This is a genomic window from Mesorhizobium sp. B2-3-6 (genome assembly GCF_006442305.1).
In the GTDB taxonomy this organism is placed as follows: domain Bacteria; phylum Pseudomonadota; class Alphaproteobacteria; order Rhizobiales; family Rhizobiaceae; genus Mesorhizobium.
Window position 1 is genome coordinate 334076 of sequence record NZ_VFVW01000003.1, and the last position, 351919, is coordinate 685994.

Sequence of the window (351919 nt, forward strand, 5' to 3'; positions counted from 1 at the left end):
GGTAAGGGCCGGGCTTGCGGTGGCGCAGTGCCTTGTCGACCAGCGCCAGCCCCTCGTCGATCATCTTGCGGCTCCACAGGCTGCGGTCCTGATCCTCGAGCAGCACGACCTCGCCGTCCGCATCGAAACGAGCCGGTGCGCGTGCATGCTGGAGCAGCAGCAGCGCCGTCAGCCCCATGATCTCCGGCTCGGTCTGGAACAGCCTGAGCAGCAGCCGGGCCAGCCGGATCGCCTCCTCGCACAGCGGCGCGCGGGCCGGCGCCTCGCCGCTGTTGGTCGAATAGCCCTCGTTGAAGATCAGGTAGACCATGGCCGCGACCGCGGCGAGCCGCTCCGAGCGCTCCACCGCGCCCGGCGTCTCGAACGGCACGCCTGCGTCGGCGATACGTGCCTTGGCGCGGGTGATGCGCTGCTCCATGGCGCTTTCGCCGACCAGGAAGGCGCGCGCGATCTGCTTGACCGTAAGGCCGGAGACGATGCGCAGCGCCACCGCGATCTGCTGCGTTGCCGGCAGGTCGGGATGGCAGCAGATGAACAGCAGCCGCAATATGTCGTCGCGGTAGTGCGCGCCATCGAGCCGCTCGGCGATGTCGCTCTCTGCGTCCTCGAGATCAGATATCTGGTCCTCTTCCGGCATCGGCGCCTGCTTGGCGCGCTTGCGCACCGCGTCGATGCCGCTGTTGCGTCCGACGAAGATCAGCCAGGCCGCCGGATCGCGCGGCGGACCGTTCTGCGGCCAGTTCTTCAGCGCCCTGAGGCAAGCGTCCTGGAAAGCTTCCTCCGCCGTATCGAGGTCGCGGAAATAGCGCAGCAGCGCACCCATCGCCTGCGGGCGAGCGGCGCTGATCGCTGAGCTGATCCAGGCAAGTTCGGTCATACGGCGACCCTAGTGGGATTGAAGATGGATACCGGCCGGATTTCGTAGGAGCCGCCGCTCGGATTGACCTCGGAAAGTTCGCGCGCGAACTCCACCGCCTCGTCGAGATCGGCGCATTCGAGCGTGTAGAAGCCGAGGAACTGTTCCTTGGTCTCGGCGAACGGCCCGTCGATGACGATCGATTCGCCCTTGACCTTCCTCAGCGTCGTCGCCGCCGTCGTCGGCAAAAGCCGCGCCACCGGGCCAAGCCGGCCGGCGTCCGCGTATTTCTGCTGGACATCGAGGATGTTGGCCATGACCTTGTCATCCTGCTCCTTGCTCCAGGAGCAGACGACGTCTTCGGAAGCATAGCACAAGATCGCGTAGAGCATGGTTTGTCCTCTTCTGTGTCAAAGGACGAAACACTAGGACCGATCCCGACACGGCGTCGATAAAAAAATCGAGGAGCCACGGATTCAGCGGCCGGTGGTTGCCGCGGGTCCGCTTTCGTGCGTCTTCAGCCATCGCAGCACGAGCGCTTCCTCGTCATCGAGACCGTCTATCGACCGTTTGCGCTTGTTGGCTTCCGCCATTTCGGCAAGCAGCCGTCCCTGCAGCCATGCTTCGAAGACTTGCGGATGGATATAGCATTGGCGGCAGACGGCGCGCGTGTTGCCCAGCCGCTCGGCGACCCTGTCGATGACGCTGTTCATCGCCCGTTTCTGCTGTGCCTGGCTGTCGGGCAGCACCGTTTGCGCGAACAGCGACGCGGCGTGAATGGTGCCGCCCCATGTACGGAAATGTTTCGAGCTGAATGCATCGCCGATGGCCTCGCGGATGTAGCGGTTGACGTCCTCGGAGCGCACCGGGTGTCTGTTGCCGTCCTCATCGAGATACTGGAACAGCTTTTGGCCCGGCAGGTCCTGCGCGCCCCGCACGATTCGCGCGATGCGGCGATCGACCAGCTTCAATTTCCATTCCTTGCCCGATTTGCCCTTGAAGGCGAACCGCAGGCTCGATCCCTTGATGTCGACATGGCGGTCCCGCAGCGTCGTCAGGCCGAAGCTCTTGTTGTCGCGGGCGTAAGCGGCGTTGCCGACTCGGATCATGGTGTTGTCGAGCAGCCAGACGATCGCGGCGACGACGCGTTCGAGCGGCAGGCCATGGCGGCGCAGGTCGCTGTCGATCCTGTGCCGAAGCTCCGGCAGGCTTTCGGCGAAAGCGACAAGGCTCGAATATTTGGCGCTGTCGCGTTCCTCGGCCCAACGCGGATGGTAGCGATATTGCTTGCGCCCGCGCTGATCCCTGCCGGTTGCCTGGATATGGCCGTCCGCCTCGGGCGAGATCCACACATCCGTCCAGGCCGGCGGGATAACGATCGCCTCGATGCGCGCTCGGGTGGCATCCGAGACCGGCCTTCCGTCAGGTCCCCTGTAGGAAAATCCCTTGCCCGCTTTCAGTCGGCGGATACCGGGCTCGGTATCGCTGACATAGTTCAGTGCGGCATCCTCGGCAGAGATCTGAGCGCCGTTCTTTGGTGCGGCCTCGCCGTCGATAGTCAATCCGGATTTCTGCAGCATGCTGGCCCCACGGAAACACCCGTAGATAAGCCTCTGGGCCGAGCACTGGTTCCATTCCTGTCCGAAAAGTCGGCGGCCACCCACGCCGGGGCGGAACCCTGCAAGGCGCTTTGCGCAAGCAGGCCTGACGTCAGGTCTTCTCCAGCACCACCGGAATAACGTCGACGGCTTGCTCTCCGACCTGTCCGCCGGTGGTCTTGAGAACGCCGACGATCGGCGCGACATCCGAATAGTCACGGCCATAGCCGACGGTGATGTGATCGTTGGAGGCCCGCATGCCGTTGGTCGGGTCGAACTCCTGCCAGCCGGCATCGCGCCCGCACCACACCTTGACCCATGCATGCATGGCGTCGGCGCCCTCCAGCCTGGCCTTGCCCTTGGGCGGAATGGTGCGCAGGAAGCCGCTGACATAGCCGGCCGGTATGCCAAGCCCGCGCAGGCCGGCGATCATGATATGCGAGAAATCCTGGCACACCCCGCGCTTCAGCCGGAATGCGTCGCCAGCCAGGGTCCGCACGGTTGTCGCCTCGCCATCATAGGTGAAATCGCGGTGGATGCGATTGCAGAGGTTCATCGCCGTACCGGCGGCCGAGCCGCCGACGCTATCGCGCGCATAGGCGGTGATCGCCGCATCGATGCAGGCGTGACCGCTGGGGGCCAGGAAATGGTGCGGTGTATCCGGTGCCAGCGAGCGCACGGCGGCGAGCTCCCGGCGCAGCCGGCTAAGGTCGGGCGACACGTCGAGCCCGGGTTCCGGTCGCGACACCGCCACGCGCGCGCTCATCCTGATGTCGAGCGCGTCATGCGCGTCGCGGAAGGCGATCGAGGTGATGTTGTTGCCGAAGAAATCGGAAAAATCCGAGCGTTCGTTTGGCGCCGGCGCGAAGGATAGCGACGCTGCGACGACGCGCTGCACGCCGTCGATGGTCGGCGGCAACACGCGCACCTGGTGACGGCCGCCGCCGGCGACGGCGGCGTAGTCATAGTGAAGGTGAAGCCTGATGTCGTAGAGCATGCCGGAGCGCCGCCTTATCCGAAATAGGCCTTGGCTAGGCTGCTGTAGAGCCCGCCTATCTCGCCGGCGAGATCGTTCAGCGCCTTCACCGTCATGTCCGCTGGCTCCTTGATGGCGATGGCTGTGTTGAGCTGCAGGATTTCCTTGGCAGCAGGCGACATGTGCCCCTCGCCACCGATCGCCGGCAGCAGTCCGATCTCAGCCTTCAGCCGTTCGAGCTGGAACAGGATGGAACGCGGGTTGAGCGGATCGAGCGCAAGAAGGTCGATCACCGTGCGGCGGCCGGCTTGCACAGGGTACTGCCGCCGGTGCGTCATGACGCTGTCGCCGATCTCCAGCATCATGTCGAGCGAGCCGTCCGGCGCCTTGTCACTGGTCAGCCGGGCGAGCGTGCTGGCGATCTGTATGCCGCGCTCCAGCCGCCGGCCGATCTCAAGGAAGCGCCAGCCCGCAAAGCGGTACATGTTCTCGTGCAGCAGGCCGGAAAAACCGGCGAGCTTGCGCAGGATGACGGTCATGGCCCGTGTCGCATCATCCCCCGGCGCCACCGTCGTCGCGAACTGATGGATGGTCTTCGACAGGTCCTTGAGGGCCAGCCAGCCATCCGGCGAGAAACGGTCGCGGATCTGGCCGGCGCTGTAGACGGCGCTGTCCAGCGTGCCGATCAGCCCCGATGGGATCGCTGTTTCGACATCGATGCCGAACGGTTCGAGATGATCCCTGATGTCGGCCAGCAACGGCATATCCGGGTCGGAGGTTTCGGCGAGCCGCACATGATAGGCGCGCAGGATGCGCACCGTGTCTTCCGAGCGTTCGATGTAGCGGCCCAGCCAGGTCAGGTTTTCCGCTGCGCGGCTGGGCAGGCTGCCCGGCCTGGTGCGGCTGAAGCTGTCACCCTCTTGTGGCAGCAGCGTCTCGCGCTCCACCGGCCGGTCGCTGACCACCCATACGTCGGCCGCCTGGCCGCCGCGCTGCATGGCGATCGCGGTCGGATCGAGCGACAGGCCGACGCGGGCGAACCCGCCCGGCATCACCGTCCAGCCCTCGGGCGTGCGCGCCAGGTAGACACGCAGGCTTGCCGGCCGCGGCTCCAGCCAGCCGCCGACATAGACGGGCGTCGTCGAAAGCGTCACCGCTTCCTGGCCGACGAAAGCGTCGCCGTCGCGTTCGATGCGCGCCACCAGGTCCGCCCGCTCCCCGGCCGACAGCGCGGAGCCAAGCCTAGTCTGGTCGTCGTCCTCGAAGGCCAGCCTCGTCGACAGCGCCGGCCCGATCACCATGCGGTCGATATTGGCGAGCACATGCGCTCGGTCGGATGCCTGACCGCACCACCATGTCGCGACGGTGGGCAGCTTGAGTTCCTCGCCCCGCAATTCGCGCGCGATCTTGGGCAGGAAGGCAAGCAGCGCGCGCGTTTCCATCAGGCCCGAGCCGAGCGCATTGACGGTGGAGACGCTGCCTTGCCGGATCGCCTCGACCAGGCCCGGCGTACCGATTTGCGACTCCGAGCGCAGTTCCAACGGATCGGCGAACGCCGCGTCCAGCCGTCGCCACAGCACGCTGATCGGCATCAGCCCGGAAACGGTGCGCACCATCAGCCTGCCCCCGGAAACGGTCAGGTCCTCGCCTTCGAGCAGCATGATGCCGAGATAGCGGGCGATATAGGCGTGTTCGTAATAGGTTTCGTTGAGCGGTCCAGGCGTCAGAATGGCGACGCGGCCGTCGGCTTCCCTGGCCATGCCGATCAGCGCATCGCGAAAGCGCCGGAAGAAGCCGGCGAGGCGATGCACATGCATCTCGCCATAGATGTCCGACAGCGCGCGGGTCGTGGCGACGCGGTTCTCCAGAGCGAAACCGGCGCCGGATGGTGCCTGAGTACGGTCGCCCAACACCCACCAGCGGCCGTCCGGCCCGCGGCCGAGTTCGAAGGCGCAGAAATGCAGGAAATGGCCGTCGGCCGGCCTGGTGCCGACCACCGGCCGCAAATATTCGGGGCTTGCCGCGATCAGACCGGCCGGCAGGATGCCCTTTTCGACCAGCCGGTTCGGCCCGTATATATCGGCGATGATCTCCTCGAACAGCTCGGCGCGCTGCACCAGGCCGGCGCTGATCGCTGCCCACTCGGCGTCCTCGATGAGCACCGGGACATGCGCCAGCGGCCATTCGCGCTCGTTGGCGCCGGCCTTGTCGTAGACGCGATAATAGACGCCGGCGTCGCGCAGATACTGGTCGGCACGGGCAAAACGCTGGGCGAGTTCTTCGGCGCCGAGATCGTCGAGCGCCTCGATGAAATGCTTCCAGGCCGGACGGGGATTGCCCGAAGCGTCGACCATCTCGTCGACGACGCCGTCGATCGGCTGGTAGTGCTCCAGCAGGCAATGGATCTGCGCCTTGCCGCGTACCCGCTTGTGATTCCCCTTTGCCATGTCAGATCAGAATCTTGGTGGACGCCGAAGGTCAAGCGTCATGGGGAAATCTTCCGTGGGTTGTTCCTCGCGCAACACATAGGCCGACGGCGTGTGGCCGCGCGCTTCGAAGCGGGCGAGCCGGCGCGCTTCCGCCTCGTTGCCGTTGACCGGAAAAGTGTCGTAGCTGCGCCCGCCCGGATGCGCGACATGATAGACGCAGCCGCCAACCGCCCGACCCGACCAACGGTCGTAGATATCGAACACCAGCGGCGTATTGACCGGCAGTGCCGGATGCAGGCCCGAAGCGGGCTGCCACGCCTTGAAGCGCACGCCCGCCACCGCGACTTCCCTGTTGTCGGTAACCTTCATCGGCACGATGCGGCCGTTGCAGACGACGGCATGGCGCTCCGGATTGAGACCTTCGGTCTTGACCTGCAACCTTTCGACCGAGGAATCGACGAAGCGCACGGTGCCGCCGATGGCCCCCTGCTCGCCCATAACATGCCACGGCTCCAGGGCCTGCCGCAGTTCCAGCTTGACGCCCGCATATTGGACCTCGCCGCAGAAGGGAAAGCGGAACTCGAGCTGCGCGTCGAACCATTCGGGGCGGAACGTGAAACCGTTGAGCTTGAGGTCGTCGAGAACGTCGAGAAAATCTGCCCAGACATGATGCGGCAGCATGAAGCGGTCGTGCAGCGACGTGCCCCAGCGCACGAAACGGCCGTAGAGCGGGTTCTTCCAGGCGCGAGCGATGATCGCCCTGACCAGCAGTTGCTGCGCCAAGCTCATGCGCGCATTGGGCGGCATCTCGAAGCCGCGGAATTCCACCAGCCCCAGCCGTCCCGTCGGTCCGTCAGGCGAAAACAGCTTGTCGATGCAGATTTCCGAGCGGTGCGTATTCCCGGTGACGTCGGTCAAAAGGTTGCGGAACAGCCGGTCGACCAGCCATGGCAAAGGCGCGTTGCCGTGGTGCGGATGCGGCATCTGCGCCATGGCGATTTCCAGCTCGTAGAGCGAATCGTGGCGCGCCTCGTCGAAGCGCGGCGCCTGGCTGGTCGGGCCGATGAACAGGCCGGAGAAGAGATAAGACAGCGAGGGATGCCGCTGCCATTTCAGCACCAGGCTCTTCAAAAGATCGGGGCGGCGCAGAAACGGGCTGTCATTGGGCGTCGCGCCGCCGACCACAACATGGTTGCCGCCGCCGGTGCCGGTGTGGCGGCCGTCGATCATGAATTTATCCGCGCCAAGCCGCGTTTGCCGCGCCTCCTCGTAGATCGCCGTGGTCGTCGCCACGCAGTCCTGCCAGTTGGCAGCCGGGTGGATGTTGACCTCGATGACGCCAGGGTCCGGCGCGACGCGGATGACGTTGAGGCGCGGATCATGCGGCGGGCCGTAGCCCTCGATATGCACTGGCAACCTGATCGCCTTGGCCGCGTTCTCGGCTGCCGCCACCAACTCAAGATAATCCTCCAGCGCCTCGACCGGCGGCATGAACACGCAGAGCCGTCCCTCGCGCGGCTCGACCGAAAGCGCGGTACGCACCGCGCCGCCGATCTCGGTGATCTCCTGCTCGACCCGGTCCTGCTGGGCGGTCGCGGCCGTGAACGATGCCGCCTGCTGGCGGCGTGCCATTTCATCGGCGCCCTGAGGTTCGGCCGGAGCCGCCATGGGCAAGATCGCCTCCCGCACGGGCAGCGCACCGCGCGGCTGCGAAGGATCGACCGGAACGATATAGGGAAACTGCTCCGGCGGCACGTGAGGCAGCGTGCCGAGCGGCAGGCGGTAGCCGACCGGTGAATCGCCCGGCACCAGGAACAGCCGCCCGCGCCGCGTCGTCCATTTTTCCGAGCGCCAGCGCTGGCCCGACGCCTGGCTGTTCCAGCGCTGCACCGGCAGCACATAGCCCGACGGCTTGGTCAGCCCGCGTTCGAACACCGTCGCCATGCGGCTGCGCTCTTCGGGATCCTCCAGCTTCGAATTGGACGGATCGACATTCTCCGGCAGCTTGCCTTCCTTGAGCAGCCACTCGGCCGGATCCTCATAGGCTTCGCTGACCATGGACGTTTCGATGCCGAGCTCGCCGGCGATCGCGGTCAGCAGGCTCTCGGCCTGCTTCGGACCGATATCGGCTTCGCTTTTCTCCCGCGCGATCAGCGACGGGTCGCTCCACACCGGCTGGCCGTCGGTGCGCCAGTAGAGCGAAAAGGTCCAGCGCGGTAAGCTTTCGCCGGGGTACCATTTGCCTTGGCCATAATGGAGGAAGCCGCCAGGCGCGAAGCGCTCGCGCAGCCTCCGGATCAGCGCATCGGCCTTTTCGCGTTTTGTCGGGCCGACGGCGGCGGTGTTCCACTCGGCGGACTCGAAATCGTCGATCGACACGAAGGTCGGCTCGCCGCCCATGGTCAGCCGTACATCCCCGTCCGCCAGCGCCGCATCGACCTTGTTGCCGAGCGCATCAAGCGCATGCCAGCTTTCATCCGAGAACGGCTTGGTGATGCGCGGATGCTCCGCGATGCGGTCGACCCGCATGTCGAAGCCGAACTCGACATTGGCAAAGCTCGCCATGCCGGAAATGGGCGCTGCATTGCGAAAATGCGGGGTGGCGGCAAGCGGTACATGGCTCTCGCCGGTAAGCAGGCCCGAAGTCGGGTCGAAACCGATCCAGCCAGCGCCGGGAAGATAGACCTCGCACCAGGCGTGCAGGTCAGTGAAATCCACTGATGTACCGGCCGGCCCATCGAGCGCGACGAGGTCGGGCTTGAGCTGGATCAGATAGCCCGAGACAAAGCGCGCGGCGATGCCTAGATTGCGCAGGATCTGCACCAGCAGCCAGCTTGAATCGCGGCACGACCCTTTGGCGGCCGCCAGCGTTTCCTCCGGCGAGAACACGCCGGTCTCCATGCGCACGATATAGGCGATTTCGCGCTGCAGCCGGGCATTGAGGTCGACGAGAAAATTGACCGTGTTTTTCGGGCTGGTATCGATGGTTTTCAGGAACGCCGACAGCAGCGGGCCTGCCGGTTCCGGTGTGCGATAGATGGCGAGGTCGTTGCGTGTCTCTTCCGGATACTCGAACGGGAAATTTTCCGCCGTCTCCTCCACGAAGAAATCGAACGGGTTGTAGACCGTCATGTCGGCGACGAGGTCGACCTCGATCTTGAGTTCGCTCACCGGGTCGGGAAAGACGAAACGGGCGAGGAAATTGCCGTAGGGGTCCTGCTGGAGATTGACGAAGTGGTTCGCCGGCTCGACCTTCAACGAATGGCTGAGCACTTTGGTGCGCGAATGTGGCGCCGGCTGGAGCCTGATCACCTGGGGACCAAGAACCACCGGCCGGTCGTATTTGTAATGGGTCAGGTGATAGACGGCGGCCAGAATTGCCATGGAGCCCCGGAAGATCGGCGTTTAGCTGGCCGAACCCTGACACATCTGGCCGTCATTCTCCAAGCGGATGTTGCGCTGCACCTAACTTAAACGGCTACCGAACCTCAGAAAAACGCTTGGATCCCCGTCTGCGCCCGTCCCAGGATCAGCGCGTGCACGTCATGCGTGCCCTCATAGGTGTTGACCGTCTCCAGATTCTGCGCATGGCGCATCACGTGATAGCCGATCTGGATGCCGTTGCCGCCATGCATGTCGCGCGCCTGGCGGGCGATGTCGAGCGCCTTGCCGCAATTGTTGCGCTTGACGATCGAGATCATCTCCGGCGCCATCTTGCCTTCGTCGAGCAGCCGCCCGACGCGCAACGAGGCCTGCAGCCCGAGCGCGATCTCGGTCTGCATGTCGGCGAGCTTCTTCTGGTAGAGCTGCGTGCTGGCCAGCGGCTTGCCGAACTGCTTGCGGTCGAGGCCATACTGGCGCGCGCGATGCCAACAATCTTCGGCCGCGCCCATCGAGCCCCAGGAAATGCCGTAGCGAGCCCGGTTGAGGCAGCCGAACGGCCCCTTCAGCCCCGACACGTTGGGCAGCAGAGCATCCTCGCCGACCTCGACGCCTTCCATAACCACCTCGCCGGTGATCGACGCCCGCAGCGACAGCTTGCCGCCGATCTTCGGCGCCGAAAGCCCCTTCATGCCCTTTTCCAGGACGAAGCCACGGATCTCATCCTTGCCGTTCTCGCCCTTCAGCTTCGCCCAGACGACGAACACGTCGGCGACGGGCGCATTGGAGATCCACATCTTGGAGCCGGTAAGCTTGTAACCATTGGCGGTCTTCTCGGCGCGCGTCTTCATGCCGCCGGGGTCGGAGCCGGCATCCGGTTCGGTCAGGCCGAAACAGCCTATCCACTCGCCGCTGGCGAGCTTGGGTAGATACTTCCTGCGCTGTTCGTCCGAGCCATAGGCATAAATGGGATACATCACCAGCGACGACTGCACCGACATCATCGAACGATAGCCGGAATCGACGCGCTCCACTTCGCGGGCGACCAGGCCGTAGGTGACATAGTTGGCGCCGAGGCCGCCGAATTCTTCCGGAATGTTGATGCCGAGCAGGCCGGCCTCGCCCATCTCGCGAAAAATCGCCGTGTCGAAGGTTTCGTTGAGATAGGCCTCCTCGATGCGCGGCGCGAGCTTGTCGGCGGCGAAGGCCGCCGCCCCATCCCGCACCATGCGCTCGTCTTCCGAAAGCTGGTCCTCGATCAGGAACGGGTCTTCCCAGACGAATGCATTCTTGTCGGCAGCCATGGCGTCTCGATCCTTAAAAACGGGTGAAGTCCGGCTTATCGGCCCACGGCCTGAAAAAATCAAACGAAATTGCTTCACCGATCAATGAGCGTTAGGAATAGATCATGAGCGTCCAACGTCGTCTTTTGCCTAACATCAACGCGCTTGCCGCCTTCGAAGCGGTGGCCCGGCTTGGCAGTTTCACCGCTGCAGCCCAGGAGCTGGATTTAACCCAGGGCGCCGTCAGTCGGCAGATCAGGCTGATCGAGGACCAGTTTGGCCGCCGGCTGTTCGAGCGCGACAGCCGCAATGTCCGGCTGTCGGCGGCGGGCGAAACCTACGCCGAAGTGGTCCGTTCGGCACTTGGCCAATTGCGCGACGCAGCGCTTGGATTGATGAGTAATCGGCATAGCGGCATCCTGAACCTCGCAATCCTGCCGACCTTCGGCACGCGCTGGCTGATGCCGATGATCCCAGACTTCGTCGACAACAATCCCGACATCACCATCAACTTCGTCACCCGCGTCGGCCGCTTCGACTTCGCCAGAGAGCGGCTGGACGCCGCCATCCATTATGGCCTGCCGGACTGGCCCGAGGCAGACTCGACGCTGCTGGTGCGGGAGGTGGTGGCCCCGGTGGTGTCGCCCGAATTTCTCGCCGAGCGCTCCATCGCCACGCCGGCCGACATCGGCCGTCTGCCGCTGCTGCACATGGCGACGCGGTCTGGCGCCTGGACAGAATGGTTTGAGCATCAGGGCCTGAGCGCGCCGACCGGACCGGGTATGCAGTTCGAACAGTTCGGCACCGCCGCCCAGGCCTGCATGGCGGGTCTGGGCGTGGCTCTGCTGCCGCAAATCCTCATCTCAGGCGAGTTGCAGCGCGGCCAGCTGGTGCCCGCGCCCGGCCAGCCTATGCACAGCCGCAGCGCCTATTATCTAGTCGTCCCGCACGACAAGCGCGGCCATCCGCCGGTCGCGAGTTTTCGAGATTGGCTGACGAGCCAGGTTGAAAAGGACCCGGCTGTTCTGGCGTGGTAGCTACTTCCGCTTCAACGCATCCGCCAACGCCGCGCCGAACGCACCTTGCTGTGGCGGCCGCTCCGGCTGGCGCTGCGGCGCGGGCGAGCGTGGCGCCGGCCTGCCGCCGCCATTGTCTCGCGGGCCGCGCGATGCGCTGCCCTCGCCACCATCCCTGCGCATGGAAAGCGCGATTCGCTTGCGCTTGATGTCGACGTCGACGACCCGCACCTTGACCACGTCGCCGGCCTTGACCACCTCATGCGCGTCCTTGATGAAACGGTCGGCCAGTTGCGAAACGTGCACCAGCCCGTCCTGGTGGACGCCGATGTCGACGAAGGCGCCGAAGGCGGCGACATTGGTGACGGTGCCTTCCAGCAGCATGCCGGGCTTCAGATCCTTGATGTCGTCGATGCCATCGGCGAAGGTTGCCGTCTTGAAGCCGGGGCGCGGATCGCGGCCGGGCTTTTCCAGCTCAGCCAAAATGTCGCGCACCGTCGGCAGGCCGAACCGCTCGTCCACGAAAACGCGCGGATCGAGCGCCTTCAGCGCCGCACTGTCGCCCATCAGCGAACGCACATCGCGCCCGCAGGCGGCGACGATCTTTTTGGCCACGCCGTAGGCTTCCGGATGCACGGCCGAGGCGTCGAGCGGCTCGGAGCCGTTCGGGATGCGCAGGAAGCCGGCGCATTGCTCGAACGCACGCGGCCCGAGGCGGGAGACCTTGAGCAAATCCTTGCGGCTGGCGAACGGGCCGGTGGCATCGCGATGCGCGACGATGGCGTCTGCGAGCGACGCCCCGAGCCCTGAAACCCGCGCCAGAAGCGGCGCCGAAGCCGTGTTGAGATCGACGCCAACCGCGTTGACGGCGTCCTCGACCACCGCCTCCAGCGAGCGGCCAAGCCGGTACTGGTCGACATCGTGCTGATACTGGCCGACGCCGATCGATTTCGGCTCGATCTTGACCAGTTCGGCCAGCGGATCCTGCAAGCGGCGCGCGATCGACACCGCACCGCGCAATGATACGTCGAGACCGGGGAATTCCGCCGCCGCCGTCGCCGAAGCCGAATAGACCGAAGCGCCGGCCTCGCTGACGATCACCTTGAGCGGCTTCGGCCCGCCGTCGGAAGGCATGTCGGACAGCATGTCGGCCACCAGCTTCTCGGTTTCGCGGCTGCCGGTGCCATTGCCGATCGAGATCAGCTCGACCTTGTGCAGGCGAACGAGCTTGGCGAGCTCCGCCTGCGTGCCACGCACATCGTTCCTGGGCGGGAACGGATAGACCGTTGTCGTCGCCACCAGCTTGCCGGTGCCGTCGACCACCGCGACCTTGACGCCGGTGCGGATGCCAGGGTCGAGCCCCATCGTCGGCCGCGATCCGGCGGGGGCGGCGAGCAGCAGATCCTTCAAATTGCGGGCGAAGACGTGGATCGCCTCTTCCTCGGCCCGTTCGCGCAGGTCGCGCATCAGATCGAGCGTCAGGTGCAGGGATAGTTTTATGCGCCAGGTCCAGCCTGCGACCTCCATCAGCCAGCGATCGCCCGGCAGGCTGCCGCCGATGGCGTAGGCATTGGCGATCATCCGCTCTACCGGCTTCACCGGCGAAGAGTCGTCGGCATCGACCTCGATGTCGAGCGACAGCACCTCCTCGTTGCGGCCGCGCAGCATCGCCAGCGCGCGGTGGCTCGGCACGGTGGCCCAGCGCTCGACATGGTCGAAATAATCGGAGAATTTCGCACCCGCCTCCTGCTTGCCGTCGACCACCCTGGCGCGCATGAAGGCGCGTTCCTTCATGTAGCTTCGCAGCTTGCCGACCAGGTCGGCATTCTCGGCGAACTGCTCCGACACTATGTCGCGCGCACCCTCAAGTGCCGCCTTGGCGTCGGCCACGTCCTCGGTCAGATAGGCCAGTGCGAGTTCCGCCGGCACCAGCGAGCGGTCGGCCAGGATGGCTTCCGCCAGCGGCCCCAGCCCACGCTCCCGGGCGATCTCCGCCCTGGTGCGGCGCTTGGGCTTGTAGGGCAGGTAGATGTCTTCGAGCTCGGCCTTGGTGACGGCGGAGGCGAGCTTGGATTCAAGCTCGTCGGTCAGCTTGCCTTGCTCCCGGATCGAGCCAAGGATGGTGTCACGCCGCGCGTCGAGCTCGCGCAGATAGGCAAGACGCTCCGACAGCAGGCGCAGTTGCGTGTCGTCGAGCCCGCCCGTCACCTCTTTGCGGTAGCGCGCCACGAACGGCACGGTCGCGCCTTCGTCGAGCAGCCCGATGGCAGCGGCAGCCTGTTCGGGCCGCGCTGTAATCTCGGTCGCGATAATGGCTGCGATGCGCTTGATGTCGGATGCCATGCCGTTCCTGCTCTTCTCGAAAAGAGCGGCGACCATAGGCGCAGATATCCTGCCCGCCAACCTTCGCGGTTTCGCCGGCGACAGAGGTCCACAGGAAAGCGCGCCCTAATGTTGCGGCCGCTCAGACCATCCGGCTCAGCGCTTCGAAGAATGCGACGATCTCGAGATCGAGCGGATCGTCGACCGGCTCGGGCTGCGACGACATCTTGGCGATCACCACTTCCGTCCGGGGGTCGACATAGAGCCACTGGCCATGGATCCCGATGCCGCAATAGGCCCCGTTCTCATGTCCTGTCTGGTACCATTTGTTGCGGTAGCGGCCCTTGGGAAACAGCGGCAGCATGGCGCCACGCTGCCAGGCTTCAGAACTGCCGCCGGTTACCGTGGTGTCGCGCACCCAGGCCTCGGGCACGATGCGGCGGCCATTCGCAGTGCCTCCTTGCCGCATCATCTCGCCGACGCGCGCCAGATCGCGCGGCGTCACCGAGATGCCGCCGGCAGTGCGCGCCGTGCCCTCCATGTCGACCGCCACCGAAGCTTCGCTGGCGGCGCCCAGCGGCAGCCACAGTTTCTCGCACATCAGGTCGGCGAAGCGCTGGCCGGACGCCCGTTCGAGCAGCAGGCCAAGCAGGTCGGAATTGGGCGACCGGTAGCGGAAGGTCTGGCCATGCGGCTCGGCGAGACGCTGCAGCGTCAGGAGGAATTCACGCAGGCTTTCCGTGCCGCCGCCGGGGTTCCACAAGGTGGCGCGCCGGTAGCGGGCAAAGGCGCTTTCGGGATCGAGATAGGCTTCTTCGAAATCGAGGCTGACACTCATATCGAGCACATGCCGCACGGTAGCCTCGCCATAGGCCGAACCGCCGGCTTCCGGCATGTAGGCCGTCACCGGCGCTTCCGGATCGAACACGCCCTCGCCTTCCAATATGCCGGCCATGATCGCGGTCACCGACTTGCTGATCGAAAAGATGATGTGGCGGGCGCCGAAATCCATATGCGGCGCAAACCAGTCGCCGACGATCCTGCCGCCTCTCATGACGGTCAGCGCATCCGTGTGCGAGCGGCTGAGAAAAGCCGCGACGGTTTCCGGCGTGCTCGCCACCGCGATCTTTTCGTCGAGCAATCCGCCGAAATCCTCGGCCGGCGCCTCGTTGACCGGCAGGGCGGCGACACGCGCGCTCGGCACCAGCTCGCCGACGTTCTGGAATGACCATCGGTTGAACGGATTTTCCCGCCAGTTGGCGAGCAGCACCTGGTTGCGGCGGAAGCCGTAACGGGTCTCGAACGCGGTCTTGCCGGTCATGGCATTTCCTTCCAGGTCGTGTCTTGTGGGGGTTCAGCTCAGCGCGGCGGCGATGGCATGCACGGCCTTCAGCGTCGCCATGGAATAGGCGACGTTGCTGAAATCCGGCCAGCTCGAAAGCTTGACCACGACCATCCGCGTATTCCAGTCGATGTGGATCATCTGCCCGAACACGCCCCGGCACATCAGCGCCCGCGAATGCGGATTCTCGATCCAGAACTGGTTGCGATAGCTGCCCTCTGGCAGGCTCGGACTAAAGCCCGGCCCGTGGCTGCCGCTGCGCGTCGCCTCGATCCAATCGGCAGGCACGATGCCACCGCCATTGTCGAGGATCAGCTGGCCGAAGCGGGCATAATCGCGCAGCGTCGCGTTGAAGCCGCCATCGGCCAGTGCGTAGCCCGCGCTGTCGACGGTGAAGCAGGCGCTTTCATCGGCGCCGAGCTTTTGCCAGAGTTCTTCCGAAACCAGCTGTGCCAGTCGCTTGCCGGTGACGCGCTCCAGGATGAAGGCGAGCACATCGGTTTCGACCGAGCGGTACTCGAATGCCGCCCCATGTGGCCGAACAATGTCCTTCAAGCCCAGGATCAGCTCGAACATGTGCGCGGGCCAGCGAAAGTCCGGGTCGCTGCCCGGCGGCACCGGCTTCCAGCCGGTGGCGACATCGACCTGGCCGATATCGGAATAGCGATCGGTATATTCCTCGGAAAAGCGCACTCCGCTCGTCATGTCGAGCACGTGCTGGACGCTGGCGCCGGCCCACCCGGTTGCCTTCAGCTCCGGCAGGTAGTCGGTAAGCGGTTTTGTCGGATCGACCAGCCCGCGCCCGGCCAGTATGCCGAACACCGAGCCGGTGACCGATTTGGCCATGGACTGCGACAGATGCAGCGTGCGCTCGTCCATGCCGTTGAAGTAACGCTCATAGGCTATCTTGCGGTCCTTGAGCACCAGGAAGCCATCCGTATAGGTCTCGTCCAGCAGGCCCGCGAGCGTCGTCTTCCGTCCCGTGCTGTCCTCGACCGGCAGCCCGTCGAGATCGACCTCGGCGCGTTCGAGGCGGTGACGGTGGCCGTTGCCGCGCCAGACTTCGACGGTCGGCAGAATTTCCCTGATGTGCTGGAAAGCCCAGCGGTTCCAGGGCGGCCTGTCCCAGTCGAGCCTTGGTGGCACCATGGCGGGCGGCGAGCCCTGCATGATCGGCGGCCGCGGATCGCTGTTGCGATAGGAGTCCATGAAAGCTATTCCCGGAAACGGAAAAGACCCGGCGGCATGTGCCGCCGGGTCCGTCATGCGGCGATTACTTCTGCAGTTCGGTCCAGATCTTGGTGTAGAGTTCCTGCGTCTCTGGCGCGCACATCTGCTGCAGTTCGCCAAGCGGCTTGGCGTCGGCTGGAATGACGACTTCCGGCGCGTCCTTCATGTCGGCCGGCATGTACTTGTCCGAACCGGCGATGGCATTGGCGTAACGATGGAAGGCCGAGAGGCCGGCCGCGTTTTCCGGATCCATGATGAAGTTCTGGAACAGCTTGGCGTTCTCGACATTCTTGGCCTCTTTCAGGACGACGACGTTGTCGCTCCACAGGCCATAGCCTTCCTTCGGGTAGTTGAAGTGGATGGCCGGGTTGGCGAGGCGCTGACGCAAAGCCGAGCCATTCCAGTCGCTGGTTGCCTTGAAGTCGCCGGCGCCCATCTTCTCAATAGTGTTGTATTCCATGGCGATCCAGTTCGGCTTGGCCGCCACCAGCAGGTCACGTACTTTCTTCAGCACCGTCTTGTCGTTGGTGCATTGCTGGCCGCCGACATACTTGATCGCGGCGAACATCACGTCGCCCATCTCCGGTACGACGTTGACCTTACCCTTCAACTCGTCGGGCGTGTTGAAGATGATGCCCCACGTGTTGGCCGGGCCCTTGTAGGCGTCGGTATTGACGACGACGCCGATCGTGCCCCAGGCCCACGGAACCGTGTATTTGCGGCCCGGATCGAACTCAGGATTGGCCCATTCCGGCGCCACGTTTTTGAAGTTCTCCATCTTGCCCGGATCGGTTTCCTGAACGAGGCCTTCCTTGATCCAGATCGGTACATAGGTCTGCGAAGGCACGGCAATGTCGAAACCGGTGCCGCCCTGGCGCACCTTGGCAAGCGCGGTATCGTTGGAATCGTAGTCGGTGATGGTCACCTTGACGTTGTATTTGGCTTCGAACTTCTTGATCACGTCGGGGCTGGTGTAATTGCCCCAATTGTAGATGTTGAGCACGCCGTCGGCGCGGGCAAGGCCCGTCGAAGCGAGCAACGCCAACCCCATGGCGGACGCCGTTGTCTTCCAGTTCATCGTTTTAACTCCCATTATCGGTTTCAGTCTCGTTTCCTGCTGACAAAGAAAAACAACGTGACGATCGCGACCGAAAGCAGCAGGAAGGCGGTCGATATCGCGTTGATCTCGGGTGTGATGCCGCGGCGGATCTGGCCGAGCATGTAGGTGGGCAGCGTGTCCTGGCCGCCCGACTTGACGAATTCGGTGATGACGACGTCATCGAGCGAGATGACGAAAGCCAGCATCAGGCCGGCGAGGATGCCGGGCCACAAAAGCGGCAGCGTGATGCGGCGGAAGGTCTTCCACGGCGTCGCATAGAGGTCGGCGGCGGCGCGTTCCAGCGTCAGGTCCATATTCTCCAGCCGCGCCCGGATCGGCAGGTAGGCAAACGGGATGCAGAACGCCGTATGCGCGGCGATCAGGTAGCCAAGGCCGGAATAGCCGGTGAAGATCTTGATGCGCGAGAAGAAGATCAGCAGCGCCACGCCGGTGACGATTTCGGGCACCATCAGCGGCTGGTTGATGGCCGCGTATTTGAAGGTCAGCCCGGGATAGGGCGGTGTGCGCGTGGTGGCGAGCGCGGCCATGGTGGCGAAGATGGTGGCAAGGGCCGCCGCTATGGCGCCGATCTGGAAGGAACGCATCGTCGCATCGATGACCTGCGTGTTCTGCCAGGCCGACTGGAACCATTTGAGCGAAAACCCGCCCCATTCCGAGGTCGAGCTCGCCGCGTTGAAGGCGTAGATGACCAGCACGATGATCGGCAAATAGAGCACGACGAAACAGGTTGCCGCGATGGCGGTGAAGCCAGGCTGGTGCTTGATGGAGAAATTGCTAGCCATGACGCACCCCCGACTTGCCGGCGTTGCGCACATAGGCCAGCAGCGCCACCATGACGATGATCATGACCGTGATCGACAGCGCCGAGCCAAGCGGCCAGTTGCGGCCCTGTCCGAACTGCAATTCGATCAGGTTGGACAGCATCATGTTCTTGCCGCCGCCAAGCACGCTCGGCGTCACATAGGCGCCAAGGGCCGGAATGAAGACCAGGATGGAGCCGGCGATGACCCCGGGTTTGACCAGCGGGAAAATGATCTTGCGCAGCACCTTGAAGCGCGTCGCGTAGAGATCGTAGCCAGCCTCGACCAGCCGGAAATCGAGTTTTTCCATGCTTGCATAGATCGGCAGCACCATCAGCGGCAGGTAGACATAGGCCATGCCGATCAGGATCGCCGTGTCGGTGTAGAGGATCTGCACCGGCGCCGAGACGATGCCGAGCTTCAGAAGGATGGTATTGACGATGCCTTCGTTGCGGATGATCTGCAGCACCGCGAAGGTACGGATAAGGAGGTTGGTCCAGAACGGAATGGTGATCAGGAATAGCCAGAGATCCCTGGTCTTTTCACTGCGCGTCGCCATGAAATAGGCGGTCGGGAAGCCGAGCGCCAAAGTCGCCAGCGTCGTCACCACCGCGAGCTTGATCGAGCGCAGGAAGATGGTGACGTGGGCGGCCGCGAGCGACAGCGTGTCGTCGAAAATGTCGCGTTCCATGAACACCGACACCCAGGCTTCCGGCGAAAATTGCCACTTCACGTCGCCATAGGCGCCGGGCGTCAGGAACGAATAGACGAGCACGATTAGCAACGGGCCGGTCGCGGCGAGCAGAATGACCAGCAGCGCCGGCGCTGACAGCAACCAGCGGTCGCGGACGTCGCGCCGCTCCGCTGCCTTGGCGACTTCTTCGGCGGTGGCCATCAGTCCCTCAGCACTTGCGCGGCGTCGTTGCCGATCAGGATGCCGACCTTGTCGCCGCGCTCGAAACCGCAGCCGGCGCTGCGCGTGTTCTGCTGGCGCACGGTGAAGGCTTCGCCGCTGTCGAGCTGGACATGGATATGCGTGTCGGTGCCGAAATAGACGATGTTGTCGACCGTGCCCGCCAGGTCGCCCTTGCTCTTGGTCAGCTTGGCATGCTCCGGCCTCACCACCACGGTGGCGTTGTCCTTCGGCTGGAAACCTTCGGCGACGGTCGCCTCGATGGTGGTGCCGGATTTGAGCGTCGCGCGCGCCTTGCCGTTGCCGGTGCCCGATATGGCCGCGGTGAGAAAGTTGGTCTCGCCGATGAAGTCGGCGACGAAGCGTTCGGCAGGCTTGTCGTAGATATCCCAGGGCGAGCCGACCTGCAGGATCTTGCCCGACGACATCACGGCGATGCGGTCCGACATCGTCAGCGCTTCTTCCTGGTCATGGGTGACGAAGATGAAGGTTATGCCGGTCTCGTGCTGCAGCCGCTTCAACTCGATTTGCATCTCCTTGCGCAGCTTGTAGTCGAGGGCGGAGAGCGGTTCGTCGAGCAGCAGCACCTTCGGTTGCGGCGCGAGCGCCCGGGCCAGCGCCACGCGCTGCTGCTGGCCGCCGGAAATCTGGCCGGTGCGCCGGCCCGCCAGCGCCTCCATCTTGACCAGCTTCAGCATCTCGGCAACGCGCGCCTTGATCTGCGCCTTGGGCTTGCCCAGCATCTCCAGGCCGAAGCCGATATTGTCTGCCACCGTCATGTGCGGGAACAGCGCATAGGACTGGAAGACGGTGTTGACCGGCCGCTTGAAGGGCGGCAATGGCGCGATGTCCTGGCCGTAAAGCAGGATTTCGCCGGCGGTTGGAAAGTCGAAGCCGGCGATCAGCCGCAGCAAGGTGGTCTTGCCGCAGCCGGATGGTCCCAGCAGTGTGAAGAATTCGTTCTCGCGGATGGATACCGAGACTGTGTCGAGGGCAGCGACCTGCCCCTCACCCGATCCGAAAATTTTGCTGACGTTTACTACTTCAATCGCATTCCGATCCGGTTTGTCCGGCACGATTACGCCTCACTGTTGACCCCGCTCTTGCTGGCGGAGCTTTTCCCCTATTGGATGTGACCACACGGCCGGTGGGTTGGCAAGTCCGGCATTGAATCACAGTTCAGTCGGTCATTTCAGTCCGCCATTTCAGCAGGCAGGCCGCATGCCATGTCAGGCCTGGTAGGTGACTTTGCCGCCGCAGATCGTCGTTACCGGGCGCACCTTGTGCAGGTCGGCCGGTGCCGTTTTTTCGATGTCGGCCGACAAAACCACCAGATCGGCCATATAGCCTGGCTTCAGCGTGCCCTTGCGGTGCTCGGCGAATTCGGCATAGGCGCCCTCGACCGTGTAGGCGGCAAGCGATTCACGCAGCGAGAAGCTCTGGTCCGGATCGCTTGATGCCCATGGTTTGCGCATTACTGCCGCCTGGATGCCCAGGATCGGATCGATCGGCGACACCGGCCAGTCCGACGCGAACACGACATGCGCGCCGGCATTCTTCAGGGTGCGCCAGGCATAGCTCAGCGGCCAGCGCGCCGGCCCGATGCGCGAGACGGTCGGCTCCAGCGGAAAATCCATGGCGCCGGGCGGATGCGGCGGCTGCATGGAGGCGATGACGCCGAGTTCGGCGAAACGCGGCACATCAGATGCAGCGATGACCTCTATATGTTCGACACGATGCCGGCTGTCGCGCTTGCCATTGGCCTTTTGCGCCGCCTCGTAGCCGTCGAGCACGGCGCGCACCGCGCCGTCGCCGATCGAATGCACGGCGATCTGCAGGCCGCGCCTGTCGACGGCGACGGCGAGATCGATGAATTGCTGGGGCGTGAACAGTGGTTCACCCACCCAGTCGGGACGGTCGGCATAGGGCTCGATCATGACGGCCGTCCAGGAATCGAGCACGCCGTCGTAGAACACCTTGACCATGCCTGACGACAGCCACTCGCCATTGTAGCGCTCGGCCATCGCCGAGGCCTTGTCGAGTATGTCGAGCGTCATGAAATTCTTGTAGTGGAAGGGTATCTGCACCCGGCAGGACAGACCCTCCTCGGCCTCGATCTCGGCCAGCAATTCGAGCTGGTAGAGATTGCCGTCCATGTTCTGGATCGAGGTGATGCCGTGGCGCGCGCACCAGGCGAGCCCGCGCCGCATGATGTCGCGGTCGGCGGCGCGCTCTTCCGCCGATGGCATCGGGTCCGGTTCGCCGCCTGTCGCCAGCCCGAGCCGCACCCGGCTCTCACCGGCAAGATCGAGAACCGGGCCGAAAGCCTCGCCCTCGCGCAGTTCGCCATTGGCCAGGCCGTCGTCGCCCATGACGATCTCATTGCCGGGGCCAAGCGCGCGCCCATTCAGGATGCCGGCCATGTCCAGCGCCCTGCTGTTGGCCCACATCGTATGGTGATCGGGCGCGGCCATGACGAAGGGCCGGTCCGGCAGGATCGCATCGAGATGATGGCGCGTCACTCGCTCGTCATCGAGCACGGTGTAGTCGACGCCCTGTCCGACCAGCATCTTGGCATCGGGGTGCGTCGACGCGTAGTCGCGGATCGCCTTTTGCAGCGCCTCGAAACCGTGGACGCCCGACAGCTGCAGATGCGCAAGCTCGGCCGCGCCTGAAAACAGATGCATGTGGGCTTCGATGAAACCCGGGATCACCGAACCGCCCCTGGCGTCGATGACCCTGGTGGCCGGGCCCTTGAACTCTTCGATGGAGGCTTGGCTGCCGAGAGCGACGATGGCGCCATCCTTGACGGCAACGGCTTCGGCGGTCGGATTGTCATCGTCCATGGTCAACACACGACCATTGATGACGATCAGATCCGCCTTGTGACCCGCACCCATGACAGACATCGCGACTCCGCGCTTTTGACTGAGACCGACAACCACTGCCCACGAGCTGCCGCTCCGCGGGAGGGGCGATGGGAAAAGATGATGCCGGCGCGCTGTCTTCGAAATTCCCCTTGTTATCCCCAAGGCAGCGTGGATAAAAGAATGCGACTAATCATTCGCGTTTGTCAACATGCGGAATTTGCAATGTATTGTGGATAACCCCGCCCCGATGTTGGGACCGGGCGGGGAACGAGGACATCAAGCCGTGAAGCGCAATCTCGATCGCAAAACCAGGATAGCGCTCGAACCGCGCAAGCAGCCGCGGCAACAACGGTCGAGCAAGGTGGTGGACCGGATTCTCGACGCGGCGCTGATCCTGACCCGCGAGCAAGGGACAAGGACGCCGACGACGCTCGCCATAGCGCAGCGCGCGGGCCTGTCGGTCGGTTCGGTCTACCAATACTTTCCCAACAAGGAAGCCATTCTCCTGGACCTCGCCCGGCGCTGGCTGTCATCCTTTCCCGAAGTGATCGCGAGGCGCATCAGGGTCGATCCGCCCACCAACCGCGAGGAGTTTCGGCGGGAGGTGCGCAGGCTCTTCACCGATACCTCCAGGCTTTATCTCGACAATGCCAGCCTGATGCCGGTGATCGAGGCGATTTCAGGCAACGCCGACCTGAGACCGATCCAGAACGAGTATGACGACCAGATCATCGCCCTCTATGCGGCGTGGCTGCGGCACGTGAACCCGGCTCTCGAAGACAAGGTCGCCAACCGGCTCGGCGTGCTGATGATGGAGGTCGGACACGCCTGCCGTCTTGTCGGCCTGAAAAGGGATCGCCGGACATACGACCTCATCGAGGACGATGTCGAAACCATGTGGCTCGCTCTGGTGACCCCCTACCTCAACCTTGACTGATTTCGCATTTCGAGAGGAATTTTATGAAGACTGTCTATTCGCCGCTTCACGCCGGCCACGCCGGCCAGATGGAACTGGTCACATCGGCGATCGTGCCGGGTTTCGAAAAACCCTCGCGCGCCGAGTTCATCAAGGCGCGGGTCGACAGCGAGAAACTCGGGCCGATCATCGCGCCGGCCGAGCATGATCTTGCCGCCGCCAAGCGCATCCACAGGGCCGACTACGTCGATTTCCTGCCGACGGTCTGGCCGCAATGGATCGCCGAGGGCCACACAGGCACAGCCATGCCCTTCACCTGGCCGACACGCGGCCTGCGCGGCGACGTGCCGCCCAAGCGCGTCGACGCCCTGCTCGGCTATTATTCCTTCGACGGCGGCGCCACCTTCGTCGAAGGAACATGGGATGCGATCAAGTCCTCCTACGACGTCGCGCTGACCGCCGCGGGCCTGGTCAAGGCCGGCGAAGCCTCCGCCTTCGCGCTCTGCCGTCCGCCCGGCCACCATGCCGGAGCCGGCTTCATGGGCGGCTATTGCTACATCAACAACGCGGCCGTTGCCGCGCAGTGGTTCCGCGACCAGGGGGCCAGCCGCATCTCGATCCTCGATGTCGACTATCATCACGGCAACGGCACACAGGAGATCTTCTACGACCGCGCCGACGTGCAGGTCCTCAATTTGCACGGCGACCCGATGGTCGAATATCCGTTCTTCCTCGGCCATGCCGACGAGCGTGGCGCCGGCGCGGGCGAAGGTTTCAACATCAACTATCCCATGCCGTTCGGCACCGGCTGGGACGCCTGGAGCGCCTCGCTGGAAGACGCCTGCGCCAGGCTCGCCGCCTACGCTCCAGACGTCGTCATCGTCTCGCTCGGCGTCGACACGTTCGAGAAGGATCCTATCAGCCAGTTCAAGCTGAAGTCGTCGGACTATCCCATGATCGGCCGCCGCATCGCCAGGCTCGGCCTGCCGACGCTGTTCGTCATGGAAGGCGGCTACGCCGTCGAGGAAATCGGCATCAATGCCGTCGGCGTGCTGACCGGCTTCGAGGGCCGGTGACACCGGCTGCCCGAAGCGCGGCAGCTCTCAGGGAAACCACGAAAAAGGGCGGCGTCAGCCGCTCTTTGACATCCTCTAGCCCCTTGGTGGGCGCGACTGAAACAGCCCCGGCCGAGAAGACTGGCTTGCACGGCTCGAACATTTTCACGCACCGAAACGCGCGAAAATCGGCGCCTGAGTCGCAGCTTGAGTCCACTCGATTCGATTTTGTCAAATCGCGTTTGATGTCAGATTCATCTACGGGTAAATTAGACCCGAATCAGCCGGTCCTCGGGGGGCGCGGCGACCACCCAAAGTCTCAAGTGCCGGAATTTTCTGGCGCCAGACGCGGACGGCTTCGCGTTCCCTGAATGGATTCCGTCTGATCGGGCGCGACCCCGCGCTTGTGTGTGTCTCGTAAATGTAACGCGTTTTCAGGTTCGGCGGCTGGCTCTCCAGCATCCGGACATCAGCATCGATTCCGGCCAAAAACAGCAATGAGCAGTCCCGCCGCGCTTCTTCAATCCGACACATTGGGCTCGCGCCTGACGTCGCGCGGCGATCTCACCAGCTTTTTCATGGAGTTGACCGCCGAGATCGGTGCCGACAGCTATATGCTGGTCGCCATCGTCCACGATCAGGACCGCAACGACGCGCGCATCGTCTCGTCCAATTGGATTTTCGACGCCATCGAACTGATCGGCAAGCGGCTGATCGCTGGCCTTGCCCAGGGCGCGCTCACCGTTGCGCCGGGCATGCGTCCAAGGCCGCTGGTGTCGGCGCAGGCACCACAGGCCGAGGGGCTGGTCTCCGGCGAAGAGGCACGTCTGCTCGACGTGCTCGGCCACGCCGAGATCTATTCGCTCAGGCTGAATGTCGGCCGCCAACGCCTGTTCGCGCTGTTCTCGGCGGCAGCCGCCGGCCGGATCGACCAGCCAGCGCTGATGAAGGCGCAGCTGAAGTGCTGCTACGCGCTCTCGCATATTCCGCAACTGATCGCCGCCGCCGCCATGCAGGATCCGCTGTCGGACCGCGAGCGCGAATGCCTGTTCTGGGTCTCGGAAGGCAAGACCACGGACGAGGTTGCCGTCATCCTTGGCGTGTCCTCCAACACCGTCAACAGCTACATCACCCACGCCATCCAGAAATTCGCGGCCAGCAACCGCGCGATGGCCATCGCCACGGCGATCAGGAGCGGCATCATTTGAAACAGGCCGACGTCAAGCAGGCCGCCGAGGCCCTTTTCAACGACCAGCGCAATCCGTTCGGTGCCTTCTCGCTCGGCTCCGAAACGCATCACGCCGTGACCATTCCCGATGCTGTGCGGCGCTGCCGTTGGATCGCCGTCGACATCAATGCCTCGGCCTTCGGCCTGTTCTTCGTCAGCCCGTCGCTCGAGCGGGCGCGGCTGGTGCCGTGCTTCGATTCCGACTATCCCGGCATATCGGTGGCGACCAAGTTCATCTCGGGCGCCAATGGCGAGGAGATCGTGCGCCATAGCAGGATCTCGACCGAACCGCGCTGGTGGACGGATGACGGTGTGGCGGCCATGAGCGAGATGTTCGGCGGCCTTGCTTGGACCGAGCAGATGGCGCCGCTGGCGCCCGGCAGCAGCGGCATCGCCTTTCCCGTCCACGCCGATCGCGGCCAGTGCGGCCTCGTCGTCTTCCTCGGCTCGGAGATCGCCCTGCCGCAGGACGCGCTCTATGAAATCCACGCCCGTTGCTTTTCGCTGTTCGCCGCTGTCGCCCGCATGCGGCCGGGCGATGTCGGCAAGACGCGCGCGATCTCCAAACGCGAGCTCGAATGCCTGAAGCTGACCGCCAACGGCAATACCAGCGAGGAGATAGCGCGGCTGCTGAAACTGTCGGTGCATACTGCCAACCAGTATCTCACCCAGTCGACCCAGAAGCTCAACGCCGTCAACCGCAACCAAGCGGTCGCCAAGGCGCTGCGGCTCGGCCTGATCGAATAGTTAGAACGCCAGCGGCTCGACCTTGCGGATACGCGCCTGTTCGACCACCGCCTCGAGCAGGGCGGTGTTGTGCTCGGGGTCCTCGCCGGGCTTTTCGAACGACACGTAGTTGACCGCGACCGAGGCGCCTTTTTCGCTCAGCGTCAGCTGGAAATAGACGGCGACGCCGGGCGGCCGAAGCTCGAGATCGAGCACGATGCGCGGGCTACCGCTCCAGTCGACATGCGCCTCGCCGCCATGGCCGAGCCTCAGCGTGCCCGGCTTGAAGAACAGTTCCGCCGCGGAATCGACCAGGTCCGACAGGCAGGCGAAATGCTCCAGCCGGATGAAGGCGATATAATCGGCGACATCGATCAGCCTGAGCTCCGCCACGACTTGCTCGATGGCGCTGGCGACGATGATCTCGCGGGAGTTGGCGTGCGGTTGGCGGTTCATGAAATCTGTCTGCGCTCAGCCTTTTTCGAGTAGACGATCCGCACCAGTTCGGCGACGGCCTGGTAGAATTGCGACGGGATCACACTATCGACCGAAACTTGCTTGTACATGGAGCGGGCGAGCGCCACGTCCTCGAAGATCGGGATGTTGTGCTCGCGCGCGATTTCGCGGATCTTGAGCGCCACCAGATCCTGCCCCTTGGCCAGCACCAGCGGTGCCGAATCCTCGTCGCGCACATATTTAAGCGCGATCGAGAAGTGCGTCGGGTTGGCGATGATCAACGTCGCGCGCGGCACCGCCGTCATCATCCGCTTGCGAGCGCGGTCGCGCGCCAGCGAGCGCAGCCGCGACTTAACGATCGGGTCACCCTCGGACTGCTTGAACTCGTCCTTGACCTCCTGCTTGCTCATGCGCAGGTCCTGCTTCCAGTGGAAGCGCGACCAGACGATGTCGATCGCCGCGATCAGGCCCATGACGAAGACGATCGCCACCAGTATGTCGACCGCGATGCCGCGGATGACGAGGCCGAAGGCGACGGGATTGGTGATCATGCCGGCGAGCAGCTTGCGGTGATCCTCGGACAGCGTGAAGGCGAGCACGACGATGGCGAAGCCCACCTTGCCGAGCGCCTTCAGGAACTCGACCCAGCCCTGCACCCCGAACAGCCTGTTCCAGCCCTTGACGATCGAGATGCGCGACAGCTGCGGCCTGATGCGGTCGCCGACGAATTGCGGTATGTTCTGGAACACCGAGGCACCGACGCCGGCGATGGTCAGGAGCACCAGCAGGCTGAGGATGGCACGGCCCACCTCCAGCATGACGATCTTGTAGAGCGCGATGACGTCGGTCTCGGTGTCCATCGGCCAGGCTTCCGGCTTCTCCAGGAACATCGACAGGAACATGCCGAGATCGACAATGGCATCCTTGGCGTAGAAGACGGTGAACACCAGTATGGCGACGAAGGAGGCCAGCAGCGCGGTCTCCCTCGAATGGGGCAGCTTGCCCTGTTCGATGGTGTCGCGGATCTTCTTTTCCGTCGCTTCTTCGGTTTTGGAATCCTTGTCGACCGCCTCTGCCATGATCCGGCCTTAGGCGGCGGCGTTCTGGGTCGCGGGAAGCTCGAACGCGCCTTCGCGCGCCAGCCGGATTGTCGTCGTCACGATCGTCTTGCGCGCCGCCATGATGTCGGCGAGGGGAACCCCTTCGGATCCTTGTCCGAGTTCGGCTTCGATCATGCGCCGCGAGCGTGCGCCGATCGCCGACAGCGCCGCTTCGGCAAGGATCGCCGAAGTGCCGCGCAGCGCCAGCGTGACCAGTTCGGTCGACAGCCCGTCGAATAGAAGCACGCGCGCTTTCTGGGTAAGCAGCGGCAAATCGTCGAAGGAGAACAGCCGAGCCCGGACGCCGTCGAGATCGGGCGTGCCGGCGGCCTCCAGGTCCTGCATGACCTCCTCGAGCAGCGGCTTGTCCAATTCGTTGAGAACGCTGGCGACGCGCGCCTGTCCGGCCGATGTATCCTTGGTCGCGGTTTCCGCCAGCACGCTGGTGCGCAGCCGATTTTCGACGATCCTGCTGGCGGCGTCGGGAACATTGGCCATCGTCACCATGCGCTTGATGATCTCGCCGCGCGTCGGCTTGCTCAACGTCAACAGCACGCTCGCCGCCGCCTGCGGCGCCAGCTTCGACAGCACCATGGCCGCAGTCTGCGGATGTTCACCGGCCAGGAAAGTACCAAGCCGCACCGGCTCGAGCTTCTCGAGCTCGGGCCAGATCGGCGGCGGACCTTCCGGCGCAACCTCGAATTTCTTGTCGCCCATGATCGCGCTCATCTCTTCGGGTGACAGCGATTCATTGAGGATGGTGTCCATCCTGTCGGCGGAATCGAGCAGTCCCGCCCCTTCGGTGAACTCCGCCTCGAACTCGGCGACGATGCGCTCGAGATCGCCTTGCGGAATGGTCCTGAGCAGCCGGGCGCCCTCGATGAGCGCCTTCAATTCTTCCTGCTTGAAGAATTTCAAGAGGCGGCTGGCCGACGGCTTGCCCATCGCCACCAGTATGGCGGCCGCCTTCTGCGGACGCGTCAGGGAAAGGGACGTTGTCATGCCTTTCGCTCCCGCTGCCGCCGGCAAGACCCGCGACGCATCTTCACGCGCCCTTCGTGCCGGCGATGATTTCGGTCAGCCTGATGCCGAAGCGCGACGGGTCGCTTTCGAGCACGGTGATCTCGCCGCGCGCTATTCTGCGGCCGTTGACCACCACGTCGACCGGTTCGCCGATGCGGCGGTTGAGCGCCACCGTGGAGCCCTTCTGCAGCGCCATCAGGTCGGACACCGGCATCTCGGTGCTGCCGAGGATGATCTGGACGTCGACTGGGATGTTCATGATGACGCTCGAATTGGCCGCGGACGCGGCCTTGAACGCGATATCGGGGCGCTGTTCCTCTTCATGCAGAACCCCGCGCAATTCCTCGATGGCGCGGTCGAGCTGCTCGTCCGGCTGGTCGATTTCGGCTTCTGCCTTGGTCTTGGCCATGCATCGTCTCCAAAAGCTCAGGCGTGCCCGGCACCAGCCGGCATGAGCCCGTCGATAAAATCCTGTCCGGCATCATAGGGATGCTTGATCCGGACGGTGTAATTCTGTCCCAGCTTGCCGAACTCGCATACGAACAGCGTCTTGCCGCGCGCGCCGAGACGCGCTTGCGATTGCGCCGTTTCCTCGAATTCGATGATCTGGCCAATTTCGAAATCGGCAAGATCGCCGAGCGTCAGTCGGGCCAGCGGCATGGTCGCCTCGAGCGCTACCGTGGAGCGCATCACTTCTTCCGAAAAGCGCGCGCGCCAGCTGGCGCCCTGATCGTTCTCGCCGCCGGCAGCAGCGCTGTCTCGGCTGGCCAGCACGACACGCTGCGGCATCGTCACCGTGACGGTGCCGCTGTCGGCCGGCGTCGAGATGCCGAAGACGATGCGGATTGCAGCGCCGTCGCGCAACACGTGTCGTTTGGCTTCGGTGCCCGACATCGCCCGCGGCACTGGCAGGCGCAGGTCGAGCGACCGTCGTCCCGATCCGTTCAGTGCCTGCGCGACCTGCTGGAACATCATGGTCGAAACATCGACCTCGATCTGCGACAGATCACGCTCTATCGGCGATGCCGGCATCTCCGGGTCGCCGCCGAACAGCGTGCAAAGCGTGACCGCGATCGCCGGCGCATCGATCACCAGGGTCATGGCATCGGAGGACGTGGCTGACGCAACGATGGTCATGGCAAACGTATCGCCGGCACGGGAGCGGGCCTCCGCGACGCGGCTGACCTCGACGCCCCTGAGATCGACGGTGACCGGAACTCCAAGCTCACTGGTCAGGCTCTTCTGCAGCAGCGGCGCAGCGCGCTCTGCCATGCCCCGGCCGGTGCCGATGACCTGGGCGGCCTCGCCGCTGTCGCCGACCAGGCGCTCGATGATCAGCGAGCGCGCTTGTGAGGGACTGCCGGGACTGGTCATGACAATGTCGGCACCGATCTGTCGCGCATCGCTCAGGCGGCCCTTTTCTCGGCGGAGCCGGTGTTCATCGTGCTCTGCTCGACGGCGTCGATGGTCGGCCGCTCATAGGACGATATGGTCTTGCGGCCGAACTCGATCGCCACCTGCGGCAGGGCGCCGTTCATGTAGGCGAGCAACGTCTGCTTGACGATGATGTAGAGGCGATTCTTCTTCTCGCGCACCGTCTTGATCTTGGTGGCGACGGGCCCGACCACCGCGTAAGACAGGAAGATGCCGAGGAAGGTACCGACGAGGGCGGCGCCGATCAGGCCGCCAAGGATTTCCGGCGACTGGTCGAGCGCGCCCATCGCCTTGACCACGCCGAGCACGGCGGCGACGATCCCGAGCGCCGGCAGGCCGTCGCCGACCGCCACCAGCGCGTGGTAGGCTTTCATCTTGTCGGACTTGATGGTCTGGATTTCCTCATCCATCAGCGCCTCGATCTCGTGCGAACGGGCGTTGCCGATGATGATGATCCGGCAATAGTCGCAGATGAAATGCGTCAGGTCGTGGTTCTTCAGCACGGTAGGGAATGCCTGGAAGATCGCCGATTCCTCGGGATTGTCGATATGCGCCTCGACCTCGCTGCGCGACTTCGAACGCAGTTCACGCATCAGGCTGTGCAGCACGCCGAGCGTTTCCAGATAATCCTGCTCCTTCGGCACGGCCTGCTTGAAGGCTTCGAGGATGCCCCTGCCGGTGTCCTTGACCGTTTTCATCGGATTGGCGACGAGGAAGGTGCCGAGTGCGGCGCCGCAGATGACCACCGCTTCCCAGGGCTGCATCAGCACATGCAGATGCCCGCCCATGGCCATGAAGCCGCCAAGGACGCAGCCGAGCGTCACCACCAGTCCAATCAGAATGCCCACGAGAGGTCCTTCCGCATTTCAAGTCAGCTGCAAGGGATAGTCCCCGTGCCTTGTGTGAGGCTTGAATCGGAGCGGCATCGAGCCGATTGGCGCGATTCAGTTTCGCGCAAGGAAGTGAGTCTACTGTGCTGGCATAGCTTCGGCCGGAGGCGCGTCCTTGCTCAGTACCTATACCAGCTACCAGTTGATCACCAGGGACATCGACAAGTCGATCGACCGCATCGAAAAGCAGCCGACGGTCGATCGCGACACCAAATATTATCTGGACAACATCACCAAGGTGAAATCGATCGACGATTTCGTCAACAATGACCGTTTGTTCAAATATGCCATGAAGGCCTACGGCCTGGAGGACATGGCTTACGCCAAGGCGTTCATGGTCAAGGCGCTCAAGGAAGGCGTTTCCGACCCCGACAGTTTCGCCAACAAGCTGACCGACAAGCGCTACGCCGAATTTGTCAGCGCCTTCAACTTCGCAGCCAACGGCGCCAATACCACGGTTTACAACAAGGCGCAGCAGCTGGTGACCGGCAACTATGCGCTGCAAGTCCAGATCGGCGCCTCGCAGGCGGGCTTCTCTTACTATCAGAGCGAAACCGCCTATTATGTCACCAACATCTCCAAGGTTAAGTCGATCGACGACCTGATGGACGACAGCCGCCTGCTGACATACGCGATGGCCGCATTCGGGCTCGACGCCGAAACCGAACCGGCCGCAACGGTCAGGGCGATGCTCGAAGGTGGCGTCAGCGATACCAACAGTCCCGCCAACAAGCTGGCCGACAAGAGTTACGCCAACTTCGTCTCGGCGTTCGACTTCGCCCAGTATGGCGATCAGACGACCACGCGCGACAACGTCCAGCAGGCGGTGCCTAAGGGCTACATGGCCGGAGCCGGGCTGACGTTGGTCAAGCCGAGCGCGCAGTACGTCAAGGGCGAGGCCGACTACTACGCGGCAAACATTTCCAAGGTGAAGTCGATTGACGACCTCATGGCGGACAAGCGCCTGCTTACATTCGCCATGGCGTCCTATGGACTGGATGCGTCAACCGAAACCCCGCGGCAGATCCGCGCCATGCTCGAGGGCGGCGTGAGCGATCCCAACAGCCCTGCAAACAAGCTGACCGATAAACGATACGCCAACTTCGTCACGGCCTTCGATTTTGCCCAATATGGCGATCAGACGACCACGCGCGACGCAGTGCTGAAAGATACGCCGAAAATCTACACGACAGGGTCGGCGCTTGGCCTGATCAAGCCAAATGCGGACTACATCAAGTCGGAGACCGCATATTATCTGGCCAACATCACGAACGTGAAATCCATCGACGATCTGATGGCCAACAGCCGCTTGTACAATTATGCCCTCTCGGCCTACGCGCTCGATCCGGCGACAGAGAGGAAGGATCTCATCCGCAGCGTTCTGGCCGGTGGCGTCCGCGACCCCGACAGCGTCGCCAACAAGATGACCAACAAAGCCTATGCCGGGCTCGCCTCCGCGTTCAACTTCGAACAATACGGCGAAGCGGCCACCACGACCAATCCGGCACAGCAGCCGACCGTCGACAAATACATGCGCCAGACGCTGGAGGAGGATGCCGGCCAAACCAACGAGGGCGTACGGCTGGCGCTCTATTTCCAGCGCAAGGCGCCTGATATCACCAGCTGGTACGATGTGCTCGCCGACACCGCTCTTGCCAGCGTGGTGCGCACAGTGCTCGGCTTGCCCGATTCCTTCGCCACCTCCGACGTCGACAAGCAGGCGCAGCTGTTCGAGCAGAAGCTCGACATTTCTGATTTCTCCGACCCCGAAAAGCTCGGCAAGTTCCTGACCCGCTTCACCTCCATGTACGAGATCAACCACCCGACCTCTTCAGCCGTGTCGTCGATCAGCGTGCTCTTCGCCAAGCCGGTCACGGCGGGGATCTCCACCGACCTGATGATGGCCATGCAGAAGTTGAAGTTCTGACCATGCGGGACAGTCTCTACGTCGCCCTTTCCTCGCAGATCGCGCTCGAGCGTCGGCTCGACACGATCGCCGACAATGTCGCCAACGCCTCGACCGTCGGCTTTCGCGCCACCGGCGTGAAGTTCGAGGACGTGGTGTCCGGCACCGGGCCGAAATCCGTGTCCTTCGCCTCCTCGGGCAAGACCTACCTTTCCGGCGCCCATGGCTCCCTGACCGAGACCGGCAATCCGTTCGATTTCGCAATACAGGGCGACGCCTGGTTCGCCATCGAGACGCCGGTCGGCACCGTCATGACCCGCGATGGCCGCTTCTCGATGAACGAGAATGGCGAGCTGATGTCGGTCGAGGGCCATCCCGTGCTCGACGCCGGCGGCGCACCGATCCAGCTCGACCCCCGCAACGGCCCGCCCAAGGCCGGAGCCGACGGATCGTTGCGCCAGAACGATCAGCTGGTAGGCTCCATCGGCCTGTACAATTTCGATCCGGGTGAGAATTTCGTGCGCTACGGCAATTCCGGCATCGTGCCGGCGCGCACGCCCGAGCCGGTGACCGATCGCGCCGATATCGGCGTCGCCCAGGGCTTCGTCGAGGAATCCAACGTCAATCCGGTGTTGGAGATGACGCGGCTGATCATGGTCCAGCGCGCCTTCGAGAACACCGCCGCCCTGATGCGGCAGACTGATTCCTCAACCGACGAGGCGATCAAGACGCTCGGCTCGAAGTAGCATGTCGCTCGACCAGCCAACCCTGCGCGCACCCGAAAGACTGCCCCAGCCGACGCCGGAAGACCGGCTTGCCGCGCTGGAGCGGATATGGCGGCGCTTCAGCGATGCCGAGGGACTGCTCAAACGCGGCGGTCTCGTCACCGAAGTCACATCGACGCATTACAAGGTGCGCGGCCTTTCGGATTTCGCCAGGCTGGGCGATCTTGTCGAACAGCGCGGCCATGCCGGCACGCGCCGCGGCGAGATCGTCAAGATCAGCCGCGACGAGATTGTCGTGGCCCCCTTCGAACGCAGTGCCGATGCCGGCATAGGCGACGCCGTTTTCCGTCGCGGTCCGCTCGCGGTGGCGCCGCATGCCTCGTGGCGCGGCCGCACGATCGACGCGCTCACCCGGGCGATCGACGGTGGCCCGCCATTGATCAGGGGCGACGGCATGTCCGGGGCCGCCACGCCCGGCGCCATGGCGCGCCAGCGCGTCGGCACCGCCTTCATGACCGGGGTCAAGATCATCGACATTTTCACGCCGCTCTGTTTCGGCCAGCGCATGGGCGTCTTTGCTGGTTCCGGTGTCGGCAAGTCGACGCTGCTGGCCATGCTCGCCGGCGCAGACGCCTTCGACACCGTGGTCGTGGCGCTGATCGGCGAACGCGGCCGCGAGGTCCGCGAATTCCTCGAGGACACGATCGGCGACAGCATGGCCAAGACCGTAGCCGTCGTCGCCACGAGCGACGAAAGCGCCATGATGCGCCGGCGCGCGCCGGACACCGCGATGCGCGTCGCCGAACATTTTCGCGACCAGGGCCACCGCGTGCTTCTGGTGCTGGATTCGATCACCCGCTTTGCCCACGCCCTGCGCGAAGTGGCGACGGGAACGGGTGAGCCGCCGGTCGCGCGCGGCTATCCCGCTTCGGTTTTCACCGAGCTGCCGAAGCTGCTCGAACGCGCCGGGCCGGGAGTGGAAGGGAAAGGATCGATCACCGCGATCATTTCCGTGCTGGTCGACGGCGACGACCACAACGATCCGGTGGCCGATTCCGTGCGCGGCATCCTTGACGGCCATGTCGTGCTCGACCGCGCGATCGCCGAACAGGGCCGCTATCCGCCGGTCAATCCGCTGTCGTCCATATCACGCCTGGCCGGCAAGGCTTGGAGCGTCGAGCAGCGCGCGCTGGTGACGCGGCTGAAGTCGATGATCTCCCGCTTCGAGGACACGCGCGACATCCGCCTGCTTGGCGCCTACCAGGGCGGCGCCGACGTGGAACTCGACATGGCGGTGCGCCAGGTACCCCTGATCTACGAGGCGCTGATGCAATCGCCCAAGGACCGCCCGTCCGCTGATCCGTTCTCCGATCTCGCCCGCCATCTCAAGGGAAAGCAGAATGCCGAACCAGGGGACTGAGCTCCAGCATACCGAGCGTATCCTGCGCGAAATGATCGCTGAGGCGAAAGCCGAAGAAGAGATCGAAGCCAGCCGCAACTCGGCCATCGACGGGCTCTTCGCGGCGCCGCAATGGCCGCAGCCGCCCAAGGCCGCGTTTCCCAGGCTGGGCAAGAAGGCCGGCCGGCGCAGCGATTTCGTCATCGCCGCGCTCGGCATCACGCTCGGCCTGATCTGCGCGCTGTTCCCCTGGTATATCTTCTTCAATCAGGAACAGTTCGGCGTCCAGGCAATCAAGTTCGGCGGCACCGGCACCAATTCTGGACGCGAGGGCGGCGGCGTGGTTGCCGAGCGCAGCGCGCCGCTGACGGCCAAGGACGTTCCGAATGCCAATATCGACCTGCTTGCCACCGGAACCGTGCAGGACGATCCCAGCGCCGCCCCGGCACCAGATGACCAGCCCTTTCCGGCCGACGTCACCAAATTCCGCATGGTCCACGTCGCCAATGGCCGCGCCATGATCGAGGACGACACCGGGCTGTGGATGGTCCAGCGCGGCTCGATACTGCCGGATTCCAACAAGGTGTCGTCGATCGAGCAACGCAACGGCAAATGGGTGATGGTCACCAGCGCCAACCAGGTGATCGAGCTTTCCAGATAAGTTCGCCGCGCTTGCCGGTTGCGTCCGCCCGCAAGGTCCGCGCAAGACTGGCGGCTTAGTCTTTGGGCACACGCCCGGAGATTCCCATGGAGCCCGTTTCTCTTTTCGATCTCGCCGCCAAGCAGGCGCAATGGCTGGCCGTGCGTCAGTCGGCGGTCGCCGGCAACATCGCCAACGCCAACACGCCGGGCTATACGGCAAACGATGTCGAGCCGTTCGAAAAGGTGCTCGACCGCGCGGCGGTGTCGTTGCAGACGACACAGGCCGGACACCTCGGCAGCGCCGCGACCAATGCCGGTTTCGCGATCAAGCCACAGGAAGACGACGGCGTCGTCATGCCGTCCAAAAACACCGTCGTGCTCGAGGACCAGCTTCTCAAGGCCGGTGAGGTGCGCCGCTCCTTCGAGCTCAACACGGCAATCGTCAAGGCATTCCATTCGATGATGATGATGGCGGTGAAGAGCTGACCATGGACGCGCTCACAGCAGCCCTCAAAGTAGCAGCCTCCGGCCTCGGCGCCCAGTCGGAGCGGCTGCGCGTGGTTTCCGAAAACCTCGCCAATGCCCAGTCGACCGGCACCACCCCCGGCTCCGACCCCTATCGCCGCAAGACCATCAGCTTCGTCTCGGAGCTCGACCGGACCACTGGCAGCTCAACGGTCGAAGTGAACTCGATCGACCGCGATCCCACCGATTTTCCCGTGGAATTCCAGCCTGGCAACGAGGCCGCCGACGACAAGGGCTACGTCAAGATGCCCAACGTCAACGTGCTGATCGAAATGGCCGACATGACCGAGGCCAACCGCTCCTACGAGGCCAACCTGCAAGTCGTGAAGCAGGCGCGCGATCTCATTTCAATGACCATCGACCTGATGAGGAACCAATGATCGTGAACGGCATCGGCGCGCTCAACTTGAAGCCTGGACTTGGCGACACGGCGACTGAGCTGCTTCAGGGCGGCGTTGCGCCCGCGACCGCAGGCAACCTCGGCACCTCCTTCGCCGAGGCGCTGAGCCAGGCGGCCACAAAGACCGTCAACACGCTGCAGAACGCCGAGCAGGTCTCGGTCCAGGCGCTCAAGGGCGACGCCGACACCCGTCAGGTCGTCGATGCCGTGATGAGCGCCCAGCAGGCGCTGCAGACCGCCGTCGCCATCCGCGACAAGGTCGTTTCGGCCTATCTCGAAGTCAGCCGCATGGGCATCTGAGGAGTTCGGCCATGAAAGCACTCGCCATCGCCGCCACCGGCATGAACGCCCAGCAGACCAATCTGGAAGTCATCGCCAACAATATCGCCAACATCAACACCACCGGCTACAAGCGGGCGCGGGCCGAATTCTCCGACCTGCTCTACCAGGTCGACCGCACGCAAGGCGTGCCCAACCGCTCCAACGCTTCGCTGGTGCCGGAGGGCGTCTCGATCGGCCTCGGCGTCAAGACCACCGCCGTGCGCAACGTCCACACCCAGGGCGAACTGACCAGCACCGGCAACAGTTTCGACATGGCGCTCACCGGCAGGGGCTGGTTCCAGATCGAAGGCGCCGACGGCGGCACGCTCTACACCCGCGCCGGCGCCTTCAACACCAACGCCACAGGCCAGCTGGTGACGGTGGACGGCGCCAGCGTCATTCCAGCGATCAACGTCCCGGTCGACGCCGTCGAGGTCATCGTCAACAAGACGGGCCAGGTCTTCGCCCGCATCGATGGCCAGACCGACCTGCAGAATCTCGGCCAGCTCCAGATCGTCAACTTCGCCAACGAAGCGGGACTGGCGCCGCTCGGCGACAATCTGTTCCAGGAAACGACCGCCTCTGGCCCGGCCAATGCCGGCGTGCCCGGCGATCCCGGCTTCGCCACCATCCAGCAAGGCTATCTCGAGGCCTCCAACGTCGACCCGGTCAAGGAAATTACCGAACTGATCTCGGCGCAGCGCGCTTATGAGATGAATTCCAAGGTCATCCAGGCCGCCGACGACATGGCCTCGGTCGTCTCCAAGAACATCAGGTAACGACAATGGCCGGTCCGGTCTCCTGCTCCGCGTTCCGCCGCACCGCGCTCGTCCTTGCGCTGGTGACCGGCGGCATGCCGGCTTTCGCGCAGGACGCGGCCAACCGGTCGGCAACGCAGATCGCCAGCAGCCAGCCTGCCGGCGAGGTCGTGCTGATCCCAAACCGGGTCATTTATCCCGGCGAGACCATCGAGCTCGCGGCCCTCAAGCAGGTGACCCTCATCCCCGGCAAGCACAAGCCCGACGCGGTGGCCACCCTTGCCGAGGAACTCCAGGGCAAGATCGCCAAGCGCACGCTGCTGCCCGGCCGCTACATCCCCGCCGCCGCCATTCGCGACGCCTGGCTGGTCGAGCAGGGCGCAGCCGTGCAGGTCTTCTTCATCGCCGGCGGATTGACGATATCGGCCACCGCCGTGACCTTGCAGCCAGGCTCGGCCGGCGATCTCATCAAGGTTCGCAACAGCGACAGCGGCAAGATTCTCTCCGGCACGGTGATGGCCGACGGAACCATCCAGGTCAGCGCTTCATGATGCGTCCGCTTGCTCTTCTGCTTGCAGCCGCGCTCGGCCTGCAGCCTGCCTTGGCCGACGGCCTCACGCCCAAGGCCAAGCGCGAACTCGCCGCCAGGAATGGCGGCGTCTATGACGATCCTGAATATGATCCGGCCACCACCACGCGCATGTTCCGCGTCTCGCCCGGGCCAAGCTCGCTGCCGCCGGGCCAGGTCGCCTCGCGCATCAAGGACATCGCGCAGCTGCAGAGTTCGCGCGACAACCAGCTCGTCGGCTACGGCCTGGTCATCGGCCTCGCCGGATCGGGCGACAGCTTGCGCAACTCGCCGTTCACCGAACAGTCGATCCGCGCCATGCTGGAGAATCTCGGCATCGCCACCGAAGGCGGCAGAGCGCGCGCCAAGAACGTCGCCGCCGTCATCGTCACCGCCAACATGCCGCCCTACGTACAGTCGGGCGCGCGCATCGACATCGACGTCTCCTCGATGGGCGACGCCACCTCGCTCGCCGGCGGCACGCTGATCATGACGCCGCTGAAGGCGGCGGACGGCGAAATCTATGCCGTCGGCCAGGGCGCGGTCATCGTTTCGGGCTTCACCGCCCAGGGTCAGGCCGAGCAGTTGACGCAAGGCGTCCCGACCGCGGGCCGCGTGCCGAACGGCGCCATCATCGAGCGTGCCGTGAAGGCCGAGTTCGATGACCAGCCGATACTGACGCTGCAGCTGCGCAATCCCGATTTCTCGACCGCCATTCGCATCGCCGACGCGATCAATGACTACACCAGCCAGCGCTTCGGCATGCGCGTGGCGGCCGAGCGCGATTCCCGCACCGTGCAGATCAGACGGCCGAAAAGCGTCTCGGCGGCCCGCTTCTACGCTGAGATCGAGAACCTGGTGGTCGAATCCGATACGCCGGCCCGCGTCGTCATCGATGAGCGCACCGGCACCATAGTCATCGGCAACGACGTCAAGATCTCGCGCGTGGCCATCAGCCACGGCACGCTGACGGTGCGCATCACCGAAGCACCACGCGTCGTGCAGCCCGAACCCTTCTCCAAGGGCGAAACCGCCGTCGAGCCGTTTACCGCCATCGACGCCAGCCGGCCCGACGCACGCGTCGCCGTGCTCGACGGCCCCGACCTGCAAACCCTTGTTTCCGGTCTCAACCGCCTCGGCGTGAAGCCCGACGGCATCATTGCCATCCTGCAAGGCATCAAGTCGGCCGGCGCCCTGCAAGCCGATCTGGTTCTCCAATAGGCGATGCCGATGATCTTCTTCCCCTCATTCCATCAAGGATGCCGCCCCGCCGCGATCCTGTTCGCGGCCTGCGCTCTGGCGGCCTTTTCCAGCGGCGTGCATGCCGAGGAAGCCGTCCGCCAGGTCCTGCCGGGGGCGCCGCCCGCACCCGCGCCGCAGCTGTTGGCCCGGGAGAAGGCTCCCGACCAAAGCGAGATCGAGCGCTTCTGCTCCAACATAGCCGACGCCGCCCGCGACCGCCGCTACGTGTTGCAGGCGGAGGAGTTGAAACAGCTCCAGGCCGGCATCGACCAACGCATGAAGGCACTGGACGAAAAGCGGGCCGAATACGAGACCTGGCTGAAGCGGCGCGAGGTGTTCCTGGCCCGGGCCGAGGACAGCGTCGTCAAGATCTATGCCGGCATGAAGCCCGACGCGGCGGCCGAGCGCCTGGCCATCGTCAATGCCGATCTCGCCGCGGCCATCCTGATGAAGCTGGATTCGCGCAAGGCCGGCGTCATCCTCAACGAAATGGACCAGAAGGCGGCGGCGACGCTCACCGGCATCATGGCCAGCGCAGCCCGAAGGGTAGATCCGTCATGATCCGCAGAACGCTCATCCTGTGCGCGGTCGCAGCTTTGTCCGGCTGCGGCACCAATCTCAAGGAGATCGGCAGGGAGCCTTCACTGTCGCCGGTCGGTTCCGGCATCGGCAGTGAAGGAGCTTCGCCCTACAGCTATCCTGAGCCGCCTGCCGCGCCGGTCAAGAAATTCTCGCTGTGGGACGATCGCCAGAGCCGGCTGTTCACCGACCCCAGGGCGTTGCGCGAAGGCGACATTCTCACCGTCAGGATCAAGCTCAACGACAAGGCCAACTTCAAGAACCAGAACGACAGGAGCCGCACCGCCTCGCGCAAGCTGGGTTACGACGTCACGCTCGGATGGGAAGACAAGAGCACGAGCGGCAAGGGCGACGCCGGCCTGAGCTCCAGCACCGAAACCAATGCGGACGGCGAGATCAAGCGCTCGGAGAACCTGGAGCTCAACGTCGCTGCCGTCGTCACCGAAGTCCTGCCCAATGGCAATTTGATGATCAGGGGCTCGCAGGAAGTGCGTGTCAATTATGAGCTCAGGGTGCTTACCATCGCCGGCATGGTGCGCCCGTCGGATATCGGCGCGGAGAACACCATCTCCTATGAACGCATCGCCGAGGCGCGCATCTCCTATGGCGGCCGCGGCCGCGTCAGCGAGGTCCAGCAGCCGGCCTACGGCCAGCAGATCCTCGACCAGGTTCTTCCGTTCTAAGGCATTGGAGACCGCAGCACCGTGGCCAGCGTCGAACAGGTTCCGTCTCGCAAGGGTCCTTCCCTTGCCGTCCAGGGCGCCATGCTGCTCCTGGTGACGGCTGCCGCCATCGGCATGGGCTGGCTGTCCGGCGGCTATCTCAAGGGTGTGGGGGCACCGGCATCGGTACCCGTCGCGCCGGAAAACGAGGGCAAGGTGCCCAAGCCCGCCGACGCGCAAGAGCCCGGCACGGGACCGTCACTCGTCGCGCTGGCGCCGATCACCACCAACATCGCCTCGCCCGCCGAGACCTGGATCAGGATGGAAGTGTCGGTGGTCTACGACGCGCCGCAGCCGCCGGCAATGTCGGATGAGATCCATCAGGATCTTCTGGCCTTCGTGCGCACCCTGAAGATGCACCAGATAGAAGGCGCCAGCGGCTATCAGCACCTGAAGGCCGATATCGAGGAGCGCGCCTCGATCCGCAGCCAGGGGCATGCCAAGCAGGTACTCATCAGGACGTTGCTGCTCGAATGAAGAAATTTCTTCTTGCCGCGGCGCTGCTCGGCGCCGCCACATCGATCGCGACGGCCCAGCAACTGGACCTCGGCGGCATCGGTAAGGCCGACGGCACCACCGTCGGCTACATCATCCAGATGTTCGGCCTGCTCACCGTGCTTTCGGTGGCGCCGGGCCTGCTGATCATGGTGACGAGCTTCACCCGTTTCGTCATCGCCTTCTCGATCCTGCGCGCCGGCATCGGCCTGCAGTCGACGCCGGCGAACCTTATCCTCATTTCGCTGTCACTGTTCATGACCTTCTATGTCATGGCGCCGACCTTCGACCAGGCCTGGAATACCGGCGTCAAGCCGCTGATGGACAACCAGATCAGCCAAACCGAGGCCTTCGAGAAGATTTCCGATCCCTTCCGCACCTTCATGCTGCACAATGTGCGCGACAAGGACTTCGACCTGTTCGCCGACCTCGCGCGCGAACGCGGCCAGACCGTTGCGAAGGAAACCGTCGACCTGCGCATCCTGGTGCCCGCCTTCATGATCTCCGAGATCAGGCGCGGCTTCGAGATCGGCTTCCTGATCGTGCTGCCGTTCCTGGTCATCGACCTGATCGTCGCCACCATCACAATGGCGATGGGCATGATGATGCTGCCGCCGACGGTGGTGTCGCTGCCCTTCAAGATCCTGTTCTTCGTCCTGATCGACGGCTGGAACCTGCTCGTCGGCAGCCTGGTGCGCTCCTTCAACTGATCGCGCCCGGCGCCGAACCGCGCCCTCCCGTTTTTTTCGACAATATTTTTCGATTAACCGTCCGGTTTAGTCCTTTGGTAGGGACTTGCCGCCATATTCCCCGCAGATGGCGGGTGATCGGGTCTCAGACAGATCATTGGCATGATGCCGCTCCGTCATACCGGCCAATCCGGTATGTCAAAAAACACCTGTAAAAAGTAAGGTACGAGTAGACATGGCCAGTATCATGACCAATGCCTCGGCGCTGACCGCGCTGCAGAGCTTGAACGCCACCAACAAGAACCTCGAAACCACCCAGGCCCGCATCTCGACGGGCTATCGCGTTTCCCAGGCTTCGGACAACGCCGCTTACTGGTCGATCGCCACCACGATGCGTTCCGACAACCAGCAGATGTCGACCGTTTCGGACGCGCTCGGCCTCGGCGCCTCGAAGGTCGATACCGCTTACACCGGCATGAACAGCGCGATCGACACCATCAACCAGATCAAGACCAAGCTGACCGCCTCTTACGGCCAGACGGATGCCGACAAGGAAAAGACCCAGACCGAAATCGCCGCCCTTCAGAAGCAGCTGAAGGCCTATGCCGATGGCGCCAGCTTCTCCGGCACCAACATGCTGTCCGTGGACAGCGGCACGGGCACGTCCGTGGCGGACATCAAGATCGTTTCGGCCTTCAACCGTGACGCTTCCGGCGCGGTATCGATCTCGACGATCGACGTCAACGTGGAAAGCACCAAGCTGTACGAGGCGGGTACCACGGCCGGCACCGCGAAGGGCATCCTCGACGCCGCGCGTCTGGGCACCGACGGCAGCGTCACCGCCACGGCGGCTACTCCGGCTGCTGGTGCTACCGTTGCGGCCGGCGACACCTATTCGGTCGCCAGCCTGAAGATCTTCGACTCCGCAACGGGCAAGGGCTTCAGCGACGACCAGATCTCGGGGATGATGAACGTCGTCGACGCCGCGCTCAAGGACATGACGAACGCCGCCACCACGCTCGGCGCCGCCAAGAGCAGCATCGACCTGCAGAAGACGTTCACGCAGAGCCTGATGGACTCCATCGACCGCGGCGTTGGCCAGCTCGTCGATGCCGACATGAACAAGGAATCGACCCGCCTCCAGGCCCTGCAGGTTCAGCAGCAGCTCGGCATCCAGGCGCTGTCGATCGCCAACGGTTCGTCGCAGTCGATCCTGTCGCTCTTCCGCGGCTGATCGCCTTCACCATCCACGAACAGCACCAAGATATCGGGCCGCGCCAAAAGCGCGGCCCGATTGCGTTTGCTCCAGCCCCGCGCAATCCTCGTTCCTTAACTGTCGAAAGCTGACTTTTAACAGGGCGTTAACCATATCGCGCTAGCTATGGTTAACCAATAGCTTACGACAGGTTGTCGAATCGGCCCGACCGGCACGATCGCAGCCGATGGGCAGGCCGACCAGGCCTGTGGGCATGCCGGCTTAGAGAAGGAGCGAGTTTCTTGGCGAGCATCATGACGAACGCTGCGGCGTTGACTGCACTTCAAAGCCTCAACGCCACCAACAAGTCGCTCGAGCAGACACAGGCCCGCGTCTCGACGGGCTATCGCGTCTCCGAAGCCTCCGACAACGCCGCCTACTGGTCGATCGCCACCACCATGCGCTCCGACAACCAGGCGCTCTCGACCGTGCAGGATGCGCTCGGCCTCGGCGCCTCGAAGGTCGACACCGCCTATACCGGCATGAACAATGTGCTGGACACGATCGGCAAGATCAAAACCAAGCTGCTTTCGACCGTCGGCCAGACGGATGCCGCCAAGGCAAAGACGCAGACCGAAATCACGGCGCTTCAGGCGCAGATGAAATCCTTTGCCGACGCCGCCACCTTCTCCGGTTCGAATTTCCTGTCGGTGATCTCCAAGCAGGTGTCGGCCGCCAATGACGGCGTCCAGCCCGACTCCAAGATCGTGTCCTCGTTCAACCGCACCTCGTCCGGCGCCGTCCAACTCGGGACGATTGACATCGATGTCGAGAGCACCAAGCTTTTCGATTCCGGTCTCGCCGGCGAGGTCAAGAACCAGGGCATTCTCGACCGCAAGACATCGGTCTATTCGACCGCGGCCGCGCAGACCCTGTATGACACCGCCTATGCGGCATCGATCGCGGGTGGATCAACGGATATCGCAGCCAACACCGCCGGCCAGACCGCGGCGGGGGCGGTTGCCAAGGTCGACAATATTTCCGCCTACAATCTCGACATCACTGCGGCGGGCGTGACCGACGACATCATCACCCAGATGATCACCAAGATCGACAACGTCATGAGCCAGCTGACCGATTCCGCCACCATCCTCGGTTCGGCCAAGAGCAGCATCGACCTGCAGAAGACCTTCACGCAGAGCCTGATGGACTCCATCGACCGCGGTGTCGGCCAGCTCGTCGACGCCGACATGAACAAGGAATCGACCCGCCTTCAGGCGCTCCAGGTGCAGCAGCAGCTCGGCATCCAGTCGCTGTCGATCGCCAACAGTTCCTCGCAGTCGATCCTGTCGCTGTTCAAGAGCTAACCGCCCACTCGACGTCTTCACCTCAAGGTTGACGGGCCGCGCGCCGAGCGCGGCCCGATTTCATTTTCGCACAAGCTTCGAGGGCTAGTGTTCCAGCGGACAGTCATGCTGGGAGTAGTCGACCGTGCCGGAACAGATCCAGAGCATCATCGCGAATCTCCGCGGGTTTGGCGTGAAGCGCCTGGCCATGCTGGCGGGCATCGCCGCATTGGTGATGAGCGTCATCGGTGTCGCTTCCGTCTATCTCAACCGTCCGGCCTACGACACGCTCTATGTCGGGCTCGACCGCGCCGACGTGAACCAGATCGGCCTCGTGCTGGGCGAGGCCGGCATCGGCTTCGACGTCGGCTCCGACGGAACCTCGGTCCTGGTCCCGGCCGGCACCACCGCGCAGGCCCGCATGCTGCTTGCCGAAAAGGGCCTGCCGACCAGCGCCAATGCCGGCTATGAACTGTTCGACAATGTCGGCTCGCTCGGCCTGACCTCCTTCATGCAGCAGATCACGCGTGTGCGCGCGCTGGAGGGCGAAATATCGCGCACCATCCAGTCGATCGCGGGCGTCAAGGCTGCGCGCGTCCATATCGTTATGTCCGAGCGTGCCAATTTCCGCCGCGACGAGCAGCAGCCCTCCGCGTCGGTCGTCATCCGCTACGCCGGCATCGACGCCGAGAAAAGCGCCATGTCGATCCGCCATCTCGTCGCCGCCGCCGTTCCCGGCCTGTCGGCCGACAAGGTGACGGTGCTCGATTCCAACGGCAATCTGCTGGCGGCGGGAGATGATCCCTCCAACACAAGTGCCGCCCGCACGCTTGGCGTCGAACAAACCGTCGAGGCGCAGATCGGCGACAACATCCGGCGCGCCCTCACCCCGTATCTCGGCCCGGACAATTTCCGCGCCAGCGTCAAGGCCGACGTCAACACCGATACCCGCCAGACGGAGGAGACGATCTTCGATCCGGAGTCGCGCGTCGAGCGTTCGGTGCAGTCGGTGCGCGCCAACGAGAACAACAACCAGAAGCAGGCCTCCACCCCGGCCAGCGTCGAGCAGAACCTGCCCGAGACGCAGACGACCGCCACCGAGGGTCCGCAATCCTCCTCGCAGAACGACCGCAGGGAAGAGATCACCAACTACGAGATCAACTCCAAGAAGATCGCCACCGTCTCCAACGGCTACAGCCTCACCAAGATGTCTATCGCCGTGGTCGTCAACCAGGATCGGCTGAAGGCGATCCTGGGCAAGGACGCCACGCCCGAACAGATCGCCAAGCGCGTCGCCGACATCCAGAAGATGGTGACCTCTGCCACCGGCTTCGACGACAAGCGCGGCGATGTCATCGACGTCTCGGCGGTCGAGTTCATCGACGGGCTCGACGGCGAGGCGATCCCGCAGGCCGGAATGCTCGATTCCGTCGGCCAGCACGCCGGCACGCTGATCAATGCCGGCGCCTTCATCGTCGTGGTGTTCCTGGTGGCCTTCTTCGGCCTGCGCCCGATGGCGGCGGCCCTGACAGCAAAGGCGACGCCGTCCATAGCCGGTCCCAATTTCGACGAGGTCCAGCGCTCGCTGCCGACGCCAGAGGGCACGGCTTCCGCCGAAGCCGGCTCGGCCGTCGGCGCCTTGCCGGGCGTGCGGGCCGGCTCCACGCCGCTCGACGACCTGCGCCAGAAGATCAGGCCCGCGCCGCAGGAGCGGCTTGCCCGCATGGTCGACCTCAACGAGGAGCGCACAGCGCAGATCCTGCGCAAATGGGCGGCCCAGGAAGTCGCGGTGTAGTCCATGCCTTCCCTAGCCCTTTTCGATCTCCTGCCGGATTTCGGCCCGCGCCCGCAACGTGTCAGCCAGCCGAGGGCCGCCGCCGAGCACGAGCCGGAAGCAGCCGTGCCTCAAGCCGATATCGGCACGCTGATCGCCGAAGCGGTCGCCCAGGCGGAGGCAGCGCTTGGCGAGCGGCTTGCGGCTGCCCACGAAGCAGCGATGGACGCTGAACGCCGGGCGAATGCCGAGGAAGCGAAGGCCTTTCTCGAGAGCTTCGGCGGCGATGTCGGCGAGGCGGTCTCGCTGCGCATTGATGCCATGGAGGCGCGCGTGACGGACCTCGTCGCCGCCACGGTCGCCCGCATCATCGGCGGCATCGTCAGTGACGACCTGCAAAAGCGCTCGCTTGAAGCGCTTGCCGGTGCGGTCCGCGAAGCGGTCGGCGATGGCGAAGCGGTGCGCATAGTCGTTCGCGGCCCGCTTTCCCTTTTCGAAGCGCTGAAGGCATCGCTCGGAGCGCGCGCCGCCAATCTCGACTTCATCGAAGCTCCCGGCTTCGATCTCACGGTCTCCATCGACGAAGCGGTGTTCGAGACGCGCATGGCCGAATGGTCGGCAACGCTCTCCCAGGTGTTGGCATGAGCGTCGCCGATGCCGATCAGGCCAGGCACGAGATCATCATCGTGCGTCGTGGCCATGACGACCACGAGGAGGGCCATCACGGTGGCGTCTGGAAGATCGCCTTCGCCGACTTCATGACGGCCATGATGTGCTTCTTCCTGGTCATGTGGCTGATCAACGCCGCCAACGAACAGACCAAGGCGGCGGTCGCCAGCTATTTCAATCCGGTCAAGCTGGTCGACCGCACGTCGAGCCGCAAGGGCCTGGAGGATCTCGGCGACGGTCCGCGCGCCATCGGGCTGACCGCCGACAATCCGGAAGAGGCGGCCACCAAGGCCGGACAGGATGGAGCCGGCGGCGCGGGTTCATCCGATCCCAAAAAGGAAAAGCAGGAGCCGCAGCAGTCCGAGCAGTCCGACGAACACCTGTTCGCCGATCCCTACGCGGTGCTTTCGGAAATCGCCACCAACACCGGCATCATGCAGAACGTCAGCCAGAAGGGCGATGGCGGCGCGCAGAGTGCCGGCCCGGCAACGGGCGCTTCCGGCGGCGCCTCCTATCGCGATCCGTTCGAGCCTGATTTCTGGTCTCAGCAGGTGGCCTCGCCGGGCGCCGAGGCCAGCGCGCAGCGCGCCAGGATCGAAGGTGATCCGGTGAAGCCCGGCGACAAGGCCGCCGAGGCGCAGGTCGCCAAGGTCAAGGCCGTGCCGCCTGCGCCGCCGGTCATCGCGGCGCCGCTTGAACCTCTGGCAAAGGACGGCAAGGCCACAACGGCAATCGCCGAGGCGGGTGATGCGAAAGCCGGCGCCGCCGGGCCCGCGGACGCCAGGGTTGCCGCCGCCCAGGAGGCGGCCAAGCCCGATGCCGGCGAAAAGAAGCCGGGCGCGGCCGCGCTTAAGGCTGCGGCCGATGTCAGGCAGCAGCTGGCCGAGGCCTTCAAACCTGGCGACAAGTTGCACGACGGCGTCTCGGTCGAAGCCACCGACAAGGGCGTCCTCATCTCGATCACCGACCAGCTTGACTTCGGCATGTTCGAGGTCGGCTCCGCGATGCCGCGCCGTGAGCTGGTGCTCGCGATGGAAAAGATCGGCCACATCGTCAACAGCCAGAAGGGCACGATCAGCATCAACGGCCACACCGACGCGCGGCCGTTCCGCAGCGCCGGCTACGACAATTGGCGGCTGTCGACGGCGCGCGCGCATTCGGCGTACTACATGCTGGTGCGCGGCGGCGTCGACGAGCGCCGCATCACCGAAGTCGCCGGCTTCGCCGACCGCCAGCCGAAGGACCCCGCCGATCCGCTGTCGGCGGTGAACCGCCGCATCGAGATACTGATGGCGACCGGCGGATGAGGCGGGCGGTCTTCACCAGCCGCTTGATGGGCCTTTTGCTGTTGGCCGGCCAGCCTACGGCCGCCCTCGCGCAGGATTCGTTGCAACCCTATCAGCTGGTGCGCTCGCTGCAGCTTATTCAGGACCGTATCGCCGTCGGCGACCACGCCGCGCTGCCGATGCAGTCCAAGCTGCTGGAGATGATCGATACGCGCTTGCGCGAGGCGGACAAGGACGATTTCAGGGATCCGAAGAATTTTCGCGCGCTGCTGGTCTACGGCATGAGCGGCGGCAACCCGGTGACCGTCGAGGCGGCCGTGTCGCGCGCCACCGCCGATGCGCGGGACCTAGCCCTTGCCAGGGGCGTCATCGATTACCTGAACGGCCGCCCCGGCGAGGCCATCGAAGCCTTGAAGCCGGTCGATCCGATGGCGGAGCCCAGCGACCTCGCCGCCTTCCTTGCCCTGGTCAAGGGTTCGCTGCTCGCCAGCGACCAGCCGGCCGCGGCGCTGGTGCTGCTCGACGAGGCGAAATTGCTCGGCCCCGGGACACTGGTCGAGGAGGCGGCATTGCGCCGCTCGGTCGGCATTGCGGTCGCGCAGCGCGACGCGGCGCGCTTTGCGCTTGCCTCCACACAATATGTCGAGCGCTATCTCTATTCGCCCTATGCCAGCCAGTTCGCCGACTCCTTCGTCTCGGGCGTGATTGAGCTGCACATGTCGATCAGCCAGGACAAATTGGCCGATATCACCTCAATGATGGATCCCGAGCGCGAGAAGGTCATTTATCTGCGCATCGCCCGCCGCGCCGCGATCGACGGCCTGAACGAACTGTCCGCCTTCGCCTCGGCGCGGGCCGAGCAAGGCCGCGACGGCAACACCAATCAGGGCGATCCGCGCGCCCTGCTCTACTCAAGCCTGTCCACCGTGACATCGGGTACCATCGAGGACGTGCGCGCCAAGCTGGGCAAGATCGACCGCAGCCGGCTGTCGGACGGCGACCGCGCGCTGCTCGACGCCGCCGAGGCCATCGCCGGCGAAGTGGTGGCGCCGCCCGCTTCCCTTCCGACCGCCAGCCCGGCACCTGCAGAGGTCATACCATCGCACGAGCCCGAGCCTGCCGCCGCGCAGTCCACCGACGCCGCCGGATTGCCGCCCGTCGAGGGTGCTGTCTCCGAACAGCCGGCCGTCGCGCCATCCGGCGACACAGTGGCAGCTGCGCCGAACCCGCCGGCTCCGGGCGATGCGGCAACTGTCCTGCCGGCATCGGCGCCGGCGGCCGCGGCCAGCACCGACACGTCAGACCCGACCGATGCCGCGATGGTCAAAACCCGTCGACAGCTCGACCTGATCGACCAGATGCTTGGAGCCGCTCCGAAATGACCCCCAGCCTCGGTCCGGCGCTGCCGGGAATCACCACCGCGCGCACGACGGCGGAACAGCCGGCGGCGACCGGAAAGAATGACGACACGGGTTTCGGCAAGATGCTGGACGACAAGGCCGGCCCGGCCCACCCGGACAAGCATCCGGCAGCCGGGGCCGAATCGCGCGATGAGCGCTGGAGCAGGCTTGCCGCCGGTCCTGCCGGGCAGAAGGACGAGCCACTGCCGGCTGGCAAGGCAAGGATCCCATCCAGCGGAATGCTGGCCGCGAAAGCAGCCAGGGACGACAAGACCGCCGAGACGGACAAGGACGCCGATGGCGCAGCGGCCGAGACAGGTACGACGCCGCTCGAGGACCATCTGCCGTTGCTGATCGCGTTCCATGACCTGCGCCATTTCTCGACATCGGCCAGACCGGCCGATACGAGCGAAACCGGACAGGAACCGGCGCTCGACGGGCAGTTCCTGCCGAAGGCCTACCGGCCGAAATCCGCCGCCGGGCATGATGACCTCGAACCGATGTCGAAGCCCGAGCGGACATCGCTCGTCGATGGGGCGCTGACCAAGCTCGATGGCCAGACCGTCAACGACGCCGCCGGCACGCCAAAACGCGATAATACGATCGCGGCCGGGCCGCTGCCCCAGACGGCGCCGGCCGAAGTGCCGGGCGTGGATCCGAAGCACGCGGCACCGCAGCTGAGGTCCATCGCCGATGTTCAGTCCTCGTTGCCGTCCGAGCCCGGAAAACAACCTTCGGCGGCAGGACGCATCGACGTGGTTTCCGAGCGCAGCTTCCCTGCCCCGCCGCAGGCGCCGGTGAGCCAGGCCGCCCTCAACGTGATCGGCGCCATAACAGCCGATGGCGGCCCGAAAACGACGCTTTCGACACACTCCGCAACCGCGCAACTGACAGGCCCTGTTGCCGCCGCGACACATGTGTTGAAGATCGAACTTCATCCGGCCGAGCTTGGCATGGTCACCGCCAATCTTCGCCTCTCCGGAGAACAACTTTCGATTGAGTTGAAGCCTCAAACACATGACGCCTACCACCGGCTGTCCTCTGATAGCGATGCCATCGTCAAGTCCCTGCGCGGACTCGGCTTCGAGGTTGACAAGGTCACGATACTACAACCTTCGGTAGCGGTCCCCGCAACGACCCGCACTGATGCGACCGCATCCTTGCAGACGGCGGCGGGCCGCGACCAGTCGTCCTTTCAACCCGGGAATTCCGGCGGCGGCAACAGCGGCGCCGGCGGCCAGCAACCGGGCCAGCAATCCGCCGGAAGACACAATGATGACGCGCAAGCACACGGCCGCCCCGCTTCGCCTTCTCGCGAGCGCGCTGGCGGCGATATCTTTATCTAGTCTTGCGAGCGCCGCCGCTGCCGCCGCCAATGCTTGCGAACCGGAGATCCTGCGCGCCGCCGACCACTATGGCGTGCCGGCCGGCATCCTCTATGCCGTCGGCTTGACCGAGACCGGCAAGAAGGGAAGCTTGCAGCCCAACGCATTGAATATAGAAGGAAAAGCAGTCTTCCCGACAAGCCGCGCCGAAGCTCTTGCCACCTTCGCCAATGCCCGACGCGAGGGCAAGACGCTGATCGATCTCGGCTGCATGCAAATCAATCACCACTACCACGGCGCGCATTTCCGCAGCGTCGAGGACATGCTAGATCCGCGTCAGAACGTCGACTATGCAGCGCGTTTCCTGGCCAGCCTTCATGCCCGTCACGTGACCTGGTCGATGGCCGTCGCCCGCTATCACGCGGGGCCCGACAACGACCCGGCGCAGAAGGTCTATGTCTGCCGCGTGATATCAAACATGGTGGCCACCGGCTTCGGCAAATGGACCGGCAACGCCCGCACGTTCTGCAACCCATGAGTGTATTGTTGCATCTCATGCAATCAGTCGCAAGGTCTCGGCGTTGCGCTTCGACTTGGCCGGGACTTGGAGCACCAAGCATATCTCACCCCATGCTAATGCAACCGATGCGATTCCAGACTCCCAAGAAACTAGTTACAAGAAATGACGGTTGTTCAGGATTCCTGCCAGCGGATACGGCTTTCCCTCACGGGGCAGATGAGCTGATTCGGAGGCGGGGCCGATGATCGTTATCGTTGACGAGCGAGAGCTCGTGACAGACGGATACAATTCACTTTTTGACCGCGAGGGCATCGCCTGCGCGGGCTTCGCTTCCGGCGAATTCGGCGAGTGGGTGAACTCGGCGGCCGATGCCGATCTGCGCTCGGTCCGGGCCTTCCTCATCGGCGACTGCCGCGAAGGCGCGATCTCTCCGCGCCAGATCCGCGACCGCACCGGAGCCCCGGTGATTGCTCTCAGCGAGCAGCATTCGCTGGAGAACACGTTGCGGCTGTTCGAGAGCGGTGTCGATGACGTCATCCGCAAGCCGGTCCATATCCGCGAGATCCTGGCTCGCATAACAGCCATCCGCCGCCGCGCCAACGAGGATGCCGCCTTTACCGAGATCGGCGCCATGCGCATCTTCATGGATGGCCGCGACCCCGAAATCAATGGCCAGCCGCTTCCCTTGCCGCGCCGTGAGCGCCGCATTCTCGAATATCTGGCAAGCAATCGCGGCCGCCGCGTCACCAAGACCCAAGTATTCAACGCCATCTACGGCATCTTCGACGAAGAGGTCGAGGAGAACGTGGTGGAAAGCCACATCAGCAAGCTGCGCAAGAAGCTGCGCGAGAAGCTGGGCACCGATCCGATCGATTCCAAGCGCTTCCTCGGTTACCGGCTGGTGTTCTGATGCACCGCCGCGCCAGCCTCGCGCAAGACAGGACGCGTAGCCTCGCTGCCAATGGCATGGACATTGCGGAGACATTTCGATGAGCCTCTACGGGATGATGCGGACCGGCGTTTCCGGCATGAACGCGCAGGCCAACCGTCTGTCGACGACAGCCGACAACATCGCCAATTCCGATACCACCGGCTACAAGCGGTCCTCCGCCGAATTTTCAACGCTGGTCATGCCCTCGACGGGCGGCGCCTATAATTCCGGCGGCATCACCACCACGATCCGGCAGGCGGTCAGCGATCCCGGCGTGCTCCAATACACCACCTCTGTCTCCGATCTTGCCGTCAGCGGCGACGGCTTCTTTGTCGTCCAGGACCCGAGCGGTACGCCTTTCCTGACCCGCGCCGGCGCCTTCGTTCCCGATGGACAGGGCAGGCTCGTCAACTCGGCCGGCTTCCAGCTGATGGCCTACAGCTACGAAAATGGCGTGCCGGCGGCGACGGTGAACGGTTTTGAAGGATTGGTCCCGGTCGTCATCTCCGACCAGGGAATGACCGCGACCCCGAGCACCGAGGGTCTCTACAGCGGCAACTTGCCCGCAGGCGCGACGCCGGTCGCGGCAGGCAACCTGCCCACCACCAACGCCGCAGGCGCGCAGTACACCTCGAAATCCTCGATGGTCGCCTATGACAATCTCGGCAACAAGAAGCTGCTCGACGTCTATTTCACCAACACCGGCGCCGGCACCTGGCAGGTGTCGGTCTTCGACCAGTCGAAGGCGACCGCCGGAACGTCATTCCCCTACGCCGGCGGCGCGCTGGGCTCGGCCAACCTGACCTTCGACACGACCACGGGCAAGCTCACCGGCGCCGTCGACAGCGTCTCGCTCACCGTGCCCAACGGCAGCGCCTTTTCGTTGGATCTGTCGGCATTGACTCAGCTCGGCACCGGCTTCACGGTTTCGGACGCTCAGGTCAACGGCAACGCGCCGAGCACCATCGACAAGGTGCAGATCAGCAAGGACGGCACCATCTACGCCCAGTACAAGGACGGCTCCACCAAGCCGCTCTACAAGATCCCGCTGGCCGATGTGCAGAGTCCCGACCAGCTCACCGCGCTGCCCGGCAATGTGTACTCGCAGGGCACCGAATCCGGCGCGGTCCGCGTCGGCTTTGCCAATGAAGGCAAGCTCGGCTCCATCATCTCCGGCGCGCTCGAGAATTCGAACGTCGATATCGCCGAGGAACTGACCAACATGATCGCGGCGCAACGCAGCTACACCGCCAATTCGAAAGTCTTCCAGACCGGTTCCGACCTGATGGACGTCCTTGTCAACCTGAAGAGATAAAACCGGGCAACGCCCGTGAAAGACCCGCATGTCGCTTTCCACCGCATTGAGCATCGCCCAATCGGCGCTTATGAACACCGCTCGGCAGACCAGCGTTGTCTCGCGCAACGTCGCCGACGCTTCCAATCCGGACTATACGCGCCGCATCGCCGTCGTCACCAGCACGGCGCCGGGCGCGCGCTCGGTTGATATCCAGCGCGTAGCCAACGACCTGCTCTTCCGCCAGAATCTCAGCGCCCTGTCGGCGTACAGCGGCCAAAACGCGCTCTATAGCGGCCTGGATCAGCTGGATGTTTCGGTCAATGGCGTTGACAATGCGTCCTCTCCCTCGACCGCGATCGGCAATTTGCAGCAGGCGCTGCAGCTCTATGCCACCTCGCCCTCGAACCAGAATCTCGGCTCCAGCGTCATCGACGCAGCCAAGCAGGTCGTGCGTTCCCTGAACGAAGGCTCCAGGGCCATTCAGGACTTTCGCACCCAGACCGACGGCCAGATCGCCACCGCGGTAGACGATCTTAACTCGCTGCTCAGCCAGTTCCAGGATGCCAACCAGGCTGTCATATCAGGCACGCGCTCCGGCACCGACGTGTCCGATGCGCTGGACCAGCGCGACGCGCTTTTGAAGAAGATCTCGGACTATGTTCCGGTCTCCACCTTCACGCGCGGCGACAATGACATGGTCATCACCACGGGTGACGGCACGACGCTGTTCGAAACCATCCCGCGAACGGTCAGCTTCGCCCCATCCTCCGGCTACAGCGCCGGTACCGTCGGCAATGCCCTCTACATCGATAATGTGCCGATCTCGGCGGGAACCGGCGGCAACACCAGCGCTAGCGGCAAGCTTGCCGGTTTGCTGCAATTGCGCGATGGCGTCGCCTCGACCATGCAGAGCCAGCTCGACGAGACCGCGCGCGGCCTGATCACGGCCTTCGCCGAGACCGCGCCGTCAATGCCCAACGCCGCCGGGCTGTTCACCTGGTCGGGCGCGCCGGCGGTGCCGGCCGCTGGCACGCTGGTCAATGGCCTTGCCGGCACGATCAGCGTCAATGCCGCCATGGATCCAAGTGTCGGCGGCAATCCGGCACTGCTGCGCGACGGCGGCGCCAACGGCGCGGCCTATGTCGTCAACACTGGCGGCGCCTCTTATTCCAGCCTTCTGGTCGCCTATGGCGACCGGCTCGATCAGCCGATGACATTCGACCCCGCCGCCGGGATTTCGGCGACGTCGAGCGTTGCCGACTATGCCGCCAATTCGATCGGTTGGCTCCAGGGCGTGCGCCAGCAGGCTTCGACCGCAGCCGACGCCAAGCAAGCCCTGGCGTCGCGCAGCGCCGAGGCGCTGTCCAACGCGACCGGCGTCAATGTCGACCAGGAAATGTCACTGCTTCTCGATCTCGAACATACCTATCAGGCATCGGCCCGAATGATGAAAACCGTCGACGACATGTTGGCGGCTCTGCTCAGCGCGGTGGGATAATCCATGACCTCAGTCTCTTCGGCCGCTCTCTCGAACGCCATGCGCTATCAGCAGATGCGCATGCAGGCCGAGCTCGTCAAAGCCACGAAGGAGTCCTCCACCGGCAGGGTCGCCGATGTCGGCCTGGCACTGGGCGGACGCACCGCCCAGTCCGTAACCTTCTCGCGCGATCTCGACCGGCTCAATGTCATTATCGATTCCAACGGCCTGGTGGCCGCCCGGCTCTCCTCGACGCAGACCTCGCTCGGCCAGCTCTCCAGCGTCGCGCAGACCTTGCTGTCGAGCCTGACCACCTCAACGTCGGGCGATTCTTCCGCCAACCTCACCCAGTCGGCCGGCAAGACGGCCGTCCAGCAGCTCGCCTCGATCCTCAACACCAGCGTCAACGGCGAGTATCTGTTTGCCGGCACCAACACCGACGTCAAGCCGATCAACGATTTCACAGCGGCCGGATCACCCGCCAAGGCTGCCTTCGACGCCTCCTTCGTCGCCAATTTCGGTTTCACGCCGGATGACCCCGCCGCGGCAAACATCACCGCGGCCCAGATGGACGATTTCATCACCAACGACGTCGAGCCGCAGTTCTTCGGTTCGGGCTGGCAGGCCAACTGGTCGAACGCCACCGACCAGCAGATCGTCAGCCGCATCGCGCTCAACGAAACCACCGCGACCTCGACCAGCGCCAACAGCGACGGCATCAAGAAGCTCGCCATGGCGGCGGCCATGGTCTCCAGCCTGATGTCGACCAACATCAGCCAGGCGGCGAAGGACACCATCGTCGGCCGCTCGCAGTCGCTGGTTGGCGAAGCGCTCAGCGGCATCGGCCAGGTTCAGTCCGAAACCGGTATCGTCCAGAAGCGCGTGTCCGACGCCGTCGACCGCATGAAGACGCAGGTCGACCTGTTCGAGCGCCACATCCTCGATCTCGAAGCGGTCGACCCGGCCGAAGCCGCGACCCGCGTCGCCGACCTGACGCAGCACATCGAGACCTCCTTCGCATTGACGGCGCGGCTCCAGCAGCTCAGCCTGTTGAATTACCTGACCTGACAACTCTGAACCGGAACGGTAGAGCCAACGATGTACCAATTCTCCTACGCCGACATCCAGAGCACCTCTGTCGCCGATGCGAAGGACCGTGAACGGGAGCTGCTGACCCGCTCGATCGACATGCTGGCGGCGGCCGCCGCCCTTGGCCCCGCTTCGATGGAGGCAGTGGAGGCGCTGCATTTCACCAACCGCGTCTGGACCGCCTTTGTCGAGGATCTCGGCTCCAACGACAACGCGCTTCCCAAGGAACTGCGCGCCAACCTGATTTCGATCGGCCTTTGGCTGCTGCGCGAGGCGGAAGACATCCGCCAGGGCCGCACCCAGAATTTCGAGGGACTGATCGAGGTATCCCAGATCATCCGCGACGGCATTCAATGACCAACACGCTGAAGATATCGCTGAAGCCGAACGAGAAGATCTACATCAACGGTGCGGTCATCCGCGTCGACCGCAAGGTCACCGTCGAATTGATGAACGACGTGCAGTTCCTGCTCGAAAGCCATGTGATCCAGGCCGATGACGCCTCGACGCCGCTCAAGCAGCTGTATTTCATCCTCCAGGTGATGCTCATGAACCCGGCCGGCGCCGGCGAGGCGCGCGAAATGTTCCGCCGCTCCCTACCGCTGCTGCTTGCAAGTTTCGAGGACGCCGAGATCGGCAGTGCGCTGAAACAGATCGACCGCATGGTCGGCGAGGACCACATCTACGAGGCGCTAAAGGCGATCCGGTCGCTCTATCCGCTCGAACGCCGCGCGCTGGGCGGCAATGACGACGTTCCGGGCGCCTCGCGTCCGCTGGCTGTGGGAGCACGCTGATGACCGTGGACATGACGACGACGATACCGGTTGGCACCAATCAGGCCAGCCAGCAGACCTCCAAGACCGCTGTCGACTACCAGTCCTTCCTGAAGCTTCTGATCGCCGAGATGAAGAACCAGGATCCGACCAAGCCGATGGATTCGACACAGTACGTCGCCCAGCTCGCCACCTTCTCGCAGGTCGAGCAGTCTGTGCAGACCAATACCAAGCTGGACCAGATCATGCAGTCCTCGGCGCTGTCGCAGGCCGATGCGCTGATCGGGCGCTCGATAACGTCCGCCGACGGCAAGACGACGGGCACCGTCGCGTCCGTGCGCCTTGCCAGCAGCGGCCTCATCGCCGTGCTGGGCAACGGCACCGAGATCGCGGTCGGCCCCGGCGTCTCGGTCAAGGCGGCAAGCTGACGGCTCCGGCGGGCCGACCCCATGAACGAGGCCGACGCACTCGACATCGTCCAGTACGCGGTGTGGACGGTGCTGACCGCATCCGCCCCGGTGGTGCTGGTCGCCATGGCGGTGGGTATCGGCATCGCCTTGATCCAGGCCCTGACGCAGGTCCAGGAGATCACCTTGACCTTCGTGCCGAAGATCGTCGCCATCATGCTCGTGGCGGCGCTGACCGGTCCCTTCATCGGCAGCCAGATATCGGCCTTCACCAACGTCGTCTTCGAGCGCATTGAAAACGGGTTCTAGCTGCTTGCGGCGAGCCGGCCCGTTCTGTCCCGACGACTTACCGGCAGCAGCCTGCTGTCGCCGATGCGGACCGTGTACGGCATAGGGCTGCATCCGCGGCGCGGCGTCGAAGCAACGCCGCACGGCTGCGTGGTCCTCCTCTATCCTCTTGTTGGACCATGATCTTTTTTTCAGGACGTTCGCTCTTTGCGGCACGATGCCATAGTTTCGGCAAACCATCCGCGGAAACGGATCACCGCAACGATCGGCAAGCCATGACAGGGCCTTTCCTATGATTGACGAAAAGCCGGAGAGCGAGAGCGTTTCGGCGCTGGCGCCGTTCCGGCACGGCATCTTCCGCGCCGTGTGGTCGGCCAGCCTCGTGTCGAATTTCGGCGGCCTCATCCAGGGCGTCGGCGCCGCCTGGATGATGACCACGATCGCCACCTCGCCCTATCAGGTCGCGCTGGTGCAGGCCTCGACCACCTTGCCGATCATGCTGTTCGCGCTCGTCGCCGGCGCCATCGCCGACAGCTTCGACCGGCGCAAGGTTATGCTGGTCGCCCAGACCTTCATGCTGGTCGTCTCGGTGCTTCTGACCCTGTTCACCTATTCCGGCTTGATGACGCCGTGGACGCTGCTTGCCTTCACCTTCCTGATCGACAGCGGCACGGCCCTGAACAGCCCGTCCTGGCAAGCCTCCGTCGGCGACATCGTGCCCCGCAACAAGGTGCCGGCCGCCGTCGCGTTGAACTCGATGGGCTTCAACCTGACCCGCAGCGTCGGTCCGGCGATCGGCGGCATCATCGTCGCCGCAGCCGGGGCGGCGGCCGCCTTCGCGGCCAACGCGGTGAGCTATATCGGTCTCATCGTCGTGCTGGCGCGCTGGAAGCCGCAGGTTCAGCCATCGACGCTGCCGCGCGAATCGCTTGGCGCGGCCATGGGCGCAGGCCTGCGCTATGTCGCCATGTCGCCCAACATCGGCAAGGTGCTGGTCAGGGGCTCCGCCTTCGGCTTCAGCGCCGGCGCGGTGCTGGCGCTCCTGCCGCTGGTGGCGCGCGACGTCGTCAAGGGCGATGCCTTGACCTATGGCATCATGCTGGGCGCCTTCGGCATCGGCGCGGTCGGCGGCGCGCTGATCAGCGTGCGGCTGCGCCAGCTTTTGTCCAGCGAGACCATGGTGCGCTCGGCCTTCGCCGGCTTCGCCGTCTGCGCCTTCAATGCCGCCGTCAGCCACAACGCCTGGCAGACATCGCTCGGCCTGCTGGTCGGCGGCGCGTGCTGGGTGATCGCGCTTTCGCATTTCAACGTCACCGTGCAGATGGCGACGCCGCGCTGGGTCGTCGGCCGGGTGCTGTCGGTCTATCAGACCGCGACCTTCGGCGGCATCGCGCTCGGCAGCTGGATCTGGGGCATCGTCGCCGACGCGCATGGCGCCGGGACAGCGCTGATCGCGGCGGCCATCGCCATGCTGGCTGGCGGCGCCATCGGCCTCGTGCTGCCGCTGCCGCAGCAGCAGGTGCTGAACCTCGATCCGCTCAACCGCTTCAAGGAGCCGCATCTCGCGCTCGACCTGAAGCCACGCAGCGGCCCCATCGCCATCATGATCGAATACATCATCCGCGACGAGGACGTGCCGGAGTTCCTGGCCACCATGGCCGAGCGCGGCCGCATCCGCCGCCGCGACGGTGCCCGCAACTGGACGCTGGCGCGCGATCTCGAAAATCCGGCGATCTGGATCGAGCACTACCACACGCCGACCTGGCTCGAATATGTCAGGCACAACGGCCGCATCACCCAAGCCGACGCCATGGTCGGCGAGCGCCTGCGGGCGCTGCACAGCGGCGACGAGCCGCCGCGGGTGCGCCGCGTGATCGAGCGCCCGACAACCGCGGGCACGGCGCTGGTCATGGCAAAGGGCCCGATCGAGCATTAGGAGTGCAGGATAGCGCGAAGACGTTTTCGTCCGGGCTTGCATCAACACAAAGCGTTAGAGCGGACCCAGCCAGCGGAACGCGCGCTTCAGTTCGGCGACGCCATCGCGTTCGTACCAACGGCCGTGCGCCATGATCACGCGTTCCGGATTCCATTCTAGCATCTTTTCGACTGCCGCCTTGAGTTGCCCCCTGGGGAAGGTCAATCGCAAATCGCGCGGCGTCTTGCCATCCGGATCAACGACACCAGCCGCCCTGGCAAGCCCAGCGCCACGGCCAGCCAAGCTTCCGCGGTTCGAAGTTCTCGATCAGGTCTGTCAGGATCAATGTTCGGCTGACGGAATGGAAGAACACCATCTCTGTCATGAAGCTGCCTTCCACCGGCAGCGACTTGAGGTCATCGTCCCACGGGTAGCCCCTCTCGGCACCAAGCTCGTTCGCCTCGAAATCGATCCTGTCGCCCGCCTGCTCGCGAATGCCCGGTGCCAGCCAGATACCCGCATCCGCAAAGGCCCTGCGCCACATCGGAATCCACCAATAGTGGATCCGGTTCGGCCCGATGATGTAGCGGACCTTGCCCAATCCAGCGATCTCGGCCTCGAGGCTCTCTGTCAGCAAGGTGGGTGAATGGACGAACAAATCGCCGTCGTTGACGCGGATGACGGTCATCCGCGTCGGAAACCGCATTTTCGGCCAAGGCATGCCGAAGCGGATGACCGGGCCATCCACGATCCAGATGTCCTTCGAAACCAGCTTTAACGTGTTGAGCGGCGGATATGGTGCGCGGTCGGCCATGATTTGCTGAAGTAGGGCGGAGAACAAGCTTGGCCACGGCAGCTTCGCCTTGCACGAGCTCAGCCGGGCCGGCTCGGCAGCCTACCTTCGCCCGACCTACCCTTCGCCCGACAGGTCCCGGCGCGCTTTTTCTAGCTCCTCGGCATAGCGCCGCATCAGATGACCCTCGGTCAGCAGTCCGAGCACGATGTGGTCGGTGAAATCCTCGACCACGGCCAGCTCCTCGGCGCCGGCCCGCTGGAAGGTCTCGGCGGCCGACTGCACGTTCATGCTCGGCACCAGGACGGCATCCTTGTATTGCGCCAGATCGCGCACCGCCGTCTCGCCGTCGGACAGGTCGCTATGCAGTTCGGCAACGATCAGCACGCCGACATACTGATCGCCGGCGTCGACGGCAATGACGCGCTGGGCCGAACCCAGCGGCACCTGCTTGCGGAAGGCCGCAAGCGTCGTGTCGGCATTGATGGTCTTGATGTCCTTGCGCATCATCGAGCCGACGGTCAGGCTGCGCATCCAGCCGACGTCATGGGCACTGCGGATCGTCTCGCCGCGCAGATGAAAGCGCCACGTCGAGAAGGAGTAGCCGAAGGTCTCGCGCACCAGGATCGCCGCCATGATCGAGGCCGCCAGGACGACGCCGGTTAGCGTCAGGTCGCGGGTCGATTCCAGCGCCAGGAACGTCATCGTCAGCGGCCCGCCGACGACGCCGACCGCCAGCGATGTCATGCCGACGACGGCAGCGACGGCGGAATCGATGCCGGTCGACGGTGAGATGAAAGCCATCACATCGGCGAATGCCTTGCCGAGCAGGGCGCCAAGAAACAGCGAAGCGAAGAACAGTCCGCCGCGAAACCCCGAACCCAGCGAGATCGCGGAAGCCGCCAGCTTCAGCACGAAGACGCTGGCCACCACGCTCAGCCCATAGTTCATGGCGAATTCGCGATGCAGCGCGCCGTGGCCGCTCGACAGCACCTGCGGCGTGACCAGCCCGAGCAGGCCGACGATGACGCCGCCGATGACGGGACGCAGCGAGGCATCGACCGACAGCTTGGCAAAGGCGCGTTCGACCAGCGTCACCAGATGCATGATGGCGATCGAGGCGGCCCCGCCAAGCAGCCCAAGCAGCAGGAAGGGCACGTACTGGCTGGCCGTGAGTGCCGGCAGGCCCGCAAGCTCCAGCGGGAACGGCACGCCGCCGAACATCTCGGCGGTGAGCGAGGCGGAGATCGCCGCGGTCATGACAGGCACCACATTGGCGACCGAATAGATGCCGATGACCAGTTCGAAACCATAGAAAGCGCCGGTCAGCGGCGCGTCGAAAGCCGCCGCGATGGCGCCGGCGGCGCCGCAGCCGACCAGGATGCGGACATCGTTGCGGCGCAGCTTGAACAGCCGCGCCAGCCGCGAAGCCAGGCCGGAACCGACCTGCGTGTAGCCGGCCTCCAGCCCGACGGAGGCGCCGAAACCGCTGGAGAGCATGGTCTGGCCGGCGATGATGAACGTATCGGTCAGCGACATGCGACCGCCATAGAGCGCGTTGGCCTCGATCGGGTCGACAGGCGTGCGGAATCTCCGCTTTCTCAGCCAGATCACCGTCAGCCCGAGCAGGATGCCGCCGATCGCCGGGATCAGGGCCTGCATGGGGTGGGCGAGGGAGAACATGCCCGAAAGCCGGCCGCCGGCCTGCACGCCGAACAACAGCCCGTGCAGGTCCTGCACGATCTGGCTCATCGCGGTGACCAGTATGCCCGCCATCACGCCGACGATGCCGGCAAGGACGACAACCGCTATGCCTCGCGCTTCGAGCAGCGGGATCGAATTGATGAGCACCGCGCGCAGCCGGCGAGCGTAGACTTGCGGTTGATTCCTGGGCGATTGGTTTTTGGTAAGCACCGGAGCGGCTCGCCGACATCAGCAAGGCATTGAAAACACTGCCGTGCTGATACGCCGAGCGGCACCGCATGGCAACCACAATGACGGCGCCCGCGCGCCCTTTGGGAGGGAGCCCGTCCGGCCGCCGATGGTCAGGTCGGCTTCGGGTCGCCGGCCTCGTAGAGCACGAGATTGCGCTCGCCGATGCCGAGCGCCGGCCAGCTTGCGCGCCAGTCCACAAGGTGTGGCGCGGCGAAATGTGCGTCGAGCGCCGCCCTGTCACTCCAGACTTCCGTGACCCGGATCAACCCGGCATCGAGGACATCCTGCGCATAGGAGTATGCGAGGCAACCGGGCTCGGCACGGCTGGCGACAACCATGCGTTCCATCGCTGGCCTTGCCTGTTCGAGCTTGTCGGGTGGCAGACGAACCGTGCCGATGACCAGCAGCATGAGATTTCCTTTCGATGGTTGGGCAGGCCACTCTCCCACCCTCGCGCAAGCTTGGCCAGCTACCCTCGCCGGGCTGTCGCATGCTCGGCAGCCCCACGGTTTTCGAGGACTAGAATGGCGATAAGCGAAAGCATCCAGCCCGGCGCCGTGGCCAAGAACGGTCGCGACGTCTTCTTCGCGCTGGGCATCGTCATCATCCTGGCCGTGCTGTTCCTGCCGATCCCGGCCTTTCTCATCGACGTCGGCCTTGCCTTCTCGATCGCCCTTTCGGTGCTGATCCTGATGGTGGCACTGTGGATCCAGCGGCCGCTCGACTTCTCCTCGTTTCCGACCGTGCTGCTCATCGCTACCATGCTGCGGCTGTCGCTCAACATCGCCACCACGCGCATGATCCTGTCGCACGGCAATGAAGGCACGCATGCAGCCGGCTACGTCATCGCCGGCTTCTCCAAACTGGTCATGGCCAGCGATTTCGTCATCGGCCTGATCGTCTTCATGATCCTGATCGTGGTGAACTTCATCGTCATCACCAAGGGCGCCACCCGTATCGCCGAGGTCGGCGCCCGTTTCACCCTCGACGCCATCCCCGGCAAGCAGATGTCGATCGACGCCGACCTCTCCGCCGGCATGATCGACGACAAGACAGCGCAGTTGCGCCGCCGCGAGCTGGAAGAGGAATCCTCCTTCTTCGGCTCGATGGACGGCGCCTCGAAATTCGTCCGCGGCGACGCCATCGCCGGCCTCATCATCACCGCCATCAACATCGTCGGCGGCATCGCCATCGGCTATATCAGGCACGGCATGGGCATGGGCGAGGCCGCCGACGTGTTCATCAAGCTGTCGGTCGGCGACGGTCTGGTCACCCAGATCCCGGCGCTCATCGTCTCGCTCGCCGCCGGCCTGCTGGTTTCCAAGGGCGGTACACGCGGTTCGACGAACCAGGCCGTGTTCGGCCAGCTCGGCGCGCATCCGCGAGCGCTCTATGTGGCGGCGGCGCTGCTGGTGCTGCTCGGCCTGATGCCCGGCCTGCCCTTCTTCCCCTTCTTCGCGCTCGCCGGCGGCATGGCCGGCCTCGGCTATGTCATTCCGATGCGCCACAACCGGGCCATGGCCGAGGCCGAGGCGCTGAAGAACCAGGAGAAGGCGACCAAGGCCGAGGAAGAGAAGAACTCGGTCAAGGCCTCGCTCGCCACCGCCGAGATCGAGCTTCTGATCGGCAAGCAGCTTTCGACCCGGCTGCTGGTCTCGCATCAGGAGCTGGTCTTCCGCATGGCCAAGATGCGCAAGAAGTTCGCCCAGCAATATGGCTTCGTCGTGCCCGAAGTGCGCGTCGCCGACGATTTCGCCATCCCGCCGAAAAGCTATCAGATCAAAGTGCACGGAACGGTGGTCGCCGAATATTCGATGCGCGTCGGGGAGATCATGGTGCTGCTCGGCAACCGCGACGTTCCCGAAATTCCGGGCGAGGAGATCCGCGAGCCGGCCTTCGGCATGCGTGCCTATTCCGTCATGGAAACATTCGCCGAGGATCTGAAGCGCGAGAACTACACCTTTGCCGACAACATGTCGGTGCTGCTCACCCATCTCTCCGAGGTCATCCGCAACAACCTGCCGCAGCTTCTGTCCTACAAGGACATGAAGGCGCTGCTCGAGCGCCAGGATCAGGAATACCGCAAGCTCGCCGACGAGATCTGCACCACGCACATCTCCTATCCCGGCCTGCAGGCAGTGTTGAAGCTGCTGCTGGCCGAGCGTGTCTCGATCCGCAACCTGCACCTGATCATCGAGGCCATCGCCGAGATCGCGCCGCATGTGCGCCGCACCGAGCAGATCGTCGAGCATGTCCGCATCCGCATGGCGCAGCAGATCTGCGGCGATCTTTCGGAGGGCGGCGTGCTCAAGGTGTTGCGTCTCGGCAACCGCTGGGACCTCGCCTTCCACCAGAGCCTCAAGCGCGACGCCAAGGGCGAGGTGCGCGAGTTCGATATCGATCCGCGCCAGCTGGAAGAATTCGGCCAGGACGCCACCAAGGCGATCAAGAAATTCCTCGAAGCCGGCGAGCGTTTCGTCCTCGTCACCGCGCCCGACGCGCGCCCCTATGTGCGCATGATCATCGAGCGGCTGTTCACCACGCTGCCGGTGCTCTCGCATGTCGAAATCGCCAAGGGCGTCGAGATCAGGGTGCTCGGGACCATATCGTGAGCGTTCTCTCGCAAGCGGTCGTCATCGCGGCGTTCCTCGCCTTCTGCCGCATCGGCGCCTGCTTCATGCTGATGCCCGGCCTGTCCAGCGCCCGCATCCCAGTGCAGGTCAGGCTGTTCGTTGCAGTCGCCGCCACCGCCGGCCTGCTCGCCTTCCTGTGGGACAAGATCTTTCCCTTCGTCGATCCGCGTCCGCAGATCCTGGTGCCGATGATCGTTTCCGAACTCCTGGTCGGCGGTCTGATCGGCGCCATGACCAGGCTCTACATGGAAGCCCTGCGCTTCATGGGGTCGGCCATCGCCATGCTGATCGGCTATGGCGGCTCGGGCGGGCCAGCGATCGAGGAGCCCGAACCGCAGGCGGCGCTCGCCGCCATGATCTCGTTCTCGGCACTGCTGCTGCTGTTCGTCTTCGACTTCGACCATGAGATCATACGCGCGCTGGTGACGTCCTATACGGTCGCGCCGGTCAACGTCTTCTTCAACCCGCAGGCGGCACTGGTCGATGTCGCCGACACGGTGTCGGACACCTTCTTCCTGGTCATCCGCCTCGGCAGCCCTTTCGTCGCCTATGCCATTCTCGTCAACCTGACGATCGGCTTCGTCAACAAGCTGACGCCGCAGATCCCGATCTATTTCATCTCTCAGCCCTTCGTCATCGCCGGCGGCATGCTCATCTTCTATTTTGCCGTCGGCTCCATGCTGTCGCTGTTCGTCGACGGCTTTGTCGACCTGACGCTGGCGAGGTGACATGAGCACGCGCAAGGACCGCCTGAAGAAGCTGGTCAAGGTTCAGGAACAGTTGAAGGCGCTGCACGAGACGCGCCACGCCACCCTCCTCGCCGCCGCAAATGCCGCCGAAGCCGAGGCCAAGGAACTGGTCGAGCATTTCGACAAGGACAATTCCCTCTCCGGCCTTTTCCCCGATCTCTACCACCGCCGCATCGCCCAGGCCGTCGTGCGCCAGGAGGCGAACCTCGAAAGCGCCAGGAAGGAGGCCGGCCTCGTCGCGTCGGCAACCGCGCGCACCAACATGGTCGAGCGCGCCTACAAGGACGTGCGCAACCGCGACGAACGCGAACGCTCCGACCGCGAACGCCTCGATCTGATCGCGCAGAAGCGGGGACAGGAGTAGAGGAGGAGGTCTGGACGCAAAGCAAGCCTTCGCAGCGGAATCCTGACTGACCGCTTTGCGCCTCGTACGGGCTATGGATGCAATTTCGCGTCTACCCAGAAGCCGCCCGTACAGCCTGTCGAAGAATGTGCCGAGCCTCCGCATTGCGGAGGATCGTAAAAAGGCGACTTTTCAGCTAGCTTGTTATCTGTTCGGCGGCAGCTTCCTCGAGGCCCGCTGCCGCTTGGAGGGCAAGACCGCGAGCCGCTGCCTGTGAATCGTAAAATTCCTCCAGCGCATGGACCCTGCCCCACCGCAGGGTAAACACGTGGAGACCTCGGTTGATGTACGACGTGTCGCCGTTGAGCAGGGTCGCGGTGCCATCCCACTGGGCAAACACAGTGGTATGCCATGGCCAGCCCTCCACCCAGATGTGATTGACCGTGAGACGGAGGGTGGGCAGAACACGGCCGAGGCGTTCAAACCAGCGGCGCAGGGCTTCCTTGTCGTGGCGCTCTCCACCAAGCGCGTGGGCGCCGCCAACCCGATGATGGACATGCGGCGCGAGTGCTTTCACCGCCGCATCCCAGCGATGATTGTTGACGTCATCGAAGCTCTTTCGGATCGATTTCTCGACAAAATAACTATATAGCATATCACTCTCCTCCAACTCATTCGGTAGCGCGATCGAAGGCAAGCTGTTCGGACGCAGCCGACACCATGCAGGGTCTGCGCGTCAGCGCATTGTCGCGTCGGCTCGCAGGTATGTGTCGGTCTCGGTCGAGATCGTGACCTCCTCGCCCGACCTTGAGAACGCATAAAGCGAATCCTGATGGCCCGGCATGGAAAAGGCCACGGAGTCGCCGTCAGCAAGGCCCATGACGAAGCGCAGCGGATCACCTCCGATCTTCGGCGCGAAGGTGGCGGTGACCTCCAGCAGGTCGCCGTTGACCGGGACGTAGTAGACCACCATGTCGAGCTGTCCCTCGTGCAGGCTGGCAGCTTCGATCGGGCGTCCGATGGTCGCTTCCTCGGCAAAAGCCGGTTTCGCAAGAAACATCGCGGCCAGAACGGACGCACTCAGGGTTTTGCGGATCATCTCATATCTCCTTTTTTGGATTGCGTTCGACCTCTATATAATGTATAGATTACGAATGCAATCTAAAAAGGAGATGGCGATGCGCGTAAGTCGCACTCAGGCCGCGGAAAACCGCGAAACCGTGATCAATGTGGCAAGCCGCCTTTTTCGGGAGCGAGGTTTTGACGGCATTGGCCTCAAGGATCTGATGAAGGGCGCCGGGCTGACCCAGGGCGCCTTTTACAAGCAGTTCGAGTCAAAGGACGACCTGGCGGCGCAGGCATCCAGGCGCGCGATGGAAAGCGCCGCCGACAAGTGGTCGGCCGCGACCGCGGCAAACCCTGGGAAACCGCTCGACGGGGTGATCTCATTCTACCTCAGTATGGATCATCGCGCGGAAAAGATGGACGGCTGCCCGGTCGTCGCGCTCGGCTCGGATGCGGCCAGGCAAGGCGCCGAGGTGAAGGCCTCATTCGAGGCCGGCATCAAGGAGTACCTCGAGATGCTCGGCAGTTGGGTTGGCGAGGACGACAGCGAAAAGGCCGGCGACAAGGCAATGGCCGTTCTCTCGACAATGGTCGGCGCGGTCATGCTCTCGCGGGTGGTCAACGACCCCGACCTCGCGCAGGCTTTTCTGGATGCGGCGGCCAATCAGGTTCGCGAGACAGTCGCCATCTGAATGATGCGGGCAGCGGCGCCTGATCCATTGCTCGCCGCTCGGACCGAACCGTCGCGCGCGACTGCGAAGAAGTAACGGATAATCGTCCCAGTCGATCATCGAGAAGCTCGCGTGGTCACGTGAAGCTTCCGGTGCAATTTCGCACCACCGTAATGCGTATCTTCCGACTGCATGGCGCGCTTGGGCATGCCTACCTCTTGGCGTGAGGCAGCGGCGATGCGTCCGCACGCGACGGAGAAGCGCGATGAGCTATTCCATCACGAAATTTGGGGCTGTTGGCCAGGCATTGGCCCGTATATCCGGCCGCCAGGAAATGGCGGTGTCCGTGGCAAGAGCCCGGGCTCGGCGTCCTTCGGCACTAGCATTCGGAACGCCTGCGTGCGCTCGCGCGGCTTATCTAGCTGAGCGGCATCAGCTGACTTCCGGGCCATCCGTCCGGTCGTCCGGCCACCTATAATCGGAGATCAAGGGCATGAACATCGAACTCAAGGGCCGCAAGGCCATCGTCACCGGATCGACCGCCGGCATCGGCCGCGCGATCGCCGAAGGGCTCGCGCGCGCAGGCTCCGCCGTCGTCGTCAATGGACGTACGGAAGAGCGGGTCGCCGCGACGCTCCGGGAACTGCGCGCGCTGCTGCCTGACGCCGACCTCACCGGCATTGCCGCCGATCTCGCGACAGCCGAGGGCTCGGCGGCGCTCGCGGCGCAGGCGCCGGATGCCGACATCCTCGTCAACAATGTTGGCACTGCACGTCCCAATGGCTTCTTCGAGCAGGACGACGCCGCATGGCTCGACCTCTTCCAGCTCAACGTGATGAGCGGCGTGCGCGCCGCGCGCCACTATATGCCGGGTATGGTCGAGCGCGGGTGGGGACGGGTCGTCTTCATCAGCAGCGAGTCCGCGCTCGCTATCCCCAAGGAGATGATCGACTACGGCATGACCAAGACCGCGTTGCTGGCCGTGTCGCGCGGGCTGGCCGAACTTGTCGGTGGCACCGGCGTCACGGTCAACGCTGTCCTGCCGGGGCCGACCGACTCCGAGATTCTCGGCGGCTGGATGAAGGCCACCGCGAAAGAGCAGGGCATCACGCAAACGGACGCCGAGCATAATTTCCTGAAATCGCTGCGTCCGACCACGCTCATCAACCGGTTCGCGACAACCGAGGAAGTCGCGAACATGGTCGTCTACACCTGCTCCGAGCAGGCCTCGGCGACCACCGGCGCCGCGTTGCGCGTCGACGGTGGTGTGCTCCGCTCGATCGGATGAGCCGCGTCCCACCGCCGCGGTGGCATGAGGGTCGCCGCGGCTGAGCCGGCCTCAAATCGGCGCCGGCTCGGGTGACTCCTGTCGGCAGCGATTGTCGGATCGTCGAGCCGCCTGGGGTGCGCCGCCGATCGACCGGGCCGAGGTCAAGATCGACGAGGGGCCGTGGATCGCCAAGAAACATACCTGTCGGGAGAGCAACGGACAGGTGACCGCCGTATTCAGGTCAGTTGACGGCTCGGCGCGTCGAGCCGAGCAGCCTGGAAGCTGTGTTTGCTAATGCCAGGAGCCGCCGTCTGCTCTCGGCCCTTACGCGTCCGTGCAGCAATGCGCCACTGTCCGGAATTACGGTTGGGAAGAGCGCTCGTCCGCCGGTTGCGGGAATTGCCCTTCGTTGTTCATGCTTACTTCCGTAACCAGCTTGCGGCGAAGCGCCGTGCTGTAATCGTTTGGCCCTTTCGGCGTCATGACGAAGGCCTGGGAACCGCCAATGACCGATTTGGCAAAATAGGATGCCAGCAAATTGCCGGGATCGTCGCCTTCGGTGGGAATGGCGATCGCGTTGATCGTATATCCCTTGGCAATGGCGTTCAGCCTGCTCGGCTGAACAGGAAGTCCGTCGTTGTTCTCACCATTGGAGGAGATATCGATGACCTTCTTGGCGGCATTTCCAGGAAACTGGTCCAGCAGAAGACTGCCAATGTCGATAGCCGAGGAAACCGATGTTCCGGCTCGCCCCCGGCGGATGACGCCGGTATCCCCTTTCCTGCTGATCTCCGCCGCCGCCGCTCTTGCGTCTTCCAGTCCGCAGATGCTTGTCCACGGCAGTATGGTGCGTGCGTGTCCGGGGCTCGACCATTCAAAGTAGGCCACGCCGATGCAGCCGACGTAATTCCGGCCGATGGCGGCGATGATCTCGGGCGACGTGAGTGCCGCGGCATGTCCCTCGCGTTGCAGATCGGCGATCTTTGGATCAATCGATGACGAGAAGTCGACCGCGAACACGATGGCAACGTCGACATTCGCTGCATGCGCCGGGAGATTCCAGAACGCAGAAGCTGCAAGTATCCCCGCCAGTCTCAGGAGTGAATTGGCTCGCCTTGCCAGCCCCCTTCCCGATGGCTTTGTGGGCGAAAAAAGATTGGCCCCGCCTATCGGCTGCACCCGCCCGCGAAAGGAGACCGCTCCAGAAGAGGGACCGGCGTCCTGATACATATCTATAAACATGCCATTCTCCATCGCGACAACCGATCGTTGTCAAAGCCGCCCATTTTCAACATGTGGAAATTTGACGAGGGACCTTGGACCCGACGCCGAACAGCAGCAGATCGGCCTTGGTCCACAAAAGATAACAGCCGAGTAACGTCAGCGGCATGATAAGTACCGCGAAGGACTCGCCCGACCAGACCACCGGCAAAGCCTGGCCGAGGGCGACGGTTGTCGCCACCACTGCCGGCAACCTGCTGGCGAGCACCGCACTGCGGAACGGATCGGGCCAGGCGGTCGGCCACACCGGAACCGGCCTGCCCGGCCTGTGAAAGGTGCTGCCGAACTTGCCGAGCGCATGCAGCAGGCCGGAGGTCGCCGCAAGCAACGGGTCGCCGAGCAGCAAGAGCGCGATGCCGAGCCCGATTGCGCCTAATCCCGAGAGGAAGTCGCCCAGACGATTGAGGGTGGGATCGGGAACATCCGGCTTTGCCCAAGCCCGGTGGTAGGCTTCGCCGCCCCAGAAAAAGACGAGGGTAGCCAAGGTGAGCGCAACAGTGCCATGGCTGCCCGCGAAATAGTCCATCACCGCCGCGATGACAGCGCTTTCCTCATGCTGGCCGACTGGCGCGGCCGCAATTTGGGTTGCAAGACCTACGATGAGGCCAAGCGCGTTGCCACTGTTGTAATAGCCGCCGGGTCCCTTCATGCGGGCACCAAGGGCCGATCTCAAATGTGCGAGCGGAAGAAGGACTGTCCACGCGTTCATCGCAGCGCCCCCGCGGCCTGTCCGGCCGCGCTCGATACGGCGACGTTCGCATCAGCGGCAGTGGTCATCGCATTCCTCCACCGGACCTGAACTGTTGACGCGGCGTTCGCCTGCCCCGCTTGCCGGCGCTGTTGCAAAGGCAGGGGCAATGTCGAAGCGTTGGTTCGAAGCGGTCCGCAAGGACGCACGTGCCTGCGGCGCTCGGTTCGATCGTGCGACGGAAAGGATCGCACCGAGAATGATCGCTGCTCCCAAGGCGCCCGGCCACGAACTCCGCTCGCCCAGAAAGATCGCCGCGCCCAGCGCCCCGAAAACGCTTTCGGCACTGACGATCACGGCGGCGTGGCTGGCCGGCGTGAAGCGCAGGGCAACCGTCTGTATGCCGAAGGCTATCGCGGTGGAGAAGACGCCGAGTATCGCCAATTCCGGACCGGCTGCGAATGCGGCGGCCAGCGACAGGTTGCCTTGCATTGCCCCAAGCGGCAGGGCGAAGACTGCGGCGCCGAGGAATTGTGCGGCGGCGGCGGTGAACGGCCGCGCATGGGCCTGCATGTGCCGGCCGAGCTCGACCGCCCAGAGCGCATAGCAGGCAGCCGACAGGATGGCGGTGAGATCGCCGCTGCCGAGGCCGCCGATCCCATCCGACAAAAGCAGGGCTCCGACCAGGGTCAGCCCGGCAGCGATCGTGAGGCCCGCTGTCGGACGCTCGCCGACGAGCAACCAGGCGGCCAGAGGTGTCATTACGGTTGCCGTGCTCACCAGAAAGCTTGCATTGGTGACCGAGGCTCCGACATAGCAAAGCTGCTGAAGCGTGATGGAGATGGCGAACAGCGCGCCCACCCTGGCCAGGCTCGGAAAATAGCCCGCCCCGATCGCCACTCGCCTTTCGGTCAAGACAAAGGGCAGCACCAGCAGCCCGCCGATCAGGCAACGCAGACTTACCGCGCTCATGGCGTCGAGATGGACCAGTACCGTCTTTTGCGAGACGTTGCCGAAGCCCCACAATGCGGCTGCAAAGAGCAGCAGCAAATTGGCTCTTGTTCTGGACACGCGCCCCCCTTGAACCAAGCATTGCGTTGACTTGGCCGCCTAATTTAGCGAAGTCTAAATGACCTGCCGTCACGGGGGCGCTTGACGCGCGGTGACGGACGATTGCGGAACGTTAGATTTGCGTTAGAATTTCGTCAGGCTGAGGCAGCAGATGCAAAGTGACGACGGCGGCGCTGCAAATAGAATCTCACTCTTCGGCGGCTTCCGTATTGAAACAACTGGCCCGCTTCGACTGGTCGGGAAACGCGGCCCGGCAATCGTTGCTTATCTGGCCCGATGTCCGGGCATGGCAGCAACGCGGGAGAAACTGGCTGACCTGCTATGGGGCGACAGCGATGGCGAACATTCGCGCAACAGTCTTCGCCAAACCCTCAGCGTCCTGCGCCGCGATCTCTCGGGTGTCGATCTTATCCATTCCACCGGAGAGTTGATCCACCTCAGGCCAGAGGCGTTTCGGGTCGATGTGGAGGAGTTCGAGACGGGTTTATCGGCCCGCTCCGCGCAGGAACTCGAAAAGGCTCTGGCGAACTACACTGGCCCGTTTCTCGACGGTCTCCATGTGGGAAGCAATGGCTTCGACGACTGGGTCGCGTCGGAACGCGACAGGTTGCTCGGTCGTGCGCTTGAATCATTCGAGAAACTGGCTCGCCTCGTCGACGCTGAAGCGGGCCTCGTCCTGGCCGATCGCGTCCTGGCCATGGATCCGGCGCGGGAAGAATCCTATCGGCTCAAGATGGAATTGCTCCTTGCTTGTGGTCAACGCGACAAGGCGCTCAGGACATACGAGGCCTGCAGAAGCATGCTGAAGAAGGAGTTCGGCGTCGAAGCCGGCCCAGAGACGCGGGCACTATGGCAGTCCCTGCTGCTTGCTTCCGACACGGCGTCACACGCGCCGTCGGCAAGTGGTGTTGCGGCCAGCCATCGCCTCGGACACCCTTCCATTGGCGTTGCCGACTTCACCAATCTGACCGGAAAACAAGGCGACAATTTTTTCTCCAAGGGACTGGTCCAGGACATCACGACAGCTCTTTCCGAGGTGGCCGACTATGTCGTGCTCTCCGCGGTTCCCCCGACAGATAAGGTCGGCCCGCGCCAAGAAGGTAAAGCGCCGGGAGCGCTGCGGGCACAATATGTGCTCAGCGGCAGCATCCAGAGATCCGGCAATGGGCTGAGGGTGAACATCCAGCTTGTCGATGCCGTCGGCGGTCATCATGTCTGGGCCCAGAAGTTCGACGGCCACTCCGAGAATGCGCTCGAATTCCAGGACAGGATCGCCCAGTCCGTCGTTCTGGCGGTGATCCTCGAACTTCAGCTGACCAACTGGAAGGTCCGCGACAAGAGTCCGCCTGGTCCCCCTGAAGTGCGCAGGTTGGTGAACGAGGCGCTCATGAAATATTTTGAGATGACCCACGACTCGCTGCTGGTCGGGATGGAACTTGCGACGAAGGCGCTCTCGACAGGGCCCGACAACGCCCGTGCGAAGCGGACGCTCTCGATCATGATTTCCATGGGCATCGCGTTTGGCGCGCTGCCCCGCGAGCAGGGCAATATCGAGTATACGCTGGCGCTTGCCGAGGCCGCGGTGCGGGCGGTGCCGGACGATGAAATTGCCCGGTGCATCTTGTCATTCGCTCTCGAAAGTTGCGGTCGTATCGACGAGGCGATCGTCGAATGCCGGCACGCGATCAGCCTCAACCCAAATTATCCGAGCGGCCACGGCGATATTGCGATGCTCTTCGCGCTGCGCGGGCAGGTCAGCGAAGCCGTGCGCGAGGCGAACGAGGCGATCCGGCTGGGAACCCATGACGTCATCGACTACTGGCGTCACCACGGGCTCGTTATGGCGCTGTTTGCCGGCGGAGACGATCAGCGGGCGCTCGAGGTCGCGCGCAAGGTGGTCAGGACAAAGCCGGGCTTCGTTCGTGGCGCGCTTTATTGGGCCGCGGCCGCGGCCGCAACCGGCAATCGCGATGAAGCGTCGCGGGCCATCCATCATTGCCTGTCACAACTTCCGCATCTCAATCTGAGCAATGTCTGCCCTGGCTTTGTGCCGCGCTATGTGAAGGATCATCACCATTCCCGGTTCCTTGAAATGCTGTCGAGGGCCGGTCTTCCCCCGTCCTGAAGCGCGTCACGTTCGAACGGATTCGGGCGAGACGCTTTCTGCAGGTCGTTCTCCCAAAACCGGAAGCCACATTTTTACCCGACATGCGTTGTTGAAATCTGGCTGCGCGGCTGGATGCAGAGAACCCTGACCTTCCTTCCTCCCCCGCAAGCCTGCCACAAGCTTGTTGAGGCATGGTCTGGCCAAGGAAACCCGACAAAAGGCGGACTTTCTTGGCGATCTCTCCCCCCAGCGACATCGTGATGGATGTTGTCCGAGCAGCCGAGCCGGCGGATCTCGCGGCCGCGCGCGCCGCACTGACCAGGCATGCGGGCGGCGTTGCCGGCAGCTTTTCGGTCGAGGCCGCTTCGGCCGGGACGATGCTGTCGCGCGCCACCGCCGACCAGGCCGTGGCGGCCGATTCATCCAAGAAGTTCAAGAAATTCGAAGCCATGGTGCTCCAGACCTTCATCCAGAACATGATGCCCAAGGACACCGAGGGCGTGTACGGCAAGGGCCTGGCCGGCGACATGTGGAAATCGCAGCTCGCCGAGCGCGTCGCCGACGTCATGGCCGAGCGCGGCGGCATCGGCATCGCCAAATCGCTGCTCGCCGACCATTATCTCGAAGGCAAGCGCAAGGTGCCGATCGGCCCGGTCTCCGGCGGGCCTGAAAAGACCGAGATCGACCGGCAGAGCCGTCTGTCCACCTCGCTCGTCCAGGAGCTGCAGCGCAAGGCCGCCAGGTCCATGACCGGCGATGAAACGACCACAAAGACAGACATCAAGATCTAGACTGGGAAACGCCATGGCCGACTTTTCGGAATTCACCGCCAACCTGCCGGCGCGCACGGCCACATCGGAAGCCCCGGTCGCACTCGCGCGGCCCGGAAACCTTGCCGCCATCATCGGCCGCATCGAGGAAGTCGTCGAGCAAGAAACGGCCGGGCTGCGCAGCGACACCGGCTACGACCTCAAGGCATCGAACGCGCGCAAGAGCCGCTATCTCTATGAACTGACCCGTGCCATGCGCGGCGGCAGCGAAGCCGAGTTCCTCGAACAGCACCGCGAAGGCCTTGTCCGGCTTCGCCAGAAGCTTGCGAAGAACGAGGCAGCGATCCTGGCGCATCTGAGCGCCGTCAACGAGGTCGCTGGCCTGTTGCGCACCGCCATCCAGCGCGCCGAAACCGACGGCACTTATTCCGCCGGCGAGTTCGGCCGGGCGCGCGGTTAGCGCGCGGTGGTCGCCGGCTCGGGTGCCTGAATGGTCAAGGTCATCGCCATCGCGGTCTGGATCTGCGTCGCCACGCTCGGCGCGGTGTTCTATTCGTTCCAGGCCGCCGGCGAACGCGGCGTCGGCGAAAAGCCGAAGCCGATGCTGGGCGGGCTGGACTACGTCAAGACCGAGGTCATCTCGGTGCCGCTGATCCGCAACGCCAGGATCGACGGTTATTTCCTGACCAAGTTGGTCTACACGGTCGAACCCGAGCAGATCAAGAAACTGTCGATCCCGGCCGAGGCACTGATCACCGACCAGGTCTATTCCTACCTGTATTCCAATCCGCAGATCGACTTCACCAAGAAGGAGACGATCGACCTCGACGCCTTCCGCGCCGCGATCCGCGATACCGTCAACACACGCGTCGGCGCCACACTGGTGCATGAGGTTCTGGTCGATCAGGTCAATTTCCTGAGCAAGGATGAGATTCGCGACAACTGGCTGCGCCGCCGGCAGGAGGCCGGCGCCACGGCATCCGAGATGACCAAGGCGTTCAAGTCGCATTGAGCCATCGGGATACCACTGGCCAGGGACGGTGATCGGCTCCTCGCCCGGCTGCGGCGATAGGAACCAGGCCCTGCAATCCGCGTTGACGTAAACGTCAATCCAAAGCTATATGCGGCAGCGACCGTGACCGCGAAGATGCATGGCCCTCGGGCGGATCATGCCGTGCCGCGACAGATGCAACCAGATAAGCAGATGCAACGGAACAGGCAGATGCAACCAGACAGGAGAATAGCGTGAGCGTTCAGGAGATTGCCGACAAGATCAGGTCGCGCGTGGCCAGCAGCGGGTTCGATCGTTCCGTGAAATTCGACACCGGCGGCGACGGCGTCATCGTCATCGACGGCGCCGATGTCTCGACCACCGATGGCCCCGCCGACTGCACCATCAAGCTCTCGCTCGACGATCTGGACTCGCTGATATCGGGCGATCTCAACCCGACCATGGCGTTCATGACCGGCAAGATAAAGGTCGAAGGCGACATGTCTGTCGCCATGGCGCTCAGCCAGTTGATCGGCTGAGACAGAAGACCGCCGAGACTGTTCTCGGAACGAAAACGCCGCCGTTTCGGGCGGCGTTTTTCGTTCGTTTGGGGCTCAGCGCCTCAGGCCGCCAGCGCCTGCGCCTTCAGCTTGCGTCCCGCGGCCTTCAGCGTGCCATGGACGCCGTCGAGCGCGCCCTCCACCAGTTCCACCGCGAGCAGCCGATGCCGCTCATACGGGCCCGGCATGGCCAGCGAACCGGTCTTTGCGGCTGAGAAGCCGAAGCGGCCGTAATAGGGCGCGTCGCCGACGAGCAGGATCGCCGCGTGGCCGAGACGCGCGGCTTCGGCGACCGCATGGCGCATCAGCGCCGAGCCGATGCCGGCACTCTTGAGCGAAGGAGCGACCGCCAGGGGCCCAAGCAACAGTGCTGCCGGACCGCCCTCGCCCAGCGTGACGTCCCAGAGCCGCACCGTGCCCATCACGGCGCCCGATGCGTCGCGCGCGACGAAAGCCAGGCCTTCCGAGGGCCGCCGGCCCCGCCGCAGCTTCTCCGACGACTTCGTCTTGCGCTTCGGCCCCATGGCGGCATCGAGCAACGCCTCGCGCGCCGCGATGTCATCAGGCGTTTCGGCAACGATGGCGAAAGCACGGGCACTCTCCCCCCTCGAGGGGGAGATGTCGCCGAAGGCGACAGAGGGGTTCGCCGCGCGTGAAGCGCTAGCCCCACGCGGTCCAAGAGACGTCGAGGCGGCTGAGACAAACCCCTCCGGCCACTTCGCGCCCATCTCCCCATCTGAGGGGGAGATGTCGCGCGCAGCGCCTTCGACAACGAAATTTGCAATGTCCATTTCCGCGATCCCTTCACGAGCGGAGACTGTTCCACAGGCGAGCCCGGATGGGCGACAAACGCCCACCTGGGATGATCCGACGGTTCTTTCGACCGTCAGATCACGTAGGATCGGAGAGGCTCGAAACCGTTGAAGGCGACCGCCGAATAGGTGGTCGTGTAAGCCCCGGTGCCTTCGATCAGCACCTCGTCGCCGATGGTCAGCGACAGAGGCAGCGGATAGGGCGTCTTCTCATACATCACGTCGGCCGAATCGCAGGTCGGGCCGGCGAGCACGCAAGGCGCGGTTTCTGAGCCGTCATGCGCGGTCACTAGGGGATAGCGGATCGCCTCGTCCATCGTCTCGGCCAGGCCGCCGAATTTGCCGATATCGAGGAACACCCAGCGCACATTGTCGTTGTCCGCCTTCTTCGAGATCAGCACGACTTCCGACTTGATGACGCCGGCATTGCCGACCATGCCGCGGCCCGGCTCGATGATGGTCTCGGGAATGGCGTTGCCGAAATGCTTGCGCAGCGCCGAGAAGATGGCCTGGCCGTAAGCCTGGGCCGCCGGCACGTCGCGCAGGTAGCGCGTCGGGAAGCCGCCGCCCATATTGACCATCTTCAAGACGATGCCTTCCTCGGCGAGCGTCGAAAACACGGTCTTGGCGTCGGCCAGCGCGCGATCCCAGGCCGTCAGGTCGGTCTGCTGCGAGCCGACATGGAACGACACGCCATAGGCGTCGAGCCCGAGCGCCTTGGCATGGCGCAGCACGTCGACGGCCATCGCAGGCACGCAGCCGAACTTGCGCGACAGCGGCCATTCGGCGCCCTCGCCATCGGTCAGCACGCGGCAGAACACGCGGGCGCCTGGAGCGGCGCGGGCGATCTTCTCGACCTCCTCGACGCAATCGACGGCGAACAGCTTGATACCGAGCTGGTAGGCGCGCGCGATGTCGCGCTCCTTCTTGATGGTGTTGCCGAAGGAGATGCGGTCCGCCGGCGCACCGGCGTCCATCGCCATCTCGACTTCGGCAACGGAAGCGGTGTCGAAGGACGAGCCCATCGCAGCAAGGAGGCGCAGGATTTCCGGCGCCGGGTTTGCTTTCACCGCATAGTAGATCCTGGAATCGGGCAGCGCCTTCTCGAAGGCGCGGAAATTGTCGCGCACGACATCAAGGTCGACGACGAGGCAAGGACCGGTCGGACGTCGGGTGGCGAGGAAGTCGAGGATGCGCTGCGTGGCCATCGGGTTTCTCCATCACGCCTTTCGGCGCGCACAAGGGTGCGGACGCGGGCTGTCGGCCTCGCGAACACGCGGTGGACAAAGGCGGGACGGAAATCCATGGAACCAGCCGGTGGAGACCCCGGAACCATGAAACGCCGTCTCGCGGCGATGAACCTTGGCCTTGCCCGGCTTCGGTTCGCTTTGTCTGCCTTGGCTTGGATTGGGAGAACCCCGTTCCGCACTGCCGGCAATGATGGTGTGCCTCTTCAGTAACCCCGGTCTTTGGACAACCGGCAGAGAACCAGAAAGGCCCGCACCGTCGTTGCTTCAAGGTGTCCTCGGTCTGGCGGTTGGCCGCTAAACCGACTGGAGGGGTTGGCTCCAGTTACCTTACCGATTTCCCTCACCATTCAGAGGATCGGCGGACACCCACAGGCACGTGCGACTTTGGGCAAGCGCGATATAGGGGCAGAGAGATTCACAATCAATAAAAATCGTATCGCAGGTTGTAAAAATTCCGGCATCGAACAATGTTGGTTTCACCGTATCCGGATATCGAACGATGACAGGCACGCACGACCCTCCCGACCCCCTTCTGCACCCTCGCAAGATACCGGTGGGCCGGCCTGTCGCTGGCCCTTCCGGCGGCGACATTGCCCTGATACGGCTCGGCCGAAATCTCGACGCCGCACGAAAGGCCTGATTCATGGACACACTGACCCGCATGCGCGCCTTCATCGACGTGGTCGAGGCCGAGGGCTTTTCGGCGGCGGCGCGCAAGATCGGCCGCTCCAAGGCGCTGCTGTCGAAATATGTGCGCGAGCTGGAGGACGAGCTCGGCGCGCTGCTGCTCAACCGCACCACCCGCCAGTTCTCGATGACCGAGGCCGGCCACACCTATTATCGCCGCGCCTCCGAGATCGTGCGCGAGGTCGACAGTCTTGCCGACGCCGTGCGTGAATCGTCCGGCGACGTGCGCGGCAGGATCAAGCTGTCTGCGCCGCGCACCTTCGCCGACGCGCCGATCGGCCAGTCGCTGATCGACTTCGCCAAGCAATATCCCGACATCGTGCTCGACATCCAGCTGGACGACCGCTTCGTCGATCTCGTCGAGGAAGGCTTCGATCTCGCGGTGCGCATCTCGCGCCTGGAGAACTCGTCGCTGATCGCCAGGCGTCTGGCGCCGTTTTCCACACGGCTGTGCGCATCTCCCGAACTCATCGCAAAACATGGCATGCCGGTACGGGCGCAGGATCTCGGCCGCATGCCCTGCATCGTCGACACCAATGGCCGCGGCTTGAACAACTGGCAATTCAAGGGAGACGGCGAGGATACGGTGAGCGTCTCGGTCTCCGGGCCGATCGAAGTCAACAGCCCGATGGCGGCGCGGGCTGCTGCCCTGTCGGGGTTGGGATTTGCCATCCTGCCGGATTTCATCGCCGTGCCGGATATTGCGAGCGGCCGGCTGGTGACGGTGCTGGATGACCGCACCCTGTCGGGTGCCGGCATTTTCGCCGTCTATCCGCACCGGCGCTATTTGCCCGCCAAGGTGCGTGTCTTCGTCGATTTCCTGGTCCAGTGGTTCAGGACGCGCGAAACCGCATGACCGCCTTCAATTGCGGCGCGGTCCCATTTTCGCCCCCTTTCTGGTAACTGTCCACTTCTCTCCGAAGCCAAGGGAATCGCGACCGCGAATGCATCTGAGACGGCACGCAATCATGCTGGCTTCGGCCCTGGCGGCGACATTGGCCGCCGTTGGACCGGCCGAGGTGCATCCGCACGTTTTCGCCGAGGCCCGCCTCGACGTGATCCTCTCCCCGGATCACCAAAGCGTGAAAGCGCTGCGCCATCTCTGGCGCTTCGACGATCTGTTTTCCAGTACTGTCATGATGGAGTTCGACAAGAATTCCGACCTGAAGCTTGACGACAAGGAGTTGAAGGAGGTCGCCGACACGGTCCACGCCTCGCTGGCCGAATTCAACTACTTCCAGCTCGTCACCCAGGACGGCAAGGACGTGCCGATGACGCCGCCGCCGCATCTGATGGCCAATTTCGACAACGACCAGCTGATCATCCTGTTCGAGTCCGAACCGAAGGCGCCGATCAAGCTCGCCGGCAAGATCGATATCGGCGTCTACGATCCGACCTTCTACACGGCGATCGATTTCACCGAGGACGCCAACATCACGGTCGAGGGCCTGCCCCCGAACTGCACCGACAAGGTGGTCCGCCCCGACCCGGATGAGGCCATCAAGGAAAACCAGAAGACCCTGACGGACGCCTTCTTCAACGACCCGACAGGCACCGACATGAGCAAGATCTTTGCCACCAAGCTCGAACTGACCTGTCAGCCAGAAGGATGAACCCGGTGATGAGACCGTCCCTGCGTTTGGCATTCGGCCTGTTGGCCATCAGCTTCGCGATGGTGCATTTCGCCGGCTCGGCTCATGCCCAGAGCTCGCTTGGCATCGGCGTCAACGATGGCATGGCGCCGACCACCGGCCCGTTCGCCCACATCCTGATGTGGATCAATCTGCGGCAGCAGGAATTCTATCGCGCGCTCGCCACGGCGATGAAGGCGATGCGCCAGGACAACAGCAAGCTCTGGGTGCTCATCGGCCTGTCCTTCGCCTACGGCATTTTCCACGCCGCCGGCCCCGGCCACGGCAAGGCGGTGATCTCGTCCTACATGGTCGCCAACGAAGTGGCGCTGCGGCGTGGCATCCTGTTGTCGTTTGTCTCGGCCCTGCTGCAGGGCCTGACCGCGGTCGCGGTCATGGCAGTCGCCTATTTCGTCCTGCGCGGCACCGCCGTCTCGATGACCGACGCGGCCTGGTTCATGGAGATCATGAGCTTCGTCTTCGTCACCCTGTTCGGCGCCTGGCTGCTGTGGCGCAAGCTCGGCCCCTCCGTCCTGCGCCTGTTCGGCAGAGGTCCCGCCTACAGCCTGTCGGCGGCTCACGCGGGGCATTCCCATGCGGGCCATTCGCATGCCGGTCATACAGGTCACACGGGCCATTCGCATGCCGCTCACAGCCATTCGGCGAACGCGCTGCATGGGCATGAACATCACGACCATGGGGATGACCATTCGCACGATCACCATGACCACGGCGCGCATGACCATCACCACGATCATGGCGCGCACGATCACGCGCACGCGGCGGGCGAGGTCTGCGAGACCTGCGGCCACTCGCATGCGCCAGATCCGGCGCTGCTGTCCGGCGACCGCTTCGACTGGCGCACCGCCTGGACGGCGGTGGCCGCGGTCGGTATCCGCCCCTGCTCCGGCGCGCTGATCGTGCTCAGCTTCGCCCTGCTCAATGGCCTGTGGCTCGGCGGCCTGCTGTCGGTGCTGGCGATGTCGATCGGCACCGCCATAACCGTCTCGGCGCTGGCCACGATCGCGGTGACCGCAAAGAACTGGGCGGTGTATTTCGCCGGCGACGGCCGCATGGGCAACCGCATCCATTCGATCGTCGAGATCGGCGGCGCCGCCTTCGTGTTCCTGTTCGGACTGCTGCTGCTGTCGGCGAGCCTGACGGGTGGCGTTTGACCCGGAAGTAGCGCCCCAAGGTGTGTTGAGATTCAGGTCAGGCCGTGCCGAGAACGGTTGATATCGAGAACCGGAGCGGAGCGTACTTAAAGTACGTGAGCACCGGAAGCGCAGGTATCAGCCGTTCGCAGGCCGGCATCACCTGAATATCAATACACCTTGCCGCCGAGTTCATCCTCGATATGAGCGCGGATAATCTCGTCAAAGCTCTTCTCGGCACTGAAGCCGAGTTCCCTTGACCGCCGCGCCTCGAACCGCGTCGGCCAGCCCTTGACGATCGCCCAGATCGTCTCGTCCGGCTCCTCGCGGATCAGGCTCACCGCCTTCGGCCCGGCGATGCGTTCCAGCGCCTCGATCTGCTCGCCGACGGTGACGGCGACGCCTGGCATCGTCAGGTTGCGGCGCGGCCCGACGGCGGCGCCGTCGATCCCGGCCGCATGGATCAGGAAATTCACCGCCGATCGCGGGCTGGCGTGGGTATGGACGACGGTGCGCGGCACCGGCAGGATCGCCTCCTGACCGTTCAGCGGCTCGCGGATGATGCCGGAGAAGAAGCCGGAGGCCGCCTTGTTCGGCTTGCCCGGCCGCACGCAGATGGTCGGCAGCCGGATGCCGATGCCGTCGAAGAAGCCGCGCCTGGAATAGTCGGCCAGCAGCGCCTCGCTCATCTGCTTCTGCGTGCCGTAGGAGGTCAGCGGCGTAGTGTGGAATTCATCGGGAATGACGTCCGGGAACGGCGCGCCGAACACCGCGATCGACGAGGTGAACACGACGCGCGGCGCAAACCCCGCCAGGCGGATGGCATCGAACAAGGCGCGCGTGCCGTCGAGATTGACGCGGTAGCCGAGATCGAAATTGGCTTCCGCCTCGCCCGACACGATGCCGGCGAGATGGAACACGACGTCGGGCCGCGACGCGACCAGCCTCTCGGCGGCGCCCGCCTCGGCGAGATCGCCGGTATGGCTGTGGATGCTGACGCCATCAATGGCCGGCGCCTGTGGCGGTACGATGTCGTGCAGGTCGAGCGCGGTGATCTTCTGGCCGCGCAGCCTGCCGTCCTTCGCCAGCCGTGCAATGAGCTTGCGGCCGACCATGCCGGCGGCGCCCGTGATCAGAATGCGCATGTCGAACTTCCCTTATTTGCTCTGATTTTTGCGTTGGCTGCGCGCGCGCAGCCAGAACACCAAGAAAAACGCCAGCACGAACGCGGTGCCGAAGATGCCGGCGAGCACGGTCGAAAGGCCGCCGAGGGCCAGCATGATGTTTGGCAGGAAATAAACGGCAATGCCGAACAGCAGCATGATCGACAGCGCGGCGATGGCGGCGTTCTTGGTATCGCGATCCATTATGCTGTCCCTGCGTGGCCAGGGGTCGTCGAGCTCGGATTCAAGGCGCTTGGATTCCCTGCGTCAGTGATGATGGCCATGATGCAAAGCCGCGTCATGCCCCTGGTGGTGATCATGGTCATGACCATGGTCGTGCTCGTCGCCGTCGTCGGCGCACTGGCCGAATTCAGGTTCCACCGTGGCATGGCTGATGCCATGCTCCGACGCAAGCCGCTTCTTGATCGCGCTGACCGCCTTGTGCGCGTCCACGCCCTCGTTGAGGCAGGCATGCAGCGTCGCCATGCTGCTGGTGCCGTCGATCGACCAGATATGCATGTGGTGCACCTCGCGCACCCCCTGGACCGTCGTCGCGATGTCGCTGGCGATCAGGTCCCGGTCGAGGCTCGGCGGCACCCCTTCGAGCAGGACGTGGGCGGCCGCGCGCATCAGCGACCATGCCGTGGACAGGATCAGCAGCGAGACCAGCACCGACAGGATCGGATCGATCGGGGTCCAGCCGGTCGCCAGAATGACGATCGCCGCCACGATTGCCGCGGCCGAGCCGAGCAGGTCGCCGAGCACATGCAGTATGGCGCCGCGCATGTTGAGGCTCTCACGGTCGCCGCCATGCAGCACCAGGAAGGAGCCGATGTTTACCAGCAGGCCGAGGATCGCCACCACCAGCATCGGCCCGCCCAGCACCGGCGCCGGCGTCTGCAGGCGCTCCCACGCCTCGTAGACGATCCACAGCGCGATGACGAAGATGGCGATGCCGTTGGTGTAGGCCACCAGCGTCTTGACCCGGCCGAAGCCATAGGTCAGGCGGACGGTCGCCGGCCGGTCCGCAAGATGAAACGCGTACCAGGCAAGGCCGAGCGCAATGGCGTCGGCGAGCATGTGGCCGGCATCGGCCAGCAGCGCCAGCGAGCCGGTGAAAAGACCGCCAAGCGCCTCCGCCACCATGAAGCCCGCCGTCAGGCAGGCCGCGATCAGAACGCGCTTCTTGTCGGTCGAGCCATGACTATGCGCGCTGTGGCCGTGCCCGCTGTAGCCGTGCCCGCTGTGGTCGTGCCGGCTGTCGTCGTGCCGGCTGTCGTCGTCACTGTGCGCCAATGGCAAACTCCCATGCCCGGATTCAGCTCAGGCGCCGAATTCCGCGCGAAAATCCTCGAGCCGTCGTTTCTGCTGGCCGGCACCGTCGAAATTGGCCGGATCGAGCCACGCCTCGTAGGCTTTGCGCAAGGCCGGCCATTCCTTGTCGATGATCGAATACCATGCGGTGTCGCGGTTTTCACCCTTGACGATCAGGTGCTGGCGGAAAATGCCCTCGAACTTGAAGCCGAACCGTTCCGCTGCGCGCTTCGACGGCTCGTTGCGGTTGTTGCATTTCCATTCGTAGCGGCGATAGCCGAGCTCGTCGAAAATGTATTTCATGAACAGGAATTGCGCCTCGGTCGCCGCCGGCTTGCGCGCGATGAGCGGCCCCCAATAGATGTTGCCGATCTCGATGACGCCATAGGCCGGATCGATGCGCATCAACGTCTGGCGCCCGGCGACCTTGCCGCTCGGTTTGTCGATGACGGCGAAGAACAGCGGATCCTCGCTCGCCTCCACCTTGTCCAGCCAAGGCTGGAAGGCGGCGCGGGTTTCCGGCGGATAGTCGGGCAGCCAGGCGAAGCGGCCATCGACGTCGGCCACGGAAGACGCTTCATAGAGGCCATCGCCATGCTTCGCGGCGCTCAGCGGCTCAAGCCTGACATAGCGGCCCTCCAGCACCTTGCGCTCCGGGCGCGGACGCGGTTGCCAGTCCTTGAGATTTTCCGACACCGAAAGCTCCAATCCGTTTGACTTTTGCGGGCCGAAGCTCACAAAAACGCAACCGCATAGCAAGAACCACACGGACGGGAAAAATGCTCCACACGATTTCGGCCTTCGATCGTCTCGGCGAGGAAAACGCCTTCGCCGTGCTCGCGAGGGCCACGGCACTCGCCCAACAAGGCCGCGACATCGTCAATCTCGGCATCGGCCAGCCCGATTTCAAGACGCCGCAGCACATTGTCGAGGCGGCGATCAAGGCGCTGCGCGACGGCCACCACGGCTACACGCCGGCGAACGGCCTGTTGGCGACGCGCGAGGCGGTGGTGCGCTGCACGCTGACCACGACCGGGGTCGAGGTATCGCCCGAGGCGGTGATGATCCTGCCCGGCGGCAAGCCGACCATGTTCGCCGCCATCCTGATGTTCGGCGAACCCGGCGCCGAGATCCTCTATCCCGATCCCGGTTTTCCCATCTACCGCTCGATGATCGAGTTCACCGGTGCGGCACCCATCCCCGTGCCGATGCGCGAGGAGAACGGCTTTGCCTTCTCGGCCGATGAGACGCTGGCGCTGATCACCTCGAAGACGCGGCTCCTGATCCTCAATTCGCCGGCCAACCCGACCGGCGGCGTCACGCCGCGGGCCGAGATCGAGAAGCTGGTCAAGGGACTGGAGGCACATCCGCAAGTGGCCATCCTCTCCGACGAAATCTATGACGTGATGACCTATGATGGCGAAAAACACTGCTCGCTGCTCGAGTTTCCCGAAATCCGCGACCGGCTGATCGTGCTCAACGGCTGGTCGAAGACCTGGGCGATGACCGGCTGGCGCATGGGCTGGTCGATCTGGCCGAACGGCGACAAGGGCGCCCATCTCTACGACAAGGTGCGCAAGCTGGCGGTCAATTGCTGGTCCTGCGTTAACGCGCCCAGCCAATTCGCCGGCATCGCCGCCATAGACGGCCCGCAGGACGACGTCGAAAAGATGATGCGCGCCTTCGATCGCCGCAGGAAGATCGTGGTCGAGGGACTGAACGCCCTGCCAAACATATCCTGCATCACGCCCAAGGGCGCCTTCTATGCCTTCCCCAACGTGTCGAAGACCGGCTGGAAGGCGAAGCAACTGGCCTCCGCCCTGCTCGACGACGCCGGCGTGGCACTGATCGGCGGCCCCGATTTCGGCATTCTCGGCGAGGGCTATGTCAGGCTCTCCTACGCCAATTCCGAGGAGAACATTTTGCGCGCGCTGGACAGGATCGGAGCGTTCCTGGCCAAGTGAGGCTCAGCTGGTGCTGTCCAGATAGGCTCTTGCGATCAACCGAAGCTCGGCCTGGTCGATCGCCTCGTCATGTCCGCAATAGGCACGGCTGAATTCGATCTGCAAAAGCCTCTGCATCGTGCGGTAGGACTGCACGTCCGAACCCGGAAGATCGTCGACCAGCCGCCCGCGATAGATCGCATCGCCGGCGAAGAAGTCGCCATTCTTTTCACCGAGAAGGCTGGCGGCGGCGGAAGTTTACGGCGGCGTTTCTGCTCCAGTGTCTGGAGGCGATAGGGACGGCGGTATTTTCCATCGCTCGTTAGGCAGAATATCCTTATTTAGATGGGCGTAAGTCTCGTGAACTGATTCAAGTTTTTTCTGGTAATCTTCGGCATGTTGTAGATCTTCAGTTAGGATTGCCACCAAGGCCATAGCCGATGCCTTCATGGCTGCTAGATCATAGATAATCCGGTCAACCACTTCGACCTTTTGTGGCTCTACCAAATGGTCGCCGGCAGCGACAACGAACTTAGACCCATCGACAGACCAGCGCAGCCCGCTGCAAAAATTGTTCCAGTATCGTTTGAAATTTCCATCCGCAAAGAAGATGCATGCCATTTCCGTTATTGGCTTCAATTCTGCGTCCGGGTTGATCGTAGCAAGTTGCGTGATTGGGAAATCAAGGACGGTAAATTTCGACATGGCGATGGCTAGATTGGCTCGCTCGGAGAGGAACCTTTCCTCAAAGAACTGCCGCCGTTTGCGCGATGTATCTGCGATCTCTTCACGTAGCCGTGCAATCTCCTTCTGGTCATCCTTCCAAATAAAATACGGGGCGGTCACCAGGCGGAGCGCGACACCGCCGCCGACAACAGATAGAATTGTCCAAGCTAGGTAACCTTGATAGGCGGCATCCATAGCTTCACCGCGAGCAAAAAATAGCGCGGGGCCTAGAACGCCGCCCACAACTGACACTTTGTCGGTGAATAGGACCGACCCGGAAAAAGCCCGGTGAAAGCACTTCCCCAAATAGCCCATTGGAGAACAATGCCCGGATTCTTTCCTCTTGGGTAGTCACAAGCCCTTCCGTCGGAACGAGCCCGGGCCAATGCTTGGTGCGTTTTGCTACATAAGACCGCATTTGCCAGAAGGCTGGGCGGCCATGTCGAAAACGGCTACGACTCCCCCGGATCAGGACCAAGATGAGGGCATCCCGAATGTTTTATGCAATTCTTGCCTATCACGTGGAAGACGCGATCAAGGCACTGACGCCGCAGGAAGATGCGGCACTGATGACCGACCTGCTCAATATCCACGACGGGCTCTATGCGAACGGCAGCCTCGGCCCCTCGGCGCGGCTTGGAGCGACCCAGTCGGCCTGCACCTTGCGCGGACCCGGCGACGGGATCGTCATCGACGGCCCCTTCGCCGAGACCAAGGAACAGCTTCTCGGCCTCTATGTCGTCGATTGCGCCAAGCGCGATGACGCGATCGCCATCGCGCGCGATCTGCGCCGCGTCAACCCGACCGCCGTCTACGAGATCCGCCCGATCGCGCTCTATCTGCCGGGCGTGGCGCTGGCGGGGGCCTAAGGCAACTCCAGAAAAAGTGCGTAGAGGTTTTCCCGGGAAAAGCGCGTAGCGCTTTCCCTTGGGAATTGCGCAAAAATAAAGGCTTGGTCAGCCTCTGCCCACGAACGGCATCTTGGTCGCCATCACGGTCATGAACAGCACATTGGCCTCGAGCGGCAGGCTGGCCATGTGGACGACGGCGTCGGCCACGTGCTGGACGTCCATCACCGCTTCGGCGGCAATGGAGCCGTTGGCCTGTGGCACGCCGACCGTCATCGGTTGCGCCATGTCGGTCAGCGCATTGCCGATGTCGATCTGGCCGCAGGCGATGTCGTAGGGGCGGCCGTCGAGCGCCAGCGTCTTGGTCAGCCCGGTGATGGCATGCTTGGTCGCGGTATAGGGCACCGATCCCGGGCGCGGCGCGTAGGCCGAGATGGAGCCGTTGTTGATGATGCGGCCGCCCATCGGTTTCTGCTTGCGCATGGCGCGGAAGGCCGCGCGGGCGCACAGGAACGAACCGGTGAGATTTACGCCCACAATATCGTTCCACACCTCGACCGGGATCTCGTCGATCGGCGCCGACTTGTAGCCCATGCCGGCATTGTTGAAGAGCAGGTCGACGCGGCCGAACGCCTCCGCCACCGTCTCGAACAAATCATCGACCTCGCCGGGCTTGCTGATGTCGCAGGCGACAGCCAGTGCCTTGGCATCCGTCTGCCCGGCCGCGGCGATCGCCTCGTCCAGCACCCCCTTCCGGCGTCCGCAGAATACGGTGTTCCAGCCGGCTTTGAGCAGCGCGGTGGCGACGCTCTTGCCGATGCCCGTGCCGGCGCCGGTGACGATGGCGGTTTTTTCGGTCATGGCAGATATCCTCCGGCTGCGCCGCATTTGGCTCGACTGATTTTCAGGTGGTCCAGGGGCAAAAGGCATCGCAAATGACGGCGGCGATGGCAAGCGGGACGCTGGTATCCAGGGCAACGAATCCAAGCTGACAGGTCTCTTCGGGCCTTCGACCCCGCGCTGTCGAGGGAGCAATTGAACGGAAAACCCGCCTGTGCGGCGGGTCCCTGGCGCAACTCAGCACCATAACCAAATATCTACCATAGTTGCCTTCACCCAGTCAAGGAAAAAATTCCTATCAAAGGTTCGGAGCCTGGCCGGGTGCCGAAAAGTACAACTCATCTTGGGAGAAGCCCGGAGGGCCGACAAAAAGGGCGGTCATTGGCGACCGCCCTGATCTGGACCGGACTTGGGAGGAGGAAAGCCGATCCGACTGTCTAGAATCATGCGCTTCCTGGGTTAACGAGAGGTTAACGCCACGAAGGCCCGCCTGTTCCGTTTTGGCCTACCAGCGTGGATTGGGTGAGGTCCCGGCCTTGGCAGCCGGCACTTTGACCGCCGAAACCGTTGCCTCGACATGGTCGATCAGCGCATCCGGCAGGCCGAGCCGGCCCGCGAGGAGATCGAGATAGCCGCGCTCGGCGCGTGTGTCGGGATCGATTGTAAGGCGCGACGCGGTGTAGAGCTCAAGCTTCTGCGCGTCGGTCTTGGCGCCGGCCACCAGCGTGTCGAGGTCGAGCGGGCTCTCCAGCTCCGCCAACAGGAATTTTTCCGCATCGGATCCGATCCCCGCGAGGCTCAGCTTGCCGGCGATCTTCTTGCGCTCCTCATCGTCGACATGGCCGTCGGCCTTGGCCGCCGAGATCATCGCCCGCACCAGGGTCAGCGTGAATTCGTCCTCGCCCTGCGGCGCTTGCGACGGGTGGAACGCAGTGTCCTTCGGCGGCGGCAGCAATTCCGGTTCGCCGGCCGCCGGCGCCTGCTCGGGTGCATTGCCGGCCTTGTAGTTCTGGTAGGCCTTGTAGGCGAGGCCACCGATCGCTGCCAACCCGCCGAGCTTGACGGCGGCACCGGTGACCTGGCGCCCGGCGCCGGTTCCAAGCAGCACCGCGGCCAGCGCGCCCGCCGCAAGAGGATTGTCCTTGGCCATCTGCACCGCCTGTCCGGCCTTGTCGCGGACCGTGCCGCCGGTGCCGGGAATCTGCGAGCCGAGCAGATCGTCGAGAAGCTTCTTGGGATCGAACATCAATGCCTCCAGGATTGCCCGGCCGAACGGGCAGGTTTCGAACGCCGAAGACGTAGGTCCCGAAACCTGGCATTGCAATGACGGGCGGCCGCTTTGCCCCGGCCCAGGCGCCTTGATCAGGACCCGATATGCGGTCCCCTGCCCCGCGCCTGCGCCAGATCGACCTGCCGCTGGCGCTCGGCATAGCGCTGGCGGTCGTCGTCCGACCGAGCGTCGAAACAATGCGGGCAGGAGACGCCGGCGGCAAATTTCGGCGATGTCAGCTCGTCCAAGGTCAGTGGATGCCGGCAGGCGCGGCACAGCTCGGCGTCGCCCTCGGCGAGGCCGTGCGACACCGAAACCCGTTCGTCGAAGACGAAGCATTCGCCTTGCCACAGGCTGTCTTCGGCCGGCACCTCTTCGAGATATTTCAGGATGCCGCCCTTGAGATGGAACACCTCCTCGAAGCCGAGCGACCTGACATAGGCCGTCGCCTTTTCGCAGCGTATGCCGCCAGTGCAGAACATGGCGACCTTGCGGCCTTCCAGTTCCGCGCGGTGCTCTTCCACCCAGGCCGGGAATTCGCGAAAGCTCGCGGTCGCCGGATCGATGGCGCCCTTGAAGGTGCCGATCGACACTTCGTAGGCGTTGCGCGTGTCGATGACGATCGTGTCGGGTTGGGAAATCAGCGCGTTCCAGTCGGCCGGCGCGACATAGGTGCCGGCACTCTTCGCCGGGTCAATGTCTTCGACACCCATGGTGACGATCTCGCGTTTCAGCCGCACCTTCATGCGGTGGAAGGGCATTTGCGCGGCGCTGCTGTATTTCACCTCGAGGCCGGACAGCCCGTCGATGGTTTCGAGATGTTCGATCAGTTCGGCAATCGCCGCATCGCTGCCGGCGACCGTGCCGTTGATGCCTTCATGCGCCAGAAGCAGCGTACCCCTGATGCCGCGCCCACAGCAGAAGGCAGCCAGTGGCGCCCGCAGCGCCTGGAAGGCGTCGAGCCGGGCAAATTTGTAGAGCGCGGCGACGCGGACAGGCTGGGATGGCGCGGACGGTGTCATTGCCAGAGCAACTAGACGCTCGTAAAAGCCGTTTCAAGGTGAAACGGGTTTGACGGCCTGTCATGGTCCTGTTCCGGAAGAGCCCGTAAGCTACCTGGCGTGCGTGACATCACGACACGCCCGGTTGCGTGGACAGGAAAATATCAGTCTGCTAATCGGTTGAATTGACAACGATATGGAGAAGAAGATGCCTAGCAAGACCGAAAAACTCCTGTCGCTGCTCAACGGTCAGCCGGTCATCCCGGTGTTGAAGATCGCTGATGTTGCCAATGCGGTGCCGTTGGCCCGCGCTTTGGCGCGCGGCGGCCTGCCGGCGATCGAGATCACGCTCAGGACCGCGGATGCGCTGGAAGCGATCCGGCGCGTGGCCGGCGAGGTCGAGGAAGCCATCGTCGGTGCCGGCACCATTCTGGATGCGCGTCAGTTCGACGAGGCGGCCGCCGCCGGCTCGCAATTCATCGTCAGCCCGGGCATAACCCGCGAGCTTCTGGCAGGCGCCGCCGACAGCGAGGTTCCGCTGCTGCCCGGCGCCATCACCCCCGGCGAGATCATGGCCGCGCGCGAAGCCGGGCTGCGCTTCCTGAAGTTCTTCCCGGCCGAGCAGTCCGGCGGCATCGCCTCGCTGAAGGCATTCGCCTCGCCGCTCGCCGACGTGAAATTCTGCCCGACCGGCGGTATCACCGGCAAGAACGCGGCCGACTACCTCAGCCTGCCCAATGTCATCTGCGTCGGCGGCTCCTGGGTTGCCCCCGACGACATGGTCAAGGCCGGCAGGTGGGACGAGATCGAAGCTCTCGCACGCGCCGCGAGCAAGCTCGCCGGATAAGCGCTTTCGCGTTCACCAGCGCAGCGGGCCATTCTCGTCGAAATAGCCGGCAGTCGGACCATCGGCATCGAGCGTCGCCAGGCGCACGATGATCTCGGCTGCCTGCTGCACCGTGCGACCGCCCCTGTGCCCGTTGAGATCGGTCGCGGTGTAGCCGGGAGCAGCGGCATTCACCTTGATGCCGCGCGGCGCGAGCTCCCTGGCGAACGCCACCGTAATCGCGTTGAGCGCCGTCTTGGAGCTGCCATAGCCCATTATGTTGGGCGACTGGTTTTCGCCTGTTGCGTCCTGCGCGCGTGCGATCGAGCCGATATAGCTGCTCACCATGACGATGCGGCCGGCGGGCGATGCCAGCAAGAGCGGCAGGAATGCCTGGGTGACGCGGACCGGGCCGAAGACGTTGACATCATAGGTGGCCTTGATGTCGGCGATATTCTCCCGGCTCGGCGGCAACTCATACCGCCCGTTCGAGCCGAGCGCGTCGACATATCCAGGAGCAATGCCGGCATTGTTGACCAGCACGTCGAGGCTGGCTACCCGCGCCGCGACGGTCCTGGCGGCGGCCGCCACGCTTTCGTCATCGGCGACGTCGAGTTCGAGCCACTCGACGTCGAGCCCTTCGCTGCGCAGCGCCTGTGCCGCCGCGGTGCCGCGTTCGGCGTCGCGGGCGCCGAGCCAGACCTTGAATCCCGTTGCCGCCAGGCGCCGTGCGGTCTCCAGGCCGATGCCCTTGTTGGCGCCGGTCACCAGCGCGCGCTTCGATGTCGTCATATCCAAATCTCCTTTGTGGAGGCCTGATGCATGTCGCCTGGAAGTGGCCCCGGTCCGGGAGAACGACATGCATAAACAAAGGCCCAAGGCGCGTCGCCAAACGCGACGCGCCTTAGAGATGGCGGATTGCAGCCTGCCTCGCGCGCCGAAAACTCTCTTGCTCTTGCCTGATCCTCTCACCTGGTTGCGCGGCCCACGCGGATCGGCAATGCTGAAACGATGAGAGAAGCGCTGCTGGAATTGATTGCCGTCGCCGGCCGCCATGCGCATGGGCGGCGGACAAGGACGGCGATCCCTCGCGTTACGATCGGCCGCAGCGAGGTCCCGACGCCGCCGATGCCCGAGCTTTGTCAGCCGACGGCGCTGTTCGTGCTGCAAGGCACGAAATCGGTGCTGATCGGCGAGCGCACGCTTCGTTATCAAGCCGGCAGCTATTTCGTCTACGCGGTCGAGACACCCGCCACCAGCCAACTGATCGAGGCGAGTATCGCGCATCCCTATGTGGCCATCGGTTTCGCCCTCGATGTCAAGGCGATCGCAGCCCTGCTCATCGAGCACGAGCCGGCCGTCGGTGGCGACGATTTCATGACCTGCCTGGCCAATGACGACCTGCTCGACGCGTGGCGCCGGATGCTGCGGCTGCTCGACAGGCCCGCCGAGATTCCCGTGCTCGCTCCCCTGCTCGAGCGCGAGATATTGTTTCGCCTGTTGCAAGGCCCGCAAGGCGCGAAGTTGCGCCAGCTCGCCGGCGCCGACAGCCGCTTGTCACAGATCCGCCGGGCGACCGCCTGGATCCGGGCTCACTATGACGAGCCTATCGAGGTGCGGCGGTTGGCCGAGCTCGCCAATATGAGCAGCGCTGCGTTTCATCGCCACTTCAAGGCGGCGACGGCGATGAGCCCGATCCAGTACCAGAAGCAGGTCCGCCTGCTGGAGGCCCGCCACCTGCTGCTGGCCCAGCCGGGAAACGCCGCGCGGGTTGCCTTTACCGTGGGCTATGAAAGCGCTTCGCAGTTCAGCCGGGAGTATGCGCGTCAGTTCGGGTTGCCGCCTGCACGCGATGCCGCGCGGCTTCTGGCGCGGGGCGAAGCGGCCGCGCTGGATATCGACTGAACCATCCCGGCGGCACGAAAAAGCCCGACCGGCTTGCGCCGATCGGGCTAGTTTGGTGCCATGGCAGTCAGCCTTGGCGGTCAGTTGCAGACCCTGACCTTCTCGACCACCTTGTGGTGATGCTTCCAATGCGTGACCACCTTGGTCCGGCAGTGATGCTTGCCATTTTTGATGATCACGGTTTCGGCTTGCGAGGGCGCAATAGCCGCCGATGCCGCCACCAGCGCCAGGACGGATGCCAATAGAATCTTCTTCATGAATATCCCGGGTTGGAACGCAGCCATTCTAGCCGGGAAACAGGCGGCTTTTACGTTTTCACGAGAAGTTCAGGCACCCGTGATCCCGCAGGGCCGGGGCCGGCTTCATGCATGCCGGTTGTGCCCGCACACAGCCGGCACACACAAAAAAAGCCGCGCCGGTTGCCCGGCGCGGCTTTCGGAATGCCCGGTCTTTACTTCGTCTGGAAGCGCGCGACGGACAGGAATTTTACGGCATTGCCGGTGAAACGGTTGGCATCCGCCATCTGGTCGCCCTGCTGGAAGCCGGCCGTGTAGACCTCGCTCGGCGGCGTGTGGACCACGTTGTAGGCGTAGCCCGGCGCCGTCGTGGCGCTCGAAACCGTCGCGACATTCTCGCCGCTGGTCAGCGCCCAGCGGGCGGCCTGCGGTGCGGCGGCAACCACGATGGCCTTGGGACCGGGTTTCAGGTCGCGGGCGGTGGCTCTGGCCTCCTTGCGGGTCGTCTTCACGCCGGCGCCGATCGCGGCGACCGGATCGGAACCGGCAGCGCGGGCGACGACGGCCTCGCGCGGCGATGCGGCATCGACGCCGGACGGGTCGTTGAAAGCCGAACGAGGCTCGGACAACGACGCAACCCGATAATAGTCAGCCTGCACGGGAAGCGCCTCGGCCTCGTCGAGCACGGCCTTGACCGCATCGGGCTTGACCGCATCGGGCTTGGCCGCATCGATATTGGTCATATCCGGCCGCGCGCTCGGCAGCACCGAGAAGGCATCGGTCGCGGTCTTGCCACGCTCGGCCGTCTCGGCCAGCGCCATCAGCACATCCTTGCTGGGCGCAGGCGCCAGCACCGCCGGCAACGTGTGTTCGGGGCGCCATGTCGGCAAAGGTATGTTGTTGGCGGCAACCTGCGCTGCATCGGCGGCGACCGCCGAGGGATCAGCCTTGCCGAAAGGCATATTCGCCGGCGTCTGCACGGTTGCCACGGTCTGTTCGGTGCTGGCCGTCGCATCCGCCATGCCGAAGGGAACATTTTCAGGCGGCTGCGCGCCGACATCGACTTTCGGCCGCGGCGCGAAATCGGGCAGCGGGATGCTGCGTGCCGGCAACGCCGCGATGATCGTCTCGGGCGTATCCTTTTCCGGCTCCGGGGCCTGCTCCTCGGCGACCTGCGGGATCTCGGCGCGCTTGGCGTTCTCGGGCGCCACGATCGCGATCCCCGGCAGGGTGCCGCTCTTGGCGGTGCTCGCCGGTACCGGCTTCACGCTTCTCGGCTTCGGCGCCGGCTCTGCCGATGCGACATCGGCGCTGTCGTCGGCCTCGTCGTCGCCGCCGCCGAAGAAGGCAGCCAGCAGTCCGCCGGACCTCTTGGAACCGCCGCCGGCGCTGGCCAGCTCGATGGCGGCGCCGCCGGAACCCTTGCGTGCCTTGTACGAGGCAAGCGCCTGCTCAAAGCCGGGCAGCGGCCGGCCGTCGCTCGGCACGTGCAGCGTCTTGCCGTTCGGGAACAGGCTCACCAGTTCCTGTCGGCTGATGCCGGGCCAATGGCGCACATTGCCGACGTCCATGTGGACGAACGGCGAACCGGATCTCGGATAGTAGCCGACGCCGCCGCCCTGCATCTTGAGCCCGATATTGCGCAGCTTCTTCAGCGGCACGCCCGGAATGTAGAAGTCCATCGCCTTGCCGAGCATGTGCTGGCTCTTCTCGGCGACACCCTTGCTGCGACTGCGCAGCATCGAGTTCGTCGACGGCGAGCGATAGCCGCAAACCACCTGGATATAGTCGGTGGCGCCGCTTTCCCGATAGGCTTCCCAGACCAGGTCCAGCAGGCGCGGGTCCATCTTGGTCGGCTCGTTGCGGCGCCAGTCGCGCAGGATGATGTTGATCTTCCTCAGCCCGGCCTGATCGTAACGGCCGTTGCGCTTGTAGACGATCTCCGCCTTCTCGTGCGTGTGGAGGTGGTAGAGCTTCAGAGAACGGACTTCGGCCCTGGCGCCGGTTGCGGCAGCGGCAAGAAAACCAAATGCGACAATCATGGCCGCCAGCCACTTCGGCCAGACGCTCAAATGATAGTGCCGCCCGTTTGTGTGTCGTTCGATTCTGTTCAAATCAAAAGGCCTTGCAGGCTGCCGTTTGTCCCCGGATTTGCCCAAACGGACGTGTCGTTGTCACATCCGAATATCGATCCTAATGGTTAATCATCGCTTATTGAAGCCGAAATGCGGTAAGACCGTGGCGATATCCCGCCAAAAATTGTCCACAAGGTTTCTTGGTAAACCGCTGGTTTAGATCATGATTCCTCGTTTGGCCGAAACACGATCTGTTACCGTTAGCCTTAATGCGTGAACGGGACCGTCGGGGACGTCGCCATCGGCGCGCCACACTCCGGTCCAGTCAATGCACCGGCGACATGATGGCAGCGCAAGCTGGTCCCGGCCTTGCGTGACCGCACTCGGGCCGACCGCTCTCAGGCCGGACATCGGGCGGCTGTGCGCGATAGCGCCCTCAGGAAGCGAGCCGGTCGAGCCTGCCGGTTTCCGGATCGATGCCGTATTCCTTGAGCTTGCGGTAAAGCGTCGAGCGGCCGATGCCGAGGCGGCGGGCGACTTCGCTCATCTGGCCGTTGTAGTGATCGATGGCGAGCTTGATCATCTCCAGTTCGACATCCGCCAGGGCGCGCACATTGCCGCGTTCGTCGAGCGCGCGCAGCGTGCCGAAGCGTGGCTGAAGCCGCATCGGCGATTCGGGTTCGGCAGCCGAAACGTCCTCACCGCTCAGCGCCGGCTCATCGCGCGGTTCTACGGCCAAAGCCGGGGCGGCCGGCGCGATGTCCACATCGAGGCGGACCGTGCCCTCCACCTGGGCGCGGATTTGCGGGAAATCCTCGACGCCGAGCACATCGCCTTCGCACAGCACCGAGGCGCGGAAGACGGCATTTTCCAGCTGCCGGATATTGCCGGGCCAGTCATAGGCCTGGAGCACGGCGAGCGCCGCCGCCGAAATGCCCCGCAGGCGATGGCGCGGGTCCGCCGGAGCCACCTTCTCCATGAAATGTGCGACCAGATCGGGAATGTCGTCGCGGCGGTTCCGCAGGGGCGGCACATAGATCGGGTAGACGTTGAGCCGGTAGAACAGGTCCTCGCGGAACTTGCCGTCCTTGACCTGCTGCAGGAGATTGCGGTGCGTCGCCGAAATCAGCCTGATGTCGACCCGGACCGTGGCGCGGCCGCCGACCGGATCGACCTCGCCATCCTGGACGGCGCGCAGCAGCTTGACCTGCACGTCGAGCGGCAGGTCGCCGATCTCGTCCAGAAACAGCGTGCCCGAATGCGCTTCGACGAATTTGCCGGTGTGCTTCTCCGTGGCTCCGGTGAACGAGCCCTTCTCATGGCCGAACAGGATCGATTCGACCAGATTGTCGGGAATGGCGCCGCAATTGACGGTGACGAAAGGTTTCGAGCGGCGGTCGCCGCTGCCCTGTATGGCGCGCGCCACCAGTTCCTTGCCGACGCCGGATTCGCCCTCGATCAGGATCGGGATGTTGGATGCCGCCGCTTTCTGGCCGAGGCGGATCACCTTGTCCATGGCCGGACTGTGCGTGATCATGTCCCTGAAGGTCAGCAGCCCGCCGCGCCGGCGCGACGTGCGCTTGACCTCGCCTTCGACAGCCTCGACCTTGAGCGCGTTGGCGATCGAGGCCTGCAGCCTGTCGGGAGAGGCCGGCTTGACCACGAAATCGAAGGCGCCGTGGCGCATCGCCGAAACCACGGTCTCGATGCCGCCCTGGGCGGTCTGCACGATGACCGGGATGGTGATGCCGCGCTCGCGCATCGCCTTGAGCACGCCGATGCCATCGAGATCGGGCATGACCAGATCGAGGATGACCACCGACACGTCGCGGGCTCCGGGCCCGTCGAGGGCGTCGAGGCCGGCAGCGCCCCCGTCGACGACGATTGCGGTGTGGCCGAACCGCGTCACCGCCGCCTCGAGCAGCCGGCGCTGCACGGGATCGTCATCGACTATGAGTATGGAACCTGTCATGACTGTCTTGAGCCGCCCGCCTGATATCCCCATGGACCATCTTGGCACAGGGTTCTAAATAAGGTTTCAAAAAACCCGGTGAACGAATTCCTTAGGATTTGACCGGCTTCTCCGTTCTCCTTGATTCTGGCCCTGGGCCGGCCACTTGATTCAAAAGAAGGTATTGTCGATGCGCGTGATGTTTGATCGGCGGCCTGCGGCGCCAGCTTCCGGTCAGGGCGCCGCCGAGCTTGGCGATCTGCCGGAATGGAATCTTGCCGACCTCTATGCGGGCATGGAGGCGCCGGAGCTAAAGCGCGACATCGCCAAAGCCGCCGCCGATGCGGTCGCCTTCGAGAGCCGCTGGAAGGGCACGCTGTCCGCCGAGGCCGAGCGCGGCAGCGCAGGCAGGCTGGGCGAGGCGCTTGTCGCCTATGAGGCTCTGGAAGAGCTGATCGGCCGCATCGTCTCCTATGCCGGCCTCATCTACGCCGGCAACACCGCCGATCCGCAGCGCGCCAAGCTCTATGGCGACATCCAGGAGAAGATGACCGACGCCAGCGCGCATCTTCTGTTCTTCGCGCTCGAACTGAACCTGATCGACGACGCGGCCATCGAGGGCGCGCTCGCCGCCGACCCCGCCTTCGGTCATTACCGGCCCTGGGTGCTCGATCTGCGCCTGGACAAGCCCTATCAGCTCGAGGATCGCGTCGAGCAGCTGTTCCACGAGAAGTCGATCACCGGGCGCGGCGCCTGGAACCGGCTGTTCGACGAGACGATGACGGACCTGCGCTTCGACGTCGACGGCGAGGAGCTGACGCTGGAACCGGCCCTGAACCGATTGCAGGATGCCGACGGCGAGGTGCGACGCCGCGCCTCCGAGGCGCTCGCCCAGACCTTCCGGAGGAATTTGCGCACCTTCACGCTGGTCACCAACACGCTGGCCAAGGACAAGGAAATCTCGGACCGCTGGCGCGGTTTCGAGGACATCGCCGATTCACGCCATCTCGCCAACCGCGTCGAGCGCGGTGTGGTCGATGCGCTGGCTTCGGCGGTGCGCGAGGCCTATCCGCGCCTGTCACACCGCTATTACCGGATGAAGGCGCGCTGGCTGGGCATGGAGGTGATGAACCACTGGGACCGCAACGCGCCGTTGCCGGAGACGCCGCAGGCGGTGATTGGCTGGGACGAGGCCAGGAACACGGTGCTGTCCGCCTATCAGCGCTTCTCGCCCGAGATGGCCGAGATCGCGCGGACTTTCTTCGACCGCAACTGGATCGACGCGCCGGTGCGCCCAGGCAAATCCCCCGGCGCCTTCGCCCATCCGACCGTGCCTTCGGCGCACCCCTACGTGCTGCTCAACTACATGGGCAAGCCGCGCGATGTGATGACGCTGGCGCATGAGCTTGGCCATGGCGTGCACCAGGTGCTGGCCGGCGGCCAGGGCGCGCTGATGGCCTCGACGCCGCTGACGCTGGCCGAGACGGCGTCCGTTTTCGGCGAGATGCTGACCTTCCGCTCGTTGCTCGAGCAGACCACCGACAGGCGCGAGCGCAAGGCCATGCTCGCCCAGAAGGTCGAGGACATGATCAACACGGTCGTGCGCCAGATCGCCTTCTACGAGTTCGAGCGCAAGGTGCATGCGGAGCGCCGCAACGGCGAACTGACATCCGACAGGCTCGGTCAATTCTGGCTGGAGGTGCAGGCGGAAAGTCTGGGCCCGGCGATAAAGTTGCGCGACGGCTACGAAGTGTTCTGGACCTACATCCCGCACTTCATCCATTCGCCCTTCTACGTCTACGCCTATGCGTTCGGCGACTGTTTGGTGAACTCGCTCTACGCGGTCTACCAGAACGCAGAGCGCGGCTTCCAGGACAAATATTTCGAGATGCTGCGCGCCGGCGGCACCAAGCATCATTCGCAGCTTCTGGCGCCTTTCGGCCTCGATGCCACCGATCCCGCCTTCTGGCAGATCGGGCTTGGCGTGATCAGCGGCCTGATCGACGAGCTGGAAGCGCTCGACAACTGAGGCGTCTTCTGTGCGTCGTCCCCACCTGCTCAGAACAGTTTAGCCGGAATGCATATTGGGCCCACACTATTCTTGGTCTAAATATCTGTTCTTGAATAACTCTCTTTCGTAGTTTTCCCATAGCTTTCCGTAAGCTCTATGATAGCCTCCCCGCCAAGCTCAGCCGGAGCATGCGGGTCGGGCGGGGAAGTCTCAGCCGACCGCGGCGTTCCGGTGCACGCGACGACGGCCATTGGCCATGGCTTGCAAAGCCGATGCCGACGGCTCGACTGAGGCCGGCTGTTCCGCAGGCGGCGGAACCATCATCGAGTAGTCCTTCGCCGAAGGTCATTAAGTCCAATGCCGCGGCAGACGGATCTGACTGGAGAGAGACAATGGGCACTTTTTTCTACATGCTCCTGGCGTTCCTTGTGGGTGTGCTGGTTGGCTGGTTCATCTGGGGACGCTTGCGCGGTGAACTCGACAGCTTGCGCGGCGATCTCGACCGCACACGCAGCGAGCGCGACCGGCTGCGGGCCGACAGCGATCGCCTGACCGGCGAGTTGGATGCCTGTGGGCGCACCCGCGCCGACCTCGAGCGCCGGCTGCGCGAGGCCTCGACCGGCTCCGGCCCGGCAAAGGCGGCGGCGCCGGCGCCGGCCGCCTTGATGTCGACGCCCACCCCTGCCAAATCCGCTCCGGCGGCCAAGCCGGCGCCCAGGAAGCCGGCTGCGGCCAAGGCCGCTTCCAGCGCCGCGAAGACCGGCGCGCCGAAGGCCGCTGCCGCCAAAGCCTCTCCCAAGGCCAGCGCGGCGCCCAGGAAGGCGGCACCGGCGAAGGCCGCGCCGGCCAAGGTGGCTTCCGGCAAACCCGACAATCTGCGCCGGCTGATCGGTATCGGCCCGGTCAACGAGAAGCTGCTCAGGGCACAAGGCGTCACCAGCTTTGCCCAGATCGCCGCCTGGACAGCCGCTGATATCAAGCGGATCGAGGACGTCATGAATTTCGACGGCCGTATCGCGCGCGAGCGCTGGATCGAGCAGGCCAAGCTGCTCGCCGCCGGCAACGAGGCGGAATTCGCCAGGCAGTTTCCGTCGGCTGGAACCGCCAGCAACACCTGAGCGACAGGGCAGATCCGACGATTGCGGCCGGCGGCGCGAACGAAGCGCCGCCGGTTTGCTTTTGGCCGCAAGGTCTGCGCACGGATCGGGCCAGAGGTTGGGCCAGAGGTCGGCTTTAAGTGGCAAGGTGCCGCTCCCTCGATTGCGCGCGGCTGGCCCCCCATATAGAGCCATCATTGGCTTCATCGATCCACGCGCCGAGTTCCATGCCCCTGCCCGCCGCAATTTTCCGCAATGACGAAAGCGCGCGCCAGCTCGTTTTCGACCGACCGGACGACATCATCACGGCGCACGAGGCCCGGGATTTCTCGGCCACGCTGCAGGCGGCCCAGGCCGCGCATGACGCCGGCAAATGGCTTGCCGGCTATTTCTCATACGAGGCGGGCTACCTGCTGGAGCCGAAGCTGGTTCCGTTGCTGCCGGCCGGGCGCCGCGCCCCGCTGGTCTGCCTGGGCGTCTTTGACGCGCCGGTGCAAGAGCCGGTGCCGCCCCGCAAGGCGGCGGCGACCAACGGCCCGATCTTCGATGCAAGGGCGACATGGTCGTTCGAGGACTACGAGAAGCGGTTCTCGCGGCTGCACCGGCACATCAGGCAAGGCGACTGCTACCAGGGCAACCTGACCTTTCCGGTGCATGCGCAATGGTCGGGCGATCCGCTCGCCGCCTTCGACGCGCTGACCGAACGCCAGCCGGTGAAATATGGTGCCCTGGTTTCGCTTGGCGATCCGATCGTGCTGTCGCGCTCACCCGAACTGTTCTTCGAGATCGACGCGCAGGGCATGGTCGAGACCCATCCGATGAAAGGCACGGCGCCGCGTGGTGCGACGGAAGCCGACGACGAGCGCCAGAAAACCTTCCTGCGCAATGACGAGAAGAACCAGGCCGAGAACCGGATGATCGTCGACCTGCTTCGCAACGACATCTCGCTGATCAGCGAGGTCGGCACGCTGGAAGTGCCCGAGCTGTTCCGCATCGAAACCTATCCGACCGTCCACCAGATGGTGAGCGACGTCAGGGCGAAGCTGCTGCCGGGCCTCACGATCCGCCAGATCTTTGCCGCGCTGTTTCCCTGCGGCTCCATCACCGGCGCGCCGAAAATCCGCGCCATGGAGATCCTGCATGACCTTGAAGGCACGCCCCGTGATGTCTATTGCGGCGCCATCGGCTGGATCGCACCAGGCGGCACGATGCGCTTTTCCGTGGCGATCCGCACCATCTCGCTCTTTCCCGGCGGCGAGGCCGTCTACAATGTCGGCGGCGGCATCGTCTTCGATTCAACCGCGCAGGAGGAGTATCAGGAGTGTCTCTTGAAAGCCCGCTTCGCGACGGGAACGCCGCCGGTTTCGAATTGATCGAGACCATGCGCTGGGAGCCGGCCACGGGCTTCCTGCGCTTGGAGCGGCATCTGGCGCGCCTCTATGGTTCGGCGGCCGAACTCGGTTTTGCCTGCGACCCGCAACGCATCGGTGACGTGTTGGGCAAGGCTGTCGATGGCGCGCGCAACGCCTTGCGCACGCGCCTGGCTTTGGCGCGCAGTGGCGACGCGGCCGCCTCGGTCCAGCCCTATGAGCCGCTCGCCGCCGATAAAGTTTGGACGCTGCGGCTGGCGCGCACGAGGCTCGATTCGAACGACATGCTGCTGCGCCACAAGACCAGCCGCCGGCAGGTCTACGCGCATGCTCGCGCCGAATACCTCATCACCCAGGCCGACGAAGTGCTGTTGGTCAACGAGCGTGGCGAGATGTGCGAAGGCACCATCACCAATGTCTTCGCCGATTTCAGCGACGGCATGCTTTTGACGCCCCGCCTCGATTGCGGGCTGCTGCCTGGCGTATTGCGCGGCGCGCTTCTGGATGAAGGCCGCGCCCGCGAGGCGATCTACAGCTTTGACGACTTGAAATCCGCCAGGGCGCTCTATGTCGGCAATTCACTGCGCGGCTTGATCCCGGCAAAACTGATCTGAAGCATGACATCGCTGCCCACCCACACGCCCTATGATGGCTCGTCCAAGCTGTTCACCATCGGGCTGAAGCCGCTTGCCCTGGCCGACTGGATCGAAGTCGACGAACATCTCCTGCCGTTCCTCGCCGAGAAGCAGCGGCTCTATGCCGAAATGCCCGGCACCGTGTTCGTCGAGGAAGACGGCACGCGCGATGCCCAGCGCGAAGTGCTCGACCTGCTCGAAGCGCACTTGCCGCGGGTATTTCCCGAGACCCATCGGCGTGCCAGTGGCGGGGTCGAGGTGATCGCCGCCGGCGGCAATCCCGAGGGCGACTTCGCCAAGGCGCCGCTTGTCGCGGCCTCGCTGCTCGTCCAGGAAGACCTGATCCTGATGCGCCGCGGCGAAGACGGCTGGCGGCTCGCCGCCGGCTCGCTCTGCTTTCCCTCGTCCTGGTCGCTGCTCGAAAAATTCGGCAAGCCGTTGCAGCAGATACATGCGCCCGTGCCGGGTTTTGGCCCTGGCACGCGGCCGGCCGAGCTGATCAACCGCATGTTCGACGGCCTCCAGGGCCAGGCCGTGGAGCGCTACAACTGGTCGATTCAATCGGGCGATGCGCTCTACCATCCGCTATCCAATGTCGAGCGAATCGAGCGCGCCGCCAGCCGCCCGTCGCGATTTGCCGATGGCGACGCCAATGCCCACGCCTTCATCCGCGTCGAGCGGCAGACGCTTCGAAAATTGCCCGTCTCGGGCGACATCCTGTTCACCATCCGCATTCATCTCGACCCGCTGGCGGCGTTGGCGCATCACCCCGACCGGGCAACGCTGGCTCCGGCTTTCGCTGCCCAGCTCGAAGCGCTCGACATCGCCCAGCTCGATTACAAGGGCTTGACATCAGACCGCGACCGGCTGGTCGGCGTCCTTAACCAAATGGCGAACGCCGCCTGACCGGCAGTTGGCGCTTTTCACTGGTTTATGACAATGATCTGTGATGTAGCGCATGCCCGTTGGGCGAGAATGCCCGGGTTTTGCACCTGTCTGAAGGAGTGCTCGATAAAATGGCGAATGAAAACTGGCCCGTTTACGGTGAGATCACCGGCCCTGTGGTGATGATCGGCTTCGGCTCGATCGGACGGGGCACGCTGCCGCTGATCGAGCGCCATTTCAAGTTCGACAAATCGCGCATGACGGTCATCGACCCGCGCGGCACCGATCGCGCGCTGCTCGACGAGCGTGGCATCACCTTCATGCAGGATGCGGTGACCGAGAAGAATTACAAGAAGCTCCTGACCCCGCTTCTGACCAATGGCGGCGGCCAGGGTTTTTGCGTCAACCTGTCGGTCGACACCGGCTCGGTGGATCTGATGCGGCTCTGCCGCAAGCTCGGCGTGCTCTACATCGACACGGTCGTCGAGCCATGGCTCGGTTTCTACTTCGATGCCGAGGCCGACAATGCCAGCCGCACCAACTATGCGTTGCGCGAGTCGCTGCTCAAGGAAAAGCACGACAAGCCCGGCGGCACGACGGCGGTCTCCACCTGCGGCGCCAATCCGGGCATGGTCTCGTGGTTCGTCAAGCAGGCATTGGTCAACCTGGCCACCGATCTCGGCCTCGAGTTTTCGGAACCCGCGCAGGAAGACCGCGAGGGCTGGGCGAAGCTCATGAGGAAGGCGGGCGTCAAGGGCATCCATATCGCCGAGCGCGACACCCAGCGCACCAAGAAGCCGAAGCCGATGGACGTGTTCTGGAACACCTGGTCGGTCGAGGGCTTCATCTCCGAGGGCCTGCAGCCCGCCGAACTCGGCTGGGGCACGCATGAGAAATGGATGCCCAAGAACGGCAAGAAACACAAGCATGGCTCCAAGGCCGCAATCTATCTGGAGCAGCCCGGCGCCAACACGCGCGTGCGCTCGTGGTGCCCGACGCCAGGTGCGCAATACGGCTTCCTGGTGACCCACAACGAGGCGATCTCGATCGCCGATTTCTTCACCGTGCGCTCCAAAAAGGGCAAGGTTCAGTACCGCCCGACCTGCCACTACGCCTACCATCCCTGCAACGACGCGGTGCTGTCGCTGCATGAAATGTTCGGCGCCGCCGGCAAGGCGCAACCGGTACACCACGTGCTGGACGAAAACGAACTTGTCGATGGCGTAGACGAGCTCGGGGTGCTGCTCTACGGCCATGACAAGAACGCCTACTGGTACGGCTCGCAACTGTCGCTCGCCGAAGCGCGCAAGCTGGCGCCTTACCAGAACGCAACCGGCATGCAGGTCACCTCGGCGGTTCTGGCCGGCATGGTCTGGGCGCTGGAGAACCCCGAAGCCGGCATCGTCGAGGCCGACGAGATGAACTACAAGCGCTGTCTGGACGTGCAGTCGCAATATCTCGGACCGGTGAAGGGCTATTATACCGACTGGACACCGCTCGATAATCGGCCCGGCCTGTTTCCGGAGGACCTCGACCGGAACGACCCGTGGCAATTCCGCAACATCCTGGTGCGATAGCGTCGCGCCAAGCATGCCTCACTGCCTTGCAATCGCCCGGAAATCGGGCGATTGAAGGATGCGGACGGGAGCAAGCCGCGTCCATCTGGACGCATGAACTACGCTCTTGAAACTTGGATGCATGCACCGTGCTTTCCGAAAGTCGTTTTCCGATTTCGGGCCGACGGGCGAGGAGAGGATTTTTACATGACCATTGCGCGCAAGATTCTTTCGATGAGTGTTGCGGCGGCCACGATGGTGGGGCTGGCCGCTTGTGCAACCAGCGGTCCCGACGAGCCGTCGATAGGGGCCGCGCCGAAGGGCGTAGAAGGCTCCTGGATCGACGCCAAGGGCACCGGTCTTTCGACCTTTGCCGGCGGAACCTTCACCACGGTAGCGACCGATACCGGCCAGAAGCTGTCCGACGGTACCTATACGATGACCGGCGCCACTTCGGTCGAGATCCACGGTACCTCGCTGATCCGGCAGACGCCGGTGAGCTTCAACTGCTTGCTGGTGTCCACCAGCCAGCTCAACTGCACCAGCGGCTCCGGCCAGAATTTCGTGTTGACCCGGCGCGCCTGAACCGCCAGGCATTCAGACCTCCAAAGGACGGCGGCCAATGGCCGCCGTCCTTTTTTGTGCCCCGCAGAGATCAACGGGGTTTTGCCCCGATTTTCCCTTGCATGCTCCGGAACGCGATGGGAACATGGCTGAAAAAGCCGGCTGTTAGAGACCGGTCAAGCAAGAGCGCTAAACGGCTCTGATCAGCCTATCCGGGAGACGAAGATGAAGAAACTTGCCGCCATTGCCGCCCTTTCCGCGTCGACGCTGGGCCTGTCGGCCGGCGCATCTTTTGCCGATTACACGCTGAATATCCTGCACATCAACGACTGGCACAGCCGCATCGAAAGCAACAACAAATACGAATCCACCTGCTCGGCCGACGAGGAGACAAAGGGCGAATGCGTCGGCGGCGCCGGCCGGCTGGTCACGGCGATCGCGCAGGAGCGCAAGAAGCTGGAAGGCCAGAACGTGCTGTTGCTCAGCGCCGGCGACAATTTCCAGGGCTCGCTGTTCTACACGACTTACAAAGGCAAGGCCGAAGGCGAGTTCCTCAACGACATGAAGTTCGATGCCATGGCGCTCGGCAACCATGAATTCGACGACGGCGAAACGGCATTGGCGCCGTTCCTCGACATGATCAAGTTCCCCGTGCTCGGCGCCAATGTGAAAGCCAACGCGCAGTCCAAGCTCGGTGACCGCGTCAAGCCGTCCATCGTCGTCGAGGTCGGCGGCCAGAAGATCGGCATCATCGGCGCCGTCACCAACGATACGCCCGAACTCGCCACTCCCGGCCCCAACATCGCCATCGAGGACGACGTCAAGTCGATCACGGCCGAGGTCGAGAAGCTGAAGGGAGAGGGCGTCAACAAGATCATTGCCGTGACCCATATCGGCTACAACAGGGAGCGCGATGTCATAGCGAAGATCCCGGGCGTCGACGTGGTCGTCGGCGGCCACAGCCATACGCTTTTGTCCAACACCGATCCGAAGGCGGCAGGCCCCTATCCGACCATGGTCGACAATCCGGACGGCTACAAGGTGCCGGTCGTGCAGGCGGCGTCCTATTCGAAATATCTCGGCGAGTTCAAGGTCGTGTTCGACGACAATGGCGTCGTCAAGTCGGCGAGCGGCGACCCGATCCTCCTCGACAAGTCGATCACGCCCGATCCCGCCGTGCTCGCCCGCATAAAGGAGCTCGGCGCGCCGATCGAAGCGCTTAAGAACAAGGAAGTGGCCGAGACGACCGACGTCATCGACGGCAGCCGCGAGAGCTGCCGCGCCCGCGAATGCGCGATGGGCAATCTCGTCTCCGACGCCATCCTCGACCACGTCAAGGGACAGGGCGTCGAGATCGTCATCTCCAATGGCGGCGGCCTGCGCGCCTCGATCGACAAGGGCACCGTCACCATGGGCGAGGTGCTGACCGTGCTGCCCTTCCAGAACACGCTGGCGACCTTCCAGATCTCGGGCAAGGACCTTGTTGCCGGGCTCGAAAGCGGCCTCAGCCAGGTCGAAGACGGCGCCGGCCGCTTCCCGCAGGTGGCCGGCCTGAAATACGCCTTCGACAAATCCGCCCCGGCCAATGCCGGCCGCGTCAAGTCTGTCGAGGTGATGGAGAACGGCGCCTGGACGCCGCTCAATCCCGACAAGGACTATCTGGTCGCCACCAACAACTATGTCCGCCAGGGCGGCGACGGCTACAAGGTTTTCGCCGAAAAGGCCAAGAACGCCTATGATTACGGCCCCGGCCTCGAACAGGTGGTCGCCGACTATCTCGGCGCGCACCGGCCCTACACGCCCAAGCTCGACGGCCGCATCACCGAGATCGCCGCGACGACAGCGGCCGCACCTGCGGCGGAGCCCGCCAAGCCAGCCGAAGCAATGCCCGATCTGCCTGCCAACTCCGGCGATATCGCCAACACGCCGCCGGCCGTGTCGACCGAGGCCGCGCCTGCGCCCGCACCGGCAACGCCTGCCGCTCCGGCAACGCCAGCACCTGCGGAACCGGCAAAGCCTGCCGAAGCCGCCCCTGCCCCGGCAACACCCGCGCCGGCTGAGCCGGCAAAGCCCGCCGAGGCCGCACCGGCCGAAACCAGCCATGTCATCGTCGCCGGCGATACCTATTGGGACCTGGCAAAGAAGGCCTATGGCGACGGCACCAGGTGGAAAGTCATTTCCGAAGCCAACAAGGGCTACGAGCCGCGCCGGCTTCCGGTCGGCGCCACCTTGACCATACCGCCGAGGTAACCGCCTTCGCCTTTGCGCGCAGGGACACCCGCCGAAACAGGGCGGGCGTCCTGTTTTTGGTAAGGTGCGGCCAGACGCTGCATTGAAAAGCAGCGCGGCGTCGCTACTTTCGCGCCGTGTTCGGAGACCCGCAATGCCGCCTTCCATCCCTGTCGACGCCAAGCCCGCGAGGACCGTGGGACCGAGACCGGCCGGACATTCGCCGGCCAAGGCGGGCAAGGTCGGCGTCATGCTGGTCAATCTCGGCACGCCGGACGGCACCGATTTCAGGCCGATGTGGCGCTATCTCCGCGAATTCCTGTCCGACCCACGCGTCATCGAACTCAACAAGGCGATCTGGTATCCGATCCTCTACGGCCTCGTGCTGACCACGCGACCGAAGAAGTCGGGCGCCAACTATGCCAGGATCTGGAATCGCGAGAACAACGAGTCGCCGCTGCGCACCTATACCCGCGCCCAGGCCGAGAAGCTGACCGTGGCATTGCGCGACCTGCCCGACGTGGTCGTCGGCTGGGCGATGCGCTACGGCAATCCCTCGACCGCGAGCGTCGCCGAAAGCCTGGTCGCGCAGGGCTGCGACCGCATCCTGACCTTTCCGCTCTATCCGCAATATTCGGCCACCACCACGGCGACTGCCAATGACCAGTTGTTCCGGGCGCTGATGAAGATGCGTGCGGCGCCTGCCGTCCGCAGCGTGCCGCCCTATTATGCCGAACCGGTCTATATCGAGGCGCTCGCCCATTCGATCGAACGGCATCTGGCCAGCCTCGATTTCGACCCGGAGGTGGTCATCACCTCCTATCACGGCATCCCGAAACCCTATTCCGACAAAGGCGATCCTTACCGCGAGCATTGCCTCGAGACGACACGGCTGCTGCGCGAGAGGCTCGGCTGGGACGAGAAGAAGCTGATCACCACCTTCCAGTCGCGTTTCGGCGCACAGGAATGGCTGCAGCCCTACACCGACAAGACGGTGGAGAAACTGGCCAAGGACGGCGTGAAATCGATCGCCATCGTCAACCCCGGCTTTTCCGTCGACTGCATCGAAACGCTGGACGAGATCGGCCGCGAGGCGGCGGAAACCTTCCATCATGCCGGCGGCGGAAGATTCGCGCACATCCCCTGCCTCAACGACAGTCCCGAAGGCATGGCGGTGATCGAGGCGATGGTGCGGCGCGAACTGTCCGGCTGGATCTGAAACCGGGAACAATGGACGTTCCGGGGCGTTGAGGCGCGCCTTCCGGAGACCATCGATGCCCCGCAAGCTCGACCTCAGAAGCGGGCGGCCAGTCTGGTCCGCCTATCGGGCACCCGCTGTCCCGACAAGCGCTCTGACCCGTGACGCCAAGGCCGATGTGCTGGTAATAGGCATGGGCATCAGCGGCGCCATGATCGCAGAAGCGCTGACGGCGGACGGCCGTTCGGTGATCTGCATCGACCGGCGCGGCCCGCTGAGAGGGTCGACGTCGGCGACCACCGCTCTGGTGCAGTTCGAGATCGACCAGCCGCTGACGGCACTCGGCAGGATGATCGGCAAGGCCTCGGCGGAACAGGCCTGGCGGCGCTCGCGTCTGGCCGTTTCCAACCTTGCCGGCCGCATAGCCGAGCTCTCCATCAACTGCCGCCTGAGCCGCGCCCCCTCCCTCTATCTGGCCGGTACCGTGCTCGGCCCATCGCAGTTGCGTGACGAGACCGAGGCGCGGCGACAGGCGGGCATCGCCGCGACCTATCTCGCCCCTGCGCCGCTGGCTGCGCGATTCGGCATCGAGCGCGACGGCGCCATCCTCAGCCATGGCAACATCGTGCTCGATCCGCGCAAACTGACCGCCGGATTGCTGCTGAAGGCGCTGGAGCGCAAGGCGCGCCTCTACGCCCCGGTCGAGGCGACCGCGATCGAAGACAGCGTCAAGGAGGTCGTCGTCGCCACCAGGGGCGGCCCCATAATCAGCGCGCAGCACGTCCTGCTCGCGACCGGCTACGAGTTGACCGACATCGTGCCGGCAGCCGCCCACCGCGTCATCTCGACATGGGCCATCGCCACACGCCCGCAGCCGCGAAAGATCTGGCCGAACGCGGCCCTCATCTGGGAAGCGTCGGACCCCTATCTTTATGCAAGGGCGACAGCCGACGGCAGGGTGATCTGCGGCGGCGAAGACGAGGATTTTATCGACAAGGAACGGCGTGACGCGTTGATCGCCGGCAAGAGCCTGAGACTGGCCAGGAAGCTCGGCCGCCTGTTCCCGGATCTGGACACCAGGCCCGATTTTGCCTGGACCGGCTCCTTCGGCACCACAACCACCGGCCTGCCCTATATCGGCGCCATCCCTGGGCATCCGCGCATCCAGGCCGTGATGGGCTATGGCGGCAACGGCATCGCCTTCTCGCAAATCGCATCCGAAATCGTTTCTGCCGCCATCGCCGGATCGGAAGATACGGACGCAAGCCTGTTCGCCTTCAGCCACCGGCAGCAGCGACACAAACAATCCCTCATCACCTGATGGTAACGTTGTTGAAACACACTTAAGTGTTTGCTGAAGCCGGCTGCGGGAGAATGGCTCCCATGGCTTGCCTCTTGAGGGAGAGCCAAATGGATTTCAGTGGTTTCGATATCGCGATTATTGTTCTGGTCGCTCTTGTCGTGCTGGTGCTGTTCAAAGGCATAAAGACAATCCCGCAAGGTTACAATTATACGGTCGAACGCTTTGGCCGTTACACGAAAACGCTGTCGCCAGGCCTCAACCTCATCGTGCCGTTCATCGATCGCATCGGCGCCAAGTTGAACATGATGGAGCAGGTGCTCGACGTCCCGAGCCAGGAGATCATCACCCGCGACAACGCCATCGTCGGTGTCGACGGCATCGCCTTTTTCCAGATCCTCAACGCGGCGCAGGCGGCCTACCAGGTTTCCGGCCTGCAGAACGCCATCCTCAACCTGACCATGACCAACATCCGCACCGTGATGGGCTCGATGGATCTCGACGAGCTGCTGTCGAACCGCGACGCGATCAACGAGCGCCTGCTGCGCGTGGTCGACGAAGCGGCCCATCCCTGGGGCATCAAGATCACCCGCGTCGAGATCAAGGATATCAATCCGCCAGCCAACCTGATCGAATCGATGGGCCGGCAGATGACGGCCGAACGCAACAAACGCGCGCAGATCCTTGCCGCCGAGGGCCTCAAGCAGTCGCAGATCCTCGAGGCCGAAGGCCGCAAGGAAGCCGCCTTCCGCGATGCCGAGGCACGCGAACGCTCCGCCGAAGCGGAAGCCCGCGCCACGCAAGTGGTGTCGGAAGCGATCTCGAAGGGAGATGTGCAGGCGCTCAACTACTTCGTCGCCCAGAAATACACCGAAGCACTGGGCAAGATCGGTTCGGCCACCAACAGCAAGATCGTGCTGATGCCTTTCGAAGCGTCGTCGCTGATCGGCTCGCTGGGCGGCATCGGCGAGATCGCCAGGGAAGTGTTCAAGGGCGACGGGCCGGCCGGCACGCAACGGCAGGTCTCACGACCTCCGGTCGTCAGGCCGAGCGACAACTAATGCCTTTGTGAGTGGATCAAAACCATGATCGACCGCATCGTTTCCGAACTCGGCCCGTGGAACTGGATGGTTCTGGGCTTCGTGCTTTTGGCGATGGAAATCATCGCACCGGGCATCTTCATGTTGTGGACCGGCATCGCCGCGCTGATCGTCGGCGCGGTATCGCTGCTGGTCTGGGATGCGGCCAGCTGGACTTGGCAGGTCCAGGTGCTCGTCTTCCTCGCGCTGTCGCTGGTCTCGGCATTGGTCGGCAAGAAACTCATCGGCGGACGCGACGAGCCGACCGACCAGCCGCTGCTCAACCGCCGTGGGGCGCAGATGATCGGCAGGATGGCGACGCTGGCCGAGCCGATCCGCGACGGCCGCGGCCGCATCAAGCTCGGCGACACGCTGTGGCGCGTCTCTGGCCCTGACCTGCCGGCCGGCACCCAGGTGCGCGTCACCGGAGCCGCCGACACCGATCTCGAACTGACCGTCGAGCGGGTGTGAAACCGGCTCCGCGCTAGCGCAATTCCAGGAAAAGTGTGTACGGTTTTCCGTCCGGAATTGTGCAGAAACAAAGAGATAGAGCAGTTCGCCGTTTCCGTGAAACGGTGAACTGCTCTACGCAGCGCCGATGCGCAAAAGATCGTGCAGGTGGACGAGCCCGACGGGCTTGTCGCCCTCCACCACCATCAGGCTGGTGATGGCTGAATTGTTGATCGTCTGCAGCGCCGTAGCCACCAGCGTGTCCGGCGCCGCGGTCTTGGGAGATCTCGTCATCACCTCATCGACCGTCATCGCCGTCAGGTTGCTGCCTATGTGACGCCTGATGTCGCCATCGGTGACGATGCCGATCAGCGCGCCGTCGGCGGCGGTGACCGCCACGCAGCCGAAGCCCTTGCGCGACAACTCCAGGATCGCGTCCGGCATGCCGGTGCCCGAAACGACCAGCGGCAACCTCTCGCCGACATGCATGATCTCGCGGATCTGCATCAGGTTGGCGCCGAGCTGGCCGCCGGGATGGAAGGTGCGGAAATGATCGGGCGTGAAACCCCGCGCCTCGAGCAGGGCGATCGCCAGCGCGTCGCCCATCACCAGTTGCAGCAGTGCCGATGTCGTCGGCGCCAGGCCATGCGGGCAGGCTTCCGGCGCACGCGGCAGCAAAAGCACGACGTCAGCGGCGCGCGCCAGCGCCGATGTCTCACCGGACGTGATTGCAATGAGCGGGATGGAGAAGCGCCTGGAATAGGCGACGATGCCCATCATCTCCTTGCTTTCGCCCGACCATGACATGGCGATGATGGCATCGTCCCTGGCGATCATGCCGAGATCGCCGTGGTTGGCTTCAGCGGGGTGGACGAAAAAAGCCGGCGTTCCGGTCGAGGCCAGGGTCGCGGCGATCTTCGAGCCGATATGGCCGCTTTTGCCGACGCCGGTGACGATGACCCGGCCTTCGATCCTCGAGATCATGTCGACCGCTTCGGCAAAGGGCTTCGCCAGCCCATTTTCGAGCGCCTCGGCCAGCGCCGCCACTCCCGCCTGTTCGGTCGCCACCGTTCTTAGTGCCGAAGCGATAGAGGCCTGTCTGTCCAACGGCTTCTTGTCGAGGGATCGCGCATCCATGGCCGATGCGATTAGCGCTTTGTGCCGCGCCTGTCCAACGGAAATGCCTCCCCCGACCGTCTAGGAGAGCGGTTCGAATGAACGAAGCGCAAGGTCACGAATGTCGAGGCCTGGAACAATGAGCGCTTGGAAAAGCAATCGCCCCCCGCCTCAACCCTCCGTTAACCATCCCCATTTACGGTTCGGTAAGTATGGCGCGCGCTCGCGCCGCGCAAGCAGTGGTGGCGATGTCCGGGGCCCAATCAGAAAAGACGAGAAGGCGAAAGAGCAAGGCTGCCTGCGCCTTGCTGCTGGCGACCAGCATCTTCGGCCTGCCGCGACCGACGCTGTCCTTCGCCCAGGAAACGGAGCTGCGCGGCGAGGTCTCGGAATCGGCGATCCTGTCCGACCAGCAGCGCAAAGCGAGACTGGCCGCCATAGCCGGTCAGGGTCAACAGCAGCCAGCGAATGCCGCCGGTCAGGACGACACGCCGTCGCGCACCTATCTGCCCGCCAGCGCCGGCGCTGCTCCTGACGATAGCGGTGCCGCCTCGCCCACTGGCAGCATCTTCGACCCGCCGGCGGCCGGTGACGACGTGACCGCCGACAATCCGCCTCCGCCCAAACCACGCCGGCCATCGGCCACCGGGCAGGCCAATGCGGACAAGGCCGCCGACAGGGCGAAGACAAAGAAAAAGAACACCACCGCGACGACCGACGCGACCACGACCGCCAGCACGGCCGACGATGCCGACGCCACCGTCACCGGCACCGGCACCGGCACCGACCAGGAGACCGCCAACCGCCGCGCCGTCACGATCGACAGCGTCGACCGGCAGCAGCTCGATCCGGGCGCCGAACGCACCGCTTCCATCGAAGGGCAGAAGAAGAAAATCGAGGACGATCCGTTCGCCGCTCCAGGCATCAAATGGGGCTCCTTCGTCATAAGGCCGACGCTGGAGCAGGGCCTGACCGCCACCTCGAACGGCGATTCCAGCAGTGCCGGCAAAGCGGCGCTGCTGTCCGAGACGGCACTGCGCTTTTCCGCCGCCTCCGACTGGCGCGAGAACTCCGCGACCATTGATGGTTATGGCCTCTTCCGCGAGACCGTCTCGGGCTACCCGGTTCACAATGAGCAAGGCCGCATCGAAGGCCAGCTCAATGTCGACCTCGACAACGAGCAACGCGCCGTCGCCAAGCTCGGTTACGAGGCCGTGCCGGAATCGGCCTCGTCGCCCGACGCCATTGCAGGCGTCAGCAAGCAACCGCTGCGCCAGACCATCGACGGCAGCCTCGGCATCGAAAAGGACGTCGGCAAGGCGCAATACACTTTGACCGGCGCGGTCTCGCACGACTTCTATGGCGATGCCAAGCTTTCTGACGACACCTCGCTGTCGCAGAAGGATCGTAACTCCACGCTTTATACGGCGACCTTGCGCACCGGCTACGAAATCTCCCCTGCCCTTACGCCTTTCACCGAAATCGAGCTCGGGCGCAGGGCCTATGATCAACGCTTCGACAATGAAGGCTTCGAGCGTTCATCAACGCGGCTTGGTGCCCGCGCCGGCCTCGAGCTCGACATGGGCGAGAAGCTCGCCGGCGAGTTCTCGGCCGGCTGGCTGCGGGAAGCGATCGACGACGACCGCCTGGGGGCGATCGCGGGTGCCACCGTGGACGCCGACCTGAAATGGTCGCCCGAACGCGGCACCACGATAGGCCTGACCGGGCGGACCACGGTCGAGCCCACGACCACCGCAGGTGAAAGCGGCGACATCCTCTATTCCGGCCGCCTCACGGCCGAACGCCAGATCCGCGCCAACCTGACCGGCAATGCCGCGCTGGGCCTGGACTGGCGCGATTATATCGGCATAGACGGCCATGACAGGGTGCTGAGCGCCGAAGCCGGGCTGACATGGTGGCTGAACCGCTATGCCGGCCTCACCACCCGCGCCAGGACCGAGAAGCTCACCAGCAACCTGCCTGGCCGCGACTACACCGCCAACAGCATCTATCTCGGCTTGAAGGTGCAGCGGTAAGCGCGGGCCGCTAAGCTGCGTGCCGCATCCGAGACATCGGCCAGACAGCGCCTCCCTTAAAGCGCCGCCACCACGTGCTCCGAAGGCGCCATCTCGTCGAGAAGCCTGCGGATGACGCCGGCCATGCTCTGGTTCATGTCGTTGCGCCAGAGCGCGAAGGCCACATTGGCCTCGACGAACCCTTCCGGCGATCCGCAATCGAAGGTGCGGCCCTGAAAGTGGTAGCCGTAGAAGGGCTGCTGCTTCTCCAGCTTCAGCATTGCGTCCGTGAGCTGGATCTCGTTTCCGGCGCCCTTCTCCTGGCCTTCGAGGATTTTGAAAATCTCGGGCTGCAATATGTAGCGGCCATTGATGTAGAGATTGGAGGGCGCGGTGCCGGTCTTCGGCTTTTCCACCATCTCGGTGATGCGGAAGCCATGATGGGTGGCTTCGCCCCGGCCGACGATGCCGTATTTATGGGTCTCGGCGGGATCGCATTCCTGAACCGCGATGATGTTGTTGCCGGTCTCGGCATAGAGGTCGACCATGTCCCTCATGCAGCTCTTTTCCGACTGCATGATCATGTCGGGCAACAACAGCGCGAACGGCTCGTCGCCGACCAGTTCGCGCGCGCACCAGACGGCATGGCCAAGTCCGAGCGGCACCTGCTGGCGAGTGAAGCTGGTCTGTCCCGGCCCGGGCTGCAGCCGCTGCAGCCTGGCGAGCTGGTCGTCCTTGCCACGCTGGGCGAGCGTGTCATAGAGCTCGAACTGGATATCGAAATGATCCTCGATGACCGCCTTGTTGCGCCCGGTGACGAAGATGAAATGCTCGATGCCTGCCTCGCGCGCCTCGTCCACCACGTATTGGATGACGGGCCGGTCGACGACGGTAAGCATTTCCTTGGGGACGGCCTTGGTGGCCGGGAGAAACCGCGTGCCGAGACCTGCGACCGGGAAAACTGCCTTGCGAACTCTCTTCATGCCTTCAATTATCCGTTTGCAGGCCGGCTCCGCAATCCCGCCCCGCGACATTTTCACGCCGGAATTGAGGATTATCGGGCGGATGAAGGGAAACTTGCACCGGTAGAAGCATCGAGGCGCCTTTTCGTTCCAGGGGCGGCCTATGGTAAACCAATTCCTAACCTGGTTCGGCGATGAATGGTCTTTCCCAAGACGGAGAAGGAGGAAAAGATGTCCGTTCGCAATGCCGCAAAGCGTTTCACCAGCGTCATGACGGCCGCCAGCCTCTCGCTCGCCATGCTGATGCCTGCCGGGCCGGCCTTCGCCGATGCCGGCTTCCGGCAATGGGTCGCCGGCTTCCGCGCCACCGCGGTGCAGGGGGGCGTTTCCGGCGCCGTCTATGACCGCGCCTTCAGGGGCATCGACGAACCCGATCCGGTGGTGCTGGAAAAAGCCCGAACCCAGCCGGAATTCACCGCGCCCGCCTGGGATTATTTCGACAACCGCGTCCACGACCAGTCGGTCGCGGTCGGCCAGCAGATGGCCAGGAAATGGAAGCCGTGGCTGGACAGGATCGAGGCGAGGTTCGGCGTTGACCGCAACGTCCTGCTGGCCATCTGGTCAATGGAATCCAACTATGGCGAGATCCTCAAGCGCGACGACATCATGCGCAATGTCGTCCGCTCGCTGGCGACCCTGGCATATGGCGATCAGAAGCGGTCGAAATATGCCCGCACGCAACTGGTCGCCGCACTGAAGATCCTCCAGACCGGCGACATCGACGAGAGCCACCTCATGGGTTCCTGGGCGGGCGCCATGGGCCAGACCCAGTTCATCCCGACCAGCTACCAGCACTATGCCGTGGACATGGACGGCAACGGCAAGCGCGACATCTGGAATTCCATTCCCGATGCGCTGGCGACATCAGCCAATCTGCTCAAGAAGAATGGCTGGCAGGCCGGCAAGACCTGGGGCTACGAGGTGGCCTTGCCGGCCGGCAAGCTGCCTGCAGGCTCCAGGACGCTGGCGCAATGGCAGGCGCTCGGCGTGGTCAGGGCGAGCGGCAAGCCGTTCAGGAACCTCAGCGACAAGGCGACGTTGAAAGTACCGGATGGCCGCGGCGGTCCCGCCTTCCTGATGATCAGGAATTTCTCGGTCATCAAGGCTTACAACAATGCCGACAAATACGCGCTTGCCGTTGGCCTTCTTGCCGACGAGATCGCCGGTTCCACCGGCCTCGTACAGGACTGGAAACGGCCTTTCACCAAGCTGACGTTCGAGGAAAGGCAGGAATTGCAGAAGCGGCTTTCCCAGCACGGCCTTTATGATGGCAAATTCGACGGCAAGATCGGCGACGGGTCGAAGTCGGCCATCATGGCCTATCAGGCAAAGGTCGGCTTGACCCAGGACGGCTATCCGAGCATGGAAGTGCTCAAATGGCTCAGGCAAAAATAGGGCCTGTCATGAACTGAGGAGGAGCGATTGGCTTGGGCTGCGCGCATCGGGACGTTCATTCCCCGCATGCTGGTGCTGTTCCTGGCCGTCGCCGTGCTCGCCGTCGCCATGGCAGGCGCCTTCCATGCGCCCGCCATGGCGCAGGAGCAGCAAAGCCGCGGCTGGTCATTGCGTGACCTTCTGTTCCCGCGCCGCAGCGAGCGGATCGAGCCGCCGCTGGACATCCAGAAACCAAGGCCCAGGCCCAAGGCAAAAAAGCCGCGCGCGCCGCGTCCGCCCGCGGAACCGGAAATCCCGATCGCCGAGAAGGCGCCGGACGCCCGGGTCGTCCTGGTGGTCGGCGATTTCATGGCGGCCGGGCTCGCCGAAGGTCTAGACACCGCCTTTGCCGAGAATACCGGCGTCAGGATCGTCGTTCGCTCCAATGGCTCGTCGGGCTTCGTGCGCGATGATTTCTACAATTGGCCAGAACAGATCAAATCATTGATAGAGACCGAAAAGCCCGCCGCCGTGGTCGTGATGCTGGGTTCCAACGACCGCCAGCCGATGAAGGTGGGGGATGTGCGCGAGCAGCCCCGTTCCGAGACCTGGACCAAGGAATACGAGCGCCGCACCGAAGCGTTCGGCAAGGCCATCGCCACGGCCAAGGTGCCTTTCCTGTGGGTCGGCATGCCGGCGTTCAGGGTTTCGAAGATGACATCCGACATGCTCGCCTTCAACGACATCTACCGTCAGGCGGCCGAAAGCCATGGCGGCGAATTTGTCGATATCTGGGATGGATTCGTCGATGAGAACGGCGCCTTCGTCACTAGTGGCCCCGACATCAACGGCCAGCCCGTGCGGCTGCGCTCCGATGACGGCATCAACATGTCGAAGGCCGGCAAGCGCAAGCTCGCCTTCTATACCGAAAAGCCGCTGATGAAGGTCCTGGGCCTGGCCGCGCCGGGAAGCGTCGCCCCGACCGCTGCTCCTGCCGGCGCGCCGGTCGAGGCGCCGGCGCCGGCCGCCGCTCCCATCGTCATTGACCGCACCGCGCCGATGCTGCTCAGCGATCCGGCGCTCGACGGCGGCACGGAACTGCTCGGCGCCGGACCGCCCGCGAAGGCCAACCCGGGCCTGCCCGGCGAAAAACTGGTAGTCGAGGGCAAGGCGCCGGTGGCTTCGCCCGGCCGCGCCGACGATTTCGCCTGGCCGCCGAAGACAAATCCGGCAGCCGCGGCCGCCGCGGCTGGCACGACGACGGCCATCACTCCTTAGCAGCGCGGAGGGCCGAAACCGGTTTTCGGAACTCGCTGCTGCGAGCCATAGGATGGCGTTTTCAAGAACCGGAGCGAGCGTACTTTTTGGGTACGGGAGCACCGGAAGCGCAGAAAACGCCTTATGGCCGCAGCAGTAGAGTTTCCAAACGGTCTCAGCGGGGCAGGACGCTCGAACCCATCAATGCCTCGTCGATCGAACGCGCCGCCTGGCGGCCTTCGCGTATCGCCCACACCACCAGCGACTGGCCGCGGCGCACGTCACCCGCGGCATAGAGCCTGTCGACGCTGGTCCGGTAGTCGCGGTCATTGGCCTCGACATTGCGGGAGCGCCGGCTGTCGGTGACGATCTTCATCTCCCCTTCGAGTTCCGACACCACGCCGGCCATGGCCGGCCCGGCAAAGCCGATGGCGATGAAGGCGAGATCGGCGCGGATGACGAACTCGGTGCCGGCGATCGGTCGGCGCTTATCGTCGACCTCGCAGCATTTGACGCCGGTCAGCTGGCCTTCCTCGCCGATGAATTCGAGTGTCGCCACCTGGAATTCGCGCTCGGCGCCCTCGGCCTGCGAGGAGGAGGTGCGCATCTTGGTCGCCCAGTAGGGCCAGACGGCGAGCTTGTCTTCCTTCTCCGGCGGCTGCGGACGGATGTCGAGCTGCGTGACGCGCACGGCGCCTTGGCGGAAGGCGGTGCCGACGCAGTCGGAAGCGGTATCGCCGCCGCCGACGACGACGACATGCTGGCCGCTGGCGATGATCGGGTGCGACGGCCACGCCACCGACTGGATCGGCTCGCCGCCGACACGCCGGTTCTGCTGCACGAGATAGGGCATCGCGTCATAGACGCCGCCGAGATCGTCGCCGGGGATATTGGCCGCGCGCGGGGTCTCGGATCCGCCGCAATAGAGCACCGCGTCATGCTCGGCGAGCAGTTCGGCCACGGGCTTGTCGATGCCGACATTGACGCCGCAATGGAAGGTCACGCCTTCGCCCTGCATCTGCTCGATGCGACGATCGATATAGTGCTTCTCGATCTTGAAGTCCGGAATGCCGTAGCGCATCAGCCCGCCTGGCCGGCTTTCGCGCTCGTAGACATGGACATCATGGCCGGCGCGGCCGAGCTGCTGGGCGGCGGCCATGCCGGCCGGGCCGGAGCCGATGACGGCGACGCGCTTGCCCGTCTTCCTCTCCGGCGGATAGGGCCTGATATGGCCGGTCTCGTAGGCCTTGTCGGCGATCGCCTGCTCGACCGTCTTGATGGCCACCGGAATGTCCTCGAGGTTCAGCGTGCAGGCTTCCTCGCAAGGCGCGGGGCAGATGCGGCCGGTGAATTCGGGGAAATTGTTGGTCGAATGCAGGTTGCGGATCGCATTGTCCCAGTCCCTGTTATAGACGAGGTCGTTCCAGTCCGGGATCTGGTTGTGGATCGGGCAGCCGGTCGGCCCGTGACAGAACGGGATGCCGCAGTCCATGCAGCGCGCGGCCTGTTTCTCGACCTCCTTGTCCGACATCGGCAGCGTAAACTCGCGGAAATGCCGGATGCGGTCGGAGGCCGGCTGGTACTTGTGCACCTGCCGGTCGATCTCGAGAAAGCCTGTTACCTTGCCCATAGTCCAGTTCCTGCTGTCCAGATGGTGCGGTTTTCGCCGCACCCGTTAACCTCTTCAGGCAGCCGTGGCAACCTTCCGCGAGAGGTCAAATTATCAGTGACATGGAGCCGGGAAGCCTAGGCTTCCCGGCCTTTGCGAAGATCTATTCGGCCGCCACGCTCATGCGCATGCGTTCCATCTCGATCAGCGCGCGGCGGTATTCGACCGGCATGATCTTGCGGAATTTCGGCCGGAACGCCGCCCAATTGTCGAGGATCTCGCGGCCGCGCACCGAACCCGTATAGTGCACGTGGTTCGAGATCAGCTGATAGAGCCGCTCCTCGTCATGGCTGGTCATGTCACCCGAGACGTCGACGCGGCCCTTGTGGTCGAGGTCGCCGCCATGATGCAGCAGCTTTTCCATCAGGTCGTCTTCTTCCGGCACCGGCTCCAGCTCGACCATGGCCATGTTGCAGCGCTCGGCGAAATCGCCCGCCTCGTCCAGCACATAGGCAACGCCGCCCGACATGCCGGCGGCGAAGTTGCGGCCGGTCTTGCCGATGACGACGACGATGCCGCCGGTCATGTATTCGCAGCCATGGTCGCCGACGCCCTCGACGACGGTGACGACGCCCGAGTTGCGCACCGCGAAGCGCTCGCCGGCGACACCGGCAAAATAGGCCTCGCCTTCGGTAGCGCCATAGAGCACCGTGTTGCCGACGATGATGGACTCGGCCGCGACGATCTTGGCTTCATCCGGCGGCCGGATGATGATGCGGCCGCCCGACAGGCCCTTGCCGACATAGTCGTTGCCGGCGCCGACCAGCTCGAAGGAGATGCCGCGCGCCAGGAAGGCGCCGAAGGACTGGCCGGCGGTCCCGGTCAGCTTCACCTGGATCGTATCCTCGCGCAGGCCCTTGTGCTTGAAGCGCTTGGCCACCTCGCCCGACAGCATGGCGCCCGCCGAACGATCGACATTGCGGATGTCGACCTCGATCTTGACCGGCAGCTTGGCCTCCAGCGCCGGCTTGGCCAGCTCGATCAGCTTGCGGTCGAGCACGTCGTCGATCGGGTGCTTCTGCCGCTCGGTCCAGTGCACCGCCTCATGTGGCGCATCGGGCTTGTAGAACATCTTCGAGAAGTCGAGCCCGCGCGCCTTCCAATGCTGGATCACGTCGCGCTTTTCCAGGAGATCGGCGTCGCCGATGATCTGGTCGATATGGGTGAAGCCCATTTCGGCAAGCAGCCCGCGCACCTCTTCAGCGACATAGAAGAAGAAGTTGATGACGTGCTCGGGCGTGCCCTTGAAGCGCTTGCGCAGCACCGGATCCTGCGTCGCCACGCCGACCGGGCAGGTGTTGAGATGGCATTTGCGCATCATGATGCAGCCGGCCGCGATCAGCGGCGCGGTCGAGAAGCCGAACTCGTCGGCGCCGAGCAGCGCGCCAATGATGACGTCGCGGCCTGTGCGCAATCCGCCATCGACCTGCAGCGCCACGCGCGACCTGAGACCGTTGAGCACCAGGGTCTGGTGCGTCTCGGCAAGGCCCATCTCCCACGGGCTGCCGGCATGCTTGAGCGACGTCAGCGGCGAGGCACCCGTGCCGCCATCGTAGCCCGAGATGGTGATGTGGTCGGCGCGCGCCTTGGCGACGCCCGCCGCGACCGTGCCGACCCCGACCTCCGACACCAGCTTGACCGAAATGTCGGCCGCCGGGTTGACGTTCTTCAGATCGTAGATCAGCTGCGCCAGATCCTCGATCGAATAGATGTCGTGATGCGGCGGCGGCGAGATCAGGCCGACGCCGGGCGTCGAGTGCCGGACCTTGGCGATGGTGGCGTCGACCTTGTGGCCGGGCAACTGGCCGCCCTCGCCGGGCTTGGCGCCTTGCGCCACCTTGATCTGCATGACGTCGGAGTTGACGAGATATTCGGCCGTCACGCCGAACCGTCCGGAAGCGATCTGCTTGATCGCCGAACGTTCGGGGTTCTTGCCGCCGCCGGGCAGCGGCAGATAGCGGTCTGCCTCTTCGCCGCCCTCGCCAGTGTTCGACTTGCCGCCGATGGCGTTCATGGCGCGCGCCAGCGTCGTATGCGCTTCCCTGGAGATCGAGCCGAACGACATCGCGCCGGTCGAGAAACGCTTGACGATCTCGGCCGCCGGCATGACGTCGTCGAGACGGACCTTCTTGCGGCCGGTATCTTCCGCCAGCCTGATCTTGAACAGGCCACGAATGGTCTGCGCGCGCGCCGTCTCGCTGTCGATCTGCGCGGAATACTCCTTGAAGGTCTCCCAAGACCCCTGACGCACGGCATGCTGCAAGGTGGCGACCGCGTCGGGCGACCACATATGCGCCTCGCCGCGCATGCGGAACAGGTATTCGCCGCCGACATCCAGGCTGTTGCGCAGCACCGGATCGTTGCCGAAACCATCCGTATGACGCCTGAACGTCTCCTCGGCGATCTCGTCCAGCCCGACGCCTTCGATCAGCGTGGCGGTGCCGGTGAAATACTTCTCCACGAAATCGGTCTTCAGCCCGATCGCGTCGAAGATCTGCGCGCCGCAATAGGACTGGTAGGTCGAGATGCCCATCTTCGACATCACCTTGAGGATGCCCTTGCCGATCGACTTGATGTAGCGCGACACGACTTCGTAGGCGTCGACCTCTTCCGGCAGTTCGCCGCGCTTGTGCATGTCGAGCAGCGTGTCGAAGGCGAGATAGGGATTGATCGCTTCGGCGCCGTAGCCGGCAAGACAGCAGAAATGATGCACTTCGCGCGGCTCGCCGGATTCCACGACGAGCCCGACCGAAGTACGCAGCCCCTTGCGGATCAGATGATGATGCACCGCGGCCGTGGCCAGAAGCGCGGGAATGGCGATGCGGTCCGGCCCGAGCTGGCGGTCGGACAGGATGATGATGTTGTAGCCGCCGGCGACCGCCGCTTCCGCCCGCTCGCACAGCCGATCGATGGCGCCCTGCATGCCGGCCGCGCCCTCGATCGAGGCATAGGTGATGTCGATCGTCTTGGTGTCGAACCGATCCTCGGTGTGGCCGATGGAGCGGATCTTTTCGAGATCGCCATTGGTCAGGATCGGCTGGCGCACTTCCAGCCGCTTGCGGCGCGAACTGCCGACCAGGTCGAAAATGTTGGGCCGCGGGCCGATGAAGGACACCAGGCTCATCACCAGTTCCTCGCGGATCGGATCGATCGGCGGATTGGTGACCTGGGCGAAGTTCTGCTTGAAATAGGTGTAGAGCAGCTTCGATCTGTCCGACATCGCCGAGATCGGCGTGTCGGTGCCCATCGAACCGACGGCTTCCTGGCCTGTGGTGGCCATCGGCGACATCAAGAGCTTGGTGTCTTCCTGGGTGTAGCCGAACGCCTGCTGGCGGTCGAGCAGGCTGACATCCTTGCGCAGCGCGCGCGGCTCGACCGGCTTCAGGTCCTCCAGGATGAGCTGCGTATTGGCGAGCCAGGTCTTGTAGGGATGCCTGGTGGCGATCTCCGACTTGATCTCCTCGTCGGAAACGATGCGGCCCTTGGCAAGATCGATCAAGAGCATGCGGCCGGGCTGCAGCCGCCACTTCTGGACGATCTTTTCCTCCGGCACAGGCAGCGCGCCGGCCTCCGACGCCATGATGACCCGGTCGTCGTCGGTGACGATGTAGCGCGCTGGCCGCAAGCCGTTGCGGTCGAGCGTGGCGCCGATCTGGCGCCCGTCGGTGAAGGCGACCGCGGCGGGCCCGTCCCACGGCTCCATCAGCGCCGCGTGGTATTCGTAGAAGGCCTTGCGGTCGGCGTCCATGAGCTTGTTGCCGGCCCAGGCTTCCGGGATCAGCATCATCATGGCGTGGCTGAGGCTGTATCCGCCCTGGAACAGGAACTCGAGCGCATTGTCGAAACATGCGGTGTCGGACTGGCCCTCATAGGAGATCGGCCAGAGCTTGGAGATGTTGTTGCCGAACAGCTCCGAATCCACCGACGCCTGGCGCGCCGCCATCCAGTTGTTGTTGCCGCGCACGGTGTTGATCTCGCCATTATGCGCGACCATGCGATAGGGATGCGCCAGCTTCCACGAGGGGAAGGTGTTGGTGGAGAAGCGCTGGTGGACCAGGATCAGCGCCGTTTCGAAGCGCGGATCGGACAGGTCCTTGTAATAGGCTCCGACCTGATAGGCCAGGAACATGCCCTTGTAGACGATGGTGCGCGCCGACAGCGACACGCAGTAGGCGCCGATGTCCTTGTTGTCGTTCTCGGCGTAGATGCGGCCCGATATGACCTTGCGCAGCAGATAGAGCCTGGCCTCGTACTCCTCGTCGTCGGGAATGTCGGCCGTGCGTCCGATGAAGACCTGCCGGTGGAACGGCTCGGATGCCACGATATCCGGGGCCTTGGAGAGCGACGAATTGTCGACCGGCACGTCACGGAAGCCGAGCAGCGGCAGCCCCTCGGACTGCGCCGATTCGGCAATGATGTCCTCGACATGGGCGCGCAGCGCGGCATCCTGCGGCATGAACCAATGGCCGACGCCATACTGCCCCGCCGGCGGCAGCTCGACGCCCTGCGCGGCCATCTCCTCGCGGAAGAAGCCGTCGGGAATCTGCACCAGCACGCCCGCGCCGTCGCCCATCAGCGGATCGGCGCCGACGGCGCCGCGATGCGTCAGGTTTTCGAGCATGGAAAGCCCGTCCTCGACGATCGTGTGCGACTTCGCGCCCTTCATGTTGACGATGAAGCCGACACCGCAGGCATCGTGCTCGTTGCGCGGATCGTAAAGGCCCTGGGCGGTCAAACCGGTGCGGCGGGTATTGGCCAGGGTTTTGACGGCTGCCGCTTTCGTCTGCGCGGCCTTGCCGTTCGTCGCAGCGTGCGTCAATTCCGTCATCGTCCTGTCCTCCATTCCGCGTCCTTGCGGGCGCTGGTTTGCCTCGGGAAGCGCATTGCTTCCCCTTCATCCTTACGGCACGTCTTGCGAAATCCTTGTCGAACCATGCGGCTCGCCGCGCGGTTCGCATCCGGTATCGTACAGGCCAGAGCACGGCCGTCCACCTGTCGCTCGCGGCAAAAGCCGGAGAGGCTTAGAATACGCCAATCCAGCCTGTTTTGCGCGACAAAATAAGACAGCACTACTGTCCTAAATTTTTATGGCAGAAAAGCCGGGCGCATACAAGACCGATTCACAAAAAACTTCGGCGTTCCGCGACACAAAGTTTCGTGAAATACCCGCTAAACGCAAGCTTCCGTCCCTGCCGGTTTTCGGCAGTTCGCTGGCTTTACCCGTTTTCTGGCGTCTGGCCCTTGCGAGCCAGCCATGAAACCGGTCAAGGTTGCAGCGATTTTCCCAGCACAGGCAGATGCATGTTCTTCGCTTCCGACAATTGGGCAGGCGCCCACCCCAACATCGCCTCCGGTCTCTCGGCCCACGCCGGCGGCTTTTCCACTGCCTATGGCGATGGCGCGCTCGACCAGGCCGTCTGCCAGCGCTTCAGCGAAATCTTCGAACGCGAGGTTGCGGTGTTCTTCGTGGCCACCGGCACCGCCGCCAATTCGCTGGCGCTAACCGCCTACAACAAGCCCGGCGGCATTTCCTTCGCTCATCGCGAATCGCATGTCATCGAAGATGAGTGCGGCGCACCGGAATATTTCTCCGGCGGCTCGCGGCTGCATGCCGTCGATGGCGCGCTGGGCCGGATCGATCCGCACAATCTGGAAACGGCGATCGGCCGTTTCGCCGGCGAGCTGGTCCATTGGGGCCGGCCGATGGCGGTCTCGATCACCCAGTCGACGGAGGTCGGCACGGTCTACGGCCTGCATGACATCGCCGCGATCTCGGCCATCGCGCGGCAACATTCCGTGCCATTGCATATGGACGGCGCCCGCTTTGCCAATGCACTGGTCGCGCTCGACACGACGCCCGCCGAAATGACCTGGAAAAGTGGCGTCGACATACTGTCTTTCGGCGGCACCAAGAACGGCTGCTGGTGCGCCGAGGCGATCGTGCTGTTCGATCTCGAGCGTGCCCGGGAATTGGCCTTCCTGCGCAAGCGCGCCGCCCAGCTGTTTTCCAAATCGCGCTTTATCGCGGCACAGTTCGAGGCTTATTTCCGCGACGGCCTGTGGCTCGACACCGCCAGGCACGCCAATGCCATGGCTGCCCGCCTTGCCGCGGCGATCGAGGATTCCGAGACGGCGAAACTGGCCTGGCTGCCGCAAGCGAACGAGGTTTTCGCGGTGATGAAAAAGGCTGAAGCCGACAGGCTGCAGGCGGCGGGTGCTGTTTTCTACGACTGGCACAAGCCGCATGGCTTCGAAGGCCATATCGGCGAGGACGAATTGCTCTATCGCTTCGTCACCAGTTTTGCGACGACGTCAGAGGAAGTCGACCGCTTTGGCCAGTTGATCGCCGGGTAATTGCTGTTCCCGGCAAAAAAAAAGAAGCGGCGCCTTTCGGCGCCGCTTCCGTCTCGGGAGGAGACTTAGGGATTACGCAGCGGTCTTGGCCTCGATCTGCTTGGCCTTGGCCGGAGCCGAAGTGATCGCGATCTTGCGCGGCTTCAGTTCCTCGGGGATGTTGCGCTTCAGGTCGACAAAGAGCAGGCCGTTCTTCAGCGTGGCGCCCACGACCTCGACGTGGTCGGCAAGCTGGAAGCGGCGCTCGAAGGCCCTGGAGGCAATGCCGCGATAGAGCAGTTCGGAACCCTCGCCGGTGCCCTCATCCTTGCGCTCGCCTTTCACGGTCAGCACATTGCGGTGGGCCTCGATCGAGATCTCCTCGTCCGAGAAGCCGGCGACAGCCATCGAGATGCGGTAGGCATCCTCACCGGTGCGCTCGATATTGTAGGGCGGATAGGTCTGCGCGCCATCGGGCTGCGCAAGGGAATCAAGCATGGTGAAGAGACGGTCGAAGCCGACGGTCGAGCGATAGAGCGGGGAAAAATCAACGTGACGCATGGTGTGTTCTCCTGTTGAGCAACAAGGTTTGCGTTTGGCCGGTGCGAAACCCGTGAGCGGCGTTCCGGTTTGACCAGCGGCCCCGACATTGGCGGCCGCAATCCACATTTGGGGAGCGGGCAAAGCCATTTCAAGATTTTGCCTCCCGGCAAAAACCGAGGATGAACGGCAGATGAACCGGCGCTTTTGCGCGCGTTCAGACAGCCGCCGCTAGACTGCTCTCGACATCAAGGACAAGCGGCGCCGGATTTGCATGGACCGGGCGCCGCGACGAGGCCGAACCGGGTGCAACGTCCCTTCCTCCCGGATCGACAGGGGCCGGAAGCGCGCTCATAGCGGCTTCCGGCCTTCCCTGTTGCCGATCCGACGCTCCCGGAATTCCTTTGCTTTTGGCCCATGGACGGCTATCAACCTTGGCGAGGCCGGCCACGACAGGCAGGCATGCGAGACGCCGAGCACGAAGCGCCGAATGACGGATCTCCCTTTTCACGAAACTCCCCTTTTTCATGAAACTGAGGGCAACCCGCGACCGGAAAACGCCACCGGCGGCTTTTTTACGGCACGCGACGGCAAGAAGATACGCTATGGCCTGTTCGCCGCGGTCGCCCGCCCGATGAAGGGCACCGTGGTGCTGCTGTCCGGCCGCAACGAGTGCATCGAGAAATATTTCGAAACCATCCGCGACCTTGCGGCGCGCGGTTTTGGCGTCGCCACGCTGGACTGGCGCGGCCAAGGCGGCTCCGACCGGCTGATCCGTGATCGCCAGCGCGGCTATATCAGGTCCTTCCGCGACCACACGGCCGACCTTGAACAGTTCTTCGAGGAGATCGTGCTGCCGGACTGCCGCGGGCCGTACTACATCCTTGCCCATTCGGCCGGCGCCGTGATCACGCTGCTTGCTTCGCCCTCCATGGTCAACCGCGTGCGGCGCATGGTGCTGATCGCGCCGTTCTTCACCTTGCCCGACCTGCCCGTCTCGATCCGGACGGTCCGCCGCGTCTGTTCGCTGTTTTGTGCCCTGGGCCTTGGCCGGCTTTACGCCGCCTGGGGGCCGCGGCCGAAGGTTACCGCTCCCTTCGACACCAACAAGGTAACGACGGATCCGGAACGCTACCGCCGCAACACCAAGATCTACGAGGATCACCCGCAACTGGCGCTTGGCGGCCCGACGATCCGCTGGCTGAGAGCGGCTGCCGAAGCCGCGGAAGCGGTAAGCGATCCCGAATTCATGGCCCGCATCCGGGTCCCCCTGCTGGTCATCGCCGCCGGTGCCGATCAGGTCGTCTCGACCAAGGCCGTGGAAGCCTATGCCAGGCGTCTGCGCCTCGGCTCGCTGCTCATGATCGACGGCGCGCGTCACGAGATCCTGCAGGAGGCCGACATCTACCGCGAGCAATTCCTCGCCGCCCTCGACGCTTTCATTCCCGGCAGCGACGACCCGACGGCCTGATGGCGCGTATTGCCGAGACCGGAGCCGGTCCGGCGCCGGCTCATGCCTGGTTGGCGAAATTCCATAATCCGGTTGGCCCCCCAGGTCGCCCCGCTATCCGCCGACAACGCCCGTTCCCAGCACGCCGTCTTGCACGGATCAATGTCGGACGATGATCGCGCCGACGCCTCGGCAGGTTTAACGGCTATGCATGCTTCTCAATTCGGCCGTTCGGCCGGAGACAGCTCGACGCCTGGTTCCCGTTCCGGCGCCGGGCGCTAGTTACCGTCCGCAGAGGTCAGTCGACGGGATCGGGAGGAGCGGTCATGAACGCATCGGGCACGCTGCCACGCCAGGGCCATCGCCTGCTGCAGCTCGGCATCGCCCTCCTGCTGTTTTCGTCATTCGAAGGGTTCGCCATCCCATACCTCGCCGCACCGCGGCTCGGATTGTCGGTTCACACGCTCAGCGCCCTGCAGGGCGTCCTGCTGCTGGTTTTGGGTCTCGTCTGGTCCAGGCTCAATCTCGGCGTCGCGATGTCGCGGATTGCGTTCTGGTTCCTGATCTATTCAGCCTTGGCCGTCCTGGCAGCCTATGTGATGGCCAGCCTCTGGGGAGCCGGCAACGAGACGATGCCGCTGGCGGCAGGAGCCGCGCATGGAAGCGCCTTTCAGGAGCACGCGATCAAAGCCATCGCCTATTCGTCCGCGCCGACCGGCCTCATCGCTTTCGCGCTCATTCTATGGGGCCTGCGTCTCTCGGACGCCTAAAGCGCATCGCGGCGAAACGGATGCTCAGCCGCGCAGGGCCGCCATCGCCGCCGCATGGAGTTCGGGCGTCGCCGCCGCCAATATGTCGCCGCCATTCTCGGCCGGCGCGCCGTCGAAGGTAGTGACCACGCCGCCCGCCTTCTCGATGATGGGGATCAGCGCCACGATGTCATAGGGCTTCAGTCCGGGATCGGCGACGATGTCGACGCTTCCCGCGGCGACCATGGCGAAGGCGTAGCAGTCGGTGCCATAGCGAGCGAGTTGCACCTGCCTCTCGAACTGGTCGTAGCGCAGGCGCGCCTCGCCCTTGAACAGCGCCGGCGTCGTGGTGAACAGCGTTGCTTCAGCAAGGCTCGTCGTCTTGCGTGTGACCAGTTTGCGCGGCCCGCCCGGCCCCTCATAATGGGAGCCGGAGGCGTTGGCGTAGAAGAGCTCGCCGGTGAAGGGCTGCGACATCAATCCGGCAACGGCATCGCCCTCCACCGTCAATCCGACCAGCGTCCCCCACACCGGCAGGCCGGAGATGAAGGCGCGCGTGCCGTCGATCGGATCGATTACCCAGACATGCCTGCTGGAAATATTCTCGCTTCCATGTTCCTCGCCGAGAATGCCATGGTCCGGATATTGCGCCGAGATCAGCGCCCGGATGGCACGCTCGGCTTCGCGATCGGCTTCGGTGACCGGATCGAAGCTGCCCTTTTCCTTGTTGGCGACCGCGCCCTGGTTGCGGAAGCGCGGCAAGGTTTCCGCCGCCGCCGCTTGCGCGATGCGGCGCATGAAATCGATGCTGATGTCCAACTGATTCTCCCGCATTGCAGCATGCCCGAGCCCACGTGTGCCGCCAGTTCCGCGCCAAGACAAGGGTGTTCCAGGATTTTTCGCCGCGCCGACTGTTGCCAGAATAACACGCCGGCGCCACCGAAGCGCAATTTCCACATCACTCTGAATTAAAAAAGCCGGTAGGTCGCTTGACATTTGTGCAGCGCACCATACCCTTGATCTCGGACAGGGTTTCCTGTCCATGCCCTCCTTGGGCGTTTCCTCCCTAGACTTCGACCGTATCGTGCGAACGATGCGGTCTTTTTTTCGCCGCCAGTTCCAATCCCCGCCAATCCCGATCCATGTCGCCCAGAACTATGCGGCGGTTGTGGATGGCGCCATCTAATGAAACCGGGCTCTGTTCACTCCGCGGCCAGCGGCAGATCCATGAAATGGTGGTCGGGCATGGCCATCAGGTCGGCCGAAAATCGCGCCAGGTCGTCGGCCAGCGCATCGAAGCCCGCCGCTTTCTCGAATGTCCGCTCATTCATATAGAGCCCGCGATTGACCTCGATCTGCAGCGCATGGAGATGGCGCGCCGGGCGACCGTAGTGTTCGGTGATGAAGCCGCCGGCATAGGGCTTGTTGTGGGCGACGGTATAGCCCATAGCGTTGAGCAGGCCGATTGCGGTCTCGGTCAATGCCGCGGTGGCCGAGATGCCGAAGCGGTCACCAATGATGAAATCGGGCCGCAGGCCGTTGTCGCCGACGCGGATGCTCGCCGGCATCGAGTGACAGTCGATCAGCACGGCAAAGCCGAAACGCGCGTGGGTTCGCGTCAACAGCCGTTTCAGCGTCTCATGATAGGGTTTGTAGACCGCCTCGATGCGGGCAACCGCTTCGGCCAGCGGCAGGCGGCCGGAATAGATGTCGAGGCCTTCACCGACAAGCTTCGGAACGGTGCCAAGCCCGCCGGCCACGCGTGCGGAACGGATGTTGCAGAAGGACGGCACCGGCTCGGCGAACATGCGCGGATCGAGTTCCCACGGCTCGCGGTTGACGTCGAGATAGGCACGCGGGAAATTAGCCGCGAGCATCGGCGCGCCAAGCGCCACCGCGCCGCCGAACAGCTCGTCGACATAGCAGTCCTCGGACCGGCGAATGGCGTTGCGGTCCAGCCTTGCCATGGCGAGGAAGCGCTCCGGATAATGGCGCCCGCTGTGGGGTGAGTTGAAGAGGAAGGGGACGCGCTGCTCGGCGCCCGACCGGATTTCGAAGGGGGGAACGACCGAAAAATCCTCGGCTGCCGTCTTCAATTTGAACGAACCCGAAAACACCAATGCATCATGGGATGAAAGTGCCACCTTGACGGCCGCATGTCCAGCATTTCGGCGCCGGCACCGCCTTTCCGAATGCGGATTATGCCGCGCCTCGTTCACTTGATGTTTACCCTCGCCTCCTCATATACAGGATGGTTAACGGCCCTGCCTTTCGGCAGAGTCCGGGCGGGTGATTCGGACGGGATATCATGGCACGCATTCTTCTGGCGGAAGACGACGACGATATGCGTCGCTTCCTCGTCAAGGCGCTGGAGCGCGCCGGTTACCAGGTCAGCGATTTCGACAACGGCGCCAGTGCCTATGAGCGGCTGCGCGAGGAACCGTTCTCGCTGCTTTTGACCGATATCGTCATGCCGGAGATGGACGGCATCGAGCTGGCCCGCCGCGCCACCGAGATCGATCCCGACCTTAAGGTCATGTTCATCACCGGTTTCGCCGCCGTTGCGCTGAACCCGGATTCCAAGGCGCCGAAAGACGCCAAGGTGCTGTCGAAGCCGTTCCATCTGCGCGACCTCGTCAACGAGGTCGAGAAGATGCTGCAGGCGGCCTGAGCCGTTTTTGCCCAAGGCATCGGCGACTATCGGCCGGTGCGGCAAAACGGAGCCTTCTTTCCCTTTTCCTGCTATTGACGCGCCGGATCAAAAATGGTGTATGCGCGGCTTCGGATGGGCGTGTAGCTCAGCGGGAGAGCACTGCATTGACATTGCAGGGGTCACAGGTTCAATCCCTGTCACGCCCACCATCCTTTCAAAGACTTGGCTTCTTGGGCCGATTGGCACAGAAACGGCACAAAACGCCCACTGAGCTCCTGAATGGTGCCCTTGAGTATTCCGATGCGGCCGATCCGTGACAGCTTGTGTGTTGCGCCCGATATCGCGCGGATCAAGAAAAAGCCGAACGGAACAACCAGCGCCGTGAGAAGTTAGCCGGCACGCTTCCCTCCGCCCTCCGTCGGCTCAATAGCCCCGTTTGCGCTCGCGGGGCGGGGTTTCTGCGTTTTGGGCATCTACCTCCAATTGCCGACCGAATCGCTCTTTCGGGTGACTTTCTTAAAGGAGTGAACTGTTCAAATCTGGAGTCTCTCTAAGCGGGAGGAACGGATGGGCAGCGATTTCGAGGCCGCACGACGACACCTGAAGCGCGCGCGTCAGTGCCTTCATGGCGATGATCACGTGAGCAGAGAAACGGTTGAGAGAATCGATGAAATGATCATAGCCCTGGCCGCGGAGGAGTGCTCTTCGTTTGGCTCCCTCTTCCCCTTCGGCCATCGAACGACGCGGAACTCTGAGGCCGCGTCGTCCAAGGCATAGCTCTACCTGCCGAAGGCAAACACTCGCGGTCCGTCGAGGCCCCGCTGGCTCCGGCCGGCCGGCTCTTCTGTAGACTTGATGAAAAGGCCGGCGCCAACAACCGCTCCGGCCCTATTCCGTCGTCAGTCATTGCAGCTGTCGTCGGCCTTTGCCGCCGCGGTCTTGCCGCCATGCTGCTGCGCCTCGATATCCTGCTGCGATGTTGCGAGATTCTTGTCACCGCCGCCTTCCGCCCCTGCCAACGGCATTGTGCTGCCATCCTTGGCGGCCGGTTTGCCGGCACTATCCTTGGCCTTCGGAGTTTCCAAGGGCGCGTGGGTACCATCTTTCGAAATACCGGCTGTCTGTTGGGTGTCGGCGCCCGTGTTGGCAGCCGACTTGTCCGGACATGCCGCGATTGCAGAGCCCGCAGAAAACGACACCGCAAGCGCGATTACTAAAGCCATTTTCATCATGCTCGTCCTTCTGTTTGAGTGCCCTGCGGGTGAAACTAACGGCGCTTTTCTTTGTTCCGGGCCGGGCCGTATGTCGTCATCGACGCACCACAACCGGCACGTTGATGCCACGGCGACGGCGCCAGATACTCCACGGAAGCGTTCGCCGACTCCCTTGTTATGCGGCCGAAGGGATACTCACCAGGAGTGAATGATGAAACGACTTCTTCTCGCTTCCGTCGTAATGATTCTTTCCGGCGGCCTTGCCCTGGCGCAATCGACCAATACGACGTCGAGCGGCTCCTCCTCCACGACGACAACGATGCCGACGGATCAGAACACGGACTCGACCACGACCAAGTCGACCAACTCCGCTAAGGATTGCGCACCGGGCCAACAGACAGGCAGCGCCAAGGAGTCAGCTCCCGGTCAGCAGGATACCAGCGCCAAGTCCGCGGCCCCTGGCCAGATGGAAACGACGACGGAAGGTTGCTGACCGCATTGCCGCTGATGTCTCGACTCGCAACCTTGGCCTCCAGGTGCCTCGCGTCAGTTGGAACCACCTGCTGGGCTGATAGCCCGTCGGCTTCGGCCGGCGGGTGTCCAATGAATGCGGCTGTGGACTCGGTGACCCCCTACGCAAACGTGACCAAGTTCTCTGAAAAGTGACTGACGATTGTCCGCCTCGACGCGATAACGTTCCTCGACATCAGGAGGAACGCCTTGAAGCTCAATTCGCAGCAGAAGAAAACCGTCCTTGCCTCATTCCTGGGCTGGACGCTCGACGCTTTCGATTTCTTCCTTCTGACATTCCTGCTCACCGACATTGCGTCTGAATTCCAGACCGACGTCCCGGCGGTGTCAAAGGCGCTTTTCCTGACCCTTGCGACGCGCTTCATTGGCGCGTTCTTCTTCGGCACGTTGGCAGACAAATTCGGGCGCAAGCCCATCCTGATGCTCAACATCGTCAGTTATTCCGTGATCGGCGCTTTGGCCGCCTTCTCGCCCAATCTCGGCATATTCCTGGCGCTGCGCGCACTGTTCGGCATCGCCATGGGCGGCGAATGGGGACTTGGCTCCTCGCTTGCCATGGAATCCATCCCGCCCAGCGCCCGCGGCATGGTCTCGGGCATCCTGCAATGCGGCTATCCGGCCGGCTACCTCCTAGCGGCGGTCGTCTATGGCCTGCTCTATCACCAGACGATCGGCGGCTACACGATCGGCTGGCGCGCCATGTTCCTGCTCAGTTTCATCCCGGCCCTGATCGTCCTTTTCATCCGCTCACATGTTCCGGAATCGCCGGCCTTCGTCGAGGCGCGGAAGACCGCAAGGCCCGGCATGCTGGAGACACTGCAAAAGCACTGGGGCGTCGCCCTCTATGCGGTCGTGCTGATGATGTTCTTCAACTTCTTCAGCCACGGCACGCAGGATCTCTACCCGACATTCCTGAAGAAGCAGCATGGTTTCGACCCGCACACGGTGAGCTGGATCACCATCGTCGCCAACATTGGCGCCATCGTCGGCGGTCTGGCGTTCGGGGCGCTGTCCGAGAAGATCGGCCGCGTCAATGCGATCACGCTCGCCTGCGTGATTGCCTTGCCGTCCATCCCGCTATGGGCCTACAGCTCGACGCCCTTCATGCTGGCCATCGGCGCCTTCGTCATGCAGGTCGCGGTCCAGGGCGCCTGGGGCGTCATTCCGGTGCACCTCAACGAGCTCTCGCCCGGCGCGGTGCGCGCGACCCTGCCCGGCTTCATCTACCAGGCCGGCAATCTCGCAGCCTCCTATGGCGGTCCCTATCAGGCGGGCATAGCCGAGGCTCCCGGAGGCAGCTATGGCTACGCGTTGGCGCTATTCGCCGGCGTGGTCGCCGTCTGCATCATCATCGTCATCCGCTTCAGTCCGGAACGGCGCGGCCAGGTGATGACCGTGCTGGACCACGACGTCAGCCGAGTCTGAGCGCCACGACGCCGGCGACGATGCTGAGCGCGGCGGCGCCGCGCCAGCCTGTCATCTTCTCGCCGAGCGCGAACACCGAGATCACCATGGCGAACAGGATGGAGGTCTCGCGCAGCGATGCCACCGAGGCGATCGGCGCCTTGGTCATCGCCCACATGACGATCCAGTAGGCAGCGCCGCTCAGCACGCCGGTGAACAGCCCCGCTTTCCAGTCCCGCGCCAGCACCGGCAAGGCCCGCGGGCCACGGAAGATCAGGCACAGCACCAGCGCTCCAAGCGCATCGCACACGAACAGCCAGGCGGCATAGCTCTGCGCCGTGGCCGCCAGCCGCGCCCCGCTGCCGTCGGACAGTGTGTAGCTGGCGATGAAGATCGAGGTCCCCAGCGCAAAGCCCACCGCGCGCAGGTTCAATCGTTCCAGATGCGCGCCGCCGCGAAACGACATCACCAGCGTGCCGGCCGACAGCAAAAGAATACCCAGAATGGCGAGCGGCGCCGGCACTTCGGCGACCACGAACATACCGCCAAGCGCCGCCAGCAAGGGCGCGGTGCCGCGCGCCAGAGGATAGGTCTGGGCGAAGTCGCCGGCCTGGTAAGCGCCGATCAGGAAGGTCCGGTAGCCCATGTGGAAGACGACGGAGGCAATGATATAGAGCCAGACTTCCGCCCTCGGCACCTCGACGAAGGGAAGTGCGAAAAGCGCGGCAAATCCCATGCCAAGCGTCATCAGGGTGATCGACAGGAAGCGGTCGAGATGGACCTTGACCAGCGCATTCCAGATCGCGTGCATGGCGGCCGCCGCAAGCACCGCGAAGAAGACGAAAAGCGTCATTTGGGCCTCATCCGCCTCCGGGGCCGGCGGGCGTTTCGAGATCGATGTCGATCCTGACCGGAAAATGATCGGAAGCCACTTCGCCAATGTCCGAGCTGACCGAGCGCACACGACCGGCAAACAGGCCGCCGACGAAGCAATGATCGAGCCGGCGCTTTGCCAGCCTGCCGTCGATGATCTTCTCATGCGTGTGGAAGTCATCCGCCGGTTCAATCGCCACGGCCGCGGCATCGACGAACCCATCCAGATAGGCGGCACCGCGATGATAGGGCGTGCCGCCGACGATGCGGCGGTATTCGGCGCTGCCCGGCTCCATGTTGAAATCGCCCATCCAGATCGCCGCCAGCGGGTTCTCCGGCTCTGGCTCGCCATTGCTCCAATTGCGCGCCGGCTCGTCGTCGGCGCCGCTCCACGGCCCCCCATCGGAGGGCGCCCGGCGATGCTCGGCAAGCAGATAGTCGATCTGCTCGAGCCGTTCTTCAGCCGCGACATGGGCGAGATGCAATGAAAGCACCCGCACCGGACCCGCCGGCGTGCGGATCATGCATTCGAGCGCCGCGTTGCGGGTGTTGAGCGGCCGCAGTGTGCGGCGCATCGGCAGCGCATGCAGCCGCGACCAGACGATCGGCAGCTTCGACAGCACCATGGTGCCGAACTGCCGGCGCCGGTTGACGATGCGGCCGTCGCGCTGTTCGCTGGCGTCCATGTCGAAGGCGGGGCCGTAGACCCAGTGATAGTCCGGCAGCAGCCGCGAAAGCAGCTCTGGCTGGTCGTCGAAATTGCTGCGCTGCCAGTGCCGCTCGACCTCCTGCAAGGCGATGACATCGGCGCCGGCAACAATGCGCGCGGCGCGCGCCGGATCGTAGAGGCCGTCGCTGCCGAACCCGTATTGGATATTGTAGCTGACCAGCTTCATTGCTCATCCGGCTCAGTTTGGTGACGGCAGTACCGTTTCGACGGCGACCTTGCAATGGACCGCCGCGGCGGCCCGGCTGGGCCACGACGCAAAAGCCCCTCGCCTCGCCTAGGTCGTCAGCGGCTGGAACCGTCCCGCCGGGGAAGCCGCCAGCTCCGACCAGTCGATTTCTTCCTCCAGCCGGTGATAGGCCTCGTCACCGATCGTCCCGTTGCGGCGAAGTTCTTCCAGCGCGTCGCGCTGGCGCTTGATGGCATAGAGCCGCAGCCGGTCGTACTCGGTTGCTGCCTGGGCGTCGTCGGGGTTCTTGGCGACCTTGCGCTGTGCGGCATACTGCTCGCGCACCGCCGCCGCCGCGGTCGAGGTCTTGCCGCTCAATATGTCGAGGGCCGCCTGCATGATGGCGACACGGGCCTGCGCGACCTCGCGGTCTATGGTCTCGTCCGGTTCGAGACGAAGCAGGCGCAGCAACGGCTTCAGGCTCATGCCTTGCAGGACAAGCGTGCCCAGCACCACGCAAAAGGCGGTGAGCACGATCGGATCGCGGCCGGGGAAGTTCGCCGGCAATGCGAAGGCAGCCGCCAGCGTCACCAGGCCGCGCATGCCGCACCAGCCGATCAGCACCCCGCCGCGAAACGACGGCACCTCTTGCCGCTGCTCCGCATTGCCGAAGCGGGCAAGCCCTCGGATCACGGCGCCGCAGCCCAGCACCCAGGCAAGGCGGGAAACGATGACGACGGCCAGGATCGTCCCTGCAAACAGGAACGCCTCGGACTGTCCCTGCTCGGCCAGGCGACCGACGATCAGCCGCGCCTGCAGGCCCATCAGCACGAAAGCCAGCACGTTGAGCACGAACACCGCCGTCTCCCAGACGGAATAGGAGCTGACGCGCTTTCTGGCCGACATGCGCCGCGGTGCGGTGCGCGCGATAGTCATGGCATAGACGACGATGGTGATGATGGCCGAGAGCCCCAGCCTGTCAGCCAGGATCCAGACGCCGAACGTCCCGGCGAACTGCACGACGGTGCCGCTCGCCGCATCTTCGATGCGTCCAAGCATCGCCTGGGACAGGCGGCCGAGCAGATAGCCCGCGGCCAGGCTGCCGATGGTCGACAGCAGGACCATCGGAACGGCACTGCCCAAAAGAACGGGACCGGCGGCGGCAGTGATCGCGATGCGATAGATCAAAAGCGCGGTGGCGTCATTGAGCAGGCTTTCGCCCTGAAGGATGGCCGTGATGCGGTGCGGCACTTTGAACTGCCCGAGCACGGCGCTCGCGGCAACCGCGTCCGGCGGCGCCACGATGGCGCCGAGGGCTATGGCGGCGGCGATCGGCAGGCCGGCCATTTTCCAGCCGACCAGGGCCACGACGGCGGTCGTGAAAACGACCGCGCCAAGCGCCAACAGCACAAGCGGCAGCCTGTAGCGGTTAAGATCGCGCAGCGATGTGTCGTAGGCCGCGTCGAGCAGCACCGGCGCAATGAACAGCGCAAGCGCCAGTTCCGGATCGATCTCGATCGTCGGCGCGCCGGGCAGGAAGCCAAGGCCGGCACCCGCCAGCGCCAGCAAGGCGGGGTAAGGAACCTGCAGGCGCCGCGACAGCGCCGTCAGCGCAACGGCGATCAGCAGGAGGACAAGGGTGAGCTCAAATAGCGCCATGGCTCATCGTAGCGGCGAAGCAGAGCTCTTGGCAGTGGCAAAGCGGCAAGATGCTGTTGATTGTCCAGCAGGGGAGGATCGTCCGGCAACTGGACCGGTGACCGGATCGGCAGGGCGCTCCGGCCGCGTCAGTGCAGCACCAGCAGGTCGCCCGACGAGAAGGAAATCTCCGCCTTCTCACCGACGGCCGGCGGTGGCGTCGTCGAACTGTTGAACGTGTCGAGCGAAACGGTGTTGCCGCCGATGCCGACCCGGACCCGGATCACCGAGCCGAGAAAGTGCACTTCGGAAATCTCGCCGGACAGGCTTGAATCGCGGCCGGGCTGGCGGCCGAGCGAAATGGCTTCCGGCCGCAGCGCCAATGACAGCGTATCGCCGGACTTCGAGCCGTTGAGCCTGCCCTTGAGCGAGACTTCCTCGGTGTTGACACGGACCTTGCCCGACGCCGCGTCGGTGACGGTGCCTTCCAGCACATTCAGCGTGCCGACGAAATTGGCGACGAACTTGGTTGCCGGCCGGTTGTAGATCTCGAACGGCGTGCCGACCTGCTCGGCCTTGCCGCCATACATCACCGCGATGCGGTCGGAGATCGACAGCGCCTCTTCCTGGTCATGGGTGACGAAGATGGTGGTGATGCCGAGCTTCTTCTGGATCGAGCGGATTTCCTCGCGCAGCGAGACGCGCACCTTGGCATCAAGCGCCGACAGCGGCTCGTCGAGCAGCAAGAGCTTCGGCTTCGGTGCGATGGCGCGGGCCAGCGCGATACGCTGCTGCTGGCCGCCCGAGAGCTGATAAGGATAGCGGTCGGCCATCTGCGGCAGCTTGATGATGCCCAGCATTTCGGCGACACGGGCATCGATATCAGCCCTGGACATGCCGGCGACTTTCAGTCCGAAGCCGATGTTCTGCGCCACGGTCAGGTTCGGGAACAATGCATAGGCCTGGAACACCATGCCGACATTGCGCTGGTTCGGCTTCAGCCTGGTGATGTCCTTGCTGCCGACGACGATCTTGCCGGCCGACGGCTCCTCGAAGCCGGCGACCATGCGCAGCACCGTCGTCTTGCCGCAGCCTGACGGGCCGAGGAATGAGACGAACTCGCCCGGTTCGACGTCGAGATTGAAATCCTCGACAACGGTGGTGGCGCCGAAGGATTTTCGCACATGCTGGATGGAGAGGAATGGCTCGGCCATGGCTTTTTCTTTCGGGTCAGTTCGGACGATTAGCCGATTTCGGCGCGAAGCGCGACAGGATCTGGATCAGCGACATGCAGCCCCAGGTGATGACGAAGGCGATGATGGCAAGGGCCGCCGGCTCATAGGCGCGGTTGGCCCCGACATTCTGCAGGTACGGGCCGAAAGCCGGCCGGTTCAGCAAGCTCGCCATCGTAAACTCGCCGATGACGATGGCGAATGTCAGGAAGGCGCCGGACAACACCGCAATCAGCACATTGGGAAGGATGACGCGGGTGATGATCGTGCCCCAGCCGGCTCCGAGGATCTGGGCCGCTTCCGTCAACGTCCGCACGTCGATGGTTCTGAGCCCCGTATCGACGGCACGATACATATAGGGCAGCGCCAAGGTCGCATAGCCGATGACCAGCAAGGCATTGGTTCCCATATCGGACCCGAGGAACGGCAAGGGTGAATTCGAGCCGTACATCCTGATATAGCCGAAGACGATGACGATGGCCGGAATGACCAACGGCAAAAGCGTGATGAACTCGACGATCGGCCTGAGCTGCGGCAGCCGCAATCGGATCCAGTAGGCCGCCGGCACCACGATCAGCACACCCAGAATGATGGTGAAGATGGCGGCGACCACCGAATACAGGAAGGTCGCCTGGAAACGCGCGTCGCCGAGCACGATCCGGTAGGCGTCGAAGGAATAGGCGCCGCGCCGCATGCGCATGGAAAATTCCACCGTCGCGATCAACGGGATGAAGAAATAGGCCGCGCCGAGGATGAAGACCACCCAGGCCCAGAATCTGCCCGACTTCATTTCAGCCACCTCTCGGAACGGGTCCGGAACCAGATGTAGAAGACATTGGCCAGGCCGGTGATGACGATCATGCCGAAGGCGATCGCGTAGCCGAGATGGGCATTGTGCAGCACGTCGCCGCGGATTTGCGCGTAGAGCAGGATCGGCACGATGTTGAGCGACGAGCCGGTCAGCGCATAGGCGGTGGCGATCGCCCCGAAGGCGTTGGCGAAAAGCAGGATCACGGTGCCGAGAAAACTCGGCCAGATCACCGGGATGACCACGATGCGCCAATATTGCGCGATGGTCGCGCCAAGCGTGGCGGCAGCTTCACCCCATTCCTTCTTCAAACCATCGATTGCCGGCGTGATGATGACCACCATCAGCGGTATCTGGAAATAGACATAGGTCAGCGTCAGGCCCCAGAAGGACAGGATGTTGAAGCCGTGGGCATAGATGTTGAGGCCGAACACGGTGTTCAGGATCACCGTGGCAAGACCGAGCCGGCCGAGCGTGGCGAGGAAGGCGAAGGCCAGCGGCACGCCCGCGAAATTGGAGGCAACGCCGGAAAAGGTCAGGGTGGCCGAGCGTATCCAGTCCGGCAGCCCGCCGCGCACGATGGCGATGGCGATGGCCAGGCCCGCGAAAGCACCGATCAGCGCCGAGGCCAGGCTTACCTTGATCGATATCCAGTAAGCGGCAACGATCGACGGCTGCGCCAGCGCGACGATGTTTTCGAGCGTGAATTCGCCGGCATCATTCTGGAATGCGCCCAGCATCAGATAGAGCGTGGGCAAAATCAGGAACATGATGGCGAAGATGAAGAACGGTGCGACGCCGAGCCATTGCGTCGGCAATCGCAATGCGCGTGCCTCCGCGGGCGGCGCGGTCTTGCCTGCGGCATCGTGATTGGAAAGCGAGAGATCGGTCATGCGCCGGCTACCGTCTTCGAGGGGGAACCGGGCGGCCGCGAAGCCGCCCGGTGGATTTCACTGTTACTTGACGTTGGCACCGACAACGGAGTCCCAGTTCTTGGTGACCGCTTCCTTGGCCTTGCCCTGCTCGTCCAGCGTCGGGAACACCGCCGAAGCATAGGCTTCCGCCGGCGGCAGCTTGGCCAGGACGTCCGCCGGGATCTTGCCGTTCTTGGCGAGATCGTTGAAGCGGATCGGGTGGCAATAGCCCTTGAGCCAGCCGATCTGGCCTTCGTCTGAATAGAGGTATTCCATCCAGAGCTTGGCTGCGTTCGGATGCGGCGCATAGGCGCTGATCGCCTGCACGTAGACGCCGGCGACGACGCCGGTCTTCGGCACGACGACGTCGACCGGCGGGTTGCCCTTCAGCGTGTCGCGGCCGGCGAGCGCGTTGTAGTCCCAGTTGATCAGGATCGGGGTCTGGCCCTGGGCGAGTGTCGCCGGCTTGCCGATGACCGGTACGAAGTTGCCGGCGGCATTGAGCTTCTTGAAGAAGTCGAGGCCGGCGGTGCCCGCGGCTTCGCCAGCCGCGGCTCCACTCGAAAGGCCAGCGGCATAGACCGCCTGGATGGCCTGGTTCGAAGCGCGCGGATCACCGGCGAGAGCCACCGAGTTGGCGAATTCCGGCTTCAGCAGATCGGCCCAGTCCTTCGGCGATTCCTTGACCAGATCCTTGTTCACCATCATCGCCAGAACGCCGTAGTAATCACCGTACCAGGCGCCGTCGGCATCCTTGGCGCTGTCGGGGATCGAGTCCCAGGTCGACACCTTGTAGGGCATCAGCAGGCCGTCGGCCTTGGCGGTCGGGCCGAAGGACAGGCCGACGTCGATGACGTCGGGCGCCTGCGGGCCCTTATTGTCCTTGTTGGCCTTGATCGCCTCGACCTCGTCGCCCGAACCGGCGTCGGGATTGAGCTCGTTGATGGTGATTTCCGGATATTTCGCCTTGAACCCGGCGATGACGTCGCCGTAACCGCACCAGTCATGCGGCAGCGCGATGGTGGTAAGCTGGCCTTCCGCCTTCGCGGCCTTGACGAGATCGTCCAGCGGAGCCGCGGACGAAATCACCGTCGACGCAAACAGCGCCGCGGCCGAAAGGGAAAGCACTTTCCCCGTGAATTTGAACATGTGTTCTCTCCGTTGAACTGACGCCGTTGGACGCCTGCGATGCGGTATCGTTTTCGTGTGACAGCCAGATGAAAGCTTTATGAAACCCCACCGCTGGCAGCACGAAAGTTAACTCCTTTTAATCGACTGTAGCAATTAGCCACCACTTAATTTTCCGGCTAATTACTTTTGCCTTGCACTTCACCCCTTTCCCCTTGGTTGCCCCTGATTTTCCAGATCAACTTTACCCTGAAAGCGGTATCACACCGTCCCGGCGATTGCATTTTCGAGCAGCGTCAGCGCTGCTTTCTTGGTCAGCTTGACCGGGTTGCCGCCGGCTGTCGGATCGACCACCGCCATATCGGCGATCAAGGCCTTGCGCTTCTTGTCCATGTCGAGCCCCTTGATCAGGCCTGGCAGCGCATGCGGCACCTTCAATTCCTTGCGAAGCTTGATGACAGCCTTGGCGAAGCCGTCGAAGCCGCCTCTTATGCCGCAATAGGCGGCGAGCCGCGCGATGCGGTCCTCGATCGCCTCGCGATTGAAGGCGAGCACATAGGGCATGAAAACCGCATTGGTCATGCCGTGATGGGTGTCGTAGAGCGCCCCGATGGGATGCGACAGCGAATGGATCGCCCCCAGCCCCTTCTGAAAGGCTGCCGCGCCCATCGCCGCGGCGCTCATCATGTTGGCGCGGGCGACCAGATCCCTGCCGTTGGCATAGGCCTTTGGCAGGTTCTCGAAGACAAGCCTGATGCCTTCCACGGCGATGCCGTCGGCCATCGGATGGTAGCCCGGCGCGCAATAAGCCTCGAGGCAATGGGCCAGCGCGTCCATGCCGGTGCCGGCGGTGATGAAGCCCGGCATGCCGACCGACAGTTCCGGATCGGCAATGACGATCGCCGGCAGCAGCTTCGGATGGAAGATGACCTTCTTGGTGTGGGTCGCCTCATTGGTGATGACGCCGGCGCGGCCGACTTCGGAGCCGGTGCCGGCGGTGGTCGGCACCGCTATGATCGGCGCGATCGCGTCCGAGTTGGCGCGTGTCCACCAGTCGCCGATGTCCTCGAAATCCCAGACCGGCCGCGTCTGTCCCGCCTGGAAGGCGATCAGCTTGCCAAGGTCGAGCGCCGAGCCGCCGCCGAAGGCAATGACGCCGTCATGCTTGCCCTTCTTGAACACCGCGATGCCGGCGGTGAGATTGGAATCGACCGGATTCGGCTTCACTTCGGAGAAAACGCCGTAGGGCACTTTTGCGTCATCGAGGATTTTCAGCGTCGAAGCGACGACCGGCAGTTTCGCCAGCCCCGGATCGGTGACGAAGAGCGGCCGCTTGATGCCGGTGGCGGCGAGCACCTCGGGCAATTCCTTGATGCGCCCGGCGCCGAAGCGAACGGTGGTGGGGTAGTTCCATTTGGAGATCAGCTTGGACATGTTTGTCTTTCAAAAAATCAGATGGCTTCGCGCAGGTGGAAGGATTTCGGCCGGGTCAGGTTGTCGTAGCCGATGGCGGACAAGCCGGCCCCCTTGCCGGTGTCCTTGACGCCGGTCCAGACCAGCGCCGGGTCGAGGTAGTCGCAGCGGTTCATGAACACCGTGCCGGTCTCGACGCGGTCGCCGATCGCCACCGCATGTTCGGTGTCGCGCGTCCAGATCGAGGCGGTCAGGCCGTAGGGGCTGTCGTTCATCAGCGCGATCGCCTCCTCGTCGTTGCGCACCTTCATGATGCCGACGATCGGGCCGAAACTTTCCTCGCGCATGACGCTCATCTGGTGGTCGACGCCGGTCAGCACCTCCGGCGCGAGATAGGGCGAGCTGGCCTTGTCCTGAGCCACCTTCATGTTGATGTGCGCCTTGGCCCCCTTGCGCAGCGCCTCGGCCTTCTGCTCACGGATCAGGTCGGCGAAACGCGCCTGCGCCATCGGCCCCATCGTCGTCGCCTGTTCGAGCGGGTTGCCGACGACATAGTTCTTCGTCTCGGCGATGAAGGCTTCGACGAACTCGTCATAGACCCTTTCATGCACATAGACGCGTTCGATGCCGCAGCAGCACTGGCCGGAATTGTAGAAGGCGCCATCGACCAGATTGGCGACCGCATGGTCCATCTTGGCGTCGGGCAAGACATAGGCAGGATCCTTGCCGCCAAGCTCCAATCCGAGCGTCATGAAGGTGCCCGCCGCCGCCTTTTCGATGGCGCGGCCGCCGGCGACCGAGCCGGTGAAATTGACGTGGTCGATCTTGCCCGAGCCGAGCAATCTTTCTGTCTGGACATGGTTCAGCACGATGTTCTGGAACACGCCCTTGGGAAGGCCTGCTCTGTCGAAAGCCTGCTGGAAACGCTCGCCGACCAGCAGCGTCTGCGCGGCATGTTTGAGGATGACGGTGTTGCCGGCCATAAGCGCCGGCACGATCGTGTTGACCGCGGTGAGGTAAGGGTAGTTCCAGGGCGCTATCACCATGACCACGCCGAGCGGATCCTTCTTCACATAGCGGCGGAACCCGTCCTTCGGATTGGAAGCCGGGACCGATTTCAGCGCCGCTTCGGCGATCTCGACCATATAGCTGGTGCGTTCCTTGACCCCGCCGAACTCGCCGCCATAGCGCACCGGACGCCCCATCTGCCAGGCAATCTCGGGCACGATCTCGTCGGTCATGGCGACCAGCGCGTCGAGCATCGCCAGCATGTACTTGCCGCGCTCGATGATCGAAGTCTGCGCCCACTTTTCCTGCGCTGCCTTGGCGCGCTCGACGGCGGCATTGACCGCCTGGTCAGAGGTGACAGGCCGCTCGGCATAGATCGAGCCGTCTATGGGGGATTTGAGTTTTACGGTTTCCAATAGAGGCACTCCAGAATGTTCAACAGGCTAGTGTTCGCAGGTTCCCCTCAAGCCCATAATCGAGAATGGGCTCGTCGCGGGTGACCAGAACCATATCCAGATTGCGGGCGGTGGAGATAAGGATACGATCCATAGGGTCACCATGTAGGCGTCCGGGAAGATTTGACGATCCAATCAGGATTTCGGGCGACACGGCTGTGAGTTGCGCCTGCATCAGCCTTAGAAAGCGCTGGAAGAATTCGAGCGGTCCCAAAGGCAATTTCAATCGGTTCTTTGCAACGCCGATTCCAATCTCCCAAGCCGACATCGGCGACACATAAAGGCGGTCGTCGTAAGCCGCCTCCGAAATCTCGGCCTCGGCCTGTTCACTGATCCGCTCTTCGTTTGCAACGAAGATAAGGGCGCACGTATCCAGCAGGATCGAGGGCTGATCGGTCATTTGCGATCAACCTCGCCGAGATAGCCTTGATCCCACGGTTGGTCGTCGAAAGGCTTGGTCACATCGAATCCCTTCTCGATCGTGATCATGCCCTTCATGAAGCCGAAGCCCGGATGACGCGGCCGAGGCGAGGATTGCCGGGACGCAGCGGATACCGGAGCACCGCGGCTGCCGCCCCCATCCCGCCCTCTCTTGACGCGTCGGAAGACAAGCTTGCCGCTCGCAGTGTTGACCGACTCGGTCTCATAGCCAGCATCAAGCCATTCGCGTGTCATGGGATTGTTACTAGGGTTGTTGCTCCACCACGCCGGATACTGCTTCGAAGCGGGAAGCTCAAATTCAAGCACCTTCTCGATTTCGGCAAATGTCATCGGGATGCGATCTTGATCCTGCTCCGAGAGAAAATCCTTCAAACGATAATATTTGCTCATTGCAATGCACCCTTTCGTTGACACGGCACGCTGCCATGGAGGCTGATATTAAGCCTCACTGAAAAAATATCAACTTTAACAGGTTTCATTACAACTTTAATATCGCTCGAACCCCCTATGCAGTTCCCAATCGGTAATGCGGCGGTCGTATTCGAACTGCTCCCACCTGGCCGTATGCACATAGTGCTCGATCACGTCCTCGCCGAAGGCCTGCTTCAACATCTTCGACTTGGCCAGCGTGTCGGTGGCGTCGCGCAGCGTCTTCGGGATCTCCGGCAGGCGCGAGGCCTGATAGGCGTCGCCGACGAAGGGCTTTTGCAGCTCCAGCTTCTCGTCGATGCCGGCAAGGCCGGCGGCGATCAACGCCGCGAAGGCGAGATAGGGGTTCAAGTCGGCGCCGCCGATGCGGCATTCCATCCGGATGCCCTTGGTGCCTTCGCCGCACAGGCGGAAGCCGGCGGTGCGGTTATCTTCGCTCCACATGATCTTGGTCGGCGCGAACGTTCCGGCCTGGAAGCGCTTGTAGGAATTGATGTAGGGCGCCAGGAACCAGGTGAACTCCTTGGCGTATTTGAGTTGGCCCGCCGCCCACTGCTGGCCGAGGCTCGACAGCGTCCAGTCGGCTTGTCTGTCGAAGAAAAGCGGCGTCTTGCCGTCGGCGCTCCACAGCGAATTGTGGATGTGGCTGGAATTGCCGGCGAGCCCGTAATTGTACTTGGCCATGAAGGAAATCGCCTTGCCTTCGGATTCGGCGATCTCCTTGGCGCCGTTCTTCAGGATGACGTGGCGATCGGCCATGTCGAGGGCCTCGGCATAGCGCACATTGATCTCTTCCTGACCCGGCCCCCACTCGCCCTTCGAGTTCTCGATCGGGATGCCTGCCGCTTCCATTTCGTTGCGAAGCCGTCGCATGACGCCTTCTTCCTTGGTGGTGATGCCGATCTGATAGTCGCCGATATAGGGCGAGGCGGTGTCGAGGCCCTGCCAGTGCTTCTTGCGGGCGGAATCGTAGGTCTCGCTGAAGAGGTAGAATTCGAGTTCGGAGGCGAAATAGCCGATATAGCCCCGCTCCGTCAGCCGCTTGACCTGCTTCTTCAGGATGGCGCGCGGGGAATGCGGCAGGTCGTCATGGGTGTGGTGATCGAGCACGTCGCAGATCACGAGCGCCGTCTTTTCCAGCCACGGAATGCGCCGCAGCGTCGCGAGGTCGGGCTTCATGACGAAATCGCCATAGCCCTTCGACCAGCTTGCCGCCTTGTAGCCGGGCACCGGCTCCATATCGATGTCGGCGGCCAGGAGATAGTTGCAGCCATGCGTCTCGTCATGCGCGGAATCCACGAAGTACTGGGCCAGGAACCGTTTTCCCGCCAGCCGTCCCTGCATATCGACGATGCAGGCCAGCACCGTGTCGATCTCCCCGCCGGAAACCGCTTTCTTCAACTGATCGAACGAGAAATTTCCGGCCATTCCTTTGGCGCTCCAGTGCTTGTCATTTTGGGCTTGTCGATTTCGAAGGGTCGAAGCCATGGCCGGCGATGCGCCGGCCATGGCTGTGAGATGCTGGCCTCAGTGGCCGGTTTCGCCGACGGCCTGCTCAGCCGCCTTGATCGCCGCTTGGCGCGCCGCGATGATGTCGCCGAGCGGCGGACCCTGGAAGCGGTTGCGCTCGAAGGCAAACCAGACGATCGCGGTCAGGATGAAGAAGCCGACGGTGATGTAGAGCGCCCAGTCGTTCGGCGGCTGGATGCCGATGACGAAGATCAGGATCATCGACACGATCGATAGGAAGGCAAACAGCATGAACACGCCGCGCCCCATGTTCCACGGTCCCATCTTGTCCCATTTGGGCGTGCCCCAGGCCAGCATGCCGAGCACGATGGGCACGGTGAAGGACAGGAACAGGAAGATGACGGTGCAGGACACCACGATGGTGTAGGCCGAGGTGCCGGCGACCGAAACCAGCGTCGAACCCCAGACGAACAGCACCGACAGGATCGATGCCGTCCAGATCGCCGCCACCGGCGTGCGGTAGGTCGGACTGACCTTGGCCAGTGCCGACGAACCCGGCAGGCCGCCGTCACGCGAGAAGGCGAAGATCATGCGCGAGGCTGAGGTGACGGTGGCGAGGCCGCACAGCAGCTGAGCGATGAACACGACGAGATAGACGAACTCCTTGAGGCCAGGGCTGACGCGCTGGTCGAAGGCCCAGAAGAACACGTTCCAGCCTTGCTTGGCGGCATCGTCCATGTTCGGGATCATCAGCACGAACGCGGCCAGGAACAGATAGCCGAACACGGCCGACCAGATCACCGACATGACCATGGCGCGCGGCACCGAGCTGGCCGCCTTGATGGTCTCCTCGGACGTATGCGCCGAGGCGTCGTAACCGGTGATGGTGTAGATCGGCAGCAGGAGGCCGAGCGCGAACACCCAGGCATTCGAAACCGACGGCCAGACGCCGCCTCCGGCATCGCCGGAGTAGTTATGGAAGGTAAACAGCCGGCCGAAATCCCAGGTGTCGGCGGAGAGCAGGCAGACCACCGCGATCAGGATCGAGCCGAAGAAGATGAGATAGCCCGAGAAGTCGGTGAGCTTGGCCGTCAGCTTGATGCCGAGATGGTTGATCAGCGCCTGGGCGCCGGTGATGATTACCAGAAAGATCATCTGGTTGGTCAGCGTGCCTTCGATGCCGAGCGCCGGTCCGAAGGCGCCGATGAAGAACGTCCAGGTGCCGACATTGATGGCGCCGAGCACGGTGATCAGGCCGAGCAGGTTGAGCCAGGCCGTGACCCAGCCGGTGCCGCGGTTGCCCAGGATCGAGCCCCAATGATAGAGCCCGCCGGCCGTCGGATAGGCCGAGCTGATCTGCGACATGGCGACGGCGAACGTCAACGAGACGAAGCAGCCGACCAGCCAGCCGATGCCGATGCCGATGCCGCCGGCGCCCGACGTTGCCTGCGCCAGCGAATTGATGCCGCCCGACAGGATGCAGATGATGGAGAAGGAAACGGCGAAATTCGAAAAGCGGCTGAGGCGCCGCTCCAGTTCCTGGGCGTAGCCCATGCTGTGGAGGACCTTGACGTCCTCCGCCTTGTCAACTTCGGTATATCCAGGTGCTGCCATTTTTAGTCCCCTTGCGTTCTCAGCTAGCCGATTGAACTGACTTTCCCACTGCGTGTTCCCTGGCGCCCCTGGTCTCCTCGGGCTCTAGATCCGAAAAGATGCCTGTGAGCAAATCCGCCCATTTCCGCTGCCCGGTCTCGCCGGAGATTTCATCGTTGCGGATTTCGATCATCGCGCAGGGCAGCCCGCGCGGGCGCGCATGGCGTTCCAGCGTGAAATAGACGCGGTCGGCCGGCGAATAGGGTTCGTTGACGCCGACGGTAATGCCGGCAAGGTGCCGCAGCGCCGATATCAGCGGCGCCGCCAGCCGGCGGTCGTCATCGTGGATGATGCCGATATGCCAGGGCCGGTCTCGGCCTTTGTAGACCGGCGTGAAGGAATGCACCGATACCAGCCGCGTCTCCTGGCCGCGCGCCAGCCTGTCTTCGACAATATGCTCGATGGCGCTATGGAACGGCTGCCAGGACAGGGCGACCCGCGCCGCGCGCTGCTTTTCCGACAGGCCGGTGTTGCCCGGTATGGCTGTGGTTTCGCTGACCGGCGGCACCAGGTCCGGCGCGTCAAGCGGCCGGTTGCAGTCGATGACGAGACGCGAAATGCAGGTTTCGACCAGCGTCGCATCGAGCGCCTGCGCCATGCGCAGCGCAACCGGCAGCGCGCCCGGGTCCCAGGCGATGTGACGCGACAGGTCCTCGGCGGTGAGGCCGAGCGTGCCGAATTCGGCGGGCAGGAAATTGGAGGCGTGGTCGCAGGTGAGCACGAAGGGACTCGATCCGCCCGGGTTGGTCACCCTTACGGCATCAGGCGATGCAAGGCTGGCGGGCCGTGCTTTCTCCATAGTCTGCGGTCCCCGGGGAGCGCTGTATCGTATGTTACGTATTTTGCCTCATTGCGTCCCTATGGATGATTTCATACAGTTTGCCCGGCTTTGTCAAATGCGATTTGGGGAAAACACCGTCGGCCGGGCCATGGATGGGAAAGATGATTTCCAGTATTGCCGAATTGATCGCCGACCGCATCGGCACAATGCCGGCCGGCGAGCGGCGCGCGGCCCAGACGCTGATAGCGAGCTATCCGATGATCGGTCTGAAGACTGTCGCCGAATTCTCGTCCGCGGCCGGCGTGTCCTCGCCGACGATCCTGCGTTTCGTCGCCAGGCTCGGCTTCCAGAACTATCCGGAGTTCCAGTCGAGCCTGCAGGACGAACTGGCGGCGCAATTGCAGTCCCCTGCGACCCGCACGCTCAATCCGCCCTTGCCCGGCGGCACGGCGTCGCCGATGCTGGAGGCAACGCTCGACAATATGCGCGAGACGTTCCGGCACCTGTCCGACAAGCAGCTTGCCGACATCGCGTCCCGCCTCGCCGAGCGTCGCGGCAAGACATTCCTGATCGGCGGCCGCTTCACCGATCCGCTGGCGCGCTACATGGCCGCCCACCTCGCCATCATCCAGCCTGACGTCATTCACCTCGCCGGCCAGGAAAGCATGTGGCGCGACAGGCTGATCGACATGGGCAAGCGCGACGTGCTGGTCATTTTCGACATCAGGCGCTACCAGGACAGCCTCATCCGCTTCGCCGAGAAGGCGCATCAGCGTGGCGTGCAGATCGTGTTGTTCACCGACCAGTGGCTGTCGCCGATCGCCCGCTTCGCCCGTCACGTCATCGCCGGGCGAACCGCCGTGCCTTCGGCGTGGGACTCCTCGGCGGCGCTCTTCGTCGTCGCCGAAACGCTGATCGGCGCCGTCACAAGGCAACTCGAGGCCGACGGCGCCCGGCGCATCCGCGAGATGGAAGGCCTGCGTTGATGCAGCCCGGGATACGTCTGGAACGATTTCGGTCCGAAACTGGCGTCGGGGCGGCATAGCCAGCGTTGTAATCTCGAAAGCCCGGCTCGAAGTGAACTAAAAAATCAAAACGGCACGAACACCGGCAACGTTACGCATATTTAATGTGCGCGGACACTGAAGAATTGTCATAAAGGCACGATATCGGGGGCTTGCTTCTTGCCTTAGAATAGCCCCGCTGCGTCTGCTTATTTCGGGAAACCGGTGGACGGAAGGATTGTTTTGCCAACCGGAGTGCCGATGGCCGCCTGGAAACAGATACTTTTCGCCCTTGTGGTGCTGGTGGTGGCGGTTGCCGCCTGGCTGCGCTTTTTCCCGGGCGCGCCGGACGTGCTGGCGCGCTGGGGAATAGACTGGGCCTACGCGGCAACGCCTCCGGCTGAAACCGGCGCCGGCACGAAATCCGCTGGCGGCGAGCGAGCCCGTCAGGTCAACGTCGTCGTCGTGCCCGCTATTTCCGCGACCATAAACGATCGGCTCCAGGCCATCGGCACCGGCCGCGCCAATGCGTCGGTGACGGTCAACCCCTACTCCTCCGGCCGTCTCGCCGAATTGCTGGTTTCGTCCGGCACCCATGTCGACAAGGGACAGGTCATCGCGACCCTTGATTCCGAAACCGAAGTGATCGCCCAGGACCGTGCCCGGCTCGCGCTTCAGGACGCACAGGCCAAGCTCGACCGGGTCAGGTCGCTGCGCGCCTCCAATGCGGCGACACCGGTCGCCGTCGCCGATGCCGAAGTGGTGCTGGCCGGTGCCAAGCTGGCGCTACAGGATGCGGAACTCGCCCTGCACCGCCGGTCTGTTCTCGCCCCGATCTCCGGCACGGTCGGGATCCTGCCGATCTCCGCCGGTAATTATGTGACCAACCAGTCGGCGATCGCGACGCTCGACGACCGTTCCTCGATCCTTGTCGATTTCCTGGTGCCGGAACGCTTCGCGGCCGCCGTCAAGATCGGCGCGCAATTGTCGGCGACGCCGATCGCCAATCCCGGCAACAGCTATACCGGCACGGTTTCGGCCATCGACAACCACATCGACGAGAACAGCCGTACGCTTCTGGTCAAGGCGACGATCGCCAACCCGGCCGATTCGCTGCGCGCCGGCATGTCGTTCGCCATCACCATGAAATTCCCCGGCGAGACCTATCCCGCCGTCAGCCCGCTGGCGATCCTGTGGGGCTCGGAGGGCGCTTACGTCTGGGCGGTCGAGAACGGCAAGGCCAAGCGGGTGCCGGTGCGCATCATCCAGCGCAACACCGAAACCGTGTTGATCGACGCGGAGCTGGACAGTGGCGACATGGTGGTGACCGAAGGCACCCAGAGCGTCAGCGAGGGAGGCGAAGTCCGCATCGCCCGCGGAGAGCAGCGCGCCGCGAACGCGGCCGAAGGCTCATGACCGGAGCCGTCAACGCCGCCAGCGAGACTGGCTTTACCGCCCTGTTCATCCGCAGGCCGGTCATGGCCTTGGTGCTGAATGTCCTCATCGCGGTCGCCGGCCTCGCCGCCTTCTATGGCGTCGAGATCCGCGAGCTGCCTGATGTCGACCGCGCCGTCGTCACCGTTTCCACGACTTTCGAAGGCGCGGCGGCCGAAACGGTCGATCGCGAACTGACCGACACGATCGAGGGAGCTGTTGCCCGCGTTTCCGGCGTCAAGTCGATCTCCTCGACCTCCTCCTTCGGCTCGAGCCGCGTCACCATCGAATTCAACGACGGCGTCGATCTCAATGTCGGGGCCTCGGATGTGCGGGATGCCGTCGGCCGCGTCGCCAACCAGATGCCGGAAACGGCCGATCCGCCGCGCATCGTCAAGGCCGACGCCAACTCCGACCCCGTGATGCGCCTGGCCGTCACCTCCGACACCATGTCGGTTCAGGACATGACCGTCGTGGTCCAGGACCAGATCGAGGACGAACTGGCTGCCGTTCCAGGCGTCGCGGACGTCCAGGTCTATGGCGACCGCGACAAGATCTTCCGCATCGACGTCGATCAGAACAAGCTCGCCAGCCTGGGCTTCACCGTCGCCGACCTCAGGACCGCCCTTGCCTCGGTCGCCTTCGATTCACCCGCCGGCTCGATCACCACCACCAATCAGGACCTGATCGTTCGCACCACCGCCGATGTGACGACGCCGGAAGAATTTGAGAACATCATCATTGGCGGAACGACGCGCATCCGCGATGTCGCCACCGTCACGCTCGGCCCCGACATCGGCCAGACCACGTTGCGTTCGGACGGCAAGACCGGCATCGGCATCGGCATCATCCGCCAGGCGGAATCGAACACGCTGGACATCTCCACCGGCGTCAAGGCCGCGGTCGAGAAGTTGCAGGCAAACCTGCCGCGAGGCATGTCGATCAAGGTCACAAGCGACGACGCGGTGTTCGTCAACGGCGCCGTGCACGAGGTGGAGATCGCGCTCGCGCTTTCCGTCTCCATCGTTCTGGTCGTCATCTATGCCTTTCTTCTCGACTGGCGCGCCACGCTCATTCCGGGCCTGTCGATGCCCGTCGCCATGATCGGCACCATTGCGGCGATCTACCTCGCTGGTTTCTCGATCAACATCCTGACGCTGCTGGCCCTGGTGCTGGCGACGGGGCTTGTCGTCGATGACGCGATCGTCGTTTTGGAAAACATCGTGCGGCGGCGCAATCAAGGCATGGGGCCGCGTGCCGCCGCAGTGCTCGGCGCACAGGAAGTGTTCTTCGCCGTCATCGCCACCACGCTGACTCTGGTTGCCGTCTTCGTGCCGATCTCCTTCCTGCCGGGCCAGACCGGCGGCCTGTTCCGCGAATTCGGCTTCGTGCTCGCCATGTCGGTGCTGTTGTCCTGCGTGGTCGCGCTGACGCTTTGTCCCATGCTTGCCTCGCGCATGCTGTCCGGTGCCGCCCTCCACCGCGAGGGCAGCAACGGCGTCGGCGCGCGCATCGGCGGCGCGCTGAACGCGGCCTACCGGCGCAGCCTGCATGTCTGCCTCGACGCGCCGTGGATCGTGGTGCTGGTGGCGCTGCTGTTCGCCGGCACCGCATTCGCGCTGTTCGGCACCATCCGCCAGGAATTGACGCCGACCGAGGATCGCGCGGTCGTGCTGCTTCGTATCAGCGCCCCGCAAGGCGTCAGCCTCGAATACACGACGCAGCAGATGCAGAAGATCGAAAAGCTGATCCAGCCGCTGCGTGATTCCGGCGAAATCGTCAGCACTTTCGAGAGCGCCGGCCAGAACGGCGCCTATAATTCAGGCTTCATGGTGATGACGCTGGCGCCCTGGGACGAGCGCAGCCGCAGCCAGCAGGAGATCATGGCCGAGATCAGCCAGCTCACCCGCCAGGTGCCCAGCGTGCGCATCTTCCCGGTGCAGCCCAACAGCCTCGGCATCCGTGGCGCCGGCAACGGCCTGCAGTTTGCGCTGGTCGGCAACGACCGCAAGGCGCTCGGCGACGCGGCCGTCAAGATCATCGCCGAGATGCAGAAGGATCCGCGTTTCCAAACGCCACGCCTTTCCATCGACCCGACGCAACCGCAGCTTTCCGTTGCCATCGACCGCGAGCGCGCCTCCGATCTCGGCATCGACATCACAGGACTGGCCAACACCATGCAGGCCATGCTCGACGGCAACGACGTCGTCGATGTCTACATCGCCGACCGCAGCTACGGGGTGAAGCTGGTTTCGACCACCAACCCGATCAACGATCCGACGGACCTGGAGAACGTCTTCCTAAAGACGGCTGACGGCCGTTTCGTGCCGATGTCGACCATAGCCACGCTGACCGAGCGTGCCGTGCCGCCCTCGCTGTCGCGCGAGCAGCAGCAGCCGTCGGTGGCGATCACGTCCAACCTCGGCGGCGATTTCGCGCTCGGCTCGGCCCTTACGCGCGCCGAGGAAATCGCAACACCGCTTCTGCCGCCGGGCAGCCGCATTGTGCCGTTGGCCGAGGCGGCGACGCTGGGTGAGACCAACAGCGCCATGGTCACCATCTTCGGTTTTGCCCTGGTCATCATCCTGCTGGTGCTTGCCGCGCAATTCGAGAGCTTCGTCAGCGCCATCATCATCATGGCGACAGTGCCGCTCGGCCTCGCCTGCGCCATCTTCGCGCTTCTGCTCTCGGGCACCAGCCTCAACGCCTACAGCCAGATCGGCTTGGTGCTGCTGGTCGGCGTCATGGCCAAGAACGGCATCCTGATCGTCGAATTCGCAAACCAGCTGCGCGATCGCGGACTGGGCGTGCGCGAGGCGATCGAACAGGCCTCGACCATTCGCTTGCGCCCGGTGATGATGACCATGATCTGCACCGTGCTCGGCGGCGTGCCGCTGGTGCTGGCAGCGGGCGCCGGCGCCGAGGCCCGTATCGCGCTCGGCTGGGTGATCGTCGGCGGACTGGGGCTGGCCACCGTCTCGACGCTGTTCCTGACCCCCGTCGCCTATCTCTTGCTCGGCCGCTTCGTCACGCCGAAGACCCACGAGGAGGCGCGGCTGAAGCGCGAACTCGAGGAAGCCGCCTACACCGATGTGGAGCCGGCTGAATAGGGAAATTCCAGGAGACCGTGTAGCGGGTCCGGAATTTTCGTGGGGAAACAGCCTGCTATTTCAAGAGACGGCCCTCGATCGACCAGCGCGCGGCGAGGAAATTCAGCACCGCCGCCACAACCACCCCGCCGATCTTTGCCGGCCACACGCCGACGACGCCGGCGAACAGCGCGATCGCAAGGCTGGAGACACCAAGCGAAATCAGCGCGCCGAGCGAGGCGAAGCGAAGAAAGGCATGATGCAGCCGGATGGTCGGATCGCGCTCGAACGACCAGAAGCCGTTGGCCGCGAAGGAGAAGGTGACGGCAATGAACCAGGACGCAACGTTGGCGGGCAGCGGCGGCACGTGCAGCTTGAGCAGCAGAAAGAAACCGGCAAGGTCGATGGCCGTGTTCACCAGGCCGACAATGGCGAAGCGGATAATCTTGTTGCCGGTCGAACGCCGGGACTGATCGGCACTCATGCTGTGCCGTCCATGATGCCGACACGCGCGCGAGCCAGGTTTGCGCCGAAATGATCGGAGGCGAGAACCGCGAATTCGACTTCGCGCACATCTTGCATCGGGTCGCGTGCACGCAACGTCTCGTCGACATGCCCGGGATGGCACATGAACAGTCCCTCTTCCGGCAGGCTTTCAACGGCGGTTTGCAGGGCGGGCGCGAACTTTTCCGGCTGCCGCCAGTCATAGATGCCGGCGAGCGGCGCCCTCACGGTGAAGCCGGCGCGCCGCATGGATCGGTTGAAACCAGTTGCCAGGGCGGCGATCGCCGCAATTTTCGATGCCGCCGCTCCGCTGCCGGCCAGTGCCGGCGCGCCGCGCAGCCACGGTCTGCCGGCATCTCCGGCGAAACGCCCCCGCAGCCATTTGCGCACGACAGGCAGGAAATGCACATGCTGGTGGCCGTCGATGAAATCGGGCCGGCGCCCGAGCGCCTCGACGAAGCGGCCAAATTGGGCGTCGAGCTCGGCATGGACGTCGCAGGTCTCGATGCTGCCGCGCAGGATCGGCAATGCCAGCGAGCGGAGCGGCGGCAGCCGGCCTTCCGGTGCCAGGCTCGACGGGCCGGTCACGGCCGGCTGGTCCGTCAAGGTCAGATGCAGGCCGACGGCGACCCGGCCGCACAGCGGCTTGATGCGTTCCGCCTCCCCCGGCCATTCCGCGAAACCGGTCATGCAACCGGTGCCCATAAGCCGCCCGCGATCGAGCAGGTCGAGGATCGCCGCCGAGACGCCGGGCGCCAGGCCGTAATCGTCGGCGATCAGACGGATGCCGCGCATCATGCCCGGGGAACGCCCGGCGCCGACCTGGCGGGAACATCGCTGCGCACGATATCGCGCACGATGTAGACCGGGCGATCCTTGCTTTCGCTGAGGGTGACCCAGACATATTCACCGATCAGCCCGAGAAGTGTCAGGTTGAGGCCGCCGAGCAACACTACGGCGACCAGCAGGCTCGGATAGCCTGGAACGGCAATGCCATAGAACAGCACCTCGAAGAGCACTTTCGCGCCGTAGACCGCGCCGGCAAACGCCGCAAGCAGTCCGCTGAGGCTGATCAGGCGCAGCGGAATCACCGAAAAGGACGTAAACCCCTCTAACGAAAAGGCGATCAGGTTGAGCCGGCTCCATTTCGACTTGCCGCTGGCGCGGTTTTCCGGCGAATAGGATATGGCCTTCTGGCGGAAGCCGGCCCAGGCGAACAGGCCCTTGTTGAAGCGCCTTTTGTCGCGCAGGCTGGTCAATGCGCGCGCCACGGTGCCGCGCATGACGCGAAAGTCGCCTGCATTCTCGGGAATATCGAACCGCTGGCTGCTGTTGATCAGGCTGTAGAACAGTTTCGCCAACTGGCTGCGCCGCCAGCTTGCCCCGCGCCGGTCGTTCTGCGCGTAGACGACGTCGACGTCCGGATTCTCAGCCAGCTCGACGATCATCTTCAGGCTGGTCTCCAGGGAGTGCTGCAGATCCGCGTCCATGACAAGCACCATGTCGCCCCGCGAGTGGTCGAGGCCGGCGAGCACGGCGACCTCCTTGCCGAAATTGCGGCTGAGGCGCACGATTTCCCAGGATCCCGAAAGTGCCTGCGAAAACCGCCCGGCGCTATCGTCCCGGCTGCCGTCGTCGACCAGGATCTTGTGGACTTGCATGCCGAAGCGGCTCGACACCGCCGCCTCGAGCGCGTCGAGCAATGCCGCGAAAGCCGTCGCCGATTGCGCCTCGTTGAAGAACGGCGCCACGATATCGAGTCTCGGGCGCATCTCAGCCATGGGCGACAGGCTCCACATTCACCAATTTTTGTCGCGCCTTGGCCCAGAACCACCATATCAGGAAGCAGGCGATGAAAGTGACCGTGATCGGCCGAAACCAGGGATAGAGAAAGTCATGCATGTGGCGCTCGACACCGGTCAAACCTGTCAGGAATAAAGTCATGGACAGCACGCAGGCCAGGACGCCACCTTTTTCTTCGCGCCACAACAGGGCAATGGCAAGGCCGGCGGGTACCGCGATCATCGCATAGGTGTTGGGCTCGACGCGCGGGTTGAAGACGCACATGTAGAAGGCGGCCGCCAGGAAGATCGCGAGTCCGGCCGCTCCTTGTTCGAGCTTGCGGTCGAACCAGAGCACGATCGAGAGCGTCAGCAGGCCGATCACGACGCGCACCGCCGTGGCAGCCGAATCCGGAACGGGCAGCCCCATCTCGATAAAGGGCGCGGTGAAATCGGTAGGAACAAAATGGCTGGTCTTGTCGACGGCCATCGACGTCAGCATGCGGGCGAAATCGCCATACTGCTCGTTCAGGTAGCCGGCGGGAGCGAAAGCGTAGGGGATGGCGAGCACGAACAGCACCGCGAGCACCAGCACCGGTATCAGCCGCGGGCGCAACGCCCCCACCAACAGCAGCATGATGATCGCGGTCGGCTTGGCCGTTATAGCAAGCGAGGCCCAGAAAAAGGTCTCCGCACGCCGTCCTTCCAGTGCCGACAGGGTCAAGAGCCAGCAGGCGCCGGTCAGCAGGATTGTCGCCTGGCCGTTGCGAATGGCGCCCAGTGTCATCGGCAAAGCGAGAAAGAGGCCGAAGGAAAGCAGCCAGGTCTGCTCCTGTCCGCCCAGCTTGCGCACCTGCCGCGCCGCGGCAAGGGTGAGAACGGCGAAACCGAGGGCATGCCAGACCAGCCCGCCAAGATGCGGTCCCAGATTCAAGAACGGAATATAGAGCGCGGCGAAGGCGGGCGTGTAAAGGTATCCCATCTCGGACTCGAGGTCGTAGAGCGGCCGGCCGGCGAGAAACTCCACACTGCCATATCTGTAGGCCTGCAATACGGTGCGCGCATCGGGCGACCACAGGACCAGGCCAAGCACGACCGCGAATGCCCCGATCCACAGGCCAAGCCCCAGGCGGTCGAAAACCGGTTTGGAAATCCTCACCAAGCACCCCACACCAATCCGGAACAGGCCCGGTCCGGCACTGTCCCAGCGTTCATTGGCGGCGGCATATCACGGACAAAGCGGGGTGGCATAGGGGGATCGAACGGCGTGGCCGCCGATGACATTGAACGATCGCAGCCAACAAACCACCCTCTTTCCGGCCCTCGAAGGTTATAGCAGCTGTGCTCTCGATGAACCGGAATGCAGCTCAACCGCACACCCCCTGCTTTACGGCCGAATGAACACCTTGCCATTGGGCCTGGCCAGTTCCGCCGGCACGCGCGCCATCGCCTCGGCCAGCGGCACCACAGCCGTCACGTCGGTCGTCCAGCGCCCGTCGGAAAAGCGCTTCTGCGCCTCGAGGATCGCAGGACCGCGGCGATCCTTATGCTGCCGCATCCATTCGCTCAGCCAGAAGCCCTCTATGTGCTTGTGCTGGAAAATCAGCTGGCCGGGTTCGCGGATGATCGTGGCCTCGGGATCGAGCCGTCCATAGATGATCCAGCGCGAGCGCTTCGGCATGGCGTTGAAGATGGCCGAGGCCAGTGGCCCGGTCACCGCATCGAGAAAGATGCGCGGCTGTTCGGCCTTTATCACCTCGCGCAGCGAGGCTTCGAAATCGGGCGACTTCTCGTTGAGCACATGGGCGGCGCCGATTTCCTTCAGCAGCGCGATCTGCTCGTCGCGGCGCACGGTGACGATAGGCCGGAATCCTTCCTCACTGGCCAGCCCGATGATCAGCTTGCAGAGCTGGCTGGCGCCGGCGGTCATGATGAAGGCCCTTTCGCCTTCTCGGCTGACGATGTCGAACATGGCGAGCGCGGTAAGCGGATTGACGATCATGGCAGCCCCATCCTCGTCGCGCGCGGTGTCGAGGAGCGGAATGCAGGCGGCGGCTTCGGCAACGGCATAGTCGGCCCATGAGCCCCAATTGGAGAGCCCGGTGGCGAAGGCAACGCGCTTGCCGACGAGGCTCTTGGGATAGGGCTCGTCGCCGCCGGCAACGACCACGCCGACGCCTTCGAAGCCGGCCGGCCGGCCCTTGAGCCGCGGCTGGCCGTACTGGCCCTTGATGAAGGCGACATCGGACGGATTGATCGACGCAAGGCTGACCTTGATCAGCACTTGCGTCGGCCCAGGTGCCGGCACTGCGATACTGCCTGGCTTGAGATAGGGCTCCATCGCCTCCAGCACGCTGCCGCTCGGCGCCCTGGTGTAGCCGTCGCCGACCAGGAGCAGGGCCTTCATTTCGGAGGGTATGGCCATTGGTGGCTGCTCCTTGGTTGTCGACGCAAGACGATGAGATGCCGGCCGGCTCAAACCTTTTCCTGCGTGTATTTCCTCAATTCAGCCCGCGCCACCTGGCGGCGATGCACGGCATCCGGCCCGTCGGCGAGGCGCAGCGTTCTGAGATGCGTCCACGAGCGCGCCAGCGGCGTGTCCTGGCTGATGCCTTGCGCGCCGAACATCTGCACCGCCTCGTCGGTGACCTTCAGAGCCATGCGTGGCGCGACCACCTTGATCTGACTGATCCAGGGCGCGGCGGCGCGCGCGTCGCCCTGGTCGATCATCCACGCCGCCTTGAGGCAGAGCAGGCGGGCCATCTCGATCTCCATCCGGCACTCGGCGATGATATCGAAATTGGCGCCGAGTTTCGCCAGTGGCTGGCCGAACGCTTCACGGCGGACCGAACGCTGGCACAGCAGCTCCAGCGCCATCTCGGCCTGGCCGATGGCCCGCATGCAGTGATGGATGCGGCCGGGGCCGAGGCGGCCTTGCGCGATCTCGAAACCCCTGCCCTCGCCGAGGATCAGGTTCGACGCCGGCACCAGCACATTGTCGAAGCGAAGATGCATGTGGCCGTGCGGCGCGTCGTCGTCGCCGTAGACCTGCATTGGACGCAGCTTGCTGACACCCTTGGTGTCCGCCGGCACGAGGATCATCGAATGCCGCCTGTGCTTCGGCTCTCCATCGGAGGTCTTCACCATGACAATATAGATGGCGCAGCGGGGATCGCCGGCACCAGAGGCCCACCATTTCTCGCCGTTCAGCACATAGCCGTCGCCGCGCCGTTCGCAGCGCATCGAAATGTTGGTGGCATCCGACGAGGCGACGTCCGGCTCGGTCATCAGATAGGCCGAGCGGATCTTTCCGTCGAGAAGCGGCTCCAGCCAGGCGTTCTTGTGCTCCGCCGAGCCGTAGCGCTCCAGCACCTCCATGTTGCCGGTGTCGGGCGCCGAGCAGTTGAAGGTCTCGGCGCCGAGATGCGCCTTGCCCATCTCCTCGGCCAGATAGGCGTATTCGACGGTGGAAAGACCGTAGCCGCGTTCCGAGCCGGTCAGCCAGAAATTCCAAAGGCCGCGCTCTCTTGCGGTCGTCTTCAGCCCTTCGAGGATCTCGGTCTGGCGCCGCGTGTATGTCCAGCGGTCGCCCGCCTTGCCGACTTCGCCGAGGAATTCCTTGTCGAGCGGCATGATCTCGTCGCGCACCATGGCCGCGACGCGCGCATGGATCGGCCTCAGCCGCTCCGTCATGCCGAGATTCATCTCCGTCATCGGTTGCTAACCCTTCATTCAGGCCGGGCATTTTGTCAGTGGCAAGGATGACCGTACTTCGGATAGCCTTGTCAACGCGAACGCTTTCCCCGATCCGCCGATGAAAGGCGCAGGAGTTCGATGAGCTATCTCGACGATCTTTTTTCGGTGGCCGGCAAGACCGCGCTGGTCACGGGCGCGGCGACCGGCATCGGCCGCATGGCGGCGACGGGCCTCGTCAAGGCCGGCGCAACGGTGATGATCGCCTCGCGCAAGGGCGAGGACTGCATCAAGGTCGCCGAGGAATTGAACGGGTTTGGCGCGCCGGGCCGGGCGGAAGGCTTTGCCGGAGACGTTTCCAGCGAGGCCGGCATTGCCGCCTTGGTCGGCGAGGTCAAGACGCGGGCCGAACGGCTGCATATCCTGGTCAACAATGCCGGCGTGTCCTGGGGAGCGCCGCTGGAGAGCTTCCCCTATCATGCCTGGGCCAAGGTGTTCGGCGTCAACGTCACCGCCGTCTTCCACCTGACCCGCGAACTGCTGCCGCTGCTCGAAGCCGCCGCCAGCGACGAGGATCCAGCCCGGGTGATCAATCTGGGCTCCGTGATGGGCACGCAGCCGCTGGCCGACGACGCCTACTCCTACACCGCCTCCAAAGCGGCCGTTCATCACCTGACGCGCACCCTGGCGCTGGAATTCGCCGGCCGCCGCATCACCGTCAACGCCTTTGCCCCTGGGCCCTTCCAGAGCCGGATGACGGCGTTTGCCACCGCCACTGAGGAACAGGCCAGGTATGTCGGCAGCCACGTTCCGATCGGCCGTATCGGCGCCCCGGATGACATTGCCGGCGCAACGCTCTATTTGTGCAGCCGTGCAGGCAGCTATGTCACCGGCGCCATCCTGCCGATTGACGGCGGACAGTCGGTGCAGCATGGGCTGACCCTGTTCAAGGAATGACATGTCCGGCCGGGGAAGCCGGGGATGAAACTGGAGGACATCCGCGTGGAACCGATCAGTCTCGATGTGCTTCTGGCCAGCGTCGGCAAGGAGGTGGGCGTCTCGCCATGGCGGGTGGTCACGCAGCGCATGATCGACCAGTTCGCAGACGCCACCGACGACCACCAGTTCATTCATTGCGATCCGGAGCGGGCCAAGCGCGAGACGCCATTCGGCGGCACCATCGCGCATGGCTTCCTGTCGCTGTCGCTGTTGTCGGCAATGACGTTCGAGACCATGCCGCCGCTGGAAAACGGCAAGATGGGCGTCAACCACGGCTTCGATTCGCTGCGCTTCCTGGCGCCGGTGAAGACCGGCGCGCGCATCCGCACCCGTTTCGTGCTGGCTGACGTCAAGGTCAGGCCCTCAGGTTGGGTGCAGACGGCCCATGACGTGACGATCGAGATCGAGGGCTCGAAGAAACCGGCGCTCACCGCCCGCTGGCTGACGCTGACCCTGATCGAACGCCAGCCAGAGACCGCATGAGCGACCCGAACGCGCTCGACCAGGCAGCGCTTTCGCCCTATCTCGAGGCGCGGATCCCCGGTTTTGCCGGACTTTCCTCCGTCGAAAAATTCAAATCCGGCCAATCCAACCCGACCTATCTGCTGACGGCGGCCAGCGGCCGCTACGTGCTGCGCGCCAAGCCGCCGGGGCAGTTGCTGAAATCGGCACACCAGGTCGACCGTGAATTCAGGGTGATGAGCGCCCTTTCGGGCACCGCCGTGCCGGTGCCGCGGATGCTGCATCTCTCGGCCGAGAACTCGCCGATCGGCCGCATGTTCTACATCATGGATTTCATCGACGGCCGCATCTTCTGGAATCCGGCACTGCCGGAAGCGCGCGACAATGGCGAGCGCGCCGCCATCTACGATGCCATGAACGCCACGCTCGCCGCCCTGCACGGCATCGATATCGAGGCCGTGGGTCTCGGCGATTTCGGCCGGCCGGGCAACTATTTCGAGCGCCAACTGGCGCGTTGGACCAGTCAGTACCGCGCCTCGGAGACCGGTGCCATTGCCGACATGGACCGGCTGATCGACTGGCTGGAGACGCACAGGCCCGCCGACGACGGCCGTGTCTCGCTGGTGCATGGTGACTATCGGCTGGACAATCTGATATTCGCGCCGGACCGGCCGAAGGTGATGGCGGTGCTCGACTGGGAACTGTCCACATCAGGCCATCCATTTGCCGATATCGCCTACCAGTGCATGCAATGGCGCCTGCCGCATAGCTCGGGCTTTCGCGGCCTGGGCGGTATCGACCGCGCCGCGCTCGGACTGCCTTCGGAAGAGGACTATGTCGCCACCTATTGCCGGCGGCGCGGGCTCACCGGCAGCGGCGACTGGACGTTCTTCCTCGCCTTCTCCTTCTTCCGGCTGGCCGCGATCTGCCAGGGCGTCTACAAGCGCGCGCTGGACGGCAATGCCTCGAACCCGGAAAAGGCCAGGACCTATGGCGAGGCGGTGAAACTGCTTTCGCACCTCGCCGCGAAACTGATCGACCGAAACTGATCGACGAGAAATAATCGATGGGCCGCTTCGACGGAAAAACGGTGTTGATCACGGGTGCCGCGGGCGGGCTTGGCCGCGGCGCCGCCAAAGCTTTTGCCGCCGAGAGCGCGCGGCTGGTCCTCTCCGACCTCGATGAACCAACCTTGAGGAGCTTTGCCGAAACGCTCGATGCCGAGACGGCGGTCCTGGCCGGAAACATCGCCGACGAGGCGCTGTCGCAGGCGCTGGTGGCTCTGGCGGTCGAAAGATTCGGCCGGCTGGATGTCGCGGTCAACAATGCCGGCATCGTCCAGAGTTTCGTGCGTTTGCCGCAGGTCGCCTCGGAGGAGGCGCGCCGCGTGATCGAAATCGATCTGCTCGGCGTCTTCTATGCCATGAAACACCAGATCCAGCAGATGGAGCGGCAGTTCAAGGCTGACGGCAAGGGCAGCGCCATCGTCAACATCGCCTCCGCCGCAGGACTGGGTGGCGCGCCGAAGCTCTCGATCTATGCCGCCGCCAAGCACGGCGTGGTTGGGCTGACCCGGTCGGCGGCAATTGAATACGCCAGCAAGGGCCTGCGCATCAACGCTGTTTGTCCGGCGCACACGAGAACGGCGATGGTCGACAGTTTCGTGCGCGTCTCCGGCGCTCCGGAAGCTGACGCCTTGGCTGAACTGACGCGCGGCGTGCCGATGAGGAGGGTGGCCGAAGTGGATGAGATCACCCCGGTGATCCTGTTCGCCGCCGACCCCGCCAACTCCTTCATGACCGGCCACACATTGGCTGTCGACGGCGGCGTCGGCGCCATCTGACGCCTGCCGCTTGGGAACCAGCGACGCCCTTGTCCGTTTCCGTACAGCGTATATAATTCAGTTGGCCCCCAACCAGCAGAGGCAGGCGATATTGCCGGTGAGCGCCCAGACACGCCGCGAGAAACAAAAGGCCGAACAGCGTTCCGAACTTGTGGAGGCCGCGCACAAGCTCGTGCAGGAGGAAGGCTATGAGGGCCTGACCATCCGCAAGCTGGCCAAGCGCGTCGGCTACGCGCCGATGTCGGTCTATTCCTATTTCGCCGACAAGCAGGACATATTGTTCGCGCTGGCTGAGGATGCGTTCGAGACGCTTGCCCGACGCATCGAGGAGCATCCTGCCGACGATCCGATCGAGGCGCTGCAAGCGGTGATGACGGAATACGCCGCATTCGGGCTTGGCAATCCCAATGAATACCGCACCGTCTTCATGACCGAAAAGACCAAGCTGCCGGCAGGCCGGAGCTACGAGGACATGGAAGAAAGCAACCCGGCGATGAAGGTGCTGATCAGCAGGGTCGAGGCCTGCGTCGCCGCGGGGAAGTTGCAGGGTGATCCGCGCGCCATTGCTACCATGCTGTGGGCGGTCGGCCACGGCACCATCTCGCTGCTGATCACCTTCCCCTTCTACCCCTTCGGTGATCCGCGGGCTTTCGTGAAACGGATGTGCGATTTCACCCTTGCCACGCTCAGCACGCAGAACGTGCCCCCGCTGACCGAGACACCGGTCAACTGCTGAACGATATCTCCTTGCGTATCCACGCTTCATCGCCGCTCCGCGTTTAACGTGCCAAGCGGGGCGGATTTTCTTGGTTAACAAAAAATTTCCGTACGCGTACGATTTTCTGGCTTGAACTCCGCGATCGGTGGGCGTATTTGTACGGAATACCGTACACGTACGAGAACAAATTCACCCATCGAACCCGGAGACGGACAATGAAAAAGACCCTCCTCACCCTCGCTGCCGTGCTGGCACTTTCGGGCTCGGCCCTTGCCGCCAACACGACACACCCGGTCAAGCACGTGCCCGCCGCGACCTGCGTCGACACCAAGGCCAATGTGAAGCTCGATTGCGCATCGACCGGCTCGCTCGAGAAAAAGGGCGTCACGGAAACCACCGCTGAAGGCAAGGGCCCGCGCCTCGGCATCAGCATCAATCCCTGGATCGTGCCGAGCGCGTTCTGATAGCGGCAACACACGCCTGGCCGGTGCAGCCGGCCAGATGTGATTCAGGCGATCGTGACCGGCAGTCTGGACGACGAACTCTCGAAGGCCGCGTCGATCAGCCTCTGCATGTCGGCGGCGCGACGGAAGGATGGATCGCCGTTCCTTCCCCTATCGAGCGCTTCGGCGAAACGCAGCGCGTTGCGCTTCACATCCGGCAGCGCCAGTGTCCGCCAACGTTGCTGGTCGATGTCCTCGCCCAGGCAGGCCGACAGGCGCGAAACCTTGCCGTCTGTTTTGACCTTGATGGCGCCCTTGGTGCCATGCATGGCCAGCGACAGGTCGTTGGCGTGGCCGGTCATGTAGCGGCTGGCGACGATCGTTGCGAGCGCGCCGGATTTGAACCGCGCCGTCATTGCGACACTGTCGTTGGCATCAAGCACATAATCGCCGATCCGATCGCCTTCGGCCTTGGGAAACGTCACCAGGTCGGCGTGCAGGGTGGCGATGTCCTGGTCGGCGCCATAGCTTGCGAAATCCAGAATGTGGATACCGACATCGCCGAGCACGCCCGTCGAGCCGTGCCGGTTGGACAGGCGCCACAGCCATTTGTCTTCGATGCGCCAGTCGCCCCATGACTTGCTGACCAGCCAGCTCTGTTTGTAGCTCGCCTCGACATGGCGCAATGCGCCGATCTCGCCGGCCTGCACCATGCGTCGCGCTTCCTCGATCGCCGCCGAGTTGCGGTAGGTCAGGTTGACCATGTTGACGACCCCGGCCGCCTCGGCCGCTTCCGTCATTGCAAGCGCGTCGGCATGGTTCGGCGCCAGCGGCTTTTCGCAAAAGACGTGTTTCCCCTGGGCAAGCAGCGCCAGCGTCGTGGCCTTGTGCACGCCATCCGGCGTCGCATTGATGGCCGCATCGAACGCACCCCAGCCGATCGCCGCTTCCAGGCTCTCGAAAGACTGGCTGATCTTGTTGGCGGCGGCGAACATCGCACCGCGGCCCGGCACCTGGTCGACGCAGGCGACGATTGTGCATCCTGGAATCCTGGCGAACTCCTCGACGTGATGTCCGGCAATGCCACCGGTGCCGAGCAGAAGGAGGCGGTGCATCTTCAACTCACGCCTAACTCAGGCCCTTGTCGCCGTCGGCATGCAGGCGCAGGCCCTTCTGGACGATCTTCTCCTTGGCCTGGTCTGTCGGCACGTTCGGCGCATTGATGATGCCGGACCATGCGGGTGCGGGATTGTGCGCCCAATGCACGGCGTTGCGCAGCACCTGCTGCACGCCTTCATTGTGGTAGATCGGGTAGGTCTCGTGGCCGGGCGAGAAATAGAAGATCCGTCCGGCGCCGCGCTGATAGGTCAGCCCCGACCGGAAGACTTCGCCGCCTTCGTACCAGGAGACGAACACCGTCTCCAGCGGCTCCGGCACCGCGAAGGGCTCGCCATACATCTCCGTCTCGCCGATCTCCAGGCACTCGCCGATGCCTTGCGCGATCGGATGGCTGCGGTTGATGGCCCAGACGCGCTCGCGCTCGCCCGCTTCGCGCCATTTCAGCGAACAAGGCGTGCCCATCAGCCGCTTGAAGATCTTCGAATAGTGTCCGGAATGGAGCACGATCAGACCCATGCCTTCCCAGACCCGTTTCTGCACGCGCTCGACGATCTCGTCCTTGACCTCGCCATGGGCGGCATGGCCCCACCAGAGCAGGACATCGGTGGCAGCCAGCCGGCTTTCGCTCAAGCCGTGCTCCGGCTCCTGCAAGGTGGCGGTGGTCGCCTCGATGCCCTTATCCTGGTTGAGCGCGGCTGCGATGGTCCCATGCATGCCCAATGGATAAAGGCCGCGCACGGCGGCATTGGTCTGCTCATGGACATTCTCGCCCCAGACGGCGGCTTTTACCGGCATTTTACGATCTCCCAAAGCGCTTTGAATATCCCACTTGGCGCCGTCTTGGAAAGATGGCTCCTCAACCGAAGCTGGGGAAATCAGCGCGGTTTGCGTCCGGGAACGGTCTTGGCTTTGCCCGGCCTTGCGGGGGCGCCGGGGATAGCCGTCCCCGTGATCGACACAGGATCGCTGGCCGGGAACGTATCCTCGAGGCCTTCCTCGAGTTCCTCTTCGGCGTCGGCGCCGTGATGCCGCTCATGCTCCAGGGAGCGCACGGCCGAGCTTTTCCCGGGCGACTTCGGCGTGGACTTCGATGGCATCGGCATTCTCCCTCGACCTGTTGCCGCAAACGGGCGCGGGCGGCAAACGTTCCGGGATCAGGCCGCCGCGTCGCGTGCTCCCTCGGAGAGGAAAGTAAAGACATAATCCGAGAAGGAACGCCAGCACTCGACCCGGAAAGCGTCTTGCGCCGTGCGCAGCAGAATAATCTCGGCCTTGCCGAGAATGGTACGCGAGGCGGCACCCACCGGGAAGGCTTCGAGCGACAGATCCTGCGGGCAGCCCGAATTGATTGCCGCGGCCGCGGCCGGACCGGCGACCGATATCGCAACGTTGCGATGCGAGATGCCGACAGCGGAATGCAAGGCGGAAATCTTTGCACAATCGGCGAGCGGGTCTTTGCCGGCCTCGTCGATGATCATCCATTCATCCGGCCCAAGCCACAGCGCGGTGCGCCCGCCTTTCGACACGGACGTCTTCGGCTTTTTCGGCATGGTCACGCCGAGCGCCTTCGACAAGGCGGCAAGCGACGCCTCCGGAGCGCGCAGCGAGATCCGTTCGGCCGGCGGCAGCACCTCTACCTTGACGCCGGCGGCGGAGATAGCGCGCCCGGCCAGCGCCGGACGGCGCTCGGCCGCCGGCGATGCGGCCGAAGCCGTCTTTTTCGCGACTGCCTTAGCCATTGAGGCGGCCTCCCGTTTCGTCGAAGAACACCATGCCGGAAACCTCCACTTCGATCGTCCCGCCAGGCATCGGCACGTAGAGCGTGTCGCCCGTGCGTGCGCGACCGCCGGCGACCAGCGCCAGAGCGATCGAGCGGCCGCAATTCTGCGACCAATAGCTCGACGTGACATGGCCGATCATCTTCATCGGGATCGCCTGCCTGGGATCCTCCACGATCTGCGCGCCTTCCTCCAGCACCACCTTGGGATCCTTGGTCTTGAGGCCGACCAGTTGCTTGCGGCCCTTGGCGACCAGGTCAGGCCGCGTCAGGCCGCGAATGCCGACGAAATCGGCCTTCTTCTTGCCGACGGCCCAGTCGAGACCGGCATCATTGGGCGTCACCGTGCCGTCGGTGTCCTGGCCGACGATGATGTAGCCCTTCTCGGCGCGCAGCACGTGCATTGCCTCGGTGCCGTAGGCGGTTGCGCCATGCTTCTGGCCCTCGGCCCACAGCGCTTCCCACACGGCCTGACCGTAATCGGCCGGCACATTTACCTCGAAGCCGCGCTCGCCGGTGAACGACATGCGGAACAGCCTTGTCGGCACGCCGCATATCTTGCCCTCGCGCACCGACATGTGCGGGAGGGCCTCATCCGACATGTCGATGCCTTCGACCAGCGGCGCGATGATGTCGCGAGACTTCGGCCCCTGTACGGCGATAACAGCCCATTGCTCGGTGATCGAGGTCAGCCAGACATTGAGATGCGGGAACTCGGTCTGGAGATAGTCCTCCATATGGTTCATGACGCGCGGCGCGCCGCCGGTCGTCGTCGTCACATGGAAGCGGTCGGGCGCCAGCCTGCCGACGACGCCGTCATCATAGATGAAGCCGTCCTCGCGCAGCATGATGCCGTAGCGGCAGCGGCCGGGCTCCAGCTTTTCCCACGGATTGGTGTAGAGCAGCTCCATGAACTTGGCCGCATCGGGACCGACCACCTCGATCTTGCCGAGCGTCGAGGCGTCGAATAGGCCAGCCGTGTTTCGCACCGCGACGCACTCGCGGTCGACCGCCGCATGCATGTCCTCGCCACCCCTGGGGAAATACCAGGCGCGCTTCCACTGCCCGACATCCTCGAACACGGCGCCTTGGGCTTCAGCCCAGGGATGGATCGCCGTCTTGCGCGTCGGATCGAACAGCGGACCGCGCGCATGGCTGACGATGGCGCCGAAGGTCACCGGCGTATAAGGGGCGCGGAACGTAGTGAGGCCCACCTCGGGGATTGGCTTGCCAAGCGTCTCGGCGGCAATCGCCAGGCCGTGCATGTTCGAGGTCTTGCCCTGGTCGGTCGCCATGCCGTTGGTGGTGAAGCGCTTGACGTGCTCGATCGAGCGCATGCCCTCATGCACCGCCTGGCGGATGTCCTTGGCGGTGACGTCGTTCTGGAAATCGACGAAGGCCTTCACCATCGTATCCGGACCGGCGCCGGGGGCGGCGCCCAGCATGCCACGCGACCAGCTTTCCGAGGCGTCGACTTTTGGCTTTGTACCCTTGGCAGTCTTTGCGCCGGCGTCCTTTGCCGCCTTGGCCCCTGCCGCATAGGCCTCGTCGAGGGTCGCCGACAGGCCGTCCGTGCCGTTGCAGGCGCCGACAGAGATGCAGTCCTGTGCATAGGTGCCGGGCACGAAGCGCTTGGTTTCGTCGTTGAAGGCGACCTTGCCGCGCGACTGCGAGAACAGGTGCACCGACGGCGTCCAGCCGGCCGACATCAGGATCGCATCGACCGCAATGGTGCGCTCGCCGCCACCATTCTTCGGCTGCACCGTCATCGACGAGACGCGCAGCTTGCCGCCGGCGCGGATCACCGCGCGACCGAAATTAATCTCGATGCCGAGCGTCCTTGCTTCATCGATCACCGGCCCGGTCGGATTGTCGCGCAGATCGACGATAGCCGCGATGTTGACGCCGGCCTTCTTCAGGTCGATCGCCGCCGCGTAAGCGGAATCATTGGCGGTGTAGACGCCGACGTTTTTTCCGACCGCGACGCCATGGTGATTGAGATAGGTGCGCGCGGCCGAGGCCAGCATGATGCCCGGCCGGTCGTTGTTGGCGAACACCATGTGGCGCTCGATGGCCCCGGACGCCAGCACCACGCGCCTGGCGCGCACCTGCCACAGCCGCTCGCGCGGCAGGTCGTGGCCGGGATTTTGCAAATGATCGCTGACCCGCTCGACCAGGCCGACGAAGTTCTGTGCGTAGTAGCCGAAGGCAGTCGTGCGCGACAGCACGCGGACATTGTCCATGCCTTTCAGCCTGGCGATCGCCGCCTGCGCCCAGGCAAAGCCGCCCTGGCCGTCGATTTTCGCGCCGCTCTCGAAGCGCAGGCTGCCGCCGAATTCGGCCTGCTCATCGGCCAGAATGACCCGCACGCCGGTTTCAGCCGCTGCCAATGCAGCCGCGATGCCGGCCGCACCGCCGCCCAGCACCAGCACGTCGCAATGAGCGTAACGCGACGAATAATGGTCGGGGTCCGGCCTGTCGGGGGACACGCCAAGCCCGGCGGCTTCCCGGATCTTGGGTTCGTAGAGGCTCTTCCAGGCCGCCTTCGGCCACATGAAGGTCTTGTAGTAGAAGCCGGCCGAAAACAGCGGCGACGCCAGATCGTTGACCGCGCTGACGTCGAAGGACAGCGACGGCCAGCGGTTCTGCGAGTTGGCGGCGAGTCCGTCATAGAGTTCCTGCACGGTCGCGCGAACATTCGGCGTTTTGCGCGCGTCGTCGCGCACGATCTGCACCAGCGCGTTGGGCTCCTCCGCCCCGGCCGACAGCACGCCCCGCGGCCGGTGATATTTGAACGAGCGGCCGACCAGGTGCACGCCGTTGGCCAGCAGCGCCGAAGCCAGCGTATCGCCTTCGATGCCGATGAAGGACTGACCGTCGAAGCTGAAGCGGGCGGTCTTGGCCTGGCTCAGGCGGCCGGCGCTCGGTATGCGGAACGCGCCGCTCATTTGGCAACCACTTCGCTGGAGTTCTTGGGCAGCTTGGAAGGCTTCGGCTCGCCGGCCTTGTAGGTCATGACGAACTTGTCGGTGACGGTGTCGCGCACGGCGTTGAAGAAGCGCGCACAGCCATGCATGTGTCGCCAGCGCTCATAGATGATGCCTTTGGGATTCGAGCGGATGAAGAAGAATTTTTCGAAATCCTCGTCGCTCTCGCCTGACAGGTTGGCCGAGCGCGCGATATGCGCCTCGCCGGCGTTGCGGAACTCAAGTTCCGGACGCTCTTCCTCGCAATAGGGGCAGCGGATGAGAAGCATGTTTTCGTTCCTACAGCTCAGTCATCGTCAATGCGCCACCGCCGCCGCCGCCGCCTCGTCGATCAACCGGCCGGTGCGGAACCGCTCGATGGTGAAGGGCGCGTTGATCGGATGCGGATCGTCCCTGGCGATGGTGTGGGCAAAGACATGGCCGGAGCCGGGTGTCGCCTTGAAGCCGCCCGTGCCCCAGCCGCAATTGACGTAGAGGCCGGGCACCGGCGTCTTGGCCAGGATCGGCGAGCGGTCGGGCGTGACGTCGACGATGCCGCCCCAGGAGCGCAGCATCTTCATGCGCGTGAAGATCGGGAACATCTCGCAGATTGCGTCCAGCGTATGCTGTAATATGTGCAGGCCGCCGGTCTGCGAGTAGGAGACGTACTGGTCGGTGCCGGCGCCGATCACCAGTTCGCCCTTGTCGGACTGCGAGATATAGGCATGCACCGTGTTCGACATCACCACGCAGGGAACGACAGGCTTGACCGGCTCCGACACCAGCGCCTGCAGCGGATAGCTTTCCAGCGGCATTCGCACGCCGGCCATGTTCATAATGACCGAGGAATGGCCGGCCGCGACCACGCCGACCTTCTTGGCGCCGATGAAGCCGCGCGTCGTCTCGACACCGGTGACCGCGCCATTGGCCGCCCGCTTGACGCCGGTGACCTCGCAATTCTGGATGATGTGCACGCCCCGCGCCGAGGCGCCGCGCGCATACCCCCAGGCGACCGCGTCATGGCGCGCCGTGCCGCCGCGCCGCTGCAAGGCGGCACCGACGACCGGGTAGCGCGCATCCCTGGAAATATTGAGCGGCGGGCAGAATTCCTTCGCCTGCTCGGGTGTGAGCCATTCATTGTCGATGCCGTTCAGCCGGTTGGCGTGGACATGGCGCTTCAGCACCTGGATGTCGTGCACATTGTGCGCCAGCATCATGACGCCGCGCGCCGAATACATGACGTTGTAATTGAGCTCCTGGCTGAGCCCGTCCCACAATTTCAGCGCATGGTCGTAGATGCCGGCGCTCTCGTCATAGAGGTAGTTGGAGCGGATGATGGTGGTGTTGCGGCCGGTATTGCCGCCACCGAGCCAGCCCTTCTCCAGCACCGCGACATTGGTGATGCCGTGCACGGTGGCGAGATAATAGGCGGTAGCCAGGCCATGGCCGCCGGCGCCCACGATGACGACGTCGTATTCCTTCTTCGGCTCCGGCGAGGACCATTGCTCCTCCCAGCCCTTGTGGCCGCGCATGGCCTCACGCGCGATGGCGAATACAGAGTATTTCTTCACGTTCCAGCCTCGCGCCAAAGTCTCGCGGATTTGCGGCCGGGCTAGCAATTTCCCCCGGCGCGCGAGGTGTATCACTAGCGAAACAGCGCTGCCACCCTTGCGCTGTTTGCGACGGCTCTTGCCGTTTTGTGCCGCAACCGGCCGCGGCGTGCGAGGCCAGGGAAAATCGGCGGGTTCGCAGCTTTCGGGTGGCTGCGGCCATGCTCATTTGCGACGACGCATCCGACCGCCGGCAAGGCCGGCTTAGCGGAAGGATGACAGAAACATGCTCGCACTCGCCAACAAGATCGCCATCGTCACCGGCGCCAGTTCCGGCATCGGCCGCGCCACTGCAAAGCTCTTTGCCGAGGAAGGAGCCAAGGTCGTCGCCGCCGCGCGCCGTCAGGCCGAGCTCGATAGGCTTGTCGAGGAGATCGTGGAAACCGGCGGCACTGCGCTCGCTCTTGCCGGCGACGTCAGGGACGAAGCCTATGCGAAGGCGCTGGTCGATCTCGCGACCGGCAGCTTCGGTGGTCTCGACATTGCATTCAACAATGCCGGCGCTGTCGGCATGATGGCGCCGCTGCCGGACCTGCCGCCGGCGTCGTGGCATGACACGATGGATACCAATCTGACCAGCGCCTATCTGGCCGCCAGGCATCAGATACCGGCGATGCTGGAGCGTGGCGGCGGATCGCTGGTCTTCACCTCCAGCTTCGTCGGCTATACCGCCGGCATGCCAGGCATGGCGGCCTACGCCGCAGCCAAGGCCGGCCTGATCGGCCTGACGCAAGTGCTGGCCGCCGAGTACGGGCCGAAGGGGTTGCGCGTCAACGCACTGCTGCCAGGCGGCACAGACACGCCCGGCGCGACCACAACCACGCCCGAGGCCCGCACGTACGTCGAAGGCATCCATGCCTTGAAGCGGATGGCCCGGCCGGAAGAGATCGCCCGCTCGGCGCTTTATCTTGCCTCCGACGCGTCGAGCTTCACCACCGGAACCGCACTGTTCGCCGACGGCGGCGTGTCGATCAACCGGACGTGAACGGTTTCGGCGCCGGCATGCGGATCAACGCGGGCCGCGATGTCGCAATCCGGGCTTGCATTTGGGCTCGAATTGACGATTCCGTTCTCTCCTTGGAAACGGGCCGGAACCATGCTGCTGATCAAAACCTATGTCGCCCAAAGCGCAATCGAGGGCGTCGGCGTGTTCGCCGCCGAGCCAATCAGGAAAGGCGCCTCGATCTGGCGGCTCGACCCGGATTTCGACCGGCTGATCCCGCTGGAAAAATACCAGGCGGCACCCTCGCATCTCAGGGAACTGCTCGACCGCTACGCCTATCCCAGTCCCGACCGGCCCGGCTTCGTGGTCTATGAGGTCGACAATGGCCGCTTCATGAACCATTCGGCGACGCCGAACACGGACTTTTCGCAATATGGCGGGGCAACTGCGACCCGCGACATAGCGGCGGGCGAAGAGATAACCTGCGACTATGGCGAATTCTTCGAGGATTTTGAGCGGTTGCATCTGGCTACCGCGTAGTTGGCTGCCTATCTTGCGAGCGCCCGCTGGGCGAATTGGCCGCCTCCGTTCATTTCGGCTGTGGACAGCGCGGCGTGATTCTGCTATCAGCCGCCACAATTCGTGGTGTAAATCGCCGCGGAGGCTAGTGGCTATGGCCGCTTGCCTGTTGATATCAAACCCGAAAGACAGGATTGCCCGTGCAGGTACTCGTCCGCGACAACAATGTTGATCAGGCGCTTCGCGCTCTCAAGAAGAAGATGCAGCGCGAAGGCATCTTCCGCGAAATGAAGATGCGCGGTCACTACGAGAAGCCTTCCGAGAAGCGCGCCCGTGAAAAGGCCGAAGCCGTGCGCCGAGCCCGCAAGCTGGCCCGCAAGCGTGCACAGCGCGAAGGTCTGCTGCCGATGACGCCGCGTCCGGTGGCTGCCGGCGGTGCCGCCGGTGCAGCGCGTCCGCCGCGCTGATTAACGCCTATATTTCGTCCTTTTCGAAGGATACCAGGGGTGGCGCGATGCGGAATCGCCGCCACCTTTTTATTTTGATGTGACCCGGCCCGGAGGGGGGATCCGGACCTGAATGACGCGGCAAGTGAGGACAGGGCAGACATGAACGCAATCAGCGTGGAGAGCAAAACCACATTTCGTGGCTTTGCCCTGGCGACAGCCCTGCTTTCCGGATTGATGCTTGCCGGCTGCCAGACCTCGGGCCCGACCGGCGAGTTCAACAACATCGACAAGGCGCAAGGGTCGAGCGAGAACATCTCCTCGCTGTCGGCGGTGATTCAGCGCAATCCGCAGGATCCTGAAGGCTACAATGTGCGCGGCTCGGCCTATGGCCGGGGCGGCCAGTACCAGGCGGCGCTCAAGGATTTCAACCAGGCCATCCAGCTTAACCCGAATTTCTACCAGGCCTATTCGAACCGTGCGCTCATCCAGCGCTTCCTCGGCAATCAGGAAGCAGCGCTGGCGGACTACAACCGCTCGATCCAGATCAACGGCAACTACGATGCCGCCTATATCGGCCGCGGCAATCTCTACCGGAAGGCCGGCCGCACCCAGGAAGCCTTCAACGATTTCCAGAAGGCGATCCAGCTCGACACGACCGATGCCCGCGCCTATCACAATCGGGGCCTGATCTATCAGAGCCAGGGCCAGCACAAATTCGCTATCGAGGATTTCTCGACCGCCATCTCGCTGGCCCCGGACGCCGCCGAGCCGTATAATGGCCGCGGCCTTTCCTACCTCGCCACCAATGACGAGGACAATGCCTTCTCCGATTTCAACATGGCCATCAAGCTCGACGGCAAGAACGCCGAGGCCTGGTCCAACCAGGCGCTGATCTACGAGCGGCGCGGCGACAAGGCCAAGGCGGCCAAGTCCTACCGCGAAGCCGTTCGGCTCGATCCCACCTACCAGCCGGCCAAGGATGGCCTCGCCCGCGTCAGCTGAGATCAGGCAAGGCCGGCCAAGCCCACACGCGTCGGATGCGTGTCCGAAAGGACACGTATCGCCGCAGATCGCCATCAATCCGGCAACCGCGCGCTGACCCCGCTGCAAGCCGTGATCGCCTGCCTTGTTCGCGCCAAGGTTTCAGCGGAACGGTCTGGCCACCCAGCCGTTACTTTGAAGCGTTTTGCGAAAGGACCTCCCATGACCAAGAAACTCGTCTGCGCCGCTGCGCTCGCCACGACCATGTTCGCTGTTGCACCGGCAAGCGCCGGCAGATTGCAGCTCGGCACGCTCGACTGCACCATCGACGGCGGCACCGGCTACATCGTGACATCCAACAAGGGCGTGTCCTGTGTCTTCCGCCCCTATCATCACGGTCCGGCCGAGATTTACACCGGCGTCATCTCCAAGCTCGGCGTCGATGTTGGCCGGACGCACCAGGGCCAACTCGCCTGGGCCGTGTTTGCCGCGACCCGTGACCGCGACGCGGGTGATCTTGCCGGCAGCTATTACGGCGTCAATGCCGAGGCGAGCGTCGTGACCGGCGGCGGCGCCAATCTGCTGGTCGGCGGCTTCGACAGCGCCTTCATGCTGGAGCCGCTCAGCGTCCAGGCGCAGACCGGCGTCAACCTGGCCGTTGCCGTGACCTCGCTTGAGCTGATCCACTCTCTCAAGTAACGGCACGTTGATCTTCTCGGCACGGACGGCAACCGCGCGATGATCAAAATAGCGCGCGGTGGACTTGGTTCCGCCGCGCGCTTTGCATTTGCGAACTGCTGTGACCAGGCCAAGCTAGCAGATCGAAATTATTGCCGATGGAAGACTTGCTCGTTCTGTGCTACCAACCGGAAATGTTGCTGGCTCTGCGCGAAAATGCGCGCGAGCTCCGGCAGATGTAAAGACATCGTCGAATGCAATTTTGTTGCAGCTGCCGGAGGCCGTGATGGATTTCATCGAGCAGTTATTCGGATTTTCGCCCGATGGCGGGTCGGGATCCTTCGAACTTCTTCTGATACTCGCACCATTCTTGATTGCCGCTGTCTGGTTTTTCATGCGTCGACAGCGACGTTGACGAAATGGCCGCGGACTGGCCATGAACCCGCTCCCCAAAGTACTGGATTTCCTGAACGCGCTCGCCGACGCGTTCACCGAGTGGCCATCGAACCTGCGCCAGATCGCTGCCCGGATCTGCGCCCTCGCCAGATTGCTCTGCGAAAGAATGAAGCTCCCCGATCGGTTGGACCGAAGCGGGCCGCAACGTTGCGTCAAGATCAGCGACCCCGCCTATAAACGCCCGGATCCCCTGATCTACGCGCAGTATTATTTGATGGGCCAGGGCCTCGCCGTCACATGGGACAACCCCGACATCGAGATCCGAAGCGGCGGCAATCCTGTCGCACCACATATGCTGGCGCCCGACACCGAATATGAAATCGTCGCCCGTATCTGGAACAACTCGACCGAGGCCCCGGTCGTCGATCTGCCGGTGAAATTCTCCTATCTGAGTTTCGGCATCGGCACGGTGTCGCATTGGATCGATGAGACCAGGACCGATCTCGGCGTCAAGGGCGGGGCCAACCATCCGGCTTTCGCGTCGGTCAAATGGCGAACTCCGGCAGCGCCTGGTCACTATTGCATCCAGGTCCTGCTCGACTGGCTCGACGATGCGAACCCGAACAACAACCTAGGCCAGGACAACACCACCGTCGGTGTCGCCCATTCGCCCGCAAGATTTGAATTTCGCCTGCGCAATGGCGAGCGGGAGAGGATGGGATTTCGTCTCGAGGCCGATGCCTATTCCCTTCCTGAATTGCCGGTCTGTGAGCCGCGCCCTCGCCCGAGGCCGCGTCGCCGGCCCTTGCGCACCTTCCCCGGCACCATCGCGGCAGTGCCTGTCGGCCACACCCGTCAATCGCATCCTTTGCCCGCCGGCTGGCTTGTCACGTTCGAGCCCGCACAAGCGGACCTTGCCCCGGGTGAGGAAATCCCCGTCACTGTCAATATTGAACCGCCAGCCGGTTTCACCGGCCGTAAGGCAATCAACGTTCATGCTTTCTCGGCCCGCGGCCTCGCCGGCGGCGTGACGCTCTATGTCGAGCGATAGGGGGTCGCCATGGCTTATCGGCACTACACCAAATGCGTATCGGTCGGAAATCACCACGGCAAACAATACGGGCAGATGATCATTGCGGCGGCCGTGGTCGCTTTGCCGCTCATCCTTGTGGGCGCCCTTCCCGGACCGGCCGCCATGCTGGTGGCGCTTGCGGCCATATTGGCCTATTGCCGCTGGTGGCTGTACGACCGGCTGATCTGTCTCGGTGGCGACGAATGCGCGGTGGGCTGGCTGCTCAAGGTCGATCCGCCGGAGGAGAAGTCGGGACTGGACCGGTTCGACACCGACTACAGTCTCAATCTGGTGCCGGGCAATGTCGTCGAATTCACCAACCAGGCAACGGCCGAAAAGATAGCGCCGTTTGGACGCCTGATCGCCAACACGCCTGCGATCCAGGGCGCGGGCCTCGACTGGAAAGGTCAGGAAGCGCGTCAATGGGCCAATGACGACCCGACCGCGGTGCTGCATTGCGAGTTCGAAGGCGCCGGCGTCTACGACCTCATGATAGCCTGCCTTGCCGCAATTCCAGTCGCCACGGCCGCCGCGGTTGCTTGCGCCATTCCCTTCTTCGGCTGGATCGCCTGCGCGGTCCTGTCGCTCATCGCGGCGGTCATCGTCATCATAGGCGGCATAGTCGGCCTGCTCGACACAGCCAATCCGACGGATCTCGACGAGAATCTCGGCGATCTTCACGTCAACGATCCGACGCGCCGCGGCGCGGACATCCTGTTCGTCAAGGGAACGTGGGTCTACGATTCGGCACATGACGGCTGGAACGAAATCCATCCCATCAAGCACTGTCAGAAGATCGGCACCTGGAACGGCAGCTGGAACGAATCCCCGGTTCCCGACGGCAGCCCCGCGCGCTGGTGTGAAGCCGTTGAGACGGCAGGATCGCCATTGACCGTCGCATCCCAGCAGGAGCCTCAGAACCAGTGGACGATACATCCCGCCATAGACGGTTGCCGGCCAAAGCCCGACGATCACCGACCGGACCCCGTGCACTGACCTGGCATCCTTCGCTCGCGAAGCAGTGTCATCTGCTCCTCAAAGATGGCTGCAGCGAATGCACGAGGGGCCCATGACACGCAAAATGATCCTTGCTGCCATCGTTGCCATTGCCAGCCCCGCCTTGGCCCAGGCACAAGACCAGGGCATCGAGCTCGGCACACTTGAATGCGCCATATCGGGCGGCACCGGCTTCATCTTCGGCTCGAGCAAGGATCTGAGCTGCACCTTCACCCCTGCCGACAAGACTTTCGCGCCGGAAGCCTATTTCGGCGCGGTCAACAAATACGGCCTCGACATCGGCACGACCAAGCAGGCGGTGATGCGATGGCTGGTGCTGACGCCGCTGAAGAACATCTACGCGCCGGGCGCATTGGCCGGCGACTATGTCGGCGCCAGCGCCGAGGTGACGGCAACCGTCGGCGCCGGGGCCAATCTGCTGGTTGGCGGCTCCTCGCAGTCCTTCACCTTGCAGCCGCTCAGCCTGCAGACCCAGACCGGCATCAATTTCGCCATCGGTGTCAGCCAATTCCAGCTGCGCAGCACGGAGAACTGATTGGCCGGCGATGCCGGCCGGCCAGGGATGCGGGCATCCACGAACATGTCCAAAAAATCGCTTGAGCTCAAGCTTGGTTGAGGTTCTACAAACCCATCCGACCATGGTCCTGCCGGACCCCCGAGCCGGCTCCTGGCGCCATGCGTTTGCATCGGGATATGAAATTCGAGGGACCGAAGTGACCGACATCAGCACAAACAGGGTCGACTGGCGCGCATTGTGGGCGAGCGGCGACCTCGCGCGCTTCTGCTTCATCAGCCTCGGCATCCTGCTGCACGCCACCAACGAGACGATGGTGGCGACCGTCATGCCCGCCATGATCGGCGAACTGGCGGGCGTGCAGCTCGTCGGCTGGTCGCTGGCGATCTATGAACTGGGCGCCATCGTCGCCGGTGCCGCGGCCGGACGGCTGGTCAGCTATGTGGCGCTGCGCACCAACATCGTGGTCGCGGCGCTGCTTTACGCGGCCGGCGCGCTGATCTGCGCCACCGCGCCCTCGATGCAATTGTTCCTGGCCGGGCGCCTGATCGAGGGCCTGGGCGGCGGCGCGCTGGTGTCGCTGGCTTTTGTCTCGGTGGAGCGCCTGTTTCCGCGGGCCATCTGGCCGCAGCTTTTCGGTATCATGTCGGCGATCTGGGGCGTCGCCGCCTTCAGCGGGCCGATGCTTGGCGCGATCATGACAGAGCTTCTGTCATGGCGCTGGGCGTTCGGCATCTTCGTGTTCGGCGGTGCGGCGATGGCGCTGGCGAGCTTCGTCGTGCTCGACACGCCGGAAGCGACGAGGCCTAGTGCCGGCGCGGGCAAGGCACCACCCTTCCCGCTCATAGCGCTTGGCTGCCTTGCCGTCGCCGTCGTGCTGATCGCCTCGGCGGGGGTCGATATCGCCCTTCTGCGCTCGTCGCTGCTGATGGTGCTCGGCCTGATCGGCCTTGTGCTGTTCTTCCGTATCGATGCGCTGAAGCCGAAATCGCGGCTTTTCCCCTCGCGGCTGTTCTCGTGGCGCACGCCGGTCGGCAGCGGCATGACCATGGTCGCCGCCTTCTCGGTGGCGACCTGTTCCTTTGCCATTTACGGCCCGCTGCTTCTGACCACGCTGCACCACGTTCCGCTCCTGACCACCGGCTACATCATCGCCGCCGAATCGATCGCCTGGTCGATCCTGTCGATCCTTGTCGCCAACGCGCCACAGGAGCGTGAGAGATCGATCATCGTCATCGGCGCCCTGATGATCGCCACCGGCCTCGCTGGTTTCGCCTACACCATCCCGGCAGGCTCGATCCCGCTGATCCTGGTATGCGCCCTTTTGCAGGGTGGCGGCTTCGGCGTTGCCTGGCCGTTCCTGACGCGCGTCATCGTGGCCTCCGCGCCGGGTGATGAGCAGACCATCGCCTCGGCCGCGGTGCCGACCATGCAACGCATCGGCTATGCGGTGGGTGCCGCCCTTGCCGGCATCGTCGCCAATGCCAGCGGCTTTTCGCAAGGCCTGAACCGGGACGCGGCGGCTGATGTGGCGACCTGGCTGTTCCTCGCCTTCGTGCCGCTCGGCATCATTGGCTGCCTCGCCGCCTTGCGCACATCGACGGCCGCGAACCGGCTGCCGGAAGCTGTCGGCTAATCAGGCCAGGCAACGCTTATTCGACCTCGCGCAGGCGGTAGCCGACGCCGGTCTCGGTGGTGATGTAGCGCGGCTGGTCCGGCGTCTTCTCGATCTTCTGCCGCAACTGCCGGACATAGACCCGCAGATATTGCACGTCGGTCGAATCGTTCCACACCTGCTTCAGCAGGAACTGGTGCGTGAGAACCTTGCCCGCATACTGCACGAGAATGCGCAGAATGTCGTATTCCTTGGGCGACAGCTTTACCTCCTTGCCCCCGACCTTGACGATGCGCTTGACCAGGTCGACGCTGAGATCACCGGTTTGGAACACCGGCCTCTCGCCCTGCTGCTGGAACTTGTGCCGCAGTGCCACGCGGATGCGCGCCACCAGCTCGTTCATTCCGAACGGCTTGGTGATGTAGTCGTCGGCGCCGAGTTCGAGCGCGTCGACGATGCCGGCCTCGTCGGCGCGGCTGGAGAGAATGACCACCGGGATATCGAGGCCGTCGTCGCGCCATTTGCGCAGCAGTTCATGGCCGCTCATGCCGGGCAGGCCAAGGTCGAGCAGCACGAGATCCGGTTTTTCCTGCACCATCAGCTCGATAGCCGCCTTGGCGTTCGGCGCCTCGCTGACCGCGTAGCCCTGGCTGGCGAGGCCGACCCGGAGCAACTTGCGGATCGGCGGCTCGTCATCGACGACCAGTATCCTGACGTTCGAATTGGTCATCGAGGCTGATCCGCGCTGGAGCCGATGCGATTGCCGGACAGTTCCGCCGGCACCGGCATCCTGATGGTGAAGGCAGCACCCGAACGGTCGGTCCGGTTGGCGGCCGAGATCGTGCCGCCCATCGCCTCGATGAAGCCGCGGCAGATCGACAGGCCGAGCCCGGTACCGGCGCGCACCTGGTCGCCCTTGCGGACCCGGTAGAAAGTGTCGAACACGCGCTCAAGATCCTGCGGAGGGATGCCCAATCCCTCATCCATGATCTGAAGCACGACGGAGCCGATGTCGGTCCAGCCCTGCAGGCGGATCGTCGAGCCGGGCGGCGAATATTTCGATGCATTGTCGACCAGGTTGAACAGGACCTGCTCGAACAGCACCGGGTCGAGCTTCAGCATCGGCAGGTCGGGCGGAATGTCGACCTCGATCTTGTGCTCGCTGGTGATCTTGCGGGCGCGATCGAGCGCGGTGCCGACGACGTCGCCGACATAGTGCAGCGCATAGTTCGGCTCCATCGCACCGGATTCGATCTTGGTCATGTCGAGCAGATTGGCGATGAAGCGGTTCAGCCGTTCCGCTTCGTCGACCACCGTCGACAACAGCTCCGTCCGGTCCTGCTCGGGTAGATCAGGCGCGAACTCCCTGAGAGTGCCGGCCGCGCCCATGATGGCGGCGAGCGGCGTCTTCAGATCATGGGAGATGGAGGTCAGCAACGCCGAGCGCAGCCTGTCGGCTTCGGCCGCGAGCTTGGCACGATCGACGTCGGCGACGAGCTGGATGCGCTCGATGGCGACCGCTGCCTGGTCGGCCAGCGCGTCGAGCAGCCGCTGCTGCTCGGGCGTCAGCAGCGGACCCTGCTTGTCGTTGTCGAGGCCGACCACGCCGACCGCCGTGCGCCCGGTGCGTAGCGGCAGATAGAGCCGCTTCGCACCGGGCAGCGTATCGGCGCCGCGGCCGGCGGCGCGATCGTGCTCCCAGGCCCAGCGGGCGGCGGCGATGTCGGCCTCGGCCAGCGTGTCGTCGGGCGGATAGCCCGCCTTGACGGTGATGGCGCCGTTTTCGGGCAAAAGCAGCACCACCCGCAATTTCAGCATCGAGGCGATCTGGAAGGCCGTGACCCACAGGACGTCGTCGAGCGTGCCGGCGCCGGCAAGCTTCTTGGAAAACAGGTAGATGTCCTCCGTGGCCCGCGCGCGTGAGCGGGCGGCGACGGCCTGGCGCTGCACGCGCGCCGTCAGGTTGCTGGCGATGACGGCAACGACGAGGAAGACGGCAAACGCAACGATGCTCTCGGGATCCCTGATCGTCAGCGTGTAGCGCGGCTCGAGGAAGAAGTAGTTGAAGGCAAGGGCGCTCAGGAAACAGGCGTACAAGGCCGGCCACAGTCCGAACGTCACCGCCGATGTCAGCACCGCCAGCAGCAGCACGATCGCCAGATTGCGCACGTCGAGGAACTGATCGAGAACCGTGCCGACGGCCAGCGAGCCCGCGACATAGGCCGTGGCGAACAGATACGGCCATATCTGGAACGGCCGCTGCTCGGCCGCCGTCCTGACCTTTCTCGATGCTGCGTCGGTGTCGCGCTCGGTTCCCGAGATGACATGGACGCTGATGTCGCCGGCATTGCGGATCAGATCATAGGTGAGCGAGCCCTCGATCAATTCCCGCCAGCGCGACCGGGTCGGCCTGCCGACCACGATATGGGTGAAATTGTTCGCCGTCGCATGGCGCACGATGTCCTGCGCGACGTTCTGGCCCGGAATGGTCGTCACCTCGGCGCCGAGTTGCTCGGCGAGGCGCAGATGGTTCGCCAGCCTGTCCTTCTCTTCTTCCGACATGGCGGCCGAACGAGGCGTGTCGACATGAAGCGCCGTCCATGGCGCGCGGAGCCGGTCGGCCAGCCTGCGCGCATAGCGCACGCGCGCCGCCCCGCCCGGACGCGCATCGAGGCAAACGAGCACCCTTTCCCCCGCCGCCCATGGCCCCTGGATGGCATGGGACTGCATGTGGTTGAGCAGTTGTTCGTCGACACGCTGGGCGGTGCGCCGCAGCGCCAGCTCGCGCAGCGCGGTCAGATTGCCCGGCGAGAAATAGTTCTCGATGGCGCGCTGGGCGGTGTTGGGGAAATAGACCTTGCCTTCCTCCAGCCGCTTGATCAGGTCGTCGGGCGTCAGATCGATGATTTCGACGTCGTCGGCCTGGTCGATGATGGAATCGGGAACCGTCTCGCGCACCCTGACCCGCGTGATCTGGGCGACGACGTCGTTCAGGCTTTCGACATGCTGGATGTTGAGCGTCGTGTAGACGTCGATGCCGCGCGCCAGGATTTCCTGCACGTCGAGATAGCGCTTGGGGTGACGGCTGCCGGGCGCGTTTGTATGGGCGAGTTCGTCGACCAGGACCAGTGCCGGGCGGCGTGCCAGGATGGCGTCTATGTCCATCTCGTCGAGGGTGCGTCCCTTGTATTCGACCGGGCGGCGCGGAATGACCTCGTAGCCCTCGACCAGGGCCAGCGTTTCCTTGCGGCCGTGCGTCTCGACGACGCCGATCACCACGTCGATGCCGTCGGCCAGCCTGGCGCGTCCCGACATCAGCATTTCGTAGGTTTTGCCGACGCCCGGTGCCGCGCCCAGGAAGATGCGCAGACGCCCGCGGCCCTCGCGCTCGGCATGCTCGAGCAGCGCGTCGGGGGAAGGTCTGTTTTCGACGTTGCTTCTGTCGTCCGGCATCGGCATCCAGTTTGAACGGCGCCGGGGACGGTGTCGATCCCCGGCGCTGTTCTTCATTGCTTGGCTGTGTCGTCCAATGCGAGGTTGAGGGCCAGCACATTGACCACCGGCTCGCCCAGGACGCTGAGCTCCCGGTCCTCGACATGGCTGTCGACGAGCGCCTTGACCTTGGCTTCATCGATACCCCTGGCCTTGGCGACACGCGGAACCTGGAAAGAAGCGTCCTCGGGGCTGATGTCGGGATCGAGCCCGCTGCCCGATGTCGTGACGAGGCCCATCGGAACCGGCGCATTGGGGTTTTCGGCCTTCAGCTTCGCCGCGTCGCCCTTGATGCGCTCGATCAGCTTGGGGTTGGTCGGACCCAGATTCGAGCCGCTGGAGGCGCCGCCGTCATAGCCATTGCCGGCCGCCGAGGGCCGGCCGTGGAAATAGCGGTCGCTGGCGAAGGCCTGGCCGATCAGTTCCGAACCCACCACCTTGCCGTCCTTCTCGATCAGGCTGCCATTGGCCTGTTTCGGGAACAGCGCCTGGGCGATGCCGGTCATGCCGATGGGATAGATGAGCCCGGTCAGCACGGTGAAGAAGACGATCATGACGATCGCGGGTCTGATTTGCTTGAGCATCGGAATGATCCCTTATGCAAGGCCGAGGGCCGTGACGGCCATGTCGATAATCTTGATGCCGGCGAACGGCACGATGATGCCGCCGAGGCCGTAGACGAGCAGGTTGCGGCTGAGCAGCGCCCCGGCGCCGATCGCCCGGTATTTGACGCCGCGCAGCGACAGCGGGATCAGCGCGATGATGATCAGCGCATTGAAGATGATGGCCGACAGGATGGCGCTCTGCGGCGTCCCCAGATGCATGATGTTGAGCGCCTGCAGCGGACCTGTGGTCTGGCCGGGCGCGACGTAGAACACGGCGAACATGGCCGGGATGATGGCGAAGTACTTGGCCACGTCATTGGCGATGGAGAAGGTGGTCAGCGAACCGCGTGTCATCAGCAGCGCCTTGCCGATCTCGACGATCTCGATCAGCTTGGTCGGATCGCTGTCGAGGTCGACCATGTTGCCGGCCTCGCGCGCCGCCACCGTGCCGGTGTTCATGGCGACGCCGACGTCGGCCTGGGCAAGGGCCGGCGCGTCGTTGGTGCCGTCGCCGCACATGGCGACCAGCTTGCCCTTGGCCTGCTCGTCGCGGATCAGCTTCAGCTTGTCCTCCGGCGTCGCCTGGGCAAGGAAGTCGTCGACACCGGCTTCGGCCGCAATGGCCGCTGCCGTCATCGGATTGTCCCCTGTGATCATCACCGTGCGTATGCCCATGCTGCGCAGCTCGGCGAAGCGCTCGCGGATGCCGCCCTTGACGATGTCCTTGAGGTGCACGATGCCGAGCAGGCGTCCGTCGCGCTCGACCGCAAGCGGCGTGCCGCCCGATTTGGCGACCTCGTCGGCGATCGCCTGGAGATCCCTGATCGTATCGCTGTTCGGGCGCGTTGCGTGGCTGGCGACGGTCGACTGGTTGACATGGGCGAGCACGGAATCGACCGCGCCCTTGCGCACGGAGGAGCCGTCTATGTCGACGCCGCTCATCCGGGTCTGCGCGGTGAAGGGCACGAAGGTGGCGTGCAGTGTCGCCATGTCGCGGGCGCGGATGGCGTATTTCTCCTTGGCCAGCACGACGATCGAGCGGCCTTCCGGCGTTTCGTCGGCGAGCGAGGCAAGCTGTGCCGCATCGGCCAGTTCCTGCTCGGTGACGCCCTTGACCGGGCGGAATTCGGTCGCCTGGCGGTTGCCGAGCGTGATCGTGCCGGTCTTGTCGAGCAAAAGCGTGTCGACGTCGCCGGCCGCCTCCACGGCGCGGCCGGACATGGCGAGCACATTGAAGCGCACCAGACGATCCATGCCGGCGATGCCGATGGCCGACAAAAGCGCGCCGATAGTGGTCGGGATCAAGGTCACGAACAAAGCGACGAGCACCGTGACCGGGATATAGCCCCCCGAATAGGAAGCGAAGCTCGGGATGGTAGCGGTGGCCAGCACGAAGATCAGCGTCATGCCGACCAGCAGGATGTTGAGCGCGATCTCGTTCGGGGTCTTCTGGCGCTCGGCGCCCTCGACCAGCGAGATCATGCGGTCGAGAAAGGTGTGGCCGGCGGCGGCGGTGATGCGCACGCGGATCCAGTCGGAGAGCACCTGCGTGCCGCCGGTGACCGCGGAGCGGTCGCCGCCGGATTCGCGAATGACGGGCGCCGATTCGCCCGTGATCGCCGCCTCGTTGACCGAAGCCACGCCTTCGATCACCTCGCCGTCGGAGGGGATGATGTCGCCGGCCTCGACCAGCACGGCGTCGCCCACCTTCAGGCTGGTGCCGGGCACCAGCTTGAATTTCGTCCGGTGCTCGCCGGTCAGGAGCTTGGCCTGGGTTTCGGTGCGCGCCTTGCGCAGCGAATCGGCCTGCGCCTTGCCGCGGCCTGCGGCGACGGCTTCGGCGAAGTTGGCAAACAGCACGGTGAACCACAGCCAGATGATGATCTGGATGGTGAAGCCGAGATTGCCGCCGCCGCTGGCGAGGTCCTTGACGAAAAGCACTGATGTCAGCGCCGAGACGACGGCAACGACGAACATCACCGGGTTCCTGGCCAATGTGCGTGGGTTCAGCTTTTTGAAGGCGCCGCCGATGGCGGGCCACAGGATGCCGGCATCCATGATGCTGACTGATTTCGACTGGCTCATTTTGAAGCTCCAGCTTCGGTGTTGTTGGACGGCACCGAGCGGTCGGATGCCGAAAGAAGATGCGGAAGCCCGTAGGCCAGCAACCACAGGACGATCATGACGGCGGCGATGCCGAGGAATGTCGACATCGTTGGGAAAGGAGGAGGCCGCTCCTCCTTTCCGTTGTCGGCGGGATGGCGATCGTTGCGATGCCTGTTGTTGAACCAGGACATTTCCGTTTCAGCCAGGACACTTCCGTCTCAGAATGTCTGCCCGTGGATGGCGGCCAGATGCTCGACGATCGGTCCGACGGCGAGTGCCGGGAAGAAGGTCAGGCCGCCGACGATCACGATGACGCCGACCAGCAGCCCGACGAACAGCGGGCCGTCGGTCGGGAAGGTGCCGGCCGAGGCGGGCACGGTCTTCTTCGCCGCCAGCGAGCCGGCGATGGCGAGCGCCGGGATGATGACCAGGAAGCGGCCAATGAGCATGCCGAGGCCCAGCGTGATGTTGTACCAGGGCGTGTTGCCGGTGAGGCCGCCGAAGGCCGAGCCGTTGTTCGCCGCCGCCGACGTATAGGCGTAGAGGATCTCGGAGAAGCCGTGCGGACCGCCATTGGCGATCGATGCCACGGCGCTCGGCAGGACCACCGCGATGGCCGTGAAGATCAGCATCGCCAGCGGCAGGCAAAGGATCGCCAGCATCGCCATCTTGACCTCCTTGGCCTCGATCTTCTTGCCGAGATATTCGGGCGTGCGCCCGACCATCAGGCCGGCGACGAAGACGGCGATCAGGATGAACATCAGGATTCCGTAGAAGCCGGCGCCGACGCCGCCGACGATGACTTCGCCGAGCTGCATGTTGATGAGCGGGATCATGCCGCCGAGCGCGGTGAAACTGTCATGCATGGCATTGACCGCGCCGCAGGAGGCCGCCGTGGTGATGACCGCGAACAGCGCCGAAAGCGCGATGCCGAAGCGGGTTTCCTTGCCTTCCATGTTGCCGCCGTCGATGCCCAGCGCATGGACCAGCGGATTGCCCGCGGCTTCCGCCCAATAGCAGACGGCGACCCCGGCGATGAACAGCGCGCCCATGGCGGCCAGGATCGCCCAGCCCTGGCGCTGGTTGCCGACCATGCGGCCGAAGACGTTGGTGAGCGCCGCGCTGATGGCGAAGATCGACAGCATCTGGATCAGGTTGGAGATGGCGTCCGGATTCTCGAAGGGATGCGCGGCATTGGCGTTGAAGAAGCCGCCGCCATTGGTGCCGAGCATCTTGATGGCGATCTGCGAGGCGACCGGCCCGACGGCGATGGTCTGCTGCGCGCCTTCGAGCGTGGTGGCGTCGACATAGGCTCCCAGCGTCTGCGGCATTCCGAGCCAGACATAGACCAGGGTGAGCACGACGCAGAGCGGCAAAAGCACGTAGAGCGTGGCACGGGTCATATCGACCCAGAAATTCCCAATCGACTTGCCGGAAGCGCGGGCAAAGCCGCGGATCAGCGCCATGGCGATGGCGATGCCGGTGGCCGCCGACAGGAAGTTCTGCACGGTGAGGCCGGCCATCTGCACGAGATAGGACATCGTGCTCTCGCCGCCGTAGTTCTGCCAGTTGGTATTGGTCATGAAACTGGCGGCGGTGTTGAAGGCGAGCCCCGGCTCGACCGCGCTCATGCCGGCCGGGTTGTAGGGCAGGCCGCCTTGCAGGCGCTGGAGGAAATAGAGCGCCAGGAAACCGGCAAGGTTGAACAACAGCATGGCGGCGGCATAGCCCGTCCAGTGCTGCTCCTGGTCGCCGGTTCCAGCCAGGCGATAAAGGCCCCGCTCGACGGGGCCGAGCACCGGCGACAGCAAGCTGCGGTCGCCGGTGAAGACGCGATGCATGTAGCCGCCCAGCGGCTTCACGAGCAAAACCAGGATCCCGCAATAGAGGAGGATCTGTATCCATCCGTTGATAGTCATGATTTGGCTTTCCGTGCGCCGGTCAGAAGCGTTCCGGGCGGATCAGTGCGTATGTCAGGTAGGCGAGCAGGAACAACGTCACGCCGCCACCGAGGATGTAATCGACAAGCATGTCCCGATCGCTCAAATTCTGTCGCAGGCTTTGACGTAGGCAAAGGAGAGGGCGAAAAACAAAACCCCGATCCCGAGAACAATGATGTCCATTGTGCTTGTCCTTGCTTTGATTTTTCCACTTTGCGCCCGCTCGAAGCAGGCTGGCGACTACATGAAACGGCGCGCCAACCTGGATTGGTGACGGCGTCAGACGTTTTTCTCAAAGCGGAATATGGACCCGATCGCCATTAAGGTTCGAGACGGGGCAAAGCGAAAAGAAATAGGAATCTTATAAAGATTTTCGGCGGAATGAGTTTGAAGTGGTGAACGCGTCCTGGCGCTCCAGCGATATCGTCAGTCGTAAGGGGTAACAGGTTGGCCGACGAAACGGCTCGCCGCCGGTAAACGCATTCTACCCCTGCGGCTCGACAGCCTTGAGGGTCACGCCTTCTTTACGAACTCGGTTTTGAGCACCAGGCCCTTCACTTGCCTGGTACTGCATTCGATCTCACCGGGATTACCGTTAAGGCGAATGTTCTTCACCAACGTGCCGCGCTTGATCGTCTCCGAAGTGCCCTTGACCTTGAGGTCCTTGATCAGCGTGACGGAATCGCCGTCATTCAACTGAGCGCCGTTGCTGTCGCGCACCATTACATCGTCCGGCATGCCATCTCCTGTGATCGGGACTACCACTACCAGATCACCAGGAATTCCAAAACCGGGTCGTGTGCGGCGTTTTCATAGAATGCCCAAGGATCACTCGACGCGCTACGCCGCGATTGCGGTCGCAAGACGCTCGAAACTGCCAGCTGCTTTTTTCCATGCTGCAAGCAGTCGGCAAGGTTGATGACCCTGCCCTCCTACGCTGAAGCTTCGGAGGGCATCCTGCTTCGCGTCGTCGATTGGGGCAATCCTGCGAAGCTCGAAGAGCGAAGCAGGATGGCGGAGAGAGCGGGATTCGAACCCGCGTTACGGTTTCCCGTAAACACACTTTCCAGGCGTGCGCCTTCAACCACTCGGCCACCTCTCCGTCCTTGCCTTTCGCGCCGGCCGGTTTCGCCGCGCGGGTTGGGGAGATGCTCTCCCTTGGGGATGCGTGCGGAACTTCCCGCACCGGGCGCCGCCAACCAGCGGACGCCCTGCCCGCACCTGAGCCGTCAAAGCAACAGGCGCGGGGCTCATCTAGTCGATCCGGCGCCGAATGCCAAGCCATAACGGCGGTCAATTCGCTTTGCCGGCCACTCGGCGTTCATGAGGCCGCCGGCACATCCGTTTGGAGTCCCGCCACTTCAATCGCTCCTTGATGATGTGCACGGGCAAGGCTGCGAGGCCAGCCGCGCTTGACTTCGTCCCGAGCGGCCTGTCGAGTGTCCGAAGGGCTTTGCGGGGGGCATCGTCGCAACATGGCGTCGAGCAGCGGAATTCCGGGCGGTACGCCGGACAACGGACAGCCACCAGCCGGGGGAAAGGTCCCGGCCGGACGTCCGGACAGCGGACTTTCCTACGTCCCGGTGGGCTGGCTCGTTATCGTCATGGCCCTGTCGGTCTATTGGCTGGCGTCGGCCTTGTGGCTGGTGGGGAGTTCAGGCCTGCCGGACGCCGTTTTCTATTTCCTCTTCAGCGGGCTCGTCGCCGACGTCATCACCATCCTATGGGGACTTTACCTGCTCGGCCTCGCCTTCGGCCGTTCGGCGCGCTTCCCCAGCCACTTCACCATCTGGCAGGCCGCCACGATCATATGGCTGCTGGCAAGTCACGCTTACGCACTTGCCGTGCCGGGCTTCGTCTTCTCCGCCAGAAGCCTGGCCATCACCGCCGCCGAGATCGCCATCGGCCTGCTTTGCATCTACCTGTTGCGCCGCGGCTCCGGCGCCGAGACCGTTTATGCCAAGCCGCGAGCCGAAGCGCCGTCGGTCTTCGTTTCCATTGTCGCCGCGCTGCTCGGCATCATCCTCGGCGCGGTCGTCGGCGCGGTGGGCGGTTTCCTGGCCGGTTCGCTCATCGCCGATGTCACCGACGTGAGTTGCTTCGAGGGTGCGTGCGGCTACTTCGCCGCCTTCATCGGCCTGGCCGGGCTGGTGGTCGGCGCCATTGCCGGCGGCATTCTCGCCGTCTGGCTCGCCAACCGGCGCAAGCGCAGGCCGGCCGGCTAGGCTGCGTCGGCCGCGATTCAATTCGCGTGCCGTGATTGCGAACGGGGCCCATGCGCTCTATTTCTCATTTCGGAACACCGCCGGAGATCCTCGGGAAGATGTTGAGGATCGGCCAGGGGAAAGGTCTCTGATGTTTCGCTTCGTCTTTCGTCTCGCGGCCATGGTCGCGCTGTCGATTTCGGTCATCATGGCGGTGCTTGACACGACACGCACGGTGGCCGCCTCGGCACTGGTGCTGACCCCGCTCAATGCGAGCTGGCTGGCCGTGTCGCCCGACACGCGCGCCGCCTTTGAAAGCTTCGTTCGCGCCAAGGCCGGCCCGCTGCTATGGGACGGCGCCATCGCCTGGGTGCTCAACCAGCCGGGCTTTGCCGTGTTCGCGGTGCTTGCCTTGCTGCTCTACGCCATCGGCTACAGGCGGCAGCGGCGCACGGGGCAATTCGCCTGAAGGGCACGGGCATCGCACCCCGCCATGCTTTTCCAAAAGGTCAAAATTCCACGTGAATTTTGTTTCGGGCCGTGCCAGATTGCCGCTGAGCGGGAGGGGAATATACACTCCTGGCTGACGTCGCGCGCATGCCGGAGAACCGGGCAGGCGGGCGGGCGTAACGGAAAAAATAACCGACAGGGTGTGGATCACATGAAACGTATCGTTCTCGGCCTTCTGGCCGCAACTGCAATGGTTCTTCCGGCTTTCGCCGCGGATGTGCAGCCGGCCATCCTTTATGATCTCGGCGGCAAGTTCGACAAATCCTTCAACGAGGCGGCCTACCATGGCGCCGAAAAGTTCAAGACAGAGACCGGCGTCCCCTATGTCGAGTTCGAGGTCTCCAACGCTTCGCAACGCGAGCAGGCGTTGCGCCGCTTCGCCGAGGACGGCCACAACCCGATCGTCATGGCCGGCTTCGCCTGGGAGGATGCACTGAAGAAGGTCGCGACCGAATATCCCGATCTCAACTTCGCCATCATCGACGATGCCGTCGACCTGCCCAATGTCCGCTCGCTCGTATTCAAGGAGAATGAAGGCTCCTATCTCGTCGGCATCATGGCGGCGATGGCCTCCAAGACGAAGAAGGTGAGCTTTGTCGGCGGCATGGACATTCCGCTGATCCGCAAGTTCGAATGCGGCTATGTCGGCGGCGCCAAATCGGCAGGCGCGACCGACGTCATCCAGAACATGACCGGCGACACGCCGGCCGCCTGGAACGACCCGGCCAAGGGCGGCGAGATCGCCAAGACGCAGATCGACCAGGGTTCCGACGTGGTCTATGCGGCCGCGGGCGGCACCGGCGTCGGTGTGCTGCAGGCGGCGGCTGATGCCGGCAAGCTCGGCATCGGTGTCGATTCCAACCAGAACGGCCTCCAGCCCGGCAAGGTTCTGACCTCGATGCTGAAGCGCGTGGACGTTGCCGTCTACACCGCCTTCATGGACGGCAAGAACGGCACCTTCAAGGGTGGCGTCGAAAATCTCGGCCTCAAGGAAGGCGGCGTCGACTACGCCATGGACGACAACAACAAGGCGCTGGTGACCGACGAAATGAAGGCGGCGGTCGAGAAGGCCAAGGCCGACATCATCGCCGGCAAGGTCGAGGTGCACGACTACACCGCCGACAACGCCTGCCCGTATTGATCGGTAAGCACTAAGTTTCGAACCGCCGGGCCTTATCCCGGCGGTTTTGTTTTGGAAGTCGCTGCCGGGTAGACGCAGACGTCTCGCAAGAAACACGACCCCAGGCCAATGGTGCAGTTGACAGTCGAACCCATGAACGAACGTGACATTGCAGCGGTGGCGCGATTGCGCGTTGCCACCTTTTTCACGGGCACCGGACGAACGCTGGACGACGACGTGGCCGGACTTCGTAAACTGCTGCACGGCGACGGCTTCGAAACGGCGTTCGTGGCCCGGATCGGCGACGTGCCGGTCGGGACCTGCCTGCTGGTCCGCGACGAACTCGAACCGGCGCATGATCTGACACCATGGCTGGCCGGCCTGGCCATCGCTCCCGAGCACCAGCACCGAGGGATCGGCACTGCGCTGGTCAGGGCAATCGAAGCTCATGCCACATCGCTCGGCGTGGAGGCGCTTTATCTCTACACGTGGGAGGCGCGCGATTACATGAGGCTTGGTTGGATGGTCGTCGAGCCGTTCAGGCAGAACGGGGAACCGATGGCGCTGATGTCGCGCCAATGTGGGCTATAGCTTTCCCGCTAGATAACCCAGCGCGAAAGCCACGACCAGTCCAATGGCGACCGCAAGTCCGCGCCGGTCGCCGAGAGAATAGAAGCCGACATCATGCGGCCTGGCGGGGCCCCGGATCACCGGTTTAGCGTCCTCAAGGCCGACAGCGCGCATCTGCGGCAAGTCGCCGATGCGCTGCGTGATCTGCCGCCAGCGCTCCGCGCCACCGGCGGCTTCGGTGCGGTCGAAAACATGCAGGTGCTCGGCAAGCTGGACCACGGCATCGCGAAAGGCGGGATCGACCTCCAGATCGCGCTCGGCCCGTTCGCGCTCTGCATCGTTCATCAGGCCAAGCACGTAGTCGCCGGCTCTTGCGATGCGATCGCTGGCCATCGCTCGGCTTCCCTCCCCTACCAGTGCGGCGGCTTAGTCACCGGCACGTCGGGTGCCGCCTGTTCCTCCAGCGCCAGGAAGCGGTCGGTCAGCGCGTCGAGCTTGCGCTGCATGCGCTCGATCACCTTCCACTGCTCGGCGATCTGGCCGGACAGCTCCTCGATGGTCTTCTCCTGCTCGGCGGAGCGGATCTCCAGCGTCGTCAGCCGGTCGGCGGGCATGGTCATGCAAAGTCCTCAGGTGTCGCGCGCAGTGTCAAATCGGCTTGCCATATTAGCGAATATGAGAGCTTCGGCCACGTTCGAAATTGACAAGCGCGCCGGGATTTGTCGAGAGTGGACGCTGCTCCGGCCAATTGGCACGGGCGGAGCGTCATGCTAGGCATTTTGACCAAGCGATAAAAAAATAAGAGTGGGACAGGCTGCATGGCGCATGCCGCGATTGAACTGGCCGCAATCGAACTGATTGGCATCAACAAGAGCTTTGGCGCCGTGCGCGCCAACCGCGACATCAACCTGGAAATCGCGCGCGGCACCATCCACGGCATCGTCGGCGAGAACGGCGCCGGCAAGTCGACGCTGATGTCGATTCTCTATGGCTTCTACCAGGCCGACAGCGGCGAGATCCGCGTCGGCGGCAAGCCGGCATCGATAAGCACGCCCAACGATGCGATCGCGCTCGGCATCGGCATGGTGCACCAGCATTTCATGCTGGTCGACAATTTCTCGGTCCTGGAGAACGTCATCCTGGGCGCCGAAAGCGACGCCTTGCTGAAGAAAAGCATCGCCAAGGCGCGTTCCGAACTGGAGCGGCTGGAGCGTGAATACGGCCTCGAGGTCGATCCCGACGCCATCGTCGAGGAATTGCCGGTCGGCCTGCAGCAGCGCGTCGAGATCCTCAAGGCGCTCTATCGCGGCGCCGAGATCCTGATCCTCGACGAGCCGACGGGCGTGCTGACGCCGGCCGAGGCCGACCACCTCTTCCGCATCCTCAAGCAATTGAAGGAGCAGGGAAAGACGGTGGTGCTGATCACCCACAAATTGCGCGAGATCATGGCCATCACCGACACGGTTTCGGTGATGCGCCAGGGCACGATGGTGGCGACCAGGGAAACGAAGAAGACCACCGTCGCGGAACTGGCCGAGCTGATGGTCGGGCGCCGCGTGCTCTTGCGGGTGGAGAAGGGCGAAGCGGAAGCCGGCGCGGTAAAACTCGCGGTCAAGAACCTGACGGTCAAGGATTCCCGCGGCGTCACCATGGTCGACGACATCTCCTTCGACCTGCGCGCCGGCGAGATCGTCGGCATCGCCGGTGTCGCCGGCAACGGCCAGTCCGAACTGCTCGAGGCGATCTCCGGCATCAGGCACGCCGTTTCCGGTTCGGTGATGCTCGAGGGCAAGCCGATCGATCTCACCGGCAAGGCCGATCCCGGCGAACTGCGCGACCGCGGCCTCGCCCATGTGCCTGAGGATCGCCATCATGTCGGGCTGGTGCTGGCCTTCGAGGAGAACGAGAATTCCATCCTCGGCTACCATGACGATCCCCGCTACCTCAGAGGACCCTTCCTCAACATCGATGCCATCGTTGCCGATGCCAAGGACAAGATCGAGAAATACGACATCCGCCCCGGCAATCCACGGCTGAAGACCGCCAACTTCTCCGGCGGCAACCAGCAGAAGATCGTGCTCGCGCGCGAAATCGAACAGGACCCCGGCGTTCTCATCGTCGGCCAGCCGACGCGCGGCGTCGACGTCGGCGCCATCGAGTTCATCCACAAGCGCCTGATCGCCATGCGCGACCAGGGCAAGGCCGTGCTGGTCGTGTCGGTCGAGCTCGATGAGATCCGCTCGCTCTCGGACCGCATCCTGGTCATGTTTGCCGGCCGCATCGTCGGCGAACGCGGGCCGGAGGCGAGCGAGGGCGAGCTCGGCCTGCTGATGGCGGGTGTTGAGCGCCAGGAGGCGGCGCAATGAGCACGCCCTATGCCAAATTGCCGGCCTGGGCCGACTATGGGCTGATCCCGCTGATCAATCTGTCTGTGGCCTTCATCGTCGCGGGCTTCGTCGTGCTTCTGGTCGGCGAGAACCCGTTCCGTGCCGCCGTCATCCTGGTCGAGGGCGCCTTCGGCAAGGGAACAGGTATCGCCTTTACCCTCTTCTATGCCACCACCTTCATCTTCACCGGACTTTCGGTGGCGGTAGCAGCGCATTGCGGCCTGTTCAACATCGGCACCGAGGGGCAGGCCTACATCGCCGGCCTTGGCATCGCCATCGTCTGTCTCTCCTTCGACAGCGTGCTGCCATGGTGGCTGACATTTCCGCTGGCCATCGTGGCTTCGGCGGCCGTGGGCGCCTTGTGGGCGCTGATCCCCGCCTATCTGCAGGCCAGGCGCGGCTCGCACATCGTCATCACCACCATCATGTTCAACTTCATCGCTGCTTCGATCATGGTCTACCTGCTGGTCGGCCCGTTGAAACCGGCAGCCTCGCAGGCGCCGCAGACGCGCAACTTCCTGGCGGGCGCGGAATTGCCGAAACTCAACTGGGTCATCGAGCTGTTCGGCGCCAAGATCCGCTCGGCACCACTCAACATCTCCTTCATGCTCGCGCTGCTCATGGCCTTCCTGGTCTGGCTGCTGATCTGGCGCACCAAGCTCGGCTATGAGATGCGCACCTACGGCCACAGCCCAAAGGCGGCGCGCTATGCCGGCATTTCCGAAACCCGCATCATCATCACCGCCATGATGATCTCGGGTGCGCTCGCCGGTATGATGGCGCTCAATCCGGTGATGGGCGACCAGCACAATGTCGCGATCGACTTCGTCAGCGGCGCCGGTTTCGTCGGCATCGCCGTGGCGCTGATGGGTCGCCTGCACCCTGTCGGCATCGTGCTGGCGGCCATCCTGTTCGGCATGCTCTACCAGGGCGGCGCCGAACTCGCCTTCGAGATGCCTGCCATCAGCCGCGACATGATCGTGATCATCCAAGGGTTGGTCATCCTGTTCGCCGGTGCTCTCGAACACATGTTCAGGCCTTACATCCAGGCGCTGTTCGCCTCGCTCAGCCCGAGGTCGGTCGGCATGGAAGCGGTCAAGGGAAAAGGCGCCTGAGATGGACACCTTCAACGCCATCGTCCAGACGTTGGACTCCACCATCCGCCTCTCGGTGCCGCTGCTGCTCGCCTGCCTGGCCGGCCTCTATTCGGAACGCGCCGGCATCTTCGACATCGGCCTCGAAGGCAAGATGCTGGTCGGCGCCTTCGCCGGTGCGGCGGCCGCGTCGGTCTTCCATTCCGCCTTTCTCGGACTGGGCATGGCGATCCTGATCTCGGTCGCGTTCGCCATGATCCACGGCTTTGCCTCGATTACCCATCGCGGCAACCAGATCGTTTCCGGCGTGGCGATCAACTTCATCGCCGCCGGCTCGACCATCATCCTCGGCCAGGCCTGGTTCCAGCAAGGCGGGCGCACGCCGGCGCTGGAACCAGCCGAGCGGTTCGAGGCGATCACATGGCCCGGCGCCGAGACGATCCGCGACGTGCCGTTTCTCGGGCCGATCTATTCGGAACTGCTGTCGGGCCACTCGATACTGGTCTATCTCGCCTTCGCGATGGTGCCGTTCACCTGGTGGGTGCTGTTTCGCACGCGCTTCGGGCTGCGGCTGCGCGCGGTCGGCGAAAACCCAGCCGCCGTGGACACCGCCGGCATCTCGGTCGCCTGGCTGCGCTACAGGGCGCTGATCTGCACCGGCATCCTGACCGGCGTCGCCGGCGCCTATCTGTCGATGGTGCAGAATGGCGGCTTCGTGAAGGACATGACCGCCGGCAAGGGCTACATCGCGCTGGCCGCATTGATCTTTGCCAAGTGGAAGCCGGTCAACGCCATGTTCGCCTGCCTGCTGTTCGGCTTCCTCGACGCCCTGTCGATCCGCCTGCAAGGCTCGCCGCTGCCGCTCATCGGCAAGGTGCCGGTGCAGTTCATGCAGGCCCTGCCCTATATTCTCACCGTCATCCTGCTCGCCGGTTTCATCGGCAAGGCGATCCCGCCGCGCGCCGGCGGCGTGCCTTATGTCAAGGAACGCTGAGGATCGAGGGCGCGACGCAAAAGGCGCGCCGGCTTATGGACAAGATCATCGGAGAGAACACCGAAATGTCGCATGAATTATTCGAAGCGGCGAAGGCTGCCATGGCCAAGGCCTATGCCCCCTATTCGAAATTTCCGGTCGGTGCCGCACTTCGCACCGAGGACGGGCGCGTCTTCACGGGCGCCAATATCGAGGTCGCCTCCTATCCGGAAGGCTGGTGCGCCGAGACGACGGCGCTCGGCCATTACATCATGGGCGGCGGCGGCAAGATCATGGAAATCGCCGTCCTTGCCGAGCGCATGGCCAAATGCTCGCCTTGCGGCGGCTGCCGGCAGCGGCTGGCCGAATTCTGCCGTCCGGAAACGAAACTCTATCTCTGCGACAATGCGGGCGTCGCCGAAACCGTGACCATGGGCGACATGCTGCCTTACGGCTTTCGCGGCGACATGCTGAAATGAAGGAAGCGCTCGACCATCTGATCGAACGGCTGGACGGCCTGGCGCCGACCACGGCGCTGGTGCTGGGCTCTGGCCTGGGAGGGCTGGTCAGCCAGGTCGAGAACCCGATCCGTGTTTCCTATGCCGATCTGCCCGGCTTTCCCAGAAGCGGCGTTTCCGGCCATGCCGGAGAGGTGGTGGTCGGGCTGCTTGCCGGCACGCCGGTGCTGATGCTGTCGGGCCGCGCCCACTATTACGAGCACGGCAACGCGGCGGCGATGCGGCCGGTGCTGGAGGTGCTCGCCGGCACCGGCATCACCAAGCTGATCCTCACCAATGCCGCCGGCTCGGTCGATCCGGAGATGGGGTCGGGTTCGGTGATGCTGATATCGGACCACATCAATTTCTCCGGCACCAACCCGCTGATCGGCGAGCCGAGCGATCGCCGTTTCGTCGGCCTGACCGAAGCCTACGATGCCGGCATCCGCAAGGCGATCGAACAGGCGGCGAAGGCGACCGGCACGGCGCTGCACAAGGGCGTCTACATGTGGTTCTCCGGCCCGTGCTTCGAAACGCCGGCCGAGATCCGCATGGCGCGCATCATGGGCGCCAACGCGGTCGGCATGTCGACCGTGCCGGAAGTCATCCTTGCCCGCTTCCTTGGCCTGCGTGTCGCCGCCTGCTCGATCATCACCAATCTTGCCGCCGGCATGACCGGAGCCGAGCTTTCGCACCAGGAGACCAAGGATATGGCCCCGGTCGGCGGCGCGCGGCTGGCGACGATCCTAAAGCGTGTGTTCCGCGACGGACTGTTGGAGAACTGATGCTTCCGCAGGAAATCATCCGCCACAAGCGTGACGGCCACAGACTGCCGGCGCGCGAAATCGCCGACTTCATCGCTGGCGTAACCGATGGCGCCGTCACCGATGGCCAGGTCGCGGCTTTCGCCATGGCGGTGTTCTTCAACGGCATGAGCCGCGACGAGGCCGTGGCGTTGACATTGGCCATGCGCGATTCCGGCGACGTGCTCGACTGGTCGGACCTGCCCGGCCCGGTCACGGACAAACATTCGACAGGCGGCGTCGGCGACAACGTCTCGCTGATGCTGGCGCCGATCGTCGCTGCCTGCGGCGCTTATGTGCCGATGATATCCGGCCGCGGCCTCGGCCACACCGGCGGCACGCTGGATAAAATGGATTCCATCCCCGGCTACGCCAGCCAGCCCGACATCGCGCTGTTTCGCAGGGCCGTGCTGGAAGCGGGTTGCGCCATCATCGGCCAGACCGCGGACCTCGCGCCGGCCGACCGCCGGCTCTATGCCATCCGTGACGTGACCGGAACCGTGGAGTCGGTGCCGCTGATCACCGCCTCGATCCTGTCGAAGAAACTGGCGGCAGGCCTGGGCTCGCTGGTGCTCGACGTCAAGGTCGGCAATGGCGCCTTCATGGAGAAGTCGCGCGACGCGACGGCGCTCGCCAACAGCCTGGTCGAAGTCGCAAGCGGCGCCGGATTAAAAGTTTCGGCGTTGATCACCGGCATGAACGAACCGCTGGCCTCGGCCGCCGGCAATGCGGTCGAGGTGCGCAACGCCGTCGATTTCCTGACCGGCCGCCTTCGCGACCGGCGCCTGGAGGATGTGACGCTGGCGCTCGCCGCCGAAATGCTGCAGGCGGCGGGTCTGGTGCCGTCCAACCAGGACGGCATGCGGCGGGCCACCGAAACGCTTGCCAGCGGCCGCGCCGCCGCCACCTTCGCGCGCATGGTGACGGTGCTCGGCGGCCCCGCCGATTTCATCGACAAGCCGGAACGATATTTGCCCGTTGCGCCAACGGAACACGCGGTGAGAGCGATCGCGGACGGCTTCGTCACCGGCATTGCCACGCGTGATATCGGCCTTGCCGTGGTCGGGCTGGGCGGCGGCCGCACCCGGCCAGACGACAAGGTCGACCCGGCGGTCGGCATCACCAGGCTGTTGCCGGTCGGCGCCGAGGTTCGAGCTGGCGAGCCGCTGGCGCTGGTCCATGCCCGCTCGGTGTCCGACGCCGAAGCCGCGGCGGCAACGGTGCTTTCGGCCTATGCGATCGGCGCTTCCAAGCCGCCTGCCGACAAGTCGGTCATCCGGCGCATCCTGCCGCGTGGCTGATATGACCCAGCCCCGAACGGCCGTGCCCGCTCACTGGACAAGAAGCAGCGTGCCGTTTTCGGCCTGATATTTGCCCAGCCGATTGAGAAAGCTCATGCCGATCAAATTGGTGTGCAGCGCCTTGTCGTCGAGCACGATGGCCTGCACGTCGTTGACGGTGATGCTGCCGATCTGCAAGCGGTCGATCATCACCACCGCCGCCTTGATCGTGCCGTTGGCCGTGTTGACCTCATGACTGAAATCCGACGGGTTCAGCGACAATCCGATCCTGCGCGCCGTCGAGGTGTTGACGGCGACCAGTGTCGCTCCTGTATCGATCATGCCATCGATCTGGCGTCCGTTCAGTTTGAAGGCCGACGAGAAATGCCCTCGCGCGTCGGCCGTGACGACAACCTTGCGGCCCATCGGCAACGGCGCCACCGGCTTGTCGGGAGCCGCTGCCAAGGCGACCTCCGGACGGGCGTCGGCCGCTGGCTTGGCCGTCACCGCCGTTTTCAGCAGGCTTTCGAACATCTGCGGATTCGACTGATAGACAATCGGGATGGATGCCGATGTACCGGCAAAGACGCTGAGGATAAGTAGCTTGCGCAGCATGGATCGGCCCCGGCGCATGACCCCGAAAATCGGGATCGATTTCGGAAAGGATCACGCGCAAATCAAAGTGCCGCAGCGTCCGACAGGACGCACGGCGCTGTCGTGAAGGCCGATCCTTAACGCCGGGATGGTGTTTGCCGTTTTAACGCCGCTCGAAACCGCGCCGTTGCGTAAACTTTCGGTAAATCACTTTGTCCCGTACATGCGGTCGCCGGCGTCGCCGAGGCCGGGCATGATGTAGCCCTTCTCGTTGAGCTGGCGATCGATGGAAGCCGTGAAGACGGGAACGTCGGGATGTGCCTTGGTGAAGCGCTCGATGCCTTCGGGCGCCGCCAGCAGGCACAGAAAGCGGATGTTGGTGGCGCCGCGCCCCTTCAGCTTGTCGATCGCCGCGATGGCGGAATTGGCGGTGGCCAGCATCGGATCGACGACGATGACCAGCCGGTCGGCAAGGTCGCTCGGCGCCTTGAAGAAATATTCGACCGCCTCCAGCGTCTCATGGTCGCGATAGAGGCCGATATGGGCGACGCGGGCCGCCGGAACCAGGTCGAGCAGGCCTTCGAGCAAGCCATTGCCGGCGCGCAGCACCGAGGCGAAGACCAGCTTCTTGCCTTCCAGCGTCGGCGCCTCCATCGTTTCGATCGGCGTTTCGATGGTCGTCGTCGTGAGTTCGAGATTGCGTGTCACCTCATAGCCGAGCAGCAGCGAGATCTCGCGCAGCAGCCGCCGGAAACCGGCCGTCGATGTCTCCTTCTTGCGCATGATGCTCAGCTTGTGCTGGACAAGCGGGTGGTCGACGACGGTGACGCCCTTCATGATGTGCTCCGACGTGGTTCGTGGTGAGTAGCCAATAGTGAGTAGTGAATAGTGAGCCGATTTGCGAGTCCCGATGCGCGCTCCGCCAAACTGCTCACTGCTGGCCACTCCCTGTCCACCCAGCCTTCATTCACCTGGCCTTCGCATCCAGCCGGCTGAGCAGCGTTGCCTTGGTCTTCCTGTCGACGAAAGCGGCCTCGATGGCCGTTCGGGTAACGGCCGCCAGCGCCTTCTCGTTCATCGAGAAATACTCGGCCGCAATGTCGTATTCGCGTTTCAGCGAGGTCCAGAAATAGGGCGGATCATCCGAGTTGAGCGTCACCTTGCAGCCGGCCGCTAGCAGGGCGGGGAACGGGTGGGCGGCGAAACTGTCGAACACTTTCAACGCAATGTTGGAGCCGGGACAGCATTCCAGCACCACGCCCTCATCGGCGATGCGCCGGACAAGATCGGGGTTTTCGATGGCGCGCACGCCATGGCCGATGCGCGACGGGCGGATGTGATCGAGCGCCGCCTGGACCGTCTCCCACCCCGTCAGTTCGCCTGCATGGACGGTAATGCCGAGCCCGGCCTCGCGGGCGATTTCGAATGCCCTGACGTAGTCCTCCATCTCGCCGACCCTCTCGTCGCCGGCGACACCGAAGCCGGTTACCAGCGGATGTCCGCAGCGCGCGGCAAAGCGCGCTGCCTGCTCGATGGACTCGACGCCGGCATGGCGCACGCCGGTGACGATCATGCGGCCCTCGATGCCGGTCTTGGCCTTGGCGCGGGCCATGCCTTCGCCGAGCGCGTCAGTATAGGCCTTGGGCGACAGGCCCGCCTTCATGGCATGATCCGGCGAGGTGAAGACCTCTGAGTAGATGGCGCCGTCACGAGTCAGGCTGGTCAGATAATGGTCAGCCAGCCGCGCATAGTCTTCCTCGGTCCGGAACAGGTCGGAGGCGAAATCATAGGCGGCGAGAAAAGAGGTGAAATCGTGCCAGACGAAAGAGCCGTTCTGGATATAGGGCGAGATGTCCTTGCCGTATTTCTGCGCCTGTCGGATGACGAGTTCCGGTGCCGCTGCCCCTTCGATGTGGCAGTGCAGTTCCGCTTTCAAAGGCATTCAAACATCCCGTCGGTCAGTCCAGGTCTCGAAACCCGCCACCTGGAAGCGCGGCCGAACACCGCGCCTTAAACAATAGCGCCCGCACCATCGATCGGCTATGGTCCCGCCGGTTTTATGACGGATCAAAAAAATGTCAGTTGAGAGAACCACGGCCGCCGGCGGCATGGAAACCTCCTATGGTTTCAAGCGTGTAGGGGCAGGCGACAAGCAGCCCCTGGTCAACGATGTTTTCCACAAGGTCGCCAACCGCTACGATCTGATGAACGACCTGATGTCGGGCGGCCTGCACCGGCTGTGGAAGGACGCCATGGTAGCCTGGCTCAATCCGCCGAAGCGGCCGGGCTGGTGCGTGCTCGATGTCGCCGGCGGCACCGGCGACATCGCCTTTCGCATCGTCGATGCCAGCCATGGGCATGCTCATGCCACCGTGCTCGACATCAACGGCTCGATGCTCGCCGTCGGTCGCGACAGGGCGCAAAAGAAAGGCATGTCCGGCAACACCGATTTCGTCGAAGCCAATGCCGAGGAACTGCCGTTCGCGGACGCCACCTTCGACGCCTACACCATCGCTTTCGGCATCCGCAACGTTCCCAGGATCGACGTCGCTCTCAGCGAAGCGTTGCGCGTGCTGAAGCCGGGCGGGCGGTTCCTGTGCCTGGAATTTTCCGAGGTCGAGATGCCGTTGCTCGACAGGGTCTACGAGGCCTGGTCGTTCAAGGCCATTCCGAAGATCGGCAAGGCCGTCACCGGCGACGGCGAGCCTTATTCCTATCTGGTCGAGTCGATCGCGAAATTCCCCAACCAGGCGAATTTTGCTTCCATGATAACCCGCGCGGGCTTCGATCGGGTCTCGTTCCGCAACTATTCCGGCGGCATCGCCGCGCTTCATTCGGGCTGGAAACTTTGAGGCAGGCCCGGGCATGAGCACCGTCAGCGCTGGATTTCGGCTCATGCGGGCCGGCTGGGTGCTTGTGCGCGAGGGCGTCGTCGCCGCTTTGCCCGGCGAGGAACTGTCCGGCCTGCCGAAATTGGGCTGGCGGCTGGCGCGGCTGTTTACCCGCCGCCGCGCGCTCGCCTATGAGCGCAGCGATCGGCTGGCCAAGGCGGTGGTCCGGCTCGGGCCGTCCTATGTCAAGCTTGGCCAGTTTCTGGCGACACGACCCGATGTCGTCGGCAACGACATGGCGCTCGATCTCGCCATGCTGCAGGACAAGATGCACACCTTCCCGACGGCCGAGGCGGTGGCGGCCATCGAGGGCTCGCTCGGGCGCAAGCTCGGCGACCTCTACACGCGGTTCGGCGACCCGGTCGCCGCGGCCTCCATCGCCCAGGTCCATGCCGCTGAAACCGTCGATGGCGGCGTCGCCAGGAAGGTAGCGGTCAAGGTGATCCGGCCGGGCGTGCGCCGCCGCTTCTTCCAGGATCTCGAAAGCTATTTCCTCGCCGCCCGCCTGCAGGAGAAATACATCCCCTCCTCACGCCGGCTGCGGCCCGTGGAGGTGACCGAGACGCTGGCGCAGACCACCAAAATCGAGATGGACCTGCGCCTCGAGGCGGCCGCGCTTTCGGAACTTGGTCAAAGCACCAGGGAGGATCCGGGCTTTCGCGTCCCTTCCGTCGACTGGGAGCGCACTGGCCGCGACGTGCTGACCATGGAATGGGTCGACGGCATCAAGATGAACGACATCGCCGGACTCGCCGCCGCTGGACACGATCTGAGGGCAATCGCGGCCAACCTCATCCAGTCGTTCTTGCGCCATACGCTGCGCGACGGCTTCTTTCACGCCGACATGCATCCGGGCAACCTGTTCGTCGAGGCTGATGGCACGATCGTCGCGGTCGATCTCGGCATTGCCGGCAGGCTCGGCAAGAAGGAGCGCCGGTTCCTCGCCGAAATCCTCTACGGCTTCATCACGCGCGACTATCTGCGCGTCGCCGAGGTTCATTTCGAGGCCGGCTACGTGCCGCGCCAGCACAATGTCGCGGCCTTCGCCCAGGCGATCCGCGCCATCGGCGAGCCGATCCATGGCCAGCCGGCCGAGACCATTTCCATGGCCAAGCTTCTGACGTTGCTGTTCGAGGTGACCGAACTCTTCGACATGGCGACGCGGCCCGAACTGATCCTCCTGCAGAAAACCATGGTGGTGGTCGAGGGCGTGGCGCGCACGCTCGATCCGGCCTTTAACATGTGGAAGACCGCCGAACCCGTGGTCAGCGGCTGGATATCAGGAAATCTCGGGCCAAGCGGCCTGCTGGCCGACGCCCGCGACGGCGGCAAGGCGATGCTGACGCTGATCCGCCAAGCCCCCGAGTTGGCAGCGCGCACCGAGCGGCTGTCGCGCGAGATCGACCTGATGGCCGAACATGGTCTGCGCTTCGACGAGGCGACGGCCCGCGCCATCGGCAAGGCCGAAGCGCGCTACAACCGCTCCGGCCGCGTGGCGCTTTGGGTGATAGCCCTGACGCTGGTCTATATCGCCTGGAAGCTGCTCTAAGTGACTGCAATGACAGCGATGCTGTCATTGCAGTCGAAAGGCGGGATAGCTATATTGTGCGCAGGAGTGCGACTATGGCTCGGATTACTGTCCGGAATCTGGAAGATCATGTCATGCAGCGATTGCGTGAACGCGGTGCTGCGCGCGGCGTTTCTATGGAGCAGGAGGCGCGGGATGTGCTCGCGGCATCAGTTGGGCTTCCGACCACGAAAGGCTTCGATGGCGGACGCCTGACATTTAAGGACGAGGCCAAGGTTCAACCAATGGCAGGCAGGCAAAGTTAGCCATGGGTACCCTGACCATTCGCAATCTCGACGAGGATTTGAAACAAAGACTGCGCGAGCGGGCGGCCCGTCATGGTGTGTCGATGGAGCAGGAGGCAAGAAGTCTGCTGCTCAAGGAAGTGGCGCCCACCTTCAAAGGTGCCAAGGATTTCGTTACGGCGGAGGAGATCCTCGAATTCGGCCGGCAGCTGCAAAAAGTAGATTTTGATCAGAAGAAACTCGCTGATGATCTCTGGTCTTTCATCGAGGAGGACTGACGATGGTGATCGACACCTCGGCGATCCTTGCTATCCTGAAGCAGGAATCTGACGCACCAGCGATCGCCGAGCGCCTCGCCGGAAATCAACGGATATTGATGAGCTCCGCAACCTTCATGGAATGCGGCACGGTTGTTGTCGGACGGTATGGGCCGGCTGGCACGGCCGCATTGACGGGCCTTCTGGAAAAACTGAAAATAACGATTGTCGATCTCTCGGCCGAACACGCGCAAGCCGGGATTAAAGCCTATGGGCTCTACGGCCGCGGCAGTGGCCATCCGGCAAAACTCAACATGGGCGATTGTTTCGCCTATGCCTTGGCGAAGACCCGGAACCTGCCACTGCTTTTCAAGGGCGATGATTTCATCCATACCGACATCGAACCGGCGCTGAGGCCGGCATGACACTGGACAAGAACTGGTCTCGGGCATGAGCCTCTCCGGCAAGCGCATCTTGCTCATCATCGGCGGCGGCATCGCCGCCTACAAGGCACTCGACCTGATCCGCCGTCTGCGTGAAAGGGGTGCGGCGGTGCGCGTGGTCATGACGTCGGCTGCGCGGGAATTCGTCACCACGCTGTCGGCCGGTGCGCTCTCGGCAGACCATGTCTTTACCGATCTCTTCGATCGCAATGACGAGCACGATGTCGGCCATATCAGGCTATCGCGCGAGGCCGATCTGCTAGTCGTGGCGCCCGCCACCGCCGACCTGATGGCCAAGCTCGCCAACGGCCACGCCAATGATCTTGCCTCCACCGTGCTCCTGGCCACCGACAAGCCGGTGCTGATGGCGCCGGCCATGAACCCCAGAATGTGGGCGCATCCGGCGACGCGGCGCAATCGTGCGGCGCTGCACAAGGATGGCATCACCTTCGTTGGCCCCGCCAAAGGCGAGATGGCCGAGAGCAACGAGGCTGGCGAAGGCCGCATGGCCGAGCCGCTGGAGATCGTCGCCGCCATCGAGGCGCTGCTCGATACCGGATCCAAGCCGCTGGCCGGCAAGAAGATCATCGTCACGTCAGGCCCGACGCACGAGCCGATCGACCCCGTTCGCTACATCGCCAACCGATCGTCGGGAAAGCAGGGCCATGCCATAGCGGCGGCATTGGCCAGGCTCGGCGCCGACGTGAGGCTGGTCTCCGGTCCCGTCAGCATCGCCGATCCGGCTGGTGTGAAAACCATCCACGTCGAGCGGGCGCAGGAAATGCGCGATGCCGTGGAACAGCTTCTACCGGCCGATGCGGCGGTATTCGTCGCCGCCGTCGCCGATTGGCGCACCGACAGCCCAGCTGGCGAGAAGATCAAGAAAGCGCCGGGCGAAGGCCCGCCGGTGCTGCGCATGATCGAGAACCCCGACATCCTTGCGGGCGTCGGGCATCACAAGCAGCGGCCGGCGCTGGTGGTCGGCTTCGCCGCCGAGACGCAGGACCTTTTGCGCAACGCCGAAGCCAAGCTGAGGAAGAAGGGCGCCGACTTCATTGTCGCCAACGACGTGTCGCAGACCAGCGGCGTCGGCCCATCCGGTGTGATGGGCGGCGACCGCAACCGTGTTCGCATCGTCTCGAAGACCGGCGTCGAGGAATGGCCCGAGATGAGCAAGGACGAAGTGGCGACCCGGCTCGCCACCCTGATCGCGGAACGGCTGAAAACGACCGCAGCGTGACGAGCTGGACCGTCGGAATTCCTAAAACAAAGGCTTAGCGCAAGCTAGCGATTCTGTCGAACGCTGAACCGCTAGTCGGCAAGAAGCTCGGCCGTCCGGGCAAGCGCACTTCCGAAGCCATTGAGCGGGATGGAGAAGCTAACCGCTTGCCCCGTATCCGCCGCGAAGGCATCGACCTTCAAGGTGGTGCCCGCCTTGAGCACGGGGACGACGTTGGCATCGAACGCCACCGGCACCAGGCAGCCGACGGCTTGGCAAGTGTTGAACTGCAGACTGCCGTCCAGCTTCTGGTCGTCGATCGTCAGGGTGACGCCCTTGGCGAGCGCCAGGCCGAACGGCAAAGCGAGCGTACCGGTCGCGTCTTCGCCCGTCCTGCTCGACAGCTCTATCGCCAGCAGACGCTGGTTGCTTTGCTTGTTGAACTGCTGGTGTGACAGGCTGCATGCCTTGGCCGCGCCCGATATCTGGCAGTTGACCGCCCAGTCGCCATGGGTTTCGGACAGGGCCGATGCGCCGCCGGGCAACTGTGGCTGGTTGGCGGCGGGCGCGGCCGCCGCTTTGTCGCCTTTTGTCTGCGCCGCCGCGGCCGGCAGACCGGCGATGCAGGCAGCCCCCAGCATCGCCAGCAGATACGCATGCTTCCTCATAAGGACCCCTTTTGCCCGGCTCCATCCCTGAGCCAGCTGGAAGCTGACCCTGAAGGACGCACTGTCGGCGTTCTGTTTGACCGTTTCCTCGAAGGCGCCGTTACATCCGACGGACATGCCGACGCCGTTGACGCCATGGAATTCGAGGCCGGCGTCAGCCCGATAGAGCGGCGAATCGATCGCTTCCGTCAAGTGCGATGCGGGCGGCGGGGCAGATTCTCCTCCGCCGCGAAGGGGGCGCGATCACGCGATTTCCTGTTAATCGGCACTCTGGCGTGGCACGAGGGGACAAACGCACTATATGTAGAGGGAACTTTGTTTGTGCGGGAATGAGCAGATGTTGGCGCTTCGGCCATCAACGGTTTTCATGACGGCGGCATTGGCAGCCGCGACGCTGGCGGGCATCCGTCTGCCTGCTTCCGCGCAGGTGCTCATTCCCTCCGTCGACAACAACGCGTTGATCCAGCAGAACGCTCTGCAGGCCTTGCAAAACCGTGTCCAGCGGCAGCAGTTTCAGCAGCAGCAGCAACAGAATCGGGCTCAGGACCGGGTGATCGTGCAACAGCCCCCGCCCATCGTGCCGCGGGTCAGGCCGAACTGCCAGACGCAGATAATCGGCAACACCGCCGTAAGCACCTGCCGCTGAGGCGGGCTTCTCTTTTATTTAGCCGACTTACATGGTAGGGGCGTTCAGGTGCCCCTGCCGCAGTTTGGGTTTTGTAACGACACCGCGTCACGGTATGGGCACTGCACCGACTGGATTTTCGAATGGCAGCCACCAAGAAAAAGGCCGTGCGCAAGGCCAAGAAGGGCGAGACGATCCGCCAGGTCGCGGCTATCCCTTTTCGGCTGGACCAGCGCGGCGACATCGAGGTCATGCTGGTCACCTCGCGCACCACCAGGCGCTTCATCGTACCCAAGGGCTGGCCGATGAAAGGCAAGAGCGGACGCAAGGCGGCCACCATCGAGGCGCAGGAAGAAGCGGGCGTGCTCGGCAAGACCCTGAAGCAGCCAGCGGGCACCTATTCCTATTGGAAGCGGCTGGCCAACCGGTTCGTGCGCGTCGATGTCATCGTCTATCTGTTGGAAGTAACGCAAGAGCTCGCCGACTGGCAGGAAGCCAAACGGCGGCAACGGGCCTGGCTGGCGCCGGCCGATGCGGCCATGCTCATCGACGAACCCGAACTTTCGACGCTGGTAAGGACCTTGAAGCTTCCCCAGCCGGCACAAATCGGCCCTACGTAAAGGCCTCACGCCCCGGCGCCGTCCTCTTCGGGGAGCGGTCGCACTGGCGTCCCGGCATAGGCCCACAGCCATTCGCGTGGCAGCGGACCTTTGTTCCGCTCGGCTTGCTGGGATTGTTCCCAGGCATGCGCCAGGATGCCGACCGAGCGCGACAGCACGAAAAGCCCCCGCGTTAGCGGTGGCGGAAAGCCGAGCTCGCCGTAAATGACGGCGGTCGCGCCATCGATGTTGAGCGGTATCTTTTTGCCCTTGCGCCGCGCGACCTCCGCCTCGATCGCCTCGGCGATATCGGCGAAGCGGCCATGGATCACGCCGCGCGCGGCAAACTCCCGAGTCAGTTCCATCAGGCGCGGCGCGCGCGGGTCGACCGGATGGAAGCGATGGCCCAGCCCCGGCACGTAGCCCTTTTCCCCGGCAAAGAACCGGTCAAGCCGCCCCGAGACAGCCTCTTTCAGCGTCGTGCCGCCATCGAGCGCCGCGGCAATGTCGCCATAGAAGGCAAGCGCCTGCTCGCCGGCGCCGCCATGGACGTCGCCAAGCACGTTGATGGCCGAAGCCATGGCGCTGTTGATGCCGACACCGCAGGTCGCCGCCATGCGGGCGATGGCGATCGACGGCGCCTGCGGCCCGTGGTCGACTGCGGCGCCCAGCGCAATGCCGAGCAGCGCGGCCTGTTCCTCGCTGGGCAATTCGCCGCGCAGCATCAGCCAGATGACAGCCGGGAAGCTGACGCGGCCGATCAGGTCCTGGATTTCATAGCCGCGCAGCCGGATGACGCCCGGCCGCATTTCGATGATGCCGGTCTGCCACCACTCCTCTGCACGCTCGCGGCCCGTCTTTTGCTCGCTCATATCGCTCATGTGAGTGCCTTTGCCTTGGCTCGCGGCGGCAGGCCGGCGAAAACCTCGTCCATGTGCTCGCCCAGAGCCGGTGGCGGAGAAGCCGGCAATGGAGCCGTACCATCGACCATGAAGCCGCCGCGCAGAACCGTCAGCGATCTCTCCATGTCAGCCACGCCGTCGAAAGCCCTGGTCATCTGGCGCTCCAGCACCTGCGGTTCGGCCAGCACTTGCGGGATCGTCAGCACCCTGCCCGCCGGCACCCCGGCGCGGTTCAGTTTTTCTTCCCACGCAGCCGCCGGGCCATTCGCCAAGGCCCCCTCGATCTCGATCTTCAGCGCCGCACGGTTCCGCTTGCGCGTCTCGCGCTCGGCAAAGCGTGGATCCGACGCCAGCTCCGGCCGTTCGATAAGCCGGCAAAGCGTTACGAACTGCTCCTGCTTGTTGGCGGCGATGTTGAGCAGACCGTCGCCGGTGCGAAAGGCGCCCGACGGTGCCGCCGTCATGTTCTCATTGCCCATCGGCTTGGGATCGACCCCGGCCGTCAGATAGTTGGAAACCGGCCAGCCAAGCGCCGACAATGTGCATTCAAGCATCGACACGTCGAGAAAAGCACCCTCGCCGCTCGTCTTCTGCCTTACCAGCGCCGAGACGATGGCGAAGGCCCCGACCAGTCCGCCCAGCGTGTCGGCGACGGGATAGCCGACCCGCAAGGGTGCCGTCTCCGGCGTGCCGGTGATGCTCATAATGCCCGAAAGGCCTTGGATGATCTGGTCATAGGCCGGATTGTCGCGCATCGGCCCGGTCTGGCCGAAGCCTGATATCGCGCAGTAGACAAGGTTGGGGCGGACCGCCTTCAGCGCCTCGTAGCCGAGGCCAAGCCGGCCCATGACGCCGGGGCGGAAGTTTTCCACCAGCGCATCGGCGCTGGCGACCAGGTCGAGGAAGCGTTCGCGCTCGGCTTCCTTCTTGAGGTCGAGCACGACGGAGCGTTTGCCGGCATTCTGAGCCAGGAACGAAGCTCCCATGCCGGCCTGGTTGAGTTCCGGCGAACCGCCGAGCTGTCGCGCCAGGTCGCCGCCTTGCGGCGCCTCGACCTTGATGACGTCGGCGCCGAGCAGCGCCAACTGGTAGGCGCAGTAGGGCCCGGCCAGGACGTTGGTCAGGTCGAGCACGCGAATGCCGGAAAGCAGGTCTGTCATGTCACTTCAAATCGATCAGGCATCGCCCGGCACATGCTCCGGCCCCCGCAATCGGCGGCGTTCGATGTAGGCCCAGATATGCGGCCCGACCAGGCCGATGAAGGCCAGCGTCAGCAGGGTCAGCGACAGCGGGTGCTTGTAGAACACCGACCAGTCGCCGTTCGAGATCGTCATGGCGCGGCGGAATTGGGTTTCGGCGAGCGGTCCCAGGATCATGCCGATGATGACGGGCGCGGTCGGGAAATCGAAGCGCCGCATCAGGAAGCCGGCAGCACCCAGGAGATAGAGGATGGCGAGGTCGATCGGCGACTGCGAAATGCCGTAGGTGCCGACGGTGGCGAAAACCAGGATGCCGGCATAGAGCTGCGGCGCCGGGATCTTCAGCAGCCGCACCCAAAGCCCGATCAGCGGCAGATTGAGGATGACGAGAATGACGTTGGCGATGAACAGGCTGGCGATCAGTCCCCAGACCAGGTTGCCTTGTGTCGTCAGAAGCAGCGGGCCTGGATTGATGCCGTAGCTCTGGAAGGCCGAAAGCATGATTGCCGCCGTCGCCGAGGTCGGCAGCCCGAGCGTCAGCATCGGCACCAGCACGCCGGCGGCCGAGGCATTGTTGGCGGCCTCCGGACCGGCTACGCCCTCGATGGCGCCAACCGTGCCGAATTCCTGCTTGTGCTTCGAAAGCTTCTTTTCGATTGCATAGGACAGGAAGGTCGGGATCTCGGCGCCGCCGGCCGGCATGGCGCCGATCGGGAAGCCGATCGCGGCGCCGCGCAACCAGGGCTTCCACGAGCGCCTCCATTCGGCCGCCGTCATATAGAGCGAGCCCTTCAGCGGCACGATCTCGTCCTTGCCGGCATAACGGCGCGAGGCCATGTAGAGCGTCTCACCGACGGCGAACAGGCCGACGGCGGCGATGATGACGTCGACGCCGTCGAGCAGTTCGGTCATGCCGAAGGTGAAGCGCGGCTGGCCGGTCTGCAGGTCGACCCCGATCATGCCGATAACAAAGCCGGCGAACAGGCTGGTCAAGCCGCGCACCGAGGACGAGCCCAGCACCGCCGAAACCGTGATGAAGGCCAGCACCATCAGCGAGAAATATTCGGCCGGGCCGAAGGCCAGCGCGAACCTGACCACGATAGGCGCCAGGAAGGCGACGCCCAGCGTGCCGAGAGTGCCGGCGACGAAGGAGCCGATCGCCGAGGTGGCAAGTGCGGCGCCGCCGCGCCCGGACCGGGCCATCTTGTTGCCTTCCAGCGCGGTGACGATGGTAGCGCTTTCGCCTGGCGTGTTGAGCAGGATCGAGGTCGTCGAGCCGCCATACATGGCCCCGTAATAGATGCCGGCAAACAGGATGAAGGAGGCCTCCGGCGCAACCTGGTAGGTGATCGGCAGAAGCAGCGCGATGGTCAGCGCCGGTCCGAGGCCGGGCAGCACGCCGATGGCGGTGCCAAGCGTGGTGCCGAGCAGGCACCACAGAAGGTTGACCGGAGTGAAGGCGACGGCGAAACCGTGTGCCAGATGGCCTAGCGTTTCCATGGCGTCAGCCCCTCAGCGTGCTGGTGAACGCATCGATTACCGTATTCAGCTGGTTCTCGATGAAACCGGCGCCGATATTGACGCCGAGCGCCCTGGCGAAGCCGAAATAGGCGGCCAGCGCCAGCACGAGGCCAGTGAGCGCATCGCGCAGCGTATGCCGGCTGCCGAAGCCGTAGCAGACCAGAACGAACATGATGACGGATGCCGCGGTGAAGCCGAGCGGCTGGATCAGGAGCAGGTTGGCGATAAGGCCGATGACGACGAAGCCCATCGCCTTCCAGTCGGTCGGCGTCTCCTTTTCCTCCTCCGGCTGCCAGCCGCCGCGCAGTGCGGCGACGATGAGCAGGAGCGAAAGAACCACCAGGCCGAACATGGTCAGGTAGGGAAAGACGGTCGGGCCGACCTTAGAGTAGAGCGGCGACACCGGGATCGCCAAGGTCTGCCAGGCGACCGCCCCGGCACAGGCCAGAAGCCCGATACCGATCAGCAGTTCGGGTACGGCAAGGCGCGAGGACGCAGCCTGCTGGTCGCTGGTGCTCATGAATGTCCTCCCAAGACAGCCGGCATCACACAGCCGGCTTTTATCCTATCTTCATCCCCGGTGGATCGCATGCCAATGCGAACGGCGGGAGGAAAAAGGGCGGACCATGGACCCGCCCCCTTCAGGGAAATCAGGCGAGCCCGAGATCCTTGAGGATGGCTTCGATGCGAGCCGTATCCTCGGCAAGGAACTTCGCATAGTCGTCGCCGGTGAGCAGGATGGGCGTCCAGTTGCGGTTCTTGCATTCCGTGGCCCAGGCATCGCTCTTGGCCATGGTCTCGACCAGCGTGATCATCGCCGCCTTATCGGTATCGGAGACGCCGGGGGGTGCGAAGACGCCGCGCCAGTTGAACAGTTCGACGTCGATGCCGGCTTCCTTCAGCGTTGGCGCATCGATGCCCTCCTGCCGCTTGTCGGCGGAAATGGCGAGCAGCCTGAGCGCCCCGGCCTTGACCTGTTCGGAGAACTCGCCAAAGCCGGAAATGCCCGCCGCCACCTGGTTGCCGAGCAGCGCTGACAGCGCCTCGCCGCCGCCCGCGAACGGCACGTAGGACAGGTTTGTCGCCGGCACGCCCGCCGTCTTGGCGATCAGGCCGAACAGGATATGGTCCGAACCGCCGGCCGAGCCGCCGGCGACGGGAACCTTCGTCGGATCCTCTTTAAGCGCGGCGACGAAGTCGGCGGCCGTCTTGAACGGCGAGGCCGCCGGCACCACCAGCGCTTCGAACTCGCCGGTGAGCCGGGCGATCGGCGTGACCTGCGTCAAATTATTGGCAGCCTTGTTGGCGATGATGGCGCCGACCATGACCATGCCGCCAACCATCAGCGAATTGCCCTTGCCGTTCCATTGACTGATGAATTGCGGCAGCCCGACCGTGCCGCCGGCGCCGCCGACATTGGTGATCTGCGAGCCGGAGATCAGCTTCTCGCTGCGCAGCACCTGGTCCATCGTGCGCGCGGTCTGGTCCCAGCCGCCACCGGGCGCGGCCGGCACGAAAATCTGTATCTGCGGCGTGCCTTGGGCAAGAGCGGGAGAAAGACGCGACGCCACCAGCCCGGCGGCCCCCGCGGCAGCGGTGCTCATCAAAAATCTGCGTCTGTTCAGCATGGGATTCCTCCAAATCACGACACCTCCTCCGGTGCCCGCCAAAAACGCGCCTGAAACCAGACCCGTGCTTGAGTTCAAGCAGACTTTACCGCGTTCCGTCAACAGGAACGATATTCTGCTGGACAGAATGCTCGAGCTGCGCGACACAATCGCGCCGCTCGACCTTTGTTCGACTGGGGACCAATGAATTCGGCAGGCAAACCAGCTGGCATCGAAATCCGGAGCACGTCAGCCGACGGTGTTGCCGCGCTTGACCGGGCCATTGCCATCCTCGATGCATTCACCACGGCGGACCGCTCGCTCAGCCTTTCCGAGATCGCGGCTCGAACCGGGCTCTATAAGAGCACCATTCTGCGGCTGGCCAATTCGCTTTTGCGCGGACAGTTGCTCGAGCGCCTGGACGACGGCCGTTACCGCATCGGACCGGCCAGCTTCCGGCTCGGCGCGCTCTATCAGCGGTCGGTCGTGGCGGTCGACATCCTGCTGCCGATCATGCGCGATCTCTGCGAACTAAGCTGGGAAAGCGTTGCGTTCTATGTCCGCTCGGGAGACGTGCGCACCTGTCTCTATCGCGTCGAGTCCAAGCATCCTATCCGCTATACGATCCGCGAGGGTGACGTCCTGCCGTTGCTGGTGGGCTCCGGCGGGCGTGTGCTGGCGGCGTTTTCCGGACAGCCGGGCGAACCCTACGAAACCATCCGCAAGACGTGCAACTGCCTCGCCATCGGCGACCGCGACCCGCAGACGGCGGGCGTCTCGGCGCCGGTGTTCGGGCCTGGGCGGGTTCTGCTCGGCGCCTTGACCCTGGCCGGCCCGAGCACACGCGTCGACGCGGCCCTCCTGCGGCGCATGCGGCGGCCGCTGCTCGAGGCGGCGGCCCGCGCCACCCGCGCCTTCGGCGAGGATGCCTCGATGCTCGATGAAGCGGCTCGCGAAGCCGCGGTGCAAACGGATAATGCCAGTCCCGGCGCGGTTATCAGGAGCAGACGGCGTTCTCGGATCATTTCGACGCCCTTGCGGAACGACCGCTAATGCATGCCGCCCAAAGGGACCTCGGCTTTGGGAGAACGATGTAAAACAAGAAAGCTAAGCGCAGCGCATGAATCCGTTTTGACGCCGCTTTAGGCACTTGGCGAGTGCTCAGGCCAACCGCTCCAGCAGGATGGTCCGGGTTTCGTGATAGATGGTCCGCGCCACCTCCCGGTAGCCGCACTTCGTCGCCACGTTCAAGGAAGCGGTGTTTTCGGGGTCGATGATGCAGACGGTTTTGCCACGTCCGAAGGTCTCGTCGCCCCAGCCAAGCACGCGGCTGACGATCTCGGTGGCGAGGCCGGCGCCGTGGGCGGCCGGAGCGAGCGCCCACCCGGCCTCCGGAATGCCCTCTATCGGCGGCTCCATATCGCGCTTGAGGTCGTGAAACCCGGCCTCACCGACGAAACGGCCCGTCGCCTTGTCCTCGATCGCCCAGAAACCGTAGCCGAGCAGCGACCAGAGCCCGGCGTGACGCAGGAAGCGCATCCAGCTCTCTTCTCGCGTGCGCGGCCTGCCGCCGATGAAGCGGGTGACGACCGGATCGGCCCACATGGCGACATAGGCGTCGAAATCCTCCAGCCGGTGCGCTCGCAGGATGGCGCGCGCCGTTTCGATCACCGGAACGCCGCTTGTGTTGTGATGGTTCATGGGTCGCCCTCGCTCAAACCTGCAAAACACCTAGCAAATCACCGGCCGCGAGCAAGGGCCAGGCCGGCGCGGATCATCTTCCAGACAGACGGCGCGCGCTTGGCGTGTCTCGATCCAGCCGGGGCAGTCGTTCCTCCGATGGTCCGGCCGCGCCTCATGGGCCGCCAGCCAGAACGGTTGCGGATATCAGCACTTTGCCATTTGAGTACGATTGCAATCTGTTAGCCTGCCCTAGTTGTATCCGTGCAGCCGGTGTCGAGGAGAACTCCGCGCGGCGGTTGAAGATTTAAGCTCTGGGAGGAAACCACGATGAGAAGATTTGTCGCCGCTCTGGCTGCCGCCGTGGCGGTCATGCTTTATCCCGTCGCCGCAGGCGCGCAAACCTATCCCGAACGCACCATCACCGTCGTGGTGCCGTTTGCGGCCGGCGGCCCGACCGACACGGTCACGCGTCTTGTCGCGGAAGCCATGTCCAAGGATCTCGGCCAGCAGGTCATCGTCGAGAATGTCGGCGGCGCCGGTGGCACGCTGGGCGCTGGCCGCGTCGCGAAGGCCGAGCCGGACGGTTACACCCTGCTCCTCCATCACATCGGCATGGCCACCAGTGCCACACTCTACCGAAAGCTCGCCTACGACACGCTGAACGCCTTCGAATATGTCGGCCTCGTCACCGAGGTGCCAATGACCATCGTTGGCCGAAAGGACCTCGAGCCGGCCGATTTGAAGGGATTGGTCGAGTACGCCAAGGCCAACAAGGATAGCGTCACCGTAGCCAATGCCGGCATAGGTGCTGCCTCGCATCTCTGCGGCATGCTGTTCATGAGCGCTATCAAGACGCCGCTGGTCACCGTCCCCTACAAGGGCACCGGCCCGGCCATGACCGATCTCCTCGGCGGCCAGGTCGACATCATGTGCGACCAGACGACCAACACCACCAAGCAGATCCAGGGCGGCACGATCAAGGCTTACGCCGTCACCTCGCCGGAGCGCCTCGATGTGCTGCCCGATGTCCCGACGACGACGGAAGCCGGCCTTCCCGACGTGCAGGTCAGCATCTGGCACGGTCTTTATGCCCCCAAGGGCACTCCGGCGGAGATCACCGAACGGCTGTCGAAATCCCTGCAGGTCGCGCTGAAGGACGAGAACGTCGCCGCCCGCTTCGCCGAGCTCGGCACCAGGCCGTCGCCGCAGGCCGACGCGACGCCGGCCGCGCTGAAGGCCAAGCTGGAAAACGAGATCGCGCGCTGGAAGCCGATCATCGAAGCCGCCGGCCAATACGCCGACTGAGTTTTGAACGGGGCGCCGCCGGCGCCCCGTTTTCGCTTCGGTATCGTCGCGCGCCCGCAGCTTGGGAGGAATGTCATGAAGGCTTTCGCAATCGACAGGACGAACGGCATATGCGCTGCGCTGTTCATCGTTTTCGGCGCATTTTTCGCGTTGCAGTCGCTCGGCCTGGAAATCGGCACCGCCTTCCGCATGGGGCCGGGCTATTTCCCGCTGGTGCTGGCGATCGTGCTGATCCTGCTTGGCCTCGTCATCCTCTTCCAGGCGGTGCGATTCGAGGGCGATCCGATCGGCTACATTGCGTGGCGCGGCTCGCTGTTCATCCTTCCCGCTCCGATCTTCTTCGGCCTGACGGTGCGCGGCCTCGGCTTCATTCCGTCAATCTTCCTGACGGCGCTGATCGCATCGTTCGCCAGCGGCCGCATGAAACCGCTGACCGCGTTCGTGCTGTCGGCTGGCCTGACCCTGTTTGCATTTTTCGTCTTCAGCTACGCACTCGGCCTTCCGTTCCGGCGCTTTGGCCCATGGCTGCCATTGTGAGGAGATGAGCATGGAGCTCCTCGACAATCTGGCGCTCGGCTTTTCGACCGCTTCATCGCTGACGAACCTTGGTTTCTGCCTGATCGGCGTCCTTCTTGGCACGCTGATCGGCGTCCTGCCCGGGATCGGCGCCACCGCGACCATCGCCATGCTCTTGCCGATCACCTTTCAGATCGGCGACCCGGTTTCCTCCCTCATCATGCTCGCCGGCATCTATTACGGTGCGCAATATGGCGGCTCGACCACAGCCATTCTCATCAACATGCCCGGCGAATCGTCCTCGGCCGTCACGGCGATCGACGGCTATCAGATGGCCAGGAACGGCCGCGCCGGCGCGGCACTCGCGATCGCGGCGATCGGTTCGTTCTTCGCCGGCACGGTGTCGACCTTCCTCGTCGCCATCTTCGCCCCGCCGCTGACCTCGATCGCGCTGGAATTCGGCGCGGCCGAATATTTTTCGCTGATGGTCGTCGGCCTCGTCTCGTCGGTCGCGCTTGCGCACGGTTCGATCGTCAAGGCGCTGGCGATGGTCGTGCTCGGTCTGTTGCTCGGCATTGTCGGCACCGATATCTACACCGGCACGCCGCGCTTCACGCTCGGTATCCCCGAATATGCCGACGGGCTGAATTTCGTCGCCGTGGCGGTCGGCGTCTTCGGCATCGCCGAGATCCTTCGCAACCTCGAGAACGAGCATGAGCGCTCGGTGATGATCCGAAAGGTTTCCGGCCTCATGCCCACCCGCGACGACTTCAGGCGCATGGCGGCGCCCATCGTGCGCGGAACGATCATCGGTTCAGCGCTCGGCATCCTGCCGGGAGGCGGCGCGATCCTCGCGGCCTTTGCCTCCTACACGGTCGAAAAGCGCGTATCGAAAAACCCCGAAGAATTCGGCAAGGGCGCGATCGCAGGTGTCGCCGGGCCGGAATCGGCCAACAATGCCGGCGCGCAGACCTCCTTCATCCCCATGCTGACGCTCGGCATTCCAGCCAATCCGGTCATGGCGCTGATGATCGGCGCGATGATCATCCAGGGCATCGTGCCCGGCCCGAATGTCGCGACCGAACAGCCGGCGCTTTTCTGGGGCATTATCGCCTCCATGTGGATCGGCAACCTGATGCTGATCGTCCTGAACCTGCCGCTGATCGGGCTCTGGGTGAAGCTGCTCACCATCCCCTATTACGTGCTTTTCCCGATCATCATGGCGTTCTGCTCGATCGGCGTTTACAGCGTCAACACCAATGTCTACGACCTCTACGCCGTCGCCTTTTTCGGCTTCCTCGGCTATCTCCTGACCAAACTGCGCTGCGAACCCGCGCCCCTGCTGCTCGGCTTCGTGCTTGGCCCCCTGCTTGAGGAAAATCTCCGCCGGGCCATGATTCTGTCGCGTGGCGATCCCAGCGCCTTCGTGACGAGACCGATCAGCGCCGGCCTGCTCCTCATCGCGCTCGCCGTGCTCGTCATCGTCTTCCTGCCCGCGGTCAAGAAGAAGCGCGAAGAGGTGTTTGTGGAGGAGAGTTAACTTATTGAATTCCGCTCGCTTCCTCGAGCGGAGCGATCTCGACCAGCGGCGCCGGCACGCTGGTCGTCTTTTCCTGCGCCTTGCAGAGGTCGGCGATGACGCAGGCCGGGCAATCCGGCTTGCGCGCCTTGCAGACGTAGCGGCCATGCAGGATCAGCCAGTGATGCGCGTGGCGCATATATTCGTCGGGAATGATCTTCAACAGCCCCTGCTCGACCTGGTCGGGCGTCTTGCCGGGCGCCAGTCCTATGCGGTTGCCGATGCGGAAGATGTGCGTGTCAACGGCCATCGTGTGCTGGCCGAAGGCCATGTTGAGCACGACGTTGGCGGTCTTGCGCCCGACCCCCGGCAATTTGACCAGTTCGTCCCGGCTGTCCGGCACCTCGCCACCATGATCGCGAATCAATGCCTGCGACAGCGCGATGACGTTCTTGGCCTTGTTGCGCCACAGACCGATGGTCCTGATATAGTCGCCGACCCTGGCCTCACCCAGATCCAGCATTTTGCGCGGCGTATCGGCGATCTTGAACAGCGCCCGCGTCGCCTTGTTGACGCCGGCGTCAGTCGCCTGCGCCGACAGCACGACGGCCACCAGCAGGGTGAAGGGATTTACATGTTCGAGCTCGCCCTTCGGCTCCGGCCGCTGGACGGCAAAGCGCCGGAAAATCTCATGCACCTCCGCCGGACTGTAGAGCGTTCTGGATCGGGCCGGCCTGGGGCTCGGCTTGGCGTTCGAGCCGTCGCGCCGTCCAGGCAGTGGCTTCTTTTCGGATTGTGCGGGTACTTTGGACTTGGGGCTTGCCATTTCCTTCCTATAATATCCAGATATGAACGACACAAATGCCTCGTTCCAGGCGGACGAACCCTTCTTCAGCGCCTTGCTGACCCCGCACCGGTCGCTGGGCAAGACCGGCTTCGCCGTGCTGATGGTCGCGCTGCTGTTCGGCTGGCTGGTGACCGGGGCTTTTTTCCTGTCGCGCGGCGCCTGGCCGGTTTTCGGCTTCTTCGGTCTGGACGTTGTCGCCGTCTACATTGCCTTCCGCATGAACTACCGTGCCGCCCGCGCCCGCGAGGAGGTGTCGATCTCGCGCACCAGCCTCGATATCCGCAAGACCGCGCCGTCGGGAAAATCGGAAGCGCACCGCTTCAACCCGTTCTGGGCGCGCTTTTCGGTCGCCCGTCACGCCGAAATCGGCATCACCCGGATGGCGGTCGAGGCGCAGGGACAAAACGTAGCGATCGGCGGCTTTCTCGACCCCGATTCCCGCGAAAGCTTCGCCACCGCCTTTTCACGTGCGCTCGCCACCGCCAAGGCGCGCTAGCCGAACAGCTTGCGTCCGGACCGCGTCGAAAAAGGGGACGACGTTTCAGAAGCGATAGCGCAAAAGCCTGCCGATCTTGCGCAGTGCAGGAATGTATTTCCAAAGCCGAACGAACAGCTGCGCGGACCAGCCCATGCGGGCGGCGTGTTCAGGTCCATAGGCCGGAATGTCTTCGATGAATCGCAGCTTCGGGACAGCCAGTTCCAGTTCGCGCGGATCCTCGATCGCCCAGTGGACCTCGGCGCCTGTCGCCCTGATCGCCGGATTGAGGCGCAGCAGCTTCAGGCCGAAACCGCTGTAAGCGTCGAAAATCAGGTCGCCGCCGGCAAGATGTATGACCAGGCGCGAGAACAGGCGGAACCCTTCCTCGGCCGGGAGATAGGGCGTCAGCCCCTCCGCCACCACGATGGCCGGTCGGTTCCGGGGCACTTCAGCCAGCCAGTCCGGCTCTGTTACCGACGAAGCGATGAGGCGATAGCGGTCGCGCGGCTGGTAAAGCTTGCGCCTGAGTTCAATGACTTCCGGATAGTCGACATCGAACCAGTCGACGCCTGGTGGCGGATCGACCCGGAAGATGCGCGTGTCGAGCCCGCACCCCAGATGCAGCACGATGGCATCAGGATTTCTGGCCAGAAACTCCTCGACGCGGACGTCCAGCGTCTTTGCCCTGATCGCCAGGCCGATGCCGAGATTGCTGTCGACCTTGAGTCTTGAGAAATCATAGTCGATCTTACGCACCGCCTCGTCGGCGAAACGATCCCCAAGCAGCGAATGGGGCATCCGGCTTTCCAGCGCCTTGCCGTAGAGCGTCATCAGCAAGGTTTCTTTCGCGCCGGCGAGATTTACCTTTTCACCCGCCATGGCGACTCCTGGGCTCGAAAACCAGAGTTTATCTGGGTATGCGCCGCAAGAAGGCAAGTTTCGGGTGGCGATCGGCGCCCCAAGGGCTGATATTCCGGCTCAAGGAGAATTCCCATGAGCACCCAGACAGCAGTCCTCAAGAAGGACATCACGCCCGAAGGCAACGACTACGAAATCGTGCGCCGCGCCATCGAGAAGATCAGCCTCGACTATCGCGATCAGCCTTCCCTCGAGGAGCTTGCAGAGGAGGTCGGCGAGACGCCGACCGGCCTGCAGAAGCTGTTCACACGCTGGGCCGGCCTTTCGCCCAAGGCTTTCCTGCAGGCGGTGACGCTGGACCATGCCCGCAGGCTGCTCGATTCCGGCATGCCGCTGCTTGAAACATCGTTCGAGCTCGGCATGTCCGGCCCCGGCCGGCTGCACGACCTGTTCGTCACCCATGAGGCGATGTCGCCGGGCGACTACAAGACGCGCGGCGCCGGGCTCACCATCAGCTATGGCTATCATACCTCGCCATTCGGCACCGCCCTGATCATGGCCACCGACCGAGGGCTTGCAGGCCTCGCCTTCAGCGATCCGGGCGAGGAGCGCGCTGCTTTCGCGGATATGTCCAGCCGCTGGCCGAATGCCGTCTATGTCGAGGACATGGCCGCGACCGGTCCCTACGCCGCGCGCATCTTCGACCCGACGCTGTGGCGCCCGGACCAGCCGCTGCATGTCGTGATGATCGGCACCGACTTCCAGGTTCGCGTCTGGGAGGCCTTGCTCCAGATTCCGATGGGCAAGGCTCGCACCTATTCCTCGATCGCCGCCAGCATCGGCGCGCCGAGCGCCAGCCGCGCCGTCGGCGCCGCCAACGGCGCCAACCCGCTCTCCTTCGTGGTGCCTTGCCACCGCGCCATCGGTAAATCCGGCGACCTCACCGGCTACCACTGGGGCCTGACCCGCAAGCGCGCCATTCTGGGCTGGGAGGCGGGACAGGTCACCTCTTGAAATCGGGAACGCCGGCGACCTGCCGCCGGCATTGTCACGTGGAAAACGACGACGCCCCGATGACTCGCATGACGCGGCACCGCGGCGCTTGCCATATCGGCATGCACTGGAAAGCAACGATCTTACAGGATAGCTTCCCGCTCATTCATGAGGAGGCATTCCTTGATCATCGTCGTCGGCTCGATCAATCTCGACCTTATCGCCAATGTCAACCGCTTGCCGAGCCCTGGCGAGACGGTGAGCGGCTCCGGTTTCGCCACCGCGCCCGGCGGCAAGGGCGCCAACCAGGCGTTGGCCGCCGCGCGCGCCGGCGAAAAGGTGCGCATGGTGGGAGCCGTCGGCAAGGATAGTTTCGCCGGCGAGGCCCTGGCGCTGCTGCGCCAGGCCAAGGTGGATCTGTCTGGCGTGGGCGAAACTTTTGCCTCGACGGGCACCGCGCTGATCATGGTCGGCGACGATGGCGAGAACATTATCGCCGTGGTACCGGGTGCCAACGCCTCGGTGCTGCCCGGCGACCTGTCCAAGGCCTTCCCCGGAAAAGGCGATGTCATGCTCCTGCAACACGAGATCCCGCTTGCGACCGTCGAAGCCGCGCTCGATCAGGCAAGCGCGGCCGGTGCCGTCACCGTGCTCAACACCGCACCCTTCCATCGCGACGCGGCCGGCTTGCTCGGCAAGGCCGACTATGTCGTCGCCAACGAGACCGAGTTCGACCTGTATGGCGAGGTGCTGTCGCTGAGCGGGCGCGACCGCGCGGCACGGATGCGCGACTTTGCCGGGAAAACCGGCCGCACCATCGTCGTCACGCTCGGCGGCGACGGCGTGATGGCGGCGACGCCGACCGATTCCCTGACGGTGCCCGCATTGAAGATCACCCCGGTCGACACGGTTGGTGCAGGCGACACCTTTTGCGGCTATTTCGCCGCCGGCCTGTCGTCGGGCCTGCCCCTCGAACAGGCGCTCGCCCGGGCCGGCGCGGCCGGCTCGCTGGCATGCCTGAAGCCGGGCGCCCAGCCGGCGATCCCGTTGGCCGCCGATGTCGACCAGGCACTCCTGAAATCCCGCTGAGACGACCAGAATGCGCCCCCAGACGAAGCATGCCGCGCCACCGGCCGGCGACATATGCCGCCTGCCCGCCGTCGAACTGGCCGACGCGATCCGGCAAAGGAAACTTTCGGTACGTGAGGTCGTGACGGCATTCCTCGACCGCATCGAAGCCGTCAACCCGCTCGTCAATGCCATCGTTTCCATGCGCGATCGCAGCGATATCCTGCGCGAGGCCGACGCAGCCGATGCCCGTCCGGACCGGGCCGGTGCGCTTTTCGGCCTGCCGATCGCGGTCAAGGATCTCGCAATGACCCGCGGCCTGCGCACTTCCTTCGGCTCGCCGATCTTCGCCGATTTCGTGCCGCAGGAGGACGATTTCTTCGTCGAGCGCATGCGCAACGCCGGTGCCATCATCATCGGCAAGACCAACGTTCCCGAATTCGGCCTCGGCTCCAACACCTACAATCCTGTGTTCGGCCCGACGCTGAACGCCTTTGATCCAGATTTGAGCGCCGGCGGCTCGAGCGGCGGCGCCGCGGTGGCGCTGGCGCTGGACATGGTGCCCGTCGCCGACGGCAGCGACTTCGGCGGCTCGTTGCGCAATCCAGCCGCCTGGAACAATGTCTATGGTTTCCGGCCATCGCAGGGGCTCGTCCCCGGCGGCCCGGACGTCGAGGTCTTTCATGCCCAGATGGGCGTCGATGGGCCGATGGGGCGCAATGTCGGCGACATGGCGCTGCTGCTCGACGTGCAGGCGGGCTATCATCCGCGCGCACCCTTGTCCTATGAGAAACAAGGCTCCTTCCTCGAAGGCCTGCATGTGCCCGCCAAAGGCGGCCGTGTCGCCTGGCTCGGTGATCTGGGCGGGCATTTGCCCATGAAGCCCGGCATCCTCGAGCTCTGCCGAGCCGCGCTCGACCGCTTCGGGCAGGCCTCGTTCAAGGCCGAGGCACTGGTGCCGGATTTTGATTTCGAGGCCTTGTGGCAGGCCTTCGTGACGTTGCGCCAGGCAAGCAGCGGCTGCGCGCTGAAAGTGCATTATGACGATCCCGCCAGGCGCGCCCTGTTGAAGCCCGAAGCCGTCTGGGAGGTGGAGAACGCGCAACTCCTGACGGCGCCTCGGATTCGCGCCGCCTCGGTCGTCCGGACGTCCTGGTACCGGACGCTGCTGTCGCTGTTCGACCGCTTCGACCTGATTGCATTGCCGACCGCGCAAGTCTTTCCGTTCGACGTCGGCACCCATTGGCCGCGCGAGATCGCCGGCCGGCCGATGGACAGCTATCACCGCTGGATGCAGGTTTCGGCGCCCGCCACCATGGGCGGCTGCCCGGCCGTCAGCGTGCCGGTCGGCTTCGACGCCAGAGGCCGGCCGATGGGCATGCAACTGATCGGCCGGCCGCGTGGCGACATGGCTGTGCTGAAGGCGGCGGCGGCCTATGAGACGACACTGCCGTGGCCGTCCGGCGCCTGAATCCGGTGCATCTGCGTATCGCGCGGCTCCATGTGCCGGCTTGCACCGGCATCGCCGCCATGCATTGATCGTGGCGCCGCACAGGCGGCATTCTGCCCGAGGGAAAAATCATGTCGCTGGAACTCTATGCCGCCTATGTCCTTGCGTGCGTCGTCATCATCCTGGTGCCAGGGCCGACGGTCACGCTGATCATCGCCAACAGCATCCGTCATGGCTCCCGCGCCGGCCTGGCCAATGTCGCCGGCACGCAGGCCGGCCTGGCGGTCATGATCGCCATCGTCGGCATCGGCCTCAACACGCTGATATCGGGCATGGGGCACTGGTTCGAATGGGTGCGGCTGATCGGTGCCGCCTACCTGATCTGGATGGGCGTGCAGATGTTCCGGTCCAAGGGCAAGCTGAATGCCGACGGAACGGCGCGGAAGCCGCGCGGCGGCTTTTTCGTGCAGGGCCTGCTGGTGGCGCTCAGCAACCCGAAGACGCTGATCTTCTTCGGCGCCTTCTTTCCGCAATTCATCGCGCCGCAAGGCAATTATTCGCTGCAGATCGCCGTCATGGGCCTCACCGCCATGATCTTCGCCGCCATGTCGGATTCGACTTATGCGCTGGCCGCCGGCCGCGCCGGTCGCATCCTGTCCGCCCGCCGCGTCAAGCTCCTGTCCAGGATCAGCGGCAGCTTCATGATCGGCGGCGGCCTGTGGCTGGCGTTTTCACGGTCGAAGTGAGCACCGCCGCCTTTCCTTCCCCCTTGTGGGGGAAGGTGGATCGGCGCGCAGCGCCGAGATGGTTGAGGGGTGCGTGACGGAGTGAGGCGTCGGCGTTCCCCGGAACACCCCTCATCCGACCTCGCTTCGCGAGGCCGCCTTTTCCCGCGAGGGGAGAGGGTAAGGAGGCGGATTTAAAGCCGCCCCAGCCGTTCCAGCAACAGCGCGAAGAAGCCGTCATGGTCGATGTCGCCCATCACCTTGGCGTTCTTTTCCCGCTTGGTGACGCCCCACCAGTCGATCACGGTCATGCCCATGGTCAGTTCCGAGCTAGTTTCCACGCTGACATTGCAGTTACGGCCTTTGAACAGCTCCGGTTTCAACAGGTAGGCGATGACGCAGGGGTCATGCAGCGGCCCGCCATCGGTGCCGTATTTCTCCTCGTCGAAACGCTCGAAAAACTCCAGCATCTCGGCCGTTGCGGTACCGACCTTGGTGCCGAGCTTGCGAAAGGCCTGGGTGCGCTTGGCGGTGGTCAGCGCCTTGTGGGTGACGTCGAGCGGCATCAGCACGATCGGAATGCCGGATTTCAACACCACCTCGGCCGCGTGCGGATCGACATAAATGTTGAATTCGGCCGCCGGCGTGACATTGCCGCCTTCGAAGAAGCCACCGCCCATCAGGATGATTTCCTTGATGCGCGGCGCGATCCTCGGCTCGCGGATCAGCGCCAGCGCGATATTGGTGAGCGGCCCGAGTGCGCACAGCGTGATGCTGCCGCTCTCTTCCTTCATCAGCGTCTCGACGATGAAATCGACGGCGTACTTATCCTGCAGCTTCATCGTCGGTTCGGGCAATTGTGGCCCGTTGAGGCCAGTTTGGCCATGCACCGCCTCGGCCGTAACCAGTTCACGCGCCAGCGGACGGACGGCGCCGGCATAGACCTTGATGTCGGGTCGGCCGGCCAGTTCGCAGATCTTGCGGGCGTTCTTTTCGGTAAGGTTCAGCGGCACGTTGCCGGCTACGGCTGATATGCCGACGATCTCCAGCTCGGGGCTGCCAAGCGCCAGCAATATGGCGACGGCATCGTCCTGGCCAGGATCCGTGTCGATGATGATCTTGCGTGTTTGGGGCATTTCAATTCCTTGTTTGGCCATGAGCCCATGCGTCCGAGCGAGCATGCGAAACGCACCGAACCGGCCTTGAGCTGCCGAACCGCTCCGCCCGGGGGACGAATCCCGGCGCAGCGCTTCTCCTTGCATCTCACTGCCGTTTCAAGCGCCATGTCGATCATTCTTGTGAGTCCACGACGTGGTCTTTTTGGGCGGGTGTTTTGATGGCTTGAACTTGGTCGTGGGGCGGACCATATCAAGACCATCGGGAAAAATGCCATCTGGGTTTTTCCAGTTTATGTCGCTCTTGAGAGGACAATGTAACATGAGCCGAATGACGCCTTTCTCCAGCCCGCTTCTCCTGGGTTTCGACGCCATGGAAAAGACGCTGGAGCGCCTGGCGAAATCCGGTGACAGCTATCCTCCTTACAACATCGAGCGGCTCAGCGGCGCCGACGGCAAGGCCGAAAGGCTGCGCATCACGCTCGCTGTCGCCGGTTTCGCCGAAAGCGATCTCGATGTCACCACGGAGGAAAACCAGTTGGTCGTGCGCGGTCGTCAGACCGACGATACCGAGCGCGAATTTCTTCACCGCGGCATCGCCGCACGCCAATTCCAGCGCTGCTTCGTGCTGGCCGACGGCATGCGGGTGATTGCGGCGGAGCTGAAGAACGGCCTTTTGTCGATCGATCTCGATCGGCCCGAGTCCGAGCGGCTGGTACGGAAAATAAACATATCGGTGAAAGACTGATCTTTGCCGATGGCTCTCATGCGGGATGGCCTACTGCCCAGAACCAGGGCGGCGTCTCGCGCCAAGGAGGCTTGAAATGACCAGAACTGACCAAAATCCTACACAAAATCCCACCATGACCAGCGGTGAATTCGCCCATCTCGGCGAGGGCTCGGTCGCTTATCTGCGCAAGGTTACGAGCGAGGAACTGCTCGGCCGTTTCCCGGGCATTGGCGAAATCGCGCCCGGCATGGAATTGTGGGCGCTGTTTGCCGCCAACGGCCAGCCGATCCTGCTTTCGGATGCGCGCGATCGCGCGCTGGCCGGCGCCATGGAAAACGACCTGACCACGGTCGCCATTCATTAAGGCGATTTTCCGCTGAAAACGAACGGGGCCGCCCGTGGCGGCCCTCGACCATCGTTTATCCAGAAAACGTCAGGCCGCGTGCGAGGCCTGGGTGTCCGACAGAAGCGCGTGGATTGCCACGGCGTCGCGCGTTCCCCTGATCTTGGCCACTGTATCGGCGTCGCGCAGCACCCGCGCGATGCGCGACAGCGCCTTCAGATGATCGGCGCCGGCCCCTTCAGGGGCCAGCAGCAGGAACACCAGGTCGACCGGCTGGTCGTCGAGCGCCTCGAAATCGACCGGCGTCTCCAGGCGGGCGAACACGCCGGCGATGCGCTTCACGCCGGCCAGCTTGCCGTGCGGAATGGCGATGCCGTTGCCGACCCCCGTCGAGCCGAGCCGCTCGCGCTGCAGGATGGTGTCGAACACTTCCCGCTCCGGAATGCCGGAAATCGCGGCCGCCCTCTCCGACAGCAATTGCAGAAGCTGCTTCTTGGAGTTCGCCTTCAACGCCGGCAATATCGCCGGAACGTTGATGAGATCGCTCAGATCCATACTTGAAATCCCTTGTTCGCCTGCCGTCACCAGTCCCCACCCCTCGTGCGGCCGGTTTTATCCCTGTGCGACCTTGGTCGTGGACGGATCGATCCAGCCGATGTTCCCATCCGGCCGGCGATAGACGATGTTGACGTGATTGTTTCCGGCGTTGCGGAAGACGAAGACCGGACTGTCCTTTGTGTCGAGTTCTATGACCGCCGACGCCACCGACATGGTCTTCAGCGTCATGGTCGATTCGGCGACGATGGCCGGCGCAAAATCCTCCGGAATGTCCTCGTCGTCATCGGCGAGTGGCGCCATCACCGTGTAGGCGATATCGGTGAGCTCGCCATTGCCCGAATTGTGCGATTTCAGCCGGCGCTTGTAGCGCCGAAGCCGGGTTTCCAGACGATCCGCCGCGGCCTCGAAAGCCAGCGTCGGGTCCTGGGCATCGCCGGTCGCCTGCAGCGAAGCGCCGGAATCCAGCCGGATCATGCAATCCGCCGAATAGCGCGAGCCCGATTTGATGACGGTGACATGTCCGGCAAAGCCGCGGTCGAAATATTTGCCGATCGCCTCGCCGACACGATCGTTGATGCGCGTACGGAACGCATCGCCGATATCCATGTGTTTTCCCGATATGCGCAGATTCATCTGAAAACTGACCTTCCTTGCTCAGGCTTCAAACTGGCCGGAGTTTATACTCGTGGTCCGTGCGCACAAGCTTTGCGGCGTCACTCGCGCCGATTTAAATCCAAACTTTCCGGTTGATCACAAGCCGCCTTCTTGACCATCCCTAGGCCATTGTCGTGACGGACCATCCGCTAGCGGGCGCCGAGCCCGTCTCATGCGGGCGGGCTTCTAGCCACTTCACCGCAGCTTGTCAATGAAGCACGAACCCTGTGGAAATCGCCGAACCTAGCGCCCGGCGCTGGCAAGGGCCCGCTTCTCGCGCCGGCGCTGCACCGAGGACGGGATATTCATGCCTTCCCTGTATTTGGCGACCGTACGCCTGGCGATATCGACGCCGCTTTCGCGCAACATGTCGACGATCGCGTCGTCGGACAGGACGTCGACGGTTTTTTCCTCGTCGATCAATTGTTTGATGCGGTCACGCACCGCTTCCGACGAATGCGCCTCGCCACCGCCCGACGCGGCTATCGAGGCGGTGAAGAAATAGCGCAGTTCGAACACGCCGCGCGGCGTCAGCATGTACTTGTTCGCGGTAACCCGGCTGACGGTCGATTCGTGCATGCCTATGGCGTCGGCCACCGTGCGCAGGTTGAGCGGCTTCAGCTGGCGCACGCCATGGACGAGGAAGGCATCCTGCTGGCGCACGATCTCCGATGCGACCTTGAGAATGGTCTTTGCCCGCTGATCGAGGCTTCGCGTCAGCCAATTGGCGTTCTGCAGGCACTCGGCCAGGAAATCCTTTTCGGCCTGGTTCTTGGCGTGCGGCGAAACCTGGGCGAAATAGATGTGGTCGACCAGCACGCGCGGCAGCGTTTCGGCGTTGAGCTCGACCGTCCAGCTGCCGTCATTGGCCGCGCGCACCTCGACATCGGCAATGACGGCGTCGCTGGCGCCGCCCGAAAAGGCCATGCCCGGCCGCGGATCGAGCGCCCGGACCTCGGCCAGCATGTCCAGCAGGTCCTCTTCGTCGACGCCGCAGATCCGCTTCAGCGTGTGGAAATCGCGGCGCGCCAGGAGTTCGAGGTTGGCAATCAGCGCCTTCATCGCCGGATCGAGCCTGTCGCGCACGGCAAGTTGCAGCGACAGGCATTCGGCAAGGTCGCGGGCGAACAGGCCGGCCGGCTCGAAGGTCTGGCACACCGACAGCACCTTGGCCACGGCGTCGGCGCCGCTACCAAGGCGCGAAGCTATCTCAGCCGTATCGGCGCGCATATAGCCGGTCTCGTCGAGGCCGTCCGCGAGTTCGCCGGCGATCAGGCGCGCCGCCGGATCGGTGAAAGCGAGCGCGATCTGCTCGCTGACATGATCGCGCAGCGTGATCGCGGTCGCCGCCATGTCGCCGGCATCGAAGCCTTCGGACGAGGACGTGCCGCCATTGCCGGTCGCCGATTTCCACTGTGCCGTGAGGTCTGGTCCGAGTCGCTCGCTGGTGCCCGGGTCGTCCGGGAACAGGTTCTCCAGCGATGTGTCGAGCTTTTCCGAGATTGCCTCGGCGCTCCATCCCGCTTCGGTCTCGAACCAGTCGCCGTCGGCCGCCGTTTCCGGTGCCGCCTCGGTCCTCGGCACCTGGTCGCTGGCGGCGTCGTCCTGCGGCTCGGCGCGCTCCAGCAACGGATTGCGCTCGATCTCCTCGTCGATGAAGTGCTCGAGTTCGGCATGGGTGAACTGCAGCAGCCGGATCGACTGCATCAGCTGTGGCGTCATCACCAGCGACTGCGACTGTCGTAGCTGTAGTTTCGCCGCCAACGCCATGGTTCGGTTTCAAACGCCTCGTCTGCATCCGGACTGCCGGAAGGAATTTTCGCGAACCGATAGAAACTGGCCCGGCTTTTGCTTGTCAAGGCAAACGCTAGCAAAACCCGCTTACCGGAGCGTTATCCCGGAGCAAAATCGCGAGAAAATGGCCCCTGACAGGAAAAAAATCGCGTCAGGAAACAAATTTCACGCTCAAAGCGTGAATCCCTCGCCCAGATAGAGCCGCCGCACGTCGGGATTTGCGACCACTTCATCGGCCCGGCCATGAGTGAGCACCTGGCCGGCATGGATGATGTAGGCGCGGTCGATCAGGCCGAGCGTCTCGCGCACATTGTGATCGGTGATGAGCACGCCGATGCCGCGCGCCGTCAAATGACGCACCAGTTGCTGGATGTCGGCGACGGCAATCGGGTCGATGCCGGCGAAAGGCTCGTCGAGCAGCATGTAGGCCGGGCGCGTGGCCAGCGCACGCGCGATCTCCAGGCGCCGACGTTCGCCGCCGGAAAGCGACATCGATGGCGCCTTGCGCAGATGGCTGATGTGGAACTCCTCGAGCAGTTCGTCGAGGCTGCGCTCGCGCTCCTTGCGGCTCTTTTCGACCACTTCCAGCACGGCGCGAATGTTCTGCTCGACGCTGAGGCCGCGGAAGATCGAGGCCTCCTGCGGCAGATATCCGATGCCCAGACGAGCACGCCGGTACATCGGCATGGAGGTGACATCGAAGCCGTCGATCTCGATCGTGCCCTCGTCCACCGGCACCAGGCCGGTGACCATGTAGAAACAGGTGGTCTTGCCGGCACCGTTCGGACCGAGCAGCCCGACGGCCTCGCCGGCACGCACCCCGAGCGTGACGCCGCTGACCACCTTGCGACCCTTGTAGCTCTTGGTCAGGCCCTTGGCGATCAAGGTTCCCTTGAACTTCGCCTTATCGGCGGTGACCGTGGCCGGAGCCGAAACCTTGCCGGCGGCCCGCCCCGGAAGACGCGCCGTCAGCGACGACAGGCTGGCCATCAGGGGTTCGTCGCTCCCGATTTCGGCGGTGGCGTCATCGACATGATGACACGTCCGCCGCAGCCGTCGACATTGGCGAGGCCAGTCTTCATCTGCACGGTGAGCTTGCAGCCCTTGAGGACATTGGGGCCTTGCGACAGCACCACTTCCTTGCCGGACAGGACCAGCACCTGCGTCTTCATGTCGAAGGTGCCATTGTCACCGGTCGCGATCTGGTCATTCGACTTGATGTAAACTTTTCCGCTGACTTCAAGGTGGTCGATGTTGGCGGAGCCGGTCATCGCCGCTCCCGCTGCTTCCGTCCCCTTTGCGGCCGCGTTCGGGTCCTTGACGTAGTAGACCATCATCTTGCCGGACTTGAGCAGGGTCGGTCCCTGCACGACCGTGACGTTGCCGGTGAACACGGCGACGTTGTCCGCCTGCCGGACCTCCAGCTTGTCGCTCTCGATCTGGATGGGCTTGTCGCCCGACAGTTTGAGCCCGGACGCGCTCTCGGCGGTGGATTGCGCCAGCGCCGGCGCAAGCCCCAGCAAAAGCAGCGCCGAAGCTGCGGCGGCAAGCCGTGTCGAACTAATGAGCCACATTCGCTTCTTCGCCCTTTGCCTCTGCCGCCTTCAGATTGGCGGGATCGATATTGACGCGCACCTTGTTCTCGAACACCAGAACCTTGCCATTGTCCTGCACCGACAAGGAATTCGCGGTGATCTGCGACCCGTCACGGCTGACGTCCACGGGGTCATCCGTCTTCATAGTGCCTTTGCCCATGTCGAGGAAGACCGATTTGAACTTGGCCTGAAGGCCGTCGGTCGTGGCGATCGTGACGTCGCTGGTCAGGTGCATCGTATTGCCGTCGCGATCGTAGGTGCCATGCGTGGCTTTGATCGCAGCGACATTGTCGGCCGCGATCGGCACCTTGGCGTCGATGCCGTCGAGTTCGATGATGCCTTGCGTGCTGACGTCCTGTATGGCGCGCAATGCCGTCATGGAATAGGGCAATTTCTGCTTGGTGAAGCCGTTGAGCTTGGGGTTGGCCATCACCAGCTTGCCGTTGGAAAAGGCGGTGCCTTCCGCCTGGACCGCGACGGACACCGGTGCGGCGAGGTAGGAATAGACCGGGAAGGCAATGGCGATCAACGCCGCTAGCACCGGCACGGCGAATTTAAGCACGCGCACCCGGCGCGAATGCCGCCGTGCGCGATCGAACGCGTCCCCCCTCGCCGGGCCGTCCGCCGGGGGAGCCAACTCCGTCTCGGTGCTGCTCGCTTCACTCGTTCGCGCTAACATAACTGCTTTCTTCTAAAACCCCTGCCCCGCTGGGCAACACCGCCTAAAGGTGGGACGTCGGCGCTTTCAAGCAAGCACAAGCCGACGAAAACCGCGAAAATGTGACAGTTGCTGTCGTGCAGATCAGAACGGATCAACACCGACAGCCCTGCTTCATAGCAGAAATAGACGTCTGGCGTACATTTTTCGTTACCATCGGCTCTCCCCTTACCTGCCGTTCGTTTCACGGACCAATCACGAAACCGACGTCTTGGCGGACGCTGACGCGCACTTGCCTCGCGTGCGCCGCGCGCGGATTGCCGCGTCATGCGCAGACGGAATTGCTTCCAGACCGGGACGTCATGGTCTAAAAGCATCTCTTTCCATCGACCGTGAGGCTGACCATGGCATTGAGAGCCGACGACCTGATCGACCGCCGCCGCTTGCGGCGTAAGCTGACCTTCTGGCGCGCTGCGGCCATCGCCATCGTTGCGCTCGGCGTCATTGCGATCTCGGCCTGGTTCTATCGCGACGATTTCGGCGGCTCGGCCGTCGATCATATCGCCAAGGTCAGGATCGAAGGCACCATAACCGAGGACGACGAACTGATCGAGCGGCTGGAAGCCATCCGCAAGTCGCCGAGGGTGAAAGGCGTGATCCTCGCCATCGATTCCCCCGGCGGCACCACCGTCGGCGGTGAATCGATCTATGAGGAGGTGCGCAAGCTCGCCGCCGACAAGCCTGTCGCGGCCGAGGTCGGCACGCTCGCCGCGTCGGCCGGCTACATGATCGCGAGCGCCACCGATCACATCGTCGCCCGCAAGACCTCGATCGTCGGCTCGATCGGCGTGTTGATCCAGTATCCTGATGTCAGCGGCCTGATGGACAAGCTCGGCGTCAAGCTGGAGGAAGTGAAATCCTCGCCGCTCAAGGCCTCGCCCTCGCCTTTCAAGCCGACCAACGAAGACGAGCGCGCCATGGTCCGCAAGCTCATCCTCGACAGCTACGACTGGTTCGTTGGCATCGTCGCCGAACGCCGCAAGATGACCCGCGAGCAAGCGCTGGCGCTCGCCGACGGATCGATCTTCACCGGTCGCCAGGGGGTCGCCAACGGCCTGATCGACGCCGTCGGCGGCGAGACCGAGGCGATCGACTGGCTGGTGACCAAGGGCGTCGACTCGAAACTCAAGGTGGTCGAATGGAAGGACACGGAGCGGCGCGGCGGCTTCCTGTTTTCCAAAGCGATGGTGCGCACGATCGCCGGCGCGCTCGGCCTGCCGGACTACAGCGGCGATATCATCCATGAACTTGGCGCCGACCGCTTGTTTCTTGACGGTCTCGTTTCCGTCTGGCACCCTTGAGATGCCGTTTGGGGTGGATGAAAAAGCAAACAAAATCATCCTCATAATTTCGACCGCACCGATTTCAGGGGACCCGTCCGATGATCAAGTCCGAACTTGTGCAGATTATTGCCACGCGCAATCCGCATCTTTTCCTGCGCGACGTTGAAAACATCGTCGGCGCGATTTTCGACGAGATCACCGACGCGCTCGCCGAAGGCAACCGGGTCGAATTGCGTGGCTTCGGCGCCTTTTCGGTGAAAAACCGCCCCGCCCGCACCGGCCGCAACCCGCGCACTGGTGAATCCGTCGAGGTCGAGGAGAAATGGGTGCCTTTCTTCAAGACCGGCAAGGAACTGCGCGAAAGGCTGAATGGCGGAAAGTAGGCGCGACGCCAGACCGGCCCTTCCCGGGAGGTCGGTTTCCGACGGAAAACATCATGCTCAATCGCTTCATGCTCATCGTGGTCTTCGTGCCCCTGGCGATCATCCTGATCGCGCTGGCCGTCGCCAATCGCGAACTCGTCGCCTTCACGCTGGATCCATTCAATCCCGGCAATCCGGCGCTGACGCTCACTTTGCCGCTGTTCATCTTCCTGTTCCTGGCCCTCGCCGTCGGCATGGTCGTCGGCAGCCTGGCGACCTGGGTCAAGCAGGGACGCTACCGCAAGCTGGCGCGCCAGCGCGGCGTCGAGGCCGAGAACCTGCGCCAGGCGATCGGCCGCACCCCGTCGACACCGCAGGGACCGGTGCTGCCGAAGCCGACCAACTGACCGCCGCACGGGCTGTGGGTTCTCGGGCCCGCGATTTTCTTCACGGAGTTTCCCATGCTGACCATTTCGGCCGCAGAGGTCGACCAGTCGTTGACCTTCCTGGGCCTAGTGGAGACGCTGCGCGTGGCTTTCCGTGACGGCGCGGTGCAACCCGTCCGGCATCATCACACGGTCGAACGGCCGGACGGTGAGGCCTCGACCTTGCTGCTGATGCCGGCCTGGACCGATTTCAACGCAGCCGGCATCTCGGCCGGGGGGCATATCGGCGTCAAGATCGTTACCGTCTCGCCCGACAACAATGCCATCGGCAAACCGGCAGTGATGGGGGTCTATCTCCTGCTCAACGGCGCCACCGGCGAACCGGAGGCCCTGATCGACGGCCAGCGGCTGACGCAATGGCGCACGGCCTGCGCCTCGGCGCTCGCCGCATCCTATCTGGCGCGCGAAGACGCTTCCCGGCTGCTGGTGATCGGGGCCGGTGCGCTGTCGCCATTCCTCGCCAAGGCGCATTGCGCCGTGCGGCCGATCAGGACCATCCGCATCTGGAATCGCACCTTGGACAACGCCGAGAAGGTCGCCGCCGGACTGCGCGCCGAGGGCTTCGCGGCGAGCGCAGCGACCGATCTCGATGCCGAGCTCGGCCAGGCCGATATCGTCTCGTCGGCGACGATCGCCACCGATCCGCTGATCAAGGGCGCCCGCCTGAAGCCGGGAAGCCATGTCGACATGGTCGGCGGCTTCACCCCGACAATGCGCGAAAGCGACGACGAGGCGATAGGGCGCGCCCGGGTCTATGTCGACACCCGCGCCGGCGCCACCAAGGAAGCGGGCGACATCGTCATACCGCTCGCTTCCGGCGTGCTGAAATCGGAAGCCATCATAGCCGATTTGCACGAGCTGGCGCGCGGTCAGAAGCAAGGGCGCCGGAGCGCCGACGAGATCACGCTGTTCAAGTCGGTCGGCGCCGCGCTCGAGGACCTTGCCGCCGGCATTGCCGTCTACAAGGCGCTCAGGACCTAGCTTACTGTCCCGGCTGGTTAGCGCCATAGCTTCGGCGATTACGGCGAAATCGGCCGCGCTTATCGAGAACAGGCCGAAGCGCAGTTGATACCCCCAATTCGGCTTGCCGGCCGTGAAGTCCAGCCTGTCGAGCAATGGCTTGATCGGCGCTTCCCCGGCCGCCGCCCAGTCGACGTCGCGGCGAAAGGGCGTGAAGCCGCCGCCCATGTCGCCTTGATAGGGTTCTCCCTCCCGTACCGTGCCGATCGCCGTGAACGCCCGCAGCCCGTCTTTCTCGCCCAAAATCGTTGTCGGCGAATAATAAACAATGCCGTCCCCGGGCTGCATCCGCCGCAGCGGCGCCGCCTTGCCGTGGTTGACCTGCATAAAGCCGCCCTCGCGGCCGCGCCGGACGTGCTGCGCCGACGCCACCGCGATCCAATACGCGCTCATTCCTGCTCCCCGTCGGCCTGCTGCCCGTCCGACAGCCAGTAGACCCGCAGGCGATGGTTGTCGGGATCGAGCGCAACGAAGGTGCGGCCGAAATCCATGTCGGTCGGCGCCTGCAGGATTTTCAGCCCACGTCCGGACCAGTCGGCATGGGCGGCATCGACTGCCTCGGGCGTATCCAGGGCAAAGACGATCTCGGCGCCGCCACCGGTCGCTGCCGCCGCCGGTTCCACCGTATGCCTCGACCAGAGACCGAGTTTGAAACCGTTGTCGAGCACGAACAGCACGAATGTCGGCGCGCTTTCGACCGGCTCGCGGCCGAGCAGCGCGCTGTAGAAGGCGCCGCTACGCTGCGGCTGGTCGACGTAGAGGATGACGAAATTGGGGGTGACCATGTCTGTTCTCCAGGGGTTTCGACCGGGACAGATATAAAGCGCATCACTGTCAGATTCTGGCAGTATCCGTCACGAAAGGCGCCCTGGACAGCTTACACACCGCTAACGCCGTGGGGTGTCGAGCGTTGCCCGCCATTCCTTCAGCAGCGCCTGACGGCGGCGCGGATAGCGCAGATCCGTCGTCTTGAGCTCGGCTATGCGGTCGGTGCGGAAATGCCGGAAATCCTGCCGTATTTCGCACCACGCCACCACGACCCGCACCTTGTCGAAGAAACCAAGCGCGAACGGCCACACGATGCGCCGCGAGCCCGCGCCACCGGCATCACGATAGAAGAAGTCCAGCTTGCGCTCGTTGCGGATCGCCTGCCGCACCAGGCCGAGATCGATGCCTTCGACAGTCCCGCTGGGCGGCCCGACCAGCAGTGCGGTGGCGTCGAGATCCTCGCGCAGATCATCCGGCAGCACCGACGCGATCTTGGCAAGCGCGTTGACGGCCGCTACCGAAAGCCGCGAATCCGGCTGCTTGGCGACCCAGCGCGAACCGAGCACAATTGCCTCGATCTCCTCGTCGCTGAACATCAACGGCGGCAGCATGAATCCGGGCTTCAGCACATAGCCGAGCCCCGCCTCGCCATCGATCGGCGCCCCCTGGCCCTGCAGCGTTGCGATGTCCCGGTAAAGCGTGCGAATTGAAATCCCGAGTTCGTCGGCGAGCGACTGCCCGCTCACCGGCATGCGATGCCGTCGTAATGTCTGGATCAGGTCGAGCAGGCGTTCGGAGCGGGACATATCGAAGATTTGCCTGTTTCTTTGACATTGGTCCATCGCAAGCCGACATGATCAGGCGACGCTTGCGCGGCGGACTTGGTTGCGAAGCCGGTTGCCCTATGTCAAAAGCGGCCACGCCTCGGAGATGCTCCTGCTTGAAATCTTTTCGCGACAAACGCCGCGACAGCCGTCCGCCCGCAAAAAGCGGTGCACGACAGGCGCGTCCGCATGAAGGTCGTGGAACGGCCCGGCCGGACGCCAGGCCGCAGGAGCGGCCCGACGCCAGGGCCGACGGGCGCCCCGAACCGAAGTCGGCGCCCCGCATCCTGGCCCGTCGCGACGGCGCTCTTCCGGCCGAACAGCTTCCGCTGATCCTCGAAGTGGCGCCCAATGCCGACTATGCGCTGCTCGACAGCGGCGCCGGCCAGAAGCTCGAACAATACGGTCCTTATCGGATCGTCCGCCCAGAGGGCCAGGCGATCTGGCAGAAGGCGCTGCCGGCAAGGGAATGGGACCGCGCCGACGCTGTCTTCACCGGCGATACCGACGAGGAAGGCGTTGGCCGCTGGCGCTTCCCCGGGACGCCGCTCGGCGAGACCTGGCCGATGAAGCACGACGGCATCGATTATCTCGGCCGCTTCACCTCGTTTCGCCATGTCGGCGTGTTTCCCGAGCAGGCCTCGCACTGGGATCACATGGCCGGACTGATCGCGGCGACCAGGCGGCCGGTCAAGGTGCTCAACCTGTTCGGCTATACCGGCCTTGCCTCGCTGGTAGCGGCGCGCGCCGGCGCGGAGGTCACCCATGTCGATGCCTCGAAAAAGGCGGTCGGCTGGGCTCGCGAAAACCAGGAGATGGCCGGGCTTGGCAACAAGCCGATCCGCTGGATCGTCGAAGACGCAGTGAAATTCGCCGAGCGCGAGGAGCGCCGCGGCAGCCGCTATGACATTGTTCTGTTCGACCCGCCCGCCTATGGCCGCGGCCCCAAGGGCGAGGTCTGGCAGTTGTTCGAGGACCTGCCGGCATTGACCGATCTCTGCCGATCGATCCTGACGCCGAAACCGCTTGCCGTGGTGCTGACCGCTTATTCGATCCGCGCCTCCTTCTTCGCCATCCATGCCCTCATGCGCGACACCTTTGCCGGCATGGGCGGCAAGGTTGAATCGGGCGAATTGATCATCCGCGAAAAATCGGCGGGCCGCGCGCTGTCGACCTCGCTGTTCTCGCGCTGGGTGGCCTGATGAGTGGATATGACGGCGCCCGTCCGGTCGGGCAGGTGAAAGAGGTCACCAGCCTCGCCAATCCGCTGGTCAAGGACATCAAGGCGCTGGCCTTGAAAAAATTCCGCGACCAGCAGAACGCCTTCATGGCCGAGGGACTGAAGCTGGTCATCGATGCGCTCGACCTCGGCTGGCAGATCAGGACCCTGGTCTTCGCCAAGGCCGGACGCGGCAACGCGGCGGTTGAGAAGGTCGCTGCGCGCACGGTGGCTTCCGGCGGCACGGTGCTTGAAGTCTCGGAAAAAGTGCTTGTCGCCATAACCCGCCGCGACAATCCGCAAATGGTGATCGGCGTTTTCTCGCAGAAATTCCTGGCCCTGAAGGATATCCGCGCCGACAATGGCGATGTCTGGGTGGCGCTCGACCGGGTGCGTGATCCCGGCAATCTCGGCACCGTCATCCGCACGGTGGACGCCGTAGGCGCGAAGGGCGTGATCCTGGTCGGAGACACCACCGATCCCTTTTCGGTGGAGACGGTGCGCGCCACCATGGGCTCTATCTTCGCCGTTCCGGTGGCCAAGGCGACGACCGAGGCATTCCTCGCCTGGCGCGGCGGGTTTTCGGGTCTCGTCGCCGGCACACACCTCAAAGGCGCGGTCGACTACCGCTCGGTCGATTTTTCCCGGGGGCCGGTGCTGCTGATGATGGGCAATGAGCAGCAAGGCCTGCCCGAAAGCCTGGCGGCGAGTTGCGACAGGCTGCTCAGGATTCCGCAGGCAGGGCGTGCCGATTCGCTCAATCTTGCCGTCGCCACCGGCGTCATGCTGTTCGAGATCCGCCGCGGCGCGCTGAAACTGGACCCTATGGTGGATTCGCAATGAGGGTTGCCCAATCGTGAAATCATGGTCTTCCTATGCGCTGCTGGTCGTCGCGGCCATCGCGCTCGACCAGTGGATAAAACATTTGGTCGAGATCGGCCTTCCCTTTCAGGAAAAGCTCGATCTCCTGCCCTTCCTGGCGCTGTTTCGCACCTATAATACCGGCATCGCCTTCTCGATGTTCTCATCCTTCGGCGATACCGGGCTGGTGATCATCGCCGTTCTCGTCGTCGCCTTCGTGCTCTATCTGGCCACGCACACGCCAGCGGGCCATGTTATTGCCCGCACCGGCTTTGCCCTGATCATCGGTGGCGCGCTCGGCAATCTGATCGACCGCGCCGTCTACGGCCACGTCATCGACTACATCCTGTTCCACACTCCGGTCTGGTCCTTCGCCGTGTTCAATCTCGCCGATGCCTTCATTTCGGTCGGCGCCGCGCTGGTCGTGCTTGACGAAGTTTTGGGCTGGCGGCGCCAGCCCAAGCCCCAGGGTCCCGACGCCTGACCGATTGACCCGGCGCGGCCGCCGCAGCAGAGTCCAAACGTCGATAGATCGAGGAGAGAAAAATGCCCGAAACCTTCAAAGCCATCCTCGTTTCGCGCGACGCCGAAAAGAAACAGTCGGTGGCGGTGACCGACCTCACCGAAGCCGATCTCATGGACGGTGACGTCACCGTCGCAGTCGAAGCGACGACGGTGAACTACAAGGATGGGCTCGCAATATCAGGCAAGGCGCCGGTCATTCGCCGCTGGCCCTTGGTGCCAGGCATCGATTTCGCCGGAACGGTCTTATCCTCTTCCCATCCCGACTGGCGCAAGGGAGACAAGGTCATCCTGAACGGCTGGGGCGTCGGCGAGACGCATTTTGGCGCCTATGCCGAACGCGCCCGCGTCAACGGCGACTGGCTGGTGCCGCTCCCCGACGGCATCAGCGCGCATGACGCGATGGCGGTCGGCACCGCGGGCTATACCGCAATGCTGTGCGTCATGGCACTGGAGCGGCACGGCATCGTGCCCGATCGCGGGCCCGTGGTGGTGACGGGCGCGGCCGGCGGCGTCGGTTCGGTCGCGGTCTCCATCCTGTCCAGCCTGGGCTATCACGTCATTGCCTCGACCGGGCGCAATGCCGAAAGCCCGTATCTCATCGATCTTGGCGCCGCGGAGGTGATATCGCGTGACGAACTCAGCCAGCCGACCAAGCCGCTCGCCAAGGAGCGTTGGGCGGGCGGCATCGATTCCGTCGGCAGCCACACACTGGCCAATGTGCTCTCTATGACCTCCTATGGCGGTGCCGTCGCGGCCTGCGGCCTGGCCGGCGGCATGGACCTGCCGTCGAGCGTGGCACCTTTCATCCTGCGCGGCGTTTCGCTGCTCGGCATCGATTCGGTGATGGCGCCGAAACCGGTGCGGCTCGAGGCCTGGCGCCGCATCGGCGCCGACCTGGATCTGCGCAAGCTCGCCAGCCTGTCCACGACCATCGGCTTCGACGACATCATCGACGCCGCGCGCGACATCGTCGACGGCAAGATCCGCGGCCGCGTCGTCGTAGACATGCAGTGAGTTCGCCGGGGTAAAACAACCTATCCGCTAAAATTCGAACGATCCCCCGCAGGCTTCCATAATTTCTGTCCGGTAGGGTTTTCGCATGGTCGCGGAATCCGGCATCCAGGAAGCGGGGACTGGCGAAGACGTCGATGCGGTACCCGCGCCGGCGTCGGCGCGGCGGTTCGTCGCCGCACCGCCGCTGGCGCCTGAGCCGCAACAGGCCAGGAATCAGCCGCGATTGGCCGGCCGCGAAGGCTTGCCGCTGTTGACCTTCGTCGCCATCATCATGCTGGCGGGGCTGACGCACCTGACCGGCGCGCCGATCTTCATCAGCCTCGCTTTGCTGGCGACCGGCCTTGCCGGCTTCGGCCTGCACCTGCGCGCCAGAAGGAACGAATACCGCACCGCCGCGCTGCTTGATGAAACCACGGCTCGCAGCCGTGCCGAGATCGAGACGCTGGCCGATCGCATGTGGGAGATGCAGGAGAGCGAAGAGCGCTTTCGCGGCCTGATCGACGCGCTTGGCGATCTCGTCATTCATCGCGACCGCGACGGCTATATCGTCTATGCCAACAAGGTGTTCGCCGATCTCGTCGAGGTCGACCAGCGCGACCTCGCCGGCAAGACCCTGGCGGAACTCGGCATCGAAGTCGGTATCGTTCCCGACGCCGCGTTTTCCGACCATGAATGTCTGAGTTCCACCGACGTCGCCATCCGCACGCCCGGGGGTTCGCGCTGGTTCTCGTGGATCGAACTGTCGGTGCGCGACAAGGACAGCGGTGCTGTCTCGCATCGCGCCATCGCCCGCGACATCACCGCCCGCAAGCGTGCCGAATCCTCGCTGATCACCGCGCGCGAGCGGGCCGAATACGCAAGCCAGGCCAAATCGCGCTTCCTCGCCACCGTCAGCCATGAAATCCGCACGCCGATGAACGGCATCATGGGCATGGCCAGGCTGTTGGCCGATACCAGCCTGTCGCCGGAGCAGCAGACCTATGTCGGCGCCATTTCGACCTCGGCCAGCGCGCTGCTGGCCCTCATCGAGGACCTGCTCGACTATTCCAAGATCGAGGCGGGACGCTTCGATCCCGAACCGCAGCCAATGTCGGTGCGCGAGATCGCCGACAACGTTGTCGAGCTCCTCGCCGCGCGCGCCTTCTCCAAGGATATCGGCCTCGGCTGCCATGTCGAGCCCGACGTGCCGCAATTGATCACCGCAGATCCGGGCCGGGTCAGGCAGGTGCTGCTCAACCTGATCGGCAACGCCATCAAGTTCACCGACAGCGGCGGGGTGCTGGTGAGTATAGCGCGCGCCCGCACTGAAACCACCGACCGCATATGCTTCACCATCGCGGATACCGGGCCAGGCCTGCATGAAGACGACATGGAGCGCATTTTCGAGGAGTTCGAGCAGGCCGACGGTACCTCGACGCGCGCGCATGGCGGAGCCGGTCTCGGTCTTGCCATCTCCAAGCGCCTGGTGACCGCCATGGGCGGCACGATTTCCGTCTCCAGCCGGCTGGGTCAGGGTTCGGAATTCGTCTTCGATATCCCGGCCATCTCCGCGAGCGAGCCACCACCGGGCCGCATGGACGCGCTTCAGGGCAGGCACGCGGTAATCCTGTCGAGAAATATCGTCGAGGCCGACGCCATCGCCCGCAGCATCCGCGCCAACGGCGGCGCGGTCGATATCGCCACCACCGTGGCGCAGGCGGCATCGTTCTCCGGCGATTGCGACGTGCTGCTGGTCGACGCGGCCATGGAAGAGGGCGACGGAAGACTGCTCAAGCGGCTGCGCCAAAGCGGTTTTTCCGATTGCGAAGCCATCACGCTGATCGCCCCGACCGATCGCGGCATGCTCGGCGAGTTCCGCGCCAGCGGCTACGCGACCTTCCTCGCCAGACCGGTGCGAGGCGGAACACTTTTGCGTGTGCTTCTGAGCAGTCATGCGCCGGCGCTTGCCCCGACACGGCCGGAAAAGCCCCACCCGCCGGCGCTTCGCGCCGCCAGTGATCGCCAGCGTGGCCTGTCGGTGCTGATCGCCGAGGACAATGACATCAACGCCATGCTCGCTCGCGCCACGCTGCTGAAGGCCGGTCATCGCGTCAAGGTTGTCGGCAACGGCAAGGCGGCGGTCGAGGCCGTTACCGGTGCCGGACACAAACACCGCTTCGACGTGGTGCTGATGGACCTGCACATGCCGGTGATGGATGGGATGGACGCCATCGCCGCCATCCGCCGTCATGAGGAGGAGACCGCCGTGCCGCCAGTGCCCATCATGGTGCTGTCGGCCGACAGCCAGGAAAAGACCCGCCATGCGGTGCTCGCCCACGGCGCCAGCGGCTTTGTCACCAAGCCGCTCGACCCCGATGCACTGGTCGACGCCATCGAGGGGCAGGTCGCCGCCTGAGACTTTTTTTCATCCATCTCCTGCCGAGCGGCGCCACCTTGCTTTTGCATAACGTAGCCGGTTGACCGTATTCGCCAGCCGACGAAGTATTGCCCGCGACGCCGTATCACGGTACTGTCACAATCCTGTTGCACCTACACCGTATCCCCGTGCCAAGAGGGATGGCTCGAAGGAGAATCACTCGTGCATACAGTTATGCCGGAATGTGACACTCGGCCGAACGCCGGCGGCGCCTTGCTTGCCGGGCGCAATGTCGATTCCGTCACAAAGGGCGCAGCGCTCGGCCGTATCGGCAACCTCGAAGTGCGGCTGGCCCGCAACGAGGCCGAGATCGCGGCCGCGCAGGAAGTGCGCTACCGGGTATTCTACGACGAGCTTGGCGCCAGGAAGAACCTGTTTCAGGTGCAGGACCGCCGTGATGCCGACCGCTTCGATCCGCACTGCGATCACCTGCTCGTCTTCGATACCTCGCTTTCCGGCCCCGAACATCGCCGCATCGTCGGGACCTACCGGCTGCTGCGGCAAGAAATCGCTGCGGCCGCCGGCGGCTTCTATTCCGAAGGCGAGTTCGAGCTGACCAAGCTCATCGCCCGTCACCCCGGCCAGCGCTTTCTCGAGCTCGGCCGCTCTTGCGTCCTGCCGGAATACCGTTCGAAGCGCACCATCGAGGCGTTGTGGCAAGGCATCTGGGCCTACATCAACCACTACGGCATTGGCGTGATGACCGGCTGTGCGTCTTTCCAGGGCACGGTGCCGGCGGCCCATGCCGAGGCGCTCACCTATCTGGCGCATCACTGCCGCACGAATTCGGCTTGGGACGTGCGCGCCGTCGCCGGGCGCTATTGTTCCATGGACCTGATGCCGATCGAGGCGGTCAATGCCAAGGCAGCGATCGCTGCGATGCCGCCCTTGGTCAAGGGCTATCTCAGGGTCGGCGCCCGCATCGGCGACGGCTGCGTCATCGATCGTGAATTCTCGACGGTCGATGTGTTCGTGGTGATGCCGGTCAAGGAGATCGGCGCCCGCTACGTCAATTATTACGGCGGGGAAGCGCAGCGTTTTGCGGCGTGATCGGTAGTCAGTAGTCAGTAGTGAAGACATCATAATTTACACCTACTGATTAACCCTAATCACTACTCACTACTCACTACTCACTACTCACTAATCACTAACCCCTAATCCCTTCTCTCACGAAATATCCTCCGGCCGCCTGCCGGGCCGGCTCTTGTAAGACGCAAACGACCAGCCGAATTTGAGCGCGCCGCCGCGCACGGCGAATGCCGCGGCGAAACCGGCCAAGCCTGAGACGATCTGCGGCAGTCCGGCGACATCGCCCAATGTGAAGATTGACGCGCCAACCAGGGCGGCCGTGACATAGATTTCCGGCCTCAGCAGCACCGAAGGCTCCCCTGCCAGCACGTCGCGCAGGATGCCGCCGAATGTGGCGGTCAGCACGCCGGTGATGACGGAAACGACCGGCGAACCGGTGATGGCCAACCCTTTGGCCGCACCCATCACCGAAAAAGCGGCTAGCCCGACGGCGTCGAGCCAGAGCAGCCACTTCCAGCGGGATTCGACACGGTGTGCGCTGAAAAACACCAGCACCGCAACCGCCGCGCAGATCAGCACATAGCTGGAATTGGCGATCCAGAAAACCGGCAGGTTAAGGATGACGTCGCGAAGAGTGCCGCCGCCGATGCCGGTGACGCACGCCAGGAAAAGGAAGCCGATAACGTCGAGCTGCTTGCGCGACGCGGCAAGCGCACCTGTCGCCGCGAAGACCGCAACGCCGGCATAGTCGAGAAGCGCGATGGGGTTCAAGGGCGGGACCAGGAAGTAAGGGAGTAGGGGAGTAGGGGAGTATGTTTAGCACGAAGCCGTACTGTTGATACGCCCCTTACTGCCTTACTGCCTTACTGCCTTACTGCCTTACTGCCTTACTGCCTTGCCCTATTCCCTATTCCCTATTCCCTATTCCCCTAACTACGCGTCCTTCTCCGCCTGCTCGTTGACGGGCCCCGGCTCGACCGGCGCTTCGCCGGCGGCGATTTTCGGGCCGCCCTTGGCAACGCCGACCATGGCCGGGCGCAGCACCCGCTCCCCGATCGAATAGCCCGGCTGCACGACCTGCACCACCGTGTTGGCCGGCACATCGGGATTGGGCACTTCGAACATGGCCTGGTGGAAATTGGGATCGAACTTCTCGCCTTCCGGCGCGAGCTTCTTGACGCCGTGCCGCTCCAGTGCGGACAGCATGGCACGCTCGGTGAGATCGACGCCGTCGATCAGCGCCTTGAAACCCGCATCGCCGGACGCCTTGGCCTCGGCGGGAATAGCGTCCAGCGCGCGGCGCAGATTGTCCGAAACCGACAGCATGTCGCGGGCGAAGTTCGCGACCGCATAGGTACGCGCGTCATGCACGTCGCGCGCGGTGCGGCGACGCAGGTTCTCCATCTCGGCCGCAACGCGAAGCGCCCTGTCCTTCAGCTCTTCATTCTCCTTCAGGAGCCGCACAACCGCTTCATAATCGCCATCGACGCCACCTTCCGTGCGCTCGGCATTGGCTTCGGTCGCCTCAATTTCGTCGGGCGCGCGTTCGTCTTTTGCCTGGTCGCTCATCGCCGTTTCCCATCATCTCGAATAGTGTGGATTTTGAGCCCGATATCGAGGTTTGGTGGGCAAAAATCAAGGGGTAAGCGAAGGCACGCGCCCAGCCGTTCAAACCGAATGGCGATCAGTGCGATGCTTCGATTTTAATTCAAACTTTACCATAGCTTCCACCTTTGCTTGCCCCGGCGGCGCGATCGGGGAACCATTTGCTGGCTGGAGGATTTTCGAACCGACACAGGATTTTTGAAATGACACCCCGCGACAAGGGCGAAAAGAAAGATCGGATCGCCGCCGAAATCCGGCGCCAGCTAGGCACGGCGGCGGTGAGACGCTTTCTGCATGCGCTGCCGGCCTTTCGCGCCGAGAAAGACATTCCCGACCGCTTCCGGGACCAGCTCGAACGTCTCGACGGCCTGGAAAACAGCATGGCTGGCGGCGCGCGCCATTGATGCATGTGACCGGATGCGATCCGGGTTGGCAGAGTTGCAAGGGTTAGAACAGAACCTGAAGTCGCGGCCTGGATCGAGGATCCCGCGCCCCATCGCGACAATTACGCGCGGTAATTTCTCGTGATTAGCCTTGCGGGAGCCGGGCCCCTCCGCCTATGCTTCATGATGAACATGATTTCCCCTGAGACTGCCGCCAACAGTAAGCGCGCCTGGTTGAAGATCCTGGCGCGCTACAAGAAGCCGGACAGGCGGCGCAGCGCCGTCGAACTGGCGATCACCCTGATCCCTTTCGCAGCACTCTGGGCGCTGTCCTCGATCGCCTTTGCCTATGGCCATTGGTGGGGGCTGGTGCTGATCTTGCCGGCGGCGGGCTTCCTGGTGCGGATTTTCATGATCCAGCACGATTGCGGGCACGGATCTTTCTTCGCCAACCGCACCGCCGATGACTGGATAGGCCGCGTCCTGGGCGTGCTTACGCTGACGCCTTATGATTGCTGGCGGAGTGCTCATGCCACCCATCATGCCAGCGCGGGTAATCTCGACGAGCGCGGCGTTGGCGATATCAAGACGTTGACGGTCGCGGAGTACCGGCGGATGTCCTGGAGAGGTCGCCTCGCCTATCGTCTCTATCGCCATCCCCTGGTCATGTTCGGACTGGGGCCGATATGGCTCTTCATCTTCGAGCAAAGGCTGCCGGTCGGGATGATGCGCGGTGGCCTGAAGCCCTGGGTATCCTCGATGGCCACCAACCTCGCCATCGTTCTGGCAGCGTCGATCCTGATATGGTTCGTCGGTATTGGCGCTTTTCTGGTCGTCCACCTGCCGATCGTCATCCTTGCCGGATCCGCCGGCATCTGGCTGTTCTATGTCCAGCACCAGTTCGAGGAGACCGAATGGGCGAAGGACGATGAGTGGGAGTTCCAGCGTGCCGCCTTGCACGGATCCTCCTATTATGACCTGCCGCCGGTGCTGAACTGGTTCACCGGCAACATCGGTGTCCATCATGTCCATCACCTCTCCGCGAAGGTGCCAGGCTACCGCCTGCAGGAAGTGCTGCGCGATTATCCGGAACTGCGCGGCATAGGCCGCATCACCCTTCTTGAGAGCCTGCGCTGCGTCAAGCTGGCGCTGTGGGATGAAAACAGCGGCAAGCTGGTGTCGTTTCGCCAGGCACGGATGGCGGCGTAGCCATCTTCTGCCTGGCTCTGCTGTCCCCGATCCGCCGGCGGCACCTCCTGTCGTCGTGACGGGAGAGGACAGGCGGCCGCAACCCTGTCGCTGGAAGTGTCGTGACGTCAGCCGGCACGCAGCCGACGCCAGGAGTATTTTGGTCCCTTGGGCTTCGGCACGGCGGCAGGCTGGTAGTAGAGTCCCAATCCGCCGGTGCGGCCTTCGTCCAGCCGCTTCAAGAGCACGGGATTGGAGATTTCGAATTCATCGAAACCGAGCCGCAGCATATGCGGCAGTTGGTCGACCAGCACCTGGCCGGTGGCGCGCACGGCACCTTCGAAATGATGTCGGCTGCGCAGCAATTCGCCCTTTGAGAAGGAGCGGCCATCGCTGAACGACGGAAAAGCCAGCGCCACCAGCGACAGTTGGTCGAGCAGGCCAGCAATCCTTTCGAGCTGATCGCCGGGTTGCAGCACGACACCGATCCTTTCCTTGGCCGACCGGCGCACCTCCGGATCGAGATCGAGAAACGCCTGCAGCGGCAGGATGAAGCGGCCATTGCCGGACAGCGCTTCCGCGCCTTCGGCATGAGCCCACTCATCCTCCCGAAAACCCGTCGGGGTCCAGAGGCGGGTCTCCGGTATCGTCGGTTCAGTCATCGAAATTTCCTAAAATTCAAAGAGCTCAAGGGGGTGTGGAGATTCAAGCAGGCCCGAGTCGAAAACGGTAGCTTCCGAGAGCCGGAGCGGAGCGTACTTGTAGTATGTGAGCCCCCGAAGCCGCCGTTTGCAGGCCGGCCTCACCTGAATATCAGCATACCCTATAACGATGCGTCGGTCAGCGACTTCTCCAGTCCCGACAGGTGAATGCCGCACTCGGTCTTGGCATGGCCGGCCCAGCGGCCGCTGCGCGCGTCCTCGCCCGGCTGCACCGGCTGGGTGCACGGGAAGCAGCCGATCGACAGATAGCCATAGGCGACCAGCGGATTTTCCCGCAGTGCATGCGCACGCATGTAGTCCGCCTGGTCCGACGTCGTCCAGTGCGCCAGCGGATTGATGCGGATACGTGGGCCGACCGCCTCGAACACCGGAAGTGCTGCGCGCGTCGAGGCCTGGAAGCGTTTGCGGCCGGTGAACCAGGCGCGGAAAGGCGCCACGCCCCGTGCCAGCGGCTCGACCTTGCGCACGTCGCAGCAGGCGTCGGTGTTGGTCTGGTGCAGATTGCCGGTTGGATCGATCCGCTCGAGTGCTGCCTCGTCGGGCTTGATCACCTGGATGTTGGTCAACCCGAAATCGGCGACCAGGGCGTCGCGATAGCCGAGCGTCTCCTCGAAATGCTTGCCAGTATCGAGAAAGATGACCGGCAGCGAGCGATCGACTTCGGAAATCATGTGCAGTAGCACGGCCGAATCGGCACCGAAGGAAGACACCGCGGCAATCTCATCGTGAAACAGGTCGCCTGCCGCGCGTTCGATGATGTCGAGCGGATTCAGGTGGCCGTAAAGCGCGTCAAACCCCGCCGCTTTGGCGGCGATGCCGTCATCGGCGTCGACGATAGGGTCAAGCGGCCTTGGCTTCGCCAGCATAGAGCGCCTCCTTGAACGGCGCGGGACCGACACGGCGGTAGGCGTCGATGAATTTCTCTTGTGAGTTGAGCCGAAGGCCGAGATAGGTCTCGACGATCTGCTCGATGGCGTCGGTGATCTCTTCCGACGAGAAGCCGCGGCCGATGATCTCGCCCACCGAAGTGTTCTCGTCGGCCGAACCGCCAAGCGTCACCTGGTACAGCTCGGTGCCTTTCTTTTCGACTCCGAGAATGCCGATATGTCCGACATGGTGATGGCCGCAGGCATTGATGCAGCCGGAGATCTTCAGCTTCAACTCGCCGATCTCGCGCTGCCGCTCCAGCGAGGCGAAGCGACGCGAGATCTCCTGCGCGATCGGGATCGAACGCGCTGTGGCCAGCGCGCAATAGTCGAGGCCCGGGCACGAGATGATGTCCGATATCAGGTTCGAATTGGCGGTCGCCAGGCCGATATCGACCAGCGCGTCATAGACCGCCTTCAGGTCGGCGCGCGCCACATGCGGCAGGATCAGGTTCTGCTCGTGGCTGACGCGCAACTCGTCGTATCCATACTTCTCGGCGATATCGGCAATCGCTTCCATCTGGCTGTCGGTCGCATCGCCCGGCACTTCGCCGATACCCTTCAGCGAGATGGTCACCGCCGCATAGTCGGGGTGGCGATGCGTCACCACGTTCTGGTCGAGCCAATCCGAGAAGCCCTTGGAATCGAGGCGTGCCAGCTTTACAGCCTCGTCGCCGTCCGGCCGCGCGGTCAGCGCTGGTGGCGCGAAATAGGCGTCGATGGCGCGGATGTCTGCTTCCGGCAGCTTCAACTCGGCGTCCTTCAATTGCTGCCATTCCGCCTCGACCTGGCGCGTGATCTCCTCGACGCCGGTCTCGTGGACCAGGATCTTGATGCGCGCCTTGAACTTATTGTCGCGGCGGCCATGCAGGTTGTAAACGCGCAGGATCGCCGTGCAGTAGGACAAAAGGTCGGCTTCCGGCAGGAAATCGCGGATCTTCCTGGCGACCATCGGCGTGCGCCCCTGGCCGCCGCCGACATAGACGGCGAAGCCGAGCTCGCCGGCCGCGTTCTTCTTCAGGTGCAGGCCGATGTCGTGGGTCTGGATGGCGGCGCGGTCGCGCTCCGCGCCGGTTACCGCGATCTTGAACTTGCGCGGCAGATAGGAAAACTCCGGATGAACAGATGACCACTGGCGCAGGATTTCCGCATAGGGACGCGGATCGGCGACCTCGTCGGCCGCCGCACCCGCGAAATGGTCCGCGGTGACGTTGCGGATACAATTGCCGCTGGTCTGGATGGCGTGCATCTCGACACTTGCCAGATCGGCCAGGATCGCAGGAATGTCGGACAGCGCCGGCCAGTGGAACTGGATGTTCTGGCGCGTGGTGAAATGGCCGTAGCCCTTGTCGTATTTGCGCGCGATGTGGCCGAGCATGCGCAACTGCTTGCTGTTCAGCGTGCCATAGGGCACCGCGATGCGCAGCATATAGGCGTGCAATTGCAGGTAGACGCCGTTCATCAGCCTGAGCGGCCGGAACTGGTCCTCGGTGATCTCGCCGGCGAGCCGGCGCTGGACCTGGTCGCTGAACTCGGCGACGCGGGCCTGGACAAAATCGTGATCGAACTCATCGTAGCGGTACATGCTTCGTCTTTCAGGGCGCGTCCGCCCGTGTTCACTTCTGGTCTGGGCTTACGCCGCCCGGGAGGCCTGCTTGCCAAGATCGTTGCGAATGGTCGGGCCCGCGGCGCGGATCTTCTCGCGCAACCGCACCGGCTCGACAACGCCGTTCACGATTTCGGCATCGATGAGGTTGACGTCGAGGACTTCGTTGTCGGCGTGGGCCTTGGCACCGATCGCTTCCAGGCGATCCTCGGCCGCCTTGTCATGGGCGAGGTCGGCATGGTCCGCCCTCTCGGCCCAGCCGCCGTCTGCGTACCAGACGGCGATGCCGTCGGCGAGCCGGTTGGCGGTCAGTATCTTCATTGCTGAACTCCCTCGGTGGCAGCTATGGGCGCACCTTCATGCCTGTGTGCCGCGAGCGGTTCGGACCGTTCGAAATTGGCGCCGGCGACCGCATCGCCGATGATGGTCATGACCGGACCTGAGAGATCGGAGCGCGCTTCCAACGACGGCAGGTCGGCAAGCGTGCCGTGGAAACGGCGGCGATTGCCGAGGCTGGCATTCTCGACCACGGCTACCGCCGTATCGGGCGAAAGCCCGGCCTCGATCAGCCGGCCGGCAACCTCCGCGGCCACCGAGCGGCCCATATAGACAGCAACGGTGGCACCCGAAATGGCAAGCTTGGCCCAGTCGGGCAGCGAATTGCCCTTGAGATCATGACCGGTGGTGAACACCATCGAGGAGGAAACCCCACGCAGCGTCAGCGGCAATTCGAAATCGGCGGCGGCAGCGAAAGCAGCGGTAACGCCCGGAACCACCTCATAGGCGATGCCGGCATCACGCAGCGCCGCCATCTCCTCGCCGGCCCGGCCGAACACCAGGGGATCGCCCGACTTCAGCCGCACCACACGCTTGCCTTCGCGGCCAAGCTCGACCAGCAGCGCATTGATCTCGGCCTGGCTCTTGGTGTGACAGCCCTTGCGTTTGCCGACCGCCAGCCGCTCGGCGTCGCGTCGGCCCATGGCGACGACAGCCTCCGGCACCAGCGCGTCGTGGACGATGACATCGGCCTCCATCAGCAGGCGATGCGCACGCAGCGTCAAAAGGTCCTCGGCACCGGGGCCCGCGCCAACCAGGGCGATATGGCCTGAAGCGGATGCAGCCGAACGCAGAAGATCGGCGGCTGCGTCATGCGCCTGCGAAAGCTTGCCAGCTTCGACGGCGCGCGCCGGCGCACCGCCGAAGAACTCGCTCCAGAACCGGCGGCGCGAATTGCCCCTGGGCAGGCTTTCAGCGGCGGCCCGGAAGGACGCGGCGAGAGCCGCCAACCTGCCCAACGAGGGCGACAGCATGCGGTCGATGCGGGCACGCAGCATCTGCGCCAGCACCGGCCCAGCGCCTTCCGTGCCGATGGCGATCGCGACCGGTGCGCGATTGACCAGCGCCGGGGTGAAAAAATCGCAAAGCTCCGGCCGGTCCACCGCATTGACGGGGATGCCGAGCCGGCGCGCATCCTGGACAACGCGCCGGTCGAGCGCCTCATCGCCGCTGGCAGCGAACACCATCACCGAGCCTTCCAGCCGGCTCGCCTCATAGGCCGCGATGTGGGTGGCGCCGCTCTGCGCGATGAAGCCGAGCATGTCCGGTGAGGCGCTCTCCGCGACGATGCGCAGCGTAGCGCTGGACTGCCCAAGCAATCGTGCCTTGGCCAACGCTTCGTCGCCGCCGCCGACGATCGTTACGGCTTCGTCCTCGACCCGTACGAAGACGGGGAAGGCATTGAGCTTGGGGGCGGGCTGCGGCATGGATACGAACGGAATCCTGATCTGGTCTTCACTTCTACGCGTGGGCGCGAAAAAGCTGAAGAAACCCACTCGCGCATCACCTTCCGGGATGCAATCGCTTTTTCTAAAGGGCCGCGGCCAAGAGAAAAATATTCCACCTTGTTGCGGAGACCGGCATCAAGCCGCTGTCGCGGGCCTTGATTTCTCCTCTTTTTTGGGCCGAACGCGCTTTATGACAAAACCGTTTTTTCTAAATTCTACTAATTTAGTAGATTAAAGCTGCCTGGCGGTCGTGCGCGCGCCTCCGCCTCGACGGAGCGTCCGTATGACCTGGCTTTTTGGCTGGAACATTACCGGATCGAGGCGCGTTCCTTCCGCATGCGCAATTCAAAATCATACCTGGCCGCGGCGTGAAGCCAAGCGTGGCGGCAGCGAAGGAAGGAGCCCGGCGTCATGAGCGCGATCAAGTTGAAGCACGGCATCTGGATCATGGTGGCCGACGGAGAAAAAGCGCTCTTCCTCAGAAATGCAGGTGACACCAAATTTCCGAACCTCGAAGTGGTGCAGGAAATGAGGCAGGACAACCCGCCAACGCGCGAGCAAGGCAGCGACAGTCCCGGTCGCTACAATGACGGCCCCTCGGTTCATCGCAGCGCGGTTGAGGAGACGGATTGGCATCGGATCGGCAAGGAGCGCTTTGCCGACGAACTCGCCGAACGGCTCTACAAGCTGGCTCATCGAGGCTCTTTTGACGAAATCATCCTCATCGCGCCGCCGCTCGTGCTCGGCGCGATGCGCAAGATCCTGCACAAGGAAGTCAGCGACAAGGTCAGCGCGGAAATTCCCAAGACGCTGACCAACCACGCGGTATTCGAGATCGAGGCCCTGTTGCGGGCAGCTTGATCGTTGGCGATCGAGCGCCGCCGTTGCGGCGCATGATTTCGGCTGACCTCGAATTCCGGCTTGCTTGCCCACCGGCGAGGTATTTGTCGCTTCACCGGCAATTCCCGGTTTTGCGGGGTTGCGTGGCCGACACCCAATCCACCATATTGCAAACAGGCGGCGGCTTCGGGCGGCGCATATCCTGCATCGCTGGCTTGAAAGGCGCTCCATAGACAATGCCGCATGACACTCCCCTTATCGCCACCATCGTAGCCGGTCTGGGGCTCGCTTTCGTCTTCGGCGCTCTCGCCAACCGCTTCCGCATTCCGCCGCTGGTCGGCTATCTCGTGGCCGGCGTGCTGGTTGGGCCGAACACGCCCGGTTTCGTCGCTGACGCCGGCCTTGCCAATGAGCTCGCCGAAATCGGCGTCATCCTGTTGATGTTCGGCGTCGGCCTGCATTTTTCGCTGAAGGATCTCCTGTCGGTCCGCGCCATTGCCGTGCCCGGCGCCATCGTTCAGATCGGCTTTGCCACGGCACTCGGCGCGGGGCTTTCCTGGATGCTCGGCTGGTCGGCGGGAGCAGGACTGGTCTTCGGCCTGGCGCTGTCGGTGGCCTCGACCGTGGTGCTGCTGCGCGCCCTGCAGGAGCGCCGCCTGATCGAGACCGAGCGCGGCCGCATTGCCGTCGGCTGGCTGATCGTCGAGGACTTGGCCATGGTGCTGGCCCTGGTGCTTTTGCCAGCGCTTGCCGGCGTGCTTGGCGGCCAGGAGCAGGCGGATGCCCATGCGAGCGGCCTGCTGTCGCTGCCCGCGAGCTACGGCATCTGGGGTGTCGTCGGCATCACGCTGGCCAAGGTCGCCGCCTTCGTCATCGTCATGCTGGTGGTAGGCCGCCGCGTCATTCCCTGGATCCTGCACTATGTCGCCCATACCGGCTCGCGCGAGCTGTTTCGGCTTTCGGTGCTGGCGATAGCGCTTGGCGTCGCCTTCGGCGCGGCCAAGCTGTTCGGCGTCTCGCTGGCACTGGGCGCTTTCTTCGCCGGCATGATCATGAGCGAGTCCGAACTCAGCCACCGCGCCGCGGAGGAATCGCTGCCGTTGCGCGATGCCTTCTCGGTGCTGTTCTTCGTCTCGGTCGGTATGCTGTTCGACCCGTTCAGCCTGTTCAGCAACGGCTTGCCGATTCTGGCAACGCTCGCCATCATCGTCGTCGGCAAGTCGCTGGCGGCCTTCCTCATCGTCGTCGCCTTCGGTTATCCCCTGGCGACGGCGCTGATGATTTCGGCGAGCCTTGCCCAGATCGGCGAGTTCTCCTTCATCCTGGCCGAACTCGGCGTCGGGCTGAAACTGCTGCCCGAACAGGGGCGCGATCTCATCCTGGCGGGCGCCATCCTTTCGATCGTGCTCAACCCGGTGATGTTCCTGGTCATCGACTGGATGAAGCCATGGCTCGAGGCCCGCGCCGCCAGGACGGCGCCGCCTGTGGAGCCCAAACCGGTCGGCCCGGCGACGGAGCCCGGCCAGGTGGCTTCCGTCGCCTCGGCGGCGAAGCAGGAAGATGGGCCGCCGCCAAGAACAGCCCTTAGCGGCCACGCGATCCTGATCGGCTACGGCCGTGTCGGCAGTCTCGTCGGCGCTGCGTTGAAGGAAGCCGCCCTGCCCTTCCTGGTGGTCGAGGATGCCGACAAGACACTGGTGAAGCTCAGGGCCGAGGGCATCGAGACCGTGGCCGGCAACGCCGCCAATGCCGAAGTGTTTGCAGCCGCCAACCCCGAAGGCGCGAAACGGCTGATCCTGGCCATCCCCAATGCCTTCGAGGCCGGTCAGATCGTGCTGCGTGCGCGCGCCGCCAATCCCGCCATCAACGTCGTCGCCCGCGCCCATTCCGATGCCGAGGTCGAGCATCTCAAGGGGCTCGGCGCCGATACGGTGATCATGGGCGAACGCGAGATCGCGCGCGGCATCGTGGAAGAGGTGCTTGGTCACAAGCCGCGGGCGGCTGAACCGTCCGCCGCCTGAGCCGATCCTGCACGGACCTAATCCGTGCTTAGCGAGAACGCGGCCGATTGTGGAGGGCTGGACCTCGAACAGGTGGGGCGGCCTTGGACGCCCCCGCTGACATCGGTCACTCCTGCCATTTGTCTTCGTATCGCGCTCAACCGAGTTCTTGGGCGAGTCCGATGAGCAACCCCTCAGGCCCACGGATGTAGCAGAGCCGGTACACGTCTTTATACTGGACTACTTCGCCTACGAGCTGCGCGCCGCGCGTGCGGAGCCTTTCAAGCGTCTCGTCGATGTCATCCACGGTGAACATGACGCGGAGGTAGCCTAGGGCGTTGACCGGGGCGTTCCGGTGATCTGCGACGACAGGCGGCCTGAGGAAGCGGGAGAGCTCGAGCCGGCTATGGCCGTCCGGTGTGCGCATCATGGCAATCTCGACATGCTGATCGCCCAGTCCGGTGACACGTCCGGCCCATTCTCCTTCGATCGTGGCCCGTCCTTCGAGCTCGAGGCCGAGTTCGCGAAAGAAATCAACCGCCTCTCCGAGGTCTTCGACGACGATTCCTACGTTGTCCATTCGCTTGAGCGCCATGTTTCCAATCTCCAAGGTGTCGTTCGAATCTACAAGGCGTCGCCTGGTCCAACAATGTATGCTCGAGGTGCTCCGCCTGGAGCCAGGTTGATCACGCCACGAAGGCAGAGCCGCCATTTTGCGCGACGCTGCCGAGGTATTTTGCCGGCGGCTTGCCAAGCGCCTTCTTGAACATGGTGATGAAGGCGGTGACGGAATCATAGCCGAGATCGCCGGAGACCTGCTGCACGCCCGCACCGGAGGCCAGTTCTCGAATTGCGACGATCAGATGCAACTGCTGGCGCCAGCGTCCGAAGCTTAAGCCAGTCTCCTTCACGACGAGACGGGCGAGACTGCTCTCGCTGAGCGCAACCCGGCTGGCCCATTGCGACAATGTGCTGCGGTCGGCGGGATCCTGCGCCAACGCTTCGGCGATCCGCCTCAATCGTGGCTCGGATGAGATCGGCAGATGCAGCCGCTGGACAGGCATGCGCGGCAGCTCGGCAAGCAGCATCCTGATCAAAAGCGCATCCCTCGCCTCATCATCCCCCACGCCATCGGACAGTTCGATGATCAGTTCGCGCAGCAGCGGCGAGACCGAAAGGGTGCAGCACCGGTCCGGCAATTCGGCGGCTCCCGGCTCGATGTAGACGAAGAAGATCCGGGCGTTGGCGGTCGCGATATTGCTGTGCTCCATGTCGCCGGGAATCCACACCCCGCAATGCGGCGGCACCATCCACAGGCCGCTCGGGACGCGGCATGTGACGCCACCGCCGAGCGCGAAGACGAGTTGGCCTTTGCGATGCCGATGGGAGGGGACTTCGGCCTTGGTTTCGGTAACGTCGACGCGCACGGCGATTGCCGGTGCGAGGACGTCATCCACATTGAAATCGAGCCATGGGTAGCGAAGAGGTTGTCTCATGATTGACGGCTTTTAGCGATTAAACGCCAGGATAGCTAAATTCCTCAAGTTGGGAAGTCGATAGATTCCAGCTTGCCTATGCACCCGGTTGATCAGGATGCCACCGCGCTTTGCGTCCACAAACCAGCAGGAAGGTACGTCCCATGCGCGCCCTAGTCATGTCTTCCGACAGCCCCACCGGACTGACGCTTGCCGAGGTCGAGGACCCTCGGCCTCTCGCAAACGAGGCGCTTGTCTCGGTCCACACAACCTCGTTGAATCGCGGCGAATTGCGCCTGCTCACCATACGCCCGGACGGCTGGATACCCGGCCAGGACATCGTCGGGATCGTCGAACGGCCAGCGGCCGACGGCTCCGGGCCAGCCGTGGGCGCCCGGGTCGCGGCTCTGGTCGACCAGGCGGGCTGGGCCGAACGCGTCGCGGTTTCGACCGACCGCCTCGCCGTCCTGCCGGATGACGTCAGCTTCGTTTCCGCGGCCACGCTTCCGGTCGCGGGCACGACCGCGCTCAGGACTTTGCACCATGGCGGCGACCTTGCCGGCCAGCGGGTCCTGATCACCGGCGCAAGCGGTGCGGTCGGCCGTTTCCAGCTCCAGATCGCGCGCGAACAGGGCGCGAGCGTGACCGCGGTCGCGGCCTCCCGGCATGGCGAGGATCTCCGCCGCCTGGGTGCCGGGCAAGTCGTCGAGTCGATCGAACTGGCTGAGGGGGCGTTCTCGCTGATCACCGAGTCGGTCGGCGGCCAAAGCCTCGCCCACGCGATCGAACGCGTCGCTCCTGGCGGGACGATCGTCATGTTCGGCTCGAGCAGTGGCGAACTCACGCCAATTGGGTTCCGCCAGTTCGTTCCGGGTCACGAGGGGGCGAGGCTTCAGACTTTCGCCTACTACACGTCTGGCGCGGGCATTGGCTCGGACATCGCCTCGCTGCTCGCTCTCGTTGCGGCCGGCCGGCTGGAAACCCGCGTCGCCCTGACCATGCCATGGACCGACATCGCCCAAGCCCTGGACGCTCTGCGACAGCGCAGCTTCAGCGGCAAGGCCGTTCTCACCATGACCGGATGAACGATCCCTAGGCTGAGACCTGCCCCATCACACGTGCTGGCCGCCATTAATGTGGATTTCCGAGCCGGTCACATAAGACGCCTGCCCGGAGCACAGGAAGAAGATGATGTCGGCGACCTCGGCCGTGGTGCCCAGCCGCCTGAGCGGAATGGTCTCGACGATCTTGTCCGTGCCCGGCGACAGGATCGCGGTGTCGATTTCGCCCGGCGCAATGGCGTTGACGCGGATCCCGTGCGGGCCGAAATCATGCGCCATCTCGCGCGTCAGCGAGCCGAGCGCCGCCTTGGATGTCGCATAGGCGGTGCCGGCGAAGGGGTGCACCCGGGTGCCGGCGATCGAGGTGACGTTGACGATCGACCCTTTCGCCGATGCCAGTTCCTTGAACAGCCCGCGCGCCAGCATGATCGGCGCGAAGAAATTGACCTGGAACACGTCGCGCCAGACATGCATCGGCGTGTCGATGGAGTTCATGCGGCTGTTGCCGTCCTTGAGCTTTGGCGAAATGCCGGCGTTGTTGACCAGCGCGTGCAGCTGCCCGCCATGCGCCTCGAGCCGGTGGCGGATTTCGGAGACGGCGATGCCGACATCCTCCTGGTCGGCGAGATCGACCTTGATGTGGTCCTCGGGCCCGGCCGGCCACGGGCAATCCTCGGCAAACGCCTGGCGCGAGCAGGTGATGACGCGCCAGCCCTCGCGCGAGAAACGCTTGACCGTGGCATGGCCGATGCCACGGCTGGCGCCGGTCAGCACAATGGTCTTCCTGGTGTCGATCTCTGCCATGTCGGGAGGTGTAGCCGAACGGTGTGGCGCTGGCGAGAGGCGAGTTGCCGCTAGCCTCCGCCGAGAATGTCGAGGATCGACGTCTGCCGCTTCTTGAGCGGACCGCCGACACTGCCCGGCGGCACCGGATGTCCGACCGAGGCGGTGGTTCCGGAGTCGCCCGGCATATCGAAACCGTCGGCGTCGACCGTCTGGGCCGGGCGGGGCGCGCGAACCGGCGCTGGCTGCGCCGCGACGGCAGCGGGCGCCGACTGGCCGACAGGCGCTTGCGGCTTCGGAGCCGGCTGTGTCGCATCGGCCGACGGGATTTCGTCCGGCACGATCCTATCGGCCGGCGTCGATTTCCAGGTACCAGGCAGCGGCCGCACGGGCACGCCCTCATGCGCGGCGACCATGAACTCGTGCCAGGCCTGCGCCGGCAGCGCGCCGCCGGTGACCTTCTTCATCGGGCTGCCGTCGTCATTGCCGAACCATACGCCGGTGGTGAGATTGGCGGTGTAGCCGACGAACCAGGCGTCGCGCGAATTCTGGCTGGTGCCGGTCTTGCCGGCCGACGGCCAGGTGAAGGCCGCCTTCCTGGCCGTGCCGATCTCCACCGTCCCGGTCATCATCGAGTTCATCATGCCGACGATCTCGGGCTTCACCACGCGCGGCGCGCTGCCGCTGCCGGCGTCGTACAGCACCTTGCCCTCGGCTGATGTCACGCGGCGGATGAAATGGATGTCCGGCTTGTAGCCGCCATTGGCGAAAGGCACATAGGCCGAGGTCAGCTCCAGCGGCGTCACTTCCGACGTGCCTAGCGCGATCGAGGTGTTGGCCTGCAGATCGGACTGGATGCCCATGCGATGCGCCGCCTCGACCACTGCGTCCGGCCCCACTTCCATGGTCAGCTGGGCCGCCACCGAGTTCAGCGACTTCGCCAAGGCGGTTGCCAGCGTCACCTTCCCGAAATACTTGCCGCCGTAATTGTCGGGTGTCCATTTGCCGATCTTGATCGGCGCATCGTTGCGCACGCTGTCGGGCGTGCGGCCGGCCTCGAGGGCGGCCATGTAGACGAACGGCTTGAACGCCGAACCGGGCTGCCGGCGCGCTTCCGAGGCGCGGTCGAACTGGCTGGTCGAATAATCGTAGCCGCCGACCATGGCACGCACCGCGCCCGAATCGTCGATCGACACCAGCGCGCCCTGGGTGACGTTGAGCTTCTTGCCGCTTTCATCGATCAGCCGGCGGATCGATTGTTCCGCGAGCTTCTGCAGGTTCAGGTCGACGGTGGAATCGATGACGATGTCGCCGCGCACGTCGCCGATCAGATCGGGCAGCTCTTCCATGATGGTGTCGGCGACGTAGTTTTCCGAGCCTGTCCAGTAGGACGGCGCGCGCGTCGCCGGCGCGCTCATCGCCGTGGTCAGTTCCTTGGCGCTGATCTTGCCTTCGTCGCGCATGGCGGCGAGCACCAGCTGCGCGCGGTCCTCGGCGGCCTTGGGATCGCGCGCCGGCGACAGTCGCGACGGCGCCTTCAGGAGACCGGCAAGCAGCGCCGCCTCCGACAAGGTGACATCGCGCGCGCTCTTGCCGAAATAACGGCGCGAGGCCGCTTCGACGCCATAGGCGCCCGAGCCGAAATAGACCCGGTTGAGGTACATTTCGAGGATCTGGTCCTTGGTGTGCTTGTGCTCCAGCCACAGCGCCAGCAGCACCTCCTGCACCTTGCGCTCCAGCGTCCGGTCTGGCGTCAGGAACAGGTTCTTGGCCAGTTGCTGCGTCAGCGTCGAACCGCCTTGCGAGAAATGCCCGCCGGCGAGATTGGCGACCATGGCGCGCGACAGGCCGATCGGGTCGACGCCGAAATGCGAATAGAAGCGGCGGTCCTCGATGGCGATGACCGCCTCGGGGATGTAGGGCGACATTTCGTGCAGGCCGACCGCCTCGCCGCCGCTCATGCCGCGATTGGCGAGCAGTTGGCCGTCGGCGGAGACGATCTTGATATTGGGCGCGCGATCGGGGATCGACCAGGTCGTGGCCGCCGGCATCTTGGCGCCGTAGTAGACGACGACTCCGGCCACCGCGATGCCGCCCCAGATGGCCAGCACGAAGCACCAGTAGACCAGCCGGCCGAGCACGCCGAACAGGCCGCGCCGGCTTCGGTCGCGCCTGGCACGCGACGATTTTGCCTTCGGCGGTTTGCGTTTGGCGGAGGCTTTGCGGTTGCTGGGCACGACGCGATCCTCCTCGCTCACCGAAAGACCGGTCTGGGATCTCGCTTGTGGCGGTCCCTCGAAACTGGGTTCGATGCGGCTGTCTCTGCGGTTCGCCATGCGCTGCGCTTGATATCCCGATGCCTATGGCGTTCGGGTTGCAGAGTAGATGCGGCGGTTTAAAGGCGGGTTAAATCCGGCAGGCAGCGATAGTCAGGCGTGGGGAGCAATGCGGAGCCGGCAAGCCCGGGCTCCGTTCAGTTCTGCTGGATCGAGATGCCCTTGTCGTCGATCTTGAGCTCCACGCCTTTCGGCTTGGTCTGTTCGCGGTAGACGTAGACGCCGAGCGCGATGACCACGACGACGAGCGCGCCAATGACGAGATAAAGCGTATTCTGTTTCATGGCGCGCTCCTCGGTGCCCGGCCTCAGGCTCGCTTCAGGACCCTGACCAGGATCAGCAGGATGATGGCGCCGATCGTGGCGTGGATGATCGAGGCGAGGATGCCGCCGCCGATGGACAAGCCGATCCGCGGGAACAGCCAGCCCGCGATGAACGCGCCGATGATGCCGACGATGATGTTGCCGATCAGGCCGAAGCCGAAACCGGAGACGATGAGACCGGCGAGCCAGCCGGCGATGGCACCGATGATGATGAAGACGAGCAGGCTTTCGACGCCCATGGCGATTTCCCTCCGAGCAAGAGGCGAGCGCGGAGCGGAAAGCCCCGAATCGGCCTCGATATCAACGGCTTCAGGCTATGCGAAAGCGGCCGGCCTCGCCAGCGGCCTGCTCATTGGTCGCCGTCGTCGCTCGCGGCGGGCCGCCAGCTCGTCGGCTCGACCTTCTTCTGCGTATCGCTGTCGATGTAGACCCACCAGCCGCCGTCCCGGTATTGCGCGATGGATTCGTTGAGCACGCCGTCGCCGTCCTTCCAGGTCACGGTGACCTTGGAACCGTCGGTGGGCGCGGTCGATATGGGCTTCCTGTCCGTCATGTCATCCCTCTTTTCGAGCCGACGGAACACGACGGCCGGCATCTGGTCCCGGACGGAACATCGGCGGCAGCGCCGCGACGCCGTCAGCTATGAGCGAAAATATCCTCTTCGTCCCAGCCCATGAGGTCAAGCTTGGCGCGTGTCGGCAGGAAGCGGAAACAGGCGTCGGCCTCTTTCGTGCGATCCTCGCGCGCCAGCCGCGCCGCCAGCACGTCGCGCAGCCGGTGCAGATAGAGCACATCGGATGCGGCGTATTCGAGTTGTTCGGGCGACAGCGTTTCGGCCGCCCAGTCCGACGATTGCTGCGCCTTGGACAGGCCGACGCCCAGAAGCTCGAAGCAGATGTCTTTGAGCCCATGCCGGTCGGTGTAGGTGCGGGTCAGCCGCGAGGCGATCTTGGTGCAGAATACCGGCTCGGGCATCACACCGAATGCATAGTAGAGCACGGCAAGGTCGAAGCGCCCATAGTGGAACAGCTTGGTCACGCTGTGGTTTCCCAAAAGCTTGACGAGGTTCGGCGCTTCCTTTTGGCCCGGCGCGATCTGGATGACGTCGGCGCTGCCGTCGCCGGGTGAAATCTGCACCACGCACAACCGGTCGCGATGCGGGTTCAGTCCCAGCGTTTCCGTATCGATGGCAACCGCCCCGACATTGTAGCGGGACAGGTCGGGCAGATCGTTTTTGTGGAAACGGATATCGCTCATCGTCTTCTCCGGGGTCGCGCTTTCGGCATCGCGCATCCATCGAGCGGACGCGCGCGCTCCAGCACGTTGCGCTGGCAACCCGTCCTTGCCGTGATCGGTGGAAAAATCAACATAAACTTGATTTTCCCGCCTTTCGTGAGTTCCCGGCTCAGCGCGTCAGCGCGTCCAGAATGCGTGCCCAGGAGCGCTGGCCCTTGTGGAACGAACTCAACTCATACTTTTCGTTCGGCGAGTGGATGCGGTCGTCGTCGAGGCCGAAACCGACCAGCAGCGATTCCATGCCGAGATAGGTCTGGAAATCGCCGACTACGGGGATCGAGCCGCCGCTGCCGATCGTCACCGCCGGCTTCGGCCATTCGTCCGACAGCGCCGTCTTGGCCTTGGCCAGGAACGGCGAGTCGTAGGAAAGCTGGATTGCCGGCGAGCCGCCATGCGGGTGGAACTCCACCGAACAGTCGGCCGGAATGCGCTCCTTGACGAATTGCTGGAAGGCGGCGCGGATCTTCTTGGGATCCTGCTTGTGGACGAGGCGGAAAGATACTTTCGCCGAGGCCTGCGCCGCGATCACCGTCTTGAAGCCCTTGCCGGTATAGCCGCCGGTGATGCCGTTGAACTCGGCCGTCGGCCGTGCCCAGGTGAGTTCCAGCAGCGAGCGGCCCTTTTCGCCCGACGGGATCGACAGGCCGACGGGGCCAAGGAACGTCTCGGCCGTTTCGCCCAGCGTTTCCCATGATTTCAGGATCTGCGAGGGCGTTTCCTCGACGCCGTCATAGAAGCCCGGGATGGTGATATGGCCGTCCTTGTCGTGAATGTCGGCCAGCACCTTTGCCAGGATGCGGATCGGGTTGGCAGCGGCGCCGCCATAGAGACCCGAATGCAGGTCGCGGTCGGCGGCCTTCACGATGATCTCCTCGCCAACCAGCCCGCGCAGCCCCACGCAGATCGACGGCGTGTCGCGGTCCCACATGCTGGTATCGCAGACCAGCGCGAAATCGGCCTTGAGTTCATCGGCATTGGCCTCGAGGAAGGGCTTCAGCGACGGCGAGCCCGACTCCTCCTCTCCCTCGAACAGGATGGTAATGCGGCACGGCAGATTGCCATGCACCTGCTTCCAGGCCCGGCAAGCCTCGACGAAGGTCATCAACTGACCCTTGTCGTCGGCCGAGCCGCGCCCGGTGATCACCTTGTGGCCGGGCTCGATCTCCTTGACCGCCGGCGCGAACGGGTCGTTTTCCCAAAGCTCGATCGGATCGACCGGCTGTACGTCATAGTGGCCATAGAACAGCACATGCGGTGAACCGGCCGGCCCATCATGATGCGCAACCACCATCGGGTGGCCGGGCGTGTCGCGGGCGCTGGCGTCGAAGCCGATCACCTTGAGTTCTTCCACCAGCCATTCGGCCGCCTTGCGGCAATCGGCGGCATAGGCCGGATCGGTGGAGATCGACCTGATCCGGAGCAGACCGAACAGGCGCTCCAGGCTCTGGTCGAGATTCTTGTCGAGACGGTCGAGAACGGGGGAAATTGACATTGATGAGCCTTTCGATTCAGTGCCGGAACCCTAAAGGCAGAGCGGACAAACGAAAAGCCCGGGACCATTGGACCACGGGCTCCAAGCGCGTATTCGAACAAAAAAGACCGCCGTGGTGGAGGGGGAACCACGGCGGCCCTTCTACTCGAAACGATGCGGCAGCCCGGAGAGGGGGGATAGGCTGCCGCAGGTGTCCGGGATAGGCGGGGGACGGGCCTTGCTCCGGACGTCGGCGAAAATTGCCGATGCCATTTATCTGTGTCCTCGAACGTGGCGATTCAAGGGCACGAATATTACACTTTTGTAACATGGCCGTGAGCAGCCGTTGGACAGGCGGGACCAAGCCGTCTCGCAGGCGAAAATAATGCCGATTTCAGCTCTTTCCAACCAACCTGTCGCCTGCCTGTCAGGGTGTTGCTGGAAGCGGTGCCTTTGGCATGGACCAAGCCGCCGCGCCGCGCTATCCCTGCCGGCATGAAAAAAGGCGATCATCTCTTTCTTGTCGACGGCTCCGGCTACATCTTCCGTGCCTATCATGCGCTGCCGCCGCTGACCCGCAAGTCCGACGGCCTGCCGGTCGGCGCCGTGTCCGGCTTCTGCAACATGCTTTGGAAGCTGATGCAGGATGCCCGCAACACCGATGTTGGCATCGTGCCGACGCATTTCGCCGTCATTTTCGACTATTCGTCGAAAACCTTCCGCAACGATCTCTATCCCGAATACAAGGCCAACCGTTCGGCGCCGCCGGAAGACCTGATCCCGCAATTCAGCCTCATCCGCCAGGCGACCAGGGCGTTCAACCTGCCCTGTCTCGAGATGGAAGGGTTCGAGGCCGACGACCTCATCGCGACCTATTGCCGGCTGGCCTGCGAGGCCGGCGGCGACACCACCATCATCTCCTCCGACAAGGACTTGATGCAGTTGGTCGGCCCGACGGTGAGCATGTACGATCCGATGAAGGATCGCCAGATCGGCATTCCCGAGGTCATCGAGAAATGGGGCGTGCCGCCGGAGAAGATGATCGACCTGCAGGCATTGACCGGCGATTCCGTCGACAATGTTCCCGGCGTGCCGGGCATCGGACCGAAGACCGCGGCGCAATTGCTCGAACAGTTCGGCGACCTAGACGGACTGCTTGAGCGCGCCGGCGAGATCAAGCAGGAGAAACGACGCGAATCCATCATCGCCAATGCCGACAAGGCGCGCATCTCGCGCCAGCTGGTGAGGTTGAAGAACGATGTGCCGGTGGCCGAGGGGCTGGACGAGTTCGTCCTGCACGCGCCGGACGGGCCGAAGCTGATCGGCTTCCTCAAGACCATGGAATTCTCTTCGCTGACCCGCCGCGTGGCGGAAACGACGGGAACCGAGGCAAGCGACGTGCAGGCGGTGGCGGTGACGGTCGAACGCGCTGATTTCGCGCATGGACCCGATGTCGGCGCCGGCGCGCCGGTCGCGCCCAGCGCCGAGGCGAAGCAGGACGGCGAGACGGCCCTGGAAGCAGGCGGCGGCACGAAGGAGGGCAACACCCCTTCGCTTCTGTCGGCGCTTCGCCTGGAGGCCGCCACCGCCCGCAAGATCGACATTTCGGCCTATCAATGCATCCGCGATGTCGCCAGCCTGAAGGCCTGGGTCGCCGAGGCGCTGGAGACCGGCATCGTCGCCTTCGATGCCCGCGCGACGTCGCTCGATCCGATGCAGGCCGAACTGATCGGCTTGTCGCTGGCGACGGCGCCAGGTCGCGCCGCCTATGTGCCGTTCGCCCACAGGAGCGGAAATGGCGACCTGCTCGGCGGTGGTCCGATCGACAACCAGATCCCGCTGCGCGAGGCGCTGGCCGTGCTGAAACCGCTGCTCGAGGACAAGTCTGTCCTCAAGATCGCGCAGAACCTGAAATACGATCTCGTCATCATGAGCCGCTACGGTATCGACGTCGGCCCTTTCGACGACACCATGCTGATCTCCTACGTGCTCGATGCCGGCACCTCGCATGGCCACGGCATGGACGCGCTTGCCGAGAAATGGCTGGGCCATAGTCCGCTTCGGCTCAAGGACGTGACCGGCTCCGGGAAAAATTCCGTCGGCTTCGACCAGGTCGACGTCGACAAGGCGACCGCCCACGCGGCCGAGGACGCCGATGTGACGCTCAGGCTCTGGCTGGTGCTGAAGCCGCGGCTCGCCGCCAAGGGCCTGGTGTCGGTCTATGAGCGGCTGGAACGGCCGCTGGTGCCGGTGCTGGCGCGCATGGAACAGCGCGGCATCTCGGTCGACCGGCAGATCCTGTCGCGGCTGTCGGGCGAACTGGCCCAAGGCGCAGCCCGGCTCGAGGAAGAAATCTACCAGCTCGTCGGCGAGCGCATCAACATCGGCTCGCCCAAGCAGCTCGGCGATATCCTGTTCGGCCGCATGGGTCTGCCCGGCGGCTCCAAGACCAAGACCGGCCAATGGTCGACCTCGGCGCAGCTTCTGGAAGACCTCGCCGCCGAAGGCCACGAACTGCCGCGCAAGATCGTCGACTGGCGCCAGCTGACCAAGCTGAAATCGACTTACACCGATGCGCTGCCCGGCTTCGTCAACCCGGACACCAAGCGCGTCCACACCTCTTACGCGCTCGCCGCGACGACGACGGGGCGGCTGTCATCCTCCGACCCGAACCTGCAGAACATCCCGGTGCGCACCGCCGAAGGCCGCAGGATCAGAACGGCCTTCATCGCCGACAAGGGCAACCGCCTGGTTTCGGCCGACTACAGCCAGATCGAATTGCGCGTGCTCGCCCATGTCGCCGAGATCCCGCAATTGCGGCAGGCCTTCGCCGACGGCGCCGACATCCACGCCATCACGGCCTCGGAAATGTTCAACGTGCCCGTGGAGGGCATGCCTTCGGAAGTGCGCCGCCGCGCCAAGGCGATAAATTTCGGCATCATCTACGGCATCTCGGCTTTCGGCCTTGCCAACCAGCTGTCGATTCCGCGCGAGGAGGCCAGCAACTACATCAAGAAATATTTCGAGCGCTTCCCCGGCATCCGCGACTATATCGAAGAGACCAAGGCCTATGCCCGCGAGCACGGTTTCGTCGAAACCATCTTCGGCCGCCGCATCCACTACCCCGAGATCCGGTCTTCCAATCCCTCGATCCGCGCCTTCAACGAGCGCGCCTCGATCAACGCGCGCCTGCAAGGCACCGCCGCCGACATCATCCGCCGCGCCATGGTGCGCATGGACGAGGCGCTGGAGAAGGCCAGGCTTTCGGCCCGCATGCTCTTGCAGGTGCATGACGAGCTGATCTTCGAGACGATCGAGGCGGAAGTGGAGGCGACGATCCCCGTCGTGCGCCATGTCATGGAGAACGCGGCCATGCCGGCGGTGTCGATGTCGGTGCCGCTGCATGTGGACGCTCGAGCGGCGAACAATTGGGACGAGGCGCACTAGCGCCAGGCCGGCATCACCTGAATATCGATACACCTTAGACTAGGCAGCTTGCGCCCGGCACTTGGCACATGTCCCGCGGAACTCGATCACCGCCTTCTTGGCGGCAAAGCCGGTGGAGCGCACCCATTCGTCCAGCCGGTGGCCGACATCATGGTCGGACATTTCGCTCACCTGGCCACATGTGTCGCAGATGGCGAAAGCGGTCATGGAATGGCTGTGATCGTGCGGTTCGACGCAGGCGACGAAGGAATTGAGGCTTTCCAGCCGATGCACGAAGCCGGACTTCACCAGCGTGTCGAGCGCGCGGTAGACCTGCAGCGGCGCGCGGAAACCCCGCTCGCGCAGCTGGTCAAGCAAGGTGTAGGCGCTGAGCGGCCCGCTGGCGGCCTCGAGTTTCTCGAGCACGCACAGCTGGTTCTTCGTCAGCACATCCCTTGCCGCCATGATCCTGTTTCCGACCTGCCTTGTGTCACATACAGGCCGTTTCCATATGCAAACGGCCCGTCCCATTCAGATAGCGACGAACCGCTGTCTTTGCTACTCCTCTGTTGAAACGCGCTGGCGCGGCATTCCGCAAACGATACCGGCGGGAGGGCTCCCACCGTTGTCGTTTGCCGGCTCCGATGCCTACTTCCTCGGCGGGCCATTGCGCTCGGCCGAGGCTGCCCACAGATTGATGTCGGACTCGCGCGCATAATTGTCGATCTCGGCAAGCTCGGCGTCGCTGAAGTCGGGCGCCTCCAGCGCGCCGACACAGTCCTCCACCTGCTCCGGCCGGCTGGCGCCGATCAGCGCCGATGTCACCTTGCCCTTGCGCAGCACCCACGCCAGCGCCATCTGCGCCAACGTCTGGCCGCGGCGGCCCGCGATCGCGTTCAATGCCTGTATGTTGGCGATGGTCTTGTCGTTGATGAAGGCCGGCCGCAGCGACTTGCCCTGGGAGGCACGGCTGCCCTCGGGGATGCCGCCGAGATATTTGTCGGTCAGCATGCCCTGTGCCAGCGGCGAGAACACGATGGAGCCGACGCCCAGCCCATCGAGCGTATCGAGCAGGCCATCGTCCTCGACCCAGCGGTTCAGCATCGAATAACTCGGCTGATGGATTACGCAAGGCGTGCCGAGCCGCTTCAGTATATCGGCCGCCTCGCGCGTGCGCTGCGAATTGTAGGATGAGATGCCGACATAGAGTGCCTTGCCCGCGCGCACCGCATGGTCGAGCGCGCCCATCGTTTCCTCCAGCGGCGTATCCGGATCGAAGCGGTGCGAATAGAAGATGTCGACATAGTCGAGCCCCATCCGCTTCAGGCTCTGGTCGAGGCTGGCCAGCAAATATTTGCGTCCGCCCCATTGACCGTAGGGCCCCGCCCACATCTCGTAGCCGGCCTTGGTCGAGATGATGAGTTCGTCGCGGTAGGCGGCGAAGTCGGTGCGCAGTATCTCACCGAACGCAATCTCGGCCGAGCCGGGCGGCGGCCCGTAATTGTTGGCGAGGTCGAAATGCGTGATGCCGAGGTCGAAGGCCTTGCGCACGATCGCCTGCTTGGTCCCGTGCGGCGTGTCGTTGCCGAAATTGTGCCACAGCCCCAGCGAGATCGCCGGCAGCTTCAGGCCGGACCGCCCGCAGCGGTTATAGACCATTTTTTCATAGCGGTTTTCGGCGGCGACATAGGGCATGGGGAAAATCCTCGAAGCTGGATGGATTGGGCACTGTCATCGGAACGCGACGCGCAGGCCCTGCGCCCCAACCCTTACCCTCTCCCCGCGAAAACGGGGAGAGGGTTCATCAAAATTATCGATAATCCGCGCTCTAGCTCTTCTTCGCCATCAGCGCCTTGGCTTCCTTGATGCCGAGCGCGGCTGGACGTTCGCAGGTGGTCTGCATGGCGACGAACTTGCCGGTTTCCCCCGAGCGCAGGATTCCCGTCATGACGTCGACGGCGTGCAGCGCCAGCTCCATCGAGCAGCGGTGCGGCCTGCCCTCGGAGATCGCAATCGCCATGTCGGCGAGACCGGCGGTGCGATAATTGGCCATCATGCCCTGTGAATGCATCTCATTGGGCACGCCGAACGGATGCTGCCATTTCGGCAGCTTCTTGACCGGCTTGGCCGCTTCAGTGAAGCGCACGTCGCCGCCGAAGAAGTTCGGATCCGGCACGAACACACTTCCCATCTCGCCATAGAGCTCCATCGGCGCATGGCCATGGCTCCAAACGTCCCAGCTGGTGTTGAGCGTGATCACGGCTCCATTCTCGAACTCCAGCAGGCCGTGGATGGTGGTCGGCGTGTTGACCGGGATCCTTTCGCCCGCGCGCGGCTTCGAACTGATCGTGCGTTCCTTGGCCGGGGTTGTGGCGAAGGCCGCCACCTGCTTCACCGGTCCGATCAGCTGGATCAGATTGGTGATGTAGTACGGCCCGATGTCGAGCACGGGGCCGGCGCCCGGCTGGAAGAAGAAGTCCGGATTGGGGTGCCAGTGCTCCATGCCGTGCCCCATGACATGGCAGGTGCCGCTGGTGATCCTGCCGAGCTTGCCGGTATCGATCAGGTTGCGCACCAACTGATGCGCGCCGCCGAAGAAGGTGTCGGGTGCCGAGCCGATGCGAAGTCCCTTCTTCTCCGCCCGCTTCTTCAAGTCGAGCCCCTCCTTGACCGAAAGCACGAAGGGCTTTTCCGAATAGACATGCTTGCCCGCGTCGAGCACCTGTTTCGACACTTCGTAGTGCACGGCCGGAATGGTCAGGTTGACGATGATGTCGATGTCGTCGGCCTTGAGCAGGTCCTCGACCGTCTCGGCGCGCAGCTTGAACTCCTTCGCCCGCGCTTTCGCGGCGTCCATGTTGATATCGGCGCAAGCCCGCATCTTGATGCCGCGAAACAGCGGCGCCAGCGAGAAATATGCCTTCGAGATGTTGCCGCAGCCGATGACGCCGACGCCAAGTTTGTTTGCCATGATGCTTGTTCCTAATAGGCCTTTACGGTTGCGATCGAACGGCGGGCGAAGCGCTCGATGTCATTGGGATTGTCCTGTTCCATGACGAAGTATTTGGCCGCGCTCTTGGCCCGCAGCGCCTCGATCAGGCCGGCCCAGTCGATCGTGCCGTGGCCGACATCCGACCAGCCGTCCTCGTCCAGCCCCTCGCCCGGCCTTGCCATGTCCTTGACGTGGACGGCAACGATGCGCTTGCCGTGCTGTTCGATCCAGGGCAGCGGATCGGCGCCGCCGCGCACCACCCAGGCGACATCCATCTCCCAGCCGATGTCGGGCGCGGAAGCCAGGATGTGAGCCTGTGGCAGCGAGCCGTCGGCGAGCTTCTTGAACTCGAAATCATGATTGTGCCAGGCAAAGCCGTAGCCGGCCTTCTTCGCCGTCTCGCCGACCTTGGCCAGGCGCTCGCCGAAGCCGCGCCAGCCGGCAGCGTCCGAAGGCCTGGACTCAGGCATGAGGTAGGGGCAGATCAAAAGCTTGATGCCGAGCGCTTCAGCTATCCTGCGCACGCCGTCGAAATCCTTCTCCAGTGCGTCGATCGAAAAATGCCCGGTCGGCATGGCAAGGCCGTTTTTATCGAGTTCGGCCCGGAAGGCCTTGGGATCGTCATAGACGCCGCCGAAGCCTTCGACCTCTGTGTAGCCGAGCTTGCCGAGCATCTCGAGCACGCTTTCCCAGGGCTGAAAATTGCGTGCGCTGTAAAGTTGGAATGACCAGTTCATCGTCTTTGTCCGTTCTGCTTGGGGGATGGTTATCGGGCTTTAGATGCGGCTGCCGGTTTGGGCATCGAAGAGCGAGGCGCGCATCGGGTCGAAGCCCACCGTCACCGCCTCATCGTTTTTGGGGGTCCGTTCCGAGGTGACCCGGACGCTGAAATTCTGCTTTGCAAGCTTCAGCCACACCAGCGTGTCGGACCCCATCGGTTCGACCACCTCGACATTGGCCGCCGTCGAGAATGGCCAGCCCGTGCCGCTGTTCAGGCTGACATGCTCGGGCCTGATGCCGAACACGGCAGGGCCGGCTTCCGGTTGCTTGTCGAAATGATAGGTGCCGAGTGGAACCTTGAGATTGTCGGCCACGAAAAACCAGTTGCCAGCGTCTTTCTCGAGCCTGCCGTCAATGAAGTTCATCGCCGGCGAACCGAGGAAGCCGGCGACGAAGCGGTTGACCGGTTTGTTATAGATGGTCTGCGGCGCGTCGAGTTGTTGGATGACGCCGCCGCGCATGACCGCGATACGGTCGGCCAGCGTCATCGCCTCGATCTGGTCATGCGTGACGTAGATCATGGTGTTCTGCAATTTGCGGTGCAAAAGCTTGATCTCGACGCGCAGTTCGGAGCGCAGCTTGGCGTCCAGGTTCGACAGTGGCTCGTCGAACAGGAACACGTCGACGTCGCGCACCAGCGCGCGCCCGATCGCCACGCGTTGGCGCTGGCCGCCGGAGAGCGCCGCAGGCTTGCGCTGCAACAGCGGCTCGATCTGCAGGATCTCGGCGGCGCGCGCTATGCGCCTCGCGATCTCGTCCTTGGGCACGCCCGCGACGCGCAGCCCGAAGGACAAGTTCTTCTCCACCGTCATCTGCGGATAGAGTGCGTAGGACTGGAACACCATGCCGATGCCGCGGTCCTTGGGCTCTTCCCAGGTGACGTTCTTGCCCTTGATGAAGATGCGGCCGTCCGAAATGTCGAGCAGTCCGGCGATGCAGTTGAGCAAGGTCGACTTGCCGCAACCCGAGGGTCCGAGCAGCACTATGAACTCGCCCTCGGCGACGTCGAGGTTGAGCGTCTGCAGCACCGAGACCAAGCCGAAGTTCAGCGACAGGTCCTGGATCGAAACGCTGGTGCCGTTTGCCGCCATCGACATCACCCTTTCACCGCGCCGGCGGCAATGCCGCGCACGAACAATTTGCCGGAAATGAAGTAGACGATCAGCGGCACCAGTCCGGTCAGGATGGTGGCGGCCATATTGACGTTGTATTCCTTCACCCCCTGCACCGAGTTGACGATGTTGTTGAGCTGAACCGTCATCGGATAGGTGTCGGGGCGCGTATAGACAACGCCGAACAGGAAGTCGTTCCAGATGCCGGTCACCTGCAGGATGACGGCGACGACGAAGATCGGCAGCGACATCGGCAACATGATGCGCAGGTAAATGCCCCAGAAGCCGGCGCCGTCGACGCGCGCAGCCCTGAACAGTTCCTCCGGCATGGAGGTGAAATAGTTGCGGAACAAGAGCGTCAGGATTGGCATGCCGAAAATGGAATGCACGATCACCAGGCCGCTCAGGCTGCCATAGAGGCCGATCTCGCGCAGGATGATGACGATCGGATAGATCATCACCTGATAGGGGATGAAGGCCCCGACGATCAGGATGACGAAGAACGTGTCGGCGCCCTTGAAGCGCCAGTTGGCGAGCGCGTAGCCGTTCACCGAGGCGATTGCGATCGACAGGATCACCGAGGGGACGGTGATGCGCACCGAGTTCCAGAAACCGCGAGAGAGACCGTCGCAGTTGAGGCCGGTGCAGGCCTGCGACCATGCCTTGACCCACGGCTCGAACGTGATCTCGACCGGCGGCGAGAAGATGTTGCCGAGACGAATTTCCGGCATGCCCTTGAGCGAGGTGACAACCATCACGTAGAGCGGCAGCAGGTAGTAGAGCGCCACCACGATGAGCGTGCCGTACAGGAAGATGTTGCGGCGCGACAACATGTGCCGGGGCTTCGGTCCGCTCGGTCCCGAGGCATCGGCGCGGATGGCGGCTTGGGATGCGGCCAGGGAGACGGCATGATCAGACACGCTTGCGGCCTCCGAATTCGAGATAGGCCCACGGCACGATGACGATCATCACCGACAGGAGCATCATGGTCGAGGCGGCAAAACCCTGGCCGAGGTTCTGGGCGAAGAACATGTAGTCGTAGACATATTTGGCTGGCACTTCAGAGGAAATGCCGGGACCGCCGCTGGTCTGCGCGACGACGAGGTCGTAGACCTTGACGATGCCCGACGCGATGATCACCAGCGTGGTTATGAAGACCGGCCGCATCATCGGGATGATGATGAAGAGATAGGTCTTCCAGGTGGGGATGCCGTCCACCCGCGCGGCCTTCCAGATGTCCTCGTCGATGCCGCGCAGGCCGGCCAGCATCAGGCACATGATCAGCCCGGTGCCTTGCCACAGCGCGGCGATCAATATGCCGTAGATGACGATGCTCGAATTGTAGAGCGGATCGAAATTGAAGCTTGTCCAGCCGAGGTCGCGAACCACTCCTTGAATGCCGAAATCGGGATTGAGCAGCCATTGCCAGACGAGGCCGGTGACGATGAAGGAAAGCGCGAAGGGATAGAGAAAGATGGTGCGGAACGTGTCCTCGAAACGGATCTTCTGGTCGAGCAGTGCCGCAAGCAGGAAGCCGATTACCAGCGAGAAGACGAGCGACAGCACGCCGTAGATCAAGAGATTCTCGATCGAGACGAGCCAGCGCGGCGTCGCCCACAGCCGGTAGTACTGGTCGAGCCCGACGAAATGCAGCCGCGGCAGAAGCTTCGAATTGGTGAAGGAATAAAGCACCGTCCAGGCCGTGCCGCCGACAAACACCACCAGCGCGGTGAGGATCATCGGGATCGAGGCGACCTTCGCGTTGAGATTGCGGAAGAGTTGGCTCGGGCGTTCGCTCTTGCTCATCGGTGCAGCCATGCTGGATCGGGTAAGGGCGGCAAGGTCAGCACGTCTCGCTCCCGGCCCTGCGGTGGCCGGGTCGGGAGCGAGACGGCTCGTCGGCGGTCAATCGGCCGAGGCGATGATGTCGGCGAAGCGCTTCTGCGCCTCTTCAAGCGTCATGTCGGGCTTGGCGAAGAACTCCGAGAACAGGTCCTCCTTCTGCTTCTGGCTGTCCTGCGAGAGCAGTTGGTCCGTCCAGGGCATGACAGCGCCCTTGGCCAGGATGTCGAGCCCCTTCTTCATGCAATCATTGGCCGCGTTGAGGTCGACGTCGCCGCGCACCGGCAGCGAGCCTTTCTTGAGATTGAAGGCGACCTGGGTCTTGGGATCGAGCAAGGTCTCGGCCAACACTTCCTGCGCCTTGGACTTGTCGGCGTCCTTGAGCAGCGGGAAGTAGAAGGCGTCGCCGCCGGTGGCGATGACCTCGTTCAGGCCAAGCCCGGGAAGGCAGGTATAGTCCTTGCCGGCGGTCTTGCCGGCGACCTGGAATTCGCCCTGCGCCCAGTCGCCCATGATCTGGCCGCCGGCCTTGCCGGTGATGACCATGTTGGTCGCCTGGTTCCAGTCCTGGACATTGGTGTTCTTGGCCATCTTGCGCGCATCGTCGGCGGCCTTGAAGACTTTGGCGACTTCAGGACCGGCGGCGAACGTCGCATCCTTGTCCTTGTAGACCTTGAGGAAGGTGTCGGTGCCGCCCACCGCGGCGAGCAGCACGTCGAAGGCGCCCGACGCCTGCCAGGCCTGCCCGCCGACCGCGAGCGGGACGATGCCGGCCTTTTCCAGCGCCGGGGCGGCGGCGACATATTCGTTCCAGTTCTTCGGCACCGGCACGCCCGCCTTCTCGAAGGCCGCGTTCGACAGCCACAGCCACTGCCAGGAGTGAATATTGACCGGCACGCAATAGATCTTGCCGTCGATGGTGCAACCGTCGAGCAGGCTCTTCGGCCGCACGACCTCGGTCCACTTGCCCTTGGTGGCGACATCGGTGAGGTCGCGCATCAGGCCTGCCTGCACCAGCTCTTCCGCTTGCCGGCCGTGATTGAACTGGGTGGCGCCCATCGGGTCGCCGCCGGTGATGCGGCTGATCATGATCGGCCGCGCCGTGCCGCCGGACCCGGCGATAGCGCCGTCGACCCAGTGGTTGCCGGTTGCGTCGAAGGCCTTGGCGAGTTCGGCGACCGCCGCGGCCTCGCCGCCGGATGTCCACCAATGGGTGACTTCCAGATCGGTTGCGGCCGCCGGCCCGGCAAAATTCAACGCCACCGTCGCCGCAAGCGCGGCGGTCAGGAATTTGTATCGCATTTCGGTTTCCTCCCAGAATCTGAAACGTTACAGATTTTTCGATACGGCAATTGCAAGATATGCGCAACCCTTCCCTTGAAAGTCAGTTCGATATTTTTCGAGCCGCGAACAAAATCCTTTCGGGATGGAGCCCGTTGTGCAGCGCAATACGCAAAATCCCACATGGCAAGACAGAAAGCTCGCAAGAAGCTTGCTCCCAATGCCTTTCCTGCTGATTCCCAACGCTTTTCGGCGGCGAGCCCATGCGGACTTTCGACTCGGCCACAGCCTGGTCGAACACCGGTCGTGACAATCTGTAACGTTTCAGTATAGGCTTGTTCAGCTAAGGAGACGCGCCATGGGAGCGACGGCGGCGATTGCCGGCCTGGCCGGCGGCTGCTAAGCGCCTGACGGGGCGGGACGAATGGACAGACGGCGCACGGACAGCGATGACGAGACGTCGGCCAGGGAGCGGCCGACGCTGAAGACGCTTGCCTTCATGACCGGGCTCGGCGTCACCACCGTGTCGCGGGCGCTGAAGGACGCGCCGGAGATCGGCGCCGAGACCAGGCGCCGCGTCCAACTCGTGGCCAAGCAGATCGGTTACCGGCCGAACCGCGCCGGCGTGCGCCTGCGAACCGGCAAGACCAACGTCATCAGCCTCGTGCTCAACACCGAGCACGAGATCATGAGCTTTGTCTCAGACATCATCTACGGCGTCACCGAAGTCATCGCCGATACGCCCTACCATCTGATCGTCACGCCCTACTCGCGCTCGCAGGATCCGCTGGATCCGGTGCGTTATCTGGTGGAGACCGGCTCCGCCGATGGCGTCATCATTTCGCGCACCCAGCCCAACGATCCAAGGGCCCGCTACATGCTGGAGCGCGGCATACCCTTTGCAACGCACGGCCGCACCGATATGGGGCTCGTGCACCCCTATCATGATTTCGACAATTACGCCTTCGCGGCCGAGGCGGTGCGCCATCTGGCCGGCTTGGGCCGGCGTCGGCTGGCTCTGGTGACGCCGCCGGTCGGCCTGACCTATCACGGCCACACCGTGAACGGCTTTGCCGACGCGCTGAGCGAAGTCGGCGCCTCGGAGGTGCCGTTCAACACCGTTTCGATCGACCACTCGATCGAGCAGATCAGGATGAGGACCGCGCAGCTGATGCGGCGCGACATCAGGCCGGACGGCATCGTCAGCAGCGCCGCGGCCGCCACGCTTGCCATTGTTGCCGGCATCGAGGACGCCGGGTTGAAACTCGGCCGCGACATCGACGTGGTGTCGAAGCAGTCGTCGGAACTGCTGCATCTGTTCCGCCGGGAACTGCTGATCGTCAACGAGAACTTCCGGCTGGCCGGCTCCGAGCTAGCCCGCGCCGTGCTCGGCTGGATCGGCGGCGCGGCGCCCGGCTCGCTGCAGTCGCTCAGCGCGCCGGGCGAAGTTGTGGCCTATCGCGGCTGATTGAAGCCCCGCCGCCAGAGCAATTCCCGCGTAGCTTTCCTAAGGCATTGCCCAAAAAACAAAGAGATAGAGCGGTACGCCGTTCCGCGAAACGCTGAACCGCTAGCCGGCGGCGCCGCTCCCCCAGGGTCCATGGAAGGCGCCCTTGTCATCGATACGCTCGAAGCCATGCGCACCGAAGAAATCACGCTGTGCCTGGATCAGGTTCGAGGTCCCGCGGCCCTGGCGATAGCTGTCGAAATAGGCAAGGGCCGAAGACAGCGCCGGCACCGGCGATCCGGCTTCGGAAGCCCTGGCCACGACGCGCCGCAGTGACGGATGCGCCTCCTGCATCATGGTGATGAAGGCCGGCGCCATCAGGAGATTGGTCGAAGCGCCGCCGCGGCCGAAGGCTTCGGCCATGGTGTCGAGCATCTGCGATCGGATGATGCAGCCGGCACGCCAGATCTTGGCGATGGTCGGCATCGGCAGGTTCCAGTTGAACGCCTTCGAAGCGCCGCTCATCACGGCGAAGCCTTGCGCGTAGGCTGATATCTTGCCGGCGAACAGCGCCAGTTCCAGATCCTTGAGCAGGTCTGCCTTGTCGCCCGAAATCCTGGTGACGCCGATGTTGCCATAGGCTTTTTCCGCCGCAAGCCGCTCGTCCTTGATCGATGACAGGACGCGTGCCGCCACCGCCGCCTCGATGGCGGTCGCCGGAATGCCGAGTTGCTGTGCCTCGATAACCGACCATTTGCCGGTGCCCTTCTGGCCGGCGCGGTCGAGGATGATGTCGACCACCGGCTTGCCGGTCTTGGGATCATCTGACGCCAGCACCTTGGCGGTGATCTCGATCAGGTAGGAGTTGAGCCGGCCCTTGTTCCAGCCGGCGAATACGGCGCCGATCTCCTTCGGCGCCATGCCCAGGCCATCGCGCAGGATGCCGTAGATCTCGCCGATCATCTGCATGTCGGCATATTCGATGCCGTTGTGGATGGTCTTGACGAAATGGCCGGCGCCGTCGGTGCCGAGCCAGGCCGCGCATGGCTCGTCCTTGAACTTGGCGGAGATTGCCGTCAGCACCTTCTCGACGCGGCTCCAGGACTCCTCGGTGCCGCCGACCATGATCGACGGCCCGTGGCGCGCACCCTCCTCGCCGCCGGACACGCCCATGCCGATGAAGGTGAGGCCGGAGCCCGCCAGCTCGGAAAAGCGCCGCATCGTGTCGCGGAAATTGGCGTTGCCGGCATCGATGACGATGTCGTTATGGGACAGCACGCCGCGCAATGCGGCGATCTGTTCATCGACCGGCTTGCCGGCCAGCACCATGATGATGATCGGACGCGGCGGCCGGATCGCGGCGGCGAGTTCTTCCAGGCTGTAGCAGGGGACAACCATATCCCTGAGCGCGCCGGCATTCTCGACAAAGGCATCCGTGCGCGCCTTGGTGCGATTGAACACAGCGATGCGGTGCCCGTGCTCGGCGATGTTGAGCGCCAGGTTGGAGCCCATCGTGCCAAGGCCGATCAGGCCGATTTCGGCTTTTTCCATGTTTCTTCCCTGCTTTCGGATCTTGTTTGTTCGAGCCCGCGATTGCCCGGGTTTCGCCAAGATGCATTCTGTCGGGGATGATTGACGGGCCTTCAGGCTCGCGTCAACCGCCTCGCCGCATTGTGTTGGACAGCCATCACGGCCTGATGTCCACAAGCGCCTCGATCTTCACCATCTCGAAGTCGGAGACCAGTATGTCGATGCGCGCCATCCACCGGCCAGGAACCGGGATGACGAGATCGTCGACACGCCAGCTGCCGTCATCGGACTTTGTCGCCGCCCGCTTCAGCGGCTCGATGCCGGAGTCCGGCTTCGACAGCACCAGCGTCACCTCCTTGGCGTCGAGCGGCCCGAAATCGCCGGTCATGATGATCATCGAGGCGGCGACCGGCCCGGCATGGCCGGGCGTGATGCTAAGGTCCGCCATCGCCTTCAGCGCGTGGATATGAACCGACACCGGCTGCGCCGCGGCAATCGCCAGCGCCCGTGGCGGCGGCGTGAAGCGCCAGCCGGCGGCAACACCGAAGATGGCGAGCACGATCAGTATTTCGACGCCGATCGAACGGGTGAGCCTGCGCCGCACTTCCGTCGCCCCCGCCTCGGCCATTGCCGTCAATCTCCAGCGGTTGACGGCGGCGAGCGTGAACAGGAAGACCAGCAGCGCAAGCTTGACCAGCAGCAGCCGGCCATAGGCGGTGTTGACCAGCGCTGCGGGTGTTTGCACCTGGATGACGGCCAGCACCACGCCCGCGGCGGCGAGCAAGGCCACCACCGGCATGATAGCGGCGGAGAACCGGCGAAGGAACGTGACGGCTTCGGCATCCTGCCGTTTTAGCGCGAGTCCGAGCGGCGCCAGCGCACCGGCCCAGAAGGCAATGCCGGCGCCGTGCAGGAACACCATCGGCCGCGTCAGCCATTGTGGCTCGGCGGCACTTGCGTGGCCGCTGGCGGCGAGCGCGAGGCCCGTTCCGGCCAGGCCGACGAGCGCGAGGGGCCTGGCGGCCGCGCGCGGTCCGGCCAGCGACAAAAGGCCGAGCCCCAGCGCGATCAACGCGATCAACACCGTCCAGCCGAAGCTGGTGCCGAGACCGGCGGTCCAGATGGCCGGCTGCGCCATATGCGAGAGCGGCGCGCCGAGCGCATCCAGCCCTTGAAAGCCAAGCGACAGGGTTGCCGCGACCAGCCCGCACAGGATTGCGGCGGCGACGAAGCGCTGTCCGGCGCGGCCACCCCGCGCCAGCCAGGCGAGAGCGAAGGCGCCGCCGACCCCGAGGAATAGGCCGATATAGAGGCAGACCTTGCCGATCCAGATCGCCGAGCGCAATTGCCAGTCGACGGCTTCGGAAACAGCCGGCGGCTGGCTCGCCGCGCCGATGGAAAACAGCAGAGAGCCGCCGACCGGATGACCGTCGGCGGAAATCACTCGCCAGCTCAGCACATGCGTGCCCGATCCAAGTGCCTGCGGATCGTCGATCACGACGGTCTGGTCGCTGAGGCGGAAGGACGTCAGCGGAACGGGCGTGCCGTCGGGCTTCACCAGCGTCAGCACCAGTGGCGAGACCGGTTCGCTGAAAGTCAGCGCGAATTGCGCCGGGGCCTGCGACAGCACGGCGCCGTCGGCCGGATCGGTCTTGATCAGCGCGGCGTGCGCAAAGGCCTGATTTGTCGTGGCCACGGCAATCAGCATGGCCAAGGTCAGCAGCCCTATGGCAGCTCGGCCGATGAGCTTGCCGGTCGCGCGAACCGTCCTGGAAGGGAATATCACCGTCATGTCATTGCCATAAATGCGGCGCGCTCCGGACAATGGAGCGCACCGCGAGAGCTTACTTTTTCGGCGTGAGCTCGATGCCGGGCGCGGGGTTCTCCAGGGCGTCTTCGTCCTGCCCGGCCGCCGGGATTTCGATCCAGCGGTCGGCGGCGCCATCGCACTCCTGCACCACCGGGAAATAGAGTTTCTGACCCGCCGGGAGGTCTGCCGTCAGCATCGCACGGAAGACGAACTCGTCGTAGAATTCGTCTGGCAGATTGCCGCCGCTCCAATCGACCTCCTTGACGCCGTCGGCCACCGCCTGGCCGTAGAGCTGGTAGGATTTCTCGTACTTGCCCTTCTTGGTCTGCAGCGTCCAGCCGGGCTTCGGCATCGGCTTCACCGCGATCACCCCTTCCGGGATCTGCACGCGCACGGCGGTCGTCGCCTTGCCGTCACAGCCATGCGGCACCCGCAGGATGGCCTTGTAGGTCGAACCGACCGCCGCTTCCTGTGTTTCGAGCGTGACATGCGCAAAGGCGGCACTGGTCCCCAGCGCCAGAAGCGCGCCGGCCGACAGAAGATACTTGTTCATGATGGTCCCTCTGAATTCAATAGTTGTGGATGGCGCGGTCAATTGGCGTGGTCGTCCATGCCACCGCCCATGCCTTCGACAGCGAACTCGACGTTGACGGCGCCAGCCTTTTCGAAGGTCAGCGTGGCTGCGAATTCTTCGCCCTGCTTGGATTGCCGCTTCAGGCCGATGAACATCAGGTGATAGCCGCCGGGTGCTAGCGCCACCTTGCCGCCGGCCGGGATTTCCAGGCCGCCCGTCACCGGCCGCATGGTCATGACGCCGTCCTTGACGCCCATTTCATGCAGCTCTGCTTTTTCGGAGACGTCGGAGGAAATCGACAGCAGCCGGTCGGGTGCATTGCCCTTGTTGGTGATGGTGAAATAGCCGCCGGCCACCTTGGCGCCTGTGGGTGTCGCGCGCGACCAGGGATGCTCGATCTCGAGATCGCCGGCCTTGAATTCATGCGCGCAGACGGCCTGGGCACCGAAGAACAACAGCACAAACGCCAGCACGGCAAGGCCGACACGTTCATTGAAACGGCGCGGGAATTTGGTGCGGCCGCCCGAAGGAGGCGCCGCGATATGAAAAGCTTGGGACATGGTTTGCTCCATGAATAGGGGATCGCGCCGTTGGCCGGTCGCGAACGATTCGTTCTTTGGATGAAAGCACCGGCGGAAGGTTCCGCCGGGCGTACAGCAGGCTCAGGCCGAAAGCGGCGGCGCGCGCGGGTTCGACGGCGACCGCTGGCGCGCGAAATTGAGATGCGTGGCCGCCGGAAAGATGAAAACGACGGCTTCGAACGAAAGCGAGGCCAGCGCAAGCCCGGCATCGGGTGGCGGCGCAAAGGCCGCTGAAACCATGCTGCAGCCCAGCATGCAGCATGCCGGCAGATGCGACGGATGCGGGCCGCCATCGGGAAGCTGGGCAGTGCCCTCGTGGGTGCAGATGACGTTGCCGAAGGCGTCGATTTGCGAGGCGGCCGGTCCGGTGGCGAAGGCGAATGCGCTCAGCGTCGACTGAAGCAGCAGCAGGTAGGCCGCGACAAGCGCGACCGGAATGCTCCACCGTCTCCCCTTTTTGGTCAAATGACTTGCCTGTTCAAACCATCTGCATCTTCAAGCGATCACCGGAAGATGTCTACCACGGCAGCAAGAGACGGAAAATCGGCAAATCGGTGCTGCGGCAACGCGGCGCGATCAGGGCCTCTGTGGGTGCCGGCTCTCGGGGATCGAGGTCAGCAGCGTCTGGCGCGCCGACTTCAAATGCTTGCGGCAGGCGGCATCGACCTTGCCCAGGTCGCGTGATTTGAGCGCCGCGATATAGGCCAGATGCTCGCCGATCGCGATTTCGTTGCGCTCGCGCTCCTGCGCCTTGTTCCACTGGTAGTGGTAATGGAAGATCATGGCGATGACATCATAGAAATCGACGATGAAGCGGTTGTGCGAGGCGCGGTGGATCAGCCGATGGAAGCGCTCGTCGAGCTCCGAGAATTCGTTGAAGCGCGTGGCGATGTCACGGGCGAGGCCGCGGTGTTCCTCTTCGAGATTGTCGAGATCGGCCCACACCGCGCTGTCCTGCGGCAGTGCGGTGAACGCCGATGCCGAGCGCAGCTCGAACATCTCGCGGATTTCCGTCAACTCCAGCGCGAAGGCGCGGGTGAAACCCTTCAGCACCCAATGGCTGTTGCGGCGCTTCTCGATCAGGCCGAAGCGGGAGAAGCGGATCAGGAACTCGCGCACGCTGGTGGTGCCGACGCCGATCTCGCGCGCCAGTTCGAGCTCATTGATCTGCATGCCGGCCTCGGCGCCGCCGGCGAGCAGCCTGCGCATGAACGACCGCTCGATGATCTCGGCCAGCGTGTCGGTCTCTTCCTCGGGAAAGAAATCATCGGGGCGCGTTTCGCGCAGCACCGTCTTGGCGCGCTTGTTCCAGGCGATCAATCCGGTTTCTTCCATGCGCGCAAGGATGCTGCGCACAGTGGTGCGGCTGACGCCGAGCAGCGTACCCAGCTCCGGTTCCGAAGGCAGGCTGCGCGTCTCGTCGAGCAGCCTGAGGCACCTGTTATAGGCATCCTTGTAGACGTTGTTGCTCTTCGACATGCCCTGACCCATCGCTGGCCGGCGCTTGCGGCGGCCGGCTTGAAGCGCAAATATGACGTTCCTATCGCCCTCGATAGCGGAATCGCTTTGCCGAGGGGCTCGCTTACCGGTTGCAGCGCCGCTACTCATCCAGCCGCACAGGAACTGCCGGAAAAAACAATTGACGCAAAACTGTTTTTTCACGATAAAAGACATTAACTCTTAACAAGCGCGTGTCAATCCGCGCCTCCCAGGATCACCGCAGGAAACGCCCGTGAACGCCTCCAACTCAATTCTTCTGTCCCCAGCCGACAATGTCGCGGTCGCCAACGGCCGCATCGAGACCGGCACCGCGCTGCCCGGCGGCGCGCTTGCCGCCGCCGTCATCGAGCCCGGCCACAAGGTGGCGATCAAGCCGATTCCCGCCGGGTCCGCCGTGGTCAAATATGCCCAGGCGATCGGCCGCGCCACGCAGGACATCGCGCCCGGCGAGCATGTCCATTCGCACAATCTGGTGTTCGAGGCCGGCCGCCTGCCGGTGGTGCCGCCAAGCGAGGCCGAGCATGCGACCGAGGCAGACCGCGCCCGCACCTTCATGGGTTATCGCCGCGCCGACGGCCGCGCCGGCACGCGCAACTTCATCGGCATCATCGCCAGCGTCAACTGTTCGGCCACCGTCTGCCACGCCATCGCCGACGCGGCCAACCGCACGCTGCTGCCAAAATATCCCGGCATTGACGGCTTCGTCCCGATCGTTCACGGCCAGGGCTGCGGCATGAGCGCCACCGGCGACGGCATGATGGTGCTGCACCGCACATTGGCCGGCTATGCCCGCCATCCCAATTTCGGCGGCGTGCTGATGGTTGGGCTCGGCTGCGAGGTCAACCAGCTCACGCTGTACGGCCAGAAGGGTGCGGCCGCCGGTAAACGCCATTTCAACATCCAGGATGCCGGCGGGTCGCGCAAATCGGTCGAAAAGGCGATGGGCGTGCTGGCCGAGATCGCCGAGGAAGTCGGCCAGCTCAAGCGCGAACCCATCCCGGTAAGCGAAATCGTCGTCGGCCTGCAATGCGGCGGCTCCGACGGCATGTCGGGCATCACAGCCAATCCTGCTCTAGGTGCCGCGGTCGATATCCTCGCCGGCGTCGGCGGCATCGGTATTCTCTCCGAGACGACGGAAATCTACGGCGCCGAACATCTGCTCGCCTATCGCGCCGCGACGCCCGAGATCGCCAAGAAACTCGACGGCTACGTCAAGTGGTGGGAGGACCACGTCGCCAAGCACGGCGCCTCGATCGACAACAACCCCTCGCCCGGCAACAAGCGCGGCGGCCTCACCACCATCCTGGAGAAATCGCTGGGCGCGGTCGCCAAGGGCGGCCAGACGCCGCTCAACGGCGTCTTCGGCTATGCCGAAAAGGTCACCGGCAGCGGGCTGGTGTTCATGGATACGCCCGGCTATGACCCGGTTTCCGCCACCGGCCAGGTGGCGGGCGGCGCCAACATCATCGTCTTCACCACCGGCCGCGGCTCCTGCTTCGGCTGCCGGCCGACGCCGTCGATCAAGGTCGCCACCAACTCGACCATGTATCATCAGATGGAAGAGGACATGGACGTCAATTGCGGCGTCATCGCCTCCGGCGAGAAGACCATCGCCGGCATGGGCCGCGAGATCTTCGAACTGATCGTCGAGACGGCCTCCGGCCGCAAGACCAAGAGCGAGGATTTCGGCTACGGCGACAACGAGTTCGTGCCCTGGCATCTCGGCGCGACGCTCTAGCTCTTTGAAGTCGCGCAGTCCGGAAAGTGGCCACGAACTTTCCTGGAATGCTGCGGCTTGAGGTCTTGGAATCTGCCGCGCCGGATAATGGCGGGCAACGGGGAGGTTGTGCATGGAAAAACGCCGCATCGGCCAGACGGCGCTCGAGGTCACCGAAGTAAGCTTCGGCGGTGCCGCGATCGGCGGGCTCTACCGCGCCTGTTCGCGCGAGGCGGCGATGGAAACGTTGCAAGGCGCGTGGGAGGCGGGCCTGCGCTATTTCGACACCGCGCCCTTCTATGGTTTCGGCCTGTCGGAGCGGCGTTTCGGCGACTTCCTGCGCTATAAGCCGCGCGATTCCTATGTGCTGTCGACCAAGGTCGGGCGCCTGTTCCGGCCCGTTCCGGAGGATCAGGTTCCCGATCACTCCTATGTCGATCCGCTGCCCTTCGCGCTCGACTACGACTATTCCTATGACGGCATCATGCGCTCGGTCGACTTCAGCTATGCGCGGCTTGGTCTAAACAGGATAGACATCCTGTTTGTGCACGACATCGGCGTGTACACGCATGGCGTCGAGAAGACCAAGATGCACTTTCGCCAGTTGATGGACGGTGGGCTCAAGGCGCTCGAAGAACTGAAAGACTCCGGCGTCATTTCCGCCTACGGGCTCGGCGTCAACGAAGTCCGGATATGTCTCGACGTGATGCGTCGCGCGCCGCTCGATTGTATCCTGCTCGCCAGCCGCTATTCCTTGCTCGATCGCAGCGCCGAAGCCGAACTTTTGCCGCTCTGCCGCGCCCGACAGACTTCGCTGGTCATCGGCGGTGTGTTCAACTCCGGCATATTGGCGACCGGACCGGTGCAGGGCGCCCATTTCGACTACAAGCCCGCCAGCGGTGACGTGCTCGACCGCGTCGGCGCGATGGAGCGGATCGCCGCCGAAGGTGGTTACCCGCTCGCTGCCGCCGCGTTCCAGTTCCCCCTCCAGGAATCCTCGGTCGCCACCGTGCTGACCGGCACCGCCAAGCTGGCGAACCTGACCCGCAATCTCGAACTGCTTGATGTCGACGTGCCTCAGGCGGACTACGCCAGATACCGCCCCTACACCGTAGTGCAGGAATTGGCATGAAGTGCCCCGTCCGCCCGGGCGAAGGCGTGCGACCGCGGGGCTTCACGATCCCACGAACCGAAGAAGGAACGGGCATTCTATATTGACTAACTTATGGAATTAATATTCCATACGCTAGTCACGCGAAACGGAAGCGTCGGGCAGCGTGGGGAGAGCAAGGCGCCAGTGCGGTCATGACCGCCATGCCCCGAGGATGGCATAAACACCGCTTGCATCGACCGGATCGATGCACTATCAAAATATTGCAACTGTTTTTTATTGATAAAGTTCTGTTTGGCTACGCCTATCCGAACCGAGCTTCCATATCGTTCACCGGGCGACCTAGGGAGGAATTCCATGAAATTCGTGACCAGCATTCTCAATCGCCGCGCAGTCATGGCGCTGGCGGCCGCGTCGATGCTTGCCGGCGTCATGCACTCAGCGCCGGTTTCGGCGGCGGACGTGACCATTCCGATCATCGTCAAGGACACCACGTCCTTCTACTGGCAGATCGTCCTGGCCGGGGCCCGCAAGGCCGGCAAGGATCTCGGCGTCAACGTGCCGGAGCTCGGCGCCCAGGCAGAGACCGACGTAAACGGCCAGATCTCGATCCTCGAAAACGCCGTCGCCAGCAATCCGGCGGCGATCGTCATCTCGCCGACCGAGTTCAAGGCGCTCGGCAAGCCGATCGACGAAGCCGCCGCCAAGGTCAAGGTTATCGGCATCGATTCCGGCGCCGACTCCAAGGCCTTCACCTCCTTCCTGACCACCGACAACGTCCAGGGCGGCCGCGTTGCCGCTGACGGCCTCGCAGCGGCCATCGGCGAAGCCAATGGCGGCAAGATCGAGGGCGACGTTGCCCTGATCACCAACACGCCTGGCGCCGGCTCGCTCGAACAGCGCAAGCAGGGCTTCATCGAACAGCTCAAGGCGAAGTATCCAGGCCTGAAGCTGGTCGCCGACAAATATGCCGACGGCCAGGCCACCACCGGCCTCAACATCGCCACCGACCTGATCACGGCGAATCCGAACCTCAAGGGAATTTTCGCTTCCAACCTGATCATGGCGCAGGGCGTCGGGCAGGCTGTCGCCGAAAACAGCCTCGGCGGCAAGCTGGCGCTGGTTGGCTTCGACAGCGACGAGAAGCTGATCAAGTTCCTCAACGATGGCGTCATTTCCGCCCTCGTCGTCCAGGATCCCTACCGGATGGGCTATGACGGCATCAAGACCGCACTTGCCGCCTCCAAGGGTGAAAAGGTCGAGACCAATGTCGACACCGGCGCCAACCTGGTCACCAAGGCCAACATGAAGGATCCCAAGATCGACGCGCTGCTCAACCCGAAGCTCAACTGAGTATCGGCACGCGCAACCGTTTCCGGGGCCTCTGCGCCCCGGAAACAACAGGGAGGATTGCCATGACGTCGACCGCGCAGGAACTGCATCCGGCCCCCGTGCTGGAGCCCGGCAGGACGATCCTCGAGCTGCAGGGTCTGGAAAAGCGCTATCCCGGCACGCATGCGCTGAAGCCTGTGACCCTGGCCTTCAAGGCGGGAGAGATCCACGCCATCGTCGGCGAGAACGGTGCCGGCAAATCGACCCTGATCAAGCTCCTGACCGGCGTCATCCCGCGCACCTCCGGAGAGGTTGTGTGGGAAGGCAAGCCGGCTGCCCTGGCGACGCCGCACGAAGCCATGGCGCTCGGCATCAACGCCGTGCACCAGGAAGTCGTGCTCTGCCGTCACCTGACCGTCGCCGCCAACATGTTCCTCGGCGAGGAGAACTCGCGCTTCGGCATCCTCCAGCAGCGAGCCATGGTCAGGGAAGCGCAGAAGATCATCGACGGTCTCGGCTTCGACCTGCCGGCGCATGTCGTGCTCGGCGATCTCACCATCGGCCAGCAGCAGCTGATCGCCGCCGCCCGCGCCACCGTGCGCGGCACCAAATTCCTGATTTTCGACGAGCCCACCGCGTACCTCACCCGCAAGGAGGCCGACCAGCTGTTCACGCTGATCCGCCGCCTGAAGGGTGAAGGCGTCACCATCATCTACATCAGCCATCGCATGGAGGAGGTGTTCGAGCTCGCCGACCGCGTCTCGGTGCTGCGTGACGGCACGCTGGTCGGCACCCGCAACATCGCCGAGACCAATGAGCCGGAGCTGGTCAAGCTGATGATCAACCGCTCGATCGAGCAGATCTATCACAAGGAGCATTTCACGCCGGGCGCCGTCATCGCCGAGGCGCGGAACCTGTCCGGCAAGGGTTTCGAGAATGTCTCTCTGTCGGTGCGCGCGGGCGAGATCGTCGGGCTCTACGGCCTGATCGGAGCCGGCCGCAGCGAATTCGTCACCACCCTCTACGGCCGCCACCGCAAATCGGCCGGCCAGGTGTTGTGGGAAGGCAAGGAGGTGCAGGTCAACTCCGAGCACGACGCCATCAAGCTCGGCATGGCGCTGGCACCGGAAAGCCGCCGCGACCAGGGCCTGTGCCTCAACCTGCCGGTTGCATTGAATCTCAACCTGCCGATCTACAAGCGCATATCGAAAAATCTGCTGATCTCGTCTGCGCAGGAGAAGGCCGAGGCGGACCGGCAGATCGCCGACCTCAGGATCAAGACGCCGACGCGCGGCGCGCTGGCCTCCAGCCTGTCGGGCGGCAACCAGCAGAAGATCGTCATCGGCAAGTGGCTGGCGCACGGCGCCAAACTGTTCATCTTCGACGAGCCGACGGTCGGCGTCGATGTAGGCACCAAGGCCGAGATCTACCGGCTGTTCAGTGTGCTGTTGTCCAAGGGCGCGGGCATCATCCTGATCTCGTCCTATCTGCCTGAGGTCTACGAACTGGCTGACACGCTGCATGTGTTCAGGCGCGGCAAGCTGGTGGCCACGCATGGTTTCCGCACCGCCGATCACGAGGACATTCTGAGCCAGGCCCTGGCCGAGAAACAAGAAAAGACGGGAGGACAGACATGAGCACCGAGGCGATCCCTGCCGAAAAGCCGAAGCGCAACTACAATGCCCTGTTCGGGCTGACGCTGCTTGGCCTGCTGCTTCTGATGTGGGTCATCCTGGCGGTCGCGACGCCGTCCTTCGCCTCGGCGCTCAACATCACCAACCTGCTGCGCCAGGGTTCCCTGATCGCCATCCTGGCCGTCGGCCAGACCTTCGTCATCATCACCGGCGGCATCGACCTTTCCGTCGGCGCCATCGTCGGCTTCGCCACCGTCATCGTCGCGCTGCTGATCAATGCCGGCTGGCCGGTCTGGATCGCGGTTCTGGCGACGCTGCTGGTGGGGGTCGCCATCGGCCTGTTCCACGGTTTCGGCATCGTCAGGATGGGCCTGCCGCCCTTCATCATCACGCTGGCGACCATGACCTCGCTGCGCGGCATCGGTCTCCTGATGACCAATGGCAATTCGATATCGATCAACAGCGACGCGTTCCAGGCGTTTTCGCGCGGCTCGCTGCTGGGGATCCCCTATCTGTTCTGGATGGTAATCGTGGTTGCCCTGCCCTCCTACGTCTTCCTGCACCACACGCGATGGGGACGCTATCTCTTCTCCGTCGGCTCGAACGCGGAAGCCGCGCGCCTCTCCGGCGTCAACGTGCCGCGCACGATCTACATGGCCTATGTGCTGTCCGGCCTGTGCGCGGCTTTCGTCGGCGTGCTGCTCGCGTCCCGCATCGGCATCGGCAATCCGACGCAGGGCGACACCTACGAGCTGCAAGCCATCGCCTCGTCGGTGATCGGCGGCACGTCGTTGTTCGGCGCTATCGGTTCGGTGCACGGGCCGCTGATCGGCTCGTTCATCCTCTCCACCATCAACAACGGCGCCAACCTGCTCAACGTCAACACGTTCTGGCAGCGCGTCATCACCGGCATGTTGATCATCGTCATCGTCTACTTCGACGGCCTGCGCCGCCGAGGTGGCAAGTAAAATCGATCGCCGGCCGGGTCGAAAATCGGCCGACGATTCCATGAACCGACTGGATTGAAGCATGAAAGCCGTTGTCTGCCGTTCGCCCGGCGACCTTGTCGTGGAAGACCGTCCCGCGGCTGGCTCGCCGCCTCCCGGCTGGGCGCTGGTGGCGGTCAGCCATGTCGGCATCTGCGGCACCGACTACCACATCTTCGAGGGCAAGCATCCCTTCCTCGCCTACCCCCGCATCATGGGCCATGAAGTGTCGGGGACCATCGTCGAGGCGGGCGAAGGCGTTGGTCTTGCCACGGGCGAGCCGGTCATCATCAATCCCTATCTGGCGTGCGGCAAATGCATCGCCTGCCGGCACGGTAAACCCAATTGCTGTGTCCGGATCGAAGTGCTCGGCGTGCATCGCGACGGCGCCATGTGCGAACAGATCCTTATCCCGGAACAAAACCTCTATCCAGCCAACGGCCTGTCGTTGGCCGATGCCGCGGCCGTCGAGTTCCTGGCCATCGGCGCCCATGCGGTGCGGCGCTCGCGTGCCGATCCCGGCGCACGGACGCTCGTCATCGGCGCCGGACCGATCGGGCTCGGCACCGCCATCTTCGCCCGCATCGCCGGGCTCGACGTGACGCTGCTCGACATGAGCAGCGAAAGGCTCGGCTTCGCCGCCAATGAACTCGGCTTCAAGACCCTCGACGGGTCGCGCGGCGCGGCATCCGATCTGGTCAGCGAAGCGACATCAGGCGAAGGCTTCGACGTGGTCTTCGACGCCACCGGGAACACCGGCTCGGTGCAGTCGGCCTTCGCTCATGTCGCGCATGGCGGGACATTGGTGCTGGTCAGCGTCGTGAAGGACGACATCGCCTTTTCCGACCCCGAATTCCACAAGCGCGAGATGACGCTTGTCGGCAGCCGCAATGCCTTGAGGGCCGACTTTGACCACGTCGCCGCTTCGATCCGCGATGGCGCCGTGCCGCTGGCCAAGCTCGTCACCCACCGCACCACGCTTGCCGACACGCCACGTGATCTCGCCCGCTGGGCGCATGAGAAATCCGGCCTGATCAAGGCCGTGATCGAGGTGGGGGCATAAGCTGGCAGATCGTGAACCCGGCCCGTATTGACCACGCCCCGCGCAGGGCGACCCCCAAACCGCCAAGCCGCTGACAACCGAGCTGGTCTGGTACCAGCGTTAGTATAAGGCCGACACGCCCTACAGCGCCGACAGTTTCAGCTCCACCCGCTCCGCCGGGAAGCGCGCCTCGGCGAATTGGATCGGCCGGCCGTCCGTCGTCATGTTGACGGCCATCGTGACCAGCACGATGCCGCCCGGCTGCAGATCGAGGTCGGCAAGGTCGGAAGCATCGGCGTGACGCGCCGACAGCACCGTCGATTGCCTGAGATAATCGTCTATGCCGAAACGCTTGAGCGATGCGGTGATCGACCCGGTCTCGGCCATGGCCACATCGATGCCGGCGAAGCGCCTGGCGTCGAACCAGCCGGAAGCGCGCGACACCGGCTTCCCATCGGCCTCGCCGCGCGTCTCCAGGCGAATCACATCCGATCCCCTGGCAACGCCCAGGGCTTCGGCGACGCGCCGGCTGGCGGGCTCGACCGATGAGGCCAGCAGCACGATATGCCGCTCCGACGCCTGGCCCTGCAAGCCGGTTGAAAATCGCGTGCGCGCGCCGATCGGATAGGACAGCCGCTTGCGCGACAGCACGAAAGTGCCGCGCCCCTGCTCGGCCCGCAGTACCCCGTCTTGCACGAGCGCCGCGATGGCGCTGCGCACCGTGTGACGGTTGACGCCATAGCGCTCGGCCAGCGCCACCTCCGGCGGCAGCGCGGCATTCTCGGCAAAATCGCCGGCAGCGATCGATTGCAGGATTCGGTCGGCGATCTGGCGCCACAACGAGACGCCGCTGCGCCGCTCGATACCGTCAGCCACGTGTTTTCCGTTCACGGTTTCGCCCCTGGCCGGCCCCTGTCACGCACCCGTCATGGACTCGCGTTAGGTAATGGATATAATTCGTATGGTTGTCTATATCAATAGATAAATTAGAAGCAAGGATGTTGCTGATGCGAGGACAGGAAGCGCGCGACCAGGCCGAACGCAAGGCGGCCATGGCAACCCTGGCGCAGTCCAGCGGCGACGACATCGTTCGCCTCTGGAACGAATCCGGCCTGCCTGCCGAGGCCGAACTGCTGCGCGGTCCCGAGACCGGCCTGGTTACCATGCGCGGCCGCATCGGCGGCGGCGGCGCGCCGTTCAATGTCGGCGAGGCCACCGTGACCCGCGCCACAGTGCGCCTGCCGTCCGGACAGGTCGGCCATTGCTATGCGCTCGGCCGCGACAAGCAGAAGGCGAAGCTGGCGGCCATCGCCGACGCGCTGTGGCAGGACCCCGCCCACCGAGAGGCGGTCGAAACGGGCCTTCTCGCGCCGCTGCGGGCTGCCTTGACCACGGCACGAGAAAGGCGCCGCGCCGAAACGGCGGCAACGAAGGTGGATTTCTTCACCATGGTTCGCGGAGAAGATTGATGGATATCGCAGCGCAATCGATCGAGGGCGGGTTCGCCGATCCGGTGTTCAACGCCCAGACGGTGTTTCGCGCCGTCATGGACGCAATGGCGCGGCCGGGCAGCGTGCAACCCTTGCCGGCCCTGGCCCGCCCGCCGGCGCCGCTTTCGGCGATATCGGGCGCGGTTGCGCTGGCATTGTGCGACAACGACACGCCGCTCTGGCTGGACCCGGCCCTGCACGCCTCGGCAGCGGTCATGTCCTGGCTCGGCTTTCACAGCGGCGCGCCGCTGGCCAACACCCCGGCCGACGCGCATTTCGCCTTTGTGGCCTCGCCGGCCGAGATGATGGCGCTCGACGGTTTCTCGCAAGGCACGCAGGACTATCCCGACCGCTCGACCACATTGATCCTGCAGGTCGGCGATCTCACGTCAGGCACGCCGCTGCTGCTCGAAGGTCCTGGCATCGAGAAGACGGCGACGATCGCGCCGGCCCTCATGCCGCGTCATTTCATCGAGCAGTGGAAGCAGAACATCAACCGCTTTCCGCGCGGCGTCGACATCATCCTGGCGGCACATGACAGCCTCGCCTGCCTGCCGCGTACGACACGCATCAAGACGACGGAGGCCTAGCATGTATGTCGCGGTAAAAGGCGGCGAAGCTGCAATCGCCAACGCCCACAGCCTGCTCGCCGACCGTCGGCGCGGTGACCGCTCGGTACCGGCACTGCGCCTCGACCAGATCGTCGAACAGCTGGCGCTCGGCGTCGACCGGGTGATGAGCGAAGGCTCGCTTTACGATCGCGAACTCGCCGCACTCGCTATCGTGCAGGCGCGCGGCGACATGATCGAGGCGATCTTCCTGGTGCGGGCCTACCGCACCACGCTGCCGCGCTTTGGCTATACAAATGCCATCGACACCGCCACCATGCTGGTCGAACGCCGCGTTTCGGCGACCTACAAGGACCTGCCCGGCGGCCAGTTGCTTGGGCCCACCTTCGACTACACGCACCGGCTGCTCGATCCCGAGCTTGCCGCCGGCGCCGATGTCGCCGCGCCCTTGCGGCGCGAGACGGAAGCGCAGGCAATGCCGCGCGTCTCGGCGATCCTCGCTCGCGATGGGCTGATCGAGCCGGACGGAGACATGCCGCAGGACCATGTCCCCGGCGACATCACCCGCGAGCCGCTGGAGTTCCCGATGGCTCGCGACATCCGCCTGCAGGCGCTGTCGCGCGGCGACGAGGGCTTCCTGCTGGCGCTCGGCTATTCCACGCAGCGCGGCTATGCCCGCAACCATCCCTTCGTCGGCGAGATCCGCATCGGCGAGGTCGAGCTGGAGCTCGACGTGCCCGAACTGCCTTTCGCGGTGCCGCTCGGTACCGCGCGCGTTACCGAATGCCAGATGGTCAATCAGTTCAAGGGCTCGGCCAAGGCGCCACCGCAATTCACACGCGGCTACGGGCTGGTCTTCGGCCAGAGCGAGCGCAAGGCGATGGCCATGGCACTCTGCGACCGCGCTCTTCGTGCAAGCGAACTCGGCGAGGACATTGTCGCCGCCGCCCAGGACGAGGAATTCGTCATCTCGCACTCCGACAACGTCCAGGCGACCGGCTTCGTCGAACATCTGAAGCTGCCGCATTATGTCGACTTCCAGGCCGAACTCGACCTCGTGCGCCGCATGCGCGCCGAGTACGACGCCCGCGAAAATCCCGGCAAGATTGAAGAGAAGAAAGAGGCCGCGGAATGAGCGCGCAACCGACCGACATCGCCAGCTACAACTTCGCTTATCTCGACGAACAGACCAAGCGGATGATCCGCCGCGCGATCCTCAAGGGCATCGCCATTCCCGGCTATCAGGTGCCGTTCGCCTCGCGCGAAATGCCGATGCCCTATGGCTGGGGCACCGGCGGCGTCCAGGTTACCGCTTCGATCATCGGCCCCGACGATGTGCTGAAGGTCATCGACCAGGGCGCCGACGACACCACCAATGCGGTCTCGATCCGCGCCTTTTTCAAGAAGGTCGCCGATGTGGCGGTTACGACCGATACCGCCAGCGCCAGCATCATCCAGACCCGCCACCGCATTCCCGAATATCCACTCGCCGCAGGCCAGGTGCTGGTCTACCAGGTACCGATCCCCGAGCCCCTGCGCTTTCTCGAGCCACGCGAGACCGAAACGCGCAAAATGCATGCGCTGGAGGAATACGGCCTCATGCATGTGAAGCTCTATGAGGACATCGCCAAGCACGGCCGCATCGCCACCACCTATGCCTATCCGGTGAAGGTCGAGGGCCGCTATGTGATGGACCCGTCTCCGACGCCGAAATTCGACAATCCCAAGATGCACCGCTCGCCGGCTTTGCAGCTGTTCGGCGCCGGCCGCGAGAAGCGCATCTACGCGCTGCCGCCCTTCACTGATGTGGTCAGCCTCGACTTCGAGGATCATCCGTTCGAGGTGCAGACCTTCGACCAGCCCTGCGCGTTGTGCGGCGCCGAGAACGTCTATCTCGATGAGGTCATCCTCGACGATCACGGCGGCCACATGTTCGTCTGCTCGGACACCGATCATTGCGAGAAGCGGCGCAGCACGCCTCCCTCCCCCTTGTGGGGAGGTCGCGCCGAAGGTGGCGGTAGCGACCCATCGGCAGCCCCCACCCCGGCGCTGCGCGCCGACCCTCTCCACAAGGGGGAGGGTAAGGAGATACAATGACCGACGAACCCTTGCTGCGCGTTTCGGCGCTCTCCAAATTCTACGGCTCGCGCGTCGGCTGCGACAACGTCACCTTCGATCTGTGGCCGGGCGAAGTCCTGGCTGTCGTGGGCGAATCCGGCTCCGGCAAGACGACATTGCTCAACTGCCTGTCGACGCGGCTGCTGCCCTCCTCCGGCACCGCCAGCTACCGCATGCGTGACGGCCAGTTCCGCGAACTCTACCGCATGAGCGAGGCCGAACGCCGCTTCCTGATGCGCACCGACTGGGGCTTTGTCCACCAGAATCCGGCCGACGGCTTGCGCATGACGGTGTCGGCCGGCGCCAATGTCGGCGAGCGGCTGATGGCGGTGGGCGACCGCCACTACGGCAAGATCCGCGCCACCGCCGTTGACTGGCTGTCGCGCGTCGAGATCGAGGAAGACCGCATCGACGACGAGCCGCGCGCCTTTTCCGGCGGCATGCGCCAGCGCCTGCAGATTGCCCGCAACCTCGTCACCGGCCCGCGGCTGGTGTTCATGGATGAACCGACAGGCGGCCTCGACGTCTCGGTGCAGGCGCGCCTGCTCGATCTCTTGCGCGGCCTCGTCACCGATCTCGGCCTCGCCGCCATCGTCGTCACCCATGACCTCGCGGTGGCGCGGCTTTTGTCGCAGCGCATGATGGTGATGAAGGACGGCCGCGTCGTCGAAAGCGGCCTCACCGACCGCGTGCTCGACGACCCGCGCGCGCCGTACACGCAATTGCTTGTTTCTTCCATTTTGCAGGTTTGACGATGGCGCCAAGTCACCCCCCTCTGTCCTGCCCGCAAACGAATAACGATTGGAGTACCTTCTGATGCCGACGCCTCTCGTTGTTTCCGACGTCGCCAAGAGCTTCACCATGCATCTGCGCGACGGCATCAAACTGCCTGTCGTCGCCGGTGTCTCCTTCTCGATCCGCGCCGGTGAATGCACCGTGCTCGGCGGCCCGTCCGGGGCCGGCAAGAGCTCGATCCTGAAGATGCTCTACGGCAATTACGCCGTCGACGAAGGCCAGATCATCGTCACGCACGAAGACGGGCTGATCGACCTTGCCAGCGCCAGCCCGCGCACCGTGCTTGCCGTGCGCCGCCAGACCATCGGCTATGTCAGCCAGTTCCTGCGCACCGTGCCCCGCGTATCGGCGCTCGACGTCGTCGCTGAGCCGCTCGTAGAGCGCGGTGAGGATCGCGAAGCAGCAAGAAGCAAGGCGCGCGCCCTGCTGGCGCAGCTTAACCTGCCGGAAAAACTCTGGGCATTGCCGCCGGCGACCTTCTCCGGCGGCGAGCAGCAGCGCGTCAACATCGCGCGCGGCTTCATCACCGGGCACCCGATCCTGCTGCTCGACGAGCCGACCGCTTCGCTCGACGCAAGGAACCGCGATGTGGTGATCGAACTCATCGCCGCCAAGAAAACGGCAGGCGTCGCCCTGCTCGGCATCTTCCACGACCATGATGTGCGCGAAGCGGTTGCCGACCGCATCATCGACGTCACCGCCTTCGCCCCGGGAAAGCTCGCCGCATGAGCAGGAAATTGTCGGAGACGCCGCTGGTCCATCCGACGGCGGAGGTGCAGAATTCGACGCTCGGCCGCTGGACCGAAATCGCCGACCGCTGTCGGGTTTCGGAAAGCGAACTCGGCGACTATTCCTACATGATGCAGGACTGCGCCGTCTGGTGCGCGACGATCGGCAAATTCTCCAACATCGCGGCAAGCGTGCGCATCAACGCCACCAACCACCCGATCTGGCGACCGACGCTGCACCATTTCACCTACCGCGCATCGGACTATTGGGACGATGCCGAACACGAGAGCGAATTTTTCGCTGAGCGCCGCGCCAGGCGCGTCACAATCGGCCACGACACATGGCTTGGCCATGGCTCGACAGTCCTGCCCGGCATCACCGTCGGCGATGGCGCCGCGGTCGGCGCCGGAGCGGTGGTATCGAAGGATGTCGCTCCCTACACCATCGTCGCCGGCGTGCCGGCAAAGCCGATCCGCGAGCGCTTCGACCGCCGCACCGCCGAGCGCTACCAGGCGCTGGCCTGGTGGGATTGGGACCATGCAAGGCTGCGCGCCGCACTCGACGATTTCCGTCAGCTCGAGGCCGAAGCTTTCCTGGAAAAATACGATGGATGACGGTGGTGAATGGAATAGGGCTGCTCACCATTCACATCCCTTACATAGAGTTCGGACAGGGGGCTGTCTTCTCAAGCCGCCTGCCTTCCGCAGCTTCAGGGACGTGGAGCATTTCGAGGAACTGATGGTCCTGGCCTGATCGCGCACGACACGGCTGTGGGTGGTAACAAAACTGACATCAATCCGACACCGCAGGTTCATGGCGCTGCGCTAGCGAGGGTCAACAGGACCTTCAACCGCGACTGGACGGGAACGCACCATGTCAGCCACGCTCGAAATCCGCGGCGTCACCCGACGATTTGGCAAGAACACCGCCGTCAACGATGTCAGCATCTCGATCCCGCAGGGTCAGATGGTCGGCGTTATCGGCCGTTCCGGCGCCGGCAAGTCGACCCTTCTGCGTATGATCAACCGCCTCATCGATCCCAGCCATGGATCGATTTTCTTCGACGGCGCCGAGGTCTCGCAATTGCGCGGTTCGCCGCTCAGGCGCTGGCAGCGCGACTGCGCCATGATCTTCCAGCAATTCAACCTTGTGCCGCGTCTCGACGTGCTGACCAATGTGCTGCTCGGCCGGCTGAACCATCGTCCGACCCTGTCGAACCTTTTCGGCATGTTCTCGCGAACCGAATGTGCGCAGGCGGTCGCCGCCCTCGAGCGGCTCGACATCGCCCGTACCGCGCTGCAGCCCGCCGGCACCTTATCGGGCGGCCAGCAGCAGCGTGTCGCCATTGCCCGCGCCATGATGCAGCAGCCCCGGGTGATCCTGGCCGACGAACCGATCGCTTCGCTCGACCCGCTCAACGCCAAGGTGGTGATGGACTCGCTGCAGGACATCAATTTGCGCGAAGGCATCACCGTGGTCACCAACCTGCACACGCTGGACACCGCCCGTACCTATTGCAACCGCATCATCGGCATGGCCGCGGGCAAGGTCGTGTTCGACGGACCGCCGGAGGAGCTTAACCGCGAGGCCGTCCGTCTCGTCTATGGCGCCGACAGCAATGGCGGCGAAATCTCCGAGGCCATCACCTCCACCAGCGTTGCCTTCAAGCAAAAGACCGCCGCATCCGCCGGACCGCTCGAACCCGCGTTCCCTGGTTACTGAGAGCGACCTGGATCGCCAGCCCGCGTCAGGGCACCCGTCAAAATCACCAACGCCGCCGGCGCGGGGCCGGAACCCACAGGAGAAAAATCAGATGTTCAGGAAGATGGTTTTCAGCGCCGTTTCGGTGCTCGCAATGGCCACGGGCGCGGCGCATGCCGCCGATATGAAGGAATTCCGCGTCGGCATCCTCGGCGGCGAGAACGAAACCGATCGGCTGCGCAACTACCAGTGCCTGGCCGATCACCTGAAGGCCGAATTCGGCTTCGAGAAGGTCTCGCTGTTCCCGGCCGCCGACTATGACGGCGTCATCCAGGGCCTTCTCGGCGGCACGCTCGACTTCGCCGAACTCGGCGCTTCCGGCTATGCCAGCGTCGTCCTCAAGGATCCCAAGGCGGTGACCCCGATCCTCACCACCCAGCAGACCGACGGCGCGACCGGCTACTATTCGATCGGCCTGGCGCTGAAGTCTTCCGGCATCACCGACATCAAGTCGGCCAAGGGCAAGAAGCTCGGCTACGCCGATCCGGATTCGACCTCCGGCTATCTGATCCCGCTGACGCAGATTCCGAAGGACACGGGCGCGTCGAACGAGACCTTCTTCGCCTCGACCCAGTTCAATGGCGGCCATGAGAACAATGTGCTCGCCGTGCGAGACGGCAAGGTCGACGTGGCCGTGGACGATTCCTCCGGCATCGGCGACTTCAAGGACGGCTACACCTCCGGCACCTTCCACAAGGAAGTCGCCAAGGGCGCCGTCGACCCCAACGACTTCGTCGAGGTCTGGCGCTCGGGCCTGATCCCGAACGGTCCGCTGGTCGTGCGCACGGCGCTCGGCGACGAGATGACGGCCAAGCTGGCGGCCTTCTTCACCGACCTGCCCAAGAAGGACAAGGCCTGCTTCGAAGGCGTCGAAGGCGGTGATTTTACCGGCTACGTTCCGGTGAAGGCGGATTTCTATAACGTCATCGTCGAAGCCCGTAAGGCAGCCATCGGCGGCTAAAGGCAGAAGTCAGGAAGGGCGGCGTCGAGAAAACGCCGCCCTTCTTGCATCTCCGACCATGACCCTTTCCCTGACAGCTCCTTCCGGCGCCACGCACCAGATGGCCGACGCCTGGCGTCGCCAGACCTCCTTGCGCCGGCTCTACACCGCCATCGGCGTCGGCCTGCTGTTGGTCGCACTCGGCGGCACCATGTGGTTCGCCGACGATGCCAATGCCGGACACTTCTTCGACCGGCTTCCGCACATACTGGATTTCCTGAGCTGGCTCGTTCCCAAGGACTGGAACGATGTCTGGCGGGCGCTGTTCGACATCGCCTCCCCGCATGACACCGGCACGCAGGAATTCAACTTTCCGCTCGGCCGCGCCTATGTCTGGGGCGGCTTCTACATCCCCGAATATTTCGAGCTGATGCTGACCACGCTTAACGTGGCGCTGGTCTCGACATCAATTGGTTTCGTCTTCGCCGTGCCGTTCTCCTTCATCGCGGCGCGCAACCTGACGCCGCATCCGCTGCTGCGGCTTGTCGTCAAGCGCTTCATGGAACTGCTGCGGGCCTTTCCCGAGATCGTCATCGCCGGCCTGTTCGCGGCCATCGTTTCGATAGGTCCGATCGCCGCCATCATCGCCATCGGCCTGCATTCGATCGGCGCGTTGGGCAAGCTGTTCTATGAGATCAACGAGAACATCGACATGCGCGCCGAGGAAGGCCTGCGGGCCGTCGGCGCCAACTGGTTCGAACGGGTACGCTTTGCCGGCCTGCCGCAGGTGCTGCCCAATTTCATGTCCTATACGCTGCTCAGGATCGAGATCAACGTGCGCATCTCCACCATCATGGGCGCGGTCGGCGGCGGCGGCATCGGCGAGGAGCTGAAGCTGTCGATCTCGCGCGGCTTCGGCGCCAAGACGATAGCCTTGGTGCTGCTCCTGTTCACGACCATCTTCATCGTCGACCAGTTCTCCGCCTGGCTGCGCCGCAAGCTGGTCGGCGAACAGGCTTTTGTGATGAGCGCCTGACCATGACCGCCGCCGAAATCCAATCGATCGAGGAACGCTTCCCGCAAGTGTTCCGCCGGCCGTTCCACAAGCGCTTCGGGCCGCTGCTGCTGCTTGGCGGCATCTTGCTCTACCTGCTCTACGCGCTGTGGTTCTTCAATCTGCCGCAAGTGCTGCGGGAATCGCATTGGGAGCGACTGCCGCTGTTCCTGACCCAGTGGATCAGTTACGACGTGCAGCCGATCTTCCGCCTCGACGAGCCGCAGATAACGGCCAAATACCCCCGCTTTTCTGTACTCGGCCCCAATCCCCACCCGGATTGGGTCAAGACCAACGCCGACGGTTCGGTGACGGTCCTGATCGACGGCACGGCGACGTCGGTCACCTTCGACAAGGCACGAGCAACGATCGTCGCCGCTGGGACGAGCGTGGCGGTGGCGCTGGACAGCGGCAAGCCGCTGGTCTCGGGACCTGTTCCCGACTGGGTCACCGTGCATGAGGATGAGGTCGTCGCCGACATGGGCTTCGCCGGCGAGGTCCGCGTCGCCCCCGATCGCGTCAGGATCCGCAAGCGCTTTCTCGGCTGGGCGAACTTCGTCTTCGACACACGCTCGCCCTTCTTCGGAAAATCCGCCGGCGAGGTGGTGTCACTGATCACGTCGGGCCCCGAGCTGAAAGCGGGCACCTCCAATCTGGCGCTCGCCGGCAACAACATCTGGAACAATGCGCAGTGGCAGCATGGCGATGTCTGGACAAAGCTGTTGCAGACCATCGTCATGGCCTTTCTCGGCACCGCGCTCGGCGGCATCGTCGCCTTCCCGCTCGCCTTCTTCGCCGCCCGCAACATCACCCCCAACCGGCTGGTCAACCAGCTGCTCAAGCGCTTCTTCGACTTCATGCGCTCCATCGATATGCTGATCTGGGCACTGTTCTTCACGCGCGCCTTCGGACCGGGTCCGCTGGCCGGCAGCGCAGCGATCTTCTTCACCGAGATCGGCACGCTCGGCAAAACCTATTCCGAGGCGCTGGAGAACATCGATGACAAGCCGCGCGAAGGTGTTGTGTCGACAGGCGCCAACCGTCTTCTGGTGCAGCGCTACGGCGTACTGCCGGAAGTGGTGCCGGTGTTCATCAGCCAGACGCTCTATCAGTGGGAATCCAACACCAGGGGCGCGACCATCATCGGCGCCGTCGGTGCCGGCGGCATCGGCTTGAAACTGTGGGAAGCGATGCGCACCAATTCGAACTGGGCCAACGTCTTCTACATGGTGCTGCTGACGCTGGCCGTGGTCTTCATCTTCGATAACATTTCCAATTTCCTGCGCCGCAGGCTGAGCCGGACGATTCACGACTACAACAGGTTGCAGGCCGAGCAGGGCTAACCTGGTGACGCATAAGCGCGGGCATCGTATGGTGCCGCGCCAAGGATCGACCCCCACTCCGTCGAGCTGCGCTCGACACCTCTCCCCCGATCGACGGGGGAGAGGAAAGCGCCAGGGCGTCCTGGCTGATCCTAGGCGGAGGCTCCTTTCTGTCCCGAGCCACCGGGGCCCTTTCCTCTCCCTCCGGAGGGGGGAGAGGTGGCTCGGCGAAACCGAGACGGAGTGGGGGAATCACCTGGAAACCGCCGCGAACGCAACTGGAAAATGGGCCAGGCGCAATCAACGCCTCGCCTTGCGCCAAGGGTCGCCGACGCAGGTCTTGTTCGCGTCACTATCGCCGACCAAGGCACCTAGGCGGCCTTCTTCCACCCGTTCTTGATATGCTTATATCCATCCCGATAAACCGCTTCCGGGCTCTCGGAAAAATCGCGCCACACCTTGGTCGCCGCCGCGAGATCCTTCAGCGAACGTCCAAACGCCTCGATCGTCAGCCAGTCGTCGTAGCCGCTCTTGCGGATGGCCGAGAATGTTTCCTTCCAGGGGATGTTGCCGCGCCCCGGCACGCCGCGATCGTTCTCCGATATATGGATATGCACGACATTCCTGCGATGCTTCGTATAGGCGCCGATCGGGTCTGCCTCCTCGATATTGGCGTGGAAGGTGTCATACATCGCCTTGATGTGCGGCCGGTCGATGGCATCGATATGCTCCGACAGGTCGGCCATCGTGTTGAGGAGATAGCATTCGAAGCGGTTGAGCGCCTCGAGCCCGATGATGACGTTCCTCTTGCCTGCATGATCGCCGATGGCGCGCTGCGAGGTGACGGAGCGTTTCTTCTCGGCCGCGGTCGGCCCGGAACCGGAAAAGGCGCCGAGCGTCGAATGCAACGGGCCGCTCAGCGTTCTGGCGCCGAGCGCGTCTGCGCAATCGATCGCCCATTTCATGTAGTCGACACCGGCCTTGCGCGCTGCCGCATCGGCCGAGATCAGGTTCATCGCCGGATCGCCCATCGCTGAAACGGCGGTCCGTTCAAGCCCTATGCGATCGAGCAGCTCGCCCAATTTCCTGTAGTCGTCCGGCATACCGGCAAAGATCGGTATCTCGACGCCGTCGAAGCCGGTGGCCTTGATGTCGCGAAGCAATGGCTCGTGCTTCTTCGACACCGCCGTCGTCCACAAGAACATGCACATGCCGATTTTCATCGACGCCCCTCCCCCAAAATGATCCCCCCGCGAGATCAAATTTAAAGTTTCGTCCACGCTCCATTCTTCTTCGACGATTTCACGCAGGCCTCGATGAAGGCCATGCCCTCGACGCCGTCCTGAATGGTCGGGAACACGACGTCCTTGGCAGGCTTGCCGCCCTTGCGCCGCGCGGCGCGGATGGCGCGCGCTGCTTCTTGGTAGATGTTGGCGAAGCCTTCGAGATAGCCTTCGGGATGGCCGGAAGGAACGCGGCTGACACGGCCCGCAACCGGCAACGCGCCGGCACCGTTGCGGGTGATCAGCTGCTTGGGCTGGCCGAACGGCGTATACCAGAGATAGTTCGGGTCGGCCTGCACCCATTCCAGCCCGCCCTTCGAACCATAGATGCGCAGCTTCAGCCCGTTCTCATGGCCGGGCGCCACCTGGCTTGCCCAGATCATGCCTTTTGCCGCATGCGTCTTGCCGACCGGCTTGAAGCGCAGCATGACGTTGACATTGTCGTCGAGCTGCCGTCCCGGCACGAAGGCGTCGAGATCGGCCGACAGCGTGTCGAGTTCCAGCCCGGAGACAAAGCGGGCAAGATTGTAGGCATGCGTGCCGATGTCGCCGAGCGCGCCGCCGGCACCGGCCTGCTTGGGGTCGGAACGCCACGCCGCCTGTTTTTGACCGGTGGCGGCAAGGTCCTCCGTCAGCCAGTCCTGCGGATATTCCGACTGCACGATGCGGATGTCGCCGAGCACGCCCTTGGCCACCATCTCGCGCGCCTGGCGGATCATCGGATAGGCGGTGTAATTGTGGGTCAGCACGAACACCTTGCCGGTCTTCTCGACGATCGCCGCGAGCTTCTTTGCCTCGGCCAGCGTCGTCGCCAGCGGCTTGTCGCAGATGACATGGATGCCGGCTTCAAGAAACGCCCTGGCCGCCGGCACATGCACATTGTTCGGAGTGACGATGGCCACCGCCTCGATGCCATCCGGGCGCTTTGCCTCGGCCTTGGCCATCTCGGCATAGGACGCGTAGCTGCGCGAAGGGTCGAGCCCGAGCTCGGCGGCAGAGGCCTTGGCGCGCGCCGGATCGGACGACAGCGCGCCGGCGACCAGCACGAACTCATTGTCCATGCGCGCCGCGATCCGGTGCACCGCGCCGATGAAAGCGCCTTGCCCGCCACCGACCATGCCATAGCGGATCGGGCCGCCTCCCGTTTCCGACTTCGATGCACCGACCATGTCGTCTCCCTCGTGTCTGAGATACCTCCCCCTCGAGGGAGAGGGAAAACCCGCGCTAGATTCCCATCATGGCGCGCAGCACCTTCTTATCCGTGGCACCGCCGGCGAAATCGTCGAACGCCTTCTCCGTCACCCGGATGATGTGGTGCTGGATGAAGGGCGCGCCTTCGGCCGCGCCATCTTCCGGATGCTTCAGGCAGCACTCCCACTCCAGCACCGCCCAGGAATCATAATTGTACTGCGTCAGCTTGGAGAAGATGCCGCCGAAATCCACTTGTCCGTCGCCCAGCGAGCGGAAGCGGCCGGCGCGGTTCGTCCAGCTCTGGTAGCCGGAATAAACGCCTTGCCGCCCGGTCGGATTGAACTCGGCGTCCTTGACGTGGAAGGCCTTGATGCGCTCGTGGTAGATGTCGATGAATTCGAGATAGTCGAGCTGCTGCAACAGGAAGTGCGACGGATCGTAATTGATGTTGCAGCGCTTGTGGCCGCCGACCGCGTCGAGGAACATCTCGAACGTCGCCCCGTCGAACACATCCTCGCCGGGATGGATTTCGTAGCCGACGTCGACGCCATTGTCCTCGTAGACATCGAGGATCGGCTTCCAGCGCTTGCCTAGTTCTGCGAACGCCTCTTCGATCAATCCGGCCGGCCGCTGTGGCCAGGGATAGAGGTAGGGGAAAGCCAGCGCGCCGCTGAAGCTCACCGAGACGTCGAGCCCGAGATTGCGCGACGCCTTGGCCCCGAACTGCATCTGTTCGACCGCCCATTGTTGCCGCGCTTTGGGGTTGTTGTGCACCGAAGCCGGCGCAAAGCCGTCGAACTGCGCGTCATAGGCCGGATGCACCGCCACCAATTGCCCCTGCAGATGCGTCGATAGTTCGGTGATCTCAACGCCGGCGTCGGCACAGATGCCCTTCACCTCGTCGCAATAGGCCTTGGAAGACGCAGCCTTTTGGAGGTCGAACAAGCGCGCGTCCCAGGTCGGGATCTGCACGCCCTTATAGCCGAGGCCGGCCGCCCATTTTGTGATCGATGCAAGCGAATTGAACGGCGCTGCATCGCCCGCGAACTGCGCCAGGAACAGTCCAGGGCCCTTCATCGTCCTCGGCATCGGCATCCTCCCTCATTGTTGTCGCGCCCGAGCATAGCGCCGATTGAAGACAGAGCCAGCCACTTTGGTCTGTTCTCAACGGTCACTTGCGTGCATTGTCATTCTGGTATTACCAAACGTGGCGATTTGGTCAAGCCTTGCCACTCACATTCAGAGCCCTCCACCGTGCCACGGGAGGGCAGCATAGTCCAATATAATCAATGGAGTAATCCAGACATCAAGTTGCCATCGCACAGTTCTTGCCGCGCGTGGGAAATTGCTGTAGACCTCGTCTTGGGCCCAATTGGTCGAACCAGTTTGCGAAGAAATGCTGGAACGCCTTGGGGAGGAACCGTCCGTCACATCCGGTGACGGCATGTTGCAGGCGAACCATTAGGGACGATCCGGGAAGGACAGACCATGCATCTTTCGACGCACAACTGGATGCGCGCGGAACCGTTGGAGACGACGCTCAAGCGCATCAAGAAATTCGGCTATGAGTCGATCGAGATTTCCGGCGAGCCCGACCAGTACAAGACCAAGGAGACGCGCGCGCTCCTGAAGGAGCACGGCATACGCTGCTGGGGCGCCGTGACCTTGATGCTTGGCGAACGCAACCTTGCCGCCCGGGACCAGGGCCAGCGCGAGCGCTCCGTGCAATACGTCAAGGACGTGTTGACCATGGTCAGCGAACTCGACGGCGAGATCATCACGCTGGTTCCCGCGACCGTCGGCAAGGTCGTGCCGGACGGCACCGAGGAAGAGGAATGGAAGTGGGTGGTCGATGCCACCAGGGAGTGCTTCACCCACGCCAAGAAGGTCGGCGTCAAGATCGCGGTCGAGCCACTCAACCGTTTCGAGACCTACCTGTTCAATCGCGGCGCCCAGGCCCTGGCATTGGCCGACGCTGTCAGCCCGGAATGTGGCGTCTGCCTGGACGCCTACCACCTCCATATGGAGGAATTTAACGTTTACGACGCGATCCGTAAGGTCGGGAAGCGCCTGTTCGACTTCCATGTCGCCGATAATAACCGCTTCGCCGCAGGCCTTGGCCAGATCGACTGGCCGAAGATCGTCGCGACCTTGCGGGAGGTCGGCTATGACGGGGCGCTGACCAACGAGTTCGTCGCGCCTGTCGACCGCACCCCGGCCGCGCCCTACCCCGACATGGTCGAACGCCACCCGGTCGACATCTCGCCCGAGCAGCTCAAATTCATCCAGGATCACGGCTCCAGCGTGCTGACGGAAAAGTTCTACACCGACCAGATGCGGATCACTGCCGAAACGTTGCTGCCGCTGATCAAGTAGCCGATCCGATTGGGAATGAGCCCTCCCGCCATCCGGCGGCAGGGCCGGGGAAGACCATGCGCATCAAAAGCGTCCAGGCCTGGTGGATTCGCATACCGATCGAGGCGGCCAAGCAGCACCGCAGCGATTTCGGTCAGGTGACGACCTTCGACGCCGCCATCCTGCGCATCGAAACCGATGACGGGCTGGTCGGCTGGGGCGAAGGCAAGAACGCCGCCGGCAGCGCCGGCAGCTATGGTGCGCTCGTCCATATGCTGAACCGCGAGGTCGGGCCGCAGCTCGTCGGCCGCGATCCGGCCGATATCGGCATCATCTGGGAAATGCTCTACAACGGCGTGCGCCACGACAGCGCGGCGCGCGCCGGCCATGCCATGCCGCAGCTGGCGCGGCGCGGCATGAGCGTGGCCGCCATCAGCGCCGTCGACATCGCGCTCTGGGACATACTGGGCAAATCGCTCGGGCAGCCGGTCTGGCGGCTGATCGGTGGGCGCAAGCTCGATCGCATGCCGGCCTACGCCTCGGGTGGCTGGGCGTCCGCCGACGCGATCGGCGACCAGCTCAAATCCTATGTCGCCAGGGGCGGCTTCAAGGCGCTGAAGATGCGCATCGGCGCCATGGATGGCGCCGCGCATGTGTCGGCCGCTCGCGTTCGCGCCGCCCGTGAGGCGCTCGGCCCCGACGTCGAATTGATGGTCGACGCCCATGGCACCTATACGGTGGCGGAGGCCAAGCGTTTCATCCATCTCGCCGGCGATCTCGACCTTGCCTGGTTCGAGGAGCCGGTGATCGCCGACGACAAGTCCGGCCTTGCCGAAGTCCGTGCCTCCGGCGCCATACCGATCGCCACCGGCGAAAGCGATGCGACCCGCTATGCCTTCCGCGACCTCGCCGTGCTCAAGGCCGCCGACATCTTCCAGCCCGATCCCGCCTTCTGCGGCGGCATCAGCGAGGCCATGAAGATCGGAACCATCGCCAGCGCCTTCAACCTGCGCTTTGCGCCGCATCTATGGGCCGGCGCGCCCTGCTTCTTCGCCGGGCTGCATGTCTGCGCCGCCTCGCCGTCGAGCTTCACCGTCGAATATTCGCTCGGTGCCAATCCGATGATCCACGACCTTGTCGAAGAGACTGTCGAAGCCAGGGACGGTATGATAGCGATCCCCGAAAAACCCGGATTGGGATTCACCATTTCGGAGCGATTCCTGGAGGCGCACGCGCAACGCAATTGACGATGAAAGAAAACAACCTTCTCGCGGAGCTTGCCGCCTATCTGTTCTCCCATTCCGACAAGGAGACGGGCCGAACCCCGTCGGAACGCGAACTGGCGGAGCATTTCGGCGTCAGCCGCGGCCAGATCCGCGAGGCGCTGGCCATTCTCGAGGCCATGCGCATCGTCGAGCGCAGGGCCAAGTCCGGCATCTATATCGACACCAAGCAGGCCAGCGTCGAGGCGCTGGCGCTGTTCGCGCGCGCCGGCCTGCCGCTCGATCCCTTGCAGATCTACGAGACGGTCGAATTGCGCAAGATCCATGAGATCAAGGCGGCCGAACTTGCATGCTCGCGTGCCACCGAGGAGAATTTCGAACGGCTGCGCGAGATCCTGAAGGCCTCGGAAGAACGCATCGCGGCAGGCGAAGGCCTCGCCAAGGAGGACCGCGAATTCCATCTCGAGATCGTGCGCGCCACCAAGAATGGCGTCTTCCACAACATCTGCAGCGTTTACTATTTGATGGGCGAGCAGCGCCTACCGATCTACTTCAACGATCCGGAGCGCAGCGTGCGCTCGCATGCCGAACACATCCAGATATACGAGGCGCTGCTGCGGCGCGACGGCAATCTCGCCCAGGCGCTGATGAGCGCCCACCTGCAGGGCGCGGAAAGCTACTGGAAGGGGCTGATCGAAGGCCTCGGGGCGGCGTCGCAAAACCCGACGCTCGAACAGGCCTGACGGGGATGACGCGCATCCTGTCGACGCACAGACTGCATCCGCGCGCCGCGGCCATGCTGGCGGGGGCGGGTGAGCTTGTCGTCGCCTCGGCCATCGATCCGGGCACGCTGGCCGCCGAGGCGAGGAATGCCGACATCGTCATTGTGCGCGCGCCCCTGCCGCCACTGTTGTTCGAGGGTGCCACCAGGTTGCGGGCAGCGATCCGCCATGGCGCCGGGCTCGACATGATCCCGATGGAAGCAGCGACCGCGGCAGGTGTGCTGGTCGCCAACGTGCCGGCGGTCAACGCACGCTCGGTGGCCGAGCATGTGATGTTTGCAGCCCTCGCCCTGCTTCGGCAGTTTCGTGTCGTCGACCGCGACCTGCGCGCCAAGGGCTGGCTTGCCGGTCGCGAGCACGCGAATTCCAACATCGAGCTCGCCGGCAAGACGATCGGCATCGTCGGTCTCGGCGCCGTCGGACAGGCCGTTGGCCATATCGCCGCGCATGGGTTCGACCTGAAAGTGGTCGCAACGACCCGCAGCATGCAGCCGGCGCCGGACAAGGTCGGCTTCCTGTCGATCGACGCGCTGGTCGAGCAGAGCGACATCATCGTCCTGTGCTGTCCGCTGACGCCGGAAACGCGCGGCCTGATCAGCCGCGAACGCATATCGCGCATGAAACCCAACGCGCTGCTGATCAACGTGTCGCGCGGGCCCGTCGTCGATGACGACGCGCTGATCGAGGCCTTGCGGGAGCGCCGCATCGGCGGTGCCGCGCTCGACGTGTTCTCGACGCAGCCGCTGCCACCGGATCATCCCTATTTCAGCTTCGACAATGTCGTCATCACCCCGCACATGGCCGGCATCACCGAGGAATCGATGATGCGCATGGGCGTTGGCGCGGCCGGCGAGGCCCTGCTGGTGCTGGCAGGCAAATTGCCGATCAATCTGCGCAACCCGGAAGTGGTCGGGCATTATCGGCGACGGTTTCCCGCCGACAGCTAGACCATCGCCGTTTCGCCCCAATTCTTCGCGACGCTGGAGCCATGTCCGTTCTCCGCCTCGCATTCCTTTGCCTTGCCACCACTTCAGCGGGCCTGCTGCCCTCGCTCGCCGCGGCCAAAAGCAGCTATGTCTATTGCGACAACGGGCTGCGCTGCTTCAAGGCTCCCTGCCCATCGAACAGCGTGCTCGACCTCGCCACCGGCAAGATCATCAAGGGCGTGTCGATCGACACCGGCGGATTGCCGACGAAGGACAAGGCGATGGTCGAGGCCTCGGATGCGCTCTCTGCCGGCAAGATTGTCGTCAGGGGATCGATCGAGCGACGCACCCAGACCATCACCGGCAAGCAATACAGCCTGCCGTGGCTGATCGCGACGGCCGTCGAGCGCGCCGCCAAGGACAGCGAACGCAAGCACTGCTCTTCACACTGACATTCGGTTCAGTCCCGATCAGCCGCCCAGCAATCTCTCCACTTCAGCGGCGATGCTCAGCAGACGGCGGTCATGGCCGTGGCGCGCCACCAGCATCAAGCCGGCCGGCAGCGCCATGCCTGGTATCGGCAGCGAGATCGCGCAGAGATCGAACTGGTTGGCCACCTGCGTGTTGCGCAGCAGCAGGCCCTCCGTGCGATCGCGCAGACCGGCATCTTGCGCCAGGGAGACGATGGTCGGCGCCGTCACCGGCGTGGTTGGCAGGGCCAGCACATCGACCGACGTCAGCCGCTCATCCGTGGCGGCGGCCAGCACGGCACGGCGACGCAGTGCCCTGATGTAAACCGGGGTCGGCAGCATTGCCGCCCGCGACAAGGGTCCGCTCACATGCGGGTCAACCGGCACCGGAGCGCCTGCCGCCAACCAGTCTGCATGCACTTCAGCCCCTTCCATCGCGGCGATCGAACCACGTTTTGTGAACGCGCGAAGGTCCGCGATCAGGTCGTCGATCGACAGGTCCGCGACCCGTGCGCCGGCCTGCTCGATCTTGCCGAGGCAGCGCTCGAACGCTGCTGCCACCGCGCCTTCAGTCTCTCCCAAAAGCACGCCGCGCGGGAGACCGATGCGCAACCCCGCAAGGGCGAGTGGCGCCGGCAGCGCCAAGTCCTCGCCCGCCATCACCGCATCGGCTGCGGCGCATTGCGCCACGGTGCGGGCGAGCGGGCCGACCGAGTCCAGCGTGGCCGACAGTGGAAAGGCGCCTGTGAGCGGCACCCGCCGCGCCGTCGGCTTGAAGCCGACGACGCCGTTAAGTGCCGCCGGAATACGGATCGATCCGCCAGTGTCGGAACCGATGGAGATTTCGCTCGTCCCCTCGCCGACGGAAACGCCGGCGCCGGAGGAAGAGCCGCCGGGAATGCGGTCGGCATCGGTCGCGTTGCCAGGCGTGCCATAGTGCTGGTTGTCGCCGATGGCGGTAAAGGCGAACTCGGTCATGTTGGTCTTGCCGATGATCACCGCGCCGGCTTGCCGCAGCCGGCGCACAATCATGGCGTCGCCAATTGCCGGCGCAGCATCCTTGAGCAGCAGTGATCCGGCCGTGGTCGCCTCGCCGCAGACATCGAACAGGTCCTTGATCGAAATGATCGTTCCGTCGAGCGGTCCGAGCCTCACGCCGGCCCTCCGCCGCGCGTCGGCGGCATCGGCTGCGGCTCGCGCGGCTTCGATATAGAGTTTCGTGAACACACGTTCTTCACCGGCACGGGCGGCGAGACGCGCAAGGGTAGTTTCCAGGTGATCGCGGACGGATTGCATCTTCGGTGTCGGACTCCGGACCTCTGGGACGTCTTAAGCTTAGCAGCCGGCGCGTGGCGTGCCGAGACTTAACCCGGCGCGGGCGGTTTTGCACCCCTGGCGGACGCAAGGAAGAGAACGATGCTCTACAAAGGCAGCTGTCATTGCGGCAAGGTCGCCTTCGAGTTCGAGGCGGAACTGACCGGAGCCGTGCGGTGCAATTGCTCGATCTGCTCGCGCAAGGGCGCCTTGCTGTGCGCCGTTCCGCATCAGGCGCTGCGGGTGCTGGCCTGGAGCGACGAGATCGGCACCTACACATTCGGCAACCGCGCCATCGCGCACCGCTTCTGTCGCACCTGCGGCATCCATCCTTTCGCCGAGGATGTGCGCGAGGGGAGTGAACGCAGCGCCTACATCAACGTCAACTGTGTCGCCGATGTCGATCCGTCCGCCTTGTCGATCTTCGACTTCGATGGGCGTTCAGCCTGAATTTCGCCGGCAGCCTGCCGCGTCTGCCTGTCAGCGACGCCGCCATCGCAAAGGCAACGGCCCGAGAACCATGATGGTTCTCGGGCCGTTGCGCAAGTCAGGGATGGTTGTCGGGAGAGCCTACTCGGCGCGTTTTGGGCCGAGCAGAAACACCACGACTGCCGCCAGCAAAGTCGCCACGCCGCAATAGGCGAAGGCACTGGCGACGCCGGCATGATCGACCAGCAGGCCGCCAAAGACGGCGCCGAGCGCAATCGCCACCTGGAAGGTGGAGACCATCAGGCCGCCGGCGCTCTCGGCCTGATCGGGCGCGGCCCGCACCAGCCATGTCTGCAGCCCGACCGGCACCGCGCCGAAGGCAAAGCCCCAGGCCGCCACGGCGGCGGCGGCGATCGCCGGCGAGGCGCCGAAGACCAGCATCAAGGCGGCGGCCACTGCGATCAGCAGGGGTGCCAGCGCGACGGCGGCCTTGAGATTGCGTTCGGCCAGGATGCCGCCGGCGATATTGCCGAAGAAGCCGCCTATGCCATAGGCCAGGAGCACCAGCGAGATTGTCTCGATGCCGAGCATCGGGATCTTCTCGAGGAAGGGGCGCACATAGGTGAAGCCGGCAAAGTGCCCCGAAGCGACCAGCAGCACGACCAGCAGCGCCACCCTGATCGACGGGCGCTCCAGCACCTCGAGCAAGGTGCGGAAACTTGCCACGCCCATCGGCGGCAGCTTCGGAATGGTGGCCACCTGCACCAGCAACGCCAGCGCGGCGACGACCGTGGCGATCATGAAAGCCGTGCGCCAGCCCCAGATATCGCCGACATAGGCGCCGACAGGGGCGGCGGTGACGGTGGCCAGCGAAACGCCGGTCAGGATGATCGACATGGCGCGCGGCATCAGCCGCATCGGCACCAGCCGCAACGCCATGGCCGCCGACATCGCCCAGAAGCCGCCCAGCGCAACGCCGAGCACGACGCGGGCAAGCAGAAGCATGGGCAGCGATGAGGCAAAGGCGGCCAAAAGGTTCGAGGCGATCAGAAACGCGGTCAGCATCCACATCACCAGCCTGCGATCCATGCGCCGTGTCATGATCGCCATTGTGGGGGCGGCAATGGCGCCGACGATCGCGGTCGCGGTGACCGCCTGTCCCGCAACGCCTTCGCTGACGCCGAGATCGCTCGCCATCGGCGTCAACAGGCTGGCGGGCAGGAATTCCGCCGTAACGAGACCGAAAACACCAAGCGCCAGCGAGACGACGGCGCCCCATGCCGGCTCTGTTCGTTCCTCCTGATCGACAGTGTTCAATAGGGCGGCGTCGACGACGCCCGTCGCGGGTTCGGCCATGGTCAGTCTCCGATGAAGTTGCAGCGCAACATTTGGCTGCACTGCAACATAGGGAGTGACGGCCTGGAGTTTCCATGCTAGAAACACCATTATGTTTGACCGTTCGTCCAAAATTCCGACCACTGGCGATCCGCTGACCGACATATTGCGTGGGCTGCGTCTCGACGGCGTCGACTACGCCCGTTGCGAAATGCGGGAGCCTTGGGGCATCCAGTTTCCGGCCCAGGCAGCGGCGCGATTCCACTTCATCGGCCGCAAGGGCTGCTGGCTGATGCAGCCCTCGGGCGAGTGGGTCGAGCTCAAGGCGGGCGACGCGGCGCTGCTGCCGCGTGGCGCAGCGCATGTGCTGGCAAGCGAACCGGGCACCAAGGCTTGGCCGATCCAGGGCTACGCGGCCGAAGAAGTCTGCAAGAACGTCTATTGCATGTCCAATGAAGCCATGTGCCCCGATGGTCGCTGTCCGGGCACGCTGCTGTTTTTTGGCAGCATGTACTTCAACATCGATGGCCTGCATCCCCTGCTCGGCATGATGCCTGATGTCATGCGCGCGCATGAACTCGAAGCTTATGAGCCGGGTATTCCGCATCTCCTAGACTCGATGGCGCGTGAAGTGACGATGGAGCGCGTCGGCTCCGGCGGCATTCTGGCGCGGCTCGCCGACGTCCTTGCCGCCACCGTGATCCGCTCATGGGTCGAGCGCGGCTGCGGCGATTCAAGCGGTTGGATCGCGGCGGTCAGGGATCCCGACATCGGGCGCGTTCTGGCCGCCATCCATCTCGAACCGGACCGCGACTGGACCGTCGAGGCGCTCGCCAGGATGATGGGCGCCTCGCGATCGGGCTTTGCCGAGCGTTTTGCCACCATTGTCGGCGAGACGCCGGCCAGGTACGTCACCCAGGTGCGCATGCACCAGGCCCGACAATGGCTGGTGCGCGATCGCCAGAAGATTTCCGTCGTCGCCACACGCCTGGGTTATGAGTCGGACGCCGCCTTCAGCCGGGCCTTCAAGCGCGTCATCGGCTCGGCTCCCAGCCACCTGCGTGCCGAGGAACATGCTGAGATCCGCCAGGCCGGCTGAAGCGGCAGGCCGTGACTCCAGGAATCGGCATGGACTTGACCTCGCCCAACGACACTGTGCCGGCCCCGGGGGGTGCGTTGACCGAGATGTTGCGCGCGCTGCGCCTCGAGGGCGTCGACTATGGCCGCTGCGAACTGGGCGCGCCTTGGGCCGTGCTCTTTCCGGTGCAGAAGGCGGCGCGGTTTCACTTCATCGGCCGTGCCGGATGCTGGCTGCTTTCGCCACCAGGCGAATGGATGGAACTGAAAGCCGGCGATGCATTGCTGTTGCGTGCGGCGCCGAGCATATCCTTGCCAGCGCACCCGGTGTACAAGCCGAACCGCTCGAAAGCTACAGCGTCGAGCCCCTGCAGGACAATGTCTACGCCGTCTCGAACGGCGGCCATGGTGCAAAAACCCTGCTGTTCTGCGGCAGCATGGACTTCAACCACGATGGCTCGCATCCACTGCTGGCCATGATGCCGGATATGCTGCGCGCGAAGGAGCTGATGGCCGGCGAGCCAGGCATCCCGCATTTGCTGGAAGCTATGGCCGACGAGGCGACGAGGAACCGGGCCGGCTCCGGCATGATGCTGGCGCGGCTGGCCGATGTATTGGCCGCAGCCATCATCCGCTCCTGGGTGGAGAACAGCGCCGGTGACATCACGGGTTGGATCGCGGCGATCAAGGATCGGGACATCGGCCGCGTGCTGGTCGCCATTCATCGGCAGCCTGACAGGAACTGGACCGTCGAAGCGCTGGCCCGCGAGATGGGCGCCTCACGGTCGGCTTTTGCCGAACGTTTCACGGCCGTCGTCGGAGAGACGCCGGCAAAATATGTCGCCGGGGTGCGCATGCATCAGGCAAGACGGTGGCTCGAGGAAGAAGGGGTGCGGGTGTCGGTGATCGCCGCCAGATTGGGCTATGATTCGGAAGCGCCGTTCAGCCGGGCCTTCAAGCGCATCGTCGGCAGCGCGCCCAGCCATTTGCGCGCCGCGGGCGGCGCCTCGGGAAAAGGCTAAATCAACGCTGTTTGCAGTGGCGATTTCCGGCCTGGATGAATTGCCAAGTGTTCCGGACAGAATGCCATTCCCGGCTTGGCCATTTGCAATAGCTTGTCATCCAACAGACGAGCGCTGGCGGCAAGTCGGCCCGAAGAGGAGAAGCGATGCCAAATCACTTAAAGATCCTGACGCTGGCCGCAATGCTCACTATCCCCGGCCGTGCCTTCGCCCTTGAGGACAGCTATCTGCCGGCCAGCAAGATTCCCTATGTTTCTGAGGCGCCGGACCAACCGCAGCGTCTCGGACCGCTATGGGGAGAAAGGGCCAAGGGCCCCGCGGGTACCTTGCTGAAAGTCCCGGGCAACTGGCACGCCCCTGTTCATGCGCACACCGCCGATTATCGCGCCGTGGTGATCCAGGGCCTATGGGCGCACTGGCAGATGGACGGCGGCGAGGCGAGCAAGGTCGAGCTGCCTCCCGGATCCTACTGGACCCAGAAGGCCAATGAGATGCATGCCGACGCCTGCCTCTCGAAGACGGAATGCGTGATCCTGCTGATCAACACCGAGCCCTATGAGACCTATCTGCCGAAGTAGAGGTGCGGGACGGCTGTCCGGCCGGCATTGCTGCGGGGGCTCAGAACTCGGGTTAACAAGACCTGACCACAGCCAGTCCCGCTGTGCCAGTTTCCCATGATAGGAATTTTTTCTTGACTGGGTGAAGGCAACTATGGTAGATATTTGGTTATGGTGCTGAGTTGCGCCAGGGACCCGCCGCACAGGCGGGTTTTTCCGTTCAATGCTTCATCAACAGCGCACCGACGAAGGCTCCGGAGGGACCCGTTAACCCGGATTCCTTGCCCTGCCGCAAGTCGGGCTTTTTGTTTAGGGCGCTGTCCGGAACATCGCATTCGCGATATTCGCCTCATCCGGCGTGCCGCAAACTCACGCCGCTGCCCTTGTCGAACAGCACCACCTTGTCCGGATTCCAGGCAAAGCGCACCGGCTGCTCGATCGCGACATCGGTCCGCGCCGGCACCGTGGCGCGCAGCGTGGTCTCGCCCACGCGCAGCGTCAGGATCTTTTCCACGCCATGGTTTTCGACGTCGTGGACGCGCGCCTCGACCGGCGCACCGCTCTCGAGATAGACGTCCTCGGGGCGGATGCCGAAGACGAGCGGGCGACCGTCGGTCGCCGCACTCGCCTTGGCTCCCCCTGAAAGCGGCAATTCGAAATTCAGCGGCGCCATGACCGCACGATCGTTGACCACCCTGCCGTCGATGAGGTTCATCGGCGGCGAGCCCACGAAGCTCGCCACATAGGTGTCGCGCGGATTGTTGTAGATCTCATGCGGCGTGCCGGTCTGGACGATGCGGCCATGGTTGAGCACGCCCACCTTGTCGCCCATGGACATCGCCTCGATCTGGTCGTGGGTGACGAACAGGAAGGTGGCGCCGAGCTGCATCTGCAGGTTCTTCAGTTCCGTGCGCAGCGCCTCGCGCAGCTTGGCGTCGAGCGCCGACAGCGGCTCGTCCATCAGGAACACGCGCGGCTTGCGCACGATGGCCCGGCCGATCGAGACGCGCTGCATCTCGCCGCCCGACAGCCGGTCGGTCTTGCGGTCGAGCAGATGCTCGATCCTGAGCGTCCGCGCCGCGCGGTCGACGCGGTCCTTGATTTCGGCGTCGGGCAGCCGCCGGATCTTCGGCTTCAGCGGGAATTCGAGGTTTTCGCGCACCGTATAGCGCGGGTAGAGCGAATATTGCTGCAGCACCAGCGCCACGTCGCGCTCGGCGGCGCCCCAGTCGGCAACGTCGATCCCGTCGATGAAGACCTGGCCCTCGCTCGGTTTTTCCAGTCCGGCGATCAGCCGCAGCGTCGTTGTCTTGCCCGCGCCCGTCTCGCCGAGCAGGACGAAGAACTCGCCATCGGCGATGTCGAGGTCGAGCCCGGTCAGGGCCGTGTGATTGCCGAACGTCTTGGAGATGTTCTTGAGCTGGATATGGGCCATCAGAGTCTCACTCCGAGCGACTTGCCGCTCGCCGCGTCGAAGAAATGCGCCTGTGTCGGATCGATCCTGGCGAACACCCTCTCGCCGGGACCTGAAATGAAGCCGCTCTTGGTGCGGGCGCGCAGCATCTTGGAGCCGACTTTCAGGTCGACGATGTCGAACGAGCCGAGCGGCTCGACGATCTGCGTCTCGACCGCCATGAAGCCCTCCGCCGCCTCACGGCTGATGAGGACGCCTTCCGGCCTGATGCCGAGTGCCAGCCGGCCGCCCGCATGGCCGTTCAGCTTCGACAGGAGCGCGCGCGGGAATTCGAAACCGGTTGGCGCATCGCCCACCGTCACCGAGGCCGACGAGGCTTTTTCGGCCACCGCCGCGTCGGCCACGTTCATCACCGGACTGCCGACGAATTGCGCGACGAAGAGGTTGGCCGGGTGCGAATAGACCTCGTCGGGGGAGCCGACCTGCTGGAGAACCCCCTCATGCATGATGACGATGCGATCGGCGAGGCTCATCGCCTCGATCTGGTCATGGGTGACGTAGATGGTGGTCGAGCCTTGCTTGATGTGCAGCCGCTTGATCTCGGCCCGCATCTCCTCGCGCAGCTTGGCGTCGAGCGCGCCGATCGGCTCGTCCATCAGCATCGCTTTCGGCCGCCGCACCAGTGCCCGGCCGATCGCCACGCGCTGCATGTCGCCGCCCGACAGCGCCGACGGTTTCTTGCCGAGCAGGTCCGTGATTTGCAGCGTCTTGGCGACCGAGCGAACTTCCTGGTCGATTTCGCTCTTGCTCTTTCGCGTGGCGCGCAAGGGAAAGGCGATGTTCTCGTAGACGCTCATATGCGGGTACAGCGAGAACGACTGGAAGACCATGGCGATGTCGCGATCGGCGGCCTTCAGATGCTGGATGGGCTTGCCGTCGATGAGGATGTCGCCCTCGTCGATCGTCTCCAGCCCGGCAATGGCGCGCAGCGTCGTCGTCTTGCCGCAGCCCGACTGACCGAGCAGCACGATGAACTCGTTGTCTTCGATCTTGAGGTTGAGGTCCTTGATGACCTGGACGGCGCCGAAGAACTTCTGGACGCCGCGAAGCTCGATCTGGGTCAATGCTGCGCTCCCGGATTTCGCTGCGGATCGCCTGACTGGCCGGTTCCGGCTTCCTCTTGCGGTGCGATCTTGGAGGTGATGTTGAAGCCGATCAGGCCGATCAGGATGATGGTCAGCCCATAGCTGTGCAGCAGCAAGCTCCAGGGCTGGCATAGCGCAATGATGCCGAGCACCATCAGCACCTGGCTGCCTGGTTCCAGATATTTCTGGTTGATGGCGCGAAAGCTCATTTGCGGATCGCTCCGAAGGACATGCCGCGCAACAGGTGATTACGAAGCAGGAAGGTGAAGATGGCGACAGGAAGCAGGAACAGGAAAGTGCCGGCGGCGATCACCGTCCAGTCCGGCAGCCCGGAGCCGACCTGGCTCGGGATGAACGGCGGTGCCGTCTGGGCGCGGCGATTGGTCATGATCAGCGCGAAGGCATATTCGTTCCATGCCGTGATGAAGCAGAACACGGCCGTGGCGGCGATGCCGGTGGCGGCTTCGGGCAGCACGATCTTGAAGAAGGCTTCCATGCGCGTATAGCCGTCGACGAGCGCCGCTTCCTCGTACTCCTTCGGGATCTCGTCCATGAAACCCTTCATCAGCCAAACCGAGAAGGACAGGTTGAAGGCGGTGTAGAGGATGATCAGCCCGATATGGGAATCGTTGAGGCCGACCGCCCGGTACATCAGGAACATCGGGATCGCCACCACCACGGGCGGCAGCATGCGGGTCGACAGGATGAAGAACAAAAGGTCCGCCTCGCCTTTGACCCTGAAGCGCGAGAAGCCATAGGCGGTGAACGTACCCATGCCGACCGCCAGCACCGTCGAGGTGATCGCGACGATCAGCGAATTCATGAAACGGTTCGGATAGCCCGACCATTGCACCTGGCCCTTGCCGTCGCGCACGATCTTTTCGCCGCCGTCGAAGACGACGCGTTCCCACCAGGGCGCCGCCGCATATTCTTCCGGCGAAGGCGGGCTGCGCAATTGCGAGCGCTTGGTGAACAGCTTCACGAAGGGCGATATCTCCGGCTGGAACACGACCGTCGGCGGGATGGTGGTGGCAAGATTGCGCGGCTTGAACGCCGTCGAGGCGATCCAGTAAATCGGCGCCAGGAAGATCACTGTCGCCACCAGCACGGCGACGATTGCGACGCGGTTGAGGGCGATCTCGGAAGAAGTGCGGACGGCGGCCATCTCAGCGCTCCTTCACTTTGTTGAGATATTTGACGTAGATGTTGGTGATGGCCAGCACCATGATCAGCACGATGTAGGCGAGCGCGCAGGAGCGCCCGGTCTGCCATTCCTGGAACGCCATCTTGTAGAGCCGGATCGAGATCAGTTCAGCCGTCGGCTGGGTGGTCAGGATGTAGGCCAGATCGAAGGTCTTGAACGCTTCCATGGTGCGGAAGATGACGGCGATCATGAGGATCGGCGCGACCAGCGGCAAGGTGATGCGGAAGAAGGTGTAGAACGGACCGGCGCGGTCGATAGCGGCGGCTTCGTAGAGGTGCTTCGGCACCGCCGAGAGGCCGGCCAGCGACAGCAGCATGACGAAGGGCGACCACATCCAGATGTCGGTCAGCGCCACCGCGTAGAGTGCCATCTTGGGGTCGGCCAGCCACTCGAAATTGCCAAGCCCGAGCGCATAGTTGATGACGCCCCATGACGGATCGTAGAGCAGTTTCCAGAACAGGCCGACGACGGCCATCGACAGCATCATCGGCAGCAGCAGCAGGGTCGTCAGCAGCCCCTTCAGCGGGATGTCGCGGTTGAGCAGCATCGCCACGCCGAAGCCGACCAGCAACTGTCCGGCGACCGAGATGATCACGTATTTGGCGGTGATGGCGAAGTTGGACCAGACATAGGGGTCGCTGAGCAGGTCGCGGTAGTTCTGCAACCCGACGAAATTCGCCGGCGCGTTGGTCGAGGCGCGGAAATCGGTGAAGGAATAGCCGAGCGAATAGATCAGCGGAAAGATGTTGAAGACGATCAGGAACAGGATCGTCGGGATGATGAAAAGATTGCGGATCGAAATATCGCTAAGGCCACGCGCGGCCGCGCGTGAAGATCTGTCCAGCGTGGTGATCATCGTGGTCGCCAAGACCCTGCTCCCGCTTGAAGAAAAAGAAACGGAGGAGGCATGAGCGCCCCCTCCGTGGGACATGAACGATTATTGGCCGCGGCCGTATTTCTTGAAGGTCGCGTTCCAGTCGGCGGCCAGTGCGTCGAGCGTTTCCTTGGCGGTGCCTTCGCCGCCGATCATGTAGGGATAGACGCGCTGGTTGAGCTGCTGGAGCAGTTCGGCATATTCCGGCACCGCCCAGAAATCCTTCACCTTGAACATGGTCTCGTAGAAGGCCTTGTTGTAGGGCGTCGCATTCTGGAACTCTTCGGACTTGAGCACGGCTGCGCTGCAGGTGTAGCCGCCGAGTGCCGCCCACTTCTTCTGGGTCTCGTCCTTGATGAACCATTCGAGGAACTTCATCGCCTCGTCCTGCTTCTGCGAGTAGGAGACGACGGAGATGCCCTGGCCACCGAGTGCGGCGAACTGGTCGCCGTTCGGCCCGGGAGGATTGGCGAAGAAGCCGGTGTTCTTGGCGTTCGGGTTCGACGCCTCGTTGATCAGCGAGGGGAAGAACGCGAAGTAGTTCATGCTCATCGCGGCCAGGTTTTCGGTGATCGCCTGGTTGTCCTCGACGAAGAACGACTTGGCCCAGCCCGGAGGCGTGAACTTGTAAAGCTCCTTATAGGCGTCGAGCGCGGCGACAGCCTTGTCGGAGTTGATGAAACCGTCGACCTTGTAGGTCGAATAGTCACCCAGTTCGCCGCCATAGGAGAACAGCGCGTTCTCGAAGCCCATCGCCATCGCGTCATAGGAATTGTCGGTGTAGATGGCGATGCCGTATCTCTTCTGGTCCGGCCGGTGGAAGAATTCGGCGATGTCGCGCAGCGCCTTGAAATCCTTCGGCACGTCGAGGTCGTAGCCGTATTTGGCCTTGAAGGCTTCCTTCTCCTTGGGATCCTCGAACCAGTCCTTGCGATAGGACCAGCCGACGGCGTCGCCTTCGAGCGGGATGGCCCAGTACTTGCCGCTGTTGCCAGGATATTCGGCGTAGTACTTCACCGTCGCCGGCGCCATCACCTCGCCGAGCTTGTGCTTGTTGAAGAAGTCGGTGAGGTCGACATAGTGGCCACCGGTCGAGCCGGCGCCGAGCCACTGCGAGTCGCCGACGACCAGGTCGTAGGCATCGCCATGAGCGTTGAACTCGGTGAAGGCCTTGGTCTGGAAGTCGGCCCAGGGCGTGGTCTCCACCGTGATCTTGACGCCGGTTTCCTTCTCGTACTCGTTGCCGAGTTCCTGGAGGTAGTTGGCAGGATCCCATTCCGCCCAGAAGATGGTGAGCGATTTGTCCTGGGCGTAGACGGATGTTCCGCAGGCAAGTGTCAAGCCGATACCAGCAAGCAAGCTGGTCACTATCTTGCGCATGATGTTTCCTCCCTTGTGCGCATTCTACCGTATCAAGCGAACCGGCAAACTGGGCCGGCCCTGGTAGTTCCTCCCTTGGTCGCGCCTTCCGGTTTGGAGCCTCCTCGCCCGTCCGGAAATGGATCGCAGCCCTCACTTTCGATCCGCTTTTCTCCTTTGATCTGGTATTACCAATTTTGAAGCTCCGTCAAGCCCTTTCTTGAGCAATGGTGACAGCTCGAAGTCTCGAATTCCAGCCTTATCTGCCTGTTTTTCCTAAATTTTCCTACTCATTGATAGACATCGGCCTTGTTCATGCTTCAGCATTGCGGTTAATATCGGCAACCAGTATGCAAATCTGGTAGAACCAGATACCTGCTATTTCGTGACCCTTGTTGGTTCGATCGCTTGTGCTTCGGAGACTGATTCCGCGATCGCCGCGCGCACCAGGGCGACCGCCGCCCACTGGGCAACGGACATCGTCCGGCGACCGTCCAGTCCCCAGATGTCCTTCAGCACGATAAGCACCTCGACGCCGAAGATCAGCGACAGCGCCTGCGCCAGCCGCTTGAGGTCGCGCGGCGGCAGCCGGCCCTTGAGCGGAGCGAGCGCGTCCTGGAGCAATTCGACGCGGTGGCCCCGCTTGAAGGCCGGTTCGCTTCCCAAAGTACCGGCCTGGCGCCGCGCCCACTGATCGAGCGACAGTTTCAATGCCGCCTTGAAGGTCGCCTCGAAAGCCTCGATGCGCGGCATGGCCGTGTCGAAGAGCTCGGCAACGCGGCGCTCGGCATCGGCAGAGGTGGATTTCCAGGTGAGGATCGGCCCGAGCCCCTCGTTAACCACTGCCTGCACCAGTGCCGCCTGGCTCGGAAAATACCGGTAGGCGGTGGCGCGGGACACCTGCGCCGCCTCGGCAACCTCGCTGACCGAAGGTGTTGCGCCTGCCTGCATCAGCCTCGTCGCCGTCTCCAGCATCAGCCGTTTCGTGCGCGCGCGGGGTCCACGCTCTGGTCCCCCGGCGGTGTCGTCGCTTGCTGCGGCTTGTTGACGTGAGACATCCATACCAATATGATACGCGCGTCTCAAAAAATTGCAATGACCTCCTCGTTTTCGGAATGGCTAGGTTGACGCTCTGTAGAGCACTGAGCCTCTGGGTGACTTGGACCGGCAGAGGGAGGCATCGATGAAGCGCATTTATGTGGTGGGCACCGCGGACACCAAGGGTGAGGAACTCGCCTTCCTGGCCGACGCGATCGCCGCCACGGGTGCCGCTGTCTGCCGGGTCGACGTCGGAACGCGCGCCGCGAGCGTGCCGGTCGACATTGCCGCTGGGGATGTGGCAGGCCACCATCCCGGCGGGCGAGACGCGGTGCTCGCCGGCGACGACCGCGGCGCTGCGGTCGCCGCCATGGGCATCGCCTTCGCTCGCTTTGCCCAATCGCGAAACGACATTGCCGCCATGATCGGCATCGGCGGCGGCGGCGGCACGTCGATCGTCACCGCAGGCATGCGCACGCTGCCGCTCGGCCTGCCCAAGATCATGGTTTCGACGCTCGCTTCCGGCGACACCGCGCCCTATGTCGACATCTCGGACATCATCATGATGCCATCGGTGACCGACATGGCCGGGCTGAACCAGCTCTCGCGTGTCGTTCTGTACAATGCGGCCCAGGCGATATCGGGCATGGCCGCCAGACCGCCGCCGCCGCCCGAGGGCAAGCCGTCGATCGGCCTCACCATGTTCGGCGTCACCACGCCGTGCGTGACGGCAATCGCGGATCAGCTCCGTTCGACCTATGACTGCATGGTCTTTCACGCCACCGGCACCGGCGGCCGCAGCATGGAGAAACTGGCCGACAGCGGCTTGCTGTCCGGCGTCATCGACATCACCACCACTGAGGTCTGCGATCTCCTGTTCGGCGGCGTGCTGCCGGCGACGGAGGATCGTTTCGGTGCCGTTGCCCGCACCGGCCTGCCTTATGTCGGCTCGGTCGGCGCGCTCGACATGGTCAATTTCTGGGCGCCTGCGACCATTCCGGACCCTTATCGCGGGCGGCTGTTCTACGAGCACAACCCGAACGTCACGCTGATGCGCACGACGGCGCAGGAATGCCGCAAGATCGGCGAGTGGATCGGCACAAGGCTCGCCCGCTGCAAGGGGCCCGTGCATTTCCTTGTCCCGGAGAAAGGCGTCTCGGCGCTCGACATCGAAGGCGGCGCCTTCTTCGACCCGCAAGCCGATGCCGCCCTGTTCGAAGCCATTGAGCGCACGATTAAGCCGAACGCGACGCGCCGGCTGACACGCCTGCCGCTGCACATCAATGATCCCCGATTCGCCAAGGCCGCGGTCGCGGCTTTCCTCGAAATCGCCAGACAGTGAGATCCAAGACATGCCGGCAATACCGCGCAAGGACATACTGAAGAAATTCAGGGGGATGATCGACAAGGGCGTGCCAATCGTCGGCGGCGGCGCTGGCACCGGCCTGTCGGCCAAGGCCGAAGAGGCCGGCGGCATCGACCTCATCATCATCTACAATTCCGGCCGCTACCGCATGGCCGGTCGCGGCTCGGCCGCCGGCCTGCTTGCCTATGGCAATGCCAATGAGATCGTCAAGGAGATGGCCTACGAGGTGCTGCCGGTGGTCAGGAAGACGCCGGTGCTGGCTGGTGTCAACGGCACCGATCCGTTCGTCATCATGCCGCTGCTGCTCTCCGAGCTGAAGACGATGGGTTTTTCCGGGGTGCAGAATTTCCCCACCATCGGCCTGTTCGACGGCAGCATGCGACAGAGCTTCGAGGAGACAGGCATGGGTTTTGGGCTCGAGGTCGACATGATCGCCGAAGCCCGCAAGCTCGATCTTCTGACCACGCCCTATGTCTTCAACCCGGACGAGGCGCGCGCCATGACCAGGGCCGGCGCCGATATCGTCGTGGCTCATATGGGCGTGACGACGGGGGGCTCGATCGGCGCCACCTCTGCCAAGTCGCTCGACGACTGCGTGGTCGTCATCGACGCGATCGCCGAAGCGGCCCGTTCGGTGCGCAAGGATGTCATCCTGCTTTGCCATGGCGGGCCGATCTCGATGCCGGACGACGCCCGCTATATCCTCGAACGCTGCAAGGGGCTGCACGGCTTCTATGGCGCGAGCTCGATGGAGCGGCTGCCGGCAGAAGCGGCGATCGCCCGGCAGACCGCCGATTTCAAGGCCGTCACGCTTGGCGGCCTGAAGACGACCACGAAGAAAAAGAAGGGATCATGAGAATGACCGACAAGAGCAAGGTGTTCGTGTACCCGAAGGATGTCAGCGCCTTCGGATTCGACTGGGGAAAATTGTCGCTGACGGTCGCTCCGGAAGTGAACGGCGCGACCCGCTTTTCCGGCGGCGTCGTCGACCTGCCCTCCGGCAAGGGCCATACCCGTCATAACCATCCGGGCGCGGAGGAAATCATCTTTGTCATTTCGGGCCATGGCGAGCAGATGGTCGAGGACGAGCAAGGCAATCCGGTGGTCGAGAAGGTCGGCCCCGGCTGCACCATTTACGTGCCGGAGAGCCGCTTCCACTCGACGCTCAACACCGGCGACGGGCCGATGCAGCTGTTCGTCGTCTATTCGCCGGCAGGGCCGGAACTGGGATTGCGCGAACTGCCGGATTTCAGGTTGCTGCCGGCCGGGAACTCCCCTCGCTCGCGACTTTGAGGCGCCCTTCCGATATGCTATCGTCCAGCATGCCTCCTTGAGAGAGAAGCGATGACGCGTTTCAGTCCCCAGGAATTCGTGGAAAAGCTCGCAACGGGCAGCCTGCCGGACGGCAACCCGGCCATGACGGTTGGCGGTATTGTCAAGGCCAACGACGCCGACCCGTCAACGCTTCTCTTTTCGACCGATATGTCCTGCGAATCCTGGATACCCGTGCCGCTGAGCTTGATCCAGACGGTCGAGCAGGTACGGACGGTCAACTGCAAAGACCACAAGCATCCGCTGGTCAAGATCGCTTTTACACCGCCCTCGCCGGATCAACGTGACATCAATGCCCTGCTTATGATCATGGCCGGGCTTCAGAGCCAACTCTCCTGGTTCCATCGCAACGCCAAGTCCGGCAGTCCGTGGGCGTCAACGTTTGCATCCGATTGCGCTGTGGTCTCCGCATCGGAGGGGCTTACCATATGCTGCACCCAGACGATCGACGGAAGATTGGAAGTCGTCTGCACAGGAATGGTTTAATGCATGTCGCGCAAAAGTGACTTCTGTTTAGCGGCAACGGCAAAGCGCCGCGCATGAATTCGTTTCGACGCGACGCGCTTTAGAGACAATCGAGACCGGCACGCTCATTTGTAATATGGCAGGTTACATGCCACCCCGGTTCCATGCCCGACCCCGATCCCCGAACATCACATAGCCGGTATCGGTAACCGCCACCGTATCCTCCAGCTTGATGAAGCCGCGCGTCGGGTGAAGCATGGTCGTCTCCACCGATAGCACCATGTTCCTCTCCAGCGGCTTGCCCGCATAGGTGCCTTCATAGGTCACCGGATGGTTGGTCATCAGGAACGGCGCCTCATGCGTGATCAGCCCCATGCCGTGAGCGAAGAAATCCGTGTAGGGCGCGACCTTGGATTTTTTCAGCACGCCTTCGGCATGGGAAATCATGTCGCCGCCGAGCGTGCCCGCCTTCACCTTCGAGAACGCTGCCTGCTGCACCGCCTCGACTTCGGCCAGCAGGTCCTCCAACTCGGCATCCGGGTCTCCGAGAACCCCCATGCGGCAGAGGTCGCCGATATAGCCATGATAATTGCCGCCGGAATCGATCGACAGCACTTCACCCTTTTTCCACGCCTGCGGCGAGGCCGCGCGGTTGTGGCTGGAGCCCAGCGTCAGCAGGCAATATTCGAAATGCGCGCCGCGATTGGTCTCCTCGCGGCGAAGCTGTTCGATCATCTCGCTCTTGGTCGTGCCTTCGCGCGCCCATTGGATGGTGGCCAGCATGGAATCGGTGATCAGTTCGGAGGCGATCCGCAGTTTCTCCAGCTCGGCCTCGGTCTTGATGGCGCGCATGCGCTCCAGCATGCCGGTGGCATCGACCAGCTTGGCGTCGGGGAGCGCTTTGCGGATCAGGGCATAGGCGTCCGACGGCAGGAAACCCGGCTCGATGCCGATGCGAGCGTCGCCCTTGCCGATCTTGCGCACATGCTCGACGGCGAGATTGGCGGCATCGAGCGTGCCCCAGCAGGCGGCATGCAGCGTCGGCGTCCAGAACGGGTGGTTCTGGTGTTCGCCACCCTCCATGCGGTTGCCGATATAGGCGGCGTGGTCCGGTCCGCCTTTTTCGTAGATCACGATCGGCAGGTACCGGCTGTGGCCGATCGCATCCATGGCGGCGAAGAAGATGAACTTGTAGCCGCCGAGCAGATATTGGGTGTTGTGCTTGGAGGTCGCGAGCAGGACGTCGATATCGGCCTCTTCCATCAGGCCATCGACCCTGGCGTGGTCGAATGGGATGTCGCCGACGGCACTCTTCCCCGGAGCTATGTTCATTGTCTCTCTCCCTGAATGTCCGCCTGAATGTCCGCGCGGATCGGCTGGACCGCCGGCTGCCCGATCCCGATAGGTCTTCCGACTTCGGGTCAAATCTGCACCATTTTCGCCCATCTGGTCCAGCCAGAAACAGGCTCGCCCAGCTGGATGGCCGTCGCCGGTGCCGATAATGTGAGGTGCATCGGATGACCTGGTCTTACCAGGTCAGGTTTATCGACCACTCTCCCGTAACTGGTCCAGCGAACAAAAATTTCAAAGCCACGCCACGATGCGCCAATTCCGTCTCTGGCGAAAGCCACGGCAAGGCCCATAATCAAACGTGCATGGAAACGCCCGAAAGGCCTCCGTGCAAGATATGAGATAGAGGGGGAATAGGATGATGCCGGAGTTCAGGATTTCACGCCGCACGGTGCTTGCGGGCTCTGCCATGCTTCTGGCCTCCACCGCGATGCCGACCTTGAGCTCGGCGCAGACGCCGAAGAAGGGTGGCCGCCTGGTGCTCGCCGCCGATTCCGAGCCGCGCAACCTCAACCCGGCCATCGTCGCCTCCAACGGCGTCTTCTTCATCTCCAGCAAGATCGTCGAAACGCTGGCCGAAGCCTCCTTCGATGGCAAGGACGGGCTTGCACCACGCCTGGCGGTCAGTTGGGAAGGCGCCGCCGACGGGCTGTCGGCGACCTTCAAACTGCGCGAAGGGGTCAAATGGCATGACGGCAAGCCGTTTACCTCGGCCGACGTCGCCTTCTCGGCGCTGCAGATCTGGAAGCCGCTGCAGAATCTCGGCCGCACCGTGTTCAAGGATCTTGCCTCGGTAGATATCCCTGATGAATTGACCGCCGTGTTCAAATTCGCCAAGCCCACGCCCTTCCAGCTGATCCGCAACGCTCTGCCGGCGCTGAGCAGCGTGGTGCCGAAGCACATCTACGAAGTCGGCAAGATCGAGGACAATCCGGCCAACAACGCGCCCATCGGCACCGGTCCGTTCAAGTTCGCCGAATACAAGGCCGGCCAATACTACCGGCTGACGAAGAACACGGATTATTGGGGCAAGGACGAACCCTATCTCGACGAGATCATCTACCAGGTGCTGCCCGACCGCACTTCGGCGGCGAGCGCGCTGGAAGCAGGAGAGATCCAGCTCGCCGCCTTCTCCGCCGTGCCGCTGGCCGATCTTGACCGCATCTCGAAAGTGCCGGGCCTGAAGGTGATCACCAAGGGCTATGAGGGACTGACCTACCAGCTCGTCGTCGAGATCAATCATCGTCGCAAGGAGCTCGCCGACCTGAAGGTGCGCCAGGCGATCGCGCATGCCATCGACAAGGATTTCGTCGTCAAGACGGTGTTCCTCGGCTATGCCGCCACCGCCACCGGCCCGGTGCCGAAGAACGACCCGCAGTTCTATACCGCCGACGTCCCGACCTATGCCTTCGACGTCGCCAAGGCCAATGCGCTGCTCGACGAGGCGGGTTACAAGAAGGGCGCCGACGGCAAGCGCTTTTCGCTGAAACTGTTGCCGGCTCCCTATTTCAACGAAACCAAGCAGTTCGGCGACTATCTGCGCCAGGCGCTCGCCGCGATCGGCATCGACGCCCAGCTCGTCAACAACGATTCCGCCGCGCATATCAAGGCCGTCTACACCGACCACGCTTTCGACCTCGCCGTCGGCCCGCCGGTGTTCCGCGGCGACCCGGCGATCTCGACCACCATCCTGGTGCAAAGCGGCATTCCGGACGGCGTGCCGTTCTCCAACCAGGGCGGCTACAAGAACGATGCGCTGGACGCGCTCATCGCCAAGGCGTCCGAGACGCTCGATACATCGGCCCGCACCAATCTTTACAAGGAGTTCCAGAAAGAGGTGGCCGCCGACCTGCCGCTGATCAACGTCGCCGAATGGAGCTTCATCAGCGTCGCCCGCGACACGGTGGGCAACATCGCCAACAACCCGCGCTGGGCGGTGTCGAACTGGGCGGACACCTATCTGGAATCGTGACAGTATTTCGCGGATGAACGTTCGCGAAAGCATCGTAGGCGTTGAGTTCTACGAGGCCCCCCTCTGTCCTGCCGGACATCTCCCCCTCAAGGGGGGAGATTGGCAACTTGTCTGTCCCGCGAATTTTCCGACGTTGGGGATTGGCGAAGCCAAAAATGACAGCCAATCTCCCCCCTTGCGGGGGAGATGTCCGGCAGGACAGAGGGGGGTGCCCAGGCGCGGTCCTAACCAACGTATCGCCAACCCATCGAGGGCCGCATGAACCGCGCCCTCATACTCCTCCGCCGTCGCCTCGTCGGCAGCATCTTCGTGCTTTTGATCGTCGTCATCGGCACGTTCCTGCTGCTCGAGGCCGCCCCGGGCGACGCGGTCGATGCCTATATCGTCTCTACCGGCGGCGATGCCGGCATGGTCGAGCTGTTGCGCCATCGCTGGGGCCTCGACCAGTCGGAGCTGACGCGGCTCGCCAACTATCTCTGGGCGCTGCTGCATCTCGATCTCGGCCAGTCCGTCACCTTTTCGCGGCCGATCCGCGACGTGATCCTCGAGCGCCTGCCGACCACGCTGTGGTTGATGGGCAGCGCCACCGCGCTTTCCTTCGGCCTCGGCTCGGCGCTGGGCATCTATGCCGGCGCCAGGCCGGGCAGTTTTCGCGACCGTTTTCTCTCCATCGGTTCGCTGGCGCTCTACGCGGTGCCGGGTTTCTGGCTCGGCCTGGTGCTGATCGTCGTCTTCGCTGTCGACCTGCGCTGGCTGCCGATCGGCGGCATCGAGACCATCGCCTCCGGCAAGGCCGGCCTCGACCGCGCCGCCGACATCGCCATCCATCTCGTCCTGCCGGTCTCAGCCCTCGGCTTCATCTACCTGGCGCTCTATTTGCGGATGATGCGTGCCGGCATGACCGAGGTCTGGCGGCAGGATTTTGTGCTGGCCGCCCGCGCCAGGGGCTTGTCGCGCCCCCGCATCGTGCTTGCCCATGTCGCCCGCAATGCGCTGCTGCCATTGGTCACGATGCTCGGCCTGCAGTCGGCGCAGATGCTGGGCGGTAGCGTCGTCATCGAGAGTGTCTTTGCCGTGCCCGGTCTGGGTCGGCTGGCGCAGGAGGCAGTGGCCGCGCGCGACACGCCCTTGCTGCTCGGCATCATTCTCGTCAGCGCCGTCCTGGTCATCGTCATCAATCTTCTCGTCGATGTCGCCTATGCCTTTCTCGACCCGCGCGTCGGCGCCAGCGAGGCCGGCACATGAGCACGCTCCGCCGCTTTCTGCGCACGCCGGAGGCGGTCGCCGGCGCCATACTCCTGGCGGCATTGTGCGCCATGGCCCTGTCGGCGCCGCTGCTGTTTCCGGGCGACCCGCAAGCCATCGCCGGCCCGGCGCTGCTGCCGCCCTTCCAGGACTGGTCGCTGCCGCTCGGCACGGATCGCCTCGGCCGCGACGTGCTGGCCGAGCTTTTCCACGGCGCCCGCACATCGCTTGCCGTCGGCCTTGCGGCAGCCGCCGCCGCACTGGCCATCGGCTCGATGGTGGGCACGGTGGCCGGGTTTGCCGGCGGCCTCACCGACGAGGTGCTGATGCGCGTCACCGATGCCTTCCAGACCGTGCCGGGCTTTCTGCTGGCGCTAGCCTTCGTCAGCGTCGTCGGCCCTTCGCTCGGCGTCGTCGTGGCGGCAATAGCGCTCGGCACCTGGACAGGGCCCGCGCGCGTGGCCCGCGCGGAAGTGCTGTCGATCCGCGAGCGCGACTACGTCGCCGGCGCGCGCGTCATCGGCATGCATCCGCTGGAAATCGCCTTTCGCGAGGTGCTGCCCAATGCCTTGCCGCCGGTGCTGGCGCTGTCCTCGGTGATCGTGGCAGCGGCGATCCTCACCGAGGCGGCTTTGTCCTTCCTCGGCCTTGGCGACCCCAATCGGGTCACCTGGGGCGGCATGATAGCGGAGGGCCGCGCCGTGCTGCGCACCGCGCCCTTCCTGTCGATCGTACCCGGCATAGCACTGGTTCTGACGGTGCTCGGCGTCTATCTCGCCGGTGAAGGCATCGTTGAAACCACGGCGGTCAGAAGAGGCCTGTCGTGACCGCGCTGGCTTCGATCCGCAACCTCGCGGTGACCTACCGCCGTGACGACGGCGAGGTGGTGGCGCTGAGGGACATCAGCCTCGACATCGTGGCTGGCGAGCGGCTGGCCATCCTCGGCGAAAGCGGCTCGGGCAAGAGCACATTGGCGCTGGCGATTGCAGGCTTGTTGCCGGCGAGCGCCAGGATTGACGGACGTATCGATTGGGTTTTGCGACCGTCGAGATTGGGTGCGAAGGCACCCCCCTCTGTCCTGCCGGACATCTCCCCCTCAAGGGGGGAGATTGGCAGCTTCGCCGATGGCTCCCCTGCACCATTGGGGATTGGCGAAGGCCGAGATGAAGGTGCAATCTCCCCCCTTGAGGGGGAGATGTCCGGCAGGACAGAGGGGGGCCTCATAGAACGCAGCGTCCAAAAGACCACTTCCAAACCAAGCCCCACACCCCTCCTCGGCCGCGATATCGGCTTCATCTTTCAAGACCCGTCCGCCAGCCTCGATCCTGTCATGACCGTGGGCAAACAGATCGCCGAAGTCTCCCGGACCCATCTCGGTCTCACATGGCCTCAGGCATACGCCAAGGCGAAGGACCTGTTCGAACGCGTCCGCCTGCCCGACCCGGACTCCGCCCTGCGCGCCTATCCGCATCAGCTGTCCGGCGGCCAGAAGCAGCGTGTGGCGATTGCAGCCGCGATCGCAGCCGGCCCAAGACTTTTGATCGCCGACGAGGCGACCAGCGCGCTCGACACCATCGTGCAGGCCGAGATCGTCGCACTGATCCGGCGGCTGGTGGAAGAAGACGGCATGACGCTGCTGTTCATCAGTCACGACATTGCGCTGGCCGCCGAGCTGGCGGACCGCATTGCCGTGTTCCGGCATGGCGAATTGATCGAACTTGGCGCCACGCAACAGATCGTCAGTGCGCCAACTGAAGCCTACACGCGCGCGCTGCTCGAGGCCCATATCGGCCTCGACGCCGAACCGCTGCACCACGGCATGATCGCATGAGCGTCCCCGTGCTTGCAGTTTCCAACCTTACCAGGCACTACCGCCGTGGCGGCAAGACGGTTACCGCGGTCGACGACGTTTCCTTCGAAATCGGGCCCGGCGAGACGCTGGCGCTGGCCGGACCCTCCGGCAGCGGCAAGTCGACGATCGCCCGGCTGGTGTTGCGGCTGATCGAGCCGGATGCCGGCCGGATCGAGTTTGAAGGCCATGATTTCCTGGCTCTGGGCGGCGCCGGCTTGCGTGCGCGTCGCGCTCGCTTGCAGATGGTGTTTCAGGATCCGCTTGCCGCCTTCAATCCGCGCGCCACGGTGGCGCGCGTGCTTGACGATCCCTTGCGTATCCACGGGCTCGCCTCCCGTTCCGAGCGCCCGCGCCGTATCGCCGCCCTGCTGGAGCGCGTCGGGCTTGCGGCGGAGCTTGCCTCTCGCGCCATCCATCAAATCTCGGGCGGCCAGCGGCAGCGGGTGGCGATTGCCCGCGCCATGGCCACGAAACCCTCGCTGATCGTGCTCGACGAAGCGGTTTCGGCGCTCGATGTTTCGGTGCGCGGACAGATCCTCGATCTTTTGCTCGACCTGCAACGCCAGGAACGGATCGCTTATCTCTTCATTTCGCATGATCTCGGCGTGGTCAGGGCCGTAGCCCACCGCGTCATCCTTCTCGATGGCGGGCGGATTGCCGAGAGCGGCGATGCCCGTGCTGTCATCGACGCGCCGCGATCGGCTATCGGCAAGGCGCTCGTGGCAGCCGCACCAAAGCTCAGAAGAACCACGCAGGAAGCATCATGATCGACCCCGAAGCCAGAGCCGAGAAACTGTCGCGCGAACTCGATTCCGCATTCCGCAACCGGGCCGACCTCTATCGCCTGTTCCTGGATCAGTTGACCGGAGAGCTGGGCGCCGAAAGAGCCGAGGCGATAATGACCCGGACCATCGAGCAGCGCGGCAAGGAAGTGGCCGCAGCCGCCTTCGCCGCATTCGGTCCCAACGACGCGCGCTCAATCGGCGAAGCTTTCCTGTCGGTCAGCCCGGATGACGGCCGGATGTATCCGACCGATGTCGAACGCGGGCCCGACCGCATCGCCTTCAAGGTGAAACGCTGCCCCCTCAAGGATGCTTGGGTCGAGGCCGGCGTCGGCGAGGAAAAACTCGCGACGCTCTGCCGCATCGCCGGCGCCTTCGACCGTGGCCTGTTCGAGGCGACCGGCGTGCGCTTCGACAATGTCACCTGGACGCCCGGCCACGGCAGCGGCTGCTGCCATATCGCGCTGACCAACCGCGATGCCGGCTAGCAATTGACGGCCTTAGCCGCCGACCATCAGTCTGACGACCTCATCATGGTTGGTCTCGGAAATCTTGCGCTCGCCGGCCTGGATCCCGCGCCGCAGCACGACGATGCGATCGGAAACGGCGAAGATGTCCTGCAGATTATGCGAGATGAAGATCACGCCGCGCCCTTGCGCCTTGAGCTGATGGATGAGCGAAATCACCTTGCGCTGCTCCGGCACGCCGAGCGCGGCCGTCGGTTCATCCATGATCAGGATCTGCGCGTCCCAGTAGACGGCGCGGCCGATGGCCACGGCCTGGCGCTGGCCGCCGGAGAAATTGCTGACCGGCGCGTTCAATCGGCTGACGTGGAAGTCCAGCCGCTTCATCGTCTCCCTGGCGGCCTCGGCCATGGCCTTGCGGTCGAGCACCGGCAGGAAGCCGAACGCCTTGCGCATCGGTTCGCGGCCGAGGAAGATGTTGGCACCGATCGACAGATTGTCGGCCAGCGCGAGATCCTGGTAGATCGTCTCGATGCCCTTTTCGCGCGCCTCCTGCGGCGTGGCGAAAGCCACCGGCTGACCTCTGAGCAGGATTTCTCCGCCCGTCGGCTGGAACACGCCCGATATTGCCTTGATCAGGGTCGTCTTGCCGGCGCCATTGTCGCCGGCAAGCGCCACCACTTCGCCCGGCCGCACGGCCATGGAGAAATCGTTGAGCGCCCGTACCGCACCGAAGTGCTTGGAAAGGTTCCGGACTTCGAGGAGGGGCTCGGTGCTATTCATCCTGACGGGCTCCACTGAACCGGCGCTGCGCCTGGTCGATGAGAACGGAAATGATGATGACGACGCCGACGGCGATGAACTGCCAGAACGGCTCCACATTGACGAAGACCAGCCCGTATTGGATGACCGCGATCACCAGCGCGCCGGCGACGGTGCCGAAGATCGTGCCGGAGCCGCCGAACAGGCTGGCGCCGCCGATCACCACCGCCGCGACGCTGTCGAGCAGCAGCGGTTCGCCGGCCTGCGCTGCCCCCGCCGTGAAGCGCGCGGCATAGAGCGCGCCGCCAAGGCCGGCGCACATTGCCGACAGCACGTAGAGCCGCAGGATGTGGCCCCTGATGTCGATGCCGGCGCGGCGCGCCGCCTGCACATTGGCGCCGATGGCGTAATTGTGCTGGCCGAACCGGGTCTGGCTGAGCAGATAGTGCATCACGACGACGAAGACAGCGGCGATCATCACCAGATAGGGCACGCCATGGAACTTGCCGTTGCCGAGCAGTGCGAACCAGGAATTCTGTACCGGCACCGTCGTGCCGCCGGCAAGCAGGAAGGCGACACCGCGGGCGACGCCGAACATGCCGAGCGTGCCGATGAAGGGCGGGACCCTGAGCCGCGAGATCAGCAAGCCGTTGATGACGCCGGGCACGCCGGCCACGATCACCGCGGCAAGGATGCCGGCCAGCATGGCCAACGGCAACGGAATGGCGGCGCCCGCCATGTTGGTGGCATGCGCGGCGATGACCGCCGCAAGGCCCATGATGAAGCCCAGCGACAGGTCGATGCCGCCTGATATGATGACGAAGGTCTGCCCGGTCGCCAAAAGCAGCGGCGCCACGGCGAAAATCGCGATGGATTGAAGATTGAACGGATTGAGCACGAAAGTGGCGCCGAAGGCGCTCCGCGACCAGATCTCGAAACAGATGATCAGGCCGGCGAGAAACAGCCAGGCGCGCCCCTCGGCGATGCGTGCGATCCAGCTCCTGGCGGGATCGCCGTGGTCAGCCTGGGGGGCGACATGCTTCTCGGCTGGCTGTGCTGGTGATGTCGAGGTCATGAGTACTCCGCGGCGCGGCTGCCTTCAAACAGGTCCCGCCCTGGCGGGACCGGCACAGGCTCCTCCCGGCGCACCGGGAAGAGCCAAGCTGGTCCGGACTTACTCGGAATAGAGATACTTCGAGATGTTCGGATCGGCGATGTTGGACTTGTCCATGATCGTGAAGCCGGTGCCGATCATGACCGGGATGGATTGGCCGGTCAGGTGGGCATAGGCCGAGACGACGCCGAAATAGCCGATCTCTGCGGGATGCTGGGCGATCGCCACATCCACAAGGCCGGTGTTGATGTTGTCGACGATGCTGGTCGGAGCATCGAAGGCAACCACTTTGACGGTGCCCGTCTGCCCTGCCTGCTTGACGCCATTGGCGGCGCCCAGCGCCGAGAACAGATTGGCTCCGAACACGCCGACGAGGTCGGGGTTGCGCGCGAACACCGCCTGCAGCTGCGAGGCCGCCTTGTTGGCGTCGTCGTCATTGAACTGGGTCTCGAGAACGGTGATGCCGGGATGGTTGGCCATCTCCTTCTTGAAGCCTTCCTCGCGCTGGTCGGTGGTCGAGATGCCGGGCTTGACGTTGGAGACGTAGACCTTGCCCTTGTCGCCGACGGCCTTGGCAAGCGCCCGCGCCGCGATTTCGCCGCCCAGCACATTGTCCGAAGCGATGTAGGCCAGCGGGAAATCGGCGTCACCCGCTCCGGTCTGATAGGCGCCGGTGCCGATGAACGTATCCACGGTGATGACCGGAATGCCTGCGTCATTGGCCTTGCGCAGCGGCTCGACCAGCTGGACCTTGTCGGTAGGCGCGATCAGGATCGCGTCCGGCTTCTTGGCGATGACCGCGTCGAGCACCGGCACCTGGGTGACCGGATTGAACTCAGGAGCGCCCTGGAAGACCAGGTTCACGCCAAGGGCGTCGGCCGCGGCCTGGGCGCCCTTGCGCATGGTGATGTAGAAACCGTCGGTGGTCAGGCCCGGAACGAGCGCGATGGTGTATTTCTTGTCCTGCGCCTGCGCGGGCGCGATAAGCACCGTCGCGCTGACGGCGAGAGCCGCGAGCGCGGCAACGATCTTCTTCATGACATCCTCCTCATTGTGTTGGCAGATCTGCCGTTGCAAGTGACATCGAATGGCCGTCGTCCGCTTGGGACAAGACGGCCGGGAACGCCTGTTTGCTTTTCGCGGGCAGCTCCTCCCAAGCGCCCTCCAGTCGATATGTCAGCCGGTCCAGCCGACCGGCACGATAGCCACGGTCACTTCCTCGCCTCCGCGAGGTCAGAGAACCACGGCACCCGGCATGCATTGCACGCCAAGTTCACAAACTTGTAACACTTTGCAGAAATAAATTGCAACTCGGTTTTCCGGGTCGCAACGCCGGATTTTTCACGCAACATCCGACTGCTCCACAAAGTCCCGCCGAACTATTGCCTCGACTTCTCGGCGGCACAACCGATTTCGTAAAATCGCCCTCGCGAACTGGAATGCGGCGGCGGGGCGGCGGGCGGCACTATCGCGGCGGCAGGGTAGCGAGGATGGCTTGCGCCGTCTTCGTATCCGTTATCACGGCGTTGATCAGCCGGGCGCGAGCGGCGCCGATGATGGCCGTCGCCTTTTCCGGCGACGCCGCGACACCGATCACCAGCGGCACGGCGCGGAGCTGCGCCGGCGACATAGCGATCATCCGGCCCTCTCCTTCCCAGGCGATCAGCGCGCCATCGGCATCGAAATAATGCCGAAGGACATCGCCGGCCGCATGGACCAGCGCCTGCTCGCTCGGCGTGGCGGCGCTCGCCTCGGGTGCATTGATGGCATGCGGCAGGCCGATGCCGACGATCGCCACATCGGTCCTGTCCCACAGCGCGACGGCATCGCTGATGGCGGCATCACCAAGGAAGACTTCACGCAATTCACTGGAAGGCAGATAGGGCGCATGAATGAAGTGCGGTGTCCCGCCGAACTCCTCGGCGGCGAGGCGGACGAATTCGTTGACCTGAAAATGCGCCGCGTGCTGCTGCATGCCGCCGGTGGCGGCAACGGTCAGCACGCCCGGAATGCGCGGCAGGCCGGCGCGGATCACCTCGCGCACCGCGCGCCCCCAGCCGATGGCGACCACGGAGCCGGCCACCAATTGCGCCTGCTTGAGAAGGCCGCCGAGCGGGCCGGCCAGCGCCGTCAGCGCGCCTGCGGCCGGCGTCTCGACCACCGCTGCGTCACGCAGGCCTAGCCTATCGATTAGCTGTCCGGTGATCTCCTCAGGTGCCGCCAGATCGAGAACCTCGATACGGACGATCCCTTCCGCCCGCGCCCGCTGCAAGAGGCGCGATATGGTCGCGGTGGAGACGCCAAGCTGCCGCGCGATATCGACCTGCGACATCTCCGCCTCGTAATGCAGTTTGGCGACCGTGTGCAGCATCGTGCGCGATGCGGTCGCATCCTGAATGGGAGGGACAGCCAGCTTGCAATTCCTTTCAGCAACGTGTTACACACGTATACGCCGATGGGAGTTATCGCGCAAATCCGGCGAACTCGCAACTTGAGGCCGTCCTGCCCAGGCGCCGGCAAGGTGTGCTTTTCCGGACGGCGCATCAAGACGGCAATTCTCCCCTGCCGGCAGGCGGGCAAAAACTGAACATTCTTGTTTCCACGGGATCCGCGCCCTCGGCCAGAGAGCGCCAACATCGGACAGAGACCATGACAAAGATGACCACCGCGGAGCTGCGCGGCTATCAGCAGATATGCGGCAAGGACGGGGCCATGCTGGCCATCGCCTGCGACCAGCGCGGCGGCATGCGCACCTTGCTGGCGTCGGATCCGGCCGAACAGGCCAGGATCACCAACGACATGCTCGGCGACACCAAGGCCGACATCACGCGCTACCTTGCAAGTGCCGCGTCCTGCGTGCTGCTCGACCCGCTCTGCGCGGTGCCGCGGGTTGTCGAGGAGGGCGTGCTGAACCGCGATACCGCGCTGCTTATCGGCCTCGACGCCTCGGGTTTCGACGTCTCGCCTGAAGGCTATCGCCTGTCGCGCCTTGTCCCCGGCATCGATGCGCGCCGCGTGCGCGAACTGGGTGGCACGGGCGGCAAGATCATGGTGTATCTGCGGGCCGACAAGCCCGAAGCGAATGAGCACAACATTGCCATCCTGCGCCAATGCATCGCCGATTTCGGGCAGGAAGATTTGTTGCTCGTCGTCGAATTCCTGACCTATCAGCTCGAAGGCGAAAGCCCTGAAGATTATGCGGCGAAGACGCCGTGGCTTGTCGAGGAAGGCACAAGGATCTCGCTGGAGTGCGGGGCGAAGGTGCTGAAGCTTCCGTATCCCGGAACGCCGGAAGCCTGCGCCAACATCACGAGAATGGCCGGCGAGGTGCCGTGGGCGGTGCTTTCGGCCGGCGTCAACCACGCCACCTTCCTCGGCCAGGTCGAGATTGCCATGCAGAACGGCGCCTCCGGCGTCATCGCCGGCCGCTCGCTGTGGAAGGACTGCATCTCGCTCGATCGTGACATTCAGCGCGAAAGGCTTAAGGCCATCGCGGTGCCGCGATTGCGTGAGATCCAGGCGGTGATCGGGTATCACCGGCGCAAGGCCGCCGCCTGATATCTGCGTTGGATCACCGGCACGTGCAGGACGTCATGCCTCTCAGCATAGGGATCGATATAGGCGGCACCAATCTGCGGGCCGCCCGCATTTCGGGCACCGGGGAAATCCTCGAACGTCTGTCCGAAAAGAGCGCGCCGGACCCGCAGCTTGTGCTCTCGCGAATCGCCGGGATGGTGCGCCGGCTCGATACATCTGAGGTTTCGGCCATCGGCATCGGTGTTCCCGGCCGCGTCGACGCGCATCGCCGCGCGGTCCTGTCCGGCGGCTATGTCAATCTGGCCTCCGTCTCGCTGGCGCAGTGCCTGGAGGACATGGCCGGCAAGCCCGTCGTCATCGACAATGACTGCAACATGGCACTGGTCGCCGAGATGGCGCTCGGCGCCGGCCGGGGCCATCACGACGTCGCCATGTTCACCATCGGCACCGGCATTGGCGGGGCCGTCGCTCAAGATCGGCGGATCATGCGTGGCCGGGCAACGGCAGGGCAGCTCGGCCACATCACCGTCGACGTCAATGGCGAGATCTGCGCCTGCGGCCGGCACGGTTGTGTCGAGACCACCAGTTCGGGCACCGCGCTTGGCCGTCACATCGCGCGGGCCGGCTTGCGTCCCGACCTTTCGGTCGACCAGCTCTTTGCCCGCAACGCCGCCGGAGACGTCCAGGCGCGCGCTATACTCGAAGCCTGGGCAATGCCTTTGCGTGCCGCCATCGATACCAGCGTCGCCATGTTCGACCCCGGTGTCGTCCTGCTCGGCGGCGGTCTTGGCTGGGCGGCACACAAGGCGCTCGGCCGCGCGCCGGCCCTGGCGCCGTGGTACCAGTGCCCGGTCGAGCCGGCGCAGCTCGGCGACGACGCCGGCGTGATCGGGGCGGGATTGCAGGCGCTGGCCGGAACAGACATGGCGACAGCGCCGATTTTTGGCCGGCATTTTGTGCAAGCCGGCGCGGCCAGGCGCGCCGTGCTGGTCAACGGCATCCCGGCCAGCGGCAAGAGCACGGTGTCGCGCGGCATCGCCGACCGCATGGGATGGCCGTTGCTTGCGCTCGATACGATCAAGAATCCGTTTCTCGAAGCGCTCGGCGGCGGCGACCGCGCATTCAACCGCACGCTCGGCCGCGCCAGCTATCAGGCGATCTGGTCAGTCGTCGGCGAAGCCCCAGCGGGCTCCACATTCATCGTCGACGCCTGGTTCGGTTTCCAGCCGCGCGAGCTGCTCGAGGATCATCTCAGGAATGCCGGGGTCGAACAGACCGTCGAAATCTGGTGCCATGCGCCGGGCGAGGTTTTGGCCGAACGCTATGGCGCCCGGCTCGGCCAGCGTCCCGCCGGCCATCCAGGCGCGGCCTATATCCCCGAACTGATCGAACTCGCCAGGCGCGCCGAACCGCTGCGGCGCGGCCCGCTCTTCGACGTCGACACGACGAAACCGATCGACTTCGATGCCATCATGGCATGGCTGCGAGCGATGATGACGGGCGACGTTTAGAACGTTGATGGACAAGAAGCAGCTGGGCTCGCCAACTCCGAAAGCCGTTTCGCTTTCGAGCTGGCCAGGCCTGCCTAGTCAATAACCGACGGTGAAGCGCTGCTTTATGTAGGCGGGCTTCTCGATCTCGTCGACCATCGCGATGGCGTAATCCTCGAAGGAAATGCTGCTGCCCTTGTCCGAAGCCAGAAGCGTGTCCTTGCCGAGGCGGAGCTTGCCGGTCCGCTCGCCTGGGATGAACATGGCGGACGGCGACAGGAACGTCCAGTCGAGGTCATCGATGGTCTTCAGCTTGTCCAGGAAGTCAGCGCCCTTCTGCGCCTCGGCCTTGTAGATGTCAGGAAATTCGGGCGTGTCGACCAGCCGCTTGCCAGGCGAGACCTCAAGGCTGCCCGCGCCACCGACGACCAGGTAGCGCTTCACGCCGGAGGCTCGCACCGCGGCGATCAGCGTGTCGGCATCGCTGTCGAGGAAATGCACCGAACTGATCACCACATCGTGGCCGCGGATCAGCTTGGCCAGGCCTTCCATGTCGAAGACGTCGCCCTTCCTGGCCGCCACGCCAGGCAGCGCCGCGATTTTTTCAGGATTGCGGGCGATGCCGGTGACCGTGTGGCCACGGCCGGAGAGTTCCTTGAGCAGGCGCGAACCGACTGCGCCCGATGCGCCGATGAGAGCGACTTTTGCCATGTCTTTTCCATTCCTTGTTGGAGGTCGGTTGGGGGTCACGCGGCCGCGATATGAGCGAGGAGATTGTCGAAACTGCCGAACAGCGCGTTCGAACCGATGAGGCGCGGCGCATCGTTGCTCATGATGGCGAGCGAAGGCACGCCGTTGGAATGCAGGCGCTGGAACAGCGCGCGGCCTCGGCCGACCAGTTCGCGGTGAGCTGTCAGCAATCCTTCGGTTGGCGCCTTCACCAGTTCGCCGGCATCGGCCATGCCGGCGTCGGCGAGCACCTCGGCGACACCGCCGACCGTGACGATATCGCGCCCATCGACATAGCGCGCGTTCTGGATCGCCTTCAGCGCGGCGAGCCGGCGGTCGGGATCTTCGAGGCCCGCCGCGGTGATCGCGAGGGTCGCGGCATGGGAATCCAGCAACGTGCCGCGAACATTCAGCACGTTGTCCCGATAGCCCTGCGTGAAAACCTGTCCGGTCAAGCGCTCGATGCGCTGGTCGTTCGCCCAGGCATGGGCGGCAAAACCGTCATCCATCGGCCGGGCGCCTGCCCCCGAAAACAGGCCGGTCGGCAAGAGCTCGATGCGCACGCCGCTGGCGGACAGTTTTTCGAGCATCGGGCTTGCGCCATAGCACCAGCCGCAGAGCGGATCGAAAAGGTAGGTCACTTCTGGATTGCCCACGATCGTCCGGTCTCCGTTGCCGTGGCGTTGGCTGCCGCATCCGCCAGACTTCTTGGCCACATGTGGCAGGTGGCGGTCTTGCAATAAATAGCGTCCAATAATACAGACTGTCTGATCCAATCAGACAAAGCGCATGACCGAACTCCTGAATCTCAATCGGCTCGTCTATTTCACCACGGTGATGGAGACAGGCTCGTTCACCACGGCGGCGGACCGGCTTGGCGTAGCCAAGGCCGTGGTCAGCCACCAGGTCGGCAGGCTTGAACAGGAATTGGGCGCGACGCTCATGCGGCGCACGACGCGGCGTGTCATGCCGACCGAGGAGGGTCGCCTGTTCTACGACCGCGCGATGATCATCCTGCGCGAAGCCGAAGCGGCCTATGGCGAGATCTCGCACGGGGCGATCGAACCCAAGGGAATGCTGAGGCTGACCGCGCCGCTCGACTATGGCACGAAGATCGTTGCGCCGGTCATGGCCGCCTATCTCCGAACCTATCCGCATATGCGCGTCGAGGCGATTTTCGATGACGCCGTCAGCAATCTGGTGGACGAGCAGATCGACCTCGGCATCCGCGTCGGCTGGCTTGCGGATTCGTCCAATCAGGCGCGGCGCCTGGGCACGATACAGCAGGTCGTGGTGGCGAACCCGAGCTTCGCCGCAAGCCTGCCGCCCGATGTCACCCCGCGCCAGGCAAGATCGCTTGCCTGGGTCGGCAACGCCCAGCTGCGCGGCATCGGCCAATGGCTGTTTTCAAGAGAGGGAGAAACGGTGTTGACCGAACTCAACCCGGTCATCATGTGCGACAAGAGCCCGGCGGCTCTTGCCTGCGTGCTCGCCGGTATCGGATTGGGCGTATTTCCCGACTACAGTGTCGGCGACGATATCGCCGAGGGGCGTCTCGTGCCGGTATTTGCCGACTGGATGTTGCCTGCCGGCGGCATCCATGCCGTTTTCCCTCCGGCCCGGTTCCGGCCAGCCAAGGTCCGCGCCTTCGTCGAGTTGCTGGCGGCCGCCGAGAAGAAACGCTCGCGTCTCGTCGAAACGGCCTGAGGCGGCGAGCACCGCCCGCCAGCTCGAGGCTGGCGGGCTGATCGCTTTGGTCGCCGGGGCGCTCACCGATAGGTCGCAAATAGATACTCAATCCGCTCGCACGGCGCGGCCACCGGATGCGATACTGGCAGGCGAGATCATATTCGGCACCAGAATGTCATTGCGGCGCGCGAAGGCGATCAAGGTCGCCCGCACGGTTTCCGCATCGATCTCACCGGCAATGCCGGCTTTGCAAGCGTTGAGGGCGACGGCATGGGCGCCGTTTCGGCTGGCAACGGGCCAGTCCTGCAACACGGCATATGCTTCCATCGCAGTCTCGATCGTTACCGGAAGCCCCATTCCGACCAAGATCGTCACGGGTTCTTCAAAGCGCATCTGTGCCATGATTTAAACCTCCATTCGATGGCAAACGAACCGAAGCATGTCGGGCAGCCTGGTGCGCGAAGACAGGTCGGCGCGGATAGGGCGGGTGCGCCGGTGTCGTCGGATTTCCGGCGGCCGCGAGCCTGATCTCGGCTGGCTCGACCGAGCTTGGCTTGAGCACTGGCGAGCCTCGGCCAGGCGCCGGTAGCGCCCTATGCGCCCTGGCGAGCGCCTCGAGCCAGGCAAGGACGGAAAGCGGCGGAAGCGCCCGCCCATCGAGCCAGGCGGCGACCTGGCTTTGCGGGCAACCAAGCTCGTCGACGAGGTCTGCCGCTTTCCACCTCAACGTTTTCAGGCATTCACGCAATTGGCCCACGATCATGTCGGTCCTCTTCCCAACCGGACATCGGTCCATCGTTTGCTGTGGGGCTCCGATGATCGCGTCCTCCATCCCTGGTTGAGCCGCCGGAGCCTTCCGAGGCTGCCGACACATGCTGCGCGGCCAGGAACATCAGCGTCGACGCCGCCGTACGGCGGCTCCAGCCTGCGGACTCGGCCATGTCGAGAACGCGCATCAACAATGGCCCCAGCACGCTCCTGCATTCTGCCTCGTAGGCGAGAAATTCGTTTGCCGGATGCGTGGGCGCCGAAACCGAACCGATACCGGTCATAGTGGTCTCTCTCCAAACTTTCCCCGGGAAGCGCCCGCTCCCACTTCTGGGAGCGGGCGGCCTCCAAGCGTCCTAGAAGTCCATGCCCGCGCCGGCGGGCATGGCAGGGGTCGCGGCCTCCTTCTTTGGCTTCTCGGCTACCATCGCCTCGGTGGTGACCAGCAGGCCAGCGACGGAAGCGGCATCCTGAAGCGCGGTGCGCACGACCTTTGCCGGATCGATGACGCCTTGACCGTAGAGATCGCCGAACTCGTTGGTCTGGGCGTTCCAGCCCCAGCCGAACTCGCTCTTCTCACGCAGCTTGCCGACGATGATCGAGCCCTCGGCGCCGGCGTTCTCCGCGATCTGGCGCACCGGGGTCTCGATCGCACGCCGCACGATCTCGACACCGGTCCTCTGGTCGGCATTGTCGATCGGCAAGGCATCGAGCGCCTTGGCGGCCCGGAGCAACGCGACGCCGCCGCCCGGGAGTACGCCTTCCTCGACCGCCGCACGGGTCGCATGCAGCGCGTCGTCGACACGGTCCTTGCGCTCCTTCACCTCGACTTCCGTCGAACCGCCGACACGGATGACGGCGACGCCACCGGCGAGCTTCGCCAGCCGCTCCTGCAGTTTCTCGCGGTCGTAGTCGGAGGTAGTCTCCTCGATCTGCGCTTTGATCTGGGCGATGCGGCCCTGGATCTCTTCCTTGCGGCCAACGCCGTCGACGATGGTGGTGTTTTCTTTTTCGATCACCACTTTCTTGGCGCGGCCCAGCATCTGCAGCGTGACGTTCTCGAGCTTGATGCCGAGATCCTCGCTGATCGCCGTGCCGCCGGTGAGGATGGCAATATCCTCCAGCATCGCCTTGCGGCGATCGCCGAAGCCGGGCGCCTTGACTGCCGCGACCTTCAGGCCGCCGCGCAATTTGTTCACGACCAGCGTGGCGAGCGCCTCGCCCTCGACATCCTCGGCGATGATCAGCAGCGGCTTGCCCGACTGCACGACTGCCTCGAGGACGGGGAGCATGGCTTGCAGGTTGGACAGTTTCTTCTCGTGGATCAGCACGTAGGGCTCTTCGAGCTCGACGCGCATCTTGTCCTGGTTGGTGATAAAGTACGGGCTGAGATAGCCGCGGTCGAACTGCATGCCTTCGACCACCTCCAGTTCGGTCTCGGCGGTCTTGGCCTCCTCCACCGTGATGACACCTTCATTGCCGACCTTCTCCATCGCCTCGGCGAGGAACCGGCCGATCTCGGGATCGCCATTGGCCGAAATGGTGCCGACCTGGGCGATCTCATCGTTTTTCGTCACCTTGCGAGCGTTGGCCTTCAGTTCGGCGACGACCGCCTCCACGGCCTTGTCGATGCCGCGTTTCAAATCCATCGGATTCATGCCCGAGGCAACGGCCTTGGCACCTTCCTTGACGATGGCTTGGGCCAGAACGGTCGCGGTCGTGGTGCCGTCGCCGGCGATGTCGTTGGTCTTCGAAGCGACTTCGCGCACCATCTGCGCGCCCATGTTTTCGAACTTGTCTTCCAGTTCGATCTCCTTGGCCACCGTCACACCATCCTTGGTGATGCGCGGCGCGCCGAAGGATTTATCGATAACGACGTTGCGGCCTTTGGGACCGAGCGTCACCTTCACCGCATTGGCCAGAATGTCGACGCCGCGCAGCATCTTCTCGCGGGCTTCGGTATGGAATTTCACTTCCTTGGCAGCCATTGGATCACTCCTTCAATTTAGGCAGCTTTCGTTGACTGATAACTTGGCAAGAAGCCGTCAGGCGGCCTTCTTCACGGTCGCGGTCTGCTCGATCACGCCCATCACATCGCTTTCCTTCATGATGATCAGGTCTTGGCCGCCGAGCTTGATCTCGGTGCCGGACCATTTGCCGAACAGAATGCGGTCACCCACCTTGACGTCGAGCGGCTGTAGCTGCCCGGCTTCGTTTCGGGCGCCGGGGCCGGCGGCGATCACCTCGCCTTCCTGCGGCTTTTCCTTGGCTGTGTCGGGAATGATAATGCCGCCAGCCGTTTTCTCCTCGGCTTCGATGCGGCGGACCAGGATACGGTCGTGCAATGGGCGGAACGTCATGTCGTTCTCCTTCAAGGACAAACAGTTTTTGAGGTTCCTCCGCGCCGGACCGGCAATATCGGCCCGGCACGAGGTGCCGCGACCCTTGTTCAGGCATCGCGCGCGCATATCGAGCTAGTTTTGGAATTTTCCGGTTTCAAGAGGTTGGCGCAAAAATTTTGGCACTCGTCGCACGAGAGTGCCAACGCGTTGTTATCATGCAGGAATTCTCACCAAGTCGACGATTTCACCGCTTGAATTTTGGTAGAGGGCCAACAAGATTATCCTGGCCGGCGCTGCCGAAGCACAGCCGGAAACTGGACGCTATCGAGGAGTTTTTGCAGACGGAGGACAACGATGGACCGACAGAAATTTTCGCCGATCATGCCTTCCCTGACTGACACGCCCGACACCTCGCTTGACCGGCTGCTTTCGCCGGCGAGGCACTTCAAACATCCTGACGAGGTATTGGAAGACGACGCGCTCGACCTCTGGGAAAAGCGGGCGATCCTGTCGTCTTGGGCCTCGGATGCCTGCGCGGTGGAGTCGATGCCGGAACTGCGCCTGCCGCCGGGAGTCGAGCGGCCGGTTTCCTTCGACCACGTCATGGAGGCCTTGTGCAAGCTCGACATCGACGTGCCGGCGCCGCGGTCCACGCCGGATGAATTCCGGCACGACTTCGCCAGGATGAATGCATGAGGTCGTAAGCGAAAGGAGAAACATATGGTGACTGCGGTCAGCAGAGAATTCCGCCTGCAGATGGATGGCTACGGCCTGACCACGGCCGAGATTCACTATCATATGCCTGACTACCCCAACCTGCTGCAGCTCTATGTCTGGCAGGAATACGACCTCGCTCCCGATTTCCCGGAGCTGAAGGGCTTCCTTGGCTATTGGGAAAGCGAACTGGACGGCACGCTGCATTCCGTGCGCGTCGCACATCATCGTCTAATCACACCGTCGGAATGGCGCGCCGTTGACGGCATCGTTGCCATCCATTGAGCGGATCACATTGAGCGGATCAAAAAACCTGAAGCGCGTCGCCTGCAACGCGGCGCGCTCAAAGGCTCGATTGAGCATACCTAAAATCAGAGTTCCCGAGCAGGATGAGTGATGGGATTCGTGTCATCCTGCTCTGACAGCCATCGGCTGGGCCGTCCTTGACATCGCCGCGGAACGGAATTGCTGGGGCGAAGCGGAGCGGCCCCTCGTCAGGCCGGCTCGCTTGGCCGCCTTCAAGAAGGCCTTGTAGGCGGCACGCCCGCTGCGCCAGCCATCCAGCGCATCACGGCATGCACGGCCGGCGGCGCGCCAGCTTGGTCCGCGCGCCCATTTCGGCCATTGTTGATCCAGGCATTCCAGAGCCTCGAAGCTGCTGGCGACCTTGCGTGGGGCGTCCGACAATTCGAGGGTAATCGGCTGGGGAAACCGAATATCGTTCATCACTTCCTCCGTTTTTTGACGTCTTTTTGCGAGTAAGCAATCGGATGGCGTCACCGGCGACCGTCCATCCGTGATCGAGATGGTCAGCCGTTCAGGCCGCGTCAAGGGCCGCCGGAATCTCGACGAGACGTTCGATCAGGCCTCTTGACGCCACGCCCGTCAGTTCCCAGATCGATTCCGCCGGCGCCGGAAGGGCCGGCAGGTCAAGGAGTGCCGCATCCTTGGCACTCCTCGTACCCATGTTGCTCAGCGAAGGAGGATATGGCTATGAGAACCGCTTTCGACTTTTCACCGCTCTATCGGTCGAGCATAGGCTTCGACCGCATTTTCGACCTGCTGGAGAATGCCAGCCGCACGGCGAACGTCGACAACTGGCCGCCCTACGACATCTCCAGGACCGGTGACGACGCCTACCGCATCACCATGGCGGTAGCCGGCTTCGGTCAAGACGAATTGAGCATCGTGCATGAACCCAACATGCTCGTCATCGCCGGCGAGCGTGCCGGAGAGGACAATGGCGAATACCTGCATCGCGGCATCGCCGGACGGCCGTTTGAGCGACGCTTCGAACTTGCCGACCATGTGAAGGTGACCGGCGCCGGCCTCGTCAACGGTCTCCTGACCGTCGATCTTCAGCGTGAGATTCCCGAAGAGATGAAACCGCGCAAGATCGAGATCGGCACCAGCATGGCCAAAGCCAAGGAAAAATCCGCGGCAAAGCCCGTGCAAGTGGAAAAACAGGCCGCGTGAGGCAATTCGGGTCAGGGCTTCCACCAACCGGACGCCGGTCGCCCGGTGGTGGAGACGCAAGCAAAGAGGAGAAAGACAATGAGCGTACGTGATCTCATTCCTTTTGGCCGGGAACGCGGACAGGTGCCCAGCCTTTTGCGCGATGGCGAACGTGATCCGTTCATGTCGTTGCACCGCGAGGTCAACCGTCTTTTCGACGATGTTTTCCGTGGTTTCGGTTCGGGGCTGCCGTCCTTGTCTTCCGTTGCCGCCGACGGCGCACGCTGGCCAAGCGTCGAGATCTCCGACACTGGAAAGGAGGTCCGTGTCACGGCCGAAGTGCCCGGCATGGAGGAAAAGGACATCGAGGTCCTGCTCGATGACGACGTGCTGACCCTGAAGGGCGAAAAGCGGTCCGAGACCGAGGACAAGGAGCGCCAGTTCTCCGAGCGCTATTACGGTCGTTTCGAGCGCCGCATTCCGCTCGGCATCGAGGTAGAGCAAGACAATGTCGAAGCGCGCTTCAGGAACGGCGTCCTGACGGTTACATTGCCGAAGACCGCGAGAGCGCAAGCGCAGGCAAAGCGGATCGAGATCAAGAGTTGAACCACCTATGCCGGCGGTGGGACAAACCCACCCGCCGGTTCTGGTCGAGACGGCAGTATTGACGGCTTACACTGCGGACGCGATCGCTTGCTGGCTGGATTATCTTCGGCGACAGGTCTGCCTTTTGTGCGGTGGCCCGCTGAACGCTTTGGCTTGGCTTGGCTTGGATTTCTTTTTGACCTTGGGCGTCGGCTTTGGGTGTTTGCTGGGCCTGTGATGAGGGTTCTCAAATCAGCGGGCGGCCATCAGTCGGATACAAGAACAGCCCGGGGTGAGCCGGGCTGTTTTGATTTGGTTGCGGGGACAGGATTTGAACCTGTGACCTTC

346 protein-coding genes, 2 tRNA genes and 2 pseudogenes (1 of these 350 only partly in view) are annotated in these 351919 nt (G+C 64.0%); 182 read left to right on the forward strand and 168 right to left on the reverse strand.

The window, feature by feature from the left end:
* The 7 genes from FJ953_RS10855 to FJ953_RS10885 all read right to left on the reverse strand — a co-directional run.
* Nucleotides 1-877, reverse strand: the 5' portion of a protein-coding gene (locus FJ953_RS10855) for an RNA polymerase sigma factor (RefSeq protein ID WP_140624258.1). The gene continues 386 nt to the left of window position 1, outside the view; the window shows 877 of its 1263 coding nt (coding positions 1-877); it begins with the start codon at nucleotides 875-877; the stop codon falls past the left edge of the window.
* Nucleotides 874-1248: a YciI family protein gene (locus FJ953_RS10860; RefSeq protein WP_140496184.1), complete on the reverse strand. Its 375-nt coding sequence runs from the start codon at nucleotides 1246-1248 to the stop codon at nucleotides 874-876. The genes FJ953_RS10855 and FJ953_RS10860 overlap by 4 nt, the downstream gene beginning before the upstream one ends.
* Nucleotides 1249-1332: 84 nt before the next feature.
* Nucleotides 1333-2436: a DNA topoisomerase IB gene (locus FJ953_RS10865; RefSeq protein WP_140624260.1), complete on the reverse strand. Its 1104-nt coding sequence runs from the start codon at nucleotides 2434-2436 to the stop codon at nucleotides 1333-1335.
* Nucleotides 2437-2566: 130 nt separating this feature from the next.
* Nucleotides 2567-3451, reverse strand: a complete 885-nt coding sequence (locus FJ953_RS10870; protein ID WP_140624262.1) for a transglutaminase family protein — start codon at nucleotides 3449-3451, stop codon at nucleotides 2567-2569.
* Between the two features lie 14 nt (nucleotides 3452-3465).
* Nucleotides 3466-5877: a circularly permuted type 2 ATP-grasp protein gene (locus FJ953_RS10875; protein ID WP_140624264.1), complete on the reverse strand. Its 2412-nt coding sequence runs from the start codon at nucleotides 5875-5877 to the stop codon at nucleotides 3466-3468.
* A gap of 6 nt (nucleotides 5878-5883) precedes the next feature.
* Nucleotides 5884-9243, reverse strand: coding sequence for a transglutaminase family protein (locus tag FJ953_RS10880; protein WP_140624266.1), 3360 nt, complete (start codon nucleotides 9241-9243; stop codon nucleotides 5884-5886).
* A 104-nt stretch (nucleotides 9244-9347) separates the two neighbouring features.
* Nucleotides 9348-10544, reverse strand: coding sequence for an acyl-CoA dehydrogenase (locus FJ953_RS10885; protein WP_140496189.1), 1197 nt, complete (start codon nucleotides 10542-10544; stop codon nucleotides 9348-9350).
* Between the two features lie 104 nt (nucleotides 10545-10648).
* Here FJ953_RS10885 and FJ953_RS10890 point away from each other — a divergent pair, with 104 nt between their 5' ends.
* Nucleotides 10649-11560, forward strand: coding sequence for a LysR family transcriptional regulator (locus tag FJ953_RS10890; RefSeq protein WP_140624268.1), 912 nt, complete (start codon nucleotides 10649-10651; stop codon nucleotides 11558-11560).
* Here the strand turns inward: FJ953_RS10890 and FJ953_RS10895 are convergent, their stop codons facing one another.
* From FJ953_RS10895 to FJ953_RS10930, 8 genes are all read right to left on the reverse strand, one after another.
* Nucleotides 11561-13882: a Tex family protein gene (locus tag FJ953_RS10895; RefSeq protein WP_140496456.1), complete on the reverse strand. Its 2322-nt coding sequence runs from the start codon at nucleotides 13880-13882 to the stop codon at nucleotides 11561-11563.
* A gap of 121 nt (nucleotides 13883-14003) precedes the next feature.
* Nucleotides 14004-15182 carry a serine hydrolase gene (locus tag FJ953_RS10900; RefSeq protein ID WP_140624270.1) on the reverse strand — a complete coding sequence of 393 codons (1179 nt, stop codon included), beginning with the start codon at nucleotides 15180-15182 and terminating at the stop codon, nucleotides 14004-14006.
* 33 nt (nucleotides 15183-15215) lie between these two features.
* Nucleotides 15216-16412, reverse strand: a complete 1197-nt coding sequence (locus FJ953_RS10905; protein ID WP_140624272.1) for a serine hydrolase — start codon at nucleotides 16410-16412, stop codon at nucleotides 15216-15218.
* Nucleotides 16413-16476: 64 nt separating this feature from the next.
* Nucleotides 16477-17511 carry an extracellular solute-binding protein gene (locus tag FJ953_RS10910; RefSeq protein ID WP_140496193.1) on the reverse strand — a complete coding sequence of 345 codons (1035 nt, stop codon included), beginning with the start codon at nucleotides 17509-17511 and terminating at the stop codon, nucleotides 16477-16479.
* Between the two features lie 23 nt (nucleotides 17512-17534).
* A complete protein-coding gene (locus FJ953_RS10915; protein ID WP_140496194.1) occupies nucleotides 17535-18335 on the reverse strand; it encodes an ABC transporter permease in 801 nt (266 codons plus the stop codon).
* Nucleotides 18328-19248: an ABC transporter permease gene (locus FJ953_RS10920; RefSeq protein ID WP_140496195.1), complete on the reverse strand. Its 921-nt coding sequence runs from the start codon at nucleotides 19246-19248 to the stop codon at nucleotides 18328-18330. The genes FJ953_RS10915 and FJ953_RS10920 overlap by 8 nt, the downstream gene beginning before the upstream one ends.
* Complete coding sequence (locus FJ953_RS10925; RefSeq protein ID WP_140522308.1) at nucleotides 19248-20342, reverse strand: ABC transporter ATP-binding protein; 1095 nt, start codon at nucleotides 20340-20342, stop codon at nucleotides 19248-19250. Before FJ953_RS10925 ends, FJ953_RS10920 begins: the two co-directional genes overlap by 1 nt.
* A 153-nt stretch (nucleotides 20343-20495) precedes the next feature.
* Nucleotides 20496-22175, reverse strand: a complete 1680-nt coding sequence (locus FJ953_RS10930) for an amidohydrolase (protein WP_140522310.1) — start codon at nucleotides 22173-22175, stop codon at nucleotides 20496-20498.
* Between the two features lie 244 nt (nucleotides 22176-22419).
* Between FJ953_RS10930 and FJ953_RS10935 the strand changes: the two genes are divergently transcribed.
* From FJ953_RS10935 to FJ953_RS10950, 4 genes are all read left to right on the forward strand, one after another.
* Nucleotides 22420-23073: a TetR/AcrR family transcriptional regulator gene (locus tag FJ953_RS10935; protein ID WP_140522311.1), complete on the forward strand. Its 654-nt coding sequence runs from the start codon at nucleotides 22420-22422 to the stop codon at nucleotides 23071-23073.
* A 23-nt stretch (nucleotides 23074-23096) separates the two neighbouring features.
* On the forward strand, nucleotides 23097-24128 hold the full coding sequence (locus FJ953_RS10940) for a histone deacetylase family protein (RefSeq protein WP_140513627.1): 1032 nt from the start codon (nucleotides 23097-23099) through the stop codon (nucleotides 24126-24128).
* 476 nt (nucleotides 24129-24604) lie between these two features.
* Nucleotides 24605-25315 (forward strand): helix-turn-helix transcriptional regulator, encoded by a 711-nt coding sequence (locus FJ953_RS10945; RefSeq protein ID WP_140496200.1) that lies wholly within the window; start codon nucleotides 24605-24607, stop codon nucleotides 25313-25315.
* Entirely contained in the window at nucleotides 25312-26082 is a 771-nt protein-coding gene (locus FJ953_RS10950) for a helix-turn-helix transcriptional regulator (protein ID WP_140513628.1), read from the forward strand. Before FJ953_RS10945 ends, FJ953_RS10950 begins: the two co-directional genes overlap by 4 nt.
* Here FJ953_RS10950 and FJ953_RS10955 read toward each other — a convergent pair whose 3' ends face one another.
* The 6 genes from FJ953_RS10955 to motA are packed head-to-tail and all read right to left on the reverse strand — an operon-like array spanning nucleotide 26083 to nucleotide 30922.
* Nucleotides 26083-26517, reverse strand: coding sequence for a hypothetical protein (locus FJ953_RS10955; RefSeq protein ID WP_140560337.1), 435 nt, complete (start codon nucleotides 26515-26517; stop codon nucleotides 26083-26085).
* On the reverse strand, nucleotides 26514-27596 hold the full coding sequence (gene flhB / locus FJ953_RS10960) for a flagellar biosynthesis protein FlhB (RefSeq protein ID WP_140624274.1): 1083 nt from the start codon (nucleotides 27594-27596) through the stop codon (nucleotides 26514-26516). Before flhB ends, FJ953_RS10955 begins: the two co-directional genes overlap by 4 nt.
* 9 nt (nucleotides 27597-27605) lie before the next feature.
* Nucleotides 27606-28619 (reverse strand): flagellar motor switch protein FliG, encoded by a 1014-nt coding sequence (locus tag FJ953_RS10965; RefSeq protein ID WP_140513630.1) that lies wholly within the window; start codon nucleotides 28617-28619, stop codon nucleotides 27606-27608.
* Nucleotides 28620-28662: 43 nt separating this feature from the next.
* The gene (gene fliN / locus FJ953_RS10970; protein WP_140496205.1) at nucleotides 28663-29049 is read right to left on the reverse strand and encodes a flagellar motor switch protein FliN; all 387 of its coding nucleotides are present in this window, start codon (nucleotides 29047-29049) and stop codon (nucleotides 28663-28665) included.
* Between the two features lie 17 nt (nucleotides 29050-29066).
* Complete coding sequence (locus FJ953_RS10975) at nucleotides 29067-30014, reverse strand: FliM/FliN family flagellar motor switch protein (protein WP_140560335.1); 948 nt, start codon at nucleotides 30012-30014, stop codon at nucleotides 29067-29069.
* Between the two features lie 32 nt (nucleotides 30015-30046).
* Nucleotides 30047-30922 carry a flagellar motor stator protein MotA gene (gene motA / locus FJ953_RS10980; protein ID WP_140496207.1) on the reverse strand — a complete coding sequence of 292 codons (876 nt, stop codon included), beginning with the start codon at nucleotides 30920-30922 and terminating at the stop codon, nucleotides 30047-30049.
* Between the two features lie 157 nt (nucleotides 30923-31079).
* Between motA and FJ953_RS10985 the strand changes: the two genes are divergently transcribed.
* The 31 genes from FJ953_RS10985 to FJ953_RS11135 all read left to right on the forward strand — a co-directional run bounded on the left by FJ953_RS10985 (nucleotide 31080) and on the right by FJ953_RS11135 (nucleotide 59648).
* Nucleotides 31080-32891 carry a DUF1217 domain-containing protein gene (locus tag FJ953_RS10985; protein WP_140624276.1) on the forward strand — a complete coding sequence of 604 codons (1812 nt, stop codon included), beginning with the start codon at nucleotides 31080-31082 and terminating at the stop codon, nucleotides 32889-32891.
* A gap of 2 nt (nucleotides 32892-32893) precedes the next feature.
* Entirely contained in the window at nucleotides 32894-33616 is a 723-nt protein-coding gene (gene flgF, locus FJ953_RS10990; protein ID WP_140513633.1) for a flagellar basal-body rod protein FlgF, read from the forward strand.
* Between the two features lies 1 nt (nucleotide 33617).
* Nucleotides 33618-35015: a flagellar protein export ATPase FliI gene (gene fliI, locus FJ953_RS10995; RefSeq protein ID WP_140624278.1), complete on the forward strand. Its 1398-nt coding sequence runs from the start codon at nucleotides 33618-33620 to the stop codon at nucleotides 35013-35015.
* Nucleotides 34996-35655: a hypothetical protein gene (locus FJ953_RS11000; RefSeq protein ID WP_140624280.1), complete on the forward strand. Its 660-nt coding sequence runs from the start codon at nucleotides 34996-34998 to the stop codon at nucleotides 35653-35655. Before fliI ends, FJ953_RS11000 begins: the two co-directional genes overlap by 20 nt.
* 86 nt (nucleotides 35656-35741) lie before the next feature.
* A complete protein-coding gene (gene flgB / locus FJ953_RS11005) occupies nucleotides 35742-36122 on the forward strand; it encodes a flagellar basal body rod protein FlgB (RefSeq protein WP_140496212.1) in 381 nt (126 codons plus the stop codon).
* 2 nt (nucleotides 36123-36124) lie between these two features.
* Nucleotides 36125-36541 (forward strand): flagellar basal body rod protein FlgC, encoded by a 417-nt coding sequence (flgC, locus tag FJ953_RS11010; RefSeq protein WP_140624282.1) that lies wholly within the window; start codon nucleotides 36125-36127, stop codon nucleotides 36539-36541.
* The gene (locus FJ953_RS11015) at nucleotides 36538-36861 is read left to right on the forward strand and encodes a flagellar hook-basal body complex protein FliE (protein WP_181168599.1); all 324 of its coding nucleotides are present in this window, start codon (nucleotides 36538-36540) and stop codon (nucleotides 36859-36861) included. Before flgC ends, FJ953_RS11015 begins: the two co-directional genes overlap by 4 nt.
* Before the next feature lie 11 nt (nucleotides 36862-36872).
* Nucleotides 36873-37661, forward strand: coding sequence for a flagellar basal-body rod protein FlgG (gene flgG, locus FJ953_RS11020; protein ID WP_140513636.1), 789 nt, complete (start codon nucleotides 36873-36875; stop codon nucleotides 37659-37661).
* 5 nt (nucleotides 37662-37666) lie between these two features.
* Complete coding sequence (gene flgA / locus FJ953_RS11025) at nucleotides 37667-38191, forward strand: flagellar basal body P-ring formation chaperone FlgA (protein WP_140496215.1); 525 nt, start codon at nucleotides 37667-37669, stop codon at nucleotides 38189-38191.
* Nucleotides 38188-39429 carry a flagellar basal body P-ring protein FlgI gene (locus FJ953_RS11030; protein ID WP_140522322.1) on the forward strand — a complete coding sequence of 414 codons (1242 nt, stop codon included), beginning with the start codon at nucleotides 38188-38190 and terminating at the stop codon, nucleotides 39427-39429. Before flgA ends, FJ953_RS11030 begins: the two co-directional genes overlap by 4 nt.
* 3 nt (nucleotides 39430-39432) lie before the next feature.
* Nucleotides 39433-40011: a MotE family protein gene (locus FJ953_RS11035; RefSeq protein WP_181167714.1), complete on the forward strand. Its 579-nt coding sequence runs from the start codon at nucleotides 39433-39435 to the stop codon at nucleotides 40009-40011.
* Complete coding sequence (gene flgH, locus FJ953_RS11040; protein ID WP_140513639.1) at nucleotides 40008-40712, forward strand: flagellar basal body L-ring protein FlgH; 705 nt, start codon at nucleotides 40008-40010, stop codon at nucleotides 40710-40712. Before FJ953_RS11035 ends, flgH begins: the two co-directional genes overlap by 4 nt.
* A 21-nt stretch (nucleotides 40713-40733) precedes the next feature.
* Nucleotides 40734-41228: a flagellar basal body-associated FliL family protein gene (locus tag FJ953_RS11045; protein ID WP_140496219.1), complete on the forward strand. Its 495-nt coding sequence runs from the start codon at nucleotides 40734-40736 to the stop codon at nucleotides 41226-41228.
* Nucleotides 41225-41956 (forward strand): flagellar type III secretion system pore protein FliP, encoded by a 732-nt coding sequence (fliP, locus tag FJ953_RS11050; RefSeq protein WP_140513640.1) that lies wholly within the window; start codon nucleotides 41225-41227, stop codon nucleotides 41954-41956. Before FJ953_RS11045 ends, fliP begins: the two co-directional genes overlap by 4 nt.
* 214 nt (nucleotides 41957-42170) lie before the next feature.
* On the forward strand, nucleotides 42171-43169 hold the full coding sequence (locus FJ953_RS11055) for a flagellin (RefSeq protein ID WP_140496221.1): 999 nt from the start codon (nucleotides 42171-42173) through the stop codon (nucleotides 43167-43169).
* Nucleotides 43170-43432: 263 nt separating this feature from the next.
* Nucleotides 43433-44497 (forward strand): flagellin, encoded by a 1065-nt coding sequence (locus FJ953_RS11060; protein WP_140496222.1) that lies wholly within the window; start codon nucleotides 43433-43435, stop codon nucleotides 44495-44497.
* A gap of 124 nt (nucleotides 44498-44621) precedes the next feature.
* The gene (gene fliF / locus FJ953_RS11065; protein ID WP_140624284.1) at nucleotides 44622-46271 is read left to right on the forward strand and encodes a flagellar basal-body MS-ring/collar protein FliF; all 1650 of its coding nucleotides are present in this window, start codon (nucleotides 44622-44624) and stop codon (nucleotides 46269-46271) included.
* A 3-nt stretch (nucleotides 46272-46274) separates the two neighbouring features.
* The gene (locus tag FJ953_RS11070) at nucleotides 46275-46895 is read left to right on the forward strand and encodes a hypothetical protein (protein WP_140513643.1); all 621 of its coding nucleotides are present in this window, start codon (nucleotides 46275-46277) and stop codon (nucleotides 46893-46895) included.
* Nucleotides 46892-48226, forward strand: coding sequence for a MotB family protein (locus FJ953_RS11075; RefSeq protein ID WP_140624286.1), 1335 nt, complete (start codon nucleotides 46892-46894; stop codon nucleotides 48224-48226). The genes FJ953_RS11070 and FJ953_RS11075 overlap by 4 nt, the downstream gene beginning before the upstream one ends.
* The gene (locus FJ953_RS11080; protein ID WP_140556607.1) at nucleotides 48223-49587 is read left to right on the forward strand and encodes a chemotaxis protein MotC; all 1365 of its coding nucleotides are present in this window, start codon (nucleotides 48223-48225) and stop codon (nucleotides 49585-49587) included. Before FJ953_RS11075 ends, FJ953_RS11080 begins: the two co-directional genes overlap by 4 nt.
* Nucleotides 49584-50951 (forward strand): flagellar hook-length control protein FliK, encoded by a 1368-nt coding sequence (locus FJ953_RS11085; protein WP_140624288.1) that lies wholly within the window; start codon nucleotides 49584-49586, stop codon nucleotides 50949-50951. The genes FJ953_RS11080 and FJ953_RS11085 overlap by 4 nt, the downstream gene beginning before the upstream one ends.
* Nucleotides 50881-51468, forward strand: a complete 588-nt coding sequence (locus FJ953_RS11090; RefSeq protein WP_181165242.1) for a lytic transglycosylase domain-containing protein — start codon at nucleotides 50881-50883, stop codon at nucleotides 51466-51468. Before FJ953_RS11085 ends, FJ953_RS11090 begins: the two co-directional genes overlap by 71 nt.
* A gap of 223 nt (nucleotides 51469-51691) precedes the next feature.
* Nucleotides 51692-52360, forward strand: a complete 669-nt coding sequence (locus FJ953_RS11095; RefSeq protein WP_140496228.1) for a response regulator transcription factor — start codon at nucleotides 51692-51694, stop codon at nucleotides 52358-52360.
* 79 nt (nucleotides 52361-52439) lie between these two features.
* Nucleotides 52440-53696 carry a flagellar hook protein FlgE gene (locus tag FJ953_RS11100; RefSeq protein ID WP_140624290.1) on the forward strand — a complete coding sequence of 419 codons (1257 nt, stop codon included), beginning with the start codon at nucleotides 52440-52442 and terminating at the stop codon, nucleotides 53694-53696.
* Nucleotides 53697-53724: 28 nt separating this feature from the next.
* Nucleotides 53725-55176 carry a flagellar hook-associated protein FlgK gene (flgK, locus tag FJ953_RS11105; protein ID WP_140560324.1) on the forward strand — a complete coding sequence of 484 codons (1452 nt, stop codon included), beginning with the start codon at nucleotides 53725-53727 and terminating at the stop codon, nucleotides 55174-55176.
* Nucleotides 55177-55179: 3 nt separating this feature from the next.
* Complete coding sequence (locus tag FJ953_RS11110) at nucleotides 55180-56223, forward strand: flagellar hook-associated family protein (RefSeq protein WP_140496231.1); 1044 nt, start codon at nucleotides 55180-55182, stop codon at nucleotides 56221-56223.
* Between the two features lie 30 nt (nucleotides 56224-56253).
* A complete protein-coding gene (gene flaF, locus FJ953_RS11115; protein WP_140496232.1) occupies nucleotides 56254-56601 on the forward strand; it encodes a flagellar biosynthesis regulator FlaF in 348 nt (115 codons plus the stop codon).
* The gene (gene flbT, locus FJ953_RS11120) at nucleotides 56598-57038 is read left to right on the forward strand and encodes a flagellar biosynthesis repressor FlbT (RefSeq protein WP_140496233.1); all 441 of its coding nucleotides are present in this window, start codon (nucleotides 56598-56600) and stop codon (nucleotides 57036-57038) included. Before flaF ends, flbT begins: the two co-directional genes overlap by 4 nt.
* Nucleotides 57038-57445 (forward strand): flagellar hook assembly protein FlgD, encoded by a 408-nt coding sequence (flgD, locus tag FJ953_RS11125; protein WP_140513649.1) that lies wholly within the window; start codon nucleotides 57038-57040, stop codon nucleotides 57443-57445. Before flbT ends, flgD begins: the two co-directional genes overlap by 1 nt.
* Before the next feature lie 21 nt (nucleotides 57446-57466).
* Complete coding sequence (gene fliQ / locus FJ953_RS11130; RefSeq protein ID WP_140496235.1) at nucleotides 57467-57733, forward strand: flagellar biosynthesis protein FliQ; 267 nt, start codon at nucleotides 57467-57469, stop codon at nucleotides 57731-57733.
* A 271-nt stretch (nucleotides 57734-58004) separates the two neighbouring features.
* Nucleotides 58005-59648 carry an MFS transporter gene (locus tag FJ953_RS11135; RefSeq protein WP_140522340.1) on the forward strand — a complete coding sequence of 548 codons (1644 nt, stop codon included), beginning with the start codon at nucleotides 58005-58007 and terminating at the stop codon, nucleotides 59646-59648.
* A gap of 235 nt (nucleotides 59649-59883) precedes the next feature.
* Here FJ953_RS11135 and FJ953_RS11140 read toward each other — a convergent pair whose 3' ends face one another.
* The 3 genes from FJ953_RS11140 to FJ953_RS11150 all read right to left on the reverse strand — a co-directional run bounded on the left by FJ953_RS11140 (nucleotide 59884) and on the right by FJ953_RS11150 (nucleotide 62765).
* Nucleotides 59884-60441 carry a DUF4336 domain-containing protein gene (locus FJ953_RS11140; protein WP_348641811.1) on the reverse strand — a complete coding sequence of 186 codons (558 nt, stop codon included), beginning with the start codon at nucleotides 60439-60441 and terminating at the stop codon, nucleotides 59884-59886.
* Nucleotides 60442-60537: 96 nt separating this feature from the next.
* Nucleotides 60538-62334 carry a chloride channel protein gene (locus tag FJ953_RS11145; protein ID WP_140513652.1) on the reverse strand — a complete coding sequence of 599 codons (1797 nt, stop codon included), beginning with the start codon at nucleotides 62332-62334 and terminating at the stop codon, nucleotides 60538-60540.
* A 131-nt stretch (nucleotides 62335-62465) separates the two neighbouring features.
* A complete protein-coding gene (locus FJ953_RS11150; RefSeq protein WP_140556597.1) occupies nucleotides 62466-62765 on the reverse strand; it encodes a putative quinol monooxygenase in 300 nt (99 codons plus the stop codon).
* Nucleotides 62766-62879: 114 nt separating this feature from the next.
* On the opposite strand from FJ953_RS11150, the gene flhA reads away from it, so the two are divergent.
* The 3 genes from flhA to FJ953_RS11165 are packed head-to-tail and all read left to right on the forward strand — an operon-like array spanning nucleotide 62880 to nucleotide 66101.
* Nucleotides 62880-64967, forward strand: coding sequence for a flagellar biosynthesis protein FlhA (gene flhA, locus FJ953_RS11155; protein ID WP_140496240.1), 2088 nt, complete (start codon nucleotides 62880-62882; stop codon nucleotides 64965-64967).
* Nucleotides 64964-65716: a flagellar biosynthetic protein FliR gene (gene fliR / locus FJ953_RS11160; RefSeq protein ID WP_140624292.1), complete on the forward strand. Its 753-nt coding sequence runs from the start codon at nucleotides 64964-64966 to the stop codon at nucleotides 65714-65716. Before flhA ends, fliR begins: the two co-directional genes overlap by 4 nt.
* 1 nt (nucleotide 65717) lies before the next feature.
* The gene (locus FJ953_RS11165) at nucleotides 65718-66101 is read left to right on the forward strand and encodes a hypothetical protein (RefSeq protein WP_140496242.1); all 384 of its coding nucleotides are present in this window, start codon (nucleotides 65718-65720) and stop codon (nucleotides 66099-66101) included.
* A gap of 175 nt (nucleotides 66102-66276) precedes the next feature.
* Here FJ953_RS11165 and FJ953_RS11170 read toward each other — a convergent pair whose 3' ends face one another.
* Both FJ953_RS11170 and FJ953_RS11175 read right to left on the reverse strand, forming a co-directional pair.
* On the reverse strand, nucleotides 66277-66735 hold the full coding sequence (locus tag FJ953_RS11170; RefSeq protein WP_140560321.1) for a nuclear transport factor 2 family protein: 459 nt from the start codon (nucleotides 66733-66735) through the stop codon (nucleotides 66277-66279).
* Between the two features lie 81 nt (nucleotides 66736-66816).
* Entirely contained in the window at nucleotides 66817-67179 is a 363-nt protein-coding gene (locus tag FJ953_RS11175) for a hypothetical protein (RefSeq protein WP_140560320.1), read from the reverse strand.
* A gap of 79 nt (nucleotides 67180-67258) precedes the next feature.
* Here FJ953_RS11175 and FJ953_RS11180 point away from each other — a divergent pair, with 79 nt between their 5' ends.
* Both FJ953_RS11180 and FJ953_RS11185 read left to right on the forward strand, forming a co-directional pair.
* Nucleotides 67259-67837 carry a TetR/AcrR family transcriptional regulator gene (locus FJ953_RS11180; protein WP_140624294.1) on the forward strand — a complete coding sequence of 193 codons (579 nt, stop codon included), beginning with the start codon at nucleotides 67259-67261 and terminating at the stop codon, nucleotides 67835-67837.
* A 472-nt stretch (nucleotides 67838-68309) separates the two neighbouring features.
* On the forward strand, nucleotides 68310-69104 hold the full coding sequence (locus FJ953_RS11185) for an SDR family oxidoreductase (RefSeq protein ID WP_140496246.1): 795 nt from the start codon (nucleotides 68310-68312) through the stop codon (nucleotides 69102-69104).
* Between the two features lie 342 nt (nucleotides 69105-69446).
* Here the strand turns inward: FJ953_RS11185 and FJ953_RS11190 are convergent, their stop codons facing one another.
* The 3 genes from FJ953_RS11190 to FJ953_RS11200 all read right to left on the reverse strand — a co-directional run bounded on the left by FJ953_RS11190 (nucleotide 69447) and on the right by FJ953_RS11200 (nucleotide 72126).
* Nucleotides 69447-70340, reverse strand: coding sequence for a DUF1194 domain-containing protein (locus tag FJ953_RS11190; RefSeq protein WP_318012596.1), 894 nt, complete (start codon nucleotides 70338-70340; stop codon nucleotides 69447-69449).
* A 34-nt stretch (nucleotides 70341-70374) separates the two neighbouring features.
* Nucleotides 70375-71016 carry a hypothetical protein gene (locus tag FJ953_RS11195; protein WP_224617993.1) on the reverse strand — a complete coding sequence of 214 codons (642 nt, stop codon included), beginning with the start codon at nucleotides 71014-71016 and terminating at the stop codon, nucleotides 70375-70377.
* A gap of 111 nt (nucleotides 71017-71127) precedes the next feature.
* Complete coding sequence (locus FJ953_RS11200) at nucleotides 71128-72126, reverse strand: DMT family transporter (protein WP_140624298.1); 999 nt, start codon at nucleotides 72124-72126, stop codon at nucleotides 71128-71130.
* Between the two features lie 151 nt (nucleotides 72127-72277).
* Here FJ953_RS11200 and FJ953_RS11205 point away from each other — a divergent pair, with 151 nt between their 5' ends.
* The 5 genes from FJ953_RS11205 (at nucleotide 72278) to FJ953_RS11225 (ending at nucleotide 76533) form a co-directional block, all read left to right on the forward strand.
* Entirely contained in the window at nucleotides 72278-74251 is a 1974-nt protein-coding gene (locus tag FJ953_RS11205) for a BTAD domain-containing putative transcriptional regulator (protein ID WP_140624300.1), read from the forward strand.
* Nucleotides 74252-74424: 173 nt separating this feature from the next.
* Nucleotides 74425-75024: a rod-binding protein gene (locus FJ953_RS11210; RefSeq protein ID WP_181175014.1), complete on the forward strand. Its 600-nt coding sequence runs from the start codon at nucleotides 74425-74427 to the stop codon at nucleotides 75022-75024.
* Between the two features lie 13 nt (nucleotides 75025-75037).
* Complete coding sequence (locus FJ953_RS11215; RefSeq protein WP_140496250.1) at nucleotides 75038-75463, forward strand: hypothetical protein; 426 nt, start codon at nucleotides 75038-75040, stop codon at nucleotides 75461-75463.
* 30 nt (nucleotides 75464-75493) lie between these two features.
* Nucleotides 75494-76015, forward strand: coding sequence for a hypothetical protein (locus FJ953_RS11220; protein WP_140496251.1), 522 nt, complete (start codon nucleotides 75494-75496; stop codon nucleotides 76013-76015).
* A gap of 233 nt (nucleotides 76016-76248) precedes the next feature.
* Nucleotides 76249-76533, forward strand: coding sequence for an SCP2 sterol-binding domain-containing protein (locus FJ953_RS11225; protein WP_140522358.1), 285 nt, complete (start codon nucleotides 76249-76251; stop codon nucleotides 76531-76533).
* An 83-nt stretch (nucleotides 76534-76616) separates the two neighbouring features.
* Here the strand turns inward: FJ953_RS11225 and FJ953_RS11230 are convergent, their stop codons facing one another.
* Complete coding sequence (locus tag FJ953_RS11230; protein WP_224618057.1) at nucleotides 76617-77174, reverse strand: N-acetyltransferase; 558 nt, start codon at nucleotides 77172-77174, stop codon at nucleotides 76617-76619.
* Nucleotides 77175-77440: 266 nt separating this feature from the next.
* Complete coding sequence (gene odc2 / locus FJ953_RS11235) at nucleotides 77441-78574, reverse strand: ornithine/lysine decarboxylase (protein ID WP_140496253.1); 1134 nt, start codon at nucleotides 78572-78574, stop codon at nucleotides 77441-77443.
* 685 nt (nucleotides 78575-79259) lie between these two features.
* Here odc2 and FJ953_RS11240 point away from each other — a divergent pair.
* The 3 genes from FJ953_RS11240 (at nucleotide 79260) to FJ953_RS11250 (ending at nucleotide 82109) form a co-directional block, all read left to right on the forward strand.
* Nucleotides 79260-80159: a LysR family transcriptional regulator gene (locus FJ953_RS11240; RefSeq protein ID WP_140496254.1), complete on the forward strand. Its 900-nt coding sequence runs from the start codon at nucleotides 79260-79262 to the stop codon at nucleotides 80157-80159.
* An 88-nt stretch (nucleotides 80160-80247) separates the two neighbouring features.
* Nucleotides 80248-80916 (forward strand): DUF1007 family protein, encoded by a 669-nt coding sequence (locus tag FJ953_RS11245; protein ID WP_140496255.1) that lies wholly within the window; start codon nucleotides 80248-80250, stop codon nucleotides 80914-80916.
* Complete coding sequence (locus FJ953_RS11250; protein ID WP_140556582.1) at nucleotides 80913-82109, forward strand: nickel/cobalt transporter; 1197 nt, start codon at nucleotides 80913-80915, stop codon at nucleotides 82107-82109. Before FJ953_RS11245 ends, FJ953_RS11250 begins: the two co-directional genes overlap by 4 nt.
* Before the next feature lie 149 nt (nucleotides 82110-82258).
* On the opposite strand, the gene denD is transcribed toward FJ953_RS11250, so the two are convergent.
* The 4 genes from denD to FJ953_RS11270 are packed head-to-tail and all read right to left on the reverse strand — an operon-like array spanning nucleotide 82259 to nucleotide 85261.
* Nucleotides 82259-83233: a D-erythronate dehydrogenase gene (gene denD / locus FJ953_RS11255; RefSeq protein ID WP_140496257.1), complete on the reverse strand. Its 975-nt coding sequence runs from the start codon at nucleotides 83231-83233 to the stop codon at nucleotides 82259-82261.
* A gap of 12 nt (nucleotides 83234-83245) precedes the next feature.
* The gene (locus FJ953_RS11260; protein ID WP_140513664.1) at nucleotides 83246-83458 is read right to left on the reverse strand and encodes a hypothetical protein; all 213 of its coding nucleotides are present in this window, start codon (nucleotides 83456-83458) and stop codon (nucleotides 83246-83248) included.
* 60 nt (nucleotides 83459-83518) lie between these two features.
* Entirely contained in the window at nucleotides 83519-84547 is a 1029-nt protein-coding gene (locus FJ953_RS11265; RefSeq protein ID WP_140624303.1) for a cation diffusion facilitator family transporter, read from the reverse strand.
* Between the two features lie 27 nt (nucleotides 84548-84574).
* Nucleotides 84575-85261 carry a GNAT family protein gene (locus FJ953_RS11270; RefSeq protein WP_140513666.1) on the reverse strand — a complete coding sequence of 229 codons (687 nt, stop codon included), beginning with the start codon at nucleotides 85259-85261 and terminating at the stop codon, nucleotides 84575-84577.
* 83 nt (nucleotides 85262-85344) lie between these two features.
* Here FJ953_RS11270 and FJ953_RS11275 point away from each other — a divergent pair, with 83 nt between their 5' ends.
* The gene (locus FJ953_RS11275) at nucleotides 85345-86529 is read left to right on the forward strand and encodes a pyridoxal phosphate-dependent aminotransferase (protein WP_140624305.1); all 1185 of its coding nucleotides are present in this window, start codon (nucleotides 85345-85347) and stop codon (nucleotides 86527-86529) included.
* 3 nt (nucleotides 86530-86532) lie between these two features.
* Here FJ953_RS11275 and FJ953_RS31105 read toward each other — a convergent pair whose 3' ends face one another.
* A complete protein-coding gene (locus tag FJ953_RS31105; protein WP_281405107.1) occupies nucleotides 86533-86664 on the reverse strand; it encodes a hypothetical protein in 132 nt (43 codons plus the stop codon).
* 102 nt (nucleotides 86665-86766) lie between these two features.
* Entirely contained in the window at nucleotides 86767-87429 is a 663-nt protein-coding gene (locus FJ953_RS11285; protein ID WP_140624308.1) for a hypothetical protein, read from the reverse strand.
* A gap of 299 nt (nucleotides 87430-87728) precedes the next feature.
* Here FJ953_RS11285 and FJ953_RS11290 point away from each other — a divergent pair, with 299 nt between their 5' ends.
* On the forward strand, nucleotides 87729-88103 hold the full coding sequence (locus FJ953_RS11290; protein ID WP_140624310.1) for a YciI family protein: 375 nt from the start codon (nucleotides 87729-87731) through the stop codon (nucleotides 88101-88103).
* A gap of 87 nt (nucleotides 88104-88190) precedes the next feature.
* Here FJ953_RS11290 and FJ953_RS11295 read toward each other — a convergent pair whose 3' ends face one another.
* The 3 genes from FJ953_RS11295 to FJ953_RS11305 form a co-directional block, all read right to left on the reverse strand.
* On the reverse strand, nucleotides 88191-88943 hold the full coding sequence (locus tag FJ953_RS11295; RefSeq protein WP_140522375.1) for an SDR family oxidoreductase: 753 nt from the start codon (nucleotides 88941-88943) through the stop codon (nucleotides 88191-88193).
* A gap of 484 nt (nucleotides 88944-89427) precedes the next feature.
* Entirely contained in the window at nucleotides 89428-90168 is a 741-nt protein-coding gene (locus FJ953_RS11300) for a tellurite resistance TerB family protein (RefSeq protein ID WP_140556578.1), read from the reverse strand.
* 116 nt (nucleotides 90169-90284) lie between these two features.
* Nucleotides 90285-91214, reverse strand: coding sequence for a rhodanese-related sulfurtransferase (locus FJ953_RS11305; protein ID WP_140624311.1), 930 nt, complete (start codon nucleotides 91212-91214; stop codon nucleotides 90285-90287).
* 187 nt (nucleotides 91215-91401) lie between these two features.
* Here FJ953_RS11305 and FJ953_RS11310 point away from each other — a divergent pair, with 187 nt between their 5' ends.
* Nucleotides 91402-92040, forward strand: coding sequence for a 2-dehydro-3-deoxy-phosphogluconate aldolase (locus FJ953_RS11310; RefSeq protein ID WP_140566208.1), 639 nt, complete (start codon nucleotides 91402-91404; stop codon nucleotides 92038-92040).
* A 12-nt stretch (nucleotides 92041-92052) separates the two neighbouring features.
* Here the strand turns inward: FJ953_RS11310 and FJ953_RS11315 are convergent, their stop codons facing one another.
* On the reverse strand, nucleotides 92053-92811 hold the full coding sequence (locus tag FJ953_RS11315) for an SDR family oxidoreductase (RefSeq protein ID WP_140584601.1): 759 nt from the start codon (nucleotides 92809-92811) through the stop codon (nucleotides 92053-92055).
* A gap of 219 nt (nucleotides 92812-93030) precedes the next feature.
* Here FJ953_RS11315 and FJ953_RS11320 point away from each other — a divergent pair, with 219 nt between their 5' ends.
* A complete protein-coding gene (locus tag FJ953_RS11320; protein ID WP_140560313.1) occupies nucleotides 93031-93924 on the forward strand; it encodes an AraC family transcriptional regulator in 894 nt (297 codons plus the stop codon).
* Nucleotides 93925-94004: 80 nt separating this feature from the next.
* Here FJ953_RS11320 and FJ953_RS11325 read toward each other — a convergent pair whose 3' ends face one another.
* The 3 genes from FJ953_RS11325 to FJ953_RS11335 form a co-directional block, all read right to left on the reverse strand.
* A complete protein-coding gene (locus FJ953_RS11325) occupies nucleotides 94005-94181 on the reverse strand; it encodes a hypothetical protein (protein WP_140560312.1) in 177 nt (58 codons plus the stop codon).
* A 194-nt stretch (nucleotides 94182-94375) separates the two neighbouring features.
* Nucleotides 94376-96202, reverse strand: a complete 1827-nt coding sequence (locus FJ953_RS11330; protein WP_181168319.1) for a DUF882 domain-containing protein — start codon at nucleotides 96200-96202, stop codon at nucleotides 94376-94378.
* Between the two features lie 469 nt (nucleotides 96203-96671).
* Entirely contained in the window at nucleotides 96672-98207 is a 1536-nt protein-coding gene (locus FJ953_RS11335; RefSeq protein WP_140584327.1) for a sigma-54 dependent transcriptional regulator, read from the reverse strand.
* Nucleotides 98208-98376: 169 nt separating this feature from the next.
* Between FJ953_RS11335 and FJ953_RS11340 the strand changes: the two genes are divergently transcribed.
* The 12 genes from FJ953_RS11340 (at nucleotide 98377) to FJ953_RS11395 (ending at nucleotide 112581) form a co-directional block, all read left to right on the forward strand.
* Nucleotides 98377-100215, forward strand: coding sequence for a M3 family oligoendopeptidase (locus FJ953_RS11340; protein ID WP_181165232.1), 1839 nt, complete (start codon nucleotides 98377-98379; stop codon nucleotides 100213-100215).
* Nucleotides 100216-100589: 374 nt separating this feature from the next.
* Entirely contained in the window at nucleotides 100590-101315 is a 726-nt protein-coding gene (locus FJ953_RS11345) for a proton-conducting membrane transporter (RefSeq protein WP_140584326.1), read from the forward strand.
* Nucleotides 101316-101521: 206 nt separating this feature from the next.
* Nucleotides 101522-102667: an aminodeoxychorismate synthase component I gene (locus tag FJ953_RS11350; RefSeq protein ID WP_140584331.1), complete on the forward strand. Its 1146-nt coding sequence runs from the start codon at nucleotides 101522-101524 to the stop codon at nucleotides 102665-102667.
* Nucleotides 102616-103278 (forward strand): aminotransferase class IV family protein, encoded by a 663-nt coding sequence (locus tag FJ953_RS11355; RefSeq protein ID WP_140584325.1) that lies wholly within the window; start codon nucleotides 102616-102618, stop codon nucleotides 103276-103278. Before FJ953_RS11350 ends, FJ953_RS11355 begins: the two co-directional genes overlap by 52 nt.
* Before the next feature lie 3 nt (nucleotides 103279-103281).
* Nucleotides 103282-104205 (forward strand): DUF3445 domain-containing protein, encoded by a 924-nt coding sequence (locus FJ953_RS11360; RefSeq protein ID WP_140496273.1) that lies wholly within the window; start codon nucleotides 103282-103284, stop codon nucleotides 104203-104205.
* A gap of 110 nt (nucleotides 104206-104315) precedes the next feature.
* Nucleotides 104316-105761 carry a homospermidine synthase gene (locus FJ953_RS11365; RefSeq protein ID WP_140624314.1) on the forward strand — a complete coding sequence of 482 codons (1446 nt, stop codon included), beginning with the start codon at nucleotides 104316-104318 and terminating at the stop codon, nucleotides 105759-105761.
* A gap of 186 nt (nucleotides 105762-105947) precedes the next feature.
* Nucleotides 105948-106325, forward strand: coding sequence for a hypothetical protein (locus tag FJ953_RS11370; RefSeq protein WP_140496275.1), 378 nt, complete (start codon nucleotides 105948-105950; stop codon nucleotides 106323-106325).
* Nucleotides 106326-106529: 204 nt separating this feature from the next.
* Nucleotides 106530-108554: a bifunctional metallophosphatase/5'-nucleotidase gene (locus FJ953_RS11375; protein ID WP_140624316.1), complete on the forward strand. Its 2025-nt coding sequence runs from the start codon at nucleotides 106530-106532 to the stop codon at nucleotides 108552-108554.
* A 133-nt stretch (nucleotides 108555-108687) separates the two neighbouring features.
* Nucleotides 108688-109752 (forward strand): ferrochelatase, encoded by a 1065-nt coding sequence (hemH, locus tag FJ953_RS11380; RefSeq protein WP_140624318.1) that lies wholly within the window; start codon nucleotides 108688-108690, stop codon nucleotides 109750-109752.
* 55 nt (nucleotides 109753-109807) lie between these two features.
* On the forward strand, nucleotides 109808-111052 hold the full coding sequence (locus FJ953_RS11385; protein ID WP_140624321.1) for an FAD-binding oxidoreductase: 1245 nt from the start codon (nucleotides 109808-109810) through the stop codon (nucleotides 111050-111052).
* Nucleotides 111053-111141: 89 nt separating this feature from the next.
* A complete protein-coding gene (locus FJ953_RS11390) occupies nucleotides 111142-112092 on the forward strand; it encodes an SPFH domain-containing protein (protein WP_140624323.1) in 951 nt (316 codons plus the stop codon).
* Between the two features lie 24 nt (nucleotides 112093-112116).
* A complete protein-coding gene (locus tag FJ953_RS11395) occupies nucleotides 112117-112581 on the forward strand; it encodes an NfeD family protein (protein ID WP_140496280.1) in 465 nt (154 codons plus the stop codon).
* Between the two features lie 114 nt (nucleotides 112582-112695).
* Here the strand turns inward: FJ953_RS11395 and FJ953_RS11400 are convergent, their stop codons facing one another.
* The gene (locus FJ953_RS11400) at nucleotides 112696-113697 is read right to left on the reverse strand and encodes a KpsF/GutQ family sugar-phosphate isomerase (protein ID WP_140624325.1); all 1002 of its coding nucleotides are present in this window, start codon (nucleotides 113695-113697) and stop codon (nucleotides 112696-112698) included.
* A 227-nt stretch (nucleotides 113698-113924) separates the two neighbouring features.
* Between FJ953_RS11400 and FJ953_RS11405 the strand changes: the two genes are divergently transcribed.
* Nucleotides 113925-115712: an outer membrane beta-barrel protein gene (locus FJ953_RS11405; protein WP_181167716.1), complete on the forward strand. Its 1788-nt coding sequence runs from the start codon at nucleotides 113925-113927 to the stop codon at nucleotides 115710-115712.
* A gap of 56 nt (nucleotides 115713-115768) precedes the next feature.
* Here the strand turns inward: FJ953_RS11405 and galU are convergent, their stop codons facing one another.
* The gene (galU, locus tag FJ953_RS11410) at nucleotides 115769-116683 is read right to left on the reverse strand and encodes a UTP--glucose-1-phosphate uridylyltransferase GalU (RefSeq protein WP_181168598.1); all 915 of its coding nucleotides are present in this window, start codon (nucleotides 116681-116683) and stop codon (nucleotides 115769-115771) included.
* Between the two features lie 201 nt (nucleotides 116684-116884).
* Here galU and FJ953_RS11415 point away from each other — a divergent pair, with 201 nt between their 5' ends.
* Together FJ953_RS11415 and FJ953_RS11420 are read left to right on the forward strand one after the other, a co-directional pair.
* The gene (locus FJ953_RS11415) at nucleotides 116885-118108 is read left to right on the forward strand and encodes a lytic murein transglycosylase (RefSeq protein ID WP_140496283.1); all 1224 of its coding nucleotides are present in this window, start codon (nucleotides 116885-116887) and stop codon (nucleotides 118106-118108) included.
* Nucleotides 118109-118135: 27 nt separating this feature from the next.
* Nucleotides 118136-119365, forward strand: a complete 1230-nt coding sequence (locus tag FJ953_RS11420; RefSeq protein WP_140624327.1) for a DUF459 domain-containing protein — start codon at nucleotides 118136-118138, stop codon at nucleotides 119363-119365.
* A 154-nt stretch (nucleotides 119366-119519) separates the two neighbouring features.
* Here FJ953_RS11420 and FJ953_RS11425 read toward each other — a convergent pair whose 3' ends face one another.
* A complete protein-coding gene (locus tag FJ953_RS11425; RefSeq protein WP_140624330.1) occupies nucleotides 119520-120974 on the reverse strand; it encodes a glutamate synthase subunit beta in 1455 nt (484 codons plus the stop codon).
* Nucleotides 120975-121116: 142 nt separating this feature from the next.
* Nucleotides 121117-125841 carry a glutamate synthase large subunit gene (gene gltB / locus FJ953_RS11430; RefSeq protein WP_140624332.1) on the reverse strand — a complete coding sequence of 1575 codons (4725 nt, stop codon included), beginning with the start codon at nucleotides 125839-125841 and terminating at the stop codon, nucleotides 121117-121119.
* A gap of 473 nt (nucleotides 125842-126314) precedes the next feature.
* Here gltB and FJ953_RS11435 point away from each other — a divergent pair, with 473 nt between their 5' ends.
* The gene (locus tag FJ953_RS11435) at nucleotides 126315-127367 is read left to right on the forward strand and encodes a low specificity L-threonine aldolase (protein ID WP_140624334.1); all 1053 of its coding nucleotides are present in this window, start codon (nucleotides 126315-126317) and stop codon (nucleotides 127365-127367) included.
* A 72-nt stretch (nucleotides 127368-127439) separates the two neighbouring features.
* On the opposite strand, the gene FJ953_RS11440 is transcribed toward FJ953_RS11435, so the two are convergent.
* Nucleotides 127440-127907 carry an Hsp20 family protein gene (locus FJ953_RS11440; protein ID WP_140496288.1) on the reverse strand — a complete coding sequence of 156 codons (468 nt, stop codon included), beginning with the start codon at nucleotides 127905-127907 and terminating at the stop codon, nucleotides 127440-127442.
* A gap of 469 nt (nucleotides 127908-128376) precedes the next feature.
* On the opposite strand from FJ953_RS11440, the gene FJ953_RS11445 reads away from it, so the two are divergent.
* Together FJ953_RS11445 and FJ953_RS11450 are read left to right on the forward strand one after the other, a co-directional pair.
* On the forward strand, nucleotides 128377-129357 hold the full coding sequence (locus FJ953_RS11445; RefSeq protein WP_140624336.1) for an alpha/beta hydrolase: 981 nt from the start codon (nucleotides 128377-128379) through the stop codon (nucleotides 129355-129357).
* A 305-nt stretch (nucleotides 129358-129662) separates the two neighbouring features.
* Nucleotides 129663-130106 (forward strand): hypothetical protein, encoded by a 444-nt coding sequence (locus FJ953_RS11450; RefSeq protein WP_140624338.1) that lies wholly within the window; start codon nucleotides 129663-129665, stop codon nucleotides 130104-130106.
* Nucleotides 130107-130130: 24 nt separating this feature from the next.
* Here the strand turns inward: FJ953_RS11450 and hisN are convergent, their stop codons facing one another.
* On the reverse strand, nucleotides 130131-130904 hold the full coding sequence (hisN, locus tag FJ953_RS11455) for a histidinol-phosphatase (RefSeq protein ID WP_140624340.1): 774 nt from the start codon (nucleotides 130902-130904) through the stop codon (nucleotides 130131-130133).
* Between the two features lie 383 nt (nucleotides 130905-131287).
* Nucleotides 131288-132229 (reverse strand): N-formylglutamate amidohydrolase, encoded by a 942-nt coding sequence (locus FJ953_RS11460; RefSeq protein WP_140624343.1) that lies wholly within the window; start codon nucleotides 132227-132229, stop codon nucleotides 131288-131290.
* A 164-nt stretch (nucleotides 132230-132393) separates the two neighbouring features.
* On the opposite strand from FJ953_RS11460, the gene FJ953_RS11465 reads away from it, so the two are divergent.
* Nucleotides 132394-132756: a response regulator gene (locus FJ953_RS11465; RefSeq protein WP_006199474.1), complete on the forward strand. Its 363-nt coding sequence runs from the start codon at nucleotides 132394-132396 to the stop codon at nucleotides 132754-132756.
* 116 nt (nucleotides 132757-132872) lie between these two features.
* A tRNA-Val gene (locus FJ953_RS11470) sits at nucleotides 132873-132947 on the forward strand.
* A 690-nt stretch (nucleotides 132948-133637) separates the two neighbouring features.
* Here the strand turns inward: FJ953_RS11470 and FJ953_RS11480 are convergent.
* Entirely contained in the window at nucleotides 133638-133970 is a 333-nt protein-coding gene (locus tag FJ953_RS11480; protein ID WP_140496294.1) for a hypothetical protein, read from the reverse strand.
* A 193-nt stretch (nucleotides 133971-134163) separates the two neighbouring features.
* On the opposite strand from FJ953_RS11480, the gene FJ953_RS11485 reads away from it, so the two are divergent.
* On the forward strand, nucleotides 134164-134445 hold the full coding sequence (locus FJ953_RS11485; protein ID WP_140560299.1) for a hypothetical protein: 282 nt from the start codon (nucleotides 134164-134166) through the stop codon (nucleotides 134443-134445).
* 227 nt (nucleotides 134446-134672) lie between these two features.
* Nucleotides 134673-135908 carry an MFS transporter gene (locus FJ953_RS11490; protein WP_140624346.1) on the forward strand — a complete coding sequence of 412 codons (1236 nt, stop codon included), beginning with the start codon at nucleotides 134673-134675 and terminating at the stop codon, nucleotides 135906-135908.
* On the opposite strand, the gene FJ953_RS11495 is transcribed toward FJ953_RS11490, so the two are convergent.
* The 14 genes from FJ953_RS11495 to FJ953_RS11560 all read right to left on the reverse strand — a co-directional run bounded on the left by FJ953_RS11495 (nucleotide 135895) and on the right by FJ953_RS11560 (nucleotide 151044).
* A complete protein-coding gene (locus tag FJ953_RS11495; RefSeq protein WP_140496297.1) occupies nucleotides 135895-136740 on the reverse strand; it encodes an EamA family transporter in 846 nt (281 codons plus the stop codon). The genes FJ953_RS11490 and FJ953_RS11495 overlap by 14 nt on opposite strands.
* A gap of 7 nt (nucleotides 136741-136747) precedes the next feature.
* A complete protein-coding gene (locus tag FJ953_RS11500) occupies nucleotides 136748-137656 on the reverse strand; it encodes an endonuclease/exonuclease/phosphatase family protein (protein ID WP_140496298.1) in 909 nt (302 codons plus the stop codon).
* A 108-nt stretch (nucleotides 137657-137764) separates the two neighbouring features.
* Nucleotides 137765-139315, reverse strand: coding sequence for a sodium:proton antiporter (locus FJ953_RS11505; RefSeq protein ID WP_140496299.1), 1551 nt, complete (start codon nucleotides 139313-139315; stop codon nucleotides 137765-137767).
* 128 nt (nucleotides 139316-139443) lie between these two features.
* A complete protein-coding gene (locus FJ953_RS11510) occupies nucleotides 139444-140508 on the reverse strand; it encodes an ABC transporter ATP-binding protein (protein WP_140496300.1) in 1065 nt (354 codons plus the stop codon).
* Nucleotides 140509-140524: 16 nt separating this feature from the next.
* A complete protein-coding gene (locus FJ953_RS11515; protein ID WP_140513696.1) occupies nucleotides 140525-141316 on the reverse strand; it encodes an ABC transporter permease in 792 nt (263 codons plus the stop codon).
* Nucleotides 141313-142227 (reverse strand): ABC transporter permease subunit, encoded by a 915-nt coding sequence (locus FJ953_RS11520; protein ID WP_140624348.1) that lies wholly within the window; start codon nucleotides 142225-142227, stop codon nucleotides 141313-141315. Before FJ953_RS11520 ends, FJ953_RS11515 begins: the two co-directional genes overlap by 4 nt.
* Nucleotides 142228-142290: 63 nt before the next feature.
* A complete protein-coding gene (locus FJ953_RS11525; protein ID WP_140522419.1) occupies nucleotides 142291-143397 on the reverse strand; it encodes an ABC transporter substrate-binding protein in 1107 nt (368 codons plus the stop codon).
* Between the two features lie 240 nt (nucleotides 143398-143637).
* On the reverse strand, nucleotides 143638-144810 hold the full coding sequence (locus FJ953_RS11530; protein WP_140496304.1) for an iron-containing alcohol dehydrogenase: 1173 nt from the start codon (nucleotides 144808-144810) through the stop codon (nucleotides 143638-143640).
* Nucleotides 144811-144827: 17 nt separating this feature from the next.
* Nucleotides 144828-146213 carry an aldehyde dehydrogenase family protein gene (locus FJ953_RS11535; RefSeq protein ID WP_181175015.1) on the reverse strand — a complete coding sequence of 462 codons (1386 nt, stop codon included), beginning with the start codon at nucleotides 146211-146213 and terminating at the stop codon, nucleotides 144828-144830.
* A 19-nt stretch (nucleotides 146214-146232) separates the two neighbouring features.
* Nucleotides 146233-146652 (reverse strand): type II toxin-antitoxin system VapC family toxin, encoded by a 420-nt coding sequence (locus FJ953_RS11540; RefSeq protein WP_140624353.1) that lies wholly within the window; start codon nucleotides 146650-146652, stop codon nucleotides 146233-146235.
* Nucleotides 146649-147083, reverse strand: coding sequence for a hypothetical protein (locus FJ953_RS11545; protein ID WP_140624355.1), 435 nt, complete (start codon nucleotides 147081-147083; stop codon nucleotides 146649-146651). Before FJ953_RS11545 ends, FJ953_RS11540 begins: the two co-directional genes overlap by 4 nt.
* Before the next feature lie 96 nt (nucleotides 147084-147179).
* A complete protein-coding gene (locus tag FJ953_RS11550; RefSeq protein ID WP_140624356.1) occupies nucleotides 147180-148550 on the reverse strand; it encodes a glutamine synthetase family protein in 1371 nt (456 codons plus the stop codon).
* Between the two features lie 99 nt (nucleotides 148551-148649).
* The gene (locus FJ953_RS11555) at nucleotides 148650-150206 is read right to left on the reverse strand and encodes an amino acid permease (RefSeq protein WP_140624357.1); all 1557 of its coding nucleotides are present in this window, start codon (nucleotides 150204-150206) and stop codon (nucleotides 148650-148652) included.
* Between the two features lie 19 nt (nucleotides 150207-150225).
* Entirely contained in the window at nucleotides 150226-151044 is an 819-nt protein-coding gene (locus FJ953_RS11560) for an N-formylglutamate amidohydrolase (protein ID WP_140513702.1), read from the reverse strand.
* 143 nt (nucleotides 151045-151187) lie between these two features.
* Here FJ953_RS11560 and FJ953_RS11565 point away from each other — a divergent pair, with 143 nt between their 5' ends.
* The 3 genes from FJ953_RS11565 (at nucleotide 151188) to FJ953_RS11575 (ending at nucleotide 156574) form a co-directional block, all read left to right on the forward strand.
* On the forward strand, nucleotides 151188-152012 hold the full coding sequence (locus tag FJ953_RS11565; RefSeq protein WP_140496311.1) for a MurR/RpiR family transcriptional regulator: 825 nt from the start codon (nucleotides 151188-151190) through the stop codon (nucleotides 152010-152012).
* Nucleotides 152013-152291: 279 nt separating this feature from the next.
* Complete coding sequence (locus FJ953_RS11570; RefSeq protein ID WP_140496312.1) at nucleotides 152292-153446, forward strand: efflux RND transporter periplasmic adaptor subunit; 1155 nt, start codon at nucleotides 152292-152294, stop codon at nucleotides 153444-153446.
* A complete protein-coding gene (locus FJ953_RS11575; protein ID WP_140624359.1) occupies nucleotides 153443-156574 on the forward strand; it encodes an efflux RND transporter permease subunit in 3132 nt (1043 codons plus the stop codon). The genes FJ953_RS11570 and FJ953_RS11575 overlap by 4 nt, the downstream gene beginning before the upstream one ends.
* A gap of 55 nt (nucleotides 156575-156629) precedes the next feature.
* On the opposite strand, the gene FJ953_RS11580 is transcribed toward FJ953_RS11575, so the two are convergent.
* The 6 genes from FJ953_RS11580 to FJ953_RS11605 all read right to left on the reverse strand — a co-directional run bounded on the left by FJ953_RS11580 (nucleotide 156630) and on the right by FJ953_RS11605 (nucleotide 162552).
* A complete protein-coding gene (locus FJ953_RS11580; protein ID WP_140556527.1) occupies nucleotides 156630-157037 on the reverse strand; it encodes a GtrA family protein in 408 nt (135 codons plus the stop codon).
* A complete protein-coding gene (locus FJ953_RS11585) occupies nucleotides 157034-157855 on the reverse strand; it encodes a ChbG/HpnK family deacetylase (RefSeq protein WP_140624360.1) in 822 nt (273 codons plus the stop codon). The genes FJ953_RS11580 and FJ953_RS11585 overlap by 4 nt, the downstream gene beginning before the upstream one ends.
* Nucleotides 157852-158838 (reverse strand): glycosyltransferase family 2 protein, encoded by a 987-nt coding sequence (locus FJ953_RS11590; protein WP_140624361.1) that lies wholly within the window; start codon nucleotides 158836-158838, stop codon nucleotides 157852-157854. Before FJ953_RS11590 ends, FJ953_RS11585 begins: the two co-directional genes overlap by 4 nt.
* The gene (locus FJ953_RS11595) at nucleotides 158831-159997 is read right to left on the reverse strand and encodes a glycosyltransferase family 87 protein (RefSeq protein WP_140624363.1); all 1167 of its coding nucleotides are present in this window, start codon (nucleotides 159995-159997) and stop codon (nucleotides 158831-158833) included. The genes FJ953_RS11590 and FJ953_RS11595 overlap by 8 nt, the downstream gene beginning before the upstream one ends.
* A gap of 228 nt (nucleotides 159998-160225) precedes the next feature.
* A complete protein-coding gene (locus FJ953_RS11600; RefSeq protein WP_140624365.1) occupies nucleotides 160226-161263 on the reverse strand; it encodes a zinc-binding dehydrogenase in 1038 nt (345 codons plus the stop codon).
* Between the two features lie 50 nt (nucleotides 161264-161313).
* On the reverse strand, nucleotides 161314-162552 hold the full coding sequence (locus FJ953_RS11605) for an acyl-CoA dehydrogenase family protein (RefSeq protein ID WP_140496319.1): 1239 nt from the start codon (nucleotides 162550-162552) through the stop codon (nucleotides 161314-161316).
* Nucleotides 162553-162672: 120 nt separating this feature from the next.
* Between FJ953_RS11605 and FJ953_RS11610 the strand changes: the two genes are divergently transcribed.
* From FJ953_RS11610 to FJ953_RS11635, 6 genes are all read left to right on the forward strand, one after another.
* Nucleotides 162673-163488, forward strand: a complete 816-nt coding sequence (locus FJ953_RS11610) for an SDR family oxidoreductase (RefSeq protein WP_140496320.1) — start codon at nucleotides 162673-162675, stop codon at nucleotides 163486-163488.
* Nucleotides 163489-163512: 24 nt separating this feature from the next.
* Nucleotides 163513-164013, forward strand: a complete 501-nt coding sequence (locus FJ953_RS11615) for a MaoC family dehydratase (RefSeq protein WP_263483366.1) — start codon at nucleotides 163513-163515, stop codon at nucleotides 164011-164013.
* Nucleotides 164010-165041, forward strand: a complete 1032-nt coding sequence (locus FJ953_RS11620) for a phosphotransferase family protein (RefSeq protein ID WP_140624366.1) — start codon at nucleotides 164010-164012, stop codon at nucleotides 165039-165041. Before FJ953_RS11615 ends, FJ953_RS11620 begins: the two co-directional genes overlap by 4 nt.
* 17 nt (nucleotides 165042-165058) lie before the next feature.
* Complete coding sequence (locus FJ953_RS11625) at nucleotides 165059-165835, forward strand: SDR family oxidoreductase (RefSeq protein WP_140624367.1); 777 nt, start codon at nucleotides 165059-165061, stop codon at nucleotides 165833-165835.
* 91 nt (nucleotides 165836-165926) lie between these two features.
* Entirely contained in the window at nucleotides 165927-166571 is a 645-nt protein-coding gene (locus FJ953_RS11630; protein WP_140560281.1) for a TetR/AcrR family transcriptional regulator, read from the forward strand.
* A 197-nt stretch (nucleotides 166572-166768) separates the two neighbouring features.
* Entirely contained in the window at nucleotides 166769-167017 is a 249-nt protein-coding gene (locus FJ953_RS11635; protein ID WP_140496324.1) for a DUF680 domain-containing protein, read from the forward strand.
* A 44-nt stretch (nucleotides 167018-167061) separates the two neighbouring features.
* Here the strand turns inward: FJ953_RS11635 and FJ953_RS11640 are convergent, their stop codons facing one another.
* The 7 genes from FJ953_RS11640 to FJ953_RS11670 all read right to left on the reverse strand — a co-directional run bounded on the left by FJ953_RS11640 (nucleotide 167062) and on the right by FJ953_RS11670 (nucleotide 174429).
* Entirely contained in the window at nucleotides 167062-168111 is a 1050-nt protein-coding gene (locus FJ953_RS11640; RefSeq protein WP_140624369.1) for a Gfo/Idh/MocA family oxidoreductase, read from the reverse strand.
* A 13-nt stretch (nucleotides 168112-168124) separates the two neighbouring features.
* Entirely contained in the window at nucleotides 168125-168910 is a 786-nt protein-coding gene (locus tag FJ953_RS11645) for a ThuA domain-containing protein (protein ID WP_140624370.1), read from the reverse strand.
* Between the two features lie 80 nt (nucleotides 168911-168990).
* Nucleotides 168991-169212 carry a hypothetical protein gene (locus FJ953_RS11650; protein ID WP_140496327.1) on the reverse strand — a complete coding sequence of 74 codons (222 nt, stop codon included), beginning with the start codon at nucleotides 169210-169212 and terminating at the stop codon, nucleotides 168991-168993.
* A gap of 57 nt (nucleotides 169213-169269) precedes the next feature.
* Nucleotides 169270-169854: a sarcosine oxidase subunit gamma gene (locus tag FJ953_RS11655; protein WP_140624371.1), complete on the reverse strand. Its 585-nt coding sequence runs from the start codon at nucleotides 169852-169854 to the stop codon at nucleotides 169270-169272.
* Nucleotides 169847-172840 (reverse strand): sarcosine oxidase subunit alpha, encoded by a 2994-nt coding sequence (locus tag FJ953_RS11660; RefSeq protein ID WP_140624372.1) that lies wholly within the window; start codon nucleotides 172838-172840, stop codon nucleotides 169847-169849. The genes FJ953_RS11655 and FJ953_RS11660 overlap by 8 nt, the downstream gene beginning before the upstream one ends.
* On the reverse strand, nucleotides 172837-173148 hold the full coding sequence (locus FJ953_RS11665) for a sarcosine oxidase subunit delta (protein WP_140624374.1): 312 nt from the start codon (nucleotides 173146-173148) through the stop codon (nucleotides 172837-172839). Before FJ953_RS11665 ends, FJ953_RS11660 begins: the two co-directional genes overlap by 4 nt.
* Before the next feature lie 27 nt (nucleotides 173149-173175).
* Nucleotides 173176-174429, reverse strand: coding sequence for a sarcosine oxidase subunit beta (locus FJ953_RS11670; RefSeq protein WP_140624375.1), 1254 nt, complete (start codon nucleotides 174427-174429; stop codon nucleotides 173176-173178).
* 265 nt (nucleotides 174430-174694) lie between these two features.
* On the opposite strand from FJ953_RS11670, the gene FJ953_RS11675 reads away from it, so the two are divergent.
* The 9 genes from FJ953_RS11675 (at nucleotide 174695) to FJ953_RS11715 (ending at nucleotide 182673) form a co-directional block, all read left to right on the forward strand.
* Nucleotides 174695-175453, forward strand: coding sequence for an SDR family oxidoreductase (locus FJ953_RS11675; protein WP_140624377.1), 759 nt, complete (start codon nucleotides 174695-174697; stop codon nucleotides 175451-175453).
* A 111-nt stretch (nucleotides 175454-175564) separates the two neighbouring features.
* Complete coding sequence (locus FJ953_RS11680) at nucleotides 175565-175951, forward strand: SET domain-containing protein-lysine N-methyltransferase (RefSeq protein ID WP_140496333.1); 387 nt, start codon at nucleotides 175565-175567, stop codon at nucleotides 175949-175951.
* A 179-nt stretch (nucleotides 175952-176130) separates the two neighbouring features.
* Nucleotides 176131-176397 (forward strand): 30S ribosomal protein S21, encoded by a 267-nt coding sequence (gene rpsU, locus FJ953_RS11685; protein WP_010911429.1) that lies wholly within the window; start codon nucleotides 176131-176133, stop codon nucleotides 176395-176397.
* Nucleotides 176398-176538: 141 nt separating this feature from the next.
* Entirely contained in the window at nucleotides 176539-177381 is an 843-nt protein-coding gene (locus tag FJ953_RS11690; protein WP_140496334.1) for a tetratricopeptide repeat protein, read from the forward strand.
* A gap of 201 nt (nucleotides 177382-177582) precedes the next feature.
* Nucleotides 177583-178059 carry a DUF992 domain-containing protein gene (locus FJ953_RS11695; protein WP_140584306.1) on the forward strand — a complete coding sequence of 159 codons (477 nt, stop codon included), beginning with the start codon at nucleotides 177583-177585 and terminating at the stop codon, nucleotides 178057-178059.
* 415 nt (nucleotides 178060-178474) lie between these two features.
* Complete coding sequence (locus FJ953_RS11700) at nucleotides 178475-179485, forward strand: hypothetical protein (protein WP_140522454.1); 1011 nt, start codon at nucleotides 178475-178477, stop codon at nucleotides 179483-179485.
* Nucleotides 179486-179494: 9 nt separating this feature from the next.
* Nucleotides 179495-180502: a hypothetical protein gene (locus FJ953_RS11705; RefSeq protein ID WP_140496337.1), complete on the forward strand. Its 1008-nt coding sequence runs from the start codon at nucleotides 179495-179497 to the stop codon at nucleotides 180500-180502.
* 73 nt (nucleotides 180503-180575) lie between these two features.
* Nucleotides 180576-181058, forward strand: a complete 483-nt coding sequence (locus FJ953_RS11710) for a DUF992 domain-containing protein (RefSeq protein ID WP_140513722.1) — start codon at nucleotides 180576-180578, stop codon at nucleotides 181056-181058.
* Between the two features lie 178 nt (nucleotides 181059-181236).
* Nucleotides 181237-182673: an MFS transporter gene (locus tag FJ953_RS11715; protein ID WP_140624378.1), complete on the forward strand. Its 1437-nt coding sequence runs from the start codon at nucleotides 181237-181239 to the stop codon at nucleotides 182671-182673.
* 16 nt (nucleotides 182674-182689) lie between these two features.
* Here FJ953_RS11715 and FJ953_RS11720 read toward each other — a convergent pair whose 3' ends face one another.
* The 9 genes from FJ953_RS11720 to FJ953_RS11760 all read right to left on the reverse strand — a co-directional run bounded on the left by FJ953_RS11720 (nucleotide 182690) and on the right by FJ953_RS11760 (nucleotide 191897).
* Entirely contained in the window at nucleotides 182690-183382 is a 693-nt protein-coding gene (locus tag FJ953_RS11720; protein ID WP_140560272.1) for a response regulator transcription factor, read from the reverse strand.
* Nucleotides 183379-186105 (reverse strand): sensor histidine kinase KdpD, encoded by a 2727-nt coding sequence (locus FJ953_RS11725; protein ID WP_140624380.1) that lies wholly within the window; start codon nucleotides 186103-186105, stop codon nucleotides 183379-183381. The genes FJ953_RS11720 and FJ953_RS11725 overlap by 4 nt, the downstream gene beginning before the upstream one ends.
* Before the next feature lie 53 nt (nucleotides 186106-186158).
* The gene (kdpC, locus tag FJ953_RS11730; protein ID WP_140624381.1) at nucleotides 186159-186728 is read right to left on the reverse strand and encodes a potassium-transporting ATPase subunit KdpC; all 570 of its coding nucleotides are present in this window, start codon (nucleotides 186726-186728) and stop codon (nucleotides 186159-186161) included.
* 12 nt (nucleotides 186729-186740) lie between these two features.
* Nucleotides 186741-188834 carry a potassium-transporting ATPase subunit KdpB gene (kdpB, locus tag FJ953_RS11735; protein ID WP_140624383.1) on the reverse strand — a complete coding sequence of 698 codons (2094 nt, stop codon included), beginning with the start codon at nucleotides 188832-188834 and terminating at the stop codon, nucleotides 186741-186743.
* Nucleotides 188831-189046 (reverse strand): hypothetical protein, encoded by a 216-nt coding sequence (locus FJ953_RS11740; RefSeq protein ID WP_140522721.1) that lies wholly within the window; start codon nucleotides 189044-189046, stop codon nucleotides 188831-188833. Before FJ953_RS11740 ends, kdpB begins: the two co-directional genes overlap by 4 nt.
* Nucleotides 189047-189073: 27 nt before the next feature.
* Nucleotides 189074-190774 (reverse strand): potassium-transporting ATPase subunit KdpA, encoded by a 1701-nt coding sequence (gene kdpA, locus FJ953_RS11745; protein WP_140624385.1) that lies wholly within the window; start codon nucleotides 190772-190774, stop codon nucleotides 189074-189076.
* 22 nt (nucleotides 190775-190796) lie between these two features.
* Nucleotides 190797-190886, reverse strand: coding sequence for a K(+)-transporting ATPase subunit F (gene kdpF, locus FJ953_RS11750; protein ID WP_015315765.1), 90 nt, complete (start codon nucleotides 190884-190886; stop codon nucleotides 190797-190799).
* Between the two features lie 422 nt (nucleotides 190887-191308).
* A complete protein-coding gene (locus tag FJ953_RS11755; RefSeq protein WP_140624386.1) occupies nucleotides 191309-191533 on the reverse strand; it encodes an alkylphosphonate utilization protein in 225 nt (74 codons plus the stop codon).
* A gap of 274 nt (nucleotides 191534-191807) precedes the next feature.
* Nucleotides 191808-191897 (reverse strand) — tRNA-Ser (locus FJ953_RS11760).
* Between the two features lie 373 nt (nucleotides 191898-192270).
* Between FJ953_RS11760 and FJ953_RS11765 the strand changes: the two genes are divergently transcribed.
* The 4 genes from FJ953_RS11765 to FJ953_RS11780 all read left to right on the forward strand — a co-directional run bounded on the left by FJ953_RS11765 (nucleotide 192271) and on the right by FJ953_RS11780 (nucleotide 195220).
* A complete protein-coding gene (locus tag FJ953_RS11765; RefSeq protein WP_246674779.1) occupies nucleotides 192271-193020 on the forward strand; it encodes a hypothetical protein in 750 nt (249 codons plus the stop codon).
* A 130-nt stretch (nucleotides 193021-193150) separates the two neighbouring features.
* Nucleotides 193151-193468, forward strand: a complete 318-nt coding sequence (locus FJ953_RS11770) for a hypothetical protein (protein WP_140513730.1) — start codon at nucleotides 193151-193153, stop codon at nucleotides 193466-193468.
* Between the two features lie 192 nt (nucleotides 193469-193660).
* Nucleotides 193661-194650 carry a BMP family ABC transporter substrate-binding protein gene (locus tag FJ953_RS11775; protein ID WP_140496350.1) on the forward strand — a complete coding sequence of 330 codons (990 nt, stop codon included), beginning with the start codon at nucleotides 193661-193663 and terminating at the stop codon, nucleotides 194648-194650.
* A gap of 132 nt (nucleotides 194651-194782) precedes the next feature.
* Nucleotides 194783-195220, forward strand: coding sequence for a GNAT family N-acetyltransferase (locus FJ953_RS11780; RefSeq protein ID WP_246674781.1), 438 nt, complete (start codon nucleotides 194783-194785; stop codon nucleotides 195218-195220).
* Here FJ953_RS11780 and FJ953_RS11785 read toward each other — a convergent pair.
* Together FJ953_RS11785 and FJ953_RS11790 are read right to left on the reverse strand one after the other, a co-directional pair.
* Entirely contained in the window at nucleotides 195215-195592 is a 378-nt protein-coding gene (locus FJ953_RS11785; RefSeq protein ID WP_140624387.1) for a hypothetical protein, read from the reverse strand. The genes FJ953_RS11780 and FJ953_RS11785 overlap by 6 nt on opposite strands.
* 17 nt (nucleotides 195593-195609) lie before the next feature.
* A complete protein-coding gene (locus FJ953_RS11790; RefSeq protein ID WP_140513732.1) occupies nucleotides 195610-195819 on the reverse strand; it encodes a SlyX family protein in 210 nt (69 codons plus the stop codon).
* Between the two features lie 213 nt (nucleotides 195820-196032).
* On the opposite strand from FJ953_RS11790, the gene FJ953_RS11795 reads away from it, so the two are divergent.
* The 6 genes from FJ953_RS11795 (at nucleotide 196033) to deoA (ending at nucleotide 202254) form a co-directional block, all read left to right on the forward strand.
* Nucleotides 196033-197565, forward strand: a complete 1533-nt coding sequence (locus FJ953_RS11795) for an ABC transporter ATP-binding protein (RefSeq protein ID WP_140513932.1) — start codon at nucleotides 196033-196035, stop codon at nucleotides 197563-197565.
* A complete protein-coding gene (locus FJ953_RS11800) occupies nucleotides 197562-198701 on the forward strand; it encodes an ABC transporter permease (RefSeq protein WP_140556487.1) in 1140 nt (379 codons plus the stop codon). The genes FJ953_RS11795 and FJ953_RS11800 overlap by 4 nt, the downstream gene beginning before the upstream one ends.
* 1 nt (nucleotide 198702) lies before the next feature.
* On the forward strand, nucleotides 198703-199674 hold the full coding sequence (locus tag FJ953_RS11805; protein WP_140496358.1) for an ABC transporter permease: 972 nt from the start codon (nucleotides 198703-198705) through the stop codon (nucleotides 199672-199674).
* A gap of 65 nt (nucleotides 199675-199739) precedes the next feature.
* Entirely contained in the window at nucleotides 199740-200132 is a 393-nt protein-coding gene (cdd, locus tag FJ953_RS11810) for a cytidine deaminase (protein WP_140522725.1), read from the forward strand.
* Entirely contained in the window at nucleotides 200129-200935 is an 807-nt protein-coding gene (locus FJ953_RS11815; protein ID WP_140522472.1) for a purine-nucleoside phosphorylase, read from the forward strand. The genes cdd and FJ953_RS11815 overlap by 4 nt, the downstream gene beginning before the upstream one ends.
* Nucleotides 200935-202254, forward strand: a complete 1320-nt coding sequence (gene deoA / locus FJ953_RS11820) for a thymidine phosphorylase (protein ID WP_140624389.1) — start codon at nucleotides 200935-200937, stop codon at nucleotides 202252-202254. The genes FJ953_RS11815 and deoA overlap by 1 nt, the downstream gene beginning before the upstream one ends.
* A gap of 30 nt (nucleotides 202255-202284) precedes the next feature.
* On the opposite strand, the gene FJ953_RS11825 is transcribed toward deoA, so the two are convergent.
* From FJ953_RS11825 to FJ953_RS11835, 3 genes are all read right to left on the reverse strand, one after another.
* On the reverse strand, nucleotides 202285-202848 hold the full coding sequence (locus FJ953_RS11825; protein ID WP_140496364.1) for a TIGR02281 family clan AA aspartic protease: 564 nt from the start codon (nucleotides 202846-202848) through the stop codon (nucleotides 202285-202287).
* A gap of 186 nt (nucleotides 202849-203034) precedes the next feature.
* Nucleotides 203035-203664, reverse strand: coding sequence for a uracil phosphoribosyltransferase (gene upp, locus FJ953_RS11830; RefSeq protein ID WP_140496366.1), 630 nt, complete (start codon nucleotides 203662-203664; stop codon nucleotides 203035-203037).
* A 130-nt stretch (nucleotides 203665-203794) separates the two neighbouring features.
* The gene (locus FJ953_RS11835) at nucleotides 203795-204769 is read right to left on the reverse strand and encodes an adenosine deaminase (protein ID WP_140624390.1); all 975 of its coding nucleotides are present in this window, start codon (nucleotides 204767-204769) and stop codon (nucleotides 203795-203797) included.
* Nucleotides 204770-204902: 133 nt separating this feature from the next.
* On the opposite strand from FJ953_RS11835, the gene ubiE reads away from it, so the two are divergent.
* From ubiE to coaBC, 6 genes are all read left to right on the forward strand, one after another.
* On the forward strand, nucleotides 204903-205679 hold the full coding sequence (gene ubiE / locus FJ953_RS11840) for a bifunctional demethylmenaquinone methyltransferase/2-methoxy-6-polyprenyl-1,4-benzoquinol methylase UbiE (protein WP_140522478.1): 777 nt from the start codon (nucleotides 204903-204905) through the stop codon (nucleotides 205677-205679).
* A gap of 13 nt (nucleotides 205680-205692) precedes the next feature.
* Nucleotides 205693-207267, forward strand: a complete 1575-nt coding sequence (ubiB, locus tag FJ953_RS11845) for a 2-polyprenylphenol 6-hydroxylase (protein ID WP_140496372.1) — start codon at nucleotides 205693-205695, stop codon at nucleotides 207265-207267.
* A gap of 74 nt (nucleotides 207268-207341) precedes the next feature.
* Nucleotides 207342-207551: a plasmid stabilization protein gene (locus tag FJ953_RS11850; RefSeq protein ID WP_140496375.1), complete on the forward strand. Its 210-nt coding sequence runs from the start codon at nucleotides 207342-207344 to the stop codon at nucleotides 207549-207551.
* Between the two features lie 2 nt (nucleotides 207552-207553).
* A complete protein-coding gene (locus FJ953_RS11855; RefSeq protein WP_140624392.1) occupies nucleotides 207554-207808 on the forward strand; it encodes a hypothetical protein in 255 nt (84 codons plus the stop codon).
* Between the two features lie 2 nt (nucleotides 207809-207810).
* Nucleotides 207811-208212 (forward strand): type II toxin-antitoxin system VapC family toxin, encoded by a 402-nt coding sequence (locus FJ953_RS11860; RefSeq protein ID WP_140624393.1) that lies wholly within the window; start codon nucleotides 207811-207813, stop codon nucleotides 208210-208212.
* Nucleotides 208213-208237: 25 nt separating this feature from the next.
* Nucleotides 208238-209470, forward strand: a complete 1233-nt coding sequence (gene coaBC / locus FJ953_RS11865) for a bifunctional phosphopantothenoylcysteine decarboxylase/phosphopantothenate--cysteine ligase CoaBC (protein WP_140560367.1) — start codon at nucleotides 208238-208240, stop codon at nucleotides 209468-209470.
* Nucleotides 209471-209541: 71 nt separating this feature from the next.
* Here the strand turns inward: coaBC and FJ953_RS11870 are convergent, their stop codons facing one another.
* Entirely contained in the window at nucleotides 209542-210309 is a 768-nt protein-coding gene (locus tag FJ953_RS11870) for an invasion associated locus B family protein (RefSeq protein WP_246674783.1), read from the reverse strand.
* A gap of 145 nt (nucleotides 210310-210454) precedes the next feature.
* Here FJ953_RS11870 and FJ953_RS11875 point away from each other — a divergent pair, with 145 nt between their 5' ends.
* Nucleotides 210455-210763 carry a hypothetical protein gene (locus FJ953_RS11875; protein ID WP_140624394.1) on the forward strand — a complete coding sequence of 103 codons (309 nt, stop codon included), beginning with the start codon at nucleotides 210455-210457 and terminating at the stop codon, nucleotides 210761-210763.
* A gap of 122 nt (nucleotides 210764-210885) precedes the next feature.
* Nucleotides 210886-211362, forward strand: coding sequence for an NUDIX hydrolase (locus FJ953_RS11880; RefSeq protein WP_140496381.1), 477 nt, complete (start codon nucleotides 210886-210888; stop codon nucleotides 211360-211362).
* 5 nt (nucleotides 211363-211367) lie between these two features.
* Here FJ953_RS11880 and FJ953_RS11885 read toward each other — a convergent pair whose 3' ends face one another.
* The 5 genes from FJ953_RS11885 to FJ953_RS11905 form a co-directional block, all read right to left on the reverse strand.
* Nucleotides 211368-212222: a citryl-CoA lyase gene (locus FJ953_RS11885; protein WP_140624396.1), complete on the reverse strand. Its 855-nt coding sequence runs from the start codon at nucleotides 212220-212222 to the stop codon at nucleotides 211368-211370.
* Nucleotides 212219-213403: a CoA transferase gene (locus FJ953_RS11890; RefSeq protein ID WP_140624398.1), complete on the reverse strand. Its 1185-nt coding sequence runs from the start codon at nucleotides 213401-213403 to the stop codon at nucleotides 212219-212221. The genes FJ953_RS11885 and FJ953_RS11890 overlap by 4 nt, the downstream gene beginning before the upstream one ends.
* Nucleotides 213404-213418: 15 nt before the next feature.
* Complete coding sequence (locus tag FJ953_RS11895; RefSeq protein WP_140556474.1) at nucleotides 213419-214942, reverse strand: tripartite tricarboxylate transporter permease; 1524 nt, start codon at nucleotides 214940-214942, stop codon at nucleotides 213419-213421.
* A 4-nt stretch (nucleotides 214943-214946) separates the two neighbouring features.
* Complete coding sequence (locus FJ953_RS11900) at nucleotides 214947-215483, reverse strand: tripartite tricarboxylate transporter TctB family protein (RefSeq protein WP_140624400.1); 537 nt, start codon at nucleotides 215481-215483, stop codon at nucleotides 214947-214949.
* Between the two features lie 130 nt (nucleotides 215484-215613).
* The gene (locus tag FJ953_RS11905; protein WP_140624402.1) at nucleotides 215614-216591 is read right to left on the reverse strand and encodes a tripartite tricarboxylate transporter substrate-binding protein; all 978 of its coding nucleotides are present in this window, start codon (nucleotides 216589-216591) and stop codon (nucleotides 215614-215616) included.
* 183 nt (nucleotides 216592-216774) lie between these two features.
* On the opposite strand from FJ953_RS11905, the gene FJ953_RS11910 reads away from it, so the two are divergent.
* Nucleotides 216775-217623, forward strand: coding sequence for an IclR family transcriptional regulator (locus tag FJ953_RS11910; protein WP_246674784.1), 849 nt, complete (start codon nucleotides 216775-216777; stop codon nucleotides 217621-217623).
* Nucleotides 217624-217731: 108 nt separating this feature from the next.
* Here FJ953_RS11910 and FJ953_RS11915 read toward each other — a convergent pair whose 3' ends face one another.
* On the reverse strand, nucleotides 217732-218271 hold the full coding sequence (locus tag FJ953_RS11915) for a GNAT family N-acetyltransferase (RefSeq protein WP_140624404.1): 540 nt from the start codon (nucleotides 218269-218271) through the stop codon (nucleotides 217732-217734).
* A 309-nt stretch (nucleotides 218272-218580) separates the two neighbouring features.
* On the opposite strand from FJ953_RS11915, the gene FJ953_RS11920 reads away from it, so the two are divergent.
* From FJ953_RS11920 to FJ953_RS11930, 3 genes are all read left to right on the forward strand, one after another.
* On the forward strand, nucleotides 218581-219558 hold the full coding sequence (locus FJ953_RS11920) for a tripartite tricarboxylate transporter substrate-binding protein (RefSeq protein WP_140513748.1): 978 nt from the start codon (nucleotides 218581-218583) through the stop codon (nucleotides 219556-219558).
* A 75-nt stretch (nucleotides 219559-219633) separates the two neighbouring features.
* Nucleotides 219634-220095: a tripartite tricarboxylate transporter TctB family protein gene (locus FJ953_RS11925; protein ID WP_140513749.1), complete on the forward strand. Its 462-nt coding sequence runs from the start codon at nucleotides 219634-219636 to the stop codon at nucleotides 220093-220095.
* A gap of 10 nt (nucleotides 220096-220105) precedes the next feature.
* The gene (locus FJ953_RS11930) at nucleotides 220106-221614 is read left to right on the forward strand and encodes a tripartite tricarboxylate transporter permease (RefSeq protein WP_140513750.1); all 1509 of its coding nucleotides are present in this window, start codon (nucleotides 220106-220108) and stop codon (nucleotides 221612-221614) included.
* Nucleotide 221615: 1 nt separating this feature from the next.
* On the opposite strand, the gene nth is transcribed toward FJ953_RS11930, so the two are convergent.
* On the reverse strand, nucleotides 221616-222419 hold the full coding sequence (nth, locus tag FJ953_RS11935) for an endonuclease III (RefSeq protein ID WP_140624406.1): 804 nt from the start codon (nucleotides 222417-222419) through the stop codon (nucleotides 221616-221618).
* 22 nt (nucleotides 222420-222441) lie between these two features.
* Between nth and FJ953_RS11940 the strand changes: the two genes are divergently transcribed.
* Nucleotides 222442-222936, forward strand: coding sequence for a DUF2244 domain-containing protein (locus tag FJ953_RS11940; protein WP_140500184.1), 495 nt, complete (start codon nucleotides 222442-222444; stop codon nucleotides 222934-222936).
* Nucleotides 222937-222981: 45 nt separating this feature from the next.
* On the opposite strand, the gene FJ953_RS11945 is transcribed toward FJ953_RS11940, so the two are convergent.
* A complete protein-coding gene (locus FJ953_RS11945) occupies nucleotides 222982-223797 on the reverse strand; it encodes a class I SAM-dependent methyltransferase (protein WP_140624408.1) in 816 nt (271 codons plus the stop codon).
* 114 nt (nucleotides 223798-223911) lie between these two features.
* On the opposite strand from FJ953_RS11945, the gene FJ953_RS11950 reads away from it, so the two are divergent.
* From FJ953_RS11950 to FJ953_RS11965, 4 genes are all read left to right on the forward strand, one after another.
* Nucleotides 223912-224790, forward strand: a complete 879-nt coding sequence (locus FJ953_RS11950; RefSeq protein WP_140624409.1) for a bifunctional helix-turn-helix domain-containing protein/methylated-DNA--[protein]-cysteine S-methyltransferase — start codon at nucleotides 223912-223914, stop codon at nucleotides 224788-224790.
* A 162-nt stretch (nucleotides 224791-224952) separates the two neighbouring features.
* Entirely contained in the window at nucleotides 224953-225858 is a 906-nt protein-coding gene (locus tag FJ953_RS11955) for a ribokinase (protein ID WP_140624411.1), read from the forward strand.
* A gap of 10 nt (nucleotides 225859-225868) precedes the next feature.
* Nucleotides 225869-227308, forward strand: coding sequence for an amidase (locus FJ953_RS11960; RefSeq protein WP_140624412.1), 1440 nt, complete (start codon nucleotides 225869-225871; stop codon nucleotides 227306-227308).
* Between the two features lie 110 nt (nucleotides 227309-227418).
* A complete protein-coding gene (locus FJ953_RS11965; protein ID WP_140522507.1) occupies nucleotides 227419-228033 on the forward strand; it encodes a LysE family translocator in 615 nt (204 codons plus the stop codon).
* A gap of 173 nt (nucleotides 228034-228206) precedes the next feature.
* Here FJ953_RS11965 and FJ953_RS11970 read toward each other — a convergent pair whose 3' ends face one another.
* A complete protein-coding gene (locus FJ953_RS11970) occupies nucleotides 228207-229148 on the reverse strand; it encodes a nucleoside hydrolase (RefSeq protein WP_140584710.1) in 942 nt (313 codons plus the stop codon).
* Nucleotides 229149-229449: 301 nt separating this feature from the next.
* On the opposite strand from FJ953_RS11970, the gene FJ953_RS11975 reads away from it, so the two are divergent.
* Both FJ953_RS11975 and FJ953_RS11980 read left to right on the forward strand, forming a co-directional pair.
* Nucleotides 229450-229875: an Hsp20 family protein gene (locus tag FJ953_RS11975; protein ID WP_013893014.1), complete on the forward strand. Its 426-nt coding sequence runs from the start codon at nucleotides 229450-229452 to the stop codon at nucleotides 229873-229875.
* A 76-nt stretch (nucleotides 229876-229951) separates the two neighbouring features.
* Complete coding sequence (locus tag FJ953_RS11980; RefSeq protein ID WP_140500195.1) at nucleotides 229952-230221, forward strand: DUF1150 family protein; 270 nt, start codon at nucleotides 229952-229954, stop codon at nucleotides 230219-230221.
* A 69-nt stretch (nucleotides 230222-230290) separates the two neighbouring features.
* On the opposite strand, the gene ptsN is transcribed toward FJ953_RS11980, so the two are convergent.
* The 6 genes from ptsN to lptC all read right to left on the reverse strand — a co-directional run bounded on the left by ptsN (nucleotide 230291) and on the right by lptC (nucleotide 235480).
* A complete protein-coding gene (gene ptsN, locus FJ953_RS11985; RefSeq protein WP_135898701.1) occupies nucleotides 230291-230755 on the reverse strand; it encodes a PTS IIA-like nitrogen regulatory protein PtsN in 465 nt (154 codons plus the stop codon).
* 57 nt (nucleotides 230756-230812) lie between these two features.
* Entirely contained in the window at nucleotides 230813-231391 is a 579-nt protein-coding gene (gene raiA / locus FJ953_RS11990; RefSeq protein WP_140500197.1) for a ribosome-associated translation inhibitor RaiA, read from the reverse strand.
* 264 nt (nucleotides 231392-231655) lie between these two features.
* On the reverse strand, nucleotides 231656-233182 hold the full coding sequence (gene rpoN, locus FJ953_RS11995) for an RNA polymerase factor sigma-54 (RefSeq protein WP_140624413.1): 1527 nt from the start codon (nucleotides 233180-233182) through the stop codon (nucleotides 231656-231658).
* Between the two features lie 195 nt (nucleotides 233183-233377).
* Nucleotides 233378-234196, reverse strand: coding sequence for an LPS export ABC transporter ATP-binding protein (lptB, locus tag FJ953_RS12000; protein WP_140500202.1), 819 nt, complete (start codon nucleotides 234194-234196; stop codon nucleotides 233378-233380).
* Nucleotides 234196-234780 (reverse strand): LptA/OstA family protein, encoded by a 585-nt coding sequence (locus FJ953_RS12005; protein ID WP_140500204.1) that lies wholly within the window; start codon nucleotides 234778-234780, stop codon nucleotides 234196-234198. The genes lptB and FJ953_RS12005 overlap by 1 nt, the downstream gene beginning before the upstream one ends.
* On the reverse strand, nucleotides 234767-235480 hold the full coding sequence (gene lptC, locus FJ953_RS12010; RefSeq protein WP_140560247.1) for an LPS export ABC transporter periplasmic protein LptC: 714 nt from the start codon (nucleotides 235478-235480) through the stop codon (nucleotides 234767-234769). The genes FJ953_RS12005 and lptC overlap by 14 nt, the downstream gene beginning before the upstream one ends.
* 383 nt (nucleotides 235481-235863) lie before the next feature.
* Here lptC and sppA point away from each other — a divergent pair, with 383 nt between their 5' ends.
* From sppA to FJ953_RS12030, 4 genes are all read left to right on the forward strand, one after another.
* The gene (gene sppA, locus FJ953_RS12015; RefSeq protein ID WP_140624414.1) at nucleotides 235864-236820 is read left to right on the forward strand and encodes a signal peptide peptidase SppA; all 957 of its coding nucleotides are present in this window, start codon (nucleotides 235864-235866) and stop codon (nucleotides 236818-236820) included.
* Nucleotides 236821-236900: 80 nt separating this feature from the next.
* Nucleotides 236901-237185, forward strand: coding sequence for an integration host factor subunit beta (locus tag FJ953_RS12020; protein ID WP_006200394.1), 285 nt, complete (start codon nucleotides 236901-236903; stop codon nucleotides 237183-237185).
* Nucleotides 237186-237238: 53 nt separating this feature from the next.
* Nucleotides 237239-237571, forward strand: coding sequence for a DUF1049 domain-containing protein (locus FJ953_RS12025; RefSeq protein WP_140500210.1), 333 nt, complete (start codon nucleotides 237239-237241; stop codon nucleotides 237569-237571).
* 54 nt (nucleotides 237572-237625) lie between these two features.
* Entirely contained in the window at nucleotides 237626-238591 is a 966-nt protein-coding gene (locus tag FJ953_RS12030) for an ornithine cyclodeaminase family protein (protein ID WP_140624415.1), read from the forward strand.
* Nucleotides 238592-238615: 24 nt separating this feature from the next.
* Here FJ953_RS12030 and FJ953_RS12035 read toward each other — a convergent pair.
* The 3 genes and pseudogenes from FJ953_RS12035 to FJ953_RS12045 form a co-directional block, all read right to left on the reverse strand.
* Nucleotides 238616-239023, reverse strand: a pseudogene (locus tag FJ953_RS12035) (EVE domain-containing protein); the annotation flags it as partial.
* Nucleotides 239020-239415, reverse strand: a complete 396-nt coding sequence (locus FJ953_RS12040) for a VOC family protein (protein ID WP_140513758.1) — start codon at nucleotides 239413-239415, stop codon at nucleotides 239020-239022. The pseudogene FJ953_RS12035 and the gene FJ953_RS12040, both read right to left, overlap by 4 nt.
* Nucleotides 239416-239517: 102 nt before the next feature.
* Nucleotides 239518-240204, reverse strand: coding sequence for a YafY family protein (locus FJ953_RS12045; protein ID WP_140500217.1), 687 nt, complete (start codon nucleotides 240202-240204; stop codon nucleotides 239518-239520).
* A gap of 134 nt (nucleotides 240205-240338) precedes the next feature.
* Here FJ953_RS12045 and FJ953_RS12050 point away from each other — a divergent pair, with 134 nt between their 5' ends.
* The 6 genes from FJ953_RS12050 (at nucleotide 240339) to FJ953_RS12075 (ending at nucleotide 247307) form a co-directional block, all read left to right on the forward strand.
* Complete coding sequence (locus FJ953_RS12050) at nucleotides 240339-241424, forward strand: class I SAM-dependent rRNA methyltransferase (RefSeq protein WP_140624416.1); 1086 nt, start codon at nucleotides 240339-240341, stop codon at nucleotides 241422-241424.
* Nucleotides 241424-242284: an RNA methyltransferase gene (locus FJ953_RS12055; protein ID WP_140624417.1), complete on the forward strand. Its 861-nt coding sequence runs from the start codon at nucleotides 241424-241426 to the stop codon at nucleotides 242282-242284. Before FJ953_RS12050 ends, FJ953_RS12055 begins: the two co-directional genes overlap by 1 nt.
* A 13-nt stretch (nucleotides 242285-242297) precedes the next feature.
* Nucleotides 242298-242786, forward strand: a complete 489-nt coding sequence (gene lspA, locus FJ953_RS12060) for a signal peptidase II (protein WP_140624418.1) — start codon at nucleotides 242298-242300, stop codon at nucleotides 242784-242786.
* Nucleotides 242787-242848: 62 nt separating this feature from the next.
* Nucleotides 242849-243841 (forward strand): MDR family oxidoreductase, encoded by a 993-nt coding sequence (locus tag FJ953_RS12065; RefSeq protein ID WP_140624419.1) that lies wholly within the window; start codon nucleotides 242849-242851, stop codon nucleotides 243839-243841.
* A gap of 85 nt (nucleotides 243842-243926) precedes the next feature.
* Nucleotides 243927-246236: a PAS domain-containing hybrid sensor histidine kinase/response regulator gene (locus FJ953_RS12070; protein WP_140624420.1), complete on the forward strand. Its 2310-nt coding sequence runs from the start codon at nucleotides 243927-243929 to the stop codon at nucleotides 246234-246236.
* A 183-nt stretch (nucleotides 246237-246419) separates the two neighbouring features.
* A complete protein-coding gene (locus FJ953_RS12075; protein ID WP_140500229.1) occupies nucleotides 246420-247307 on the forward strand; it encodes a GNAT family N-acetyltransferase in 888 nt (295 codons plus the stop codon).
* A gap of 117 nt (nucleotides 247308-247424) precedes the next feature.
* On the opposite strand, the gene FJ953_RS12080 is transcribed toward FJ953_RS12075, so the two are convergent.
* Together FJ953_RS12080 and grpE are read right to left on the reverse strand one after the other, a co-directional pair.
* Complete coding sequence (locus FJ953_RS12080; RefSeq protein ID WP_140500230.1) at nucleotides 247425-248057, reverse strand: trimeric intracellular cation channel family protein; 633 nt, start codon at nucleotides 248055-248057, stop codon at nucleotides 247425-247427.
* Between the two features lie 162 nt (nucleotides 248058-248219).
* A complete protein-coding gene (gene grpE, locus FJ953_RS12085) occupies nucleotides 248220-248855 on the reverse strand; it encodes a nucleotide exchange factor GrpE (protein WP_140500232.1) in 636 nt (211 codons plus the stop codon).
* A gap of 239 nt (nucleotides 248856-249094) precedes the next feature.
* Between grpE and FJ953_RS12090 the strand changes: the two genes are divergently transcribed.
* Both FJ953_RS12090 and FJ953_RS12095 read left to right on the forward strand, forming a co-directional pair.
* On the forward strand, nucleotides 249095-249295 hold the full coding sequence (locus FJ953_RS12090) for a hypothetical protein (RefSeq protein ID WP_140500234.1): 201 nt from the start codon (nucleotides 249095-249097) through the stop codon (nucleotides 249293-249295).
* 165 nt (nucleotides 249296-249460) lie between these two features.
* Nucleotides 249461-250483, forward strand: a complete 1023-nt coding sequence (locus FJ953_RS12095) for a fatty acid desaturase (RefSeq protein ID WP_140500460.1) — start codon at nucleotides 249461-249463, stop codon at nucleotides 250481-250483.
* Nucleotides 250484-250590: 107 nt separating this feature from the next.
* Here FJ953_RS12095 and FJ953_RS12100 read toward each other — a convergent pair whose 3' ends face one another.
* From FJ953_RS12100 to cysG, 5 genes are all read right to left on the reverse strand, one after another.
* Entirely contained in the window at nucleotides 250591-251124 is a 534-nt protein-coding gene (locus FJ953_RS12100; RefSeq protein ID WP_140500236.1) for a DUF934 domain-containing protein, read from the reverse strand.
* Nucleotides 251125-251285: 161 nt separating this feature from the next.
* Nucleotides 251286-252050, reverse strand: coding sequence for a phosphoadenylyl-sulfate reductase (locus FJ953_RS12105; protein WP_140500238.1), 765 nt, complete (start codon nucleotides 252048-252050; stop codon nucleotides 251286-251288).
* The gene (locus FJ953_RS12110; protein WP_140500240.1) at nucleotides 252025-253695 is read right to left on the reverse strand and encodes a nitrite/sulfite reductase; all 1671 of its coding nucleotides are present in this window, start codon (nucleotides 253693-253695) and stop codon (nucleotides 252025-252027) included. The genes FJ953_RS12105 and FJ953_RS12110 overlap by 26 nt, the downstream gene beginning before the upstream one ends.
* A gap of 48 nt (nucleotides 253696-253743) precedes the next feature.
* Entirely contained in the window at nucleotides 253744-254037 is a 294-nt protein-coding gene (locus tag FJ953_RS12115; protein ID WP_140500242.1) for a DUF2849 domain-containing protein, read from the reverse strand.
* A complete protein-coding gene (cysG, locus tag FJ953_RS12120) occupies nucleotides 254034-255479 on the reverse strand; it encodes a siroheme synthase CysG (RefSeq protein WP_140558382.1) in 1446 nt (481 codons plus the stop codon). The genes FJ953_RS12115 and cysG overlap by 4 nt, the downstream gene beginning before the upstream one ends.
* Nucleotides 255480-255911: 432 nt before the next feature.
* Between cysG and FJ953_RS12125 the strand changes: the two genes are divergently transcribed.
* Both FJ953_RS12125 and FJ953_RS12130 read left to right on the forward strand, forming a co-directional pair.
* A complete protein-coding gene (locus tag FJ953_RS12125; protein ID WP_140513765.1) occupies nucleotides 255912-256361 on the forward strand; it encodes a host attachment family protein in 450 nt (149 codons plus the stop codon).
* Between the two features lie 215 nt (nucleotides 256362-256576).
* Nucleotides 256577-258361, forward strand: a complete 1785-nt coding sequence (locus FJ953_RS12130; RefSeq protein ID WP_140624421.1) for a cation:proton antiporter — start codon at nucleotides 256577-256579, stop codon at nucleotides 258359-258361.
* A gap of 136 nt (nucleotides 258362-258497) precedes the next feature.
* On the opposite strand, the gene FJ953_RS12135 is transcribed toward FJ953_RS12130, so the two are convergent.
* Nucleotides 258498-258935, reverse strand: a complete 438-nt coding sequence (locus FJ953_RS12135; RefSeq protein ID WP_140500250.1) for a VOC family protein — start codon at nucleotides 258933-258935, stop codon at nucleotides 258498-258500.
* A gap of 91 nt (nucleotides 258936-259026) precedes the next feature.
* Entirely contained in the window at nucleotides 259027-259836 is an 810-nt protein-coding gene (locus FJ953_RS12140; RefSeq protein WP_140624422.1) for a helix-turn-helix transcriptional regulator, read from the reverse strand.
* Nucleotides 259837-259979: 143 nt separating this feature from the next.
* On the opposite strand from FJ953_RS12140, the gene FJ953_RS12145 reads away from it, so the two are divergent.
* Nucleotides 259980-260900, forward strand: a complete 921-nt coding sequence (locus FJ953_RS12145; RefSeq protein ID WP_140500254.1) for a zinc-binding dehydrogenase — start codon at nucleotides 259980-259982, stop codon at nucleotides 260898-260900.
* A 27-nt stretch (nucleotides 260901-260927) separates the two neighbouring features.
* Here the strand turns inward: FJ953_RS12145 and FJ953_RS12150 are convergent, their stop codons facing one another.
* From FJ953_RS12150 to FJ953_RS12180, 7 genes are all read right to left on the reverse strand, one after another.
* Nucleotides 260928-261680, reverse strand: coding sequence for an SDR family oxidoreductase (locus tag FJ953_RS12150; RefSeq protein ID WP_140500256.1), 753 nt, complete (start codon nucleotides 261678-261680; stop codon nucleotides 260928-260930).
* 50 nt (nucleotides 261681-261730) lie between these two features.
* Nucleotides 261731-263995 carry a transglycosylase domain-containing protein gene (locus FJ953_RS12155; RefSeq protein ID WP_140522540.1) on the reverse strand — a complete coding sequence of 755 codons (2265 nt, stop codon included), beginning with the start codon at nucleotides 263993-263995 and terminating at the stop codon, nucleotides 261731-261733.
* A gap of 137 nt (nucleotides 263996-264132) precedes the next feature.
* Nucleotides 264133-264279: a hypothetical protein gene (locus FJ953_RS12160; protein WP_140500260.1), complete on the reverse strand. Its 147-nt coding sequence runs from the start codon at nucleotides 264277-264279 to the stop codon at nucleotides 264133-264135.
* A gap of 23 nt (nucleotides 264280-264302) precedes the next feature.
* The gene (locus FJ953_RS12165; RefSeq protein ID WP_140500262.1) at nucleotides 264303-264557 is read right to left on the reverse strand and encodes a GlsB/YeaQ/YmgE family stress response membrane protein; all 255 of its coding nucleotides are present in this window, start codon (nucleotides 264555-264557) and stop codon (nucleotides 264303-264305) included.
* A 110-nt stretch (nucleotides 264558-264667) separates the two neighbouring features.
* The gene (locus FJ953_RS12170) at nucleotides 264668-264871 is read right to left on the reverse strand and encodes a hypothetical protein (RefSeq protein WP_140522542.1); all 204 of its coding nucleotides are present in this window, start codon (nucleotides 264869-264871) and stop codon (nucleotides 264668-264670) included.
* 83 nt (nucleotides 264872-264954) lie between these two features.
* Nucleotides 264955-265575, reverse strand: coding sequence for a ribonuclease D (locus FJ953_RS12175; RefSeq protein ID WP_140624423.1), 621 nt, complete (start codon nucleotides 265573-265575; stop codon nucleotides 264955-264957).
* Nucleotides 265576-265723: 148 nt separating this feature from the next.
* Entirely contained in the window at nucleotides 265724-267106 is a 1383-nt protein-coding gene (locus FJ953_RS12180) for a M20/M25/M40 family metallo-hydrolase (RefSeq protein WP_140624424.1), read from the reverse strand.
* A 474-nt stretch (nucleotides 267107-267580) separates the two neighbouring features.
* Here FJ953_RS12180 and polA point away from each other — a divergent pair, with 474 nt between their 5' ends.
* On the forward strand, nucleotides 267581-270532 hold the full coding sequence (gene polA / locus FJ953_RS12185; protein ID WP_181175018.1) for a DNA polymerase I: 2952 nt from the start codon (nucleotides 267581-267583) through the stop codon (nucleotides 270530-270532).
* Between the two features lie 39 nt (nucleotides 270533-270571).
* Here the strand turns inward: polA and FJ953_RS12190 are convergent, their stop codons facing one another.
* The 8 genes from FJ953_RS12190 to FJ953_RS12225 form a co-directional block, all read right to left on the reverse strand.
* Entirely contained in the window at nucleotides 270572-270976 is a 405-nt protein-coding gene (locus FJ953_RS12190; RefSeq protein WP_140500273.1) for a Fur family transcriptional regulator, read from the reverse strand.
* Nucleotides 270977-271159: 183 nt separating this feature from the next.
* Nucleotides 271160-272206, reverse strand: a complete 1047-nt coding sequence (gene mgrA / locus FJ953_RS12195; RefSeq protein ID WP_140500275.1) for an L-glyceraldehyde 3-phosphate reductase — start codon at nucleotides 272204-272206, stop codon at nucleotides 271160-271162.
* A gap of 133 nt (nucleotides 272207-272339) precedes the next feature.
* Nucleotides 272340-273482, reverse strand: coding sequence for a Gfo/Idh/MocA family oxidoreductase (locus FJ953_RS12200; RefSeq protein WP_140500277.1), 1143 nt, complete (start codon nucleotides 273480-273482; stop codon nucleotides 272340-272342).
* Nucleotides 273483-273493: 11 nt separating this feature from the next.
* Nucleotides 273494-274240, reverse strand: a complete 747-nt coding sequence (locus FJ953_RS12205; RefSeq protein ID WP_140624426.1) for a sugar phosphate isomerase/epimerase — start codon at nucleotides 274238-274240, stop codon at nucleotides 273494-273496.
* A 39-nt stretch (nucleotides 274241-274279) separates the two neighbouring features.
* Entirely contained in the window at nucleotides 274280-275380 is a 1101-nt protein-coding gene (ugpC, locus tag FJ953_RS12210; RefSeq protein WP_181168322.1) for a sn-glycerol-3-phosphate ABC transporter ATP-binding protein UgpC, read from the reverse strand.
* The gene (locus tag FJ953_RS12215; protein ID WP_140624427.1) at nucleotides 275380-276315 is read right to left on the reverse strand and encodes a carbohydrate ABC transporter permease; all 936 of its coding nucleotides are present in this window, start codon (nucleotides 276313-276315) and stop codon (nucleotides 275380-275382) included. The genes ugpC and FJ953_RS12215 overlap by 1 nt, the downstream gene beginning before the upstream one ends.
* Nucleotides 276308-277201 (reverse strand): sugar ABC transporter permease, encoded by an 894-nt coding sequence (locus FJ953_RS12220; RefSeq protein WP_140500283.1) that lies wholly within the window; start codon nucleotides 277199-277201, stop codon nucleotides 276308-276310. Before FJ953_RS12220 ends, FJ953_RS12215 begins: the two co-directional genes overlap by 8 nt.
* A 99-nt stretch (nucleotides 277202-277300) precedes the next feature.
* Nucleotides 277301-278539 carry an ABC transporter substrate-binding protein gene (locus FJ953_RS12225; RefSeq protein ID WP_140513777.1) on the reverse strand — a complete coding sequence of 413 codons (1239 nt, stop codon included), beginning with the start codon at nucleotides 278537-278539 and terminating at the stop codon, nucleotides 277301-277303.
* A gap of 403 nt (nucleotides 278540-278942) precedes the next feature.
* Here FJ953_RS12225 and FJ953_RS12230 point away from each other — a divergent pair, with 403 nt between their 5' ends.
* Entirely contained in the window at nucleotides 278943-279986 is a 1044-nt protein-coding gene (locus tag FJ953_RS12230; RefSeq protein WP_140500287.1) for a LacI family transcriptional regulator, read from the forward strand.
* Nucleotides 279987-280088: 102 nt separating this feature from the next.
* Here the strand turns inward: FJ953_RS12230 and gndA are convergent, their stop codons facing one another.
* From gndA to FJ953_RS12260, 6 genes are all read right to left on the reverse strand, one after another.
* On the reverse strand, nucleotides 280089-281537 hold the full coding sequence (gene gndA, locus FJ953_RS12235; protein WP_281405111.1) for an NADP-dependent phosphogluconate dehydrogenase: 1449 nt from the start codon (nucleotides 281535-281537) through the stop codon (nucleotides 280089-280091).
* 115 nt (nucleotides 281538-281652) lie between these two features.
* Complete coding sequence (locus FJ953_RS12240; protein WP_140624429.1) at nucleotides 281653-283287, reverse strand: copper resistance CopC/CopD family protein; 1635 nt, start codon at nucleotides 283285-283287, stop codon at nucleotides 281653-281655.
* A 52-nt stretch (nucleotides 283288-283339) separates the two neighbouring features.
* Complete coding sequence (locus FJ953_RS12245) at nucleotides 283340-283858, reverse strand: YcnI family protein (protein ID WP_140500293.1); 519 nt, start codon at nucleotides 283856-283858, stop codon at nucleotides 283340-283342.
* A gap of 38 nt (nucleotides 283859-283896) precedes the next feature.
* A complete protein-coding gene (locus FJ953_RS12250) occupies nucleotides 283897-284439 on the reverse strand; it encodes a copper chaperone PCu(A)C (protein ID WP_140624430.1) in 543 nt (180 codons plus the stop codon).
* Between the two features lie 102 nt (nucleotides 284440-284541).
* Nucleotides 284542-284898 carry a DUF2946 family protein gene (locus tag FJ953_RS12255; RefSeq protein WP_140500463.1) on the reverse strand — a complete coding sequence of 119 codons (357 nt, stop codon included), beginning with the start codon at nucleotides 284896-284898 and terminating at the stop codon, nucleotides 284542-284544.
* A gap of 138 nt (nucleotides 284899-285036) precedes the next feature.
* The gene (locus FJ953_RS12260) at nucleotides 285037-285939 is read right to left on the reverse strand and encodes a GntR family transcriptional regulator (protein ID WP_140500297.1); all 903 of its coding nucleotides are present in this window, start codon (nucleotides 285937-285939) and stop codon (nucleotides 285037-285039) included.
* Nucleotides 285940-286192: 253 nt separating this feature from the next.
* On the opposite strand from FJ953_RS12260, the gene FJ953_RS12265 reads away from it, so the two are divergent.
* The 6 genes from FJ953_RS12265 (at nucleotide 286193) to FJ953_RS12290 (ending at nucleotide 293803) form a co-directional block, all read left to right on the forward strand.
* The gene (locus FJ953_RS12265; protein WP_140500299.1) at nucleotides 286193-287698 is read left to right on the forward strand and encodes an altronate dehydratase family protein; all 1506 of its coding nucleotides are present in this window, start codon (nucleotides 286193-286195) and stop codon (nucleotides 287696-287698) included.
* 112 nt (nucleotides 287699-287810) lie between these two features.
* Nucleotides 287811-288809, forward strand: coding sequence for an aldo/keto reductase (locus tag FJ953_RS12270; RefSeq protein WP_140500301.1), 999 nt, complete (start codon nucleotides 287811-287813; stop codon nucleotides 288807-288809).
* A 336-nt stretch (nucleotides 288810-289145) separates the two neighbouring features.
* Nucleotides 289146-290141 (forward strand): ABC transporter substrate-binding protein, encoded by a 996-nt coding sequence (locus FJ953_RS12275; protein WP_140513786.1) that lies wholly within the window; start codon nucleotides 289146-289148, stop codon nucleotides 290139-290141.
* Nucleotides 290142-290203: 62 nt separating this feature from the next.
* Nucleotides 290204-291757, forward strand: coding sequence for a sugar ABC transporter ATP-binding protein (locus FJ953_RS12280; RefSeq protein WP_140500305.1), 1554 nt, complete (start codon nucleotides 290204-290206; stop codon nucleotides 291755-291757).
* Entirely contained in the window at nucleotides 291754-292722 is a 969-nt protein-coding gene (locus tag FJ953_RS12285; protein ID WP_140500307.1) for an ABC transporter permease, read from the forward strand. The genes FJ953_RS12280 and FJ953_RS12285 overlap by 4 nt, the downstream gene beginning before the upstream one ends.
* Nucleotides 292723-292783: 61 nt before the next feature.
* Nucleotides 292784-293803, forward strand: a complete 1020-nt coding sequence (locus FJ953_RS12290; RefSeq protein WP_140522564.1) for a zinc-binding alcohol dehydrogenase family protein — start codon at nucleotides 292784-292786, stop codon at nucleotides 293801-293803.
* Nucleotides 293804-293923: 120 nt separating this feature from the next.
* On the opposite strand, the gene phnF is transcribed toward FJ953_RS12290, so the two are convergent.
* The gene (gene phnF, locus FJ953_RS12295) at nucleotides 293924-294673 is read right to left on the reverse strand and encodes a phosphonate metabolism transcriptional regulator PhnF (protein WP_140500311.1); all 750 of its coding nucleotides are present in this window, start codon (nucleotides 294671-294673) and stop codon (nucleotides 293924-293926) included.
* A 116-nt stretch (nucleotides 294674-294789) separates the two neighbouring features.
* On the opposite strand from phnF, the gene phnG reads away from it, so the two are divergent.
* From phnG to phnE (FJ953_RS12350), 11 genes are all read left to right on the forward strand, one after another.
* Nucleotides 294790-295251: a phosphonate C-P lyase system protein PhnG gene (phnG, locus tag FJ953_RS12300; RefSeq protein WP_140500313.1), complete on the forward strand. Its 462-nt coding sequence runs from the start codon at nucleotides 294790-294792 to the stop codon at nucleotides 295249-295251.
* Nucleotides 295251-295862, forward strand: a complete 612-nt coding sequence (gene phnH, locus FJ953_RS12305) for a phosphonate C-P lyase system protein PhnH (RefSeq protein WP_140522568.1) — start codon at nucleotides 295251-295253, stop codon at nucleotides 295860-295862. Before phnG ends, phnH begins: the two co-directional genes overlap by 1 nt.
* A gap of 1 nt (nucleotide 295863) precedes the next feature.
* On the forward strand, nucleotides 295864-296976 hold the full coding sequence (locus FJ953_RS12310) for a carbon-phosphorus lyase complex subunit PhnI (protein ID WP_140584116.1): 1113 nt from the start codon (nucleotides 295864-295866) through the stop codon (nucleotides 296974-296976).
* Nucleotides 296973-297938, forward strand: coding sequence for an alpha-D-ribose 1-methylphosphonate 5-phosphate C-P-lyase PhnJ (locus FJ953_RS12315; protein WP_246674786.1), 966 nt, complete (start codon nucleotides 296973-296975; stop codon nucleotides 297936-297938). The genes FJ953_RS12310 and FJ953_RS12315 overlap by 4 nt, the downstream gene beginning before the upstream one ends.
* Nucleotides 297935-298711, forward strand: coding sequence for a phosphonate C-P lyase system protein PhnK (gene phnK, locus FJ953_RS12320; protein WP_056577906.1), 777 nt, complete (start codon nucleotides 297935-297937; stop codon nucleotides 298709-298711). Before FJ953_RS12315 ends, phnK begins: the two co-directional genes overlap by 4 nt.
* 64 nt (nucleotides 298712-298775) lie before the next feature.
* Nucleotides 298776-299483, forward strand: a complete 708-nt coding sequence (gene phnL, locus FJ953_RS12325) for a phosphonate C-P lyase system protein PhnL (RefSeq protein WP_140624431.1) — start codon at nucleotides 298776-298778, stop codon at nucleotides 299481-299483.
* Complete coding sequence (locus FJ953_RS12330; RefSeq protein WP_140624432.1) at nucleotides 299480-300097, forward strand: DapH/DapD/GlmU-related protein; 618 nt, start codon at nucleotides 299480-299482, stop codon at nucleotides 300095-300097. The genes phnL and FJ953_RS12330 overlap by 4 nt, the downstream gene beginning before the upstream one ends.
* Before the next feature lie 259 nt (nucleotides 300098-300356).
* The gene (gene phnC / locus FJ953_RS12335) at nucleotides 300357-301205 is read left to right on the forward strand and encodes a phosphonate ABC transporter ATP-binding protein (protein WP_140558350.1); all 849 of its coding nucleotides are present in this window, start codon (nucleotides 300357-300359) and stop codon (nucleotides 301203-301205) included.
* 91 nt (nucleotides 301206-301296) lie between these two features.
* Entirely contained in the window at nucleotides 301297-302205 is a 909-nt protein-coding gene (gene phnD, locus FJ953_RS12340; protein WP_140500369.1) for a phosphonate ABC transporter substrate-binding protein, read from the forward strand.
* A 58-nt stretch (nucleotides 302206-302263) separates the two neighbouring features.
* Nucleotides 302264-303220, forward strand: coding sequence for a phosphonate ABC transporter, permease protein PhnE (phnE, locus tag FJ953_RS12345; RefSeq protein ID WP_140558348.1), 957 nt, complete (start codon nucleotides 302264-302266; stop codon nucleotides 303218-303220).
* A gap of 2 nt (nucleotides 303221-303222) precedes the next feature.
* Nucleotides 303223-304581 (forward strand): phosphonate ABC transporter, permease protein PhnE, encoded by a 1359-nt coding sequence (gene phnE, locus FJ953_RS12350; RefSeq protein WP_140624433.1) that lies wholly within the window; start codon nucleotides 303223-303225, stop codon nucleotides 304579-304581.
* 350 nt (nucleotides 304582-304931) lie between these two features.
* Here the strand turns inward: phnE (FJ953_RS12350) and FJ953_RS12355 are convergent, their stop codons facing one another.
* From FJ953_RS12355 to FJ953_RS12365, 3 genes are read right to left on the reverse strand one after another with little or no spacing between them, the layout of a single operon-like run.
* Complete coding sequence (locus tag FJ953_RS12355) at nucleotides 304932-305783, reverse strand: sugar phosphate isomerase/epimerase (protein WP_140500375.1); 852 nt, start codon at nucleotides 305781-305783, stop codon at nucleotides 304932-304934.
* A 41-nt stretch (nucleotides 305784-305824) separates the two neighbouring features.
* Nucleotides 305825-307012, reverse strand: coding sequence for a Gfo/Idh/MocA family oxidoreductase (locus tag FJ953_RS12360; RefSeq protein WP_140500376.1), 1188 nt, complete (start codon nucleotides 307010-307012; stop codon nucleotides 305825-305827).
* A 55-nt stretch (nucleotides 307013-307067) separates the two neighbouring features.
* Nucleotides 307068-308123 carry a sugar phosphate isomerase/epimerase gene (locus FJ953_RS12365; protein WP_140522580.1) on the reverse strand — a complete coding sequence of 352 codons (1056 nt, stop codon included), beginning with the start codon at nucleotides 308121-308123 and terminating at the stop codon, nucleotides 307068-307070.
* A 399-nt stretch (nucleotides 308124-308522) separates the two neighbouring features.
* On the opposite strand from FJ953_RS12365, the gene FJ953_RS12370 reads away from it, so the two are divergent.
* Genes FJ953_RS12370 through FJ953_RS12390 form a run of 5 tightly spaced genes read left to right on the forward strand, consistent with a single transcriptional unit; the run spans nucleotide 308523 to nucleotide 312772 of the window.
* The gene (locus tag FJ953_RS12370; RefSeq protein ID WP_140500380.1) at nucleotides 308523-309410 is read left to right on the forward strand and encodes a sugar phosphate isomerase/epimerase; all 888 of its coding nucleotides are present in this window, start codon (nucleotides 308523-308525) and stop codon (nucleotides 309408-309410) included.
* 56 nt (nucleotides 309411-309466) lie between these two features.
* A complete protein-coding gene (locus tag FJ953_RS12375; RefSeq protein WP_140500381.1) occupies nucleotides 309467-310636 on the forward strand; it encodes a mandelate racemase/muconate lactonizing enzyme family protein in 1170 nt (389 codons plus the stop codon).
* A gap of 2 nt (nucleotides 310637-310638) precedes the next feature.
* Nucleotides 310639-311355 (forward strand): FadR/GntR family transcriptional regulator, encoded by a 717-nt coding sequence (locus FJ953_RS12380; protein ID WP_140500383.1) that lies wholly within the window; start codon nucleotides 310639-310641, stop codon nucleotides 311353-311355.
* A gap of 5 nt (nucleotides 311356-311360) precedes the next feature.
* Nucleotides 311361-312341 (forward strand): hydroxyacid dehydrogenase, encoded by a 981-nt coding sequence (locus tag FJ953_RS12385; protein ID WP_140624434.1) that lies wholly within the window; start codon nucleotides 311361-311363, stop codon nucleotides 312339-312341.
* 41 nt (nucleotides 312342-312382) lie between these two features.
* Nucleotides 312383-312772: a hypothetical protein gene (locus FJ953_RS12390; RefSeq protein ID WP_140522584.1), complete on the forward strand. Its 390-nt coding sequence runs from the start codon at nucleotides 312383-312385 to the stop codon at nucleotides 312770-312772.
* A gap of 18 nt (nucleotides 312773-312790) precedes the next feature.
* Here the strand turns inward: FJ953_RS12390 and FJ953_RS12395 are convergent, their stop codons facing one another.
* Nucleotides 312791-314086: an amidase gene (locus tag FJ953_RS12395; RefSeq protein WP_140624435.1), complete on the reverse strand. Its 1296-nt coding sequence runs from the start codon at nucleotides 314084-314086 to the stop codon at nucleotides 312791-312793.
* 120 nt (nucleotides 314087-314206) lie between these two features.
* On the opposite strand from FJ953_RS12395, the gene FJ953_RS12400 reads away from it, so the two are divergent.
* Nucleotides 314207-314554 carry a GFA family protein gene (locus FJ953_RS12400; protein ID WP_140500391.1) on the forward strand — a complete coding sequence of 116 codons (348 nt, stop codon included), beginning with the start codon at nucleotides 314207-314209 and terminating at the stop codon, nucleotides 314552-314554.
* 120 nt (nucleotides 314555-314674) lie between these two features.
* Here the strand turns inward: FJ953_RS12400 and FJ953_RS12405 are convergent, their stop codons facing one another.
* The gene (locus tag FJ953_RS12405) at nucleotides 314675-315889 is read right to left on the reverse strand and encodes an MFS transporter (protein ID WP_140560222.1); all 1215 of its coding nucleotides are present in this window, start codon (nucleotides 315887-315889) and stop codon (nucleotides 314675-314677) included.
* A gap of 91 nt (nucleotides 315890-315980) precedes the next feature.
* Here FJ953_RS12405 and FJ953_RS12410 point away from each other — a divergent pair, with 91 nt between their 5' ends.
* From FJ953_RS12410 to FJ953_RS12420, 3 genes and pseudogenes are all read left to right on the forward strand, one after another.
* Nucleotides 315981-316967: an AraC family transcriptional regulator gene (locus FJ953_RS12410; RefSeq protein ID WP_140500395.1), complete on the forward strand. Its 987-nt coding sequence runs from the start codon at nucleotides 315981-315983 to the stop codon at nucleotides 316965-316967.
* 29 nt (nucleotides 316968-316996) lie between these two features.
* Nucleotides 316997-317967 (forward strand): annotated as a pseudogene (locus tag FJ953_RS12415) (AraC family transcriptional regulator).
* Between the two features lie 146 nt (nucleotides 317968-318113).
* On the forward strand, nucleotides 318114-318545 hold the full coding sequence (locus FJ953_RS12420; RefSeq protein ID WP_140624436.1) for a DUF4437 domain-containing protein: 432 nt from the start codon (nucleotides 318114-318116) through the stop codon (nucleotides 318543-318545).
* 328 nt (nucleotides 318546-318873) lie between these two features.
* On the opposite strand, the gene FJ953_RS12425 is transcribed toward FJ953_RS12420, so the two are convergent.
* The 7 genes from FJ953_RS12425 to FJ953_RS12455 all read right to left on the reverse strand — a co-directional run bounded on the left by FJ953_RS12425 (nucleotide 318874) and on the right by FJ953_RS12455 (nucleotide 325582).
* Entirely contained in the window at nucleotides 318874-319959 is a 1086-nt protein-coding gene (locus tag FJ953_RS12425; RefSeq protein ID WP_140513807.1) for an ABC transporter ATP-binding protein, read from the reverse strand.
* Entirely contained in the window at nucleotides 319959-321062 is a 1104-nt protein-coding gene (locus FJ953_RS12430; RefSeq protein ID WP_140500402.1) for an ABC transporter ATP-binding protein, read from the reverse strand. Before FJ953_RS12430 ends, FJ953_RS12425 begins: the two co-directional genes overlap by 1 nt.
* A complete protein-coding gene (locus tag FJ953_RS12435) occupies nucleotides 321059-321292 on the reverse strand; it encodes a hypothetical protein (protein WP_140500404.1) in 234 nt (77 codons plus the stop codon). Before FJ953_RS12435 ends, FJ953_RS12430 begins: the two co-directional genes overlap by 4 nt.
* Nucleotides 321289-322248, reverse strand: coding sequence for a carbohydrate ABC transporter permease (locus FJ953_RS12440; RefSeq protein WP_140500406.1), 960 nt, complete (start codon nucleotides 322246-322248; stop codon nucleotides 321289-321291). Before FJ953_RS12440 ends, FJ953_RS12435 begins: the two co-directional genes overlap by 4 nt.
* A gap of 1 nt (nucleotide 322249) precedes the next feature.
* The gene (locus FJ953_RS12445) at nucleotides 322250-323155 is read right to left on the reverse strand and encodes a sugar ABC transporter permease (protein WP_140500408.1); all 906 of its coding nucleotides are present in this window, start codon (nucleotides 323153-323155) and stop codon (nucleotides 322250-322252) included.
* 69 nt (nucleotides 323156-323224) lie between these two features.
* Nucleotides 323225-324541, reverse strand: coding sequence for an ABC transporter substrate-binding protein (locus tag FJ953_RS12450; RefSeq protein WP_140500410.1), 1317 nt, complete (start codon nucleotides 324539-324541; stop codon nucleotides 323225-323227).
* Nucleotides 324542-324898: 357 nt separating this feature from the next.
* Nucleotides 324899-325582 (reverse strand): TetR/AcrR family transcriptional regulator, encoded by a 684-nt coding sequence (locus FJ953_RS12455; protein ID WP_140565998.1) that lies wholly within the window; start codon nucleotides 325580-325582, stop codon nucleotides 324899-324901.
* Nucleotides 325583-325703: 121 nt separating this feature from the next.
* On the opposite strand from FJ953_RS12455, the gene FJ953_RS12460 reads away from it, so the two are divergent.
* Genes FJ953_RS12460 through FJ953_RS12475 form a run of 4 tightly spaced genes read left to right on the forward strand, consistent with a single transcriptional unit; the run spans nucleotide 325704 to nucleotide 328742 of the window.
* Nucleotides 325704-326900 (forward strand): Tm-1-like ATP-binding domain-containing protein, encoded by a 1197-nt coding sequence (locus FJ953_RS12460; protein WP_140624437.1) that lies wholly within the window; start codon nucleotides 325704-325706, stop codon nucleotides 326898-326900.
* Nucleotides 326901-326910: 10 nt separating this feature from the next.
* On the forward strand, nucleotides 326911-327780 hold the full coding sequence (locus tag FJ953_RS12465; RefSeq protein WP_140565992.1) for a phosphoenolpyruvate hydrolase family protein: 870 nt from the start codon (nucleotides 326911-326913) through the stop codon (nucleotides 327778-327780).
* A gap of 2 nt (nucleotides 327781-327782) precedes the next feature.
* Complete coding sequence (locus FJ953_RS12470) at nucleotides 327783-328217, forward strand: cupin domain-containing protein (protein ID WP_140500417.1); 435 nt, start codon at nucleotides 327783-327785, stop codon at nucleotides 328215-328217.
* Nucleotides 328218-328268: 51 nt separating this feature from the next.
* The gene (locus tag FJ953_RS12475; RefSeq protein ID WP_140624438.1) at nucleotides 328269-328742 is read left to right on the forward strand and encodes a hypothetical protein; all 474 of its coding nucleotides are present in this window, start codon (nucleotides 328269-328271) and stop codon (nucleotides 328740-328742) included.
* A gap of 123 nt (nucleotides 328743-328865) precedes the next feature.
* On the opposite strand, the gene FJ953_RS12480 is transcribed toward FJ953_RS12475, so the two are convergent.
* A complete protein-coding gene (locus FJ953_RS12480; protein ID WP_140624439.1) occupies nucleotides 328866-330053 on the reverse strand; it encodes a Xaa-Pro peptidase family protein in 1188 nt (395 codons plus the stop codon).
* A 379-nt stretch (nucleotides 330054-330432) separates the two neighbouring features.
* Here FJ953_RS12480 and FJ953_RS12485 point away from each other — a divergent pair, with 379 nt between their 5' ends.
* The 6 genes from FJ953_RS12485 to FJ953_RS12515 all read left to right on the forward strand — a co-directional run bounded on the left by FJ953_RS12485 (nucleotide 330433) and on the right by FJ953_RS12515 (nucleotide 336410).
* On the forward strand, nucleotides 330433-332043 hold the full coding sequence (locus FJ953_RS12485; protein WP_140624440.1) for an ABC transporter substrate-binding protein: 1611 nt from the start codon (nucleotides 330433-330435) through the stop codon (nucleotides 332041-332043).
* Nucleotides 332044-332301: 258 nt separating this feature from the next.
* A complete protein-coding gene (locus FJ953_RS12495) occupies nucleotides 332302-333288 on the forward strand; it encodes an ABC transporter permease (protein ID WP_140624442.1) in 987 nt (328 codons plus the stop codon).
* Nucleotides 333285-334115 (forward strand): ABC transporter permease, encoded by an 831-nt coding sequence (locus FJ953_RS12500; protein WP_140624443.1) that lies wholly within the window; start codon nucleotides 333285-333287, stop codon nucleotides 334113-334115. The genes FJ953_RS12495 and FJ953_RS12500 overlap by 4 nt, the downstream gene beginning before the upstream one ends.
* Entirely contained in the window at nucleotides 334112-335119 is a 1008-nt protein-coding gene (locus tag FJ953_RS12505; RefSeq protein WP_181175016.1) for an ABC transporter ATP-binding protein, read from the forward strand. Before FJ953_RS12500 ends, FJ953_RS12505 begins: the two co-directional genes overlap by 4 nt.
* On the forward strand, nucleotides 335116-335907 hold the full coding sequence (locus FJ953_RS12510; RefSeq protein ID WP_140624444.1) for an ATP-binding cassette domain-containing protein: 792 nt from the start codon (nucleotides 335116-335118) through the stop codon (nucleotides 335905-335907). Before FJ953_RS12505 ends, FJ953_RS12510 begins: the two co-directional genes overlap by 4 nt.
* Complete coding sequence (locus FJ953_RS12515) at nucleotides 335904-336410, forward strand: L-2-amino-thiazoline-4-carboxylic acid hydrolase (RefSeq protein WP_140624445.1); 507 nt, start codon at nucleotides 335904-335906, stop codon at nucleotides 336408-336410. Before FJ953_RS12510 ends, FJ953_RS12515 begins: the two co-directional genes overlap by 4 nt.
* A 12-nt stretch (nucleotides 336411-336422) precedes the next feature.
* On the opposite strand, the gene FJ953_RS12520 is transcribed toward FJ953_RS12515, so the two are convergent.
* The 4 genes from FJ953_RS12520 to FJ953_RS12535 form a co-directional block, all read right to left on the reverse strand.
* Complete coding sequence (locus tag FJ953_RS12520; RefSeq protein ID WP_140500435.1) at nucleotides 336423-337169, reverse strand: ATP-binding cassette domain-containing protein; 747 nt, start codon at nucleotides 337167-337169, stop codon at nucleotides 336423-336425.
* On the reverse strand, nucleotides 337162-338223 hold the full coding sequence (locus tag FJ953_RS12525) for a ribose ABC transporter (RefSeq protein WP_140500436.1): 1062 nt from the start codon (nucleotides 338221-338223) through the stop codon (nucleotides 337162-337164). Before FJ953_RS12525 ends, FJ953_RS12520 begins: the two co-directional genes overlap by 8 nt.
* Before the next feature lie 99 nt (nucleotides 338224-338322).
* On the reverse strand, nucleotides 338323-339300 hold the full coding sequence (locus FJ953_RS12530; protein ID WP_140584091.1) for an ABC transporter substrate-binding protein: 978 nt from the start codon (nucleotides 339298-339300) through the stop codon (nucleotides 338323-338325).
* A 427-nt stretch (nucleotides 339301-339727) separates the two neighbouring features.
* Entirely contained in the window at nucleotides 339728-340633 is a 906-nt protein-coding gene (locus FJ953_RS12535) for a sugar-binding domain-containing protein (RefSeq protein ID WP_140624446.1), read from the reverse strand.
* A 278-nt stretch (nucleotides 340634-340911) separates the two neighbouring features.
* Here FJ953_RS12535 and FJ953_RS12540 point away from each other — a divergent pair, with 278 nt between their 5' ends.
* Together FJ953_RS12540 and FJ953_RS12545 are read left to right on the forward strand one after the other, a co-directional pair.
* The gene (locus FJ953_RS12540; protein WP_140624447.1) at nucleotides 340912-341820 is read left to right on the forward strand and encodes a tagatose-bisphosphate aldolase; all 909 of its coding nucleotides are present in this window, start codon (nucleotides 340912-340914) and stop codon (nucleotides 341818-341820) included.
* A gap of 35 nt (nucleotides 341821-341855) precedes the next feature.
* Entirely contained in the window at nucleotides 341856-343310 is a 1455-nt protein-coding gene (locus FJ953_RS12545; RefSeq protein WP_140624448.1) for an ROK family protein, read from the forward strand.
* A gap of 78 nt (nucleotides 343311-343388) precedes the next feature.
* Here FJ953_RS12545 and FJ953_RS12550 read toward each other — a convergent pair whose 3' ends face one another.
* Both FJ953_RS12550 and FJ953_RS12555 read right to left on the reverse strand, forming a co-directional pair.
* Complete coding sequence (locus FJ953_RS12550) at nucleotides 343389-344000, reverse strand: NAD(P)-dependent oxidoreductase (RefSeq protein ID WP_140624449.1); 612 nt, start codon at nucleotides 343998-344000, stop codon at nucleotides 343389-343391.
* A gap of 35 nt (nucleotides 344001-344035) precedes the next feature.
* On the reverse strand, nucleotides 344036-344674 hold the full coding sequence (locus FJ953_RS12555) for a DsbA family protein (RefSeq protein WP_140624450.1): 639 nt from the start codon (nucleotides 344672-344674) through the stop codon (nucleotides 344036-344038).
* Between the two features lie 133 nt (nucleotides 344675-344807).
* Between FJ953_RS12555 and FJ953_RS12560 the strand changes: the two genes are divergently transcribed.
* Complete coding sequence (locus tag FJ953_RS12560; protein ID WP_140624451.1) at nucleotides 344808-345725, forward strand: LysR family transcriptional regulator; 918 nt, start codon at nucleotides 344808-344810, stop codon at nucleotides 345723-345725.
* Nucleotides 345726-345812: 87 nt separating this feature from the next.
* Here the strand turns inward: FJ953_RS12560 and FJ953_RS12565 are convergent, their stop codons facing one another.
* The 4 genes from FJ953_RS12565 to FJ953_RS12580 all read right to left on the reverse strand — a co-directional run bounded on the left by FJ953_RS12565 (nucleotide 345813) and on the right by FJ953_RS12580 (nucleotide 348835).
* Complete coding sequence (locus FJ953_RS12565; RefSeq protein ID WP_140624452.1) at nucleotides 345813-346109, reverse strand: DUF982 domain-containing protein; 297 nt, start codon at nucleotides 346107-346109, stop codon at nucleotides 345813-345815.
* 338 nt (nucleotides 346110-346447) lie between these two features.
* Entirely contained in the window at nucleotides 346448-346759 is a 312-nt protein-coding gene (locus tag FJ953_RS12570) for a hypothetical protein (RefSeq protein WP_224518917.1), read from the reverse strand.
* Nucleotides 346760-346831: 72 nt separating this feature from the next.
* Nucleotides 346832-348463, reverse strand: coding sequence for a chaperonin GroEL (groL, locus tag FJ953_RS12575; RefSeq protein WP_140513825.1), 1632 nt, complete (start codon nucleotides 348461-348463; stop codon nucleotides 346832-346834).
* A gap of 57 nt (nucleotides 348464-348520) precedes the next feature.
* Entirely contained in the window at nucleotides 348521-348835 is a 315-nt protein-coding gene (locus tag FJ953_RS12580; RefSeq protein ID WP_140513826.1) for a co-chaperone GroES, read from the reverse strand.
* 336 nt (nucleotides 348836-349171) lie between these two features.
* On the opposite strand from FJ953_RS12580, the gene FJ953_RS12585 reads away from it, so the two are divergent.
* Together FJ953_RS12585 and FJ953_RS12590 are read left to right on the forward strand one after the other, a co-directional pair.
* On the forward strand, nucleotides 349172-349513 hold the full coding sequence (locus FJ953_RS12585) for a hypothetical protein (RefSeq protein WP_224518916.1): 342 nt from the start codon (nucleotides 349172-349174) through the stop codon (nucleotides 349511-349513).
* Nucleotides 349514-349537: 24 nt separating this feature from the next.
* Entirely contained in the window at nucleotides 349538-349816 is a 279-nt protein-coding gene (locus FJ953_RS12590) for an usg protein (protein WP_140500453.1), read from the forward strand.
* Nucleotides 349817-349939: 123 nt separating this feature from the next.
* Here FJ953_RS12590 and FJ953_RS12595 read toward each other — a convergent pair whose 3' ends face one another.
* Both FJ953_RS12595 and FJ953_RS30420 read right to left on the reverse strand, forming a co-directional pair.
* On the reverse strand, nucleotides 349940-350311 hold the full coding sequence (locus FJ953_RS12595) for a DUF982 domain-containing protein (RefSeq protein ID WP_224671551.1): 372 nt from the start codon (nucleotides 350309-350311) through the stop codon (nucleotides 349940-349942).
* Between the two features lie 37 nt (nucleotides 350312-350348).
* The gene (locus FJ953_RS30420) at nucleotides 350349-350498 is read right to left on the reverse strand and encodes a hypothetical protein (protein WP_181165362.1); all 150 of its coding nucleotides are present in this window, start codon (nucleotides 350496-350498) and stop codon (nucleotides 350349-350351) included.
* 26 nt (nucleotides 350499-350524) lie between these two features.
* Between FJ953_RS30420 and FJ953_RS12600 the strand changes: the two genes are divergently transcribed.
* Entirely contained in the window at nucleotides 350525-351007 is a 483-nt protein-coding gene (locus tag FJ953_RS12600) for an Hsp20 family protein (protein WP_140500457.1), read from the forward strand.
* Nucleotides 351008-351085: 78 nt separating this feature from the next.
* Complete coding sequence (locus FJ953_RS12605; RefSeq protein WP_140584074.1) at nucleotides 351086-351592, forward strand: Hsp20/alpha crystallin family protein; 507 nt, start codon at nucleotides 351086-351088, stop codon at nucleotides 351590-351592.
* Nucleotides 351593-351919: the final 327 nt, after the last annotated feature.

Bases quoted from the DNA above. Each gene is read 5' to 3' on its own strand.
- FJ953_RS10860 (WP_140496184.1), bottom strand. From the start codon at position 1,248: ATGCTCTACGCGATCTTGTGCTATGCTTCCGAAGACGTCGTCTGCTCC.
- FJ953_RS10865 (WP_140624260.1), bottom strand. From the start codon at position 2,436: ATGCTGCAGAAATCCGGATTGACTATCGACGGCGAGGCCGCACCAAAG.
- FJ953_RS10870 (WP_140624262.1), bottom strand. From the start codon at position 3,451: ATGCTCTACGACATCAGGCTTCACCTTCACTATGACTACGCCGCCGTC.
- FJ953_RS10875 (WP_140624264.1), bottom strand. From the start codon at position 5,877: ATGGCAAAGGGGAATCACAAGCGGGTACGCGGCAAGGCGCAGATCCAT.
- FJ953_RS10880 (WP_140624266.1), bottom strand. From the start codon at position 9,243: ATGGCAATTCTGGCCGCCGTCTATCACCTGACCCATTACAAATACGAC.
- FJ953_RS10885 (WP_140496189.1), bottom strand. From the start codon at position 10,544: ATGGCTGCCGACAAGAATGCATTCGTCTGGGAAGACCCGTTCCTGATC.
- FJ953_RS10890 (WP_140624268.1), top strand. From the start codon at position 10,649: ATGAGCGTCCAACGTCGTCTTTTGCCTAACATCAACGCGCTTGCCGCC.
- FJ953_RS10895 (WP_140496456.1), bottom strand. From the start codon at position 13,882: ATGGCATCCGACATCAAGCGCATCGCAGCCATTATCGCGACCGAGATT.
- FJ953_RS10900 (WP_140624270.1), bottom strand. From the start codon at position 15,182: ATGACCGGCAAGACCGCGTTCGAGACCCGTTACGGCTTCCGCCGCAAC.
- FJ953_RS10905 (WP_140624272.1), bottom strand. From the start codon at position 16,412: ATGGACTCCTATCGCAACAGCGATCCGCGGCCGCCGATCATGCAGGGC.
- FJ953_RS10910 (WP_140496193.1), bottom strand. From the start codon at position 17,511: ATGAACTGGAAGACAACGGCGTCCGCCATGGGGTTGGCGTTGCTCGCT.
- FJ953_RS10915 (WP_140496194.1), bottom strand. From the start codon at position 18,335: ATGGCTAGCAATTTCTCCATCAAGCACCAGCCTGGCTTCACCGCCATC.
- FJ953_RS10920 (WP_140496195.1), bottom strand. From the start codon at position 19,248: ATGGCCACCGCCGAAGAAGTCGCCAAGGCAGCGGAGCGGCGCGACGTC.
- FJ953_RS10930 (WP_140522310.1), bottom strand. From the start codon at position 22,175: ATGTCTGTCATGGGTGCGGGTCACAAGGCGGATCTGATCGTCATCAAT.
- FJ953_RS10940 (WP_140513627.1), top strand. From the start codon at position 23,097: ATGAAGACTGTCTATTCGCCGCTTCACGCCGGCCACGCCGGCCAGATG.
- FJ953_RS10945 (WP_140496200.1), top strand. From the start codon at position 24,605: ATGAGCAGTCCCGCCGCGCTTCTTCAATCCGACACATTGGGCTCGCGC.
- FJ953_RS10955 (WP_140560337.1), bottom strand. From the start codon at position 26,517: ATGAACCGCCAACCGCACGCCAACTCCCGCGAGATCATCGTCGCCAGC.
- flhB (WP_140624274.1), bottom strand. From the start codon at position 27,596: ATGGCAGAGGCGGTCGACAAGGATTCCAAAACCGAAGAAGCGACGGAA.
- FJ953_RS10965 (WP_140513630.1), bottom strand. From the start codon at position 28,619: ATGACAACGTCCCTTTCCCTGACGCGTCCGCAGAAGGCGGCCGCCATA.
- fliN (WP_140496205.1), bottom strand. From the start codon at position 29,049: ATGGCCAAGACCAAGGCAGAAGCCGAAATCGACCAGCCGGACGAGCAG.
- FJ953_RS10975 (WP_140560335.1), bottom strand. From the start codon at position 30,014: ATGACCAGTCCCGGCAGTCCCTCACAAGCGCGCTCGCTGATCATCGAG.
- flgF (WP_140513633.1), top strand. From the start codon at position 32,894: ATGCGGGACAGTCTCTACGTCGCCCTTTCCTCGCAGATCGCGCTCGAG.
- fliI (WP_140624278.1), top strand. From the start codon at position 33,618: ATGTCGCTCGACCAGCCAACCCTGCGCGCACCCGAAAGACTGCCCCAG.
- FJ953_RS11000 (WP_140624280.1), top strand. From the start codon at position 34,996: ATGCCGAACCAGGGGACTGAGCTCCAGCATACCGAGCGTATCCTGCGC.
- flgB (WP_140496212.1), top strand. From the start codon at position 35,742: ATGGAGCCCGTTTCTCTTTTCGATCTCGCCGCCAAGCAGGCGCAATGG.
- flgC (WP_140624282.1), top strand. From the start codon at position 36,125: ATGGACGCGCTCACAGCAGCCCTCAAAGTAGCAGCCTCCGGCCTCGGC.
- FJ953_RS11015 (WP_181168599.1), top strand. From the start codon at position 36,538: ATGATCGTGAACGGCATCGGCGCGCTCAACTTGAAGCCTGGACTTGGC.
- flgG (WP_140513636.1), top strand. From the start codon at position 36,873: ATGAAAGCACTCGCCATCGCCGCCACCGGCATGAACGCCCAGCAGACC.
- flgA (WP_140496215.1), top strand. From the start codon at position 37,667: ATGGCCGGTCCGGTCTCCTGCTCCGCGTTCCGCCGCACCGCGCTCGTC.
- FJ953_RS11030 (WP_140522322.1), top strand. From the start codon at position 38,188: ATGATGCGTCCGCTTGCTCTTCTGCTTGCAGCCGCGCTCGGCCTGCAG.
- FJ953_RS11035 (WP_181167714.1), top strand. From the start codon at position 39,433: ATGCCGATGATCTTCTTCCCCTCATTCCATCAAGGATGCCGCCCCGCC.
- flgH (WP_140513639.1), top strand. From the start codon at position 40,008: ATGATCCGCAGAACGCTCATCCTGTGCGCGGTCGCAGCTTTGTCCGGC.
- fliP (WP_140513640.1), top strand. From the start codon at position 41,225: ATGAAGAAATTTCTTCTTGCCGCGGCGCTGCTCGGCGCCGCCACATCG.
- FJ953_RS11055 (WP_140496221.1), top strand. From the start codon at position 42,171: ATGGCCAGTATCATGACCAATGCCTCGGCGCTGACCGCGCTGCAGAGC.
- FJ953_RS11070 (WP_140513643.1), top strand. From the start codon at position 46,275: ATGCCTTCCCTAGCCCTTTTCGATCTCCTGCCGGATTTCGGCCCGCGC.
- FJ953_RS11075 (WP_140624286.1), top strand. From the start codon at position 46,892: ATGAGCGTCGCCGATGCCGATCAGGCCAGGCACGAGATCATCATCGTG.
- FJ953_RS11080 (WP_140556607.1), top strand. From the start codon at position 48,223: ATGAGGCGGGCGGTCTTCACCAGCCGCTTGATGGGCCTTTTGCTGTTG.
- FJ953_RS11085 (WP_140624288.1), top strand. From the start codon at position 49,584: ATGACCCCCAGCCTCGGTCCGGCGCTGCCGGGAATCACCACCGCGCGC.
- FJ953_RS11090 (WP_181165242.1), top strand. From the start codon at position 50,881: ATGACGCGCAAGCACACGGCCGCCCCGCTTCGCCTTCTCGCGAGCGCG.
- FJ953_RS11095 (WP_140496228.1), top strand. From the start codon at position 51,692: ATGATCGTTATCGTTGACGAGCGAGAGCTCGTGACAGACGGATACAAT.
- FJ953_RS11100 (WP_140624290.1), top strand. From the start codon at position 52,440: ATGAGCCTCTACGGGATGATGCGGACCGGCGTTTCCGGCATGAACGCG.
- flgK (WP_140560324.1), top strand. From the start codon at position 53,725: ATGTCGCTTTCCACCGCATTGAGCATCGCCCAATCGGCGCTTATGAAC.
- FJ953_RS11110 (WP_140496231.1), top strand. From the start codon at position 55,180: ATGACCTCAGTCTCTTCGGCCGCTCTCTCGAACGCCATGCGCTATCAG.
- flaF (WP_140496232.1), top strand. From the start codon at position 56,254: ATGTACCAATTCTCCTACGCCGACATCCAGAGCACCTCTGTCGCCGAT.
- flbT (WP_140496233.1), top strand. From the start codon at position 56,598: ATGACCAACACGCTGAAGATATCGCTGAAGCCGAACGAGAAGATCTAC.
- flgD (WP_140513649.1), top strand. From the start codon at position 57,038: ATGACCGTGGACATGACGACGACGATACCGGTTGGCACCAATCAGGCC.
- fliQ (WP_140496235.1), top strand. From the start codon at position 57,467: ATGAACGAGGCCGACGCACTCGACATCGTCCAGTACGCGGTGTGGACG.
- FJ953_RS11135 (WP_140522340.1), top strand. From the start codon at position 58,005: ATGATTGACGAAAAGCCGGAGAGCGAGAGCGTTTCGGCGCTGGCGCCG.
- FJ953_RS11140 (WP_348641811.1), bottom strand. From the start codon at position 60,441: ATGGCCGACCGCGCACCATATCCGCCGCTCAACACGTTAAAGCTGGTT.
- FJ953_RS11150 (WP_140556597.1), bottom strand. From the start codon at position 62,765: ATGCTGCTGGTCATCGGCACGGTTCGTCTGCCACCCGACAAGCTCGAA.
- flhA (WP_140496240.1), top strand. From the start codon at position 62,880: ATGGCGATAAGCGAAAGCATCCAGCCCGGCGCCGTGGCCAAGAACGGT.
- FJ953_RS11165 (WP_140496242.1), top strand. From the start codon at position 65,718: ATGAGCACGCGCAAGGACCGCCTGAAGAAGCTGGTCAAGGTTCAGGAA.
- FJ953_RS11170 (WP_140560321.1), bottom strand. From the start codon at position 66,735: ATGCTATATAGTTATTTTGTCGAGAAATCGATCCGAAAGAGCTTCGAT.
- FJ953_RS11175 (WP_140560320.1), bottom strand. From the start codon at position 67,179: ATGATCCGCAAAACCCTGAGTGCGTCCGTTCTGGCCGCGATGTTTCTT.
- FJ953_RS11180 (WP_140624294.1), top strand. From the start codon at position 67,259: ATGCGCGTAAGTCGCACTCAGGCCGCGGAAAACCGCGAAACCGTGATC.
- FJ953_RS11185 (WP_140496246.1), top strand. From the start codon at position 68,310: ATGAACATCGAACTCAAGGGCCGCAAGGCCATCGTCACCGGATCGACC.
- FJ953_RS11190 (WP_318012596.1), bottom strand. From the start codon at position 70,340: ATGGAGAATGGCATGTTTATAGATATGTATCAGGACGCCGGTCCCTCT.
- FJ953_RS11195 (WP_224617993.1), bottom strand. From the start codon at position 71,016: ATGAAGGGACCCGGCGGCTATTACAACAGTGGCAACGCGCTTGGCCTC.
- FJ953_RS11205 (WP_140624300.1), top strand. From the start codon at position 72,278: ATGCAAAGTGACGACGGCGGCGCTGCAAATAGAATCTCACTCTTCGGC.
- FJ953_RS11210 (WP_181175014.1), top strand. From the start codon at position 74,425: ATGGTCTGGCCAAGGAAACCCGACAAAAGGCGGACTTTCTTGGCGATC.
- FJ953_RS11215 (WP_140496250.1), top strand. From the start codon at position 75,038: ATGGCCGACTTTTCGGAATTCACCGCCAACCTGCCGGCGCGCACGGCC.
- FJ953_RS11220 (WP_140496251.1), top strand. From the start codon at position 75,494: ATGGTCAAGGTCATCGCCATCGCGGTCTGGATCTGCGTCGCCACGCTC.
- odc2 (WP_140496253.1), bottom strand. From the start codon at position 78,574: ATGGCCACGCAGCGCATCCTCGACTTCCTCGCCACCCGACGTCCGACC.
- FJ953_RS11240 (WP_140496254.1), top strand. From the start codon at position 79,260: ATGGACACACTGACCCGCATGCGCGCCTTCATCGACGTGGTCGAGGCC.
- FJ953_RS11245 (WP_140496255.1), top strand. From the start codon at position 80,248: ATGCATCTGAGACGGCACGCAATCATGCTGGCTTCGGCCCTGGCGGCG.
- FJ953_RS11250 (WP_140556582.1), top strand. From the start codon at position 80,913: ATGAACCCGGTGATGAGACCGTCCCTGCGTTTGGCATTCGGCCTGTTG.
- denD (WP_140496257.1), bottom strand. From the start codon at position 83,233: ATGCGCATTCTGATCACGGGCGCCGCCGGCATGGTCGGCCGCAAGCTC.
- FJ953_RS11275 (WP_140624305.1), top strand. From the start codon at position 85,345: ATGCTCCACACGATTTCGGCCTTCGATCGTCTCGGCGAGGAAAACGCC.
- FJ953_RS11285 (WP_140624308.1), bottom strand. From the start codon at position 87,429: ATGGATGCCGCCTATCAAGGTTACCTAGCTTGGACAATTCTATCTGTT.
- FJ953_RS11290 (WP_140624310.1), top strand. From the start codon at position 87,729: ATGTTTTATGCAATTCTTGCCTATCACGTGGAAGACGCGATCAAGGCA.
- FJ953_RS11295 (WP_140522375.1), bottom strand. From the start codon at position 88,943: ATGACCGAAAAAACCGCCATCGTCACCGGCGCCGGCACGGGCATCGGC.
- FJ953_RS11300 (WP_140556578.1), bottom strand. From the start codon at position 90,168: ATGTTCGATCCCAAGAAGCTTCTCGACGATCTGCTCGGCTCGCAGATT.
- FJ953_RS11305 (WP_140624311.1), bottom strand. From the start codon at position 91,214: ATGACACCGTCCGCGCCATCCCAGCCTGTCCGCGTCGCCGCGCTCTAC.
- FJ953_RS11310 (WP_140566208.1), top strand. From the start codon at position 91,402: ATGCCTAGCAAGACCGAAAAACTCCTGTCGCTGCTCAACGGTCAGCCG.
- FJ953_RS11315 (WP_140584601.1), bottom strand. From the start codon at position 92,811: ATGACGACATCGAAGCGCGCGCTGGTGACCGGCGCCAACAAGGGCATC.
- FJ953_RS11320 (WP_140560313.1), top strand. From the start codon at position 93,031: ATGAGAGAAGCGCTGCTGGAATTGATTGCCGTCGCCGGCCGCCATGCG.
- FJ953_RS11325 (WP_140560312.1), bottom strand. From the start codon at position 94,181: ATGAAGAAGATTCTATTGGCATCCGTCCTGGCGCTGGTGGCGGCATCG.
- FJ953_RS11330 (WP_181168319.1), bottom strand. From the start codon at position 96,202: ATGATTGTCGCATTTGGTTTTCTTGCCGCTGCCGCAACCGGCGCCAGG.
- FJ953_RS11335 (WP_140584327.1), bottom strand. From the start codon at position 98,207: ATGACAGGTTCCATACTCATAGTCGATGACGATCCCGTGCAGCGCCGG.
- FJ953_RS11340 (WP_181165232.1), top strand. From the start codon at position 98,377: ATGCGCGTGATGTTTGATCGGCGGCCTGCGGCGCCAGCTTCCGGTCAG.
- FJ953_RS11345 (WP_140584326.1), top strand. From the start codon at position 100,590: ATGGGCACTTTTTTCTACATGCTCCTGGCGTTCCTTGTGGGTGTGCTG.
- FJ953_RS11350 (WP_140584331.1), top strand. From the start codon at position 101,522: ATGCCCCTGCCCGCCGCAATTTTCCGCAATGACGAAAGCGCGCGCCAG.
- FJ953_RS11360 (WP_140496273.1), top strand. From the start codon at position 103,282: ATGACATCGCTGCCCACCCACACGCCCTATGATGGCTCGTCCAAGCTG.
- FJ953_RS11365 (WP_140624314.1), top strand. From the start codon at position 104,316: ATGGCGAATGAAAACTGGCCCGTTTACGGTGAGATCACCGGCCCTGTG.
- FJ953_RS11370 (WP_140496275.1), top strand. From the start codon at position 105,948: ATGACCATTGCGCGCAAGATTCTTTCGATGAGTGTTGCGGCGGCCACG.
- FJ953_RS11375 (WP_140624316.1), top strand. From the start codon at position 106,530: ATGAAGAAACTTGCCGCCATTGCCGCCCTTTCCGCGTCGACGCTGGGC.
- hemH (WP_140624318.1), top strand. From the start codon at position 108,688: ATGCCGCCTTCCATCCCTGTCGACGCCAAGCCCGCGAGGACCGTGGGA.
- FJ953_RS11385 (WP_140624321.1), top strand. From the start codon at position 109,808: ATGCCCCGCAAGCTCGACCTCAGAAGCGGGCGGCCAGTCTGGTCCGCC.
- FJ953_RS11390 (WP_140624323.1), top strand. From the start codon at position 111,142: ATGGATTTCAGTGGTTTCGATATCGCGATTATTGTTCTGGTCGCTCTT.
- FJ953_RS11395 (WP_140496280.1), top strand. From the start codon at position 112,117: ATGATCGACCGCATCGTTTCCGAACTCGGCCCGTGGAACTGGATGGTT.
- FJ953_RS11400 (WP_140624325.1), bottom strand. From the start codon at position 113,697: ATGGATGCGCGATCCCTCGACAAGAAGCCGTTGGACAGACAGGCCTCT.
- FJ953_RS11405 (WP_181167716.1), top strand. From the start codon at position 113,925: ATGTCCGGGGCCCAATCAGAAAAGACGAGAAGGCGAAAGAGCAAGGCT.
- FJ953_RS11415 (WP_140496283.1), top strand. From the start codon at position 116,885: ATGTCCGTTCGCAATGCCGCAAAGCGTTTCACCAGCGTCATGACGGCC.
- FJ953_RS11425 (WP_140624330.1), bottom strand. From the start codon at position 120,974: ATGGGCAAGGTAACAGGCTTTCTCGAGATCGACCGGCAGGTGCACAAG.
- gltB (WP_140624332.1), bottom strand. From the start codon at position 125,841: ATGACGGAATTGACGCACGCTGCGACGAACGGCAAGGCCGCGCAGACG.
- FJ953_RS11435 (WP_140624334.1), top strand. From the start codon at position 126,315: ATGTTCTTCGCTTCCGACAATTGGGCAGGCGCCCACCCCAACATCGCC.
- FJ953_RS11440 (WP_140496288.1), bottom strand. From the start codon at position 127,907: ATGCGTCACGTTGATTTTTCCCCGCTCTATCGCTCGACCGTCGGCTTC.
- FJ953_RS11445 (WP_140624336.1), top strand. From the start codon at position 128,377: ATGACGGATCTCCCTTTTCACGAAACTCCCCTTTTTCATGAAACTGAG.
- FJ953_RS11450 (WP_140624338.1), top strand. From the start codon at position 129,663: ATGAACGCATCGGGCACGCTGCCACGCCAGGGCCATCGCCTGCTGCAG.
- FJ953_RS11465 (WP_006199474.1), top strand. From the start codon at position 132,394: ATGGCACGCATTCTTCTGGCGGAAGACGACGACGATATGCGTCGCTTC.
- FJ953_RS11480 (WP_140496294.1), bottom strand. From the start codon at position 133,970: ATGATGAAAATGGCTTTAGTAATCGCGCTTGCGGTGTCGTTTTCTGCG.
- FJ953_RS11485 (WP_140560299.1), top strand. From the start codon at position 134,164: ATGAAACGACTTCTTCTCGCTTCCGTCGTAATGATTCTTTCCGGCGGC.
- FJ953_RS11495 (WP_140496297.1), bottom strand. From the start codon at position 136,740: ATGACGCTTTTCGTCTTCTTCGCGGTGCTTGCGGCGGCCGCCATGCAC.
- FJ953_RS11500 (WP_140496298.1), bottom strand. From the start codon at position 137,656: ATGAAGCTGGTCAGCTACAATATCCAATACGGGTTCGGCAGCGACGGC.
- FJ953_RS11505 (WP_140496299.1), bottom strand. From the start codon at position 139,315: ATGGCGCTATTTGAGCTCACCCTTGTCCTCCTGCTGATCGCCGTTGCG.
- FJ953_RS11510 (WP_140496300.1), bottom strand. From the start codon at position 140,508: ATGGCCGAGCCATTCCTCTCCATCCAGCATGTGCGAAAATCCTTCGGC.
- FJ953_RS11515 (WP_140513696.1), bottom strand. From the start codon at position 141,316: ATGAAGTCGGGCAGATTCTGGGCCTGGGTGGTCTTCATCCTCGGCGCG.
- FJ953_RS11520 (WP_140624348.1), bottom strand. From the start codon at position 142,227: ATGACCGATCTCTCGCTTTCCAATCACGATGCCGCAGGCAAGACCGCG.
- FJ953_RS11525 (WP_140522419.1), bottom strand. From the start codon at position 143,397: ATGTTCAAATTCACGGGGAAAGTGCTTTCCCTTTCGGCCGCGGCGCTG.
- FJ953_RS11530 (WP_140496304.1), bottom strand. From the start codon at position 144,810: ATGTCCAAGCTGATCTCCAAATGGAACTACCCCACCACCGTTCGCTTC.
- FJ953_RS11540 (WP_140624353.1), bottom strand. From the start codon at position 146,652: ATGACCGATCAGCCCTCGATCCTGCTGGATACGTGCGCCCTTATCTTC.
- FJ953_RS11545 (WP_140624355.1), bottom strand. From the start codon at position 147,083: ATGAGCAAATATTATCGTTTGAAGGATTTTCTCTCGGAGCAGGATCAA.
- FJ953_RS11550 (WP_140624356.1), bottom strand. From the start codon at position 148,550: ATGGCCGGAAATTTCTCGTTCGATCAGTTGAAGAAAGCGGTTTCCGGC.
- FJ953_RS11555 (WP_140624357.1), bottom strand. From the start codon at position 150,206: ATGGCAGCACCTGGATATACCGAAGTTGACAAGGCGGAGGACGTCAAG.
- FJ953_RS11560 (WP_140513702.1), bottom strand. From the start codon at position 151,044: ATGGAGAAAGCACGGCCCGCCAGCCTTGCATCGCCTGATGCCGTAAGG.
- FJ953_RS11565 (WP_140496311.1), top strand. From the start codon at position 151,188: ATGATTTCCAGTATTGCCGAATTGATCGCCGACCGCATCGGCACAATG.
- FJ953_RS11570 (WP_140496312.1), top strand. From the start codon at position 152,292: ATGGCCGCCTGGAAACAGATACTTTTCGCCCTTGTGGTGCTGGTGGTG.
- FJ953_RS11575 (WP_140624359.1), top strand. From the start codon at position 153,443: ATGACCGGAGCCGTCAACGCCGCCAGCGAGACTGGCTTTACCGCCCTG.
- FJ953_RS11580 (WP_140556527.1), bottom strand. From the start codon at position 157,037: ATGAGTGCCGATCAGTCCCGGCGTTCGACCGGCAACAAGATTATCCGC.
- FJ953_RS11585 (WP_140624360.1), bottom strand. From the start codon at position 157,855: ATGATGCGCGGCATCCGTCTGATCGCCGACGATTACGGCCTGGCGCCC.
- FJ953_RS11590 (WP_140624361.1), bottom strand. From the start codon at position 158,838: ATGGCTGAGATGCGCCCGAGACTCGATATCGTGGCGCCGTTCTTCAAC.
- FJ953_RS11600 (WP_140624365.1), bottom strand. From the start codon at position 161,263: ATGGCCATACCCTCCGAAATGAAGGCCCTGCTCCTGGTCGGCGACGGC.
- FJ953_RS11605 (WP_140496319.1), bottom strand. From the start codon at position 162,552: ATGACGGAGATGAATCTCGGCATGACGGAGCGGCTGAGGCCGATCCAT.
- FJ953_RS11610 (WP_140496320.1), top strand. From the start codon at position 162,673: ATGAGCTATCTCGACGATCTTTTTTCGGTGGCCGGCAAGACCGCGCTG.
- FJ953_RS11615 (WP_263483366.1), top strand. From the start codon at position 163,513: ATGAAACTGGAGGACATCCGCGTGGAACCGATCAGTCTCGATGTGCTT.
- FJ953_RS11620 (WP_140624366.1), top strand. From the start codon at position 164,010: ATGAGCGACCCGAACGCGCTCGACCAGGCAGCGCTTTCGCCCTATCTC.
- FJ953_RS11625 (WP_140624367.1), top strand. From the start codon at position 165,059: ATGGGCCGCTTCGACGGAAAAACGGTGTTGATCACGGGTGCCGCGGGC.
- FJ953_RS11635 (WP_140496324.1), top strand. From the start codon at position 166,769: ATGAAAAAGACCCTCCTCACCCTCGCTGCCGTGCTGGCACTTTCGGGC.
- FJ953_RS11640 (WP_140624369.1), bottom strand. From the start codon at position 168,111: ATGCACCGCCTCCTTCTGCTCGGCACCGGTGGCATTGCCGGACATCAC.
- FJ953_RS11645 (WP_140624370.1), bottom strand. From the start codon at position 168,910: ATGCCGGTAAAAGCCGCCGTCTGGGGCGAGAATGTCCATGAGCAGACC.
- FJ953_RS11650 (WP_140496327.1), bottom strand. From the start codon at position 169,212: ATGCCATCGAAGTCCACGCCGAAGTCGCCCGGGAAAAGCTCGGCCGTG.
- FJ953_RS11655 (WP_140624371.1), bottom strand. From the start codon at position 169,854: ATGGCTAAGGCAGTCGCGAAAAAGACGGCTTCGGCCGCATCGCCGGCG.
- FJ953_RS11660 (WP_140624372.1), bottom strand. From the start codon at position 172,840: ATGAGCGGCGCGTTCCGCATACCGAGCGCCGGCCGCCTGAGCCAGGCC.
- FJ953_RS11665 (WP_140624374.1), bottom strand. From the start codon at position 173,148: ATGCTTCTCATCCGCTGCCCCTATTGCGAGGAAGAGCGTCCGGAACTT.
- FJ953_RS11675 (WP_140624377.1), top strand. From the start codon at position 174,695: ATGCTCGCACTCGCCAACAAGATCGCCATCGTCACCGGCGCCAGTTCC.
- FJ953_RS11680 (WP_140496333.1), top strand. From the start codon at position 175,565: ATGCTGCTGATCAAAACCTATGTCGCCCAAAGCGCAATCGAGGGCGTC.
- FJ953_RS11690 (WP_140496334.1), top strand. From the start codon at position 176,539: ATGAACGCAATCAGCGTGGAGAGCAAAACCACATTTCGTGGCTTTGCC.
- FJ953_RS11695 (WP_140584306.1), top strand. From the start codon at position 177,583: ATGACCAAGAAACTCGTCTGCGCCGCTGCGCTCGCCACGACCATGTTC.
- FJ953_RS11700 (WP_140522454.1), top strand. From the start codon at position 178,475: ATGAACCCGCTCCCCAAAGTACTGGATTTCCTGAACGCGCTCGCCGAC.
- FJ953_RS11705 (WP_140496337.1), top strand. From the start codon at position 179,495: ATGGCTTATCGGCACTACACCAAATGCGTATCGGTCGGAAATCACCAC.
- FJ953_RS11710 (WP_140513722.1), top strand. From the start codon at position 180,576: ATGACACGCAAAATGATCCTTGCTGCCATCGTTGCCATTGCCAGCCCC.
- FJ953_RS11720 (WP_140560272.1), bottom strand. From the start codon at position 183,382: ATGACCAATTCGAACGTCAGGATACTGGTCGTCGATGACGAGCCGCCG.
- FJ953_RS11725 (WP_140624380.1), bottom strand. From the start codon at position 186,105: ATGCCGGACGACAGAAGCAACGTCGAAAACAGACCTTCCCCCGACGCG.
- kdpC (WP_140624381.1), bottom strand. From the start codon at position 186,728: ATGCTCAAGCAAATCAGACCCGCGATCGTCATGATCGTCTTCTTCACC.
- kdpB (WP_140624383.1), bottom strand. From the start codon at position 188,834: ATGAGCCAGTCGAAATCAGTCAGCATCATGGATGCCGGCATCCTGTGG.
- FJ953_RS11740 (WP_140522721.1), bottom strand. From the start codon at position 189,046: ATGTCCTGGTTCAACAACAGGCATCGCAACGATCGCCATCCCGCCGAC.
- kdpA (WP_140624385.1), bottom strand. From the start codon at position 190,774: ATGACTATCAACGGATGGATACAGATCCTCCTCTATTGCGGGATCCTG.
- kdpF (WP_015315765.1), bottom strand. From the start codon at position 190,886: ATGCTTGTCGATTACATCCTCGGTGGCGGCGTGACGTTGTTCCTGCTC.
- FJ953_RS11755 (WP_140624386.1), bottom strand. From the start codon at position 191,533: ATGCCGGACGATGTAATGGTGCGCGACAGCAACGGCGCTCAGTTGAAT.
- FJ953_RS11765 (WP_246674779.1), top strand. From the start codon at position 192,271: ATGGCGTCGAGCAGCGGAATTCCGGGCGGTACGCCGGACAACGGACAG.
- FJ953_RS11770 (WP_140513730.1), top strand. From the start codon at position 193,151: ATGTTTCGCTTCGTCTTTCGTCTCGCGGCCATGGTCGCGCTGTCGATT.
- FJ953_RS11775 (WP_140496350.1), top strand. From the start codon at position 193,661: ATGAAACGTATCGTTCTCGGCCTTCTGGCCGCAACTGCAATGGTTCTT.
- FJ953_RS11780 (WP_246674781.1), top strand. From the start codon at position 194,783: ATGAACGAACGTGACATTGCAGCGGTGGCGCGATTGCGCGTTGCCACC.
- FJ953_RS11785 (WP_140624387.1), bottom strand. From the start codon at position 195,592: ATGGCCAGCGATCGCATCGCAAGAGCCGGCGACTACGTGCTTGGCCTG.
- FJ953_RS11790 (WP_140513732.1), bottom strand. From the start codon at position 195,819: ATGACCATGCCCGCCGACCGGCTGACGACGCTGGAGATCCGCTCCGCC.
- FJ953_RS11800 (WP_140556487.1), top strand. From the start codon at position 197,562: ATGAGCACGCCCTATGCCAAATTGCCGGCCTGGGCCGACTATGGGCTG.
- FJ953_RS11805 (WP_140496358.1), top strand. From the start codon at position 198,703: ATGGACACCTTCAACGCCATCGTCCAGACGTTGGACTCCACCATCCGC.
- cdd (WP_140522725.1), top strand. From the start codon at position 199,740: ATGTCGCATGAATTATTCGAAGCGGCGAAGGCTGCCATGGCCAAGGCC.
- FJ953_RS11815 (WP_140522472.1), top strand. From the start codon at position 200,129: ATGAAGGAAGCGCTCGACCATCTGATCGAACGGCTGGACGGCCTGGCG.
- deoA (WP_140624389.1), top strand. From the start codon at position 200,935: ATGCTTCCGCAGGAAATCATCCGCCACAAGCGTGACGGCCACAGACTG.
- FJ953_RS11825 (WP_140496364.1), bottom strand. From the start codon at position 202,848: ATGCTGCGCAAGCTACTTATCCTCAGCGTCTTTGCCGGTACATCGGCA.
- upp (WP_140496366.1), bottom strand. From the start codon at position 203,664: ATGAAGGGCGTCACCGTCGTCGACCACCCGCTTGTCCAGCACAAGCTG.
- FJ953_RS11835 (WP_140624390.1), bottom strand. From the start codon at position 204,769: ATGCCTTTGAAAGCGGAACTGCACTGCCACATCGAAGGGGCAGCGGCA.
- ubiE (WP_140522478.1), top strand. From the start codon at position 204,903: ATGTCAGTTGAGAGAACCACGGCCGCCGGCGGCATGGAAACCTCCTAT.
- ubiB (WP_140496372.1), top strand. From the start codon at position 205,693: ATGAGCACCGTCAGCGCTGGATTTCGGCTCATGCGGGCCGGCTGGGTG.
- FJ953_RS11850 (WP_140496375.1), top strand. From the start codon at position 207,342: ATGGCTCGGATTACTGTCCGGAATCTGGAAGATCATGTCATGCAGCGA.
- FJ953_RS11855 (WP_140624392.1), top strand. From the start codon at position 207,554: ATGGGTACCCTGACCATTCGCAATCTCGACGAGGATTTGAAACAAAGA.
- FJ953_RS11860 (WP_140624393.1), top strand. From the start codon at position 207,811: ATGGTGATCGACACCTCGGCGATCCTTGCTATCCTGAAGCAGGAATCT.
- coaBC (WP_140560367.1), top strand. From the start codon at position 208,238: ATGAGCCTCTCCGGCAAGCGCATCTTGCTCATCATCGGCGGCGGCATC.
- FJ953_RS11875 (WP_140624394.1), top strand. From the start codon at position 210,455: ATGTTGGCGCTTCGGCCATCAACGGTTTTCATGACGGCGGCATTGGCA.
- FJ953_RS11880 (WP_140496381.1), top strand. From the start codon at position 210,886: ATGGCAGCCACCAAGAAAAAGGCCGTGCGCAAGGCCAAGAAGGGCGAG.
- FJ953_RS11885 (WP_140624396.1), bottom strand. From the start codon at position 212,222: ATGAGCGATATGAGCGAGCAAAAGACGGGCCGCGAGCGTGCAGAGGAG.
- FJ953_RS11890 (WP_140624398.1), bottom strand. From the start codon at position 213,403: ATGACAGACCTGCTTTCCGGCATTCGCGTGCTCGACCTGACCAACGTC.
- FJ953_RS11895 (WP_140556474.1), bottom strand. From the start codon at position 214,942: ATGGAAACGCTAGGCCATCTGGCACACGGTTTCGCCGTCGCCTTCACT.
- FJ953_RS11900 (WP_140624400.1), bottom strand. From the start codon at position 215,483: ATGAGCACCAGCGACCAGCAGGCTGCGTCCTCGCGCCTTGCCGTACCC.
- FJ953_RS11905 (WP_140624402.1), bottom strand. From the start codon at position 216,591: ATGCTGAACAGACGCAGATTTTTGATGAGCACCGCTGCCGCGGGGGCC.
- FJ953_RS11910 (WP_246674784.1), top strand. From the start codon at position 216,775: ATGAATTCGGCAGGCAAACCAGCTGGCATCGAAATCCGGAGCACGTCA.
- FJ953_RS11915 (WP_140624404.1), bottom strand. From the start codon at position 218,271: ATGAACCATCACAACACAAGCGGCGTTCCGGTGATCGAAACGGCGCGC.
- FJ953_RS11920 (WP_140513748.1), top strand. From the start codon at position 218,581: ATGAGAAGATTTGTCGCCGCTCTGGCTGCCGCCGTGGCGGTCATGCTT.
- FJ953_RS11925 (WP_140513749.1), top strand. From the start codon at position 219,634: ATGAAGGCTTTCGCAATCGACAGGACGAACGGCATATGCGCTGCGCTG.
- FJ953_RS11930 (WP_140513750.1), top strand. From the start codon at position 220,106: ATGGAGCTCCTCGACAATCTGGCGCTCGGCTTTTCGACCGCTTCATCG.
- nth (WP_140624406.1), bottom strand. From the start codon at position 222,419: ATGGCAAGCCCCAAGTCCAAAGTACCCGCACAATCCGAAAAGAAGCCA.
- FJ953_RS11940 (WP_140500184.1), top strand. From the start codon at position 222,442: ATGAACGACACAAATGCCTCGTTCCAGGCGGACGAACCCTTCTTCAGC.
- FJ953_RS11945 (WP_140624408.1), bottom strand. From the start codon at position 223,797: ATGGCGGGTGAAAAGGTAAATCTCGCCGGCGCGAAAGAAACCTTGCTG.
- FJ953_RS11950 (WP_140624409.1), top strand. From the start codon at position 223,912: ATGAGCACCCAGACAGCAGTCCTCAAGAAGGACATCACGCCCGAAGGC.
- FJ953_RS11960 (WP_140624412.1), top strand. From the start codon at position 225,869: ATGCGCCCCCAGACGAAGCATGCCGCGCCACCGGCCGGCGACATATGC.
- FJ953_RS11965 (WP_140522507.1), top strand. From the start codon at position 227,419: ATGTCGCTGGAACTCTATGCCGCCTATGTCCTTGCGTGCGTCGTCATC.
- FJ953_RS11970 (WP_140584710.1), bottom strand. From the start codon at position 229,148: ATGCCCCAAACACGCAAGATCATCATCGACACGGATCCTGGCCAGGAC.
- FJ953_RS11975 (WP_013893014.1), top strand. From the start codon at position 229,450: ATGAGCCGAATGACGCCTTTCTCCAGCCCGCTTCTCCTGGGTTTCGAC.
- FJ953_RS11980 (WP_140500195.1), top strand. From the start codon at position 229,952: ATGACCAGAACTGACCAAAATCCTACACAAAATCCCACCATGACCAGC.
- ptsN (WP_135898701.1), bottom strand. From the start codon at position 230,755: ATGGATCTGAGCGATCTCATCAACGTTCCGGCGATATTGCCGGCGTTG.
- raiA (WP_140500197.1), bottom strand. From the start codon at position 231,391: ATGAATCTGCGCATATCGGGAAAACACATGGATATCGGCGATGCGTTC.
- rpoN (WP_140624413.1), bottom strand. From the start codon at position 233,182: ATGGCGTTGGCGGCGAAACTACAGCTACGACAGTCGCAGTCGCTGGTG.
- lptB (WP_140500202.1), bottom strand. From the start codon at position 234,196: ATGGCCAGCCTGTCGTCGCTGACGGCGCGTCTTCCGGGGCGGGCCGCC.
- FJ953_RS12005 (WP_140500204.1), bottom strand. From the start codon at position 234,780: ATGTGGCTCATTAGTTCGACACGGCTTGCCGCCGCAGCTTCGGCGCTG.
- lptC (WP_140560247.1), bottom strand. From the start codon at position 235,480: ATGTTAGCGCGAACGAGTGAAGCGAGCAGCACCGAGACGGAGTTGGCT.
- sppA (WP_140624414.1), top strand. From the start codon at position 235,864: ATGGCATTGAGAGCCGACGACCTGATCGACCGCCGCCGCTTGCGGCGT.
- FJ953_RS12020 (WP_006200394.1), top strand. From the start codon at position 236,901: ATGATCAAGTCCGAACTTGTGCAGATTATTGCCACGCGCAATCCGCAT.
- FJ953_RS12025 (WP_140500210.1), top strand. From the start codon at position 237,239: ATGCTCAATCGCTTCATGCTCATCGTGGTCTTCGTGCCCCTGGCGATC.
- FJ953_RS12030 (WP_140624415.1), top strand. From the start codon at position 237,626: ATGCTGACCATTTCGGCCGCAGAGGTCGACCAGTCGTTGACCTTCCTG.
- FJ953_RS12040 (WP_140513758.1), bottom strand. From the start codon at position 239,415: ATGGTCACCCCCAATTTCGTCATCCTCTACGTCGACCAGCCGCAGCGT.
- FJ953_RS12045 (WP_140500217.1), bottom strand. From the start codon at position 240,204: ATGTCCCGCTCCGAACGCCTGCTCGACCTGATCCAGACATTACGACGG.
- FJ953_RS12055 (WP_140624417.1), top strand. From the start codon at position 241,424: ATGAGTGGATATGACGGCGCCCGTCCGGTCGGGCAGGTGAAAGAGGTC.
- FJ953_RS12065 (WP_140624419.1), top strand. From the start codon at position 242,849: ATGCCCGAAACCTTCAAAGCCATCCTCGTTTCGCGCGACGCCGAAAAG.
- FJ953_RS12070 (WP_140624420.1), top strand. From the start codon at position 243,927: ATGGTCGCGGAATCCGGCATCCAGGAAGCGGGGACTGGCGAAGACGTC.
- grpE (WP_140500232.1), bottom strand. From the start codon at position 248,855: ATGAGCGACCAGGCAAAAGACGAACGCGCGCCCGACGAAATTGAGGCG.
- FJ953_RS12090 (WP_140500234.1), top strand. From the start codon at position 249,095: ATGACACCCCGCGACAAGGGCGAAAAGAAAGATCGGATCGCCGCCGAA.
- FJ953_RS12095 (WP_140500460.1), top strand. From the start codon at position 249,461: ATGAACATGATTTCCCCTGAGACTGCCGCCAACAGTAAGCGCGCCTGG.
- FJ953_RS12100 (WP_140500236.1), bottom strand. From the start codon at position 251,124: ATGACTGAACCGACGATACCGGAGACCCGCCTCTGGACCCCGACGGGT.
- FJ953_RS12105 (WP_140500238.1), bottom strand. From the start codon at position 252,050: ATGCTGGCGAAGCCAAGGCCGCTTGACCCTATCGTCGACGCCGATGAC.
- FJ953_RS12110 (WP_140500240.1), bottom strand. From the start codon at position 253,695: ATGTACCGCTACGATGAGTTCGATCACGATTTTGTCCAGGCCCGCGTC.
- FJ953_RS12115 (WP_140500242.1), bottom strand. From the start codon at position 254,037: ATGAAGATACTGACCGCCAACCGGCTCGCCGACGGCATCGCCGTCTGG.
- cysG (WP_140558382.1), bottom strand. From the start codon at position 255,479: ATGCCGCAGCCCGCCCCCAAGCTCAATGCCTTCCCCGTCTTCGTACGG.
- FJ953_RS12125 (WP_140513765.1), top strand. From the start codon at position 255,912: ATGAGCGCGATCAAGTTGAAGCACGGCATCTGGATCATGGTGGCCGAC.
- FJ953_RS12130 (WP_140624421.1), top strand. From the start codon at position 256,577: ATGCCGCATGACACTCCCCTTATCGCCACCATCGTAGCCGGTCTGGGG.
- FJ953_RS12135 (WP_140500250.1), bottom strand. From the start codon at position 258,935: ATGGCGCTCAAGCGAATGGACAACGTAGGAATCGTCGTCGAAGACCTC.
- FJ953_RS12140 (WP_140624422.1), bottom strand. From the start codon at position 259,836: ATGAGACAACCTCTTCGCTACCCATGGCTCGATTTCAATGTGGATGAC.
- FJ953_RS12145 (WP_140500254.1), top strand. From the start codon at position 259,980: ATGCGCGCCCTAGTCATGTCTTCCGACAGCCCCACCGGACTGACGCTT.
- FJ953_RS12150 (WP_140500256.1), bottom strand. From the start codon at position 261,680: ATGGCAGAGATCGACACCAGGAAGACCATTGTGCTGACCGGCGCCAGC.
- FJ953_RS12155 (WP_140522540.1), bottom strand. From the start codon at position 263,995: ATGGCGAACCGCAGAGACAGCCGCATCGAACCCAGTTTCGAGGGACCG.
- FJ953_RS12160 (WP_140500260.1), bottom strand. From the start codon at position 264,279: ATGAAACAGAATACGCTTTATCTCGTCATTGGCGCGCTCGTCGTCGTG.
- FJ953_RS12165 (WP_140500262.1), bottom strand. From the start codon at position 264,557: ATGGGCGTCGAAAGCCTGCTCGTCTTCATCATCATCGGTGCCATCGCC.
- FJ953_RS12170 (WP_140522542.1), bottom strand. From the start codon at position 264,871: ATGACGGACAGGAAGCCCATATCGACCGCGCCCACCGACGGTTCCAAG.
- FJ953_RS12175 (WP_140624423.1), bottom strand. From the start codon at position 265,575: ATGAGCGATATCCGTTTCCACAAAAACGATCTGCCCGACCTGTCCCGC.
- FJ953_RS12180 (WP_140624424.1), bottom strand. From the start codon at position 267,106: ATGTCAATTTCCCCCGTTCTCGACCGTCTCGACAAGAATCTCGACCAG.
- polA (WP_181175018.1), top strand. From the start codon at position 267,581: ATGAAAAAAGGCGATCATCTCTTTCTTGTCGACGGCTCCGGCTACATC.
- FJ953_RS12190 (WP_140500273.1), bottom strand. From the start codon at position 270,976: ATGGCGGCAAGGGATGTGCTGACGAAGAACCAGCTGTGCGTGCTCGAG.
- mgrA (WP_140500275.1), bottom strand. From the start codon at position 272,206: ATGCCCTATGTCGCCGCCGAAAACCGCTATGAAAAAATGGTCTATAAC.
- FJ953_RS12200 (WP_140500277.1), bottom strand. From the start codon at position 273,482: ATGGCAAACAAACTTGGCGTCGGCGTCATCGGCTGCGGCAACATCTCG.
- FJ953_RS12205 (WP_140624426.1), bottom strand. From the start codon at position 274,240: ATGAACTGGTCATTCCAACTTTACAGCGCACGCAATTTTCAGCCCTGG.
- ugpC (WP_181168322.1), bottom strand. From the start codon at position 275,380: ATGTCGATGGCGGCAAACGGCACCAGCGTTTCGATCCAGGACCTGTCG.
- FJ953_RS12220 (WP_140500283.1), bottom strand. From the start codon at position 277,201: ATGAGCAAGAGCGAACGCCCGAGCCAACTCTTCCGCAATCTCAACGCG.
- FJ953_RS12225 (WP_140513777.1), bottom strand. From the start codon at position 278,539: ATGCGATACAAATTCCTGACCGCCGCGCTTGCGGCGACGGTGGCGTTG.
- FJ953_RS12230 (WP_140500287.1), top strand. From the start codon at position 278,943: ATGGACAGACGGCGCACGGACAGCGATGACGAGACGTCGGCCAGGGAG.
- FJ953_RS12240 (WP_140624429.1), bottom strand. From the start codon at position 283,287: ATGACGGTGATATTCCCTTCCAGGACGGTTCGCGCGACCGGCAAGCTC.
- FJ953_RS12245 (WP_140500293.1), bottom strand. From the start codon at position 283,858: ATGAACAAGTATCTTCTGTCGGCCGGCGCGCTTCTGGCGCTGGGGACC.
- FJ953_RS12250 (WP_140624430.1), bottom strand. From the start codon at position 284,439: ATGTCCCAAGCTTTTCATATCGCGGCGCCTCCTTCGGGCGGCCGCACC.
- FJ953_RS12260 (WP_140500297.1), bottom strand. From the start codon at position 285,939: ATGTCGAAGAGCAACAACGTCTACAAGGATGCCTATAACAGGTGCCTC.
- FJ953_RS12270 (WP_140500301.1), top strand. From the start codon at position 287,811: ATGGAAAAACGCCGCATCGGCCAGACGGCGCTCGAGGTCACCGAAGTA.
- FJ953_RS12275 (WP_140513786.1), top strand. From the start codon at position 289,146: ATGAAATTCGTGACCAGCATTCTCAATCGCCGCGCAGTCATGGCGCTG.
- FJ953_RS12280 (WP_140500305.1), top strand. From the start codon at position 290,204: ATGACGTCGACCGCGCAGGAACTGCATCCGGCCCCCGTGCTGGAGCCC.
- FJ953_RS12285 (WP_140500307.1), top strand. From the start codon at position 291,754: ATGAGCACCGAGGCGATCCCTGCCGAAAAGCCGAAGCGCAACTACAAT.
- FJ953_RS12290 (WP_140522564.1), top strand. From the start codon at position 292,784: ATGAAAGCCGTTGTCTGCCGTTCGCCCGGCGACCTTGTCGTGGAAGAC.
- phnG (WP_140500313.1), top strand. From the start codon at position 294,790: ATGCGAGGACAGGAAGCGCGCGACCAGGCCGAACGCAAGGCGGCCATG.
- phnH (WP_140522568.1), top strand. From the start codon at position 295,251: ATGGATATCGCAGCGCAATCGATCGAGGGCGGGTTCGCCGATCCGGTG.
- FJ953_RS12310 (WP_140584116.1), top strand. From the start codon at position 295,864: ATGTATGTCGCGGTAAAAGGCGGCGAAGCTGCAATCGCCAACGCCCAC.
- FJ953_RS12315 (WP_246674786.1), top strand. From the start codon at position 296,973: ATGAGCGCGCAACCGACCGACATCGCCAGCTACAACTTCGCTTATCTC.
- phnK (WP_056577906.1), top strand. From the start codon at position 297,935: ATGACCGACGAACCCTTGCTGCGCGTTTCGGCGCTCTCCAAATTCTAC.
- phnL (WP_140624431.1), top strand. From the start codon at position 298,776: ATGCCGACGCCTCTCGTTGTTTCCGACGTCGCCAAGAGCTTCACCATG.
- FJ953_RS12330 (WP_140624432.1), top strand. From the start codon at position 299,480: ATGAGCAGGAAATTGTCGGAGACGCCGCTGGTCCATCCGACGGCGGAG.
- phnC (WP_140558350.1), top strand. From the start codon at position 300,357: ATGTCAGCCACGCTCGAAATCCGCGGCGTCACCCGACGATTTGGCAAG.
- phnD (WP_140500369.1), top strand. From the start codon at position 301,297: ATGTTCAGGAAGATGGTTTTCAGCGCCGTTTCGGTGCTCGCAATGGCC.
- phnE (WP_140558348.1), top strand. From the start codon at position 302,264: ATGACCCTTTCCCTGACAGCTCCTTCCGGCGCCACGCACCAGATGGCC.
- phnE (WP_140624433.1), top strand. From the start codon at position 303,223: ATGACCGCCGCCGAAATCCAATCGATCGAGGAACGCTTCCCGCAAGTG.
- FJ953_RS12355 (WP_140500375.1), bottom strand. From the start codon at position 305,783: ATGAAAATCGGCATGTGCATGTTCTTGTGGACGACGGCGGTGTCGAAG.
- FJ953_RS12360 (WP_140500376.1), bottom strand. From the start codon at position 307,012: ATGGTCGGTGCATCGAAGTCGGAAACGGGAGGCGGCCCGATCCGCTAT.
- FJ953_RS12365 (WP_140522580.1), bottom strand. From the start codon at position 308,123: ATGCCGAGGACGATGAAGGGCCCTGGACTGTTCCTGGCGCAGTTCGCG.
- FJ953_RS12370 (WP_140500380.1), top strand. From the start codon at position 308,523: ATGCATCTTTCGACGCACAACTGGATGCGCGCGGAACCGTTGGAGACG.
- FJ953_RS12375 (WP_140500381.1), top strand. From the start codon at position 309,467: ATGCGCATCAAAAGCGTCCAGGCCTGGTGGATTCGCATACCGATCGAG.
- FJ953_RS12380 (WP_140500383.1), top strand. From the start codon at position 310,639: ATGAAAGAAAACAACCTTCTCGCGGAGCTTGCCGCCTATCTGTTCTCC.
- FJ953_RS12385 (WP_140624434.1), top strand. From the start codon at position 311,361: ATGACGCGCATCCTGTCGACGCACAGACTGCATCCGCGCGCCGCGGCC.
- FJ953_RS12390 (WP_140522584.1), top strand. From the start codon at position 312,383: ATGTCCGTTCTCCGCCTCGCATTCCTTTGCCTTGCCACCACTTCAGCG.
- FJ953_RS12395 (WP_140624435.1), bottom strand. From the start codon at position 314,086: ATGCAATCCGTCCGCGATCACCTGGAAACTACCCTTGCGCGTCTCGCC.
- FJ953_RS12400 (WP_140500391.1), top strand. From the start codon at position 314,207: ATGCTCTACAAAGGCAGCTGTCATTGCGGCAAGGTCGCCTTCGAGTTC.
- FJ953_RS12405 (WP_140560222.1), bottom strand. From the start codon at position 315,889: ATGGCCGAACCCGCGACGGGCGTCGTCGACGCCGCCCTATTGAACACT.
- FJ953_RS12410 (WP_140500395.1), top strand. From the start codon at position 315,981: ATGTTTGACCGTTCGTCCAAAATTCCGACCACTGGCGATCCGCTGACC.
- FJ953_RS12420 (WP_140624436.1), top strand. From the start codon at position 318,114: ATGCCAAATCACTTAAAGATCCTGACGCTGGCCGCAATGCTCACTATC.
- FJ953_RS12425 (WP_140513807.1), bottom strand. From the start codon at position 319,959: ATGGCCCATATCCAGCTCAAGAACATCTCCAAGACGTTCGGCAATCAC.
- FJ953_RS12435 (WP_140500404.1), bottom strand. From the start codon at position 321,292: ATGAGCTTTCGCGCCATCAACCAGAAATATCTGGAACCAGGCAGCCAG.
- FJ953_RS12440 (WP_140500406.1), bottom strand. From the start codon at position 322,248: ATGGCCGCCGTCCGCACTTCTTCCGAGATCGCCCTCAACCGCGTCGCA.
- FJ953_RS12450 (WP_140500410.1), bottom strand. From the start codon at position 324,541: ATGCGCAAGATAGTGACCAGCTTGCTTGCTGGTATCGGCTTGACACTT.
- FJ953_RS12455 (WP_140565998.1), bottom strand. From the start codon at position 325,582: ATGGATGTCTCACGTCAACAAGCCGCAGCAAGCGACGACACCGCCGGG.
- FJ953_RS12460 (WP_140624437.1), top strand. From the start codon at position 325,704: ATGAAGCGCATTTATGTGGTGGGCACCGCGGACACCAAGGGTGAGGAA.
- FJ953_RS12465 (WP_140565992.1), top strand. From the start codon at position 326,911: ATGCCGGCAATACCGCGCAAGGACATACTGAAGAAATTCAGGGGGATG.
- FJ953_RS12470 (WP_140500417.1), top strand. From the start codon at position 327,783: ATGACCGACAAGAGCAAGGTGTTCGTGTACCCGAAGGATGTCAGCGCC.
- FJ953_RS12475 (WP_140624438.1), top strand. From the start codon at position 328,269: ATGACGCGTTTCAGTCCCCAGGAATTCGTGGAAAAGCTCGCAACGGGC.
- FJ953_RS12480 (WP_140624439.1), bottom strand. From the start codon at position 330,053: ATGAACATAGCTCCGGGGAAGAGTGCCGTCGGCGACATCCCATTCGAC.
- FJ953_RS12485 (WP_140624440.1), top strand. From the start codon at position 330,433: ATGCCGGAGTTCAGGATTTCACGCCGCACGGTGCTTGCGGGCTCTGCC.
- FJ953_RS12495 (WP_140624442.1), top strand. From the start codon at position 332,302: ATGAACCGCGCCCTCATACTCCTCCGCCGTCGCCTCGTCGGCAGCATC.
- FJ953_RS12500 (WP_140624443.1), top strand. From the start codon at position 333,285: ATGAGCACGCTCCGCCGCTTTCTGCGCACGCCGGAGGCGGTCGCCGGC.
- FJ953_RS12510 (WP_140624444.1), top strand. From the start codon at position 335,116: ATGAGCGTCCCCGTGCTTGCAGTTTCCAACCTTACCAGGCACTACCGC.
- FJ953_RS12515 (WP_140624445.1), top strand. From the start codon at position 335,904: ATGATCGACCCCGAAGCCAGAGCCGAGAAACTGTCGCGCGAACTCGAT.
- FJ953_RS12520 (WP_140500435.1), bottom strand. From the start codon at position 337,169: ATGAATAGCACCGAGCCCCTCCTCGAAGTCCGGAACCTTTCCAAGCAC.
- FJ953_RS12525 (WP_140500436.1), bottom strand. From the start codon at position 338,223: ATGACCTCGACATCACCAGCACAGCCAGCCGAGAAGCATGTCGCCCCC.
- FJ953_RS12530 (WP_140584091.1), bottom strand. From the start codon at position 339,300: ATGAAGAAGATCGTTGCCGCGCTCGCGGCTCTCGCCGTCAGCGCGACG.
- FJ953_RS12535 (WP_140624446.1), bottom strand. From the start codon at position 340,633: ATGCTGCACACGGTCGCCAAACTGCATTACGAGGCGGAGATGTCGCAG.
- FJ953_RS12540 (WP_140624447.1), top strand. From the start codon at position 340,912: ATGACAAAGATGACCACCGCGGAGCTGCGCGGCTATCAGCAGATATGC.
- FJ953_RS12545 (WP_140624448.1), top strand. From the start codon at position 341,856: ATGCCTCTCAGCATAGGGATCGATATAGGCGGCACCAATCTGCGGGCC.
- FJ953_RS12550 (WP_140624449.1), bottom strand. From the start codon at position 344,000: ATGGCAAAAGTCGCTCTCATCGGCGCATCGGGCGCAGTCGGTTCGCGC.
- FJ953_RS12560 (WP_140624451.1), top strand. From the start codon at position 344,808: ATGACCGAACTCCTGAATCTCAATCGGCTCGTCTATTTCACCACGGTG.
- FJ953_RS12565 (WP_140624452.1), bottom strand. From the start codon at position 346,109: ATGGCACAGATGCGCTTTGAAGAACCCGTGACGATCTTGGTCGGAATG.
- FJ953_RS12570 (WP_224518917.1), bottom strand. From the start codon at position 346,759: ATGACCGGTATCGGTTCGGTTTCGGCGCCCACGCATCCGGCAAACGAA.
- groL (WP_140513825.1), bottom strand. From the start codon at position 348,463: ATGGCTGCCAAGGAAGTGAAATTCCATACCGAAGCCCGCGAGAAGATG.
- FJ953_RS12580 (WP_140513826.1), bottom strand. From the start codon at position 348,835: ATGACGTTCCGCCCATTGCACGACCGTATCCTGGTCCGCCGCATCGAA.
- FJ953_RS12585 (WP_224518916.1), top strand. From the start codon at position 349,172: ATGGACCGACAGAAATTTTCGCCGATCATGCCTTCCCTGACTGACACG.
- FJ953_RS12590 (WP_140500453.1), top strand. From the start codon at position 349,538: ATGGTGACTGCGGTCAGCAGAGAATTCCGCCTGCAGATGGATGGCTAC.
- FJ953_RS30420 (WP_181165362.1), bottom strand. From the start codon at position 350,498: ATGGGTACGAGGAGTGCCAAGGATGCGGCACTCCTTGACCTGCCGGCC.
- FJ953_RS12600 (WP_140500457.1), top strand. From the start codon at position 350,525: ATGAGAACCGCTTTCGACTTTTCACCGCTCTATCGGTCGAGCATAGGC.
- FJ953_RS12605 (WP_140584074.1), top strand. From the start codon at position 351,086: ATGAGCGTACGTGATCTCATTCCTTTTGGCCGGGAACGCGGACAGGTG.